Source organism: Streptomyces sp. TE5632 (assembly GCF_054061295.1).
On record NZ_JBSSEA010000003.1, the window covers coordinates 4,994,274 to 5,455,646 of the forward strand.

The following is a 461,373-nucleotide window of genomic DNA, read 5'->3' on the forward strand; positions in this document are numbered from 1 at the left end:
ACGCGGTCGCCGCCCGTGACGCGGACGGCAGGACGGGACGGCTCTCCAGCACGGTCACCGCGCGGACCACCGGCGCCACCGCCGCCTGCTGGACCGCCACCAACTACGCCCACGTACAGGCGGGACGCGCCACGACCAGCGGTGGCTACACCTATGCCAAGGGCTCCCAGCAGAACATGGGTCTGTACAACATGTTCGTCAGCCACACCCTGAAGGAGTCACCCGTCGGCCACTTCACCCTCGCGGACGGAACCTGCTCCTGACGCGACCGGTCACGGCCGTGGGTGCTGTCCCGGCACTTACGGCCGTGCCCAACACGGCGGCGGCCCATCTGTCAGGGGCCGCCGCCATGTTGGGCACACGCGTATTCCCGTGCATGCCGCTCCGCCTGCACGGCACCCTCGACGTCCTGCTGCCCATCGGCAAGGGCCCGGACGTCCACGCCCAAATGATCAAGGAAGCGGGCCGCGGCGGCCTGCACCGTTACTACCGCATCGAGGACGGCACGCACACCGGCTCCCTCGTCGACGCCTTCCCCGACCGGCTCCGGCCCCTCCTGCCCTGCCACCGGTCGTCCTTCACCGCCCTGGAGAAGTGGCTCTCCACCGGGCACCGCCCGCCCGCGAGCCACACCGTCGCCCGGCCCGAGGACGCCGATCCGGCGGCCCTGCTCACCAGCTGCCGCCTCGACAAGTGACGGACCGTGGCGGCCGTGACGAAACGTCACGGCCGCCACGGGGCCCACCCCGCGGAGTGCGCCACGTCACGCCTCGCCTTGTGGATGGGGGCGCTATAGAAGTAGCTCTTACTGTGTGGGTCACATACATAGGTGTGTCTGGGCGGCGTCCGTACTGTTTCCGGCCATGACAAGCGAATTCCCTCCTCCCACCGCCCACTCGGCGCCGCCCGGCGCCGGCGTGGACCTGACGTCCCGGGCCGCTCTGGTCACCGGTGGCGGCAGCGGCATCGGCAAGGCGTGCGCCACGGCGCTGGCCGCCGCGGGTGCCACCGTGCACGTGGTCGACCGGGACGCCGATTCGGCCAAGGAGGTCGCCGCCGGGATCGGGGGCGAGGCGCACGTCGTCGACCTGGCCGACCCGGCCGCGATCGAGACGCTGCCGACCGAGGTCGACATCCTGGTCAACAACGCCGGCCTGCAGCACGTGGCGCCCCTGACCGAGTTCCCGCCGGAGCGGTTCGCCCTCATCCAGCAGGTGATGGTCACCGCCCCGTTCCTGCTGATGCGCCGCAGCCTGCCGCACATGTACGCGCGCGGCTGGGGACGGCTGATCAACCTCTCCAGCGTCCACGGACTGCGGGCCAGCGCCTACAAGTCCGCCTACGTGGCCGCCAAACACGCGCTGGAGGGCCTGAGCAAGGTGGCCGCGCTCGAGGGTGCCGCCCACGGTGTGACCAGCAACTGCATCAACCCCGGCTACGTCCGCACCCCTCTGGTCGAGAACCAGATCCGCGACCAGGCCGCCGCGCACGGGATCAGCCCCGACGACGTCCTGACCGATGTGCTGCTGACCCGCTCGGCCATCAAGCGCCTGCTGGAGGCGGAGGAGGTCGCCGCGGCCGCGCTGTGGCTGTGCGCCGACCACAGCAGCTACATCACCGGCACCTCCCTGCCCCTCGACGGCGGCTGGGGAGCCAACTGACCCGCCGCCGCCCCGGGCGCCGCCCCGTCCCCATGACTGCCCCCCACGCCTGTCCCCGCACCCGCACCTCACCCGAGAATCGGTGAACCCATGTCCGAGCCCACAACCGCCAAGCCGGGCGAGCCCCGCTCCGGCGGCATCGCCCGCATCGTCGGGGCGAGCCTGATCGGCACCACCGTCGAGTGGTACGACTTCTTCCTCTACGGCTCCGCCGCCGCGCTGGTGTTCAACACCCTCTTCTTCCCCAGCAGCGACCCGCTGGTGGGCACGCTGCTCGCCTTCATGACCTACGCGATCGGGTTCCTGGCCCGGCCGATCGGCGGCATGGTCTTCGGGCACTACGGCGACAAGATCGGCCGTAAGAAACTGCTCGTGCTCAGCCTGCTGATGATGGGCGGCGCCACCTTCGCCATGGGTCTGCTGCCCACCTACGGCAGCATCGGCGTCGGCGCCCCGATCCTGCTCACCGTCCTGCGCCTGATCCAGGGCTTCGCCCTGGGCGGCGAATGGGGCGGCGCCGTGCTGATCGTCTCCGAGCACGGGGGCGACAAGCACCGCGGCTTCTGGGCCTCCTGGCCGCAGTGCGGCGTCCCCGCCGGCAACCTGCTGGCCACCGCCGTTCTCGCGGTGCTGGCCTCCGTCCAGTCCGAAGCGGCGTTCCAGTCCTGGGGCTGGCGCGTCCCCTTCCTGCTCTCCGGCGTCCTGGTCCTGATCGGACTGTGGATCCGCGTCTCGGTGTCCGAATCCCCGGTCTTCCTCGCCGCCCAGGCCAAGGCCGATGCGGCCGCCGCCCAGGGGGCCAAGGAGGAGCCGCCCGTCGTCGAGGTCTTCCGCCGCAGCTGGCGCGAGGTGCTCGGGGCCATCGGCGTCCGGTTCGGCGAGAACATCTCCTACTACATCGTGACCTCCTTCCTGCTGGTCTACGTCACCACCCACCTGGAACTGCCGAAGAGCACCGCGCTGAACGCCGTTCTGATCGCCTCGGCGGTCCACTTCGTCACCATCCCGCTGTGGGGAGCACTCTCCGACCGCATCGGCCGCAGGCCCGTGACGCTGATCGGCGCAGTCGGCATGGCCGGCTGGGCGTTCGCCTTCTTCTCCCTGGTCGACACGGAGTCCTTCACCGTGATCACCCTCTCGGTCACCGTGGGCATGCTGCTCCACGGCGCCATGTACGGTCCCCAGGCCGCCTTCATCTCCGAGATGTTCGACACCAAGGTCCGCTACTCCGGGGCCTCCGTGGGCTCGCAGCTCGCCTCGATCCTCGCCGGCGCGCTCGCCCCGATCATCGCCGTCGAGCTCCTCAGGCGCTTCGGTTCTTCGACGCCCATCGCCTTCTACCTCGCGGCCGCCTCGGTGGTCACCGCCATCACGGTCCTCGTCATCAAGGAGACCCGCGGCCGTGACCTGACCGTCTCGCTCGCGAACGAGCCGTCGAAGCAGCAGCGGCAGGAGGCATCGCTCACCAGCACCGACCGGGTCTAGAAGACCAGAGGTCCAGAGGTCCAGAGGTCCAGAAGTCCAGAGATCCAGAGGCCCAAGGGCCCAGAGGCCACCGTGTCGCGGTCCGCCCCGTGAAGGAGGAAACGGGCGGACCGCGGCATGCCCGTCCGCAGACACCGGGCCCGCCGCGCGGGCCACCACAGCCCATCCACACACCAGCCGCGCAGCTGGAGGGAGGACTGCCCCATGCCCCCCGTGAGCCCCGTGACCGTCGGCAGCGACCCCTCCCACACGGCGACGGCGGCACTGCGGCAGCTGCTCGACCTGCTCGCCGCCGACGCACCCGTCGAACGCCTTGCCCAGCCCGCGGCCCGGGCCCGCGCGGCCGGAGCCGACCCGAGCGAGCAGGCCGTCATCGACGAGGCCACCCGGACCGCACTGGACATCCACCGGACCCTGGCCCAGCGCCGACGCCGGGAGGCCGAGCTCGCCGCCCTCTTCGACACCGCGAGCGACCTGGCCGCACTGCGCGACCTGGACGCCGTACTGCGGGCCATCGTGCACCGGGCCAGAACCCTGCTGGGCACCGACACCGCGTACATGACGCTGAACGACCCCGCGGCCGACGACACGTTCATGCGGGTGACCGCCGGCTCGGTCTCCGCCAAGTTCCAGCAACTGCGCCTCGCCATGGGGGAAGGACTCGGTGGTCTGGTCGCGCAGACCGCCCGCCCCTACGCGAGCCCCGACTACCGCACCGACCGCCGTTTCAAGCACACCGGAACCATCGACGAGGGAGTCGACGAGGAGGGCCTGCGCGGCATCCTCGGCGTGCCCCTGCGCGTCGGCCGGCGCGTGATCGGCGTCCTGTTCGCCGGAGACCGCGCTCCGCGCGACTTCACCCCCGAGGCCATCGCCCTGCTCTCCTCCCTGGCCGACCACGCCGCCGTGGCCATCGACGGCGCGCGCCTGCTGGAGGAGACCCGTTCCGCGCTGGTCGAGCTGAACGCCGCCAACGAGACGGCCCGGGCCCACAGCGAAGACCTGCACCGCGCGGCCGACGCCCACGACCGGCTCACCGACCTGGTCCTCAGGGGCGGCGACGTCGATGACGTCACCCGCGAGATCGCCGCCCTCCTCGACGGCGGCCTGGCCGTTCACGACGCGGACGGCACCGAACTCGCCCGCCTGGGAACCGGCCCGGTCCGCCCGCCCGAGCAGGGAATCGAAGCCTCCCGCCGAGGCGGACGGGCCGTCCCCGTCGGTGGCAACTGGGTGTGCGCCGTCCTGGCGGGCCCGGAACTCCTCGGCAGCCTGGTGCTCACCGACCGGGCCGATCTCACCGACGCCGACCGGCGTCTGTTCGAACGGGCCGGCATGGTCACCGCCCTCCTGCTGCTCCTGCGCCGGTCCGTGGCCGAGGCCGAGGACCGGGTGCGCGGCGAACTCCTCGACGACCTGCTCACCGCCCAATCCCCCGGAAGCCACCGCAACATCGGCAGCCTGACGCTGCGTGCCAGAAAGCTGGACATCAACCTCGCCCAGCCGCACGCGGTACTCGTCCTCAACTGCGACCCGGACCTGCGCTCACGCCTGCTGATCGAGGCGGCACGCCGTGCCCGCACGCTCGGCGGCCTGGCCGGCACCCGCAACGGGCACACCGTCCTGCTCGCACCCACCTCGACTCCGGGCCCCCTCGCCCAGGAACTCGCCCAGGTCCTCTCCCGGGGCCTGGGCACCCCCATCACCGTCGGGGCAGCCGGCCCCGGCACGGGCCCCGAACACCTCCCCGACACCTATGACGAGGCACGCCGCTGCCTCGAAGCCCTCGAAGCACTCGGCCGCACCGGCACCGGCGCCGGCCTGGCCGACCTCGGCTTCCTCGGGGTGCTCCTCGGCGACCGGGCGGACATCCACGGATACGTGGACCGCGTCCTGGGCCCCGTACTCGCCTACGACGCCCAGCGCGGCACCGAGCTCGCCCGCACCCTCAGCGCCTACTACGACCACGGTGCCAGCCTCGCCAGAGCCAAGGACGCCCTGCACGTCCACGTCAACACGGTGGTCCAGCGCCTCGACCGGGTCGCCCAACTCCTCGGCCCCGACTGGAACACGCCCGGCAAGGCCCTGGAGATCCAAGTCGCCCTGAGCCTGCACCATCTCGCCCGGAACCCGACGTCCGCCTACCGTTCTGTGCTCAACGATGGTGGAAAGCAAGGAAGTTGAGCGACCTGAGAGCTCGCCGTGTGTCATGCTTCGATCATGACTGACCGAGACGCCCGGGGCAGAGGACTGCAGACCGATCGACCCCACTCAGCGCGCGTGTGGGACTACCTGCTCGGCGGGAAGAACCACTACCTGGTGGACAGCCAGGCCGGCGACCTGATCCTCCAGAACTTCCCCGAATTCGCGGCCGTCGCCCGCGTGCAACGGCGCTTCCTGGTGCGAGCGGTGCGGTTCCTGGCGCGCGACGCCGGGATCCGCCAGTTCCTCGACATCGGCACCGGACTGCCCACCGCCGACAACACCCACGAGGTCGCCCAGGGCATCGCGCCGGAAAGCAGGATCGTCTACGTGGACAACGACCCCATCGTCCTCGCCCACGCCGATGCCTTGCTGCGCAGTACGCCGGAAGGAAAGTGCGCCTACCTCGAAGCCGATGTGCGCGATCCGCAGAAGATCCTCACCCAGGCGGCCCACACACTGGACTTCGACCGGCCCGTCGGCCTGATGCTGCTCAACATCATGGGTCAGGTCTCGGACGAGGAGGAGCCCGAGCGGATCGTGGCCGAGCTGATCGACGCACTGCCGCGGGGCAGCTATGTGGCCCTGAGCGACGGCACGGCCACCAACGAACGACTCGAGGCGGCCGTCGAGGCGTACAACGCACAGTCCGTCAATACGTACCACCTGCGCTCGCCCGAGCACATCGGGAGCTTTCTGCAGGGGCTGCGTCTGGTCGAGCCGGGCTTGGTCAGGTCCGCCGACTGGCGCCCGGGCCCCGACTCCGCGGACATCACCCGCGAGCAGGGCCACGCCGTCGGGGCGGTGGGCCTGAAAGAGTAGGGCCGAGCCGGGGAGAGGAGTGCAGGGAGAGAGGATGCCCTGCGCCGGAGCTGGTCATGCCGTGCGCACGGCTGTCAGCTGCGAGCCGTAGCCGACGTGCCCGTGGAGCCGACGTGCCCGTGGACGGGCGGGCAGGCTTCCCGCCCCTCCGCACCGCGTCCTCCTCGGCCGGTGTCACCCTCTGTCACCACCGAAAGTGAGGCAGGGCCGCTGACTGGACTTCCACATCCGGCGCGCCTCACCACCTGCCCGAAGTGTGCGTCGAGGCCCGCACAGCGGTCGCGACTTCGCCGGCGGCCGGCGGGAACAGAATCGAGTAGTGGTTGGTGTCGCCGATACACCGGGCGGGCATCCGGTCGGGGTCAAGGGAAGCCGCGGCGATACGGCCCGGATCGTAGAGGGCCTGCGGTTCGTTGAGCAGGCCGCGTTCGGCCCACAGCAGGGTGCCGTGCACATGTGGCTGATGGATGGCGGCCAGGGCTTCGGGGTCACTGAGCACGTCGGCGCCGTCCGCGCGTACCGCGTCGAGTACGCAGCTGCTGCGCAGCTCGGGTGAGCGACCTGTGAGGTCGCGGTCGACGTAGGCGGCCAGCTGGGGGCTCCAGTGCGGGGCGAGCGCGGGGTGGGCCCGGAAGAACTCGAGGTAGGCCTCTCGGTCTTCGAAGGTCATCGACAGCCGGTCCATCGCCGGGCCGATGACGGCCTGCAGCAGCTCGTCGATGTCGGCGCCCGTGGGGACGGGAAAGCCCAGGCCGCCGTCGACCAGGACCACGTGCGGGAAGCGCTTCGGGTGTCGGGCGGCGGCCAGGGCGGCGACGAAAGCGCCCATGGAGTGGCCGAGGAGCACCGCCTGCTGCCGGCCGAGGTGGTCGAGTAGCGCGAGGATGTCGCGGACGTGGGCGGTCAGGCCGTACGGACCGGGCAGAGCCGCGCTGGCGGCTCGGCCTCGCAGGTCGGGAGCGTGGAAATCGGTGTCGGGCAACGCTTCGGCCACGGCGGCGAAGGCCAGGGAGTTGGCGGTGATGCCGTGCAGCGCGATGACCGGTGGGCCATCGCCCGGCCACCGGGTGACGGCGAGTTCGCCGCCGTCCACCGGGACAGTGAGACTCTGCATGATGCCTCGGGTGGGCGCGGTCATGAACTCCTCCTCCGGCCCAGGGCGGTGATGCCGCCGGGGGCCGCGTAGACGGCGATGATGAAGAGCGCACCCAGAATCAGCATGGGCTCCACGCCGAGGTTCCAGCCACCGAGCCGCTGGTCGAGGTAGGTGAAGAGCACCCCGCCGACGATCGGCCCCCAGCGGGTGCCGCTACCGCCCAGCACCACCATGACCAGCAGGGTGAGCGTGAACTCCGGGGTGGAGGTGTGCGGAGTGGCGCCTGCGGTGACCAGGAGGTGCAGCACGCCGCCGAGAAGGGCGAGGGCGGAAGCCAGGGTGAAGGCGCCGAGCTTGTAGGCGAACGGGCTGCGACCGAGGACCGCGACGCGTTGTTCGTTGTCGCGGATTCCCTGCCAGAGGCGGCCGACCGGGCGGGCGGTGGCGATCCACACGACGGTGGCGACCAGGGCCAGGTAGCCGAGGGCGAGCCAGTAGATGTTGGCGGTGTTCTGCACGCCGACCAGCGCTGCCGGCACCCCGTCGGTGTGCAGTGGCAGGCCCTCCTCGCCACCGGTGAGACCGCCGGGGTTGCGCTCCACGTAGATCGCACCCGCCTGGGCGAAGGCCAGGGTGACCATGGCGAAGCCGACGCCGCCAAGGGCGAGTGTGCGCAACGAGATGGCGCCGAGGACGAGGGCGGCCAGAGTGCCGAGAACCAGGGTGAGCAGGGCGGCGGGCAGCAGACCGAGGCCGAGTTCGGTCATGGCCAGCTGCGTCCCGTAGGCGCCGCCGGCGATGTACAGGGCGTGGCCGAAGGACAGCAGCCCGGTGCGGCCGAACATCAGGTCGTAGCCGAGCGCAAGCGCGCCGAAGACCAGGCAGAGCGCGAACAGCTGCAGCGATCCCGGGGAGTTGACCGGACCGTCGAGGAGTACGGGGATGTCCACTGCCGAGTACGGCAGCAGCGCGAGCACCAGCAGTACGGCGGCCGGGACGGTCACCGACCGGGCCCGCCGCAGTCGCCCGGCCCGCAGTGGTGCGGACCGCTTCACCGGTGCGGCGGCGGGGGTCACCCGCGGGGTGGGGGTGGCGGTCATGCCGTGCCTCCTGCGGATTGTGCCCGGGGTGCGGTGAGCGCGCGCCGCAGCCGCTGCAGCGGCGAGTCGGTGCCGGCCTTCGGCCGGGCCAGCACCACGGCGGCGAGCAGGAAGATGACGGCGAGGTCGCCGTAACCGCCCGCGTAGTAGTTGGCGTACTGCTGCACCAGGCCCACGCTGAGTGCGGACAGCGCGACGCCGGTGATCGAGCCGAGGCCGCCGATGATCACGACGACGAAGGCGAAGATGAGCAGTGAGGTTCCCTGATGAGGGGAGAGTGAGCCGAAGTAGATTCCGCCCAGCACACCGGCGAGCCCCGCCAGGGCGCCGCCGAGCGCGAAGACGAGGGTGAAGGCCCGGGTGACGTCGATGCCCAGCGCCGTGACCATCGCCCGGTCCTCGACTCCGGCGCGGACGATGAGCCCGTAGCGGGTACGGGACAGGAACATCTGGACGCCGAAGAGAACGAGCACCGCCACCGCGATCAGCAGGAAGCGGTTGACGGGCACCTGGGCGCCGAGCACCCCGACGGTGCCGCTCAGCGCGTCCGGTACCGGGAAGGTGCGGGCGTCGGCGCCCCAGGCGGTCTGTACCGCCGCCGGAATGGCCAGCGAGAGCCCGACGGTGACCAGGATCTGCTCCCTGGCCCGGCCGTACAGCCGCCGGATGAGAACCAGCTCCACCACCACCGCCAGGGCGAGGCCGGTGACCGTGCCCACCACGGCTGCCAGCAGCAGCCCCGGAGCCCCGCCGACCGTCTCGGCGGTGCGCCAGGCGGTGTAGCCGGCGACGGTGAGGAACGCGCCGTGCGCGAAGTTCAGCACGTCCATCAGCCCGAAGATCAGGGCGAGACCGGAAGCGATGAGGAAGTACAGGGCTCCCAGGCCGAGACCGGTCAGGGTGAGCAGGACGAGGGTGTCCATCAGGCGGCTCCGTTACTCGAGTGACTGCCGACACCCAACAGCGCGGTCGTCCGCTCCGTGTCGGCGAGCAGTTCGCGCGCGTCGCCGGTGTGCACCACCTGCCCGGCGTCCAGCACGACGGCGCTGCGAGCCAGTCGGCGGACGACGGCGAGGTTCTGTTCGACCAGCAGGAGCGGCACCCGCTCCGCGGCGCGTTCCAGGACCTCGGTGGCCTCGGTGACCACGCGGGGAGCCAGGCCCTTGGTGGGTTCGTCGACGACGACCAGAACGTTGTCGTTGAGCAGGGTCCGGGCGATGGCGACCATCTGCTGCTGACCGCCGGACAGGGTGCCGGCGCGCTGGCCGCTGCGGGTGGCGAGTTCGGGGAACAGATCGTGCACGAGGTCGTAGTGGTGGGCGCTGCCCGGGCGTTCGGCCAGGGCGAGGTTCTCGGCGACGGTCAGGCCGGCGAAGATCCCGCGGTCCTCGGGGGCGTAGCCGATGCCACGGCGTATCGTGCGGTGGGTGGGCTCGGCGGTGATGTCGTGGCCGTCGAAAGTGACGCGGCCCGCGGTCACCTGTCCGCCGTCGGGCAGCAGTCCGAGGACCGCGCGGATCGTGGTGGTCTTGCCGACGCCGTTGCGCCCCAGCAGGGCGGTCACCCCGGAGGCCGGGACGTCGAAACTGATGCCCTTGAGGATGTGCGACCCGGCGATGTTCACTTCGAGGCCGCTGATGGTGAGTATCGGTGGAGATGACATCAGAGCTCGTCTCCCAGGTAGGCCTGCTGGACGGTCGCGTTCGCCATGACCTCGGCCGGCGCCGCGGCGGCGAGCAGCTGCCCGTGGTGCATGACGGCGACCCGGTCGGCCAGGCCCAGTACCACTTCCATGTGATGCTCGACGAGCATCACGGTCCGGCCCTCGTCGCGGTGCAGCGAACGGATGAGGTCGGTGAGCTCTCCGGTCTCCTCCGCGGCCACACCCGCCATCGGCTCGTCGAGCAGCATCAGTCGCGCTCCGGCCGAGCCGCCGGCGAGGGTGGGCGCGAGAAGCATCGCCAACTCGAGTTTGCGCTTGTCGCCGTGGGACAGGCCGGCCGCGAGATCGGCGCCGCGGTCGACCAGGCGAACCCGGGCCAGTACCCCCGTCACGTCGGCCGCGCTCACGCGGCGCACCCCGGCGGACCGGGCGGCCAGCTCCACGTGTTCGGCCACCGTCATGGTCGAGAAGACCGAGGACGACTGGAAGGTCCGCCCGATGCCCCGGCGAGAGCGCCGGTGCGGCGGCAGGGCGGTGATGTCGTGACCGTCGAGACGGATGGTGCCGCCGGTCGGAGTGGTCAGGCCGGAGACGAGATTGAACAGGGAGGTCTTTCCCGCCCCGTTGGGGCCGATGACGGCCAGCAGTTCCCCCTCGCTCACGTCGAGGGACACCTCGTTGATGATGGTGGCGCCACCGACCGACCAGCTGAGCCGGTCCAGTTGCAGTACGGGCGTCATGCGTCAGCCGATCTTCTTCTCGGCGGGCGCGACCTGTTCGGCGGGGAAGGTCTTCGACACCTCCGGGTGGTCGGCCGAGGCGAACTTCGCCTGGAAGGTGGGCTGCAGCAGTGCGTGGTCGCCCGCCCGCACGGTGTTCTTCCCCTTGACCCCGGAGAAGGTGAGGCCCTCCAGGGCCTTGATCATGGCGTCGGTGTCCCCGTCCGCTCCACCGGCCTTGATGGCCTCGACGACCATCTGGGCGGCGTTGAAGCCGTCCGGCGAGAACAGGTCCTCGTCCCACTTCTTCTTCGCGAAGTACGCTCGCATGGCCTCGGCCTCCGGCGTGCTGGTGGCCTCGGGCACGTAGTGGGCCAGCAGGGTGACCTTCTCGCGGGCCTTGCCGAAGACCGGGTAACTGGCCCGGATGTCCAGGCCGGTGACGACGGTGGCGGCATCCAGCACGCCCTGCTGGTCCAGGGTGGACCACATCGCCTGGGCGGTGTCTCCCGCCCAGGCGACGAAGACCATGTCCGGCTTGGCCGCCTTGACCTTGCTTGCCACGGGGGTCAGATCAGTGGCGCTGGGCGGCGCCAGCACCGAGGTCACCGTGGTGCCGTCGGTGCCCAGCACGGACTTGACGGCCTCGGCGTTGGCCTGCCCGAAGGCGCTGTCCTGGGCCAGGACGACGACCTTTTTGCCCTGGGAGTCGCCCAGGATGTGCTTGGCGGTCGTCACGTCCTGGTAGGTCTGACGTCCGGAGCGGAAGGTGTAGCGGTTGACGCCGGTGACCGCGTCGGTGGCCGCGGGCCCGCTGATGTACAGCGTCTTGTTCTGCGCCGCCACCGGGGCGATCTGGGTGGCCACCCCGGAGGCCGCGGTGCCGGCGATGATCGGAACTCCCTGGCCGATGTGCTTCTTGGCCAGGGAGACGCCCTTGGCCGGATCACCGGCGTCGTCGTCCTTCAGCACGGTGACCTTGATGCCGTCGACGGCACCGGTACCTTCGGTGGCGTGGTCGAGGCCGGCTTCGAAGCCTTGCAGGTACTGCTCGCCGTAGGAGGCAAGCGGCCCGCTGGTGGAGGTGATGAGGGCGACCTCCACCTCCTTCGACTCGGAGGCGGTGCTGCTGCCCGGGCTGGAGCACGCAGCGGTGAACGCGGCGGCGATCGCGGCCACGGTGGCGGGAAGAAGAACGGATCTACGCATGGCCGTACGGCTCCTCAATGCGACGACGGATACGCCCCAGGGGTCCATCACGGATTCGATTCCTGAGCGACGTCCGGGCAGTGTGTTTCACGCCACCTGGGCGCCACAATGTGGCTCACCCCCATGTGGCACTGTCCGGTTATGTCTGTGGCAACTATCGGTGGCGCCTATTGGTGGCATCTGTCGGTGGCGGTGAGGTGATCAGGGGCAGCCGTCGTCGGCGATGACGAACTGGACGCCACAATGTGGCTCGCCCCCATGTGGCACTGTCCGGTTATGTCTGTGGCGACTATCGGTGGCGCCTATTGGTGGCATCTGTCGGTGGCGGTGAGGTGATCAGGGGCAGCCGTCGTCGGCGATGACGACGGACCGGGGGTGGCTCCTCCACCGTCCCGGTCCCGACAACGGTCTCGCTCATCTGGCGTCTCTCCTTGATCAGCAGATCTGCCGTTGAGCAGGCCCTGGCGCATTTTCGGTGGTGACTGAGCCCTGGGCCACCGGCTTGATTCCGACGTGATCATTCCGAGGGCGTCGGAGTCGCTCGATGGGTGATCCGTGGGTTCGGGCGTGTGACGGCCGCTGGTCCGCCCGGCTTTTCACCATGTTCATCGCTCTCGGGCCTTTGCGGGCGAGTCGGTCAAGGCGCGTCAGGCGGGGCGCGGTGGCGCATGCAGTGCGGTGAAAAGTCGTGTGAAGCCGTCCTGCCCGGACCGGCGTTCGGTCGGGAGGACCTTCTCCCGGACCAGACCGGGCAGGCCGCACAGCTCGGCCAGGCGGACCGCCGGACCCAGCCCGCCGTGGGTGAGCAGGTTCCCATCGTCGAACGCGGCGAAGGTCGTGGCGGGGCCGTGGGAGGATCTCACTTACGAGGTGCCTTGCTGGTCGGGCCGGAGGGAAGCGGCGGAGCCGGACCTGCGCGAGTTCCCCGGCATCCTGGGCCCCGACCGGGTCATCGGTTCGGTCCTGTCCCTCGGTTCCGGTCCCGGAGGACCGCGCCACCCGTCCCGCGTGGAGCCGGCGGACCCGGGACGCGGGTGCGGCTGCCGGACACGGTGGCACCGGCTCGCCGGCCGACCGGTCCGGGAGAGCCGACCACACCGGCTGCCGGGCGTCCACCGGGCAGTCGGTCCGGCAACCACTCGCCCCGTCAGATCTCCTGGCCGGTACACGGTGGAAACGGGGTACCGTCCAGCAGGACGATCACACCGGCACCACACAGGCCCGGTTCTCCCGGGCGAGGGGAGCTCCGCATGAGCGAGGTCACGCACCACTCACCCTCCGAGCCCGGGGACGGCGGCCGCACCGATCCGCTGGTCCGGCTGTCCCTGGAGGAGTTGCGGCAGCGCAGCAGCATGAAGTGGCGCACGCACCCCGAGGACGTCCTCCCGCTCTGGGTGGCGGAGATGGACGTCCCCCTGGCACCCGCCGTCGCCGACACGCTGCACCGGGCCGTCGAGCTGGGAGACACCGGATACCCGTACGGCACCGCCTACGCCGAGGCGCTCGCCGGCTTCGCCGCCGGGCGCTGGAAGTGGGACGGCCTGCGGGTGGAGAACACCGCGATCGTGCCCGACGTCATGCTGGGCATCGTCGAGATCCTCCGCCTCGTCACCGGCCCCGGCGACGCGGTCGTCGTCTGCTCACCCGTCTACCCGCCGTTCTACGCGTTCGTCGCGCACGACGGCCGGGACGTCATCGAGGCCCGCCTCGGCCCCGACCTGCGGGTCGACCTCGCCGGCCTCGAGGAGGCGTTCATACGCGCACGGCGCCACGGCCGCCGCGCGGCATTCCTGATGAGCAACCCGCACAACCCGACCGGCGTCGTCCACACCCGCGCGGAACTCGAAGCGATCGCCGCGCTCGCCCGCCGGCACGGTGTCCGGGTGGTATCCGACGAGATCCACGCCCCGCTGGTGCTGCCGGGAGCCGTCTTCACACCGTTTCTCAGCGTTCCCGGCTCCGAGAACGGGTTCGCCCTGACCTCCGCGTCCAAGGCGTGGAACCTGGCCGGTCTCAAGGCCGCCGTGGCCATCGCCGGCACCGAAGCCGCGGACGATCTTCGGCGTATGCCCGAAGAGGTCGGCCACGGCCCCAGCCACCTGGGCGTCCTCGCCCACACCGCGGCGTTCCGCGACGGCACCGACTGGCTCGACGAACTCCTGCTCGGACTCGACGACAACCGGAGCCTGCTGGGCAAGCTGATCGACGAACATCTCCCCGGCGTGGGGTACGTTCCGCCCCAGGCCACCTACCTCGCCTGGCTGGACTGCACCGGGCTGGCACTGCACGACGACCAACCGGCCGACGGTCCGGGCGTCGTCAGCGACCTCGCCGGACCGGCGAGGATGTTCCTGGACGAGGCTCGCGTCGCGCTCAGCTCCGGGCACGTCTTCGGCACCGGCGGCGCCGGCTGCGTACGCCTCAACTTCGCGACCTCACCGGCGATCCTGCGCCAGGCGCTCGCGCGCATGGGACGCGCGCTCGCCGGCCTCGACCGAGCACCCCGCACCTGATGCCGGCCGGTGCCGGACCCGGCGTCGCACAGCGGACCTCCGAGACCGGCCGCGCCACCCCGGCAATGAGTCCGGCAGGCCCGCAGCACACCCCGGCGGCCCCTCCGCCGGGCCCGGGCCCGGCGGATCGACCCCGTAAAGCGATGACGCCGGTGGGCCGGCCCGAGCCTCGAGCGGGTGACTCCCGCAGGACGGGCTCTGCGTGATCCGCGCCGGCAGGCTGTTCCCGGCCGACAAGGCCACGCCCTACCAGGCGCTCTCGCCCACCTCGCCAGATCGCACGTGCCGGCTGACCTTGCGAGCATGCGGAGTGCCGAACCCGGAACCTGGGCGCACTCACCGCGTGTGGTCGCCGGGGCCTATCGGCTCCGGGTTCTGCCGGCTTCCGTGACGAGGCGGGTGGCGATCTTGCCGTACCGGCCGAGGCCCGCGCGATGACGGGGGTCGGAGCTTGGAGGACAAGGCGGCGGATCACAGAAGCCCTGCCGCGCCGTCGGGGGACGCCGATCTCGCGCAGGACGACCCGTGCGCCGTCGCAGTCGACGGCAAGACCCTGTGCGGCTCGCGCACCGTCACCAGACGGGCCGTGCACCTGGTTGCCGCCGTCACCCACGGCGAACACGTCGCGCTGAACCAGCGTCAGGTCCCCGGAAAGAAAGGCGAAATCACCGCGTTCGTGCCGCGGTGCACGAGTACCCGGATGGCTGGGGACCGGCGAAGGAGCCGCAACCCCTCCTTCCGTACGTGGTGCAAGAAGCGTGCAACTTGCTTGACAGCAAGCCAAGTTCAGTTGAGCAGGCCTTACAACCATCCGACGCCGCCGTTGGTCTGGCCTTGCAGCCGACCGGAAGTGCGCCGCACGCGCCGTCCGGGAGGCGCTGACCGACTCTCTGATCCGAAGGACGCTCATCAATGCTCATACGGCACCTCACACGCGCTGTGGTCGCCTCACTGGCTCTCGCCTCCATGGTGCTGACGGCCGGCGGAGCCACCGCGGCACCGGCAACCGGCTGGGAGATCTCCCTCTCCGGCGAGAGCCCTGCCGAGTCCCTCATGTCCGTCTCCTCCGTCGATGAAGATCTGGCATGGGCGGTGGGGAGGAAGGGAAGCCGGGGCGTCATCATGCGCTGGGACGGCGCGAAGTGGAGCAAGGACACCGCGCCGGGGCTTCCCGATGTCTGGCAGTGGTCATCGGTCAGCGCGGTGTCTGCGGACGATGTCTGGGCTTACGGCACGGTGGGCAGGGATCAGAGGCTCGTGCACTACGACGGAGAACGCTGGAGCAGCGTTCCCACGGTCGGCCCCGCCGACGACTCCTGGCCCGAGGTACCGATCGATGCCGTCCCCGGACGCCTCTTCAAGGGCGGAAACGCGCTCTACACCTACTCCGACGGTGCCTGGCAGACCTTCGAGCTTCCTCCGCTGGTGGACATCAGGGACATCGACGCTCTCTCGGCGAACGACGCCTACGCCACCGGCATGCGGTACCCGGTGGAAGGGGGCAAACCGGTGACCTACCACTGGGACGGCACCACTTGGACGCTGATGGACGAACCACCCGTACGCGCCGGTACGGACACCGCCAAGATCGCCGCCGTGTCACCGGACAGCGTCTACGTCGCCGGATGGGCCGACGACGGTGCCAACCCGCCCGTACCGGGCGTCGCCCACTGGAACGGCACCGCGTGGGAGGACGTCACCGGAGAGCTGACCGACCTCTACCTCCACGCGATCGTTCCCGACGGCCGTGGCGGGCTGTGGGTCACTGGCAACGACAAGGTCGAACCCGCCCGTGCGGAGCCGGTCTTCTGGCACTACGACGGCACCACCTGGACCAAGGAAGCCGGAGCGTTGGCACCCGACGGCGACACCCGGTGGCCGTCCTACACCTTCTACGACCTGGCACCGGCCGACAGCTCCGGTGCCTTCTGGGCCGTCGGTGACTACTCCACGCCCATGGACGCGTACGGTGACCAAAAGATCCACGGCCTGATCGAGCGGTCCACCACGGTGTCCGCGGAGACGGTCGGCCGCTGAGCACCGTACAGGCCCAGCAGGGTCCGAGAAGGGCCGCGAGGTCTACGGCTACGACCTCGACACCGCGCGCGTCGCCGAGTGGGCGCAGGAGTCGGGCTCGCCCTTCTCCGGATCCGAGCTGGCCGCGGTCCCCTGGGGCGAGGTCACGTCCGTCCACATCGCCGTACGCCTGGCCCACCAGGTCGAGGCCGTGTTCCACGGCTTGAACGACGCAACCGGCGGCAGGACGCTCAGCATCTTCGTCAACACGACGCTGACCCCGACCGACGCCAGGAGGATCGCCGCCCTGGGCAACGACAACTGGCGGATCTTCGAGTCCCCCGTCTCGGGCGGACCGGCCGGCGCGCGCGGTGGCACCATGAGCATCTTCCTGGCCGGCCCGGCGCCGACCGACGACGAGGAGGGACTGCTCGCCGACCTGGCCGGACATGTCTTCCGTCTGCCCGAGTACGGCCAGCCCGCCATGGTGAAGCTGCTCAACAACGCACTGGCCACCTACAACCTGACCGCCACGGCCCAGATCCTGAACCTGGCGGACGCGCACGGTGTACCGGCGGACAAACTGGCCGAGGTCCTCGCGGTTTCCACAGGGCAGAGCTGGATGAGCGACAACATCAAGGATGTCGCGTACGACCTCCTGCTCAAGGACGTCGGGCTGCTCCGTACCGAGCTTCAGCGCCTCCCCGTGACGGACCTGGACGGCGATGTCGAGGGGCAGATCCTCGCCGCCCGTGAGGTCCTGGGCGTCGAGGCGGAGTAGGCCCTCACGGCAGATGGGCGGGACGTCGTCGCTGGTCGAGGCCGGCGGCATCCAGCGCGGCCGGCACGCGTTCTGCGTCCTTTCGAAGTCGCGTGACTTCTTCGCGGACCTTCTTCTCACGGGCTTCCAGCAGACCGATCACCGACGGCACAGGCACCTCCACGAGCGACAAGAGTGGAACGAATCGCCCGCTTCCCTCCCGCCGCCAGGCGCTGTTCATGCCTCTACCGGCCGAACCGACAGCTCACGTCAGGCAAGCGGAAAACGTCTCAGTTTCGTCGTGCTGGGTTGATCGCGACGAGTTCGATCTCGAAGCCGTCGTCGTTCTCCAGAGAGGCGGCATGGCGCTGCGCGCCGCCGGCGTGCGGATGCCGGTCGGGGAACGTCAGATGCCAGCCGTGTCGGGTCGCGTCGATGGCCGGCTGCTCGACCGCGGTTTGTCTTCGACGTGAAGGGCCCGGCCCTGGGGGAGGCCCCGTGGGAGGCGGCGCCGAAGGACGGCTTCCATGTACTGCGTCACACCTATGCCTCGATCATGCTGGAGGCGGGTGAGTCCGTGGTGACGTTGGCGCGACGGCTCGGGCATTCCTCGCCGGCCATCACGCTCGGTCACTACGCTCACTTCAAGCCGGAAGCAAGGGGCGCACCGTGATCGACGGACTGTTCGGGGAGCAGGGAGATCAGTGCGCCGACCGAGACTCCCCAGATCCTCCCCAGGACTGATCGTGGCCGACTCCCCGGAACACGGGATCTTGGGGAGGTCATGGATTGCGAGGGCAGGGGATCGCGTAGCCTGGCGAAATGCTGACCGAGGTCACCGCAACCCGTTACATCGCACCCCTGCGGTCCGGTGGCTCCGTGCCCGGGATCTTCGAGGCCGACGACCTCGGCACGTACGTCGTGAAGTTCACGGGATCCGCGCAGGGGCGCAAGGCGTTGGTCGCCGAGGTGATCGTCGGTGAGCTGGCCCGTGCCCTGGGACTGCGTTTTCCGGAGCTGGTCCTGGTCCACTTCGACCCGGCGATCGCCGACAGCGAGCCCCACCAGGAGGTTCGGGAGCTGCACTCCGTCAGCGCCGGGATCAACCTCGGCATGGACTACCTGCCGGGCGCGCGGGACTTCACGCCCGAGGTCGCCGAGGTCTTCCCCGTCGATCCGGTGGAGGCCGGGCGGATCGTCTGGCTCGACGCGCTCACGGTGAACGTGGACCGGACCACGCACAGCTCCAATCTGATGGTCTGGCCGACGCTCGGCGTCGCCCCGCCGCGCCTGTGGCTCATCGATCACGGGGCCGCGCTCGTCTTCCACCACCGCTGGGCCGCCTCCGACCCGGCGAAGGCGTACGACTTCCGCCACCACGCCCTCGGCGGCTACGCGCCCGACGTCCGCGCCGCCGACGTCGAACTGGCTCCCCGGGTGACCGAGGAACTGCTGCGGGCCATCACCGCCGAGGTGCCCGACGCCTGGCTGGCCGACGACCCGGACTTCGCCACGCCCGACGCGGCCCGCGAGGCGTACGTGGCGTATCTCCACGCGCGCGTGCGGGCCTCCCCGGCGTGGCTGCCGACCGACTTCCCCGTCGCGGAGGAACTGGCCGAGGAGAACGCCCGCCGGGCGGCCCGGACCCGGCAGGGCCGCCCGGACTGGCTCAAGCGCGTCCCCGACCTGCACGGCAAGCCGGAGGCGGCACAGGACTGGTCGGTGCATCTGGGAGCACGGCCGGGATGAGGGCCGGGTCCTCTCCCTCCTCGTACCCCGCGTCCCCTCTCAGGCCGTCGCCTGTTCGGGGACGACGAGGTCGAAGAATCCCCAGTGCGACCCGGCGGGCAGGGTGCCCGACAGCATCCGGCCGCACTTCTGCGTCACGATGTGCGAGGAGCCCCGGTGCTGGCTTCCGGCGTGGCTGTCGCGGAAGAAGCGCTGCAACGTGCCGTCCCGCATGACCTGCGCACCCGCGAAACGGTGCACGAACTGGCTGATCTCCACCGCGGTCCGGGAGGCGAGGCTGCACGCGAGCCGCGACATCGTCTCCTGCTCGTCGTCCAGTGGGGCCTCGGCCGCGAGCGTCGACTCGTTGTCGCGCCAGGTCTCGCGCAGCAGTGCCATGGTGCCCCGGACGTGCGAGAAGTGCCGTGCGTACTCCGCGAAGAACTCGTCACTGGTGACCGGGGACCCCGCCGCGGGGTCCTTGCGCTGTGTCAGCTCGCGCAGTTCGTCGAGCATGCGCCGCCCGACCCCCTGGGACCAGGCCGCCTGATGCAGACCGGCCAGCAGAGCGGGACTCAGGCCGTGCAGGGAACGGCTCCGCCGGGCGTGCTCTGGACCGGGACGGAAGACGTAGGCGTCCTTGATCAGCAGGTCTTCCGCCCGGTAGTCGAGGCTCGCCGTCGCCCGCAGCCCGAGCATGTCCCAGTTGTCGCTGATCCGCAGGGCGGCGCGGGGGACCAGGCAGACCAGCCTCTCTCCCGTCCCCTGGACCGTCACTGCGAGATTGAGGTGCGTGGCCATGGACACCCCGGCCGCGAACTGCCAGACCCCGCTCACCCGGTAGCCGCCGTCCTCCCGTACGGCCCGGCCGGTGAACGAGGTGGACTGCCCCGCCACCAGGGGGAACGTGTCCTTGGTGAAGAGTTCGGCCACCGCCTCGTCGCCCAGGTACGTGGCCGCGGCCGCCGTCTCGCTCGCCACGGCGCGCACCAGCCACCCCAGCGAGGCGTCGGCGTGCGACAGCTTCTCCATCACCTGCAGGATCTGCAGGGGAGACGCCTCCGTACCGCCGAGTTCGGCCGGCACCATCAACCTGAAGACTCCGCTGTCGCGAAGCGCGTCCTGCACCACCGGAGTCGGACGCCGCAGGCGCTCGCTGTCCGCGGCCTCGCCCTGCAACAGGGGGTAGATCTCGTCCAGTTGCTTCAGCAGCCCGGAGAAGTCCTCGTTCTCCCGTGTCCGGACCGTCATGACCGGCTCCTCTCCGACCGCGCACCGCCGCCGGTGGCGGTCTCGGTCTCCCGGGCCAGGGCGCTCCACTGACCGCGGTAGAAGAGCAGGGGGTTGGTGTCGTCCTGCTGGCCGTAGGACATCACGCGCCCGAGGACCAGGACATGGTCCCCACCGTCGTAGCCCGCCCACGGAGTGCACTGGAAGTACGCCAGCGAACCGTTGATCCGCGGAGCGGTGTCGTCGTCGACCCACTCGATGAGGTGGGCGTCCTGCGGCTTGCCCGCGAAGTGGAGGGCGGTGTCGAGCTGGTTGTCGCCGAGGACGTTGACCGCGAAGGGCCGCTCGAGCAGATAGGTCAGGGCCCGCGAGGTCCGCTGCATCGAGATCAGCACCAGTGGCGGATCCAGGGACACCGAGGTGAAGGAGTTCACGGTGACGCCGTAGTAGCTGTCGCCGGACCGGTACGTGAGCACGACGACGCCCGTGGCGAAGTTGCCCAGGGTGTTGCGAAGCAGGCGGGGATCGGCGAGCGATGGGGTCGCGACGCTCGACGCGAGGGTCTTCGCGTCGGCGGCTTTCTCATAGATCTCGGAGTCCCACATGATGTCGGTCATCCCGAACCTCCTGGAAATCGTGGGTTCGGCCCGTGCGGGCCGGGGTGGGCCGGCGGCCACGTGCCGTGGGGCCGTGGCCGCCGGCGGGGTCAGACGGCCTCTTCGACGGCTTCCTCACCCGCGACGAACGTGGTGCCGGTGCCTTCGGGCAGCCGGCTCCGCAGGACCGGGTAGGCGGCCAGGGCCAGTACGAACGACACCAGGAAGCCGAGGGCGAAGACGTCGGTGGCCATCAGAACCGTGCCGACCGCGGCGGACAGCACCAGCGTGATGACGCCGGCCCAGTTCCACTTCTCCACCCGGTGCGTGTCCCGGTCGTATCGCGCGCGCCGCACCAGGTAGTAGTCCGCGATCATCACGCCGCACATGCCGAGCGTCATGGAACCCAGGTACGCCAGGTAGGCGGCGAACTGCTCCAGGATGCCGGCGGCGATCATCACCAGGGCGATGACGTTTCCGATCACCACCATCGCCGCCCGGCCCGGCTTCCACCCGGTGAGGGAGTCGATCAGGTTGACCAGCGACAGCGAGCCCGAGTAGGCGTTGATGGCCTGCGCCTTCGCCTGGGCGGCGTAGATGGTGATGAAGCCCATCCAGCCGGCGAAGACGACGAAGAAGGCACCCGTGTTCTCCATGACGTACGTGCTGCCCGCGGCGGCGGCCGCTTCCTGGCTCAGGTCCGCGTCGTGGGCCATGAGGTAGTCGATGACCTCGGGCATGCCGCCGATGACGACGAGCGATCCCAGGACGGTCATGATGACGTTCTGGGTGATCGGACCGGAGGCGGCCAGCACCGTCACGTCGCGGCGCGTGCGGCAGTACCGGGCGAAGTCCGTGGTGACCAGGGCGATGGTTCCCGCCGTGGCGCCCATGACTCCGATCGCGGCTTCGGCCTTCGGCCAGAAACCGCCGGGGACGACACCGTCGTAGGTGAACACGTCCATCGGGTTGGCGCCCTGGATCACGTAGATGTGCACGATCATGTAGATCGTGACCAGGAGCGTGATCACCGTCAGGGCGGCCGACGCCTGCAGTGCGAGTTTGAGGCCGAAGATGGCCAGAGCGATCCACGCCAGCGTCATGAGGCCGTAGATGAGGATGCGCATCGGCCAGGAGTCGGGCAGGTCGAACATCAGCAGCGTGCCCTGGTAGAGCAGGGCGGACTCCATGGCCAGGAAGCCGAGGATCATGAACGCGAAGATGATCGAGCCGATCGACGAGCCCATGAAACCGAATCCGAAGAACCGGGAGGTGATGGTGCTCGACATGCCGGTTTCGAAGGCCATCCGGCCGAGGGCCTTGCCGAGGAACACGGCGAAGGCCGCGACGAGGACACCGACGAGCATGCCGATGGCGAAGCCGGCCAGGACGACGGTGAAGCCCGCGATGGCGAAGATGACGAGGGCGGTGGCGACGCTGACCGGGCTGAGGGAGAGCTGGTAGCCGCTCCTCCGCTCCGTCATCGGCACGCTGACCAGGGCATGGTCTTCCGCAGCGGTCGCCAGTGCAGAATCGGTGGATCTGGGATTTCTGGTTTGTGAGGACACAGTGCCTACCCCATGAGAGAGATGGCGCCCACGGCGGCTTTCCACAGTGGGACGCGCGCTTCAAGTCGCTGAGGGCGCTCAGTCGACGCTGCAGCCGGCCACCGCGACGGCCTCGATCTCGAGCAGGATCTCCGGCTTGGCGAGAGCGGAGACCTCGACCAGGGAGCACGCCGGGAAGTCGCCGGAGAAGAACTCCTGACGGGCCTTCCACACCCCGGCGTTGTCCCCCATGTCCGTGACGAAGATCGTCATCTTGACGATGTCGTCCATGACCGCGCCGGCCGCCTCGACCAGATCCCTGATCTTCTGGAAAACGACCTTGGCCTGGTCGTAGGCGGTGTCGCCGAGGACGCTCACCCCGTCCTGTCCGCGCGCGGTCATTCCGGAGATCATGATCAGGTCGTCGACCCGCAGGCAGTTCGACCACATCTTGTCCGCCGGCTCGCGCACGGCGTCGGAGACGAAACGCTGCTTCTTCATTGCTGTGGTCCTCACAGGTCGATCCGGTTGTCCCAGGCGGAGGTCCCGCCCCAGTTCACGCAGACGCTCTGACGGCGCATGAAGCCCTTCCACGCGTCCGAGCCGGCGGTGCGGCCGCCCCCGGTCTCCTTCTCGCCGCCGAACGCGGAACCGACGTCGGCGCCCGTGGTGCCCATGTTGATCCGGACGATGCCGCAGTCACTGCCGCGGGCGGAGAGGAACGTCTCGATGTTGGTCAGGTTCGTGCTGTGCATGCCCGAGGCGAGACCCTGGGCGACGCCGTTGTGGATCTCGATGGCCTCCTCGAGATCGTCGTAGGTCAGCACGGAGACGATCGGCACGAAGGTCTCCGACTGGGCGATCTCGAAGTGCGGCTCGACACCCGTGACGATGGCCGGCTCGACGTACAGACCGGGGCGGTCGAGCACGTTGCCGCCGTACACCACGGTGGCTCCCTCGCGTTCGGCGCCGGCGAGGACCTTTTGGTAGTCCTCCACCGCCTGCCGGTCGATCAGCGGGCCGACCACGGTGTCCGGGTCGCGCGGGTCACCGACGGTGATCTGGTCGAAGGCCTTCTTCAGCAGCTCGACCAACTCGTCCGCGATGCTCGCGTGGGCGATGATCCGGCGGGTGCTCGTGCAGCGCTGGCCCGTCGTGCCGACCACGCCGAACGTCAGTGCCCTGGCGGCGAGTTCCAGGTCGGCGGTCTCGTCGACGATGCAGCCGTTGTTGCCCGAGCACTCCAACTGGTACCGGCGGCCCAGCGTCGAGCCGACGACGTCGGCGACCTTGCGGCCCACCGTCGTCGAACCGGTGAACGAGATCATGGCCACACGGGTGTCGGCGACCATCGTCTCGGCGACGGCGTTGTCGTCCGGGATGAACAGGGAGAACACGCCCTCGCAACCCATCTCCGCCGCCGCCTTGTTGACCAGCTTCTGTACGGCGATCGCGGTCAGCGGCACCTTCGGGCTCGGCTTCCAGACCACCGTGTTGCCGGCGATCGCGGAGAGGAACCCGTTCTGCGCCCACACGGCGGCCGGGAAGTTGTACGCGCTGATCAGCCCGACGACGCCCAGCGGCAGCCACTGGTCGTACATGCGGTGCTCGACCCGCTGGGACTGCTGGGTGAAGCCGTACATCATCCGCGCCTGGCCGGCGGCCAGCGTCGACATGTCGACTGCTTCGCGGAGCTCGCCCTTGGCCTCCATCGTCGACTTGCCGGTGTCCAGCGAGACGACCGCGGCCAGGCCCTCCAGGTTCTCCTCGATCAACTGGCCGATCCGGCGCACGAATTCACCACGCCGCGGCGGCGGCACCATCCGCCAGCGCTTCTGGGTCTCGACGGCGGCGGCCACGAGCGTCTCGTAGTCCTGTCCGTCCGAGGCCGCGATCCGGCCCACGACCTCCCCGTCGGCGGGACACTGCGCCTCGATGACCGGCCGCCCCTCGGTGGTGCCCCAGCCGATCGAGTCCCCGTAGGTACCGGAGTGCACCTGGTCCAGGCCGAATTCGGCGAGCACCTTGTCGGTGTCGAACAGAGTCTTGGTGGTTTCGCTCATCATCGCTTCCCATCAACGTCGCGGGTTCGGCAGAAACACGTCGGGCGGGCCGATACCTCACTCCTTGGCAAGGAAGTCCCCGATCGTCTCGTCCGTGTGGTACTCGGGCTTCTCGTAGTAGTGCGGGCCGTCGTAGATCTCGATCAGCACGCTGCGCTCGTGCGCCAGCGTCGGGCCGTGCGGGTGGTCCTTCGGGTTCATGTAGAAGGAGCCCGGACGCAGCCGGAGGCCGGAGTCGGTGTACTCGTAGTCGCCCTCGAGGCAGTACATGAACTGGTTCGAGGCGTGCGTGTGCTTGGTCGGGATGGTGCCGCCCTTCTCGTACTCGAGCAGGGCGATGCTGGCTCCGGTGTCCGGGTTCTTGTGGAGGAAGTACTGACGGAACCCGTAGTCGGGGTAGTCGATCCAGTCCTCGTCCCTGAGGGCCTCGAGGTCCGCGGCGTGGATCAGGACCTCGAGCGACTTCACGGTCTCGGGGTTGATGTTCATGGTTCACTCCCGTCCGGGGCGGCCGGCGGCCACCCACGTGTCGTATTCCTGGCGGCTTTCGGGCGTGGCGGGGAAGAGCCCGAAGAGGGACCGGCCGCGTTGGATCTCCAGTGCCGCGAACTCCTCGTACGCGGCGGCGTCGGCGGCCTCCGCGGCGACCTCGGCGGCCAGTTCCCGGGGGATGACCGCGACGCCGTCGCTGTCGCCCAGCACCACGTCCCCCGGGTAGACCGCCACCCCGCCGCAGCCGACGGGTTCGTCGAGCGCCACCGGGTGCAGGGCGATGGGGGTGGCCCGGGGCGCGTTGGCCCGCTGGTAGCACGGCAGGCCGGTCTCCCTGACGGCCGCCGAGTCCCGGTAACCGCCGTCGGTGACCACGCCCGACACACCGCGCTGCTTCAGTCGCGCCGCCATCATGTCGCCCATGGACGCGGCCGTCGTGCAGCCGAACGCGTCGATCACGAGGACCGCGCCGGGCGGGCACTCCTCCATCGCCCGCCGGTGCAGGTTCTCGCTGCTCGCGTAGTTGGCGAGGGTGTCGAGATCCTCGCGTGCGGGGATGAACCGCAGCGTGTAGGCAGGCCCCACCAGCGGCGGCTGGCCGGCCGACAGCGGCCGCACGCCGTTCATGATCACGTTCCGCAGGCCGCGCCGGAGCAGCATGTTGGCCACGGTGGCCGAACCCGCTTGTGCCAGTTGTGCGCGGACCCGCTCCGGCAGCGGCTGGGCGAGGTCCGTGCTCGCTGCGCCGGTCACCGGAAGAACTCCAGGGGCGGGCGGTTCCCCCACTGGGTGGTGTCGCCGGCCGTGCCGTTGAACCTGGTCGGCCGGTGGCGGTGGTCGACGACGTCGCCGTCGGTGTAGTGCTCGATGCGGAAGCCGAACGGGTCCTTCCAGTAGTCGAAGATCTGGCTGCCGAGCAGGTGGCGGCCGACTCCGACGTCGAGGGTGTACCCCTGCTGGAGGAGGTAGTCGTGCGACGACATCACCGCGTCCATGTCGGTGACCTCGAACGCGCTGTGGTGGACGCCCGACCAGTCCGACTGCAGGACGAGCATGAAGTGGTGGTCCACCAGCTGCTCGCCCAGGTCCAGCCGGACGAAGGTGCCGACCACGGGGCCCTCCTCACCCGGCGGGACGAAGTAGTCCGAGGGAAGGAAGTTGAAGCGCTCGTTCAGCCAGGCCACCGACGCGTCGTGGTCCTTCACATGGAGCACGAAGTGACCCAGGCGTGCGACGGTGCACGGCGCCACGGGCTGGCGGACGGCGGCGTTCACCCGGTTCTTGTCGCGGATGTTGTTCATGGTGAAGGGGGCGCGGTCCGGGATCGGCTCGGCCTTCCGCCGGCCCCAGACCGCCCGGATCTCGATGCCGTCGGGCATGGTCATCGAGACCTCGTGACCGCCGCCGGGCTCCGTCGACTCCCGGACCGGGGAGGACCCCGGCTTCGCGGCGAGCTCGACGAGGTCGTCGTAGCCGGCCACCTCGATCGAGGCACCGATGAAGCGCTGCTTGTCGGCCTTGCGGGTCACATGGATGTGATGCTGGGTGCCCGTCCCCCGCATGTACAGGGTCCGGTCGTCGCTGCCCTCGGCCTTCACCATGCCGAACGCGGTCAGGAACTTCTCCATCACCTCGAGATCCGGTGCCTCGTAGGTGACTTGGGCAGCATCGATTGCCGTAGCCACGGGGTCCTCCTGTGGTGGATGAGAGCGCGGCGGCGCGCACGGAGCCGGCGCCGCCGGATGAGCCGGGGCTCCCGCTCCGGGCGGGAGCCGCGCAGGCGGTCAGCCCTTGAGGGCCTTGAGGACGCTGACGTCGTCAGGGCCCTTCAGGTCCGGCACGGTCCAGCCGTCCAGGTCGTACTCGTCCATGGCGCTCTGTGCGAAGTCCCTGCAGTAGTCGAGGAGACCGCTGCCCCGGGCGCCGAACAGGTTGGTCTGACGCGTCACGTCGTTGCTGCCGATGTAGTTGATCTCGTACAGCTCGTGGCGGGCTCCGAACTCCGTGCCGATGGAGTCCCAGAGCATCTTCATGACCTTGACGCGCTCCTCGGCGCCGATGCCTCCCGTGCCGCGCAGGTAGGTGTCCAGGTAGCCGCGGATCTCGGGGGTCCTGAAGTCGTTCGCGTGGGAGTTGAGGTAGATCAGGCCGCTGGCCACGACCTGCTCGATGATGTTCTTGATCTTCGGCATGGCCAGCTGGTTCATCACCCGGTAGGCGCCGGCGAACTGCGGGTCGGGCTGGATCATGCCGTCCTTCCACGGCACCGCGCTCTTGGCCATCGCGTCCGACAGCGCCCAGAACGTGTTGCGCCAGGCGATGACCTCGCCGAGCTGGGACATGACGCCGTGGAACTGGCCCGCTCCGGTGACGTCGAGGGCGCGGGACAGCATGCCGACCAGGAAGTCCATCTTGACGGCGAACCGGGTGCAGCCGTGCAGGGAGGCGCGCTCCAGGTAGCCCGAGTGGATGTTGTACTTGTTGGCCTGTTCCAGGTCGTTGTGGATGAACGCGTTCTCCCAGGGGACGAACACGTTGTCGAGGACCAGGATCGCGTCGTTCTCGTCCAGCCGGCTCGACAGCGGGTAGTCGAAGGGGCTGCCCAGCACCGCCGCGCGGTACTCGTTGGACGTACGGCAGATCAGCTTCACACCGGGGGCGCTGGTGGGCGTGATGAACACCGGTGAGAAGGCGGGGTCCTGGACGGCGACCTGGCCGACGTGACCGACGAAGGTGTAGTGCGTCAGGGCCGATCCGGTGGCCACCACCTTGGCGCCCGAGACGTAGAAGCCGGCGTCGATCTCCTTGGTGACCCGGATGAACACGTCCTTGCCCGCGTCCGCACCGAGGCCGCGGTCCACCGGCGGGTTCATGATGGCGTGGTTGATGTACCACGTCTTCTCCTGGGCCTTGCGGTACCAGGCGCGCGCGTTGTCCTCGAACCCGCGGTAGAACTCGGCGTTGGCGCCGAGGGTGCCGAGGAAACAGCCCTTGTAGTCGGGGGAGCGGCCCATCCAGCCCCAGGCGATCTTCTGCCACTCGGCGATGGCGTCGCGGGAGGCCACCTGCTCCTCGACGCTCTTGGGTGCCTGGTAGAAGCGGTGGGTGAAGCCTCCCCACTCCGTGGGCGCGGTGAGGACGTCCTTGCGCGCCGGGTCGTGCAGGGCGTCGTACATACGCGCGATCATGCGGGCGGAGTTGCGGAAGGCGGGGTGCTCCGCGATGTTCTCCACCCGCTCCCCGTAGATCCAGACCTCGCGGCCGTCATTGAGGCTCTCGAGGTACTCATCCCCGGTAAAGGGGAGATACTCACGGCCGGCAGGGCTGTGGACGGACTGATTCGCGTTTCCAGTCGTCATTGACCGGGCCCCTTCTTTTCGTGCGCGGAACCGGGTCAATCCCTCGGTTCGTGCAGCCAGGACGAGAGCAGCGATCGCGAGGTTCTCCCTCTCGATCCGAAGCTGTCTACGCCGTCGAATTGCCGGGAAGGCTGGCACGGCCGGTAACGCGGGGCAAGAGAGGCGGGAAGAAGGCAAGGGTGCTCGGAGGTATCGGCCGACGGCCTGTCCGTCGACTGGAGAGCGATCCGAGAACCACCTCTGACCAGGCATTTCAAGCGTCGGTGAGGGTTCCGGGGGGCAAGCCGAGGACACCTTGGTGTGATGCGCGTCACATGGAATTCATCGTGGTTCACAAGGCTTTTTGCTGGACTTCCCCTCCCTTTCCATACAGGGCTCCATGGAGGGGTGCGAAGTCGCGTGTATGGCTTGCTCACCGTCCGAGTGTGCGGCGGTGCTCGGCGACGATGCGCGTTGCCTGCAGCCACCGCTCCATCAGTGGCGTGATCTCGGCCCCGCGTTTCCACAGGAGTGTCGCCTGCATGGGTCTGAGCCATCGCGGAGGATCGAGGAGGGCCACTGCGTCGCTTTTGCCGGCCATGCGCTCGGTCACCGGTGCCACACCCAGTCCCGCGGCGACGAAAGCGAGCGCGGTCTGTGGTGTGGAGACCTCGATGACTTCGAAGGAGTCGTCGGCCGACAGGGCTTTCTCCGCGGCGTCGGGCATTCCCGCGAAAGCGGGAATCGGGGACGGGAGAATCCAGCGGCCCCACCCTTTGCCGTCGGGGTGCTGTTCTTTTGCGCGATATTTCGGCACGGCCAGCTTGATGTCGATATCGATAATGGTGGACCAGTCGCAGCTGTCCGCGACGAACCCGGAGAATTGCGCGGGGGGAAACGGGACGCAACCCATGTCCAGTTCACCCCGCCGGATTCCCCTCACGATGACATCGGGAGTGACGTCGGCCAGGCTCACGCGCGCGCGGGGAGCCTGTTCGAGGAACTCGGCGAGGACGTCGGCGATGATTTCGTTGATGACCATGGGTTCCACGCCGATGCGCAGATCCCCGGCCGCTCCCTCTCCCATCAGCTTCAGCGTCTCGACCACTCGATTCCGGTCGGCGAGCAGACGCTCACCCCTGGACAACAGGTGGAGCCCGGCCGGGGTGGGGTGGACGCCCTTCGCGGTCCGCTCGAGGAGGCGCACGCCGAGCTCCCGCTCCAGCTTCGCGATGGCGTGACTCACCGGTGGCTGTGTCATGTTCAGATTCTTGGCGGCCCGTGAAACCGAGCCGGCCTCGACGACGGCCCTGAAGTATTCGAGTTGGCGAAAATCCATGCCGTCTGCATTTCATGGCTTCAGGTGAATGTCAACACATCGCCCATGGAATCGGAGAAGTCGGAGAAGGCTGGACAGGTCGGTCAAATGGTGTGGCCCCGGGGGTCTCCCGGGGCCACGGGCGCGGCGGGCGTCAGCCCTGGAGTTGCTCGTACGCCGGCAGGGTGAGGAAGTCGGCGTAGTCCTCGTCGAGGGAGACCTTCAGGAGCAGGTCGTGGGCCTGCTGCCAGTGGCCCGCCGCGAAGGCCTCGTCGCCGGTCTCGGTGCGGATGTCCGCCAGTTCCTCGGCGGCGACCCTGCGGGCCAGCTCCGCGGTGACCCGCTCGCCGTTGTCGAGGACGACACCCGCGTTGATCCACTGCCAGATCTGGGAGCGGGAGATCTCGGCGGTGGCCGCGTCCTCCATCAGGTTGAAGATGGCGACCGCACCCGTGCCGCGCAGCCAGGCCTCGATGTAGCGGATACCGACCTGGACGGCGTTGACCAGGCCCGCGTACGTCGGCTCGGCCTCCAGGGAGTCGATCGCGAGCAGGTCGGCGGCGCTGACGTCGACGTCCTCGCGCAGCCGGTCCTTCTGGTTCGGCTTGTCGCCCAGCACCCGGTCGAAGGACTCCATGGCGATCGGGACCAGGTCCGGGTGGGCGACCCAGGAGCCGTCGAAACCGTCGTTCGCCTCGCGGTCCTTGTCGGCGCGGACCTTCTCGAACGCGACCTTGTTGACCTCCGGGTCCCGGCGGGACGGGATGAAGGCCGCCATGCCGCCGATCGCGTGCGCGCCCCGCTTGTGGCAGGTACGCACGAGGAGTTCGGTGTACGCCCGCATGAACGGGGCCGTCATCGTGACCGCGTTGCGGTCCGGGAGGACGAACCTGGCGCCGCCGTCACGGAAGTTCTTGACGATGGAGAACAGATAGTCCCAGCGTCCCGCGTTCAACCCCGAGGCGTGGTCGCGCAGTTCGTAGAGGATCTCCTCCATCTCGTACGCGGCCGTGATCGTCTCGATGAGGACGGTGGCGCGGACGGTGCCCCGGGGGATGCCCAGGTGGTCCTGCGCGAAGACGAACACGTCGTTCCACAGTCGGGCTTCCAGGTGGGACTCCGTCTTCGGGAGGTAGAAGTACGGGCCCTTGCCGAGGTCGAGGAGACGCTGGGCGTTGTGGAAGAAGTACAGCCCGAAGTCGACCAGGGCACCGGGTACCCGGGTGCCGTCCGGGGCGGAGAGGTGTCGCTCGTCCAGGTGCCAGCCGCGCGGGCGCATGACGACCGTCGCCAGCTCCTCGGCCGGGCGCAGGGCGTAGGACTTGCCGGACACCGCGTCGGTGAAGTCGATGGTCCGGGTGTAGGCGTTGATCAGGTTGAGCTGGCCGAGGATCACGTTCTCCCAGGTGGGAGCCGAGGCGTCCTCGAAGTCCGCGAGCCAGACCTTCGCGCCCGAATTGAGGGCGTTGATGGTCATCTTGCGGTCGGTGGGGCCGGTGATCTCGACGCGTCGGTCGTTCAGGGCCTCGGGGGCCGGGGCCACCCTCCAGGAGTCGTCCGCGCGGACGGCCGCCGTCTCCGGGAGGAAGTCGAGCGTGGAGGTGCGGGCGATCTCGGCACGGCGCTCCGCGCGGCGGGCGAGGAGTTCGTCTCGCCGGGGAGTGAACCGCCGGTGCAGCTCGGCCACGAAGGCGAGTGCCGCCTCGGTGAGGACCTCCTCCTGCCCGGGCAGGGGTTCGGCGTCGACGATGGCCAGCGGGGACGGCGCTGGTGCGGACATCAGCTGTCACTTCCTTCGGGCGGGCGCTCTGGGCAGTGGATAGTAGTTTCCTCATCGTGGAAGTTCAATGGTTTGTTGATGTCGAGGTGGTTCGGGTCCAGGTGCTGCGGGCCGGGCCACGGTGGAGCTCGGTGCCGGCTTTTTCACTCCAGGCGGGTCAGGTCCTCCTCCGTGTCGATGTCGTAGGGCTCGGCCACGTCCCCGCACTCGACGAGCGTGATCCGGTCCGCGTGCTCCTCCAGGTAGGCGCGCGCCCCCCGGTCGCCGGTCGCGGCCGCGGCGACACCGGCCCAGTGCGCGGACCCGAACAGGACCGGGTGACCGCGTACGCCGGCGTAGGTGGCCGAGGCGAGCGACTCCCGCGGCTCTCGCGCCGAGCGTGCGCCGAGTACCCGCGCCACCGCCCCCGGCCCGATCCCGGGCTGGTCGACCAGCAGGACCAGCGCGGCCCGTGCGTCCGTACCGGTCAGCGAGGTGAGCCCGGCCCGCAGGGACGAGCCCATGCCCTGCTCCCATGCGGGGTTGTCGACGAGTACGCAGTCCGGCAGTGAGGCACGCGCGCGCACCTCGTCCGCCTCCGCGCCGAGCACCACGTGGACGTGCTCGCAGCCGCCCTCGCGCAGGGACCGTACGGCGTGCTCCACGAGCGGTCGTCCCCGGTGCGTCAGCAGCGCCTTGGGGCGGCCGCCCAGTCGTCGCCCGCCGCCCGCCGCGAGCAGCAGTCCCACGACCCGTTCCGGGGCCGCCTGTTCGGCGTCCGGGCTCCTGCGGTGTGTCGTCGGTGTTATCGGTGTTGTGGGTGTCGTGGGTGTCGTGGGTGTCGTCACGGACTCTGCATACCGCACCCGCCGCCGGGTGTCCGTACGGCTCGATGTCACGCTGTGGAGCAAACCGATGACGCAGCGGACTGGCGCGGAGGGGGTGGGGTGGCGTTTACTGGCGCGCACCGGTGACGGGGGCGGCGGGGCCGGTGGGGAGAGGCGCATCGTGGTGCGTGAGGGGGAGGACTGTGTTGCGGAGCGTAGAGCAAAGGCGTACGGGCGGCAGTCGTCAGGACGATCCACGGGTGACGGAGCTGCGTTCCGCCGTGTCCCGGCTGCGGCGCCAACTCGCGGCCCATCCGGCGGAGTTCCCTGATCGGAGCATCGCGGAGGAGGAGCTGGCCGCCCTGGACGCCCTGGTGGCGGACGGCGGTGCCGAGGTCCCGCGGTTGCGCCGTTCCCTGCTGCTGATCGCCGGCGCGATCGGCTCGGTGAGCGCACTGGGGCCGGGACTGCGGGAGGTGCGGGACGCGGTGGAGCTGTTCGGACCGTCACCCCGAGATTGACGAACGGGCTTGCGGAACGCTCTCTGGAGGGGGGCGTGCGCGGGCGCTGAGGTCGCGGGGCGGCGGATCTGCGGGGTGGCCGACCGGGGCGGGCAACCGGATCGGGCGGCCGGGTCGGTCAGACCGTCGGGCCGCCGCCCGGAGTGGTGAGCACCTCGGAGAGTTCCCTGGCCACCTGCTGGAGTACCGGCACGATCCGCTCCGTGGCCGACTCCGTGACCCGTCCCGCGGGGCCGGAGATCGAGATGGCCGCGGCGGTGGGGGAGTCGGGCACCGGGACGGCGAGGCAGCGCACGCCGATCTCCTGCTCGTTGTCGTCGATGGCGTAGCCCTGGTGGCGCACCTCGTCGAGTGCCGCCAGGAAGCCCTCCGGCGTGGTGATGGTCCTGTCCGTCGCGGCGGGCATCCCGGTACGGGCGAGCAGGGCCCGTACGTCCTCCGGCGGGAAACCGGCCAGCAGGGCCTTGCCCACCCCGGTGGAGTGCGGCAGGACGCGCCGGCCGACCTCGGTGAACATCCGCATGGAGTGTTTGGACGGCACCTGCGCGACGTACACGACCTCGTCGCCGTCGAGCAGTGCCATGTTCGCCGTCTCGCCCGTCTCCTCCACCAGGCGGGCGAGGCAGGGGCGTGCCCAGGTGCCCAGCAGCCGGGAGGAGGACTCGCCGAGCCTGATCAGGCGCGGGCCGAGCGCGTAACGGCGGTTGGGCTGCTGGCGCACATAACCGCATGCGACGAGGGTGCGCATCAGGCGGTGGATGGTCGGCAGGGGCAGTCCGCTGCTCGCCGACAGCTCGCTGAGACCGACCTCGCCGCCCGCGTCCGCCATCCTTTCGAGCAGGTCGAAGGCGCGCTCGAGGGATTGGACCCCGCCGCCGGAGGCGGACCGGACGGAGCCGTTGGTGCTGGCGCTGGACGTCGGCACGGCGCGTTTCCTTTCAGGGCTGCGGGAAGGGGGAAGCCTCCCCGGCGGCCGGTGGGCTGCCTGATGGCGCGTTGCTGGATTCTGCCTGTCGGAATTCTAATTCCGCTTCATGGAAACGTCCAGGGAGCGGCCGTCGGTCGCCGTCCGGGCAGTGTGCCCCTTGACGGCGCGGGAGGGGGAGTGAAGACTCCTTCAACAGAAAGTTGAACTCCCGGGAAGTGCTCCGGCGGAGGGGAGGAGGGCGCGGGTGTCCGACACCGAGCGGGTACTGCGCTCGACGCGCGTCGTCACTCCCGAGGGGACGCGGGCCGCGTCGGTCGCGGTCGCCGACGGCACCGTCACGGCCGTCCTGCCGTACGAGGCACCCGTCCCCAAGGCGGCCCGCCTGACGGACCTCGGCGACGACGTTCTGCTGCCCGGCCTGGTCGACACCCATGTGCACGTCAACGACCCGGGCCGTACCGAGTGGGAGGGCTTCTGGACCGCCACCCGCGCGGCGGCGGCCGGCGGCATCACCACGCTCGTCGACATGCCGCTCAACTCCCTCCCGCCGACGACGACGGCCGGTCATCTGCGCGCCAAGCAGCGGGCCGCCGCGAGCCGGGCCCATGTCGACGTCGGCTTCTGGGGCGGCGCCCTGCCCGGCAACGTCCCGGACCTGCGCCCGCTGCACGAGGCCGGGGTCTTCGGCTTCAAGGCGTTCCTGTCGCCGTCCGGCGTCGACGAGTTCCCGCACCTCGGTCCGGAGCAACTGGCCCGCACCCTGGCGGAGATCGCCGCCTTCGACGGGCTGCTGATCGTGCACGCCGAGGACCCGGACCACCTCGCCGCCGCCCCGCGGCACGGCGGCCCGAGGTACGCCGACTTCCTCGCCTCCCGCCCGCGCGACGCCGAGGACACCGCCGTCGCCCTGCTCCTCGCACAGGCGAAGCGCCTCGACGCGCGCGTGCACATCCTGCATCTGTCCTCGAGCGACGCGCTGCCGCTGATCGCCGAGGCCAAGTCCGACGGGGTACGCGTCACCGTCGAGACCTGCCCCCACTACCTGACCCTCACCGCCGAGGAAGTCCCGGACGGCGCCAGCGAGTTCAAGTGCTGCCCGCCCATCCGCGAAGCCGCCAACCAGGACCCGCTCTGGCGGGCTCTGGCGGACGGCGTCATCGACTGCGTGGTCACCGACCACTCCCCGTCCACCGCCGACCTCAAGACCGCCGACTTCGCCACCGCCTGGGGCGGCATCTCCGGCCTCCAGCTCAGCCTGTCCGCCGTCTGGACCGAGGCCCGCAGACGGGGCCACGGCCTGGAGGACGTCGTGCGCTGGATGTCGACGCGCACGGCGGAACTGGTCGGCCTCGGCACGCGCAAGGGCGCCATCGCGCCCGGCCACGACGCCGACTTCGCCGTCCTCGCCCCCGACGAGACCTTCACCGTCGACCCGGAAGGGCTCCAGCACCGCAACCGGGTGACGGCGTACGCGGGCAAGACCCTGTACGGCGTCGTGAAGTCCACCTGGCTGCGCGGCCGGCGCGTCATGACCGAGGGCGAGTTCACCGAACCGAAGGGCCACCTGCTCACCCGCATCCCCTGACGCCGGCCACCACTCGGCGTCGAATTCCGGTCGACCTCGAATTCCGGCTTCCCACCCCCGAAAGGCAGGATCGGACCACCGTGACGGCGCAGCATTCCTCTCCGTTGCCCCGCTTCAGCGGCCACGCGGCCCCCTACGGCGGTGGTGACCCGTACGCGGACTACCGCACCGCCGACTTCCCCTTCGCCGACCTCACCGATCTCGCCGACCGCAGGCTCGGCGCCGGTGTCCTCGCCGCCAACGACGAGTTCTTCGCCCAGCGCGAGAACCTGCTGCTGCCCGAGCGCCCCCTGTTCGATCCGGAGCACTTCGGTCACAAGGGCAAGATCATGGACGGCTGGGAGACCCGGCGCCGCCGCGGCCCCTCCGCCGAGCAGCCCTGGCCGGCGGCCGAGGACCACGACTGGGCGCTGATCCGCCTCGGCGCGCCCGGAGTCGTCCGCGGCATCGTCGTCGACACCGCCCACTTCCGCGGCAACCATCCCCAGGCCGTATCGGTCGAGGGCGCCTCGGTGGCCGGTTCCCCGACACCGGAGGAACTGCTCTCGGGCGGGGTGAAGTGGACGACGCTGCTCCCGCGCACCCCGGTGGGCGGCCACGCCGCCAACGGCTTCGCCGTCTCGGCCGGGCGGCGCTTCACCCACCTGCGCCTGTCCCAGCACCCCGACGGCGGCATCGCGCGCCTGCGCGTGTACGGCGACGTCGTCCCGGACCCCGGGTGGCTGGACGCCCTGGGCACCTTCGACGTCGTCGCCCTGGAGAACGGCGGCCGGGTCGAGGACGCGTCCGACCGCTTCTACTCACCGGCCGCGAACACCATCCGGCCCGGCCGCTCCCGCAAGATGGACGACGGCTGGGAGACCCGGCGCCGCCGGGACCGGGGCCATGACTGGATCCGCTACCGGCTCACCGGCCAGGCCCGGATCCGCGCCCTCGAGATCGACACGGCGTACCTGAAGGGCAACAGCGCCGGCTGGGCCTCGGTGTCGGTGCGGGACGCCGAGGGGGCAGGCAGAGGTGGCACAGCCGACGGCTGGCGGGAGATCCTGCCCCGTACCCGTCTCCAGCCCGACGCCAACCACCGCTTCGTCCTCCCCGTCCCGGCGATCGGTACGCACGCGCGCGTGGACGTCTTTCCCGACGGCGGCATCTCCCGGCTGCGCCTGTTCGGCTCGCTGACCGAACAGGGCTCGACCGCCCTGGCCGCCCGCCACCGGGAACTGGACGGCTGACCCACCGAGCCCCACCGACCCCCGGCGGGTCAGCGCGTCACGGCTGTGGGGTGGTGGCCGGCCGTGTTCTGCGCTGGGCCGATCGAGTGGTGACCCCAGGGCCCCGGGCGTACCGTCGTACGGTGGACTCCCGAAAGGGCGACCCGGTATGACCGGTAGCCGGTATGGCCGAAAGTCGGCATGACCAGTAGTCCGCGGCCGGGTTCCGTACCGCAGACCACCGGCCAGGATTCCCCCGGCAGGGGCAGTGCGATGGCCCTGCTGGTCATCGCCTCGTGCCAGTTGATGGTGGTGCTGGACATCACCATCGTGAACATCGCCCTGCCGCACATCCAGCGCTCCCTGGACTTCTCCACCACCAGCCTGTCGTGGGTGGTCAGCGCCTACACCCTCACCTTCGGCGGGCTGCTGCTGCTCGGCGGCCGGGCCGGCGACATCCTCGGCAGACGGCGCGTCTTCGTCTTCGGCGTCCTGCTCTTCGCGCTCGCCTCCCTGCTCGGCGGGCTGGCCCAGAACCCCGGCCAGCTCCTCGCCGCCCGCGCCCTGCAGGGCATGGGAGGCGCCATCGCCTCCCCGACCTCCCTCGCCCTGATCAGCACGACCTTCCGCGAGGGGCCGGACCGCAACCGTGCCTTCGGGGTCTTCGCCGCGGTCTCGGCGGGCGGCGGTGCGATCGGGCTGCTCGCCGGCGGAATCCTCGTCGAATGGCTGAACTGGCGGTGGGTGCTGTTCGTCAACGTCCCGATCGGACTCCTCATCGCCCTCGCCGCCCCGCGCTGGATCAAGGAGTCCGAACGCCACCCGGGCCACTTCGACATCACCGGCGCGCTCACCTCGACCGTGGGCATGGTGCTCCTGGTCTACGGGTTCATCAGGGCCGCGCAGGACGGCTGGCGGGACGCCCTCACCCTGGCCTCGTTCGGCGCGGCCGTCCTCGCTCTCGGGGCGTTCGTCCTGGTCGAGAGGAGATCCCGGCAGCCGATCACCCCGCTGCACATGTTCGCCGACCGCAATCGCGCGGGCACGTACGGCATCATGCTGTGCCTGGCCGCGGCGATGTTCGGCATGTTCTTCTTCCTGACCCTCTTCGTGCAGGACGTGCTGGGCTTCAGCCCCCTCCGGGCCGGCCTGGCCTTCCTGCCGGTCAGCGCGGTCATCGCGATCGGCGCCGGGCTGGCCTCCCGGTTCCTGCCCGTGTACGGGCCCAAGCCCTTCATGGTGGGGGGCGGCATCCTGGCGGCGGCGGGCCTGGCCTGGCTGACCCTGACCGACGTCCACTCCACCTACGCGGGCAGCATCCTCGGCCCGATGCTGGTGTTCAGCCTCGGCATGGGCATGGAGTTCGTCTCGCTGACCCTGATGGCACTCTCCGGCGTCCGCACCGCGGAGAGCGGCGCGGCCTCCGGCCTCCTCAACGCCACCCAGCAGATCGGCGGCTCGCTCGGCCTGTCCATCCTGGTCACGGTGTTCGGTACGGCGAGCACCAACGAAGCGGAGAAACAGATCCCGCGCTTCCTGGCGCAGGCGACCGTGGCCGAACGCCTGCGTTTCCAGCGCACCGGGGAACTCCCACCGCCCTGGGCCGACGAGATCCTCGCCCACGGGATCTCGGCCGCGTTCATCACCGCGGCGATCTTCGCCGTGCTCGCCGCGCTGATCGCCGTCGTGGCGATCCAGGTCCGCCCCTCCGACCTGCAACGCCTCCAGGGCGGCATGGGGCCCGGCCCGGTGTGAGGCGGCGTTCCTCCTGCCCGCCAGGGACGCCCGGTCCTGATGCGCCGTGCCGTCACTCCCGGGGCAGCGCGAGCAGCCGTTCGATCGTGCGCAGGACGCCGTCCTCGTTGTTGGACGGGGCGACATGGCGGGCGCGGTTCAGGACGTCGGGATGCGCGTTGGCCATGGCGAAGGACCACTCGGCGGCGTCGAGCATCTCCAGGTCGTTGAGGTAGTCGCCGAACACCAGCGTCTGGGCGGGGGTGATGTCCAGCTCCCGCTGGACGCGGCGCAGGGCGGTGCCCTTGTCGGCGGTCCGGTTCATCACGTCGACCCAGTGCTCGCTGGAGACGACGACCTGGTGGGTGGAGGTGAACTCGGTCAGGGCCGGTGCGATGGTGCGGGCCGCGGGGGCGAAACCGAATATCGCGATCTTGTTGATCTCGTCGTCGACGACGGTGGCGTCCGCGACGTTCCGGTGGGCGACGTAGTACTGCTCGACCTTGGCGAGGAAGGCCGCGTCGGTGCGCTCGGTGTAGGCGTGGCGCTTGCCGCAGACGACGACGCCGACGTCCGTGCCGTCGTCCGCGAGCCGGCGCACCGTCCTGACGAGCCGGGCGGCGACGGCGGGGTCCAGCGGGTCGGAGGCCAGTTCGACGCCGTCGCGGACCACCTGGGTGCCGTTCTCCGCGATGAAGACCATGCCGTCGTCGAAGCCCTCGAACAGACGGGCGAGGGTGGCGTACTGGCGGCCGCTCGCCGGGCTGAACAGCACCCCGCGCTCGCGCAGGAGCGACACCGTCCGGCGCAGCCGCCGCGGCGGATTCCCGGCGTCGTCCAGGAGGGTGCCGTCCATGTCGGTGACGACGAGCCTGATGTCGACCGGCGCACCGGGCAGGCGGGGGTGGTCGGCGGACGCGGTGGGCGCGGTCATGGACGGGTCCTGTTCTGCATCTTCGGGGACGGTTTCGGCGGGGCCGTGCGTCCATCCTAGTAAGGACCCTTGCCTAACTCGTCGGGCGGCTGACGCCCCTGGTGCGCACGCGGCGGGCCGGTCCTCCGGGCCGCGGTGGTGCACCGAGGAGGGGCGTCAGCACACCCAGGGGCTCCCGGACCTCATCCGAAGGGCGATGCGGGCCCGCCCGCGATCTCCATCAGCCGTACCGCTCTGCGCTCCCGCCGGGACACCTCGCACGCCTCCGCGACGCGCAGCGCCTGCAGGGCCTCGCGCCCGTCACAGGGGTTGGCCCGCTCACCCCGCACCACCTCGACGAACGCGATCAGTTCCGCCTCGTACGCGGGCCCGAAACGCTCCACGAACCCGGTCCACGGCTTGTCCGCGGCCGGCGGCCCGGTCGGCTCGGTGGACGCGATCGGTGTGCGGTCGTCGAGGCCGACCACGATCTGGTCCCGCTCTCCGGCGAGCTCCATGCGCACGTCGTAGCCCGCCCCGTTCATCCGCGTCGCGGTGAGGGCCGCGAGTGTGCCGTCGTCGAGGGTGAGGAGCGCCGCGCCGGTGTCCACGTCGCCCGCCTCGCGGAACATGGCCGGACCGGCGTCGGAGCCGGCGGCGTAGACGTCCACGACCTCCCGGCCGGTCACCCAGCGCACGAGGTCGAAGTCGTGGATCAGGGTGTCCCGGTACAGCCCGCCGGACTGCGGCAGATACCCGGCAGGCGGCGGCTCCGGGTCGCTGCTCATCGCCCGTACGGTGTGCAGCCGGCCCAGCCGTCCCGAGCGCACCGCCTCACGCGCGCCCAGGTAGCCCGGGTCGAAACGGCGCTGGAAACCCATCTGGAGCACGGTCCCGGCCGCCTCGACCTCCGTGACCGCTTGTAACGTCCCGGCCAGATCCAGGGCGATGGGCTTCTCACAGAACACCGGCAGCCCCGAACGGGCTGCCCGGCCGATGAGTTCGGCGTGGGCGGACGTGGCCGTCGTGATCACCAAGGCGTCCACCCCCCAGGTGTAGATCTCGTCCACCCCGGGTGCCGCCGTCTCACCGAGCCGCTGGGCGAGTGCCTGGGCCCGAGCCGGTTCCGCGTCCGTGAGGATCAGGGAACCGACGTCGCGGTGCCTGCTGAGTGTGTGGGCGTGAATGGTGCCGATACGGCCCGTACCGATGACCCCGATGCGCATGGGAACAAACTGCGGCCCGCGCCCCTCCCTGTCAATCCGCATGTCCGGACAATCGGACTACACGACTTCCCGTCAACCACGCGTGGGACTACGCTCGGCCCGTGCCGAAACCAGGAGTGGACCCGACCGTGCGGCTGGAGCTGAGCGTGGACCGCGGCTCCCCGGTCCCGCTGTACTTCCAGCTCGCCCAGCAGTTGGAGGCCGCCATCGAGCACGGCAGGCTGACCCCCGGGAGCCTGCTGGGCAACGAGATCGAGCTCGCCGGCCGGCTCGGCCTGTCCCGGCCGACGGTCCGTCAGGCCATCCAGTCCCTCGTCGACAAGGGACTGCTCGTGCGGCGGCGGGGGGTGGGCACCCAGGTGGTGCACAGCCAGGTCAAGCGCCCCCTGGAGCTCAGCAGTCTCTACGACGACCTGGAGTCGGCGGGCCAGCGCCCGGCCACGAAGGTCCTGGTCAACACGGTCGTCCCCGCGTCCGCCGAGATCGCCGCGGCCCTCGGTGTGGCCGAGGCGGGCGAGGTGCACCGGATCGAGCGGCTGCGGCTCGCGCACGGCGAGCCGATCGCGTACCTGTGCAACTACCTGCCGCCCGGGCTGCTCGACCTGGACACCGGGCAGCTGGAGGCCACCGGCCTGTACCGGCTGATGCGGGCCGCCGGGATCACCCTGCACAGCGCCCGCCAGACCATCGGCGCCCGCGCCGCCGGTGCCGTCGAGGCCGAGCGGCTCGGTGAGGAGACGGGTGCCCCGCTGCTCACCATGCAACGCGTGACCTTCGACGACACCGGACGCGCCGTGGAATTCGGCACCCACACCTACCGGCCCGGCCGCTACTCGTTCGAGTTCCAACTGCTGGTACGGCCGTGAAGCCGGTGCGAGCCGGCATGGACGTCCCGGTGAACGCCGAGTGACGTGAGCTGATCTTCATCACATTGTCCGGACAACGTGACCGGCTCCGAGGCCGGGGTGCAGATGGGGGCGTTGTTCCGGGTATGGGGCCGCCGGCAGGCGACAGGAGGCCGCCGCGAGCGCCCCGGGAGCGGCAGGCGTCACGCGACGCCTTTGCTCCCGAGTACGCCACCCAGGGTCACGGTGAGGCAGAATCGGCGGCAATGAGCACCTACCGCGACCTCACACTGCCCAGGGCGCTGAGTTCCGCTCGGGCGGGCGCAGCCCCCGTCGGCTCCCGCCGTGCACCCGTGCTCCGCACGGTCGGCGCCAGGGAACGCCGCTCCCACCTGTCGGCACCGCGCGTGCCGACCGTCGGCATCGACATCGGCGGTACGAAAGTGATGGCGGGCGTCGTCGACGCCGACGGCAACATTCTGGAACGGCTCCGCACCGAAACCCCGGACAAGTCGAAGAGCCCGAAAGTCGTCGAGGACACCATCGTCGAACTGGTGCTGGACCTGTCCGACCGGCACGACGTGCACGCGGTCGGCATCGGCGCGGCCGGCTGGGTCGACGCCGACCGCAACCGCGTGCTGTTCGCCCCGCACCTGTCGTGGCGCAACGAGCCGCTGCGCGACCGGCTCGCCGGACGCCTCGCCGTCCCCGTCCTGGTCGACAACGACGCCAATTCCGCCGCCTGGGCCGAGTGGCGCTTCGGCGCCGGGCGCGGCGAGGACCACCTCGTGATGATCACGTTGGGTACCGGCATCGGCGGCGCGATCCTCGAGGACGGTCAGGTCAAGCGCGGCAAGTACGGCGTCGCCGGCGAGTTCGGCCATATGCAGGTCGTCCCCGGCGGCCACCGCTGTCCCTGCGGCAACCGCGGCTGCTGGGAGCAGTACAGCTCCGGCAACGCACTGGTCCGGGAGGCGCGCGAACTGGCCGCCGCCGACTCGCCGGTCGCCTACGGGATCATCGAGCACGTCAAAGGGAACATCGCCGAGATCAGCGGCCCGATGATCACCGAGCTGGCCCGCGAGGGCGACGCCATGTGCATCGAACTCCTCCAGGACATCGGCCAGTGGCTCGGCGTCGGCATCGCCAACCTCGCCGCCGCCCTCGACCCCTCCTGCTTCGTCATCGGCGGCGGGGTCTCGGCCGCCGACGACCTGCTGATCGGCCCCGCGCGGGACGCCTTCAAGCGCCACCTCACCGGCCGCGGCTACCGCCCCGAGGCCCGTATCGTCCGCGCCCAGCTCGGCCCCGAGGCCGGCATGGTGGGCGCCGCCGACCTCGCCCGCCTGGTCGCCCGCCGCTTCCGCCGCGCCAAGCGCCGCCGGGTCGAGCGGTACGAGCGCTACGAGCGGTACGCGGAGGCCCGCCGAACCCCCCAGGAGACGCTGTGACGGGCGATCTCTCCCCGCAGGGCCGCTTCCCCGGCAAACCCCGGCCGCCCGAGGACCGCCTGCAGATGATCCGCCGCAGGGCGCTCACCCTGCTGATCATCGTGCTGCTCATCGGCGTCCCGGCCGGGTACCTGGTGATCTCCGCGAACCAGAGCCGCGCGAGCGGCAAGGACAAGGAGGCGAGGTACTCGGCCAACGGCCTGACCCAGGGCTGGCCGTCGAAGCTGCAGCGCCGCCTCTACCAGGTGCCGGTCCCGCACCCCGCCTGGTGGGTGGCCAACTACGAGACCAACAACTGGAAGACCAGCCGCCTCTACGTCGAGTTCGAGACCACCGACGCCGGCCTGAGCGCGTTCCTCACCAGCATTGGGGTGCAGCAGGACGAACTGAAGCGGGACGAGATCACCATCAGCGACCGCGACCAGGAGATCACCGGCTGGAAGTTCGACCGCCCCGGCCTGTGGTCCGGGCTCGTCAACGAGCAGAAGGACCCCGCGCCGACCCACGATGTCGTCGTCAACCACGGCAAGCCGGGCTTTCCCAAGGTGTACGTCGTCTCCCGGACGGTTCCCTGACCCCGCGCCGCTCCCTCGCTCCCGCTCGCCCCGACCGCCCGGTCGGGACGCCGGGACCGATTGTCAGTGCCCGTCCGTAGAGTCGAGGACGGCTGAGGTGATCACGCGGGCGGAGCGGACAGGAGAGGGCGGGAGGTGACAGGACGGATGAGCGAGGGGACGACCGTGACGGCCGAGCGGCGCACGGCCGGGGCGGAAAACGCAGGGACCACTGTGAACACAGAGGCGACGGAGGCGACAGAGGCGACGGAGATCTCCGTCGGACTCGCCGCGGTGTTCCTCCCCGCACCCCTTCCGCGCGACGGACGGATCGCCTTCTACGACCCCGAGGGCGATCCCGTCGATCCCGCCGATCCCACGGATCCCATCGACCCCACGGATCTCACGGGTTTGACCGCCCCCGCACCGGAGCCCGCACCGGAGTCCGCTCCGCGTACCCGGCTCACCGTCACCCGCCCGCACGGCGCCGGGGCGCGGCGGCGAACGGTCCGCGCCCACTTCCTGCCCCTCGACGAGGCCCTGCCCCTGTTGGTCCGCGCCCGGCACGATCCCGCCGCCCACCCCGCCACCGCCTGCTGGGGCGCCGCCGCCCTGCACGCGCTGCGGCTCACCGCCCGCGGCCGGCTGCTGCCCGGCCTGACGACCACCGGCCACGACGCCTGGCGGGCCGGCCCGCTCGACCCCGACGACGTGGCGCACCTGCGCGCGGTGGCCGCGGCCCTGCCGTTCGAGGGGCACGCGGTCCCGCTTCCCGGCTCCGGCCCGCTGCGGCTGCCGGAGCCGGAGGCACTCGTCCGCGCCTTCCTCGACGCGGTCGCCGACACCCTGCCCCGCACTCCCGCCGCGCCGTACGCCTCGGGGCTGCCGTTCGCCGCGCAGAAGGCCCAGCGGCTGCCCGGCGCCCACGACTGGGCCGCCGAGGTCGCCGCCGGAATGGACGCCGGGGTGCGCGTCTCGCTCCGCCTCGACCTCTGCGCGTACGACCTGTTCGACGGCGCCGACGAGAGCGCGGCCGGCGACGGCGCGCGCGGGGCCGGTGCGGCGATCGTCCAGGTGCACAGCCTCGCCGACCCCACCCTCGTCGCCGACGCGGCGGCCCTGTGGGCGGGTACGGCGGACAGTGCGTTCGGCCCCCGCGCGCGGGTGGACGCAGCCCTCGCCGTCCGACGGGCGGCCCGTGTCTGGGCCCCGCTGGACCGGCTCTCCGACCAGGACGTACCCGACGTGCTGGCCCTGTCGGAGGACGAGGTGAACGACCTGCTCGGGGTGGCCGCGACCCGGCTCGCGGCGGCCGGTGTCGCCGTGCACTGGCCCAGGGACCTCGCCCAGGACCTGACCGCGACGGCGGTGGTCCGGCCGGCACCCGGTTCGGCGACCGACGGGAGCGGCTTCTTCGAGAGCGAGGACCTGCTGCGGTTCGGCTGGCAGCTCGCGCTCGGCGGCGATCCGCTCACCGAGGCCGAGATGGACGCCCTGGCCGAGGCACACCGCCCGGTCGTCCGGCTGCGCGACCAGTGGGTGCTGGTCGACCCGGCCCTCGTCCGCAAGGCCCGCAAACGGGAGCTGGGTCTGCTCGATCCCGTCGACGCGCTGTCCATCGCGCTCACCGGGACCGCGGAGGCCGATGGCGAGACCGTCGAGGCGGTCCCGGTCGGCGCCCTGGCGGTGCTCCGCGACCGCCTGACCACCGGTGTGCAGCCCGCCGCCCCACCGCCAGGACTCGACGCCACCCTGCGCGACTACCAGCTGCGCGGCCTGGCCTGGCTCGACCTCATGACCTCGCTCGGCCTCGGTGGCTGCCTCGCCGACGACATGGGCCTGGGCAAGACGATCACCCTCATCGCGCTGCATCTGAAGCGGGCCCGTAGCGAGCCGACGCTGGTCGTCTGCCCGGCCTCATTGCTCGGCAACTGGCAGCGGGAGATCACCCGGTTCGCGCCCGGCGTCCCCGTGCGCCGCTTCCACGGCCCGGACCGCACCCTGGAGGACCTGGCCGGGGGCTTCGTCCTCACCACCTACGGCACCATGCGCTCGGCCGCCCCGACGCTGGCCGCACAGCGATGGGGCATGGTCGTCGCCGACGAGGCGCAGCACGTCAAGAACCCGTACTCGGCCACGGCCAAGGCGCTGCGCACCATCCCGTCCCCGGCGCGCGTGGCGCTCACCGGCACCCCCGTCGAGAACAACCTCTCCGAGCTGTGGGCCCTCCTCGACTGGACGACCCCCGGACTCCTCGGCCCGCTCAAGTCCTTCCGCGCCCGGCACGCCCGCGCGGTGGAGAACGGCGAGGACGACCAGGCCGTCGAGCGCCTCTCCCGCCTGGTGCGGCCCTTCCTCCTGCGGCGCAGGAAGTCCGACCCGGGCATCGTCCCCGAACTGCCGCCCAAGACCGAGACGGACCACCCCGTTCCGCTCACCCGTGAACAGGCCGCGCTCTACGAAGCGGTGGTGCGCGAGTCGATGCTCGCCATCGAGACCGCCCAGGGCATGGGTCGCCGCGGCCTGGTGCTGAAGCTGCTGACCGCGCTCAAACAGATCTGCGACCACCCGGCGCTCTACCTCAAGGACGAGCACGCACGGGCCGGCGGCGACCGCCTGGCGGCCCGCTCGGGCAAACTGGCCCTGCTGGACGAACTGCTGGACACCCTGCTCGCCGAGGACGGATCGGCCCTGGTCTTCACGCAGTACGTCGGCATGGCCCGGCTGATCACCGCGCATCTGACCGGGCGCGCGGTCCCGGTCGAGCTCCTCCACGGAAGTACGCCGGTACCGGAGCGGGAGCGCATGGTGGACCGTTTCCAGAGCGGTACGACCCCGGTCCTGGTCCTCTCCCTGAAGGCGGCCGGCACCGGCCTGAACCTCACCCGCGCGGGCCATGTCGTCCACTTCGACCGCTGGTGGAACCCGGCGGTCGAGGAGCAGGCCACCGACCGCGCCTACCGCATCGGCCAGACCCAGCCGGTCCAGGTCCACCGCCTCATCACCGAGGGCACGATCGAGGACCGTATCGCCGAGATGCTGGAGGCCAAGCGGGCCCTCGCCGACGCGATCCTCGGCTCCGGCGAGTCGGCGCTCACGGAACTGTCCGACCGTGAACTGTCCGACCTGGTCTCCCTGCGGAGGACGCCATGAGCCCCCGCCCGTCCGACCAGGCGCGGGAGGCCCTGCGGGCGGCCCGCCGGCGCGCGAGCGCCGAACCGGCGGACACCGGCACCCCGGACCGGCACCCCGCGCCCGGCCCCGTCCCCGTCCCCGTCCCCGGCCCGGGCCCGGACACCGGCGGGCACGGACAGCCCGCGAGCCGGGAGCAGCGCCCGGGCGACGTGGCCCGCGACGCCCTGCGCAGGGCGGTACTCGCCCGACGCACGGCGGGAGCGGGACGCCCCGAAGCGACCGGGCCCGCGGACGCGGCGGGGGAGGAGGGCATGGAAGCGGAGGCAGGCGACGGGGGCGCGGACACCACCGCACCGTCGGCAGCCGAAGCTCCCCGAAACCGGCCGAGCACACCGGACCGGCCGAGTACGTCGGACCGGCCGAGTACGTCGGACCGGCCGACCGCACCGGGTCCGTCGGACCGCACCGGCCGACGCCCCGGTGACATCGCGCGGGAGGCCCTGCGTTCGGCCCGGGAGGAAGCGCTGCGCGCACGCACGGAGCCCGCCGACCGGGAGCCCGCCGACCGGGAAACCGGTGCGCGGGAAACCGGTGCGCGGGAAACCGCCGTGCGGCGCGTCGGACAGCGCGCCGGGCGCACACCGTCGGGCACTGCTTCCCGGGTCCCGCGCACCACCCGGGGCGACCGCACCGAGAACACCCGGGCGAGTGAGCGAGCGGCGGGCGAAGGAGCGCACCAGGTGCGGGAGTTGCTCACCGACGCCTTCCCCTCACCCCCCGACGTGGACGGACCGGCCCCGAAGCCCGACGGAACCCGCCACGAATCCCCGACACTCCCGGCACCCCAGGCGTCTTCCACCCCGCCCGCCTCCCCGCCGTCGCACGCCCCCCGCTCCATGGCCGCCCCCGCCCGCGACGGCGAACTCCGCCGCACCTTCCCCGCGTTCCCGCCCGGCGCCTCGAACGGCCCGGGGTTCGCCGAGACCTGGTGGGGCAACGCGTGGGTCACGGCGCTGGAGGAGGGCGCGCTGGACGCCGCGCGGCTGGCACGCGGACGCCGGTACGCGCAGCGGGGGCACGTCGACGCCGTCACCGTCACCCCCGGGCTCGTCCTCGCCTATGTCCAGGGGAGCCGCCCCCGCCCGTACCGGGTGCAGGTGCGGCTGCGCACGTTCGGGGACGCCGACTGGGAGCGCTTCCTGGACACCGCCGCCGACCGGCCCGGCCACATCGCGGCCCTCCTGGAAAAAGAGCTGCCCCAGTCCCTCGCCGACTGCGGGGCCCCGCTGCTCCCCAGCCCCGGGGACCTCGAACCGCAGTGCAGCTGCCCCGACTTCGGACACCCCTGCAAGCACGCCGCCGCCCTCTGCTACCAGACCGCCCGGCTGCTCGACGCCGACCCGTTCGTACTGCTCCTGCTGCGCGGCCGGGGTGAGCGCCAGGTGATCGACGCCCTGTCCCGGCGCAGCGCCGCCCGAGCGGCCCGCGCCACCCGGGGCAGGGAACAGGAGCCCCTCCCCGGAGTGCGGGCCGGTGAGGCCGTAACCCCCCGCTGCCTCCCGCCGCTTCCGGCACCGCTGCCCCCGCCCCCGCACCCCGAGCAGCCGCCCGGGTACCCCGCGTCCCCCGGCGGCCCGGACCCGTTCGCGCTCGACCAGCTGGCCACCGACGCCGCCGCCCGCGCCCACACCCTGCTCACCACCGGCCGCGACCCCGTCGGCCGGCTCACGCTGTGGCAGGACGCGGTACGGCTGGCCGCCGCCCGCCCCGGCTCCGGGCTCACCGCGGCCACCCGCGCGCTGTACTCCTCGCTCGCCCGAGCGGCCGGCCGCACCCCGGCCGAACTGGCGCGCGCGGTCGCCGCGTGGCGCCAGGGCGGACCGACGGGACTCGAGGTCCTGGAGGACCCCTGGGATCCGCCGGCAGGCCGCTTCGACCGCGCCCGCCCCCTGCTCCTCGCCGCCGACCTGCCCGCCTTCCGTCCCTGGCGCAACCACCTCACCCACCCCCGCGGACACGTCCAGCTCCGCCTCGGCCGGGACCACCTCTGGTACGCGTACGAGTCCGAACCGGGCCATGACGACTGGTGGCCCCGCGGCACCCCCGACCAGGACCCCGTCGGCGCCCTCACCGGCCTGGACGCCCTGGATGCCTCGGACGCCCTGGACAGCCCGGACATCCGATGACCGGTCCCGCTTCCGACCACCACGCCGGGTTCGGCGACAGCGGGAACGCCGGCGGCGGTCCGGTGTACACGTCCGAGACGCGGATCCCCTGCGCCTGACGGACCCGGCAGGTCCCCGGCGGTCGGCCGGTTTCCGGCGTCGTCGACCGCATCCGGTCCGGCGCCGCACCGGTTGGGAGGTCCGGACCTCCGGCGGGCCGCTTCGGCCCACCGGTGCTCCGTTCACGTCCTTGACCTGCTCAGGTCTTCCCCGCGCCCGCTCCGGCCTCCTGCTTCCCGAGGTGTCGCGCCCGTCGCTTCCGAACCGCAGGCACCCTGATGGACACCCACGCTTTTCCGTCAGTTTTCGCAACCAGCCCACAAGAAGCACACAAAGCCATCACTATGTGACGCGACGGATGCGTCGACGACTGGCTTCTGAGGGGGACGCCGGCGTCACGCGCGGGGGTGCGTCGGCTCCGGTGGAGCGGTGTCCACCCCTGTCCGCGGGAGGGGACTGCACCGCATGAAGCGGATCACACGCACCGCCGTGCTCACGGTGGGCGCACTCATCGCTGCCCTGGGCGTGCCGAGCGCGGCCGCGCACGCCGCCGACGGCTCACCCCGCGTCGACCTGCGCGTCCTGGTCGTCAGCGACGGAGGCCCGGCCGTGGACGCGATCGCGGCCGCACTGAAGACCGCCGGCACGCCGTACACCGAAGTGGACCTCACCCGGTCCGACCGCCCCGTCATCGACTCCGGCTTCCTCGCCGACACCGTGGACGGGCGACCACGCGCCAAGTACCAGGCGGTGGTCCTGCCCAACGACAACCCGTTCCCGGTGAACTCGCCCGAGATGACGGCGCTCGCCGTCTACGAGCGGACCTACGACATCCCGCAGGTCGACGCCTACACCTACGCGCGTCCGGAGGCGGGCCTGGAGTACCCGGTCGACGGCGGCTACGCCGGCAGCATCGACGGGGTGCGGGCCGAGGTGACCGCCGAGGGCCGGGCAGGCCCCTTCGGCTACCTGGACGGCCAAGTCCCCTTCGAGGACAACTCGTCGGCAGTGAGCGAGAGTTACGCCTATCTGTCGACACCCGTGGCCGGTGCGGACTTCACTCCTTATGTCGAGGCCGCGGTCCCGGGCGGGACCGGGCGGGGTTCGCTGGTGGGGGAGTACCGGCACGACGGGCGGCGGGAACTCGTCGTCACCTTCGTCTACAACCAGTACCAGCAGCAGTTCGGACTGCTGGCCCGAGGCATCGTGGACTGGATGACCGGCGGCGTGCACCTGGGCGCCTCCAGGAACTACTTCGCCGTGCACGTCGACGACGTCCTCGCCGCCGACGACCGCTGGGACACGGAGCTGAACTGCACTCCCGGCGACGTCGACTGCCCGGAGGGCGAGGGCACACCCGACCCGATCCGCATGCTCCCCGCCGACGTGGACCACACCACCTCCTGGCAGCGCGAGCAGGACTTCACCCTCGACCTCGCCTACAACGGCGCCGGCAGCGTCGACCAGCGCCAGGGCAACGGCGGAGCCGATCCCCTGGCGGACAGGCTGATCGCCGAGCGGGACCGGTTCCGCTGGATCAACCACACCTACACGCACGCCTTCCTCGGCTGCGAGCAGGACACGACAGTGGTGCCGTGGCGGTGCGCCACCCACGCCGACGGCAGCACCAAGTGGGTCAGCCGCACGACCGTCTCCGACGAGATCGCCACCAACCGAGTCTGGGGAGAGACCGCCGGACTGCCCCTGCACAACGACGAGTTGGTGACCGGCGAACACTCCGGACTCAAGGTGCTGCCGCAGCAGCCCGACGACAACCCCAACCTGGCCCCCGCCCTCGCCGACAACGGCATCACCTGGCTCGCCTCGGACAACTCCCGCGATCCCGCACAGCGCAGGGTCGGGCCGGCCACGACCGTCTCGCGCTACCCGATGAACGTCTTCTACAACGCCGGGCGGACAGCCGAGCAGGTCGACGAGTACAACTGGATCTACACCAGCCGCGCCCAGGGCGGAAGCGGCATCTGCGAGGACAACCCGGCCAGCACGACGTGCCTGCCGGCTCCACTGGACATTGCGACGGGATACACCGAGCACATCGTCCCCCTGGAGACCCGGATCGCGCTCGGCCACGTCCTCGCCAACGACCCCAAGCCGCACTTCATCCACCAGTCCAACCTGGCCGAGGACCGCATCGCCTACCCGGTCCTGGACGGCGTACTCGACGGCTACGAGGCCCTGTTCGCCGATGACACCCCCGTGGTGAACCTGCGGATGAAGGACATCGGTGTCGAACTCCAGCGCCGTGCCGCCTGGGCCGACGCCCTGCGGGAAGGCCGGGTCACCGCCTACCGCATCGGCGGCTCGGTGACCGTCGAGGCGCCGGACGGCACGGCTGTCACCGTCACCGCGCCCACCGGGACCACCCTCGCGGGAGACGCGTTCGGCGAGGCCTACGCGGGCCGGGTGTCCGGCTGGACGCGGACGGCGGGCCGGACTCCCCTCTCCTTCACCCTGCCGGCGTCCGCCACGGACGGCGCTGCCGCAAACGGCACCGACGGCGACGGACCGGCCCCGGACGGGAAGGCCCCGGCCGTCGAACCGGCCCCGGACACCCGGGTCCCCGCCGGCGTGAGGGACCACGTCCCGTACACCGCGCGGAGCTGAACGGCGCACCGACCCACCCGAGGCACCGCACCCGGTCACCGACGCGTGACCGGGTGCCGGGGCCCGGCACGACCCTCCCCGCACCCCACCTCCCCACCCCGCACCCGGCCGTGGAGCCCACCGATGTACGTTCACCACGGCGCGCGACGCCCCAGCTCGACGCGCGTCACCCTGCTCACCGAAGGCACCTATCCGCACAGTCACGGCGGTGTGAGCGTCTGGTGCGACCAACTCGTCCGCGGCATGCCCGACGTCGACTTCGACGTCCTCGCCGTCACCGGCACCGGCCGCGAACCCGTCGTGTGGGACCTGCCCGCACACGTCTCGAACGTCCTGACCGTCCCGATGTGGGGAACCCCGCCCGCGGGCCGCCCGCCCGGGCGGCGTCCGCGCGAAGTCCTGACCGGTGCCTACGAGCAGTTCCTGACGGCGCTGCTCGACCCGTGCGCGGAGAGCGGATTCGCCCCGGCCCTGTACACCATGGCGCGGGCCGCCGCCGACGGAACACTCGGCCCGTTCCTGCGCGGCGACCGGGCGATCGCCGTGCTGACCGCCGTGTGGAACCGCCGGGGCCTGGTCGTCCGTGAGGCCCGCCCCACGCTGCACGACGCGGTCACCGCCACCGGGCTGCTCGAGCACGCCCTGCGCCCGCTGGCCGCGCCCCTGCCGAAGGACGGGGTCGCCCACGCGGTCAGCGGAGGTGTCGCCGTCCTGCCCGGACTGGCCGCCCTGGAACGGCACGGTGTCCCCCTGCTCCTCACCGAGCACGGCGTCTACCTCCGTGAGCGTTACCTCGGCTACCGCACCGGCCCCTACCGCTGGCCGGTCAAGGCGCTCGTCCTGGGCTTCTTCCGGCTGCTGGCCGAGGAGAGCTACCGCAGGGCCGCCCTGATCACACCGGGCAACCGCTACAACCGGCTGTGGGAGGAGGAGGGCGGGGCCGACCCGGCGTCGATCCGCACGGTCTACAACGGGGTGGACCCGGAAGCCTTCCCGCCGGCCGGACCCGAACCGGACGCGCCGACCCTCAGCTGGGCCGGCCGCGTCGACCCGATCAAGGACCTGGAGACCCTCATCCGGGCCCTCGCCCTGGTCAGGGCGGAACGCCCCGGCGTCCGGCTGCGGTTGTTCGGCGGGACACCCCGGGGCGGGGAGGCCTACCGGGAACGGTGCGAGGCCCTCGCCGCCGAACTCGGTCACGGGGACGCCGTCGTCTTCGAGGGCCGCGTCGACGACATCAGGGACGCGTACGCCGCCGGCAACGTCGTGATGCTCTCCAGCATCAGCGAGGGCTTCCCCTTCACGCTGATCGAGGCCATGTCCTGCGGGCGGGCGACGGTGTCCACCGATGTCGGCGGAGTCCGCGAGGCCGTGGGGGACACGGGTCTCGTCGTACCGCCACGGGACCCGGCCGCGATGGCCGCCGCCGCGCTGGAACTGCTCGGCGATCCCGCACGGCGCGCGGCCATGGGGGAGGCCGCCCGGCTCCGGGTGATCGAACAGTTCACCCTGCGCCGGACCGTCGACACCTTCCGCGCCATCTACCTCGAACTGTCCGGCACCCGCCGGCAGCCGACCGGGGCGGGAACACGGGACGGCACGGGAACGTACGCGCAGTGGCCGGCCGGCCGTGCCGCACCGCCCCCGGACGAGCGCACACCGGTTCCGTCACCCGTGGCGACGAGGAGCGTCGCCGTATGAGCGGCCCCATGGCACTGGAGCCGGGCGGAGCCGAACAGGACACCCTCGCCCTCCGGCCGGCCGCCGCCCTCCGGGTGCCGCGGGTCCTCCCGGCCGACGACCCCACCCTCGTCGTGCGATTACCGCGGCCCGTACCGGACCAGGAGGAGGTGGACCGGCTGGCCGCCCACCTGGCCGACCGCATCGGCCCCGCCGTCCACCCCTACGAGGTGGCCGCGCTGCTGGAGGCGGAAGGACTGCCCACGGACGCCGTCCGGCAGCGGTACGGCCATCCGAACCTGTTCTCCCTGGCCTCCGCCCTGTACGAGCGCGTCCCCAGGACGTTCCCCGAGATCGCCCCCGCCCCCGACCCCTGGCGTCCCGACACCGTGCGCTGCCTGCTGCGCGGCGTGCTGTTCGCCCTGCCCGGCCTCGCCTACCTGCTCGCCGCACCGCTGGGGCAGGCGGCACGGTACGCACCCGCCCTCATCGCGGCCGGTGTCGTCTCCTGGGCCTGGAGCCAGGCCCTGGGGCACCGCGCCCACCTGCGCCTGGCGACGGGGCGCCACGAGGCGGGCCGCACCCTGCTGACCGGGGCCGCCCTCGGCGCGGCCCTGGCCACGGCGACCGCGGCCGTGGTGGCCGGCGGCGGACCGGCCACCCTGGCCGCCGCCGCACAGTCGCTGTACCTGGCCGCCGCCTCGGTGCTGCTGGTCCTCGCCCGGGAACGGCTGCTGCTGGCAGCCCTGACACCGCTGATCGCCGGCGCCGTGCCGCTGCCGTGGTGGGAGCCCGGCCCCGTGCTGAGGCTCGGTCTGCCCCTGCTGGCGCTGGTGGCCACGCTCGCCGCCGCCGGCCGGTCGCTGCGGAGTGTGCTCGGCACCCCGTCCGCCCCCGGTGCGCTCCGGCCACCCCTGCGGGCCTCCCTGCCCTACGGACTCTTCGGCCTCGCCGCGGCGTCCCTGGTCCTGCTGGAGGGCCGACAGCACCCGTACGCCGTGATCGTGCTGACCGTGAGCATGGGGCCGGCCGAGTGGCTGCTGTACCGCTACCGCAGCCGGTCGGTCGCGGCGCTGCGGGCGACCGCGACGCCCACCGGCTTCCTCCTGAGGTCGGCCGGCCTCCTCGCTCTCTGCCTGCTCGCCTACCTCCTGCCGTTGACGCCCGCGGCCCTCCTCACCGGAGCCGACCCCGCCGCCCTGCTGCTCCTCGCCGCGACACTGTGGACCGCCCTGCTGCTCCAGGCGTTCGGCGTCGCCTGGCCCTCCGCCCTGATCTGCCTGACCGCCGCGGGCTGCGCCGCCCTGGTCACCCTGCTGCGCCTGCCACCGGGGCCGGCCGTCCTGCCGCTGTGCTGCGCCGCCGCGGCCCTGTGCCTGTCGGCGTGCGTGCTGCGGCTGCTCGGCCGGCCGGCGGTGCACGCCTGACCGCCCGCGCGCACGACACCACCCGCGGCCCGCACAGCGCCGCCGCACCATCACCCGTTCAAGCAACCGGAAGGACACCTGCGTTGACCTCCGCACCGCTCGCCGCCGTCACCGGGGCCGAAGGCTTCATCGGCTCCCACCTCACCGAAGCGCTCGTCGCCGCCGGATACCGCGTCCGGGCCATGGCCCAGTACAACTCCTTCTCCTCCTACGGATGGCTGGAGACCCTGTCCCCGGACGTCCTGGACCAGGTGGAGATCGTCCTCGGCGATGTCCGGGACCCCGGATCGGTACGCGGCCTGCTCGAAGGGGCAGACAGCGCCTACCACCTGGCCGCGCTCATCGCGATCCCGTACTCGTACCGGGCGCCGCACAGTTACGTGGACACCAACGTCACCGGCACCCTCAACGTGCTCGAATCCGTACGCCAGTTGGGCACGCCGAGGCTGGTGCACACCTCCACGAGCGAGACCTACGGCACCGCGCGGACCGTCCCGATCACCGAGGACCACCCCATCAACACCCAGTCCCCGTACGCCGCTTCGAAGGCGGGCGGGGACCGGCTGGCCGACAGCTACCACGCGAGCTTCGACACGCCGGTGGTGACGCTGCGGCCGTTCAACACCTTCGGGCCGCGCCAGTCGATGCGCGCGGTGATCCCCACCGTCATCGGCCAGGTCGCGGCGGGGGAACGCACCATCACCCTCGGCGACCTGCGGCCCACGCGGGACTTCACCTACGTCGAGGACACGGCGCAGGCCTTCCTCGCCGTCGGCACCGCACCCGCCGAGCAGGTCGTGGGCCGGACCTTCAACGCCGGGACCGGCGGGGAGATCTCGGTCGGCGACCTCGTCGCGCTGATCGGCAAGGTCATGGACAGCGCCCTCGACGTACGGGAGGACGCGGCACGGCTGCGGCCCGCCAACTCCGAGGTGATGCGGCTGGTCGCCGACGCCACCCGGCTCGCCGCCGCCACCGGCTGGAAGCCCGCCCACACGCTGGAGCAAGGACTCGCCCGGACCGTGGAGTTCTTCCGCAACCCGGCCAACCTGGCCCGCTACAAGACCGGCATCTACAACATCTGACCCGTCCCGTCCGACCCGTCCCGTCCGGCCCGCACCATCCGATCGGCGTCCGGCACATCCCCGGGGAACACGAAGGATCCGAAGGAGAAGCCCCATGCACGCAGTGATACTGGCAGGAGGCAAGGGCGTCCGGCTGCGGCCCTACACCACAGCCCTCCCCAAGCCACTCGTCCCCATCGGCGACCAGCACGCCATCCTGGAGATCGTGCTGCGCCAGCTCGCCACGTCCGGCTTCACCCACTGCACCATCGCCATCGGCCACCTCGGCGAGATCATCCGCGCCTACGTCGGAGACGGCTCCCAGTGGGGCATGGACATCGACTACGCCACCGAGGAGAACCCGCTGGGCACCATGGGCCCCCTGCTCTCGCTGCGCGAGCGGCTGCCCGAGACCTTCCTGGTGATGAACGGCGACGTCCTGACCGACCTCGACTACGCCGACGTCCTGAACCGGCACCGGGCGTCCGGTGCCCCGCTGACCATCGCGACCTACGCCCGCAAGGTCCACATCGACTTCGGCGTGCTGACCACCCGGGCGAGCCGGGTCGTCGCCTTCACGGAGAAGCCCAGCATGGACTACCGCGTCTCCATGGGCGTCTACGGGCTGTCCCGCTCGACGCTCGAGGGCTACACGCCCGGCCTCCCGCTGGGCTTCGACGAACTCGTCCTGGACCTCCTCGCCGCCCAGCGCCCGCCGCACGCCTACGAGTTCGACGGATACTGGCTGGACATCGGACGCCCGGACGACTACGACCGGGCCAACGCGGAGTTCACCACCCGCAAGTCCATGCTGCTCAAGGGGGCCTGAGCACCCGTGCGCGTTCTCGTCCTGGGCCGCACCGGCTACCTGGGCCGTCATGTCGTCGCCCACCTGCGCGGCCTGCCGGACACCCAACTGCCCGAGGCCGGCCGCTCGACCGCGGGGGCCGGCGCGGGTCTGCGCATCGACCTGGCCACCGACTCCCCCGACCGGCTCGCCAAGACGCTGGCGGAGGCGGCGCCCGACGCCGTGATCAACTGCGCGGGCGCGACCGCCGGGGACGCGGTCACCCTGGCCGAGGTCAACACCCGCGGCCCCGCCGTCCTGTGCGCCGCGCTGCGGCAGGCCGCTCCCCGGGCACGCCTGGTGCACCTGGGGTCGGCCGCCGAGTACGGCCCGGGGGAACCAGGCGCCAAGGTGACGGAGACGGCGGCGACCCGCCCGCTCGGACCGTACGGCGCGACCAAACTCGCGGGCACGGCGGTGGTGACGGCCTCCGGCCTGGACGCGGTGGTGCTGCGGGTGGGCAATCCGGTGGGACCGGGTGCGCCGCCCACCGGCCTGCCCGGCAGGGTCGCCGCCCTGCTGCGCGAGGCCGGCGCGTCGACGGGAGCGGGGCCAGGGGCAGGGGCGGAGACAGGGACAGAGGCAGGGGCGGTGCTGCGGCTCGGTGACCTGTCCGCGTACCGCGACTTCGTCGACGCGCGCGACGTCGCGCGTGCGGCGGTGCTCGCCGTCATGGCGGCCGGACCGCTCCCGCCCGTCCTCAACATCGGCGGCGGTGAGGCGGTCCGGGTGCGCGACCTGGTACACCTGCTGGCCCGCCGGGCCGGTTTCGGGGGACGGATCGAGGAGGACACGGGGGTCACGGGAGGCTCGGCCCGCTCGGCGGCGGTGTCCTGGCAGTGCTCCGACATCACGGCGGCGGGCGAGGCACTCGACTGGCGTCCCTCGTACACCCTCGAGGAGTCACTGGCCGCGCTGTGGGCGGACGGCGGCACGGGCGCCGGCGACCAGGGCGCCACCGGTGAGGACACGACCGGCACGGAAGGCGACCGCGCGCCGTGAGCCTGCTGATCCCCCTGTACGTCCATCCGGCCGAGGACCCGGGCGCCTGGCACCGGCTGATCACGGCAGCCGACCGTACCCACGCCGTCGTGCTCAACCCCGCGAACGGACCCGGGACCGGCCCGGACCAGGCGTTCACGGCGGTCGCGGACGCGCTGCGGGCGGCCGGCGCCCGGCTGCTCGGCTACGTCGACACCGACTACGGCGCGCGGGACCCGTCCGCGGTCACCGCCGACGCGCGCCGGCACCGGGAGTGGTACGCGGTCGACGGCTGCTTCCTGGACCGGGTGACCGCGGGGCCGGACGGCCTGCCGGGCTGCCGCAGGCTGGTCCGGTCCCTGCGCCGGACCGGCGCGGGGACCGTCGTGCTCAACCCCGGAGTGGACCCGGCGCCCGGCTACGTCCGCCTCGCCGACCTGACCGTCACCTTCGAGGGGCACTGGTCCACCTATGTCGCCGCGTTCAGCCGCTCCGTCCGGGTGAAACCGCATCCACCGGAACGGATCTGCCACCTCGTCTACGGTGTGCCCGAGGCACTCGTGCCCCTGGCCGTACGCACCGCGCAGGACCGCGGCGCCGGGGTCTGCTGCCCCGTGACGGGTGAACTGCCCAACCCCTGGGCCGAGTTGACTCCTGCCCTGACCGTGACCGAAACCGAGGGACGAGCATGACCAGGAAGCCGCCACCCCACGCGCCCGTGCCGACTGTGCTGGCCGCGCTGGTCGTGCTGGCCATCACGGCCCTGGCCGGGTGCTCCGCCCCGGACGGCGCCAAGGACACGGACGCCGCCCGGTCGTCCGCGCCGCCCCGCACCTCGCAGGAGGCCCCGGCCGGGGCCTCCCCCACCCCCGGCGGGGAACTCTGGCGCCCGCGCCCCGGGCTCGCCTGGCAGTGGCAGCTCGACGGCAGGGCCGACCCGTCGGCCGAGGTGCCCGTCTACGACATCGACGGCTTCGAGAACACCGCAGCGGACGTGGCCCGCCTCCACCGCGACGGCCGCAAGGTGATCTGCTACATCAACGTCGGCGCCTGGGAGGACTTCCGGACCGACCGGGACGAGTTCCCGCGATCCGCCCTCGGCAGGACCAACGGCTGGCAGGGCGAGCGCTGGCTGGACATCCGCCGGATCCCCGTACTGAAGCCGATCATGGAGCGGCGGTTCGACATGTGCCGGGACAAGGGCTTCGACGCGGTGGAACCGGACCTGGTGGAGGGCTACGACCACGACACCGGGTTCCCGCTCACCGCCGCCGACCAGCTCCGCTACAACCGCATGATCGCGGACATCGCGCACGAACGCGGTCTGTCGGTGGGCCTCAAGAACGACCTGCCACAGATCCCTCAGCTCGTGGACGAATTCGACTTCGCCGTCAACGAGGAGTGCGCGCAGTACGGCGAGTGCGCCGAGCTCACTCCGTTCATCGAGGCGGGCAAGGCGGTCTTCCACGTGGAGTACGCGGAGCCGACCGGTGAGTTCTGTGCCGAGTCCCGCGAGCTGAAGCTGTCGTCCATGCGCAAGAAGCCGGAACTGGGGGTGTGGCGGGACCCGTGCTGACCCGGAGGAACCGGCTGTCCTCCCTCCGGTGGCGGCACCGCACGACCCGTCCACCGGACACGACCGCTGCGTACGCCGAACACAGCGGTGTCCGGTTCTCGCCAGTCCGCGGTAAATGCCTGGACTGAGAACCTCCCCTGACGGGAAACTTCCGACTTCCGAACTTCCGGGAGAGTGATGGGGACAACCGATATGCGAGGGCCGACGCCGGGCAGGAGCGCGGTCGTTCTGGCACTGCACCGCTACGGCCGGGAACTGCTGCGACTACGACTGCTGGCCCTGCCCGCGCTGCTGCTGCCGGCCGTGGGCAACATCGGCATCCGCTATGTCGCCCCCCTGCTGATCGCCAAACTGGCAGGGCAGGCCGCCGGCGACGGCGGTCTCACCCTCAGCTCGGCGCTGCCGTACGTGCTGGGCTTCGGCGTGACGCTGCTGCTCGCCGAGGCCGTGTGGCGGGTCGGGCAGCACTGCCTGAACCGCGTGGACGCCCTCGGCATGGAACACCTGTACGTGAGCGGCATGGACGAACTCCTCGCCAAGGACGCGGCGTTCTTCCACGACAACTTCGCCGGCTCCCTGACCAAACGGGTGCTCAGCTTCGGCAAGCGCTTCGAGGACTTCGTCGACACGCTGACGTACCGGATCGTGGGCAGTCTCGTCCCCCTGGTGTTCGGCGCCGTGGTGCTGTGGAGCTACGAACCGATGCTCGTCGTGGGCCTCCTGGTGATGATCGCGCTGACCGTGGTGGCCGCGACACCGCTGATCCGTCGTCGGCAGAGGCTCGTCAACGACCGTGAGGCCGCGATCGCCCGGGTCTCCGGACACGTCGCCGACAGCCTCATGAACATGGAGACCATCCGGGCGTTCGCGGCCGAGCGGCGGGAGGCCGACGAACACCGCAGCCGTGTCGCGGACTCCCGGCGCCTGACGCTGAAATCGTGGGACTACGGCAATCTGCGCGTCGACACCCTGATCGCCCCCATGTCCGTGCTGACCAACGTGCTGGGCCTGTTGGTCGCCGTCGCCTTCGGCGGCTCGGGCCAGGGAGTGGAGGAGATCGTCGTCGCTTTCACCTACTACTCCAACGCGACCCAGATCATGTTCGAGTTCAACCAGATCTACCGGCGCCTGGAAAGCTCGATGACCGAGGCCGCGCAGTTCACGGAGCTGCTGCTGGATCCGCCCACCGTGCTCGACCCGACGGAACCCGAACCGCTCGCCCCGCGGGACACCGGCGTCCGCTTCGAGGCGGTGACCTTCGCCCACACGGGTGCGAAGCCGATTTTCCAGGGACTCGACCTGGACGTGCCCGCAGGCGCGCGGATCGGTCTGGTCGGCAGGTCCGGCGGCGGCAAGACCACGCTCACCCGGCTGCTGCTGCGGATGTCGGACATCGACGACGGACGCATCCTGATCGGCGGTCAGGACATCAGCCGGCTGCGCCAGAACGACCTGCGCTCACTGATCGCCTACGTTCCGCAGGAACCCGCGATGTTCCACCGCAGCCTGCGGGACAACATCGCCTTCGCCCGGCCCGGCGCCACCGACGCGGAGGTCCACGCGGCGGCCGCGGCCGCGCACGTCACGGAGTTCGCCGACCAACTCCCGGACGGCTTCGCCACTCTGGTGGGGGAGCGGGGAGTCAAACTCTCGGGCGGCCAGCGCCAGCGCGTTGCCCTCGCCAGGGCCATCCTGCGCGACGCCCCGATCCTGCTGCTCGACGAGGCGACCAGCGCGCTGGACTCGGAGAGCGAGCTCCTCGTCCAGGACGCCCTGTGGCGGCTGATGGACGGACGTACCGCCCTCGTCGTCGCCCACCGCCTGAGCACCGTCGCCGGCATGGACCGTCTCGTCGTCCTCGACCGCGGAAGCGTCGTCGAGCAGGGCACCCACGAGGAACTGCTCGCGGCGGACGGTGCCTACGCCAAGCTGTGGCAGCACCAGTCGGGCGGCTTCCTCGGCGAGAGCACCGAGTCGGCCCTCGGATGCCCGGTCCCGGAATCCGGTCCCAGCGGGCTGCCCGGACCGGCCGACCCGGCGCCGGACGGGGCCCGCAGCAGGGACGTACCTGAGACGGCCCTGAAGTCCCGAGTGAACCACGGGTCCTTGTAGGTGGTGCCCTGGGTCGCCTTGAGGAATGCGACGGAATTGCCCCGTGCGACGCGCTTCCAGTCGATGGCCTTGCCGGTGGCGTCGTGGTTGTGGTGGCTGGTGTCGACACCCTTCACCTCGTAGGTGCTCGGGGAGGCGGCGAGGCTCGGCGTGGCCACGCCGGTCACCAGAGCTCCGCCCATGAGGGACGTGGTGACGAGCGCGGTGGCGGACAGGTGCAGAACGCGGCGGCTGCGTGCATGCCTGGACACAGTTGTCTCCTTCGAAGAGGTGGCCGAATGACCGGAGTGGGGGGAATGGCTCAACAACGCAGTGGTGAATCGACCGCGTCCTACACTTTCGGCCCGTCAACTGATTCATGCACAGGCGGTATTTCTTACAAGCCTGCTGATTAGGGCTTATGCAAGAGGCCCAGGGAGAACACATCAATGGGCGTTGAAGGTCACGAGTCTGCGAAGACGGCGAAACAGCAACTCGCGCAGCTCTTGAGGAGCTGGTGGGAGCAGGACCCCGGCAAGATCACGCAGGAGGCGCTGGCGCGGCGGATCACACAGCGGGGTGTGCGGACCAGCCAGGAGATGCTGTCGCGGTATCTGAACCGCACCCGTCCCACCCTCGTCCGGCCCGACCTGATCCGGGCGATGCACGAGGTGCTGGGCCGCGCACCGGAGGAACTGGCACAGGCGCTCGCACTGCACGGCAAGGCGACGGCTGAGACGTCACCGGGCCGGGGTCAGGCACTGCCTCCACCCCGGGGCTGGGAGGGCTCCCCGTGCGTGACGGCTCCGGACGGATCCCTGCACACGGCTTCGGAGGGGGCCTTGTCCGAGACGGCCCCGGACAGCTCCTTGCCCGTGACGGCTCCGGTATCCGGCCGGGACACGAGCCCTGCCGGTTCCAGGCCGAGGCGGCCGTGGCTCCTGTTCGCGTCGGCCGTCGCCGTCGGCGCCGCCGTGCTCACCGCGGCAGCAACACTCGAAGGAGGAGACGGACGGGAGGAGGGGGAGACGCCCGCCCGTTCGGCGACGCCCACGCGATCCCTCACCGCTGGGCCCCTCCCGACAGCGCACTGCCGCGACGAGTCCTGCTTCGGCATCGACCCGAAGTACGCCATCTGCAAGGAGGACGCCGCCACCTACTACACCGGCACCGCCCACAGCGTCCTCGTCGAGCTGCGGTTCAGCCCGACGTGCCAGGCCGCCTGGGCCAAGATGAGCGGCACCTCGCAGGGCGACGTCGTCCGGGTCACCAACAACGCGGGCCGTTCCCGCCACTACACCCAGCAGTGGGGCCGCGACGCCCACACCACCATGGTCGAAGCCCGGAACCCCGACGACGCCACAGCATGCGCCCGCACCCCCCGCGGCGAGGTCTGCGCCACGAAGCCCGCGACCCCCGGCACGGCTCCGACACCGGGGCGCGGCTAGCCCGTACCGGCAGAACGCGTGAGACGCCCCCGCAGCCGAGAGCGGTGCATCACCGCTGTTCAGCGACGTGCATAGCGGACGGTGCATAGGTGAATCAAGAGCAGAGCCCCGAAAGCCCGCTGAAGCCGTGCGACGTCGTGCAGAGTGATTCACAGCCGCCGAGCGGAAGCCCCCTCACATCACACCCCTCAGGGGCCCGTTCCCGCCTGCGCTCAAGCGCACCGAAACCATCCCTTTTCAGCCAAGGAGTCACGCATGCCCAGGACCATCACACGTCCGAAGACCGTACGTCTGACCACCGCGGTCATCGCCCTGGCCGCGCTCACCGGCACAGCTCTGGGCTCCGCGCCCGCCGGCGCCGCACCCGCTGCCGCCACCGTCACCCAGGTGCGGGCAGCGGCCGTGGCCTGGCCGACCCTGAAGGCCGGGGCCAAGGGCCCCGAGGTCACCGCGCTCCAGCACCTGCTGACCGCCCGCGGACACTCCCTCCCCGCAGACGGGGCGTTCGGCCCGGCCACCACCCGCGCCGTCAAGGCGTTCCAGCGAGCCCAGAAGCTGACCGCGGACGGCATCGTGGGCTCGGGCACCTGGGGCAAACTCGTCCCCACCCTGCGGGAAGGCGCGCGAGGCCCGGCGGTGAAGGCCCTCCAGACCCTCTTGAAGGCACGTGGACAGGCCGTGACCGTGGACGGTGCCTTCTCCGCGGCCGTCACGGCGAAGGTCAAGGCATTCCAGAAGGCCAGGAGCCTCACCGCCGACGGGATCGTCGGCCGGCGGACCTGGGCCGCGCTCCTCGCCACCGGAGCGGGCGCCCCGTCCGGCAACCGTGCCGCGCTCGCCAAGCAGATCCTCAACACCGGCGGCATCTCCCTGGCCACCGTCCACCCCGGCGGCAGCCACGCCGGATCGACTGCCAAGCAGAACATCATCGACACAGCCAACGGCAAGGGCGCCCTCACCAGCCCCTGGAGCGACAAGCCCAACCGGAGGGTCGCCCTCGACACCCGGATGCTCAACGGGCTGCTGAAGCTGCGCACCCAGTACGACTACCGGATCTCGGTGTCCGAGATCGTCGGCGGAGACCACAGCAAGAACTCCAAGCACTACGCCGGTCTCGGCTTCGACATCAACTACATCAACGGGCGTCACGTCGGTGACCGCGCCCCGCATCAGGCCCTGATGGCGGCCTGCCGCAAGCTCGGCGCGAAGGAAGTCCTCGGCCCCGGGGCCGCCGGCCACAGCCGCCACGTGCACTGCGCCTGGCCCCGCTGAACCGAACCGAAGGGGTGACTGCCCTGGGTGAGCACCCTGCTCACCCAGGGCAGGATGCCGCGGAACAGCGCCACTTTGCCGTTCGCCGTGGGAAACCAGGACGTGTCACGACAGCGTCCGTCGGGCATCCCGACCGGCCGGGTGAGGGACAAGCCCAGGAGCCGTTGAGTCGGCCGATCGGCCAGCCCCTGCGGCCGGACAGGACATATGTCGACGGAACTCCGCCAGGCAAACCGATCGATCCATGGCCATCGGCGATGGTCGGTTTGTGCCCGGACGACCTCGCCGACGTGGTCCCTGCGGCAGGAGGCCGCCCAGGGCGGCGCGGCCGATTGCTCCGACGAGGCTCACCGGTCCGGGTGGGGCAATGCCGTGGGCGGCCACGATCTGGTCGGCGGCGACGTCGAGCAGCACGATCATGCTGACGCGCTCTGCCGACAGGCCCGGCTGGGCGGTGACCACGTCGCCCGCGATGGGCACCAGTGCCTGGTGGACCGTCAGCAGTGCGTAGACCTCCTGCTCGATTCCGGGGACCGCCGCGAGCGCAGCACCCGCCCGTCGAGGACGGTCGATTTCAGCGAGAAGTAGCAGGTCTCGGCCTGCCACCTGCGGTGATACGGCGTGATCAGCTCGTGTGCGGGGTAACGCTCGGCATCCAGAGCGCTGGGCCTGAAGCCCGCCGAACGACTTGCCCTCGCCCTCCGCAGTCAAGGGAAGCGGGAAGGTGTCAGCGGCTTTCCAACGGGGTGTTCAGGCCCTCGTGCAGCACATCTGCCCGCGAAGACCACCACCGCGTCCCCAGGGCCCGTGCAGAGGAGACCACGGCCGGCGGCGAGACCGAACCGGTGGCCGTGAAGCCGGGCGTGTGGATCTCCAACACCAAGATCCGCCGCGGCGAACTCACGGATGTGCGGCGCGCCGCGCTGGGAGTCGAGTGGGCATGGTCGGATCAATAGAGGCACAGCCTCAACCCACCTGACCGAGCCATCGGGGATCCGAACCTGCCCCTCGCCCTTACAGAGCGAAAGGGGGTATGGGCCAGAGCGGTGTCCACGACTTCTCCTGCCGTCAACTCGTCTGTGAAGCCCTCCATGTCGGGGTGGTAAATGAGATTGAGCACGCGAGGATGGGGCACGCTCGCTTCGAGAATCTCAACGAGCCTATCGTCCTCCTCCTCCGTCCCGTTTGCTGCCATGATTTCGCGAACGAGCTCGACGAGCTGATCGCGATTAAGGTCACGCACGTCCACCGCACCTCACTGATGGTAGTTGGGGTCCAACACCTCGGCACGATACCGAGGAGCCGCAACTGCCAAGTTATCCAGATCACAGACACCGTCGCCATGTTGAATTGGTGTCACGTGATGCAGGACGTACTCATTATTTTTCCTACGGCCTGCTGGTTCGCCACAAACGGCGCTCCACCGGCAGCCGTACGTGTCCTTTTTGCTTTACTGAAACCTGCTGCCAGGCCCGGGTCATCGGCAACAGCCTTCCAGAAAGCTTCGCGAAAATCCCCGAATGTCTTGAAGGGTTTCCCCTGCAGCTGTCGGCCGATCTGTCCTGGGATCTTCCCTGTGCTTCCACGGGTTCCCTTGAGCCACCCGCCCGACATGTCGGACAGGCGCCCGCCACCTGTTACGGCGCCTGGAGGGTTCCTCAGCTCTGTGGCCGTCCTGGTCCCCGTTATGGCCGGGCGATTCTTCAGTCCTTCGGCGCCCAGGATCGAGGTTTCGGTCTCGTGCGCCTGCCGCCTCCACCCTGTGAGGCCGCCGACCCCGACGAGGGCCGCTTGCCGGGTCAGTTCTTCGGCAGCCTCGGCGTACAGGTCGGCGAGGGCGTCGCAGCCCTGAAGTTCCCCCGCTGAGCTGGACAGCCTGATGCTGGGACGGAAGGTCTCGGAGGAAGCAGTCCCAGGCAGTGGGCAAGAAGAGCGACACGAGCAAGCGGTACACGGCCGAGTGCGCCAACGCGACGCGGTCGCGTTGGCGCACTCGTCAGGGAAGACGGTCACCGAGGTCGCCGGGAGACCGGCGTCAGCGCCGCGGGACTGCGCAACCGGGTCAGGCAGGGCCAGGCCGACCGCGGGCACGGGCCGGCGGGCGCCCTCACCAGTGACGAGAAAGAAGAGCTCCGGCGTCTGCGGCGGGAGAACCGGGAACAGCAGCAGACCATCGAGGTCCTGAAAAAAGCCGCGGCCTTCTTCGCGAGGGAATCGACGACGTAGCCGTGCGCTACGCGTTCATCGATGCGGAGAAGGCCACCGAGCACACGGGGCTCCACCGGACCCTGACCCCATCCCGAGGCCAGGGCCGGCGACTTCGTCCGGTGCCCCGCGGCCCCCGGGGTCCTCCTGGCCGCCGTACCGGCCGTCGCCCCCGCTGAGCCGATGCAGCGCAAACGGCCCCGCGGCGCGGTGATCCGTCCTGTCGGCAGATCGGGAACGGGCCGTCAGATCCATTCCTCGCAGGCCGTCAGATCGCTGGACACCTCACCGGTGTTGACGATTCCGGTTGGTTCCATGATGGCGATCTCGCACTCTCGCTCGGCGCGCGGCCTGTGAGGGACGCCGCGCGGCACGACGAACATCTCCCCGGACCTCACCACTGCACTCGGGCGGTCCTTGAGGTCGATGGTCAGCTCACCCCGCACGACGATGAAGAGTTCGTCACCCTCGGGGTGGTCGTGCCAAACGAATTCACCTTGGACCTTGACCACCTTGAATTCGAGGCCGTTCGCCTCGAGAACCGTCTTCGGTGACCAGTGCTCGGTTATTTTCGCCAGCTTTTCGTCGATGTTGACGGTTGTTTCCGGTCGGGCCATGTTCTCTCCTCGCTCTGCGTGCTGCGGGGGTGGATGACTGCCATTCGCGGCAGCCCGTTCCATCCCGGAGGGTTTTTCGCCGAACCTGTGCGTGCCGTGGGGTATTTCCCCGGCCGGAGGTGAGCCAAGAAGCTTCCGGCCAGGTCACGGCCGCCGTCAGCATCGGACGGCGGGTGACGGGATGTCAACCCGCACCCGCAAGGACGCGACGAGGACCGTGCGAGGACAGGGCCACGAAGGATGATCCACGAAAGGCACCGCACGTTCCTGTATCCCGGTCGATTCCACAACGGCGCATTCGCTGTTCCGTGTTTTCCGGGACCGCACCGGGCCGTGTGGCGGGACGACTTCGACGAGTTCAGGAATCCTCGAAAGGACGTGACCTCACGATGACCGAGACTCAGATCGGGCCCGTAGGCTCGGGCGTGGCGATCGCCGACGACGCGATCGTCCCCGAGGACATCAAGGACGACATCACGCGGTTCATGGAGGACGGTTTCACCGGTCCGGTCAAGCTCTACGAGCCCGACGAGGCGGCCGAGATCCTGCGCGAGGTGCGCGTCAAGAACCAGGACACCACCCACTCGGTGTTCAAGAACAGCATGAACTACGACCGGCACCTGGACATTCCGGAGCTGTCGCGGCACGTCACGCATCCGACGATCATCAAGTACCTGAACGCGATCCTCGGGCCCGATGTGCTGTCCTGGCGCACCGAGTTCTTCGCCAAGTTCCCCGGCTCACGGGGCACCGAGTGGCACCAGGTCCGTGACTACAGCTACGCCACCGGCAAGCCGCAGCTGGTGCCGACGGCGACGGACTGGAACGCGTACATCGACATCACCGTGTGGACGACCTTCACGCCGGCCACCAAGCGCACCGGCTGCATGAAGTTCGTGCGGGGCTCCCACCGCGAGCGCATCTTCGACGAGGCCAAGTCCCCGGCGCGCGGCCGTGAGGCACGCTACGCGACGGACCACGTGACCACGTTCACCAAGGACACCGGCTTCTACGGCTACGACTTCTCCGACTTCGCCGTGGATCCCGGCTGGGAGCCGCGTCCCGAGGACGTCGCCGAGGTGGAGCTGCAGCCCGGCGAGGCCCTCATCTTCACCGCCTCCTGCGTGCACGGCTCGCTGCCCAACATCACCGAGCGCGAGACCCGGTTCGCGATCACCTCCCGCTACGTGCCGACGCACGTGCGTGTCTACCCCGACCAGACCTCCTACACGGCGCACGGGCACGACTTCGACCTGACGGACTACGGCGCCGTCCTGGTCTCGGGCCGGGACACCCACGGCCACAACCGGCTGCGCACCACCAATGCCCACGGCGAGCCGTTCGTCCTCAAGAACACCCACTGACGCGCCCACACCCGGCCCGGTCACCCGGTCGGCCACGGCAGGAAGGACACAGCGTGATGCAGCAGAAGATCGGCAAGATCTGGGAAGACGCCCTCAAGCTGGACGACATCTCCCCCGACGACGACTTCTTCGCCCTCGGCGGACACTCGCTCGTCATGGCAGAGATACAGGCGGCGATCGCCCAGGAGCTGGGCATAGAGGTGCCGATGGACGAGTTGTTCCGGCACTCCACGATCAAGGGCATTTCGGCCCATCTGGAGTCCCGCGCCGCGGTGTCGTGACGCCGCGCCGTCCCGCGGCGCCCCCGGGCGCCCGCTGAGAGGTCCGGGACGGACCACGGCAGCCGCTCGGACACGCGGGGGACACCGGACTGACCGGCGTCCCCCGCACGCGGGTCACGGCCCCGCTCCACACGCGAACCGCACGACGACGCACGGGAACGACGCGTGCTCTGAACGGAAGGACCGATCCGGTGCAACTCTCGCCCCGGGGCGCGAAGATGGGCGGCCTGTCGGGGATCCGCAGCATCATGGAGGACATCGCCCTCGCCGCCTCCACCTCCTCCGGCGGAACCTGGATGAATCTGAGCCCGGGCAACCCGGCGCACATCCCGGAGGTGACCGGCACCTGGCTCCGGCTGCAACAGGAGTCACTGTCGCGGCGCTTCGCGGAGGCGGGCGGCCGCTACGGCCCCTCACGCGGCTCCGACGGACTCGTCGACGCCATCGTGCGCTACTTCAACCGCCGCTACGGCTGGTCCATCACGGCCGAGAACGTCCTGGTCGGCGCCGGCTGCCAGATGCTGGCGTTCATGGCCACCACGATCTTCACCGGCCCCTGCCCGGGCGGTCCGCGGCGCCTGGTGCTGCCGTCCGTCCCGGACTACACCGGGTACCAGGGGCTCAGCCTGGACGAGGGCGGCATCGTCGGGGTCGCCCCCGGCGTGGAACTCCTGGAGGGCCGCTCCTTCCGCTACACCTTCGACCTCGACGCGGTGCGGCGGGAACCCTCCATGGGGATGATGCTGCTGTCCAGCCCGGGCAATCCCACCGGCCGCAGCATCCCAGCGGACGCCCTGGCCGGACTGATCCGGATCGCCGAGGAGCGCGACGTACCGCTGTTCCTGGACCACGCCTACGGCGATCCGTTCCCCTCGGTCGCCGAGGACCTCGCGGACCCGCCGCTGCACCCCCATGTCATCAACTGCTTCACCCTGTCCAAGGCGGGCCTGCCCGGCGAGCGGCTCGGCTTCGTGATCGGTCCCCGGCGGGCGATCGACGCCATGCTGTCCTTCACCGCCAACTCCTATCTGCATCCCCCGCAGTTGATCCAGGCGACGGTCGAACGGGCACTGGACACCGGTGTGCTCGACACCCTCACCCAGGAGGTGATCAAGCCGTACTACCGGCGCAAACGCCAGGTAGCCGAGAAGTTGCTGCACGAACTGCTGCCCGGCACTGTCGACTGGCGCCTGCACGCCACCGAGGGCGGGATGTTCTGCTGGCTGTGGATCGATCACGACTGGTTCGACGATCTCGCGATGTACGAGGAGCTCAAGCGCAGGAAGGTCTTCGTTGTGCCGGGCCGCCACTTCTTCGTGCCCCCGATCGACTCGCCGTTCCTGGCGCGGCACGCGACCCGCTGCGTGCGGCTGAGCCTGAGCCCGGACGAGTCGGTCGTCGCCGAGGGGATCCGCAGGTTCGCCGAGGCTCTGGAGGAGATGCGCGGTGCGCACTGAGACCGTCCGCAACGGTGGGGTCACCCTCGTCGTCGCCGTCTGCGGCGACGACGAGACGCCGACCGTGCTCTTCTCCAACGCCGTCGGGATGGAGAACGCGCTCCTGGCGGGCCTGGGCAGACAGTTCCGGGCGCACGGACTCAACCTGGTCACCTGGGAGTTGCGCGGCAGCCCCGGGACGGACGGCCCGAGCCGGGTGTCGCTGGACGACCACACCGCCGACGCGCTGGCGGTACTGGATGCGCTCGGCGTCACCCGCGCCCATGTCGCCGGCTGGTGCACCGGTGCCTCGATCGGCCTCTTCGTCGCCCACGCGTTGGGCGAGCAGGCGCTCTCCTTCACCTCGGTCGATGGTGCCCTGCTGTTCACCGGGCTCCCCGGCGCCCGGCTGGGCAACGCCGTTTTCGACATGTGCGCGAAGATCTCCGCGGACCACCACCGCGCCGGCTTCTACCACGATGCGGTACGGCCGAGGGGCAACGAGTCGGCCGTGCTCGGCCTCCCCGACGAGGAACTGGCGCGGATGGTCACGCGGCCCTACCGGCAGGACGCCGCGGCGCTGACCCGGTTCGCTCACGGCATCCACGCGGCGAACGACTACGATCCGGTCGCGGCCTGTGCCCGGCTGCGGATCCCGTCCCTGTTCGTCGCGCGCGAGGACGACGAGATGGTGAGCCACCTCCATACGCGGCGCGCCGCCGCCCTGACCGCGGGGGCGGAGCTGTCCGTGCTGCCGACCGGCGGCCACTACGCGCTGTTCACCGACCCGGCCGGGGTGGCCGGACGGACGGCCGCGTTCATGCACCGGGCGGGCCGGCGGGCCGGTGCCCCCGGGCGCTGACCCCGCCCGCGAGGCCCGCGCCCGCGTTCTTTGCCCGTCAGGTCCACGGCCGGGCGGGGCGGCGCCGCTTCGGCTTGGGCTCGAGAATCTCCACAGGGCGCCGCTGCAGGTGTTCGTAGACGAGCGAGGCGCTCAGGTCGGCCACCGACGGGAACTGCGCGATGCGGTCCAGTACGAAGTCCTCCAGGTGCTGTGGGTCCTGCACGGCCACCAGCACCTGGAAGTCGTCGCTTCCCGACACCACGAACACGTCCAGGACCTCGTCGAGGCCGAGCACGAACTCCCGGAAGGACTCGACGGCATGCCGGCTCTTCGGGTGGATCCGCACCGCGATCATCGCCTTCAGGCCACGGCCCAGCGCATCCAGGTTCACCTCGGCGCTGTACCCCAGGACCACCTCGCTCTGCTGCAGGTTCTTCACCCGTTCCAGGCACGTCGAGTCGGCGATGCCCAGGGTGCGCGCCAGCTCCCGGTTGGAGCGGCGCGCATTCTTCTGCAGTTCGAAGAGCAGGCCGCGATTGATCTCATCAAAATTCGGCATGACCGCGAATCTATCGCAGGAGTTTCGGGTGCAGTGGAGACTCATTGAAACAACTGCCAAGCTACGGGCTGTAACCGCCTGGAGTCACGGGCCTGCTCCGCCAGGTTCGGCACGGCTGCTCCCCACCAGCATCCACGACGGAGAAAGAGGACCATGAGCACGCAGCGCACCACGACTCCCTGGCTGCCCTTCGGCGCCGCCGAGCAGGCGGACGTCCGACTGCTGTGCCTGCCGCATTCGGGCGCGGGGGCTTCCGCGTACCGGGCCTGGGGCGCCGGGCTGCCGGACTGGATCGGGCTGTGCCCCGTCCAGCCGCCGGGCCGCGAGACCCGCAGGCGGGAGACCCCGCTGAGCGAGGTGGGCCCGTTGGTGACCGCGCTCGCCGAGGACGTCGCGGCCGTCGTCGAGGGGCCGTACGCCGTCCTGGGGCACAGCACCGGGGCGATCTGCGCGTTCGAACTGTGCCGACAACTGCGGCGCATGGGCGCGCCGGCGCCGGCGCACCTCTTCGTCGCCGGGCGCCGCGCCCCCCAGATCGGGGAGCACTCCTCCCGGCTGGAGGAACTGACCATCGAGCAACTGGCGGACATCCTGCGACACCACGGCGGCACCCCCGACTGGGTGCTGAACGACCCGAGCATGCTGCGCATGCTCCACCCGCTGCTCGCCGCGGACTTCACGGTCAGCGAGGCGTACCGGTACACGCCGGAACCACCTCTGGACATTCCCCTCACCGTCTTCGCCGCGACCGACGACCCGAGGGCCACCGTGGCTCATCTGGCCGCCTGGCAGGAGCAGACGACCGAGCGGTTCACCCTGCATCTGCTGGAGGGCGACCACTTCGCCATTCTCACGCATGCCTCCCGGGTGCACGGCGTCATCACCGAAACCCTGCGCGGCGACTGACGGCTCAATGTACGGCCGCCGGGCCGGCCACCGGATTCGAGAAGACGAACGAGCGTGATGCGACATGAAGACCAAACCCCTCGGAGCCTACGGCTGGCTCCTGTTCACCATGGTGCTGTGGGGCAGCGCCTTCCCCTCGTCGAAGTACGCGACGGAGCATGTCCCGCATGAGGTCGCGGCCCTGTTCCGGTTCGGCGGCGGCGCCCTCGTCCTGCTGCTGATCACCTTCTTCCGGCGACCGCAGCACAGTCCGCCGTTCAAGGCGGTGTTAGGCGCCTGCGTAGCGGGCATAGTGGGTGTCTTCGGCTACAACGCGCTGTTCTTCTGGGGAGTGACCATGGCCCCGGCGAGTGACGGCGGAGTGATCTTCCCCGCGCTCACCCCGGTCATCACCTCCCTCGTCCTGATCCTGGGCGGCCGCGAGTCGGCACGGCCCGTGCGCATCGCCGGACTGGTGGTCGGCGTCGGCGGCGCGGCACTGTTCTTCGTCGCCACCACCGCCGACGGCGTGGGCGGCTCCGACCGGCTGATGGGAGACACCGTTTTCCTCGTCGGTGCCGCCGTGTGGTCCGTCTACACCCTGCTCAACCGCAAACTGGTGGTCGGCATGGACCCGGTGCAGGCGGTGACGTACTCGACCGTCGCCGGCTCCCTCGCACTCGGGGTGATGGCCGTACCGGAGTTCGGCAATGTCCGGTGGGGCGAGCTGTCGGGCGGTTTCTGGCTCAACGCCGTCCATCTCGGGATCGGCCCGACCGCCGTCGCCTACCTGCTGTACGTCCGCGGCATACGGGACGTCGGCGCCTCCACCGCTTCGGTGATGATGTTCGCCGTCCCGCTGTTCAGCACCCTGTTCTCCTTCGCCTTCCTCGGGGAGTCCTTCACCTGGGCCCAGGGCGGCGCGGCCGTGGTCATGCTGGGCGGTGCCCTTCTCGCCGTGGTCAGCGGGCACCGGGCCGGGAAACCCTCCGTTCAGGAGGACGACCCGCCGCCCGCCGCCCGGGAGGAGGGCGCTGCGGAGCCGGTCGCCTCCGGGGCTCCGGGCGGTACCGTCGCCCCGCAGGTGCGGGACGCGGTGGTGCCGGAGGCCGGCACCCGCTGACGGACGGCGGCCGGCGCACCGGGCCGCCGGTGACGGACCGGGCAGGTGTACCCCGTTGGCCGTCCCCCGTCGCGACGGGGGACACCTGCCTCCGCCCGGCCCGCCGGGGCCGGCCGGGACGAGCCGGTGGCGCGTTCCGGTCCTCCCGGCAGCCCGCCTTCCACCCGCACACACCTGCGCGATTAATTCGTCCACACCCGGGGGTGTCCGAATTTGTCAGCCCCGGACCGTGGAATGCCGAAAATCGAACGTAACTGTTCCTGGACCGCGTCATCATCGCTTTGGAGGCATGAGGGCCCGTGTTGGAGTGTCGTGTCTTGGGTCTGCTTGAGGTGTGGTGCGGTCGGGACCGCCTGGGACTGACCGGGAGAAAGCGTCAGACGGTGCTCGGTGCGCTGCTCCTCGCCGACGGCGAACCCGTCTCCCTCAACCGCCTGATCGACATCGTGTGGGAGCACCGGGCGCCCGCCACCGCCGCCAAACAGATCCGCAACGTCGCGTCCGACCTGCGCGGGATCCATCCGGAGATCGCCGAACGGCTCACGCTCGTCGGGGACGGCTACCGCCTCGCGCCCGACGGCTGGCGCTTGGACGCCCGGACGTTCACCGAACAGGTCGCCCGCGCCCGCGAGCACCGGGACGAGGGACGCCTCAGCCAGGCCGTGGAGGAGTTCCGCGCCGCGCTCGGGCTGTGGCGCGGCCCCGCCCTGGCGGGTCTTGAGAGCCCGTCCCTGCGCGCCCAGACAGCCGTACTGGAGGAACTGCGGCTCGCCGCCATGGAGGAGCGGGCCGAACTGGAACTGGCCCAGGGCCGCCACGAGTCCGTCATCGGCGACCTGTCCTCCTGGGTCGCGGAGAACCCGCTGCGGGAGCGACTCGTCGCCCAGCTGATGCTGGCGCTCTACTGTTCCGGCACACAGGCGCGGGCGCTCACCGTCTACGAGGAGACGCGCCGGATCCTCCGGCGCGAACTGGGGGTCAGCCCCGGCGCGGAGCTCCAGGAACTGCACCACCGCATCCTGCGCAGCGAAGGCCGGCCGCCGGCCCGCCCCGCCCCCGCCTCCAACAACCTGCCGAGCGCCGCCGTGCACTTCACCGGACGGGCCCCCGAGATGCGCACGCTTTCCGAAGTGGCCCGCGGTTACGCCGACGGCGGGCGTCCGTCCTCCGCCGCCCCGGTGGTCGTGGCGATCGACGGCATGGCCGGTATCGGCAAGACGGCACTGGCGGTGCACGCCGCACACGAGTTCACCCCGCTGTACCCGGACGCGCAGCTCTTCGTCGACATGGGTGGCTGCGCCGCGGACGGTCGGCCGCTGGACCCCGCGACGGCCCTGGGCGCGCTGCTGACCGCCCTCGGATTCCCCCCGGGCGACATGCCGGAAGGGCCGGAGGAGCGCTCCGCCACCTGGCGCCGGGTCCTCGCCGGCCGACGCGCGCTGATCCTGCTGGACAATGTGGCCGACACCCAGCAGATCCTCCCGCTGCTGCCCGGGGCGCCCGGCTGCCTGACCGTCGTGACCAGCCGTACCCGGCTCACGGACCTCATTGCCACGTGTCACCTCACGCTCCGGGAGATGACCTCCGCGGAGGGCCGGGACCTGTTCGGCAGGATGGTCGGGACCCAGCGTGCGGCGGCGGAGCGCGAAGCCGTGGACACCGTCGTCGACGGATGTGGGCGGCTGCCGCTGGCGATCCGGTTGGCCGCGGTCAAACTGCGCCACCGCACCTCCTGGTCCATCGCCCACCTCGCCTCCCGTCTCGCCCGCCGACGGCAGCGGCTGGCGACCCTGGAGGCGGAGGACGGCGGGTTGGTCGAGGTGTTCCGCCAGTCCTACCTGGGGCTCAGCCGTGCCCAGCAGCACGTCTTCCGGCTGCTCGGGCAGATGCCGATCGACCGTATCGAGACCTGCACGGTCGCAGGGCTCGCGGGCATCTCCCCGGACCGGGCCGACGCCCTGCTCGAATCACTCGTCGACGCCCATCTGCTCGGCACCTCGGTCCCGGGGCGCTATGTGATCCACGAGCTGCTCCACGCGTACGCCGGTCAACTCGCGGCCGAGACGGCCGCGTCCGATCTCGGCAGAACACCACCGGTGCCCGCCCCGCAGTGGGGTGCACCCCGCCCGGCCGTCGTGCCCGCGCCGGCCGGGCGCGTCGCAAGCCTGTCGCGTCCCTGAGTCCGACGCGGCCCACCGCCGTCACCTGGCGAAGACATCCAACCGTCTCAACGCATTGGAGCCATCAGTGAGAAGCACCATCGTCCTGGTCATTCGTGACCCGGAATCCCCCGAGGCGAACCTCCGCAGCGAGGCCCTGGGGTCCTATTTGCGGCGACTGCGGATGATCGAGGGCGCGGACGCGGCGATCGCCACGACCGCCCCGGGGTCCGGCCGGGCCGTCACGCGACTCGCCGAAGCGGCCACGCTGGTCGGCGACGGCGACGAGGTGCGCTACGTTCCCTCCCGCGCCGCCCGCGACCGTGTCGCCGGAGACGGCGACGGAGGCTGGCCCCAGTCGACCGTGTCCCGGCACCGCAAGCTGATCCGCCGTTCCGTCGGCGCGATCTTCGAGTTCCCGCTCGAGGCCGACGCACACACCGACGGACCTGCCTCCCTGACCGCCTTCGTCACCGACTGGACGGGGCTGCCCAGCTCCTGCGCCGTCGCCGTCCACCCGGGACACCCTCTGAGCACCGGCCTCCCCCCGGGCGAACACGCCGCGTTCACCGGGCGGTTCTGCCGACACCCGCTCACCGGGGACCTCCTGCCCGTCTGGGTCGGCGACTGGGTCAAGCCCGAGTTCGGGACCGGAGCGGTCCTCCTCAACCCCGGGCACAACCTGCCCGACCTCGAGTTCAGCCGCAAGGTCGGCCTGCCTGTGCGGTTCTCGCTCGCGCCGAAGGACCACGACGGAGCCCCCGCCGACTGGGTCAAGCCGCCGTACATCAAGTCCGGTCACGCCTACCGGGTCGGCCCCGCCGCCGAGGGACTGCCCTTCGACCGGGCCAGGACCGTGTACTTCGCGGCCGTCGCGGAGCGGGGCCTGGTCGAGGAGTACACGGATTGCGGCATGGGCACCTTCCGCGTCGCCCTGGTCGGCTCCGACGACGGCGTCGAGGTGCCGTGGGACCGGCGCCGGCGCACGGTAGTGCGTGACGACGAGTCCGGTGAGCCGGTGTGCCTGGACCTGTCGCCGGTGCTGAACGCGGTCGAGGAGCACGTCCGGTCCGCCGAGCTGACGGTCGTCACCCCCTCCACCCGGGTCGAGGACGACCTGCTGGCACTGCGTCTGCTGCTGGCCGAGCCCGACCTCACGCCCGTGGTGAAGACCGCCCCCGAGGTCGTCGTGGTGGGCAACGCCCAGCTGGCCAAGGGCACCAGCGCCGACACCCCGGAGGAGGTGCTGCGTCTCGCGCTGCTCGTCAACGCCGCTCCGCTCGACACGCTGTCCGTCAAGCCGCAGCACATCGAGCCGTGCGAGCGGTTCCTGGCGGCCCATGCGGCCATCACCGAACGCGAGCCGGTCGCGGGGCGGGAGCGCTCCGGCGAGGTGTCCAAGACCGCCGGACAGATCAAGACCCTGCTGGGCCGGCAGGACCTCAAGCAGGCCTTCACCCAGCTGTACCGGCTGCAGAAGAGTCTGGCCAAGGCCGAGAGCGTCGGAGACGCGGACGCGGTGTGCTATGCGGCGCTCGCCCATGTGCTCGCCGGGGTGGAGACGCCGTTCGACCAGGCGGCGCTGAACAGCGCCTGGGCGAGCATCTGACCGGTCCGCCGACGTCGGGGCGGGCACCCTCCACACGGGAGGGGGTGCCCGCCCCGGTGCCGCGCGTGCCGTGTGCGCATCCGGTCAGGCGGCCGGGCCCACCAGCTGCCGCACGCCGTCCCAGTAGCGCTCCACCAGGTCCAGGAACTCGAAGGCGCCCGCCTCGAACTCCTGCCGGGCGCCGGCCGAGCCGACGTAGGGGGCGATCGCGTTGAAGACGGAGTTGCTGTGCCCCACCTCGACGTCGATGTGCAGCTGCCAGAAGTGGCGCGTCTCCTCGTCGTACCCCTGGTTGCGCAGACCGTCGTTGACCTTGGAGACCATGATGGAGGACATGGTCTCGTCGGCGTAGAGCGCGCCGAGCGCCGTGTAGATCGACGACTCCGTGTACAGGCGGCGGATACCGTCGTTCAGCTGCCGGGTGACCTCCAGCGGCTCGTACCGGTCGAGATGCTCGCGGTCGATGCCCAGCCGGGCGAGGAAGTCGGCGAAGAGCGTGGAGTGAGTCGGGTCCGAACCGACCTCGTCGGCCACGTTGAGGATGATCTCGCGCAGGATCATCTCGTCCCGGGTCTTCGTCGCCATCCCCGTGATGTAGAAGGGCAGATGGCGGAAGAAGTAGTGGCACTCGCTGTAGAACAGGCGCTCCTGCCGCGGGTCGAACGGGGTGGTGCGGTAGGCGTTCAGGAGCGGGTGCTCCACGGCACGGTGCTCGGTGATGCGGACGAGCAACCCGTCGAGGTAGGCCTTGACCGACGGGTTCGCCACGGCGATACGTCGGCGGACCCCGGTCTCGACGTTGTCGAAGTGGTCCCACACGGCGGTGCCGGGGCGCAGGGCGTTCGTTTCGGTCATGTCGTTTCTCCTGGTTCGTGGTGGTCGACGGGTCGTCACTCCTTGACGGAGCTCGCCGCGGAGACGCCGGGGTCGTCCCACCAGCGGTCGTCCGCGACGATGTCGCGGCCCAGGTCACGCGCCCCCGCCCATGTCATGTTGAGGATGATCCGGATGGCGTCCTCGCGCAGCGGGACGGTGCGGTGCAGCGTGGTGTCGGTGCGCAGGAAGTACACGTCGCCGGAGGCGAAGTGATAGGTGTGGACGGGGTTGTCCACGAGGTACCGGTTGATCCGCGGTGACGACTTGTCCCATGAGGTGTGCGGGACGCACTGCAGCAGGCCGCCGACGTCGAGCGGCGGCGCCTGGACCACCCAGATCAGGGCGAAGCTGAAGTCACCCCAGTGCCAGCCGTGGGTGTCGCCGCGCTGTTCCTGACGGGTGATCAGGAAGTTCTCGTCGCTCTTGGGGCACGGGTGCATCTGCTCGCCCGCGATCTCCTCCAGGGCCTGCACCAGATCCGGGTGGGAGTAGAGGTCCGTGATCGGACCGCTGCCGTCCCGGATCACCTCACTCGGCACGACGGACATCGAGCGGCGGGTGAAGCCGGTGGTGGCGAGCCGCAGGTCCCGGCGTTCGGCGTGGGAGCCGAGCAGGCGGTCCGTCTCCGTCCGGACCCGCCGGCGGGTCGCCTCGCCGATCAGGTCCGTGACGGTGACCACGCCGTACCGATGGAAGTGTTCGGCCATCCGGCGAAGCCGGAGGCTGTCCGGACGGATCAGGACGTCGTCGAGTTGCTGCGCGCTGTTGCCCATGCTGCTCTCCGTTCTCGCGGATACGGTCGCCCGCCGTGGTCGACGGGTGGAGAATCGACTGCTTTCCTCCCGGGCGGTGCGGGCTCACGTCGAGTCGGCCGCGGAGGCGGGCTCCACGTGTGGCCGCCCATGGCGGTGAGGGTGTACGTCGAGCCGGTCGCCGCGGAGAAGGGGGAGGGCTCGCGGGCAGCGGAAGCGCGCTCCCGGGTGTCGCGGTCGCGCAGGTCAGCGGATGCCGTGCCACGATCGACTCGACGTCGGCCCGGTTCGTGCCCAGCCGCCACCGCACCGGCTCCGTCACCTCGACCGCGCAGGTGTCGACGACGGCCTGGGCGCAGCCTCCTCGGAGGGGACGTCGCTTGACGTCCAACCGGTGGCAGATCTTCTGCTTCGCCTCGTGCGGCTCGCCCTCGCCCGGGTCGACGGTGAGTGCGCGGACGTCGGTCGCCCCGGTCTCCTTCAGCCGGTACAGGAGACAGATGCTGTCCGGGCCACCGCTGGACATCGTCACCAAGGGGGCGGTGATGTCCGTGCCGCCCGTGGCGATCTCGCGGGACGACTCGATCGGGGACGTGCGTATTGCCCGGGTCCTCTCGTGTTCCGGGGGTGCGCACCGTCAGACCGCCCTCATCATGTCGGCCGGTGCACGCCCGGTGGCCAGGGCGGCGATGGCGTCCCCGGTCTCCTCGGTCGAACGGACCGTCGCCCTGGCCGTCGTCCGCTCGGCGAGGTCCGCGGCGACCGCGTTCTCGACCCGTGCCGCCTCGTCGTCGAAGCCGAGGTGCCGCAGGAGCAGCGCCACGGACAGGCAGGTGGCGGTCGGGTCGGCCCGGCCGGTGCCGGCGATGTCCGGCGCGGAACCGTGCACCGGCTCGAACATCGAGGGGAAGTCCCGTGCCGGATTGATGTTGCCCGAGGCGGCGAGACCGATACCGCCGCTCACGGCGGCGGCCAGGTCCGTGAGGATGTCACCGAAGAGGTTGTCGGTGACGATCACGTCAAAACGCTCGGGTTGAGTCACGAGGAAGATCGTGGCCGCGTCGACGTGCAGGTATTCGGTGGTGACCTCGGGGTACTCCTCGCCCACCCGGGCGAAGACACCTGTCCACAGCCGTCCCGCGTGCACCAGCACGTTGTTCTTGTGCACCAGCGTCAGCTTCTGCCGCGGGCGATTCCGTGCCCGCTCGAACGCGTCCCGGACCACCCGCTCGACGCCGTACGCCGTGTTGACGCTGACCTCGGTGGCGATCTCGTGCGGCGTACCGGTGCGTAGGCTGCCGCCGTTGCCCGTGTAGGGACCCTCGGTGCCCTCCCTGACGACGACGAAGTCGATCTGTGGGTTCCCGGCCAGTGGGCCGTCGGCCCCCGTGCGGAGTCTGCTCGGGCGTAGGTTGACGTGGTGGTCGAAGGCGAACCGCAGCTTCAGCAGCAGGCCGCGCTCCAGCACGCCGCTGGGGACCGACGGGTGCCCGATGGCACCGAGCAGGAGGGCGTCGTGCCGCTTCAGGGAGACGAGCTCCGCGTCCGGGAGCGTCTCTTTGGTGCGGTGCCAGCGATCCGCTCCGAGGTCGTACTCCGTGGTCCTCAGCTCGACCTCGGGCGGCAGTACGGCCCTGAGTACCTTGAGCCCCTCGGCCACCACCTCGGGACCGATGCCGTCGCCGGGGATCACGGCGAGGTCGATGGCGCGGGAGGCGGCGAAGGACGGTGTGCGCGGCTTGTACGACGGGCGTTTCGCCTCGTACGCGGCGATGTCCGCCTCGTGCTGCAGCGTGAGGGAGATGTCGTCGAGCCCGTTCAGCAGCCGCCAGCGGGAGTTCTCGTCGAGCTCGAAGGCGGCGGTGATGTTCCCGGCGCGCACCTCGCGGGCCCGCAGGTCGACGGTGATCTCGGCGGTGGGGTCGGCCTCCGTCAGCTCCCACAGCGCGTCCACGGTCTGCTGGTCGAGGACCACGGTGAGCAGGCCGTTCTTCAGCGAGTTGCCGCGGAAGATGTCGGCGAAGCGGGCGGAGATCACGGTTTTGAAGCCGTAGTTCTGCAGGGCCCAGACGGCGTGTTCGCGGGAGGAGCCGGTGCCGAAGTCGGGGCCGGCGACCAGCACGGTGGCGCCCCGGCGCTCGGGGCGGTTGAGGACGAATGCGGGGTCCTTGCGCCAGGCCTCGAACAGCCCGTCCTCGAAGCCGTCCCGGGTCACCTTCTTGAGCCAGTGGGCGGGGATGATCTGGTCGGTGTCGACGTTGCCGCGGCGCAGCGGGACGGCCCGGCCGGTGTGGGTGGTGAAGGCTTCCATGACTGATCAGACTCCAGCGGGCGCGGGGGTGTCGGCGGCGAGGTCGGAGGGGGAGGCCAGGTGGCCGAGGACCGCGGTGGCGGCGGCCACCTGGGGGGAGACCAGGTGGGTGCGGCCGCCCTTGCCCTGCCGGCCCTCGAAGTTGCGGTTGGAGGTGGAGGCGGAGCGCTCACCGGGGGCGAGCCGGTCGGGGTTCATGCCCAGGCACATCGAGCAGCCCGCGTGCCGCCACTCGGCGCCTGCCTCCTTGAAGACCACGTCCAGGCCCTCGGAGACGGCCTGCAGGCCCACCCGGGCGGAGCCGGGGACGACCAGCATCCGTACGCCGTCGGCGACTTTGCGGCCCCTGACGATGTCGGCGACGGCGCGCAGGTCCTCGATCCGGCCGTTGGTGCAGGAGCCTACGAAGACGGTGTCCACGCCGATGGAGCGCAGCGGCTGGCCGGCTGTCAACCCCATGTATTCCAGGGCCTTTTCGGCGGCCAGGCGCTCCGAGGCGTCTTCGTAGGAGGCGGGGTCGGGCACGGCGGCGGACAGCGGCGCGCCCTGGCCGGGGTTGGTGCCCCAGGTGACGAACGGCGACAGTTCGGCGGCGTCGATGACGACCTCGGCGTCGAACTCGGCGTCCTGGTCGGTGCGCAGCGTCTTCCAGTGGGCCACGGCCGCGTCCCAGTCCTCGCCCCGGGGGGCGTGCGGGCGGCCCTTGAGGTAGGCGAACGTGGTCTCGTCGGGGGCGATCATGCCCGCGCGGGCGCCGGCCTCGATCGACATGTTGCAGATGGTCATCCGGGCCTCCATCGAGAGCTTCTCGATGGCCTCGCCGCGGTACTCCAGGATGTAGCCCTGGCCGCCGCCGGTGCCGATCCTGGCGATGACCGCCAGGATCAGGTCCTTGGCGGTGACCTCGTCGGGCAGTTCGCCCTGGACGGTGATCGCCATGGTCTTGGGGCGGGTCATCGGCAGGGTCTGGGTGGCCAGCACGTGCTCGACCTGGGAGGTGCCGATGCCGAAGGCCAGGCCGCCGAACGCGCCGTGCGTGGAGGTGTGCGAGTCGCCGCAGACCACGGTCATGCCGGGCTGGGTCAGCCCCAGCTGCGGCCCCACCACGTGCACCACGCCCTGCTCCACGTCGCCCAGCGAGTGCAGCCGGACACCGAAGTCCGCGCAGTTCGCCCGCAGCGTCTCCAGCTGGACGCGGGAGACCGGGTCGGCGATGGGCTTGTCGATGTCCAGGGTCGGGGTGTTGTGGTCCTCGGTCGCGATGGTCAGATCGAGCCGGCGCACCCCGCGGCCGCTCTTGCGCAGGCCGTCGAAGGCCTGCGGGCTGGTCACCTCGTGCAGCAGGTGCAGATCGATGAAGAGGAGGTCGGGCTCGCCCTCGGCGCGCCGGACGACATGGTCGTCCCAGACCTTCTCCGCGAGTGTCCTACCCATCGCATTCCCTCCGGCGGGACGGTCCCCGAAATTCGGATTCCGAGAGATTTCCTTTGCCCGTCAAAATTAGGCGGTGGCGTCCCTGGAACGTCCTTGCCGAGTCCCCACTTCGTCCTCGTCGGTGGCGGTGCGCACGGCCGCGCCCATTTCTCTCTCGTGTCGGTCCGAGAAACGGTGTGAGGATCCACGGCATACAGGCCGCACAACTCGTCGAAGCACTGGAGACCGAGGGTTCACCGCCGCTCCCGGCCGCACTCGGGACAGGGTGGGAAACGGCGGCGCCGAGCTGTCCGGGAGCGGGTTCGTGACCTTGTGCGACATCAGGGGCATGTCCATCGGTGGGGCCGATGGACATGCCCGGAAGGGAAACACGCAGCCGTGCCCGCTCCGCGATCACCGGGTCCGGGACGACGAGACGCTCACCGGTCGGCACGGTCGTCCGTGTTCGCCGCTGTGCGGCGACAAACCCGCCGTACTGTTCGTGGAAGCCGGGGGAGGGCGGTATGGGACGATGCGGCTGAGTTCCGGCGCTCCCGTACGGTCCGCGCCGTCACCGGAATCCGGGATTGTCGGATCAGTGGGCCGGTGGACCGGTTTTGCCGTGCACTGTGGACCAGGGAGCAGTGCACCGGGAAAGGGCGCGGGGGAAAGGGATGATTAATTGATGGAATTGTGGTGCGGCGGATCGCCGGTTTTCTGAGACGCGTCGGCGACGGGCAGGAAAAAACGGAGGTGTTCCCTTGCGGAACTCGTAAGGGAACACGCTCCGAGGTGCTGCCGGGCGGGCTTTCCTCAGTGTGCCTCGTCCGGTGAGGTGACCAGTGGGCGGTGGTCGTCCCGGTCCCGCTCCACCGGCTCGCTCCGGCGGGGCGCCGGTGCCGTTCGGCGGTGGAACCGGTCCAGCAGCGGACCCGTCATCACGGTGGTCGCGATGGCCATCATGACCATCGCGGTGAACAGCTGGCCGTCCAGGACGCCGAGCCCCAGGCCGACGTTCAGGATGACCAACTCCGTCAGGCCACGGGCGTTCATCAGTACGCCCAGCACGATGGCGTCCTGCCGGTTCGCGCCCGTCAGACCGGCCGCGCTCGCCGCGCCGAGGAACTTCCCCGCGCATGCCACGACGAGCACCGCCAGCAGGATGAGCACCCCGTGCCCGCCCAGCCCGCCGAGGTCCACGGACAGGCCCGTGACCACGAAGAACACCGGCAGCAACAGCAGGCTGGCCTGCTCGATGCGTTCAGGGACCTCGGGTGCGACGGCGTTCACCTCGGCCCGGGGCGCCACGGCTCCGAAGGCGAACGCCCCGAACACCGCGTGCAGTCCCATGGCCTCGGTCACCCAGGCGCTCAGCAGCAGGCCCACGACCAGGACGGCATGGGCGACCAAGGCGCCGGACCACGGGCGCGCCGGGGACAGGGCCCAGGCCAGGGCCGGCCGGACGAGCCAGACCAGCGCGACCAGCAGCGCCGCACAGGCGAGGGACATCCGCACCAGGGGCCAGGGGCCGGTGCTGCCGGCGAGCGCGACGACCACCGCGAGGACGATCCAGGCGAGGACGTCCTGGATCGCCGCGCAGGCCACCGAGATGACACCCACCCGGTCTTTTTGCAGGCCGCGTTCGCCGATGATCCGGGCGAGCACCGGGAACGCGGTGATGGACATCGCCGCCCCGAGGAACAGGGCCGGCACGAGTACGCCATCCGTCTTCATCTGCGCACGGTCGAACCACGGCGCCAGCAGTACGGCCAGCCCGGCGCCCAGGGCGAACGGCAGGACGACGGAGGTCAGTGACACGGCGGTGACCTGCGCTCCGTGGCGGCGCAGCCGGGCGGCGTCGAACTCGTAGCCGACCCCGAACATGAAGAGGACCAGCCCCAGTTGGGACAGGACCTGCAGATAGGGCCTGACGTCCGTGGGGAAGACCACGTCGACCAGCTCGCCCGGCAGCAGACCCAGCACACTGGGTCCGAGGACGACCCCGGCGACGATCTCACCGACGACAGCCGGCTGCCGCAGACGCTGGGCGAGTCTGGCGAAGACGGACGCGGCGGCGACGATCAGCGCCAGCGCGCACAGCAGACCCGCCGTGGCTCCGGGCGCGGGCCCGGCGGCAATGGTGTGTGATCCCAAGACTCCGACTCTCCCATTCGAGGGGGCAAGAAGAACGACGGCTGCGACGGGGCGGCGCGGCGGGCCGACCCGCACCGGAGCCGGCCAGGGGCGGGCCGGCCCCGCCCCCGCCTCGGCTAGCGCGCGCCTGAACCGGCCGACGGCGTGCCGGCCAGGAGTCGGCCCGCCAGTGCCTTGCGGTCGACCTTCCCGTTGGGGTTCAGCGGGAAGGCGTCGAGCGGGACGAGCTGCTGCGGCACCATGTTCCGCGGGAGGGCGTCGAGCAGATCACGCCGCAGGGCCCGCTCGTCGAACCGGTCGCTCGCCGGGATCACCAGACCGACCAGACGGGTGTCCTGCCCCGAGCCCACCGGAACGACGACCACGTCGCGGACGCCCTGGTGACGGCGCACGGCGTGCTCGACGTCGCCGAGGTCGATGCGCATGCCGCGGACCTTCACCTGGTGGTCCAGCCGCCCCACCACGACGAGTTCGCCCGACGGTGTGGTGTAGCCCTGGTCACCGGTGCGGTAGAGCTGTACGTCGTCACCGTCCCGGCGCACGGTGACGAACCGGGCCGCAGCCTCCGGACCGGCGTTGAGGTAACCGGCCCCGACACTGATCCCGGAGACGCAGATCTCCCCGACCTCGCCGTCCGGCACCTCCCGGAGGTCGTCGTCCAGGATGTGGATCTCCGTGTTGTAGACCGGGGGCCCTGCGGGCAGCGGCCCCTCGGCGTAGGAGCCGTAGTCCACCATGCGGTGCGAGGAGGCGACGTCCGTGCACTCGGCCACGCCGTACTGGTGCAGCAGAAGGCACTGGTTGCCCTCGCGGGTGGCCCACTCCGCGACACGTGCGGCGGACATGGGCTCGCCGCCGATGAAGACGTGGCGCAGCCCGGACAGTACCTCGGTGCCCTGGGCCATCTCCCGTTCCACCAGCAGGTACAGGGTGCTCGGGGCGCAGTGCAGGGTGCGCACCCCCAGCTCGCCGACGAGCCGGTGGGCGAGGCTCACATCGAAACTCCGGCTGGGCAGCAGGTGCAGGGGCGCACCGGTGAACAGTGGGGTCATCAGGCTGCGCTGGCTGATGTCGAACCCGAAGGAGCTGACCAGCAGATTGCCCGACTCGTGGTCCAGGCCGTATTCGAGGGTGAGCCAGTTGAGCAGGTTGTACCAGCCTTCGTGGCGCACCGCGGTGGCCTTGGGCGTTCCCGTGGAGCCCGAGGTGAAGACCACGTAGCACAGGTCCTCGGGGTCGATCCGCACGGCCGGATCCGTCTCGGAGAAGTCCGCGAGGCCGAGTGCCGGGTCACCGATGTCGACGATCGTGCCGGCGGCCCCGGCCACCAGCGTGAGCGTGTCGGCGCCGGCCACCACCACGTTCATCCGGGGAAGCTGGGAGACCATCAGCCGCAGGCGCTCGGGCGGATAGGACGGATCCAGAGGCACATAGGCCGCCCCGGCCTTCAGCACGCCCAGGACGGTGGCCACGAGATCGCTCGATCGGTCGACGCACACCCCGACCACCGAGCCGCGCGCGGCCCCGATCGAGGCCAGGTAGTGGGCCACCCGGTTGGCCCGTGCGTTGAGTTCGCCGTACGTCAGACGCTCCACACCGCAGGTGAGGGCCGGCCGCTCCGGATGGCGGGCGGCGTGCGACTCGAAGACGCGGTGTGCGAGGCGCTCTTTTGGCAACAGGACCTTGGTGCCTGCCAGAACCATGTGATGTTCCTTGTCGGATCGAAGACTGCGGGTCGTCCCGGTCCACCGGGGCACAGGTCAGCGGCGGTGCTCGCCCTTGCCTTGCCCGTCCTCGCCGCGCACGCGGTTGACGCCGTTGAGGAGGGCGGAGACGGCGGCCGTCGTGGGATCGGGGTGCAGGCCCGCCGCGTGCACGGTCTCGCCGGCGTACGTGAGGTGCGCGTACACGGCGGTGCGCTGGTCGGGCGTCTGCTGCGTGGTCCGTTCGTGCAGGGTCACCTCGTGGCCGTCGGCCCGGAGCGCCGCGACGGTCGCGGTGACGGTGTCGTCGCCGGTGCCGGTGAGGTGGATCTCCTCACCGTCCGGTCCGACGAGGAAGAGCTGGAGCGTGGTGCCGTCGGGGCTGTCGTACTTCGCCGCCTCCTTCAGCAGCAGCCAGGGTCGCGGTTCCAGGTAGAGGTCGCTGAAGGCCTCCCACAGCCGGCGGGAGGTCAGCTCGGTGCCGGTGCGCTCGGTGATGGCCTGGACGGCGCGGGCGAACTCGATCCGCATCGGGCGGGGCAGGTCCAAGCCGTAGTGCGTCTTGAGCACCTGGGCGACACCGCCCTTGCCGGACTGGCTGTTGACGCGGACCACGGACTCGTACGTCCGGCCGACGTCCTTTGGGTCGATGGGCAGGTAGGGCACCTGCCAGGGGAGCCGGCCGGGGCCGGTACCACCGGCCCCGGCCTGGTCGTCCAGGGCGGCCAGCCCCTTGCCGATGGCGTCCTGGTGGGTCCCGGAGAACGCGGTGTACACCAGGTCGCCGGCGTACGGGTGCCGATCGTGGACGGGCATCTGGTTGCACTCTTCGACGGTGCGGCGCACGCTGTCGATGTCGGAGAAGTCCAGCTGCGGTTCGACGCCGTGGCTGAACAGGTTCAGCGCGAGCGTGGCCAGGCAGACGTTGCCGGTCCGCTCGCCGTTGCCGAACAGGGTGCCCTCGACGCGGTCGGCCCCGGCCATCAGGGCGAGTTCCGCGGAGGCCACCGCCGTGCCGCGGTCGTTGTGCGGGTGAACGGAGAGGATCACCGATGCGCGGCGGTCGAGGTTGCGGGACATCCACTCGACCTGGTCGGCGAAGACGTTCGGGGTGTCCGTCTCGACGGTGGTCGGCAGGTTCAGGGTGACCGGGCGGTCCGGGGCGGCGTCCCAGGTGGCGATGACGGCGTTGGACACCTCCAGCGCGTACTCCGGCTCGGTGACGTTGAACGTCTCCGGGGAGAACTCGTAGCGCATCGCGGCGCCCGGCATCGCGTCGGCCAGTCGGGCCACCTGGCGTGCGGCGTCGAGCGTGTAGCCCTTCAGTTCCGCCGGCGACAGACGGAAGACCACGTCGCGCCACAGGCACGCGGTGGCAAGACAGAGGTGCACCACCGCTCGCCGGGCCCCACGCAGGGCCTCGAAGGTCCGCTCGATCAGTTCCGGGCGGGCCGGGGTGAACACCACGATCGTCACGTCGTCGGGTACCCGGTCCTGGCGGATCAGGTCCCGCACGAAGTCGAACTCCGCCTCGCTGGCCGCCGGGTAGCCGACCTCGATCTCCTTGAACCCCAACTCGACGAGCAGGTCGAACATCTTGTTCTTGCGCGTGGCGTCCATCGGGTTGGCCAGTGCCTGGTTGCCGTCCCGCAGGTCCACCGACGCCCACAGGGGAGCGTGCCGGAGCGCCTTCGCCGGCCACGTCCGGTCCGCCAGCCCTCCGGGGACCCGTTCCGCCGCCCGGCCGTACCGCTCGATCGGCATCCCCGAGCCGCGCTGTGTGTTCCACCACGGCTGCCCCGCCGTGGTTCCGTCACCCGTACCCCTCGTTGCCACCCTGGCCATACGCGATCAGCCTCCCTGAGCATTCCCTGGCTCGAAAACCAACCCGTTGACCGTCACCCCCCGCGTCCTCATTGCGTCCTCGAACCATCCTTATCCCGTTCCTCACAGCGCACTCGCAGAAAGAGCAGGGGTGCGGCAGAAGGCGCCGGCCGGGCCGACGGGACAACTGAGAGGTGCCGTCGGAGCGCATGGCGGGCAGGACACCGCCGAACCCCGCGAATCGGCCATCCTTGTAAATCCGGCACTGCTGGTCACACTTCGGATGTTTGCAGTGGCGGTGTTGCCTCGAGGCCCCGCAACCTGCACCATCTCACGTAGTGAAAAGACTCTTACGGGGTTTCCTCGGTGAAAGGTAGGCTCGCCGGGGCAATTTCCGAGCAGTGTTCATCGACTGTTTCTCACTGGCCTGACGGCTGCGGGGGTGTGTAAATGGAGTTGCGTATCTTAGGACCGTTGGAAGTACACGTCGGCAGTGAACGATTATCCGTCTCGGGCGCCAAGCGCCAGGCGATACTCGGTGCCCTCCTGCTGGCCGACGGGGCGCCGGTCCCGATCGACCGTCTGATCGACACCGTATGGGAGGCGGAGGCCCCTGCGACGGCCGTCAAGCAGATCCGCAACGCCACCTCCGACCTGCGCCGCCTCCATCCCCGGCTGGCTGAGAACCTGCGGCTCGCGGGGGGCGGGTACCAACTGGTGACGGACGGCTGCCAGGTGGATGCAGCAACGTTTCTGCGGCGGGCTGTCGAGGCCCGGAAGCTGCTGGCGGCAGGGCGTGCCGAAGAGGCGCTGGAGGGGATGAGGTCCGCCCTGGCCCTGTGGCGCGGACCCGTCCTGGAAGGACTCGACCGGCCCGTGCTGCGGGCCCAGATCGCGGCGCTCGACGAGCTGCGGCTGGTGACCATGGAGCAACGCGTCGAATGGGAGCTGGCGGCGGGGAACCACCAGTTGCTGCTCGGTGAACTCTCCACCTGGGTGGCCGAGCATCCGCTGCGGGAACGGCTGGTGGCGCAGTTCATGCTCGCGTTGCACCGCTCCGGCGCGCAGGCCAGTGCTCTCACGCTTTTCGAACGAACCCGCAAAACCCTCAAGGAGGAACTCGGGGTAAGCCCCGGGATGGACATGCAGGAGGCCCATCGTCAAATTCTGCAGGGAATTCAGCCGGCTTCCCTCAATCAAAGCATGCGACTGGGTCGTAATAATCTCCCGCCGCGCGCCGTGCATTTCATCGGACGTGCCCGGGAACAACGGGTCATCCATGAAGCGGGCCGGGTGTCCCAGACAAAGGGGCAGCCTCCCCGGTCGGCACCGGTGGTCATCGCGATCGACGGAATGGCAGGGATAGGGAAAACCACGCTCGCTCTGCAGGCCGCGCACCAGCTGACGCCCAGCTATCCCGACGCGCAGCTGTTCATCGACATGCAGGCTTACGCCGTGACCGACCGCCCCCGTGATCCGGGCACCGCTCTGGGCGTCCTGCTGTCCGGGCTGGGAGTGCCGCCGGAGCGTGTTCCCCGCCGTGTGGACGAACGGGGCGCCCTGTGGCGCCGACTGCTCGCCGACCGCCGGGTGCTGATCGTCCTGGACAACGTGACCGACACCCACCGGACCCTGCCCCTGCTGCCGACCTCTCCCGGCTGCCTCACCGTGGTGACCAGCCGCAACCGGTTGACGAACCTCATGGCGACCTGCCACCTGACGCTGCAGGAGATGTCCCAGTCCGAAGGGCGGACGCTCTTCGGCAAGATCGTCGGGGACGACCGGCCGCGCCGGGAACCGGCGGCCGTCGAGCACATCGTCGACCTCTGCGGCGGCCTGCCCCTGGCGATCCGGCTCGCCGCCGCCAAGCTCCGCCACCGCCCCGGCTGGTCGGCCTCGCACCTGGCCTTGCGGCTCGGCGCGGGCCAGCAGTGGGTGACCACCCTGGAGGCGGAAGGGGGCAGTGTCGCCGAGGTGTTCCGCCAGTCGTACGAGGGGCTCGGCACCGCACAGCAGGACGTCTTCCGTCTGCTCGGTCAGGTGCCGGCCGACCGGATCGATGCACGCACCGTCGCCGCCCGCTCAGGTCTTCCGGTCGCCCATGCCGAGCGGCTTCTCGAATCCCTCGTCGACGCACATCTGTTGAGCGCCTCCGGGCTCGCGCGTTACGGCATTCACGAATTGGTCCATTCCTTTGCCGCCCAACTCGCGGGTACGGCAGCCGAGACGTCCCCGGAACCCGCCGAGGAGTGCCTCGTCGCCGTTTCCCCGGGGAAGGGCGAATTCCGGTATCCCCGGGTTCCGGATCACGACGGCGGCGTCTGACGCACGCCGCGCCGTTGCGCCGTTCGTCGATCTCAGGCGAGACCTTTGGCGGGAGCTTCCGAACCGAGACCTTTGGCGGGAGCTTCCGAACAAACACCTGCAAATAAAAGCTGCGGATCAGAACCTTCGGAACAGAACCCTTGAAGGACGACGCGCGGGCACGCTCCAGGCACGGCCGGGCCTCACCCGAGGTGCCACGAGGATCGGTCGAGGACGGACCGAGGACGGCGGCGGTCAGGATGAAGTCGTGGTCCTGGACCAGTGCCGGTTTCCGTCCGATCGGTGCGGCGAGCCGCCGGGTGTGCCTCATGGGGCACGAACGAGAGGAAGCATGTGAGCACACAGCATCTTGCCGAGACGGACACCGGCCGATCGGCGGTCCTGCCCCTGGTACCCGGGGTCGTGGACGGCCTCATCACCGCGGTGACCGACACCGACGACAGCGTCTCCCTGCGGATCGGGGTCAAGACCCCCGGCATGGGCCAGGTGGGCTGCGACCGGATCGAGGTGCTGCTCGGCGCCGAGGAGAAGGAGGTCCTCGCCCGCATCCTGCTGTCCTCGAACGGACCGGCCGGCACCGTCCACCATGTCCCGTTCATCCGCTGCTCGGTCGGTGTCGGGGCGCGGATCCGCTCCGACGACTGAGACCGGCCGCCCGCCGCCGGTGTCGACCCGAGCCATGCCGCTCACTCCTGAAAGGGCTTGAGATGGAGACCCTGGAGACCGTGCTGACCAGGCGCAGCGTCAGCCGTCTCAGCGAACCTGCCCCCGACGACGGACAACTGCTCACCCTCGTGAAAGCCGCCATGACCGCACCGGACCACGGCAGGCTGCTGCCGTGGCGCCTGGTCACCCTGCGCGGCGAGGAGCGTGTCGAGCTGGGCATACGGCTCGCCGCGTGCTCGGCGGACGATCCCTGTGTCCGGGAGCGGGCCGCCGCCAAGCCGCTGCGCGCCCCCCTGCTCATCGCCATCGTCTTCGCCCCGGTCGCCCATCGCACGATCCCGCGCTGGGAGCAGATGGCGTCCACGGCGGCCGCGATCCAGACCCTGTCCCTGCTGCTGCACGACCGGGGCTACGCCTCCATCTGGCGCACCGGCCCCGCCACCCACGACCACAGAGTCCGCGCCCTGCACGGGCTCCGCCCCGACGAGCAACTGCTGGGCTGGCTGTACACCGGCACGGCCGTGGGCGCCCCGCCGCCACGGCGGCTGCCCGACCCCAGGGCGCGGATCCGCACGCTCACGCAGCTGGCGGCCCCTCACGCGAAGGCGGAAGCCTGCTGCTGACCACCTCGGTGTGCGACGCCCGCCCGGCGGCGCCCCGTTGAGACCCGGTGCCCGGCTCGGTCACGCGAGCGGCGAGCACCGCACCGAGTTCGTGCCCGGCCCGACGGCGCGGGGGACCGCCGGTCCCCGCTCAGGCGCCGTACGGCCCGATCACGAGCAAACACGCCCAAGGAAACCAGAGAGGAGGGATCAGCCATGAAGGTCACCCGCGTGTACGAGGAAGGCCTCGTCAAGGAGTGGCACGGCAACGTCATCTGACGTCGGCCCCGCTCATACAGGCCGTGGCGGGGGCGCGTGCTCCCGCCACGGCACCACCCTGCCCCCAGAACAGGAGTCCCACGATGCGGCAACCCAGGATCAAGGAGTTCCTCCGGGTCCACCAGGTGGAGGGAGACCCGCACCTGTACATCGGGATCGGTCCCGAGAAGGTGCAGATCGCCGATCCCACCGACGAGATGATCTCCTTCACGCTCGCCCTCGACGGCACGCTCACCCGCGACGAACTCCGCGCGCGCTTCCCGGAGACCGACGACTGGCTGGCGGCTCTCGACGCCCAGGGCGTGCTGGACGACGCGGTGGCCACACCCGTGCTCGCCCCCGAGGACCTGCGCCGCTGGAGCCGCCAGATCAACCACCTCAGGCTCTACGACCGGGAGGGCTGGGACGGTTACGAGGGCATGCGCCGGCTGCGCGAGGCCCGCGTGGTGGTCATCGGGACCGGGGCGGGCGGCACGACCCTGCTGCGCCTGCTGAACGCCGCCGGGATCGGCACCCTGGAGGCGGTGGACTTCGACACCTTCGCGGAGGAGAACCTGCCCACGCACCCGACCTTCGACGAGCAGGACGTCGGCGTCCTCAAGCTGGAGGCGCTCAAGCACCACCTCACCCTGCAGAACTCGCGCTCCCGGTTCATCCCCCACCACACGCGCATCGAGTCCGCCGACGACATCGTCAAACTCGTCGACGGTGCCGACTTCTTCTTCAACGCCTACGACCGTCCCCGCAACCAGGCGATCCGCTGGTCGAACGAGGCGAGCCTGCGCACGGGAGTGCCGTTCGGACAGATCGGCATCACCGACAAGGGCGCCCGGGTCGGCCCCACCATGCTTCCCGGCCGGACGCCGTGCATGGAGTGCGTCGGCATCCGCGATCTGGACATCCTGCGTGCGGAGAAGTCCGGCAGCCTCACCGGCACCCTGGTGGCCATGGTGGCGGGCATCGCGGTCAACGAGGTGATCGGCCTGGTGTCCGGGGCCAAGTCGACCTCGCGCACCGCAGGCAGGAGCCTGTACGTCAACACCGAGACGCTCACGTTCGATTTCACCGAGTTCTCCTTCCGCCCCGACTGCCCCTGCCAGAAGGGCCGGCCGCCACGGTGACGACCGCTGAACGCTCCCGGGAGCCGGACCCGGACGAGGCGGACCGCGCCGGGGTCGTCCCGCTCGCCCGCTCCTGGCTGCCCACCGCCCTCGGCTCCTCCATGCTCGCCTGGGAGATCCCGCTGGTTGTGGCGATCGTCGGACGCATGTCCGGCGGCGCGTCGGCGATGGCGGCGCTGGGCGCCGGGCTGGCGGTGCTGTTCGTGGTCAACTCCCCGGCGCTCGCACTGGCCCCGGTGGTCGTCACCGAGGTCGCCCATCACGGCTCGCGCGCCCTGCTGCGGCGCGCCCTGGCCACCGGAGGACTCGGCTGCGTCCTGCTGGCGGCGCCGGCGCTGCTGCCCGGGCTCTCGACCGGGTTCCCCGCGCTCCTGGGACTGCCGGAGGAGGTGCGGAACGACTTCCGGATCTGTCTGCTGTCGTTCGTGTCCGCGCCGCTCGCCGTGGCGGTGCGCCGCTTCCTGCACGGCCGGCTGATCGCCGACGACACCACCCGGCCCATCGCGGTGGCCACCGTGGTCCGCATCGGCGCCACCGTGGTTGCCGGCCTCGGTCTGTGGCGGGCGGGGGTGGCGGCCGGCGCCACCGGCGGACTCGCCCTGTCCGTGGGAGCCTGGGCGGAGAGCGCCTGTCTGGCGCTGTCCGCGCGGTGGCTGGAGCCGGTGCCGGCGCCGAGGACACCGGGACGCGGGATGCTGCTGCAGCATGCGCGCATCACCTCCAGCGTGCTGCTCAACATGAGCCCCGCACTGGTGACCACCGTCGTGATCGCCCGGTCGGAACAGGCCGCCGACTCCCTGGTCGTGTGGCCTGCCCTGTACGGGCTGGTGTCCCTGGGCACCGTGCCGCTGTCCGACCTGGACTCGGTCGGCGCCGCGTTCCTGAAGCGGGCGGGCGCTCCGGCCGTGCTCACGCGGTTCACCGTCCTGCTCGCCGGGGTGCTGCTCGCGCTGTCCCTGCTGATCGTGCTGACCCCACTGGCGCGCCTGTACATCGCCGGGTTCAGCAACGTCCCGGCCGGACCGGCGGACCTCGGACTGAGCTGGATGGCCGTACTCGTGGCCGCCCCGCCGCTGTGGGCGGTGCGCGGCCGACTGCGCGCCGTGGCGATCGCCGGGGGAGCCAGCCGCGCGCTGCCCCGGGCGGCGGCCGCCCACCTCACGACCTTCCTGGTGTTCGGCCTCCTGCTGCCGTTCACCACCCTGCCCGGTGTGGCCGGAGCGGGCCTGGCCCTGGTCGGCGCGTTGACCATCGAGACGCTGAGCCTGCGGGCGATGACCAGCGGCACGGCCCGTCTGCCCGCGCCGGCCGGACCCGGACGGGAGGCCCCGGGCTGAGCACCGGTCTCAGCGCTGCTCCGCCGGATCCGCCTCCGGGGCGCGGGCCGTGGCGTCCAGGGCGGCGACCAGGGACTGGAGGCGGTGCGGGGCATAGCGCACACCGGGCAGGAGCGCCGACAGCCGGTCGGCGCGGTGCCGTCCCGGTCGCGCACCGGGACACCGACGGCGACGAGCCCGCGCCCGGATCGCTCCTGATTGACGACGAACCCGTTGCGGCGCAGTCGCCTCACCCCGGTTTTGTACAGGCCGATCGTGGATTCCCTCAGGGCGTTGTCGCACGGGTCACCGACGGATCCGATGCTCGCCGCGATGTCGGCGGCATCGAGGTGCTCGGCAGGCTCGAACGATGTGTATTTGCGACCCGGCGTCGGAGTGATGGATCAACTTTCCTGGCTCGACGGGCTGTTGGTCGCGGTGGCGTTGCCGGACGGCCATCTCCGGGGCGTCCAGGACGAAGACGGTCTCCTTCACGGTGGCCGCGGACCAGCCGACGGTCCGGCGGGAGGAGGTGTCCACGACGAACGCGACACAGATGGTGGCGGACCAGGTCTTCACGTGGGTGAAGTCCGCCGCCCGGCACCGGTTCGGAGCGACGGCGACGAAGACGCGGTCGACCGGATCGGGGGCCCGCTGAACCTGTCCGCCGGGATCGTGGTGATGACGCTTTTGCCGCGCACCGTGCCCTGGATGCCGAGCTCGCGCATCAGGCGCTCGACGGTGCAGCGGGCCACCGCGTGCCCCTGCCGGCTCAGCTCGCGCCAGATCTTCCGGGCTCCGTATCTCGTTCGCCCGCTTCAGCGCGGCGTTCTCCTGCTTCATCGCCTTCAGCTGAACGGATTCCTCCGTCGTCGTCCCCGGCGGCTGCCCCGCGTCGATCTCCTGCTGCTTCACCCGGTTCCGCAGCGTCTCGCGGGAGCCGATGTACAGCTTCTCGGCGACGGACTGCAGTGCTGCCGTCCCGGTCGGGTGGTCGCCGCGGACCTCGGCGACCACACGCACCGCGCGACGGCGCAGCTCAAGCGGGTAACGGGGGCGCCGACACCGGTCCGTCGCCGGTCGACCGGCGCAAGAGGGGCAGCACACACCACCTGTTCTGCGACGGCCGCGGCACCCCGTTCAAGGTCCTCGCCACCGCGGCCCACGTCCATGACGTCACCCAGACCCTCGCCCCGGTCGACGGCATCCCGCCCGTGGCCGGCCGTCCCGGCCGTCCGCGCCGCCGTCCCGAGACCCTGCTCGGCGACAAGGGCCACGACTCCCACCCGAACCGCGACGAGTTCCGCAAGCGCCGCATCCTGCCGGTCATCTCCCGCAAGGGAACCCCGAACATCAAGGGCCCGGGCAGGCTCCGGTACGTGGTGGAGCAGACCTTCGCCCTGCTCCACCGGTTCACACGCCTGGCCGTCCGCTGGGAACGCCGCACCGAACTCCACGACGCGTTCGTCTCCCTGGCCTGCGGCCTGATCTGCTGGCGACGCCTCAAGAAAGCCCGACCATGATCGTGTTACGAGCTCATAGGGGCTTTGCTTCGGCATCGTCACAGGTCTGACCGCTCTTTCCCGCCCGGTTGCGCCGCTGTCCGTGACCAGGGGTGGGAGAACACGGCACATGATCGCCCTCTCGGAGACAGCCGACCGGACCGAGGTCGTCATCGCCGTCGACACGCACAAGGACTGCCACGTGGTGGTAGCTCTCAACACGCTCGGAACGGTGCTGGACAGCCGGGCGTTCCCGGTGACAGCCGCCGGCTACCAGGACTTACTGAACCGGTCTCGCCGCCTGGGCCGGGTAACGCGTGCCGGTGTGGAGGGCACCGGCTCCTACGGAGTCGGCCTGACCCGCGCCCTGCGGGCAGCCGGTGTGCAAGTCATCGAGGTCAACCGCCCGAACCGGGCGATGCGCCGCAGGCGGGGCAAGAGTGACGCCGTCGATGCGGAGGCCGCTGCTCGCGGCGTGCCCAGCGGTGAAGCGACGGCGGCGCCCAAGAGCGGCGACGGGCCCATCGAGGCGATACGAGTCTTGGAAATCGCCAAGGACTCCGCCGTCAAGGCCCGCGTCCAGGCCGTGAACCAGCTCAAAGCCGTCCTGGTGAACGCCCCCGCATGGGTGCGCGAACCCTTGGAGGGCCTGGCCGTGCCGCAGCTCCTCGCCCGGTGCACCACGCCGGCACAGGAAGGTCTCGGGCCTGCCGAGCCGGCCGTCGTGCACACGCTGGGCCGGCTGGCACGGCGTGTCCGGTACCTCGATGCGGAGATCGAGGATGTCCTGGGGCAGATGACTGGCCTGATCGAGCAGACGGTGCCTGCCTTGCTGAAGCTCCAGGGCATCGGGCCGGACTCGGCGGCCGCCTTGCTCATCGCGGCGGGGGACAACCCCGACCGGCTGAGGGGTGAGGCGTCCTTCGCTGCCTTGAGCGGGGCCAGCCCTGCCGAGGCATCTTCCGGAAGGACCAGCCGCCGTCGGCTCAACCGCGGCGGTAACCGGCAGGCCAACGCCGCCCTGTACCGGGCGGTGCTCTCCCGCCTGCGCCGGGATCCTGCCACCCAGGAGTACCTCAAGCGCCGGACCGCCGAGGGTCTGTCCAAACGGGAGATCATCCGCTGCCTGAAGCGCTGCCCGGCCCGAACCGTCTACAAGATCCTCCGCGCCAGCTTCCCCTTGTCGACGGCCACTTGCCATCCATAGGGGCATCGCACTCGACCTGCCTCACGCCCTGGTCGAATGGGTCACGATCCATGTCCGGCACAACTGCCGACTGGCCATGTAGGACACGGTCTTACCCGGACTCCGGGTACGTCGTGGTCCACGAGGCCGGGGAAGCCTTCACGGTCAGGCAGCTCCGTAGACGTGTGTACCGGCTCATGGAGGTCCTTGGCCTCCGCCGAGTGCGCCTGTACGACGCTCGCTCGTCCTGTCTCACCTGTCTCACCTGTCTCACCTGTCTCACCTGTCTCGCCGACAACGGCGTGCCGGATCACATCCTCGCCCGATGGGCCGGGCACACGAACGTCAGGACCACGAAGAAGTGGTACGCGAAGCCGGACGTGGAAGACCTCCGCGGAGCCGCGACCACGTGGGACGGCTTTCACGGTGTTGAGGGGGAGAAGCAAGCGCGGGTCGGGGGCTCGTCGACTGGGCGATCTGCCCAGCCGTATGGAAGCCGAGAACGAGGCGGACCCGGACACCGGCTGCTGGTCGGTCTGGAAGCCGTGCCGAAGGAGCAAGCTCTGCGGCGCAGGGACTGGGAGAGCGCGCGAGCCGGGAGGGCACGCTGTCCGGGCGGCCACGCGTGCACGCCGGAGAAAACGTACCCGGAACCCTCGAGGGTTCCGGCGGTATCGGTTCTGTCGTCGTCGGAGGGACGGGAGCCGCTAGGGTCGACCCGTCCATGTGAGAACCCGTGATGCATGAGAGGGTCTGACGGGTGAGCGAGACACCACCGAACACCCTGCAATACCGCTTCGACGGGCCGGAAGACGCCCCGGTCCTGATCCTGGGTCCCTCGCTGGGTACCACCTGGCACATGTGGGACCGGCAGATCCCCGAACTGACGAAGCAGTGGCGGGTGTTCCGGTTCGACCTGCCGGGGCACGGAGGCGCCCCCGCCTACCCGGCGGGATCGGTCGGCGACATCACCGCGCGGCTGCTCGCCACCCTCGCGGGCCTCGGTGTGCAGCGCTTCGGCTACGCCGGCTGCGCGTTCGGCGGCGCGATCGGCCTCGAACTGGCCCTGCGGCACCCCGAACGCGTCGCCTCCCTCGCGCTGATCGCCGCCTCGCCCCGGTTCGGTACCGCCGACGAGTTCCGCCAGCGGGGCGTGGTCGTCCGGACCAACGGGCTCGACCCGATCGCCCGCACCTCGCCCGACCGCTGGTTCACCAGCGGCTTCGCGGCCGCACAGCCCGCGATCACCGAGTGGGCCGTGCAGATGGTGCGCACCACCGACCCGGGCTGCTACATCGCCGCCTGCGAGGCCCTCGCCTCGTTCGACGTGCGGGCCGAACTGGGCAGCGTCGGCGTGCCGACCCTGGTACTGGTCGGCTCGGACGACCAGGTCACCGGCCCCGCCGAGGCCCGCACGCTGGTCGCCGGCGTGCCGGACGCCCGGCTGGCCGTCGTGCCCGGCGCCTCCCACCTGGTACCGGTGGAGCAGCCCGCCGCGGTCACCGACCTGCTGGTCCGGCACTTCTCCACCGCCTGGCAGCCCGCCTTCGAGTCCGTCACCGGGCAGACCGCCCTGCCCGCCGTCCCGGACCAGGCCGTGCGGGCGGCGGTGCCGCCGCAGGGCGGGCCCGTCGCCGAGATCGCCGCCGCCGTCCCGCCGCAGGCCCAGGGCAGGCCCGACCCGTACGAGACCGGGACCAAGGTCCGCCGGGAGGTGCTGGGCGACGCGCACGTCGACCAGGTGCTGGCGCAGACCGACGACTTCTCGGGAGACTTCCAGGAGTTCGTCACCCGCTCCGCCTGGGGCGAGGTCTGGGGCCGGCCCGGCCTCGACCGGCGCACCCGCAGCTGCGTCACCCTCACCGCCCTGGTCGCCGGCGGCCACCTGGAGGACCTCGCCGTCCACACCCGTGCGGCCCTGCGCAACGGCCTCACTCCGGGGGAGATCAAGGAGGTCCTGCTCCAGGCGGCCGTCTACTGCGGTCTCCCCGCGGCGAACAGCGCGTTCCGGGTGGCCCAGCAGGTCGTCCGGGAGGAGACCACACTCCAGGAGTGAGCACCGGGCGCCCCGCGCGGAGGCGGGCGCGGGGGCATCATGGGCTCATGAGGCTCACGAAGAAGTCGCACTCCTGCGTCCGCCTGGAGAAGGACGGCCGCACCCTCGTCGTCGACCCCGGTGGGTTCAGCGAGGAGGACGCCGCACTCGGCGCGGACGTCATCCTGGTCACGCACGAGCACCCCGACCACTTCGACGAGGGCCGGCTGAGGGCCGCCCTGGAGGCCGACCCGGCCGCGGCGGTCTGGACCCTGAAGTCCGTCGCGGAGCAGCTCTCGGCCGCGTTCCCGGGCCGGGTGCACACCGTCGGGCACGGCGACGCGTTCACCGCCGCGGGCTTCGACATCCAGGTGCACGGCGAGCTGCACGCCGTGATCCACCCGGACATCCCGCGCGTCACCAACGTCGGCTACCTCGTCGACGACGGAGCCCTCTTCCACCCCGGCGACGCCCTCACCGTCCCCGACCACCCGGTCCGGACGCTGATGCTCCCGGTCATGGCCCCCTGGAACAAGATCTCGGAGGTCATCGACTACGTCCGCGAGGTCCGGCCGGAGCGCGCCTACGACATCCACGACGCCCTGCTCACCGATCTGGCCCGCCCGATCTACGACCGTCAGATCGGCGCGCTCGGCGGCTCGGAGCACCTGCGGCTCGCCCCCGGGGCGACGGCCGAGCTGTGAGCCCGACGTCCGAGCTGTGAGCTGAGGCCGCCCGCCACCGGTCGGGCCTTGTCGGTGGTGCCGGGTAGGTTGTGAGACATGCGCATCGCCACCTGGAACGTGAACTCGATCACCGCCCGCCTGCCGAGGCTCCTGGCCTGGCTGGAGAGCAGCGGCACGGACGTGCTGTGCCTCCAGGAGGCCAAGGTCGCCGAGGAGCGCTTCCCGGCCGAGGAACTGCGCGAGCTGGGCTACGAGTCCGCGGTGAACGCGACCGGCCGGTGGAACGGCGTGGCGGTGCTCTCCCGCGTGGGCCTCGCGGACGTCGTCAGGGGCCTGCCCGGCGATCCGGGGTACGACGGTGCCGTGGAGCCCCGTGCCGTCTCCGCGACCTGCGGCCCGGTCCGCGTCTGGTCGGTGTACGTGCCCAACGGCCGTGAGGTGGACCACCCCCACTACGCGTACAAGCTCCAGTGGTTCGAGGCGCTGAAGGCGGCCGTGGCCGGGGACGCGGCGGGCAGCCGCCCCTTCGCGGTGCTCGGCGACTACAACGTGGCGCCGACCGACGACGACGTCCACGACATCGCCGCCTTCGAGGGCGCCACCCATGTCACCCCCGCCGAGCGCGCCGCCCTGGCCTCCCTGCGCGAGACGGGCCTGTCCGACGTCGTCCCGCGCCCGCTGAAGTACGACCACCCGTTCACGTACTGGGACTACCGCCAGCTCGGCTTCCCCAAGAACCGCGGCATGCGCATCGACCTGGTGTACGGCAACGAGCCGTTCGCCAAGGCCGTTTCGGACGCGTACGTCGACCGTGAGGAGCGCAAGGGCAAGGGCGCCTCGGACCACGCGCCGGTCGTGGTGGACCTCGACGTGTAGGCCTTGGGGCAGCTCCCGGGGCGGCGGTCTTCGGGGGAGGGGCCGACAGCGCGCCTGTGGTGCGGATGGCGGTACGAATGTCAGGCTGGGGGTATGAACATCCCTTTCCTGGGCAACCGGCGCGAGAAGCCGGGAGTCCGTGACTCCGAGGGCATCGCGGAACTCCTCGCCGAGTGCGAGCTGCTGCGCTCCCAGGCCTCCCGTGCCGGAGTCCGACTGGACGACTCCCAGGCCTCGTTGGAGGCGCTGGACCAGCTGGTGCCCGGGAACTGGCGGGACGACGAGGACACGTTGACCTGGCTGGGCAACGACGCCGGGCTCTATCTGGGCACCGTCATCGTGCGCACCGTGCCGGGAGCCGCCTGGAAGATCCGGTCCGACGGGCAGCCCGTCGTACGGCTCGCCTCGGGGCGGGAGTTCGACGTCGTGGACTCCGGACACCAGTGGGCCGCCAGCGGGGTGCCCGAGTTGTCGCAGCTGTACGCCGAGGTCGCGGAGGCCTGACGCGTCCAGGGCCCTCGAGCACCGAACGGGGTGACGCGGGGAAGTCCGTCCCGCCGGACCTCGACTACGATGTGCTCTCCAATCCGGTGGGGGAGGGGACTTCGCGGCCGGAGCGGGGACGCTGTCGCCGGGAGGGGCCCACCGCCCCACACCTGCGGGTGGCGGTTCACATAAGCCAGTCCCGTCCGGCGGCAGTCGGAGATCACTGCTCGCGCGGTGGAGACGACCCGCACCACGGGCCGCTCACCGGCGGGAAGAAGGTCAGCTGCGCGCCGGACGGGTTGCGCCTGCGCACCGGCGGATCAGGACTTCTGCTCCTTCCTGCGCGAGCCGCGTGCGCCGCGTGATCCGGACGAAGCAGGTGGAGCAGGCACGGACGGCGGTTCCGCCGAGGGCGTCGAGGCGGCGGCGGGCGCCGGCAGCGGGGTCTGCGCCGCGCGGGTCACATCCCCCACCAGTTCCACCACATCGGGGCCGTACGCCTGCGAGTTGATGACCTTCAGCAGCAGGACGAAGGAGTTCGAGCCGTGCTTGCGGGCCAGTTGCTCGTGGTTGCGGGCGAGGTACCGGGTGGCGGCCTGGTTGGTGATCGCGCGCTGACCGCAGAACAGGAACACCGGCCGGGTGTCGCGCCGTTCACCGGCGGTGAGCCGGGCGAGCAGGACGTACTCCGTGACACCCGGTTCCATCCGGTAGAGCTCGGTGCCGATCCGGAAGGCGCCCCGGTCCGGGCCGGGCTCCGGATCCGTGTTGACGCGCACCCCGGGCAGCATCGCCGCCATGTGCGCCACCATCCGCCGGTTCGACGCGGGTCCTCCCACGCAGAACTCCGTGCGCTCGCCGAAACCCTGGTGGGCCGTGTCCTGCGTGACCACCTGCACGTGCGCCCCGCAGTCCTTGATCAGCGCCGAGAGCTCGAGCAGCGAGAACACGTCGAAACGGTGCACGGCCGGCTCCGCCGTGGCAGGATCGCGGTTGACGACGAGGAGCGACTCGGAGTTCTCCGGCAGTCCGAAGAAGGCCTGCTTGCGCCGGAGTCTGCGCTTCCACAGGGAGGTACGGGCGATCCAGCCCAACGCGGCGAAGAGGCCGGAGGCGACCACACCCAGAACGATGTTGCGTACGTCGTCACTCATGGGCGCGCATGCTAGCGGGCTCGAGCAAACCCATGTTCGAGACGTTCGGAGAACGAGCGTCCGAAAGGCCGCGGCGGCACACCCCGTGACCTTCCTGATGTGGGCATGGCGATGAATGCGGCTGCGCGAACGGCCCTTCAACGGAGGTGCGAATGCGTCATCGTGTCGGACGGAAACTCACGGTCGCGGCGGTCGCCGCCGTCGTGGTCTCGTCGGGAGCGGCAGCGCCGTCACCGGCCGCCACGCAGGGCGGCGGGCCGGGCCTGCCCCCCGCCAAGACCCCGGTGGCCGTCGGCCACGGAGGCGCGGTCTCCAGCGTCGACGCCGACGCCACCGCCGCCGGGATCGAGGTCCTCAGGAAAGGCGGGAACGCCGTCGACGCGGCCGTCGCCACCGCCGCCGCGCTCGGCGTCACCGAGCCCTACTCGGCCGGCATCGGCGGAGGCGGCTACTTCGTCCACTACGACGCACGCTCCCGCACCGTGCACACGATCGACGGACGCGAGACCGCCCCGCTGACCGCCGACTCCGGCCTCTTCCTGGAGAACGGCGCGCCGATCCCCTTCGCCGAGGCCGTCAGCAGCGGCCTCGCCGTCGGCACCCCCGGCACACCGGCCACCTGGCAGCGGGCACTCGACCTGTGGGGCACCCAGTCCCTGCGGACGGTCCTGAGACCCGCCGAGAAACTCGCCCGCGACGGCTTCACCGTCGACGGCACCTTCCGCGACCAGACCGCCGCCAACGAGACCCGCTTCCGCCACTTCCCCGACACCGCCGAACTGTTCCTGCCGGGCGGCCGGCTCCCGGTGGTCGGCTCCGCCTTCAAGAACCCCGGTCTCGCCCGCACCTACGCGGAGCTGAGCAGCAAGGGCGTCGACGCGCTGTACCGGGGCGCCATCGGCCGGGACATCGTGAACACGGTCAACGAGCCGCCCGTGGACCCGGACTCCGGCTGGAACGCCCGCCCCGGCGAGCTGTCCACCCGGGACCTCGCCGCCTACCGCGCCAAGTCCCAGCCGCCCACGAAGACGTCGTACCGCGGTCTGGACGTCTACTCCATCGCGCCCTCCTCCTCCGGCGGCACCACGGTCGGCGAGGCCCTCAACATCCTGGAGCGGACCGACCTCTCCCGGGCCGACGACGCCCGCTACCTGCACCGCCTCATCGAGGCGAGCCGCATCGCGTTCGCGGACCGGGGACGCTGGCTCGGCGACCCCGCCTTCGAGGACGTCCCCACGAAGGAACTGCTCTCCCAGCGGTACGCCGACTCCCGCGAGTGCCTCATCGAGGACGACGCGGTCCTCACCAGCCCGCTCGCCCCCGGCGACCCGCGCGATCCCGCGCCCTGCGCGGCGGGAGGCACCGCGGCCCCGACGACGTACGAGGGCGAGAGCACCACGCACCTCACCACCGCCGACCGGTGGGGCAACGTCGTCGCCTACACCCTCACCATCGAGCAGACCGGCGGCAGCGGCATCACCGTGCCCGGCCGCGGATTCCTGCTCAACAACGAGCTGACGGACTTCTCCTTCGCCCCGGCGAACCCGGCCGTGCACGACCCGAACCTGCCGGGCCCCGGCAAGCGGCCCCGGTCGTCGATCGCCCCGACGATCGTGCTCGACCGGCACGACCGGCCGGTCGTGGCGCTCGGTTCGCCCGGTGGTTCGACCATCATCACCACCGTGCTGGGAACCCTCACCGGGTTCCTCGACCGAGGCCTGCCGCTGGTCGACGCGATCGCCGCACCGCGCGCCAGCCAGCGCAACACGGCCCGCACGGACCTCGAACCCGGCCTGTACGACAGCGCGCTGCGGCAGAAGCTGGAGGCGATCGGGCACTCGTTCCAGGAGAACCCGGAGATCGGCGCGACCACCGCTGTGCAGCGGATGCCGGACGGCCGATGGCTCGCCGCGGCGGAGAAGACCCGCCGGGGCGGCGGTTCCGCGATGGTCGTGCACCCGGAGCGCCGACGCCCCGGCGCCCCGGTGCCCCGGTGAGGCAGGTCCATGGGCCGAAGCGGCGCCCTCCGGCGCGGTGAGCGGGTGGCCGGAGGGGCGCCCGGCCACCCGCTCACCCCCTGCTCACCGTCCGGAAGCCGGTGCCTCCCCGGGGCCGCTGCCGGGCCCCGCATCCGAGCCGGACCCCGAGGCCGGGCCCGTCCCTGCCTCGGCTCCGGCTCCGGTGGGCCCGGGCCCTGACTCGGCCGGGGTGCCGGTCCCACCCCTCGCCCCGGTCCGGAACGTGAGGTTCCCGTCCGCCGTGTCCACCGTCACCCGGTCGCCGCCCTGGACACTGCCGTCCAGCAGCAGCCGGGACAGCTGGTTGTCGATCTCGCGCTGGATGGTGCGGCGCAACGGCCGCGCCCCGTACTCGGGCTGATGGCCGCGCTGCGCCAGCCAGTCCACGGCGGCGTCGGTGAACTCGACCGTGACGCCCTGGCCCCGCAGGCCGCGTCGCGTCCCCTCCAGCAGCAGATCGGTGATCTGCCGCAGTTCTTCGGCGGCGAGCTGGCGGAACACCACCACCTCGTCGATCCGGTTGAGGAACTCGGGCCGGAAGTGCTCCCGCAGCGGCCGCAGGATCTGCTCGCGCCGCGCCTCCTCGTCCGCCTTCGCGCCGCCCGTCGCGAAGCCCAGCGTCGCACCGCGCCGGGTGATCGCCTCGGAACCGAGGTTGCTGGTCATCACGATGACGGTGTTGCTGAAGTCCACCGTCCGGCCCTGGGAGTCGGTCAGCCGGCCGTCGTCGAGGACCTGGAGCAGGATGTTGAAGACGTCCGGGTGAGCCTTCTCCACCTCGTCGAGGAGCAGCAGCGAGTACGGATGCCTGCGCACCACCTCGGTCAGCTGCCCCGCCTCCTCGTGGCCGACGTATCCGGGCGGGGCACCGACCAGCCGGCTGACCGTGTGCCGCTCCTGGTACTCGCTCATGTCGAGGCGGACCATCCGGTCCTCGCTGCCGAACAGGGCCTCGGCCAGCGCTCGGGCCAGCTCCGTCTTGCCGACGCCGGTCGGCCCGAGGAACAGGAAGCTGCCGATCGGCCGGTCGGGGCTGGCGAGCCCGGCCCGGGAGCGCAGCACCGCGTCCGAGACGGCCCGCACCGCCTCGTCCTGGCCGATGACGCGCTGGTGCAGGTGCTCCTCGAGGCCCAGCAGCCGGTCCTTCTCCTCCTCGGTGAGCCGGCTGACCGGGACGCCGGTCTGCCGGGAGACCACCTCCGCGATCGCCTCGGCGTCCACCACCAGACCCTGGCCCTCGTCGACCCGGCCCTCACCGCCGGCGTCGGCGATCCGCTCCTTCAGCTCGACGATGCGGTCGCGCAACTGCGTCGCCTGCTCGTACTTCTCGTCCGCGACCGCCTGGTCCTTGTCGCGGGTCAGCTGCTCCAGCTCCCGCTCCATGGTGCGTACGTCCGTGCCCTTGGTCCGGGCCCGCAGCCGCACCCGGGCACCGGCCTGGTCGATCAGGTCGATCGCCTTGTCCGGCAGACGCCGGTCACTGATGTAGCGGTCGGACAGCTCCACGGCCGCCACCAGCGCCCCGTCGGTGTAGCGGACCTGGTGGTGGGCCTCGTACCGGTCGCGCAGCCCGCGCAGGATCGCGACCGTGTCCGCGGGCGTGGGTTCCGGCACCATGATCGGCTGGAAGCGGCGGGCCAGCGCCGCGTCCTTCTCGATCCGCCGGTACTCCTCCAACGTGGTCGCGCCCACGATGTGCAGCTCGCCACGGGCCAGCGCCGGCTTGAGGATGTTGCCGGCGTCCATCGAACCGCCCTCGCCGCCGCCTCCGGCGCCCACGACGGTGTGCAGCTCGTCGATGAAGACGATCAGCCGGTCGGAGTGGGCGCGGATCTCGTCGACGATGGTGTTCAGCCGCTCCTCGAAGTCGCCCCGGTAGCGGGTACCGGCGACCACGCCCGTCAGGTCCAGGGAGACCACCCGCCGGGTCATGAGCACGTCGGGCACGTCCCCGTCGACGATCCGCTGCGCCAGCCCCTCCACCACGGCGGTCTTGCCGACGCCCGCGTCGCCGATCAGCACCGGATTGTTCTTGCCGCGCCGGGAGAGCACCTCGACGGTCTGCTCGATCTCCTCCTCCCGTCCGATCACCGGGTCGATCCGGCCCTCGCGGGCCAGCTCGGTCAGGTCACGGCCGTACTTGTCCAGCGTCGGCGTGCCCGTCGCGGGGCGGGGCCGCTCGGTGCGCGGCGGCGCGGCGTCCGGCGCGTCGGACGGCAGCGGCATCCCGGCGGAGGTGAACCGGGCCGCGTTCAGGATGTGCCCGGCGGCCGAGTCGGGGTTGGCGGCCAGGGCGCTGAGGACATGCTCCGGGCCGATGTAGCCGGCCCCGGTCGACCGGGCCATCTCGTGGGCGTCCAGCAGGGCCCGTTTGACGGCGGGGGTCAGCGAGAGCGACGTCGGCGGCGGGGCGTCGTCCGGCCCGTGCTGGACGGGCCCGGACCGTTCGTCGATCTCCGCCGCCAGCGAGTCGGGATCCGTTCCCGTCCGGCTGATCAGGTCGCGGGTCGGCCCGGTGGCGAGCGCGGCGCGCAGCAGGTGCTGGGTGTCCAGGTCCCGGCTGCCGTGCTCGGCGGCGTACTGCGCGGCGCCGCGCACCAGTTCCCTGGTCGGCTGGCTCAGCAGCCGGCCGATGTCGATCTGCCGGGGGCGCGGCCCGCCGAAGAAGCGTGCGAGGAATTCTCCGAAGGGGTCCGAGCCGTAGCCCTGCGGACCCGTGAACCCGCTGCTCATGGACATCCGTTCCGGCGCCCCCGCGGGATCCCCCGGGCCGGGCGGAACCGGGAACCCGAAGGAGACCCGGGGCGCGCTCACTGCTCGACGTACGGTCCGGACGCGGGTGCCCGACCGTTTCCCGGTTACACCCGTGCGTGTCCCCGCGGTGCGTATGGTGCCCGCACGGTGTGCGTGTGGCGTGCGTGTGCTGCCTGCGGCGCGCTCGTAGAACACCTTCGCACGATCGCTTCGGCGCAGCACCTCGGAAGCGGGCCGGGCGGGGCACGTCCGCGGGGCCTGCGGGAGCCGTGCTCAGCGGGCCGTCAGGACGCGGGGGCCGGCGGCGGTGATCGCGACGGTGTGTTCGGCGTGGGCGGCGCGCGAGCCGTCGACGGTGCGCAGGGTCCAGCCGTCGGGCGCGGTGCGGAAGCCGTCGGTGCCACCACCGATGAGCATGGGCTCGATCGCCAGCACCATGCCGTGCCGCAGCGGCATGCCCCGGCCCGGCCGGCCCTCGTTGGGGACGGGCGGGTCCTCGTGCATACGGCGGCCGATGCCGTGCCCGCCGAAGCCGTCCAGGATGCCGTAGCCCGCCGCGCGGCACACCGTGCCGATCGCGTGCGCGATGTCCCCGACGCGGTTGCCGACGACGGCGGCCTCGATGCCCGCGGCCAGGGCCCGCTCGGCGGTCTCGATCAGTCTCACGTCGCCCGCGCGCGGGGTGCCCACGATGAAACTGATCGCCGAATCGCCGACCCAGCCGCCCAGCTCGGCACCGAAGTCCACGGACACCAGGTCGCCGTCGCGCAGCCGGTAGCCGTCCGGGACGCCGTGCACGATCGCGTCGTTGACCGACGCGCAGATGACGGCGGGGAACGGGGTCGGGGCGAAGGAGGGCCGGTAGCCCAGGAAGGGCGAGCCCGCCCCCGCCCCGCGCAGCACCTCCCGGGCCACCTCGTCCAGCTCCAGCAGGGACACACCCACCCCGGCTGCCTTCCGCACGGCCTTCAGGGCGTCCGCGACGACCTGGCCCGCCTCGTACATCGCGTCGATCGACGTGTCTGTCTTCAACTCCACCATGCCAATTACTATACCGGTATTAGAATGGTGACATGGTACGCACCCCTCTCACCCCCGAAGAGCGCGAACGCGGCGAGCGGCTCGGCCGGCTGCTGCGGGAGGCGCGCGGCGACCGGAGCATGACGCGGGTCGCCGCGAGCGCGGGCATCTCCCCGGAGACCCTCCGGAAGATCGAGACCGGGCGGGCGCCCACCCCGGCCTTCTTCACGGTGGCCGCCCTCGCCCGCGCGCTCGACCTGTCGATGGACGAGCTGGCGAGCCGCTGCGCCCCGGCCGTACCACCCGTCGTGCCGCCCGTCGTGCCCTCCGTCCCGCCGCCCGTCGTGCCGCCCGTCCCGCCGTCGGTCGCTGCCTGAGCGCGGGACGGAGTCCGGGGGCGGGCCTGGGCCTGGGCGGAGCCCGGGACGGGGACTCACCCACCGGAGTGCGAATCATGATCGACCCCGCGGGTTGACGACGATGGTCTTGGCAAGGCCGCCCGAGAGGCTTACGTTCGTCCCTCTACGACCGTCTCTACGGGCGTAGAGGCGCTGACGTCGCGTCGAAGGAGTAGCTCATGGCACACGTCGTACGAGCCGCCCTGGTTCAGGCCACCTGGACCGGCGACACGGAGTCCATGGTGGCGAAACACGAGGAGCACGCCCGCGAGGCGGCCCGGCGGGGTGCGAAGGTCATCGGGTTCCAGGAGGTCTTCAACGCCCCCTACTTCTGCCAGGTCCAGGACGCCGAGCACTACCGCTGGGCCGAACCCGTGCCCGACGGGCCGACCGTCCGCCGGATGCGGGAACTGGCCCGCGAGACCGGCATGGTGATCGTCGTGCCGGTGTTCGAGGTCGAGCAGTCGGGCTTCTACTACAACACCGCGGCCGTGATCGACGCCGACGGCACCGTCCTCGGCAAGTACCGCAAGCATCACATCCCCCAGGTCAAGGGGTTCTGGGAGAAGTTCTACTTCAAGCCCGGCAACCTCGGCTGGCCCGTCTTCGACACCGCCGTCGGCAAGGTCGGCGTCTACATCTGCTACGACCGCCACTTCCCGGAGGGCTGGCGGCAACTCGGTCTGAACGGAGCCCAGCTGGTCTACAACCCGTCGGCCACGCACCGCGGTCTCTCGTCCTACCTCTGGCAGTTGGAACAGCCGGCCGCGGCCGTCGCCAACGAGTACTTCGTCGCCGCGATCAACCGGGTGGGCCAGGAGGAGTACGGGGACAACGACTTCTACGGAACCTCGTACTTCGTCGATCCCCGTGGCCAGTTCGTCGGTGACGTCGCCAGCGACAGCAAGGAGGAACTCGTGGTCCGGGACCTCGACTTCGACCTCATCGAGGACGTGCGGCAGCAGTGGGCGTTCTACCGCGACCGCCGCCCGGACGCCTACGAGGGACTGGTGCGGCCGTGACCGACGACCTGCTGGGCCGCCACCGCTCCGTGCTCCCCGACTGGCTCGCCCTCTACTACGAGGAGCCCATCGAGATCACCCACGGCGAGGGCCGCCACGTCTGGGACTCCGCGGGCAACCGGTACCTCGACTTCTTCGGCGGCATCCTCACCACCATGACCGCCCACGCCCTGCCCGAGGTGACGAAGGCGGTCGCCGAGCAGGCCGGGCGGATCATCCACTCCTCCACCCTCTACCTCGACCGGCAGATGGTCGAACTCGCCGAACGCGTGGCCCAGTTGAGCGGCATCCCGGACGCCCGGGTCTTCTTCACCACCTCCGGCACCGAGGCCAACGACACCGCCCTGCTGCTCGCCACCACCTACCGGCGCGGCAACTCGGTCCTGGCGATGCGCAACAGCTACCACGGCCGCTCCTTCAGCGCGGTCGGCGTCACCGGCAACCGCGGCTGGTCCCCGACCTCGCTGTCCCCGCTGCAGACCCTGTACGTGCACGGCGGCGTGCGCACCCGAGGCCCGTACGCGTCGCTGGGCGACGACGACTTCATCGCGGCCTGCGTCGACGACCTCGAGGACCTGCTCGGCCACACCCGCCCGCCCGCGGCACTGATCGCCGAGCCGATCCAGGGCGTCGGCGGCTTCACCTCACCGCCCGACGGGCTGTACGCGGCGTTCCGCGAGGTGCTGAACGCACACGGCATCCTGTGGATCTCCGACGAGGTGCAGACCGGATGGGGCCGCACCGGCGACCACTTCTGGGGCTGGCAGGCCCACGCCCGAAGCGGCCCGCCCGACATCGTGACCTTCGCCAAGGGCATCGGCAACGGCATGTCCATCGGCGGTGTCATCGCCCGCGCCGAGATCATGAACTGCCTGGACGCCAACAGCATTTCGACGTTCGGCGGCACCCAGGTCACCATGGCGGCCGGCCTGGCCAACCTCACCTACCTGCTGGAGCACGACCTCCAGGGCAACGCCCGGCGGGTCGGCGGCATGCTCCTCGAACGCCTGCGGGCCGTCGCCGCCCAGGTGCCCGCGGTACGGGAGGTGCGCGGGCGCGGGCTGATGATCGGCGTCGAGCTGACGAAACCGGGCACCGACGAGGCCGACCCGCAGGCCGCCTCCGCCGTGCTGGAGGCCGCCCGCCGGGGCGGACTGCTCATCGGCAAGGGCGGCGGCCACAACACCAGCGCCCTGCGCGTCGCCCCACCGCTGTCCCTCAACGTGGCGGAGGCCGAGGAGGGAGCCACGATCCTCGAACACGCGCTGCGGAGCGCACTGTAGCGGCCCGTAGCGCCGGGCCCGGTCGAGAGGCGCGCGAGAACCGAGCGACCGGCCACCGGCGACCCGCACCTCTCCACCACAATCCAGCGGAGGGTCAACGCATGAGCCGTACCGTCATCCGTGGTGGCCTCGTCATCACCGCCTCCGACGAGATCCACGCCGACGTCCTGATCGAGGACGGCCGCATCGCCGCCCTCGCCGCCTCCGGCACCCCGGCTGCCGCCGCGTTCACCGACGGCCGGGTCATCGACGCCACCGGCAAGTACGTCATCCCGGGCGGCGTCGACGCCCACACCCACATGGAGCTGCCGTTTGGCGGCACCTTCGCCTCCGACACCTTCGAGACCGGCACCCGGGCCGCCGCCTGGGGCGGCACCACCACCGTCGTCGACTTCGCGGTGCAGAGCGTCGGCCGCTCCCTGCGCGAGGGCCTGGACGCCTGGCACGCCAAGGCCGAGGGCAACTGTGCCGTCGACTACGGCTTCCACATGATCGTCTCCGACGTGAATCCGAAGACACTGAAGGAAATGGACCTTCTGGTGGAAGAAGGAATTACGTCGTTCAAGGGTTTCATTCGGCCGCGTGACCAGGGGTTTTCTGGCGGAGTAGGCCGTGTGCCGTGCGAGATGGCGGCGTGAGGGGGCGGGTGGGCCGGGGTGTGGTCCCAGACTGTGGCAGTGGTGGCGTGGTCGGCGGGTATGAAGGGATGGCTGGGAAATGACTCGGACTCTGATTACCGGTGGTCTTGTGATCACGGCCGCGGACGAGGTGCACGCGGATGTGCTGATCGAGCACGGCCGGGTGGTGGCGTTGGCGGCGCCGGGGACGCAGGAGTGGACGGCTGACCGTGTCATCGACGCGTCGCAGAAGTACGTGATCCCGGGCGGGGTCGACGCGCACACGCATATGGAGCTGCCGTTCGGTGGGACGTTCGCTTCGGACACGTTCGAGACGGGGACGCGGGCGGCGGCGTGGGGCGGGACGACGACGATCGTTGATTTCGCGGTGCAGTCAAAGGGCCATTCGCTGCAGGCCGGCCTGAATGCCTGGCTGGAGAAGGCGGACGGGAAGTGCGCGATCGACTACGCGTTCCACATGATCATGTCGGACGTGAACGAGGCGACGCTCAAGGAGATGCCGAAGCTCATCGAGCACGGCATTTCCTCGTTCAAATTGTTTATGGCCTATCCGGGGGTCTTTTATTCGGATGACGGCCAGATCCTGCGGGCGATGCAGGTTGCTGGTGACACGGCCGGTCTGATCATGATGCACGCGGAGAACGGCATCGCGATCGACGTCCTGGTGGAGCAGGCCCTGGCCCGCGGCGAGACCGATCCGCGCCATCACGGGGAGGTCCGCAAGACGCTCCTTGAGGCGGAGGCGACCCACCGGGCGATCCAGCTCGCCCGGGTGGCCGGCGCGCCGCTCTACGTCGTCCACGTCTCGGCCCAGGAGGCGGTGGCGGAGCTGGCGGCGGCGAGGGACATGGGGCTGCCGGTGTTCGGCGAGACCTGCCCGCAGTACCTGTTCCTGTCGACGGACAATCTGGCGGAGCCGGACTTCGAGGGCGCCAAGTACGTGTGCTCGACGCCGCTGAGGCCGAAGGAGCATCAGGCGGCGCTGTGGCGGGGTCTGCGGACGAACGACCTCCAGGTGGTGTCGACGGATCACTGCCCGTTCTGCTTCGTGGGCCAGAAGGAGCTGGGCCGGGGCGACTTCTCGAAGATCCCCAATGGCCTGCCTGGCGTCGAGAACCGGATGGACCTGCTGCACCAGGCTGTCGTCGAAGGGCACATCTCACGCCGCCGCTGGATCGAGATCGCCTGCGCGACCCCGGCCCGGATGTTCGGCCTCTACCCGCAGAAGGGCACGATCGCGCCGGGCGCCGACGCCGACGTGGTGATCTACGACCCGCACGTCACCCAGACGCTCTCGGCCGAGACTCACCACATGAACGTCGACTATTCGGCGTACGAGGGGAAGACGGTGACCGGCCAGGTCGAGACCGTGCTCTCGCGGGGTGAGGTCGTCATCGACCAGCGCAAGTACGTCGGTCACGTCGGCCACGGCACGTTCGTCCCGCGCTCCACCTGCCAGTACCTGGGCTGACCCCCAGGACCTCCCCGCACCGATTTGAACTGGAGGTCCCGCGTTGGACTTCGGACTCGTCCTGCAGACCGACCCGCCGGCGTCGCAGGTCGTCGGGCTGATGCGCCGGGCGGAGCGCAACGGCTTCCGCTACGGCTGGACCTTCGACTCCGCCGTGCTGTGGCAGGAGCCCTACGTCATCTACAGCCGGATCCTGGAACACACCACGAAGCTGCACGTGGGTCCGATGGTGACGAACCCCGGCACCCGCACCTGGGAGGTCACGGCCTCCACCTTCGCCACCCTCAACGACATGTACGGCAACCGCACCGTCTGCGGCATCGGCCGCGGCGACTCCGCGATGCGTGTCGCCGGCCGCAAGCCCAACACCCTGGCCCGGCTCGGCGAGGCCATCGAGGCCATCCGCGACCTCGCCGAGGGCCGGGAGGCGCTGGTCGACGGCAACCCGGTCCGCATCCCGTGGATCAAGAACGGCAAGCTGCCGGTCTGGATGGCCGCGTACGGCCCGAAGGCGCTGGCGCTCGCCGGCCAGAAGGCCGACGGCTTCATCCTCCAGCTCGCCGACCCCTTCCTCACCGAATGGATGGTCAAGGCGGTACGGAAGGCGGCCCAGGACGCCGGCCGGGACCCCGACGCCCTCACGATCTGCGTCGCCGCGCCCGCATATGTCACGGCCGACGACTCGCCCGATGCCCTGGCGCACGCCCGGGACCAGTGCCGGTGGTTCGGCGGCATGGTCGGCAACCACGTCGCCGACCTCGTCGCCAAGTACGGCGAGCACTCCGCCATGGTCCCCGACGAGCTCACCACGTACATCAAGGACCGCCACGGCTACGACTACAGCCACCACGGCCGCGCCGGCAACCCGTCCACCGACTTCGTCCCCGACGAGATCGTCGACCGCTTCTGCCTCCTCGGCCCCACCGAGGCCCACATCGACAAGCTCCGGCACCTCAAGGACCTGGGCGTCGACCAGTTCGCCGTCTACGACATGCACGACAACCGCGAAGCCACCATCGACGCCTACGGCACCGACGTCATCCCCGCCCTTCGCTGACGAAGTTGTTCGGTCCAGGCACCGATGCAGCTGAACGGCGGCCATCCACCTGTTCCCGATGACGCATCACGTGGAGTGCGTGGCGATTCTTGAGCCTGCGGCAAAGAGCCGCTGACCTGCGGTTCAGCAGGAGTGCCGGTGGGTCTCGACCTGTTTCGCGGTATCCAGCAGGTCGAACCCTTCGGGCCCGCCTCACCTGCGGATCTGTGCTGGAGTGACTGACGGGAGCGGCTGTGTGAGGGCCGGTCGTCGGGACTCTTGGCGCTCATGTGACGCTCGACTCCCGTCGGCGAGGCCGACCGGAACAAGGTGTCACGACACCCATGACGGCCTTGTCGGGGAGTCGCTGACCCGACTCTGCGACGATCACCGTGAGTGACTTCCGTTACCCGCCATCAGGAAAGTCGGGCTGGACGGATTCTGTCTAAGTAGACTTAGACATGTCGTGGTCGATCCAGGCTGGTAGGGAGTTCCGGTGGACGAGAGCGTGCTTGCCAAGCCCGAGGACGTGATCGACCGTGATCGTGAGTGGGGCCTGCTCACCGAGTTCGTCACGGACCCGGATCCGGCGATGCGTTTGGGGATCGTGTCGGGGCGCAGGCGGCACGGGAAGTCGTATCTGCTGCAGGCGCTGTCGGAGCGGGTCGGGGGTCTGTACGTCACCGCGGTGCGGGAGGAAGGGCGACTGCCGGCGATTCAGCGGTTCAGCGATGCCATCGCGGCCCACGCCGGTCTGCAGCCCGGCACGCTGCGGTTGACCGACTGGCGTGAGGTCCTGTCCAACGCCCTTGACGTCACCGCGCGATCACAGACCCCGCTGCTGGTGATCGACGAGTTGCCGTATCTCCTCCAGCACTCTCCCGAGATCCCTGGTCTGCTCCAGCAGCTCTATGACGAGCGCCAGCGGGGTACCGGGGCCGGACCCGGAGCGCGGGTGATCCTGTGCGGGTCCGCGATGAGCGTCATGCACGAACTGCTGTCGGGAACCAAGCCGTTGCGCGGCCGTGCGGTGATCGATCTGCGGCTAGTGCCGCATCAGGCAACGTTCGCCCTGTTGTGAGGTCCCGCCTGTCAACCTCTTCGGCCCCTGGTGATAATCGACCGATGAGCGCCATCGAACGTCCCATGCCGCCCCTGAACGTCGACGAACGCGCCACGCTCGAAAGCTGGCTTGACTTTCACCGCACCACCCTCGCCATGAAGTGCGAAGGTCTGGACAATGGGCAGGCCACCGTCGCGTCCGTGCCGCCGTCCGGCTTTACTCTGACAGGCCTCGTCCAGCACATGGCGGAGGTGGAGCGGAACTGGTTCCGCCGAGTGTTCGCCGGAGAACAGGCCCCGCCCATCTACAACCCGCAGGCCGACCCGTCCGCCCCTGACGGCGGCTTCGACCTGGCCGAGGGCGCCACCCTGCGTGACGCCCTCACCACCTGGCAGGAGGAGATCGCCCACGCCCGCAAGCACTGCGCCGACCGTGCCCTGACCGACACGGGTCGCTTCATGGACCAGGACGTCAGCCTCCGCTGGATCTACGTCCACATGATCGAGGAATACGCCCGCCACAACGGCCACGCCGACCTGCTCCGGGAACGCATCGATGGCAGCACCGGTGTATGACGCCAGATCAGGGAGCATTCGCCTGTCGTGACGTGCCGTCCAGAAGCTGTGCTGGACGGCACGTCACCGGCATCCTGTCGGGGTGGCTGAACGAGTACATGTACGCGAGATCGACGATGACGAGGGCCGACGGCTGCTGCGGATCATCCGCCGTGGCACGGGGTCGGTGGTGACCTGGCGGCGGGCCCAGATGGTGCTGCTGTCCGCGCAGGGCATGCCGGTGGCGAAGATCGCCGAGGTGTCGTTCACCAGCGATGACCGGGTCCGGGACGTGATCCACAACTTCAACGCCGACGGCTTCGAGTCGCTGTATCCGAAGTACAAGGGCGGCCGCCCCAAGACGTTCACGCTGCCCGAGCGGCGCGAGATCAAGAAGATCGCGAAGTCGAAGCCGACCGAGCACGACCTACCGTTCTCCACCTGGAGCCTGACAAAGCTGGCGGACTTCCTGGTTGCCGAGGGGGTGGTCGACGACATCAGCCACGAGGGCCTGCGCATCCTGCTCCGCGAGGAAGGCGTCTCGTTTCAACGCCTGAAGACCTGGAAGACCTCCCGCGATCCGGACTACGCGGCCAAGAAGGCACGCGTCGAACACCTCTACGCGATCGCCGACGGCGAGGTCATACCCGAGGACGGCGAGCCTGAAGTCATTTTCTGCCTCGATGAGTTCGGACCGCTCAACCTGATGCCCCACCCGGGCCGGCAATGGGCCGAGCGCGGCGGCAGGCACAAAGACCCCGCCCGTGAACCACGCCGCAGGCGGCGGGCGACCTACAACCGCTACGGCGGAGTGCGGCACCTGTTCGCCGCCCTGGACCTGTCCAGGGACAAGCTCTACGGCCACATCAAACCGGTCAAGAAGCGGACGCAGTTCCTGGAGTTCTGCCGCTACCTGCGCAGCCTCCACCCTCCGACGGTGCGGATCGCGATCGTCTGCGACAACTTTTCCCCGCATCTGACCACGAAGAGGTGCCAGCGGGTCGGCACCTGGGCGGCTGCGAACAACGTCGAGATCGCCTACACCCCGACCAACTCCTCCTGGCTCAACCGCATCGAGGCCCAGTTCACGGCCCTGCGCTACTTCACCCTCGACGGCACCGACCACGCCGACCACAAGGAACAGGGCAGCATGATCCGCCGCTACATCATCTGGCGAAACCGCCACGCCGACGACCAGCGCCTACGCGTCGTCGTCGACAGGGCGAACGTTGCTTGATGCGGCACTAGGAGCTTTCGACTACCGGGCCAGCCGTGAGTTCTGGCAGATCGACGACCCGCTGACCGGGGCTTTCCCCCTGAGCGTGGACACCTTGGACACTGGACCTTGAGGGTCCAGAGGAAGAGATGTCACAGATGGTGATGAAGGTGTACTCGGCGGAGTTCAAGGCGGACGCTGTCGCGCTGTACCTGTCGGACCCGAAGAACACGTTCGAGGGCGTCGGCAAGGATCTGGGGATCAGCCGGGAGACGCTGCGGAACTGGGTACGGGCCGCGCGGGCCCGGCAGGGCCGCGCGGCGGGGGCCGGCGGCTCGCCGCGGACGGCACAGGCTGCCGAGGTAGCCTCCGACGATGTGCTGAAGGAAGAGAACAAGCAGCTCAGGGCCCGGATCAGGGAGCTGGAGACGGAGCGGGAGATCCTGCGGAGGGCCGCGAAGTATTTCGCCGGCGAGACCAACTGGTGAGCCGTTTCCAGTTCGTCGAGGATCATCGCGGCGCGTTCGGCGTCAAGCGGCTGTGCCGGGTTCTGGAGGTCTCCCGGTCCGGGTTCTACCGGTGGCTGAAGGGCGCCCCGGCCCGCATCGAGCGGGCGCGGTCCGATGCCCGGCTGGCGAGGCGGATCCGGGAGATCCACAAGGAGTCCGACGGCACGTACGGGATCCCGCGCGTCACGGCCGAGCTGAAGGCCGCCGGGATAGACGTCAACCACAAGCGCGTCGAGCGGGTGATGCGCCGGATCGGCGTCCAGGGCGTGCACCTGCGCAAGAAGGTCCGCACCACGGTGCCCGAGCCGGAAGCATCCCCGGTGCCGGACCTGCTGCAACGCAACTTCACCGCGAGCGAGCCGAACACCAAATACGTCGGTGACATCACGTATCTCCCCATCGGGGACGGTCAATTCCTCTATCTCGCAACGGTGTTGGACCTGCATTCCAGACGGCTCGTGGGCTGGTCGATCGCCGACCACATGCGCACCGGGCTGGTCACCGACGCCCTCGAAGCCGCCGCCCGCACCCGTGGCGGCAGCCTTCACGGGGCGATCTTCCACAGCGACAACGGGGCGCAGTACGCGTCGAAGGAGTTCGCGAAGGTGTGCCGTCGGCTCGGCGTGACCCGCTCGCGCGGCGCGGTCGGCACCAGCGCCGACAACGCCGCCGCAGAGAGCTTCAACGCAACCTTGAAAAGGGAGACCTTGCAGGGAAAGAAACGCTGGTCAGGGGCACGGGAGGCCCGTCTCGCGGTGTTCCGGTGGGTCACCCGCTACAACACCAGACGCAGGCACTCAGGGCTCGGCTACATCAGCCCGATCGCCTTTGAACAGCGATCAGTTACGCTGGCCGCTGCCGCATAGCAAACGGTGTCCACGCTTCAGGGGAAGCCCCCACCGCCCTGCAGGTGCACGCCGTCCTCGGTGGCGCTCCCGGTTACCAGCCGGTGGCGGCCCGCCCGCACCCGAGCGACGGCTTCGCCGCCTGGCTGGCGCGGACGCTTCTGGACCCGGGGCGGGCAGTGTACTCGCGCACCGAGACGGAGTATCTGCTGCGCGAGGATCCGCGGATCACCCAGCACACCCTCTACTACGACATCCTCACCGCGATCGCCCGGGGCGCCACCACCCCCACCAAGATCGGCGCAGCTCTGGAACGGCAGCGCAACGCCGTCACCCACCCGCTCGACGTCCTGGAGTCCACCGGCTACATCCAGCGCGAGCAGGACATCCTGCGCCCCCGCCACCCGGTCATCACCCTGACCGACCCCGTCATCCGCTTCAACCAGCTGATCACCCTGCCGCAGGCGGCCACCGTCGAGCAGGGCTTCGCCGAAGAGGCGTGGCAGGCCGCCGCGCCGACCTTCAACTCCAAGATCCTCGGCCCGCACTTCGAGGACCTCGCCCGCGCCTTCACCCGCCGCTACGCCCACACCCTGCTTCCCGGTGGCCTGCCCGGCCCGGTCGGCACCACCGAGGTGGCCGACCCGGCGGCCCGCACCAAACACGAGGTCGATGTCATCGCCCTGGCCCTGGGCGAGCGCCCGCAGGCCCCCCGTGCCCGGATCGCCCTCCTCGGCGAGGCCAAGGCCACCGCCGCCCGCCGTGGCACCGGAGACCTGCAGCGCCTGGAGCGCATCCGCGCCCTGCTCACCGACCAGGGCCACGACACCACGGGCACCACCCTGGCCCTGTTCTCCCTGCACGGCTTCCACCCGGACCTGATCGAGTCCGCGGCCGACCGTGACGATCTGCTCCTGGTTGACCTGGCGACTCTATACGGAGTCGGGTTCGGGTAGCTCCCAGTCCTGTTGCGATGTCACCGGCGGGCCCAGCGGCGCAGTGGGAGTGCCCGTGCACGGCAGTGGCGCGTCGCTGCGTGTCAGCCGCAGCCGGTTCACGACGGCCGCGGCGAGCCGATAATGATGAACAGTCAGCCGGGTCGTCAGCGCTCGTTGAGATCGCCGGTGACTGCGCGGTCGATGTCGTGCTGTGCCCTGTCCACCAGAGACTTGCAGAAGAGGCCAACGACAGAGCCCCGTGGGAGTCCGGCGTGGATGCGCTGAGGAGGGTGACGGCCTGGTCGTAGGCGCTGGTCTTCTTGGTGGCGATGTGCGCCTCGATCTTCTGCCAGGCTGATTCGGCCTCGCCCACGAGGGCGGTCAGGCGCTGCGCGGGCGGTGGTCCGTTCGTGTTCGGCGCGCTGCCGGCGGCGCGCCGTGTGTGGGCGGCGTCCAGGAGTTGGGCGGCGGAGCGGCGCCCGGGGACCGTGGTGGGTGCGTCGGCGCCGTGCAGGCGGTGCAGGAGTTCGGTGCGCAGCCCGGGTTCCGGGCCGAGGGCGAGCCGCAGCAGCAGAGCGTCCTTCTCCCTCTGGGGCATTGCGGCGATCAGCGGGGCGAGTTCCTTCTTCGTGGGCCTGGCCGGTTTCCTGGGCGCGACGGGACTGGCCTGGGCCGCGACGGTCAGCAGGTCGTCGTCCACGCGCAGGAAGTCCGCGAGCGCGCGCTGCGGGGCGGTCAGTTCGCCGAGCCCGGCCGGGACGGGCGGCTCCGGGCAGGTCTGGTACTCCTCTTCGTCGTCCTCGAGTTCCCAGGCGGCGAGCGCGGAGAGCCAGGCGAGGTAGAGGGGGCGCAGGTCGCCGGTGGCGAGTTCGTCGCGGACGCCGGTGAGGGCGGCCAGGGAGTCGTCGGCGCCCTCGATCCAGTCGCCGCCTTCGTCGTCGCTGGTCAGGTCGAGCAGGAGGTGGGTGCGGGTGGTCCAGGCGTCGACCGCTCCACCAGGCGTTTCGCCTTCGACCGCACTCCTTCGACCTTCGCCGGGACTGCCTGAAGGCCCAGGGCCACGGCCAGCTGCTGGCAGCGCATCCCCTCCCGGCCCGCCGACTCCAGCACCGACATGATCCGCTGGTAGTCCGCCGCGAGCACCGACGCCGACATGCCTTCACTCCGGTGCGGCACCGGCGAACCCGCCATCGCGCCCCGCTCCGGCTCCGCTACTGCCGAAGACGGCTCGGCCAGCACCTCGGCCACCGTCGCCCGGGCATCCACCAGCCGCTGAAGCGAGCGTTCCGCCTCCCCGAGCGCGGCCTGCACCCGCTCGGCCTCCTCCCGCAACCCCGCGATCTCTTCCCGGACCCTTTTCTCCCGGGCCTCCAGCAGACCGAGCACCGACGGCACCAGCCACCTCCACGAGCCGGACGAGCGGACGAACCACGCCCATTTCTGCCGACCCTGACCGGAGTTCATGCTTACCCACCCCGAACCAACCGGCCACGTTCGGAAGGCGGATGGCGTCTACACCAGACGGTCAAGAGCGGCGTCCGCTCCGCACTTGACGCAGGCCATGGCACCCTGGCGGCGCAGTGCACCTGCCCGAGTGCCTCTGACCGGGATGTACGGCGCGGTGATCTCCCACTCGGTATCCGAGGTGTCCGACGGATAGCGGCGCGGACGATTCACCGCGACACACCCACCCACAAGACATCGATGATCAACGTCACCCTCTACAACGGACGCCGGCTACTTCACAGGCTCTAACGGTCGTCTCAGGTTCGCTCATTAGGAAGTAGGCCAGCGGACAAGCGATGTAACCCGTATGCAGGAGGCTAGTGATGGTAGTCAACGAAGCGCCGGCCGGCCGGTTGGCAGGCCGGTGGGTGCCGTGGATGGTGATCGGCTTGTGGTTGGTGCTGGCGGCGTTCATGGTGCCGCTGAGCGGAAAGTTGAGTTCGGTCACCACCGACAGTGCCGCGGACACCCTGCCGGCCAGCGCCGAGTCCACCAAGGTCGCGGTACTGGAGGACAGTCTCCCCGACGGTGACGACAACACGTTCGTCTTCGTGTACCACCGCGCCGGCGGCATGACCGACGCCGACCGCGCGACGGTCGAGCGCCACTACAACACCCTTGCCAAGCGGTACCCGCCGAAGGTGGCGGCACCGGCCGGCGGCGACGACGAGGGCCCACCGACGAGCCCCTCCACCGACGGTAAGGCGATGATGTTCAACCTCGAGGTGAGCACGACCTACGGCGCACCGGAGGACATCGTCGGCCCGCTGCGTGACGCCGCGAAGGACCGCCCCGCCGGCCTGGAACTCGACGTGACCGGCCCGGGCGCGATCGACGGCGACATGGATGCCGTCTTCGACGGCATCGACGTGCAGGTCCTCCTCACCACCATTGCCGTCGTCACGCTCCTGCTCATCCTCACCTACCGCAGCCCGGTGTTGTGGATCATCCCGCTGGTGGCCGTGGGCGCGGCCGCACTGACCTCGATGGCGACCGTCTACCTGCTCGTCAAGGGCTTCGGCATCGTGGTCAACGACCAGAACTCGGCGCTGCTGACGATCCTGGTATTCGGCGTCGGCACGGACTACGCGCTGTTGCTCATCGCTCGATATCGGGAGGCACTGCACCACCACGAGAATGTCCGGGTCGCGATGGTCCACGCGCTGCGCTCCGCGGCGCCGGCCATCGTCGCGTCCGCGGCCACCGTGATCGCCGGCCTGCTCTGCCTGCTCGTCGCGGACCTGAACAGCACCAGCGGGTTGGGGCCGATCGGCGCGGCCGGCATCCTGTGCGCGCTGGTGGCCATGCTGACGCTGTTCCCGGCGGTGCTCGTGGTGCTCGGCAGGCGGATCTTCTGGCCGGCCATCCCGCGATTCAGCACGGCCGTGGAGGAGAAGCCGGGGCTGTGGGGACGGCTCGGCACCGTCATCAGCCGCCGCCGGTGGGTGGCGACACTCGGCTCGCTCGGAGTCCTCGGCGTGCTCGCCATCGGGCTGGCGGGCAACACCGGCAACCTGCGGGAGCAGGACCAGTTCCTGTCAGCGCCGGAGTCGGTCACCGGCTTCACCGTTCTCCGCCAGCACTTCCCGGAGCTCGGCGGCCAGCCGATGACGATCTTCACGCGGCCGGCGCACCAGGAGCGGGTGCTCGACATCGTCAAGGACACTCGCGGTGTGGCCCTGGCCGTCCCGGAGCAGACCAGCGGTGGCTGGGCCAACATCTCCGTGTTCCCGAAGGACGCGCCGGACACCGTCGCAGAGCACGACACGATCAAGCGGGTGCGCACCGCCGTACACGCGGTGAGCGGGGCGGAGGCGATCGTCGGCGGGCCGAGTGCGGAGAACCTCGACACCGAGGTGACCACCAAGCGCGACGAGAAGCTGGTGATCCCGCTGGTGCTCGCGGCCGTCCTGATCGTCCTCGGGCTGCTGCTGCGCGCGATCCTGGCCCCGCTGGTCCTGATGGCCACCGTGATCGTCTCATTCGCCGCGGCCTTCGGCGGCAGCGTGTTCGTCTTCGACACGATCCTCGGGTTCAAGGGCGTCGACTCTTCGGTGCCGCTGCTGGCATTCCTGTTCCTGGTGGCGCTCGGCGTGGACTACAACATATTCCTGGCCAGCCGGGCCCGGGAGGAGACCGTGCGCCTCGGGACCAGAGAGGGCATGCTCAAAGCCCTCTCCGCTACCGGTGGCGTCATCACCTCGGCAGGCCTGGTCCTGGCGGCAACGTTCGCGGTCCTCGCCACACTTCCGCTGGTGATGCTGATCGAGGTCGGGTTCCTGGTCGCCTTCGGAGTGCTGCTCGACGCTCTGCTGGTGCGGTCGGTCCTGGTGCCCGCCCTCACCCTGCTGATCGGCCGGCGGATGTGGTGGCCGAGCCGGCTGTCCCGTCCAGCGGCGGAGCTGCCGGACGGTCAACACCCGCTCGCCGACGACGAGGAGCCCGCGCTGCAACGGTGAGCGCGGTGGCACGGACGAGATCCGGGACGGGGACGCAGGCCCGTCCCGGGTCTTTTCATGGGCCCGACGGTCACCGCCCTTTGGCCCTGCGCCACGCGCCGGGGCTGGTGTCGGCGTACACCTGAGCGTGGCCCTGGCAAGATTTCCGTGAAGCTGGGGTGTGCCACCGTGCACCGGTGACGTCCCGTCACGGGTAGCGGCGTCGGAGCAGGGCCATGAGGATGACGCGGTGGCGGAGCAGCGGGACCCCCGCGCGTCCGGCCATGATCCGCTTCTGGAGCTTCAGATCGGTGATGCGGCCTTCGTTGACGCCGGAGTTGAACGGGGTGGCGATGCCCTGCACGACTGCGGGCTGGTCCTCGCGGATGGCTTTGGCAAGGCTGGCCAGGGCCGGGAGGCGGGCGGTCGTGAGTTGCTCGAGCCAGTCCGGCAGCGGGGCGGCGTCGCGGGCGTCGAGCATGGCGGCGAACTGACGCACCAGATCGTGGGTGCGGTCCAGTTCCGGGCAGTGCTCGAGCAGCCGCCTGAGTCCCTCGGCGGTGTGCAGGCCGCGCCGGGATGGCGCGGTGGTGATCCAGCGGGCGACTTCCCGGGGCGAGGGCGGCCGCTCGCGTGGCGAGTTGATCGGTAGGCCGCGACGCAGCGGCGCGACGGCCATCTTGATCCGCTGGTAGTGGCCGCGGTAGCCCTTGGCGATGAGCTCCTGGTGCAGCACCGTTGCGGTGTGCTCGCCTTCTTCCCAGCGCTGCCGCAGGTACTCCAGGTACGGGTCGAGACTGGTGGGTCGGCGGGGCCGGGTGGTTCGTACACATTCCTGCCAGGTGGCTGCTCGGGCGTATTTGCGCACGGTGCGCCGGTTCAAGCCCAGCTCGCGGGCTGCGGCGTTGAGCGAGCGACCGGTGTCGGTCACCGCGTGCACCGCCTCGAACAGCCGCTTCGCGTGGCGGCGCGCTGGGGTGTCGGCCTGGTCGGACGGTCCCGCCGGGTTCGCTGGTGGCGGTGCCGGTTCGGGCTCGGGAACTGCGGCAGGTAGGCAGCCGCGGTGGGCGGCGGCGACATCCCCGATCCGCTTCGACAGCCCCTGCCACAGGTGGAAGCGGTCGCTGACCTGCACCGCGTCCGGGGCGCCGTCGGTGATGCCTTGGCGGTAGACCAGCGAGCCGTCCCGGCAGACCACCTCCACACCGGGGTGCGTCCGCAGCCAGGCGGCCAGCTGCTCGGCGTCGCGCCCGGCCCACAGCTCGATCGGCAACCGGGTGTCGGCATCCACCAGCAGGGTTCCGTAGACGTCCGCGTACAGCGCGAAGTCGTCCACGCCCAGCACCCGCGGGGTCGCTGCCGGCGGAAGCGGCAAGCGCATCAAGTGGAACAACACGCTTGTCCGCGACAGCGGCGCCTTCAGGATCTGCAGGAGCCGGGCGCCGCCGCGGCCGGCGAGTAGCACCCCGGCCATCTCCACCAGGTGCTGCAGCAGCGGGCTGCGGCGCTGGTAGCGCGCCGTCAGCCCCTCGACCTGCTCGGCAAACGTCCGCCGACCGCAGCCCGAACTGTCACAGAACAACCGCCGCACCGACAGCGCGATCAGCACCGGGCGCCCACCGACAGCGACATCGGCCAGCGTGCGGCAATAGCGACTGTGCACCCGCGCAGAACCGCGACCGCAGTCCGGACACGCCACCGTCAACTCGCGGGTACAGGCCGCGATGCGGACCACACCGCCCGCCACCCACACTCGTTCCACCCGCACCGCACCGAGGTGCGGAGACATGATCCGTACGAAGTCATCACACTCGCTGACAGTGCCGCTACCCGTGACGGAGCGTCACCGGCGCACGGTGGCACACCCCAGCTTCACGGAAATCTTGCCAGGGCCACGTTCGCTTGTACGCCGACAGCTGGGGTCGGCGCATCGCGGTGTCCTGCCCCGAGGGTGAGCCGCGCGGGGCCATGCCCGAGGGCCACCGTCCCTTGTCCTGCGCCGCGCCGCAGGGGCGGGTCAGCGCACCGCGGTGTCCTCCCCGGCGGTGAGCCGCGCGATCGGGTCGGGCGAGGCCGCGGCCGGAAGGTCGACCCGAAGCAGCGCGCCACCGCGTGCGGAGCGGGCGACGGTGGCCCGGCCGCCGTGGGCGTCGACGACCCGCTGCACGATCGACAGCCCCAGGCCGGATCCCGGCAACGCCCGGGCACTGTCGGCACGGTAGAACCGGTCGAACACCCGCGGTACGTCGGCGGCGTCGATGCCCGGTCCGGCGTCGTCGACCTCGAGCACCGCCGACGCGCCCTCGGCACGGAGCCGGACCTGGACCGGCTGGTCCGCGGGGGACCACTTGCCAGCGTTGTCGATCAGGTTGAGCACCGCCCGCTGGAGCGCAGCGGGACGCCCGCTCACCCACACGGAGGTCACTTCGAGACCGACCTCGATGTCGGGCACGCGGGAACGCGCCCGGGTCGCGGCGGCCACCACCACGTCGGCGAGGTCGAGCAGCTCGGTGTTCTCGTCGCTGACGTCACCGCGCGCCAGGTCGGTCAGCTCGGCGGAAAGGGTGCTCAACTCGGCCACCTGGGCGCCGAGATCGTTGAGCAGCCGGGTCCGGCTCTCCGCCGGCAGTGCGCTGTCCAGGGTGCCGCGCCGATCGAGCCGGATCAGCAGCTCGACGTTGAGGCGCAGGCTGGTGAGCGGGGTCTTGAGCTCGTGGGCAGCGTCCTCGGCGAGCAGCTGCTGGGCCCGCCGGGAGTTCCGGAGCGCGGCGAGCATGTCGTTGATCGACTGGATCAGTCGCCGGATCTCTCCACCGCCCTCGTCCGGGATGTCGGCGTCGAGATCCCGGGTGTGCGCGACACGTACCGCGGCGGCGGTCAGCCGGTCGATCGGTGCCAGCCCGGTCCGCGCCACGGTCCGCCCGACAAGGGCACCGCCGGCCACGCAGAACAGCCCGATCAGCAGCATGCCGAACCCGAACCGGTTGATCGGGCTGTCGTCGGCGACGCGGGCCACCTGAACCGCGCCGTCGCCCGCCCGCAGCGTGTAGATGAGGTAGCCCTCGTCGTCGCTGTCGTTCGACTCCATCAGGTCGGCCGACGTGCCCTGCACCACGCGCCCGGCGTGCTCGCTGACAGGGGGCAGCGCGGGTTGGCCGGCCGGCGTCCGGGGCGAGCCGTCGGGCAGGATGACCCGCACCAGCCGACCGGATCCGGGATACGGCGGTAGCTGGACCTGCGCCAGACCGGCGCGCTGCGCGTTCGTCGCCAGGACGCGGGAGTCGGCGCGTAGCTGATTCTCGGCGGTGTCCCGCAGCTCCCAGTCCAGTAGCTCGCTGGCCACCTGGAAGGCCACGAAAACGCTGACCGCGATGGCCGTCGCCGCGATCACCGTCAGCCTGGTCCGCAGGGACCTCCGGCGCCACCATCGGGTCAGCCGGCGCGCTTCCCGGCCGGCGGGCCTGCTCACGGAGGAGTCTCCCGCAACGTGTATCCCAGGCCGCGCAGCGTGTAGATCAATCGCGGCTCACCCTCGGCCTCCATCTTGCGGCGCAGGTAGCTCACGTATACCTGGAGGTTGTTGGCGGTGGCGCTCATGTCGAAGCCCCAGATCGCCTCGAACAGCGCGTCGCGGGTCAAGACCCGGGTCGCGTTGCGCATGAGGACCTGCAGGAGGGAGAACTCGGTCCGGGTCAGGCGCAGCGGCCGCCCGCCCCGCCACGCCTCGAACCTGTCGGGATCAAGGCGGACGTCGGCGAACGACAGGACCTGCGACTCCCCGTCGGTCGGTGTGCGCCGACGCAGCAGGGCCCGCACCCGGGCCAGCAACTCCTCGGTGGCGAACGGCTTGGGCAGGTAGTCGTCGGCGCCCGCGTCCAGCCCCGTGACCCGGTCGGAGACCTGGTCACGGGCGGTCAGCATCAGCACCGGCAGATCCCGACCCGCGGCCCGCAACCGCCGGCAGGTCTCCAACCCGCCGAGGCGGGGCATCATCACGTCGAGGATCAGCAGATCCAGCGTGTCACCGTCGGCCCCACCAACCCCGTCGAGCACGGCGAAACCGTTGGCGACGGTGCTGGTGTCGTAACCCTCGACCTGGAGCACCCGCTCCAGCGACTCACGGATGGCCGCTTCATCATCCGCGATCATGATCCGCACGCCGGCCCGCCCCCTTCCAGTCGATGCCTTTGCCGCTCATCGTCCCCGATCAACCTGAGACCAGGATTAGAACCCCGCGCTCATCTGCTGGCGGTGCTTGCCTCCGGCGGTGCGGCTGCGGACGGTGCGGACATGAGGAGAACGCAGGAGTCAGTGGACGGGCTGAGCCTGATCCTGCTGGACGTGCGGCGGGCTGAGGCTGGTCGGTGAGGACGGTCTGCTGCCCGCGATCACTCAGCACCTGATGCAGGCCGCTCTGGAGGCCAGTTCCCGGAGTACGGGCTCGACCCCCAGGTGCGGGTGCTCGTCAACGAGCGCCGTCACCTGGGCCGGGTCGGGTCGAGCTGGGCCGCGAAAAAAGCGGAGGCCGTCCGCAGGACTCCATTCGCACGCTTGAGCTGGGCGTTCTCCTTGCGAAGGGCGGCAAGCTCCTCACGCTCGGCTGTGGTGAGCATGTCGCCTCACTCGCCTCGGCCTCGATCAGTTCCTGCAGCAGCCGCTCGGCGACCTCCCGGACGAGTTCAAGACCATCTGCCGAACGTAGTGACTCAAGCAGGCGAAGCAGGTCATGCTGGGACAAGGCCACCGTGCACCCCCTGGGGTCGAACTGCCCGTTCACTCCGGACAGTTGCACGGTGGCCTGCCAGTTGAGCAGGGAGCAGACACCGGCAGATGGTGCAGACGAGGGAGCAGACCCCGCGCACTCAGCCGCGGTGATCCCCTACACCACACAGCGGGACGCGATCGCCGGCAATGCCCGCTCCTGTGGCAGAGGACCCGATCGTTCTGCGGGACGGCAGTGACTCCTTCGGCGTCGATGAGGAGCGCGTGCTCGTCCTGTGGAGTGGGAGTGCCCGGAGTACCCGCGAGAGGCGCCCTGCGCAAGGTCAAGAACCTTGCTGGACGGGTTGGCACCGAAGTTCCAGCGGAGGATGACGCCCCCAACCTTCCTGCGGCACGGGCAGAACAGGAGAGCCTCAAGTGGTCTTCTGCTCACCGAGGATGGTCGAGTCGAGCAGTTCCTCGGCCTCTCCGTCGGACAGTGAGAGCGCCAGTGCGAGTTCTGCGAGGACCGGCTGGCGGGCGTGCTTGAGCATGTCCCTCTCCGCCGAGGAAAGCCCGCGCTCCTCCTGACGTCGCGTGAGGTCGCGAACGACGCCGGCGGTGAGCAGGGGGTCGCCGATCCGGAGCTTCTCACCGTTGGCCTTGAACCGCCGTGACCAGATTTCCTCCTGCTCGCCGGTGGGAGCCCTCAGGACGTCGAGCAGTTCCTGTACCTGTGTGGCGGCGTAGACCGAGCGCAGTCCCACCTCGTCGGCCTTCTCGACCGGAACGGCGATGTGCAGGTCGGTCCGGTGGATCTGGAACTGGACGTAACGCCTGCTCCTGCCGTTGACCGAGCGGTCGAGAACCTCGGTGACGGTGGCCGGACCGTGGTGGGGGTGGATGAGTGTCTGGCCCTCGGAGAACTGCATGCCGTTCAACCCTCGCTGTGCGTGCGGCGCCGCGTTCGGCCGGGCCCGAGCGTGATGCAGGGCGTACGGCCGTCCCACCGCTCGGTCCCGGCCGCGGACGGTCGGTGATGGGCAGTGTGGGAGCGCAGAGATCGGCGCGGTCATATGGATGAGCGCGCAAAGAACTCTGCGAACCAGCTCTTCCATTTTCCCACCGCACCGCGCGTGGCTCTGGATGTAATTCTGGTCACATTCTCGCGAGCGCGCCGGGTCGGGGGAACTCGGGTAAGGCGTAGGTGTCAACTGAACGTATGGCGCTCTGCTTTGCGGTGTCTGTGCGTTGAATGTCCCTGCGACCCATGGGCGCCGGCTGGGTGCCATGCAACAGCCGGCTATGACGCTCTGCTGCTAATATACAAGCGACACGCATATCGATGAGATGCGCCTCACTGCACGCACGTGCGTGCGTGATTTCTCTCTCCTCCGCGTCGGGACCCGCTGTCATGTCCTCCGGGCGACAGCCGTGCGGAGCGAAGAGTGGGAAGTGGGGTTGCGCATGGCTGACAAAGGTAAAGCGCTGGATCTTGTACTGGCGCAGATTGAACGGCAATTCGGCAAGGGCGCGGTCATGCGCATGGGTGACCGGACGAACGAGCCCATCGAGGTCATCCCCACCGGGTCGACCGCGCTCGACGTGGCCCTCGGCGTCGGCGGCCTGCCGCGCGGCCGGGTGGTGGAGGTCTACGGGCCGGAGTCCTCCGGCAAGACGACCCTGACCCTGCACGCGGTGGCCAACGCGCAGAAGGCCGGCGGTCAGGTCGCCTTCGTGGACGCGGAGCACGCCCTGGACCCCGAGTACGCGAAGAAGCTCGGCGTCGACATCGACAACCTGATCCTGTCCCAGCCGGACAACGGCGAGCAGGCGCTGGAGATCGTGGACATGCTGGTCCGCTCCGGCGCCCTGGACCTCATCGTGATCGACTCCGTCGCGGCGCTCGTCCCGCGCGCGGAGATCGAGGGCGAGATGGGTGACAGCCATGTGGGTCTGCAGGCCCGGCTGATGAGCCAGGCGCTGCGGAAGATCACCAGTGCGCTCAACCAGTCGAAGACCACGGCGATCTTCATCAACCAGCTCCGCGAGAAGATCGGCGTGATGTTCGGCTCGCCGGAGACCACGACCGGTGGCCGGGCGCTGAAGTTCTACGCCTCGGTGCGTCTGGACATCCGCCGGATCGAGACGCTGAAGGACGGCACCGACGCGGTCGGCAACCGCACCCGTGTCAAGGTCGTCAAGAACAAGGTGGCGCCGCCCTTCAAGCAGGCCGAGTTCGACATTCTTTATGGCCAGGGCATCAGCCGTGAGGGCGGCCTGATCGACATGGGTGTGGAGCACGGCTTCGTCCGCAAGGCCGGTGCCTGGTACACCTACGAGGGCGACCAGCTCGGCCAGGGCAAGGAGAACTCCCGTAACTTCCTCAAGGACAACCCCGATCTCGCCAACGAGATCGAGAAGAAGATCCTGAAGAAGCTCGGCATCGGCGTGCAGGCCGAGGAGTCCGCAGAGCTGGTTCACCAGCGGGCGGTCGACACCCCGTACGCCCAGAGCGAGTCCGCGCCCTCTGCCGTGCCGATCATGGCTGCCCTGCCGCATCGCACCGACGCCGCAACAGACAAGCAACCGGACAGCGCGCAGAACGGGGTCTTCGCACTTGATGGGGGTGCGGCGGTGACGGACGGGCTGACCGGTCACGCTGTGTGAGGTGGGCAGGGTGCGGGTGGCCTATATGCAGGGAGCCCGCGAGCCTTCATGGTCATGGTTGTTCTCAAAAACTCGAAGACCCGCAAGACGCCGAAGAGCTCATTCTGTGAGCGGCCAAGTGTCACTCTTTCGTTCTTCTCGCCGCTTTCTGTACCGGCTCGGATTTTCACTGCGCACGTGATGCGCTTCTCTGTCAAGGGCGATATTTGCCACATCGAAAGGGTGCTGAACAGCGGACCTGGCGTGTAAAGACACGGTGTTATGTTGGTTTCGGCTAGTTCTCGACACCACCTGAGGTTTACGAAGTGGGAAAACGGCTCGTCGTCAAGGGTGCACGTCAGCATAATCTCCGTGACGTGTCCGTCGAACTGCCCTGGGATGCGCTGATCGTTTTCACGGGTGTATCCGGATCCGGAAAGTCAAGCCTGGCATTCGACACCATATTTGCCGAGGGGCGGCGGCGTTATGTCGAATCCCTCTCTGCGTATGCACGGCAGTTTCTCGGACAGCTCGACAAGCCCGATGTCGATGCCCTCGAGGGACTGTCCCCGGCGATCTCCATCGACCAGAAGACGTCGAGTCGCAACCCGCGCTCCACAGTGGGCACCATCACCGAGGTCTACGACCACCTGCGCCTGCTGTACGCCAGGATCGGTCACCCCCACTGCCCCGAGTGCGGTGAGCCGGTCAGCCGGCAGACGCCGCAGCGCATCGTCGACCTGTTGCTGGACGAGGACGAGGGGACCCGTTTCCAGGTGCTGGCGCCGGTCGTCCGCGACCGCAAGGGCGAACACGTCGAGGTCTTCCGTCGGTTGTCCGCCGACGGGTTCAGCCGGGTACGGGTGGACGGGACGGTCCTCGCGCTGGCCACTCCGCCCACGCTGGACAAGCGCAGGAAGCACTCCATCGACGTGGTCGTGGACCGGCTGGCCGTCAAGCGGGCTGCCCGGCAGCGGCTTACGGAGTCCGTGGAGACCGCGCTGGGGCTCGGCGGTGGCGTCCTGCGGGTCGAGTTCGTGGACCGGGAACCCGGCACGGCAGGGCGTGAGCTGGTTTTCTCCGAGGCGATGGCCTGCCCGCGCTCACACGACATCGGCCTGGAGTCTTTGGAGCCCCGGCTGTTCTCCTTCAACGCGCCCTGGGGTGCCTGCCCCACCTGCACCGGCCTCGGTTCGCGCATGGAGGTCGACCCCGCTCTCGTCGTCCCGGACGACTCCAAGTCCCTGGCGGAGGGCGCCATCGCCCCCTGGACCAACACCAGCGGCGCCGACTACTTCACCCGCCTGCTCGAAGCCCTGGCCGCCGACGTCGGCTTCAGCATCACCACCCCTTGGCGTCAACTTCCGGATGGTGTGCGTCAAATGGTGCTGAACGGGGCGGATCGGCAGCTGCACCTCACGTACCGGAACCGCTTCGGACGTGATCGCTCGCACAGGGTCCGCTTCGAAGGGGTGATCCCGCACATCAAGCGCCGCTTCGCCGAGGGCGCCGAGTCCGCAGCCGGTCAGAACCGGTTCGCCGGGTACATGCGCGAGGTGCCGTGTGCGGCATGTGGGGGCGCGAGGCTCGCCCCGGGGGTCCTCGCGGTCACGGTCGGCGGGCACAGCATCGCTCAGGCGGCCGCCCTGCCGCTCAGTGAACTCGCCGCGTTCATCGAGAGGCTGGAGTTGGGCGCCAGTGAGCGGCGGATCGCCGAGGCCGTGCTCTCGGAGATCGGCGAGCGGCTGCGGTTCCTGCTCGACGTCGGCCTGGACTACCTCTCGCTCGACCGGCCCGCCGCCACTCTTTCCGGTGGGGAGACACAGCGGATCCGGCTGGCGACCCAGATCGGCACGGGACTGACCGGTGTGCTGTACGTGCTGGACGAGCCGTCCATCGGGCTGCACCAGCGCGACAACCAACGGCTCATCGAGACCCTGAAGCGGCTGCGTGACCGCGGCAACACGGTGATCGTCGTCGAGCATGACGAGGAGACGCTGCGGGTCGCCGACTGGGTGGTGGACATCGGCCCCGGCGCCGGCACGCACGGCGGCCGGATCGTCTGCTCAGGCACTGTGGAGGAACTGGCCGTACATCCCGAGTCCGTCACCGGCGCCTACCTTTCCGGACGCCGCACGATCCCCCTGCCCGCCCGGCGCAGAGAGCCGGCACAGGGCCGCGCCCTCACCGTGCACGCGGCATCCGAGCACAACCTGCGCAACGTGACGGTGTCGTTCCCGCTCGGCCTGTTCACCGCGGTCACCGGCGTCTCCGGCTCCGGCAAGTCGACCCTGGTCAACGACATTCTGCACACCGCGCTCGCCCAGCGCATCCACCGCGCGCACAAGGTGCCGGGGCGGCATCGCGCCCTCACCGGCATCGAACACATCGACAAGGTGGTCCAGGTCGACCAGTCGCCGATCGGCCGCAGCCCCGCTCCAACCCGGCGACGTACACGGGCGTCTTCGACCACCTGCGCAAGCTGTTCGCCCAGACTCCGGAGGCGAAGGTGCGCGGCTACCAGCCCGGCCGGTTCTCCTTCAACGTCAAGGGCGGCCGCTGCGAACACTGCTACGGCGACGGCACCATCAAGGTTGAGATGAACTTCCTCCCGGACGTCTACGTCCCCTGCGAGATGTGCGAGGGCGCCCAGTACAACCGGGAAACCCTCGAGGTGCGTTACAGGGGAAGGTCCATCGCGGACGTGCTCGCCATGACCGTGGCGGAGAGCCTGGACTTCTTCGACGGCCACCGGATCATCTCCCGGCACCTGCGGGCCCTGGACGACATCGGGCTCGGTTATGTGAAGCTCGGCCAGGCGGCCACCACCCTGTCCGGCGGCGAGGCGCAGCGCGTCAAGCTCGCCACCGAACTCCAACGCCGTACCCGTGGGCGCACCCTGTACGTGCTGGACGAACCCACCACCGGCCTCCACGTCGCCGATGTCGAGCGTCTGCTGACGGCGCTCCAACGACTGGTCGACGGCGGCAACACGGTCGTCGTCATCGAGCACAACCTCGACGTGCTCAAGGCAGCCGACTGGCTGATCGACATGGGGCCGGAAGGCGGACACCGGGGCGGCGAGGTCATTGCCGAAGGCACTCCGGAACAGGTCGCGGCCGACCCCCGGTCGTACACCGGACGGTATGTGAACCCCCTTCTGGAGCCCAGGTGAACGCCACAGACGTGCAGGGTGCGGAGGAGAGCCTGCGCCCGGAGTACGACGAGACCGACGCTCCCGCCCGCCAGCTTCCCTCGGGAGACGGCACGGTCGACCAGGTCAAGGACTACCTGCGGCTCATCGCCAAGGTCCGGCTGCTGACCGCCGAGCAGGAGGTGGAACTGAGCAAGCGCATCGAAGCCGGCCTGTACGCCGAGCACCTCCTCGAGGAGGCGCGCCCGAACCCGGAATCCGGCCGGGAGCTGACGCTCCTCGCCGAGGACGGCCGCCGCGCGAAGAACCATTTCACCGAGGCGAACCTCCGCCTGGTGGTCTCCGTCGCCAAGCGCTACACCGGACGCGGGCTGCAGTTCCTAGACCTGGTCCAGGAGGGCAACACCGGGCTGATCAGAGCCGTGGAGAAGTTCGACTACACCAAGGGCTTCAAGTTCTCCACGTACGCGACCTGGTGGATCAAGCAGGCGGTCACCCGCGCCCTGGCCGACCAGAGCCGTACCATCCGCATACCGGTGCACGCCGTGGAGGTCATCAACCGCGTGGCGCGGATCCGCCGCGAGTTGATCCACAGCACCGGGAACGAGCCCACCCCGGAAGAACTGGCCGAGAAGGCGGGCATCCCGGTGGAACGGCTGACCGAACTCAACGCCTACACCAAGGAACCCGTCTCGTTGGACACCACGCTGTCCGACGACGGAAGCACCGACTTCGGCGACCTCATCATGGACAGCGACTCGCCCTCCCCCTGGGGCGTGGTCACCTTCGGTCTTCTCCAGCAAACCATCCAGTCCGTCCTGACGGAGATGACCCCGCGTGAGGCCGGCATCATCTCTCTGCGCTACGGGCTCCTGGGCGGCAGTTCCCGGACCCTGGAGGAGATCGGCAGGATCTACGGCGTGACACGCGAACGCATACGCCAGATCGAGGCCAAGACAATGAGCAAGCTGCGCCACCCGTCACGCTCGCACGTGCTGCGGGACTACCTCACTGACGACTGACGGAAGCCGGGGGCCTGCCCCCCGGCCCGGGGTGAAGGTCGGCACAGCGCGGGTGTGCTGTGTCTCCTGGGCGCGTCGTGCGGCTTCTTCGAGGCCCTGTTCGTCGGCGATGGCCTCTTCGAACTATGCGTCGACCGGGCCGAGCGCAAAGCTGAGATCGCGGCGCATGTTGGTCGTGGCGCTTGCCATGCCCGCCAGGTGCGGGGCACGCTGTCGGATCGCATCGCGGATCTTACGGCTGGCGCCACGCTTGTGGGCGGCAAGATCGAATATGACCTGGGCTCGCAATGATTTCCTCCTGTCATGTCTGGTACACGGGGACCCGACTCGAGATACCCGTCGGGCGGGTCGGCTCTCCTCGCTCGTGACGCTCGTTTGACGCTCTACGATTCTCACGGCAGGCCCAGAGGACAGAAAATACCGCCTGACCTGGTACTTCTCGCCGACCGCCGTCTGGCACGTGTTTTCCATGACCTCGCACGTGGAGTGTGTGGCAATTTTGGAACCTGCGGCAAAGGCTGTCTGACCTGCGGTTTTCGGTTTCACGGTCATTTCTCGACCTGTTTCCCCGTGCCCAACGCTTCGAGCGCACAACCTGTCTATTGCTAGCAGTCTGACCTGCGGATTTACCGGAAAAGCGGTGACCCCGCCGGTGTCGACGACATGACACCGCTCAAGTTTCTTGACGCTCGGTCCGAAGATCTGGCCCGGTCTTTTTGGCCGTATCCAGGGCGGGCGGAGGCAGGCGAGGCAACTGCCTGAGGTCTTGTCGTATCGGGTGGCGATGCCACGCCAGGCGATCAGCTTGTTGATCATCGGGACGTACCTGCCGATCGGCGGGGTTCGGCGCGTGCAAAGACCCCTTCCCGGTCCAGGGGAGGCGGCGCCTTTCGTGAGAGCTGTGCGAGACGACGAGGCCCGCTGGGAACCACGCCACGGGGCTTCTGCGCGGAGCCGTGAGGCGACGAAGCCCCACATCGGAGCGCTCCGATGTGGGGCTTCGTCGTGAGGCCGGCTGCGTTGACGCGCACGACGCAGTCGGCGCCTCATGCAGGTCACCACCGTGCCGTGGGACAACGGCTCCTTCTACGACGGTCATCGCCCGACCCCCCTTCATGCGCGGGTCCGCCTCTGGCCGGCCTGACCGTTGCAGGTCCGCAGGACCAGCGGGGTCCCGTTGGCGGTGCCGGCCCCGTCGGCGTCGCCCTTCGTCTACCGCACGTCGAGCGACCCCACCAACCCCAACGGCTGGTCCTCGCCGCAGCCGCTGTTCACCGGTAGCGTCTCCGGCTCCAGCACCGGCCCGAGCGACCAGACCCTGATCGGCGACGGCCAGAACATGTACCTGTTCTTCGCCGGTGACAACGGCAAGATCTACCGGGCGAGCATGCCGATCGGGAACTTCCCGGGCAGCTTCGGCTCGTCGTACACGACGATCATGAGCGACTCGACGAACAACCTGTTCGAGGGGGTGCAGGTCTACAAGGTTCAGGGCCAGAACCAGTACCTCATGATCGTTGAGGCGATGGGTGCGAATGGGCGCTACTTCCGCTCGTTCACGGCTTCCAGCCTGAGCGGTTTGTGGACCCCGCAGGCCGGCAGCGAAAGCAACCCCTTCGCGGGCAAGGCCAACAGCGGTGCCACCTGGACCAATGACATCAGCCACGGTGACCTGGTCCGCCACAACCCCGACCGGACCATGACCATCGACCCCTGCAACCTGCAGTTCCTCTACCAGGGCAAGTCCCTCACCGCGGGCGGCGACTGCAACCGACTGCCGTGGCGGCCGGGTGTCCTCACCCTGCAGCGCTGACCTTCCTGATTCACGGTGATCGCGATGTGGTGCGGTCCGCCGACGTGCAGGCGAGCGGTTTACGGCGTGGGCAATTCCACCTGCTGACCGATACTCACCGACTTGAGGAGCCCCAGCCGTGCGGCGGCTGGGGCTCCTCTTCGGTGGGCTTTCACCGTGGGTACGGGCCGAAGCACCGAGCGCTTTCCCACCTCACGCTGACGCGTGGTGAAGAACGAGAACGGTCTTCACGACGTCGGTGATGCGGTTGGTGCCGCAGCGGAGTTTCCGCAGCAGGCGCCGGCCCATGGCCTGATCGAGTCGGGGCCCGCGCCGGGTTCGATCGGGCGGTCCATCCGAGGCGACGCCACCGGTCGGGCGAGTACGGGCAGCCGGGCGAACACGAGAGAGTGCCCGCGGGGTGAGGAAGCAGATCCCCGTTGTGGCGCTGACTCGGCAGCAGGAGCGCCAGTCCGCGAATCGCGGCACCAGCACCGGCGTGCACCGCTTCCACGAGCTGCTCGGTCATCGGGCCACGCCCGTCAAGACCGACGCAGGCCCTCGTGCCACGCCCGTCACCGGCCGGCCTGTCGGTAGATACGGCCGAAAGCATGAATGCCCAGCGGTGGCCGGCACCTGCCGACGGTAGCCGTGGCGCAGTCGGCGGCACTCCGGGAAGCCCGACGGGCTGCGCGGCTGTGGGTCACTCCGAGCGCCGGACCTGAGCTTCGGGGCTGCTCCGACCATCAAGAGACCGGACGAGGAAAGTTACCTCATGTTCGAGCGCGCAGAAATCTATGCCCGCCAGAGTAGACATTGAGTTGTGGTGTGGTTATGGTTTCTCTTGTAGCCGAGATCGAGCAAGGCCTGGCAGAGACGAACTGCCGGGCAGTAGTACACGCAGATGCAGTGCGCAGGACGGTGCGGTGGTGGAGTTCCGAAGCCAGGGTTGTCGTAGGACGGCGACGGGACTGACGACCGGACCGGGTGGCCCGCAGTGATCAGGGGCCGCCGTGAGCAGGGCCGCGGTCAACGCGGTGGCAGTACCTGTAGGTGGCAGTACCTGTAAGTGCAGTGCGCAGTACTCAGCAGTGAAGTCAGTGAGCAGTACCCCGGTGAAGGCGTCGGCTGCGGGCGCGCGCACCGGGAGGTTCGGCAGTGGGGTTCCAAGCCAGAGCAGACGCAGGACGGGCGACGGGGCTGGCTGCCGAAGAGTGGCGCTGTCACGGGCCACGGAGCAGTTCGCATCACCAGCAGTACGTAGGAGAGCAGTACCAGCAGTAGGTAAGTGATTGATCCCAGAGGGAGGAACGGAGGACTTCAGCGCCATCAGGATCGCCCGGGCGGAAGCCTTGAACCCGGGTACCGCAGGACATCGATAGTGAGGTGGTCTCCGGTCACGCAACCGCGATCCCCGCACCCCCGACGGCATCCCGGTCGGGTCAGCGGACACAGAAGGCCGGCGCAACACCAGGGCCGGCAGATGGTGTAGCAGTTCCTTCGGGGCCCTGGTGCCATTGGCACCAGGGCCCCTCCACGCGTTCCACAGAGAGGTGCAATGACCGCAGACGACTCGTTCGGCCGTCTCGACGACGACGACTACCCCGCCTACACCATGGGCCGGGCCGCCGAGATGCTCGGCACCACCCCGGGCTTCCTCCGCGCCCTCGGCGAAGCCCGCCTGATCACCCCGCTCCGCTCCAAGGGCGGCCACCGCCGCTACTCCCGCTACCAGCTGCGCATCGCGGCCCGTGCCCGGGAACTCGTCGACCACGGCACCCCCATCGAGGCCGCCTGCCGCATCGTCATCCTCGAAGACCAGCTCGAAGAAGCCCAGCGCATCAACGCCGAGCACCGCCGAGCCGCCGGATCACCCAACCCCCCGGCCGCGGCATGAGAGGAGCGTGCCGGCCGGTATCGGCGGACACCGCCCGCACGGTCCCGGTCTGCGGCGTGATCGTTCCAGTGGTGACGCGGTGTGCGGCCGTGTAGCGTCTGCGTCAGCTGTCGTGGTTCGGAGTTCCCCTTTGCCCACGCCTTGGTGTGGGCGTTTTGCTGTGCTGTGCCGCAGGAACCAGGGCGATCACCTCTGCCTTCCACAGGGAGTGGGAGGCGTTCATCGACTGGAAGGCATGACTATGGCTACGGGAACCGTGAAGTGGTTCAACGCGGAGAAGGGCTTCGGCTTCATCGCCCAGGACGGGGGCGGCCCGGACGTCTTCGCGCACTACTCCGCGATCAACTCCTCGGGCTTTCGCGAGCTCCAGGAGGGCCAGGCCGTGACGTTCGACGTCACCCAGGGCCAAAAGGGCCCGCAGGCCGAGAACATCAACCCGGCCTGACCTCGCAGCCTTCCCCGAGGGACAGGGCACTTCACGGCCGGTGACTGCCGTGGCCCGTGCGGGCCGTGTTTTCAGCCGGACAAGGGGACCCGTTCTCGTGCCGGGCGCCGGCAGGACCTGTCGTGCACAGGATCGGGGCCGCGCAGCAACGACTCCGCGGCCCCGATCCGTTGAGGTGCATCCGGGCGACGCGACCTCGGCCGGAAACTCCCTGAACTCGGTCGCTCCAAGTGTTGTCCCGGACTCGGCCGCCTCACCGTCGAGTTGCCGTTGAGCCGAGGGCCGCGACGCTACGTCCAGGCCGCCGGCGCGCAGTTCGTCGGCGACCAGGGTTGCTCGCAAGGTGCAGCAGCACCGAGCCGGATGAGTACGGATACGAGGCCGGGTCTGCGCGCCACCTGCCGGCTCGGGTGCCGCGTGCCCTGCGCGGCTGCCTGGAGGAGCAGACGTTCAGACGCTGGTCCAGGCGTCGAGGAAGGCTTTCCGTCCAGCCGGATCGTCCGGCCTGCGGTCTGCATGCAGGACGCGCCAGGCGGTGAGCTCGAGATCTCGGAGCCACAGTTCTCCGATGACCTGTGTCTTGAGGTCGGGAAGATCGTCGGACTCGGCGAGGGCTTGACCGATCACCTCCCCGGCCGCGAGGCGCTGGGGTGGGGTCATCTCATAGACGGCCGAGAGGATCTTTCGGGCCAGGGCGGTTCCTTCTCCTGCCAGGGAACGCGGCACCTGAGCCTTGATGTTGACGGGGAGCAGGTACGAGGTGCCCGACGACCTCCACATCGAGATGGCCGGCTTCGAGATGCGAAGCCAGACCCAATTGATGTTCCAACTGGGGTGCAGGGGGCGGATACGTGGGGGCGGACCTCAGAAAGCATCGGCGATCCTTGCGCGTAGGCGAGCGGAGATGCCCGTTCGTAAGCCCCGATCGTTCCCATGACCAGCCGATCTACTCGGCTTCGGCAGGCCCTGTCGGCGGCAGCGTCAACGGGGCTGGGGTTCACCCTCGCGAACCAGCCCATACCCGGCGACGTGGCCCTGGGGTTCTGGACCGACCTCCCACCATGCTGTCGGAGTGAGGTCTATTTAGCATGACCGCATGGCTGCCAGTCACGCCCAGGTGCCCGAGAGAGGGCGAGAAGCTGCGTCCCGCGACGCCGCTGAAGTCGAATATGGTCACGTCGCCTCAGCGCGTGGAGAGCGCCGTGAGAACGGGTTACCCGGCGGATCACAAGGCGACCATGCGGGGGAGAAGGCTCACTCGGTTGCTGCTCTGGTGGAGCGGGCGGCCGACCTGGCCGAACCGATCAAGCCGAGGTTGCGTGGCTGGCTCCATGCCGGAATGGTCCCCGCCGCGCTGATCGCAGGCGTCGTACTCATCTGCCTGGCCCGTACTCCGCAGGCAGTCCTGGCCTGCGCCGTGTATTCGGTCACCGCCTGGCTGCTGTTCGCAACGAGCGCCATCTACCACCGTGGTACCTGGGGACCGCTGGGCGAGGCTCTTCTACGACGTCTCGACCACGCCAACATCTTCCTGATCATCGCCGGCACCTGCACGCCCCTGGCCGTGCTCCTCCTCCCGCCGGAACAGCGGTCCATGCTGCTGTGGATCGTGTGGGCGGGCGCGTTGGCCGGCATCGCGTTCCGGGTCCTGTGGGTCGGAGCTCCGCGCTGGTTGTACACCCCGTGTTACCTGGCATTGGGGTGGGCGCCGGTGCGCTACCTGCCCGACTTCCTGCACACCGGCGGAGCGGCCGTACTCGCCCTGATCGTGGCGGGCGGTCTCCTCTACAGCGCGGGCGCGGTCGTCTACGCCCTCCAGCGACCCGACCCCTCGCCCCGCTGGTTCGGCTTCCATGAGGTGTTCCACGCCCTGACCGTGGCAGCCTTCACCGCGCACTATGTCGCCATCTCCCTCGCCACCTACTGACCCCGCGACAGTGTTCCGGCCCGTGCCGCTCATCGCCCACGTTGCCGTGCGCTGGACCGCGACGGGCCGGACGGTCGCTGAGGCATCGCCCCGCGCGTGAAAGCCGTCCGCCGTCTGGCCTGAAAGTGGGCTGCTCTCCAGGGCGTGACGCTCCGTGGACAGGTAAGGAGGGAGGAGCGAGAGAAAGACGAGACAGCGGTCTTCAGCTGACCTGCGACGGAGGAGGCCCCGTGTTCGAGGCGGAAGACATCAGGGAATGGCGAGGCCACGACGTGGTCGACCACGAGCGGCACAAGATCGGCGTCCTGGAAGCGCTCTACGTCGACACGGCCACGGACCGGCCCGCGTTCGCGACGGTCACGGTCGGCCTGCCGACCCGGCACCGGCTGGTGTTCGTCCCCCTGGCCGACGCGACGGTCGGTCCGGGTTATCTGAAGGTCGCCTACGACAAGAAGCAGGTCAAGGAAGCGCCCTCGATCGGCACGGACGGCGAACTGCTCGCGGAGGACGAGAAGACGGTCTTCGCGCACTACGAGCTCGCCTACCGGACGGGTGCGGGCGGCGAACGTCGCCTCGCCCGCCGCTGATGCCCCACCAACTTCCCCTCCTCTGAGGTGACACGCATGGCTCTCTTCCTCCTGCTGGTCATTGTGGCCATCGTGCTCGGCATCATCGGAGTGGTGGCGAAGGGTCTGTTCTACCTGCTGGTCATCGGTGTGGTGGTCCTGGTCGCCGACTTCGTCCTCCTCGGCCTGCGCCTGGGCCGCCGCCGCAGGCGCCTGCCCCGGTGACGCGGCCACCCGGGCAGAGCACCCCGCTTCGCCTGCCCAAGGGCCGGCCGAAGTGGGCTGCTGGAGCAGTCCTTGAGTCATCGCCGAGTGGTCCGCCCGGTCCGTGATGGTGCGGAGGCGTCGGTGAGGTCGGCGCCGGTGTCGGCGTCCCGCTGGGAGTGGTTGACGCCGTGCCAGTCCAGGCACATGACGGTCGCGTCGTCCTGCAGGTGACCGTGGTTGGCGTCGACGACCGCCGAGATGAGGGTGCGGGCGGCCTCACGGGGATGCAGCGCGCGGGTGCGGATGATCAGATCCGACAGATCGAGGCTGTTGGCGTTGCGCTCCAGCATGCCGTCGGTCAGCATCACCAGCCGGTCGCCCGGCCGCAGGTCCAGCGACTGGACCCGGTAGCTGTGAGGGGCATGGAAGCCGAACGGCATATCGATCTTCGGTTTGATCTCCCGCACCTGTCCGTTCCGCATCCGCAGCGGCCAGGGATGCCCGGCGTTGATGAACTCGGTCCTGCCGTCGATCAGGCTGATGCGCAGGAGCTGGCCGGTGACGTAGCCCTGGCGGCCGTGCTCGCGCATGGCCTGGTCGGCCTGACGGGCCTGTTCGGACAGGTCGGCACCGGCCCGCCGTGCCCGGCGCAGGGCGCCCACCAGAAGGGTGGCCAGCAGCGCGGCGTCGACGTCGTGCCCCATGGCATCGGTGACGGAGAGCTGGACCGTGTCCCGGTCGATCACGTAGTCGAAGGTGTCACCCCCGACGTGGTCGGCCGGCTCCAGCGCCCCGGCGACCGCGAACTGTGCCGCCTCGCACGCCAGTGACGTCGGGAGCAGCCGGTGCTGGATCTCCGCGGCCAGACTCAGCGGGACGGTGCGGCGGCCCCACTGGTACACGTCGGTGAAGGACCGGTTCGCGATGACGATGTACGCCAGGGCGTGCGCGGTCTCGCCGATCTCTCGCATCGCTTCCGCGTCCGGCGCCGCGGGCAGGAACAGTTCCAGGAGACCGATGGCGTCCCCGCGGTTGGTCACCGGGGCGACGACCCGTACCAGTGCGCCCTCACCCTTGTCCTCCACGCTCGGCCGCTGGGTACGGATCACATCGTCGTACAGGGTGCCCCGCAGCGTGATGCGCCGGGCGGGCTCAGCGGTATCGACGCTGCCTGCCGCCCCCAGCCGTACGACCGAGCCGCCGGTGAAGTCGGTGATCAGGAACGACACCGACGCGGCCCCGAGGTGCTCCCTGAGCATGCGCGCGACCACGTCGAGCGACTCCACGGGTGCCGCGGTCTCCGCCGCCGCCAGTGCCCCCGCCAAGGTCATCGCCCTGCCCCGGTCACCCCCGTTCTCGTGAGGACGAGTGGTCGGCCCACCGTCCCCCTCAGGCCCACATACGGTCACGGTGACTCCTCGCTGGTCGCTGGCGCTCAGGACTCCGTCCCGGGTGGGCGAGGGGCCGGCGCCAAGCCCGGTGCGGCAGATGTCATTGCACCACGAAGCCCCTGAACGGATGCGCCTGGCGGCCAACCGCTCGTCGAACGGTCCGGCGCCGCCTCCGCGTGGAACGCCGTGAAACGAGGACAAACCTGTGGCAGGGAGAAGGGGGTGTATCCGGTGGCGCGGCCGGTGGTGTCGGGGAGTCGGCCCATGCGTGTGCGGGAGTGGGGGAAGGCGGTGCCGTCGCTGACCTTCAGATGCGGGAAGCGTTCCGCGAGCTGTGCTTCGAAGGGGTCGACGGCGTGCAGGCCGCGGAGCCAGACCATCACGAGCAGGTTGTCGGAGCCGCTGACGGACACGGAGAGGTGGACCTCCTCCCTTCGGGCCGGCGCGTTGCCCGTGCCGCGAGAGGGGTGCGGGGGAGCACCGTGCGGTGGAACACACGTCGAGAGTCCTGCGAGGGGGTGGGCCAGGTCGCAGCGGAAGGTGATGACACTGTCCCGGGCCATCCGCTGAAGCCGGCAACGGGTGGTGTGCTCGCTCATCCCGGTCGCCGCCCCGCGGTCGAGGGAGCCGAGGCGTCCGTCAGGGCGAGGCTGACGGATTCGAAGGTCCGCGCGCGGCACCGCACCTCGACATGGGCGACGGTCGCGGGTTTCGCCGCGTCGTACGTGGTGGCCCAGACCAGGCCGTTCGCGCGTAGTCGTTCCCAGCGGGGCCGCCGCAGTCGCGTCCACGCTCGTTCGAAAGTTTCGAAGGTCACGCACATGCTTGCGTTGTGTCTCTTCCTTATCTCATTCCATCCCTCACAGCAGTTCGCGTGAGAGTTAGGTTGACCAGCGAAGACGTACTCACCGAGACCTCTTCTGTTAAAGAAATATTTCCGAAAGGCTGTCGAAAGTATTGACAGGGTCATGGCGCTTTACGAAAACTGTGGCCACCGAACGACAGGAGAACGTCGTTCCCCTCGCGTCATGTGACCGGGGATGGCGGTCGGTTGTTGCGGCACGACGACGGGCGACCCCCGCCGTGTTCCATGCAAGGCCGCGGGCAGCAGAAGCCGCCCGCCCCCCCACCAGCCTTCATCGGGAGGACGCATGCAGCAGGACCAGAGCCAGCAGAACCCCGCTCCCTTCAGCGGCTTGAGCCGACGAGGCTTCCTCGGCGGCGCCGGCACCGTCGCGCTCGCCACCGCGTCCGGACTGCTGCTGCCCGGCACCGCCCACGCCGCCACCACCATCACCACCAACCAGACCGGCTACGACGGCATGTACTACTCGTTCTGGACCGACGGCGGCGGCTCCGTCTCCATGACGCTCAACGGCGGCGGCAGTTACAGCACCCGGTGGACCAACTGCGGCAACTTCGTCGCCGGCAAGGGCTGGGGCACCGGCGGGCGCAGGACGGTCCGCTACACCGGCTACTTCAACCCGTCGGGCAACGGCTACGGCTGCCTCTACGGCTGGACGTCGAACCCGCTGGTGGAGTACTACATCGTCGACAACTGGGGCAGCTACCGGCCCACCGGCGAGTACAGGGGCACCGTCCACAGCGACGGCGGCACGTACGACATCTACAAGACGACCCGGTACAACGCCCCCTCCGTCGAGGGCACCCGCACCTTCGACCAGTACTGGAGCGTCCGGCAGTCGAAGGTGACCAGCGGCTCCGGCACCATCACCACCGGCAACCACTTCGACGCCTGGGCGCGCGCGGGCATGAACATGGGCCAGTTCAGGTACTACATGATCATGGCCACCGAGGGTTACCAGAGCAGCGGAAGCTCGAACATCACGGTCAGCGGCTGACCTCTGTCCGGCGAACAACCGGCTGCGGGCCCCGTCCTCGTGGCGGGTCCCGCAGCCGTGGCGAACTCGCCACCGCGGCGGGGGCGCCCCCGGCCGAAGGCTGTGGGAGGGGCGACCGGTTCGACAACCAGCACTTCCACACAGCGATCGGCGACATCCCACCCCACGAGCACGAGACCAACCACTACGCTCAACACCAACCCCCAACCGGCAGCTGGAGTCAACGCATAGAGCCTCCACCGATTCCCGGACTGGTTCAGGTCCCTGCCCAGATGGTTCGGCATGGTTCGGCAACACGCTCCAGTCCGGGTACCTCATCGGCACCGGCGGCCGGTCCCGGATGCAGATCGCCTCGTCCGGGAACATCGACGGTGACGGATTCACTGACCTCATCGCCCGGGACACCTCCACGGGAACTCTGGACGTACCACGGCCGCAGCAGTGGTGACGCTGACGGAGACGGCACTCCCGACACCGCTGGCACCGAACCAGCCTCCCGCGGGAACCATGTCCAACCGCACCGCGTACGCCACCGGTTGGACAACTGCCGCCCGCCCGCTGATCACCGCGACAGGAGACTCCCACAGCGACGGAGTCCCCGACCTGTGGACGTTGCTCCGTCCCGGGCGGTGAGCAACAGGCAGGACAAGCCTTCCAGGCCCGGAGCGGTCTCGTCAGTGGATTTCGATCACACTGCCCCTTCAACGGCGGGCCTCTCGTGCGCACCGACGCGTCTCCACCGACGTGAGGCTCCGTACCGGGGGAGGTGCTGCGCAGGGAGTCGTGACGCGCCAGATTGCCGGTGCCGAACCGATGTAGGGCCGTGACGCTCGTTTGACGCTCCGGGCGCCCGACGGCCCTCATCCGGGCCCCAAAAGCATCTCTGACCTGCTGTTTTCCCGCTTGCGTCCAGGGTGACATGTTTCCGATGACGCATCATGTCGAGTGCGTTGCCATCCTTGAGCCGGTGGCTAAGGGGCAAGGCCGTGAAGTTACGGACTGATCGTCGGCGTCAAGATGTTGATGCTGAGGGTGGCCGTATAGGTGCGTCGGTCGACCCTGAGGCTCTTGTACGCGTATCGGGACAGGGGTCGTTTCACTGCGCGGGGGCTGATGCGGAGGCGGCGGGCGGGCATGAGCTGGTCCAGGACGGCTCGGCCGATCGTTCCGACAAGGTCGATCACGGTGTCAGCGATGATGCCCGCGGCCTGGACGATCTGATCACGAGCGCATCGGAGCGCGACGCTGAAACTGCCCCGGTCCGGGTCCGCTCCGGGTGTGGTCTCGGTGGCGTCGGCGATCGCGATCCGCAGGATCTGGTAGGCACTCAGCAGGGAGTAGACCTCCTGGGCGATGCCGGCCCAGGTCTTCGAGCGCAGGACCCGTCGGCCCAGCATCGACTTCTTGATCGCGAAGTAGGCGGACTCCACTTCCCATCGCTCGTGATACAGGCTGACCAGGTCGGATGCCGGGTATCGGTGGTGAGCAAGGAGGTTGGTGGCCAGTCGGTAGAGCCCGGTCTGACGGCCCTGGCTGGTGGTGATGGTGATCTCGCATTCGATAATGCGGACCTCAACGCCGCCGAAGCGGGAGAGGTAGGAGCCGTCGTCGAAGCGGGCCAGGACCGGGGGCTTGCGGGCGGCCGAGACGCGAGCCAGGAAGGGCGGCCTCGGTGGCGGCGACGGCGGCCAGGAACGTATTGCTGGAGAAGCCCCGGTCCAGCAGGACGATCATGCCGTGGTGCAGGGAGCGCGTCAGGCGCTTGCCGTAGACGGTCTCGCCGCTGGAGCGGGGGCCGAAGGCGGCGTCCAGGACCGCGCGGGTGCCGCAGGCCACCAGCGCGGTCAGGCAGATCTGCGGGTAGCCGGAGGTCGCGTACTGGTTGGTGCTCTTGCCCAGGCGGGCTCGGTGCAGCGGGCTGTCGGGGACGTCGAGGCAGGTACCGTCGATCGCAACGGCCAGCAAGCCCTTGAAACGGGCGCCGACGGTACGGATCGCCGTGGCCGGCCCGCGCAACAGGTCGAACAGAGCCCGCATGGGGCGGACACCAAGACGCGTCCGGGCGTCCCAGAGCGCCGTGCCGGTGACCTTCGCGACCGGTATCGCCTCCAGCGCGGCGGTGAGCTTGCGCCAGACGGCCAGGTAGCCGCAGTCCTCGAACAGGGCTGCGGCCAGCAGCAGGTAGACCACCACCCGGGCGGGGATCTTCCGCAGTCGTTGCTGGACGGCACCGGTCTCGGTAAGGGCCGCATCGACCATCTCGAACGGGACGATCTGGGTGAGTTCCCCCAGGTGACCAGGGGCGAACAGGCCCTTGGCTACCGTGATTTCACGCGTGATGACACACTGATCGGACAGCGGAGCCTCCGGTGCTGTGAACGGCTGTCTTGGTCGACTGCCAGTTCTACCGGGGCTCCGCTTCTCACGTCCGAAGTCGCCACAGATCAGAGCGCACTTGCCAACGCCCCCGGAGCCTTAACTTCACGGCCTTGCTCGTTAGGGCCGGGCTCCTCGCCGGGTGGTGCGGGGCGGTGCCGGTGGACGCGGCCTGCGGGACAGGCCAGGCGGCGCATGAGGTCGCGGACGGTGGCTGCGGAGATCCGCTTGCCGCCCTTCGCGGGCCGGAAGCCCTCGGCTTCCAGGCGGCCGGCGATCCCGGTGGCTCCCACGCCCTGGCCTGCGAGTTCGCGGATCCGATCGGCCAGTTGCGGGTAGTAGCTGAGCTGTTCCAACCGCTGGACCGGGCGGATGACCTCTCCCGCCGTCGTGGTCCCGCCGGCCCAGACGATGGTGACCTTCACCCGCTCGCTGGTGCCGAGCACGGTGACGACGACCTTGTCGACGACCGCGCGGACGATCTCCTTGCGGTCCGCTCTTGTGGTGCTGTGCGCGCGCCACAAACCCTCGACGTCGTCGGCCAGGGCCGTGATGGTCTGCCGCTCGGCCGGAGTGAGGATGCGCGGACTGCTGCGGGTGAAGCGGTCGTACTCCTCGCGGAGCCGCTGCTGGGCGGCGAGTGCGTCCTCCCACTCCTTCTCCAGCTGGCGCACGACCAGGCGGTTCTCCGGTTCGGCGAGGTGGTGGCTGCGGCGGGCCCGGTCGGCGTCCTGCGCGGCGCGTTCCAACCGCCTCGACCACAGCCGTTCCAGCTCGGCCCGCTCGGCCAGGACCTGGTCGGCCGCGCGCAGGGACACCTCGACGGCGGCGGGCGTCAGTGCCGCGAGGACCTGCTGCTCGACGAAGGCGTCCACGCAGGCGGAGTTGAGCAGCTGGCAGCTCTTGTGCGCGCCGTAGTTGGTCATGTCCCGGGCGCACACGTACTCGGGCAGGGCCTTGCTGTGCTGGGTGTGGTAGCGCACGCTCATGCGCCGGTTGCAGCGTCCGCAGTGCACCAGCCCGGCCGTGAGCGCCCGGCCGCCTCGCACCGCGCCCATGGCTTCGGCGCGGGCGCGGTTGGCCGCCAGTTTCGCCTCGTTCGCCTCGAACCGGGCGACGGTGATGTAGGCGGGCAGGGCATTCGGGATCATCACATGCCATCCGTCCCGGGAGCGGACGACCCGTCCGGTGCTCGGCCGGGCCGGGTCCTGGCGGCGCGGGTCGACCCGCGCCGCCCGTAGGCGTAGATGCCGGCATAGGCGGGATTGTGCAGCAGGGTCTGCAGCGTCATCCGGTTCGGCCTGCGCCACTGAAGGGTGCCCTTGTCCGGCCCCTCCCGCAGCCGGATGCCCAACTGGATGTCGTGGTCCACGAGATAGCGCAGCACGCCGTGCAATGTGCCGAGCCGCTCGAACTGCGCGAAGATCAGGCGGATCACGGTCTGCACCTGTTCGTCCGGGTCCAGGGCGGCCTCCCCGGACGGGCGACGGACATAGCCGCTGGGCAGGGGGGAAGGCCAGCTCGCCGCGGCGGGCCTTGTTCAGGCGCCCGCTCCACATCCGTTGCTTGATCAGGTGCAGTTCGGCCTCGCTCATCGTGCCCTTGAGCCCCAGCAGCAGCCGGTCGTTGTACTCGGCCGGGTCGTAGACCCCGTCGAGGTCCGCCAGTACCGCACCCGACAGGGCGCACAGCTCGATCAGCTGGTACCAGTCCTTTCCGGAGCGGGCCAGGCGGGACATCTCGATCCCCAGCACGAGACCGACGTGGTCCAGCCCGATCTCGGTGACCAGACGCTGGAAGCCGGTGCGGGCCAACGCACTCGATGCCGACCTGCCCAGGTCCTCGTCGATCACCAGGATCCGGTCCGCCTGCCATCCGAGCGCGACCGCCCGGTCCACCAGGGCGTACTGCAACCGGGTCGACTCCTGGTGGTCGACGAGCTGCCGGCGGGTGGACTGGCGGACATAGACCACCGCGAGCCGCTGCAGGTGACGGTCGTCGATCTTGCTGCCGGGCCGCTCCCACGGCATCACCGAGGTCATCGTCGGTCCCGCTCACTCGCCATTGCGGCAACCGACAACGCGCGGCTCGCCAGCCGCACCAACTGCCCCACCACCGCCCGTCGGTTCACCTCCGGCAGTGCTGCCCACACCTGCCCGTCCGGCACCGCCAAAATCGTTCTCTGGGGCCGACGTCACTGTCGTCGCGCATGGCGACTCATCTCCCTCGTCACGGTCCCGCAGCCGCTCGGCCACCGCGGCCAGCCGCAGCAGGCCCTCACGACCGATTATCGGCGCCCGCTTGCTGTCCAGACCGTCCATGTGTGCAGTGTGACTGGGCGATGGAGCGCACGCTGTCGTGGATCTGCCGGCGACGCCGGTGCGTCCGCGACTACGAGCGCTTACCGGAGCACCACGAGGCCATGGTCCACTGGTCGATGATCCTCCTGATGCGACGCCGCCTCGCCCGCGCCACCGCCCCGCCAACCTCGAAATGATCAGTTCATGGACAGGCACTAAGATCGGCGGCCTCGACCACACAGCCCAACTGCGCGACCTGCGCCAGGCCGTGGGCGGCGCCGCGACCGTCCGGGTCACCGACTGCCTCGACGCCTGCGAACGCGCCAACGTCATCGTCGTCCAGCCCTCCACGGCCGGCCGCAAAGCCGGCGGGCGCCCCGTCTGGCTCGGCCTGGTCAACGACCCCGACGCCGCCGCCGACATCACCACCTGGGTCGAGGGCGGCGGCCCCGGCCTGGCCGATCCGCCCGGCGTCCTCGACCTGTACGCCTTCCAGCCCTCACGCCGTGTCCGCGCTGAACTCGAAGATTGATCCGTCCGCCGCCGGGCGCAGCGGTAATCGAGTGCCCGGCGGTGGCAGCATCGGCCGGACACGGGCAACACCGCCGGGCCGCTCCCGTCTCACCCATGGCGCTCCTGCTGGGCGTCTCCGCTCAGCAGGAGCGCCACTTCAGCTCACCCGGGCTGGGTGAGCCTGATGGCTTGGGACGGGCAGGACTCCGCCGCCGCGGTGACGCGGGGATCATCGTCCGTGGCCTCACGGCCGGTGCTGACCTCTCCAAAGCCATCCACGAAGGTGAACACGTCGCGGGCCCGGTGGGCGCACTCAGCAGAGCTGTAATACAGCTCCCGGTCGACGGAGACGGGCACAAGGCACTCCTTCGGTCGGTTGGCTCACTGCGCCAGGAGCTTGGCCAATGTGAGCCGGTCTTCTGCTGTCATGCTCTCCCTCGGGGTCCTGTTGAGCGCTGAGGGCAGTCCAGGGGTCGGCTACACCACGTACCTAAACCGGGCGCCGCACCGCGCGACGCAGGTGTCGTTACGCTCCCGGGCGGTGGCCGTGATATTTGGCTGCGGGCCGAGTTCCTGCTGATGAGCGGTCAGCGGAGTTGTAGATCTGTGTGCCGTTATTGATGTCACCGACAGTGAAATTGATCAGGCCGCCGCAGGCAAGCAGGCAACTCCCGCTTCCAGGCGGCGTAGGCGGTACCGGCGCTGTCGAGACTGCGACCGTGGTCTCGCTGTTGGAAGCGAAGCAGTCCTCGTTTCCGTTGTACGCGGCGGTGATCGTGTGAGTCCCGGGGGTGGCGAAGGCGGTTGTGTACTCAGCCTGTCCGTCCGTGCCGACAGGCACGGTGTCCAGGATGTCGCCCCCGTCGAAGAACGTCACGCCGAGCCCTCCGCTGGGATCAGCGGAACAGGTCACGGTCGCGGTGAGCTCCACGGGCGCCCCGACGCTCGCTGCCGAGGGTGACGCCGTCACCGTCGTCGACGACGGCACGGCCGCCGCTGCCGGGGTGGCAAGACCCACTACCGCGGCAATCGCCATGACGGTGCCCGTCTGCCACATTCCTCGGCCTGGCCTGCATTTCATCGTTGCGACTCCTTGGTCGGTCGGGGCGGGAATGCCGCCATGACTGTTCGGGAGCGTCAGACTACTCCGCATATCATCATATTTCGGGCATTCTTCGCCCTACTCAACCCGCTTGGACCACAGGCATCCGGGGCGGGTTGTTCACGGATTCGAGCAAGCGGTATACCAAATGACCGCTGCCATCCTTTGCAAGGCACCGCCGCGCTGATCGGCCCTGTCCAGAAGAGCGCACATGCACTCAGCGCATATCCGCGCCGCCTGGTCGAGTTGGCAGAATGTGGGCCGGGGCGGCGCCGGGGGCGGATACGTCCGAGTAGGACGTGTGTGCAGACAGTGTGGATGGCACAAGGACGTCAGTGGGCTGTCCTCCCCGTCGGCGAGGGGGAGGAGCTTCGTCCTCGGTCCGCCTCGAGAACGGGTGGGAGGCGCGACATTCCAGACAGGTCGGCCGGAAGGAGCGCAGGACCGATGGTGAGCCGATGTGAACCAGCCAGTCGACGTCACCGGCCGCATCCGCGCGGGCCTGGGAAGGCAGACCCTAGATCGCGGGCGGGGCGATTCGGGTATAGACGAGAGAGTTGCTGGTGCCACCGAACGTGGTCACGTTGACGGGGACTGGGCCAACCGCCCCCGCCGGGGCGAGCACGGCGACCGAGGTGTCGGACAGCACCGTGAAGGCCGCGGACGTGGTGCCGAAGTGGACGGCCGTCGTGGTGGCCAGGCCGCTCCCGGTGAGGGTGACGCCGGCGCCGGCGTCGACAGGTCCCTGGGCGGGGGTAAGCGAGCTGAGAACCGGTGACGCCACATAGGTGTAGATAACGGAGTTACTGATGCCGCCCGGGCCGGTGACGGTGACGGGGACAGAGCCTGTTCCTGCCGGAGCGACAGCAGTGATCTGGGTGAAAGAGTTGACGGTGTAGGCGCTGGCGGGTGTGCTGCCGAAGGTCACCGCCGTGGCTCCCGACAGGCCGGTCCCCGTGAGGATGACAGTGGTACCACCCGAGGACGGCCCCTGACTCGGCGAAACGGCACTGACCGTAGGCGCGCCGAGGTAGAAGAAGTAGACAGGGCCGGTCGTGCCGCCCGGGCCGGTGACGGTGACGGGGACAGAGCCTGTTCCTGCCGGAGCGACAGCAGTGATCTGGGTGGAAGAGTTGACGGTGTAGGCGCTGGCGGGTGTGCTGCCGAAGGTCACCGCCGTGGCTCCCGACAGGCCGGTCCCCGTGAGGATGACAGTGGTACCACCCGAGGACGGCCCCTGACTCGGCGAAACGGCGGTCAAAGTGGGCTGCGCGGCGTAGACGTAGGGGATCGAGTTGCTGGTCCCCCCGGGCGTCTTAACGGTCACGGCCACCGTGCCGGTCCCGGGCGGGGCCGCAGCGATGATCCTCGTTGAGGAGTCGACCGTGTAGCCGAGGGCCGGTTTCGTACCGAACATGACGGCAGTGATCCCTGCGAAACCACTGCCGTTCAGGGTGATGGTGTTGCCGCCTGCCGTGGGACCCGTGCTGGGTACGACCGAGGTGAGAACGGGAGCGGCGGCGATGACTGCGGTGGGCCGGGCTGCTCCCGTCGTAGGGGGGCTGTCTTTCACGGTGTCTCCCTTGCATGTCGAGCTGGGCAGCGGTGCCTGGGACCCCGGCCCGGGTGGGGTCTTCCGGGCCGGGGCTCGGAGACGGCCGGGCCCCGAGGGGTGCCCGTCCGTCTCCGGACGAGGCCGGCCGCTGAAGGTGGCCGGCCGCTGAGGAGGGGTCAGATTCCGGGCCCCGCGAGGTAGGTGAACGCGTCCGTGGCGGTCGCGCTGCCTGCGTCGTTGCTCACGACCACATCGACGGGACCGGCGGTCCCCGGGGGCGTGACCGCCGACACCGCGGTGTCGGAGATCACGGTGAAGGGTGCCGGGTTGCCGTCGAAGGTGACCTGGTTGGTGCTGGTGAGGCCCGTGCCGGACACGGTCACTGCAGTACCGCCGGACGTCGGTCCCTCTGCCGGAACGACCGTGGTCACCGTCGGGGCGGCAACATAGGTGTATGAGAGACCGTTGTTCGTTCCGCCGGCCGTGGTGACGCTGACGCCGACCGAGCCGGCTGCACCGGCAGGTGCGATCACCGTGAGCTGGCTGTCGGACACCACCGTCGGCACCGCGGTGTTGGCACCGAAGGAGACGCTGGTGGCACTGGAGAACCCAGTGCCGTTGATGGTGATGGTCTCGCCGCCGACAGTCGACCCGGAGGCCGGGCTGAGGGTCTGCTTGAACGGCGCCCCGACGTAGTAGAACGGGATCGGGTTGCTCGTTCCTCCCGGCGTGGTCACGGTGACGCCGACCACTCCGCTGCCGGAGGGGGAGACCGCGGTGACCTGGGTGGGCGAGACGTTGGTGACGGCGGTGGCGGGTCGCGTGCCGAAGCGCACGGCGGTGGTACCGGTGAGGTTGCTGCCGGTGATCGTGACGAGTGTGCCGCCGCCGCTGGATCCTTGGTTCGGACTGATAGGCATGAGTGTTCCTCCTCGCTCGCAATGCGGTACATTGCCGAGCAGTGATGGGGCGTTCGTTCCGCGTACGGCCCCGATGGGTGCGAGTTCGCTCTCGTATCCACTGGCCAGGTGGTATCTCGATGGCCTTGTGCCGATGCCTGGTCGACGGTCTGCAGCCGTCGGCGTTGGGCGCAAGGCTCATCGAGGAACAGGGTCTTGTCGGGCGTCAGCTGCCGCCCGATCAGGGGCTTACCCTTGTCTGTTTGCGGATCCGAATGCCGCTGATACGGACACTTGCAGTAACCCATCAGGGTTACAGGAGAGCAAGGCTTCAGGTCTCGAAGTCAACCGTTCGAGTGAGCGCCACGGCGTACATAACGGGGCGCATGCACAGCGCATTACCCAAAAAATATGCCGGCCCGCGGCGTACACGAGTAGATCACCAGCCTGTGCATCGCGACACCGTCAAGTGGGCCATCGAGATAGCCACAGTCAGCCCGGCTGCCGATCAACTTCTGCTCGACGACGCCTAGGGCGTTCTGTCAGGGCCAGGAGACGAATTGACGCCTCTATCGGGGCCAACTGGTCGGCGGCGGTTCCCGGGAGCGCCTTCGCGCTGAACACGTGCTGCATCAGTGCGTACTGCCCTGCGGGAAACCCTCACCCACACCTCCGGTTTCCCGGTCGTTGCAGCAAGCCGCTTGATCATACCGGCAGCGTGCCGCCCCCTTCGAAAGGGGACGGCACGCCGTGGTGGGGTTGGGGTGTGCCGGTGCCGGGCCCTGGCCGCCGGCACTGCCCGCCTGGTGTCTGGTGTCAGCGGCGGCCGCCGCAGTGGCGGCCCCAGGACTCGGTGTCGACCGTGCGGCCGCGGTCGTTGCGCAGGGTGGCCGTGTCGGAGCGGTTGTCCCACACATAGTGGCGGCGGTCCTGGTACAGGTCGGTGCGGGTGTCGCGGCCGATGCCGGTGTGGACGCGGACCGTGGCGCGTCCGACGAGACGGACGTGGTCGAAGCGGTAGCGGTGACCGTCCTCGTCCCTCAGGGTCCAGCCGTCCAGGTTCACCGCGCGGCGGGTGTTGTTGGTGATCTCCACCCACTCGCGGTTCAGGGAACAGTTGGAGCGGTCGTCGCGTCCCGGGGAGTCGTACTGCACGCCGGAGATCTGCACGGTCGGCCGGTGCGGCCGGTGCTCGGCCGCCGACGCCGGCACCGTCAGGACCGGTCAGGGCGCCGGCGCTCAAGACGGCGGCGGTCAGACGGTGGTGGACTTCGACACAGAGTCCCCCCTGCATGGTGCGGGCACACCACCAGACCCGACGGCACAAGAGGCCGTCATGTCCGGGTGGGGTGCGTGGTGCGGGTAGCGGCCGGTCGGCCGCGCATGGAGAAGACGTGAAGCCTATTACGGATCATCCATATTGTGGTGACTGTCACCTGCAATAACCATCCATGCACCGGATGCGTCAGGTTGACGGGCTGTCGGGTCGGGACCCCTTGCGGGCCCTGACCACCGGCTCGATGGCGCCATGACGCGCCACCCCAGGCCTCGCGGGACGGTCACCCGAAAGTGGGTAACGGGTCCCTGGCACCGCGGCTTGCCGCGGATATGAAGAAGCCTCGTCCCTGCCGTGGCAGGGACGAGGCTTTTCGTGGAGCGCCGGGCGGGCCTTGCACCTGCATTTCCCCGCAGGAAGCGGGGCGATGGCCACGAGGGTCTCGGAAGCGGGCAACCTAAAGGCATGCGATGCGTCAGAGGCGCTTCGCTGACGCGCCAACTTCCGCCCACCCCTCGGGTCGCCGCGCCGAGCACTCCAGCTCCACACCGTGTGCCCCACGAGAGCCACGGCCACAACGGCTGCAACGACGCGAATCGCGTCCCAGATTATATCGACAATCAGCCCTTGCGAGTCCGCCTCCGTACTCAACCGCTGAGAGGTCTCAATGGGTGCCAGTGCTCATCCATTCGAGGCTCGGCGGACGCAACTGGCGTTATCTACCCGAGCCCGGGGAAAATAGTACGTGGATGCACCAAACCTTCTCCGTTGGTGGACCTCTCCCCGGCGTTCCTCCCGTACCAGCGGGAGGAACGCCGTCTGAGTGACGCGGCCGTGGTTCCGTACTGCCGAATGGCTCCGCGCCTACCCCTCATCACCTTCTGATCCGTAGCTCTCCCCGGATTGGCTTTGAGAGGGCATAGAGTGTCCATTCACGGGGTGGTCAGGCAGTGGCGGGTGGGAGCCATGGGGTGCCGGTGAGGGCGTCGCGGATGGCGCGCATGGCTGTGAGCCCGTGGGCGCGGGCGGTGGTGAGGTAGGAGCGGATGCGTAGATAGCGGCGAGCTCCGGCCAGCTGGCGCCAGCAGCCGCTGACTTTCATCTTGACCTCGATGTCCCGCAGGGCCTGCTCGGATGCGTTGTTGGTCCAGGTGAGCCCGGGGGTGAAGTCCCAGGTGAAGCGGAGCACCTGAGGGGCCTTGTCGATCAGGCGCTCGGCGAGTTGGCGGGCCTTGGACTTCTTCCCGCCGCAGTGTGGGTTGACGCTGATCCCGCACCGGGCCGCCGTGAGGAACTCACCCTCGATCCTGGCACGTTCACGCTCGGGTACCATGCCCTCTCCTGCGGCGTGCGCCTGCTCGACGCTCTGCCCGGCCTCACGCAGGACCTGCTGAGCTGCCTGTGCCCAGGCGGCGTGCTCCTCGTCGGGCGCGTTGTCGATGACGCCCTGCAGGTCCCGCAGCAGGTGCGCGCAGCACAGCTGCACTCCCGCCAGGTGGGCGTCGTACTTGTGGTAGCCGACGTAGTCGTCCCGGATCAGCACGCCACTGTAGCCGGACAGGATCCCGAAGCCGTCCAGCGCGGCGTGGCCACGGTTGTCCGCCGCTCCGTACCAGGTCAGGCTGGTGGAGCGGACGGTGTAGGCATAGCCGCGCCCACCGGCCAGGCTGATCGGGGTTTCATCCGTGCCCAGCACCGGCGACCGGCGCAGTGCCTGCTTCAGCTCCGCTTCGAACCGGGCCAGCGGGGCATCCAGCCGCGACAGGCAGCGGTCGACGAACCCGCAGGACACCTCGATGCCCAACAGTCCGGCCACCAGTTTCGCGGTCCGCTCGGTGCTGATCTGCCCCTCCGCGGCCAGCAGCGTGGCGAAGGCCCGCAGGTTCGGCCCGTAACAGGCCGGACCGCTGACCCCTGGCGGGACGTCTGCACAGGTCACCACCCCGCACCGGCAACGGCGCCGGATCAGCCGTACCTCGGTGACTTCCCGCTCGATCAGCGGGATGTCGAAGACCTGGACCGCGCGGAAGCCCTCCTCCGCCGCATCGGACAGCGATCTGCTGCAGTCAGCGCATTCGGCCGGCTCGAGTCGTTCCACACGGTCAGGCACCGCGACCGGCTGCAACGAGCGGCCCGCCCGCCCCGGCTGTCCACCCGGCTTGCGGTCCTTCGACCGCACCCGCTGTGAACGCGAGTTCTTCCTCTCCGGCGGGTCGGACGACGGTGGCTTGCTGCTGTTGGTCGAATCCATCCCCAGCCGGCGCTTCAACTCGGCGTTCTCCGAACGCAGCTCAGCGACTTCGGCCTTCAACCCGGCGACCTCGGTTCGCAGCTCATCGATCACGCGGGCCTGCACAGCGACCAGCGCGGCGAGCTCCTCGTACGACGGCCCCTGCGACACGACTCGCAACCTACAAGATCGTCAGGTCGCCGAGATCACCGGGCCCCGCCGCAGGTCAGCACCGCCCGTGAATGGACACGGTGGCGGAACGAAAATCAAGCAATTTATGGCCTATCCAGGGGTTTTCTACTCCGACGACGGCCAGATCCTGCGCGCCATGCAGCGCTCCGCCGAGAACGGCGGCCTGATCATGATGCACGCCGAGAACGGCATCGCGATCGACGTGCTCGTCGAACAGGCACTGGCCCGCGGCGAGACGGACCCCCGCCACCACGGCGAGGTCCGCAAGGCCCTGCTGGAGGCCGAGGCCACCCACCGCGCCATCCGGCTCGCCCAGGTCGCCGGCGCCCCGCTGTACGTCGTGCACGTCTCCGCCACCGAGGCGGTCGCCGAACTGACCCGGGCCCGCGACGAGGGCCTGAACGTCTTCGGCGAGACATGTCCCCAGTACCTGTTCCTGTCGGCGGACAACCTCGCCGAGCCGGACTTCGAGGGCGCCAAGTACGTGTGCAGCACACCCCTGAGACCGAAGGAACACCAGGCATCCCTGTGGCGGGCACTGCGCACCAACGACCTCCAGGTGGTCTCCACCGACCACTGCCCCTTCTGCTTCACCGGCCAGAAGGACCTCGGCCGCGGCGACTTCTCCAAGATCCCCAACGGCATGCCGGGCGTGGAGAACCGGATGGACCTGCTCCACCAGGCCGTCGTCGACGGACACCTCACCCGCCGCCGCTGGATCGAGATCGCCTGCGCCACCCCGGCCCGCATGTTCGGCCTCTATCCGAAGAAGGGCACCCTCGCCCCGGGCGCCGACGCCGACGTCGTGATCTACGACCCGCACGCCGAGCAGGTCATCTCCGCCGAGACGCACCACATGAACGTCGACTACTCGGCGTACGAGGGCAAACGCGTCACCGGCCGCGTCGAGACCGTCCTCTCGCGCGGCGAACCGGTCATCACCGAGCGGGAGTACACCGGGCGCGCCGGACACGGTGCCTACACCCCGCGTTCCACCTGCCAGTACCTCGACTAGGAGTGGTGCGCATGGACTTCGGACTCGTTCTGCAGACCGATCCGCCGGCCTCGCGGGTGGTCGGCCTGATGCGGCGCGCGGAGCGCAACGGCTTCACGCACGGCTGGACCTTCGACTCCGCCGTGCTGTGGCAGGAGCCGTTCGTGATCTACAGTCAGATCCTGGCCAACACCACCGGGCTGAAGGTCGGCCCGATGGTGACCAACCCGGGCACCCGCACCTGGGAGGTCACCGCCTCCACCTTCGCCACCCTCAACGACATGTTCGGCAACCGCACCGTCTGCGGCATCGGCCGCGGCGGCTCCGCGATGCGGGTCGCCGGACGCAAGCCCAACACCCTGGCCCGCCTGGGCGAGGCGATCGACGTGATCCGCGACCTCGCCGAGGGGCGCGAGGCCGAGGTCGACGGGCAACCGCTGCGGATCCCGTGAGTGAGGGGCGGCAGGCTGCCCGTCTGGATGGCGGCGTACGGGCCGAAGGCGCTCGCCCTCGCCGGGCGGAAGGCCGACGGCTTCATCCTCCAGCTCGCCGACCCGTATCTGACCGAGTGGATGGTGAAGGCCGTACGGGCCGCGGCCGCGGAGGCGGGGCGCGACCCCGCCTCCGTGACCGTCTGCGTCGCGGCCCCGGCGTACGTCGGCGACGATCTGGCGCACGCCCGCGACCAGTGCCGCTGGTTCGGCGGCATGGTCGGCAACCATGTCGCGGACCTGGTCGCCCGCTACGGCGAGCACTCGGACATGGTCCCCGAGGCGCTGACGTCGTACGTCAAGGAACGGCACGGCTACGACTACAGCCACCACGGGCGGGCCGGCAACCCGTCCACGGACTTCGTCACCGACGAGATCGTCGACCGGTTCTGCCTGCTCGGCCCGGCCGAGGCGCACATCGAGAAGCTGAAGGCGCTGCGCGGGCTGGGTGTGGACCAGTTCGCCGTGTACGACATGCACGACGCGCAGGAAACGACGATCGACGCGTACGGCGCGGAGATCATCCCGGCACTCAACCGCTGACCGGTCCCTGCGGTCCCTGCGGCGACTACCGGGCCGTGCCGAAGTTCTGGGTCCAGTAGGAGCCGGGCTGTGCGAGACCGACACCGATCTCCTCGAACGCGCAGTTGAGGATGTTCTCCTTGTGGCCGGGGCTGGACATCCAGCCGGCCATCACCTGCTCGGGGGTGGAGTAGCCGTAGGCGACGTTCTCGCCGTAGGTGCTCCAGCTGTAGCCGGCGCGGGTGATGCGGTCGGCGGGCGAGGATCCGTCCGAGCCGGTGTGCGACATATTGCCGCTCGCCGCCATGTCCTCGCTGTGGTTCTGCGCGGCCTCGGTCAGGGTGGCGTTCACCTTCACCGGGGAGCAACCGGCCTTGCCGCGCTCGGCGTTGACGAGTTCCACGACCTCGGCGACGGCTCCGGAAGCTTCGGCGTCGCCCGTCGGGGCGGGGCTCGGGGCCGCGGTGGTGGGCTTCGGAGCGGCCGTGGTGGGCTTGGGGGCCGCGGTGGTCGGCTTCGGGGCCGTGGTGGTGGGCTTGGCGGCGGATGCCTCGCGGACCGCCTTCTTCGGCTCGTGCGTCTTCGGCTTGTGCGTCGGCTCGGCGCTGCTGTGCCGCGCCGCCCCGGCCTTCGAAGCGCCCGCGGTGGCGGTCGGTGTGTGCGACGGCGCCGCCGTGGGCTCACCGTGCTGCTTGCCGTCCCACCGGTGGTACCGGTCGGCGTCGCCCCACCTGTCCTCGGCCGCGGCGGGGGCGGCGGTGTCCTGCTGCCGTTGCCCGCTGCCGGGCCAGTCGGCGCAGGCCATGGCGACCGAGGGTATCCCCACGACGCCCATGGCGACTGCCGTGACGACCGTCCGCCGGTACCGCTGCTGACGACGATGCTTTCCCATGAGTGACCTCACCCCTGTTGTCCGGAGACTGGTCATTCTTGGGACGGCCCGGCGCGGGGCGCAAAGGGCCGTCGCACTACCGCGCTTCGTAGGTCTGCGGGGTCCTTGCGGCGGGCGGAAGAGCGTGCCGACCTGCTCGCGACGGGCCCCTCGGGACGCCTGCCGCCGCGTCAGGAGCCGTCGCTCGGCGCAAGAACCGCGGATCTCGGCTCCCCGCCGGATCACCACCCACCTCGGCCCGTCACCTTTTCGTGGCAAGCCGGATAAATCCCCCATGTCGCCGGGGCGGGTCCTACTAAGCGGCCTGCGTAGATCGAGGACGTGCGTGAGGGATGTCACGGAATCATGAATTCCGGTCTGCTGCCGAAGGTCGAGGAACGCCCGGCGAGCCTGTGGGGCCTGTCCGGCGGATCACGCCGCAGACGCGGGGGCCGGCACGCCCTCCTTCCCCCCAAACTCTTCGAGCAGGGGGAGCCCCAGCGGCGTTGTCGTCACTCTCCCCACGCTCGACTTCTCCCCCACGCTCGACTTCTCCCTCCCGCTCGACTTCGCTCGAGCGGGAGGGACCCCCCATGAGCGGGAGGGGCCCTCGTGGCCCCACGCACCCTCGCTGACAAGGCGCCGTCGATTTCCTGCGACCTGCTCCGCCGGACAGGCGCCAGGGCGGCCGGCTCAGCCCCGACCCTCCAGCAGTGCCGCCATCGCCTCCTTGGCGGCCTTGATGGCGCCCTTGTTGATCTCGTCCGTGGAGGGCGCCTTCTTCGACTCGAAGTCGCTGCCGTTGTACGTCACGATCACCAGCGCGTTGGAGGCGCGGGCCACCACCACGCCCTCCCGGCTCTGCTGCTTGTCCTCGGTGGCGAGGTTCACGACGGAGTACGCCGCGTCACCGAGCCCGGGGACCGCGCCGCCGCCGCTCTTGTCCTTCAGCCGTCTCTCGTAGGACTGTCCGGCCGCGTCGTCCGACTGCAGGACCTCGAAGGAGGCGTCGAGCCAGCGGTACTCGTAGCCCTCGAGCGCGTTCCAGGAACAGGTCCTGCGCAGTGTGGAGTCGGTGGACTTGATCTCCTTGCCGGACGTCTTGGCCCCCGGCACGAGGGACTTGACGGTCTTCTCGGCGACGCTGTCGCAGGGGGCGGGAGCGGTGGTGTACGTCATGGGCGCCGTCGTCGTCGACGGAGCGGAGGCGGACTGGGTCGGCGTCCCCTCGGCCGTTCTCTTCTCCGCCGCCTGCGGTTCGGAGGACGGTCCGGAGGACAGTGCCCAGCCCGCCGCGGCGAGGACGACCACCGGGGACAGGCGCGCGGCCAGCGCTATCGGCAGAGGAAAAGAACGCACGTCGCACTTCTCGTGGGGGTCGGTGCGGAAGGGGCCCGCACAGCGGACGGGACGCCAGTGTCACACGCTTCCGGGTGGGGCGGAAGTGCGAACTCGCTCCGTGGGCGGAGGGTGACGGGGACGTACCGGCGAGGACGGCGGTTTGCCGTACTTCCCCTGCGTTCAGGCGAATTGCGGCAGCGCGGGACCGCCGGGCGTGGGCCGAGGGCGGTCGCGGTGTTCCCACCGCGACCGCACGGGGCGTCAACGGGTCACGGTTTGCGGGCGAGACCGCCGTGCTCGGCGACGGGCGCGGCGTCGGGGGTCTCGGTTTCCGGACGCCACAGGGGGACCGAGACGACGCCGGGCTCCAGGAGCTCCAGGCCGTCGAAGAACGACGTGATCTCGTCGACGGTGCGCAGGTTGTACGGGATGGCGCCGCTCTTGTTGTAGCCGTCCTGGGCCTGCTCGAAGCCCGGGTCGATGCCCCGGGAACCGTCGTTGATGGAGAGGTAGCTGCCGGACGGCAGAGCGTCCATCAGCCGCGTGACGATGGAGCGGGCCTGGTCGTAGTCGGCGATGTGCCCCAGGATGTTGCTGAGGATGAGGGCGGTGGGGAGGCTGAAGTCCAGCGTCTTCGCGGCGGCGGCCAGGACGCGCTCCGGGTCCAGCACGCTGGAGTCGACGTAGGCGGTCGCACCCTCGGGGGTGGAGTAGAGCAGGGCGCGGGCGTGCGCCAGGACCATCGGATCGTTGTCGACGTAGACGATCCTGCTCTCCGGCGCGATGCGCTGGGCGACCTCATGGGTGTTGTCGGCGGTCGGCAGGCCGGTCCCGATGTCCAGGAACTGCCGGATGCCGGCCTCGGAGACCAGATACGTGATGTTGCGGCGCAGGAAGGCCCGGCTGCTGCGGGCGATGGTGACGATGCCGGGGAAGACGGCGGTGTACGCGTCGCCCGCCTCCTCGTCGACGGGATAGTTGTCCTTCCCGCCCAGCCAGTAGTTCCAGATCCGGGCCGAATGCGGCACCGAGGTGTCGATCTTCTGGTGCGCAGCGGGTCCGGGCGTCGTCGCAGGGTCGCTCATGGGTGCGGTCCGTCTCTCAGCCGAGGCAGGTGTGTTCAGCCAACAGGTGTGTTCCGCACAACTTACGTCCCAACAGTGTTGTCGCGCACTTCAGTTCGTATCTCCGGTGCGGCGCGTGCGGACGCGTTCCGCTCGGCGCCGGGACGCGCCCTCTCAGCCGTGCAGGGCGAGGTAGGGCGCCAGCGCGAACAGCGTGATGACGAGCGCGTACTTCAGGCTGCGGGCAGGCAGGGCGTGGGCGATCCGCCAGCCCAGGAGCACGCCGGCCAGTTCCGGGACGCCGACCAGGGCGGCCAGGGGCCAGTCGACGGCACCGTGGGCGAGATAGCCCACGGTGCCCACCCCGGCGATGACGATCGACTGGGCCTGCGCGGAGGCCAGGGCTTCCAGCACGGGCACGCCGAGCGCGACCAGCAGCGGGACGGTGAGCATCGGTCCCCCGATGCCGACGACGCCGGAGACGACGGCGACGACGAGCCCGAGTCCGGCCACCACGGGGGCGGGCGGGTGGGCGAGCAAGGCCGCGGGCCGGTGGCGCTCGCGGTGCCACACCAGAACGGCCACCACGGCCACGAGCGCACCGAGCACCACCCCGAACGCACGGGCGGACACAAGGGTGTTGAGCAGTACCCCGACGGGAGTCCCGAGCACGGCCGTGCCGGCCAGGATCCCGGCGGTGCGGCGTGTTCCCGGCTCGCGCAACTGGCCGGAACGGGTGTAGGCCGCGGTGCCCAGCACGCCGGTGGCGACATGGGTGACGATGGCGGTACCGGCCACCTCGGCGGGGGAGAGGCCGGTCAGGGTGAACAGCCCGATCGTGGGCAGCACCCCGCCGGGGCCGACAGCGGTGATACCGATGCCTCCCACCAGTCCCAGCAACCCCAGGGCCACCGCCACCGACACCGACATGCCGTCCCTCACCTCCGCCTGGAGCGTCCCGCCCGGAGCATGCCGGAGACCGGCGCGTCGGGGAACGGACGTCACACGGGGAGATCCCGTACGGGGACGGACCGCGACCTCGGCCGTCGCTACGCCGACCGCTGGTCCGCCGTGTGTGCGGCCTCCTTTGGACGGCTGTCGCCGCGGGCCAGGGAACTGGGCCACCATGCCCGGGGTCCGATGTCGATCACGAGCGCGGGCACCAGCAGCGAGCGGACCACGAGCGTGTCGAGCAGTACACCGAAGGCCACGATGAAGGCGATCTGCACGAGGAACGCCAACGGGATGACCATCAGGGCAGCGAACGTCGCGGCGAGCACCACACCCGCAGAGGTGATCACCCCGCCGGTCGTGGTCAGCCCGCGCAGCACACCCTGCCGCGAGCCGTGCGCGAGCGCCTCCTCGCGTACCCGGGACATCAGGAAGATGTTGTAGTCGACACCGAGGGCCACCAGGAACACGAATCCGTACAGCGGGACGGAGGCGTCCGTCCCGCCGAACCCGAGGAGATGCTCGAAGACGAGGGACGAGACCCCCAGCGTCGCCAGGAAGTTGAGTGCGACGGTCGCCACCAGCAGCACCGGTACGAGCAGCGAGCGCAACAGCAGGATCAGGATCAGCAGGATGATGCCGAGCACGACGGGAACGATCACCGTGCGGTCGTGCGCGGCGGTCTGCTGGGTGTCGTACTGCTGCGCCGTGTACCCGCCGACCAGCGCGTCGGCTCCCGGGACCGCGTGCACGTTCTCGCGCAGCCGCTCGATGGTCTCCTTGGCCGCGTCGCTGTCCGCCGCCGCGTCGAGCGTGGCGTCGATGCGGACACGTCCGTCGACGACCTGTGGCTCACCGGCCCCGGGCCGCCCCGAGGCGGAGACCGCGCCCGCCGATGCCACGCCCTCGGTGTCCTTGGCGGCGGCCGTCACCGCGTCGGCACGGCCGACGTCGGCGATGATGACGGCCGGATTTCCCGAGCCGCCGGGGAAGTGCCTGCCGACCGTCTCCTGGGCGGCGACGGAGGGGGCGTCGTTCACGAAGATCTCGTCGAGCGGCACCCCCTTGGCGGACAGCGTGGGCGAGAAGGCCGCCAGGGCGGTGAGGACGAGTCCGGTCACGAGCCAGACGAAGCGTGGACGCGCGTTCACCCGCGCGGCGACCCGGAGCCATACCGGGTGGCCCTCAGCGGACGCGTCCGACGCCTTCGGGCGAGAGGGCCAGTAGGCGGTACGGCCCAGCAGGGCCAGCACGGCCGGCAGGAAGGTGAGCGTGGTGAGCACGGCGCACACGATGCCGATGGCGCCCACCGGTCCGAGAGCGCGGTTGTTCGTGAGGTCACTCGCCAGGAGGGCCAGCAGCCCGAGCGCCACCGTGGCGGCGCTGGCGGTGATCGCACCGAACGAGCGCCGCACCGCCACCAGGGCGGCCGCGGCCCGGTCCCCGCGCACGGCGAGTTCCTCGCGGAAGCGCGCGGCCAGGAGCAGGGCGTAGTCGGTCGCGGCGCCGATCACCAGGATGGACAGGATGCCCTGCACCTGCCCGTCGACCTGGACCACGTCCCGCTGCGCCAGCGCGTACACCACGGCACAGGCCAGTCCCAGGGCGAAGACGGAGCCGAGGATGATCACGAACGGCAGCAGGAAGCTGCGGTAGACGAGCAGAAGGATCACCAGCACGGCGGCGAGCGCCACGCCCAGCAGCAGTCCGTCGATACCCGCGAACGCGTCCGACAGATCGGCCTGGCTCGCTGCCGGGCCGGCGATCTGCGCCTCGGCACCCGGTACCTTCTGCGCCGCCGCGCGCACCTCGTCGAGGACCGTGGGCAACTCCTCGCCCAGGTCGGGCTGAAGCTGAACGACGGCCTGCAGGGCCTGGCCGTCCTCGGAGAGCAGGGCGGGCGACGGCCTGCCGACGACACCGGTGCTTCCGGCGAGCGCGCCGACGGATTCGGTGGCGGCTGCCCGCTGCGCCTCGGTGACCCGGGCCCCGTCCGCCGTCCAGACCACGATGGCCGGGAGGGTCTCGGACTGGGCGAACGCCTCACGGGCCTCGAGGACCTCGGTGGACTCGGCGCTCTGCGGCAGGAACGACGCCTGGTCGTTGGTGGCCACCTCGCCCAGCTTGCCCGCGTACGGCCCGAGCGTTCCGCCCACACCCAGCCAGACCAGCAGGAGAACGAGAGGCACGAGCCACCGGGCCCGGTGCGGTGCGGTTCTCATGAGCATGCCCCACAGTGGAAGAAGTAAGTCGATGGATGAGTATCTTGATCGTCGAGTGATCTTATACTGGGGTCATGAATGACTCAGGCGCCCCTTCGGCACCTCTTCCCGGTGACGACCCCACGGGGTTGCAGTCGTTCGCCGTCCTGCTGCGCCGGATGAACGGCGAGTTCAACCGCATCGCCCACGAGTTCGCCCAGGCGCACGGCCTGCATCTCACCGACGTCCAGGCCCTGATCGCGATCCTGGACGCCGGCCAGGACGGCTCGGACGAGCCCATGACACCCGGTCGGCTGCGCAAACAGCTCAACCTCACCTCCGGCGCCGTCACCGCGTGCGTCGACCGACTGGAGAGGGCGGGGCACATCCGGCGGGTCAGGGCCGCCGACGACCGCCGCGTGGTCCACCTGCACTTCGCGGAGACGGCCAGAGGGCTGATCAGGGACTACTTCCGGCCGCTCGCACGGAGCACGGACACCGCGCGGGGTCGCTTCACGCCCGAGGAGCTCACCGTGGTCGTCCGGTTCCTCGCGGAGATGAACCGGGAGCTCGTCCTGCTGCGCCGCGACTGATCGCGACTGACCGCGACTGATGCGGAGGGCTCCCGGCCGGCTCGACGCCCGACCCGGCACAACGACAGTGCCCCCGGCTCCTTCGACCCGCGCGGCATGCAGGGCTGCGCGGTGGGCCGCTGAGCCCATACTCCCCTGGGCCGAGGACCCATATTCATGTGGATACCACCTGGAGTGCACCAGGCGGGTGGGGTTTGTCAGTGGGGCATGTTCTCATGGGACACATGATCGAGGACAACGAAACCATCGAAGAGTTTCTCACCCAGCACGCCGTCGACGTGGAGGAAGCCGTCCGCAAGGCGGCCGCACAGGAAATCATGCCGCGCTGGCGTCGGCTCGCCGACCACGAGATCGACCGCAAGTCCGGTCCGCACGACCTGGTGACCGACGCCGACCGGCAGTCCGAGCTGTACCTGACCGAGGCGCTGCTCGCCCTGCTGCCCGGTTCCGTCGTGGTGGGCGAGGAAGCGGTGCACGCCGACCCGGCGTCGTACGACGGGATACGCGGGGAGGCGCCGGTGTGGATCGTCGACCCCGTCGACGGCACCCGGCAGTTCGTGCAGGGCGACACCGGATTCTGCACCCTGGTCGCCCTCGCCCAGGGGGGAGTGATCCACGCGTCGTGGACCTACGCCCCCGCCCGCGAGGAACTCGCCACCGCCGTCCGCGGACGGGGCGCCTTCCTGGACGGGACGCGGCTGCACGCGGGCTCCCCGGAACCCGGCCGCGACCTGCGGGTGGCCACCTCCCACCCGGACTTCACCACGGAAGAGCAGAAGCGCTCCCTCCTCGGCCTGCGGACGGACGGTGTGGCGCCCCGCTCCTGCGGCTCGGCCGGACTGGAGTACCTGGCCATCGCCCGCGGCGAGTCGGACGCGACCGCGTTCTGCTGGGAAGCCGCGTGGGATCACGCGGCGGGCCTGCTCCTCGTCGAGGAGGCGGGCGGCACCCACCTGACCCGTTCCGGCGAACCCTTCCGCATCACGGGCGGCAACGACCTCCCGTTCACCGCGGCCCGCGACGAGGCCACGGCCCGCCGGGTGGCGGGACTGCTGTCGGGCGGAGCCTGACCTCCGGATCGGCGGCGCGGCCGGCAGAGGTGTCGTCGCCCAGCCCCCGGTGAGGGGTGCTCCGAACCCGGGGCGGTGTCGGCGCACCGGCATATCCTGATCCTCCGGTTGCCGTCGGCTGACGAAGGAGCCCGAAGGTGGTGTCGATGCTCGATGTGGTCGTGGTGGGGGCGGGGCCGAACGGACTGACCGCCGCCGCGGAGCTGGCCCGGCGCGGTTTCTCCGTCGCGCTGTTCGAAGCGAAGGGCACCGTCGGCGGCGGCGCCCGCACCGAGGAACTGACCCTGCCCGGCTTCCGGCACGACCCGTGCTCCGCGGCGCATCCGCTGGGCATCAACTCACCCGCCTTCCGCGCCCTCCCGCTGGAGCGCTACGGCCTCGAGTGGCTGCACGCGGACCTGCCCATGGCCCACCCCTTCCCGGACGGCACGGCGGCCGTGCTGTCCCGGTCGGTCGGCGAGACGGCCGCCTCCTTCGGCCCGCGCGACGCGGGCTCGTACCGCCGCCTGGTCCAACCCTTCCTGCCCCGGTGGGACACCCTGGCCCGCGACTTCATGTCCCTGCCGCTCACCGCGCTGCCCCGCGACCCGGTCACCCTCGCCCGCTTCGGCCTCGTCGGACTGCCGCCCTCCACCTGGCTGATGCGCCGCTTCCGCGACGAGCGGGCCAGGACCCTGTTCGCCGGCCTCGTCGCCCATGTGATCGCCCCCCTCGGCGGTCTCGCCACCGGCGCCGTCGGCCTGGTCTTCGCCCTCGCCGCGCACGCCCGCGGCTGGCCCGTCGCCCGCGGCGGCTCCCAGGCCATCTCGGACGCCCTCGCCGGGTACCTGAAGGACCTCGGCGGCGCGATCCACACCGACTACGAGGTCAAACGCCTGGACGACCTGCCCCCGGCCCGCGCGTACGTCTTCGACACCTCGCCCACCGCCCTGGCCCGCATCGCCGGCTTCGGCGACCACTACGCGAACTACCGCTACGGCCCCGGCGTCTTCAAGATCGACTACGCGCTGGACGGCCCGGTGCCGTGGACCGCGCCCGAGGCACGCAGGGCCTCCACCGTGCAGATCGGCGCGGACAGCGCCGAGATCGGCACCGCCCTGCGCGCCGCCTCCCGCGAGGGCCGCGCCCCCGAGAGGCCGTTCCTCATCACCGTCCAGCCCAGCGTCGCCGACCCCACCCGGGCCCCGGCCGGCAAGCACACCTTCTGGGCCTACGGCCACGTCCCCAACGGCTGGACCGGCGACCTCACCGACACCATCGAACGCCAACTGGAGCGCTTCGCCCCCGGGTTCCGCGACCGCGTCCTGGCCCGCGCCACCGCCGGCCCGCCCCAACTCGCCGCCCGCAACGCCAACTACGTCGGCGGCGACATCGCCTCCGGCGCGGCCAGCGGCCTCCAGCTCCTGCTGCGCCCCAAACTCTCCCTCTTCCCGTACTCCACCCCGCACCCGGCCGTGTTCATCTGCTCCTCGGCCACCCCGCCCGGCCCCGGAGTGCACGGCATGTCGGGGCACAACGCGGCGAAGGCCGTCTGGAGGAGGCTGCGCCAGCTATGACCACCACCATCACCCTCGTCCAGGGCGACATCACCCGCCAGCACGTCGACGCCATCGTCAACGCGGCCAACTCCTCCCTGCTCGGCGGAGGCGGCGTCGACGGCGCGATCCACCGCCGCGGCGGCCCCGCGATCCTCGAGGAGTGCCGCCGCCTGCGCGCCTCCCTCCACAGCGACGGCCTGCCCACCGGCCGGGCCGTCGCCACCACCGCGGGCGACCTGAACGCCCACTGGGTGATCCACACGGTGGGCCCGCGGTACACCCGGGAGGAGGACCGGTCGGAGCTGCTGGCTTCGTGCTACCGGGAGTCGTTGCGGGTGGCGGACGAACTCGGCGCCCGTACGGTCGCCTTCCCGGCGGTCTCCGCGGGCATCTACGGGTGGCCCGTGCAGGACGCCGCCCGGATCGCCGTGGAGACGGTGCGGGCGACGGAGACGTCGGTCGAGGAAGTGCGGTTCGTCCTCTTCGACGACCGGGCCCACGAGGCGTTCACCGCGCAGGCCGGCTGACCCTCACAAGCCGCCCGTCGCGGCGGCCGGTTCAGGCCGGGACCTGCTGCCCTGGGGGCGTGAAGTCCCCGGCCGGCCCGTGACCCCCCGTGAACCGTGGCAGGACGTGCGGACCGGTCGGCAACGGATCGTGGACGATGCGTTCGGCGGGATGCCCGGCGTGGACGAGCCCGGCCGCCACCGAACGGATCATGTCCGGCGGCCCGGCGATCAGGGTGCGCCCCTCCGTGAGGGGGGTGCTCCGGGCCACCGCGTGGAGCAGCCGGTCGTACCTGCCTCCGGTCGGCGCCCCGCCCGTCGCAGGGACCACGGTCAGCCATGAGTGGCGTTGTGCGAGGCCCGTCGGATACCCGAGGTCGTAGAGGTCGGACAGCGAGTCGGCGCCCAGGAAGAGCTGTACCCGGCGGCGCACACGGTGTGCGGAGGACCGCCGCACACCGCCGTCCAGCTCCTGCAGCAGTGCCTTCATCGCGGCCCAGCCGGTGTCCCGGACGACCAACCGCAAGGTGTCCAGGGGCTCCGCGTCGAGCGTCAGGCAGCCCTTCGGCGGCCCGAGCCGTACCTCGTCCCCGGGTGCGGTGTGGCGCACCAGCATCTCGCTGACCCCGCCGGGGCCGCTGCGCCGGACGTGCAACTCGAGTTCCCCGTCCGGGCCGGGCCCGTCGGCCAGGTAGTACGGACGCCAGGTGTGCGGCAGCCGGGCGGACTCCAGCGTGGTGTACTGACCGGCCCGGTACCGGAAGGTCTCGTGCGGCAGGAGGCGGAGCACCGCCAGGTCCGGCCCGTACAACTGGTGGGACGTCACCGTCGCCCGCCAGCACGGTGGTTCGTGCAGCGCGGCCTCCGCGCCCCGGACCATGGCGGTGACACCGAGCTGCAGCATCCGCATCCAGGCCTGCTCGAGCCCAGGGCTCCAGTACTCGCCGGCACGGCTCCGCAGCGCTTCGCGCAACGCGTCCTTGAACGCCGTGTACTGCGCCGGGCGCACGCCGAGTTTGCGGTGGTCGCGGCCGAGCTGGGTGAAGGTCCCGGTGATCTCCTCGGGGCGGTGCAGGTTCTCGATCAGATACCAGAACGCCCCTGCCAGCTGCGCCTGTTGGAACGCCATCGTGTCGGGGAAGAGCGACCGCAGTGAGGGATGTCGTGCGAACAGCGCCCGGTACAGGTCGTCGATCAGCTCGTCGAGCGGGGCCACGAGGTCCAGGTCGCGCAGGATGATCTGCTGGTCCGCGGCCGCGTCGTACGTCTCTTCGGCCGGGGGGCGGCCGCCACGGCCGGTGCCCGGGGCACTCCCGGGGGAGAGCAACCGCTGACGCAGCCGCATCGCGTCGTGCCGGGCGAGGAGTGTGTGGTACGTCCTGTCTTCCACGCTCATGGTCAGCGGGTCCTTCCCGTCTCGTGTCCGACGACGGGTACCCGCACGGAGCCGGGCCCGGTCCGGCCCCGGCCGGCGACCGGAACGGGAGCCCACCGGTCCGGTCGGTGCGAGGCCCTCACCGGGAGCGGGCAGAAGGGTCGGGACATGACTGGCTCCTTGAGCGACGTGTCGAGGGTGTGAGGCGGCTCGACAACGAACAGACGCCGAACTGCCGGTTTCCGACGGGAGAAAACGCAGGTCAGTATGGCATCAGGGACATATGCCCGAAGGGCCCGGGGGGACAGGGGCGTTGGGCCCTGGACAAAGGGGGGTATGTATGTGTACCTGGCCTGTACGCGTGCAAGTGGAGGGTCCCCGCCGTTGGTCATGCACGGGTGAACCGTCCTGGGGGTGACACACCGTCCCAAAGACGTGAGCACTTCGGCCGCTGCTGTCCGGATGCCGCTCGTTCGAGCGCTTGCGTGACACATGTCCGCTGACCGCTCACGCTTTTCGACAAGGCCCCCGTCTCCGGCCCGCGGCCTCGGGGCTCGAAGCGTCCCTGCGTCACTGGGGCAGTGAGGGGCGCCGCCCCACCGGAAGTTCAGAAGCGCGAGTCGGCTGCCAGCGTCGTGAACGCCGACCAGGCGTCGAAGGAGACCGCCAGGGGCTGCCTCCGGGCGTCCTTCGAGTCCCGGACAAGGACTGCCTCGGTCCGCTTGGCGACCTCGATGCAGTTGTCGCCAGAGCTGCCGCTGTAACTGCTCTTGAACCAGGTCAGTTCAGTGGTACTCATAGTGCTCCTCGCATCTGCTCCAGCAGGCTTACTGTGGCTCCGCGGCCGAGGGCCTGCGAACGCAGCTTGCCATAGCGCTGGAGCATTGCGCTGACATCTTTCGGCGACGTGATCAGGATGCTTGACTGCTGACCTTCGGAGTAGCCCACCCACTCATGCCGAGGTGTCTCCGCCAGGTACATCAGGCCGTCGATCCCGGCGTGATCGTACTGGCGCAAGGGCATCACCTGGATCTCCACGTTCCGTCGAACGCCTTCCTTCAGCAGGTGGTCCAGCAGCTGACGCGCAACCTCTGGCCCGCCCATGTGCCGCTCAAGGAGCGCCTGTTCGATAACAAAGCTGAAGGCTGTGTTCGGCCGCTCGGTCAGAAGCTGTTGCCGTTCCAGGCGTGCGGTGACCTGGCGTTCGATCTGATCCTCCGAGAGGGGTGGCAGTCGCCGTTCGAAGATGGCCCTGATATACGGCTCAGGCTGCAACAACCCCGGAATCGCCCGGCACTCGTACGCGTACAGCGAGACGGCCTCCTCCTCGATGCCGGCCCACTGCCGGAACCAGGACGCCAGTCCCGCCTTGCGGGTGAGGCTTCGTGCAGCCGCCGCCAGGACGCGTGCCGCGGGCGCGCCCAGGATCTCCTCCGAGCGGTCCAGCAGGTCCCGGGGCGGGAACCGCTTCCCCTGCTCGATCTTGGCGATGTACGCGGTCGAGTACCGCACCAGCGGTGCGAACTGCTCCTGTGTCAGGCGGGCCTCCTCGCGCAGGGCCTTGAGGACCGCGCCGAAGGTCTTGAGGCTGTCCGAGAGTTCCGGCTCGCAGTTCCCGCCCCCGCCCGCCCCGCCGCCGTTGTCCGTCGCCATCGCAGCCGCCTTCCCCTGTGCCGCCGGGCCCCGTTGTCCGTGCCGGACCCGAACGCGTGCCGTGCCATGTGCCGGGCGCGCTGCGCCACGCTCGGCACGCACATCGTCACGCACGGCGAGCGGTCCAGTCCAGCGTGTGCACCAGTACAGCGGGAGCTGTATCAGGGGCAGACCTGCCGACGGGGCGTCAGCAACCAGCAGGCTGGCCCCCATGCAAGCTCCTCACACCCCAACGCCGGCTCCGGCGCGCTCCTTCGCGCAGCGCTTCTCCGCCACCCGGCGCGGTGCGCGCCTCGCCCGGCTGCTCGCCGCGCACCAACTCACCGAGTGGGGCCTCCCGCACGGCACCGAAGCGCACGACGCCGTCGTCCTCGTCGTCGGGGAACTCTCCGCGAACGCGGTTCTGCACGGCCGCGTCCCGGGGCGGGACTTCGCCCTCCGTCTCGTCCACGACGACGGCAAGGACCTGATCCGGATCGAGGTGTCCGACACCCACCCCGCCCTGCCGGCGCGCAGGGCCCCCGGTGCGGACGAGGACGGGGGGCGTGGGCTGGTTCTCGTCGACGCGCTCGCCGTCGACTGGGGGGGGGTGCGCGACCGCCCGGGCCCCGGCAAGACCGTATGGGCCGAGTGTGCGACGGCACCCCGGGGTCTCACGCACCCCTCGGCGCCTCGCCCGGGGCTGCCGCGGGAAGGGGGGTCGGCTGGAGTGAGGGGAGGGTCAGGTGCCACCAGTCGGTGAGGCGGTCGGGGACGGTGGCCGCGCCCTCGAGCGCCTCGGTCAGGGAGCAGAGGCCGAAGAAGGCGCGGACCAGGGTGCGGGCGGTGCGGGCGGGGTGGACGTGGGGCGCCAGGTGGCCGGTGCTGCGTGCCTGGGCGAGGAGGCGGGTGGCGGCGGCGGTCCACAGGGCGAAGGGGTCGGGGAGTGCGGTGTTGACGGTCTCGCGTTCGGCCCACAGGCGTGCGCCCGCGCGCGTGACGGGGTCCCCGGCGAGGGCGTCGGCGATGTCGTAGCTCAGGGCGACGAGGCGGTCCAGTGGCGGGACCGTCTCGTCCGTGTACCGTGCGGTGAGGTCCGGCCAGGTGGCGAAACGGTCCTGGATCACGGCGAGGGCGATGCCCTCCTTGCTGGCGTAGTGGAAGTAGACGGAGCCGCTGGTCCGCCCCGACCTGGTGCTTATGTCGTTGACGCTGGTGCCCGCGTAGCCGCGTTCGGCGAAGAGGAAGGCTGCCGCTTCCAGGAGTGCTCTGCGGGTTGCTCTGGCCCGTTGCTGCAACGTCCTGTCCACCTTCGCTCAACTTCTCCGACAGTGACGAATGTAGTGCGCCCGCGTACGCCGGGAGCAAATGGAGGTCACGTTCGCGCGGTAATTACGCATTTCTTTCGAGGGTGAACGCGGGCGAGTGGTAATGGGGTCGGTCCGCTGTTCTTCCGTTCTCACACGAGGGCCGCGGGGTCCGGCGCAGCTGGTGCGTACTGCCCGGTGGATATGTCTCAACTGTCGTGTGGTGCAGCCGCGTTGGCGGCCAATTCCCCCGGCAGGCCCGGTCGGTGCGCGTGGAGCCATACACCCCGGCCACCCTTGCCGTCGATAACTCCTTGCGGTCATTGCCGCACTCTCCGGAGCGGAAATAACGTAACGGACGTGATGTTTCCGGTTGCTGCCGAAAGTCAGGAATGCGTGCAATTCCGCGCTTCGGTTGAGCTCTGACACGCGCCGGCCTGCGGCGCGCCCGGCACGAGACACCGCCGGACCCGGATCGCGGTCACGCCGCGTGTGACCGCCCGCCCCTTCAGGAGGCCGCTGTGACCACTCCGGTACACCCTCTGCTCGACTGGTCCCCCGAAGCAGTCGTCTTCGACTGCGACGGCACGCTGATGGACAGCGAACGCCACTGGCAGGAAGCCCGCCGCCTGGCCTTCCGGAACTTCGGGCTCCAGGCCCCGCCGGGGTTCGCGGAGCAGGCCAAGGGCGTGCACTACGCCGACTGCGGGCGGCTGATGGCGGAGTCGGTGCGCAAGCCCGAACTGACGGCCGACCTGACCGCGTCGCTCCTCGCGAACTTCCTGTCCCTCGTCGCCGACGACCCGGTGACGATGCCGGGCGCCGTCGAGCTGGTGCGGCTGCTCTCCGGCCGGCTGCCCCTGGCGGTGGCCAGCAACTGCCCGCTGGAGGTGGTCGAGGAGAGTCTCGCCCGGGCCGGACTGCGGGAACGCTTCCGGCACGTCGTCGTCCCGTCCGGGGCGCCGCGGGAGGCGGACGGCCCGGAGGGGGCGCCCGCGGCGGAGGCGGTGCGGCCCAAGCCGTGGCCCGACGTCTACGCCGAGGCGGTCCGGCTGTGCGGGGTCCGTCCCGGGCGGGCGCTGGCGGTCGAGGACTCCCTGACCGGTGTGGAGTCGGCCCGCCGGGCCGGACTGCGGGTGCTCGGCGTCGGCCCCCGGCCGGACGACGGGGGCGAGGGCGGGGCCGACCTGTGGGTGACCTCCCTGGACGACCCCGAGCTCCTGACGTGGGCCCGGACCCGGGTGACCGGGCCGGCCCCGGGCAGTGGAAGCAGCGGAAGCAGTGGAAGGGGCCAGGGCCCCTCGTGAGGGCCCCGTCCGGCCCGCGACACCCGGCGGGGACCCTCCCCGGCGGCGGGCGTCAGTCGGTGAGGCCCAGGGCGCCCGCCGCCTGGATGGCGAGCCACACCTCCGTCAGGGCGCCGGTGGAGGACAGGTCGCGGCCGGAGAGGGCGCCGAAGCGGCGCAGGCGGTAGGCGAGCGTGTTCGGGTGGATGTGCAGCGCCGCCGCGGCGGTCTCGGTGCGGCGGTCGCGCTCCATCCAGGTGCGGACGGAGACCAGCAGCTGGGAGTCGTGGGCCGCGTCGTAGCGCAGCACCTCGCCGAGCACGTGGTCGACCAGCGCGGTCAGCACCGCGGGGTCCTCGGGAAGCCAGCGGCCCGTCGCGTCGGCGCCGTAACGGACCAGCGGGCGGGCCGACTCGACCGCCTTCGAGACCGCCCACAGGGCCTCGCGCTGGGCGACCTTCAGGGCCGCGCCCGGGCGGAAGGGGCGGCTCATCCCGGCCGCCACGGCCGGTAGCCCGCCGATGGCCTCGGCCAGTTCCGGGGCGCCGAGCACGTAGCGGTCGCCGCCGCGGGTGAGCAGCAGGTGGGGATGGTCCTCGAGGCAGTGCAGCAGTGCCTCGTCGGAGGTGTGCCGGACCACGAACAGGACGGCGTCGCCCTCGATGGCGTGCCGGGCGAGCCTGCGGCGGGCGGCCGCCGGGTCGAGCACCTCCTGGAGCAGCTCAGCCAGGGTCTCGGCGCCCTCGCGGCGCAGTGTCTCGCGCTCGCTGCGCACCATCGCCACCCGCAGCGCCGCCACCGTGGCGATGTGCTGGACGACCGCCAGACCGGCGGGCTGGGCGCCCTGCCGTTCGTACGCCACCAGGAAGCCCGCCGGGCCGCCGGGCGCCGGCACGGGCAGGACGAAGCCGCCGGGGACGGTCGGCGGGGCGTCCACCGAGGCGGGCAGGACGTCCGGATCGGGGGTGGGCACCCCGGGCAGCAGGGGACGTCCCTGCGGGGTGCAGAGGTACACGTCGTACCCGGACAGGCGCTCGAGGCGGCGCAGGAGCGACGGCGTGTCGAGGTCCTCGGCGACCAGCCAGCGCAGTGAGCCGAAGACCTGGAGCTGTGCGCCCAGCCGGTGCCGCGCGTCGTCCTGCACCGCGGCGGCGACCTCCTGGGAAACCGCGATGAACGGAACGGCGAGCGGCACCTCCAGCACCGGGAAGTCCCGCTCCTCGGCCGCCCGGAAGAACGCGTCGTGCAGCGGGGGCGTGTGCAACTGCGCCGACAGGGCCAGCGCGGAGACCCCGGAGTCGTCCAGCAGCTCCAGATAGCGGCGTTGCCCGGCGGCGCCACGGGGGATCGCGAGCCCCGTCGTCATGATGACCTCGGCCCCCAGCAGCCAGGGCGCCGGGTCGTCCAACTCGCATACGTGCGCCCAGGATACGGAGCGGCCGAGGCCGTTGCTGCCCGCCTTCACCGACAGCTGGAGGGCGGGGAAGGAGAGCAGATCCTCGACGGTGAGTTTGTTGGTGGCCACATATATGAGGCTATCTCTCTGTGATTGCCACCATTGTCGCCGGTCGGCAAGGAGCCCAGACTGTGGAGCCGTCCCCGGTACGAACGGCAGGTGAAGAGCCCATGGCGACCTCGGTCACCGAAATCGAGACTCATGGTGTCGAGCAGATCCCGGACGAGGACCGTACGGCCCGTCCGCTCGACCTGTTCCGGCTCGCCTTCGGCGGCGCCAACACCTTCGCGACGTGTGTGCTGGGTTCCTTCCCCATCCTGTTCGGGCTCTCCTTCTGGCAGGGACTCGCGGCGACCGTGCTCGGCCTGGTCGCGGGCGCCCTGCTGCTCGCGCCGATGGCGCTCTTCGGCCCCACCAACGGCACCAGCAACTCCGTCTCCTCCTCCGCCCACCTGGGAGTGCACGGAAGAGTCGTCGGCTCCTTCCTCGCGCTGCTCACCGCGGTCGCCTTCTTCTCGATCTCGGTGTGGTCATCCGGGGACGCCCTGGTCGGCGGCGCGCACCGGATGCTGGGGCTGCCCGAGTCGACACTGACGTACGCCGCGGCATACGCGATCTTCGCCGGCCTGGTGCTCGTGGTCTGCATCTACGGCTTCCGCTTCATGCTGCTGGTCAACAAGATCGCCGTGGTGGCGGCCTCGGCCCTGTTCGTGCTGGGCGCCTTCGCCTTCGCCGGCGACTTCGACCCCGGCTACGCGGGCGCCTTCGCCTCGACCGCCGACCCGCTGTTCTGGCCCTCCTTCATCGGCTCCGCGCTGATCGTGCTCTCCAACCCGGTCTCCTTCGGCGCGTTCCTCGGCGACTGGTCCCGCTACATCCCGGCCGCGACGCCCCGCCGCCGGGTGATGGGCGCCGCGTTCCTGGCCCAGATCGCCACCCTGCTGCCGTTCGTCTTCGGTCTGGCCACCGCGTCGGTCATCGCCACCCAGGCCGGGAAGTACTTCGACCCGGCCGCGCCCAACTACGTCGGCGGCCTGCTCGCGATCGCGCCCGGCTGGTACTTCCTGCCGCTCTGCCTCATCGCGCTGATCGGCGGCCTGTCCACCGGCACGACCGCGCTGTACGGCACCGGACTGGACTTCTGCAGCGTCTTCACCCGCTTCAGCCGCGTCCAGGCGACGATCCTCATCGGCGCCCTGTCCATCGTGTTCATCTTCGTCGGCCGGTTCTGGCTGAACCTCACGCAGTCGATCTCCACCTTCGCCACCCTGATCATCACCTGCACCGCACCGTGGATGATCGTGATGGCCCTCGGCTACGTCACCCGCCGGGGCTGGTACGACCCGGAGGCGCTCCAGGTCTTCAACCAGCGCCGCACGGGCGGGCGCTACTGGTTCACCCACGGCTGGAACTGGCGCGGCCTGGCCACCTGGCTGGTCTCCGCCGCCGTGGCCCTGCTCTTCACCAACCTGCCCGGCCAGTTCGTCGGACCGCTCGGCAACCTGGCCGACGGCATGGACATCTCGCTGCCGGTCGGTCTCATCCTCGCGGCGGTTCTCTACCTGGCTCTCCTCGCCCTGTTCCCCGAGCCGCGCGGGGTGTACGGGCCGGCGGGGCCCCGCCTCGTGAGGGCCTCCGACGCCGAGGTCCTGCCGATCAGCGGCGGCCCGCAGGAGACGCCGGAGGCACCGGCGGAGCCGGCCCCGGTCGGCTGACACATCCGGCCCGGTCGCGTTCATGTGGTGGTGGCGCGCAGGGGGACTCCGGGTGCCCGGACTCCGGGCACCCGGGGGAGCGATGAGTTTCGGTGTGATGGCGTGTCTCCTTCTACGACAGTTCCGAACCCGGACGATTCCGGCAGGGCCGGTCACGACCCGGGACGAGACGAGGAGACATGGGATGAGCCCTGAAGGACTTCGCCAGGGCCAAGAACGCACGGTTCGCCTCCGGGTTCGGCGAGCCGACCTGGCGCAGGAAGCATGTGCATGAGGGCTTCCGGGTCATCGGCACCGACCGGGTCCCGGAGTCCGGGCCAGACGGCACCCCGAGGCTGAACGCCCAGGGCCGGCAGGTCATGGGCCGCTCGGTGGTGGTGCAGAAACTCAACCGGCGGTGGGCCCGGGTGAAGGTGCCCGGCTGCGGCTGGGTGCGCTTTCGCCTCACCCGCACCGCGCTGCCGGTGGCGAAGACCTTCCGGGTCACCTTCCGCAACCAGCAGTGGCACATCGCCTTCGCCGTGAGCCCCGAGCCGATCGGCGCACCGGGTACGGGTGAGGTCGTCGGCATCGACCGGGGCGTGACGATCACTGCCGCCCTGTCCGACGGGCAAAAGCTGAACTGCCCCCAGCTCACCACCCGGGAACGGGCCCGGATCCGCAAACACCAGCGCCGGGCGGCCCGCGCCCCCAAGGGCAGCGACCGCAAGCGGGACGAGTACGCGAAGGTGGCCCGGCTGAAGGCCCGGGAGGCGGCCCGGCGCAAGGACTGGTGCGAGAAGACCTCCACCATGCTCGCCCGCACCTACCGGCTGATCCGGTTCGAGAAGCTGCACATCACCACCATGACCCGCTCGGCAAAAGGGACCGTCGCACAGCCCGGCACCCGGGTGCGGCAGAAGGCCGGGCTGAACCGGGCGATCCTCGCCCGGGGCTGGGGCCTGCTGCGCCGCCGGACCGGGGAGAAGGCCCCGGGCCGGGTGGAGGACGTGCCCGCCCCCTACACCTCGCTGCGGTGCAGTGCCTGCGGATGGATCGAGAAGGACTCGCGCAAGAGCCACGCCGAGTTCGTCTGCGTCTCCTGCGGGTTCAGCTGCAACGCGGATGAGAACGCGGCGGTCAACGTCGGGGCAGGACAGGGCGGGATCCCCCGCCCCCGGCGGGCAGCCGGTGCCGGAGGGGTGACAGCGGCCGCCGGCCGCTCGAGCGCCCGTGAACCTCGACCCACCCCGGGTCGGAATCCACCTTCTTCAAGAGGCGGAGGATGTCAAGTACACCGCCTTCGGCAACGGCGAGATCAAGGTCGGCAACACCCTGCACCCGGGCGCGCCGAACCTGCCGTACCTTCCGGAGGTGGGCACCCTGCTGTTCCTGCCGCGCCGCCTGGACCGGCTGCACCACTACGGCCGGGGCCCCGAGGAGAACCAGTGGAACCGCAACCACGGCACCGACGTGGGCCGGTACACCGGAACCGTCTCCGGTCAGTGGAGCGGCTACCTGCGCCCGCAGGAGAACGGCAACAAGACGGACGTGCGCTGGATCGCCCTGACCGACGGCGGCGGGCGTGGCCTGCTCGCCTGCGGTGAACCGCTCCTGGAGGTGAACGCCTCGCACTTCACCCCCGAGGACCTGTCGGCCGGAGCGCGGCACGACCACCAGCTCACCCCGCGTGACGCGGTCGTGCTGCGACTGAGCCACCGGCAGATGGACGTGGGCGGTGACGACAGCTGGGGCGCGCACACCCACGACGAGTTCAAGCTCCTCACCGACCGTGACTACGGGTACACCTACCGGCTGCGCCCGCTGGCCGACGTGGACGAGGCGACGGCGCTGTGGCGACGGCCGACGGCGGAGGAGTTCACCGGGTAGTCCCGGGCCGCCGTCACGGGACAGAACGGTCCGCACGGGGCCGGCGCGGTCACTCGGCCGCGCCGGCGGTCCCGGACCGCGGACGCTCCCCGTGGTGACGGCCCGGTCGAGCAGCCCGGTGCCACGGTGCTCGTGCAGCGCGCACACGACGGCACGGCCCCGGCACTCGCCCACCACCAGGCCCAGGTCGTGCAGCAGCCGCAACCGGTGCGAGCAGGCCGACTGCTCCAGGCCCGCCCCCGTGGTCGGCGGTGGTGGGCCTGGAACATGGGGGCGGCCTGTGCGAGGTCGTCCGCGCCCTGGCGGACGTGTCCGGAACCGTCCTGGACGACGCAGGCGAGACCGACTGAGGTTCATGTCGGATTCCTGCGAGACCCCGCCCGCCCCGTCCCCGATGCTGGACCCATGCAGAAGGGGATGCACACCGACACCGAACGCTGCGTGCGGGCCGTCCGGTCCAAGGACGCGCGGTTCGACGGCTGGTTCTTCACCGCCGTGCTGACCACCGGCATCTACTGCCGGCCCAGCTGCCCGGCGGTACCGCCCAAGCCCGAGAACATGGTCTTCCAACCGAGTGCGGCGGCCTGCCAGCAGGCAGGGTTCCGGGCCTGCAAGCGGTGCCGTCCCGACACCAGCCCCGGATCCCCGGAGTGGAACCAGCGCGCCGACGCCGTGGCCCGTGCCATGCGGCTGATCGCGGACGGGACCGTGGACCGGGAGGGCGTGCCCGGCCTCGCCGCGCGGCTCGGCTACAGCACCCGGCAGGTGGAACGCCACCTGCTCGCCGAGCTGGGCGCGGGGCCCCTCGCCCTCGCCCGGGCGCAGCGCGCCCAGACCGCGCGGCTGCTCATCGAGACGACGGCCCTGCCGATGACGGAGATCGCCTTCGCCGCCGGGTTCTCCTCCGTCCGCTCCTTCAACGACACGGTGCGCGAGGTCTTCGCCCTCGCTCCGAGCGACCTGCGAGCCCGCGTGCCGCAGCGGACTTCCGGCAGCCCCACGAGCACCCCCGGCAGCATCCCCGGGGCTCTGTCCCTGCGCCTGCCGTTCCGCGCCCCGCTCAATCCCGACAACCTCTTCGGCCACCTCGCCGCGACCGCCGTACCCGGCGTGGAGGAGTGGAAGGACGGCGCCTACCGGCGCACGCTGCGGCTGCCGTACGGGCACGGCGTCGTGGCCCTGACCCCGCGGCCCGACCACATCGCCTGCCGCCTCACCCTCACCGACCCGCGCGACCTCACCGTCGCCATCAGCCGCTGCCGCCGTCTGCTCGACCTGGACGCCGACCCGGTGGCCGTCGACGACCGGCTGCGCACCGACCCGGTGCTCGCACCACTGGTCGACAAGGCGCCCGGCCGCCGGGTCCCGCGTACGGTCGACGAGGCGGAGTTCGCCGTCCGGGCCGTGCTCGGCCAGCAGGTCTCCACGGCCGCCGCCCGTACCCACGCGGCCCGCCTGGTCACCGCGTACGGCGAGCCGGTGGACGACCCGGACCCCGAGGGCGGCCTCACCCACCTCTTCCCGTCGCCCGAGGCGCTCGCCGACCTGGACCCCGAGACCCTGGCCATGCCCCGCACCCGCCGGACCACCTTCACCACCCTGGTCCGCCGACTCGCCGACGACGACCTCCGGCTGGGCGTCGGGAGCGACTGGCCCGAGACCCGCGAGGAACTCCTCGCCCTTCCCGGCTTCGGCCCCTGGACGGCCGACGTCATCGCCATGCGCGCCCTGGGCGACCCCGACGCCTTCCTCCCCACCGACCTCGGCATCCGCCGCGCCGCCCGCGAACTCGGCCTGCCGTCCACCCCGGCCGCGCTCACCGCACGTGCGGCGGCCTGGCGGCCCTGGCGGGCGTACGCGGTCCAGTATCTGTGGGCGACGGACGACCACCCGATCAACTTCCTGCCGACGTAACGAAACAGAGAGTCACAGCCGATGAAACAGCACACCGTGATCGACAGCCCCTACGGCCCGCTGACGCTCGTCGCCGACGACGGCGTCCTGTGCGGCCTCTACATGACCGACCAGCGTCACCGCCCCCAGGAGGAGACCTTCGGCATGAGGGTCCCCCCGCGCGAGCGAAGTCGAGCGTGGGGGAGCGACGACACCGTCTGCCCCGCGGCGAAGGAACAGCTCTCGGCCTACTTCGCGGGCGAGTTGAAGGAGTTCACCCTCGAACTGCGCCTGCACGGAACCCCGTTCCAGCGTCGCGTCTGGGACCAGCTGACACGCATCCCGTACGGCGAGACCCGCTCCTACGGCCAACTCGCCGATGTCCTCGGCAACCCCAAGGCCGCCCGCGCGGTCGGCCTCGCCAACGGCCGCAACCCGATCGGCATCATCGTCCCCTGCCACCGCGTCATCGGCGCGAGCGGCGGCCTCACCGGCTACGGCGGCGGCCTGGCCCGCAAGCAGCGCCTGCTGGACTTCGAGCGGGGGACGGCCCTGTTCTGAGCGGCGATCCGGGCTATGCCGCGATCCGGCCGAGCAGCGCGGGCAGGGCCGTGCCGATCGGCTCCCGGATGATCTCGTCGGCGCGGTCGTCGTAGGGCGTCGGCTCGGCGTTGACGATGACGAGCCGGGCGCCGTGGTCGGCGGCGACGCCCGCGAGGCCGGCGGCGGGCTGGACCTGGAGGCTGGTGCCGACGGCGATGAAGACGGTGCAGGCCTTGCTGATCGCGAGCGAGTCGCCGAGCACCACGGGGTCGAGCCGCTCGCCGAACATCACCGTCGCCGACTTGAGGATCCCGCCGCACACCAGGCACGGCGGATCCTCCTCACCGGCCTCGACCCGGGCGAGCGCGTCCTCCATCGGGCTTCGGGCATGGCAGTCCGTGCACACCACACTGCGTACCGTGCCGTGCAGCTCGAGCACCTTGCGGGCCGGCATCCCGGCGAGCTGGTGCAGCCCGTCCACGTTCTGCGTGATCACCCGCACCGGCACCCCGGACCGCTCCAGCTCGACCACGGCGCGGTGCGCGGCGTTCGGTTCCGCCGCGAGCGCGCGGTTCTTGCGCCGCATCTGCCAGGACCGTCGGCGGATCTCGGGATCGCCCATGTAGTACTCGTACGTCACGAGCTTCTCGGCCTCCGGGTCCCGCCGCCACAGCCCGTTCGGGCCTCGGTAGTCGGGGATGCCGGAGTCGGTGCTGACGCCGGCACCGCTGAGAAGGGCGACGAGGGGCTTGCTCATGCAGCCGAGGGTAGGCGGACGCCGGCCGTCGCGGCGAGCAGATATTGCCGGGCGGGTGCCGGGCGGGGCACAGGTCAGTGCACCCGGTGCCCGTTCTCCAGCTCCGCGGTGTCCGAGCCGTCGGCGAGGACGTCCAGGGCGGCCAGCACCCGGCGCCCCAGGGAACCCTGGAGGTACCCGGCCAGCTCCTCGCGCGGTACGAGCCGCCAGGACAGCAGCTCCTCCTCCTGCAACCGGATCGCCGCGAGGTCGTCCGCGCCGAGCACCCCGCCGTCGTACAGGTACGCCACCATCGGGGGCCGTCCGGGCCACTGCGCCCAGTCCACCGCGAGCAGCCGCCCGAGCGGCCGGTCGAGCCCGATCTCCTCGGCCGTCTCGCGCCGCGCGCCCTGCCGCGGGGTCTCCCCGTCGTCCGACTCGATCGTGCCGCCGGGCAGCGTCCACCCCTCCCGGTAGTTCGGCTCGACGAGCAGCACCCGGCCCTCGTCGTCCCGGAAGAGGGCGGCCGCGCCGGCGAAGATCCGGGGGAGCGAGGCGAGATAGGCGGCGAAGTCCTGAACGTCCTGCGTGGTGGTCATACAGGCAGGGTAGTGGCGCCGGGGAACGCCACCGTGGCGACGGAGCGGCCCGACCAGGGCGCACGGCAGCACACCCGGTCCCATGATCGACACCGAACGGCGCACACGCCGGGGCGTACGAGCCGCAGGAGCCGTCGGCCCCCTCGCCCGTGTCCCGTACCCCGGAGCCGGGATCAGGCCGCCGTCCGTGCCAGCCGCAGGGTGCGCTCCGCCAGTTCGCTGATCCGCACCCCGTCGAAGCCGAGGACCGCGCTGCGCACCGTGTCCTGGAGCGGGTCCTTCCACTGCTTTGGGACGGCCGACGCGCCGCACAGGACGCCGGCCACCGAGCCCGCCGTCGCCCCGTTGGAGTCGGTGTCCAGGCCACCGCGCACGGTCAGGGCGATGGTGCGGGTGAAGTCGCCGTCGCCGTACAGCAGACCGGCGGTGAGGACGGCGGCGTTCGGGACGGTGTGGATCCAGCCGAGGCCCGCCGTCTCCTCCTCGACGGTGGCGAGCGTGTCCTCCCAGGCCAGCCCGGTGTCGTGCAGGGCGCACACCCTGCGCACGGTGCGGGCCAGGCGGCAGCCCGCCGGGATCACCGTCAGCGCCTCGTCCACGGCGCGGCGCACCGTGGACGCCGTGAACGCCGCCGAGATCAGCGCCGCCGCCCACATCGCGCCGTAGACCCCGTTGCCGGTGTGCGACAGCACCGCGTCCCGGCGGGCCAGCGAGGCCGCGCGGCGCGGGGCGCCGGGGGACGTCCAGCCGTGGATGTCGGCGCGGATCAGGGCGCCGATCCACTCCTGGTACGGGTTGTCGTAGGTGGCCGTCAGCGGCGGCCTGCGGCCGTTCGCGAGGTTCCGGTACGCCGCACGTTCCGCGGTGAACGTCTGCAGATACGGCAGCCGCAGCAGCCACAGGTCGCCCACCTGCTCGGTGCTGAAGCCGAAGCCGTGGGTCTCCAGCAGGTGCAGGCCGAGGATCGCGTAGTCGACGTCGTCGTCCCGGCAGCTGCCGTGGACGCGGCCACGGACGCAGGAGCGCCACTCGGGGCGCAGGTCGCGGCGGTCGCTCTCGGTGAGCGGTTCGGGCAGGTAGTCGTCGAGGGGGAGGGCCGCCGCCCGGCGCAGGTAGCGGTCGATGCGCTCACGGGTCCACACCTCGCCCTGCTCGACCGGCTTGCCCAGCATGTTGCCCGCGATCCGGCCCAGCCAGCCCCCGAGGACGCGGTCGGCGAGCCCCGGCTCCGTCTCCACAGCGGTCATGGGTCCGGTCTACCCGATTCCGGCCGCGACCGCGCCCTCCCGGCCGGGTGTCCGCCGGTCCGGGGGGCGACGCCGCGGGCGCCCGCCGGTTAGGGTCGCAGGGGCGCGCGACCGGCCTCGACACGCGTACGGGACCCGGAGAACCCGGAGAACCCGGAGAGCCCGGAGAACCCGGAGAACAAGGGGATTGCGAAAGTGGCGGACGCTGCAGTGAGCAGTACTCGATCAGCACAGTCGGCGCAGCGGGTGCTCGTCGCCGCGGACAAGTTCAAGGGGTCGCTGACGGCCGTGCAGGTCGCCGAGCGGGTGACGGCCGGGCTGCGTCGGGTGGTGCAGGACCTCGAGGTCGAGGCGCTGCCCGTGGCCGACGGCGGTGACGGCACGGTGGCGGCGGCGATCGCGGCCGGCTTCGACCGGCGGGAGGTACGGGTCACCGGCCCCGTCGGCGACGAGGTGACGGCGGTCTTCGCGCTGCGCGGCGACACCGCCGTGGTGGAGATGGCGGAGGCCAGCGGGCTCCAGCGGCTTCCGGGCGGTGTACCGGCGCCGCTGACGGCATCCACGTACGGTTCCGGCGAGCTGTTGCGGGCCGCGCTGGACGCGGGTGCGCGCACCCTGGTGTTCGGGGTCGGCGGCAGTGCCACCACGGACGGCGGCGCCGGCATGCTGGCCGCGCTGGGCGCCCGCTTCCTGAAGGCCGACGGTGAGCCGGTGGCGCCGGGCGGCGGCGGTCTCGCCGAGCTGGCCTCGGCCGATCTGTCGGGTCTGGACCCGCGTCTGGGCCGGGTCGAGTTCGTGCTCGCCAGCGACGTCGACAACCCGCTGACCGGCCCGAAGGGCGCCCCGGCGGTCTACGGGCCGCAGAAGGGTGCCTCGCCGCAGGACGTGGAGCGGCTGGACGCGGCGCTCGGGCACTTCGTGCGGGTGCTGGAGGAGTCGGCCGGGGTGAAGGCCGCCGCGGAGCTCGCCGGTTCGGCGGGCGCGGGCGCGGCCGGCGGCATCGGGTTCGGCGCGCTGCTCCTCGGGGCCGGGTTCCGGCCCGGTATCGAGGTGATGCTGGACGTCCTCGGTTTCGCGCCCGCGCTGGAGCGGGCCGACCTCGTGATCACCGGTGAGGGCTCGCTGGACGAACAGACCCTGCACGGCAAGGCCCCGGCGGGGGTCGCCGCCGCGGCACGCGCCGCCGGCAAGGAGGTCGTCGCGGTGTGCGGGCGGCTCACCCTGCCGCCGGAGGTGCTGGGGCGGGCGGGGATCCGGCGGGCGTACGCGCTGACGGATCTCGAGCCGGACATGGCGACGTGCATCGCGGAGGCGGGGCCGATCCTGGAGCGGACCGCGGAGCGGATCGCCCGGGACTTCCTGAGCTGAGGCCGCCCGGTCGCGCCGTGCCAGGGGGCTCCGCTCACCTGCCACCCGACCGGCATCGGCAGGTGAGAAGGCCGCCGAAAAGCGAGGGGCCCCGAACCCAGGAACGGTTCGGGGCCCCTCGCAGTGCCGTTACGACTGTGCGGCCCGCGCCTCGCGGCGGTTGTCGCGGAAGTTGTTCACCCGGCGGGCCGTGGCGAACAGCGGGATCACCGCGCCCATCACCAGCTGCAGCGCGCACCCCGTCTGCAGCAGCAGCTGGCCGCTGGGGGCGTCGAAGGCCCACGCCGTCAGCATCCCCATGCTCAGCACGATCCAGGTCAGCATCGCCACCGCGAGGGGCCCCCGCGGCTTCGGGTACTCGACCCGGCTCACCATCAGCCAGGCGGTGCCCAGGATCGCCAGCACCGTCGCCACGAACGGCAGCTCCAGCAGCACGATCGAGACGACGGTCAGCGCGCCGAACGGTGACGGCATGCCCTGGAAGGTGCCGTCCTTGACCGTGACGCAGGAGAACCTCGCCAGCCGCAGCACCACCGCCAGCAGCACCACGATCGCGCCGACCGCGGCCACTCTCTGGTGCGCGTCGTCCGCGACCATGCCGTACACGAGGACGAAGTACGCCGGTGCCAGACCGAAGCTGATCAGGTCCGAGAGGTTGTCCAGTTCCGCGCCCATCGGGGAGGAGCGCAGCTTCCGGGCCACCAAACCGTCGAACAGGTCGAAGACGGCCGCGCACAGCATCAGGATCACGGCGGTGGCCGCGCTGTGACGGGCCATGCCGGACTCCTGGCTGCCCGTGAGGTGCGGGATCAGGATGCCGGTGGTGGTGAAGTACACGGCCATGAAGCCGCAGGTGGCGTTGCCGAGGGTGAGGGTGTCCGCTATCGACAGGCGGAGCGAGAGAGGCATCTCCTCCTCGTCGTCCTCCTCGTCGGCGTCGGGCACCCAGCCGGCCTGTGTCTCAGGATCAATCACGGTCAATTCGAGTCACCCCTGCCACGGTCTTCTGCCCCACCTCGACGTCGATCTCGACGCCCTCGGGCAGGTAGAGATCCACCCGGGAGCCGAACCGGATGAGACCGATCCGGTCGCCCTGCTCGACCTTGGTGCCCTGGGGCACGTAGGGGACGATGCGGCGGGCCACCGCGCCGGCGATCTGGATCATCTCGATGTCACCGAGCTCGGTGTCGAAGTGCCAGACCACGCGCTCGTTGTTCTCGCTCTCCTTGTTGAAGGCGGGAACGAAGCCACCGGGGACGTGCTCGACCGACGTCACCGTGCCGGCCAGCGGCGCCCGGTTGACGTGGACGTTGAGCGGGCTCATGAAGATCGCGACACGGGTCCGGCCGTCCTTCCACGGCATGATGCTCTGCACCACACCGTCGGCGGGCGAGATGACCCGGCCCCGGGCGATCTCGCGCTCGGGGTCGCGGAAGAACCACAGCATCCCCGCCGCGAGAGCGGTGGCGGGAACGGCTACGGCCTTGGCGGCACCCGAGCGGCGGGCACGGACCAGGCTGACGGCTGCGGTGGCGACGGTCGGCAGAAGCCACGGCGACGCTCCGCGCGCGAGGCGTACACCGGAGAGGCTGTCGCGAGATGCAGAGGTTTTGCTGTGGGGCATGGATGACCTTCGTAGCGGATAGTGCCGCGCACTGACGGGGGACGGCGGCTTTCCGGCGATCGTAGCGGCTCCAGGTGACAACTGGGTAAGCCAGGCAGTCGAGTCGACGGCCGGAGAGTGCTGACGGGGCGTGATCCACTATTCCGAGAAAACACCCCGTATCCGGACATTCAGCCCTGGAATCGGTACTCTTCGAGCAGTCGGCGACCGATGATCATCTTCTGGATCTCGGCGGTGCCCTCTCCGATCAGCAGCATCGGGGCCTCCCGGTAGAGGCGCTCGATCTCGTACTCCTTGGAGAAGCCGTACCCGCCGTGGATCCGGAAGGCGTCCTCGACGACCTCCTTGCAGTATTCGGACGCGAGGTACTTGGCCATCCCCGCTTCCAGGTCGTTTCGTTCGCCGGAGTCCTTTTTGCGTGCGGCGTTCACCATCATCGCATGCGCGGCCTCCACCTTGGTGGCCATCTCCGCGAGCTTGAACTGAATGGCCTGATGGTGGGCGATCTGCTTGCCGAAAGTGTGACGCTGTTGGGCGTACCGGACACCGAGTTCGAAGGCACGCTGGGCGACGCCGCAGCCACGCGCCGCCACATTGACGCGGCCGACCTCCACGCCGTCCATCATTTGGTAAAAACCGCGGCCGGTGACCCCGCCGAGCACCCGATCCGCCGGAATCCGCAGGCCATCCATGATGAGCTCGGTGGTGTCGACCCCCTTGTAGCCCATCTTGTCGATCTTGCCGGGGATGGTGAGACCGGGGCGGACCTCGCCGAAGCCGGGCTCCTTCTCCACCAGGAAGGTCGTCATCGACTTGTGGGGCGCCGTGCCCTCCGGGTGTCCTTCGTCACTGCGGACCAGAACGGCCACCAGGGACGACGTGCCGCCGTTGGTCAGCCACATCTTCTGGCCGTTCAGGACGTATGAGTCGCCGTCCTTCACCGCCTTCGAGGTGATCGCCGACACGTCCGAGCCCAGGGCCGGCTCCGACATGGAGAAGGCGCCGCGGATGTCGCCGGCCGCCATGCGCGGCAGGAAGTGGTCCTTCTGCTCCTGCGTGCCGTGCTGCTTGAGCATGTACGCCACGATGAAGTGCGTGTTGATGATGCCGGACACCGACATCCAGCCGCGGGCGATCTCCTCCACGCACAGCGCGTAGGTCAGCAGCGACTCGCCCAGACCCCCGTACTCCTCGGGGATCATCAGTCCGAACAGGCCGAGTTCCTTCAGGCCGTCGACGATCTGCTGCGGGTACTCGTCGCGGTGTTCCAGCTCGGTCGCGACCGGGATGATCTCCTTGTCCACGAAGTCGCGGACGGTGGAGAGGATCTCCCGCTGGATGTCCGTGAGGCCGTGGGTCTGGGCGAGACGGCTCATCTACTTCCCCTGTTCCTTCGGTTCGGGGCGGCCCGGCTGCTCGCCGCCGCGCTCCTTGATGTACGTCTCGGTCGGCACCATCACCTTGCGGCGGAAGACGCACACGAGCGTGCCGTCCTGCTTGTAGCCCTTGGTCTCGACGTGGACGATGCCGCGGTCGTTCTTGGACTTGGACGGCCACTTGTCGAGCACGGTCGTCTCGCCGTAGATCGTGTCGCCGTGGAAGGTCGGCGCCACGTGCTTGAGCGACTCGATCTCCAGGTTGGCGATCGCCTTGCCGGAGACGTCCGGGACGGACATGCCGAGCAGGAGCGAGTAGATGTAGTTGCCCACGACGACGTTCTTGCCGAAGTCGGTGGTCTTCTCCGCATAGTTGGCGTCCATGTGGAGCGGGTGGTGGTTCATGGTGAGCAGACAGAACAGGTGGTCGTCGTACTCGGTGACCGTCTTGCCCGGCCAGTGCTTGTACACCGCCCCGACCTCGAACTCCTCGTAGGTGCGTCCGAACTGCATGGCCGTCACGCCTCCGGGATCTCGAACTTGCTGGTGCGCTGCATGCCGGCGGCGCGTCCCTTGCCCGCGATGACCAGGGCCATCTTGCGGCTGGCCTCGTCGATCATCTCGTCGCCGAGCATCGCGGAGCCCTTCTTGCCGCCCGCCTCGGACGTGCAGTACTCGTACGCGTCCAGGATCAGCTCGGCGTGGTCGTAGTCCTCCTGGGAGGGCGAGAAGACCTCGTTGGCGGCGTCGACCTGGCCGGGATGCAGCACCCACTTGCCGTCGAAGCCGAGGGCGGCGGCGCGACCGGCGACCTCGCGGAAGCCGTCGACGTTGCGGATCTGCAGGTAGGGGCCGTCGATCGCCTGGAGGTTGTTGGCGCGGGCGGCCATCAGGATCTTCATCAGGATGTAGTGGTAGGCGTCCGCCGGGTAGCCGGGCGGCTGCTCGCCCACGACCAGCGACTTCATGTTGATCGACGCCATGAAGTCGGCCGGGCCGAAGATGATCGTCTCCACGCGCGGGGACGCCTGCGCGATCTCGTTGACGTTGTTCAGGCCCTGCGCGTTCTCGATCTGCGCCTCGATGCCGATGCGGCCGACCTCGAAGCCCATCGTCTTCTCGATCTGGGTGAGCAGCAGGTCCAGGGCCACGACCTGCTGCGCGTCCTGCACCTTCGGCAGCATGATGCAGTCCAGGTTCGGGCCCGCGCCCTCGACGACCGTCACGACGTCGCGGTACGTCCACTCCGTCGTCCAGTCGTTGACGCGCACGACGCGGGTCTTGCCGGTCCAGTCGCCCTCGTTGAGGAACTTGACGATGGTGTGCCGTGCCTCGGGCTTGGCCAGCGGCGCGCACGCGTCCTCCAGGTCGAGGAAGACCTGGTCGGCGGGGAGGCCCTGGGCCTTCTCCAGGAAGCGCGGGTTCGAGCCGGGCACCGCCAGGCAGGAACGGCGAGGGCGAAGCCGGTTGACAGTCGTCATGCGGGGACCTCCAGGGGGTCGAGCTTGTTCGCGTTCCGGATCTCGTCGACGATCCGGCCGATGATGCCGGTGATGTCGAAGTCCTTCGGGGTGAAGACCGCGGCGACTCCCGCGGCCCGCAGTTCTTCGGCGTCACCGTTCGGGATGATGCCACCGGCGATCACCGGTATATCTGTGGCACCGGCCACACGGAGGCGTTCCAGCACGTCCGGGACGAGCTGGGCGTGCGAGCCGGACAGGATGGACAGGCCCACCGCGTGCACGTCCTCGGCGAGGGCGGCGTCCACGATCTGCTCCGGGGTGAGCCGGATGCCCTGGTAGACCACCTCGAACCCGGCGTCGCGGGCCCGCACGGCGATCTGCTCGGCGCCGTTGGAGTGGCCGTCCAGGCCGGGCTTGCCGACCAGGAACCGCAGCTTGCCGACGCCCAGGTCCTTGGCCGTCAGGTCCACCCTGCGGCGCACCTCGGACAGGGCCGAGCCCTCCTCGGCGGCGACCGCGACCGGCGCCGACGAGACGCCGGTCGGCGCGCGGAACTCGCCGAACACCTCGCGCAGGGCCCCGGCCCACTCGCCGGTCGTGGCGCCGGCGCGGGCGCACTCCAGGGTGGCCTCCATGAGGTTCTCGGTGCCGCGTGCGGCCTCCTTCAGCCTCTCCAGCGCCTTGCAGGGGTGTGGGTGGTTGAAGGGCGGCTGGTAGCGGGTGTCGCGCCAGTTCTGCAGCGCGGCGATGACGCGCGCCTCCACCGCCGGGTCGACCGTCTGGATCGCGGTGTCCAGGTCGGCGGTCAGCGGGTTCGGCTCGGTGCCCTCGAAGGCGTTGACGCCGATGATCTTCTCCTGGCCCGACTCGATCCGGGCCCGGCGCTCGGCGTGCGAGGCGACCAGCTGCGACTTCAGGTAGCCGGACTCGACGGCGGCCATCGCGCCGCCCATCTCCTGGATGCGCTCGATCTCCGCGAACGCCGACTCGACCAGCTCGTCGACCTTCGCCTCGATCACCTTCGAGCCCTCGAAGATGTCCTCGTACTCCAGCAGGTCGCTCTCGTGCGCCAGCACCTGCTGGATGCGCAGCGACCACTGCTGGTCCCAGGGCCGGGGCAGGCCCAGCGCCTCGTTCCAGGCCGGCAGCTGCACGGCACGCGCGCGGGCGTCCTTGGAGAGGGTGACGGCCAGCATCTCCAGCACGATCCGCTGGACGTTGTTCTCCGGCTGCGCCTCGGTCAGGCCCAGGGAGTTGACCTGGACGCCGTAGCGGAAGCGGCGGTGCTTGGGGTTCTCGATGCCGTACCGCTCACGGGTGATGCGGTCCCAGATCCGGCCGAAGGCGCGCATCTTGCACATCTCCTCGATGAAGCGGACGCCCGCGTTCACGAAGAAGGAGATGCGGCCGACGACGTCGCCCATGCGTTCCTGCGGCACCTGGCCGCTGTCGCGCACCGCGTCCAGCACGGCGATCGCGGTGGACATCGCGTACGCGATCTCCTGCACCGGCGTGGCGCCCGCCTCCTGCAGGTGGTAGCTGCAGATGTTGATCGGGTTCCACTTGGGGAGGTGGGAGACCGTGTACGCGATCATGTCCGTCGTCAGACGGAGTGACGGCCCCGGCGGGAAGACGTGCGTCCCCCGGGACAGGTACTCCTTGACGATGTCGTTCTGGGTAGTGCCCTGGAGCTTGGTGACGTCCGCACCCTGCTCCTCCGCGACGACCTGGTAGAGCGCCAGCAGCCACATGGCCGTGGCGTTGATCGTCATCGAGGTGTTCATCTGCTCCAGGGGGATGTCCTGGAACAGCCGGCGCATGTCACCGAGGTGCGCGACCGGCACGCCGACCCGGCCGACCTCGCCGCGGGCGAGGACGTGGTCGGAGTCGTACCCGGTCTGGGTCGGCAGGTCGAAGGCGACCGACAGACCCGTCTGCCCCTTGGCGAGGTTGCGCCGGTACAGCTCGTTGGACGCCTCGGCCGTGGAGTGACCGGCGTACGTGCGCATGAGCCACGGCCGGTCCCGTTCCCTTCGCGCCTGCGGCGCGGTCTGACGCTCTGTCATCCGACGGCCCTCAGATGTTCCGGAAGCGGTTGATGGCGTCGACGTGCTGCGCGCGCATCTCCTCGTCGCGCACGCCCAGGCCCTCCTCGGGGGCCAGGCACAGCACGCCGACCTTGCCCTGGTGCAGGTTGCGGTGGACGTCGTACGCGGCCTGGCCGGTGTCCTGGAGGGAGTACACCTTGGAGAGCGTCGGGTGGATCTTGCCCTTGGCGATGAGGCGGTTGGCCTCCCAGGCCTCGCGGTAGTTGGCGAAGTGGGAGCCGATGATCCGCTTCAGCGACATCCACAGGTAGCGGTTGTCGTACTGGTGGTCGTAGCCGGAGGTCGACGCACAGGTGACGATGGTGCCGCCCTTGCGCGTGACGTACACGGAGGCGCCGAAGGTCTCGCGGCCCGGGTGCTCGAAGACGATGTCGACGTCCTCGCCGCCGGTGAGTTCGCGGATGCGCTTGCCCAGGCGCTTCCACTCGCGCGGGTTCTGGGTGTGCTCGTCCGACCAGAACTTGTAGTCCTCGGCGCTGCGGTCGATGATCAGCTCGGCGCCCATCCTCCGGCAGATCTCGGCCTTCTGCTCGCTGGAGACGACGCAGATCGGGGTGGCGCCGCCGGCCAGCGCGAACTGGGTGGCGTACGAGCCCAGGCCGCCGCTGGCGCCCCAGATCAGCACGTTGTCGCCCTGCTTCATCTGGGCGCCGTTGCGGGAGACCAGCTGGCGGTAGGCGGTGGAGTTGACCAGGCCCGGGGCGGCGGCCTCCTCCCAGCTGAGGTGGCCCGGCTTGGGCATCAGCTGGTTGGACTTGACCAGGGCGATCTCCGCGAGGCCGCCGAAGTTGGTCTCGAAGCCCCAGATGCGCTGCTCGGGGTCGAGCATCGTGTCGTTGTGTCCGTCGGAGGATTCCAGCTCGACGGAGAGGCAGTGCGCGACGACCTCGTCGCCGGGCTGCCAGGCGTTGACGCCGGGGCCGGTGCGCAGGACGACGCCCGCGAGGTCGGAGCCGATGATGTGGTACGGCAGGTCGTGCCGCTTGGTGAGCTCACTGACCTTGCCGTAGCGCTCCAGGAAGCCGAAGGTCGACAGCGGCTCGAAGATCGAGGTCCACACCGAGTTGTAGTTGACCGATGAGGCCATGACGGCCACCAGGGCCTCACCCGGGCCGAGTTCGGGCACGGGCACGTCGTCGAGGTGGATCGACTTGCGGGGGTCCTTGTCGCGGGTGGCGAGTCCGGAGAACATCTCCGTCTCGTCCTTGTGCACGGTGATCGCACGGTACGACTCGGGCAGCGGAAGGGCGGCGAAGTCCTCCGACGTGGAGTCGGGCGACTGGATCGCGGCCAGGATGTCCTTGACGGTCACGGTGTTGCCTCCGGCGATGAGCGGCCCTGATGAGGGAGGGGCGCTGAGGGTTACGTCGGTGCTGCTGAGGGTTCGAGGGGATGCCGTCGGTTCGGCGGGGGTGGTGCTTCGGCAGCGCTTTGTGGCGCGGGAGGTGCCTGTGACGCAGGCATCCGGGCGGGCAGGCCTGGAGAGGCTTGCTGGGACAGCCGACGCACGAATGGTCTCTGCGCGCCGGCCGCCCGGACTCCTTCAACGTATGGCACGGCGTGACAGCGCGCAAGGCACTGGGTGCCATAAATCGGTCTCAGATGAAATCTTTACGTGACAAATGAGCGATGATCGATCGAACGGTTCCTGAAGGGGGCGCCAAAAGGGGCTCTGACATGGCAAAACGGCCACCCCGCGGGGTGGCCGTCGTCACAGTGGTGAGAGGGGCGCTCAGCGTGCGCCAGGGTTCTCTCAGCGCTCCTTCAGCGCTCCTTCAGCGCTCTTTGAGGGCTTGTTCGATGGTCCGCATCACCTCGTCGAGCGGGGCGTCGGTGCGGGCGACCGTCACCAGCACCTCACCCCGGTCGGACACCGACGCGGCGGGCGGCTTCGGCGGCGCGGCGCGGCGGCCCGCCATGATCCCGCTCCCGAAGGTCCTGCGGACGATCGAGAAGGCGTGGTCGAGCTCCGCCTCCACATCGCCCTGGCCGTCCGCCCTGAGCCAGCGCCGGAGCACATGGTTGTGCGCGGTGACCACGGCGGACGCCGCGACCTCCGCCAGCAGCGGCTCGTCGCCCGTGTCCTCGTCGTTCGCGTGCTCGTCGAAGTGGCCGAGCAGATAACGGGTGAAGAGACGCTCGTAACGGGCCACCGAGGCGATCTCCGCCTCGCGCAGCGTGGGCACCTCGCGCGTCAGCCGGTAGCGGGCGATGGAGATCTCCGGCTGCGCCGCGTACATCTTCATGACCTCCTTGATGCCGCGGCACACCGTGTCGAGCGGATGTTCGTGCGCCGGCGCGGCGTTGAGCACCGCCTCGGCGCGCACCAGGGTGTCGTCGTGATCCGGGAAGATCGCCTCTTCCTTGGAGCGGAAGTGCCGGAAGAAGGTGCGGCGGGCGACCCCGGCCGCGGCCGCGATCTCGTCGACGGTGGTGGCCTCGTACCCCTTGGTCGCGAACAGCTCCATCGCGGAGGCCGCCAGTTCCCGGCGCATCTTGAGCCGCTGGGCGGCGGCGCGACTGCCTGCGGAACGCTCCGGCGGCTCGGTCGTGGCTGGTGTACGGGCGGACTTGGCGGGCTGGGACATGCCCCGAACGTACTGCATACGCGCGGCCCGGCGCGCGGGACCTGCGGCTTCCCCGCCCTCCGGGGGCGGGGAAGCCGTGCGGCCCGTGGGCTGCGCGAACCGGCCGGGATCCAGCAGCCCGCCCCACTGGGCGGCGCCGCGGAACCAGTCGTCCAGGCGGTGCTGCTCAGCGCTTGACATATTCGCGGAAGCCACGGCCGGTCTTGCGGCCGAGGCAGCCCGCGGCCACCAGATGCTCCAGCAGCGGCGCCGGGGCGAGCCCCGGGTCGCGGAACTCGCGGTGCAGGACCTTCTCGATCGCGAGCGAGACATCCAGCCCGACGACGTCCAGCAGCTCGAAGGGGCCCATCGGGTAGCCGCCGCCCAGCTTCATCGCGGCGTCGATTTCGTCGAGGGAGGCGTAGTGATCCTGCACCATCTTGACCGCGTTGTTGAGATACGGGAACAGCAGCGCGTTGACGATGAACCCGGCCCGGTCGCCGCAGTCCACGGCGTGCTTGCGGATCGCCCGGCAGACCTCGCGCACCGTCGCGTGGACGTCGTCGGCGGTCAGCACCGTGCGGACCACCTCGACCAGCTTCATGGCCGGCGCCGGGTTGAAGAAGTGCATGCCGATCACGTCCTGTGGACGCGAGGTGGCCCGGGCACACGCGATCACGGGCAGGGACGAGGTGGTGGTGGCGAGCACCGCACCCGGCTTGCAGACCTTGTCCAGTGCGGCGAACAGCTGCTGCTTGACCTCCAGTTCCTCGGCGACCGCCTCGACCGCCAGGTCCACGTCGGCGAAGTCGTCATAGGTACCCGTCGGCCGGATGCGCCCGAGGGTCTGGGCGGCGGCCTCGGCGGTCATCCGCCCCTTGTCGACGGAGCGGGCCAGGGACTTGCCGATACGCGCCTTGGCACCCTGTGCCTTCTCGTCGCTGCGGGCGGCCAGGACCACCTCGTAGCCGGCCTTCGCGAACACCTCGGCGATACCGGAGGCCATGGTGCCCGAGCCCGCCACCCCCACCGAGCGGACCGGCCGGCCCGCGGCGGGGGAACCGCCCGCCAAGGGGGTCAGCGCGTCCCGCACGACGACGGCACTGCCCGGTTCCTCGTACGTGTAGAAACCACGCCCGGCCTTGCGGCCCGTCAGTCCCGCCTCGCTCAGCTGCTTGAGGATCGGGGCCGGCGCGTGCAACCGGTCGTGGGACTCCGCGTACATGGCCTCCAGGACCGTACGCGCGGTGTCCACGCCGATCAGGTCGAGCAGCGCCAACGGACCCATGGGCAGACCGCAGCCCAGCCGCATCGCCGCGTCGATGTCCTCGCGGGAGGCGTAGTGCGCCTCGTACATCGTGGCGGCCTGGTTGAGGTAGCCGAACAGCAGCCCGTCGGCGACGAATCCGGGCCGGTCGCCCACCGCGACGGGCTCCTTGCCCAGGTCCAGGGCGAGGTCGGTGACCGCGGTGACGGCCTCCGGCGCGGTCAGCACCGAGGAGACGACCTCCACCAGCTTCATCGCCGGGGCGGGGTTGAAGAAGTGCAGGCCCAGCACGCGCTCGGGGCGGGCCGATTCGGCGGCGAGGCGGGTGACCGACAGGGCGTTGGTGCCGGTCGCCAGAATCGTCTCCGGCCGCACGACGGCGTCGAGTTCACGGAAGATCTGCTGCTTGATCCCGTACGACTCCGGCGCCACCTCGATCACCAGGTCGGCGTCGGCCGCCGCCGTGAGGTCGGTCGAGGTGGTCACGCGGGCGAGGAGGTCCGTGCGCTCCTGCGCGGTGAGCCGTCCGCGTTCCACGGCGCGGGCGGTCGAGGACTCCAGGGTGGCGACGCACCGCGCGGCCTGGGCCGCACTGATGTCGACGCCGACGACCTCGCGGCCGGCCTTGGCCAGGACCTCGGCGATGCCGGTGCCCATGGTGCCGAGGCCGACGACGGCGATGGTCCTGAACGGGGACGCGGAAGCGCCGGACTGGGGGGACAGGGGAGTGGCCATCGAGGGACTCCAGGAATGAGGGTGACGACGGAAACCGCGCCCGGATGCGCCGAGGGCGCACGGGGTGCGTGCGGAGTGCGGGTGATGCCGGGCTGCGAGCGCACACGCCCGGTGCCGTCGCGGCGGGCGCGTACACGCCCGGAAACGGCGGTCCGACCGGCCCTGTCCCGGGGCCGAGCCGTACTGCGGTACACGAGTACCGAACCGACTGCACTCACCGTGGCCGCGTCACCAGACCACCGTGAGGAGAGACGAAAAGCGAGAAACGAAAGCACGAGTGGGTTACTCGCTCCTCTGAGCTTAACTTGCGGGTAACGAGCGCGCCAGCCCCCGGTGTTTGTGATGTACGTCCCGACAGGCCCCCGGGGCCCTGGGGGCCTGTCCGGCGGATCCTGCCGCAGACGCGGGGGGGCCGGCACGCCCTCCCCCAAGCCCTGCGAGCAGGGGGACCCCCAGCGGCGTTGTCGTCACGCTCCCCCACTCTCGGCTTCGCTCGCGCGGGAGGGACCCCCACCGCCCCCGCTCACCGGCGCCGATGAGGCGCCGTCGATTCCCTGCGACCTGATCCGCCGGACAGGCCCTAACCTCTGGTGCATGGACGAAGAGTTGCGTTCGCTCACGGAGCGCTTGCGGGCCGAGGCGTCCGGCTCGGCGGCCCTCGACCGGCTCCTGGCGATCGAGGACCCCGATGCCCTGGCCGCCGTGCTCACCGAACCCGGGCAGCCGCTGTGGGCCAGGGAACTGGCCGCCTTCCGACTGGGGTCGGCGGGGGACCGGCGGGCCTTCGAGTCCCTGGTGCTCCTCCTCAACCACCGCGACCCCCCGCGCTGCGCCGGCGCCGCGTACGCGCTGGCCCGGCTCGGCGATCCGCGCACCGCCCGCGCCGCCGCCGCGCTCGCCACCAACGAACTCCGTGTCGCCTACGCCCTGCACCCGGTACGCCTGCTGGTCGAACTGCGCGCCCCGGAGGCGGTGCCCGCCCTGATCACCACCCTGCGGCGCCGGCTGCGCCCCCACGACCCGTACCGCCGTGTCGCCCTCGCGTGTGTGGACGGGCTGGGTGAACTCGGCGACGCCCGAGCGGAACCCGTGCTGAACGAGGCCCTCGCCCACCCGGCGCTGGCCGAGGCGGCGGTCCACGCCCTGGCCCGGATCCCCCGGCAACGCCGGGCACCCGGCCCGCACATTCCCGGCCAGAGGTAGCGGGGCCGGCCGAGGGGCGCCGACGTCGGCGCGGCCCGGTCGGTCGGCCCGTCAGATGCTCAGCTGCGGAAGCCGAGCAGGCCGTGCAGGGTCGATCCGCGTGCCGTGCTCGGCGTCGCCTTCGACGTCCGCGGCGTCGGGTCGGGCAGGGCGTCGCACACCGCGTCGGCCTGACCACGACCGCGTGGCACGGTCCCGTCGGCCAGATACGCCGCCAGATGCTCGTCGAGGCAGGCGTTGCCGCTCAGCGTGATGCCGTGGTTGCCGCCGCCCTCCTCGACCACCAGGCTGGAGCGGGCGAGCAGCCGGTGGACCGTCACACCGCCCCGGTACGGAGTGGCCGCGTCGTCGGTGGCCTGGAACAGCAGCGCCGGCGGCAGCTTCCCGTTGGCGATGTCCACCGGCCGCAGCGACCGGGTCGGCCAGAACGCGCACGGTGCGTTGTACCAGGCGTTGTTCCATGTCATGAACGGCGCCTCCTCGTGCACCTCCCAGTTGTCCTTGCGCCACTGCCGCCAGTCCCGCGGCCAGGAAGCGTCCCGGCACTCGACCGCCGTGTAGACGCTGTAGCCGTTGTCGCCGGCGGCGTCGACCGCGCCGAAGTCCTCGTACGTCTGGATCAGCGGCTCGGCGTCGTCGTCGTTCACATACGCCGCGAACGCCTCCGCCAGGTAGGGCCAGTAGCCGTTGTAGTAGCCGCCCGGGAGGAAGGTGTCCTCCAGCTCGGCGGCGCCCACCTTGCCGTCGGCGGGTTTCTCGGCCAGGGCCGCGCGCATCGCGTACCACTTGGCCTCGATCTTCTCCGCGTCGGTGCCGAGCCCGTACGTGGCGTCGTGCTCGGCGATCCAGCCCATGAGGGCGCGGTGGCGGTCGTCGAAGGCGCGGTCCTGGTTCAGGTTGGAGTCGTACCACACCTCGGTGGGGTCGACGATCGAGTCCAGGACCAGGCGCCGCACCCGCTCCGGGAACAGCTTGGCGTACACGGCGCCCAGATAGGTGCCGTAGGAGTAGCCGAGGTAATTGATCTTCTTCGCGCCCAGCGCCTGACGGATCACGTCCATGTCGCGGACCGTGCTGGTCGTGTTCACGTGCGGCAGCAGATCCGCGTACTTCTTGCCGCAGGCGTCGGCGAACGACTTCACGCGCTCGAGGTTGGCCCGCTCCACCGCGGGTGTGCTCGGCACCGGGTTCGGCCGCACCGGGTCGAAGCGGCCCGGCGCGCAGTCCAACGCGGGCTTGCTCGCGCCCACACCGCGTGGGTCGAAGCCGATCACGTCGTACTGGGCGGCCACCTCCTGCGGCAGCGAGGCCGCGACGAACCCGGCGAGCGTCAGCCCGCTGCCGCCGGGACCGCCCGGGTTCACCAGGAGAGGACCCTGGTACGTCTTCGCGGTGTGCGGTACGCGGGACAGCGCGAGCGTGATCCTCCGTCCGTCGGGACGGGTGTGGTCGAGCGGCACTTCGACGGACGCGCACTGCAGCGTCGGATAGCTCTTGGTACCGCACTCCTTCCACACCGGCTTCGCCGCGCGGAACGCGTCGGCGCCGCTCGGTGCTGCCGCTTCGGCGGGCAGGGCCGTCAGACTCCCGGCCATGACGGCGGCGGCACTGCACAGCGCTGCTGCGCGTTTCCTCATGGGGCCTCCCAGGGTGGAGGGTCGGTGAACCGAGGGACTCACGGTTCACGCGGCATCGTCCCGGAATGCGCCCCCGGATGAACGTGTTCTACCGACTCTTGACCCGATCGGGTTGCCCGATGCCCTCGAACGCTCCTAGAGGAGAGAGAGTTGGGTCGGGCCGGACCTGGGGGATCCGGCGAGCGGCGGCTCGGCCGCCCCGGTGGGCCGGACGCGGTGGGGCAGCTCCGCGCGGGTGGGGCCGATGCCGTACTCCCGGGCCAGGTCGTGCACCTGACGGGTGACCCGGCGCTGGTACCACTTCGGGGCGTAGGCGCCCGCCGCGTACAGCCGCTCGTACCGGCTCACCAGGTACGGGTGGTGCCGCCCGAGCCAGGACATGAACCACTCGCGGGCGCCCGGCCGCAGATGCAGCACCAGCGGCGTGACGGAGGTGGCGCCCGCCGCGGCGATCGCCCGCACGGTGGCCCGCAGTTGCTCCGGGCGGTCGCCCAGGAACGGGATCACCGGCGCCATCAGGACCCCGCAGCCGATGTCGTGCGCGGCGAGCGTCCGCACGACCTCCAGCCTGCGTTCCGGTGCGGGCGTGCCCGGCTCCACCGTGCGCCACAGCCCGGTGTCGGTGAAGCCCACGGAGACCGAGACGCCGATGTCGGTGACCTGGGCCGCCTGCCGCAGCAGCTCCAGGTCGCGCAGGATCAGCGTGCCCTTGGTGAGGATCGAGAAGGGGTTCGCGTGGTCGCGCAGCGCGGCGAGGATGCCCGGCATCAGCCGGTAACGGCCCTCCGCGCGCTGGTAACAGTCGACGTTCGTGCCCATCGCTATGTGCTCGCCCTGCCAGCGCCGGGCGGCGAGCTGACGGCGCAGCACGTCGGGCGCGTTCACCTTCACCACGATCTGGCTGTCGAAGCCGATGCCCGTGTCGAGGTCCGGATGGCTGTGCGACTTGCGCGCGAAGCAGTACACGCACGCGTGGGTACAGCCCCGGTAGGGGTTGACGGTCCACTCGAAGGGCATGCGGGAGGCTCCGGGTACCCGGTTGAGGACCGAGCGGGCGCGGATCTCGTGGAACGTGATTCCGGCGAACTCCGGTGTGTCGAAGGTGCGGGTGGTCACCGCCTCCGCGCCGAACAGCGCGGCGTCGGTCCGGCTGTGTTCGGAGTCCGGTGTGAGGTTCTCCCAGCGCATGGCGCCTCCTCGGTAGCACTGGCCCACAGAATAGAACAAGTGTTCCCTTGATCGCGTGAGTGACATCTTCGGTCACCCTCCCGATCAGTTCCGGACTCCCGATTTGGGGGGCCGGGTGAGGGGGTGATTGGCTTGCACCGACCCCTTGAGCACCCTGAGAACTCATGTCCTGGAGGAAATCGATGGCGCAGGTCGAGGCCACTACGGAGCGGATCGTCGCGGCGGACGCGGAGACGGTGTTCGACGCCATCGCCGACTACAGCGGCACGCGCGCGAGGCTGCTGCCCGAGCAGTTCAGCGAGTACGAGGTCCGGGAGGGCGGCGACGGGGAGGGCAGCCTCGTCCACTGGAAGCTCCAGGCCACCAGCAAGCGCGTCCGCGACTGCCTCCTGGAGGTCACCGAGCCGAGCGACGGCGAACTGGTCGAGAAGGACCGCAACTCCTCCATGGTCACCGTCTGGCGCGTCACCCCGGCCGGAGAGGGCAGGTCCCGGGTCGTCGTGACCACCACGTGGACGGGTGCGGGCGGCATCGGCGGCTTCTTCGAGAGGACCTTCGCGCCCAAGGGGCTCGGGCGCATCTACGACGCGCTGCTCGCCAAGCTGGCCGCCGAGGTCGAGAAGTAGCCGTCACTTCAAGAGGCCGGTGACGAGGGGAGGTTGACTCCCGGGCGGCTCTCCTCACCGGTTCGAGTGATCTCCGCACCGACCTTCCGTATGCCGTAACTCGTCGCGCTTGCTCCTAGTTGTCGCTTTCACGCGGGAATTGTGTGGCAGCGCGACGAGGGGAGCGGCACGTGGGCGGCACCGGCGGGATCACCCTGACGCAGGACGAACCGGTCGCGGCGGCGACCCCGTCGGCCGAGCGTCCGCCTCCGGAGCGGGTTCACTGCCCGGGCCCGGAGGCAGTTTCGGAGTACGACGCGGATTACGGCCCGGAGTACGGGGCGGATTACGACGCGGAACCCGGTGCGGAGCCCGATCAGGGGCCGGTGGGACCGGCGTTGAGCCGGCGCAGGGTGCGGCTGGTGTTCTTCGCGCTGATGCTGGCGCTGCTGCTCGCCGCCCTCGAGCAGACGATCGTCGCCACCGCCCTGCCGAAGATCGTCGGCGAACTGCACGGCCTGGACCGGATGTCCTGGGCGATCACCGCCTATCTGCTCACCGCCACCATCGGACTTCCGATCTACGGCAAACTCGGCGACCTGTTCGGCCGCAAGGGCGTCTTCCAGTTCGCGATCGTCGTCTTCGTCGTCGGCTCCGCGCTCGCGGGCCGGGCACAGACCATGGACCAGCTGATCGCCTACCGCGCGGTGCAGGGCGTCGGCGCGGGCGGACTGATGATCGGCGTCCAGACGATCATCGCGGACATCGTGCCCGCACGGGAACGCGGCCGGTTCATGGGCCTGATCGGTGCCTCCTTCGGCCTCGCCTCGGTCGCCGGGCCGCTGCTCGGCGGCTACTTCACCGACCATCTGTCATGGCGCTGGTGTTTCTACTTCAACGTCCCCTTCGGCGTCCTGACCCTGGTCGTCGTCGCCCTGGTGCTGAAACTCCCCAAGCCCTCCACCAGACCCCGTCTGGACGTCCTCGGCGCCCTGCTGCTGGCCGCGGCCTCCACCTGCCTGGTGCTGCTGACCAGTTGGGGCGGGACCGAGTACGCCTGGGACTCGCGCGTCGTCCTCGGCCTCGGCGCGGGCGGCGCGGCGGCCACCGTGCTCCTCCTCGTCGTCGAGCGCTTCGCCGCCGAACCCCTCATCCCGCTCCGGCTGTTCAGGGACTCCGTCTTCAACGTCACCGCCCTGGTGGGGCTGGTGATCGGCGTCGCCCTGTTCGGCGCGGCCAGCTACCTGCCGACGTACCTGCAGATGGTCGACGGGGCCACGGCCACCGAGTCGGGCCTGCTGATGCTGCCCATGATGGCCGGCATCGTCGGTGCCTCCATCGTCTCGGGGCAGCTCATCAGCCGGACCGGCCGTTACCGGAGCCACCCCCTGCTCGGCGCCGTCCTCTCGATCGCCGGCATGTGGCTGCTGTCCCGCCTCGAACCCGACACGCCCCGGCTGCACTACGGCATCTGGACGGCCGTCCTCGGCGCCGGCATCGGCATGGTGATGCCCGTACTGGTCCTCGCCGTGCAGAACTCCGTGCGCCCCGGCGACCTCGGCACCGCCACCAGCGCCAACAACTACTTCCGGCAGATCGGCGGCAGCGTCGGCGCCGCGGTCTTCGGCACCCTCTTCGCCGGCCGGCTCACCGACGCGCTCGCCGAGCGGCTCCCGGCGGGGGAGGGCGCGGGGCTGCCCGACGCCGAGTCGATCACCCCGCAGCTCGTGCACGCGCTGCCGCCCGCACTGCGCGACCTCTACATCCAGGCATACGCCGACGCCATGCCGCGCATCTTCCTCTACCTGGTGCCGGTGCTCGTCCTCGGCCTGCTCATCACCTTCTTCCTCAAGGAGAAACCCCTGGTGTCCCACTACGTCCCCACCGCCGACCCGACGGCGGAAGCGCCGCACATGACGGCGCCCGTGCCGCAGGCCAGGTCGCCGCACGCCGCGGGCATCGCCGTCTGCGGCACCGTCCAGCACTCGGACGGGACCGTGGTGCCACGCGCCGCGCTCACCCTCATCGACGTCGCCGGGCAGCAGATCGGGCGGGGCGCGAGCGGCGCCGACGGGCGGTACGCGCTGGCCACGCCCGGCCCGGGGGCGTACGTCCTGATCGCCGCCGCGGGCGGGCACCAGCCGCAGGCGGTCTCGGTGACCGTCGGCGAACGGCCCGTCGAACTGGACGTCGTCCTCGGCGGCGCGGGCCGCCTCGCCGGCTGTGTGCTCACCGCCGACGGCTCGCCCGTACGGGACGCCATCGTGACCCTGACCAACGTCCACGGCGAGGTCGTCGCCACCACCCGCAGCGGCCGGGAGGGCGGTTACGAGATCACCGAGCTGGTGGCAGGTGAGTACACCCTCGCCGCGAGCGCGCCCGCGTTCCGCCCGGCCGCGCTCCCCGTCACCGTCCAGGCCGCCCGGGAGACCCGCCAGGACGTCGAGCTGGCCGGTGGCGCCGTGCTGCGCGGCACCGTGCGGGCCGGCGGCGGACGGGCCGTGGAGGACGCGCGCGTGACCCTGCTGGACGCGGCGGGCAACGTGGTCGACACCCTCACCACCGGACCGGACGGAACCTTCCGGTTCGTCGACCTGTCGTCCGGCGAGTACACCGTCATCGCCGCCGGCTATCCGCCGGTCGCGACCGTGTTGCAGGTCGCCGGGGGCGGCCGCACCGAGCGGGACCTGCAACTGGGCCACGAGGACTGACCACGGGCCGAACCCGGGTGCGGACCCGGTGGGCAATTCCCGTATTGCCGCACATCGCCACCGGCCGTGGCCGTACGGTGGTGACGGCGGTACAGATCTTGGGAGCCGTGGGGAGAGAGGGCCTGGGCCATGGACCGTGGCACCAAGCGGGACGCACCGGCCGACCAGGGAGCCGAGGACGGCGAGTCGACCGAGGTCCTCGGCGCCGGCCGCATCCCGCTGGCCGTCGTCGTGGTGGACCGCGACGGGCTCGTCTCGCACTGGAGTACGGGAGCGCGGCGCCTGTTCGGGCTCGCCAAGGGTGATGCCATCGGCCGCTCCGCCGCCGATCTGCTGCCCGTCTCCGGGGCCCTCCCCGACGGCGGCGAGGAGGAGTGCGGGCCGGCCGGCCGGCACGATTCACACGGCTCATACGGTTCGTACGCAGCCTACGACGGTCCCGGCCCCGGCCTCGAGTTCTCCCTCGACCAGGGCCTTTCCTATCCGGCCGCGGGCCGCGCCCGCCTCGCTGCCACCGCCGACGTGTCCCGGTCCGGCCGGGTCGACGTGCTGTGGTGGGCCTACCCGCTGGTCGGCCCCGGGCACGAACGGCTGCTGGTGCTCGCCGCCGACGCGGAGGCGCTGCACGGCGAGGAGACGGAGGTGTTCGAGCGGATCGCCCCCGGATTCGCCCTGCACACCGACTTCCCCGGCTCCGCGGACCTGGCCCGCCGGCTCCCCGAGATCCTGCCCAGCATGAGCGTCGAAGAGAGCGCCCGCATCGTCGCCCAGATCCTCGAACTGGGCTATCCAGTACTTGAGTTCAGCCAGAACGACCGAGTGCCCGTCACCCCCGACTGGGGGGTGCCCCGGCGTGCCGAGCGCAAAGCGCGCCGGGAGCGGGCGGCACGGGCCCGCGCGGCGGGCGAACCGGTGCCCGAGGAACTGCGGGACGAGGGCGAGGACCTCGAGTACGCCGCCGTCCGCGAGCACCTGGAGTTCCTCAACGAGGTCAGCTCCCGGATCGGCACCTCCCTCGACCTGTCGCGGACCATCGTCGAGGTCAGCAAGGCCGTCGTGCCCCGCTTCACCGACGTCGCGGGCACCTATCTGCGTGAGCAGGTCGTCGCCGGCGAGGGGTTCGACGAGGGCGTGCCCGACACCACCACCATGTGGCACCGGGTCGCCCTCGAACACACCGACGAACCCGGCCGCTGGGACGACGTCGTGCCCGTCGGCGAGGCCATGCCCTTTCCGGCCCACACGCCGTTCTTCCAGTGCATGACCACGGGCGAGCCCGTCCTCGTGCCGCGCATCACCGAGGAGATGGGCCACGCCATCGCCTCGCAGTTCGAGAAGCGCGACATCCGCCCGCTGATCACCGGCCGCTCGATGCTGGTCGTGCCGCTGAAGGCGCGCAATGCCGTGCTCGGCTTCATGATCCTGCTGCGCCACCCGGAGCGGCAGGACTTCAACGACATGGACCGGGTCACCGGCGCCGAACTCGCCGCCCGCGCGGGCCTGGTGCTCGACAACGCGCGCATGTACACGTACCAGGAGAACGTCGCCGAGACGCTCCAGGAGAGCATGCTCCCGCACATCCCGCCGCGCATGGCGGGCTGCGAGATCGCCACCCGCTATCTGCCGGGCACCCTGCTCGGCCGGGTCGGCGGCGACTGGTTCGACTCGGTGAAACTGCCCGGCGCCCGCACCGCGTTCGTCGTCGGCGACGTCATGGGCCACGGCCTGAACTCGGCCGCCATGATGGGCCAGTTGCGTACGGCCGTGCAGACCATGGCGGCGCTGGACCTGCCGCCCGCGCAGCTGCTGCGCAATCTCGACGACCTCGCGCAGCGGCTCGGCGACACCTACCTGGCGACCTGCCTGTACGCCGTCTACGACCCCATCGCGAGCGAGCTCCACCTCGCCAACGCCGGACACGTCCCGCCGGTCCTGGTCCGCGCGGCGGACGGCCGCAGCGAACTGCTCGACCTGCCCACCGGCGCCCCGATCGGAGTCGGCGGAGTGCCCTTCGAGACGGTACGCGTGCGGGTGGAGCCCGGCGACCGGCTCGTGATGTGCACGGACGGGCTGGTCGAGGTCCGCGGCGAGGACATCGGTGTCGGCCTCGCCACGCTGTGCGAATCCGCCGCCCACCCGGCGTCGTCCATGGACGACGCCTGCGACACCATCATCCGCGCCCTCGCTGTGACGTTTTCGGAAGCGGGGCGCGGCGGCCGCAAGGACGACGTGGCCCTGCTGATGGCACGCCTGAGCGGCATCGAGCCCGACCACGTCGCCGAGTGGCGGCTCGTCCCCGACCCCTCGGAGGTCGCCCGAGCCCGCGCCATGGTCCGAGAGCAGCTGCACGAGTGGGGTGTGGGCAAGCCGGCCGACCATGCCGAGCTGATGGTCAGCGAACTCGTCACCAACGCCGTACGGCACGCCCACGCCCGGCCCGTCGCCCTCCGCCTCGTCCACGGCGACACCCTGTTGTGCGAGGTCGAGGACGACGACCACGAACTGCCGACGCTGCTCGACGCCGAGCCGACGGACGAAGCCGGGCGCGGACTGCGTGTGGTCAGCACGCTCGCGCGGGAGTGGGGCACCAGCCGGACCACCTTCGGCAAGACCGTGTGGTTCGAACTGACGCTGCCGCGCCGCTGAGTCTGCCCTGCCGCTGAGCAGGCGCGAACGAGGCGTGAAGGAATGCGCCGTGTGCTTGTCCGCGCGCCCCGGCGCGCGATACACCGTACTGGTCCGTCGCACGGGCGGGTTCGCTTCACACCCCGGGGAGTTGGGCATGGGCGTGACCAGTCGGTACCGGGAGGCCTGGGAGGGTTTCTGGCGTGAGGCGCCGGACGAGCAGGGGGCCGTGTTCTGGGACTCGGAACCCACCCTGACCGTCGCCCGCCACCTGGCCCTGTTCGAACCGCATCTGTCCGACCCCGGTCTGCCCCTGGTGGACCTGGGCTGCGGAAACGGCACCCAGACCCGCTTCCTCGCCGAGCGTTTCCCGTGCGTCCTCGGCGTCGACCTGTCCGCCGCCGCCCTGGAGCACGCCCGTGCGGCCGATCCGGCCGGCCGGGCCGGGTACCGGCGGCTGGACGCCGCCGAGAAGGACGGGCCGCAGGGGCTGCACGCGGAATTCGGCGACGTCAACGTCTACCTTCGGGGGGTGCTGCACCAGTGCGAGGCCGACGACCGGCAGGCCGTGGTGGACGGCATCGCCACCCTGGTCGGCGAGCGCGGTCGTGCCTTCCTCGTCGAACCCTCCGAGGCCGCCGGGCTCGTGCTGCGCGACCTGGCGGCCTCGCCGTCCGGGCCGCCGCCCAAGCTGGCGCCGGTCCTCCGGCACGGCATAGCGCCCGGCAGGGTGGCGGACGAGGTGGTACCGGAGTTCCTGACGGCGGCCGGGCTGACCCTTCTGGCGACCGGAGCCCTGCCCCTCGCCACGACCGAGTACACGTCCGAGGGCACCCGTGTGGAACTGCCTTCCACCTGGTACGTGGCGGGGCGCACCGCGTGACACAGAGGTCGGCGGGGGCGCGGGCCGAGTTCCCGTTCCGTCATTGGTCTGGGCCGGTGAGAGTTTTCCACAGGCCTGGCCGCGCTTCGGCACCACGACGTAGCGTGAGCGCATGAAGATCCTCATCAGCGCGGACATGGAGGGCGCCACCGGCGTCACCTGGCCCGCCGACGTGCTTCCGGGCACACCGCAGTGGGAGCGCTGCCGGTCCATGTTCACCTCCGACGTCGACGCCGCCGTGCGGGGCTTCTTCGACGGCGGCGCCGACGAGGTGCTGATCAACGAGGCGCACTGGAGCATGCGCAATCTGCTCCTGGAGCGACTCGACGAGCGGGCCGAGATGCTCACCGGACGGCACAAGTCGCTGTCCATGGTGGAGGGCGTGCAGCACGGCGACGTGGACGGCATCGCGTTCATCGGCTACCACGCGGGAGCCGGCATGGAGGGCGTCCTCGCGCACACCTACCTCGCCAACTCCATCACCGGAGTCTGGCTGAACGGCGAACGGGCCAGCGAGGGCCTGCTCAACGCGGCCGTCGTCGCCGAGTACGGGGTGCCGGTCGTCCTGGTCACCGGCGACGACGTGGCCTGCGAGGACGCCCTCGGCTACGCGCCGGAAGCGTTGAAGGTCGCGGTCAAGGACCACGTGTCGCGGTACGCGGCCGTGTGCCGCACGCCCGCCAGGACGGCCGCCGACATCCGGGCCGCGGCGAAGGAGGCCGCCGCGCTGGCGGGCCGTCAGGAGCCGCTGGCCGCAGGCCCCTTCACCGTCGAGGTGGAGTTCGACGCGGAGCACCTGGCGATGGCCGTCACCGTGGTGCCGGGCGTGGTCCGCGCCGGTGAGCGGAAGGTGGCGTACACGAGCGGGACCATGCACGACGGGATCCGCGCCTTCAAGGCGGTCACCACGATCGCCTCGGCCGCGGTGGAGGAGCAGTATGGCTGACGAGCGTGCCCTGGACGAGGTCGTGACGTTCACCTCCGAACTCATCCGGATCGACACCACCAACAGGGGCGGGGGCGACTGCCGGGAGCGGCCCGCCGCCGAGTACGCGGCGGAGCGGCTCGCCGGTGCGGGCCTGGAGCCGGTGCTGCTGGAGCGCACCCCGGGCCGGACCAACGTCGTCGCGCGCCTGGCGGGCACCGACCCGACGGCCGACGCGCTCCTCGTCCACGGTCACCTCGACGTCGTACCGGCCGAGGCCGCCGACTGGAGCGTGCACCCGTTCTCCGGCGAGGTGCGCGACGGGGTGGTCTGGGGCCGCGGCGCCGTCGACATGAAGAACATGGACGCGATGATCCTCGCCGTGGTGCGGGCCTGGGCGCGGCAGGGCGTGCGGCCCCGGCGCGACATCGTGATCGCGTTCACCGCGGACGAGGAGGACAGTGCCGAGGACGGCTCCGGGTTCCTCGCCGACCGGCACGCGGCGCTCTTCGAGGGCTGCACCGAGGGGATCAGCGAATCGGGGGCCTTCACCTTCCACGACGGCGCCGGCCGGCAGCTCTACCCGATCGCGGCGGGGGAGCGCGGTACGGCTTGGCTGAAGCTGACCGCGCGCGGGCGGGCCGGACACGGCTCCAAGGTCAACCGGGAGAACGCGGTGACCCGCCTCGCCGCCGCCGTCACCCGCATCGGCGAGCACGAGTGGCCGCTGCGGCTCACCCCGACCGTCCGTGCGGCGCTCACCGAACTCGCCGCCCTGTACGGGGTCGACCCCGATCTGTCCGACGCGGACACGCTGCTCGCCAAGCTGGGCCCGGCCGCGAAACTCGTCGAGCACACCCTCCGCAACAGCAGCAACCCGACGATGCTGGACGCCGGGTACAAGCTCAACGTGATCCCCGGGCAGGCCGTGGCCTACATCGACGGACGGTATCTGCCCGGCTGGGAGGACGAGTTCCGCACCACTATGGACCGGCTCACCGGGCCGGACGTGGACTGGGAGTTCGAGCACCGCGAGCCGGCCCTCGAGGCACCGCTGGACTCGACGACGTTCGCGCGGATGCGGGCCGCCGTGCAGGAGTTCGCACCCGAGGGACACCCCGTGCCGTACTGCATGTCCGGCGGTACGGACGCCAAGCAGTTCTCCCGCCTCGGCATCACCGGCTACGGGTTCGCCCCGCTGAAACTGCCGGAGGGCTTCGACTACCAGGCCCTCTTCCACGGAGTCGACGAGCGCGTCCCGGTCGAGGCGCTCCACTTCGGTGTCCGCGTCCTCGACCGGTTCCTGCGGACGGTCTGAGCGAAATGGGGGAAACGGTGCAGACCCTGCCCTACGGCGAGTGGCCCTCGCCCATCGACGCGGCCACGGCCGCGGCACACGACGGGAAGCCCGAGTTCGTGGGGTTCGTCGGGGACGAGGTGTGGTGGACCGAGCCCCGGCCCGCCGAGGGCGGCCGGCGCACCCTGGTGCGCCGGCACTCCGATGGAGCCGAGGAGTCCGTGCTGCCGGCGCCGTGGAACGTGCGCAGCCGGGTCGTCGAGTACGGCGGGCGGCCCTGGGCCGGGTTCGTCCGCGACGACGACCCGCTCGTGGTGTTCGTGAACTTCGCCGACCAGCGCCTTTACCGGTACGAGCCCGGCGGTGAGCCGCGTCCGCTGACCCCGCTCTCCCCGGTGGGGCAGGGCCTGCGCTGGGCCGAGCCGACGCTGCTGCCGGACCGCGGCGAGGTGTGGTGCGTCCTGGAGGAGTTCACCGGCGACGGACCGAGCGAGGTGCGCCGCGTCCTGGCCGCCGTACCGCTGGACGGCTCGGCCGCCGAGGACCGCGGCGCCGTCCGTGAACTCACCGACGACCGGCACCGGTTCCTCACCGGGCCGCGCCTGTCACCCGACGGGCGGCGCGTCGCCTGGCTGGCCTGGGACCATCCGCGCATGCCGTGGGACGGCACCGAACTGCGTCTCGCCGAGGTCGCACCCGACGGCACCCTGCACCACGCCCGCACCGTGGCCGGCGGCCCCGGCGAGTCCATCGCCCAGGCCGACTGGACGCACGACGGCCGGCTGCTTCACACGAGCGACCGCACCGGCTGGTGGAACCTCTACCTCGACGGCGAACCGGTCTGCCCGCGCGAGGAGGAGTTCGGCGGACCGCTGTGGCAGCCGGGGTCGCGCTGGTTCACCCCGCTGGACAACGGCCTGATCGCCGTCGTGCACGGCCGGGGCGCCACCGCGCTCGGCATACTCGACCCGGAGACGGGCGAGGTCGTCGACGCCGCCGGGCCCTGGACCGAGTTCGCGCCCACGCTCGCGGCGCACGGCGAGAAGGTCGTCGCCGTCGGCGCCGGGCCCCGCAGCGCCCCCGAGGTGGTGGAACTGGACACCCGCACCGGCAGGGCCCGGGTGATCGGCGCCCCGCACAAGGACGTCGTGGACCCCGCCCACTACCCCGACCCGCAGGTCCGCACCTTCACCGGTCCGGGCGGCCGGGAGATCCACGCCCATGTGTACCCGCCGCACCACCCCGACTGCGTCGCGCCCGACGGCCAACTGCCGCCGTACGTGATCCGGGCACACGGCGGGCCCACCGGCCGGGCACCCCTCGTGCTCGACCTGGGGATCGCCTACTTCACCTCACGCGGCATCGGCGTCGTGGAGGTCAACTACGGCGGCTCCACCGGATACGGACGCGCCTACCGCGACCGGCTGCGCGAGCAGTGGGGCGTGGTCGACGTCGAGGACTGCGCGGCCGTCGCGCTCGCCCTCGCCGACGAGGGCACCGCCGACCGCGACCGGCTCGCCATCCGCGGCGGCAGCGCCGGCGGCTGGACCACGGCCGTCTCCCTCACCACGACCGACGTCTACGCCTGCGGCACCATCCTCTACCCGGTGCTCGACCTGACCGGCTGGGGCCCGGGGGAGACCCACGACCTCGAGTCCGAGTACCTCGAGAGCCTCATCGGCCCGCGCGCCGAGGTCCCCGAACGGTACGCCGAACGCTCGCCCGCCGCGCACGCCGACCGGCTCACCGCCCCCTTCCTGCTGCTCCAGGGCCTGGACGACGTCATCTGCCCTCCCGTGCAGTGCGAGCGGTTCCTGGCCCGGCTGAAGGGCAGGAAGGTGCCGCACGCGTATCTCACCTTCGAGGGCGAGGGACACGGCTTCCGGCGCACGGACACCATGGTGCGGGTCCTGGAGGCGGAACTGTCGCTGTACGCCCAGGTGTTCGGCCTGACGGTGCAGGGAGTGCCGGTACTGGAGCTCACCGAATGAGCAGGGTCGAGCCGTTGCTGCGGCCGCCCCGGCCCGGCCCCGGGGCCCGGGTGGCCGTCGTCGCGCCCAGCGGGCCCGTGCCGGAGGAGCGGCTCCAGGCCGGCCTGGACGTGCTGCGCGGCTGGGACCTCGACCCGGTGGTCGCCTCCCATGTCCTGGACCGGCACCGCGACTTCGACTACCTCGCCGGCACGGACGCCGACCGGGCCGCCGACCTGCAGTCCGCCTGGTGCGACCCCGCCGTGGACGTGGTGATGTGCGCCCGGGGCGGCTACGGCGCGCAGCGCATGGTCGACCTGCTCGACTGGACGGCGATGCGGGCCGCCGGGCCGAAGGTGTTCGTCGGATTCAGCGACATCACCGCCCTGCACGAGGCGTTCGCCACCCGGCTCGGCCTGGTCACCCTGCACGGGCCGATGGCGGCGGGCATCGACTTCGTCAAGAACACACGCGCGCAGGACCACTTGAAGGCGACCCTCCTCGCCCCGGAGACCGTCCGCACCATCACCTCCCCCGACGGCACCGCGCTGGTGCCCGGGCGGGCGCGGGGCGTCACCCTCGGCGGCTGCCTCGCCCTGCTCGCCGCCGACCTCGGTACCCCGCACGCCAGAGGCTCCGCGCGCGGCGGGCTGCTATGCCTGGAGGACGTGGGGGAGGAGCCGTACCGGCTCGACCGGTACCTCACCCAACTCCTGCGGGCCGGATGGTTCGACGGGGTGTCGGGGCTGCTGCTCGGCTCCTGGGCGCAGTGTGAGCCGTACGAGACGGTGCGGGCCCTGCTCGCCGACCGGCTCGGCGGCCTGGGCGTTCCGGTGGCCGAGCGGTTCGGTTTCGGTCACTGCGACGGGGCGCTCACCATCCCCTTCGGCGTCCCGGCCGAACTCGACGCGGAGGCGGGCACCCTGACACTCGACGAACCGGCACTGAGCTGAGCCCGTCCGGCACGGGCACGCCGGGCCGGCGGGCACGGTCGGCGCGCGGGCACGTCCGGCGGCCCCGGCGTGCCCGGTATGCCCGGGGTAGGGTCGCACCGTGCCGCACACCGCCTCCCGTCACCTCGCCGAGGGCCCCCGCGTGGGAATACGGCACTTCACCCACGCGGACAGCGCGGAGTTCACCGCCCGCGCCCGGGAGAGCAAGGACCTGCACCGTCCCTGGCTGTTCCCGCCGGACCACGCCGCGGCGTACTCCGCGTACGCGGAGCAACTGATCCGGGACCCCGCCAAGGCCGGCTTCCTGGTCTGCGAGAAGGCCGACGGCTCCATCGCCGGGTTCATCAACATCAACAACATCGTCCACGGCGCGTTCCAGAGCGGTGCCCTCGGCTACGGCGCGTTCGCGCACGCGGCGGGTCGCGGCCTGATGCGCGAAGGGCTGGATCTCGTCGTACGGCACGCGTTCGGCCCGATGCGGCTGCACCGGCTGGAGATCAACGTGCAGCCCGCCAACGCCGCCTCCATCGCCCTGGCCCGCAGCTGCGGATTCCGCCTGGAGGGCTTCTCACCGGACATGCTCTTCATCGACGGGGCCTGGCGCGACCACGAACGCTGGGCGCTCACCCAGGAGATGCGCAGACCCCGCTGACCCAACGGTCAGGGCCTGTCACGGCGTCCGGCCTCAGCCAAGGCGACACGTCGACGGCCAGGACCGGCCTGCCGTCCGCCGCTCTCGGCAACGGCAGGCCTGCCAGGGCCCGGCGGAGCCGGCCGAAGTCGATCCGCCCCTGGTCGAGCCCGTCGTACAGGGCTCCGTGACCCCGCCGGTGTTCTGGCGCGAGCGCGAGGTCCACCAGCGTTTTGACCGGGCCCTCCGTGCAGAGGAGGGCGTCTGTCAGCTCGGACAACGCGTCCGAGCGGCCCGTGAGACACGCAGAGAAGTCCGCCCGGAACTGCGACAACATGGCCGGCGACCCACCCGGGCCACCGGTCAGAGGACTCACCCCGCGCGGCCCTGCCCGACCTCGACCTGGAGCAGGCGCGGAGAGACCTCGAACCCATGACGGGAGTACGCCGGTACCGCCCGATCGCTGGAGTGAACGGTCACCCGCTCAAGACCGAGATCCCTCGCCCACGCCAAGACCGCCTCGATCAGCTCGCCGCCCAGGCCGCGGTCGCGCTCATCGGGCACGACGTACGTGCACTGCACGTCACCCGACATCCGCTCCAACGCGAGCGGATGCGGCACACGCTGCGTGATCGCCAGCCAGGCCATGCCGATCACAACGTCGTCACGGACCATCACCGTGCACCGATGCGAGGACTCGGTCTCCCGGGCCCACGTCACGAACCGGGGAACGAACTCGTCCAGCGTGGTGTCGGGGGTTCCGTAGAGCTCTTGCACCCAGCGCCACCGCAACTCGGCGACGGCGGCCGACTCATGGGGCTGGGCGGGGCGGCACGCGATGTCATCCACAGCTTCATCCTGGCGCAGATTCATCAGCACGACGGCCGCTTCCACCACTCCCGCACCGCCAGAGCTCTGGATGCGCCAAGGCCCGGAGCGACCCCGAGCCCCATTTCGTCAAACGACAGGCTCAGACGGTGGCGCGGCGGTCCGCGTACTTGTAGACCGCCCCGTCCGGATGCCGTGCGATGAGGTTGCGGCCCACCGGGGTGGGGAGCGGGCCCGCGACGATGTCCGCGCCCGTCTTCGCGAGTACCCGACCGGCCTCCTCGACGTCCTGCACCGCGATGGTCGCCGCCACCTTGCGCAGCACGTCCAGTTCGGCCGCGGGACCGCTCATCAGCAGGAAACAGCCGACCGCGGCCACCTGGACACCGGCCCGCTCGAAGCGGAGCGCCTTGCCTCCCGCCAGCCGCTCGTAGAAGGGGATCGCGGTCTCGATGTCGTCGACGCAGACGCGCAGCGTGGCACCCAGTATCTCCGTGACTCCACCCACGCGTAAACGCGCGGGCTTCCTGTGGTCGTGGCTAGGCCACGCCGCAGAGGACCGGCCCGGCCCTGTTGAGGACGTTCGTCGCGCCGACGTGGTCCGCGTTCGCTGCGAACCCGCACGCCGTGCATGCGAACTTCGCCTGGTTGGCGCGGTTCTCCTTCGCAACGTGCCCGCAGGACGGGCAGGTGCGGGAGGTGTTGCGGGGGTCCACGGCGATGACGGTCCGACCGGCGCTTTCAGCCTTGTGGGCGAGGATCACGAGGAACACCCCCCGACCCGCGTCGAGGATGCTCCGGTTCAGACCCGCTTTGGCGGCGGCGCCGTTCGGAAGGAAAGAGCCTGGCTGCTCGGGGTCGGGCTTGGGTTTGGGGGCGCGGGTCATGCCCGCTGTGTTGAGCCGCTCGTGGGCGATCACGTCGTGGTCGCGGACCAGGGTGAGCGCGGTCTTGTGCGCGTGGTCCAGGCGCTGCCTGCGGATCTTCGCGTGCAGCTTGGCGACCTTCCGGGCGGCGGCACGGTGCTTCTTCGTCCGTCGGCGGGTGCGCCGGGGGAACGTCGCAAGGTGCCGCTGCGCGGCAGACAGTTCGTCTGCTGCTTGGCCGAGGAAGCGCGGGTTGGCGATGTGCTCGCCGTTGGACGTGGTCAGGAAGTGCGTCACGCCCATGTCGATGCCGATGATGCCGCCCGTGGCGGGCAGTGGCTCGGCGGGCCCCCGGTCGCAGGAAAGGACGACGTACCAGCGCCTTCCTTCCCGCTTGATGCTGATCGTCTTGACCCGGCCGCGTACCGGGCGGTGCTGGTGCACGCGGACGTGGCCGACGCCCTGGAGGCGGACGCGGGTCTGCGCATCGTGCGGGGTGGAGTCCCAGCGGCAGCCGTCGCCGTCTTTCGGGAAGGTGACGGTGTCGAAGTGCCCGACGCCCTTGAACCTGGGGTGTCCGGGTGTCCGGGTGTCCGGCCTGCCTTGACACGCTGGAAGAACGCCTGGAATGCCTTGTCGAGGCGGCGCAGGGTGGCCTGCTGGGAGGAGAACGACCAGCGGCCCCGGCGCTCGGGGTCGAAGGCCCGGATGTCCTTGAGCTGTGCGGACTGGTCGCCGTGGCGCACGGTCGTCTTCGAGGTGTGCCGCCAGGCGCCGCGGCGTTCTTGGAGGGCCCCGTTGTAGAGGGAGCAGTGATCTTGCAGCATCTCGCCCAGCGCGACCGTCTGACGGGCCGTGGGCCGCAGGAGGAACTTGTAGGCGCGGATCACGAGCCGTCCCTCTCCCGCTCCTTTTGGGGGCGTTCCCACTGGGTGTCGATGTACCTCTCCACTGTCGCTGCCGATACCGCGCCGACCGAGGCCGCGAAGTACGACGACGACCACAGCGTGGGCATCCGCGACCTCAGGTGCGGGAACTCCTCGCGCAGCACGCGGGAAGTGAAGCCCTTGAACTGGTTTGCGACGTACGAGGCGGACGACTTCGCATCGTGTTTGACGAACAGGTGCACGTGGTCGGGCATCACCTCAAGGGTGATGATCTCCCAGCCGCGCTCGTCCGCCCTGGCCCGGATCAACTCATCCAGGCGCTCCGCGACCCGGCCGTCCAGGACCGGACGGCGGTACTTCGGGCACCACACCACGTGGAGCCCGAGGTCGTACACGCCGCCGGAGAATCGGCGGACCTTCCTGGTCACGGCCACGTAACAACTATACACACGCGACAGGTCTAGTTCGGCAGGAAGACGGTACAGGCGAACAGTGCAGATCCGTGCACCCAGTTGAGGGGCAGAGCAGCCCAGAGAAGTCATTGCCCACCCCGCTGAAGCGGGGCGTCCCCTGGCCAGGTCCTGATGGGACGAGCCTAGGGCCTCCCGTTCGGATCACGCCGGACTTCCGGGGGCCGGAAAGCGCCGGAGGCGCGGGGCGCGGGCCGGTGGACGTTTGGCGGCCGCGGCGAGGGAAACGCGGAAGTCTCCCGAGCCATGCGACGACAGAGCTGGAGGCGAACCGTGAGTCGACCCCGCATCGTGATCATCGGTGCCGGCTTCGCCGGATACCGCACGGCCCGCACCCTGTCCCGGCTCGCCCGGGGAAGGGCCGAGATCACCCTGCTGAATCCGACCGACTACTTTCTGTACCTGCCCCTGCTGCCCCAGGTCGCCGCCGGCATCCTGGAACCGCGCCGCGTCACCGTCTCCCTCTCCGGCACGCTGCCGCACGTACGGCTGGTGCTGGGCGAGGCCGGCGGCATCGACCTCGACCGGCGGACCGTGCGCTACACCGGCCCCGAGGGGGACCACGGCACCCTCTCCTACGACCGGCTGGTGCTGGCCGCCGGCAGCGTCAACAAGCTGCTGCCGATCCCCGGCGTCGCCGAGCACGCCCACGGCTTCCGCGGTCTGCCCGAGGCGCTGTATCTGCGCGACCACGTGACCCGGCAGGTGGAACTCGCGGCCGCCACCGACGACCCCGCGAGCTGCGCCGCCCGGTGCACCTTCGTCGTGGTCGGCGCCGGTTACACCGGAACCGAAGTCGCCGCGCACGGGAAGCTGTTCAGCGACGCGCAGGTGCACAAGCACCCCCTGCGGACGGGCATGCGACCGCGCTGGCTGCTGCTGGACATCGCCGACCGCGTCCTGCCCGAACTCGACGGACGGCTCTCCTCCACCGCCGACCGGGTGCTGCGCGAACGGGGTGTGGAAGTACGGATGGGGACCTCCGTGAAGGAGGCCACGCACGACGGAGTGCTGCTGACCGACGGCGAGTTCGTCGACACGCGGACGCTGGTGTGGTGCGTGGGCGTGCGGCCCGATCCGCTCGCCGAGTCGCTGGGACTGTCCATGGAACGCGGGCGGCTGCTGGTGGACCCGCACCTGCGGGTGCCGGGGCGGCCCGAGGTGTTCGCCTGCGGTGACGCGGCGGCGGTGCCCGATCTGGAGAAGCCCGGCCGGTACACCCCGATGACCGCGCAGCACGCCTGGCGGCAGGGCAAGGTCTGCGCGCACAACATCGCCGCCTCCCTCGGCGACGGCCGGTCGCGCGCCTACCGCCACCGCGACCTGGGGTTCGTGGTGGACCTGGGTGGCGTCAAGGGGGCGGCCAACCCGCTCGGCGTCAATCTGTCCGGACCGGCGGCCGGAGCGGTCGCCCGCGGCTACCACCTCGCGGCGATGCCCGGCAACCGGGTGCGCGTCGCCGCCGACTGGCTGCTGGACGCCGTACTGCCTCGGCAGGCGGTGCAGTTGGGACTCGTACGGTCCTGGTCGGTGCCGCTGGACACGGCGTCCCCGGAACTCGCCCGGGTGCCGTCCGGCCCGGAGCGGAAGCGGTCCGGCGACGAGACCGCCGAGCCGGCCGGGAACCGGCCGGGCGGGGAGGCGGCGAAGAGCCGGCCGGGCGGGGAGGCGGCGAAGAACCGGCCCGGAGGTGAGCCCGCGAAGAACCGGCCCGGCCCCCGGCCGCCCACCGGCTCCCACGCCTCCCCCGGCCCCGTCAAGCGCACCGACTACCCAGCCGACCCCGCCGACCCCCGTGATCCGGCCGAAGGAGACTCATGAAAACCGGTGAACTCGTCGAGCTCGGACAGCAGTTGCGAGTGGACAGTGTCCGCGCGGCAGCCGCCGCGGGCTCCGGGCACCCCACGTCCTCGATGTCCGCGGCCGACCTGATGGCCGTCCTGCTGGCGCGCCACTTCCGCTACGACTTCGACCACCCCGACCACCCGGGCAACGACCGTTTCGTCCTCTCCAAGGGCCACGCCTCGCCCCTGATGTACGCCGCCTTCAAGGCGGCCGGGGCCATCGACGACGAGGAACTGCTCACCTTCCGCAAGCTCGGCAGCCGCCTCGAAGGGCATCCCACGCCCAGGCGGCTTCCCTGGGTCGAGACGGCCACCGGGTCGCTCGGCCAGGGGCTGCCGGTCGGCGTCGGTATCGCACTGGCCGGGAAGCGGCTCGACCGGTCCGGCTACCGGGTGTGGGTGCTGTGCGGGGACAGCGAACTGGCGGAGGGCTCCGTGTGGGAGGCCGCCGAGCACGCCGGGTACGAGAACCTCGACAACCTCACCGCCGTCGTGGACGTCAACCGGCTCGGCCAGCGCGGCCCCACCCGGCACGGTCACGACCTCGACGCCTACGCCCGCCGCTTCGCGGCCTTCGGCTGGCACACGGTGGAGGTGGACGGCCACGACATCGACGCCGTCGACCGCGCCTACGGCGAGGCGGCCTCCACCAAGGGGCAGCCGACCGTGATCCTCGCCCGCACCCTCAAGGGCAAGGGCGTCGCGGCCGTCCAGGACCGCGAGGGCCTGCACGGCAAACCGCTGCCCGAGGCCGACGAGGCGATCGCCGAACTCGGCGGCCCGCGCGACCTGCGCCTGAGGGTGCGGGAGCCGGCCGACGCCCGCGCGCTGCACGCCGTGCACACCGGGCAGGCCGAACCGCCCCGATGGGACAAGGGCGAGGAGGTGGCGACGCGCAACGCCTTCGGTGAGGCGCTGGCCGCCCTCGGCACCGTGCGCGGCGACATCGTGGCCCTGGACGGCGAGGTCGGCGACTCCACACGTGCGGAGTTCTTCGCCAAGGAGCACCCCGAACGCTACGTCGAGTGCTACATCGCCGAGCAGCAGATGGTCGCCGCGGCGGTCGGCGTGGCGACACGCGGCTGGGTGCCGTACGCGACCACGTTCGCCGCCTTCCTCACCCGCGCCCACGACTTCGTCCGCATGGCGTCGATCAGCGGTTCCGGCATCAACCTGGTCGGCTCGCACGCCGGTGTCGCCATCGGCCAGGACGGGCCCAGCCAGATGGGTCTCGAGGACCTGGCGATGATGCGGGCGGTGCACGGCTCGACCGTGCTGTACCCCTGCGACGCCAACCAGACCGCACGCCTGGTCACCGCCATGGCGGACCTCGACGGCATCCGCTACCTGCGCACCTCGCGCGGCGAGGGCCCCGTCCTCTACGGCCCCGACGAGGAGTTCCCCGTCGGCGGCAGCAAGGTGCTGCGCTCCTCGGCCGAGGACCGGCTGACCCTGCTCGCGGCGGGCGTCACGGTGCCCGAGGCCCTGGCCGCCGCGGACGCCCTGGCGGGCGAGGGCATCGCGGTACGGGTGATCGACCTGTACTCGGTCAAGCCCGTCGACCGGGACACGCTGCGCCGGGCGGCGGAGGAGACCGGCTGCCTGGTGACGGTGGAGGACCACCACCCGGAGGGCGGGCTCGGGGACGCGGTCCTCGACGCCTTCACCGACGGACGTCCCGTCCCGCGCCTGGTGCGGCTCGCCGTCCGCGACATGCCGGGGTCGGCCTCCCCCGAGGAGCAGCTGCACGCCGCCGGCATCGACGCCGAGTCGATCGCGGCGGCCGGACGGCTGCTGGTGGAGGAGGCGATCGTGCCGTGAACGACGGGGTGAAGGAGACGACCACGCCGTGAGCGACGACGGGGTGCGACCGGTACGGGCCGGCCGTCGCACCGTGCGGATCCGCCGGCCGGGGAAGGTGCTCTTCCCCGGCGGTGAGGACGCCGAGGAGTACACCAAGGGCGACCTCGTCGACTACCACCGGGCCGTCGCCCCGTTCATGCTGCCGCACCTGCGGGGCCGCCCGCTGATGCTGGACCGGCGCCCGGACGGCCTTGACGGGCCCACGTTCATGCAGAAGAACACCCCCGAGAGCTACCCGGAATGGATCACCCGCGTCGAGGTCGCCAAGGAGGGCGGCACGGTGTGCCACACCGTGTGCGACGACACGGCGACCCTGCTGTACCTCGTGGACCAGGCGAGTATCACACTCCACCGCTGGCTGTCCCGCGCCGCCCCGATCGACCGGATCAACCGTCCGGACCGGCTGGTCTTCGACCTCGACCCCGCCGAGGACGACTTCGAGACGGTGCGGGAGGCGGCGCGGCTGCTGGGGGAACTGCTGGACGAGCTGAAGCTGCCCGCGGCGCTGATGACCACCGGCTCCCGGGGTCTCCATGTGATCGTGCCGCTGAACGGTGACGACGACTTCGACGACGTGCGCGCCTTCGCCCGCGAGGTCGCCGACACCCTCGCCGACGCCCACCCCGACCGGCTCACCACCGCCGCGCGCAAGAAGGAGCGCGGCGACCGGCTCTACCTGGACGTGCAGCGCAACGCCTACGCGCAGACCGCGGTCGCGCCCGGCACCGTCCGGGCCCTGCCCGGCGCCCCCGTCGCGGCCCCCGTCTCCTGGGACCAGCTGGACGACCCGGAGCTGCACGCCCGCCGCTGGACCGTCGCCGACGCCGCCGAACAGCTGCGGACCGACCCCTGGGCCGGACTGCCGCGCCGGGGCCGCGCCCTGGGGTCGGCCCGCCGGCGGCTGGACGCGCTGCGGGGCTGACCGGCCCGGCCGGACGACCGGGCACGGAGCACGGCTGGGGCAATCGGGTGAGCCCCGGGAGGTTTGACGAACGGACTTACGGCCACACGGAGGAGGAGGTGCCCATGGCGAACGCAAGAAACACCGAAGACTCCAAGGGTTCACAGGAACCACAGGATGCTCACGCATCCCACAAGTCCACGGAAAACGCCAGAGCGAACAAGCGGCCGGGCCCGATGGAGGTACTGCGCCAGGCGCGCGGGCAGCTCGCGGAGCTCACCGGTATGGAAGCCGAGTCGGTGTCGTCCTTCGAGCAGACGGAGGAGGGCTGGGCGCTGGAGGTCGAGGTCCTCGAACTCGAGCGTGTGCCCGACACGATGAGCCTGATGGCGAGTTACCAGGTGGAGCTCGATCCCGACGGGCAGCTCATCGGTTACCGGCGTGTTCGCCGCTACGAGCGAGGACGGTCCGACGCGCGCAGGTCCGGCGGCCGGTAGGCCGCCCGCCCGGACCCGCTCCCACACCCACGGAAAGGGAGGAACAGACGGCATGACAGTCGTACCGGCACAACAGTCCGGCGGCGGAGGCGGCAGCAGCGGCCTCTACGACGTGCTTGAGCTCGTTCTGGACAGGGGGCTCGTCATCGACGCATTCGTGCGCGTGTCCCTGGTCGGCATCGAGATACTCAAGATCGACGTCCGCATCGTCGTCGCCAGCGTCGACACCTACCTGCGCTTCGCCGAGGCGTGCAACCGGCTCGACCTGGAGGCCGGGCCCCGCAAGAGCCCGGGCCTGCCCGACGTGGTCGGCCAGGTCACCGAGTCCGGTGCCCGCGGCAAGTCCAAGGGGGCGCTGTCCGGCGCCGCCGAGACCATCTCCGAAGCCTTCCAGCAGGCGCGCGACGAGGGCTCCGAGCGTGAGACCCAGTCCCGTCCGAGGGCCCGCAAGAGCACCTCGTCGCGTCGGAGGGAGGAGCAGGAGTGAGCACCTACGTCTACGGCATCACGGCGAGTTCGTACCCCGGTCCCCCCGAGCACACGAGCGGCGTGGGCGACCCGGCACGTCCGGTGCGCATCCTGAAGGAGGGCGAGCTGGCGGCCGTCGTCAGTGACGCCCCCGAGGACCTGCGCCCCAAACGCAGGGAACTGCTCGCCCACCAGAACGTGCTCGCCGAGGTCGGCGCGGCAGGCTGTGTGCTACCCATGCGGTTCGGCAGCGTCGCCCCCGACGACGGCTCCGTCACCGCCGTGCTCGCCGAGCGTGCCGAGCACTACAAGGAGCGCCTGCGGGCGCTGGACAACCGGGTCGAGTACAACGTCAAGGCCAATCATGACGAGGAAGCCGTACTCCACCACGTGATGGCCGGCAACCCGGAGATCCGTGCTCTCGCGGAAGCCAACCGGCAGGCCGGCGGCGGAAGTTACGACGACAAGATCCGCCTCGGCGAAATGGTCGCCGATGCGGTCAGGGCCCAGGAGGCCGAGGACGGCGTCGCCGTGCAGCGCGCCCTGGAACCGGCGGCCGACGCCGTGAGCGTGGGACCCGAGTCCACGGGCTGGCTGGCCAACGTCTCCTTCCTGGTGCCGCGCGACGCGGCCGGGGAATTCATGGCCGCCGTGGACCGCGTCCGCGAGGACATGCCGCACCTGGAGGTGCGGCTCAACGGCCCGCTGCCCCCGTACAGCTTCGTGGAGCCCGGCCCGGCCGAACCGGCGAGTGCCACGGCGGGTGGGGCGGACGCCGGAATGGGGTGACGACATGGGCCTGATCTCGGAAGTGCTGCTGCTGCCGCTGGCCCCGGCGCGCGGCAGCGGATGGGTCATCCAACAGGTGCTTCGCGAGGCGGAACGCATCTACTACGACCCCGCCGCGATCCGTGCCGAACTGGCGCGGCTCGAGGAGCAGCTGGAGGCCGGAGAGATCACCGAGGAGGAGTTCGACCGGCAGGAGGACGAACTCCTCGACCGATTGGAGACCGCGATGCACACCAGCGTCACAGGGGACGGGACGGCACCACGATGAATCGGACAGCGCTCGGCCTCGCGATAGGGGCCGGATACCTCCTCGGGCGGACGAAGAAGCTGAAGATGGCGGTCGCCGTCGGCGGGCTGGTGGCCGGCAAGAAGCTGAACCTCGGGCCGCGGATGATCACGGACATGGTGTCCACGCAGCTGCAGAAAAACCCGCAGTTCAAGGAGCTCGGAGATCAGCTGCGCGGCGATCTGCGCGGTGCCGGCAAGGCGGCCTCCGGGGCACTCGTCGAGCGGCAACTCGACTCCCTCGCCGACAAGCTGCACGGTCGTACCACCGAGATGCGCGACCAGCTGACCGGCTCGGGCCGCCCGGACCGCGACGCCGAGGACACCGAGGACACCGAGGACACCGAGGACGTCGAGGACACCGAGGAAACCGAGGAAACCGAGGACGACCTGGACGGCGAGGACGCCACGGACGAGGAACCGGACGACGAGGAGCCGGAACCGGCACCCGAGCGGTCGGCGAAGAAGGCCTCGTCGAAGAGGGCTCCGTCGAAGGAGACCGCCAAGAAGGCATCCACGAAGAAGGCGCCGGCCAGGAAGGCCGCTCCGGCGAAGAGGACGGCCGGCAAGAAGACCGCGGCCGCGCGGACGACCTCGTCCCGGGGTACCCGCACCTCGAAGGGAGGCGGTGAGCGATGACCGAGACACTCGGATCGGCCACTTCCGCCGCGCGCGACAAAGTGGGCGAGGGGGCGAAGAACCCGCTTGCCGACCTGGCCCACAGCGAGGCCGCCGACCGCCTCAAGGCGGAGCTGCAGGACTACCTCGCGGCTCAGGCCACCCGCCTGCTGACCGGTGTCGGCCGCAAACTGGGCGAGACGACCGGCAAACTCACCGACATAGCCGAGGGCAACAGTCCGGGTTTCGCCAAGCTCGCACTCGACGGCGGCCGCAAACTCGCCGAGGGCAAGGGCCCCCTGCGCAGCGCCGTCGAACTGGGAGCCTCGCGGGCCAAGGACAACGTGATGGGCGCCCTGAAGGGGCTGGGCGGCGGCGGTGGCAAGGGCAAGCGCAAGCGCTCCGCGGGCAAGAAGCCCACCGTCATCATGGAGCACATCGATGTCGGCGTCCCGCTGCGCACGGCCTACGACCAGTGGACGCAATACCAGGACTTCAGCACCTTCGCCAAGGGCGTCAAGAGCGCCAACAAGTCCGACGACACCACCTCGGACTGGCAGGTCAAGGTTCTGTGGTCCAACCGCAGCTGGAAGGCGAAGACCATCCAGCAGGTGGCCGACGACCGCATCTCCTGGTCCTCCGAGGGGGCCAAGGGCACGACGAAGGGCGTCGTCTCCTTCCACCCCCTCGGCGACAACCTCACCCGGATCCTGCTGGTCATCGAGTACTACCCCACGGGCTTCTTCGAGAAGACCGGCAACATCTGGCGCGCCCAGGGCCGCCGGGCCCGGCTCGACCTGAAGAACTTCGCCCGCTTCATCACGTTCAAGGGTGAGGCCGAGGACAGTTGGCGCGGCGAGATCCAGGAAGGCGAGGTCGTCCGCAGCCACGAGGACGCCGTCGCCGAGGAGGAGGAGGAGGAGGAGGAGCAGTCGCCGCCCGGGGACGAGGAGCCGGAGGACGAGTACGACGCCGAAGGCGCCGAGGACGACGAGGGCGACGAGGACGCCGAAGCGGAGGAAGCAGGCGAAGCCGCGGACGAGGAACCGGCCGAGGACGGCTACGAGGACGAGGAGGAGGGCGAGGACGCCTACGAGGAAGAGGACGAGGGCGAGGACGAGTACGAGCCCGAGGATGAGCCTGAGGACGAGTCCGAGTACGCCGAGGGAGGGAGCCGTCGATGACGACGCCCCGTCGGCTCCCCGAGCCCTATGGGCAGGGTGGCGGCGCCAATCTCGCCGACATCCTTGAGCGGGTGCTCGACAAGGGCATCGTCATCGCGGGCGACATCCGCATCAACCTGCTCGACATCGAACTGCTCACCATCAAGCTGCGGCTCATCGTCGCCTCCGTCGACAAGGCGAAGGAGATGGGGATCGACTGGTGGGAGACCGACCCGGCGCTGTCCTCCCGTGCCCGTCGCTCCGAACTGGCCAGGGAGAACGCCGAGCTGCGTGAGCGGCTGGCCGCACTGGAGGGCGACCGTCCGCTGGAGACCGGTCGTTCGCTGGACACGGACCGTCCGCTGGAGGCCGGCCGCCAGCGGGAGACCGGCCGGCCGCAGGAGACCGACCGGCATCGGGAGACCGACCGGCCACAGGAGGAGGCCCCGTGACCGGACTGCGGTACGTCTACGCCGTATGCCGTCCCTTCGGCACACCGCTCCAGGCACAGCTGACCGGTGTGGCGGGTGATCCGCCCCGGTTGCTGACCCACCACGGCCTGGTGGCCGTCGTCAGCCATGTGCCGGAGGCGGACTTCGCCGAGGAGCCCCTCCGCGCGCATCTGGAGGACCTCGACTGGCTGGCCACGGTCGCCCGCGCCCACCAGGGCGTCATCGACGCGCTCACCACCGTCACCACGCCGCTGCCGCTGCGGCTCGGCACCGTGTTCCGTGACGACAGCGGCGTACGGACGATGATGGAGGCGCGCGAGGAGGGCTTCCTGCGGACGCTGGACCGGTTGGACGGCCGGGTGGAGTGGGGCGTGAAGGTCTTCATCGAGGCGGAACGGCCGGCGGACACCGCCGCACAGCCGGCGCGGAAGCCCGCGTCGGGCCGGGACTACCTGCGCCAACGGCGCATGGCGACGAAATCGCACGACGATCTGTGGCAGCAGGCCGAGACCTTTTCGACCCGGCTGCACGAGACGCTTTCCGGCTGCGCCGAGGATTCCCGGCTGCACGCCCCGCAGAATCCCACGCTCTCCGGTGCGTCGGGTCGCAATGTGCTGAACGCGGCTTATCTCGTGCCGCGAGCGGAATCCGAGAAATTCGTGGAAAGGGTGGAACGGACGAAGGACGGGGCGCCCGGGATACGCGTCGAACTCACCGGCCCCTGGGCGGCCTATTCGTTCGCCGGGGAAGAATCCGCCGGAGAGGAACCCACCGGGGAGGAATCGGCCGCGGGGGAGGGGGCATGACCGTAGTCGAGCGCCGGGAGATAGCCCTGGTGGATCTGCTCGACCGGCTCCTGGCCGGCGGAGTCGTCATCACCGGCGACATCACGCTGCGCATCGCGGACGTCGACCTGGTCCGTATCGACCTCAACGCGCTCATCAGCTCGGTGAACGCGAACGTTCCGTCGCCCTTCGAGGAGTTGCGTTGACGGCCACCCCCGACGACCATCCCGGTGAGCCGCACGAAGGCCGGCGCGAGGGGCGCGGTCGGCGCAACCGGCTCGACCTGGAGCCGGACACGGTCGAACGCGACCTGGTCAAACTGGTGCTCACCGTCGTGGAACTGCTGCGCCAGCTCATGGAGCGCCAGGCGGTACGCCGGTTCGACGAGGGAGACCTGACGGAGGAGCAGGAGGAGCGCATCGGACTCACCCTGATGCTGCTCGAGGAGCGGATGACGGAACTGCGCGACCGCTACGGACTGCGGCCCGAGGACCTGAATCTGGACCTCGGGCCGCTCGGACCGCTGCTGCCGCGGGACTGAGTCCCGGATGGTCCGGTGACGGGAAGTTCCCGTCACCGGACCATCCGTCATCTCACCACTTGTACCAGCGGCCCCTGCCGCCGCTCGCCGATGTGCTGCGCATGAAGAATCCCAGCAGCCACACGACGAGAACCGCCAACGCGATCCACCAGAGCACCTTCACCGCGAAACCGGCGCCGAAAAGAACCAAGGCCAGAAGCAGCACGAGCAGAATGGGAACCATAATGTCAACCTCCTGCCATTCTGGTTGCCCGTAAATCTCGTTTCAGGCTTCCTTGCGGCAGAGAATTTCTCCGTGCAGCACGCTGAACCATCCGTCCTCCCGCGTGCCCCACTCCCGCCATGCCGCCGCCACGGCCCGCAGTTGTCCGCCGGTGGCGTGCCCCTGCCCGGTGGCCCGCTCGGCGTAGCCCGACGCCACCGTGCGGTCCGCCCACAGGGCGCTCCACCAGGCGCGTTCCTCGGCGGTCGAGTAGGTCCAGGTGGCCGAGGTCGCGGTGATGTCCGTGAGCCCGGCCGCCAGCGCCCAGGACTTCAGCCGCCGGCCGGCGTCCGGTTCGCCGCCGTTGGCCCGAGCCACCCGCCGGTACAGGTCCAGCCAGTCGTCCATGCCCGGGGAGAGGGGGTACCAGGTCATCGCCGCGTAGTCCGCGTCCCGGACCGCGACGAACCCGCCGGGCCTGGTCACCCGCCTCATCTCGCGCAACGCTTGCACCGGATCCCCCACGTGCTGGAGCACCTGGTGGGCGTGCACCACACTGAACGTGTCGTCCGGAAAGTCCAGCGCGTGCACGTCGCCCACCGTGAAGGCCGTGTTAGTCAGACCGCGCTCGGCCGCCGTGGCACCGGCCTGCTCCAGGATGCCCGGCGCCCGGTCGAGACCGGTGACGTGTCCGTCGGGGACGAGCCCGGCCAGGTCCGCGGTGATGGTGCCGGGCCCGCATCCGATGTCCAGGATCCGCATACCGGGCGTCAGCACCCCGAGGAGGTAGGCCGCCGAGTTGGCCGCGGTCCGCCAGGTGTGCGACCGCAGCACCGACTCGTGGTGCCCGTGGGTGTAGACGGCGGTCTCCCGCGATGGCGGCATGGTGAGCCCGTCCCTTCTCGTCGTGACGTACCCGTCTTCGGGATGCCCGTCACAGTACGCACTCCGGCCGCATTGTGAGATCCGCTTCCCACATGTCGGACGAGTCGGTGTGTGGCGGGCCCCCGCCCGACCGGCAAAACCGTTTGCCCCCTGCGCCGACGCCCCGGACAATCGCGTCCCATGGGTCACCTCGAAGCCGCGCATCTGGAGTACCACCTCCCCGACGGGAGGCCGCTCCTGGGCGACGTGTCCTTCCGTGTGGGCGAAGGGGCCGTCACCGCCCTCGTGGGACCCAACGGCGCGGGCAAGACGACACTCCTGCGCCTCCTCGCCGGCGAACTCGAGCCGCACGGCGGCTCCGTCACGGTCAGCGGCGGCCTCGGCGTCATGCGCCAGTTCGTGGGTTCCGTACGGGACGGAACGACCGTGCGCGACCTCCTCGTCTCCGTCGCCACGCCCCGCATCCGCGAGGCCGCCCGCACCGTCGACAAGGCCGAGCACGCGCTGCACGTCGCCGGGGACGAGAGCGCCCAGCTGAGGTACGCGCAGGCCCTCGCCGACTGGGCCGAGGCGCGCGGCTACGAGGCCGAGACGCTGTGGGACATGTGCACGACGGCCGCACTCGGCATCCCCTACGACAAGGCGCAGCAACGCCAGGTGCGCACCCTCTCCGGCGGCGAGCAGAAACGCCTGGTCCTCGAAGCGCTGCTGCGCGGCACCGACGAGGTCCTGCTCCTCGACGAGCCCGACAACTACCTCGACGTCCCCGGCAAGCGCTGGCTCGAGGAGCAACTCGAACAGACCCGCAAGACCGTGCTCCTCGTCTCCCACGACCGCGAACTGCTCGCCCGCACCGCCCGGCGCATCGTCTCCCTCGAACCGAGTCCCACCGGCGCCGACGCCTGGGTGCACGGCGGGGGCTTCGCCACGTACCACGACGCCCGGCGCGAACGCTTCGCCCGCTTCGAGGAACTGCGCAGGCGGTGGGGCGAGAAGCACGCCCAGCTGAAGAAGCTGGTGCTGAACCTCCGGCAGGCCGCCTCCGTCAGTCCCGACATGGCGTCCCGGTACCGGGCGGCCCAGACCCGGCTGCGCAAGTTCGAGGAGGCCGGCCCGCCGCCGGAGCCGCCGCGCGAGCAGGACATCAGGATGCGCCTGAAGGGCGGCCGCACCGGAGTGCGCGCGGTCACCTGCGAGCAGCTCGAACTCACCGGTCTGATGAAACCGTTCGACCTGGAGGTCTTCTACGGCGAACGGGTCGCCGTGCTCGGCTCCAACGGCTCCGGCAAGTCGCACTTCCTGCGCCTGCTCGCCGGGGACGACGTGGCGCACACGGGCGGCTGGCGGCTCGGCGCCCGTGTCGTCCCCGGACACTTCGCGCAGACCCACGCGCACCCCGAGCTGGAGGGCCGCACGCTCCTGGACGTCCTGTGGAAGGAGCACGCCCAGGACCGGGGCGCCGCCATGTCCCGGCTGCGCCGCTACGAACTGACCGGCCAGGCCGAGCAGACCTTCGACCGTCTCTCCGGCGGTCAGCAGGCCCGGTTCCAGATCCTGCTGCTGGAGCTCCAGGGGGTGACGGCGCTGCTGCTCGACGAGCCGACCGACAACCTGGACCTGGAGTCGGCGGAGGCGTTGCAGGAGGGCCTGGAGGCGTTCGAGGGCACGGTGCTCGCCGTCACGCACGACCGCTGGTTCGCCCGCTCCTTCGACCGCTACCTGGTCTTCGGCAGCGACGGCAGAGTCCGGGAGACCCCGGAACCCGTGTGGGACGAGCGCCGCGTGGAACGGGCCCGGTAGCGGACCGCCGGCCGTCTCCGGGCCCGGGGCCCGGAGACGGCCGGGATGTTCGGGGGCCGGGATGTTCGTAGAGTGAGTGCAGGGACGCGGGACCCGTGGCCTCCCCGGGCGGGTATCCGGACCGCAGGCACGCCTACGACGAGCGGGGCACCACGATGACCGGAGTCGAGCCGAACCGCCTGGACGATCAGCAGCTCATGAAGGAGCTGGAGAACATCCATCGCACGCGTCATGACACGCTGCTGTACGGCTCCAACGACGCACTGCGGGTCCACAACGACCGTATGGCGCAGCTGGAGGGCGAGTACCTCCGCCGCCATCCGCGCCGCCCGGTGGCGGCGGGCCGCACCCGCGAAGGGGCCCGGGAGCGGAGCGGCGCGGACAGGGCGACACCCGCGAACCCGGGCACCTGACGGACCCGGTGAGGAGCCGGGACCCGCGGGGCGCGGGTCCCGGCTCGTTCAGGTCGTTCAAGCCGCTTCCGCGGCGAACACCTCCAGAAACGTCTCGCAGAACGCCTTGAGGTCGTCCGGCTTGCGGCTGGTGACCAGCTTGGCGGACCCGTGGTCGCAGATCTTCACCCGCTCGTCGACCCAGGTGGCACCGGCGTTACGGAGATCGGTCCGCAGGCTCGGCCAGCTGGTCAGCTCCCTGCCGCGGACCACGTCCGCCTCGATGAGGGTCCAGGGCGCGTGACAGATCGCGGCGACGGGCCGCCCCTGTTCGAAGAAGTCCCGCACGAACGCGACGGCCTTCTCGTCCGTGCGCAGCAGGTCCGGGTTGGCCACTCCGCCCGGCAGCACCAGCCCGCCGAAGGAGTCGGCGGACGTGTCGCCGACGACCTCCTGCACCGGGAAGGTGTCCGCCTTGTCGAGATGGTTGAACGCCTGGATCCCGCCCGGGCGGGTCGACACGAGCACGGGTTCGTGACCGGCGCCGACGGCCGCCTCCCACGGCTCGGTCAGCTCGACCTGCTCGACGCCTTCGGGCGCGACGAGGAATGCGATACGCATGGGGGCTGCATCCTTTCGTGCAACTCGTATAACTCGTATAACTCGTATAAAACGTTCGGCTTCATGGTCGGGTTCATCCGGATCGACCGGCTACGGGCTGCTCGCTTCCTGGGGCCGCGTCAGTGCCTCGGCCAGCTCCTGGACGCTGTTGTAGCGTGCCTGTCGCGGCAGTCGGCCCAGCGCCTCGACGAGGGCGTCGGGCGCGTACCGCCGGTCCAGGGTGCGCATCAGCTCGCGCGGGCCCGCGGGGAACGACCCCCGGCTCAGGAGCCTGGCCAGCTCCAGCCGCACCGACTCCAGTGACGTCGGTCCACGGTTCGGCGTCACCGGGCCGTGCGCGACCGCGGGGTCGTCCTCGGCGAACGGCTCCGGGTCGTTCCACTCCTCGGTCCGGGTGGGGTGCCCTGACCTGAGCAGACCCTGCAGTTCGTGCTTCATCTCGTCGTCGCGGTGAACGCTCAGCCGGTTACTGCCTCGCTGCATGTCTCTCTCCAGATGGTTCGGGGGTCTGCACCGCGTACCCGGCCGGCGGACACCGACACGGGGTTCGCCGGGCGGATCGTCACCGTCGGGTGCCGTGCGCCGCCGGGTTTGTCCCGCGAACGACGGGAGACCCGGTTCTCCCACCCCCCGCGCCTCCTGTGAAAGGACCGGCCATGGCGGTGCTTGCCGTGCTCATTCCGATACTCATGCTCGGCGTGCTGCTGATGCTGGGCCGCTACGAGGACCTCGTGCTGCCCGGTGTGCAGGAACAGGATCCCGACGGTCTCCCCGCGCCTCACGACAGGGGCGTCGCCGACAGCCGTTGACCGACTGATCGACCGGCCGGGCCCGGGGCGCGCCGGGTGCCCGGCCCTTCACCCGCTCGGGTGTGCCCGTCCCCCCGATGGCGGTCGGCCGCGCGCGGTACCGCGGCCGGCGGGCTGGGATGGGTGCGGGGCGCGACGTCTGCGAACAGGGGCGCCGTGCTCCGGCCGTCGCCCGAAGGAGCCCGCACCATGCGCCGCACCGCCCGCGCCCTGTCTCTCGTCGCCGTAGCCGGCACCGCCCTCGGCGCGCTCGCACCGGCCGCGTTCGCGGATCCGTCCGCCGAGGTCAGTCCGGGCAGGCCGGCCCCGGGTGGCACCGTCACCGTCTCGGTCCTCTGCGATCCGGCCGGCGGCCGCCCGCCGGAGACCCTCGAGGCGACCTCGGAAGCCTTCGACAAGGGCGTCGTCGAACTGAAGAAGGTGACCGGCTCCGACGAGAAGGAGTCAGGCCCGGCCTACCGGGGCACCGTGAACATCCGGGGCGCCGGGGGTGCCGGGGGCCCGGGCGGCGCCCCGCTGGACGAGGCCGACCCGTTCGACGAAATCGACCCCCTGGAGGAGACCGACCCCCTGGAGGAAACCGGCCCCCTGGAGGAAACCGGCCCCCTGGAGGAGACCGGCCCCCTGGAGGAGACCGACCCCCTGGAGGAGACCGACCCCCTGGAGGAGGCCGATCCGCTGGAGGAGGCCGACCCGCTCTACGACATCGATCCGCTCTCCGCAGTCGACGGGGCCGACCCCGCCGGCGAGGACTCCGCGCGGACCGTCGAGGGCACATGTCCGGCCGCGCCCGGGAAGAAGGGCAAACCGTGGAGTGCTTCCTTCACCGTCGCCCGCCACCCCGGCGGTTCCGGCGCCACCTCCCCCTCGCCCTCGCACTGCCCCGAACGCGAGCGCGCCCACTGCGGCGGCACGACGGTCCCGGGCGGTGTCCACGCCGGCACGGGCGGCGGGTTCACCCACTCCGTTCCCGCCCTGGCCGCGGGCGGCCTGCTGATCGCGGGCGCGTTCGGCGCCGCCGCCCACCGGCTGTACCGCGACAGGACCGCGCGTACGGGCCGCTGATGTTCCCGAGCGGCCCGCGGCCGTCCGCGCGGAGTGGCACCGTGGGTACTGACCAGGGTGACCGACTCGGGTGACCCCCGTGGGCACGCCGGGGCACCAGACACTGCGCGGAGGTACGTATGTGGCGGACGGACCCCGCAGGGCACGGCCCGGTTCGCTTCGGGCCGGCGCTGCCCGAGGACGGGCTGCCCGTCCTGCCCGAACTCTCCGCCGTCCTCGCCGCCGCCGCGTCTTGCGCGCAGGCCGAGCCGGTCGGTGGCGGCCCCGCCCTGCTGGACGCCGCGTGCGGCCACGGCGACCGGCGCGGTCTGCCCGCCGCCCCCGACCGGGTGGCCGTCGCCCCCGGCGCGCCCGTCCTCCTCATGGCGCTCACCGCGGCCATCGGCGGGGACGTACTGGTGCCCCGGCCCTGCGCCGCCTGGTGGGCCCCCGAGGCCCGGCTGCTCGGCCGCCCCGCCTTCCACGTGCCGACGCCCCCCGAGAGCGGCGGTGTCCCCGATCCGTACGCCCTGCTGGAGACCGTGCGGCGGGTGCGCGCCGAGGGCGGCGACCCGCGTCTGCTGGTGCTCTCCGTCGCCGACGACCCCACCGCCACCGTCGCCCCGCCCGAACTGCTGCACGAGACCATCGAGGCCGCCGTCGCCGAGGGACTGCACCTGGTCAGCGACGAGACCTGGCGCGACACCCTGCACGCACCGCGCGAGACCGTGCTGCTCAGCCCCGCCGAGATGCTGCCCGAACACGTCACCGTGGTCACCGACCTGGGGGGCGCCCTGCTCCCGTCCGGCTGGCCCGCCGCGATCGGACGCTTCCCGGCGGGCGCGGACGGTGGCGCGCTCCACGCGCGCGTGCTCGACGTACTGACCGCGCTCGACGCGCGGGTGGCCGCCCCGGTCGCCGTCGCGGTGGCCTACGCGCTGGCCGAGCCGGAACCGGTCACCGCGCGGGCGGCCGCCGCCGTACGCCTGCACGCCCGCGTGGCCGCCGCCGTGCGGGACGCGGTCGTCGCCGCGGGAGCCCTGGCCCGCCCCCCGCAGGCCGGACGGCACCTCTACGTCGACCTCACGCCGCTGGCCCCCGCCCTCACCGCGCACGGCGTCGGCGACGCCCAGGAACTGGAGGACTTCCTCACCGGGCGGCTCGGTATGCCCGCGCCGGGCGGCCACCGCTTCGGCGACGACCTCGAGGCACCGCGCGTACGGCTGTCCACCGCGCCCCTGCTCGGCGACACCGCCGAGCGGCGAGCGGAATGCCTCGCCTCGTCCGCGCCGCTGGAACTTCCGCACGTGCGACGTGCGTTGAACCACCTGCGGACGGTCTTCGACGACCTCCGCGACGAAGCTCAGCGATAAGAGCCTCCCGCAGGGCCCGGGAGGCTCCGACCGGTGGTGGTCAGCCCCGCAGGTGCCGCCACAGGCTCGGGGTCGCGCTGATCAGGACGGTCAGGGCGATCGCCGCGAGCACGCCCTGCCAGGGCTCCTCGAACAGCGAGCCGCCGAGCACACCGATCAACTGGTACGTCAACGCCCAGGCCAGACAGGCCGGCAGGTTGCCGCGGACGAAGCGGCGCAAGGGCCACTCGGCGATCAGGCAGGCCAGCATCACCGGAAGGCGCCCCGCCGGAATCAGCCGGGACAGCACCAGCACCGTCACGTCGTGCTCGGCGAGCTTGGTCTGTGCCTGCGTCAACCGGTCCTCCGGCGCCCGCGCCCGGATCGCCTCCAGCCAGCGCGAACCGTTCCGCGACCGCATCCCGCGCCGTCCCAGCCAGTACAGGGCGACGTCCCCGAGGAACGCGGCGAGGGCCGCCGTCGCGAACACCAGCACCATCGAGAGCGGCGCCATCCGGTGGAAGGCGACCACCGTCGCCGAACTCACGAGCGCCCCCGTCGGCACCACCGGTACCAGCGCCCCGATCAGCACCAGCAGGAACAGCGAGGGATACCCGATCGCCTGCTGGGTGGACTCCGGAAGCACGGTCGTCGGCACGGCGGCCGTCAAGGCCGGGGCGGCCAGGGCGGCCAGGGCCGACACGGGCGCACCGGCCGCCTGTATGAGGGCGGCGGACAGCGTCACCGCGGGCCCTCCAGACGGACCCTCTCCCCGTGCCCCAGCCGGTGCACCGGCACCCCGGGCGCCTGCTCGGCCGCCCGCCGTACGAATTCGTCGCCCGGCGAGTGGAACTCGTGCGGGCGCACGGCGTCCATGCCGATCGGCCAGTACGTGCCGTAGTGCACCGGCACCGCGCTGCGCGCCTCGAGCCGGGCCAGCGCCTCGGCCGCACGCGCCGCGTCCAGATGCCCCTCACCGAGGTACGGGCCCCAGCCGCCCACCGGCAGCAGTGCCACGTCGACCGGCCCGACCTCCTTGGCCATCGTGTCGAACAGGCCGGTGTCGCCCGCGAAGTACGTGCGTGCCTCGCCCTCCACGACGTAGCCGAGCGCGGGGGAGCGGTGCGGCCCGAGCGGCAGCCGCCGCCCGTCGTGCCGGGCGCTCACGACCCGTACGGCCAGACCGCCGACCGTCAGCACGTCGCCGGGCGCCACCTCGCTCACCTCGAGGTGCGTGAGCCGGCGCAGCCCCGGCACCGCACGGCGTGCGCCCCGGGGCACGAGCAGGCGCGTGCCCGGGGCGAGCAGTGCCAGCGAGGGCAGATGCAGATGATCGGCGTGCAGATGGGAGACCAGCGCCACGTCCGCGTGCCGGGCGCCCGGCGGTGGCACGGCACCGCGCCGCCGCCGCAGATGCGCGAGGCGGCGGGCGAACAGGGGATCGGTGAGCACACGGGTGTGCGAGTCCTCGACCGTGCAAGTGGCGTGACCCCACCAGGTGATCTCCACCGGCACCTCTTCGCCTCCTTCCGCGACTCCCCGAAGCCTACGCGCAGGAGTAAGGTCGGCGACGCAGTCCGGAGGTGAGGGGGGCGCCATGGGGCCGGTGCGGGTGACGGCGATCGCGAGTCTGACACCGCTGGCGGAACTGGACGCCGATCCCTTCCTCGTGGACTCCCGCAGTCAGCACGCCATGTGCGCCCGCTGGGCCCGCGAACGCGGCTACGTGGTGACCCGGGAACTGCTGGTGCGGGGGCTGCGCTTCGACCACAGCCTGCTGTGGGACGGCGTACGGCCGGGCACCGATCTGTTCGTGGCGCCCAGCCGCCGGGTGCTGGAGAGCGCCCTGGCCTCCGTCGAGGAGTTCACCGCCGAGTGCGCGCGGCGCGGGGTGCGGGTGGAGACCGTCGGCCACGCCGAACCGTCGTACGACGCCGCGATGAAGGCCCGGGTGCACCGCCGCCTGTCCATGCCGACGGCCGGCTACGACGGACGCTGAGCCGCCCCGGCCCTTTCCCCGGGTCCCGTCGGGGACGAATCGGCACTTCCGGGCGTTGTGGCAGGGTGGGTAGGGGCAGGGACCGGTTCGCGGGCCACCCTGGCTGGTGGCGGCGACGAGCCGGGACGTGAGGTGGACTTGGGCGTGGGCGTGGGCGGCGTGCGGTGGCGACGGATCGCCAGTCAGGTCGGGCGGAGCGTCACCGTGTGGGCGGTCGCCACCCTCACCATGCTGGTGCTCGCCGGCATCCTCCCCGACTTCCGGCTGCGCTCCGCCGACGGCGACAGCGCCACCGACATCGCGGTCACCGCCGGGCTCGGCGCCGGTGCCTTCGGCCTGCTGTCGGCGCTGGTGTGGCCACTGCTGGTGCGGCTGCTGCTGCTCGTACCGGCACTCGTCCTCGGCCTGCTGGTGTTCTTCCTCAACGGCGCACTGCTGCTGCTGGCGCTGCGGCTCAACCCGATCGAACGCGGGACCGCCGCGTGGGAGACCGCGGTCGTGGTCGCCGCCGTGATGTCCGCCGTCGCCTCCGCCACCGGAGCCGCCCTCGCCGTGCGCGACGACGACGCCTACCGCCGCCGCCTCTACCGGCTCGCCTACCGCCGCCGCGGCTCCGCACCGCCCGTCCCGGCCACCCACGGCACCGTCTTCCTGCAACTGGACGGCGTCGGCCACGACGTCCTGCTGCACGCGGTCGACCGGGGCCTGATGCCGACCGTCGCCCGCTGGCTCGGCGCCGACGACGCCCGTCCCCCCTCCCACCGCCTCGCCTCCTGGCACACCGACTGGTCCAGCCAGACCGGCGCCAGTCAGCTGGGCATCCTGCACGGCAGCAACCACGACGTCCCCGCCTTCCGCTGGTACGAGAAGGACCGCCGGGAGGTGATGGTCTGCAACCGGCCCACCAGTGCCGTGGAGTTGCAGCGGCGGGCCGCCCGCCACGCCGGCCATGCCGGGCTGCTGGCCGCCGACGGTGCCAGCCGCGGCAACCTGTTCAGCGGCGGCGCCGGCGAACAGGCCCTGGTGCTGTCCATCACCGCACGCCGCCGCACCCGGGAGAACCGCTCCCGCTCGGGCTACTTCGCCTACTTCTCCGACCCGGCCAACGCCGTGCGCACCGCCCTGTCCTTCGGCGCCGAGGTGGTCCGCGAGACAGCCCAGTCCACCCGGGCCCGGTGGACCAAGCAGCTCCCACGCGTGTCCCGCGGCGGCCTCTACCCGTTCGTGCGGGCCTTCGCGACCGTCGTCCAGCGGGACGTGGTCGTCGCCGCCGTCATGGGCGACCTGCTGGCCGGCCGCACCTCCGTCTACGCCGACCTGGTCGCCTACGACGAGGTGGCCCACCACTCCGGCCCCGCGAGCCGGGACGCCGAGAAGGTCCTGAAACGCCTCGACCGCTCCCTCGCCCTGATCGAGCACGTCGCCGAGCACGCCCCCCGCCCGTACCGGATCGTCGTCCTCTCCGACCACGGCCAGAGCCCCGGCGAGACCTTCCGCGCCCGCTACGGCCTCACCCTCGGCGACCTGGTCCGAGCCGGGTGCGGACTGCCCGTACCGCGCCGCGCGCAGCGCACCCACAGCGGTGCCGAGGCCCGCGCGGCGGTCCGGGCGGCACTGCACCGGCCGGTCGAGGAGGGCGTCGAGCAGTACCGTCCCTCGCGCGGCTCCGAGCCCGTCGTACTGGCCTCCGGCAACCTCGGCCTGGTCTCCTTCCCGGACGTGCCGCACCGGATGAGCAAGGAGGAGATCGACGCCCGCCATCCGGCACTGCTGCCGACCCTCGCCAACCACCCCGGCATCGGCTTCCTGCTGGTGCGCAGCGAACGGCACGGCGGTGTAGTCCTCGGCGCGCACGGCGCGGAGACCCCCCTGGACGCACTCGACGACGCTCCCGGGCCCCTGGCCGCGTTCGGGCCGAGCGCCGCCGACGTCGTACGCCGCACCCACTCCTTCCCGCACACCGCCGACATCATGGTCAACTCCTTCCACGATCCCGCCACCGGGGAGGTCCACGCCTTCGAGGAGCAGATCGGCTCCCACGGAGGCCTCGGCGGCGCCCAGTCCCACCCCTTCCTGCTGTCCCCGGTCGCGCTGTCCCCACCGGTCGCCGACGGAACCGAACTCGTCGGTGCCGAACACGTCCACCGGGTACTGCGCCGCTGGCTGGCCGAGTCCGGCGACTTCGCCCATCCGACCCACCCCGGCGAGGAACGCGCGGCCTGACCCCGAGCGGGCCGGTCTTCCGGGTGAGTCGAGCCGTAGTGTGATCGGATGGGGCCGGGAATCCCGGTGACCCGGGAGGCCCCGGACAGAGCACGGACCGGACACACGGCCGGACATTTTCGAAAGGATGCGTCATGGCAGCCACGCGCTCCGCACACACCGTTTGGGAAGGCAACCTCTTCAAGGGCAGCGGGGTCGTCACCTTCGACTCCTCCGGCAGCATCGGTGAGCAGCCGGTCACCTGGGCGTCGCGCGCGGAGGAGGCGAACGGCAGGACCAGCCCCGAGGAGCTGATCGCCGCCGCGCACTCCAGCTGCTACTCGATGGCCTTCTCCAACATCCTCGACAAGGCCGGCAACCCGCCGACCCGCCTGGTGACCTCAGCCGACGTCACCTTCGTGCCCGGCGAGGGCATCACCGGGATCCACCTCACCGTCGAGGCCACCGTCCCCGGCCTGGACGAGGCGGCCTTCCAGGCCGCGGCCGAGGACGCCAAGGTCAACTGCCCGGTCAGCCAGGCGCTGAAGGGCACCGAGATCACGCTGACGGCGAAGCTCTCCTGACCCGTCGCCCCGCAGCACACCGCAGTACGCCCGCAGGCCGCCCCGACGGGGCGGCCTGCGCCGTGTGGCCGCCCGAACGAGCGGTTGACAAACAGTCCGCATAAACTATTGACAACAGCCCGCTCAAGTTTTGTGCTGGAAGCCTTGAGGTCCGAAGAGGTGTGCCCTGGCGGAAGGGGACAGCGATGGGACGTGCGGTCGGAATCGACCTGGGAACCACGAACTCGGTGGTGGCCGTGCTGGAGGGCGGTGAGCCGACCGTCGTCGCCAACGCGGAGGGTGCGCGGACCACCCCCTCGGTGGTGGCCTTCGCCAAGAACGGCGAGGTGCTCGTCGGCGAGGTCGCCAAACGGCAGGCCGTGACGAACGTCGACCGCACCGCCCGCTCGGTCAAGCGGCACATGGGCGACGGCCAGTGGCACTTCCCCGAGCAGGGCTCCGTGGACGGCACCCGCTACCGGGCGCAGGAGCTGTCCGCCCGGGTGCTGCAGAAGCTGAAGCGGGACGCGGAGTCCTACCTGGGCGAGGACATCACGGACGCCGTGATCACCGTCCCGGCGTACTTCGACGACGCCCAGCGGCAGGCCACCAAGGAGGCCGGGGAGGTCGCCGGGCTGAAGGTCCTGCGGATCATCAACGAGCCCACGGCGGCGGCCCTCGCGTACGGCCTGGACAAGGAGAACGAGCAGACCGTCCTCGTCTTCGACCTGGGCGGCGGCACCTTCGACGTGTCGCTCCTGGAGATGGGCGACGGAGTCATCGAGGTGAAGGCCACCAACGGCGACACCCATCTCGGCGGCGACGACTGGGACCAGCGACTCCTCGACCATTTCGCCCAGCGCTTCAAGAACCAGTACGGCATCGACCTGGCGCAGGACAAGATGGCCGTGCAACGGCTGCGGGAGGCCGCCGAGAAGGCCAAGATCGAGCTGTCCTCCTCCTCCGAGACCACCGTCAACCTGCCCTACATCACGGCCTCCGCCGACGGTCCGCTGCACCTGGACGAGAAACTCACCCGGGCCCAGTTCCAGGAACTCACCGCCGACCTGCTGGAGCGCTGCAAGACGCCCTTCCACCAGGCCGTCAAGGACGCCGACGTCAAGCTCTCCGCGGTCGACCACGTCATCCTCGTCGGCGGCTCCACCCGGATGCCCGCCGTGACCGACCTGGTCCGCGAACTCACCGGCAAGGACCCGCACAAGGGCGTCAACCCGGACGAGGTCGTCGCCGTCGGAGCGGCCCTCCAGGCGGGCGTCATCCGCGGCGACGTGAAGGACGTGCTGCTCCTCGACGTCACCCCGCTGTCCCTCGGCATCGAGACCAAGGGCGGCATCATGACCAAGCTGATCGAGCGCAACACCACGATCCCGACCCGGCGTTCGGAGACCTTCACCACGGCCACCGACAACCAGCCCTCGGTCGGCATCCAGGTCTACCAGGGCGAACGCGAGATCGCGGCGTACAACAAGAAGCTCGGCGTCTTCGACCTGACCGGTCTGCCCCCGGCGCCGCGCGGCGTCCCGCAGATCGAGGTGGCCTTCGACATCGACGCCAACGGCATCATGCACGTCTCCGCCAAGGACCTCGCCACCGGCCGGGAACAGAAGATGACCGTCACCGGCGGCTCGGCGCTGCCCAAGGACGACATCGACCGCATGATGCGCGAGGCCGAGCAGTACGCCGACGAGGACCGCAAGCGCCGCGAAGCCGCCGAAACCCGTAACCAGGCCGAGCAACTCGTCTACCAGACCGAGAAATTCATCCGGGACAACGGTGACCGGATCCCCGCGGAAACCAAGTCCGAGGTCGAGGCCGCCGTCGCGGAGCTCAAGCCCCTGCTGGAGCAGTCCGCCGACACGGCCGCCCTGCGCGCCGGCGTCGAGAAACTCGCCGCGGTCAGCCAGAAGATGGGCCAGGCGATGTACGCCCAGGCCGACCAGGCGTCCACCGGCGACGCCGGGCAGCACACCTCACCGCAGGAGGAGGAGGGCGTCGTCGACGCGGAGATCGTCGACGACGAGAACGACGGAGGTGACGGGGACCGCGGGAAGGAGGGGCGCGGCGGTACTCAGTAGCCGTCCCGGAACTCCCGCAGCAGCTTCTGGGTGTGCTGGGTGGTGGCGGCCCGCGCCACCATGTGGTCCAGGACCTCCAGATGCGCCGAGACCTCCTTGCGGGAGTCCAGATACAGGGCGCCGGTCAGATACTCGGTGAACACCATGTCCGGCAGCTCCGGCTCGGCGAAACGGAACAGCGAGAACGGCGCGTACGTCCCCGGATGCGGGCCGTCGGCGAACTCGGCGACCTGGACCGTGATCCGGTCCCGCTCGGACCACTCCAGCAGTTTGTCGAACTGGTCGCGCATCACCCGGCCGTCCACGCTCACCGGCCGCCGCAGCACCGTCTCCTCGATGATCACCCACAGGTGGGGCGGATCCGGCCGTTCGAGGAGCCGCTGCCGCTCCAGACGCAGCGAGACATGCCGCTCGACCGCCTCCGGCCCCTGGTTCCCGATCGTCCCGGCCCCCAGGACGGCACGCGCGTAGTCCTCCGTCTGCAGCAGCCCCGGCACGAAGTGCGGCTCGTAGGACCGGATGATGCGAGCGGCGCCCTCGAGGCTCACATACAGGCTGAACCAGTCGGGCAGTACGTCGTGGAACCGCTGCCACCAGCCCGGACGGTTCGCGTCCTCCGCGAGCCCGATGAACGCGGCCGCCTCGCTCTGCCGCACCCCGTAGGCCGTCAGCAGGATCTGGACGTACGGGATCTTCAGCGCGACCTCGGCCGTCTCCATCCGCCGTACGGTCGCGGGTGCCACCCGCAGGACCCGGGCGGCCTCCTCACGGCTGAGGCCCGCCGTCTCCCGCAGTTCCTGCAGCCGCCTGCCGAGCACCACCTGGCCCACGGTGGGTGCGGCCCGCCGTTCACTCACGCCACGTCTCCCCAACGCCCCCGGCCGGACACCGGTTCAGTCTGCCATGACGGACCGACCCTCTCATGGGTCGCGGCCGGGCGCCCCTGTTCCGGACGATCCCGGTCCTCGGCCGGGAAGGCGCCGTACGGGGGAGCCGCACCGCCTTGACCAGGCCCTCGCGGCTCCTCCTGTGGCACGCTGGGACAGAGCCCCGCCACCGCAGGAACCGGCCCGCAGGAGACCGAAGAGGAGCGCGCCCATGTCCGACGAACCGCTGTCGCCGCAAGAGATCGAGGAGCGGCTGGCCGACCTGCCGGGCTGGGCGCTCGACGGCGGCCGCCTCACCCGTTCCTACCGGCTCGGCTCCCACTTCGCGGCGACGGCGATGGTCGTCCACGTCGCCCAGGTGCAGGAGGAGCTGAACCACCACTCCGACCTCACCCTCGGCTACAACACCGTGTCCCTCGCCGTCCAGACGCACGGCGCGGGCGGTGCCGTCACCGAAAAGGACCTCCAACTGGCGCGCAGAGTACAGGACTTGGCGCCCGGTCACGGTGCACACTGAGGTGTGTGCTCGACTACGACGAGGAAGCGGAGCGGTACGACGTCTCACGCGGCGGTGAGCCCCGGGCCGCCGCGGCCGCGACGGCGGTACTGGACCTGATACCGGCCGGCGCGCGGGATCTGCTGGACACGGCCTGCGGCACCGGCATCGTGACCCGGCGCTTCCCCGTCGCCCGGGACGGCCTGCGCGTGGCCGGTGCCGACCTCGCGCCGGCGATGGCCCGGATGGCGGCGGCCCGGCTGCCCGGCGCCGTGGTCCGCGCCGACGGCCGCCGACTGCCGTTCGGCGAAGCCCGGTTCGACGCCGTCGTCAGCGTGTGGCTGCTGCACCTGATGTCCGGCCCGGAGGACGTACGGGCCCTCATCGGCGAGTGCGCCAGGGTCCTGCGGCCCGGCGGGGTCTACGTCACCACCGTCGACAAGGGCGCCTCGCACAATGTGGGCAGCGACATCGACGCCGTCCTCGCCGCCCGCCCGCGCAGCCCGGTGCACGACGCCGCCGCAGACGTGACGGCCCGCGCCGCCGAACACGGCCTGGTCCCGGCCGGAGGGGCCGTGTTCCGGGGCCACGGCCAGGGCCGCAGTCCCCGCCGCACCATCGCCGACCTGCGCCGCGGCTGGTTCGTCACCCTGCCCCCGGGCGATCCCCGCGCCGACGGCTTCGCCGCCGCCCTCGCCGCCCTCCCCGACCAGGACCGTCCCCGCCCGGACCCGGTCTTCCGGCTACGGGCGTTCCGAAAGCCGCCGGTGTCCGGCGACGGGTGAACTCCCCTGCGGGGTACGGCAACCCGGGCGGGGCCGGTGGCGACTGAGAGACGGAATCCATTCGTCCTCTCTGGAGGTCCGTCTCGTGCAGCATCCCCACAGGCAACGCGGACGCCGGTTCGCCCTTCCCGCGGTCCTCACCGCCGCGGCCCTCGCCGGGGCCGGGCTCACCGGCCTCGGCACCGGCACCGCCGAGGCCGCCACCGCACGGCAGGTCGAGAGGCTCGACCGGGGCGTCGTCAGCGTGTACAACGGCAGCGGAAATCTGGTCAGTTGGCGCTGGCTCGGCACCGACCCGGGCAACGTCTCCTTCAACGTCTACCGGGCCGGTACGAAGGTCAACCCCAGCCCGGTCACCGGCTCCACCACGTTCTTCCACGCAGGCGCCCCGTCCCACGCCGACTACACCGTCCGCGCCGTCGTGAACGGCGTCGAGCAGGGCGACTCCGTGCACGCCGTCCAGTTCCGCGGCGGCTACAAGGACGTTCCCCTCTCCCCGCCGGCCGGCGGCACCACCCCGGACGGCGTCTCCTACACCTACGAGGCCAACGACGCCTCCGTCGGCGACCTCGACGGCGACGGCGCCCTCGACTTCGTGCTCAAGTGGCAGCCCACCAACGCCAAGGACAACTCCCAGTCCGGCTACACCGGCAACACGATCGTCGACGGCATCCGGCTCGACGGGACCCGGCTGTGGCGCATCGACCTGGGCCGCAACATCCGCTCCGGCGCCCACTACACCCAGTTCCAGGTGTACGACTACGACGGCGACGGCAAGGCCGAGGTCGCCATGAAGACCGCCGACGGCACCAGGGACGGCACGGGCGCGGTCATCGGCAGTTCCTCCGCCGACCACCGCAACTCCAGCGGCTACATCCTGTCCGGCCCCGAGTACCTGACCATGTTCAACGGGCAGACCGGCAGGGCCATGGGCACCGTCGACCACGTCCCGGCCCGCGGCACCGTCTCCTCCTGGGGCGACTCATACGGCAACCGCGTCGACCGCTTCCTCGCCGGCACCGCCTACCTGGACGGCTCCCGGCCCTCCCTGATCATGGCCCGCGGCTACTACACCCGTACGGTGGTGGCGGCCTGGGACTGGCGGGGCGGCGCCTTCACCCGCCGCTGGACCTTCGACACCAACTCCTCCACCAACAGCGGCAAGGGCTACGACGGCCAGGGCTCCCACAGTCTCTCCGTCGGCGACGTCGACAACGACGGCCGGGACGAGATCGTCTACGGCGCGATGGCCGTCGACGACAACGGGAACGGCCTGTGGACCACGAGGACCGGCCACGGCGACGCCCAGCACCTCGGCGACCTCGACGCGTCCACCGCCGGCCTGGAGTACTACAAGGTCTCCGAGTCCACCTCCCAGCCCGCCGCTCTCTACATCGACCCGGCCAGCGGCTCGGTCCGCTGGAAGCTCTCCGCCTGCTGCGACAACGGGCGCGGCGTCGCCGGTGACATCTGGTCGGGCAACTCCGGTCCCGAGATGTGGTCCTCCTCCGACGGCGGCATCCGCGACGAGGGCGGCGGCACCAAGGGCCGCAAGCCGTCCTCCACCAACTTCCTGTCCTGGTGGGACGGCGACCCGGTGCGCGAACTCCTCGACGGCACCCACATCGACAAGTACGGCACCTCCTCCGACACCCGCCTGCTGACCGGCTCCGGCGTCGCCTCCAACAACGGCACCAAGGCCACGCCCGTGCTGTCCGGCGACATCCTCGGCGACTGGCGCGAGGAGGTCGTCTGGCGCACCGGCGACAACACCGCGCTGCGCATCTACTCCACCCCGCACGACACCGACATCAGGATCACCACCCTGCTGCACGACACCCTGTACCGCACCGCGCTGGCCTGGCAGAACACCGCCTACAACCAGCCGCCGCACACCGGCTTCTTCATCGGCGCCGACATGCCGACCCCACCCCGGCCGGCGGTCTACACACCCTGAGAACCGAGAGCCCGGACCACGGGGCACGTGCCGCGAGCGCGGCACGTGCCCCGTGTGGGTTCTCCCGCCGGATCACGTCACCGTGCAGGCCTGTCCGTCCAGTTCGAAGGCGGACGGTTCCGTGTTCGTCGCCGAGCGGCTCGCCGTGAAGCCGAAACCGACCGACGAGCCCGCCGCGACGGTGCCGTTCCAGTCGGTGTTGCGGACCGTCACCGCCGAACCGGCCTGTGTGTGGGCCCCGTTCCAGAGCTGGGACACCCGCTGACCGCCCGTGAACGACCAGGTCAGCGACCAGCCGTTCCAGGCGTTCGACCCGGTGTTGGTCACCTGGACCTGGGCCTGGAAACCGTCGGGCCACTGGTTGGTGATCTCGTAGGACACGGCGCAGGCACCCGTCGGTTCCGGATCCGGGCCGGGATCGGTGCCTCCGCCGCCGCCGCCGTCCCCGCCCCCGGTGCCCGAGGTGTCGCCGTAGACGATGCCGCGGCCGTTGGTCGCCACGTACACCCTGCCGTACACCCGCGGGTCGCCGGTGATCGCCGCACCCGTCCAACCCCACTGGTGGGCGTCGTCGTTGATGCGGGTCCAGCTCTCGCCCCGGTCCGTGGAGCGGAAGACGCCGCGCACCCCGTCGATCTTCGCGCTGGTGAACAGCGTCTGGTACGAGGCGCCCGGCGCCGCCTTGCCGAAGCCGATGGTGTCGGCCTCGTCGACGTTCCGCAGTTCGGTGAAGCTCCGCCCGCCGTCGGTGGAGTGCCACAGCCCGTACGCACCGTCGCTCGCCCCGCCGGCCAGCCAGATGTCGCCCTCGGTGCCCGGCAGTGCCTTGAACCGCACGCTGTCACCGCTCGGCAGCCCGGTCGCGGGGGACGCGGTGAAGGTGGCGCCGCCGTCCGCACTGACGTAGAACTTCCCGGACTTGAAGCCGTAGAACGTCTTCGGGTCCACCCGGTCGGACTCGACGACGGCCCCCTCGGGGATGCCGCTCGACGCCGACCACGACGTGCCGAAGCCAGTGGTGTGGTGCACCCCGGCGCCCTGCGGGCTCCACACGAAGCGGCTGCCGTCGGCGCCCGCCGCGACCGTGCCGCCGCCGCTGACGCCCGAAGGGTCCGTGCCCGCGAACCAGTTGGCACCGTTGTCGGTCGAGAACGCGATGTGCGGGCCCGAGTCCAGGTTCCCCGCCCGGACCACCGTGTCGGGGCGGGACTCGGCGAAGTCCAGACTGGTGGTGGCGGTGAAGTCGGGCTGGGCGAACATCATCGACGGAACCTTCGTCAGGTCCGTGTGCCGGAAGCCGCCGATGTCGAGGAGCCCGCTGAGCAGCGGGGCGCCCGACGGGGGAGAGACGAGGTCGTTGACCGCCGTCTCCTCCAGCCCGCGCACCATGGGCGTGATGGTGAACGTGGCGTCGTCGTCCCAGTTCGTGAGGTTCTCCGTGCCGTAGATCGTCGCGCCCGTCCCGTACATCATGCGGTCCGAGTCGAACGGGTCGATCTCCAGCGCCTCGGTCATCCACCCCAGTTTCGGGGTCTGTTCGGGCGGTGACGGGTGGGCGCCCCAGGTCAGCCACGGCACGGACGAGACGTCCATGGTGTAGCGGTTCTCCCGGTTCGGGTACGAGGTGTGGTCCCATGCCCGGGTCCAGGTCGCACCGCTGTCCGTGGAGCGGAAGATCTGGGTGTCCGGCCACCAGGAGCTGTACGCCGTCGCCATGACCGTGCCCGGTCGCTGCCGGTCCACCGTGAGCCCGCTGAAGCCGTAGTAGGTGTCGGCCTCCGCCACCGGGCTGATGTCCGTCCAGGTGCCGGTCGCCGTGGCGTACCGGTACAGGCGGCCCTTGCCGCCGTCGTACGGGCCGCCGGTGTCGCTGTAGGCCAGGTACAGGTGGCCGCTCTCGGCGTCGAGGACGCCCTTGTGGGCCAGGTGGCCCGTCGGCTGGCCGGCGAGGCGCTGCCAGGTCGCGCCCGCGTCCGTCGAACGGTAGACGGCGTTCTCCTTGTCGGCGACCCCGACGTAGATCGTCCTGGTCGCGTTTCCCGGCGTGCCCGTGGACTCGTCGAAGGTGACCCAGACGATGCCCTGGTTGTCACTGGCGTATCCGGAGGTGTCGCCCGGATCCTGCACGTAGTCGCCCGGGTTGGGGAAGGCCGTCACCTGTGACCAGCTCGCCCCCGAGTCGGTCGACCGCCACAGCCCCTTCCCGCTGGGCGCGCCCAGGTACAGCACGCTGTTGCGATGGGGGTCGACCGCCAGGCGTTCCCCCATGCCCCGCCCCGGCATGTTCCCGCCCAGCTTGAACGGCAGGCCGGCCTTCCGCCAGCTCGCGCCCCGGTCGGTGGAACGCAGTACCGCGCCGTTTTTCGGGTCCCAGTCGTTGGTGTACGTGCCGACCGCCGCGTACACCCGGTCGGGGTCGGCGGAGTCGGAGGCGATGCTGACCACGCCCGTGTGGCCCCAGTCGTCCCAGCCGACCGAGTCCAGCAGCGGGGTCCAGGTCTTCGTCGACTCCCGCCACCGGTAGGCGCCGCCGATGTCGGTGCGGGCGTAGGCCAGGTTCTTCTCGCTGCGGTTGAAGACGATGCCCGGCACGAAGCCGCCGCCGTCGATGCGGGCGTTCTTCCAGGTGTAGGTGTCGGCGGCGAGGGTGGTGGCCGGCTTTGGGGCGTCGGCGGCCAGGGCGGGCGGGCCGCCCGTGAGCAGGCCGGCCGCCAGCGCGAGCACGGCCGTCAGGACGCGGGTTCTTCGCACGGTGAGGTCCTTCCTCAAGGTGGGGGGAGAGAGGGGGGGGAAGAGGGAGCGTGCGAGGGCCGGGCGGGTCCCCCGTGCGCGAGGGGACCCGCCCGGCCGCCGTGGCCCCGGCGTCAGGTGCCGGGGCCGGCACGCGGAGCGCCGGCGGGGGCTATTCGAGCAGCTCCGCGTACGAGCCCATGGCCAGGGCGATGTCGGCCTGGGCCCAGAACCGGTGGTACGTGAAGGTGGGCGCGGCCCCGCCCGCCAGATAGGACTCGATCTTCGACCAGGCCGGGTCGTCCTGGTAGAAGGACCGGATCGACTCGAAGGTCGACGACGAGTTGATCCGGTCACCGTTCGGCATGGTGCCGGTCCAGCCGTTCGGGATGTGGACCGGGTCGTCGAAGCGGTGGTAGTCGGCACGGGTCTCCGGGACGGCGATGCCGAGGTCGTCCCGGTGGTTGTCCCACATGCCGTCGAGGAGCGCCTTCGCCGTGTCCGCGGCCTCGGTGTCGCCCGAGCGGTCGGCGTAGTACGTCAGCGTCTTGGCGTAGGCCGCGGCCACACCGACGTCGTTGGTGTAGTCGGCGACGGTGACGTGCAGCGAGCTGTTGGCGCCGGGGGAGGACGGGTTCCAGGTGTCGGGCCTGCCCGACCACTGGAGCGTCGAGGGGACCCGGAAGGTGCCGTCCGGGTTGATCGTGGTCTCCGACAGGGCCCAGTCGACCCACTTGTCCAGGACGACCTCGGCGTCGGCGTCACCCGTCTGCTGGTAGTACTCGGCGACCCGCTCCATGGACCACGCCTGGAAGCCGAACCACTGGTTGGACGGCGGGTCGTGGTACACCGGCTTCTCGTCGTAGTACATGCCGTGGAACGTCGGCGTCCCGGCCGGCGGGGTCGCGTAGCGGCCCGCCCAGCTGTTGGTGGCGCCGCCCGCGATGGCGCCCTCGTCGGACTGCAGCCAGCGGTAGAACTCCAGCTGCCGGTCCAGGGACTTGGCCCAGTCCGCCGCGCCCGTCGCCGACTCGGGCTTCAGGTCGTCGTAGGAGCTGAGGGCGTAGGCCGCCAGGGGGTTCTGGTAGCCGCCGTGCGCATGGCTGGAGCCGATGCGCCAGGCCCAGCCCGCGGAGGTGTCGGTGGCGCCGCCCCAGGCGTAGTACCAGGACATCAGATAGTGCGAGGCGTCCTTGCCGTTGCCGGCCGGGCAGGAGGACGGGCTGGTGCAGTTCCCGACCTTCTTGAAGTACTTGTCGTACATGGAGTAGCGCAGGTAGTCGCCCATCTTGGCGGCCTTGGCGACGGTCGCGGAGACGTCACCGCCGTTGCCCTGCTCCTTCGCCCACAGGTCCGCCCAGTACGCGGCCTGCACCGCGCGGGCGTCGGCGTCCGGGGCGTTGGTGAACTTCCACTGCTTCGCGTAGGAGGCGTCCTTGGTGAACAGGTCCAAGTACCCGTTCGTGCCACCGTACTTGAAGGCGTCGCAGGTGGGCTGCGGCACCGTCTCCCACACCGACTCCTGGGAGCCGCGCTGGAAGGTGTTGATGTACGACGGACCGGTCGCCGTCGGACCCGCCTCGCACTTGCCGGGCTCGTTGCCGTAGCCGTAGGTGTTGTCCACGTCCTGCAGCCAGTGCATCCCGTAGACGTCGTCCGTGCGGTACGTGGACTTCAGTTCGGCGGCGATGGGGTCCGGGCCGACCGGGACGCCGGTGTCCAGCGGCGCCGGGTACTCGGCGGGGGTGTCGAGTTCGGGTGCGTAGGTCGCCGGCTTCGAGGCGTTGTAGAAGGAGTTGGTCGGCTGGTCCGCGTGGGTCGGGATCATGTACCGCTCCATGATGTCCCAGGCCCCGTTGAACTTCGACCAGTCACCGGTCACCTTGCCGTACATGGCCTGCAGCCACAGCAGATAGCTGTAGGCCTCCGAGGTGGTCTCGTGGCCGTGGTCCGGCGCCTCGACGATCAGCGTCTCCACCGAGTGGTACGGGATGCCCTCGGGGGAGAAGTAGCCGTTCGCCGGGTCGGTGATCTTCCCGTAGAGCTCCAGGAAGCGCGCGTCGTACGCCTTGGCCGCGCCCAGCTGCGTCACCGTGACCGACGCCTTGCCGTGCCCGGGGGCCGACGACTCGAAGACCGCCGAGCCGGTGCCCGAGGAGTCGGCGCCGATCGTCACCCGTTGCGCGGTGTTCCAGTTCGACGGTGTGAAGGTGAGCGAGCCGCCACCGGTGACCGACAGCCCGGAATTGCCGCTCGCGCGGGTCGTCGTGACGGTCGTGTTCGCGCTCGGCCGCGTCGACAGCTTCACCTCGTACGTGCCCGACTTGCCCTGCTGGACGCCCAGTTGGGAGGGCGTCGCCACGACGGCCGGGCCGGAGGCGACCGTGATGCCGACCGGGGTCGAGGTCGCGGAGGCGCCCAGGCTGTCGTACGCCTTCGCCGTCAGCGAATGACCGCCCACGGGCAGTCCGGCGACGGAGAGAGTGAAGGGCGCGCTCGTGTCCGTGCCCAGCAGTTCGGTGTCGTCGTAGAACTCCACCTTGCCGATGGTGGCGTTGTCGGCCGCCGCCGCGGTCGCCGCGAGCGGGACCGGCTCTCCCCGGGTGTAGACGGCGCCGGCCTCCGGGCTGGTCAGCACGGTGATCGGCGGCTGGTGGGCCCCGGTGCAGGGGGTGCCGTTGATCGAGAAGGACGCGGGCGCGGCGTTGCCGCCGCTGTAGGCGAACTGCGCGCCGGTGGTGACGGCGCCACCGGCCGCGATCCGCGCGTTGTGCCCGGCGTCCCGCACGGTCACGGTCTTCCCGGACTGGCTCCAGCTGCCGTTCCAGCCGTTCACGAGCTGCTGGTTGCCCGTGTAGGCGTAGGTGAGGGTCCAGCCGTCGATGGCTTCCGCGGCGCGGTTGGTGAGGGTCAGATCCGCGGTGAAGCCGGAACCCCAGTCATTGGTCCGGTAGTCCACGCTGCACTGAACAGCGGCAGCCTGAGCGGGAGTTGATCCTGAGGACAGCATCGTCAGCGGAAGTGCGAGAGCGGCCGCCGCGGCGGTCCACAGTCGCCGCACGCCGCGGCGTCTTCTGGGTGGGGGGCGCATGGTGCTGGTTCCTCCTGCGACTCGGAGATGTCAAGGCTTGAACCAGTGGGAGCGCTCCCATAGTGGGGACGGGGTCCAGGGCGGTCAAGGCTTGTGAAGAGTCGAAAAGATTCGACGGCCCGAGTTGAGCGAAAGTCAGTGACTCCCCTGTTCTTCGCCGTCACTTGGCGCTAGCTTCTTGGACACCAGTGGGAGCGGTTCCATCAGTCGACGCGTCCGTCACGACGCGTCCGAACTGCAAGGAGTCGCTCATGCGGCACCCCCCGCGTTCAGTACTTATAGCCCTGCCCCAGCCATGCCCGGTGGAGCACTCCGCCACCGCCTCCCCGAGGGACGCCGGCACCGGATCCGCGGTGTCCCGGCTCGACGGCGCCACCCGTACCCCCGACGCGGGGACAGCGCACTCCTGTGGGACCCCTCATGGCCGGTCCGGCCTCCGAACATCCCGGACCGCGGACCGGACCCCGTCCTGATCCCGAGCCCCGAGGCACCCCCACGCCGTACGGCACCGGGCCGCGCGAGCCACGCGCGCCCCGACGGACAGCCCTCTTCGGACAGCCCCCTACGGATAGGAAACCCGCACTCATGAGTCGTACCAGAACCGCGCTCCTCGCTGCCATGGCACTGGTCGCCGGTGCCGCCGGGACGGCCTACGCCGCCGTCCCCGGCGACGCGGGCGCCGCCGCCGTCCCCTGCACCGTCGCCTACCAGGTGCAGAACCAGTGGGACACCGGCTTCACCGCCGCCGTGACCGTCACCAACCTCGGCGCCGCCAAGTCGTCCTGGGCACTGAAGTGGTCCTACGCCGGCAACCAGCGGGTCACCAGCGGCTGGAACGCCAAGATCACCCAGTCCGGCGCCAACGTCACCGCCGCCAACGAGTCCTACAACGGCACGCTGGCCACGGGTGGTTCGGCCAGCTTCGGCTTCCAGGGCACCTACAGCGGCAGCAACGCGGTCCCCGCCACCTTCACCCTCGACGGTGTCACGTGCAACGTCGACGACGGCGGCCCGACCGACCCCACGGACCCGACCGGTCCCGGCGACCGGGTCAACAACCCCTACAGCGGCGCCAAGGTGTACGTGAACCCCGAGTGGTCGGCGAACGCGGCAGCCGAACCGGGCGGCAGCCGCATCGCGAACCAGCCCACCGGTGTCTGGCTGGACCGCATCGCCGCCATCAACGGGGCCAACGGCAAGATGGGGCTGCGTGCCCACCTCGACGAGGCCCTGCGGCAGAAGGGCTCGGGCGAACTCGTCATCCAGTTGGTCATCTACAACCTGCCCGGCCGTGACTGCTCCGCCCTCGCCTCCAACGGCGAACTCGGCCCCACGGAGATCGGCCGCTACAAGACCGAGTACATCGACCCGATCGCCGCGATCCTCTCCGACGCGAAGTACGCCCCGCTGCGGATCGTCACCACCGTCGAGATCGACTCCCTGCCCAACCTCGTCACCAACACCGGCAGCCGGGCCACCGCGACGCCGGAGTGCGACGTGATGAAGGCCAACGGCAACTACGTCAAGGGCGTCGGCTACGCCCTGAACAAGCTCGGCGACGTGGGGAACGTGTACAACTACGTCGACGCCGGCCACCACGGCTGGATCGGCTGGGACGACAACTTCGGCGCCTCCGCCGACGTGTTCCACGACGCGGCCACCGCCGAGGGCGCGACCCCGGCCGACGTCCACGGATTCATCACCAACACCGCCAACTACAGCACGCTGAAGGAGAACAACTTCACCATCAACGACTCCGTGGCCGGCAAGTCGGTCCGCGAGTCCAAGTGGGTCGACTGGAACCGGTACGTCGACGAACTGGGCTTCGCCCAGGCCTTCCGCAACGAACTCGTCTCGACCGGCTTCGACACGAACATCGGCATGCTCATCGACACCTCCCGCAACGGCTGGGGCGGCACCGCCCGGCCCGCCGGACCGGGCGCGTCTACGAGCGTCGACACCTACATCGACGGCGGACGGTACGACCGCCGCATCCACATCGGCAACTGGTGCAACCAGTCGGGCGCCGGACTCGGCGAACGCCCGAAGGCGGCACCGGAGAGCGGCATCGACGCCTACGTGTGGATGAAGCCCCCGGGTGAGTCCGACGGGGCCAGCAAGGCCATCCCGAACGACGAGGGCAAGGGCTTCGACCGGATGTGCGACCCGACCTACACGGGTACCCCGCGCAACGGGAACAACCTCACCGGCGCCCTGCCGGACGCCCCGGTCTCCGGCCACTGGTTCTCGGCACAGTTCCGGCAGTTGATGCAGAACGCGTACCCGCCGCTGTCCTGACCGGCCGACCCCTGGTCCGCCGGGACCGGGGGTCGGGCCGCGCGCCCGGCCCCGGTCCCGGCGGACCGACCCGTTCCGGGAAACCGTTTTGCGGAATCGGCAACGTCATTGGCCTCTGCCCGGTGCGTCGGCGCACCCTGTCCGCATCCGAGCGGAGAGGCTGACCACCATGGCGCACCCCCATCACCACCAGCACGACCACACAGGCACAGGCACAGGCACAGACACACACACGCACACGCACACCGACATCGACTGGGCCGAGATGGCGTCCCTGCTCGAATCGGAGGCCGAACTGTTCACGCCCCTGTACGAGCGGGCTCTCGGCTGGCTCGCGAAGGAGGTGACGGAACCGGGACTGATCGTGGACGCGGGCAGCGGGCCCGGTGTCATCTCGTGCCTGTTCGCCGAGGTCTTCGAGGGCGCCCGCATCGTGGCCGCCGACGGCTCCGCCCCGCTGCTGGAGCGGGCGGCGGAGCGCGCCGCCCGGTACGGCGTCGGTGACCGCTTCGGCACCCTCGCCGGTGAACTTCCCGGCGTGCTCGACGAACTGGAGTACCCCGCCGACCTGTTGTGGGCCAGCCGCAGCGTCCACCACCTGGGTGACCAGCGCGCCGCACTCGCCGCCTACGCCGCCCGGCTCGCGCCCGGCGGCACGCTGGCCGTGATGGAGGGCGGCCTGCCCGCCCGGTACCTGCCGCGCGACATCGGCATCGGCCGGCCCGGCCTCCAGGCCCGCATGGATGCCGTGGAGGCCGACTGGTTCACCCGCATGCGCACCGAACTGCCCGGCGCCGTCGCGCACACCGAGGACTGGACGGCGCTGCTGACCGCGGTCGGTCTGCACCACGCCCGCTCCCGCACCTTCCTCCTCGACCTCCCCGCCCCGGCCGGCGACCGTGTCCGTGCCCACGTCGTCGAGAGGCTCACCCGCACCCGCGACAGACTCTCCGGGGAACTGGACGCCGACGACCGCGCCACCCTCGACCGTCTCCTCGACCCGGCCGACGAGGCGAGCGTCCACCGGCGCCCCGACGTCTTCTACCTGGCGGCCCACACGGTCCACACGGCCGTCCGCCCGGTGTAGGGCCCGGCCGGGCCGGTGACGCCACACGGACGGCGGCCCCCCGTGCGCGAGGGAGGCCGCCGCATCCGTGTCCCGGAAGACCGGGGGCGCCCGGAGGTCAGTTCAGCGTCGCCGGGTCCGGGCCCAGCCGGCGGCCCTCGTCGAGGGCGCTGATCGCCGCGAGGTCCTCGGTGTCCAGACTGAATCCGAAGACGTCGATGTTCTCCTTGATGCGGGACGGCGTCACCGACTTGGGGATGACGACGTTGCCGAGCTGGATGTGCCAGCGCAGCACGACCTGGGCGGGAGTACGGCCGTGCTTCTGCGCGATGGCCACGATCGCCGGGACCTCCAGCAGGCCCTTGCCCTGGCCCAGCGGCGACCAGGCCTCGGTGGCGATGCCCTGCTGCGCGTGGTACTCGCGTGCGGCGCGCTGCTGGAGATGCGGGTGCAGCTCGATCTGGTCGACCGCCGGCACGACCGACGTCTCGGCGATCAGGTGCTCCAGGTGCTCGCGCTGGAAGTTCGACACGCCGATGGCACGGACCCGGCCCTCGGCGTAGAGCTTCTCGAACGCCCGGTACGTGTCGACGTAACGGCCCCGGGCCGGCGTCGGCCAGTGGATGAGGTACAGATCCACATGGTCCAGCCCGAGCTTCGACAGGGACGCGTCGAAGGCGCGCAGGGTGGAGTCGTAACCGTGGTCGTCGTTCCAGAGCTTGGTGGTGACGAAGAGGTCCTCGCGGGGGATCCCCGAGGCCGCGATCGCCCTGCCCGTGCCCTCCTCGTTGCCGTACGCCGCCGCGGTGTCGATGCTGCGGTAGCCCGCCTCCAGTGCCGCCGCGACGGCCGTCTCGGCCTCCGCGTCCGGCACCTGCCAGACGCCGAAGCCCAGTTGGGGCATCTCGACGCCGTTGTTCAGGGTGATCGGGGGGACCTTGCTCACGAGCTCTCGATCCTTCGGGTTGTGATCGGATGACACGCCCATCGTCAACGATCACGGCTCCCGATGCATTCCGGACGGCACGATTCACGTGCGGTACGACGCCTCCACCTCCTCCTCGTACGCCTTCTCGATCGCCCTGCGCTTCAACCGGTCTCCGCCCGCCAGGATCGCCGCCGCCAGCGCGTGCGCCGCACCCTGCGCCGAGGGGCGCCGCCGGCCGTGCGCCACCACGAAGTCCACCCGGCCCGGCTCCGGCAGCCCCGCCCGGTCCGGCATCCGCACCAGCCCCGGCGGGATCAGCCCGCGCGAGTGCACCATCACGCCGAGCCCGGCGTGGGCCGCCGCGAGCAGGCCGTTGAGGCTGCCGCTGGTGCACACGATCCGCCACTCACGGCCCTGCCGCTCCAGCGCCCGCAGCGCGAGTTCCCGGGTGATGCCCGGCGGCGGATAGACGATCAGCGGCACCGGACGGTTCGGTTCCAGGCGCAGCCCCTGCGCGCCGATCCACACCAGCTCGTCGCGCCACACCAGCTCGCCCCGGGGGTCCTTCGGCCGCCGCTTGGCCAGCACCAGGTCCAGCTCGCCCGCGGCCAGCTTCTCGTGCAGCGTGCCCGACAGTTCGACCGTGAGCTCCAGGTCGACCTCCGGGTGCTCGTGCCGGAACCGCTCCAGGATCTCCGGCAGCCTGGTCAGGACGAAGTCCTCCGACGCGCCGAACCGCAGCCGGCCGCGCAGCCGGGTGCCGGCGAAGAACTGCGCCGCCTGCTCGTGCACGTCCAGGATCCGCCGTGCGAAGCCGAGCATCGCCTCGCCGTCCTCGGTGAGCTCCACGGAGTGGGTGTCCCGGGTGAACAGCTGCCGCCCGGTGGCGTTCTCCAGGCGCCGCACGTGCTGGCTGACCGTCGACTGCCGCAGCCCGAGGCGCCGAGCGGCCCGGGTGAAGGACAGCGTGTGCGCCACGGACAGGAACGTCCGCAGCTGCGTCGGGTCGTACATCCCGGTCTCGGCCACCCCTTCAGGTTATCGCGGAACGCGATGACAGTGAGAGCGGTATAAGGGATTCCCGATCACGGCGGGAGGGAGCAGGATGGAGAGGGGCTTCCCGTGCTCGCGCGGCGGAGCCCCGAAGAACGACCGAGCGACGCGAAGAGTCCCCGAGCGAGTGGAGCAAGTGAAGCACCGTGAAACGCCCGCACTGGCCGAGTCGGATGCCGATCGACCCGTACATCCTGCTCCTGCTCGGGACGGTGGGCCTGGCCGCACTGCTCCCGGCGCGCGGAACCGGCGCCGATCTCGCCTCCGGTGCCTCCACCGCCGCCATCGCCCTCCTCTTCTTCCTCTACGGCGCCCGGCTCTCCACCCGTGAGGCACTGGACGGACTGAGGCACTGGCGGCTCCACGGCACCGTCCTGGCCTGCACCTTCGTCGTCTTCCCGCTGCTCGGCCTGGCCGCCCGCGGGTTCGTGCCGGTCCTGCTGACCGACCCCCTGTACCAGGGGCTGCTCTTCCTCACGCTCGTCCCGTCCACCATCCAGTCGTCCATCGCCTTCACCTCCATCGCCCGCGGCAACGTGCCCGCCGCGATCTGCGCCGGCTCCTTCTCCTCACTCGTCGGCATCGTGGCGACCCCCCTGCTCGCGGCGGCGCTGCTGGGCGGGGGCGCCGGCGGGTTCTCCGCAGACTCGGTGACGAGGATCGTGCTGCAACTGCTGGTGCCGTTCGTCGCCGGGCAGGTGCTGCGCCGCTGGATCGGGGGGTTCGTCACCCGCCACCGCAAGGTGCTCGGACTGGTCGACCGGGGCTCGATCCTGCTCGTCGTCTACACCGCGTTCAGCCAGGGAATGGTGCGGGGCGTCTGGAACCAGGTGAGCCCGGCCCGGCTGGGCGGCCTGCTCGCCGTCGAGGCCGTGCTGCTCGCCGTGATGCTGCTGCTGACCTGGTACGGCGCCAAGGCACTGAAGTTCGGCCGGGCGGACCGGATCGCGATCCAGTTCGCGGGTTCGAAGAAGTCCCTGGCCGCCGGACTGCCCATGGCGAGCGTGCTGTTCGGCGCGCAGGCCTCGCTGGCGGTGCTGCCGCTGATGCTGTTCCACCAGATGCAGCTGATGGTCTGCGCGGTGATCGCCAAACGCCGCTCGCACGACCCGGGCCCCCTCGACGCGGGGACCGCCGAGGACGTGGACGTCACCGTCCGGGCCCCAGTCGGATCGTCACGAACCGGGGCCGGTACAGGGACACGTTCCGGCTGAGCGGCACCGCGGCGCCGGAGGGCTCGAGCAGGTTGACGTCGTAGCTGAGCACCAGCCGTCCGTCGTCGCCCAGTTCCGGGTGGGTCTGCGGGTTGTAGGCGGCGGCCCTGTCCTGCGGCAGCGCGGGAGCGAACTCCTTCGCCGGTCCGTGCCACGGTCCGGCGGGGGAGCAGGACCAGTACGACGCCACCGTGGTCAGCCCCTCGGCACCCGCGGCCATCGTGAACAGGACGTACGTCCCGCCGTCCCGCACCACGGAGAAGGCGCTGCCCACGCCGGTGCGGTGTCCGTCGCCGAGCACCGGGCGCGGGCGGGCGCGGGTCTGCCACGCCGAGCCGTTCCAGTACTCCCAGGCCGCCGGATCGGCGAGCCCGCCCTCCACGACCCGCGCCGCGTACGCGTGGGAGGTCTCGCGGGAGACGGCCCGGCCGTCGTCGCCGCCGAAGACGTACGTCCAGCCGTCCTCCTCGACCAGGGTGGTGCCGAACAGGACCCGGCGGGACGGATCGGGGACGCTTCGCTGGTCGAGCACCTCCACCACCGACTCCAGGCGCAGATCGGGCAGGGAGAGCGTGGCGACCTCGGTGGCGGTGGGCACGCCGTAGATCCACGGGGACTGCCCGGCCGTACGCACCCACAGCACGACCCGGACGACCCGCTCCGCGGAGCCGGGGGAGCGGGGCTCGACCCGGGCGGCGACCGGCCAGCGCCACCGGTCCGGCGCGGGGTCGGGGAAGAGCGGGGCGGGGAGGGTGGTCTCGAGCCGGCCGTCGCGCATCAGAACGGCCGAGTTGCGCACCAGCGGCGTGGTGGGGTCCCGCCAGGCGTAGGACTCGCCGGCCGGGTTGGGCGGACCGTACACGTGGCCCAGGTAGGTGTCGGAGAACAGCCACAGCAGTCGGCCGTCGGGCAGCCGCACCGAGTGGGTGCCGTCGCCGCCCGTCCAGTCGTCGGTGCGTGCGGCGTCGTCACCGTAGCGGGCGAACTCGGCGGTGAGGGTGTCCTCCGCCGCCCAGGAGGCGACGGTGTGCGGCGCGCAGAAGCCGTCGCCGCGCCGGTCGTCGTTCTCCGGCAGGACGGAGACCGGCACGGCGCCGAGGACCAGCGCCAGGGCCGCCGCGAGCAGCAGGCGTGTCCTGGCGCTCGTCCTCCCCCGTGCGCGTACTCCTGCTCGTCCTTCTTTTCGTCCTTCTTCTCGTATCCGTGCTCGTGCTGTGTCGTCGGGCACGCTCCGGGACGTTAGTGGCCGGCGTGGCCCGGGTCCATGGCGCGGTGGTCATGCGTCGAGGCGGGGCCCCCACGGCGCAGGGGGCGCTCCCCGCCGGCAGGGACCCCGCCGCCGTGCCGCGGGGGACCGGTCAGCCCTGGGCGACCGCGGTCCGCAGGACGATACGGTCCTCACCCGCGTACACGTTCATGGAACTGCCCCGCAGGAACCCCACGAGGGTCAGCCCCGTCTCCGCCGCCAGGTCCACGGCCAGCGAGGACGGCGCCGAGACGGCCGCCAGCACCGGGATGCCCGCCATGACCGCCTTCTGCGCCAGCTCGAAGGAGGCCCGGCCGGAGACCATCAGGACGGTCCGGGACAGCGGCAGGTTCCCGTTCTGCAGCGCGCGGCCGACCAGCTTGTCGACCGCGTTGTGCCGGCCCACGTCCTCCCGCACGTCCAGCAGCTCGCCGTCCTCGTCGAACAGGGCCGCCGCGTGCAGGCCGCCCGTCCGGTCGAAGACCCGCTGGGAGGCGCGCAGCCGGTCGGGCAGACCGGACAGCAGCTCCGGGGTGAGGCGCAGGGGCGGGCTGTCGGCGATCGGGTGGCGGGTCGTGGTGCGCACCGCGTCCAGACTCGCCTTGCCGCACAGACCGCAGGACGAGGTCGTGTACACGTTGCGCTCGAGCGTGATGTCCGGGATCGCCACGCCCGGCGCGGTCTGCACATCCACCACGTTGTACGTGTTCGACCCGTCCGCGGTCGCCCCCGCGCAGTACACGACGTTCCGCAGATCGGAGGTGGCTGCCAGGACGCCCTCGCTGACCAGGAAGCCGACGGCCAGCGCGAAGTCGTCACCCGGGGTGCGCATCGTGATCGCCAGCGGCTTCCCGTTCAGCCGGATCTCTATGGGCTCCTCGGTGACGAGCGTGTCCGGACGGGTGGACACCACCCCGTCGCGGATGCGGACCACCTTGCGTCGTTCTGTGACTCGTCCCATGTCCCCAGTCCCTGGTCGGTGCCTGGTGTCAGTCCCGGTTCTGTACGTGCTGATAGCCGAAGCGGCCCTTGATGCACAGGTTGCCGTGGGTCACCGGATTGTCGTGCGGTGAGCTGACCTTCACGATCTCATTGTCCTGTACGTGCAGCGTGAGGTTGCAGCCCACTCCGCAGTACGCGCACACCGTCGTCGTCCGCGTCTGCGCCGACTCGTTCCAGGTGCCCGCCGCCCGCATGTCGAACTCCGACTTGAACGACAGGGCGCCCGTCGGGCACACCTCGATGCAGTTCCCGCAGTACACGCACGCCGACTCGGTCAGCGGACCGTCGTGTTCGACCGCGATCCGCGCGTCGAAACCACGGCCCGCGACCGAGATCGCGAAGGAGTTCTGCCACTGGTCGCCGCAGGCGTCCACGCACTTGTAGCAGAGGATGCACTTGCCGTAGTCGCGCACGTACAGGTCGTTGTCGACCCTCGGCTCCTCGTCGAGGCGGGCCGCGTCCGGGCCGAAGCGGTCGGGTTTCGCCTCGTACTCCTTGATCCACTCGGCGGCCCGCGGGGTCGTCGACAGGTCGACGGAGGACGCGAGCAGTTCGAGGACCACCTTCCGGCTGTGCCGGGCCCGCTCGGTGCCGGTCCGTACCTCCATGCCCGGCTCGGCCTTGCGCGAGCAGGCCGGGACCAGCGTGCGCGAGTCCTCGACCTCCACCACGCACACGCGGCACGCGTTCTTCGGCGTCAGCGTGTCGCCCTCGCACAGCGTCGGGACGTCCTTCCCGGCCGCCCGGCAGGCGTCCAGGATCGTCGACCCCTCGGGCGCCCGGACCGGCTCGCCGTCCAGGGTGAACTCCAGCAGGCGGCGGGGAATCCCCAGCGGTGTCACGGTCATTCGTAGGCCCCCAGACGGTCGATGGCGGATTCCACGGCGTTCCACGCGGTCTGGCCCAGACCGCAGATCGAGGCGTCCCGCATCGCGCTGCCCACCTCGCGCAGCAGGGCGATGTCACCGGCGGCGCCGGCGCCGGTGCGTTCCACGATCCGGGTGAGCGCCTCCTCCTGGCGTACGGTCCCGACCCGGCACGGCACGCACTGCCCGCAGGACTCGTCGCGGAAGAACTGTGCGATGCGCAGCAGCAGCCGGGGCAGCGGCACGGTGTCGTCGAAGGCCATCACGACCCCCGAGCCGAGCGTCGCACCCGCCTGGCGGGTGCCCTCGAAGGTGAGCGGGACGTCCAACTCGTCGGCGCGCACGAAGCCGCCGGCCGCCCCGCCGAGCAGCACCGCCCGCAGCCCGTCGCGCACCTCGGCCAGCTCCAGCAGCTCGCCCAGCGTCGCGCCGAACGGCAGTTCGTAGATTCCGGGACGGCCGACGCTGCCGGACACGCAGAACAGCTTGGGGCCGGTGGACCGCTCGGTGCCGATCGCCGCGTACGCCGGGGCGCCCATCGTCAGAATGGGCAGGACGTTGACGAGCGTCTCGACGTTGTTCTCCACCGTCGGCTTGCCGAACAGGCCCTTCTCCACCGGGAAGGGGGGCTTGGAGCGGGGCTCGCCCCGGTAGCCCTCGATGGAGTTGAACAGCGCGGTCTCCTCACCGCAGATGTACGCGCCCGCGCCGCGCCGGATCTCGATGTCGAAGGCGTACCCCTGGCCGAGGACGTCGTCGCCCAGCAGGCCGCGCGCCCGCGCCTGGTCGACGGCGTGCCGCATGCGGTGGAGCGCCCGCGGGTACTCACCGCGCAGATAGAGGTATCCCTGGTGCGCGCCGGTCGCATAGGCGGCGATGGTCATCGCCTCCACCAGCGCGTACGGATCGCCCTCCATGATCACCCGGTCCTTGAAGGTCCCGGGCTCGGACTCGTCGGCGTTGCACACGAGATAGTGCGGCCGGTCCGGCTGGGACGCCGTGGCCTGCCACTTGCGGCCGGTGGGGAAGGCGGCGCCGCCCCGTCCGAGCAGGCCCGAGTCGGTGACCTCCCGGATCACCCCGGCCGGCCCCAGCGCGAAGGCCCGGCGCAGGGCCGCGTAGCCGCCGTGGGCGCGGTAGTCGTCCAGCGACGCCGGGTCGACCGCGCCGACCCGGCGCAGCAGCGTCAGTGAGGGGTCACCCGCCTGGGGCACCGCCATCGCCGCCGGCGGCTCCTCGGGGGCGGCGTCGGGCGCGCTCGCCGCGAGCACCGCCGAGTCCACCGTCGCCGGCGCCGACACCGCCGTACGCACCGGTTCCCCGGCCCTGATCGCCAGGGCCGCCGGGGCGCGTTCGCACAGGCCCAGACAGGGGCTGCGCTCGACGCTCACCCCACTGCCGGGCCCGAGCCGCGACTCGATCCCGGCGCACAGCGCCCCGGCCCCGGCCGCCGTGCACGCGAGGTCCGTGCACACGTGCAGCACGGTCGCCGGGCGGGGCTTGACGGAGAACATCGCGTAGAACGTGGCCACCCCGTACGCCTCCGACGGCGGCACCGTCAGCCGCCGGCACAGATAGTCCAGGGCACCCTCGCTGATCCAGCCCACCCGGTCGTTGACCGCGTGCAGCCCCGGCAGCAGCTGGTCGCGGCGGTCCCGGGCCTCCCGCCCGCCGCGGGCCCACCTCAGATCGCCGGCCCGCGTCTCGTCGCGGTCGGCACCCTCCCACGAGGACTCGGGAGGACCGAGCAGCGCGTCGACCGCCGCCCGCTCCTCGTCCGTCGGTTTGCTGTCACCGAAGCGCAGGTCCACTTACGTCACCTCACTGGATCACTGGGTCACTGGATCACTGGGTCACTGGGGCACGGAGCCGGGAGCTTCTCGATCCGGATCGCCGAGGCCTTGAACTCCGCGGTCCCGGCGATGGGACAGTTGGCCTCGATGGTCAGCACGTTGGTGTCCACCTCGTCGGGGAAGTGGAAGCTCATGAAGGCGAGCCCCGGCCGCAGCGCGGTGTCCACCCACACCGGTGCCAGCACCGACCCGCGCCGGGACGTCACCCGCACCTGCTCGCCGACCACCACTCCGTAGCGCTCGGCATCCTCCGGGCACAGCTCGACGGCCTCGCCGCGCCGCAGGGGCGAGGAGTAACCGCCGCTCTGCACACCGGTGTTGTACGAGTCGAGCCGGCGTCCTGTGGTGAGCCGGATCGGGTACTCCTCGTCGGTCAGGTCGACCGGCGGGTCGTGCTGCACGATCCCGAACGGCGCGGGCCTGCCCCGCCGGTCCGGGTCCGGGTCCCACAACCTGCCGTGCAGATACGGCGGTTCGAGCGCGTCGGTGCTCGGGCACGGCCACTGGATGCCCTGGTGCTCGTCCAGCCGCCCGTAGGTCATGCCGTGGTGGTCGGGGGAGACGGACCGGAGTTCGTCCCAGACGGCCTCGGCGTCGGCGTACTTCCAGTCGTGGCCGAGGCGGGTGGCGAGATCGCAGATGATGTCGATGTCCTCGCGTGCCTCACCGGGCGGCACCACCGCCCGGCGGACGCGCTGCACCCTGCGCTCGCTGTTGGTGGTGGTGCCGTCGGTCTCCGCCCACCCCGCGGTGGCCGGCAGGACGACGTCCGCGAGTTCGGCGGTCTTCGTCAGGAAGATGTCCTGCACCACCAGGAAGTCCAACCCGCTCAGCCGCCGTACCGCCTGCTCGGCGTCCGCCTCGGACTGCGCCGGGTTCTCCCCGATGCAGTAGACGGCGCGCAGCGAACCGTCGTCCATGGCCTCGAACATCTCCGTGAGCGTCATCCCGTAACGCGGTGGGAGGGCGGTGCCCCAGGCGGACTCGAACTTCAGCCGGATCGCGGGGTCGAGGATGTCCTGGAAGCCGGGCAGCCGGTTGGGGATCGCCCCCATGTCGCCGCCGCCCTGCACGTTGTTCTGGCCGCGCAGCGGCTGCAGACCGGCGCCGTAGCGGCCGACGTGGCCGGTGAGCAACGAGAGGTTGACCAGGGCGCGGACGTTGTCGGTGCCGTTGTGGTGCTCGGTGATGCCGAGGGTCCAGCACAGCTGGGCGCGCTCGGCACGGGCGTAGGCGTGCGCCAACTCCCTTATCGCGGCGGCCGGCACGCCGGTCACCTTCTCGGCGAGGGACGGCGTCCACGGTTCGACGAGTGCCCGGTACTCCTCGAAGCCGGTGGTCGCCCCCCGGACGAACGCCTCGTTGACCAGGCCGGCGTGGATGATCTCGCGGCCGATCGCGTGCGCCATCGGGATGTCCGTGCCGACGTTCAGCCCGAGCCAGCTCTCCGCCCACTCTGCGGTCGACGTCCGCCGCGGGTCGACCGCGTACATGCGGGCGCCGTTGTGAATGCCCTTCAGCACGTGCTGGAAGAAGATCGGATGTGCGAAGCGGGCGTTGGAACCCCACATCACGATGACGTCGGTGTGCTCGATCTCCTCGTACGACGAGGTCCCGCCGCCGGAGCCGAACGCGGCCGACAGCCCGGCCACGGACGGGGCGTGACAGGTGCGGTTGCAGGAGTCCACGTTGTGGGTGCCCATGACGACCCGGGCGAACTTCTGTGCCACGTAGTTCATCTCATTGGTCGCGCGGGCACAGGAGAACATCCCGAACGCGCCGCGCGCGGCGCCGATTCCCCGGGCGGCCCGCTCCAGGGCCTCGTCCCAGGTGGCCCGCCGGAACGGCTCGTCACGCGAGTCGCGGACCAGGGGATGGGTGAGCCTGGTGTAGGTCTTCGGGCTCCGGTCACGTTTCCTGGTGCTCTTCATGCGGCGCTCCTCAGCGCGAGCAGGTCCGAGATGGCGTGCACGGTGCGCAGGGTGGGCACCTCCACGCCGGTGATGTCCGCCAACTCGACGACGGCGGCGAGCAGTACGTCGAGTTCGAGCGGTTTGCCGCGCTCCAGGTCCTGGAGCGTGGACGTGCGGTGGTCGCCGACGCGCTCGGCGCCGGCCAGCCGGCGCTCCACGGACACGCCGACCTCGCAGCCGAGGGCGCGGGCGACCGAGAGCGTCTCGTTCATCATGATCTCGATGACCCTGCGGGTACCGCCGTGCAGACACATCTGCCGCATGGTCGCGCGGGCGAGGGCGCTGATCGGGTTGAAGGAGATGTTGCCGAGCAGCTTGACCCAGATGTCGCCGCGCAGTTCGGGCTCCACCGGGCACTTCAGCCCGCCGTCCACCATCGCCCCGCTGAACGCGAGGCAGCGCGCGGAGACACTGCGGTCGGGCTCCCCGATCGAGAACCGGGTGCCCTCCAAGTGCCGCACGACGCCGGGCCCTTCGAGCTCGGTGGCCGCGTAGACGACACAGCCGATCGCCCGCCGGGGCGCGAGCACCGCACTGACCGCGCCGCCGGGGTCCACGCTTTGGACGCGGTGGCCGTCGTGGGGGCCGCCGTGCCGGTGGAAGTACCACCAGGGAATGCCGTTCTGGGCGGCCACGACCGCCGTGGTGTCGTGCAACAGGGGGGCGATCAGCGGCCCGCACGCCGCGTACGCGTTGGCCTTGAGGCCGAGGAAGACGTAGTCGACCGGGCCGATCTCGGCCGGGTCGTCGGTCGCGTGGGGGCGCGCCGTGAAGTCGCCGCGCGGGCTGAGCACCCGCACGCCGTGCTGCCTCATGGCCGCCAGATGCGGTCCACGGGCGACGAGGTGCACATCGGCACCCGCGCGATGGAGCGCGGCGCCGACGTAGGCGCCGATGGCCCCGGCGCCGAGAACTGCCACTTTCACTGGGGAACGCTCCGTTCGGTCGAGGGAGTACCGCGGAGGTGGGGCCGACGGCCGAATTCGCCTTATGTCGACGAAATATTGTCTACAGTATGGAGGTGGCCTCGACAAGGGTTCGCGCACGCCCCGCGTTCCGGCCGCCGGGCAGCCCGGCCGTCCGGGTTTCAGGAGACCTCCCGTCGCACCCCCGGCCGAAAGGGATTTTTCGGTACTTTCGCCTGGCTGTGGGTGGGGGTGCCGCTCGCCTGCGGGCTGTACGAACTCGCACGGAAGGCGGCGCGGCTGTTCACCGGATGACGGGCGGTGCCCGGGCGCGTCGGGATGCGTGTCCGGGTGTCCGCGGGCCTGACCGAAGCCGACAAGCCCGGCGCCCGATTCCTGTCGCATCACCTGTCGGTGTACCCGCCAGTCACTGACCAGACTGGTGGATCCCGCAACCGCAACACGAGGGGGATCCACTCATGATCGGCTCGCGCATCGCCGCCGTCGGCCACTACCAGCCCGCCCGGGTGCTCACCAACGAGGAGCTGGCGGGCATGGTCGACACCAGCGACGAGTGGATCACGAGCCGGGTCGGCATCCGCACCCGTCACATCGCGGGCCCCGAGGAGCCCGTCGACGAGCTGGCCGCACACGCCGCGGCCAAGGCGCTGGCGGCAGCCGGCCGCACCCCCGCCGAGATCGATCTGGTGCTGGTCGCCACGTCCACCGCGATCGACCGCTCGCCCAACATGGCGGCCCGGGTCGCCGCCCGCCTCGGCATCCCCGGGCCGGCCGCGATGGACGTCAACGTGGTGTGCGCCGGCTTCACCCATGCGCTGGCCACCGCCGACCACGCCGTGCGGGCCGGCGCCGCGCGCCGTGCGCTGGTCATCGGCGCCGACAAGATGTCCGAGGTGGCGGACTGGACCGACCGCTCCACCTGCGTGCTCGTCGGCGACGGGGCGGGTGCCGCGGTCGTCGAGGCGGCCGAGACCCCCGAGGAGCCCGGGATCGGGCCCGTGCTGTGGGGCTCGGTGCCGGAGATGGGCAACGCGGTGCGGATCGAGGGGACGCCGCCGCGGTTCGCGCAGGAGGGGCAGAGCGTGTACCGCTGGGCGACCACGAAGCTGCCGGCCATCGCCCGCCAGGCCTGCGAGAAGGCGGGACTGGCGCCGGAGGAACTCGCCGGGGTGGTGCTGCACCAGGCCAACCTGCGGATCATCGAACCCCTCGCGCTCAAGATCGGCGCCGTCAACGCCGTCGTCGCCCGCGACGTCACCGAGTCGGGCAACACATCGGCCGCGAGCATCCCGCTCGCCTTCGCCAAGCTCGTCGAGCGGGGAGCGGTGTCGTCCGGCGACCCGGTCCTGCTGTTCGGCTTCGGCGGGAACCTGTCGTACGCGGGGCAGGTCGTCCGCTGCCCCTGAAGATCCCCCTCGTACGAGTGTGACGCGATCGACTCCCCCTCTCCCTGGTACACGGGCGCCGTAGACTGTAGACGAAAGACAATCACTACTGGCGGCGCCGAACGACCGGCCGTGCGGCCGGGCGCGGGCTGCCGAGGAGGGGGACCGCGATGCTGTCGACCGGACTGCCCCAGGGGGCGGTGCCCAAGCTCGAACGACCGGGACCGCTACGGGACCGGGTCTACGAGGCACTGCTCGAGCTCATCACCACGCGCGCCCTCCAGCCCGGCCAGCATCTGGTCGAGAGCGAACTCGCCGGTCACCTCGGGGTCTCCCGGCAGCCGGTGCGCGAGGCGCTGCAGCGGCTGAACACCGAGGGCTGGGTCGATCTGCGCCCCGCGCAGGGCGCGTTCGTGCACGAACCGACGGAGCAGGAGGCCGACCAACTCCTCACCGTGCGCACGCTGCTGGAGGCCGAGGCGGCCAGGCTCGCCGCGCTCAACGCCGACAGCGCGGGCGTCGAGGCCCTGGAGGAGATCCTGGCGCTGGGCCTGGAGGCCGTCGCCTCCGACGACGTGGACGCCGCCGTCGTCCTCAACGCCCGCTTCCACGCCAAGATCATGGACCTGGCCGGCAACGCGGTCCTCGCCGAACTCGCCGCCCAGGTCGGCCGCCGGGTGCGCTGGTACCACACCCCCGTCGCCCGGCAGCGCGGCGGGCAGTCCTGGGCCGAGCACCGCGACCTGATCGCCGCCGTCGCCGCCCGCGACGAGCGGCTGGCCGAGCGGCTCATGCGCGAACACACCGAGCACACCCGGCGCTCGTACCTCGCGCAGGCGAAGTCCTGACGACACCGGCCTCCTGACGACACCGGCCTCCTGTCGGCAGTGAAGTCCTGACCGAACCTCCGGGGCGCGGGGACCCGACCGCGGGAAGGGGCCCGCGTGGCTCCGTGCGGGCCCCTTTGTCCTGTGAGTGGAAAAAGTGGGGGCCAATTCCTGCGCGACTTCTTCCCACCTCCGGCAGCCGCTGCTACGTTCCCTCCGAAAGCACGCCACGCATGTGGCCAAAACCCGGCGCGCACAGGCCGATCGAGGCGGGGAGGGGTTCGTGAGACGTATGACCGCACGACCCGCGAACGCGCATCAGGCCCGACTGCTCCGGCTGTTGCGCGACGGTGGCCCCAACTCCCGTGCCCAGCTGGGCGACCAGGTCGACCTCTCCCGGTCGAAGCTGGCCGTGGAGGTGGACCGGCTGCTGGAGACGGAACTCGTCGTGGCCGACGGACTCGCCGCCTCGCGCGGCGGCCGGCGCTCCCACAACATCCGCCTCAACCCGCACCTGCGCCTCCTCGGCGTGGACATCGGCGCGACCTCGGTCGACGTCGCCGTCACCAACGCCGAACTGGAGATCCTCGGGCACCTCAACCAGCCCATCGACGTCCGTGACGGACCGGTCGCGGTGTTCGAACAAGTCCTGGCCATGGCCGCGAAGTTGAAGGCCACCGGGCTCGCCGAGGGGTTCGACGGCGCCGGTATCGGCGTCCCGGGCCCGGTCCGCTTCCCCGAGGGCATCCCGGTGGCACCGCCGATCATGCCCGGCTGGGACGGCTTCCCCGTGCGGGAGGCGCTCAGCCAGGACCTCGGCTGCCCGGTCATGGTCGACAACGACGTGAACCTGATGGCGATGGGGGAGCAGCACGCGGGCGTCGCCCGCACCGTCGGCGACTTCCTCTGCGTCAAGATCGGTACCGGCATCGGCTGCGGCATCGTCGTCGGCGGTGAGGTCTACCGCGGTACGACGGGCAGCGCCGGCGACATCGGGCACATCCAGGCCGTACCCGACGGCCGCCCGTGCGCCTGCGGCAACCGGGGCTGTCTGGAGGCCCACTTCAGCGGCTCGGCCCTCGCCCGGGACGCCATGGAGGCCGCCGAACAGCGGCTCTCCGCCGAACTCGCGAGCCGCCTGGAGACGAACGGCACGCTCAGCGCCGTCGACGTCGCCGCCGCGGCCGCCGCGGGGGACGCCACCGCCCTCGACCTGATCCGCGAGGGCGGCAACCGCACCGGCCAGGTCATCGCCGGCCTGGTCAGCTTCTTCAACCCCGGCCTGGTGGTGATCGGCGGCGGGGTGACCGGTCTCGGCCACACCCTGCTCGCCGCCATCCGCACCCAGGTCTACCGCCAGTCGCTGCCCCTGGCGACCGGCAACCTGCCCATCGTCCTCGGGGAGTTGGGCCCCACCGCCGGAGTCATCGGCGCGGCCCGGCTCATCAGCGACCACCTGTTCTCACCCGCGTAAGCAGCCCACGGCTCCACCGCACCGCTCACGTAGTTCGCACCGCCAGCACCGCCAGCACCGCCAGCACCGCCAGCACCGTTTCACCGCACGGAACAGCGCACCGGCACCACGTACGGCTCCGCCGCTCCACCCCTGCTCTGACAACGTTGGCCCGACCGCGCCCTGACACCGGCCCGCACGCCCGCCGAGGGGAATCCGCATGGCACCCGAACCACCGCTGCTCAGCATGTCCGGCATCACCAAGTCGTTCCCCGGCGTCCGGGCCCTGGACGGCGTCGACCTCGACGTCCAGGCCGGCGAGGTGCACTGCCTGCTCGGCCAGAACGGCGCCGGCAAGTCCACCCTGATCAAGGTGCTGGCCGGCGCCCACCAGCCCGACACGGGCATGATCCGCTGGCGCGGAGAAGCGGTCACCCTGCGCTCGCCGATCGCCGCCATGCGCCTCGGTATCGCCACCATCTACCAGGAACTCGACCTGGTGGAGCACATGACGGTCGCCGAGAACGTCCACCTCGGCCAGGAGCCGACGACCGCCGGGTTCGTGGTCCGCCCGAGAACGTCCAGGGAGGCGACGAGCCGGCTGCTGGCCCGGCTCGGGCACCCGGAGATCGAACCGGCCCGGCTGGTGGGGGAGTTGTCGGCGGCACAGCAGCAGATCGTCTCGATGGCGCGGGCACTCTCGCACGACGTACGCCTCATCGTGATGGACGAACCCTCGGCGGCACTCGACCCGGACGAGGTCGAGAACCTCTTCCGCATCGTCGCCGATCTCACCGCCGACGGAGTCGCCGTCGTCTACATCTCGCACCGCCTCGAGGAGATCCGGCGCATCGGGGACCGGGTGACCGTGCTGAAGGACGGCCGGGCCGTCGCGGGCGGACTGCCCGCGAAGTCCACCCCGACCCGCGAGGTGGTCTCCCTGATGACCGGCCGCGACGTCGAGTACGTCTTCCCCCGGCGGCCCGCCTCCCCGCCGACCGGCGAACCGGTGCTGACCGTCGAAGGGCTGTCCCGCGAGGGCGAGTTCGCCCCCCTCGACCTCCAGCTGCGTCCCGGGGAGATCGTCGGGCTCGCAGGTCTGGTCGGCTCCGGGCGCTCCGAGATCCTGGAGACCGTCTACGGGGCCCGCAAACCGGACACCGGCCGGGTCCTGGTCGACGGACGCCCGCTGCGGCCGGGCAGCGTCCGCGCCGCCGTGCGCGCCGGGATCGGGCTCGCCCCCGAGGAACGCAAGGCGCAGGCCCTGCTCATGCTGGAGTCCGTCACCCGCAATGTGTCGGTCTCCGCCATGTCCCGCTTCTCCCGGGCCGGTTGGATCGACCGGAGCGCCGAGCTGAGGGCCGCCCGCGCCGCCACCCGTGAGCTGTCGCTCCGGCCGGACAACCCGGACGTGCCCGTGCGCACCCTGTCCGGCGGCAACCAGCAGAAGGCCGTGCTCGCCCGCTGGCTGCTGCGCGGCTGCCGGGTGCTGCTGCTGGACGAACCCACCCGCGGCGTCGACGTCGGCGCCCGCGCCGAACTGTACGCGGTCGTCCGCCGCCTGGCGGACGAAGGCCTCGCGGTGCTGCTCGTCTCCAGCGAGGTCCCCGAAGTGCTCGGCCTCGCCGATCGCGTCCTGGTGCTCCGGGAAGGCGACGTCGTCCACACGGCGCCCGCCCGGGAGCTCGACGAACACCGTGTACTCGACCTCGTCATGGAAGGAAGCCCGGCGTCATGACGCAGCCCGTCTCCCCGCCGCGGGACAGCACCGACAAGGTGCCGGCCATCGGTGAAAAGCCCGCACGGCGCGCCGTGTTGTTCCGCGCCGACGTCCGTACGCTGTCCCTGCTCGGCGTGCTCGCCGCCCTCGTCCTCATCGGCGGCATCACCAGACCCGACGAGTTCCTGGACACCCGCAACCTCCAACTCGTCCTCACCCAGGCCTCCGTCATCGGTGTCGTCACCGTCGGCATGACCTTCGTCATCACCTCCGGCGGGATCGACCTGTCGGTCGGCGCGATCGTCGCCCTGTCCTCGGTGTGGGCGACCACCGTGGCCACCCAGGAGTTCGGCTTCGCCGGCATCCTGTTCACCGCCGTCCTCGTCGGACTGGGCTGCGGCCTGGTCAACGGGGTGCTCATCGCCTACGGCGGGATGGTCCCGTTCATCGCGACGCTCGCCATGCTCGCCTCGGCCCGTGGTTTGGCCCTGCTGATCACCGACGGGCGGACCCAGGTCGTCACCATCGGCAGCGTTCTCGACCTCGGCGAACGCGACTCCTACGTCCTCGGCGTCCCGCCCCTGGTCCTGGTGTTCGCCGCGGTCACCGTCATCGGCTGGCTGGTGCTCAACCGGACCACCTTCGGGCGCCGCACCGTCGCCGTCGGAGGCAACCCGGAGGCGGCCCGGCTCGCCGGCATCGATGTCCGCCGCCAGCGGCTGTACCTCTACCTGCTGTCCGGGCTGTGCTGCGGCATCGCCGCCTTCCTGCTGATCGTCCTGGCCGGCTCCGGCCAGAACACCAACGGCAACCTCTACGAACTCGACGCCATCGCCGCCGCGATCATCGGCGGCACCCTGCTCACCGGAGGCCGCGGCACCATCGTCGGCTCCGTGCTGGGCGTCCTGATCTTCACCACGATCACCAACATCTTCGCCCTGAACAACCTGCAGAGCGACGTCCAGCAGATCGCCAAGGGCGCGATCATCGTCGCCGCCGTGCTGGTCCAGCGCCGTACCGCGAGCACGACCTGACGAAAGGGTTCACCGCCATGCCAGAGCCGACGCCTTTCACGAGCCGCAGAGGGCTGCTCTTCTCAGCCGCCGCCGTGTCCGCCGGTGTCCTCGTCACCGGCTGCACCAGCAACGAACCGAGCGACGCGAAGCCGACCGCGAACGACCAGCCGGCGGCCGACGACAAGCCCGGCAAGCCGGTCACCATCGGCTTCGCCGGACCGCAGGCCGACCACGGCTGGCTCAACGCCATCAACGACCAGGCCAAGAAGCGCGCCGAGAAGTACTCCGACGTCACCATGGAGATCACCGAGGGCTCCAACGACACCGCCCAGCAGATCGGCCAGATCGAGACCCTCATCAACAAGAAGGTCGACGTCCTGGTGGTGCTGCCCGCCGACGGCAAGGCGCTCACCCAGGTCGGGCTGAAGGCGATGCGCGCGGGCATCCCCGTCGTCAACCTCGACCGCGTCTTCAACACCCCGCAGGCCTACCGCTGCTGGATCGGCGGCGACAACTACGGGATGGGCCTGAACGCCGGGCACTACATCGGCGAGAAGCTCAAGGACACCCCCGACGCCCGGGTCGTCGAACTGGCCGGCCTGGACAACCTGGAGCTCACCAAGCAGCGCACCCAGGGCTTCGACGACGCACTGAAGAACTACCCCAACATCAAGAAGGTGGCCCGCCAGGCCGCCGAGTTCACCGTCGAGTCGGGCCAGGCCAAGATGGCCCAACTCCTCCAGGCACAGTCGAAGTTCGACGCGCTGTGGAACCACGACGACGACCAGGGCGTGGGTGCGCTGCGGGCCATCGAGCAGGCCGGGCGCGACGACTTCCTGATGGTCGGCGGCGCGGGCGCGCTCTCCGCCTTCGAGGCCATCAAGGCGGACAACGGCGTCCTGAAGGCGACGGTGCTGTACCCGCCGTCGATGGCCGCCTCCGCGATCGACCTGGCCCGCGCCCTCGGCCAGGGCAAGGGCGTCGGCGGCCTCGCCGAGTTCGAGATCCCCACCTCGCTGACCTGCTACTCGGCCGTGGTCGACAAGGAGAACGTCGACCAGTACATGCCCACCGGCTTCAAGTGACGAGCCCCGCCCCACGGGCCTGACCAGCCCACCGGGCGGGGCCCACCCCGCCCGCCACGACGACGAGGAGGACAACCGTATGGCACAGCCGCAGCAGTCAGATGGGGCAGACGGCGCAGAAACGGGGAAGCCACCCCTGCGCGTCGGCATGGTCGGCTACGCCTTCATGGGTGCCGCCCACTCCCAGGGCTGGCGCACCGCGGGCCGCGTCTTCGACCTGCCGCTGAGCCCCGAACTGGCCGTGATCTGCGGCCGGGACGCCACCGCGGTGCGCGCGGCGGCCGACCGCCACGGCTGGGCGGACACCGAGACCGACTGGCGTGCCCTGGTCGAACGGGACGACGTCGACCTCGTCGACATCTGCACCCCGGGCGACAGCCACGCCGAGATCGCGGTGGCCGCCCTCGCCGCGGGCAAGCACGTGCTGTGCGAGAAGCCCCTCGCCAACACCGTCACCGAGGCCGAGTCGATGGTCCGCGCCGCCGAAGAAGCCCAGGAGCAAGGCCGGTTGGCGATGGTCGGCTTCAACTACCGCCGGGTGCCCGCGACCGCGCTGGCCCGGCGGATGGTGGCCGAGGGCCGCATCGGCACCCTGCGGCACGTACGGGTGGCGTACCTCCAGGACTGGCTGGTGGACCCCGCGTTCCCGCTGACCTGGCGGCTGCGCCGGGAACAGGCCGGCTCCGGCTCGCTCGGCGACCTCGGCGCGCACATCGTCGACCTGGCGCAGTACCTGGCGGGGGAGCCGCTGGCGGGCGTCTCCGCGCTCACCGAGACGTTCGTCCGCCGACGGCCGCTGCCCACCGAGCCCACCAGCGGGCTGGCCGCCGTCAACGGCACCGGCACCGGTCAGGTCACCGTCGACGACGCCGCCCTGTTCACCGGCCGCTTCGCCTCCGGCGCCCTCGCCTCCTTCGAGGCCACCCGGTACGCCACCGGCCGCAAGAACGCCCTGCGCATCGAACTCAACGGCGAGCGAGGATCGTTGGCCTTCGACCTGGAACGGCTCAACGAGCTCTCCTACCACGACGGCACCGAGCCCGGCGCGCACGCGGGGTTCCGCCGCATCCTCGTCACCGAACCCGACCACCCCTACCTGGACGCCTGGTGGCCGCCGGGCCACGGCCTCGGCTACGAGCACACCTTCGTGCACCAGGCCCGCGACCTGGTCCACGCGGTCGCCGACGGCCGCACACCCGAACCCTCCTTCGCCGACGGGCTGCAGGTGCAACGCGTGCTCGCGGCCGTGGAGGAGAGCGCCGAGAAGAACTCCCTCTACACGCCGATCGCCGCCTGAGGAGGACGGACACCGATGCCGCGCAACTTCACGCTGTTCACCGGACAGTGGGCGGACCTGCCCCTGGAGGAAGTCTGCCGACTCGCCCGCGACTTCGGCTATGACGGCCTCGAACTCGCCTGCTGGGGAGACCACTTCGAGGTGGACAAGGCGCTCGCCGATCCGTCCTACGTCGCCTCCCGTCACCAGCTCCTCGACAAGTACGGCCTCACGTGCTGGGCGATCTCCAACCATCTGGTCGGCCAGGCGGTGTGCGACGCCATCATCGACGAGCGCCACCAGGCCATCCTGCCCGCCAGGATCTGGGGCGACGGCGAACCCGAGGGCGTACGGCAGCGGGCCGCCGCCGAGATCAAGGACACCGCGCGCGCCGCGGCCCGCCTCGGCGTCGACACCGTCATCGGATTCACCGGGTCGGCGATCTGGCATCTGGTCGCCATGTTCCCGCCCGCTCCCGAGTCGATGATCGACCGCGGCTACGAGGACTTCGCGACGCGCTGGAACCCGATCCTGGACGTCTTCGACGCCGAGGGCGTGCGGTTCGCGCACGAGGTGCACCCCAGCGAGATCGCGTACGACTACTGGACCACCGTACGCACCCTGGAGGCGGTCGACCACCGGCCGGCCTTCGGACTCAACTTCGACCCCTCCCACTTCGTGTGGCAGGACCTCGACCCGGTCGGCTTCCTGTGGGACTTCCGCGACCGGATCTACCACGTGGACTGCAAGGAGGCCCGCAAGCGCCTCGACGGCCGCAACGGCCGCCTCGGCTCCCACCTGCCCTGGGGCGACCCCCGGCGCGGCTGGGACTTCGTCTCCGCCGGCCACGGCGACGTCCCCTGGGAGGACGTCTTCCGCATGCTGCGCTCCATCGGCTACCAGGGCCCCGTCTCCGTCGAATGGGAGGACGCCGGCATGGACCGGCTCCAGGGCGCCCCGGAGGCTCTCACCCGGCTCAAGGCGTACGACTTCGAGCCGCCCAGCGCGTCCTTCGACGCCGCGTTCAACAGCTGAACCGCACGCCCGACGGCAGGTCGGGGGCGGGGGCCGGAGCATCCGCCGGTCCCCGGTCCGACCTGCCCGGATCCTGCTTTGTCCTGCGCTGGGGAAAAGTTCAGCCGGCCCCGGCCCAAGGGGTGTTCGTTCCGGAAGAACGCGGTTACCGTCCCTGAAGTGTTCAGGACACCCACGCCTCCGGGGTGACGGCGCACCCCGGCATCCGCACGCACCGCACGTCTTCGCACCTGTTCCGTACGGCCCCACCCCGTTCCCGGAGGGACTTCGTGCACAGAAGCAGACTCAAACCCACCCACACCACGAGGCGCCCCAGACTTCGCACCACCCTCGCCCTGTTCACCGGCCTGATGCTGGCCGTGGGCACCCCGGCGACCGTCGCCGGCGCCCACCCCGGCCACCCGGAGCACGACGAACCGGCGGCCGCCGAGGGACAGTTCCAGCAGGTGCCGCTCGCCAAGGGCGAGCCCGAGACGGGCGAGCCGATGTCGCTCGCCGTGCTCCCGGACCGCAGCGTCCTGCACACCTCGCGCGACGGCACACTGCGCCTCACAGACCAGGGCGGCGTCACCAAGGTCGCCGGCAGGATCCCCGTCTACAGCCATGACGAGGAGGGCCTGCAGGGCGTCGGCATCGACCCGGACTTCGAGAACAACCGGGCGGTCTACCTCTACTACGCCCCGCCGCTCGACACCCCCGCGGGCGACGCCCCGGAGACCGGCACCGCCGAGGACTTCGCGAAGTTCGACGGCGTCAACCGCCTCTCCCGGTTCGTCCTCAATTCCAACGGCACGCTGGACATGGCCAGCGAGAAGAAGGTCCTGGACGTCGAGGCCTCCCGCGGCACCTGCTGCCACGTCGGCGGGGACATCGACTTCGACGCCGAGGGCAACCTCTACCTGTCCACCGGCGACGACACCAACCCCTTCGCCTCCGACGGCTTCACGCCGATCGACGAACGGCCCGGCCGCAACCCCGCCTTCGACGCCCGCCGCAGCTCCGGCAACACCAACGACCTGCGCGGCAAGATCCTCCGCATCAAGGTCGCCGAGGACGGCTCGTACACCGTCCCGGAGGGCAACCTCTTCGCCCCCGGCACCGAGAAGACCCGCCCCGAGATCTACGCGATGGGCTTCCGCAACCCGTTCCGGATCAGTGTCGACGAGAAGACCGGCACCGTCTACGTCGGCGACTACGGCCCCGACGCCGGCGTCGCCGACCCGAAGCGGGGCCCGGCGGGCCAGGTCGAGTTCGCCAAGGTCACCGAGGCCGCCAACTTCGGCTGGCCGTTCTGCACCGGCGACAACGACGCCTACGTCGACTACGACTTCGCCACCAAGACCTCCGGCGAGAAGTTCGACTGCGACGCCCCGAAGAACACCTCGCCGCACAACACCGGTCTCACCGACCTGCCGCCCGCCCAGCCCGCCTGGATCCCGTACGACGGCGGCTCCGTGCCCGAGTTCGGCAGCGGCTCCGAGTCACCGATGGCCGGCCCGGTCTACCGCTACGACCCGGACCTCGACTCCAAGGTGAAGTTCCCCGAGGCGTACGACGGCGACTTCTTCGCGGGTGAGTTCGGCCGCCGCTGGATCAAGCGGATCGAGCAGACCGAAGACGGACCCGACGGCTCCGTCGCGAAGATCAACGACTTCCCGTGGACCGGCACCCAGATCATGGACATGGAGTTCGGCCCCGACGGCGCGCTCTACGTCCTGGACTACGGCCTCTCCTGGTTCAAGGGCGACGAAAACTCCGCGCTGTACCGGATCGAGAACGCCCAGGACGGCTTCTCCCCGATCGCCGAGGTGAGTGCCGACAGGACGTCCGGCGCGGCCGGCCTCAAGGTCGCCTTCACCGCCTCCGCCAAGGACGCCGACTCCCCGGACCTCACCTACGGCTGGGACTTCGGCGACGGCACCAAGGGTGAGGGGCTCAAGCCCACCCACAAGTACAAGAAGGTCGGCACCTACACCGCGACCTTCACCGCGAAGGACCCCGAGGGCAACACCGGCAACGCCAGCGTCCGGATCGTGGTCGGCAACACCGAGCCCACGGTGACGATCGACGTCCCGGGCAACGGCAGTCTGGCAGCCTTCGGCGAGCCCGTTCCGTTCAAGGTGACCGTCACCGACCCCGAGGAGAAGGTCGACTGCTCCAAGGTCAAGGTCGTCTACAGCCTCGGCCACGACTCCCACGCCCACGAACTGACCAGCGAGACGGGCTGCGAGGGCACCCTCAACCCGCCCCCCGGTGACGGCGGTCACGACCCCAACGCCAACATCTACGGTGTCGTCGGCGCCGATTACACCGACGGCGGGGCCAACGGCCAGGAGGCCCTGACCGGCACCGCCCGCACCGTGCTCCAGCCGCTGCACCGCCAGGCCGAGCACTTCACCGCCCAGTCGGGCGTGAAGACCTTCGACAAGACCGCCGCCAACGGCGGCAAGACCGTCGGAGACGTCCACGACGGCGACTGGATCTCCTTCAGCCCCTACCGGTTCGACGGGCAGAAGAAGATGACCGTGCGGGCCTCCTCCGGCGGCGCCGGCGGCTTCATCGAGCTGCGCACCGGCTCGCCCGACGGCAAGCTGCACGGCTCGGCGTACATCCCGCCGACCGGCGGCTGGGAGACGTTCCAGAACGTCGACGTGCCGCTGCGTTCGCTGCCGAAGCGCACCACGGAGATCTACCTGGTCTTCCGGGGCGGCGACGGCGCGCTGTACGACGTGGACGACTTCGAGTTCTCCACCGAGCCGTTCAAGGCCGGCAAGAAGGTCCTGGTCTTCTCCAGGACGGCCGGCTTCCGGCACGACTCGATCCCGGCCGGCATCGCCGCGCTCAAGGAACTCGGCGCCCCGGCCGGCGTCACGGTCGACGCGACCGAGGAGGCCGGACAGTTCACCACGGCCAACCTCGCCAAGTACGACGCGGTGGCCTTCCTGTCCACCACCGGTGACGTGCTGAACGCCGCCCAGCAGAAGGCGTTCGAGGACTACGTCAAGAACGGCGGCGGTTACCTGGGCATCCACGCCGCCGCCGACACCGAGTACGACTGGGAGTTCTACGGCGGTCTCGTCGGCGCGTACTTCGACTCGCACCCGGCCATCCAGAAGGCCACCGTGCGCGTCGAGGACCACGACCACCCGTCCACCGCGCACCTGGACGACGCCTGGGAGCGCACCGACGAGTGGTACAACTACCGCACCAATCCGCGTGAGCAGGCCAAGGTCCTCGCCACCCTCGACGAGACGACGTACCAGGGCGGCACCATGAAGGGCGACCACCCGATCGCCTGGTGCCAGAGCTACGGCGGTGGCCGCTCCTTCTACACCGGCGGCGGCCACACCAAGGAGTCCTATGCCGAGGAGGCCTTCCGCGCCCATCTGCTCGGCGGTCTGCAGTACGCCACCGGCCAGGTCAAGGCGGACTGCAAGCCGAGCAAGGACTACCGGAAGATCTTCAACGGCCAGACCCTGGACGGCTGGAAGCAGGCCGGCCCCGGCAAGTTCAACGTCAAGGACGGCACCATGGAGTCCGAGGGCGGCATGGGGCTGCTCTGGTACCAGGCCAAGGAGCTGAGGTCGTACTCCCTCAAGCTCGACTGGAAGATGCGGGGCGACGACAACTCCGGTGTCTTCGTGGGCTTCCCGGCCTCCGACGACCCCTGGTCCGCGGTGAACAAGGGCTACGAGATCCAGATCGACGCCACGGACGCGCCCGACCGCACCACGGGTTCCGTCTACTCGTTCCAGTCGGCGAACATCAAGGCCCGTGACCAGGTCCTGCGTCCGCCCGGCCAGTGGAACTCCTACGAGATCAAGGTCCAGGGCGAACGGCTCCAGGTGTTCCTCAACGGAGTCAAGATCAACGACTTCACCAACAAGGACCCCGAGCGGAGCCTGACCGACGGCCACATCGGCCTCCAGAACCACGGGGCCGACGACCAGGTCTCCTTCCGCAACATCCAGCTGAAGGAGCTGCCCTCCTAAGGGCTACCGGAACGGCGGCGGGTGGAGGACGCCGGACCTCCGCCCGCCGTCCGGCCGGGCCCCGCGCCCGGCACCCCGCTGGGCCCCCACGGGTCCGCTTCCGGCGTTCACACCCGGTTCGCGTACGACAAGGAGGCTGCCCATGTCCGCCGAACCGTCCCTCCCCACCCCCGTCCCCACCCCTTCCCCGGCCCCGCGCTTCGGCGTCTGGCTCATCGGGGCGCGCGGATCCGTGGCCACGACCGCGATCGCGGGCTGCGCCGCCGTCGCCGCCGGACTCCATCCGCCGACCGGCATGGTCACCGAGACACCCGACTTCACCTCGTGCGGCCTGCCGCCGCTGTCGTCCCTCGTCTTCGGCGGCCACGACACCGTCGACTGCCCACTGCCCAAACGTGCCGAACACCTCGCCGCCGGCGGCGTCCTGCCACACGGCCTGCCCTCCGCCGTGCACGCCGAACTCGTCGCCGCCGACCGGGAGATCAGACCCGGCGGCCCCCTGCCCGGTGACACGGACGGCGGTTCGGGCCGCCAGGACGACGAACTGATCGACGTGTTCGCGGCCGACATCCGCGACTTCGTGCACCGCCAGGGCCTCACGGGCGCCGTCGTGGTGAACGTCGCCTCCACCGAGCCCGCTCCCGCCGACGGCTCCCTGCCGCCGAGCTCCCGCTACGCGGCGGCCGCCCTGCGCGCCGGCTGCCCCTACGTCAACTTCACCCCCTCCACGGGCCTGCACCACCCGGCGCTGGCTCCGCTCGCCGAGTCCTCGGGTCTGCCGTACGCGGGCCGCGACGGCAAGACCGGGCAGACCCTGCTGCGCTCCGTGCTCGGCCCGATGTTCCTGCAGCGCGCCCTCGCCGTGCGCGCCTGGTCCGGCACCAACCTCCTGGGCGGCGGCGACGGTGCCGCCCTCGCCGACCCCGCGGCCGCCGCCGCCAAGAACGCCGGCAAGGACCGCGTCCTCGCCGACACCCTCGGCACCACCCCCGAGGGCGAGGTCCACATCGACGACGTACCCGCGCTCGGCGACTGGAAGACGGCCTGGGACCACATCGCCTTCGACGGCTTCCTCGGCGCCCGCATGGTCCTGCAGACCACCTGGCAGGGCTGCGACTCGGCGCTCGCCGCACCGCTCGTCCTCGACCTGGCCCGGCTGCTCGTCCGCGCCCGGGAGAAGGGTTTGTCCGGTCCGCTGAGCGAACTGGGCTTCTACTTCAAGGACCCGGTGGGGGACGGCCCCTCCGCGCTGGCCGAGCAGTACGCGGAGCTGAGACGCTTCGCCGGACGGCTGCGGGACGGCGCCGACGAGCACGGGGTGCGGCGATGAGCCGCGCGGCCGCCCCGGCGCGGGACACGCCCGCGCCGGCCGGGTCGACGGCGGCGGACGGCCCCACCCCCGGGGACGCCGCCACGCCACTCCCCGGCCCCGCGCCCCGCACCTCCCGCCCCCGCTCCGGCCGCGCGGGTGCCTGGGCCGAACTGCTGCGCCTGCCCGCGCTGTTCACCGTCCCCGGCGACGCCCTGGCCGGCGCGGCGGCGACCGGCGCACGCCCCGGACCCCGCACTCTGCTCGCCATCGGCTCCTCCCTGTGCCTGTACGAGGCCGGCATGGCCCTGAACGACTGGGCGGACCGCGCCGAGGACGCCGTGGAACGCCCGCACCGCCCGCTTCCCTCCGGCCGCATCCACCCGGCCGCCGCCCTCACCGCCGCCGGTGCCCTCACCGGCGCCGGACTGGCGCTCGCCGCCGGTGCGGGACGCCCCGCCCTCGCGGTGGCCGCGCCCCTGGCGGCGACCGTCTGGGCCTACGACCTCGCGCTGAAGCACACGCCCGCCGGTCCTGCGGCCATGGCCGCCGCCCGCGGACTGGACCTGCTCCTGGGCGCGGCCGCCACCGGCGGCGGCACCCGGGCCGCGCTGCCCTCCGCCGCGTTGCTCGGCACGCACACCCTCGCGGTCACGGTGGTCTCCCGCCGGGAGACCACCGGCGGTTCGGTCCTGGCCCCGCTGGCGGCCCTCGCGACGACGGGGGCGCTGACGCGACTGGTCACTCGCCGCACCCGACTCCCGGCAGGCCGGCGGGCAGCAGCCGCCCCCGGCCTGCTGGGCTCCAGCCCGGCCGGGCGCCCGCCTTGGACCACCGGCGCCCTCGCCACCGCCCTGGGCGCCGTCTACGCCGCCACGGCCGCCCGGCCCTACCTCCACGCCACGCTCAACCCCTCACCCCCGCTGACCCAACGCGCCGTCGGCGGCGGCATCCGGGCCACGATCCCGCTCCAGGCCGCGCTCGCCGCCCGCTCCGGCTCGGCCGCCACCTCCCTGCTCGTCGCGGCCCTGGCCCCGGCCGGCCGGATGTTCGCGAGGAGGTCCGCCATGAGGAAGGTGAGCATCACGTGAGCCGGAACCCGAACGGCGTCCCTCCGTCCCCTCTCCGCTTCGGCTACGGCACCAACGGCCTCGCCGACCTCCGCCTCGACGACGCCCTCGCCCTCCTCGCCGACCTCGGCTACGACGGGGTCGGACTGACCCTCGACCACATGCACCTCGACCCGCTCGCCCCGGACCTCGCCGCCCGCACCCGCCGGGTCGCGCACCGGCTGGACGCGCTCGGGCTCGGCGTCACCGTGGAGACCGGCGCCCGCTATGTGCTCGACCCCCGCCGCAAGCACGGCCCGTCGCTGCTGGACCCCGACCCGGACGACCGCGCCCGCCGCGTCGACCTCCTCCTGAGGGCGGTCCGGGTCGCCGCCGACCTCGGCGCGCACGCCGTGCACTGCTTCAGCGGCACCGTCCCCGACGGCACGGCCGAGGACACCGCCTGGAAACGCCTCGCCGACACCCTCACCCCCGTCCTGGACGCCGCCGCCACCGCCGGCGTCCCGCTCGCCGTCGAACCCGAACCCGGCCACCTCCTAGCCACCCTCGCCGACTTCCACCACCTGCGCCGCACGCTCGGCGACCCCGAACCCCTCGGCCTCACCCTGGACCTCGGCCACTGCCAGTGCCTCGAACCCCTCCCGCCCGCCGACTGCGTACGCGACGCCGCCCCCTGGCTGCGCCACGTCCAGATCGAGGACATGCGCCGCGGCGTCCACGAACACCTGCCCCTCGGGGACGGCGAGATCGACTTCCCGCCCGTCCTCGCGGCCCTCGCCGCCACCGGCTACCAGGGCCTGACCGTCGTCGAACTGCCCCGCCACTCCCACGCGGGGCCCCACTTCGCCGAACGCTCCCTCCCGTTCCTCCGCCGGGCCGCGGCGGCGTCCCCCCTCACGAACCGCTCGGGCGAGCCCTCCGCCACCCACTGAAGGGAGCCACCCCCCATGACGCAGCCACACGCCACCCACGTCCCCTCCGACCCCCAGGACGCGGACGGCACCCCCGCCGGGCAGGAACCCCCGGGTACCACCCCCGCCCACGTCCCGCCCGCAGACCTGCGCGCCGCCCTCACCGCCGAGCTCGGCGGAGCCGCCCGCGCCTGGCTCGACCGGGCCCTCGAAGAGGCGGCCGGCCGCCCCGGCGGCCGCGGGCCCATCTCCGTCTGGGAACTGCGCCTGGCCGAGGCCGGCCGCCGCTGCGGCCTTGCCCACGCCGACGCCGCCCGCGTCCTGATCCTGCACGCGGCCCGCGCCGACCTCGAGGCGCTGACCCGGGTCTACCACCAGGGCACCGCCGACGAGCGCCGGGCCGTCCTGCACGCCCTGCCCCACCTCGTGCCCGGCCCCGAGGCCCGCCCGCTCGTCGAGGACGCGCTGCGCACCAACGACACCCGGCTCGTCTCCGCCGCCGTCGGCCCGTACTGCGCCCGGCACCTCGACGCCCACGCCTGGCGGCACGCCGTACTGAAGTGCCTGTTCACCGGCGTCGGCGTGGACCGGGTGGCGGACCTGCCCCGGCGCGCCCGGGGCGACGGCGAACTCGCCCGCATGCTCGGCGACTACGCCGACGAGCGCACCGCCGCGGGCCGCCCCGTCCCGGAGGACCTGCACCGCGTACAGGCCCTGATCCGACCCGAGTCCGCCACCCCGACGCCCGCCACGGACGGCCCCCACGGCCCCCACGGCCCCCACGGCCCCCACGGCAAGGAGTCCTGATGCGCCTCTTCGACCCCCACATCCACATGACCTCGCGGACCACCGACGACTACGAGGCCATGTACGCGGCGGGTGTCCGCGCCGTCGTCGAGCCCGCCTTCTGGCTCGGCCAGCCCCGCACCTCGCCGGCCTCCTTCCTCGACTACTTCGACGCCCTCCTCGGCTGGGAACCCTTCCGGGCCGCCCAGTACGGCATCGCCCACCACTGCACCCTCGCCCTCAACCCCAAGGAGGCCAACGACCCGCGCTGCACGCCCGTCCTCGACCTGCTGCCCCGGTATCTCGTCAAGGACAACGTCGTCGCCGTCGGCGAGATCGGCTACGACTCCATGACCCCCGCCGAGGACACCGCGCTCGCCGCCCAGCTCCAGCTCGCGGCCGACCACGGTCTGCCCGCGATGGTGCACACCCCGCACCGCGACAAGCTCGCCGGTCTGCGCCGCACGCTCGACGTCGTCCGGGAGTCCGCGCTGCCCACGGACCGGGTCCTGATGGACCACCTCAACGAGACCACCGTCAAGGAGGCCAAGGACAGCGGCTGCTGGCTGGGCTTCTCCGTCTATCCCGACACCAAGATGGACGAGGAGCGGATGGTCGCGATCCTGCGCGCCCACGGCCCCGAGCGGGTCCTGGTCAACTCCGCGGCCGACTGGGGAAAGAGCGACCCGCTCAAGACCCGCAAGGTCGCCGACCTGATGCTCGCCGAGGGCTTCACCGAGGACGACGTCGACCGGGTGCTGTGGCGCAACCCCGTCGCCTTCTACGGACTCAGCGGCCGACTCAACCTCGACGTCACCGCCACCGGGGCCACCCACGAGGGCAACTCCATCCTGCGCGGCGCGCCCAGGGACGAGCCCGCGCGGGCCGCCGGCGCCTTTGCCGCGGAGGCGTGAGCCATGCGCTTCCGCCACCCCGACGGCTCCACCGTCCACCTGGCCTACTGCACCAACGTCCACCCCGCCGAGACCCTCGACGGCGTCCTCGCCCAGCTGCGGGACCACTGCGAGCCCGTCCGGCGCCGTCTCGGCCGGGACAGGCTCGGCATCGGCCTGTGGCTCGCCAAGGACGCCGCCCACGCCCTGGTCACCGACCCGTCCGCCCTGCGCGGCCTGCGCTGCGAACTCGACCGGCGCGGCCTCGAGGTCGTCACCCTCAACGGCTTCCCCTACGAGGGCTTCGGCGCCGAGGAGGTCAAGTACCGCGTCTACAAGCCGGACTGGGCCGATTCCGAGCGCCTGGAGTACACCACCTCGCTGGCCCGTCTGCTCGCCGGACTGCTCCCCGACGACGTCCCCGACGGCAGCATCTCCACTCTTCCCCTCGCATGGCGCACCGCCCACGACGAGCAGCGAGCCCGGACGGCCCGCACCGCCCTGCGCACCCTCGCCGAACGCCTCGACGCGCTCCAGGAGCTGACCGGGCGCTCCATCCGCATCGCCCTGGAGCCGGAACCCGGCTGCGTCGTCGAAACCACCCACGACGCCATCGAACCGCTCACCGCGATCGACCACGACCGCATCGGCATCTGTGTCGACACCTGCCACCTCGCCACCTCCTTCGAAGACCCGCACACCGCCCTGGACGATCTCACCCGGGCCGGCGTCCCCGTGGTCAAGTCCCAGCTCTCCGCCGCACTGCACGCCGAACAGCCCCATCTGCCCGAGGTCCGCGAGGCCCTGCGCGCCTTCGCCGAGCCCCGCTTTCTGCACCAGACCCGCACGGTCACCACCGCCGGGCTGCGCGGCACCGACGACCTCGACGAGGCCCTGACTGGCGACACCCTGCCCGACGCGGCACCCTGGCGCGCCCACTTCCACGTCCCGCTGCACGCGGCCCCCACCGCGCCCCTCACCTCCACGCTGCCCGTGCTGAAATCCGCCCTGACCCGGCTCGTCGGCGGCCCGCACCCGCTCACCCGCCACCTCGAGGTCGAGACCTACACCTGGCAGGCCCTCCCACCCGAGCTGCGGCCCCGGGGCCGCGCCCAGCTCGCCGACGGCATCGCCGCCGAACTCACCCTCGCCCGCGACCTGCTGACAGACCTAGGCCTGAAGGAACTCCCTTGAGCGACCCCACCCCCCTCCTCGTCCTCGACGTCGTGGGTCTCACCCCCCGCCTCCTCGACCACATGCCCCACCTCAAGGCCCTCGGCCGGTCCGGCTCCCGGGCCCCGCTCGGCACCGTCCTGCCCGCCGTCACCTGCGCCGCCCAGTCCACCTTCCTCACCGGCACCCTCCCCTCCGAGCACGGCATCGTCGGCAACGGCTGGTACTTCCGCGAACTCGGCGACGTACTGCTGTGGCGCCAGCACAACGGTCTCGTCGCCGGGGACAAACTCTGGGACGCCGCCCGCCGCGCCCACCCCGGCTACACCGTCGCCAACATCTGCTGGTGGTACGCCATGGGCGCCGACACCGACATCACCGTCACCCCCCGCCCGGTCTACTACGCCGACGGCCGCAAGGAACCCGACTGCTACACCCGGCCCCCGGCCCTGCACGACGAACTCACCGAGGAACTCGGCACCTTCCCGCTCTTCCACTTCTGGGGCCCCGGCGCGGACCTCGTCTCCAGCCGGTGGATCATCGACGCGACCCGCCACATCAACCGCACCCGCCACCCCGACCTGACCCTGTGCTACCTCCCTCACCTCGACTACGACCTGCAGCGCTTCGGCCCCGACGACCCGCGCTCCCTGAAAGCCGCCGCCGACCTGGACGCCGCCCTGGCCCCGCTCCTGGACGACGCCCGCGCCGAGGGGCGCACCGTCGTCGCGCTGTCCGAGTACGGCATCACCCGCGTGAACCGGACCGTGGACATCAACCGCGCCCTGCGCCGCGCGGGTCTGCTGGAGGTGCACACGCAGGACGGCATGGAGTACCTCGACCCGATGGCGTCGCGCGCCTTCGCGGTCGCCGACCACCAGATCGCCCATGTCTACGTGCGCCGCCCCGAGGACCTCGACGCCACCCGGGCCGCCCTCGAAGGGCTCCCCGGGATCGAGCAACTCCTCGACGACGAGGGCAAGAAGGCGCACCACCTCGACCACCCGCGCGCCGGTGAACTGGTCGCCGTCGCCGAACCCGACGCCTGGTTCACGTACTACTACTGGCTCGACGACGACCGCGCGCCCGACTTCGCGCAGCTCGTCGAGATCCACCGCAAGCCCGGCTACGACCCGGTCGAACTCTTCATGGATCCCCTCGACCCGTACGTCAAGGTCAAGGCGGCCACCGCGCTGGCGCGCAAGAAACTCGGCATGCGCTACCGGATGGCGGTCGTGCCCCTGGACCCGTCACCTGTTCGGGGCAGCCACGGCCGCCTCCCGGCGAGCGACGACGACGGTCCGCTCCTCATCTGCTCCACCCCCCGTGCTGTCGGCGACCGCGTGGCGGCCACCGATGTGAAGTCACTGCTGCTCCGACTGGCCGGTCTCGACGGACCGGCCCCCCAGCGGCCGGCCGCCACCCCTTCCGCGACCGGTCACAAGTGAAGCACTCACGACTGACAACGCCTTCCGACACCGAGGAGTTCCAGGCATGAGCCGCATGTCCCAGCCCGATCCCGAACTCACCCACCGCCTCAGCAGACGGGGCATGCTCGGCGTGGCCGCCGGCGCCACCGCCGCCGCCCTGCTCGGCGCCGCCGCGACCCCCGCGGCGGCGGACACCGCGGCGGCGGGTGCCGACACCGCGTCCCGCGACCGCGACCGGGGCCGCGGTCGTCCCGTCCTGCCGCCCGGCCGGCTCGGGATCCAGCTCTACAGCCTGCGCGACAAGGTCTCCACGCTCGGCTTCGGACCCGTCTTCGCCGAACTGGAGAAGTACGGCTACGACGAGGTCGAGTTCGCCGGATACACCCAGGGTTCGGCCGGCCCCATCACCCTGAAGCAGCTCAAGCGGCTGGCGCACAGCCACGGCCTGAACCCGATCGGCAGCCACGTCGGCTACTACTCGAGCGACCCGAACGCCTACACCTTCGCCCAGAACCTCGAGAAGGTCCTCGACGACGCCCAGGCCCTCGGTCTGAAGCACATCGGCACTGCCTCCGGGCCGTTCCGCTACGGCTCCACCGTCGACGCGTGGAAGCGGGCCGCCGAGGAGTTCAACACCTACGGCGCGGCGGCGAAGAAGCGCGGCATGAAGTTCTACCAGCACAACCACTCCGAGGAGTTCTCCTTCGCCTCCGACAATCCCAAGGTGCGGCTCTACGACGTCCTGCTCGCCGAGACCGACCCCGACCTCGTCTACCTGGAGATGGACATCTACTGGGCGTACGTGGGCCAGTTCCGCTTCTCCGAGCGGCCCGACGGCAGGCCCGCGCCCTTCGAGCCCCTGGACTACGTCCTCAGGCAGCCCGACCGCTTCCCGCTGTTCCACGTCAAGGACGGCGTCAGCGACCCGGGCGTCGAGCACGGATACCGGATGGTCGACGTCGGCGACGGCGACATCGACTATCGGCGTTTCCTCTCCGCCGTGACCCGGCTGCGCGGTGAGCGCCTCGCCCACCACTGGCAGGCGGAGCACGACAACCCGCAGGAGTCGTTCGCCTTCGCCCGCCGCTCCAGCGCACACCTGCACTCCCTGAGGGAGAAGCGGTGCTGACCGTCGCATGACAAGAGAGGGGCCCTCCCCACCCCGGGGAGGGCCCCTCTCTTGTCATGCGACGCAGGACCGGTACGTCCTCACGTCCTCACGCAGTCTCGTCACCGAGCGGCTGCGGGTTCGGGATGATGCGGGCCTTCGGCCGCCCCGGGGGGTGCAGGAACAGGGCCACGACACCGGCGAACAGGGAGATCGAACCGGCGAGGATGAACGCGCCCGCGTAGTCCCAAGCGCCCACCACGACGGCACCCATACCGGACCCGAGCAGACCGGAGACCAGCTTCGAGGAGTACACCAGGCCGTAGTTGGAGGCGTTGTTGTTCTCACCGAAGTAGTCGGCGGTCATCGCCGCGAACATCGGGAAGATGGCACCGCCGCCGAAGCCGGAGATGGACGAGAACAGCAGGAACAGCGGCAGGTTCCCGATGTTCCCGGAGAACAGGATGCCGTACTGGGACAGTCCGAGGACGATGCAGACGAAGATCAGGCACTGCTTGCGGCCGTACCGGTCGGAGAGCCAGCCGATGACCCCGCGGCCGGTGCCGTTGACGATCGCCTTCAGGGACATGGCGGTCGCCACGATGCCTCCGGCGAAGCCCGCTTCGTTACCGAAGGGCACCTGGAAGGCGATGCCGAAGATGTTCACGCCCGACGTGCACAGCAGGCAGAACCACATCAGCGCCACCCGGCCGGTCCGCCACGCCTCCATGGGGGTGTACTGGTGCACGGCCGGCGGGTTCTTCTCCAGCGCGCGCCGGGTGCGCGCGTCGGTCGGCTTCTTCAGCGGATCGATGTCGGCCGGCCACCAGTTCTTCGGCGGGTCCTTGAAGAAGTAGCCGGACACCGCCACCACACCGGCCAGGAACACACCCACGGAGACCAGCACCCACCGGAAGTTGGTGAGGTCCATGAAACCGGTGAAGATGAAGACGAACGGCACCGAACCGTAGGCGAAACCGCCGTTCACGAAGCCGGTCTTGCCGCCCTTGCGCTCCGGATACCACTTGGCGACCATGTTCACGCAGGTCGCGTACACCATGCCTGCGCCCATACCGCTGAACATGCCGAAGCCGAGATACGCGACGATCACATGCGGTGCGTAGGCGAGCGAGAGATAGCCCAGCAGGGTGCCCACCGCGCCGCACATCATCGCCCAGCGGGCCGGCAGCCGGCCGCTCTCCCGCAGCTTGCCCGCCGGGAAGGCCACCGCCGCCTGGAAGAAGACCCAGACCCCCAGCATCCAGAAGATGTGCGCGCTGCTCCACGAGTGAGCCGTGTGCAGGGTGTCCTCGGCGGACGCGAACGCGTACTCCGCCGAGCTGATGCCCATCATGCCGACCCACGGCAGGATGACCATCCACTTGCGTGTGCGGCCCATGATGTCGACGTCGGTCTCACCGAGGCGGTAGACGCGTCCGTTCGCGTCCGCCACCTCCCGGTAGGGAACCGAAGCAGGTAGATCGGTCGTTGTCATGTCGTGTTGCACCCCTTGCGTCGAAAGTTCTGGCCAGCGCCCCCTGTCCAATGCCTTTCGTGCGCGTTCGGGTCCCGGGGGCCGGCCGACGCGCACCGTCGGCCGGCCCCCTTCTCACTCATCTCATGAACCGCCCCCCAACAACCCCGCCGCACGCGCCCAGCGGTACTTCGCGCCGAGCACGGCCACCGGCTGCTCGGTCGTGTACGGGTACGCCACGACCCCCCGCTCGAAGAGGTACTGGCACGCCTCCTCGACCTCCACATCACCCGCGAGCGACGCCACCACCGGCTTCTCGACGCCCCGTTCGCGGAACTCGGCCACCACCCGCGCGGTGAGCTCGGCGAACACCATGGGAGGTGTGACGATCGTGTGCCAGTAACCGAGGACCAGCGCGTGGATGCGCGGGTCCTCGAGACCCAGCCGGATCGTCGCCTCGTACGTCGACGGCGGCTCGCCCCCGGTGATGTCCACCGGGTTGCCGGCCGCCCCGAACGGCGGGATGAACGTCCGGAACGCCGCGTCCAGGTCCGGCGGGATCTCCATCAGCGACAGCCCGTTGTCCGTCACCGCGTCCGACAGCAGCACCCCGCTGCCGCCCGCCCCCGTGATGATCACGACGTTGTCGCCCTTCGGGGTGGGCAGCACCGGCAACGCGCGCGCGTACTCGAGCATGTCGTTCAGACCCGGCGCGCGGATCACACCGGCCTGCCGCAGGATGTCGTCGTACACGGCGTCGTCACCCGCCAGGGCGCCGGTGTGCGAGCCCGCGGCCTTCGCGCCCGCCGCCGTACGCCCCGCCTTCAGCACCACGACCGGCTTCTTCGGCACGGTCTCCCGCGCGGCCCGCACGAACGCCCGCCCGTCCTTGAGGTCCTCCAGGTGCATGGCGATGCAGTCGGTGCGCGGGTCCTCCCCGAACCAGGTCAGCAGGTCGTCCTCGTCCAGGTCCGACTTGTTGCCCAGCCCGACGATCGCCGACACACCCGTCCTGGTGGTGCGGGCGAAGCCCAGGATGGCCATCCCGATGCCGCCCGACTGCGAGGTCAGCGCGACCCCGCCCTTGACGTCGTACGGCGTGCAGAACGTGGCGCACAGGTCCTGCCAGGTCGAGTAGTAGCCGTAGATGTTGGGCCCGAGCAGTCGGACGCCGTGCCGCTCGGCGATCGCCACGATCTCGTCCTGGAGTTCGTGCTCACCGGTCTCGGCGAACCCGGAGGGGATGAGGACGGCGTTCGGGATCTTCTTGCGTCCCACCTCCTCCAGCGCCGCGGCCACGAACTTGGCGGGGATCGCGAAGACCGCCACATCCACCTCACCGGGGACGTCCGTGACACTCTTGTACGCCTTGCGGCCCAGAATGTCATCGGCCTTGGGGTTCACCGGATGGATCTCCCCGGCGAAACCGCCGTCGACCAGATTGCGCATCACCGAGTTGCCGATCTTGCCCGCCTCGTTGGAGGCGCCGATCACGGCCACCGAACGCGGCTGCATCAGCCGCCGCATCGAGGTCAGGATCTCCTCGCGCGAGTACTGGCGGCGCTCCCTGGGCGTCTCGGTGGACAGGATCACGCGGATGTCCGCGGCGACGGCCCCGTCCGGGGTGGCGATCACCGGGTTGAGGTCCACCTCGGCGATCTCCGGGAAGTCCGCGACGAGTTGAGACACCCGGCGGATCTGCTCGGCGACCGCCCACCGGTCCACGCCCTCCTGGCCGCGCACCCCGCGCAGGATCTCCGCCGACCGGATCGAGTCCAGCATGGACAGCGCCTCGTCGGCCTCCACCGGCGCGAGCCGGAAGGTGACGTCCTTGAGCACCTCGACGAGCACCCCGCCGAGCCCGAACGCCACCACCTTCCCGAACGTCGGATCCGTGACCGCGCCGACGATGACCTCCTGCCCCTGCGGCAGCAGCTCCTGCACCTGCACACCGTCGATCCGGGCGGCGGGGTCGTAGGCGCGCGCGTTCTCCACGATCCGGCAGAACGCCGCCCGTACATCGGCCGCGCCCTCCACACCGACGATCACACCGCCGGCGTCGGTCTTGTGCAGGATGTCCGGTGAGACGATCTTCATCACGACGGGCCCGCCGAACCGCGCCGCGTACGCCACGGCCTCCTCGACGTCCGTCGCCAGCTCCTCACCCGGTACGGCGATCCCGTACGCGTCCGCCAGCACCTTGCCCTCGGGCGCGGTGAGGGCGGTGCGCCCGTCGGCGCGCACCGCGTCGAGCAGCGCGCGCACCCGGAGCGTGCGGTCCTCGGCCATCACTCAGATCACTCCGTTCGACTTGAGCAGACGCAGTTCCTCGTCGCCGATCCCGAGTTCGCCGACGAAGACCTCTTCGTTGTGCTCGCCGAGCAGCGGGGAGGCGACCACGTCGACGGGGGAGTCGGAGAGCTTCAGCGGGCTGCCGACGGTGACGAACTCGCCGCGCTCGGGGTGCGGGACGGTGACGACCATCTCGTTCGCGGCCAGCGAGGGGTCCTCGATGATCTCCTTGGTGGACAGGATCGGCCCGCACGGGATGTTGTGCGCGTTCAGCCGCTCCAGCACCTCCCACTTGGGCAGCGTCGAGGACCATTCCTCGATCAGCTGGAACATCTTGCCCAGCCTGGGCAGCCGCGCCTGGGGCGTCGCCCAGTCGGGGTCCTCCGCCAGCTCCGGCCGGCCGATCAGTTCGCTGATCGGCTTCCAGCCGACGGGCTGCACGATGACGTACACGTAGTCGTTCGGTCCGCCCGGCGCGCACTTGACCGCCCAGCCGGGCTGCCCGCCGCCGGAGGCGTTTCCGGACCGGGGAACCTCGTCGCCGAAGTCCTCGTTGGGATATTCGGCGAGCGGGCCGTGGGTCAGGCGCTGCTGGTCGCGCAGCTTCACCCGGCAGAGGTTGAGCACCGCGTGCTGCATGGCCACGTTCACCCGCTGCCCGCGCCCGGTGTGCTCCCGCTGGAACAGCGCGGCGAGGATGCCCGCCACCACGTGGATGCCCGTGCCCGAGTCCCCGATCTGGGCCCCCGTCGCCAGCGGCGGTCCGTCCTCGAAACCGGTGGTCGACATCGACCCGCCCATGGCCTGCGCGACGACCTCGTACGCCTTGAAGTCGGTGTACGGGCCCTCGCCGAACCCCTTGATGGAGGCGTAGACGATCCGTGGATTGATCTCCTTGACGCGGTCCCAGGTGAAGCCCATCCGGTCGACGGCGCCCGGTCCGAAGTTCTCGACCATGACGTCCGAGCGCCGGATCAGCTCGGTGAGGATCTCCTTGCCGCGCTCGGTCTTGGTGTTGAGGGTGATGCTCCGCTTGTTGCAGTTGAGCATCGTGAAGTAGAGGGAGTCGACGTCCGGGAGGTCGCGCAGCTGTTTGCGCGTGATGTCCCCGGTCGGAGCCTCCAGTTTGACGACGTCCGCGCCGAGCCAGGCCAGCAACTGGGTCGCGGAGGGCCCGGACTGGACGTGCGTCATGTCCAGGACGCGGATGCCGTCAAGTGCCTTGGCGGTCATGGGCGTGCACCTCACTTGTACATCGTCTGGTTCATGGTTCCGGGGGCGTACGCGTCCGGGTCCACCCAGACGTTGATCAGGGACGGCTTGCCCGACTCGCGGGCCCGGCGCAGCGCGGGGCCGATGTCGGCGGGGTCGCGGACCTCCTCGCCGTGACCGCCCAGCATCTGCGCGAACTTGTCGTACTGGACGTCGCCGAGGGTGTTGCCGACCCGGTCCCGCTCCTTGCCGTACTTGGCGGCCTGGCCGTAACGGATCTGGTTCATCGAGGAGTTGTTGCCGACGATGCCGACGAAGGGCAGGTCGTAGCGGACGAGGGTCTCGAAGTCCCAGCCGGTCAGGGAGAAGGCGCCGTCGCCGAAGAGGGCGACGACCTCCTTGTCGGGCCGCGCCTGCTTGGCCGCGAGCACGAAGGGGACACCGACGCCGAGGGTGCCCAGCGGGCCAGGGTCCATCCAGTGGCCGGGCGACTTGGGCTGGACGACCTGCCCGGAGAAGGTGACGATGTCGCCGCCGTCCCCGATGTAGATCGAGTCCTCGGTGAGGAAGTCGTTGATCTCGCTGACCAGCCGGTAGGGGTGGATGGGCGAGGCGTCCGACCTGAGCTGCGGCAGCCGCTTCTCCAGCGCGGTCTGCTCGGCCGCGCGTAGCTCGTCCAGCCACTCCTTGCGCCTGGAGGCACCGCCGTTGATCCTTCCGGACACCGCCTCGGTCACCGACTTCAGCACCAGCCCCGCGTCGCCGACGATGCCGAGGTCGATGTCGCGGTTCTTGCCGACGGTGCGGTAGTCGAGGTCGATCTGCACGACGGTCGCGGTCGGCGACAGCCGCTTGCCGTAGCCCATGCGGAAGTCGAAGGGCGTGCCGACGATCACGATGACGTCGGCGTTGGAGAAGGCGTACCGGCGCGACAGCTGGAAGTGGTGCGGGTCACCGGGCGGCAGGGTGCCGCGTCCCGCGCCGTTCATGTAGGCGGGGATGTTCAGGGTGCGGACGAGTTCGGTGGCCGCCTCGGTGCCCCGGGTGGTCCACACCTGGCTGCCGAGCAGGATCGCCGGCTTCTCGGCGTGCGTCAGCAGGTCGGCGAGCTTCTCGACGGCCTCGGGGTCGCCGGCCGAGCGCGTCGAGGCGCGGTAGGCGCCCTGCCGCGGTACGCGTGCCGTGGACGCCGGGACCTTGGCGTCCAGTACGTCGCGCGGGATCTCCAGGAAGGAGGGGCCGGGCGCGCCGTGGTAGCACTCGCGGTAGGCCATCGACACCATGTCCGCCGCGCGTGCCGTGTCCGGCACGGTCGCCGCGAACTTGGTGATGGGATTCATCATGTCGACGTGCGGCAGGTCCTGCAGGGACCCCATCTTGTGCTGGGTCAGGGCTCCCTGACCGCCGATCAGCAGCATCGGCGACTCGGCGCGGAAGGCGTTGGCGACGCCGGTGACGGCGTCGGTGGTGCCGGGGCCCGCGGTGACGACCGCGCAGCCGGGCTTGCCGGTGATCCGTGCGTAGCCGTCGGCCGCGTGCGCGGCCACTTGTTCGTGACGTACGTCGACGACCTCGATGCCCTCGTCCACGCAACCGTCGTAGATGTCGATGATGTGGCCGCCGCACAGCGTGTAGATGCGGTCGACGCCCTCGGCCTTGAGGGCCTTGGCGACGAGGTGACCGCCGGAGATCAGGTCCTGTGTGTCGTCGGGCATGGCGAAGTCCTGTCCCTTCATAGGGGGTGGGAACGCTCTCGCGTACTGCTCGCGCACCGCTCTCGCAGTACATTGCATACAGTCGACGAATACTGTATGAAGCTTGTTATCCCGCATCCCATGAGTGGTGTCCAGGGGGTGTGCGGCACTTTTCCCACGCCGGATTCCGGCTTCTCCCAGCGACCTTCCGGCGACTTCGCAGACAGGAGCCGAGATGGACCTGTACGAACACCAGGCAAGGCAACTCTTCGAGGAACACGGCATCGTGGTGCCGAAGGCCGAGGTCACCGACGCGCCCAAGGAAGCCCGCGCGATCGCCCGCCGGCTCGGCGGCCGCGTCGTCGTCAAGGCACAGGTCAAGACCGGCGGACGCGGCAAGGCGGGCGGAGTGAAGATCGCCGCCGACCCGGCCGCCGCCGAACTGACGGCACGCCAGATCCTCGGCATGGACATCAAGGGACACACGGTCGGCAAGGTCATGCTGGCCCAGCCCGTGGAGATCGAGGACGAGTTCTACGTCTCCTACGTCCTCGACCGCGCCGCCGGCCGCTTCCTCGCCATCGCCTCCGCCGAGGGCGGCATGGACATCGAGGAGGTCGCCGCCACCCGCCCCGAGGCCGTCGCACGCATCCCCGTCGACCCCGCCGAGGGCGTCACCTCGGCGACCGCGGCCCGCATCGCCGAAGCGGCGGGCCTCCCGCCGCAGACCGTCGACGTCCTCGTCCGGCTCTGGGAGGTCCTCGTCCGCGAGGACGCCCTGCTCGTCGAGGTCAACCCGCTCGTCCGCACGCGCGACGGACGGATCATGGCCCTCGACGGAAAGGTCACCCTCGACGACAACGCCCGCTTCCGGCAGGCCCGGTGGGGAGCGGAGGACTCGGCCCACGACGACCCGCTGGAGGCAGCCGCGGCGGCCAAGGGCCTCAACTACGTCAAACTGGACGGCGAGGTCGGCATCATCGGCAACGGCGCCGGCCTGGTCATGTCGACCCTCGACGTCGTCGCCGGCTGCGGAGCCCGCCCCGCCAACTTCCTCGACATCGGCGGCGGGGCGTCGGCGCAGATCATGTCGGACGGACTGTCCGTCATCCTCTCCGACCCGGCCGTGAAATCCGTCTTCGTCAACGTCTTCGGCGGCATCACCGCCTGCGACGCGGTGGCCGACGGCATCGTCCGCGCCCTGGACACCGTCCGGCTGACCAAACCGCTCGTCGTACGCCTCGACGGCAACAACGCGGCCCGGGGCCGCGCCATCCTCGACGAGCGCGCCCACCCGCTGGTCGAACAGGCCACCACGATGGACGGCGCCGCGGGCCGCGCGGCCCGACTCGCCACCACAACCTGAGGAGACGGAACATGGCGATCCACCTCACCAAGGAGAGCAAGGTCCTCGTCCAGGGCATGACCGGCGGCGAGGGAATGAAGCACACCCGGCGGATGCTCGCGGCCGGCACGAACGTCGTCGGCGGAGTCAACCCCCGAAAGGCCGGCCGAACCGTCGACTTCGACGAGCGTGTCGTCCCGGTCTTCGGATCGGTCGCCGACGGCATGCGGGCGACCGGAGCCGACGTCACGGTCGTCTTCGTACCGCCCGCCCACGCCAAGGCCGCCGTCATGGAGGCGGCCGACGCCGGCATCGGCCTGGCCGTCGTCATCACCGAGGGCATCCCCGTCCACGACTCCGTCGCCTTCACCGCGTACGCACGGCAGAAGGGCACCCGGGTCATCGGCCCCAACTGCCCCGGCCTGATCACCCCCGGACAGTCCAACGCCGGCATCATCCCGGCCGACATCACCAAGCCGGGCCGCATCGGACTGGTCTCCAAGTCCGGCACGCTCACCTACCAGCTCATGTACGAGCTGCGGGACATCGGCTTCTCGACCTGCGTCGGCATCGGCGGCGACCCCGTCGTCGGCACCACCCACATCGACTGCCTCGCCGCCTTCCAGGACGACCCCGACACCGACATCGTCGTCCTCATCGGCGAGATCGGCGGCGACGCCGAGGAACGCGCGGCCGCCTACATCGGCGAGCACGTCACCAAGCCGGTCGTCGCCTACATCGCGGGCTTCACCGCACCGGAGGGCCGTACCATGGGCCATGCGGGCGCGATCGTCTCCGGCTCCTCGGGCACGGCTCAGGCGAAGCAGGACGCCCTGGAAGCCGTCGGCGTCCGGGTGGGTGGCACACCCACGGAAACGGCACGACACGTACTCGCCGTCCTCGAAGCGGGACGGTGACCCAGAGCGAACCCCAGCCGAGGGCGGCCCCACGGGCCCCCTCCTCTCGCCTGTGCACCGAGAGCGGAGCGAACCGCATGGCATCCACCACACCCACCCTCACCCTCAAAGCCGGCACCTCCTGGACCGACGCCTGGCAACGCTGCCTCGCCGTCGCCCCCGAGGCCTTCCGGGACGACCGCGTCCTCAACCTCTGGAACGCCGTCTGGCAGACCGACGGCAGCACGCTGCCCGCCGTCAGCCCCGTCGACGGCAGCCCCGTCGTCGGCCCGCCGCGCCTGGACCGGGCCACCGCCCAGGACTCCGTGCGCGCCGCGCTCGACCAGCACCGCGCCTGGCGGCACGTCCCGCTGCCGGAACGCCGCGCCCGCGTCGCCGCCACCCTGGACGCCCTCACCGAACACCGGGAACTGCTCGCCCTCCTCCTCGTCTGGGAGATCGGCAAACCCTGGCGGCTCGCCCAGGCGGACGTCGACCGGGCCATCGACGGTGTGCGCTGGTACGTCGACGGCATCGACGCCATGGTCGCCGGCCGGGCCCCGCTGGACGGGCCGGTGTCCAACATCGCGAGCTGGAACTACCCGATGAGCGTGCTCGTCCACGCCATGCTGGTCCAGGCACTGGCGGGCAACGCGGTCATCGCCAAGACCCCGACCGACGGCGGGGTCGCCTGTCTGACCCTGGCCTCGGCGCTCGCCGCCCGCGAGGGGATCCCCGTCACTCTCGTCAGCGGCAGCGGGGGCGAGCTGTCGGAGGCCCTGCTGCGGGCGCCCGAGATCGGCTGCGTCTCCTTCGTCGGCGGTCGCGACACCGGCGCGGCGGTGGCCACGGCCGTCGCCGACCTCGGCAAGCGGCACATCCTTGAACAGGAAGGGCTCAACACCTGGGGCATCTGGAACCACTCGGACTGGGACGCGCTCGCGGCGGTCGTCCCCAAGCTCTTCGACTACGGCAAGCAGCGCTGCACGGCGTATCCGCGCTTCGTCGTCCAGCGACAGCTGTTCGACGAGTTCCTGGCCGCGTACCTCCCCGCGGTGCGCACGCTCAGGATCGGCCACCCGCTCGCCGTGGAGCACCCCGACGACCCCTGCCCGCGGCTGGACTTCGGACCGGTGATCAACGCGGCCAAGGCGAAGGAACTGCGCGACCAGGTCACCGAGGCCGTCGACCGCGGAGCCGTACCGCTGCACCACGGCGACGAGGCGGACGCCCGCTTCCTGCCCGGCCAGGACACCTCGGCGTACGTCCAGCCCGTCACGCTGCTGGGCCCGCCCCCGTCGTCGCCGCTGTACCACGCGGAGCCGTTCGGGCCGGTCGACACGATCGTCCTGGTCGACACCGAGGCGGAACTGCTGGCCGCCATGAACGCGTCCAACGGCGCGCTGGTGGCCACGCTGTCCACGGACGACCGGGCCACCTACGACCGACTCGCCCCGCAGATCCGCGCCTTCAAGGTCGGACACGGCACCCCGCGCTCCCGCGGTGACCGGGACGAACTGTTCGGCGGGTTCGGCGCCTCCTGGCGCGGCGCCTTCGTCGGCGGCGAGCTGCTGGTCCGCGCCGTGACGCAGGGTCCGGCGGGGGAGCGGCTGCCCGGCAACTTCCCGGAGTACCACCTCATGCCCTGACGATCCCCGTGCCCCGGGCAGGGCTAAGACCCCTGCCCAGGGCACGGAAACGCAGGTGAAAGGCACTGCGAAACCTTGGTATGGTTGTCCACGTCGCCGAGGGGAACGCCCCTGACAAGGCGGCACACACCTGGTCCGGGTGGCGGAATGGCAGACGCGCTAGCTTGAGGTGCTAGTGCCCTTTATCGGGCGTGGGGGTTCAAGTCCCCCCTCGGACACTCGCAGTGAAGATGCGGATGCAAGGGCCTCGACCTTATGGTCGTGGCCCTTTTTCGTGCGCCCACGGCCCCGTCCGACGGCGCCCGCACAGAAGACACCGCGGCCCCCTTCTCCTCTGTGCTGAGGAGAAGGGGGCCGCGGTGGGACGCCGGGCGGTCCGGACGGTTCAGGGCGCCGCGGTGGGGGCGAGGGCCTCGTCCCGGCCGACGGCGTCGGCGGTGGCGGGGGTCTCGCCCTCGTCGAGGGCGGTGTCCTTCGTCTCCTTGCCGATCAGCAGTGAGACCAGGGTCAGCAGTGCCATCGCGGAGAGGTAGACGCCGACCAGCCACGGCGAGCCGTCGGCGGCCTCCCACAGCGCCACCGCGATGAACGGGGCGACGGCCGCGCCGAGGATCGAGCTGACGTTGTACGAGATGCCGGAGCCGGTGTAGCGCACGCTCGTCGGGAACAGCTCCGGCAGGAGCGCGCCCATCGGGCCGAAGGTCATGCCCATCAGCGTGAAGCCGAGCACCAGCCACAGCACCACGCCGAGCGTGCCGAGGCCGATCAGCGGCACCCAGACCAGACCGAAGACCAGGATCGCGGCGGTGACCCAGATCAGGGTGGCGCGGCGGCCGTACTTGTCGGCGAGCGGGCCGGAGATCAGGGTGAACGCGGCGAAGAACAGCACCCCGAAGATCATCATCAGGACGAAGGTGGTGTAGCTGTACCCCAGACCGGGCACGGCGGCGTCCGTCGCGGTGCGGCCGTAGCTCAGCGAGAACGTGGTCATCAGGTAGAAGAGCACGTACGTGGCCAGCATGAAGAAGGTGCCGAGGACCAGCTGCCTCCAGTGGCTGCGGAAGACGGTGGCCAGCGGCAGCTTCCGCACCAGCCCGGCCTCGCGGGTCTTGGCGAAGACCGGCGCCTCGACCAGGCGCATCCGCACCCACAGGCCGATCACGACCATCACGGCCGAGAACAGGAACGGAATGCGCCAGCCCCAGCTCAGGAAGGCCTCGGAGGGCTGCGACGGGTCGGCGCCCGCGGCGGACGGCAGCAGCGCGCCGATGATCAGGAAGAGGCCGTTGCCGATGATGAAGCCGAGCGGGGCACCCAGCTGCGGGAACGTGCCGTAGAGAGCGCGCTTGTTCTTCGGGGCGTTCTCCGTGGCGACCAGTGCGGCGCCGCTCCACTCACCGCCCAGCGCGAAGCCCTGGGCGAGCCGCATCAGCACCAGCAGCGCGGTGGCGACCCAGCCGGCCTGCTCATAGGTGGGCAGCACGCCGATGAGGAACGTGGCGATGCCCATGGTGAGGAGCGAGGCCACCAGTGTGCCCTTGCGGCCGAGCCGGTCGCCGAGGTGTCCGAAGACGACGGCGCCGATCGGACGGGCGACCATGGCGGCGCCGAACACCGCGAAGGACGACAGCAGCGCGGTGGTCGGGTCGCTGTTCGGGAAGAAGAGCGCGGGGAAGACCAGGACGGCGGCGGTCGCGTAGATGTAGAAGTCGTAGAACTCGATCGTCGTGCCGATGAGGCTCGCGACGAGGACACGGGACCGCGAGTTGGCGGGCGCCGGGGCTGGGCTGGTGGCTGGTGCGGGCATTTCTCGGTCTTTCGCACGAGGGCGGAGAACAGGCGCCGACGGTGTGTCGCCGACGGCCCGCCCGACAGCAGGCGCCTTCCCGGGGGAAGGCCGTGTGTACGGTACAGGCAACTCAAGGTTCCCAAACATCTCACTCGTCAGTCGGTGTGTATCAAGATGTGGGACGAACTCGAGGTGTCCGGCACTGCGAGCGCACACGGGTCGGCCACGGGAGCCAGCCCCAAAGGGCGAACGGCGAACGGCCTGCGGCACGGGCCCGGGAGGAATCCCCGGGCCCGTGCCGCAGGCCGTCGTCAGATCGCCGGACCGGACCGCCGCCGGGTCGCGGCGGTACCGGAAGGGCTGACTCAGTCGTCGCGCGCCTCGGCCTCCACCGGCTTCGGGATCATGAAGGACGTCGCGAAGGCGGCGGCCAGGATGACCACTCCGGCGATCATGGCGGCGGTGTAGTCGGCGGGCGACGTGGGGTCGTCCGGCAGGGCCGCGGTCTTGACCGCGTACAGCAGCGCGAAGCTGAGACCGGCGCCGAGGTTGAACGCCCCCGCGTTGAGACCGGGCAGGAAGCCCGGGTTCTCCTTGGGGGACAGGACGATGCCGAGCCCGTTGAGCACGATGTTCGCCACACCCGCGTAGGCGATACCGACCAGGATCGAGGTCAGCAGCAGCATGGGGCGGGACTGGGAGTCGACCGTGAGGATCATCAGGAGCACGCCCGCCACGGCCCCGATCAGCCCCAGCCGCAGGATGCGGCCGTACCCGAAGGTGGCGGCGAGCCGGCCGGCGAGGGGCCCCATGGCCAGGCCGGCCAGGGCGTACGGGGTGAGGGTCCACCACGCGGACTGCTCGGCGCCCATGCCGAGCCCGGCGTTCCCGTCCTGGGCGAGTGCCGGGATCAGTCCGTTCATGACGGCGAACACGCCCGTCATGGTGAGCAGGGTGGTCAGCAGGGTCGCCCAGGTCGAGCGCTGCTTCAGGTGCCGGGTGGCGACCAGCGGGTGCGTGCTGCGGTCCTCGGTCCGCCAGAACAGGACGAAGGCGACCGCGCCGACGACGATGAGGACGGCGACGAGGAGCCAGTTGGCGTCGGCGAGCTTGCCGGCCTCGTTCAGCGCGGTGAGCAGTGCGCCGACGGACACGACGAGGAGTGCCACACCGGGCCAGTCCATCCGGGTCGCGTTGGGCGCCTTGGTCTCCGGGGTCAGGGTGGCGACCAGCACGGTGGCGAGGACCGCCACGACGGCCATCGTCCAGAAGACCGACCGGAAGCCGTAGTTGTCGGCGAGGTAGCCCCCGGCGAGGGCGTCGACACCGGCGATGCCGCCGTTGACGGCGGTGATCACGCCCAGCAGGGTGCCGTACTTCTTCGGTTCGCTCACCTCCTGCCGCAGCATGATCAGGCAGAGGGGGACGACCGGGCCGGACACACCCTGGATGATGCGGCCGACGAACAGCACGGGCACGCTCGGCGCCAGTGCGGCGACGACGCAGCCGACGGCCATGACGGCCAGCATGCCGGCCAGCACCTTGCGGCGGCCGAGGACGTCACCCAGCCGGGGCAGGAAGAGCGAGAACAGGGCCGCCGAGGTGAAGAACGCGGTCTGGGTGAGCCCGATCTCGGCCGAGCTGGCCCCGAAGCTCTCCTCGATGTTCTTCAGCGCGGGGCTGAGCATGCTCGCGTTGAGCTGGAAGGCGAAACAGGCGGCGAGGAGCGCGGCCATCAGCACGCTCACGCGGGTCGCGCGGCGGCCCGATGTCTCGTCGGGCCGGTTCAGAGTGGTGGGTGTGCTCATGCCTCGACGTCACCGATCCGCTCGAGGGCGTCCACCACGAGGGCCCAGAACCGCTCGCGGTCGAGCTCGACCGCGACCTGGGTGTGGCAGTCGGCCGGGGCCGGGGCGCGGAAGTCCGTCACGGTCATGCCCAGGGTCAGGCCACCGGTGAGCTCGACGTCCACGGGAGCCTTGCGCACCGTCATGACGGAGGGGTCGATCACGTACGCGACCGCGCACGGGTCGTGCACGGGCGGGTGCTCGAAGCCCTGCGCCTCCTTGTAGGTGGCGCCGAAGAAGTCCAGCAGCTCGCCGACGAACTTGGCGGGCTTGGTGCCGACCGCGGCGATCTTCTCGGCGACCTCGGGCGTGGCCAGGGCCTGGTGCGTCAGGTCGAGACCGACCATGGTGACCGGCCAGCTCTCGTTGAAGACGATGTGGGCGGCCTCGGGGTCGATGATGATGTTGAACTCGGCGACCGCGCTCCAGTTGCCCTCGTGGTAGCCGCCGCCCATCAGGACGACCTCGCGGACCCGCTCGACGATGCGGGGCTCCTTGCGCGCGGCGAGGGCGATGTTGGTCAGTCCGGCCGTCGGGACGATGGTGATCTCGCCGGGCTCGTGCGACATCACCGTGTCGATGATGAGGTCGACGGCGTGCCGGCGGTCCAGCTCGAGGGTCGGCTCGGGCAGCACCGGACCGTCCAGACCGGTCTCGCCGTGGATGTCCGGGGCCGTCTCGATGGCCCGCACCAGCGGCCGCGGGCAGCCGGCGGCGAAGGGCACGCCGGTGATCCCGGCGATGCGCGCCACGGAGAGGGCGTTGCGGGTCACCTTCTCCAGCGTCTGGTTGCCGACCACGGTCGTGACGGCGACCAGGTCGATGTCCGGGTTGCCGTGCGCCAACAGCATGGCGATGGCGTCGTCGTGTCCGGGGTCGCAGTCGAGGATGATCTTTTTGGCCATCGGGAGAGCCCCCTTGCTCAAGGCGGAACGGGTGGAACGGGTGGAACGGGTGGTGAAGCGGATCTCTGGAGCGCCGGAAGAGGGCTGCTACCGGAGGGCGGGCCGGCTCGTACGCCCGGCACCGGCGGTGGTGGCCGTCTCCGTCACCGTCACCGGAGGGAGGGCAGCGGCACGAGGCGGTCGACCGGCGCCGACGGCGATCGGAGCGATCGGGGTGAACACTGCGCACCTCCTTGGAAACGATGTGGGAAAACGTTCTCCAGAAAAGTTCCTTATGGGACCCGCAGTTGTCAATGACCGATATCTCATGACTCCCCGCGGATGGCCCGATGATCGGCAATTCCAGGTGATAACGTTTGCCGGAAACAGTCCCGGAAAGCCGCTTCCCGCCCGGTGAAAGCCCGGCGAGCGAAGTGGAGTCGCACCGAGTGAAGGGGGGCTCGGCAGTGGCCGAGGTCACACTGAAGGACGTGGCTCGCGCATCGGGTTGCTCCGTTGCCACGGTGTCCCGGGTGCTGGGCGGAACCCGCCCGGTCGGGCCCGAGATCGCCCGCCGGGTCAAGGAGGCGGCCGACCGTCTCGGTTACCGGCCCAACCAGGTCGCCCGCGCCCTGCGCAGCCGCTCCACCGGCACCATCGGCCTCGTCCTGCCGCAGATCACCAACCCCTTCTTCCCCTCCCTCGTGCAGGAGGTGGAGCACGCGCTGCACGCCGAGGGCCGCGCCGTGCTGTTCGCCGACTGCAACGACGACCCGGAGACCGAGGCGGCCCGCATCACCGCCCTGCTGGACCGGCAGGTCGACGCCCTGCTGGTCATCCCCGTCGACGAGACGCACAGCCGGGAGGCGGTGGCGATGGCGGCGGCCCGCGTGCCCCTGGTGCTGCTGGACCGCTGCTGCGGGCCCGGCGTCGCCGACTCGGTCGCGACCGACAACACCGCCGGCATGGCGCTCGTCCTGGACCATCTGGCCGCCACCGGCCGCCGGCGCCCGTACTTCGTGGGTGCGGCCGGAACCGCCTCGGCGGCGGTCGAGCGGCTCGCGGCGTACGAGGCGGGAGCCGGCGCCCTGGACCCGGAGGCCCCCGACCGCGCCGAACTCGGCGACTTCTCGTTGGAGTGGGGGCGGGCCGCGGTGGACCGGATCCTGCCCTCCCGGCCGGACGCCGTCGTCTGCGCCAACGACCTCATCGCGGTCGGCGCGCTGCGGCGGCTGCGGCAACTCGGCGTGGACGTCCCGGGTGAGATCGCCGTCACCGGTTTCGACGACATCCCCGTGGCGGACCTCGCCGAACCGCCCCTGACCACCGTCCGCCAGCCCGTACGCGCACTGGCCACCGAGGCCGCGCACCTGCTCGGCCACCGGCTGGCCGGGCAGCAGAACGGGCAGCCGGACGGGCCGCGACGGTCGGTCCGGCTCGCCCCCGAACTCGTCGTACGCGCCTCCAGCGCGCCCCGCGCCGCCTCGGCGCAGGACACCGGCAGTACCCGCACCTCAGAGGAAAACCAGTGATCGCAGTCGTCGGAAGTCTCAACCTGGATCTCGTCGTACCGGTTCCCCGGCATCCGGTGCCGGGCGAGACGGTCCTCGGCGAGGGCATCGCCCAGCACCCCGGCGGCAAGGGCGCCAACCAGGCGGTCGCCGCCGCCCGGCTCGGCGGGAACGTCGCCTTCGTCGGCCGGGTCGGCGAGGACGACGCGGCCGACGTCATGCTCGGCGCCGTCCGGCAGGAGGGCGTGGACACCACACACATCACCCGCACCCCGGACACGGCGACCGGCCGCGCCCTGATCGCGGTCGATCCGGCCGGCGAGAACACCATCATCGTCAGCCCCGGTGCCAACGCCCGCCTGGGCGCCGCCGACTGCGAGGCCGCAGCGGACGTGCTGCGGAAGGCGGCCGTGACCGTCCTCCAGCAGGAGGTCCCGGACGAGGCCAACCACGCCGCCGCACGGCTGGCCGGCGGCATCGTGCTGCACAACCCGGCCCCCGCCGTCGCCGGCGCCGTCCCGCCGCCCCACGTCGACGTGCTGGTCCCCAACCGCACGGAACTGGCGGCCCTCACCGGCACGCCCGTACCGGAGACGATCGACGAGGTCGTCGCCGCGGCCCGGAAGCTGAGCGGTGCGGGCGCGGTGATCGTCACGCTCGGCGGCGACGGGGTGCTCCTCCTCGAGGGCACCTCGCACCTGCACGTCCCCGCCTTCTCCGTGCGGCCCGTGGACACCACCGCCGCCGGCGACTCCTTCTGCGGCGCGCTCGCCGTCGCCCTCGCGGAGGGCCGCACCCTCGAGCAGTCCGCCCGCTGGGCCTGCGCCGCCGCGGCGATCAGCACCACCCGGGCGGGCGCCCAGCCCTCCCTCGCCCGCCGCGACGAGGTGGAGGCCTTCCTCGCCGGGAACAGCTGAAGCGCCGTTCCGGCGGGAGGTGCCGGGTCCTGCCACGGCTGAGGGAACGGGGGCGCGTGGCGGCGGGCCGGCACCCGGGCTTCCGGCGCCACACGATGTCGCTGCCGCCCTCAGCCGTGCCCGGAACGGTGACCGCGCCAACCTCACCGGCACGCCCTGGTCATGTTGTCCGCCGACGGGGTGGAACGCTCCCTGCGCGTTCTCAGCGGCGCATCGGGCGGATCGTGCGGGTCCGGGCCGACCGGGGCGCCCACCCGGGACCGGGCCGTCGCCGGGGAGACCGTTGCCCTGGCGCGGGCTGAGGTCCGCCCGCGCGGGATCCACACCGGGTCCGCGCCCCGGGGCCTCGGCGCGGCTCGCGGCGGACCGCCGAAGTCGCGGCCCCCGGCCTTGCCGCCGGTCCCGGCCCACGCCGAAGATCTCAACTTGAGAAAGAATCCGAACAAGATCGTCTTGATGCGCCCTACACCTGTTGAATGGCGGTCTCCTGAAGCCGCACGTGCGGCTGTCATGCACCCTCACCGGGAGATCTGATGGTCCTCCGCTCTCTCTTCCGCAGCGCACGGTCTGACGACACCAAGCCGACACCGTCACCGGACCCGTCGGCGGGCACAGGCGCCCGGACGTTCGATGCCGACCCCTCCAGGGCTCGGCTCTCCGGGGAATGGCTGTTCGACCAGTCGCACAGCACCATCGGGTTCGCCGCCCGGCACGCCATGGTCACCCGGGTCCGGGGGAGCTTCAACGACTTCGACGGCTGGCTTCGCCTGGACGGTGAACGACCGGAACGCTCCGGAGCCGGGGTGGTCGTCCGGACGGCCACCGTCGACACCCGCGTCGCGCAGCGTGACCGTCACCTCTGCAGCGCCGACTTCCTCGACGTCGAGCGCTACCCGACCATCACCTTCAGCAGCACCTACACCGAGCAGGTCGGTGAGGACCGCTTCCGGATGACGGGCGCCCTCATCGTCAAGGACCGCACGCATCCGATCACCATCGACCTCCTCTACACGGGCCTGGTGGTCGACGCCTTCGGCGTCGAGCGGATCGGCTTCGACGGCACAGCCGTCGTCAACCGCAGCCAGTGGGACCTCACCTGGAACGCGATGCTGGAGACCGGTGGCCTGATGATCAGCGAGCAGATCGAGCTCGAGTTCGACATCTCGGCGGTCCGTGCGCCCTGACCACCCGCACATGCGACGCCCGCGCAGGCTCCCACACGGGTGTGCAGTGCCGTGCTCCCGTTCTCGAGGATCTTGACGTGAGGCAGAACCAGTCGATACTGGTCCGGGCGCGCAGTCGGCTGTCCATAGCCGTGTCGGCACGAGGCGGGGGGACGGTGCGCGTTCGTACCCGGTCTGCGGTTCACCAGCAGCGTGACTTCCGAGACGGGTACCGACGGACCGCGGTCACATCCTCATGCCATCCTTCCAGGCGGTGCCGATGAAGAAGAGACTGTCCGGCGCGGGGGCCGCTCTCGGCGTCCTCGTCACGATGGGCGCGCTGGCGGCGCCGGCGTCGCCCCTGGACCCCCAGCAGCGTCACCACACCGCCCTGCCCCTGGGCCCGCCCGGTCTGACCGAGACCCGTACCACGACCACCCTGCAGCCGGGCGTCACCCTCACCCGCATCGTGCGCGGCGACGACGCCCCGGCGCTGCACTGGACGGTCGAGGTCTCCATCCCCGGCGGCGACACCTCACCCGACCCCGACGCGCCACCGACCGCCCTGAAGGACAGGGCGAGTGCCGACGAACTGGCCGCCGAACTCGAACGGGACGGTTTCGCCGCCCGGGTCGAGAAGGTGACGACGGCGAAGGTGGCCGACTACGCCGGCGGCACGCTCGGGTGGCGGGTCCGCACCGGCTCCTTCGACTCGCAGTCCGCCGCGACCTCCGAACGAGCCCGGCTGCGGGCGGCCGGTCACACGGGAGCCGCCGTCTACACCGGCTGGGACGGCGACGCCACGGACCGCGGCCCCTGGCGGGTCGACGTGCTCACCGTCGACCCGCGCACCTTCCGCGGCGACTTGACGGCCTCGTACGGCCCGGACCTGGAGAACCGCGAGACCACCAGCGAACTGGCGGAGGCGGCCGGCGCGACCGCGGCGGTCAACGCCGGGTTCTTCGTCCTCGACCCGAAAGCGGGCGCGCCGGGCGACCCGGCCGGCGTGGGCGTGTACGACGGACGCCTGTTGAGCGAACCGGTGAACGGGCGCCCCGGCCTGGTGGTCCACGACGACGGCCGACGGACGGAGGTCACCCGGCTCACCTGGCGAGGACAGGTCACCGGCCGTGCGTCCTCCCTGCGCCTGAACGGTGTCAACCGCGTCCCCGGCCTGATCAGGAACTGCGGCGGGTCCGAAGGCGACCTCCCGACCGCGCTGCCCCTGCACGACGTCACCTGCACCAACCCCGACGAACTCGTCGCCTTCACACCGGACTACGGTCCACGCACGCCGCAGGGTGAGGGACTCGAGGCCGTACTGGACGCCCGGGACCGGGTCGTCGAGCTGCGCTCGCCCCGGGGCGGGCCGCTCCCGGACGGAGGAAGCTCCGTGCAGGCAACCGGCCGGCACGTCGCCGGGCTGACCGGACTCGCACGCGTCGGCGACCGCCTGCGCGTCGAGGCGACCCTGCTGGACGAACGCGGACACCGGGTCTCGCCCTCACCCCGTACCGACATCCTGAACGCCGGCCCCGAACTGGTCCGCGACGGACGGCTCCACGTCACGCCCGCCACCGACGGCATGGTGCACCCGGGCGACCCGAGCTGGTACTACGGCTGGGTGCACAAGCGCAACCCGCGCACCCTGGCCGGGGTGGACGCCGCCGGCCGCACCGTGCTCGTCACCGCCGACGGACGCGGCACCGACGCTCTCGGGCTCAGCATCGGCGAGAGCGCCGAGGTCGCCAAGGCGCTCGGACTGCGCGACGCGGTCAATTTCGACGGCGGCGGCTCGACCACGATGGTGGCCGACGGCCAGGTCGTCAACGACCCGTCCGACGCAGCCGGCGAACGCCCCGTCGGGGACGCCTTGTTGGTCCTGCCCCGCAGGAACTGACGCTCCGGCCGTGGTGCCTCCGGCGGCCACCGCCGCCGAGGAGGAAGCCGACGCCTCCCGTTCCCTGAAGTCGCGCGGCGCCGAGACCGTTGCGGTCACCGAGTCGCCGACCGGCGAGCATGACCGGCGCGAGCGAGCGGGTCAAAGGCCGGGACCCTCATTCCGGCCTTCTGGGCTCAGCCTCCTCGGTGAGTGTCGCCGGTCGCCCGTGGTCCTCCACGAACGTGGCAATGGCTCTGGACCTGTCTTTTGGCCTCCCGCCGGAGTGCTTGATCACTGATGGACCGGTGCGGTGAGGCGTTGCAGTGCGCCGTGGGCGGGTGGGCCCCAGATGGGCTTGCCTCCGGGGCGGCCGTGGATGCCGGCGTCTTCGATGCGGATGCCGCTGAGGGTGCGCAGCGCCGCCCGGCCGCGGGCGCGACGCAGGGGCGCGGCGTCCGGGCTTGGCCGGTGGCTCGCGTGGAAGAGGTCGGTGGTGCCGTCCGGCAGCGACAGGAACGGGCGCATGGTGTGTCAGGACCCACGTGCTCAACCGGACAGAACCGCAACAGGCGAAGTCCCGGGCCGATGGTCTGTGCGTAGTCCGTCACGCGACAGGAGTATTTCATTCCGACACGGGCGCGATCGAAAAGATTTGCGAGTTGATTTTGGTGCCGTAAGAGTGGTGCACGGTGCGCAGGGGACGCACCCGTAATCGCACAGGGGGAATGACTCATGACGACGCGTCAGCAGATGCGACGGTACAGAGCCGCCGGCCTGGCTTTGGTGTCGTGCGCGGCTGTTGTTGCCGGGTCCCTGGTGCCCGCGCCCATGGCGGTGGCCGCCGACTCGCGGGGCAGGTCGTCCGTCGACGACGGAGAGATCCGCTGGGAGGACGAGACCAAGTTCGACGACGCGCGGAAATGGGCCGCCACGGCCTGGTGCAACGACCAGTACAACCTCAAGAAGATCAAGATCGCCCCGGACGCCTGGAACACGGTCACCGACCTGGAGTGGAAGGACGAGACTCGGAAGGACGTCACCTGGGTCGCGCAGTGGCGGGGGCGCGCCGGCGCTGACGCGATCGTCATGAACAGGGCGTTCCTCGACGACGGGAAGAAGTACGGCAGCAAGTCATGGCGGCGTAAGGCAGCCGCGCATGAGATGGGCCACGTGCTGGGCCTGGACCACAAGGCCAACGGCACGCTCATGTCGAAGACGATCGGCTACGTTCCGTCCAATGCCCGGCCGGCCGCGACCGACCGCAACGTCTACCACAAACTCTGGGGCTGATGACTTTGAAGCGGAAAACCGTCCTCATCGCCGCCGGCGCCGCTCTCGTGGTGGCGGTCGGTATCGGCGCCTCAGTTCTCTACCAGGAGGTAGACCAGCGCAACGAGGCGGCCACCACGTCGCACGCGGCGCTGACCTATGAAGCGGACTTCTCCGACGACGCCAACCTCGCCGGCGCCGCCGAAGACCTCTTCTACGGAAAGGTCACCGCTCTCAAGGGGCAGAAGGAACTGGGCATCGGTCCCGAGACCCAGTACGCCGTCGAGGTCCAGCGCGTCTTCAAGGGCGATGTGACCGGCGTCGTCGTGGTCAACCAGCAGGGGGGCAAGGACGAGAACGGAGACACCGTCAACCTTCCCGAGGGCGACGCCTTGCTGGAGGTGGGCAAGAGGTATCTGTTCGCCACGAAGTACAACTCCGACCACAGGTTCAACACCGTGATCCCCGTCTACGGGGACATGCCGATCCCCAGCACCGAGGCCGCCGCTCCCGGTGTTCCGGACATGAACGGTGACGGACAGTCCACCATGTCCGACCGGTGGGCAGCCGCGGTACAGAACCAGAACGACCTGTCGACCGCGCCGCCCGACGAGGAGCCCACCGAGGAACCGGCCGAGGACCCGATCCCGGAGCCCTCACCCACCAGCAGCTCCTGACCCTGCCGACCCCGGCTCGGGAGCCCGCCAGGCGGCACCGTGTCGCCGGGCGGGCACGGCGGGAGCAGGCCGGGTTGGCGGTGAGGGCCGTTGTCTTGCGCGCGGTGTACGGCTGCGAAGGGCGCGGTCCGCGCAGAGCGGCGAGCCGATCGTCGGAGGGAGCAAAGGGGTGCTGCGGAGACATCCTCTCTTCTTGCGTGGCGTTCTGGCACGGTGTCACGCGTGGGAGCGCGGTCGCCCCGGCCCAGCGATGCTGACGGGCTCGGAAGCGCGCGTCAGCGGCCGGCGCCACCCGCGCCGCGCTGAGAGTTGCGCAGGGGCGCGGTACCGAAGAGCTGCTGTACATCGGTGAGTCGGGATCGTGCACGATCAGTGGCGGTCTGCCGCTCGGCGGTGTCCGACTCCAGGTGGACCGCGGCCTCGGTGTGCGCCGCGGAGATCACACGGGCGGGGGGCGAGTTCGTCGTTGTCGTACGCGCCTGGGATGTCGAGTGCGTAGCGGCGCAGCAGTTGCCAGGCGGAGTTCGCCGGTGGGTGACCGGCCACACCGACACCGCCGGCAGACCACGGGCGGGCGTCAGCCGGTCATGCGTGAGAGCCGCGCAGATGGATTACGGGCGGGCACACCCTCGGGAGCTGAAGGACCGCTCTCCGTCGCGGCGGAGCGAGGCCAACTTGGTGGCGACGGGGAGGGTGTCGCCGGGCGTGCCGCCGGAAGAGGAGCCGCCCGGTGCGGGGTCCGCTGCTCGCCCGACGCGGTCCCGGCCGCTTCCTCCGCTTCCAGGGCCTGTTCCCAGGCGGCCTCTGCTGCGCGCAGCTCACCACGGACACGGGAAGCGGCGACGCCGTCGCGGGCGCGGCGCGCCTCACGCAGTCGGGCGCGCAACTCCGCCAGGTGCTCCTCCAGCGACGCGGTCGTGCGAGCAGGGTGCCGTCTCAGCCTTGCAATCCAGTCTGGTTCCACCTTTTCCCATCTCCCGTGGCTGCCGACGAGCACCGGGCAGCCGTACCGTCGGTCGGCTCGGCTCGGCTCGGCGTCCCGGCCACGGGCGGCCCGGCCCGGCTGCCGACGTGGAGTCCGGGGACCGCCGGGCCGAGCAGTTCGGCCAGGACCACGTGCACTTTGCGGGTGCCGCCGTCAGTCCAGGTCGGCCTGCCACAGGTCGGGGCCGAAGACCTCGTACTGGATGTCGCGCGGGGCGACCCCGTGCTCGATCAGCCGGCTCCGTACGGCCTGCATGAAGGGCAGAGGCCCGCACAGGTAGTAGAGGGCGTCGCCGGGGACGTCGACGGCGGCCAGGTCCATCTGTCCCTCGAAGACGCCGTTCACCGGTTCGAGGCTGTGCGCGTCCTTCTCGTACCAGAGGTACATCCGTGCGTCCCGCAGTGCCAGCACGTCGTTGACCACTTGCCGCCGCAGCGGGAAGGACGCCTCGTCGAGGTCGGCGTGGAGCACGGTGATCGACAGCCCGGAGTCGGCCGCGACCAGGTGCGACAGCATGCCCGCCATGGGGGAGATGCCGATGCCCGCGCTGGCGAACACCACCGGCCGTCCCGAGTCGTCGAGCACCACGTCGCCGTACGGCAGCGACAGCGTCAGGACGTCGCCCACCCCGACGGAGTCGTGCAGCAGCGCCGACATCTCGCCGTCGGGGTCGCCGCCCTCGCCGCGCACCCGCTTCACCGAGAACTGGCGGTGCTCGCCGTCGTCGGCACGGGTCAGACTGTACTGGCGCGGCTGGAGCTTCCCGTCGGGCATCCGCATCCGGACGGTGACGTACTGGCCCGGCAGTGAGGTCTTGACCAGGCGGTCGTCGTTCCGCTTGACCACGAAGGTGACCACATCGCCGGTCTCCTTGATCTTCCGCTCCACCCGCCAGTCCCGCCAGACCGTCTCCGGCCGGACCCCGCGGGCGCTGTAGAGGCCGCGCTCCTGGTTGATCAGGGCGTTGGCCATCAGCCAGTACACCTCGTCCCAGGCCGCGGCGACCTCCGCGGTGACCGCGTCGCCCAGGACGTCGCCGATCGCCCACATCAGGTGGTCGTGGACGACCTGGTACTGGTCCGGGCGGATACCGAGCGAGGCGTGCTTGTGGGCGATCCGGCGCAGCAGCTGCTCCGGCACCCGCTCCGGTGTCTCCACCAGGGTCGTCGCGAACGCGGCCACCGAGCCGGCCAGGGCCTGCTGCTGATGGCCGTGCGCCTGGTTGCCGCGGTTGAAGACGCCGTCGAGGAGTTCGGGATGCGCGGAGAACAGATGCCGGTAGAAGCGCTGGGCGATCTCACCGATGCGGTCGGCGACCACGGGGAGTGTGGCGGTGATGACGGGGCGGGAGGTGTCGGAGAGCATGCGAATTCCCTCCGGGGTCGGCGGGGACTCATGGCCCGCTCCAGGTACCCATCACCTCCTGAGCGACACGGCCTGTCGGCAGTCAGACGGCCCCCACGGGCTGCACGAGCAGTGCCGGGCCCTTGAACGAGTGCATGGAGCCGACCCTCACGATGGTTGTTTCCCTTCACACGATCGCCGCCGACGTCGGGCTGTCGCCGCCACGGCCGCGCACCCTGGTCCGCGAGTCGGTGGGAGTCCCACTCGCTCGCCTGCGTCAATGGGGGCGGCTGCGGCACGCCGTCGCCCACCTGCCCCACGCATCAGTGGCCGGGGCCGCGGCCGAGGCGGGCTTCGCCGATCGGGCCCACTTGACCCGGACATCCAGCAACCTGCTTGGGCGCACTCCGGCGTCCATTCGCCGCGCGACACCCGCCGCACGCCACTGCTGATCTCGGGACGTGTCATTTCCTCTGCCATGCCGCGGGCGACCGGCGATCACCATCGTCCGGCCCACCGCCGGCTACCCGATCCGACCGGCTTGCACAGGCCGTCTGATCAGCCCACCTCGCGGCGAGAAAAGAAGCGGCGCCGCATTCGGTCACCGATCTCACCCACGACGATCACCAGCGCAGCACTCGCCGCGCACCCCGCAAGGCTCGCTGACTCACCGAGGATCTCGACCAAGAGCCAGAGAACAGCGGTGACAGCTGCCCACCACACAGCCCACAAGCTGATCACAGACCACCAGCGCGGCTTCTTCACGGCAGCACGATACCTTTTTCGACGTCCTCATCAGGATGGCCGAAGTTCGAGAAAAACTACTACCGGTAACCGGCCCTCGTGGAGCGGGCGGCCATCAGCACGGCGGTAAGCCAGGCGCCACCACTCGCGCGGGCTCGGCAACCAGCGCATATGGTTCAGCTTTTTTGGGAGGCCGCCTCCAGCCCGGGTGTGGCGACGGTGCGGCGCACACGGGCGTTACGGCGGATCGCGCCTACAGATCTCCCTCGTACTCAGCGCCGGAAGGCGGTGCGACCTCGATGACCGTGGCCGTGCCGACGACCGGCCCGCCCTCGTGCATGGTGATCACGTCGCCGGGCTGGACATGGCGCCACTGTTCGGGGCTGAGCGGCGCCAAACGGACCGTCGCGCTTTCTCCCGGTGCCAGCCCGGGCGCACCCTCCACCCACAGTTGCGCAACGTTCACTGCCTGCCCGCCATCGGGCGCCCGGTTGCCGATGTCCCAGAGCGGCCGTAGCTGCCCCTGCCCTGAGAACGCGGTCCGACGTCCGCCCTCCTCCGTGCTCAGCAGGCTCAGCCTGGCCCGGAACGTGCCATGCTCCATCTCCCGGGCCCGCCACTCGCACCAGGCGGCGCTGCGCTCCAGCATCATCTGGCGGGCGGCGTCCGCGAGTAGCGACCAGACTCGCAAGGAAGCAGGGTGCTCGTTCGCGATCTCCATCAGGAGGTCGAGGACGAACTCCCACTCCTGGTGCCGTTGGTAGGCGCGCACATCGTCGACCGTCACGCCGTTTTCGGTCCGGGCACCCTCGGGGAGCAGATCAGTCGCTTGCCGAAGGAGAGTGAAGGCATCGTCCATGAGGAGCATGATCCAAGGCCCCGGCAACGTTCTCGTCGGCAGCCTGGCGAGGACGGCCCCGGCGACGCGCCCGGGAGGCCGCCGGTCCTCAGGAAATCCGGCGGAGTTCCGCCGTTGGCTACACAGACCCGGAAGCCGCGGGGGCGGGCTTGGCGAATGCCTGCCGGCTGTGCACGAGCAGTTCACGCATCCCTGGGCTGTGCGTGCTCTTCCAGATCAGGGCGAGCAACGCGGGTGTATCGACGTCATCGATGGTGCGGGCGGTGAGCCGGTCACGGTGGCGCGCGGCCATGGAGTCGCTGAGGACGGCGACGGCGAGCCCACGGACGGCAAGGCCGGCAATGGCGTCCGCGGCGCCGGCTTGCAGAGTGATCGTGGGTTGGAGGTTCTGTGCGGCGCAGGCCTGGTCGAATACCGCGCGCAGGCCGGTGCCGGGCGGCATGCACACGATCGGGTGGGCGATCAGGTCGCGCAAGGTGACCCGCCGCTGTTTCGCCAAGGGGTGTCCGGCCGGGACTGCCGCGACGAGCCGCTCGCTGATGATGGTCAGCGCGTCCAGCCCGTCGGGGGTGGCGGTTGAGGTCCCGATGAGTGCCAGGTCGACGGCGCCGGTGCGCACTCCCTCGACGAGCCGGTCGGAGCTGTCCTCCAGCAGTGAGATCTCCACACCGGGATGTGCCTGGTGGAACGCGGCGAGGGCGTCGAACAGCGGGGTGAGGGTGCAGCCCATGACCATCCCGACGGTGAGCCGCCCCCGGATCAGGTCGGTCACCTCACCCACCGCTTGGCCGACTGCCTCCGCAGCGGCGAGTGCGGCGCGGGCGTGTCCGAGTGCGGCCTTTCCCGCGACGGTGAGGGTGACGGTGCGGGCCGACCGGTCGAACAGCTCGGCACCGAGTTCCCGTTCCAGCTGACGGATCTGGGCGCTGACGCCGGACTGGCTGATGTGCACCCGCTCGGCCGCCCGGGTGAAGTTCTGCTCCTCGGCGACCGCGACGAAGTATTCCAGTTGCCTCAGCTCCATGACTGTGGATTCTAGCTTCCATGAGATCCATCTGTTGGACTTCTGGCCGGTGGGCGGCCACGCTGGAAAGCGCCGAAGTCCGACGTCAGGAGGAACCCATGCCGGAGTACGAGAAGGCCATGCGGCCCGAGGACATCACCCGCTTGTTCGTCGAACGATCCAACGCCGGTGACGCGGCCGGGGTCGCCGCACTTTACGAAGAGGGTGCGGTGATGGCCTACCCGCCCGGCGACCGGACGGTGGGCCGGGAGGCGATTCGTGCGCTGTGGGAGAAGGTGCTGGCCAACCGTCCTCGTTTCGAGCCGGAACAACCGCTGCCGACGCTGATCAGCGATGACATCGCCCTCACCTCGACCCCGCCGAAGGACGGGGCCGGTGCCCGGGCGCAGGTCGTCCGGCGCCAGCCAGACGGAAGCTGGCTGCGTCTGCTCGACCAGCCCGAGTTCGTCCCACCCGCCCGCTGACCCCCTCGCCTCCGTGAGTTCGTGAAGCTGGAGGCTGTTGGGAGTGGACCCGGGGGCCGGTGCCCCCAGTGTCAAGGATTTGATCCGTGGGCTCGTGGTGAAGTCGCGGGGTCGGTTTCCGGGGACCGTTCCATGAGAGCGCGAGCGGAGTTCGCGTAGCGGATCACGGTCTTGTCGTCGAGGCCGAAGACTTCCGCAAGGTGGGGCGGGTCGGGGTCTTCGGCCGTGGCCTCTTCGAGCTGCCCGCTCATGCCCGCGCTGATCAGCAGCAGGAAGAACGCGCCGACCGCGGTGCCGAGCCGGGCGTACCAGCGCCACGCGGGCAGGACCTACACCGCCACCATGGAGGCGGTCGTCACGAGAAGGCCGAGCCCGGAGCTCAGTGCCCCGATCAGGGCTACCAGGGCCAGGAGGCCGAGCAGGGCGGGGTGGTCTTCCACCGGGGCCGGGACGGGGGTGCGAGCGGGGTGGTGTGGTACGGGTTCACGGGGGCGCTCTTGTTCTCTGGTGCGGATGGGGGGCGGACCCGGATCTCGTTCCGTGCGCGCGGCCCGTACGGTGCGTCAGCGTACGGGCACGGTCGGCGGGTTGTACGAGTGTCCTTTGAGGTGCTCCGAGTGTCTTCACGGAGGGAGCCGGCGTGTGAGTGCCTGGAGGTGGGCCTCGAACGACGACCGACCATGTCGAGCCGGCGGTGACGGGTGGGGAGTGTGAGCGGGAGCCGGATCCGTCGGACAGCCTGCGGATGTTCGGGGCGGTCGTCCAGGCGTTGCGCGAGCACGCGGGTCTGAGCCGGGCGCAGTTCGGGGAACTGGTCCGGTTCTCCGAGCACTCGGTGGAGTCGGTGGAGTCGGGGCGGTGGATGTCGGACCTGTCGTTCGTGGAGCGGGTGGAGGAGGCGCTGGGAACACGGGGGCGCTGCGGAACCCGGCGCGGTTCCTGACGTGAGGGGAGGTGGGGCCGGCGGCGTGGTTCCGGCGGTGGGTGAGGCCGGAGCCGGTGGCGGAGAGTCTGTGCGCGTACGAATGCCGGTCGGTGCCGAGGCTGCCAGGGAGCGGCCGGTCACCGGGTCGTGCAGGCGCACGCCCATGAAGGTGTGGCCTGTGACGGTCTCTCCGGAACGGTTGAAAGAACGCTCGTTGTCGAACTTCTTCCAACAAAGTCCAACAGCCCGTAGCCTCTTCACTCGGCAGTCGCACCAGGGGAACGATTCAGGACGCCTGACGAGGGAGACATACAGATGGCTCACTTTCCCGGGTGGAGAACCCGGTCCGGCACTCCCGTACGCACTGCGCTCGCCACGCTCGCCGCAGGGCTGCTGTGCGCCACCGCGCTCGGCGCACCGGCGTCGGCCGCGGAAGCTCCAAAGGAAGCCCGTGCCTCCTCCGCGGCCCCGGCGGGCATCGACGAGCACCTGGCACTGACACCACCGATGGGGTTCAACAACTGGAACTCGACCCACTGCAGAGCGGAGTTCGACGAGGAGTTGGTCAAGGGCATGGCCGACCTCTTCGTGGAGAAGGGGCTCAAGGACGCCGGGTACGTGTACATCAACCTCGATGACTGCTGGGCTCTGCCCCAGCGCGACGCCGAGGGCAAGCTCGTGCCCGATCCGGAGCGGTTCCCCCACGGCATCAAGGCCGTCGCCGACTACGTGCACGGCAAGGGCCTGAAGTTCGGCATCTACACCAGCGCGGGAACGAAGACGTGCAGCAGCATCGGCTTCCCCGGCGCACTGGGCCACGAGTACAGCGACGCCCAGCAGTTCGCCGACTGGGGTGTCGACTACCTCAAGTACGACAACTGCAACAACGAGGGCGTGGACGCGAAGCAGCGCTACACGACCATGCGCGACGCGCTGGAGGCCACCGGGCGTCCGATCCTCTACAGCCTCTGCGAGTGGGGTGAGAACAAGCCCTGGGAATGGGCCAGGGGCGTCGGGCAGTCATGGCGCACCACAGGGGACATCAGTGACGACTGGGACTCCATGCTGTCGATCATGAAGGAGAACCTGCCTCTCGACGAGTACGCGGGCCCGGGTGGCTGGAACGACCCGGACATGCTGGAGGTGGGCAACGGCGGTATGACCGACACCGAGTACCGCACCCACTTCTCGATGTGGTCGGTCATGGCCGCGCCCCTGCTCATCGGCGCGGACCTCCGGTCGGCGCCGCAGTCGGCCTTCGACATCCTCTCCAACGAGGAGGTCATCGCCGTCGACCAGGACGAGCTGGGCAAGCAGGGCAAGGTGATCAGTTCCGAGGACGGCCGCTGGGTCGTGGTCAAGGAACTGGCCGACGGCAGTCGCGCGGTGGCCCTGTTCAACGAGAGCGACAGGCCGCAGCGGATTTCCACCACGGCGCGTACGGTCGGCCTGCCGCACGCGGCCGGCTACCGGGTGCGGGACCTGTGGGAGCACCGCTCCACCCATACGGCGGGCGAGATCTCCGCGACCGTGCCCGGACACGGAACCGTGCTGGTGCGGGTGGGCCCGGACCGCGGCTGGGCCCAGCTGCCGCCCGCCGTGGACTCCGGAGCGGGCGGCGTCGCGATCACCGAGGCGGGTGACGGCGCACGGCTCACCGCGGTGACCGCGAACCTCGGACGCCGCCCGGTGCACTCCGTTTCCGTCGCGCTGACCGGCCCCGAGGGGTGGCGGATAAAGGCTGACTCCCGTCCCGGGAGCCCGCTGCTCCGTGGTGGCGCGGAGTTTCGGACCACGTGGCGAGCGAGGGTTCCGGAGGGCGCCGACCCCGGTACCTACGAGCTGAAGCTCACCACGACGTACCGCACGCCGTCCGGGCGGGAGGTCCGTTCCGTCTCCCCGGTCCAGGTGAAGGTGTCCGTCGCGCCGGAGGACGGCACCACCTACCTCAGCGACCTCACACCGCTGACAGCGGTCAACGGCTGGGGGCCGGTGGAGAAGGACCGGAGCAACGGCGAGAAGGCGGCCGGTGACGGCGGGACGCTCACCATCGGCGGCCGCGCCTGGGGCAAGGGCCTGGGCGTGCACGCCCACAGCAGCGTCGAGTACTTCACCGCGGGGCGCTGCGAGCAGGTCACGGCCCTGGTCGGTCTCGACGACGAGACGGGTGCGCGCGGCACCGTCGCCTTCGAGATCCGCGCCGACGGCGAGCGCGTGGCCGCCACCGGTCTCCTCACCAACTCCCAGGACGCGCAGCAACTCACCGCTGAGGTGAGCGGCGCCCGGACCGTCACGCTGGTCGTCACCGACGGCGGCGACGGCAACGAGTACGACCACGCCGACTGGGCGGACTTGAAGATCACCTGCTGAGAACTCCGGTGGCCGGACCCGCCGTCGGGCCCGGCCACCGTCTGCATGCCGGGACCGCGTGTCCGGGGCTGGTGAGGGGAGTTCGGCGTGGGGTGTCCGCGCCGCCGCCGTCGTTCCCTCTTCCCGGTCCTCCCGGTCCTCCCGGTCCTCCTGGGGACGTGCCGGAGCCCTGTGGCCGTGCTCCTGGCCCCACGACGGGCCATCCCGCAGCGCCCGATTTCCCGCCGACCCGAGGCGCTCGACTCCGGCAGCTCATGTGCGCACTCACGGACAGGCGCTGCACCCACGTCGGAGTACGAAACCGGGCTGGAGCGCTACTGGAGCGCTGAGAGGAGATATGTCTCGTTAACGTCGTCAACGGTCGCCTTGCGTTGAGGCGGGCAGGCGGGCTGTGTACGGTAGGTGGCATGCCACCTACCCCGGCCACTCCGACGAACCCGCTGGTAACCGGTTCCGAGATCGCCCGAATCGCGGGTGTCACCCGGGCCGCCGTGTCCAACTGGAGGCGGCGGTACGACGACTTCCCCGCTCCGGCCGGAGGCGGGGCCAACAGCCCTCTCTACGACCTGGCCGAGGTGCAGGCGTGGCTGGACAAGCAGCACAAGGGACAGGACGTCACCGACGAGGTCCAGCTGTGGCAGGTGCTGCGCGGAGCCTACGGTGACGACATCCTCGGCGGGCTCGCGGACGTCGCGCAGGCCCTCGCCGTCCCCGGGGGTGAGGAGCCGTCCGTGCCGCCGGAGCAGGCTGTCCGTCTGGCCCGCCGCATGGCGGAGGAGAGCTCCCCGGCCGACGTGGTGAACGGGCTGGCCGAGCGGTTCACGGAGTCCGTGCGGCGGGCCGGATCCGAGCAGGTGACCTCGCCCCGCGTCATCCGCGCCGTCCGGCACGGCGTCGGTGACCTCGCGCCCGACGCGGTGCTGTTCGACCCGGCCTGCGGAATCGGCACCCTCCTCCTGACCACCGGGACGAACCGCGGCAGCAGGCGGTACGGCCAGGAAGTGGACACCCACAGCGCACGGTTCGCGCGCTGGAGGGCCGAGCTCGCGAAGCCGGCTCCCGTCGAGGTCAGGCAGGGCGACTCCCTGCGTGCCGACCGGTGGCCGGACCTCAAGGCGGACCTCGTCGTCTGCGACCCGCCGGTGAGCGACACCGACTGGGGGCGGGAGGACCTGCTCCTCGACCCGCGCTGGGAGTTCGGCACGCCCTCCCGGGCCGAGGGCGAGCTCGCCTGGCTGCAGCACGCCTACGCGCACACCGCGCCGGGTGGCCGGGTGATCATGGTGATGCCGGCGTCGGTGGCCTACCGCAAGGCCGGCCGTCGTATCCGCGCCGAGCTCGTCCGCCGCGGCATCCTGACCCAGGTCACCGCTCTGCCCCCGGGCACGGCCGCCGCGCACGCTCTGCCCGTACACCTGTGGCAGCTGCGGCGGCCACGGACACCGGGCGACACCGCCGCCACCGTCCGCATGGTCGACCTCACGGCCAACGACCCGGACGGGCCCTTGGAGCCGCGCCCCGAGCAGATCGCCGAGGTCGCTCAGATCGACCTGCTGGACGATCTGGTGGACCTCACCCCGGGCCGCCACGTCGACGAGTCCCACCGCGACTTCGTCACCGAATACGACGCCCTGCACCGCGAGTTGGCCGAGCAGCTGCAACGCCTGAGCGAACTGCTCCCGACCCTGGTCGCCGGTGAGGGACCCGGCCCCCTCGACGGGGCCAGTGTGAGCGTCGCCGACCTCGTCAGGGCCGGACTGGTCGAGTGCGCGGACCCGGAACCGGTCTCGGTCAGCGACCAGCTCGACACGGACTTCCTCCAGGGCTTCCTGCACAGCGCCGCCAACAGCCGCCGCTCCACCACCACCAGCGGCACCTTCCGGTTCGACGGCAAGGGCGCCCGCATCCCCCAGATGGACATCACGGCGCAGCGCCGCTACGGAGCGGCCTTCGGCGCACTCAGGGAGTTCGAGGAGCGGTCGCGGAGGGTGGCCGAACTCAGCAGGCAGATCGCCGCACTGGCCCGGGACGGACTCGGCAACGGCGCCCTGGAGCCCGGCGACTGACGGGACGCGGCGGCCGACACCCCGGGCTCACCGGGGCAGGAACGGGCTGCCCGCTCCGCTCCACGACACCGCGAGTGCCTCCCGGGCCCTGGTGCACGTCACGAACAGCAGGCACCGTTCCCGCAGCAGATCGGACTCGTGCTGCAAAGCGTCCACGGAGGCCGGCGTCACCTCCCGTCCGAACGGCACCGCACCGGCCGTCACGCCCAGCACGGCGACACACCGGAACTCCAGCCCCTTCACGGCGTGCATCGTGGCGAGCCGCACCCCGTCCGCGTCACGCCCCGGACTGTCCCTGACCCGCACCAATTGCCTTGCGCACACCGGCCTTGACGGGCTTCTCGGGAACGTCGTGGCTCTCCCGGAAGCTGTTGGCGAACGCAAGCTGCGGCACGTGTCCCCCGACCCTGAGTGGACCATCCGGGGCCGATCGCACGCATCGGATGCGCACCGCCCGACCGTCACCTCGCCGTGTGGACACCCCTTGAATTTACGTTGACATCGTCAACGCGCTGCGCCTGCGGTTCACTCGTGCAGCCTCGCCGTGACTGAGGTGGCGGGGTGTGTACGTGAACATCCGGCACTGCCCTTGGGGGGACCATGCACGCCCGTATCCGAATCGCCGCAGTCGTAGCCGCCGCCGTCGGCGCACTTACTCTCACCGCCTGCGACACCGGCAGCACCGTCGTCGACAAGCCGAAGGACAACGCCGCCGCCCGGGCGGACAGCGGCAAGGACAGCGCGAAGGAGAAGTCCGAGGCTCCCGAGGTCGCCAAGGTCGGCGACACCCTCACCCTGGAGGGCTTCGAGGAGGGCAGCAAGCTCGACGTCACCGTCGTCAAGGTCGCCGACCCCGCCAAGCCGGCCGACCTCGTCAACACCGGCAAGGCGGCCTACAGCGACAGCCCGTCCAACGGCGCCCAGGTCGCCGACACCGAGGGGCAGCAGTTCGACGCCACCTTCGGGGACATCACGGCCGGGCCGTCCATGGCCTCCGGTCTGAAGCTCAAGCCCGGCGCCGAGGGCCTCGGCTGGATCGTCTTCGAGGTTCCCGAGGCGGCGAAGGTCGACACCGTGCAGTTCACCATGGACTCCGGGTTCGCCGACAAGACCGGCGAGTGGAAACTGCGGTAACCGCAGGAGCAGGAGTCGAACCAGGAGGTCGCGTCAGCCGTTCCGCATGCGTCGCGCGACCTCCCCGACGTCGGCGAGCAGCCCCGCCGGTTCCTGGTCCAGGTCGAGGGTGTGCTGGTGGATCAGGATGCCCGCGTGGCGCACCCGGTGGGCCGCGTGCGAGGCGTTGCCCTTCGCGTAGACCAGGTGTCCCTCGTCCAGGCCGAGGGCGGTGCAGTACGCCAGCATCTGGTACAGATCGGCGTCCGGGTAACCGCCCCGCTTCTCCGCCTTGTACTTCGCGTCCGCGACGGTGCACGGGACGCCGTCCGGCCCGTACAGCACGAAGTCCGGCCGCATGCGGATGGCGGCGGCCTCGTCGAGGTGGTGGCTGTCCTGGAAGCGGGCGGTGCGGCCCGACCCGCGCAGGGCCTCGCGCAGGGCGACGGTCACGAAGTCCTCGAAGAGCTTGTTCATGTCGAACAGGAACCCGTCGATGCGCAGTCCGCCGGGCCCGTGCTCCGGGGAGGCGTCCTGCAGCACGGCCCACGCCAGGCGCAGGGCGTGGTGGTACCGGGAGTTGAGGCGGCTCGGACGCCACTCGGGCAGGGGCCGGCCGCGCACCGGCACCGTGACGTCCGCCAGCCGCGCCCGCTGGTGCAGCAGCCTCCGGCGCACCTCGCGCGGCACCCCGGGCAGCCGCAGCAGCCGCTCCACGGCCGCCCGCAGGATCCGGTTCTCCGCGATGTCCGTCGTGAACTCGTCGTACGTCACCTCCACCGGCAGCGTCGCCCCGAACCGGCGCCGTATCTGCTCGGCCTCCCGGATCCGCCCCCGCACGACCACCGAGGTCTCCTCCGTCACCCGGTAACCCTGCAACAGCCCCTGCCGCAGGGCCCGGTCCACCTGCCGCTCCACCGCGTGCGCGAGCGCCGGCAACAGGTCCCGGTGCTCGGCCACCTCGACCTCACCGTCCCGCCAGGCACCGGTGGGACCGAGGCCGTAGCCGAGCAGGAAGAAGAGACGTGCGACGGGCACCTTGGGGACGACGCGGACCGTGAGTGGATCGTCGTGCCCCGGCACCGTGAGCGTGACGGCCCCGACCTTGCTGCCCGCCCGCAGCGACCAGCGGCCCGGTGAGTACGGGTCCGGCGCGGCGTCCACGACGCGCAGCGCCGCGAGCGCCCGCCCCACGCCGTCCGGCAGGGTCACGCTGACCGCCGGCGCGTGCTCGACGAGCTCGACGACCGGCGTCACCCCGACGACTCCCGCAGCACCGCCAGCCCGTACCGCTTCTCGACGTCCACGCCCTCGCCGTAGTGGTGTTCCTCGAGCAACGGAAGGATCTTCGTCCGCCAGGTGCGCTCGAGGCCGCCCTTCCGGTACACGCCCTTCTTCATCAGGTACGAGGGCCCGATGCGGAAGTCCGGTTCGTCGATCCGCGTGTTGAGCGCGTCGAGCAGGTCCGCCGGCTCGGAGTCCTTCCCCTCCCGCTCCAGCCACCTCCGCAGCAGGCCGCTCGTCGGCTCGACGCGCGGCGACAGCTCGACGAAGGCGAAGCGCCGGCGCATCGCGGCATCCACGAGCGCGATGGACCGGTCGGCGGTGTTCATCGTCCCGATCACGAACAGGTTCGGCGGCAGCGCGAAGTCGTCCCCGGAGTACGTCAGCCGCACCGACTTGTTGCGGTACTCCAGCAGGAAGTACAGCTCGCCGAAGACCTTCGCGAGGTGGGCGCGGTTGATCTCGTCGATGATCAGGAAGTGCGGGATGTGCCGGTTGCCCTCGCGGGAGGCGAGATCGGCGAGCTCGCGCAGCGGCCCGGCGGTGAGCCGGAAGGCCACCTCGCGGGTCTCCGGATCCTCCTGCGGCCGGAACCCCTCGAAGAAGTCCTCGTAGGAATAGGAGGGGTGGAACTGCACCAGCTTGACCTGCTCGGGACCGCCGCCGAGGAACTCGGCGAGTTTGAGGGCGAGGTAGGTCTTGCCGGTGCCGGGCGGTCCGTAGAGCACGAGCTGCCGCTCGTCCCAGAGCAGACCGCGCACTTCACGCAGCCACTCGGTGTCGTGCACGAGCAACTCGGCGGCCAGCCCGTCCGTGGGCTCGGGCAGCTCGAGTTCGCGCCGGGCGGCGAGCGCGGGGATCTCCGTGCTCGGGTCCCGCTCTGTCGTCCCGGCCTCCTCGGCCAGTTCCTGGTCGGTGAGACCAAGGCCCTCGATGTGGGCCTGGACGGCGGAGAGGTCGACGACGTCGTGCTGGATGGACAGCTTCTGCTGGAGTTCCTCGGGCAGGTCGTCGTAGGAGAAGCCGGTGGGCTGCCACTCCACGGGCCGGCGCAGGTTGGACCGGCGGTCCTCGGACTCCGTCTGCTCGGCCTCGCCGGTGATCTCGCCGACGTACAGCCGGCCGCCCGAGATCGTGCACACGGTGTCGCCGGGCTTCATGCGCGACAGGAAGGCGTGAAGGTCCTCGACGAGCTGCTGCCGCTGGCTGTACGTGGCGGTCGACTCGTAGTCCTCCTGGACCAGCGTGCGCAGTCCGTCCTTGCTGACGCCCTGCCGAACGCCCTGCCGCAGTCGGGAGGCGGCCAGGGTGACACGGCCCTCGGGCAGCCACAGGCGCTGGACCAGGTCCAGGCCGGTGACGTTGGAGCCGCGCACGAGCCAGGACCGGTTGGGGCCCGCCCACACTCCGGACATGAAGTCGGACAGAGGCCTGTCGTCCTCGGTCCGCCACTCCTCCCACCCGTTGCGCGGCGCCCCGACCAGCACGACGGCGGCGAAGGAGGGGGAGCCGAACACCACGTCCTCGGTCAGCTCCAGCCAGCCCGGCCAGCGCGCCGACGGCACCAGCACGCCCTGCGCCCGGAGTTCCTCACGGCGTTTGGTCGGTGCCTTGAAGTGCTTGCCCAGCGAGGGCATCACATGGTCCCGCACCGGTGAGCCGGCCCGCACGAGGAACTTCCGGCTGCCGTTGGTGCCCGTCTCGTCCAGGAGCACTCCGCGTGCCCGGCCGATGCCGTCACCGCTCGGCAGCCGGAGCCGGAACTCCGGACACTCGTCGACCATGGAACCCCCTCGCACCTGCTGGTCAGTTTCCGTCCGCAGCGTACTGGCAGGCACCGACACCGCTGTTTCGGTCGCTCACTCCCGCCTCGCTGCCCAGGCCGGTGGAAACCGGTGCCCGCCTGAACTGCCGGGACACGGGCGCCGCCCTAACGGCATGGTGGGGTGTGGCGTGTCACTCTTCGTCGTCCGCCAGATCGTTGATGAGCGGCACAAGGAGGGGATCGACCGCGAAGCCGGAGGCACGGCCCGAGCCGTTGTCGTACTCGGCGGTGAGGACCGGTACCGCGGAGTCCGGGACGAGTCCCTGCTCCTGCAACTTGCCACTGATTCGGTTGATGGGTTTGGTGAAGCCCTTCAGGCTGCGGTCGGCGTCGTAGTCGCAGATCTCGTAGACCGTCGCTGCCTCCACACGGCCGTTCCTCTCGGCCGCCTGACGGATGACGTCGACGCGGTTGCCGTATCCCTCGTAGGAGAGCCCGTTGAAGAGTGCCTCGATCGCAGCGGCAGTCCAGCCACCGTGGGCGTCCTCGGCCTCGATGCGCTCCACCCGCTCGATGTCCTCCACCGAGCCCGCCCGGAGATTGAGACGCAGGATGGGCGCGGAGACCTCCAAGAACTGCTTCGGTGACAGGAGGAACAGCCGTCCACCGCCCCGCGCCCGCAGTTCAGCGGCCAGTTCTGGTCTGGGTCCGCGGTTGAAGCCGCGTTCCTTGCGCCACCAGTCTTCTTTCGCGTCCGCGGTGACGAAGAGCACGTCGCAACGGTGAGCGGAAGCCTCGCGCAGCAATTGCTCCCACACGAAGAAGTCACCGACCGAGCCGTCACCGTCCTTCTTGGCGTCCATGTATCCCGGCGGAATTCGGTCCTTGACGCGCTTCCTGCCCATGTCGAGGAGCGCGGCGCCTTCCTGTGCGCTGAAATGTGCGCCGACCCGGCCGGCCAGCGCGCGTTCCAGCTCGGCGATCACCGGATCGGCGTTCGTGTCATGGGTGATGCTCTGCCACTCGCCCTCTCCGACCTCGGTGATCTTCTTCTGCGCCTCCTCGAAGACCTCGGTGATCCGAGCGCGGATGTCCTCGAGATCCTTCTCGCTCAGCGACACACGGTTTGCCCAGGTGCGCAGGGTCTGCATCGCCGATCTTGCGTGCTCGCCCATGTCCTGGGCGGCCTTCGTACTGGTCGAGCGTGCGTCGTGGATGGCTGTCTCACGGTTGGCCCAGAATTCCGTGAGCACCTGGTGCGGGACCCAGAGCCGGTCCCCGAGAGCGCCTAACGCACCGAGCAGGTCGGTGCGGGCCTGCTCCGTGTACCGGTAGAGGTTGAGGAGCACATTGGTGTCCGGGGACACGAGACCGTTCGTCAGAACGGCGGTGTAGTCCCCCGTTGTCGGCGTTTGGAAGGCCCCGAAATCGTGGAAAAGTCCCCGATTCTGCTCGCCGTTCGTGGTGTCACTCGTCATCGTCACCCCGCGCGTGCCGAGCGTCACGCCCATGCGCCGACGCATCCGGGGGTGACCCTAGCGTCCCGGCTGATGCCGCGAGGGGGAATGGAGGATCTTTCTGTCAATGGAGCTGTTTCCGTGTAACTCTGTTGACGGCATCAACGTGTCAATTTACTCTCTCGTGTGAGCTTCGTGGATGTGGCTCCTGTGGCGCCTTGGGCGTGCGGCTGCCCGACCGTAGCGAAGTGACGAGAACGTGCCCGAAGAGCCAGAAGCAGGCATAGCCTGCGTGAAGTACTGCATCCGGATCGGGGAGGTCCGAGGTGCGGCGGAGGTGTCATGGGTGGGGATCCGCATGTACCAACAGCCCTCGAGGAACGTGGGGATCCGGCCGGAGCGCGGCCGGAGGGCGTGACCGAGTGCCCGAAGAGCGGCGAGCGCGCCGTGGAGCGGGAGGTGCCCCGCTGGATGCCTTCGACCGAGCCTGAAGCGCCGAGCCCCTATGGCGAGCATGCCCTGCTGACGCACGCCATGACCGGCGGATACGACGCCGTACCGGCCGGGGAACGGGAACGACTGCTGCGCTACCTGGAGGCGGTAGTCGCCGCCCGCCCGGCGCCGCTGCACGCCGCCGTCGCCTTCAACGCCGTGTACTTCGGCTACGAGCTCAACGGCGACGGCTACGGCGGCAGCCCGCTGCGTCTCGACGACTTCCCCGTGATCGCCTTTGGCAAGTGCGCGCCCGTGCTGCCGGTCGGCGCCATGGTGTGCGTCGCCACCGGGTCGGATCCGCTCTATGCCGAGATCGTCTACAAGGAGGGCGCTCATCCGGAAGTGGACGCCCTCGGTGACGTCCCGGCTTGGGTGTCCGGGGCGCCGGCGGGCGCCGAGGGGCCGGGCAGGCCGGGAGCGAACGCCTCTCCGCGGCGCCGGGAGCGCCTGGTTCCGGATCCGCATGCCTTCGGCCCGGCGTTGAGCCTCTCACCCGCCCAGCTCCACCGCTTACGCACCCGCCGCCGCTGGATCGACGAGGACGGCCATGTCCTCGTCGACGTCTGCTACCCGTCGCGGGAGGCGGCGCAGCACGACGACCTGACCGCTTACGCGGACTACCTGCTGACGACCGCACGGGCGCAGCTCCTCAGTCCCTACGTCCCCGTATCCCTCGCGGATCTGGTAGGCAGCACGCATGACGACGCGCTGCGGGTAGGTCTGCTGCGCCTCCTCGACACGGTGAGACGCGTCCTCGCTTCCAGCGACGTGCTGCGCATGTGGGGCCCGTACGCCATGACCCGCGACTTCCTCGCGGCCTGCTGGCGAGACACCGGACCGCTGGGAGGCGACGACCTGAGGACGCTCGCGGCAGCGGTGGAACGCGCGGCCACACCGGCGAGACGCCGTCACGGTCTGACCGTTCCGGTCACCGCCTATACGGCGGTCGGGCCTCGGTTGCGTGCGTTTCCCGGAGCCGCGGAACTGCTCAAAGGAGTGGGGTACGCCGCGGCGGTGTGCCGGGCGAACGTGACGCTCGCCGACGTCGTCCAACGAGACAGTGAGCAAGGCCTGTTCGCCAACGGAACCCGAGTCACGTTCGACGACGCCTTCGAGGGAGGGGGTGTCTGGCGCTCCCGTCATCCCGGTGACGCGGAGGACCTCGGCGATCCTCTGGTTCCGGCCGGACGAGGATGGACGTCCACGACGACGCAGGCATCTGCTCCGGAGCCGGAACGCACAGCGGAGCCGGTCGACTCACTGCTCGCGGACGATGCCGCCCTCGGGCCCGAAGCACTGCTGCGAAGCGACGAGGAGGAGATCGTCTGGCAACTGCCGCTGCGTCTCGCCCACCTCACCCACGGCTGCCTTCCACTGCGCCCGTACGTCGCCGCAGAACTACGGCGGACCTGCGGTCCGCACCCCGCCATTCGGTTCGAACTGGACCACGTCGGCGGAACCCTGGAGGCGGCCGAGACGGTCCAGGACACAGTCGCCGAACTCGCCGGTGACGCCGGCCGTCTGACCGGAGTGAGGTGGCCTCTCGACTTCTTCCCCGGGCTGGTTCTCCGGCTCCACTGGTCCCGCGGTGGCCGGGTGATCCGCCTGACCACGACGCGGCTCGAACAGCCGGTCCAGGCCGGCGACCGGGTGATCGAGCACTGCTACGACCCTTGCGTTCTCACTCGGGACGACGCGCCGGGCAGCGACCGCAACGGTGACACGGCAGCGGGTCTCGGTCCCCGGCAACTGGTCATGCGAACGGTGCGCCGCTGCGGACTGCTCACCCCGGACGGTCATGCTCTGCTGGACCGTTCACACCTGCCCCTTGCCGTCTACGGCCGTAGGCCGGCGCAGTCGCAGACCACCGCCCTGGAAACAGCCGTCGAGGCACTACTTGCCGAACAACTCCTCGAACCGGCCTCCGGCAGTCGTGACGTCTTCGGCCAACCGCACTTCCCTCCGCGCAGCGGGGAACCGGCCGTACCGCTCATCGGTTACCGTCCCGTCCCTCGGCGCCTGATACGCCCCTGGGGCGGTACCGGGCCGGCCCCCGAGGGACTGCGGGCGATCCAGTTCGTCTGCGGCCACCTGCGCCGTCTGCGACCGGGCCGCTTGCCGAGCGAAACCCAACGGGCCGCCTTCCGGGAGCACTGCCGCAGACTCGGCAAGGCGGATGGTTGGGAGCTGCCCGAGGGATACACCTTCGTCACTCAACACACGCGTGGCCACTGATCCCGCGACCACTCCGCTCCATGAACCACCGCTCTTCCCTTCACCGGGGCTCCTCGACGCAGAGTGAGCCGAACCCGCAGCCAGTAGTGACCAGCCACAGAACGGAGCACCATCCATGCAGGACCGGTACCACGTCGTCGCGGGGCCGCCGTTTTCCCCGCAGGGCGTGTCGGCCGAGTGGCTCGGAGCCCTGGCCGCAGCGCTCAACGCCCTCGAACACCCGGCCGCCACCGCCTTGGAGGACCTCACGGCCGGCATGGTGGAACTGGCCTTCAACTCTCTCCCGCCGAAGCACCGGCAGACTCTGCTGGGCCGCCTGGGAATCCGGATGGCGGCCCCGCGACGGGCGGGCAGCGCGCTGTGCCGGGACATCCTGGCCAGGCTGCGACGCGAGTCCCGACAGAACTCGTGTGTCTGCGGTGCCAAGGAGCTCACGCGCACCGTGATGAACGACGTGGGCAGGTCGGTCTTCGCACGGGACGGCGAGACCGCCCCCGACCCCGTCTCCCGGTGGGGCGGGACACTGGTCCGCAGCGCTGTGTTCGCGTGGTGCGGCGCTTCCGTCGCCGATGCCCGCATTCTCGTCTGGATGTCGGACCACGACTGGTTCGGGATGGCGGTGGACGGCGCGGAAGCCACACGACTCGCCGCCGTCCGCGCCAGGGCGCAGACCGTCGCGGAGGCGTACCCGGACTTCTTCCCCGGGGAACCGGACGACCTGGGACCGCGACCCACGGTGGCGGTGGAGGAGCGGTCTCCCGAGACCGGCCGAACGGACGCGGGCGCCACCGCTGCGGACGCCGTCACACCGAGCCCCGGAACCGCGGACGACGTGACCGCGCCGACGACCGGTGAGGCCCGGGTCGAGGACCCGACGGAACCGGAGGAGGCCTGTCGACGGCTGGAGGCTGCCCTCACGCGAGCGCAACAAGCCGCCCGCAGGGTGATCGACGCGGTCGACGACGGACGCCCACCGCACGACGGTGACCTGCTGCCGTTGACCGGACTGAGGGCGATCTTCGACGGCGTCGACGCAGCGTTCCGCACGGCGGACATCGCACCCGTCACCCTTCGCCTTCAGGACCTGGCACGAGCAGTACAGGAACACCGGGCGGCTTGCGCGCGTGACCTGCGGACACGGGAGACGCTGAGGGAACTGCTGACCGTCGGGTGCCCGGTGGAGAGCCCCGCAGCCTCCGCCGCCGAGGCCGCGCGCGTCGCAGCCCGCCGCCTGCTGCACTCCCCGACATGGGGGGAGACGGAACGGCAGGAGGCCGACGCCCTCACCGCTCTCGTCGAGCTCGTCCACCTGGGACGGCAGGCGGATGCCGCGGCGGAGATCCTTGCCCTCCAGGAACGGGTCGTACGAGTACCCGCGTGTGCCATGGCCGCGGTCATGGCACACGAACTGACGTTGACACAACCGGCGGAAGCCGGTTCCGCGTCCGAGCCGGGCACCTCCGACGCGGCCGGGGCGGAGGGCGCGGCCGACGGTGCCCAGGCTGACGCCGCCGCGCCCGCCGACAGCGTGCCGAACGACGAGCGCCCGGCCGAGAAACCGGACGGCCACACCGAGCGGACCGACGAGCGGACCGACGGGGGAACTGAGGAGACCGACGGGAGCGCCGCCGGTCTGCGCCCCGGCCAGGCGCAGAAAACCGACCGTCCGTCCGACGCCCCACCCCGCGAACCGGCTGCTGCCGACGCAAGGGACGTGAAGCCCACCGAGGGCGGGGCCACGCCCCCACACACCGACTCCTCGCTGGCGGAGGCCGCCGGGGACAGCTCGCAGGACACCGTTCCCTCGCCTTCACCGGCGTCTCCTTCCGACGCGCCGCACGACGAGGAGGCACCGAAGACGCACGCGCACGCGGATGAGGCCACCGATGATGCCTCGGCCGAGCAGACGCTGGCGCGCCTGGTCGTGGAGCGGCGTTTCGGGCTGGCCCACCACGTGGCACGCGCAGCGGGCCGCCCGGAGCCCCAGGTGGCGGCGCTCCGGCTGGCCGGCGCGACGGCACTGCTCACCTCCGGCAACAGCCATGGCGCACGACTGGTCGCGGACCTGCTCCAGCAGCACGGCGGTTTCGCCGGACGTGACGTGGAGGGCAGCGAACTGATCCTGCTTCCCTCCCTGCTGCGTACGGCCCTGGTCACCGGCGACCACCTGGCGGGCGCTCAGCTCAAGGCCCTGGTGCCCCGGCTTCCGGGATCGCTGGGGGAGGTGGCGACCGCCGTCGCGGACCGTGCCCTCAGCGGTGCCCTGATGATCGCCTCCCCGCTGGTCGTCATCGCCGACGCCTCCGAGGCCGAGGCCCGGCTGCGGGAACTGCGCGAGCAGGGCCGCGCCCTCCTCGCACCTCAGCGGCGGCGGTTCGCACGGGCGACGGAGATCGCCAAGCGCTGGCTGGCTCCGGACGGCGGGCTGCTGGGCTCGCTGCTCACGGCGGTGATCGACGACGACCGTGACGCCCTGCCGGACGTCCGGGACCAGGCCGAACGCCTGTCGAAGCTGTCCGAGGTCAACAGCGAGATCGACCGCATGGACCGCAAGTACCGCTCCTCCAGCGGCAAGCCGCTCCAGGGCTCGGGACGGCATGATCTGGTGCACCTCGTCGGGCGGGTCGCCGATCTGGCCAAGGAATGGTGCCTGGCGGTGGAGGGAACCCGTCGGGGCGACCGAACCGACGGGGAGCGGGCGGTCAAGGAGATCTCCGCCCTGCGCCGGTCGATGCTCGACCGGCGAGAGACCGTGCTGACGGACCTGGAACAGCTGGCACGGTGTTCGGGCCCCGTGGCTGCCGCTGCCGCGTGGGCGGCCCGCTCCTCCATGGAGGAGCTCTTCGCCCTGCTGGCCGGAGGAACCGGAACCCCCCGCCCCGGTGGCGGAGCGGACCCCGGACTCGTCCTGGACGTGGAGCTGCTGAAGGTGTGCGACACGGTCGGCGAGCGTCCCGCGCTGGACCTGCTGCTGACGGCGGTTCACCGTGGCTGGGCGGAAGCCCTGGCGGAGCGGCTGGCACATGACGCGTTCACGGCGGCCCGGACGATCGTGGACCTGGCCGCCCGCGGGCAGCTGCCCGGCTCGCAGGAGGCGGTGTTCGCCCCGCCGTCGGCCGTCGAGATCGAGGAGCGGGAGGCCACGAGGCGTACGGAGCTGAAGGCAGCACACGACGAACTCGTCGGGGAGTTGCACCGCGCCCAGGCCGATGGAGCAGTGACCGACGACCAGGACCTGCGACTGCAGGAGCTGCTGGCCGATGCCCGCACGTCTCTCGACGACACGGGCACCCATGACCTGCTCGACGTGCGGCGGGCGCTGGACAAGGTACGGGCGGACCTGCCCGCCTTCCGGCAGCAGGCCACCGACCGGATCCGGGCCCGGCTGGACGCCCTGGACCTCACGGCGGACGAGCGGGACCAGGTGCTCCGCCACCTGGACACCGGCGGCCTGGCCACGGCGGCCGACCTCGTCTACTTCCTGGAGATCGGTGAACCCGTCCCGGAGATCGAGGCGGGCGAGACGCATCTGACGGAGTTCTTCCCCGGAGTGCCCGACGGGCTGCCCAAGGGCATCGGCCACGACCTCGTCGAGCTCGTCCGCTCCGGCGGCAAGCACCCGGCCATTCCCGTACTGGACTACGGGAACCTCTCCAGCGACGAGGCCGCACTGGCGGCGGACGCCCTCAATGAGTGGCGTGAGCTGGGTGCGACCGAACCGAAGGACCGGCTGGACATCTCCGCCCGGCGGCAACTGCTGCCGGCCCTCAAACTCCTCGGATACGACGCCAAGAGCGCCAAGCCGCTGGACGAGCGGTCACCGCACCGGCGCGAGTACCGCTTCTTCGAGGTGACCGAGGTCGAGATCAACGGCCGGGCGAAGGCGCCCGCCTTCGGTTCACAGATCAAGGAGCAGGGCGGCAGCCTCAGCGTGCTGATGGTCTGGGGCCGTCCGCCCGCCAAGGTCGTCATGAGCCTGGCCGCCCGCGACAGCAGCGCGACCAGCCTCCTGGTCGTCTACTTCGGCACCCTGGGCCGTGAGGCCCGTATCGAGCTCGCCGTCCGTTCCGACGGGCTGCGGCCGATGCTGGTCGTGGACGACGCGGCCCTGGCCTATCTCGCCGCCAGTGGATACCGCCAGGTCAGCACGGCCACGCAGACACTGCTGCCGTTCTCCGGGGTCAACCCGTACATCCGGGAGAAGCGCGGCCGGATCGGCGGCGAGATGTTCTACGGCCGTGACGCCGAACGCAAGAGCATCCTCGACCCCAGGGGCACCCAGGTCATTTTCGGCGGCCGGGGCCTCGGCAAGTCGGCGCTGCTCAGTGACGCCGGGGAACACTTCGTGAAACAGGGCCGCGGACATCACCAGTCGGTGTACATCAACCTCGACCAGGAGAACATCGGCAAGGGCAGCTCCCTGGGGCCCGAAGCCCTGTGGAGCGTCCTGGACCGTGAGCTGACCGACGCGGGGGTGCTGGGCCGGCCACAGGGCCGCAAATCACAGAAGGACATCTCCGAGCGCGTGCGTGCGGCGATCCGCGCCTGGCTCGACGGGGACTCCCGGCACCGCCTGCTGATCCTGCTCGACGAGTGCGACCAGTTCTTCGAGGCGGACGCCCCCCGGTTCGACCAGACCAAGAAGCTGAAGGGACTCGGGTCCGACACCAAGGACCGGGCCAAGGTCGTCTTCGCCGGTCTGCACTCCGTCCAGCGGTTCTCCAAGCTCGCGAGCAACGGCCCGTTCGGACACCTGGCGCAGACCCCGAAGGTGATCGGCCCGCTCGCCCCGCAGTTCGCCGCCGACCTGCTGGTGGAGCCGATGCGGGCGCTCGGCTTCGAGTTCGCCGACGTCGACCTGGTCAACCGGGTGCTGGGCTACTGCTCGTACCAGCCGTTCCTGCTCCAGATGTTCGGGCACAGGTTGGTCGAGGTGATGCACCGCAAGCGCGCACGGCGCGGCGCCGAGGCCCCTCCGTACACGGTGGGAGCCGCCGACATCGAGGCCGTGGAGTCGGACACCGGTCTCAGGGACGGCATCTCGGCGGCCTTCAAGGACACGCTGAGCCTGGACCACCGCTACGACGTGATCGCCAACGTGCTGGCCCACCACGCCCGGCACCAGGGACTGGAAATGCGGCTGAGCGACGCCGAACTGCGTGAGGAGTGCGAGACCTTCTGGCGCAAGGGCTTCGAGCAGCTCGACACCGAGGGCTTCCGGGCCTACCTCTCCGAGATGGTGGGTCTGGGCGTCCTGGCGCCCAACCACGACGGCCAGGGCTGGCACCTGCGCGGACCGAACGCGCTGCGCATGATCGGTACCTCGCACGAGGTGGACGCGCGGCTGCTGAGGGCCGAACGGGACTGCAAACTGCAGGAGAGCATCGTGCAGGAGGGCCGGCCGGACCTGCCGGACGGCAGGCCCGCGCCGCTCACCATCACCCAGCTCGACGACCTCCTCGGCGAGCGCGCCAACCAGACGCGGATCGTCCTGGGCACACCGGCCACCGGGGTCACCGACGTGGGAGACACCCTGCGCACGGTCGCCGGACGGATCGCCGACTGGAAGCTGCCGCCCATCGGCAGGCCCAGCGTCTACAAGCAGGAACTCACCGGCGGACGCCCGCGCGAACGGCGAGTGGTCATCAGCGACTTCGCCAGCTACCCGGCGAAGCCCGAGACCTGCCGCGAGGCCGTCGACCTGGCCGAAACCCTGCTGCCGCACACCCCGGGCGTCACCCGCGCGGTAGTCATCGTGACCGACTCCGGGCAGCCGGACCTGTGGCGCACGCTGCTGACGGGTGCGGAGCCGACATCGGCCGCCCCCGTGGTACTGCGCCGCCACGACCGCCGAGGCCTGCGCGGCTGGGCCCAGCGGGTCGAGATGTTCCACACGGACGACCGCCTGGACCGGCTCCACACGCTGACCGGCGGCTGGCCGCTGCTCGTCGACCGGGCACACCGGCTGCACCGCGAACTCGGCGACCCCGACGAGGCGCTGCGCCGCCTGGCCGGCCTGCTCACGGACCGCTCGGACGCCCGCGCTTTCGCCAAGGCGACCGGCGTCTACACGGACCCGTTGCTCGCGACGGGCTACCGGATCCTGGTCAAGGAGTTCGGCGAGGGCACGTTCGACGTGGAGAGCGCCGTGACCGCCGTCGCCTGCGAGATCGAGGACGAGGAGGAGGCCCGCTGGGTCTTCACGTGCCTGGACGCCTTCCAGGTGTTCGACCGTGAGGACACGCAGCTGCGCTTGGAACCGCTGCTCCGGCAGTGCGTGGCGCTCGACGTGTGACGGTCGTACCGGATACGGAGCCCAGCGGCCCGGCTCGTGACCTGTCCGCCGCTCCCGCCCTCTGCGGCGGGAGCGGCGGACGTCGTGGCTCACAGGCCCATGACCACCACACGGTCCCCGCACAGCTTGCGCAGGTCGTCCTCGTCGGAGGTGAAGACGGTGACCGGCCCCGGCTGCCGCAGGGCGACGGCGGCCAGGGCCGCGTCGATGGCGTACTTGTGGCCGTGGAGGCCGGCTTCCTTGAGGAGCTCGACGGCGTCCTTGGCGATCTCCTCGGTCACCGGCTCGACGTGGATCCGGGACAGCGCCCAGTGCCAGGCCGGAAGGGAGGTCCGCACGTCGTACGCCTCGATCAAGGTCATGGACGTGGTCATCACGCGGGTGCCGGAGAGGTGGGCCGTTTTGAGGCGCCCCTTCATCGCGGTGGCCCCCCGCACGGTCTGGGACAGACCCTCGGAGTCGAGCAGATAGACGATGTTGTTCTTCACGCGACGTGCCGCTCCTGCCCGGCCTGCTGCTGTTCGGTGACACGCTCCGCACGAGCCCTCTCCGCATGGGCGTGCTCGATCTCCTTGCGTTCGGCCTCGGCTGCGGCCAGTTCCTCCTCGGTGACAGGGCCGTATTCCGTCTCCAGCCAGTCGACGAGTTCGCCGAGCCGGTCCTGCTCCCGCCGACGCTCTATGGCCTGCGTGACATAGCGGCTGAACCCGCCGGGGCCCACCTCTGCCCGGATGGCCTCGGCAAGCTCCTCGGGGAGTGTGACGGTGTACTTCTTGGTTGCCATACCATCGACCATACCGCTCGCGTTCCTGAGAGGAGACCCGAACGACGGCGGCCTCACCCCATCGAGTACATCGGTGAACATGGCGGCGCTCAGCAGGCGCACTCGGCCCACACGGTCTTGCCGCCGGGCGGATACGACTCAGTGCCCCAGCGGTCGGCCAGGGCGGCGACGATGAGCAGGCCGCGGCCCGACTCGTCGTCCGGCTGCATGACGACGTCCGTCACGGGGGAGGGGAGCCGGTCCCCGCGAGCGTCCGTGACCGCGACACGGAGGACGTCGGCAGTCGGGTCGTGGGTGAGGGTGAGACGGAAGTCGCGGCCCTGGACCCGGCCGTGCAGCGCCGCGTTGGCGGCCAGCTCCGCGACGATCTGCTCCGCGCGGTCGGTGACGCCGGGTGACGTCTGCCAGGTGCGCAACTGCTCGTAGGCGAGCAGTCGGGCGAGGCGAGCCCCGCGGCGGGTGGACGACAATTGCTGCGTGAACGACCGCACGGCGGCGGGAAGCTGGGGCGTGGTTGCGCTCATGGGACCACGGTGACGGGCGCGCGGGGGCGCGTTCCAGTGGCGTGGCCCGTACGCTGCGTCACCGTACGGACGCTTGCTGTGGAAGGTGCGCGGGACGGACGGTCACGTTGGGTGCGGATCGGAGGTGACTGGAGGCGGTGCGCGCGGCCGGCCGGGTGCGGTCGTGACGAGCGTCGTCCTGCCGGGCAACACGCGGTCCGTGGCGGTCGGTTGCCGGGCGCAACCGGGCTGCCGAGTACAAGTCGGCCCAGCTCACGGCCGCGGCGCGGTGCGGGCTGCGCGTGCCGCCGACGCTCCTCACCGACGACGCCGAGCGGGCCCGGCGGTTCATCTGCGACCAGGGCCCGGCCGTCTGCAAGCCCGCTGTACAGCGGCGACTGCACCGGCCGGGACGGCGCCAATGCCTGACGGTATGGGTGGAAGAAGTCGCCGTGGCCGAACTCGACGCCGGTGTCGGCCACGCGATGCACCTGTTCCAGAGCCGCGTGGACAAGGCCGTGGACGTACGGCTCACCGCAGTGGGAACCGGCTGGTCGCCGTGCGAAGTCGGGATCCTGGCTTTCCTTGATCACTCTCCTTGGCGCCACCAGCGGGGCCTGGGCGGTTCGCTCACCAGACACCTTCGATGACCTCGTCGAGGACGAGATTCCATTGGGACTGGTCGTCCTCGAAGGGAGTCGCGTCAAAGGCGTGAATGCGTGCGCGCAGGTCCTCCACCTGCTCGTCGATGTCGGCCTGGTCGTCGCGTTGGTTTTCCTCGAATTCCTTGAAGAGGTTCAGGGCGTGGACGAGGGATTCGACATCTCGATGAAGCTGGGTGTAGGCGTTCAGGGGTTCCCCCTCGCCGAAGGCGTACACCTTTCCGGTGCGGGGGTCGAGGGCAATGACGGAGGCTGCGAAGTAGCCGAGGACGAGCCATGGGTGACATTCCTCAGGCAGGGTTCCGTCGTCAGGGGTGAACCACTCGGTCAGGAGGATCGACTCTTCCTGACCGACGCTCGCCCTGGACTTGAACGTCTCGTCGTGTGGGAGGCCGACCTGGCTGAGGAAGTCTGCGGTTCGGGTATCGAACTGGTTGTCGGGGGATTCGTAGCGGGGGAAGTACACGACGCCGGTCAGGCCGAAGGTGTTGAGGAGTTCGGCCGGCGTGATAGCGAAGCTCATGCGGGGACCTTTTGGGTGTTGCGCGGCTGGGGTGGGGAGTCAATGTTAGCGGCCGTGTGCTTTGCGGAGCTCGTCCATGTATTGCTGGTGTTCTTTGTCCCGTTGGTGGCGTGGGACGGTCTGGTCGTAAGTGTTGGTGTGGTGGACGGTTTTGGCCTGTGGGAAGTGGCGGTCGAGCCAGCGGTCGCAGCTGGGTTTGAGCTGGCAGGGCTCGCGTTCGGTGAAGACTTCTTTGAGGCCTGACTGTTTTCCGTTGTGCAGGAGCGGATAGCCGATCGATCTTTCGGAGTGCATGCTCTTCTCGCTGTAGCCGACGAGTATGCTTTCTCCTTTGCCGTCGGGGTCGATGTAGCGTCCGGCGGCGTAATTGTTTCCGCTGTATTCGTTACGGGCGTAGCGGGCGAGTTGGGTGGCTTGGCCGAGTTCGTCGGCGTAGGGGTCGACCTTGGTGGAGCTGACTTTTCCGGTGTGGGTGTTGGGTACGGCTGTGTCCGCTTGGTCTCGCCGTGTTTGGGGGCGCCAGGCTTTGCCGTTGTCGAGGATGCCGTCCAGGCGGTCTTTGTCTGTGCTGTCGAGGCTGCGGAGTTGACCGTCGGGGTCCAGGCGTTGGACGGTGCCGTCAGTGCTGAGCAGGTACGTGCGTATGCCATCGCAACTGTCGATGTCGTCTTTGGTCTTCTGGTCGGTCTTCTTGTGTTCCTTCTTGCTGTCGTCGATCTTGCCGCTGTGTTTTTCCAGGACGTCGATGGTCTCGTCGATTTTCTTGTCGACGACGTCTTCGGCCTTGTCCATGGCGGTGGCCAGCTTGTGGAAGCGGCTGTCTTTCTTGACGGAGCTGCGCCGTTTGGCGCCTCCGGTTCTGTGGGTCTTCTTCTTTTCGTCGAAGTTGCGCTTGGTCTCGCCGTAGCCGCCGGAGGCCTTCTCGAACTCGTCGAACTCGATGACCAGGTCGTAGGCCATGTCTGCGCTGCCGGGGGCGTAGTGGGAGAGGTCGTTGTCGTCGTGTGCGTCGAGTCGGTCGGTGAAGAGGTCTTCGATCTTGCCGAGGATCTTTGCCTCGATCTTGTCGGTGACGACGGAGGTGATCTGGTCGATGGCGTAGTCGATGGCCTCGTGCAGGGCGAAGCGGCAGGCGGCGATGGCTGCGGCGCTGAGCAGGCCGCTGAGACCGGCGGTGAAGAACATGCCGATGACGCCGGCGGTGGCGGTGGCTGCGGTGGCGGAGAGCTCGGCGATGCAGGCGATCTTGCAGCCTTCGATGAAGCCGGCGCAGTCGTCGAGGGCCTCGGCGAGGTCGTCGAGGCCCTTGATGAAGGTGGTGAGGTCCTTGGTGGTGAGTTTGCCCCATCGGCGGTCGATGGCATCGACGGTCTTGCCCTTGCTGCGTCCGGCGACGATGTGGGAACAGGCCTTGTTGCCCTCGGCGATGACGTCGCGGAGGCCTTCGGCCAGGTGACGGTAGTCCTTGGCGCTGTCGCGGACCTCGTCTTCGTCGATGTCGGGCCATTGGACGCCGACGAGGTCGAGGACCTCGACGAGTTCGTCGGGCAGCTTCTTCCCCACGTGTCGTTCCCCCCGGATCGGTCACCAACCGGGCAAGTTTTGACAGGAAGTGAGAAGCCGTCAAGCCGAAGTCGAAAAAATCCGGTCCTGTGCTGGTGTCAGCGAGGGTGTAGGCAGACGAGCATGTCGTCGCAGCCGACGACGAGGTCTCCGTTCGCAGTTGCTGTGAGTGAACGAACGGGCGGGCCGGGGTGGTAGACGCGTGTGGTGCCCCGGTTCCAGGTGTGGTGTTCGACGAGGCCGTCCCCCCACCCGACAGCGAGCGCCGGCCCGTCTTCGGTGTGCATGGCTGCCAAGGCCGTGACCGGAATTGGCCGTTGCATCACGGGGGGTGCAAGGGCTGCGCGGCTTGGTGACCAGGCATGGACGTGTCCGTCCGCGCCGCCGCTGTACAGCAGGGAGACAGGTGTGCCGTCTTCTGAAACATCGAGGTCCAAGGCGGCGAGTGCGGTGACGGGGCCTTCATGGAGCGTGGCTGTCTGTGGCCGGTCTGTTGGCTGGTGCAGGGTGGCGGCGTGGACGGCGCCGGCGTCGTCGGCGACCGCCAGCAGGTGGGAAGTGGCGGTGAGCGCGCGCCCTGGAGCCTGCGCCAGGTGGTTGCTCATGGTGTCGATGAGCTGCTGGACAGGGGTGGGGCCGTCGTCGAGGAGGGCGCTGATGCCGGAGGGTTTGCGTACTGCGGGACTGTGCTGCCAGGTGAGGCGTCCTTGTATGTCCAGCGCAAGCACGGTTCCGTCCGGCAGCGCCGCCAGTGCTCGTATCGGGGCGAAGGGGCGGGGAAGACGGCCTGAAGCGCGGGCGCTGTCTGCGCTGATGATCCGTACGACGCCTTGGTGGTCTGCGGCGAGCACGGTGCCCGCCAGCACCTCGTGTCCGGTGGCGAGGGCGGGGCCAGGCCAGGGCGGGCGGATATCACCGGTCACCCGGTTCCAGACCAGGCTCCAGTCGGCGTCGGCGGCAAGTACTGTCAGGTGCTGTTTCAGGCGTGGGTCGGCGCTGTCGCCGAGTGCCGAGAGAACGGCCAGTGCCCGTGCTGGTGGCCGCGGTTCGCGAAGGACGGACTGACCTGCGCGCAGCCAGGCGGTACGCAGTCCTCCGTGCTCGTCGTTGCTGCTCTCGTAGCGGGCGGTGACCGTGATGGGGTCGGCGGCGCAGACGTCCTCGGGGTCGTCCAGGCTGACTGCGTGCTCGGCGGGCGGTGTGCGCAGGGGGACGGACTTGTTGCGTGCCGTCTGCCAGGCGGCGAGCCGCTCAGGATCGGTCCACTGGTCGTGGTCGAGATTCATGACCGCCGGTACCTGATCTTCCAGGCGCGCGGCTGCGAGGCTTGAGGCGGTGGCTTCGACGATGACACGGACGTGCTCGAAGCGTGAGAGGGCGGCGGCCATATCGGCGAGCACCAGTGTGTCCGCGGCGTCCTGCAGGTCGGGCAGCACGATGGTGATCGGCCGGCGGTCGGCGGCCAGAGCAGCCGTCAGTTCGGCGGGGGTTCGGGCGACCACACCGAGTTGGTTGGCCAGAGTCCACACCGCACCCCGTACGCCGAGGCCCTGCAGGGGTGCGACCGCGTGTATGCGGCGTTCCTGAGGCGTTCCGGAGCGCGCGCCGTGAGCCACCAGCCAGGCAAGCAGAGCTGATTTTCCGCAGCCTGCGCTGCCTGTGACCAGGCACATGCGGGGGGCAGCCGGATCGGCCAGCCATGCCAGCAGGGCAGCGGCTGCCGGTTCTCTCCCGGCGGACGGCCTCCCCCACCGCAGGCTCGTCACGAGCGGGCCTGCCTGGCCGCGTGAGTGATCAGCTCTTTCAGACCCTCTTCTCGGGAGGCAGCGTCGGATCCGTAGTCGAAGCTGTGGGTGAACTCGGCCTGGGGGAAGGTGCTGCGCAGCCAGACCGCGCAGTAGTGGCCGGGCATCATGCATGGCTCGAGTTCGCAGTACACACGGCGCACCTGGGTGGACGAGACGCCCTGGGACTGCAGCCGCTGCCAGAGCAGTTCCTCCGGGTGACCGCGCCCCGGGCCGGTCGCCTCGGTGACGATCTGCTTGTTGCCGAGGTCGTCGAGGTACTCGAAGGCGGAGGAGAACGGGAAGTTCAGGGTGTGCCGCACGTCGTCGAGGACCCGGGGCCACCAGCTCTCGCGCTCCTGGAACGCAGTCTCGTCAATCCGTCGCAGTTCGGCGTTGAGTTCACGGAAGGCGGCCGCCGCGATGGACAGTCCCGTCGATGCCGCGATCACCGGCAGCTTCTGGTCCAACACAGTGAGCGCCGATGTGAATCTGGCAACGCTCGATGACACCAGCATGTCATCCTCGCCGTGGTCGCTGAGGAAGACCGCCTGGACGGCGCCGTCAGGGCGCACACACAGGTGGGCCAGCCCGTCGGTACCGATCCGCAGCCAATCGGCCATCTGCGCCGGCGGGTGTGGAAGGCCCTGATGGCCGGCAAGGAGCCCGAGTGTCACACCGTCGGCCGGCGTGGCCGCTTGGAAGTAAGGCGCCACGTTCAGTGGTACGCCTGTGCCTTCCAGGTGTTCACGGGCGGTGGGGGGCAGCCGGATACCGAACGCCCCGGGGATGTGGAATTGCCGCATACCGTCCGCACCGAAGTGATCGAAGGAAGCATCCCGTACGGGCTCGGACATCAAAAGAGACCTTTCCGGCAGCAGTGATCTATGTGCGTCTCACTCTGTCAGAAACAGCAACTACACGGGCCGGGGCCCTTCCGCTCGCCGACACCAAGGCTGTCGACGACGCCGGTGCCCGCTCTGTCAGCTACGGCAGTTGTGGATGGCCGTTGGTGAGGATGCTCAGCCAGGGCCTGATCCGGCTCGTTTTCGACGAGGAGGGCATCGCACGAGGCCGCTTCACGGCCGACCCGGCGTCGTACACGCATGACCGTCACCGAGGAGGACCAGCTCGTCTGGTTGGGAGGCCCTGAGGGGCTTCACTCGACTGCGGCGCGGCGATGTCGGAGGACCTGCGGATCGCCCCCAAGCCCGCCGGTCACAAGGAGTTCGACTGCCTCCAGAAGGAACGAGCGCCGTGCTTCTTGAACCGGCTCGCCCCGTACGCCGCGTCAGCGTACGGGTACGTTCGGTGGACGGCTCGGATCCGCGTCGCTCACGCTGGGTGCCGACGATCGCGGGGACATGGCCCGCAGGCACGCGGCTGTGTCCGGTGCGGTCGCCGCAGTGTCGACGAGAAAGAGGTGCCCGATGACGACGCCGACCACGAGGCCGTGGGGCCTGACCCGGATGAAGCCGTTTCCCGCAGCGGCCGTACTGACCGCGGCGACGGTCGTGCTCGACGCGGACCGCCAGGTCGGGCGGTGGGTCGGGCCCGACGGCCTGGACGTCCCGGAGCTGGACCGGCACAAGCGCAGTGAGACCTGCAAGGAGACGAAGACGAAGACCTCCCTGGACGGCACCACGGACGAGGGAAGCGACCAGCAGGGAGACAGCGATTGAGCGGGGCATCACCGGTTCTCGTCGTCACGCGGCTGGACGACGCGACGGCGGACGTCGTCATCGGGGAACTGGGTCGGCGTTCGGTGCCGGTCGTCCGGCTCGACCCGGGCGACTTCCCAGAGACGGTCCGGGTGGCAGCGCGCGCGGAAGGTGCGCGGCTCACAGGTGAGGTGCGGACGGAGACCCGAGAGCTGGCGCTGGACACGGTCCGCTCCGTGTACTGGCGCCGCCCGCGCCCCTGCTCCGCTCCCGAAGGACTGGACGGACCGGATGCCGACTGGTGCGCACAGCAGGCACGTCACGGCCTCGGCGGGATCCTGGCGACCCTGCCGGGAGCGCAGTACGTCAACCACCCGTGGCGCAACCGGGCCGCCGAGTACAAGCCGGCCCAGCTCACGACCGCGGCGCGGTGCGGGCTGCGCGTACCGCCGACGCTCCTCACCAACGACGCCGAGCGGGCACGGCGCTTCCTCCGCGACCACGGCCCGGCCGTCTACAAGCCGCTGTACAACAGCGAGTACACCGATCGGGACGGCCGAGGCCTGACGGTGTGGGTCGAAGAAGTCGCCGCGGCCGAGCTCGACGCCGGGGTCGGCCACACGATGCACCTGTTCCAGAGCCGTGTGGACAAGGTCGCGGACATCCGACTCACCGCGGTGGGGGACCGGCTGTTCGCCGTGCGGATCGACGGGGCGCCGGGACTGGACTGGCGCCGCTCCTACGACGACCTCGACTACCGCCTCGTCGACCCGCCGCCCGACGTGGCGAGGGGCGTGCACGACTACCTCGCCGCGTTCGGCCTGACCTACGGCGCCTTCGACTTCGGACTCGACGCCGCCGGACGGTGGCACTGGTACGAGTGCAATCCGAACGGGCAGTTCGCATGGTTCCCCGATCCCGTCACCGACCGGATCACCGCCGCCCTCGCCGACCGACTCCAGTACCCCGACCGGGACAGCCGATGACCAACACTGCACTCCTCCGCCAGGACCTCGCCCGCGAACTCGCCGCACGGGGCCGGCTCACTGATCCGGCATGGCGCGCCGCCGTCGAGGCCGTGCCCCGCGAACTCTTCCTGGGCAACGCCGTGTTCCGTCCCCACGGCACCCGGTGGGAACCCGTACGCCGCGAGCAACTCGATGACGACGAGTGGCTCCGGATGGTCCACTCGGACACCACCTGGGTGACACAGGTCGACGGCATCGGCGCCCGGGAAGCCACGGCCCCCGTGGCAGGACGGCCGACCTCCTCCGGCACGCTTCCGTCGCTCGTCGCGCGGATGCTCGAACTCGCCGATGTCCAAGACGGTGACAGGGTCCTCGAGATCGGCACGGGCACGGGCTACTCCACCGCCGTGCTCTGTCACCGGCTCGGGGACGAGACGGTGTACTCCGTCGAGTACGACGAGGAGGTGGCAGCCGCTGCCGCACAACACCTCCGAGCCGCCGGCTGCTCCCCGCACCTCGTCGTCGGTGACGGCCTGCGCGGGCACCAGGACGGCGCGGAGTACGACGCGGTGATCGCGACGTGCGCCGTGCGCACCATCCCGCCCTCGTGGCTGTGGCAGCTCCGTGACGGAGGCAGCATCACCACGACGATCAGCGGCTGGATGCTGGGCTCGGGCCTGATCCGGCTCGTCCTCGACGAGGAGGGCGTCGTACACGGCCGTTTCGCCGCCGACCCGGTGTCGTACATGCTCGCCCGGCCGCACGAACGACCGCCCCGCCCCACCTTCTACGCGCACCCGGGCAGCACGCGGGAAGCGCGGCTGAGCCCGGATCTGCTGAACAACCGGACCGGGCTCTTCGTCGCGCAGCTCGGTGCTCCGTCCGCCGAGTTGGTACGCCTTGCGGAGGGCGTCGCCCTGATCGACGTGGCGACCGGCTCGCAGGCATGGACCGAGCCGGACGGCGCCGGCGGCGGCTGGAGGGTTCACCAGGACGGGCCCCTGCGCCTGTGGGGCCAGGTCGAGGACGCGCTCGACACATGGCAGAAGGCGGGCTCGCCCGACCAGACCGCGTTCGGCATGACCGTCACCGAGTGGGACCAGGTCGTCTGGCTGGGCGATCCGGAGGGCCCTCGCTGGCGACTGCCGACCTGAGAAGGCCCGTAGCGAGCCTCGCCCTGGAAGAACGTGTGGCACGCCCTCTGGGTCCGCTCACCCCGTACGCTGCGTCAGCGTACGGGCACGTTCGGCGGGCTGTGCGAATTCGTTCCGGCCACTCTGGCGTTCTCAGGGAGAGGGACCTGGCGTGTGAGTACCTGGAGGTGGGCCGCGAATGACGACCGATCACGTGGAACCGGCGACGCCGGGCGGGGAGTGCGAGCGGGAGCCGGATCCGTCGGACAGCCTGCGAACGTTCGGGGCCGTCGTCCAGGCGCTGCGTGAACACGCGGGCCTGAGCCGGGTGCAGTTCGGGGAGCTGGTTCGGTTCTCCAAGCACACGGTGGAGTCGGTGGAGCTGGGGCGGCGGATGCCGGACGCGTCCTTCGTGGAACGGGCGGAGGAGGCGCTGGGCAACACGGGGGCGCTGCGGCACTCGGCACGGTTTCTGACGCGGGGGGAGGCGGGGCTGGCGGCGTGGTTCCGGCGGTGGGCGCGGCTGGAGCGCACGGCGGTGAGTCTGTGCACCTATGAGTGCCGGCTGGCGCCTGGGCTGTTGCAGTCGGAGGGGTACGTACGGGCTCTCTGTGAGAACGAGATTCCACCCCTCTCGGACGACGCTCTGGAAACCACCGTGCAGGTGCGCATGGAGCGTCAGCAACTACTTCGCGAACGGCCCAACACGACGTTCGACTTCGTCATCGAAGAAGCTGTGTTCATGCGCCGCTTGGGAGGGACGCAAATCACGGCGGAGCAACTCGACCTCATCCTTGAGCTCGGCCTTCTGCGCAACGTCACCGTTCAGGTCATGCCTGCGAACAGCGAGCAGCATGCGTGCCTTTCCGGGGCCTGTACGACTGCTGGAGATGCCGGACGGTCGCTGGCGGGCGTACTCCGAGGGCCAGGAGAACGGCCGCCTGATCGCTGGCCCGAAAGAGGTGAGCCGCATCCACATGCGCTATGCAAGACTGCGCTCGCAGGCACTTTCCCCGAAGGACTCCATGAGCCTGCTGGTGCGGATCAGAGGAGCGCTATGAACACGTCCGAACTAGGTTGGTTCAAGTCCAGCTACAGCAGCGCACAGGGCGACGACTGCGTGGAGGTCGCCGTCACCGAACAGGCCATCTACGTAAGGGACTCCAAAGATGTCACGCGTAAGCCCTTTGCCGTGGGTCAGGGCGGCTGGGCGCAGTTCGTGACATTCGTCGGGGACCATTGAGCCTTTGTCAGTAACGGATCGTGACGTTGCGTGATTGATCAGATGGTGCGGTCGTACCCGAGCCGGAGCAGGACGAGGGCCGCGGCGGCGATCTGCGTGATCCGGCTGGGGTCGAGGCTGACCCTGCGCAGGGCCTCGAAGGCGGTCTTGGGCAGGGAGTTCGCGCGCTCACAGACGCCGTGGACACCGCGGATGACCTTGTTGTAGGTCTGCTGGGCCTCGGTCGGCCCGCCGCCGACGGGCTTCTTGTGCGGGTGGCGGAAGCCGTTGCCGGCGTTCTCGTAGACGAGGTCGACCAGGGTCGGCATGTGCCGCTCGGCGGCGATCCGGTCCAGGGGGTCGAGCAGGCCGTGGTGCCGGGCGCAGGTGGTGTCGTGCTCGCCGCCCGGGCCGGACCGGTGAGACCCAGAGCGGCCGGCCGTCCGGGGCGGCGATGGCCTGCACGTTCCCGCCATGGTGCCGATGCTTTCCGGACCACCACAGGTCCGCGCCGTGGGGGCTGGGGGCGGCGACGCGGTCGGTGCGGATGAGGGGGCTGTCGAGGTAACGCGCCGAGTCGCTCGACCAGCACTACGGCCGCACAGGTTAAAGATCAAGCTAAAACACTGATAGTCCCGTGAGGGTCGTGAAGCGGTCCAGGGCCGCCACTCCCGTCACCGAGTTGCCTCGCTCGTCCAGGCCGGGTCCCCATACGCAGAGCGTGCAGTGGCCGGGGACGACGGCGATGATGCCACCGCCGACGCCGCTCTTGCCGGGCAGACCCACGCGGTAGGCGAAGTCGCCCGCGGCATCGTACGTTCCGCAGGTGAGCATGATCGCATTGACCTGTTTGGCCTGACTCTGGGTCAGCAGGCGGGTGCCGTCGGCGCGGATGCCGTGCCGGGCGAGGAAGCCGGTGGCCAGGGCGAGGTCGGCGCAGGATGCCTCGATGGAGCACTGGCGGAAGTACTGGTCGAGGAGGACCGGGACCGGGTTCCCGATGTTCCCGTACGACGCCATGAAGTGGCCGAGCGCGGCGTTGCGGTCGCCGTGGGCGGACTCGGAGGCGGCGACGCCTTTGTCGACGGCGAGCTCCGCGTTGCCGCTCTCCGCGCGCAGGAACTCCAGGAGGGTGCCCGTCGCGTCGCCGGTCTGGGTGTGGAGGCGGTCGGTGACGACGAGTGCGCCGGCGTTGATGAACGGATTGCGCGGGATGCCGTTTTCGTACTCCAGCTGCACCAGCGAGTTGAAGGGGTTGCCGGAGGGCTCGCGGCTGACGTGCTCCCACAGTGTGTCGCCCTCGCGGGCCAGGTCGAGGGCGAGGGTGAAGACCTTGGAGATGGACTGTGTGGAGAACGGCTGTCGCCAGTCCCCGACTCCATACACCGTGCCGTCCAGCTCCGCGACGGCCATGCCGAACCGGTGCGGGTCGCATGCCGCGAGCGCCGGGATGTAGTCGGCGGGCCGACCACGTCCCGGCATGCTCTCGATCTCGGCGGCGATGCGGTGCAGAATCGGCTGGAAGGTGTGGGACGAGGTCATGGTCGCCATTGTGCCGTCGGGTCCTCCGGGGTGTGCCATGGGGTGGAGGGGTGCGGGTGGTTCGTAGCTGGTCGCAGTGAGCCTTTCTCGGTAAGCGCCCGTCGCTCGCTGTGATCGCGATGCTGGAGCTGCGGCCCGTGGTCCCCAAGTCCGGGCAGGCGTAAGGCCCCTGGTAGGAACGATCTTGCGACGGATTGTCAGGAGGTCCACCCGGCACGTGGTCAGAACCCGGACGGAGGGCTCCTGCCGCAGACACGTGCTGTAGGCGCCTGGGGGCCTCAGCTCGCACGGTGTGTCAGCGTATGGGCGCAGTTGGTCGACGGCGACGCAGCGTGTCGGTCGCGCTGGGTGCCGACGGCCCTGGCCGAGTGGTTACTCGGCCGCCGGCTCGACGTAGGTGTTGTCGAACCAGTCGATGAACTCACGGACGGTTCCGATCTTGGCGACCCGGGCGTGGAGGGCCTTCTGGTCGTGTCCGATCAGGAACCAGCCGGTGGTGACGGACTCCCCGCAGCCGCAGTGGCACATACGGGCGTCGTGCGGGGACTCGAAGTAGGCGATCGGGTTGCGGTGTGCCGCCACGGGGGGCTCCCCTCCGACGTAGGCGTCGTGGACCTCGTCGCCCGGCTTGAGGAACCTGCCCTCGATCGCCTTGCGCCCTCCGGCCACCGGCACCAGCCTGTCGATCTCGATGGCCATGCGGACCTTGCCGTCGGTGGAGAGGAGAGCGTACTGCTCCTTCTCGGCACGCTGGCCGAGGACCCAGCAGCCCCGGTTGGCCCGGAACAGTGCGGCGTCGTCCATGGCCGGGTCCCAGCCGACGTGGTCGCGTCCCAGCTGGTCCTCCTTCGGGTTGACGTAGCGTATGGGTCCGAGCGTGATGTGGATCATGAGCCGCCCCCAACAGGCGTTTACTCAGGTCCCATTGCCCTGAGAATCGTCAAACATCCTGGCAGGACGACGGGATACCTTCAACCCCTAGGGTCCTAGCTTTACATCTCTGTCGTGAGGTGCGAGATGCGCAGCGGGTGGGGTGGAACAGGTCAGGAGGAGCGCCAGCGGTTGCGGCCGTCGGAGCCGGGGCCGCAGACCATGGGGGTTCCTGCCTTGGTCACGCCGGTGGCACCGGGCTGGGAGCAGAAGGAGCCGGGGTGCACGGTGCCGACGCTGCTGCCGCCGCCGTCGGACGACGAGGAGCCACCGCCGGTCGAACCGCCGCCGGTGGTGCCGTTGTTGTCGCTGTCGCTGCCGTCGTCGTATTCGGGGTCATTGGCGGGAATCTTGTAGGTCGTGTCCTTCTTCGAGGGGCACTCCTGGACGAGATCGGCGTCGGTCCACTGGCCCAGGTCGAGGTGAACCGTGGTGGTGGAGGTGACTTCGCCGTTCTCGTTGGGGCGTTGGAAGCACACCCGCCACTCGTCGCCTTCCTCAGCGGCCTCTTCGGCCGTGGGTGTGTCGATGTCGAGGTAGACGTCGTCGAGCGTGACGCTGTCGAGGTCGATACCGGCCTGGTCCAGTGCCTTGACTGCCGTGTTGTAGGTGTCGCCCACGACATCCGGCATCGTCGGCCACGGGAGCGGGCCGCCGTCGTTCGTGGGACAGGGCTCGTCGTTCCGCACGGCGGCGAAGGCGACGGATTTCGCGGCGGTGTCGGCCTTCTGGAAGCACACCGTCCAGGCCGACCGTACGACGATCGGGCGGCCTTCCGCGGACGCGTCGTGACGACCCGGCGTGAACCCGGCCGTACGCGCGCCCTTCTCCGCCTCGTCGAGGGCCTTGCCCGTGTAGTCGGTGAGCTCGGGGGCCTTCGAGGTGGTGGGGGACGCAGTGGCTCCGGAGCCCGCGTGGGCTGCGTCCTGTGCGCTGGCCTCGGACTTGTCCGGCTTGCTGTCGTCGAGCTGTCCGCTCATGCCCGCGCTGATCAGCATCAGGAAGAAGGCGCCGAACGTGGCGCCGAGTTTGGCGTACCAGCGCCATGAGGGCAGGACCCATACCGCCACCATGGCGGCAATCATCACGAAGAAGCCGAGCGGGAAGCTCACCGCGCTGAGCAGGGCCACGAGGGCCAGGAGGCCGAGCAGGGCGGGGGTGGTCTTCCACCAGGGCCGGGACGGGGGTGGAGTGGTGTTGTACGGGTTCACGGGTGCTCTCTTGTTCTCCGGTGTTCGGCGTGGGTCGGGTCGGGCCCGGACTCATGTCAGGGGGTAAGGCGTTCAACAGCCGTGGCTGCGCTGCTGTTACGCGAGCGATCGGGCCCGTACGCTGCGTAAGCGTGCGGGCACATTCCGTGGACGGTACGTCGTTGGATCCGTCAAGCTGGGGGCTGTCGACCGTGGAGGCCGACGGGCGACGTACAGAGGCAAGCGGAGGTGGGCGCGTATGGCGGGTGGCGCGGGTGTGGGCGGCGAGACGGCGGCCTGCGAGGTGGAACGGGAGCCGGACCCGTCGGACAGCCTGCGAACGTTCGGGGCCGTCGTCCAGGCGCTGCGTGAACACGCGGGCCTGAGCCGGGCGCAGTTCGGGGAGCTGGTTCGGTTCTCCAAGCACACGGTGGAGTCGGTGGAGCTGGGGCGGCGGATGCCGGACGCGTCCTTCGTGGAACGGGCGGAGGAGGCGCTGGGCAACACGGGGGCGCTGCGGCACTCGGCACGGTTTCTGACGCGGGGGGAGGCGGGGCTGGCGGCGTGGTTCCGGCGGTGGGCGCGGCTGGAGCGGGTGGCGGTGAGATTGTGTACGTACGAGTGCCGGCTGGTTCCCGGGCTGTTGCAGTCGGAGGGGTACGCACGGGCACTCTTCGAGAACCGGATTCCGCTGCTGACAGATGAGCAGTTGGAGGCCCAGGTTGCCGCGAGGATGGAGCGGCAGCAGATGCTGTATGAGCGCCCGACAGTTCCGTTCCACTTCATCGTTGAGGAAGCGGTCCTGCGACGGAGACTGGGCGGTGCCGAGGTGCGGCGCGAACAGCTGAACCACGTTCTGGAGCACACGTTGCCTCGCAATGTGACGTTGCAAATCATGCCGTTGGAAGCCGAGTACCACTCGTGCATGGATGGGCCTCTGCGCCTGCTGGAGACCCCGGAAGGGCGTCGACTCGCGTACTCGGAGGGCCAGGAGAGCGGGCGGCTGATTGGTGACCCGAAAGAGGTGAGAGTTCTCCAGCAGCGCTATGACACACTGCGGTCGCAGGCCCTGCATCCCAAAGAATCCCAGGCCTTGCTGGAGCGACTGCGAGGAGAGACATGAGCATGACGGAACTCGCCTGGTTCAAGTCAAGCTACAGCGGTAGCTCGGGCGACGACTGCGTGGAGGTGGCCGTCACTGAGCAGGCCGTCCACGTACGGGACTCCAAGGACGTGACACGACGGCCGTTCGCCGTGGGGCGTCAGGGCTGGGCTCACTTCGTGGGCTTCGCGGCGGGGCGAGACTGACAGAGGCCGGCCGTGGGGCGGGCGGTTGATGGCTCGCCCCACGGGTGTGGGCGGTCGACGCTCACTCAGCCTTCCTCACCGCGTTCTTTTCCGTCCCCGCGCAGGCGGCGCGCTCGCTCGGCGATCTCGCTGGAGAGCTTGCCCGTGACCGAGCCGGCCCGGTCACGGGTCTCGTTGCCGAGGCTTCTGGCGGCACTGACGCCTTTCGCTCCTGTCTCAAGCGCCTTGTCCTTGACCTCCGCCGCAGCTTCCACCCATCGTCTCGCCTCCGATGACTGGCGACCGGACTCGATCCCGAGCCGCGTGTGGAAGTCATGGACGCCGGTCACCACATGGTTGCTCGACTGGACCACAACCGGGGACTTGGTCGGGTGCAGCAACACCTTCGCGTTGGCCGCTTCGGCAGCCGAGTTCATCCGGGCCACCAGACGCTCGGTGCTCCGCGATATGAGATCCAGCCGGTTCTTTCGGGCAGCCCGAAGCCCGAGACGATGCTGGTCCAGCTGATCCGGATGTGCGTCCAGCACCCGGTCGAGTTCGAGTACGGCGATCGCGTCCTGCAGTTGGAAGCAGCGAGCCAGGACAGCGAGCCACTCCCGAACCTTGGGCTCAACTTCCTTGACCGTTGTGGCGAGATCGCCGATCTTGGGCTTGCTTTCCAACTTCTCTGCTAGGGCGTCAAGTTGACGCAATGCATACACCTGGACTTCCGCGATCGTGGTCGGCGCGGTCTGCACCTTCGACCACGTGACCTCGGAGACTCGGCCCACCTGGTCTCGGATGGTCATGGTCTCCTCGATCACGAGGTCCATTCCGATCATGCGGGACAGCACAGCGTCCTTCTGGGCGCGCAGCACGTCGTCGACCTTCTCGTCGATCGTGGCGAGGTAGTCGGTGATCTCGTCCATGGTCTGCTGCATCGAGAGCTGTGCCATGATCCCTGCGACACCAGCCAGACGTGCAGGGCTGGCCAGGGACGAGACAGCCCCCTTCTCGATCTGGAGCCATGACTTGATCGAGCCGGGTTTCCCCACCATCGCATGGCTGACACCTGGCGTTTTGCTTTCCATCAGCCCGAACTTCTTGACACGCCCCGCGGACTCCTTGGTCAGCTTCACCCAGCGACCAGAGTTGGCGGCAATATCCGAACCCGCCTGCGCGACCGCAGCCCCGGTGCCGAAGACGGACTTGAGCTGTTGCACTCCGAAGTCCTTCGACGACAATCCCTCCGAGGCGAGGAAGCGTTCGACGTCCGTCGCATTCCCGATGACCGCCAGTCCATCACCGTCACTGATCAGCTGAATCTCGTTGTCCATGCCCGCTCCTGAGGTGGCTTCTCGCAGTTGAGGGTGGGTCTCGGGACGCCCGGCGATCGCCGGGCGGTCAGGCGGGGTGACGGGGGCCGTGACCTGGGGGCGGGGGCTTGCTTATACACGCAGGGGTCGACTCGCATCACGGTGAAAAGGTTGCAAGGGGAAACGGAAGAAGTGTGAATTTGCGTGTCTTGCTTACGCGAGGGCTGCTGTCGCGGTATGCGGACGCTGTGGGCTGTGTCATCCCGAGCTGTGGAGGGCGTTGCCCGACTGGCGGGGCTGAGTGCGCGGAAGGCGGCCGAGCTGCTGGCCGGGGCCTGTGTCCGGCCGGACGAGGGCGGTGCCGTGAAGAAGGGACTGGGGTTCGACACCGTCGTCATCCCCGGCACCCACGAGGACGCCGCGATCGACCCGACCCCCGCGATCCGCAACAGGGCGGGCCGGCCGCTGTGCGTCGGAAGTGCCGGGAACGGTCACGGCGCAGGATCACGGCCGTGTCCCGATCCGGTGGCCCGGTCCGGTCACCGTCTCGGGCCCGCGACGGCGTAGGCCGCGGTGCCGGAGACCGTGAGGGCCAGGGCCGTCCAGGTGCCCGCCGCCATGCCGGGTGGCAGCAGCATCCAGGCCGCCACCTGCGTCGGCACACTTGTCGGGGGCGGGGCGAAGAACGAGAACGAGAGCCAGGCGAACGGCAGCATCCACGCGTACCGGCCGCCCGCGAGCGCCGCGCCCAGGGCGACCAGCCCCATCAGGCCCGCGCTGTCCCGGACGACGAACGCGGTGGGGGCCATGTTCTCGCCCATGGCCTGCACGGTGAGCAGCACCGTGCCGACGACCGCGCCGGCGAGCAGCACGTGCGCCGCCCTGCGGGGCACCCAGCGGATCGCGGCCGTCCGGTCCAGCGCGAGGTCCTGCCCGCTGAGCCCGATCGAGGCCGCCATCGCCCCCGTGGCGAGGACGAGCACGGGGAGCCGCGGATCACCGGGCCCCTCGCCCCCGTTCCGGGAGAGTGCCCACGCCGCCACCGCGCTGACCACCACCGCGGCGAGCGACGCGGGGACCTGCCGTGAGCGCGCGTACAGCGTCAGCCATCTCACCGGGACGCACCGCCGGACAGGGCCTCGAAGGCGTCGCCCTCGCAGGAGAGCGCGGCGGCGCGCATCGCGTTGATCCGCGAGAGCTGCTCGGCCCGCGGCAGCACCGTGAGTTCCTTCCACACCGGGCGGGTCTCGGCCTCGACCTCGCTGCGCAGACCTGCCGACTCCGTGCCGGGAAGCGGCCTGAGGTCCCCGAGGACCCAGCCCACCGCGATGGCCTGCGCGAAATCCTCGTTCCCCCAACTGCTCCAGCCCACGGGGGTACACCCCGGCACCATGGCTTCGGCGATCAGGGCCCGGGTCAGCTCCTCGCCCTTCGCGGCGGCGATGACGCCGTCGTCGAAGTCGAAGAGCACGGTCTCACCGGACCACTGCGGCATGGCGCCGTCCGGCAGTACGGCGGTGTTCTCCCGGACCGAGACCGGGGCCCGATCGCCCAGGGCGCCGTGCAGCAGGCGCAGTGCCTCCTTACCGGGACCCGCGAGGTCGGCGAGTCGTGTCTGGTGCGTCTTGGTCACGCACACCGGGCCGTCGCACACCGACTCCGCGGCGGCCTCGTCGACGACATACATTCGGCGCGGGTCGGAGGGGAGGACGAGCAGGGCGAGTACCGCGCCCGCCAGGACGGGCGTCAGGGCGATCAGCCGGGCGCGCCGGGTCGTGGCGACCAGCAGCGCGAAGCCGGTTGCGGCCATGCCGAGCAGCCAGACCGTCTGCCCGACGTGCACGGGGGCGGAGAGCGTGACGAGCACCTCGCGCACCTCCTCCACCGCCGGTGACAGCAGCGAGATGCGGTTCGGCTCCGTGCTCGGGTACCCCTCCCGCGTGACCGTCTCCGTCCGACCCAACGACATGTGCATGAGGACCGTGAACACGAAGGCGCCCATGGCCAGCGCGGGCGGGGTGAGCGCGGACGGCAGGGCCCGCCCGGCCCCCATGCCCAGCACGGCACCCGCGACGAGGGACAGTGCCCCCACCAGCGAGATCGGCAGCCACCCGAAGTGCGTGTACTCGGTGTGGGCGACCACCTGGACCGCGCCCACGAGGACGAGGAGCGCGAAGGCCGAGGCCAATGTGATCGCCGTCGTGCCCGCCAGCGCGGCCGCGCGGTGCCGGGCGGGCCGCGGCGTGCTCGCCAGCAGCTCGGACATCTTCGAACGGTGGTCGCGCAGGCCCTGCAGCGCCCCGAGCCCCACGGCGAGCGGCCACAGGTAGAACAGCAGGGAGCGGGTCCACAGGGCCGTGGACGTCCACTGGGCCGTCCACGCCGTGGTGCCCCTCCACCACCCGCCGTTCACCAGGTACAGGAACGCCAGCGCCGTCGTCAGGACCACGATGCCGGCCCATGGGGCGACGGAGCGCCTCAGCTCGATGCGCAGGACGCGGAGGTTCACCAGGTGCCCCTTCCCTGGCCGGGGCCCTGCAGCAGCGCCGAGTAACCGCGCTCCAGGGGGCTGTCGCCCACGTGCTCGGGGTCGCCCGCCGCGGCCAGCTCGTCCGGGGTGCCCTGGAAGACCAGCCGGCCCTCGGCGAAGAGCACCACGTCGGTGCAGGCGGCGGCGACGTCCTCCACCAGATGGGTCGAGACGAGCACACAGGTGTCCGTACCCACCTCCTGGAGCAGCTCGCGGAAGCGCAGTCGCTGCGCCGGGTCCAGACCGACCGTCGGCTCGTCCAGCAGCAGGATCGCCGGGTCGTTGACGATGGCCTGGGCGATGCCGGCCCTGCGCACCATGCCGCCCGAGAGGGCCTTCATCCTCTCGTCGGCGCGGTCCGCCAGGCCCACCCGCTCCACGGCGCGCTGCACCGCCGCGGGGATCTCCGCCTTCGGCACCTCCTTCAGCCACGCCATGTACTCGACGAACTCGCGCACCGTGAAGCGCTTGTAGTAGCCGAACTCCTGCGGCAGGTAACCGATCCGGCGGCGCAGCGCACGGTGCTCGCCCCTGCCGTCCGCGGACTCGCCGAGCATCTCCAGGGTGCCCTCGGTGGGGCGCAGCACGGTGGCCAGTGTCCGGATGAGGGTGGTCTTGCCCGCTCCGTTGGGGCCGAGGAGCCCGTGTACGCCGGTGCCCAGCGACAGGTCGAGGCCGTCGACGGCCATTCGGTTCCTGCCGACCCTGACCTTCAGCCCGGTGGCCTGGATCTCCCAGGCGTAGGCCGTCGGTGCGATGTCGGCCGCGCTCATGGCGGACGTCATGTGGTGTTCCTTTCCGATGGTCATCGATGGGCTCCCAGCACGGAGTACGCGCCTCTGCGGGCGATCACGACACCGATACCGAGTGCGAGGAGCAGCCCCCACACGGGCAGGCCGCCCGTCTGCAGGGCGAAGGTCGTACGGCTGGTGGCCAGGGTCGGCGCCACGACCACGGCGGCCCACACGGCGGCCAGCACGACGGCGGCGCGGGTCACACCGACGACACCGCCGAGCGCCAGCGTCGCCGCCGTGAAGGCGAGACAGGGCAGCAGCCACTGGGCCACCATCACCCCCGTCACCCATCCGCCCGCCAGCAGCGCGGGGACGACCACGCCGAGCACGGACGCGGTGCGCCGCAGCACCAGCTGGAGCCCGGCCCGGGGCACCGAGGCCGTCAGTTCGTACGCCGGGTCCAGACCGCGCGACCAGGACGCCGCGACGCCGAGCACGGGCAGGACCGGCGCGAACAGCAGCACCAGCGACACCTCGCCGAAACCCGTGTCGAACAGGTCGAGCAGCAGGGCCAGCAGCGTCACGCCCACGACCATGGTCAGCCACGGCACCATCGCGGGCGTCAGCCACCTCGACAGCCGCGCCGGCCGGCGCCGTCCGCGCGGCATCGTGGCGGTGACCGCCAGCCGTGGCTCGAGGCCGGACCACACGGTGTCGACCAGCGACGCCACGGCGGGCACCTCGGCACCGACAGCGACGGACAGCCGGTCACGGCACACCCGGCACGCCTCCAGATGGGCCTCCACGGCCCACACCTCGTCGGCGGCGAGGTCCGTGCCGCCGCGCGCGTAACCCTCGATGATCCGCGTCGACGCATGTTCCCCACTCACGCCAGCGCCCTCCGCATCGCGATCCGGGCCCGGCGGGCACGGGTCTTGACCGTGCCCTCGGGCAGCCCGAGCAGGACCGCGGTCTCCCGGACGGACAGCCCGTCGAGCACCATGGCCTGCAGTACCTGTCTCAGGTCCGGCGCGAGGCGCCGCAGCGCGTCCCCGACATCACCGCCGACGGTCGCCGCGAGCGCCTCCTCCTCGGCGGCGGGTGCCGCGTCGGGCGCGGCGGCGGTCGGCGGCGGCTTCGCATGGTGAGCCCTGCGCCGGAACGCGTCGACCAGGCGGCGCGCCGCAATCGTCCACAGCCAGCCAGTGGCCGTCCCTCCGACCGCGGCCCCGGCGAACGCGCCCGCCGCGCGCCACACCGCCAAGTAGGTCTCCTGCATGACCTCCGCGACGATCTGCTCGTCCGCACACCGGCGGCGCAGCCGCACCGCCAGCCACGGCGACGTACGTCGGTACAGCTCCTCGAACGCGGCACGGTCACCTTGTGCCACCAGCCGGACGAGACGCTCCTCGTCCACCTCGTGCAGCGCTGCTCTGACTGATCTCACACCCGCTAGACGCCCGAGCCGTGCCGCAGGTTTTTCCCCCGGCGTGATCCCCGTCACATGGGGGGGCTGTGGGTTCCGCTCCACTGGAGTTTCCCCGTTGCGCAGCGGTGGCTTCGCCGTCCCGGACGGTCTGTCATGTTCTCGGCCGCGTGATCCGGGGGCCCCGATTCTGGTCATGCGGGCCGTGGACCCTGGGGTCCCGCTCTCTCGAAAGCGGACCGGACGTCGGTCTCGTTCCTCGTGAAAAAGCCGTGGCTCCGTCCGCCCGCCCCTCCCTACACTCGGCACCGAGCAGGCGTTGCCTCGATGCGGGGCCGCGCGTTCGAGACCGTGAGGGGAGTCCGGCCATGCGTGACCACACCGCTGCAGCCGTTCTCCGGACCCGGTCCGTCCGCTCCGAGGTGCTCCTCGTGTCCTCGGCCGTCCGGTGCCCGCTGCGCGGCCGGTACCGGATGCCGTGACGAGACCGACTTATTGGCGTTCCGTCACGTCACATGGTGGTGACGGTTCTTGGGCACGCAGGTGTCCCCGTCGCCCGACCGTGGGTCTCGTCCGGGAATCGCGCTGCCCTGTCACAGAGCACCGAAAGGCCACGGGCCATGCGCAACCCCCTGCACACCGACCCCCTCGCCGCCGTCCGCAACCTCGGCATCCTCGCTCATGTCGACGCCGGCAAGACCACCGTCACCGAGCGGATCCTGTACGCCACCGGCACCACGCACAAGCGGGGCGAGGTGCACGACGGCACCACCGTCACCGACTTCGACCCGCAGGAGCGTGACCGGGGTATCACGATCTTCGCCGCCGCCGTCAGCTGCACCTGGGACGGTCACCGCATCAACCTGATCGACACCCCGGGGCACGTCGACTTCGCCGACGAGGTCGAGCGCTCGCTGCGCGTACTCGACGGCGCGATCGCGGTGTTCGACGCGGCCGCCGGCGTGGAACCGCAGAGCGAGTCGGTGTGGCGGCAGGCCGACCGGCACGGTGTGCCGCGCATCGCGTTCGTCAACAAGATGGACCGTGCCGGTGCCGAACTGGACGCCGCCGTCGCCTCGATCCGCGCGCGGCTGCACCCCTCACCTCTGGTGGTCCAGCTGCCGATCGGTGCCGAGGACGCCTTCACCGGTGTCGTCGACCTGATCCGCGGGCGGGCGCTGACCTGGACCGATGACGGTACGACGGCCCACGAGGGCCCCGTGCCGGACGACCTGCGGGAGGAGGCCCGCCATCGGCGCCGGACGCTGGAGGAGGCCGTCGCCGAACTGCATCCGGGCGCGCTGGAGGAGTTCTGCGACACGGGCGTGCTCAGCGCCCGTACGCTCACCTCCGCCCTGCGCGACCTCACCCGCAGTGGCGAGGGCGTCGTCGTGCTGTGCGGCTCGGCGTACCGCAACCGGGGCGTCGAGCCGCTGCTGGACGCCGTCCTCGCCTACCTGCCGTCCCCGCTCGACGTGCCGCCCGTGCGCGGGACGCGCGAGGACGGCACCGGTGAGCAGGACCGTCCAGCCGACCCCGAAGCACCCTTCGCCGCCCTCGCGTTCAAGGTGAACGCCACGTCCACCGGACGACTGACCCACCTGCGCCTGTACTCGGGAACGATCGAGAGGGGAGACACCGTGTGGGACGCGACCGCCCGCCGCACCGAGCGCATCGGCCGCATCCTGCGGGTCCGGGCCGACCGGCACGCCCCGCTGGACCGGGCGGTCGCCGGGGACATCGTCGCCGTGGTCGGACTGAAGTCCGCCCGTGCCGGATCGACCCTGTGCGCACCCTCCGCCCCGCTGGTCCTGGAACCTCCGGGTGTCGCCGAGCCCGTCGTGTCCGTGGCGCTCGAGGCACTCCGGGGTACCGACACCGGACGTCTGGCGTCGGCACTCGCGCGGCTCGTCGAGGAGGACCCCTCGCTGGTGGCGCGGACCGACCCGGAGACCGGTCAGACGGTGCTGTCCGGCATGGGGGAACTGCATCTGGAGGTCGCGGTGGAGAAGATCCGGCGCGATCACGGGCTGGCGGTCAACGTGGGCCGTCCACGGGTCAGTTACCGGGAGACTGTCGATCGCGGGGTGTCCGGGTTTGTCTTCCGGCACGTCAAACAGGACGGCGGGGCGGGTCAGTTCGCCCACGTCGTGCTCGACGTCGAGCCGTTGGACGCCTCGGAATCCGGGTCCGGAGCCGGGGCCGGGTTCGAGTTCCGCTCGGCCGTCGTCGGCGGGCGCGTGCCGCAGGAGTACGTCCGTGCGGTCGAGACCGGCTGCCGGGACGCCCTGGCCGAGGGGCCGTTGGGCGGTCATCCGGTGACCGGTCTGCGCGTCACGCTCACCGACGGGGCGACCCATGTGAAGGACTCCTCGGACACCGCCTTCCGCACCGCCGGCCGGCTCGGGCTGCGGGAAGCCCTGCGGGCCTGCGCGATGGTGCCGCTGGAACCGGTGGTGGAGGCCACCGTCACCGTGCCCGAGGAGACGGTGGGCGGGGTGCTCGGCGATCTGGCCGCGCGCCGCGGCCGGGTGACCGGCTCGGCCACCCGGCCGGGCGGCACCGTCGTCACCGCGACGGTGCCGCTGGCCGAACTGTTCGGCTACGCGACCCGCCTGCGCAGCCGCACCCAGGGCCGCGGCACCTTCACCACCCGGCCCACCGGTTACGCACCGGCACCCGTCCCGGCACGGTAGCCGCAACGCCGGCCCGCACCCGCGGCCAGGACGGTGGCCCCTCCCGCGCCCGCACGCGGAAGGGGCCACCGTCGACGGCGCACGGCGGCCCGCTCCGGCCGCCGGCAGCGGGTGCCTGCTCCGAACACCGCGGCGGCTCGTCCCGGTGAAGTCGGTGAACGTCATCGTCGAGACCCAGGACGCGCTCGCGCTCGTGCCGTCCCGAGGTGGGCTCGGGCTCAGCGGCAGACCGCGAGGTGGGGCAGGCCGCCCCATGACGGCAACCCTGGCTCGCATGAGCCCGGGCGCAGCCTGGCGCCACTCGGTGCCATCTGGTGCCATTCTGTGGACCCAGGAGTGCATGAGTGCGCATGGCGCCGCAATCGCTCGGGTGGGAGTCAGTGCATTTTCGCAGGTCAAGCGAGTGATCTAAGCATCGAGCCGGAGATGTCGCCTGACGGCTTGCGTGTGGCGCCTAAGTGGTGTCACCATGGCGCCATGGACCTCACCCCGTATGTCGACACTCTCCGCCGCGAACTCGCGGTGGCCGCCGAGGCCGGCGGGGAAGATGCGCGCGAACTGGCCGAACGGCTCACCGCTCCGCTGGAGTCGGCGACCCGCCTGACCCTGCTCAATGTGCTCTCCGCCGCGATGGCCGAGATCACCCGTGAGCTCGCCCCCGGCTCGGTCGACGTACGGCTGCGCGGTCTGGACCCCGACTTCGTGGTGACACCGCCGCCCGTCGGCGGCCCCGTGGAGCCGGCCGCGCCCGTCGAACCGCTCAGGGCGCAGGCGCCCGCCGAAGGCGACGAGGGTGGCACCGCCCGAGTCAATCTGCGTCTGCCGGCCCACCTCAAGGCACGCGCCGAGGAGGCCGCGAGCCGCGAGGGCCTGTCGGTCAACGCGTGGCTGGTGCGGGCCGTGTCGGCCGCGGTCGACGGCGGCACGCGACCACGGCCGACGGAGAAGACCCAGACCATCGGACAGAGCTTCACGGGCTGGGTGCGCTAGCCGCACCCAGCCCGCACCACTTCACCCACACCGCGTCCCACCAGCGGGGACGTCCGGAAGACGCAAGAGGACGGGACAGCCATGCCTTCTTTCGACACTCCCGAACCGATCTCGGTCACCGCGCACGTGGATGCCGGTTCCATCCGGTTCACCGCGGGCGACCGTCCCGACACCGACGTCGAGGTGCGGCCCCGCGACCCGAAGAAGGAGTTGGACGTGCGGACGGCCGCCCAGACCGAGGTCACGTACGCGAACGGCGTCCTGACCGTCAGGACGCCCAAGTCCAACCTGTTCGGCCGCACCGGCACCGTCGACGTGACGGTCGAACCGCCCACGGGCTCGCACGTCGACGTGACCGGTTCCTGGGTCCAGGTGCTCGGCGAGGACCGGCTCGGCGAGGTCCGCGTGAAGACCTCCTCCGGCGACGTCCGCCTCGACACGACCGGTCCGCTGAAGCTGACCGCGTCGCACGGCTCGATCACCGTGGACCGGGTCGAGGGCATGGCCGAGATCACCACCAGCTCCGGCAGCCTGCGCGTCGGCCTCGTCGACGGCCCCGCCGTCCTGAAGAACTCGCACGGCGCCACGACCGTCGGCGTCGCGACCGGTGAGCTGCGGGTGAGCGGCGCCAACGGCGACATCGAGATCCGGCGCGCCGAGGACTCGGTCACCGCCACCACCGCCCACGGCACCCTGCGCGTGGGCGAAGTGGCCTGTGGCACTGTCCAGTTGGAGACCTCCTACGGCGCCATCGAGGTCGGCGTCCGCGAGGGCACGGCCGCCTGGCTCGACGTCAGCTCGGACTCCGGCCAGGTGCGCAACACGCTCACCGCGTCCGAGGCCCCGGAGGAGACCGAGGGCACCGTCAAGGTCCGCGCCCGCACCCGGTACGGCAACATCGACATCCGTCGAGCCAAGGCCTGACCCCAGGAAGAACCGGCCTCAACTCACACCCCCGCCGCTTCAGCCTTCGAATGGGAGGGCCCATGCCTTCTTTTGTCATGCCCACATCCAAGAGGAGTGACGGTCGCCTGTCGCCGGCCGCCGTCTCCGCCGTCGGTCTGCGCAAGTCGTACGGCGACAGGACCGTCCTCGACGGCATCGATCTGCGCATCCCGGCCGGGTCCGTGTTCGCGCTGCTCGGGCCGAACGGCGCCGGCAAGACCACCGCCGTGAAGATCCTGTCCACACTCGTCGCCGCCGACGGCGGGCAGGCCCAGGTCGCGGGCCACGACCTCGCCGCCGACCCGCAGGCCGTGCGTGCCGCGATCGGCGTCACCGGGCAGTTCTCCGCCGTCGACGGGCTGATCACCGGCGAGGAGAACATGCTTCTCATGACGGACCTGCACCACCTCTCCCGCAGCGAGGGGCGGCGGGTCACCGCCGAGTTGCTGGAGCGGTTCGACCTCGTCGAGGCCGCGAAGAAGCCCGCCCAGAGCTACTCCGGCGGCATGAAGCGCCGCCTCGACATCGCCATGACCCTCGTCGGCAACCCGCGGATCATCTTCCTCGACGAGCCGACCACCGGCCTCGACCCGCGCAGCCGCCACACCATGTGGCAGATCATCCGCGCACTCGTCTCCGACGGCGTCACCGTCTTCCTCACCACCCAGTACCTGGAGGAGGCCGACGAACTCGCCGACCGCATCGCGGTGCTGAACGACGGCAGGATCGCCGCCGAGGGCACCGCCGAGGAACTGAAGCGGATGATCCCCGGCGGGCACGTCCGGCTCCGCTTCCTTGACCCGTCCGCGTACCGGAGCGCCGCCCTCGCGCTCCGCGAGGTCACCCTCCCGGTCGAGGAGGCGCTGGTGCTGCGGATCCCCAGCGACGGCAGCCAGCGCGAGCTGCGCTCCCTCCTCGACCGGCTGGACTCGGCCGGCATCGAGGCGGACGAGCTGACCGTGCACACCCCCGACCTCGACGACGTGTTCTTCGCCCTGACCGGCGGCTCCACCGTGCCGAGTCGGCCCAACCAGCCCAACCAGCCCAACCAGCCCAAGGAGGATGTCCGATGAGCTCCCTCTCCCTCGCCGTACGCGACTCGTCCACGATGCTGCGCCGCAACCTCCTGCACGCCCGGCGCTATCCGTCCCTCACCCTGAACCTGCTGCTCACCCCGGTCATGCTGCTGTTGCTCTTCGTCTACGTCTTCGGTGACGTGATGAGCGCGGGCATCGGCGGCGGAGGTCCGGACCGCTCCGAGTACATCGCGTACATCGTCCCGGGCCTGCTGCTGATGACCATCGGCAGCACGGTGATCGGGACCGCGGTCTCCGTCGCCAACGACATGACCGAGGGCATCATCGCCCGCTTCCGCACGATGGCGATCCACCGCGGTTCGGTGCTCGTCGGACATGTCGTCGGCAGCGTGCTGCAGTCGATCACAAGTGTGGTCCTCGTGGGAGCCGTCGCCGTGGCCATCGGCTTCCGGCCCACGGATGCCGGCGTCCTGGAGTGGCTGGCGGCGTTCGGGCTGCTGGTGCTCTTCGCCATGGCGCTCACCTGGGTCGCGGTCGGCATGGGACTGGTCAGCCCGAACGCCGAGGCCGCCGGCAACAACGCGATGCCGATGATCCTGCTGCCGCTCCTCTCCAGCGCCTTCGTCCCGGTCGACGCCATGCCCGGCTGGTTCCAGCCGATCGCCGAGTACCAGCCGTTCACGCCCGCCATCGAGACCCTCCGGGGCCTGCTGCTCGGCAGCGAGATCGGCCACCAAGGGTGGCTCGCGGTCGTCTGGTGCCTGGGTCTCGCGGTGCTCGGCTACTTCTGGTCGACCTCGAAGTTCAACCGCGACCCGAAGTAACCGCCAGGACAGCGCGATCCGCCTTCCGCGACTCGCCCCGCCCGAGGGCGGCGTACTCCGACACCGCGTCGGAGTACGCCGCCCCGTCGGCGTTCCCGGTCGTCTGCCGAGCCTGCTCCGCGGATGTCGCCGGCCGGAACTTCCTTGGCGCACTGAGCCGTTCGGTCGGCACGCCGTTCGCCCGGTTGCTCAGAACACCCACCGAGTATGGCTGTACACCCCGTCGTCCCGGCCGAAGCCGTACGCCGTGGCCGGGGCCACCGCGAACACCACCGCGTCCCCCTTCCGGAACGCGTCCCCGAGCCCGTGGAAGGTGCCCTCGGGTGAGGTGATGTGCGGTCCGTACTTGGCCTCCTACGCCGCGATCACCTCCTCCAGCAGCGCAGGATCGGCAACCGGCTTCGCCTCGCCCTCGACCACCAGGTCGAGTCCTTCGGTGAGCGAGTTCGCGCCAGTGGTCAGCGCGCAGTGCGCATTGCGTGCGAGGTTCCTCGCCTTCTGCTCACCCCGGCCGGTGGAGAAGTACAGCACACCGTCGTGCCAGGTCGCGATCACGGGCGTGACGTGCGGCTTGCCGTCGGGCCGCACCGTGGACACCCAGAAGATCTCGGCTGCCTCCAGTCGCCGCCGGGCCTCGGCCCACTCGGTGGCGGTGACGTCCGCGGCACCCGGGCGGGGATTGAGCGCGGAGCTGTAGCGGGTGTCGAGCTCGGTCGTGGGGTGCTGTGCGGGGTCCGTCATGGGCATGGCGGATCTCCTTTCTTTCCACCCATAACGACGTACGGTCCGCGCCGGAATCATCGGTACGCCCGTTCGTGTCCGTGGCGAGTCGGTCGCTGTGTGCACAACCGGCGCTGTCGCGGTGCGCGCTCCGACCGCCGGCTCCGTTCGGAGCGCGCACCGCGTACCGGGATCAGGGGTAGGACACCACCTTCGACGGCACGGTGTCGGTCCCCGACGTCGGCGAACCCGTGTCGTTGATGACGCACTCGTACTGCCCGTGGCCGCTGAGCGACACGACCAGCAGGTGGTGGAAGCGCACCCCCGGACGGTTCGGGGCGGCGAAGCCGTGGTGCTGCACGATCGACGGGTTCACGTTGTAGTAGCAGTAACTCCCCATGCCCCAGCCCTCGTGGGTGGTGACGTGGTCGCCGACCCTGTACGCGGCGTAGCCCTTGATCGAGCCGTTCTGGACGGCGGCCTGGTTCGGCGCGTCGTAGGCCTTCTCGTTCTGGAAGAAGATCGTGCGCCCGCGTTCGCCGTTCCACTGCACGTCGTACTTGTTGAAGTGTTCGACGAACAGGCCGGTCGCCAGGACGTCGTGGCCGTTGACGACGACGCCGTAGTCGCAGCGGTTGGTCTCCCAGCCGACGCCCTCGCCGTGGTCGGCGCGCCAGATCCAGGTGTGGTCGACGATGGTGTGCCGGGCGTTGACCACCATGCTGGTGGTCGCCTTTCCGGGGCCCGCGCCGCCGATCCGGATGAACACGTCCTGGACGGTGATCGGGTCGGCCGAGTGGTCACGGGAGGCGCCGTCCGGGCCGATCTCCACCAGGGTGCGCGAGTTGACCGGTCCGGCGTCGACCAGGAAGCCGGCCAGCCGTACGCCGTCGACGTCGGCGACCTTCAGGGCGGTGACGCCGTTGTCGGGGATCAGGGTGGCGTAGCCGAGGCCGAGGACGACCGTGCCCGCCCGGTTGACCCGGACCGGCTGGTCGACGTGGTAAATGCCTGGCGTCAGCAGCAGGTTGAGGCCCTGGTCGAGCGCCTGGTTGAGGGTGGTAGCGGAGTCGCCGGGCTTGGCGACGTAGAAACGGTCCAGGGCCAGGGAGGTGCCGCGCGGGGTGCCGTTGCCCCAGGTGACGCCGCGCGCGTTGGTGCGCAGCGCGGGCAGGAACACGCGGTAGTCGGCGCCGGCCAGGTACAGGAAGGGCTTCTCGCGGGAGATCGGCGTCCGGTCGAGCGTGGTGTAGGGCGGCTCCGGGAAACTCTGCGCGGGGGCGCCCACGACCCCCGAGAACACCATGTTCCACACGGCGTTGGTCCAGCCGCCGACCGAACTGTCCCGGGTGTACCACTGCTGCTGCGAGTACGGGCCGACCGTGCCGTCGATCCGGCTGTCGGCGATGTAGCCGCCGCTGGCCCATCCGTAGCCGGCGGGTGCGAGGTTGAGGCCGCCGCGTATGTGCATCCGGCGGAAGGGGGCGGCCTGGGCGACCGCCCAGCGGTTGGTGCCGTTGACCGGGACGAGGGCCAGGTTCTCCGCCGAACGCCAGAAGTTCTGGGTGGCGTTGCCGTCGAACCAGCCGGCGTCGACCGTCACGTCGCCGTTGATGGTGGTGTCGTCGGGGGAGAGGCCGAGGCCCGAGATCGAGGTGTAGAAACCGAGTTGGGCGTTGAGTCCGTGGTAGGTGCCCGGCTTGAAGAGGAACTGGTAGCGACCCGGGCCGAACTGGTCCGATTCCTGCCGGGCGAACACCTCGTCCAGCTTCGCCTGGATACCGGGTGTGGACGGGTCGAAGACGATCACGTTCGGACCGAGGTCGCCGCCGGCCCGCAGTCGGCGCGGCTTCCCGGGCTTCGCCGCGACGGAAGGGGCGGCCGGCGCGGCGGGGGCGGTCGGTGCGGCGGAGGCCGTGGTGGTCAGCGCAGCCAGTACGGGGGCGGCGGCCGCGGCTCCGAGGACGGCCCGGCGTCGGACGGCGGCACGGGAGTCGTCGGAGGACGGCTGGGCGGAGGGGGAGTCGGAGATCATGGGGGGCTCTCCTGGTTCAGGAAGTGAACGGTGTGGGGGAGTTGGGAGCGCTCTTTCGCCGCTGATGGTTCATCCGTGGAACAGATGAGTCAAGAGGTGCGGCGAGAGTTGGGTGACTCCGTCAAAACCCTTGACGTGCCGCCTTCAGAGGGTTTAACTCACGTCCTAAATTAAGCCATGAGTCGCCGACCCCGCCATCCTTCTCCACTCCCTGCCCGCACCCCCGGAAAGGCACATCAGGAGCCATGCGCAGTATCCGAGCCGCGGCCACCGGCGCCGTCATCCTGTCCCTCGCACTCGCCGCCTCGGCCTGCGGAGGCGGTTCGAGCACGGGCGGCGGGTCCGGCGACTCGCCCGAGGAGCTCACTTACTGGGCCTCCAACCAGGGCGCCAGCGTCGAGATCGACAAGAAGGTGCTCCAGCCCGAGCTGGACAAGTTCGAGAAGCAGACCGGCATCAAGGTCAAGCTCGAGGTCGTGCCCTGGTCCGACCTGCTCAACCGGATCCTCACCGCGACCACCTCCGGCCAGGGCCCGGACGTGCTCAACATCGGCAACACCTGGTCCGCCTCGCTCCAGGCGACGGGCGCGCTGCTGCCGTGGGACGCGAAGAACTTCGACAGGATCGGCGGCAAGGACCGCTTCGTCGACTCCGCGCTCGGCTCCACCGGCACCGAGGGCCAGGACCCGGCCGCCGTCCCGCTGTACTCGATGGCGTACGCCCTCTACTACAACAAGCAGATGCTCGCCGAAGCGGGCGTCGACGCCCCGCCCGCCACCTGGGACGAACTGGTCGCCGCCGGCAAGAAGGTGTCCAAGGACGGCAAGTGGGGGATCGGCATGGAGGGTTCGAACCCCTCCGAGAACATCCACCACGCCTTCGTCTTCGCCCAGCAGCACGGCGCCGACTTCTTCACCGCCGACGGCAAGCCCGACTTCACCAACGACGGTGCGGTCACCGCGGTCAAGCAGTACGTCGACCTGATGGCCAAGGACAAGATCATCGCCCCGGGCAACGCCGAGTACGCCCAGAACCAGTCCGTGAGCGACTTCGCCAAGGGCAAGACGGCGATGCTGCTGTGGCAGTCCGCGTCCGCCAACCTCACGTCCCAGGGCATGAGCGAGGACGACTACGGCATCGCGCCGGTGCCCGTGCAGTCCGGCACCCCGGGCGCGGGCAAGCAGGTCAACTCGATGGTCGCCGGCATCAACCTGGCCGTCTTCAAGAACAGCGACAACCTCGACGGCGCCACCGAGTTCGTGAAGTTCATGACGAGCGACGCCGAGCAGAAGATCCTCAACACGGCGTACAGCACCATCCCGCCGGTCAAGGCCGCCCAGGAGGACGCCGCCTTCGACTCCCCGGCCAACGCCGTCCTGAAGGAGACCCTCGCCGCCAGTGCCGTGGCGCTGCCGCAGGTCCCCGACGAGTCCCAGTTCGAGACCGCCGTCGGAACGGCGATCAAGGACCTGTTCGCCGACGCGGCCGGCGGCCGCGAGGTGACCACCGGCTCGGTCAAGGCCGCGCTCACCAAGGCCCAGCAGCAGATGCCCAAGAAGTGAGCCCCGACACCGCCATGACCGCCACTGCCCCAGGGGAGGCCGCCGTGCGGAAGACGTCCCCCGGTGCGGCGCGCGGCCCCCGCCGCCGCCCCGGGCGGATCCGCCGCATCGGACTGCCGTACCTGCTCCTGCTGCCCGCGCTGCTCCTCGAACTCCTGGTCCACCTGGTGCCGATGGTGATCGGCATCGTCATGAGCTTCAAGGAGCTCACCCAGTTCTACATCCGCGACTGGGGCACCGCCCCGTGGGCCGCCCTCGACAACTACGAGGTGTCGGTGGACTTCGACGCCCCCGTCGGCGCGGCCCTGCTCCACTCCTTCTTCGTCACCGTCGCCTTCACTGTGCTGTCGGTCGGCCTGTGCTGGCTCATCGGCACCGCCGCCGCGATCTACCTGCAGGACACCTTCCGCGGCCGCGGTCTGCTGCGCGCCCTGTTCCTGGTGCCGTACGCGCTGCCGGTCTACGCGGCCGTCATCACCTGGGTGTTCATGTTCCAGCACGACAACGGCCTGGTGAACCACGTCCTGCACGACCAGCTCGGCCTCACCGACAAGCCGTCCTTCTGGCTGATCGGCGACAACAGCTTCTTCGCGCTGCTGACGGTGTCCGTGTGGAAGGGCTGGCCGTTCGCCTTCCTGATCGTCATGGCAGGCCTGCAGAACATCCCCCGCGAGCTGTACGAGGCCGCAGCCCTGGACGGCGCCGGGATGATCCAACAGGTCCGCCGCATCACCCTGCCGTCACTCCGGCCCGTCAACCAGGTCCTGGTCCTCGTCCTGTTCCTGTGGACGTTCAACGACTTCAACACCCCGTTCGTCCTGTTCGGCAGGACCGCCCCCGAGGCCGCGGACCTCATCTCGGTCCACATCTACCAGGCGTCCTTCGTCACCTGGAACTTCGGCACCGGCTCCGCCATGTCCGTCCTGCTCCTGCTGTTCCTGCTCGTCGTGACGGGCGTGTACCTCGTACTCACCTCGCGCGGACGGAGGCCGTCGCATGCCTAGTCCACCGAGGGCGACGGTCGCCTCCCCGGCATCGCCCATGGCCCCGCCCCGCTCCTTCCTCTGGTCCCGGCGGATCTTCCTCACCCTGCTCACCGGTTTCGTGATGATCCCGGTGTACGTCATGATCTCCAGCTCGCTGAAGCCGCTCGCGGACGTCACCGGCACGTTCCGCTGGTTGCCGAGCGAGTTGACGATCCGCCCGTACATCGACATCTGGTCCACCGTCCCGCTCGCCCGGTACTTCGTGAACTCGCTGATCGTGGCGGGCGCGGCGACCGTCTGCTCGGTGGTGATCGCGGTCTTCTCCGCCTACGCGGTGAGCCGCCACAGCTTCCGCGGCAAACGCGTCTTCACGGTGACCGTGCTGTCGACGCAGATGTTCCCCGGCATCCTCTTCCTCCTCCCGCTGTTCCTCATCTACGTCAACATCGGCAACGCCACGGGCATCGCCCTGTTCGGCTCGCGCGGCGGCCTGATCCTGACGTACCTGACCTTCTCCCTCCCGTTCTCCATCTGGATGCTGATCGGCTACTTCGACTCGGTCCCGCGGGACTTGGACGAGGCCGCGCTGGTCGACGGCTGCGGTCCGCTCGGCGCGCTCTTCCGGGTCGTCGTGCCGGCCGCGATCCCCGGCATCGTCGCGGTCGCCGTCTACGCCTTCATGACGGCCTGGGGCGAAGTGCTGTTCGCGTCGGTGATGACCAACGACACCACCCGCACCCTCGCCGTGGGACTCCAGGGCTACTCCACCCTCAACGACGTGTACTGGAACCAGATCATGGCCGCCTCACTCGTGGTGAGCGTCCCCGTGGTCGCCGGTTTCCTGCTCCTGCAGCGCTACCTCGTCGCCGGCCTGACGGCGGGAGCCGTCAAGTAACACACCGGGCCGACACACCTGACGGATCAACGCACCCGACGGATCAACGCACCCGACATCGAAGGGACTTCTGTGACCATCGACTACGCCGCCCTCCCGCACGACTTCCTGTGGGGTACGGCCACCTCGGCGTACCAGATCGAAGGAGCCGTGGCCGAGGACGGCCGCTCGCCGTCGATCTGGGACACCTTCGCGCACACCCCCGGCACCATCGACAACGACGACCACGGCGACACCGCCTGCGACCACTACCACCGCTGGCGCGAGGACATCGACCTGATGCGCCGCCTCGGCACCAACGCCTACCGCCTGTCCCTCGCCTGGCCCCGGGTCGTCCCCGGTGGCGACGGCCCGGTCAACTCCAAGGGCCTGGACTTCTACGACCAGTTGACCGACGGCCTGCTCGAGGCGGGCATCACCCCGTCCGTCACCCTCTACCACTGGGACCTGCCGCAGGCCCTCCAGGACCGCGGCGGCTGGCCGGAGCGTGACACCGCCGAGCACTTCGCCGCGTACGCGTCGGCGGTCGCCGAACGCCTCGGCGACCGCGTGCACCACTGGGCCACCCTCAACGAGCCCCTGTGCTCGGCCTGGATCGGCCACCTGGAAGGCAAGATGGCGCCGGGCCTGACCGACCTGACGGCGGCGGTCCGCGCCTCCTACCACCTGCTGCTGGGCCACGGCCTCGCGACGCGGGCGATCCGCGCCGCCGCCCCGAACGCCCAGGTGGGCATCGTCAACAACCTCTCCACGATCCACGCCGCCACCGACAGCCCCGAGGACCGGGCGGCCGCCGCCCGCATGGACGGCCACACCAACCGCTGGTGGCTGGACCCCGTGCACGGCTACGGCTTCCCGGCCGACATGCGCGAGGTCTACGGAGTCGATCTCCCGGAGCGACCCGGGGACCCGGCGACCATCGCGGCCCCGCTCGACTGGCTCGGCCTCAACTACTACTTCCCCCAAGTGGTGGCGGCCGACCCCGACGGCCCGGCACCGCAGGCGGCCTTCGTGCGCCGCGCCGACGTCCCGCGCACCGGCATGGACTGGGAGATCGACGCGAGCGGTATCGAGACGCTGCTGCTGCGCCTGACGAACGACTACGGCGCACGCAAGCTCTACGTCACCGAGAACGGCTCCGCCTTCCCGGACGTGGTCCGCCCCGACGGCACGATCGACGACCCGGAACGCCAGGACTACCTGGAACAGCACCTGGCCGCCTGCGCGTCCGCCGCCCGCAAGGGCGCCCCGCTCGCCGGCTACTTCGCCTGGTCCCTGCTGGACAACTTCGAGTGGGCGTACGGCTACGACAAGCGCTTCGGCCTCGTCCACGTCGACTACGCCACCCAGACCCGCACCATCAAGGGCTCCGGCCACCGGTACGCGGACATCATCCGCGGCCACGGGGGCCGGGCACGGCGGGCGGCCTGAGGTTCGTCGACGATCCGGTGGGCGCGGGTACGGAACCCGCGCCCATCGGGTCGCCCACGACCCGATGCCCTCGCTGAAATGTCATGAGCGCGCCATTTCGATCACTGTCGCAGTGAGTCAGGGGAACCGGCACCCCACTCCGCCCCCCACCCAGGAGAGCTGTATGCCATCCCGTACTCCTCGCACTTCCCGCATCCTGCGCACCCCGCGCATCCTCTTGACCGCTCTCACCACCGCCGGCGTACTGACGGCGGGCCCCGTCTTCGCAGCACCCGCTCCCGCTCCCGCTCCCGGAACCGCGGCGGCCGCCGCCTGGGACACCGACCGCGCGGCAACCGCGTACACCGCCAACCCGGCAGGCGTCACCGCCTCCGGCAGCGAGAACGCGGGCACGGCCCCCGGCCTCGCCTTCGACGGCAACGGCTCGACCCGCTGGTCCAGCGACTTCGCGGACGACGCCTGGATCCGCGTCGACCTGGGAGCAACCCTCCGCATCGCCCGCGTCACCCTCGACTGGGAGGCGGCCTACGGCAAGCGCTACGTCCTGGAGGTCTCGAGGAACGGCACGGACTGGACCCCGTTCTACACGGAGACCGCCGGCACGGGAGGCTCGGTCACGGCGCACACGTACCCCCAGGAGGTGACCGGTCGCTACGTCCGGATGCGCGGCCTGGAACGCGCCACCGCGTGGGGCTACTCCCTCTACTCCTTCAAAGTCCACGGCGGCGAACCGGCCCCGGCCTCCACGACCCGCACCAACCTGGCCCTCCACCACCCGGCCTACACGAACCTCTACCAACACGCGGGCAACTCACCCGCGTTCGTGACCGACGGCGGCCGGCCCGCCGACCTGAAGGCCGATCAGACCCGCTGGTCCAGCGACTGGAACGCCGACCGCTGGATCTCGGTGGACCTCGGCGCCCGTTCGACCGTCGACACGATCGACCTCTACTGGGAGGCCGCGTACGCGGTCGACTACGAACTCCAGGTCTCCGACGACAACCGCACCTGGCGCACGGTCCACCGTCCGTCCGCGTCGGAGGTGGCGGCCCGTCGCGCCGACGTGAAGTCACCGGCGGAGGCGAAGGGCGTGCACGACACGGTGAGACTCGCCCAGCCCGCCACCGGTCGCTACGTCCGCATGCTCGGCAAGGAACGTCGCTCCTTCCACAACCCGGCTCCGGCGACAGCCCAGTTCGGCTACTCCCTCTACGAGTTCCAGGTATGGGGCACCGGCGGCAGCGCGGCGGCGGCCTACCCGGCTCTCCCCGCCGATCAGCCCGGCACGTACCGGACCACGTTCTTCGACGACTTCACCACGCCCTCCCTGGACCGCTCCAAGTGGCGCGTGGTCCGCACCGGTACGGAGATGGGCTCCGTCAACGGCGAGGCGCAGGCGTACGTCGACTCCACGGACAACATCCGCACGGAGAACGGCACCCTGGTCCTGGAGGCCGAACACTGCAAGGGCTGCACCCGAGCAGGCGGCGGGACCTACGACTTCACGTCCGGCCGCATCGACACCAACACCAAGTTCGACTTCACCTACGGCAGGGTGAGCGCCCGCATGAGGCTCCCGGTCGGGGACGGCTTCTGGCCCGCGTTCTGGCTCCTGGGCAGCAACGTCGACGACCCGTCGGTCTCCTGGCCCGCCTCCGGCGAGACCGACATCATGGAGAACATCGGTTACGGCGACTGGACCAGCACGGGACTGCACGGTCCCGGCTACTCGGCCGACGGCAACATCGGTGAACGCCAGACCTACCCGGGTGGCGGCCGCGCCGACCAGTGGCACACCTACGCGGTCGAGTGGACCCCGACCGGCATGCGCTTCCACGTCGACGACCGCCCGGTCCAGGAGACCACCCGCAACAAGCTGGAGTCGACGCGGGGCCAGTGGGTCTTCGACCACAACCAGTACGTGATCCTCAACCTGGCCCTGGGCGGCGCCTACCCGGCCGGCTGGAACAAGGTCACCACCCCCTACTGGGGCCTCCCCCAGTCGAGCGTGGACCGCATCGCGGCCGGCGGAATCCAGGCCGAGGTGGACTGGGTACGGGTGGAGCAGAAGGGCTAGCCGGTGCTACGACCGCCCGGACGGGACCGGCCCTCTCCGGGCCGGCCCCAAGGGGCTTGACGTCGCCCTCAGATAGGGCTTGCCCTCACTCGATCCCGATGCTGCTCGCCGCCCTGCGGGTCCCGTGACGTCACCCACGTTCTCGAGGGCACCGCCGGGACGGCTGGTGCGCCGGGTCAGTTGGCCAGCGGAGTGCGCTCGGCGTGGGCGACCTTCACGGAGGCGATGTCGGACAGTTCGCGGTTGTCCTCGAGAGTGCTGTACTCGTTGAACTCGCCCTTGTCGGACTCGGTCCTGCCGGGCTTCAGGTGGGTCGCACCGACGTAGGTCTGGCCGACGAAGTCTCCGTCGTCGTCGAAGGCGTTGACGATGACGGAGTAGTTGGCGGGCCCGTCCCCCTTGTTGGTGATCTCGTAGGCGAACTCGTAGGTCTCGTCGGGGTCCGTGTCGCAGTCGTTGTACGAGTAGATGTCGGTGTCGTCGCAGTACTCGCTGTCGCTCTCGTCGACGACGAGTTTGCCGCCCGAGACTTCGACGTGCTTCAACGGGTCACCCCCTCCCCCCTCGTCGTCCTTGCCCAGCGCCCACCAGGCGACGCCGCCACCGGCCAGCAGGAGGGCGAGGACGGCGACGACCGCCAGAGCACGCCGTCCCGCCCGGGCCCGGCGATCGGTGGTCGTCACCGTCGTCGGGGGAGCGGTGGGCGGCGCGGCGGGATACGGGGGCGCGGGGACCGGCTCCGGTCTGCCGGGCGTGCTGTTGTCGGTCATGCGGTGACAACTCCTTTTCGGGAGGCGCGCACTGTGGGACAGGTTCGAGTGAGCTGTCGGTCGGGCCGTACGTGGGGCCGAGCGCAGGCGCAGGCGTCCCTTCGCCGGACCTGTGCCGCGTGCATGCGAAGCTCGACCCGGTCGGCGACGGAAGTGCGGGGGAGCGGAGGTGCGGAGCAGCGCCGGCAGTCGTGGAGGTGGAGGGCTTCTTGGAACTGAACATACCGGCGGTGGCCAACCCGAGGAATACGCTGATGACTTGAGGGAGAACAGAGGCGACCGGGAACCGGGGGAGCGGGAAGGCGCCGACCCACGCCGACCCACTCGGAAGGGGCACGGGCAGGGGTGCGGGAGCGAGTCGCGGCACCGGGCGCGCTGTCGGTGGCCGTACCCGTGGTGATGGGCTCGTCCTCGGCCACCGAGCCCCGGTCGAAGGCGGCGGCCGCCGCCCACACATCCACCCCACCGTGCGCAGAGCCGTCATGCTGGACAGGGAAGCGCGAGTCGTCGGGAACAGGAGGCTGCGGATGTCGGAGTGACTTGGCACCATGTGGCCTGACGATCGCTGTATGAGCGGTGCGTGGGTGCATGCAGGGTCCGGTGGAGGGCCCCGTGTGCTGACCGAGGGGGAAGCCGTGACGGACTGGATCTACATCCTCGATCCGAACAGGGACACGCTGGACGGGGAGCCGTCCGACAGGGAGACGATACGTCGGCTTGCGGAGGAGGAGCCCGGACTCGAACTCTGGCTCAGCCGCCGCAACCGCATGAAGCGGGGCGACCGCCTGTGGTTCTTCTTCACCCACCCGGAGTCGGCGGTCGCCGCGGTGGCCGAGGTCGACGAGGAGCCCTGGAACGACCCGGACGCCCCCGACATCCCGTACTTGGTCGCGGTGACCCTGCTCCCCGAGGCGACGAAGGCGCTGTACCGCGACCCCGTGGGCCGGGACGAGCTGGGACTCGGGCAGGTGCGGTCGGTGCAGAAGGTGAAGCCGGAGGCGCTGCCGGTGCTGCTGGCACGGGCGGGTCTTTGACCGGTACGGCGGCGGCCGGGCGTCCGGTGCCTCGGTAAGGTGACTGCCATGTCCTCCGCGCACCTGCTGATCATCGGAGACCGGGCTGCTCTGAGCTGGGTGGTGACCGAGCAGCGGATGGCGTTCCCGTCCGGTCGGGCCAAGGCGGCGCGGACGCTGGTAGAGGGCGACGAGATCTTCCTCTACACCACACGCGGCTGCTTCCGGAACCCGACCCGCGACCTGGGCCGCGTGATCGCCCGGGCCTCGGTCACCACCCCCGTACGGGCACTGGACGAGCCGGTCGTCTTCGGCGACCGCTCCTTCCCGGAGGGCTGCCGCTTCGAGGTGTCCGGCCTGGCCCCCTTCCGCGACGGGCTGGTCCTGCGCGACCTGGTGCCCCGGCTGTCGGTCTTCCCGGACCCGGCGACCTGGAGCGTGCGCATGCGGCGGGCGTCACTGGCGCTGCCGCCGGGGGACGCGGACCTGGTGCGTGCAGGACTGGATCCGCTGCTGCGTCCGTACGAAGAGGTCGCCGACGCCTACCGCTGGGAGCCGGCGCCGTCCTGACGGAACCGTAGGCGGGTGCGCCTCCGACGTTCCCGCGGGGAAGAACCGGACGCCTCTCACGGTGCCCGGCGTCACCGGAGCAGGGCCGGCGGCTGCGTCACGGTACCTCGGGACGTACGAGTGCCCTGGCGAAGGGCTCGCCGGTGCGGCGGGCGTGGGCCATCCGCTCGCGTACCTCGCGCAGGGTGCGCGGTCGGTAACCGGGGCCGCCGCAGCAGCTCTTGTGGAAGCGGACCCCTGCGTGCAGCAGGACCGACAGGGTGCGCCAGGCCGCGACGTCCCGACGCGGTGGCGCGGCGAAGGCCGAGCCCACATGGATGAGCGGCTCCGCGCAGCGAGGGCAGATCCGCTGCGGCCTGTCCCTGTCGTAGGGCTGCTTGTACGAGGCCCGGCAGGGCAGGCAGACGTAGGAGGCCTTCGCGGGAGGCACGCCGGCAGAGTAGGCGGCCACCGGGCCGATCTCCACGGGATCACCCGAGGGCGGCCTCCCGCAGCACATCCCAGGTGATCCTGTCGCCGCCGGTGGTCAGAACCGGCTCGTGCCCTTGATCGTCTGGTCCCGCCAGAGGCAGTGGGCGGCAGCGGGATCGTCCCAGTACCTTCACAGCAGGGCGTTCGCACAGTCGTCGACCAGCTGGAACTGCTCCAGCGCAACATCGACCGGGCGACCGGGCGACCGGGCACGGCTCGGCTTCCTCGGTCGACCGTCACCGGTCCCCGTAGTCCTCCACCAGGTTGCCGATGAGCGAGAGCAGGGCGTCGACGCGGTGCCGGTCCTCGCGCTGGGCACGCAGGGCCTGGTGGACCTCCTGGAGCCGGGCCAGGGCGGCCGGCTCGCGGTCCTGCACCTCTTCGAGCAGTGGATCGGTGATCAGGTCCAAGCAGGCACTGAGGAGTCGGCGGGTGGCCGGGGAAGCGCAGCGGGATGCGGGCGCTGCTGTCCCTGGCCCAGGCGGTGGTGCCCCGGAGCGTGCTCCGGCTGCGCCAGGCGATGTCCCCGGACCCGTCGATGAGTTCGGTCGGCGTGCCGACGAGATCGGTGGCGATGGCGAAGAACCGCCGGTCGCTCTCCTCCTGACCGCTGTCGGCCGTGAGGATGCGCTCGGTCTGGGCCAGGGGGACGACGTCCCGGTGGTCCCAGGTGAGGACGACCGTGTTCGGGACGTCCGGCCGTCGGCGGTGGTCAGCCTCACCCGGGGGCCGGCCGAGTGGACCAGGGCCGTCGGTAGTCCGTCGCCGCCGGGCGGGGCGGTGAAGTGGCGGACCAGGCCGGTGTCGGGGTCGGTGACCGTGTGGTCGCCGTCCGCGTCGCGGGCCGGCAGGGTGCGGGCGGGGCCGGACTCGGGGCGGGTGGGGGCGCCGGGGACGGGGTGCGGATAGGTGATCAGCAGGCCGTCGGCGGTGACGTGGACGACGCCGACCGGGTCGACCTCCAGGCGGCCCGGGCGGCCGCGATACCGGTCGACGTCGTTCGGCCGGAGGGGGCGAGCCGGGCGAGCGGATGCCCCGGCGCGGGCCCGGAGGACGTGCCGCCGAAGGGTTCACCGCCGCGTACGCGGCCGGGGAGGACGGACTCCCGGACGGCGGGGCGAGCAGGCGCATCCCGGCGGTCCGGGCGACGGCCGAGCGGCCCGGTGGGCAGTGGTGAGACGCGCTCCCCGACGATCAAAGCGGCCTCGGCCCGGAAGACCCGCCCCTCCACCGGAGTCGTACCGGACCCGTCCGGTTGCGATTTTCGCATCCGGTTCCTATGGTGAAGGGCATGACGGAGACCGTGACCGATCGCGTACGAAGCGTCATGCTCAGGGCATCGGTCAGGCAGGCGGAGTTCGCCGAGAAGGTCGGGCTGACGCCGGACAAGCTGTCCAAGTCGCTCAGCGGAGTCCGCCGGTTCACCTCCCTGGACCTGGCGCGCATCGCGGAGTTCGGCGACACGACGGTCGACTGGCTGCTGACCGGCCGTGACCCGCTGCGTCCGGCCTTCGCCGCCCGTGCCGTGCCGTCGGCGATGAGCGAGGACGGCCGTGCCACACTCAAGGACCTCGTCGAACGCTTCACCAGCGCGCACGAGGTGCTCGTCCTCCTCGGCAGGGCACCGGAACAGCCGGAACTGCCCTCGGCCGGCACGCCGCACCCCACCGCTCCCACGGATTACAAGGGTTATGTGGACGAAGGCGTGGCGCTCGCGGAAGCCGCGCTCGCCCGGCTGGGCTCCGAGGGATCACCACCGGTGGGCAGCATGGACGGCGCGGAACTCCTCCAGGCGCTGGAGCGCACCTTCGGGGTGGACGTGGCCAAGATCGGACTGCCCGAGGGGATCGACGGTGCCGCCTGGCAGGCGGACGGCTTCCGGCTCATCATGATCGCCCGGACCCGTGTGCCCACCCGTCAACGCTTCACTCTCGCGCACGAGCTCGGACACATCCTGGCCCGGGACGCACAGGACCTCCTGACGGAGACCCACCTGACCCCCGGCCACCAGAAGGACCTCACCGAGGTCCGCGCGAACGTGTTCGCCGCCCACCTCCTCATGCCCCGGTCGGAGATCGAGGCGGCGGTGGAGGAAGGCGGTCTGTCGGACGAACAGCTCACGTCCCTGGTGGTTCACTTCCAGGTGTCACCCAGCGCTCTGGCGGCACGCCTCTCCCAGTTGGGCCTCATCGAGGAGCGGACCGCCGGCAGGCTGCGCGGACTCACCACCGAGGACTGCCACTGGCTGGCCGGGCAGAGCGACCTCTTCCAGGCCCGTACGGCCTGGTCGCAGACCAAGCGGCTGCCCTTCCGCCCCGCCCAGATGCTGTACGAGGCGTACCTGGACGGAGAGACCACCCTGCGGCCGTTGGCGGCCTACACGGGATGGGAGGCCGACAGGCTCCGCGAGGTGCTCGAACCCGACCCCGTTCCTCCGGAAGATCCCTCGGCCACTGCCGCGGCCGACGAGGGGGACCTGGTCTTCCAGCCATGACGCGCCACTGCTGGTTTCCCGACAACACCGTGCTGTGCAACTTCGCGGCGGTCGACCGTCTGGCCCTGCTGGAGAAGGTCCTGGACGGACGGGGACGCTGGACCCAGGCCGTCGCGGCCGAGGCCGAGCGGTCGTCGCGCTACTGGCCGAGACTGAGCGAGGTGGCCGGCGGTGGATGGCTCGGCGCACCCATCGAGATCGACGACCCGGCTGAGATCGCGTTAGTGGACCGCACACGACGCGTCGTCTTCGCGGGTTCTCCGTCCCGGCCACTGCAACACCTGGGCGAGGCGGAAACCCTGGTCCTGATCGAACGCCGCAGCGAGTTCGCCCGTTCCGTGTGGATCACCGACGACGGTGAGGCGGGCCACTACGCGCGCCGCAAGGGGATCCTCGTGAAGGACACCGTGGGCGTCATGCGCGAAGCCGTCGTCGACGGGCTGGTCATGGCCGACACCGGCCATGGGCTCCTCACCGCCATACAGCAGGCCGGCCGGCATGTCCGGGGTGTTCCCCGCAGCCCCGAGGAGCTGCTGCGCTGAACAGAACAGGCGGACAGCGGGCGCGGACCTACGGGGCGCCCACGCCGACGGCTGACCGGGCCCGCCCGGAGCCCTCCTGCCCGTATCGAGCGAAAGAACAGGGTCGATGACGAAGGAAGACACCGACCGCCAGGGCCGGTGCGTGATGCTCGAGGAGATCACGGACGAGAACTGGCGCGCCGTCGCCGACGTGGCTCCCGCCGACGACCAGCGCCGGTTCGTGGCCGCCCTCGGCGCACGCTATCTGCTGCTCTCCCTGCGGGACGGAACCTGGAACTCCCTCGCGGTCCGGGCCGGTGACGAGGTCGTGGGCCATGTCATGTGGGCGTACGACGAGGAGGACGGCACCCACTGGATCGGCGGCATGGTCGTCAACGCCGCCGAGCAGGGCAAGGGAGTGGGCCGCGCCACGATGCACGTCCTGATACGACGCCTCACCGCACTGCCGGCCTGCCGCGAGATCCGGCTCTCCTACCACCCGGAGAACACCCCCGCCGCTCGCCTGTACGCGTCGCTGGGCTTCACGCCCACCGGAGAGTTCGAGGACGAGGAGATCGTGGCCGCGCTGAGCAGCGGGTCGGCCGCCGCCTGACCACCCAGGACGACCGGAAGCCCTCGGCGGGCGCACCGACCCATCGGATGTCAGCGGACTCCCGCGAGCCGGTCCGGTCGGCGACGCCGTCAGGCATGACGTCCCTGCCGGCCTGGCTTGTACGGCCTCCTCCAACACGGTCGGCCACCGCCGGGCGACGGCGAGCCGCTCGCCGGTGAGGAGGTGGTCCGCGCCGCGCCCGGACCGTTCTCGGTCAGCGGCCCACCGTTTCGCACCCGGCGGCTGGGCCGGCGGCTGGGCCGCCGGCCCAGACGGGGTGGTGCCGGCTACCACAGCGCGCCGGGCCGGAGCGCGGTGGTAGGGCCATTCGGCGGCATCGCCGCGCGCGCACCGACGGACCGCTGTGTGGTGGACCCGGACGCGCACCGCGGCCAGGGCATCGGTGGCCCGGGGCGCTCAGCCACGGAGAACCCACGAACGGAGTATGCCCATGCCCCTCATACGCCGACTCACAACGGCCCGCAGACGCCATGCCGCGTTCGTCGCCGCGCTGGTGACCTGCTCGACCGTACTGACCGGCCAGGAACTCGCCGTGGCCGGCGGTACGCCCACACCTTCGGTGCCCGTCCCGCAGCTGGACTGGAGCCCCTGCGTCCGAGGCAGCGAGTTCGACTGCGCGACCGCGAAGGTGCCGCTGGACCACGGCAGACCGGGTGGCCGCACCCTCGAGCTGGCAGTCATCAAACGGAAGGCGACCGGCCCCGGCCGGCGCATCGGCACCCTCTTCTTCAACCCCGGCGGCCCCGGCGGTCCCGGAACGGTGCAGATGCCGCAGAACTACGAGAAGTTCCCGCGCGAGGTGCGGGAGCGGTTCGACATCGTCAGCTGGGACCCCCGGGGAATCGGCAGCAGCACCGCGGTGAACTGCTTCGCCAGTCCCGAGGAGGCCGCCGAATGGAACGCGGGCAAACCGGCGGGCTTCCCGGTGGGCGAGAAGGAGCGGGCGGCCTTCATCACCGCGTACAAGGACCTGGCCCGGCGCTGTGAGCAGCGTGACCCCGAGCTGCTGCGCCATGTGTCGACCACCGACACCGCCCGCGACCTCGACCTGCTCCGCCGGGCGGTGGGCGAGTCACGCCTCACCTACCAGGGGATCTCCTACGGCACGATCCTGGGCGCCACCTACGCCAACCTCTTCCCCGGCAAGGTCCGCGCCATGGTCCTCGACAGCAACATCGACCCGCAGGCCTGGACGAACCACGCGTCCGACGACGACCCCCGGCTCACGACGTTCCTGCGCATGGGCTCGGACCGCAGCGCGGCAGCGACCCTGGACCAGTTCCTCGCCCTGTGCGGGTCCACCACCCCCGCCCACTGTGCCTTCTCCGCCGGCAGCCCGAAAGCGACGCGGACCAAGTTCGACCAGCTGATGCAGCGGCTCCGGAAGCAGCCCGTGGGCGCGTGGACCTACGCCGGCACGGTCGCCAACGCGGTGAACAGCCTCTACGTCGTCCACCCGGGGTGGACGGACCTCGCCGGCCGGCTGCAGGACCTGTGGCGGGGCCGCGCCCCGGAGCCGGCCTCGCCCCCGCCCCCACCGGCGGTCCCGAACCCGAACCCGTACCTGGGTGAGGAACAGGGCGCCGCGGTGCTCTGCGGCGACAGCCCCAACCCGCGTGACCCCGGTGTCTACCACGCCGTGGAGGAGGCCGCCGCCGCTCGTGCGGGCGACGCCGGACGCTTCTGGACCTGGGCCGCCGAGGGGTGCGCCACCTGGCCCGCGGTCGCCGCCGACCGCTACCGCGGTCCGTGGGGCAAGCCGACGGCACACCCCGTCCTGGTGGTCGGTACCGCCTACGACCCCGCCACTCCCTACTCGAACGCCCAGGCCATGGTCAAAGAACTGGCCGACGCCCGCCTGCTCACCAACGACGGCTACGGGCACACCGCGTTGATCAACCCCAGCAGCTGCGTCAAGGCACACGAGAGCCGCTATCTCATCGACGGCACCCTCCCGCCGGTCGGAACGACGTGCCGGCAGGACGTGCCTCCCTTCTCCGCGCCCAAGCCGATCGGTGGCGTCGCCACCGGCGGCGGCGGAACGGCCGGCACCGTCTCCTGAACCGGCCGTGACCCCCGGCCGTGACCCCCGGCCACGGTCCCCGGCCGTGTCCCCCGGCCTGGACACGGACCGGCAACGCGCCCGCGCCCGGACCCGAGAGCGGGGTCCGGGCGCGGACGTGGGCGTCCGGGATCGCCGGGTGCTGTTCCTGCCGCCGGCGACGTCGGCCGGGCGGAGGGAACCAGCCGGTCCGTCGGCGGGGAGGAGGCGCACGGACAGAGAGACCCAGGAACGCAGGGTGTTGTCGGGGTGGCGGCGGGCGGGCCGGCTCGATCCGGCGGACGTGACGGGCCAGGGCGGTCAGGAGCGCTTCCGCTTCCAGACGCGCCACATGCCGCCCGACGCACTGGTGGATGCCCATGCCGAAACCGACGCCCACGCTCTGGCTCTTCCCGTTCCGGCCCTGCCAGTCGCCCCCACCCGGCCTCGACGCACCACCGGGCAGTCGGCGGACTCCGGCTGATCGCGCTCGTAGCCTTGGGCCATGGCCGACATCTACGAACTCCAGCTCACGCTCGACCTGCCGGACTCCCTCCCGCCCCGGGATCTCGCCCTGCTCCGCTGGCACTTGGGAGAGGAAAGCAGCCGCCAGGACGACGGACACGACGGCTACGAGTACCCCCTCTGGGACGCCCGTGGGCCGGCGCGGCGGATCGGGGGAGCTCTGGTCGGGGAGTTGTGCTCCGACGGCGACGGTTGGGCGCTGACCGTGCGGCAGGAGGCGCATCCCGACGAGTTCGACGACCTGCGCAGGCTCGTGCTGTGGCTCGGCGCGCGTACGACGAGCGTGGGCGCCATCGGACACCTGCGTTTCTACGAATCGGACGTACCCGATGTGCTGATCGCTCAGGCCGGGAAGGTGCACAGCGCCGTCCTGCGGGTGGACAAGACAGTCCGGTCCCCGACCGAGGTGATCCCCGACCCCTGTGCCTGAGCCACGCAACGAGACGCCGCTTCGCCGGATCCGGTACCGACTTTGTGAGCCGACCGCCCGCGCGGAAGACCACCCGGCCGGTTGTGTCAGTGGAGGCCCATAGGGTCTGCGCATGGTTGATCAGAAGTGGGCCGGGGTGCGGGAGCGCATCGCGGCGCTGGGCGCGCTGCCGGCGAGCAGCGAGGCGTTCGGGTCGTTCGGGCACCGCTGGGCCCTGGAGAATCCGCTCACCGAGGTCGAACTCACGGAGCTGGAAACCCAGCTGGGCGTGAGCCTGCCCGCGGAGTACCGGGCGTTCCTCACCCAGGTCGGCGCGGGCGGCGCGGGTCCCGCCCACGGTCTCTTCCCGGTACGGCGCGTGCAGGGCCGCTGGCGTTGGGAGGGCGACGGCGCCTACCTGGCGGACCTCTCCACGCTGGCCGAGCCGTTCCCGGAGAAGGGACCGGACCCCGAACTCCTCGAGGCGCTCGCGGCCGAGCGTCCCGAAGAGGAGGACTTCGACGAGATCGAAGACTTCGACGAAGCCATCGAGGCATGGGACGAGCGGTGGGGAGCCGTCATGTTCGCCCCCGCGCGCACCGCCGGAGCCATCGTGATCTGCCACTTGGGCTGTGCTCTGCGGGAATGGCTGGTCATCAGCGGCCCCCACCGCGGCACGGTCTGGTCCGATTCCCGAGTGGACGACGTCGACCTCGAGCCGGTCCTCGACACCGAGGGCGAGCCGGTCACCTTCGCCCGTTGGTACACCGACTGGCTGGACAAGGCCGAACGCTCCGTACGACAGCCGGCGGTGGGCGCCTGAAGAAGGGGAACAAGAAGGGGAACAAGAAGGGGGGGAACAACTCGCTGGTCTTCCTCCAGATCCGTAGGGAACGCTGTGCGAGTGATTCAGCGTGAGGCTGCTGTTCGGATGGTCGAGGAAGAGCTGGAACGCGCCTTCCGGGAGGAACTGTCGGCGGGTCTGCGTCCGATACGCATGGCGGTGACGTCCGTGAAGGAACACGAACTGGTGTGGATCGTCTGCTGGACGTCCGAGGAGTTCGTGCGTACCGGAAGGCCGGAGTTCATGCTGGTCGGGAACGGGCCGTACCTGGTCGATCGCGTCGACGGAAGTCTCCATCGGATCGGTGTCGTCTCCTCGGCGACCGGGGCGTGGGAGGCCGACTACCGTGTCCGTGTCCGGGGGTTGGCCGAGCGGACCGCGGTGGACGATCTGCACGACGAGGTGCGCACGGTGGCGTCCACCCGCGGGCGCATCCATGCCATGCACGCCCTGCGCCGACGGCTGCCGGTGCTGCCCCACGCCGAGACGATCACCTACGTGACCGCCTTGCTGGAGGGCGATGCTCCGGAGCACCTCGTGGAGGTCGCCACCCGAGAACTGGTGCCGCCGCCGGTCGACCGGGTGCTGGCCGTCCACACCGTCCGCGGAGCCGCGCACACCGCCGGCCCGTGACGCGTCCGGCCGGCGTCCGACGCCGTGGTCTTCGCGGAGATCGGGATCGGCGCCGTGGACGAGGAGTGCACGCACCGTTGTTCCTGTGGCTGCACCGACTGGGAGAGTCATGACAAGTAGGTTCACCGAGCTGGCCGTTGACTGCCACGATCCGGAGAGGCTCGCGGCCTTCTGGTGCGAGGTCCTGGACTTCGAGGTGATCGACCGGAGCGAGGGCAAGGTCGAGATCGGCTCCTGGGTGCCGACCGTCGAGGAGGTTCGGGCCCGCCAGATGCCGCCCACCCTGCTGTTCATCCAGGTGCCCGAGGGCAAGACCGTGAAGAACCGGCTGCACCTCGACGTCAGCCCGATCGACGGCAGCACCGAGGACGAGGTGACCAGGCTGCTCGGCCTCGGCGCCACCAGGACGGATGTGGGCCAGGGGCCGGACCGGAAATGGGTGGTCATGGCAGATATCGAGGGCAACGAGTTCTGCGTGCTTCGCACCCTGGCACCGCGGAACCAGCCCGACTCTGTCGGGGGTTTTGCAGCTGCACCCCCACCGCCAGGCCGTTGAGCAGGGCAGATGCAGAAGCCCGACGGGAGTACCGGGTCACACCGGCGGGGGTGATCTCCGCCACCACCGGCGGGGGTGCCTTGGTGGGCGCGCTAAGCTGCACATGCCCCGCGGGGGAAGTCCGGTCGAATTCCGGCGCTGACCCGCAACGGTAGGCGGAGCCCGTCCGAGGCCCCGTAAGCCCGATTACCCGCGGTGTGAAGGCTCCTGTCATTCGCCGTGGACTGCGAGAGGTGCTGCGCAGGGCGCCCGCGCCCGGGGCCGCTCCTTCTGTTGCGTAGGGGCACGGCCTGAGGCGAAAGCGATCCGTCCGTGGCCACCACCCTCGAAACCGAACCTGCCACGCCCGCGCACACGCCCCGTACCGGAGCCGGGGCCGCGTCCCCCAGACGCGTGCCGCTGCCCCTTCTCCTGATCGGCCTGGGCGCCGCTCTGCCCGTGTCCCTCGTCTGCGGGGTGGGGATCGGGGCGTCGGGGATCTCCTGGGGCGAGGTGCTGCACCACCTGTGGGCCGGGTCGACGGGCGGGTCCATAACCCCCGGCCAGGTGCCGGCGTACACCATCGTCTGGGAGCTGCGCTTTCCCCGGGCCGTGCTGGCCGCGATCGTCGGGGCCGGGCTGTCGGCCATCGGCGTCGCGGTGCAGGCCATGGTCCGCAACGCTCTCGCCGACCCGTACGTGCTGGGTATCTCCTCGGGCGCGGCCGTGGGCGCCAACGCCGTGCTCATCTTCGGAGCCTTCGGCGCGCTCGGCGTCTGGGCTCTGTCCACGGCGGCGTTCCTCTCCGCGCTTCTGGCCATGGTGCTGGTGTACGCGATCGCCCGTACCCCTCGCGGCCTGAGCCCGCTGCGGCTTGTCCTGACGGGCACCGCGATGTTCTACGGCTTCTCGGCCGTCACCACGTTCATGGTGTTCGCGGCCGAGCGCGGTGAGGCGGCCCGCTCCGCGATGATGTGGCTGCTCGGCAGCCTCGGCGGCGCAAACTGGGCCTCCGTTCCGATCGCCGCGGGGGCGGTGCTCGGCGGCCTCGTCCACCTCGCGTGGTCGGCGCGACGCCTGAACGCCCTGGCCATGGGCGACGAGACGGCCGCCGCGCTGGGAGTGGACCCGGGAAGGCTGCGCAAGGAGCTGTTCCTGGTCTCCGCCGCCGTCACGGGGGCGGTGGTGGCGGTGAGCGGGGCGATCGGCTTCGTCGGACTGATGGTTCCGCACGCCGTACGGATGCTCGTCGGCGCCGACCACCGGCGGCTGCTGGCCGTCGCACCACTGGCCGGAGCCGTCCTGCTGGTCTGGGTGGACATCCTGTCCCGCGTGGTGCTCGCGCCGGTCGAACTGCCGGTGGGCGTCCTGACCGCGGCCATCGGCGTGCCGTGTTTCGTCCTGCTGATGCGCCGTCGTTCCTACACCTTCGGAGGCATGTGATGCGGGTCGACGTCGACGCACTGACCGTCGAGGTCGAGGGTGCCCGGCTGGTGGAAGAGGTCACGCTGGGTGCGGCCGAGGGGCAGCTCGTCGGTCTGGTCGGGCCCAACGGCAGTGGGAAATCGACCCTGTTGCGTTGCGTCTACCGGGCGCTGCGTCCCTCGGCCGGTACGGTCCGGCTCGGCGGTGAGGACCTGTACGCCATGAGTGCGCGTGAAAGTGCCCGCCGGGTGGCCGCACTGCCCCAGGAGGCAGTCACCGAATTCGACTTCACGGTCGCCGAGGTCGTGGCGATGGGGCGGTTGCCGCACCAACGGTCGGCGGCCCGGACCACCGATGAGGACCGCGGGGCGTGCGAGGCCGCGCTGGTGGGGGTCGGCGCCGGTCACCTCGCCGACCGTGGCTTCCTCACCCTCTCCGGCGGCGAGAGGCAGCGGGTCCTGATCGCCCGGGCGCTCGCCCAGCGCCCCCGGGTGCTGGTGCTCGACGAACCCACCAACCACCTGGACATCGCCCAGCAGTTGGAGGTGCTCGCCCTGGTGCGTGGCAGCGGGCTGACGGTGCTCACCGCGCTGCACGATCTCAACCTCGCCGCACTCCACTGCGATCTGCTCCATGTCATCGACGGCGGCCGGATCGTCGCCTCCGGCGCTCCGCACGACGTGCTCACACCCGAGCTGCTGGCCGAGGTCTTCGGAGTGCGGGCGCATCGCGTCCCGCATCCGGAGACCGGCGCCGTGCAGCTGCTCTTCGATCGTCTCCTGCCCGCTCAGCCCGCTACCTGAGGAGTCACCGCCACCATGCCGCACCCGGTACGCCCCGCCGTACTCGCACTCGCCACAGCCCTGCTCCTCACCGGCTGCGGTGCACAGGTCACCTCTCAGGAAGGGGAGAAGGACGGTTCCGTGGCCCGTGACGGCCACTATCCGGTGACCGTGGAGAACTGCGGCCGGAAGAAGACCTACGACAAAGCCCCCCAGCGCGTGGTCACCAACGACGTCGGCATCACCGAGATCATGTTCGCGCTCGGACTCGAGGGGCACATGGCGGGCTATGTGATGCCCGACGACAAGGGCGACCTCACGTCCGTTCCCTGGAAGGACGCCTACCGGAAGACCACGTGGCTCTCGAAGGAGAGGATCACCATGGAGCTGGTCCTCGACGCCCGTGCCGATCTGGTCTTCGCGGGCTGGAACTACGGCTTCAACGAGGGGACCGGCCTCACCCCGGCCAAGCTGGACGAGGTGGGCGTCGACTCGTATCTGCTGAGTGAGTCGTGCCGCAACGGGAGAGGGAAGGCACGGGGCGTGATGTCACCGCTCGACGCCCTCTACACCGATCTGCGGAACCTGGGAAGGATCTTCGACGTCGAGGACCGTGCCACCACCCTCATCGCGACGTTCCGGAAGCAGGTGGCCGAAGCGCAGGCGAAGGCGCCGAAGGGTGCGGACCGTCCGAGGGTCTTCCTCTACGACGACGGGCGGGACAAGCCGCTGACCTCGGGCGCGTACGCAGGTCCGCACGACATCATCACCAAGGCGGGCGGTGATCACATCATGAAGGACCTCAAGGACAGTTGGACGACGGTCGGTTGGGAAACCGTCGTCGCACGTGACCCGGAGGTGATCGTGATCAACGACTACGGGGACACCAGCGCCGACCAGAAGCGGAAGTTCCTGAAGTCCTATCCGCCGCTCGCACACGTCTCGGCCGTCAAGAACGACCGGATCGTCGTCCTCGACTACGTGGACCTGGTGGAAAGCCCGCGTAATCCCGCGGCCGTCAGCTCACTCGCCGCAGACCTGAGGAACTTCGATCGGGGCGGATCTCCCCGGGGAGAGGGGTGATGCCGCATGTCCGTCGACGCGAACTCGGCCGAAGTGACGTCCGGTCAGGCCACGGCCCCGCCGCCCGTCCCGCTGCCCGCCCCGCCGAACGCTCCCGCGCCCTGTCGGGTCGTCGTGTGCCGGGACTGCTGCTGCGGCAGCTCCAAGGTGCCCGGCGTCGACCACGCGGCGCAGGCAGCGCGCCTGCGCGCGGCGGTTCCGACACGGATCTCCGCCTGCCTGGACCTGTGCGAACAGGCCAACGTCATCGTCGTCCAGCCTTCCGCGGCGGGCCGGTCGGCCGGCGGCCGGCCCGTCTGGCTGGGGCTGGTCAACGACCCCGACGCCATCGAGGACATCGTCGCCTGGGCGCACGCCGGCGGCCCCGGCGTCGCACCCCTCCCGGACATCCTCGACCTCTACACCGTCAGGCCGCCGCGGCGGGGCACGGCCCCCTGAGACCGCGCTCACCCGACCGCCCTCCACGCGGCAGCGGCCCCCGGCCACTGCCGCACGAGTGGGTCACCCCGGTCCCCTCGAACCCACGGCGCGGCGCCCGCCGGAAAGGAAACGCCCCGGCATGACCGAACACGCTCAGGCATCCGCCGAGGCCGTCACCGCGGCCCTGCACGACGTGGCAGGCCTCGGCGGCTTCTTCGTCCTGCCCGTCGGCGGCCCGGACGAGGGCCGGCACCCGCTCGACCGGTCCTCCGCGCGCGGCTTCACCGACCTGTCCGCAGCCGTCGCGCGGCGGTACCGCACCGGCGAACCGCGGATCGGCGTGTCCATCGCCCACCTCGGACACGCGGCCCGCCTCTGGTCCCCCGCCCTGGCATGCGTGCTGCTGCACGGGATCGTCTTGGACCTGACGGAGCTGCAGCGTGCCGACGACGGACCGGCCCTCCGCCTGCCCCGCCCCGCCGGCTGGTACGCCGAGCGGCTCCCCGACCCCGCTCTCGCCCTGAACGAGCAGGTGATGCGGCATCTGCGCGCGCTCGAGGCCGGACTGCGCGTCAAGATCGCTCCGCGCCTGCTGGACGGGAACGCCGCCTCCGCACTCGTCGGATCGGCCCATGTCCTGCTGTCGGCCCGCCCCGAGCTGCGGGAACCGCTCACGGGCCTCACCACCCGGCTGCTGAGCACCGGACGACTCGCGGGTACCGGAGTGATCACCGGCCCGGATCTCACGTTCCGCCGCCGCAGTTGCTGCCTCTACTACCGTGTGCCGAACGGCTCGAAGTGCGGCGACTGCTGCCTGGCCGGCCGAGACGGACCGGCAGCCTGACGCAGGGTGCCCGCTGCCGGAACAACGCCCGGTGCGTCACCTCCGCGCACACCTCCCGGCCGACTCGTCCGGTCCCGTCCCGGCCCGTCGTGCTGCCGACCCCCGCGTTCGTCACCCGGTCGGTCAGCACGCACGACACCTACGTACGTTTCGAGGTCCGGCTCGCCAAGGACAATCAGGACTACGACGTGATGGGGTACACCAAGGGACAGCCCATCGCCGACGGCCTCGACCAGTACGAGCGGCACCCGGAGTTCCTGCGGGTGCCGCCACGAGGCGGCACCCGCTCGGCCTTCCCCGACCACCGCCTGGAAGACGCACCGGACGCGCACCTGCCGGAGGAGCGGGCCCCACGCAGGCTCCACGCAGGCCCCACGCAGGCCCCACGCAGGGCCGGCGGCAGGGCGGCGGGCCGGTGCGTCGAGGTGCGAACGAGCGGCGGCCCGGAACACCTACCCCGAGTGGGCCGACCGGACCAGCTCTGCCAGCGCCTCCGCCAGCGCGTCGAGCCCCGGCCCCGCCGGGCCGCCCGGCTCGTCCATGTACAGGTCCCTGCGGATCTCGATCATCAGCGCGCTCACCCGCGGGTCCTTCCCGTAGTACGCGAGCGGCACGTAGGTCCCCGCGAAGGGGCTGTCGATCCCCGTGCCGCCGAAGCCCGCGAACGCCTTCTCCGCGCGGGCGAGCAGCCCGGCCGGGGTGTGGAAGGGGTTCGTGCCCAGGCAGACGGGCGGGCGGGGGCCGGTGCCGTGGAGTTCGTACGGCAGGGGCTCGGTCGGGTACGAGTGCACGTCGATGACGACCGCCCGCCCCACCGCGTCCAGCCGCTCGGCGACCGCGTCGGTCATGGCCTCGGCGTACGGGTGGAAGTACCGCTCGACGAGTGGACGTCCGTCGTGGTCGCCAGGCCGCAGCTCACCCCGGTGCGACGTCCCCGTGTACACCGCTCCCATGCCGACGGCCAGCATCTCCTCCCGCTCGTCCGGGAACCGCTCGGGGTCGACGACCAGACGGGAGAGCCGGTTCACGAACCGCCAGGGCGTGCCGGAGGGCACCCGGGCGGCGGCCAGCGCCGCGATCTCCGCCGTGTGCGAGTCGGTCATGTGGTCCAACTCCCGCTCCAGGGCGGCGTCGTCGAGCGTGATCCCGCTCCGCACATCCGCCGGCACGACCCGCGAGGAGTGCGGGACGTGCAGGATCACGGGGGAGTCGGGGGAGCCGGGCAGCAGGTGGAAGGACGGTGAGGTGTCGTGCATCGCGGATGGCGCTCCTTGCGTCGGATCCGTATGGGTCGTGCGTCGGGAAGCAAGCGCGCTTCCCGCCCTTGTACGGGGACAGGGGGACTGGTGCTTCCGGCGGCGTCCCCCCAGCCACCGCCGGAAGCATGAACATCTAACCCCAGAGGAGAAAGCATTGTCAATCACCTACGTGTGGGAGTGTGGTGATTCCCTCGGGGCGGCCCCGGGGCCCGGTCGGCAGACCGTCATGGCGACCCTGGAATGGCTGGGGGCACGGTCGCCACTCCCGTCCTCGCCCGAGGCCCTGAAGACATGGGTGACTTCGCCGACACGACCGAACGGCGGGGGCGTCGGGTGTGAGGGTGCCCGACGGGTCCGCTGACTCTCCTGCCGGTGCACGTCGCCGGTTACCACGACCCCGACGGCGACCGCCCGCACGGCGCCGTCCTGGAGCGCGCGGTGTCCTTGTGCATGTCGCACATGTCCATGCTGCGCGCCCTGATCCGGCCCGCCGCCGGGCCTCGCCCCCTACCGGGCACAGCGGCTGCCGATCCTCACCCTGCGGGACCCGCCGCCGTACGCGCCGGCGCTGAACCCGCTGCCCGGCGCTCACCGGGAGGCAGCCGAACGGCTGAAGGGGATGCCCGGGGTTTGCCGGGAGTCCCACACGTTCCGCGGCGACCCGTACGACGGCCTGGCCAGGGCCGTCGACGAGCTGAAGGCGGAAGCGGTGGTGGTGGGCGCCTTTGAGCAGGCCGGCCCTCGGGTCGTCGGTTCGGTCGCGGTCCACCTGGTCGAAGCGGACGATGGCAGGTGACGGTGGTGCCGTAGGCCGGTGGGCCGGACCGACTGCCGCCTCGCCGCGGTCCGGCCGCGTGCACGGCGGTCTTCCCCGACCCGGCGGCGCTGAGCCGGCATGAACCGTCGTCAGCCGTTGCCGTAGGCGAAGAGGTGAGGCACATGGCCGGGCTCCGGGCGGGCGAGGGCATTCTGCGCCGTAAGCCCATTGAACACATCGAGGAGACGGAAGCCGTTGAGGGGCCTCAGCTGGAGCGGACACTGGGGCTGTGGCAGCTGACCGCGATCGGCGTGGGCGGCATCATCGGCGCGGGCATCTTCACCCTCGCCGGCACGGTGGCCAACGGCACGGCGGGCCCCGCGGTGCTGGTGTCCTTCCTCATCGCGGGCGTGGCCAGCGCGGCGGCCGCCCTGTCGTACGCCGAGTTCGCCGGCCTGATCCCGAAGGCGGGCTCGGCCTACACCTACGGCTACGCGGTGCTCGGCGAGTTCGCCGGCTGGTTCATCGGCTGGGACCTGCTGCTCGAGTACACGGCGATCGTGGCGGTGGTCGCGATCGGCATCTCCGGCTACTTCAGCTTCCTGATCGAGGACATGGGCGCGCAGTTGCCCGCCTGGATGCTGGGTGCGCCCGGCACCGGTTCCGGGCACAAGGTGGACCTGTTCGCGGCAGTCCTGTGCCTGCTCATCGCCTGGCTGCTGACCCTCGGCATCCGCAACGCGGCCCGCTTCGAGACGATCGTGGTGGCGTTGAAGGTGCTGGTCGTGCTGGTGGTGATCCTGGTCGGTTTCTTCCACATCAACACCGCCAACTACCACCCGTTCTTCCCCTACGGGATCAGCGGGGCGTTCACCGGTGCGGCGACCGTGTTCTTCGCGGTCTTCGGCTACGACGCGATGTCGACGGCGGCCGAGGAGTCCAAGGACGCGCGGCGGCACATGCCGAAGGCGATCATCTACTCGCTGGCGATCGCGATGGTGCTGTACGTGGCGGCCTGTCTGGTGCTGACCGGCATGCAGAACTACAAGGACATCGACAAGGAGAGCGGCTTCTCGACCGCCTTCCAGTCGGTGGGGCTGGACCGGCTGGCGGACGTGATCGCGGTGGGCGCGATCATCGGCATCCTCACGGTGATGTTCACGTTCATGCTGGGGGTGACCCGGGTGTGGTTCTCCATGTCCCGGGACGGGCTGCTGCCCAAGTGGTTCGCGAAGACGCACCCCACACGGCACGTGCCGACGCGCGTGACGTGGATCGTCGGGGTGGCGTCGGCCGCCATCGCCGGCTTCCTGCCGATCCAGGAGGCGGCCGAACTGACCAACATCGGCATCCTGCTGGCGTTCGTGGTGGTGTGCACGGCGGTGATCGTCCTCCGCTACCGGCAGCCGGACCTGCCGCGCGGCTTCCGTACCCCGTGGATGCCGTTCGTGCCGGCCCTGGGTGTGGTCTTCTCGATCTGGCTGATCACGTTCCTGCAGTGGCAGACCTGGGTGCGGTTCGTCGTCTGGTTCCTGATCGGGTGCGGGATCTACTTCTCGTACTCGTACAAGCGCTCGGAGCTGGCCAAGCGCTAGGGCGGGTATCGAGTCCTGAGCGACGGAGGGTCCGGATGAGGTCCTTGATCCAGATCGTCGAGGCGCGCAGGTGGAGGCCGGCGTCGTGGCTGACGGGCCGGCCGCCCCGGAGCCTTTCCTCCTTCCGGCTGTCGGCGGTGCCGGTGGCCCGTGGTCATGCCGCGGCCGCCGTCCCGACTCCTCCCGAGCCCCGGAGAGAGATCGATGAGCGAGAAGCGTTGGGTCACCTTCGACTGTTTCGGCACCCTCGTGGACTGGCGCCACGGCATCGCCACCGGCATCGAACTGGTCGCGCCCGGTAAGGGCTGGGAGCTGCTGGACGTCTACAACCGCCACGAGCCGCAGGTGCAGCGCGAGCACCCCTCCATGCGCTACGGCGACGTCCTGGCGGAGGCCCTGAAGCGCACGGCCGCCGAGGCGAAGATCGATCTGCTGGAGGACGACGCCCGCGTCCTGACGGCCGGCATCCCGTTCTGGCCGGTCTTCCCCGAGGCGCGGCAGGCCCTGCGCGAACTGCGGGAGTCCGGCTGGAACCTCGCCCTGCTCACCAACTGCGACCGCGTCATCATCGGCGAGACCCAGCGCCGCCTGCAGGTCCAGTTCGACGCGATCGTCACCGCCGAGGACTCCGGCGCCTACAAGCCGGCCCACCACCACTTCGAGCATTTCGAGAAGTCCCTCGGCGTCACCCGTGACCGCTGGGTGCATGTGGCGCAGAGCTACTTCCACGACATGGTTCCGGCCGGCGAACTCGGCATCACCCGCGTGTGGATCAACCGTCTCCACGCGAGCGACGACCCCTCGGTCGCGCACGCCGTCCGCCCCGACCTGAGCGACCTGGCCGCCACCGTCGACGAGGTCCACCAGAAGCTCAACGGCTGACCTGCGGCTGCCTCCGCCCGTCTGATCCGCCGGTAGCCGCCCCCGGCGACCGGCGGATCAGACGGCGGTGCGGTCTGCTCGAGGCGGTCCTCCAGGTTCTCCCTGTGGCCGGCATCCTCGGAAGCCCGGGGCAGGGGGAAAGGTGCGGGAGAGGACGGAGAGGGGACGGAGAGGGGGCTCATGTAGGCGGGCCGGAGGCGTCGCCGTCGAGGTCCAGGCGGATCACCACCGGTGTCTCGGCGACATCCGGCGGTGCACGGCGCGGTACGGGGAGAGTCGCGAGTGGGGCGACCCCGCCTCGGTGTCCGTGAGCACCCCGGCCATGCCGGTGCGGCGGGCATCGGCCGGATGCCGATGCCCGCCGCCGGTTTTCTCCGGTTCAGCTGTAGGGGATCACCAGCACGGACTTGTCCGTGCCCGTCTGGAGCTTCGAGGTGCCGTTGCCGATGGCGCTCCACACCTCGAGGCGTACGGTGCCGCCGGCCAGGTTGCCCGGTGCACCCGTGGACGCCTTGAGACCGCGTGCCTGCGTGTACTCCTCCCATCCGGTGACCGGGTCGGTCGCGAAGTAGTGGTACGTCTCGGTCCGGTCGAAGGTGCCGTCACCGGTGAAGTCGTAGCTGATCCGCGCCTGTTGGCCGAGCCCGACCGTGGTGCCCGCGTCCACCTGGAGCCGGAAGGCGGTCTGGGTGCCCGGGGTGCGCGTGCCGTTGACGCCGCGGACCTCGTAGACGAGGGGCTGGTACGGGGTGCCGTCGCGGTTGGCGCCGCCGGCGGAGGCGATGGTGTCGCTGCCCGCCGTGCCGCCGGTCGCCGTGGTCAGGGCGCCACCGCTGCGCAGCTGGAAGGTGTTGCCGGTCGGCGGTTCCGGTTCCGGGTCGGGGTCGGGGTCCGTGGACCCGGTTCCGGTGCCGGTCGCGGTGGAACGGGCCGGTACGGAGAGGGTCTTGCCGTCGGAGAAGGTCACGGTGCGCGCCGTGGCTCCGTGGTTGTGGGCCGCGTAGGTCCGGGTCGTTCCCTTGGTGAAGACGGCGGAGGTGGGGATGTCACCGGTCACGGTGGCGTCCGGGGCGCCGAGGGCGTCGAGGGTGTTGATCCAGTGGTAGGTGTGCGCCTTCGACTCGCCCTCCTCCGGGGTGTAGCCGGCGTGGCCCGCGTCCCACTTCGCCTTGGCCGCGGCCGGGTCGGCGAAGGACTGGAACTCCCAGAGGAGGTCGCGCCATTCGACGGCCGGGCCGCCGTTCTCCCGCTCCATCTCGGCGATGTTGCGCCGGATCGCGGCCTTCTCACCGCCGAGGTGCAGCGAACCTCCGGTCACGGGCAGGACGTTGATGCCGTGGATCTCCTCGGGGTTGGCGGTCCACCAGGTGGCGTAGGCGGCGCCGCTGCCCCACACCATGCCGGCCGTGTCGTGGCCGAACGAGGACGGGAAGACCTGCTCGTCGGCGTCGAACCAGTACTGGGCGATCGACTCCGACTCGGTGGTCAGCAGGAAGGTGCCGAGGTCACGCAGCGAGGTGTCGCCGGTGGCGGAGCCCCACAGGACGAGGGCCGCGCTGAGGTTGGTGGACTCGGAGGAGGACTCCTGGTTGTTGCCGGCGGCGAAGCCCTGGTGTCCGGAGGCCCAGCTGTGGCCCGCGTAGACGTCGAAGCCGCGCAGGAAGGGGAAGGCGGTGTCGGTGCGGCTGGGGTTGGCGGTGTCCCGTACGAGGGTCTTGACCATGCCGCCCCAGGCGGATTCGGCGGCCCAGCCCTGGTCGTACTGGGCGACGATCGCCGCCGCGTAGACGTAGTAGCTGTAGTGGAAGTGGTGGTCGTTGAGCTCGGTGTCGCTGCCGTAGGAGGCGGGGTAGCCGGTGAGCGTCTTCCAGTCCTTGTCGTAGCTGAACTCGTTCGCGCCTCCCGTCGTGAACCAGTCCTGGAGCTTGCCCTTCATCAGGCCGAGCAGCCTGTCGCGGATGCCGGTCTCGCCGATCTGGTCGGCCACCGGGACGAGCTGGGCGAGGCGGCCGAGGGCCTTGCCGGTCCAGTAGGTGTCGGTGGCGCCGGAGAAGGGGTCGGAGGCGTTCACGACCTCGTTCAGGTATCCGCGCAGTCGGGCGGCGTCCACACCGTTCGACTTGGGCAGCGCGGGCAGCACCGCCGCTGCCTTCTGGCTCGTGGTGAAGGAGGCCGACTCGCGGACCTTCATGGTGCCGCGCGGTGAGACGTAGGTGTAGGAGGTGAGGGGGTCCGTGGTGTTCAGCCACTGGTGGCGGTAGAGGGCCTGGAGCGTGCCGCGCTCGGTGCCTTCCTTCGCCTCGGTGGTGAGCGTGTAGGTGGCCCTGACGGTGCCCCCGGCGTAGTTCCAGGTGACCTTGGAGTCGGTGACGAAGCTGTAGGCGTACTTCTTGAAGGTCGCCAGCGCGCCGGTGGACGGCAGCACGGCGACGGAGAAGTAGTCCTTGGAACCGAGACCCGCGGTGACGGTGGAACCGGCGACGTTCCAGTCGCTGCCGGTCGGCGCGAAGAGGGCGTAGTGATGCCCGGCGACGGTGATGCCGAGGACGTTGCCCTGGTCGGCGAAGACGGTGGGCGTGCCGGCGGTGGTGATCTGGGCGTTGCCGCCGGAGCCCTTGGCGTACACGAACGGGGAGCCGTGGCCGATGGTGGTGCGCAGGGTGCGGGCGCCGTCGGACCACTGGGGGGTGACCGTCCAGTCGGACCAGTCGTCGGCCTTGGTGTCGGGGGAGTTGAGGCCGGTCAGTCCGATGGTGAGGTCGCGCTTGTGGGCGTACTCGTACTGGCGGCCGTCACCGACGATCGCGGGGGCCGTCGGGTAGCCGACGTCGAGCCCGCCGGCCGTGGCCTGGTAGGTGAGGGGGTGTCCGTACATGGGGGTCGAGTACGGGTTGTCGCCGTAGCGCTGGAAGGCGAGGGAGGACCACCAGTCGTTGGTGGGCACGGGCCGGTTTTGGGCGGCGGCGGTCAGCTTGGGCGTGACCGGGGTTCCCGTGTTGGTGGTGGGGCCCGACGTACCGGGGGGCCGGGTGTCGGAGTAACTGCCGGAGCCCACGGGGACGGTGGCGGCGGCCGCCGGTGCGGCGGCCGGGCCCAGGCCGACGACGGCGAGAGCTGAGGCCAGAAGCAGCACTACTGCCGGTCTGGTGCGGGCGCGGGGGGATGGCATGGGGCACCTCACGTCGTGACAGGGGGGAGTCTGAGAGCGCTCTCAGGTGGCCGGAACGTAAAGCCCCTGTAATGCACGTGTCAATACGTTGAACACAACGGGTAGGCGGAGCCGGGCCTAAACCCCGTTATGTCTTCGCATCTTGACGGTGTGAGCCCTCCTGGGGCTCCCTTCCGACGGATGGGGGGAGAGTGCCCTCACGAGCACGGCCCACCCTGAGGCCAGGGCGGTGTCCCTGGGGGTGGCGCGAGGGATCCGGAGGTGTCATCGCGGGCCGGGGCCGGTCGTGCTGCCCGGCGGGTGGTCGACTGCTTCGTGCGGGCGGGTTTTCGCGACCGCCCGGTGGGGCGGCGGCCTCGACGCGTGCGATGCCGGGACACTCACCCGCGCCCCGGGGAGGACACACCGTCCCAAGGCGTGAGCACTTCGGCCACCACTGTCCTGATGTCACTCGTTTGAGCGCTCACGTGACACATGTCCGCCGACTGCTCACGCTTTTCCGCAAGGGGCCCGCCTCCGGCCCCGCAGTGTCGGCGAGACCTCCGGTCGGGAGGCGCAGGGCGTGTGCCTTGCCCGTCCCGCGTCGAAGGCCGTCACCTTCGTCGCCGACGGGTCTGACTCCTGAGGGGAGCGACTCCCGGTCGGACGAGCCGAACTGATCGAGTTCCTCACGTCGGCGGGCAGGGCGGAACTCGACTTCCGGCCGCCGGAGATCCGATTCACCAGGTGCTCGATGGACCACACGCCTATGTTCTGGAGTGTCGTCCGCCCAACTCAGGCAGCTTGCATGTCACTTGAGCGCCCGGTCATCAACAGCAGCGTGCCGCACTCCGCCCGGATCTGGAACTACTGGCTCGGCGGCAAGGACCACTACGGGGTCGACGAGGAGGTCGGGGACCAGATCGCGAGCGCCAACCCCGAGATCCTCGACATCGCCGTGGCGCAGCGGGCGTTTCTCGTCCGGGCGGTGGAGTACCTCGTCGGCGAGGCCGGCATCCGCCAGTTCCTGGACGTGGGTACCGGCCTGCCCACCGCGGACAACACCCACGAAGTCGCCCAGCGGCTCGCCCCCGAGACCCGGATCGTCTATGTCGATCACGACCCGGTCGTCCTGGCCCACGCCGCGGCGCTGCTCACCAGCACGCGCGAAGGCGCGACGGCCTCCATCGACGCCGATCTGCGCGACCCGGAGAACATCCTGGAACAGGCAGCCAGGACACTGGACTTCACACAGCCGGTCGCACTGATGCTGCTGGGCGTCACCGCCCACGTCACCGACGACACCGTCTACGACCTCGTCGGCCGCCTGATGGACGCCCTGCCCTCCGGCAGTCACCTCGTGCTCTGCGACGACACCGAGGTTCTCGACCCGCAGCAGATGCGCGAGATGATCGAGCAGTGGAACGCGGCGAGCGACAACCCCCGCATCAACCGCAGCCCGGAGGAACTCGCCCGGTTCTTCGACGGCTTGGAGTTGCTGGATCCCGGTGTCGTCTCCGTCTCCCAGTGGCGTCCCGGCCGGTCCGGCGAGCCGGCCGTCGAGGTCGACGACTTCGGCGGCGTGGCGCGCAAGCCGTAGCGCCGGCTCACTGCGGCGTCCACGCTCGGACGGTGACGCCCGCGCGACGAGGGCTGACGCACCTCGCGGCGGGCCCGGACGCTCGCGAGGGGAGCGGCCGGGCCCGACGTGTTCGGTGATGACGCGTCAGCAGTTCGGGATCACGGTGCCGTTGTTGTCGCGCGCTTCGTCGTTGCCCCAGCGCGACAGGTAGTACGCGGAGACGTACGCTCCACGCCCGTTCTTGCCGGCGTAGGTGGTGTCGAGGTCCGTCTTCAGCCACCAGTGGTTGTAGGTGCCGTTCGCGCCGCGGATCTCCTGGCCCCACACCTTGCAGTACACGTAGTTGGTGCCCGCGTTCAGCACGCCCTGCGCGTCGTTGGTGTTCGGCTGCGCGTAGCCCGTGGCGTTGGTGAAGGTGTCGACCCAGTACTTGCTGGTGCCGCACCCGTTGTCGCTGGTCAGGTGGTGGCTGCCGTACGAGCCGGGGTAGGCGAGCGAGGTTCCGTTGATCTTGATCTTCTGGCCGACGCCGTTGTAGAGCTGCTCGTAGTGGATGTGCGCGCCGAAGCTGTTTCCGGTGTTGCCGGTGGTGCCGATCTGCTGTCCCTGGCCGACATACGCGCCGCTGGCGACGGAGAAGGCGCTCAGGTGGAAGTAGTACGTCTGCCAGCCGCCGCCGTGGTCGATCTTGATGTAGTTGCCGGCGCCGTTCGCCTGGTAGTGCCGGGTGGCGGTCCCGGGGGCCGAGGCGAGCACGGGCGAGCCGTTGGTGGTGCCGCCGTCACTGCGGACGAAGTCCAGCGCTTCCCGGACCTCGGCCGAGTGGTGACTGTACGTCCATTTCTGGCCACAGGCGAAGGGCGCCTTGAAGAGGGGCGCCGCCTGCGCGGGCGTCGCCGCGAGCAGGCCGCCCACGAGGGCCACGAGGCCCAGCAGGGCAATGCGTATCGATCGCAATGCTGTCTCCGAACTACGAAGTGCGTGGAGGATTGATCTCCTCATGCGCGGACGGGCCCAGAATGCCGAAGCTTGACGTGTGCGCAACAGTCCCCTTAGGGGAGTCCCTAGAGCACGCCGACGAGGCCGTCCACATCGTCAGCGCTTTCCAGATGGCGGGCTTCCCTCCACGCGGTCGGCTCGCTGTGGCACATCGACGACGTGATCGGGGCCGACGTCGCGCGCACGGCCGAGGCCCCGCACCGGGCCGTACGCACCCTGCGCGACGCGTATCCGCAGCCCCCGAGCCTGCGGGCCTGCCAGGTGCACGCGGGTCCCTAGGTGCTGTCGTCGAACCCCGGCCGATGACCACCCGGGATCAGGGCCGGCCGAGCTGTCGTGGCAGCAGTTGCGTCGCGGGTCCCGGGAGGTCTGCTGTCAGAGGGCTGTGCCAGAGTCTGCGCATGCTCGAGATCGTGGTGAAGACGGAGAATCGGAAGCGGTACGTCCGTGTGTCCGCCGAGGAGCTGGAGGGGTTGGTCCGGCGAATCGGTGGTGACGGTGACCGCTTCCTGGTGGTCCAGCGCATACCCGATCTGCCTGACGTCTTCGCCCAGGTCTGGCACGAGGCCGGTGGTGACTACACCCTGGAGTACCGCGACGGTGCCGCCGACCGGCACTTCCAGGCGATGGCCGACGGGCCCGAAGCCGTGATTGCGGCGATGACCGGCTGGGCCCGTCAGGAGAGCGGATGGGAGGGCGGTCTGACTTGGTCGCTGCTGGACATGGGCCCCGTTCCCGAGGTGCCGCCGCTCGACCTCGACGAAGACGAGCGCGCGGAGTTGGAGAAGCGCGTCCGCGAGGTGCTGGTCGGCGGCTACGCCTCCCGCGCCGAACTGGCCGAGCTTGCCGAGGAGTACCTGGTCACCAAGGAGCGCCGGCCCGTCTCGCGCGAGCAGGCACGGGCGCTGGCCGACCGGTTGTGGCTGGAGCGGGTCGCGGAGCAGTCCGCATGGCAGGGCGAGACCGAACCTGAGCGGCTCACCCGCGCGTTCACCGCCCTGCAGGAGGCCGGTATCACCGCTCGCGAGAACTTCACCTGTTGCCGTAGCTGCGGCCGGTCCGAGATCGGCGGCGAAAGCGGGCCCGACGCCCGCGGCTTCGTCTACTTCCACACCCAGTGCACGGAGTCTGCCGCGGCCGGCCGCGGACTGATGCTCCTGTACGGCGGCTTCGACGGCTCGTCCGAGACCACTGCGGCCGTCGGCCACGAGGTCGTGGCTGCCCTCGAGACAGTCGGCCTCCACGCCGAGTGGGACCATGACCCCGGCCGGGCCGTCACCGTCACTCCCCTGGACTGGCGCCGCCGCCTGATCGGCTAGGACCTGTCCGGCCGATCTCGCGGCTGCTGCTCCGGTCGCTCGTCGGGCCGAGCACGGACCGGGAAACCGACGAACGGCGAGTGGCCACTTCTGGGCTGCATCCCCCGCCGCCCCCGCTTGTGACACCCCTGTGACCGGAACTGTGACCCCCGTCGCACGCGCAGGGGCCACACCCTGATGGGATGACCGGATGCGCAGACCCGCTGACCTCCGTCCGGCTCTCGCCGCGACCACCCCCTTACTGTCGGCCCTCGTCGCGAGCGCTCTGCTGCTCACGGCCTGTGGGACGGAGCGCGCGGGTGCCGGGAGCACCGGCGCCGAAGCGACCGCGTCGCAGGAGGGCACACGGATCGACGATCCGGGCAGGGACGGCGTACGGATCACCTCGCTGACCCTCCCGTCGGCCTCCCCCTCACCCACCCGCAGCCACTCCGTCTCCGCCGACAGGCTCACCACGGGCTCGGACTCGGGGGTCTCCGCCGCCTACGAGGTCACCAACGAGGGCGCCGAGACCCTGACCTACTCGGTCGTCTTCACCTTCATGAGCGGTGACGGCGGGGCCGTGACCAACCAGACCGAGACCGTGCGCGACGTCGGCCCCGGGCAGACCGTGCGGGGCACGGTCCGGGCCGGGGAGCTGCCCCCCACCGCGCCGCGGGTGACGCAGGCCGAGGTGCTCGAAGTGACCAAGGTTCCCGCGGGCGAGGCGCCGGCCGAACCGGGCACGTGCCCCGCCTCCGGGATCCGGATCAGCGCCGACGAGGGCAACGCGGCCATGGGGCTGCGCGCCGTGGGCCTGCACCTCGACAACTGCGGCACGCGCGCCTACACCGTCGAGGGCTACCCGCTGCTGGAACTCCTGGACGAGGGCCTCGAGCCCGTCGACGGCGTCGAGATCCTCGACGGCAGCGGCGACATCACCACCGGTGCCGGGCCCGACGAACCGCCCCGGCCCGTCACGCTCCAGCCCGGCGAGTCGGCGACCGCCGGCCTGGTCTGGCGCAACACCACCGAGTTCGGTACGCCGGTGAACGTGCCCCACGTGCGGGTCCGGGCGAAGGCGGGCGCCGACCCGGTGACGGTGACCCCGCACCTCGACCTCGGAACCACCGGAAAGCTCGGGGTCAGACCCTGGGAAAAGGCGGCACGCTAGACGATGCCCCTCACCTCGTCGACCGTGAGGGCCGGAACGATCCACGCGCCGTCCTCGTCGCGGTCGCACACGATGAACTCCTCGGGACGCAGCCGGTTCACAAGCGGGGGTGAGCGGGTGGCGCGGGCGCCGGCCGTCCGGTGGAGCGGCGCCTACGCCTTCGGCCCGATGCCCGCCGTGTCCCTACCGGCGCCGTCCTGCGGTTCCGCGGGCTCCACCACCGGGATGGCGCCCGTGGTGGTCACGATCGACGGCGTGAGCACCGAGGCGTAGTCGTGCTGGGTGGAGTAGGTGAGGAAGCCCAGGTGCGCCTCGTAGCGGTCCAGGACGTCGTCGATCACCTGCTGGTGGGACAGGCCCATGAGGTCGTAGCCCTCGGAGCCGGTCTGGGTGAACACCTCCACCCGGTAGTAGACGTCCGTCTGGCGGGACATGCGTCCGCCGAACATCGGCACCGGGGCCTCGACGGCCTGCACCTGGTAGTGGAAGTCACGGTGCTCGGGGATCGTGACCACCAGCGCGTGGCCGGAGATGTCGGTGTGCTCGTTCGGGACCAGGTCCAGCGTGGCCTGGTAGCCCTGGTTCCCGAATTCGCGGACCACGTCGGCCAGCGCCGGCTGCACGGTGCGCTCCATGAACTGGGCCACCTGCTTCTTCGAGGGGTAGGAGCGCATCCGCTCCAGCCGCTGGCGCCAGGTGCGCTCGGGCACGTGACCGCCGTGCGCCGCCGTCGACTGCCGGCGCAGGACCCGGCCCTCGCGCTCGGCCCGCTCCATGCGCAGGGCCTTGGAGAAGGAGGCCATCACCAGCCAGGCGATGACCGTCACCGGCAGGGCGAAGATGAGCGTCGCGTACTCCATGGTGGTGACCCCGCCGGCCACCAGCATCGCGATGGTCAGCACCGCGGTGAGCACCGCCCAGAAGATGCGCAGCCACTTCGCCCCGTCCTGCGACGGCTTGGGGATCGAGGAGGAGAAGTTGGACATCACCATGGCGCCGGAGTTGGCGCTGGTGAGGTAGAACAGCAATCCGGACAGCGTGCCGAGGCCGATCAGGAAGGCGGCGCCGGGGAACATCTCCAGCAGCGCGAACCAGCCCTTCTCCGGGCTTTCCATGGCCTGTTCGGCGAACTCCGTGTCTCCGTTCAGGACCTGGTGCATGGCGCTGTTGCCGAAGATGCTCACGATCAGGAAGTCGCAGATCACCGGGGCGGTGACGGCGGCGATGACGAACTCGCGCAGGGTGCGGCCGCGGGAGATGCGGGCGAGGAACAGGCCCACGAACGGGCCCCAGGCCAGCCAGAACGCCCAGAAGAACAGGGTCCAGCCGGCCATCCACTCGGATCCCCCCTCCTGGTAGGCGAAGGTCTGCAGGGTCCGGTCCGGCAGCGAGAAGACGAACCGGCCGATGTTCTCCACCAGCGCGTTGAGCAGGAACGCCGACTCTCCGGTCACCAGGATGTACAGCAGCATGGCCGCCGCGCTCCAGATGTTCAGCTCGGAGATCAGCCGGATCCCCTTGTCCATGCCCGAGGTGCAGGCGGCGATGGTCATGATCACGGCCACGACCACCAGCGCGATCTGCAGGGCCAGGCCCTCCGGGAGGCCGAACAGCCAGGCGAAGCCGACGTTCAGCAGCACGACGCCGATGCCCATGGAGGTGGCGACGCCGAAGACGGTGCCGACCAGGGTGACGATGTCGATGGTGTCGCCGATCCCGCCGCGGACGCGCTTGCCGAGCAGGGGGTACAGGGCGGCCCGGATGGACAGCGGCATGCCCCAGCGGTAGGCGAAGTAGCCCATGGCCATGCCGAGCAGCGAGTACATGGCCCAGCCGGCCACACCGTAGTGGAACATGGTCCAGACCACGGCGTCCTGGGCGGCCGCGCCCGTCTGGCCCTCGCCCGTCGGCGGAGCCATGTACTGGGTGATCGGCCCCGTGACGGAGTAGAAGAGCATGTCGATGCCCACGCCGGCGGCGAACAGCATGGCCACCCAGGTGAAGAGCTTGTACTGCGGCCGGGAGTGGTCGGGGCCGAGCCGGACGGAGCCCTCCTTGGACAGCGCGACCCAGAGGACGAACACGATCACCACGGTGACGGTCAGGACGTAGAACCAGCCGAGGTTCTCCGCGATCCAGGCCACCATGTCCCGCATGGTGCCGGCGGCGTGCCCGGGCGCGAACATGGCCCAGAGGGAGAAGGCGACGATGACGGCCGAGGCGATGACGAAGACGCGCCAGTTGACCTTGGGGCCGGGCTCCTCGATGAGTTCCGCGGGGGCTTTGCTGAGCTCCTGGCGGGAGACGGGAGGACGGTTCTCGGTCTCCAGGCCGTGGCGCCGCCGTTCGGTGCCGCCGAGGTGGCGGCGTTCGATCGGGGCCTTCGGCGGCTCGCCTCCGGGGCGGGGCGTGTTTACGGCTTCGGGCATGCAGTCCTCCTCCTGTCGGCGACGGGTTCAGGCGGGCGCCGGCGTGGGCAGACGTCCGCGGCCTCGATCCGAAGGGATGGGGGAGGCCGTGCACAGTGGGCACCCTGTCGTGGGGCCCGTCTAGCGATGTTAGTACTCCTAACAAAATGATCTCCGTGGCCCGCTCCGGGTCGGCAGGGATCGCAGATGTTGGTTGTGACCTGGGCTTTCGCGATGCTCAGGTAGTGGTTGGCGGCTTCGTGTCCGGCGGGCGGGATGTGCCTCATCTCACCGTGGAGCCGGGCCTGGCCGTACCGGTCGGTCGCTGCCGCGCGGGGAAGCACGGAGTCGGAGCTGCTGTCCCGCGGGCCGGCAAACGCCGTCGCAGTGCTGGGCGCGGCCAGGATCTCGCCGCCGTCGCGCAGAGGTGGCTGGTGGCGCTGGAGGAGGGCCGGGCAGGCGTCGGCACCCGCCCGTGCGCTGTCTCGGACGGCATCGGCCATCAGGTGCTCACCGGCGCCGGGGACATCGGCCGGCGGACGGCGTGGTCGCCGGACGGGTCACGGGACGCCGCCGCGTTCAAGGACCGGGCCGTACGGGTGTGGGAGGCCGACACCGGCCGTCAGCGGCCTTGGGGAGCATCGGTGCAGCCGTCGGCACTGAGATTGATCATGATCGTCCAGTGCGGTGACGGGGTGTCCCGTTGGGGGTCGCTGGAAGATCGCCGGGCGGCGGTGAGGGGCGGCTGCCGTCCACCGCGTGCCGGTGGAATTCTTGACTGATGGACAGGCCGAGACGTACGGGGAGTTCGCTGGGGAGCCCACATGTCCGGAGCTGGGGCGGTTCTTCTTCCTGGACGACGTCGACCGCGACCGGATCGCGCTGTGACGCACGAAGCCTCCACCCCGACGGGCGGCGGTCTGCGCCCGCCGCACGACCCGGACGCCGCCGGGCCCGATGGAGACGAGGACGGCGCGGAAGGCTGACCGGGCGCCGGGTCAGCTGCCGCAGGAGCAGCCGGCGGCGGCCTTGGCCTCGGCCGGGGTCTGCGCCGGGTCGGCAGCCTGTTCGCCGGGGGTGGTGCAGCAGGCGGTGGTGCCGCAGCAGGCCTCGGGGGTGGACACGGCGCTCTTGCCGAGGGTGTCGGCGTCGGCCTTGACGACGTAGACCTCCCACGGCTCCCGGCCGGGGCCGGTGACCCACACCTTGTCCTGCAGGGCGTAGCAGCAGGAGGTGTCGTTCTCCTCGAAGGTCGCCAGGCCCGCCTCCTTCAGCCGGGTGGTGGCCGCGGTGACCTCCTCGGTGGAGGCGACCTCGACGCCGAGGTGGTCCAGGCGGGTGTCCTCGCCGGCCTCGCCCTCGATGAGGACCAGCTTGAGCGGGGGCTCGGCGAGGGCGAAGTTGGCGTAGCCCTCGCGGCGCTTGGCGGGCTCGGCACCGAACAACTTGGAGTAGAAGGCGATCGAGGCTTCGAGGTCGGCGACGCGCAGGGCGAGCTGAACGCGGGACATGGCGGTCTCCCATCCGGAAACTACTTGTTTCGACGTTTGTCGATGCAGTCGAGGTTGCCACTCGATTAGATGGCTGTCAACATAGAGGCATGTCGAAACAAGCTGGTCTGCCGGTGCTCGGACAGGACGACGCGGCGTGCTGTGCGCCGATGGTCCGCGAGCCGCTGGGCGAACAGGACGCGGCCGAGCTGTCGCGGATGTTCAAGGCGCTGTCGGATCCCATCCGGCTGCGGCTGCTGTCGTTGATCGCCTCGCACGCGGGCGGCGAGGCGTGCGTGTGTGACCTCATCGGCCCGTTCGACGTCTCCCAGCCGACCATCTCCCACCACCTGAAGGTGCTGCGGGAGGCCGGGCTGGTCGGCTCCGAGCGGCGCGGGACCTGGGTGTACTACTGGGTGCTGCCCGAGGCCCTGGCGAAGCTGTCCGCCCTGCTCGAGATCCCTGCCGTGCCCGTGCAGGCCCCCGCGTGAGCGGCCCGGCGCCGCTGGCGAGGCGGGCGGTCGTCGAGGGGCTGGGCACGGCCGGGCTGGTCGCGGTGGTGGTCGGCTCCGGCATCCAGGCCACCGAACTGACCCGCGACGGCGGGGTGCAACTGCTGGCCAACTCCCTGGCCACCGTCTTCGGCCTCGGCGTGCTGATCGCCCTGCTCGGCCCCGTCTCCGGGGCGCACTTCAACCCGGCGGTCACCCTCGCCGCCTGGTTCACCGGCCGCCGCACCGGCGACGCCACCGGTCTGCGCGACCTCGCGGTGTACGTGCCCGCCCAGATCGCCGGGGCGATCGGCGGCGCGGTGCTGGCCGACGCCGTGTTCGGAAAGCCGCTGGCGCACTTCTCCACCCACGACCGGTTCGCCGGCCACCTGTGGCTGGGCGAGGTCGTGGCCACCGCCGGGCTGATCTGGCTCGTCTTCGGCCTGGCCCGCGCGGGCCGCGCGCACCTGACGCCGCCGCTGGTCGCCTCCTACATCGGGGCGGCGTACTGGTTCACCTCCTCCACCAGCTTCGCCAACCCGGCGGTGACCATCGGCCGCGCGTTCACCGACACCTTCGCCGGCATCGCCCCCACCTCCGTGGCACCCTTCCTCGCCGCCCAGCTGGTCGGCGCCGTCGTCGGCCTGGGCCTGGTCGCCGCCTGCTTCGGCCGCCCGGCCTCCGGGAGCGAGGACACGGTCGTCGTCCCCCATGACGGGCAGCAGCCCGCAGCCCCCACCCGTTCCGCCGAAGAAAGCGCCCTGACCCGATGAGCACCCCCGCCGTTCCCTCCGTGCTGTTCGTCTGCGTGCACAACGCCGGTCGCTCCCAGATGGCCGCCGCCTTCCTCACCCACCTCGGCGGTGACCGGGTCCAGGTCCGCTCGGCCGGATCCGCCCCCGCCGACGCCGTCAACCCGGCCGTGGTGGAGGCCATGAACGAGGTCGGCATCGACATCTCGGCCGAAACCCCCAAGGTCCTCACCGTGGCGGCGGTGCGGTCCTCGGACGTGGTGATCACCATGGGCTGCGGCGACGCCTGCCCGTACTTCCCCGGCAAGCGGTACCTGGACTGGCAGCTCGACGACCCGGCCGGCCAGGGCGTCGAGGCGGTCCGGCCGATCCGCGACGAGATCGAGCGGCGCGTCCGCGGCCTGCTCGCCGAACTCGGCATCGGTGCGGAGGCGTGAGGGCCACCGCGACCGGTGTGCACATCGCGCCGATGCGGCCGGAGCACGCCGAACAGGTCCTGACGATCTACCAGCTGGGCATCGACGAGGGAAACGCCACCTTCGAGACCACCGCCCCGACCTGGGAGGCGTTCGACACCGCCAAGCTGCCCCGACACCGCCTGGTCGCCCTGGACGAGGGCGGCCGGGCGCTGGGCTGGGCCGCCGTGGTGCCGGTCTCCGACCGGTGCGCGTACGCCGGTGTCGTCGAGCACTCCGTCTACGTCCACCCCGAGGCCCGTGGCCGCGGGGCGGGCCGGGCGCTCCTCGACGCGCTGCTGTCCTCCACCGACGCCGCGGGCATCTGGACGGTGCAGTCCGGCATCTTCCCGGAGAACACCGCCAGCCTGGCCCTGCACCGGCGAGCCGGGTTCCGCGTCATCGGCACCCGCGAGCGCATCGGCCGCCACCACGGCACGTGGCGCGACGTCGTCCTCGTCGAGCGCCGCAGCCCCACCGTGAACTGAGAGTGACGGCCGCCGCGGACGGTGACTCTCATGAATGAACAGATGCGAGAGTCCTGCGAGAGGCCCGAAGCCGATCAAGTTTCCCCGGGTCGCCGTTGGCGGAAGTCCTCTCGAAACCAGGGCGTTGTGCGAGACGGTTCCGAAGACTGCCGGGGGTGAATCTGACGCCCGGTCAAGCCGCAAACGCGGTAGAACGAAACGATCGAAGCGAAGAGCCTGCGCGTCCTCGCACCCGGTGCCTACGCGGCGACCGAACGCGCGATCGCCGCCGCCTGCGCAGAGGTCGCGGCCGGTACCTGGTACACGTGGGGCGGCGGGCACGGCGCCCAGCCGGGCGCCACGTACGGCCAGGTCGACCCGACCGACCCGGACAGCGAGCACGACCCCGAACGGCTCGGCTTCGACTGCTCGGGCCTGGTCCGCCACGCGTACGCCCAGGCGGCGGGCTTCGACATTCTCAACGGTGTCGCCGGCCGGCAGTACTGCACGCACCGCGCCGCCGACCGCTTCACCGCCGCCCAGGGCCTGGCCCCGCTGCTCCCGGGCGACCTGCTCACCTGGGGCACCTCGCAGGACCTGCACCACATCGCCATCTACCTGGGCGCGGGCAAGATGGTCGAGGCCAAGGAATCCGGCACCAGGCTCATGGTCAGTGACGTCAGCCTGAGCGACGGCTACTTCGGCGCCGTCCGCGTCAACACCGGGCCCGTCACCGGTCACATCCACCAGACCTGGGGCACCGGCGTGTGGACCAAGACCGAACCCTCCGTCAGGGCCGCCCGCGTCTACGCCTTCCCGTACTCCACCACCATCCGCGTCCAGTGCCAGAAGCACGCCGAACCGATCACCTCCGAGGGCTACACCAACGACGTGTGGTCGTACCTGCCGGACTACAAGGCGTGGGTGACCAACATCTACATCAAGGGAGCGGCGTGGCTCGACGGCGTGCCCGACTGCAGGACGACGCCCCCGACACCGTGACGCGCCGGCGCCGAGAGCGGCAGCCTCGGCGCCAGGGTCCGCCTTGAGCCGACTGGTCGTCGCCGTCCCGGTCGGGCACGCGCCCTCCGGCGTACGGTTGGACCGGCTGCTCGGGCCGGCCGTCCGGCATGCCCGGGCGGGGCGTCGGGGCGGCCTGCCGGTTGCCTCGACCCGACAGGAGAACTGCTCGATGCCGAAGACCACGCAGCTGCGTACGTACACCGTCCGGGACGGTCTGCTCGACGAGTGGGTGGAGCGGTGGCGTGCCGACATCGTGCCGCTGCGGCTGAAGTTGGGATTCGAGATCGGTGGGGCCTGGGCGGACCGGGAGCGCAACCAGTTCGTCTGGCTGATCTCCTACGAGGGCCCGGAGACCTTCGCGGAGCGCAACGCGTTGTACTGGGCGTCGCCCGAGCGCAAGGCGATGGGCCTCGACCCGGGCGACTACCTCCTGCACACCGACGACCGCACGGTCGAGCAGCGTTACTGACCGCTTGCGGGAGCGGGGTCCGGCGGCAGCAGGTGTTGTCGCCGCTCCTCCGCGTCCAGGGTGCGGAACACCCGCCCACGTGCCCGCGCTTCCAGCCGGTCGTAGTCGAGGTCGGCTGGCCATACGCGCGCGGTGCCGTCGGCGGACGCGGTGAGCAGGCGGGTGCCGTCCGCGGACCATGCCACCGACGTCACCTTGTCCCGGTGTACGCCGAGGACCGCGAGTTCCTCGAACGTGGTGGCGGACCAGAGCCGGACCGTCCGGTCGTCCGATCCGGTCGCGACACGGCGGCCGTCCGGCGACCAGGAGATGGCCCGGACCCTGCCCTCGTGTCCCTTCAGCACGTCGAGACGGCGGCCGGTCGCCGCGTCCCACACGGCGGCCGTCCAGTCACCGGAAGCCGTGGCCACACGTGTCTCGTCGGGGGACCAGGCCGCGTCCTCCACGTAGTTGCCGTGCCCGCGCAGCACGGTCAGCTGGGCGCCGTCGGCGGTGTCCCACAGGCGGCAGGTGCGATCGTCGGAGCAACTGGCCAGCTTCCGTCCGCTGGGTGACCACGCCACGCGGCTCACCCAGTCCTGGTGCCCGGTGAGTTTGCGCAGCTCCGTGCCGTCGACGGCGGACAGGACGCGTACGGTGCCGTCGTGTCCGCCGGTCGCGATCCGCCGGGCGTCCAGGGACCACGAGCACCCCTCGACGGGCTCGCCGTGCAGCTCGAACACCGTGTGGCCGATGCCGTCCACGACCCGGAACAGGCCGTCCGCGGTGCTGAGGGCGAGGCGGTCGCCGTGCGGCGCCCAGGCCACGCTCCACACCCGCTCACCGAGCATCGTCACCGGCCCGGCGGGTGTACCGGAGTCCGCGCTCCAGATCCGCGCGGTGCCGTCGTCCGAGGCGGTGGCGAGGCTGCTGCCGTCACCGGACCACGCGGCCTGGTTCACCGGCCCGTCGTGCCCCTGGAACAGGACGGCTTCGGCGCCTTGGGGCCGAAGGTCCCACACCCGCACGGTGGCGTCCGTCGACGCGGTGGCGAGCCGAGTGCCCGACGGCGACCATACGACGGTCCACACCGTGTCGGTGTGCCCGCGCAGCACCGCCACCTCCTTCGCGTCCTCGGCGCGGACGACACGCACCGTCCGGTCGGACGACGGGGTCGCGAGCAGTCGGCCGTCCGGAGAGAACGCCGGGTTCCACACGTAGTCGGTGTGGCCGCGCAGCAGCAGCCGCAGCGCGCCCGTGCGGGCGTCCCAGATCCGGGCGGTGTGGTCACCGGACCCGGTGGCCAGCGACTCCCCGTCCGGGGACCACGCGACGCCCTCGACGAACTCGGTGTGGCCGGTCAGGGTCGTCGTGACCGCTGCCGTGGCCGCGTCCCAGACGATCACCGTTCGGTCGTGGGAGGCCGTGGCCAGACGCGAGCCGTCCGGCGCCCAGGCCACGCCCCACACGTCACCCGCGTGACCGCGCAGTTCGTGTACGAGACGGCCGGTGTCGGCTTCCCACACCCGGGCCACCTGGTCCTTGAAGGTGGCGGCGATCCGCGTTCCGTCCGGCGACCACGCAACCTGACGGCCGATGTCCCCGGCGCCGGTGAGCTGCCGGACCGGTTCGCCGGATGCGACGTCCCAGACGCGTACGACCTGGTCGCGGCCGGCGGTGGCCAGCCGGGTCGCGTCGGGGGAGAAGGACACCGACTCGACCATGGCCCCGTCGCACGGCAGCACGCACAGCGAACGCCCCGACTCCGCCTCGTACACTCGGGCCGTGCCGTCTCGGGACGCGGTGGCCAGCAGTTGCCCGTCAGCGGACCAGGCGACGTCCCGGACCGTGTCCGAGTGCCCGTCCAGCCGGATACGGAGATGACTGGCGGCGAGCGCCGTCAGCAGCCCGCGCCGCGCGGCCGGTGTCGGCGCGTACTCGCCGAGCGCGGCCAGGGAGAGCAGCAGCGCCTGCTCCGGCTCGGTCTCCGCGCTCGCGAGCACCTGACGGCCGATGCTGTCGGAGACACGGCTGAGGAAGGCCAGGTCCCGACGTTGCGAGGCGTCGACGAGCGCGCGAGTGGGAACCGAGGCCTGTCCGGCTTCCTCCAATGCGGCCAGCCACCGCTGGGCGACGGCGAGGCGTTCCCCGGTGAGGAGGTAGTCCACACTGCGTCCGGAGCGTTCCCAGTCCCCGGCCCACCGCTCCAACTCGGCTCGCTCCCGCAGCCGTTCCGCCCGAGCCTCCGCCTCCTGCCGCAGAGGAGCCCACTGACGGAACAACGCCTCGTGCGTCACCTCGGCGTAAGCGTCCCCATGGCCGCCCGGATCCGCTGCCGTCCCCTCCGCCGTGTCGGTCCGGATGAGGCGTGCGTCGATGAACGCGTCCACCACATACCGCTCCTGGTCGGTGAGTTCGGACAACCGCACCGGACGGCGGGCAAGGTCCCGCTCCTCCAGGGTGACGAACTTCAGCAGCACCCGCAGGGCGAAATCGATGCCGTCCGGGACGGCGAGAGCAGCCACGGTGTTGTCCGCCTGCCGTGCCAGAGCCCCTGCCACGCCTCCGATTTGCCGGTATGTCTCCTCGCTCACCGTGCCGCCGGGGCCGCAGGCGAAGTACAGCTCTTGGAGAAGGTAGGCGAGCAGAGGCAGCGCGTCGTCCGTACCGGTGTCGTCCACGATGGTCTCGACGAGACCGGGGGCGAACGAGATCCCCACCAGGGCACCCGGCCGCTCGACCACTTGGGCGAGCTGGGCCTTGGCCAACGTGCCGATCGCCACCGGGTGTTGCAGAAGCTGGGCATGCCCCGTCCCGAGGAGACGTCCCAGCAGGTCCACCCGGCACGTGGCCAGGACCCGGACGGAGGGCTCCTGCCGCAGACACGCGTGCAGCGCTTCCAAAAACTGGGCCTGTTCCCGCTCACCCGCGAGGGTGACGAGCTCCTCGAACTGGTCGACGACGAGCAGTACCCGCCGGAACTGACCGGCCCGCAGCCGGGACAGCTCGGCCGCCAGGTTCCCCGGTGCCTGCCGCAGCCGCCGCAGCACCACATCGGCCGACTCCCTGCCGCCACCGACCACGGCCAGGGACGCGGCCAGGGAGTGGAGCGGGTTCGACCCCGGAGAGAACGCCGGCACGATCGTCCACCGGCGTCGGCGCAGCCGGGGCATCACCCCGGCTCGCACCAGTGAGGACTTGCCGCTGCCGGACGCCCCCGTCAGCAACAGGAACCGGTCGGCGGGGCGGGACGCGGTGGCGTGCAGCCTGCGCGTCAACTCGGCGGCCTGAGCCTCCCGGCCGAAGTAGACCGCCGCCTCGTCCTCGTCGTAGGCGTCCAGACCCGGATACGGGATGCGGTCACGCGGCCAGTCCGCCTGTGCGGGAGCGGGGTTCTCCAGTCGGTACACGACGACCTGCCCGACCACCATGGCCACGATCAGCAGCCCGATGGCGGGTACGGACCCCTGCCGGATCAACTCCAACGCCCAGGGTACGTCGTCCGTGCTGGTGGCGTAGTTGGTGGCGATGCCGAGCAAGCAGGCGACGAGCGCCAGCATGACTTGGAGCGCCACCTGCATCCGGTGCCTCATCCGGCACCACTCACGATCGCGCCCGTACCCGCTCGCACGCAGAGCCCCCGTTCCGCCGACCGCCTTGCATTCTGCCTTCACCACCTGCGGCGGAAGACCGAAGAACCATCCTCGGCGGCTCCGTGGACGCGATCAACACCGCGTGCCGTATTCGGCCACATAGACTACCTGGCCCGCCTCACCGGAAGCCGGGCCAACGGCTGTATCAGGGCACCTCGGGCAGGACAGATTTGACGTGCCACCCTTGGCCCTGGCATTCCTTCTTCAGCACTTTTTCCCCCGGTCCGACACCTCGGCCCCGCTTCCGCCAAGAACGGGCTGGGCCGGTCCAACCAGAGGACACGGGCCCGCGGCAACGAGCCGGGGGAAAAGGAGAGGTGCTACGGCCGGGGCATCGGCTGTCTGATCAGGGCCATGACGTTTTCCAGCAGCGAGTGCAGCGTCTTCGGCTCACCGTTGGCGGTGCGCGCGGCTTCGGCATACGTCGGCACGTGCTTGCCCTGGACGTAGCCGGCACCCTGCTTGATCAACTCTTGGCAGCGGGCGTTCCACGCGGGCCAGTCGCTCCTGAGGTACGTTTCGAGGTCGTCCTCGAAGACCGTGTGACTCGCTTCGGATACGGTCGAGGGACGCGCCGGAGCGGGAACGCCCAGGTAGTTGAAGATGTTTGTGTTCTTCTTGACCGTGTTCCGAAGGTTCGTCGACTTCTTCTCGGTGTCCGGACCGGCCTGGTTCTTCGGTCCGGTGTCCGCGTCGAACACGAGGTAGCAGTGCACGCCGAAGCCGGTGAGGATGGCGTGGCAGAGGAGCATGTTGTCCTTGCCCTCGGCGTTCAACACGCAGATGCCTTCGGCTCCGAGGTTGAGCCCCTGACGCTCGGCGAAGGCGAGGAGGATGCCTTCGTCCGTCACGCCCTCGACCACGACGGTGACGTTGGCGAACAGCGCCTCGGCGAGGTCCTTCACATAGCGGGTGGCCCCTCGCCGCGCGATCGACTTCTCTTCCACGTATCCGTCGAGCGACTGCCGCAACTGCGCTTCGGTGAGTTCCCACAGATGCACTTCGGGGTGGTCGCCGCCGGGGGCGCGGTACAGCCTGCGGACCTGCCGGTAGTCGCTCGGGTCGATGAACACCGGGCTGTGGGTCGCGTACATCACCTGGGTCTGGTCCTCGGCCGATTCGACCAGGCTGCGCAGCACCTGCGCGAAGACCCTGGTCTGCGCCGGGTGCTGGAACAGCTCGGGCTCCTCGATCGCCAGGAACAGGGAACGCGTGCCGCTTTCGGGACGGCGGCATTCCGAGAGGTACCGGAGCGCGGCGATGATCAGCGCGCGCTGGAACCCGTGCCCCTGGCGCCGGACCGGTGTGAGGGCCGCTCCGTCGCGGATGTTGACGGCGAACGCGGTCCTGGTCCGCTTCGGGACCTGGGCCGTAGGGGTGACGACGACGTGCCGTCCGGTGGTGAAGCGGGCGACCTCCTGGGAGAGGGCACCGGACAGATGCGTGAGCACTGGCGCGTAGATCTCCTCGTGCACCTTCTCGCGCGCCGCCCGGGCGTCCTCGTCGATGGCCGTGAACTGGGCTTCCGCCTCGGACCGGTCGACCGCGTGCTCGAGGATCCGGCCCACCACGGACGCCTTGTTGTCGTCGGTCTCCTCGTACGCCCGCAGATCGGCGGAGATGAAGACGAAGTCGATCAGCTTGCCGAGCACTCCCTGGCCGGCGAAGCCGAAGAAGTGCGTGCCCTCGACCTCGGCCTCGGTGAGCCGGTCGCGGTGCGCCGCCTCCCAGGCATACATCTCCGCTTCGGCGTTGTCCCAGCTGCGGACGGCGGGCAGGTCGAGAGCCGGGTCGCTGTCGCGTAAGGCCTTGTACGCGGCGGTCTTCTCCCGGCTGCCGGCGCCCCGCCGGATCTGTTCGAAGGGGGGATAGGCCAGGGCCTTGCCCGTGATGCGGTCCTCCCCGTTCTCCCAGGTGCGCCAGATGCTCAGGCTTTCCACGCCCTGCGGCGCATAGTGGCCGAGTGCGGCACGGTCGGAAGGGGTGAGGCCGTCGAACTCGACCTCCACACGGATCCGCTTGGTCTCCGCAGCCGAGTGGACGTCCTCCTCGCTGAGGGTGCCGCCCTTCTCGCCGTTGAAGAACCAGTCGAGGGCGCGCAGGACGGTGGACTTGCCGACGCCCGTCGGGCCGATGAGCGAGGTGATGGAGTCGAATGAGACATCGAGGCTGCGAAGGCAGCAGAAGTTCTCGATGCGGACGCGCTTGATCTTCACGGATTTTCCTGACGTGTGGGAACGGAATGCCCGGCTCTGGGGTGTGCGGACCGCATCCGAGGCCGTGGCTCCGGCGGCGGGGCGCTGGGCGGGGCGGCGCGTTGGCGCTCGGGTGCCCATCGGGCATTGGGGGTACTCGTGCTTCCGGTGGCACCCCAGGGACCACTGGAAGCGTGAACATCTAACCGTGATGGCGAAAGCGTTGTCAATCTCAAATGCTTGAGGGGGGGCGCGTTCGAATGCCGGCGAGGGTGTGATGGCTGCGAGCTCGCAGCCGCCCTCCCGGGCCGCCTGGTCGCGGCAGGATGCCGTGTGGCGGCTGACGGGGCGCGGGCATCGCGAGGGGTCAGATGGCCTCCAGTGGCCTGTGTTGCGGGATGGCACGCCCAGGGAGCCGCTGATGGAACGGCGCGTCAACCGCATGTGTTTGATGGGGTGCGTCAAGAGCCGGCCATGACTTGCGGATTGACAATGCTTTCAATGTTTGCTTGTCTGGGGTGGCTTTCGGCAGGCCGGTGAGGTCCGCCCCGTGGGCGGGGCCCACTCCTGTCGGGTGCGCGAGCTGGAGTGTGAGTGGGGGCGTGTCGTCGTGGCACGCGCCCCTTGTTGAGTGCGTACACCACCGGGAAGGTCGTCCAGAGGGCTGACGCACCGCCATGTCCTTGTCAGCATGGACGTGGTGGGGCCCGGGGACCGTGTGCCGATGTCAGTGATCGTGTCCTTGGGGGGGCCATGCATGGGGACCAGTACGGGTGGCTTCGTGCTGCCGTGTCGCAGTTCGGTGGGATGTGCAAGGACAAGCTGTCCGGGGGCGGCGGCCAGGAGGCCGCGATTCGCGGACCGTTGGAAGTCCTGCTCCGAGCGGTGAGCGAGCACCACGAACAGCACCGGGTGAGCTGGCACGACGAGTACCCGCTGCCGGATCTCGGTGTCCGGCCCGACTACGCGGTGAGCGTGGACGGGGAGATCAGCGGCTACGTCGAACTCAAGCGCCCAGGGCTGCCCGTCGATCCGGACACCTTCGGCCGCAGCAACCGGGAGCAGTGGCACAAACTCCGGGACCTGCCCAACCTGCTGTACTCGAACGGCACGGAGTGGCGGCTCTTCCGTGGTGGTCGGCAGGTCGGCGAGACGGTGTTCTTCGCCGGCTCGCTGCGGAGCGCGGGCGAGAAACTCGCCGTCCCCGACCCACTCGCCTTCGACGCGCTGCTCCAGCAGTTCCTGGGGTGGAAACCCGAGCCGATCAGACACGTCGCCCGCCTCGTGCAGGAGATCGCCCGCCTGTGCAGGCTGCTGCGGGCTGCCGTTCAGGAGCAGCTGGTGGCCGAGGCCAGGTCGTCCGCGCCCGACGATGACGTGCGCGCACGACCCTTCACCGGCCTCAAGAACGACTGGCGCCGCTACCTCTTCCCGTCTGCCGACGACGCCACCTTCGCCGACGGTTTCGCCCAGACCGTCACCTTCTCGCTCCTGTTGGCCCACACGGAGGGCATCCCGCTCGCGCCCGACTCCTTCCACGAGATCGGCCGCCGCCTGGACGACGGCCACGCCCTCATGGGCAAGGCGCTCCAGCTCCTGACGGACAACGTCAACGCGCGCTTCACCGTCACGCTCGACCTGCTGACGCGTACCGTCGCGCAGGTGGACTGGCCGGCTGTCCGCAGCGGGAACCGGGACGCCTACCTCCACCTCTACGAGCACTTCCTCACGGTCTACGATCCGGCCCTGCGCCAGAGGAGCGGCTCGTACTACACGCCCCGCGAAGTGGTCGAGGAGATGATCCGTCTCACCGAGGACGTCCTGCGCACCCGACTCGGCCGGGAACACGGCTTCGCCGACGACGACGTACGGATCGTCGACCCCGCCATGGGCACCGGCACCTTCCTGCACACCGTCATCGAGCGCGTCGCCGAACAGGCCGCCGAGCGTCACGGGCCGGCGATGCCCCGCGATGCCGTACAGCGGCTCGCCTCCCGGCTCTACGGCTTCGAACTGCAGATGGGGTCCTTCGCCGTCGCCGAACTGCGCGCCTCGGACCTGCTCAAGAAGTACGGCGTCCCGGTGCCCGAGGGTGGTCTCAACCTCTTCGTCACGGACACCCTGGACAACCCGTACGCCGAGGAGGAGTACCTGGCATCCACGTACGAGGCGCTCGCCCAGTCGCGCAGACGCGCCAACAAGGTCAAAGCGGACACCCCGATCACCGTCGTCGCCGGAAACCCGCCGTACGACGACAAGGCCGAGGGGCGCGGTGGCTGGGTGGAGAAGCGCGCGGACGGCAGGGAAACGCCGCTGCTCGACGACTTCCGCCGCGCGGGCAACGGCCGCTACGAGCACATCCTCAAGAACATGTACGTGTACTTCTGGCGGTGGGCGACCTGGAAGGTGTTCGACGCCCATGCCGAGGACCGGCACGGAGTGGTCTGCTTCATCACCCCGTCCGGGTGGGCCACCGGTCCCGGCGGGCGCGGTATGCGGGACTATCTTCGGCGGACCTGCGACGAGGGTTGGATCGTCAACCTCTCCCCGGAGGGGCAGCGTTCCGATGCCGCCACCCGCGTCTTTCCAGGGGTCGCCCAGCCGCTCGCCATCTTCGTCTTCGTTCGCCGGGCGGGGACGGAACGAGGACCGGAGCACCGGGCGCGCGTGCACTACCGGGCCGTGTCGGGGAAGCGCGCGGACAAGTTCCGCCAGTTACGGGCGATCCGGGTGGACGATGACGGATGGCGGGACACGCACACGCACCCGACACGACCGCTGACGCCGGTGACGGAGTCGGGCTGGGAGGAGTTTCCCGAACTCAACGACCTGTTCCCCTGGGGCAGTTTGGGTATCACATCGAACCGTTCATGGGTGAGCGCCCCCTCGGCGGAGATCCTGCGCCGCCGATGGATGACGCTGATACGCGAGTCCGACCCGGCCCACCAGGCGGAACTCTTCAAGGAGACGCGTGACCGGACTCTGACCGGCAAGCGAGACCCGCTACCCGGCCAGTCCACTCCCAGACATCCGCTCGCCGAGGAACGCGACACCACCCCGAACCTCGTACGCATGGCCCTGCGCAGCTTCGACCGCCAACACCTCATCGCCGACAACCGCGCGCTCGACTATCCGCGCCCCGACCTGTGGGCGGCGGCCCAGCGCGGCGGACAGCTCTTCCTCAACCAGCAGTCGTCGCATCCGATCGACTCGGGCCCCGCACTGGTCGCCACGCACCTGATCCCCGACACGCACCACTTCAACGGCCGCGGCGGCCGCACCATGCCGCTGCTGCACCCCGACGGCTCCGCCAACACCGCGGCCGGCCTTCTGCCCCACCTCGCACGGACGCTCGGCCGCACCCGGATCGAGGCCGAGGACCTGGCGGCGTACGCCGTCGCCCTCGCGGGACATTCCGCCTTCACCCGGCGGTTCACCGAGGAACTGTTGACTCCGGGCGTACGGCTCCCGCTCACCCGTGACGGAGCACTCTGGGACGAGGCCGTCGCCCTCGGCCGTCAGGTCCTGTGGGCGTCCACCTTCGGAGCCCGGTGCGCCGACCCCGCACAGGACCGCCCGGCCGGCAGCGCGGAGTTCCCGCCCGGAGACCCGCGCAGGGTGCGGTACGTCACCCACATCGGCGACATGCTTCCCGAGCGGATACGACACGACGCCGAGTCGGGGACGCTGCACGTCGGTGAGGGGGAGTTCGCCCCCGTGCCGGAAGCGGTGTGGACGTACGACGTCGGTGGAATGCCGGTCGTCAAGAAGTGGTTCGGCTACCGGAAAGCCTCGCCCAACAGCAAGAAGACCAGTCCCCTCGACGACATCCACGTCGACACCTGGCCTCCCGAGTGGATGACTGAACTCATCGAACTGCTCTCGGTCCTGCGCCGCCTGACCGATCTCGCCCCCGCTCAGGACGTCCTGCTCGCCGCGGTCCTGGCCGGCCCGGTGGTGACGGAGGACGAACTGAGAGCGGCGGGGGTGCTGCCCGTGCCCCCCTCGGCACGCAAGTCCCGGCACCCGGCGGTCGACGGGCTCTTCCCCGATGACTGAACGGTGATCGAGTCGTGCGGGCCGCGCGTCAGCCGCACTGCTCCGGAGAGGCCGCGGCGGTGACCGCTGCTCGTAGAGTGATCTCGCCCTGCGCCAGCAGACGGAGCGTCGGGGCGAGGCGGGGACATGTCCTCTCCACCGCATCGGCGAAGCGCACCACGTCACCGAGACGGGCGTGTGCGGCACCGAGTTGAGCCTCGTAGTGAACAGCCGTGCCGAGATCGGTGACCCGCGCGCAACCTGCCTCCGGCACGACCAGCCCGAGGAGGACGAGCCGGCGCAGGTCCGCCGGCGTCACCTCGTGATCCAGACCCCGCGCTGCCACCTCTTCCTCGCTGGCCCACGCGGCGACGTCACCGCCCTCCCGGACCGGGAGGGGCGCGAGTACCAGCTCCGCCAGCAGACGGGCCTGTGAGTCCGTGAGCACCACGTGGGGCAGCGACATGGAGACATCCCTAGCACACCCGGGCGGGCACCGCGGGGCCGCCACGGCACTCCGGAGAAGCCGGAGGCTGCCACGCGGGCCCGCTGCCGGAGGCCGACCAGCAGGGCGGTGGACCAGCGCAGGATCTCCTGGGTACTGCGGTAGTTCTTGCGCAGCTTCACCGACCGCCCGGTCACCTTGATGCCGAGCGCCTTCAACGACACCTTCGAGTCGTAGATCCGTTGATGCGGGTCCCCGGCGACGAACAGGTCGTCCGGGCGGGCCGGGACGGCCGCGCGCAGCAGCCGCCACTGCGCCGGATGCAGGTCCTGCGCCTCGTCCACCACCACGTGCCGGTACCGCAGTCCCTTCGCCTCCAGCAGCCGCGCCGCCTCCGCACACGTCTGCAGCCAAGTGCGGGCCCCGTCCGCCGCGAGGTCGGCCGTGAACCGCTCCACCGTCTCCCACACCAGCGGCCGTTCGGCCGCCATCAGCCGGCTGCCGCGTCCCCGCCGGTCCGCCGCCTCGTACTCGGCCAGGGTGCCGACGCCCTGGGCCAGGATGACGTGCCGGTACTCCTGCGCGAGGAACTGCGCGCTGCCGGTGAAGCCCGTCGCCTTGGCGGCCTTGCCCCAGCGGCTCACCTCCTCGTTGCTCATCAGCGGTCGCAGGGGCACCGCGCCCGGCGCCTCCGCGACGACACGGCTGGCGAAGCCGTCTACCGTCGAGATGTCCACGCGCTTGCGCAGCTCCGGGTCGTCCACCAGGGACTCCAGGCCCGAACGGAACGCGTTGACAAGCGCGTTGGTGTACGTCCTGAGCAGGATGCGGTCGCCGTCGCGCAGGTGCCCTAGCAGGTGTTTGACCCGGTGCAGCGCGACGACGGTCTTGCCGGTGCCCGGCCCGCCCGTCACCTGGGCGGGCCCCGAGTAGGACGCGCGGTAGGCCACTTTGCGCTGGGAGAGGTGCAGGAAGACCCGCCAGGCCGCGAAGGGCTTCTCCAGGATGTCCCGCAACTCCTCCGACGCCGTGACCAGAGCGATCCGCGCCCGGCTGTGCCGGATCGCCGTCTCGAAGTCCTGCGTGTCCACCGGCTGCGTCGCCGCCTGGAGGGCCGACGCGACGATGTCCTGCCAGACCTCCTCCACCGTGCAGCCCTCCGCAAGGTACTGCAGCACCTCCCGTTGGTCCTGCGGAAGCAGCGGTGCGAAGACCTCCAACTGCTCCTTGTCGACGAGCGACCGGGCCTGCCGCAGTGTCTCGGCGTCGATGCCGAGCGCGCTCAGATCTCCGTCGGAGAACTTCTCGAACAGCCGCGCCTTCGGCGAGGCCTCGGCCACCCGCTCGTACGCCGGCGTGATCTCGTCCAGGGTGGCCGCGTCCCGGATCTCCACGGCCCGCGTCACCTCGTTGATGCTGGACTTCTGTTTCCTCGCCCAGGCGATCGCCTTGTCGTGCTGCATGACCCGCAGCAGGACGAAGATGTCCCCGGAGGACGGCGCGAGGACCACACCGCGCCAGAACTGGTCGACGCGGATGGTCCGGATCTGCTTGTCCTTCGCGTTCTTCAGGCTCTCCAACTTCAGCCCCGGGTCCTTGAAGAGCTGGTCGAGGGTGAGCCGGCTGGACTTCTTCCAGGCGTCGAGCACGCCCTTCCTCACCGGCGGCTGGAGCTGGGGGAGTTCGGCGAAGAAGCCGATGCCGAAGGCGAGCTGCGGCATGGAGCGATCCCAAGGTGCGACAGCGGGGCCGGGAGCGGGTCCGGCCGGACCGCACCGGGGCGTCAGCTTCTGGGATGAGTGCCGGGTGTGTGGCCGAAGGTGCGGCGGAACACGTCGATGAAGGTGCTGGCGGACGACCAGCCGCACCGGTGCGCGACCGTGGTGACCGGTGTGTTCCCGGCCAGCAGCACCAGTGCGTGGTGAAGACGCAGTTGGGTGCGCCACTGGGGGAACGTCATGCCGAGGTCGTCGCGGAACAGCCGGGACAGGGTCCGGTCGCTCGCCCCGACGGCACGGCCCAGTTCGGCCAGGGTGCGGCCGTCGGCCGGATCGGCGCGCAGGATGTCGCACAGCGTCCGCAACAGGGGATCGGTCGGGGCGGGCAAGTGGAGCGGTTCCTGTGGCGAGGCCCGAAGTTGGTCGAGCAGCACGGCGCGCAGCCGGTCCCGTTCGGGACCGCTGTCGCCCGGGGAACGGGTGTAGGCGATGATCAGTTCGCGCAGCAGCGGGCCCACGGCGAGGACGGTCGGGGCGGCGAGGTCCAGCGGGTTCTCGTCGGCGGGCAGCCCCACCAGGTGCAACTGGATCTCGCCGTGTGCCTGGTGGGCGTGGACGGTGCCGGCGGGCACCCAGATGGCGCGGGTGGCGGGGGCGACCCAGGAGCCCGCGCCCGTGGTGACGGCCAGTACCCCGCGGCCGGCGTAGACGATCTGGTGGTCGTCGTGTCGGTGGGCTTCGATCGCGGCGCCGGGGGCCAGTCGCTGGGTGCGGGTCGGGGCGATCGACGTGTGGCGGATTTCCGTCATCGCCTGGCAGTTTATCGGAAGTGCGACACCCTGCCGGGAACCCACCATGACGGGGTGCGAAGAAAACCGTCGATCCTCCTGCTGTCCGCCGGGCACGCCTGCGTGGACGTCTACCAGGGAGCCGTGGCGTCCCTGGTGCCGTTCTTCGCGGCCGAGCGCGCCTACGACTACGCCGCGGTCTCGGGCCTCGTGCTCGCCGCCTCCCTGCTCTCCTCGGTGGCGCAGCCCGTGTTCGGTGCGCTGACCGACCGCCGGCCCATGCCCTGGCTGCTGCCGGCCGGCACGCTGCTGGGCGGTCTGGGCATCGCGCTGAGCGGGCTCAGCGGCTCCTATGCGCTGACCCTCGCGTTCGTGGCCGTCTCCGGGGTGGGCGTGGCCGCCTACCATCCCGAGTCCGCCCGGGTGGCCCGGGTGGTGAGTGGGGGCAGCCACAGCGCGATGGGCTGGTTCTCCCTGGGCGGCAACCTCGGCTTCGCGCTCGCCCCGCTCATGATCACCGCGGTCGTCGCCACCGGGGGGCTGCGCCTGACGCCGTTCCTGGTCCTGCCGGCGCTCGTCGGCGCGGTGCTGTGCCTGCCCGTGCTGCGGGCGCTGGAGCGGCGCACCGGCGCCGGACGCGGAACCGCGGTGGCGGCCCGGGCCGACGACGTGGCGTCGTTCGTGAAGTTGTCGCTGGCCGTGGTGTGCCGGTCGGTCGTCTTCATCGGGCTGGGCACTTTCCTCTCCCTGTACACCACCGAGCGCATGGGGGGCAGCACGGCGGCGGGCGCCGCGGCGCTGTTCGTGCTCTACCTCGGCGGCGCGGTGGGTTCCGTACTGGGCGGAGCACTGGCCCATCGCTGGGACCGGGTCACCGTCTGCCGCTGGTCCTGTCTGCTCACCGCCGGATCCGTGGCGGGCCTGCTCCTCGCGCCCGGTCCGGCGTTGTACCCGTTCGTGGCACTCACGTCGGTGGGCCTGTACGTGCCGTTCTCCCTGCAGGTCACTCTCGGGCAGGACTACCTGCCCTCCCGTGTGGGCACCGCCAGTGGCGTCACACTCGGCCTGACCGTCAGCGTGGGCGGCTTGGCCAGTCCTCTGATCGGCGGCCTGGCCGACGCCACCTCGCTGCGTACCGCCCTGGCCCCGCTCGTGCTGATGCCCGTCCTCGGCTGGCTGTTCTTCCGCATGCTGCCCGAGCCCGCCCCGCAGGCAGGGGACGCGGCCCCACCGAAGGGGGGTGACGCCGATGCCGCACTCTCCCGCTCCGGACCCGATCACCGCTGACCGGTCCGCCGAGGTGAACAACCCGCCGGAGCCTGCGGACCAGGGTTCCTGTCCGCTGAAGGACTGGGGGTGTGCCGCCGGGCTGAGCCGACCCTCCTGGCACCTGCTGTCCGGTCACCGGACGTCCGACGGTGAAGTGGAGTACTGCAAGTGCAGTTGCGATGCCATCGTGGTGCTCCACGGGGAACAACTGGCCGCCTTCGCAGGCCCTCCGGCCGGCTGACCGCCCTGTCCGAGCAGGCCGGTGACGCGCCGAGCCCGCAGAGGACGCCACGGCAGCGGGCCGCCTGCGCCCGGCAGTCCAGCGTCGCCTCGCTGTGCGGGCCGGCGACCCGGGCGTACGCGTCGGCCAGCGCCTCGAACTCCGGCAGCGCGGCCCGGTGATCGTCGGTCGGCTGACGGCTGACGGCTGACGGCTGAACGCCCGGCGCCTGCGCAGCGCGAGGACCGCCCTGCTCTCCGAGCCCAGCACCCGGGCGGCCGTCCCGATCATCTCGCCGACCACCTCGGCGGCCTGGGAGAACCGCTCCTCCTCCATCAATGCGGCGTAGTGGTCGTGCACCTCGCGGATCTGCTCCCGCAGCTCCTCGCGCCGTGCGGGTGGCAGCACCGGCGCCCCAGCCGCGTCGGGCCCGGTGTCGGCCGCGGTGGGCCGCGCGCCCACTGCTCCGGCACGCGAGCGGGGCGCGTACGGGCGCCGGAACACCCCGGTCGGGTCGGGCGCCCCGGCCGGACCCGCCTCGCCCGGCGGCGACTCCTCCGCCTCGTCCGTCGGCGAGGCAGGAGCGGCCGCAGCCGCTCGTACACCGCCTGCACGTCCACCGGGCGCGCTTCGGGCGCCTCGCGGAGCAGGTCCAGGACGAGTTCCTCCAGCTCCACCGGAACGTCCGCGCGCAGCTTCCGCAGCGGCGTCGGCGCGGTACGGGGAGAGCCGCGAGACGGGGAACGACGGCCTCTCGCTTTGCTGAAACGCCTGGTCAAACTCGGCGTCCTCGTCGAAGCCAACACAGTCGACTTCGCCAGGAAGCAGTAGTCGGCGACGCGCTGGTCGGCTGTCCTGCCCCCAGTCTCACCCGGAAAGGGAATCAGCCCACGAACCGCCCTCTGGCGATCCCTGCTGCCGGGCACGTTCATCCGCACGCGGTTGAGCAGCTTTGAATGCGTACGCGGACACGACCGCGTGAGTTGACCGCGAACCCACGCACGGGTCCATCCTCCAGAGGCCCGCGAGTTCGAGGGAATTGAAGGTCCTTCAGCATGAACCCGCGGGCGTGTCGCCCCGATTTCGGGGAATGGATCAGTGGGTTCGCGCTCAACCCGCAGGGTCGACCTCGGCGGGCTGCGCCGACAGGGAGCGTGCGGAGTCCGCGTAGCGCATCACGGTCTTCTCATCGAGCCCGAAGACCTCGGCAAGGTTGAGGGGGCCGGGGCCTCGGACCATGGCCTCTTCACGTTGCCGGTCGACGCGTAGTCGCTCCAGGGTCGCCACCTGCCGGCCGGTCAGGCCTGATCTGCGGCGCGCAGGGCCCGCGCCAGCCATTCCAGCTCCTCGGTCGCGTCGGGCGCCGAATCCTGCCCGCGCACGCGGGCGACAAGCCTGCGGTAGTGCTCCGCCCCTGCCTCGATCCCGGCCTCCAGGCTGCGCAGCACGGCGGTCCGTTCGGCGTCGCCGAACAGCTCGGACAGCACCTCGGCCGCCTCCGGTGCCTCGGGGGCGACCCCGCGTTCTCTGACCTCCGCGACGGTCTGTACGACCTGCCTGGCCCACCAGATGGACGCCCCGGGGAGACGACCCTGCCCCGGTACGGGCGTGTTGAGCTCCATCCATGTGCGCAACCGGGCGCGAAAGCCGGGGTCCCGCACCAGTTCGGCCAGTTCGATCCAGGCGTCGACCTGCTCAGGTGCGGGATCGTCGGGCAGTTCGATGCTGAAGGTGAGTATGCGGTCGCGCAGGCGCGGCTCGACGTCGAGACCGCCGAACACCTCCTCCTTGAACTCGTCGATGATCTGCTTGCGTTCGGCGGCGGAAAGCCGCGCCAACCTGTTCATCAGTGCTGTCTCCTCAGCGGTGGAACCACGTTTCGCCACGGTGGACAGGACGGCCCGGCTCACCTTGAGCGAGCGGATCTGCGCGTCGAGCGCGGCCACGTGCGCGTGGGCGACCTCGGCGACCGTGGTCCGACCGCTCAGCACCCGGCACACGTCGTCGAGCCCGAGGCCCAGCTCCCGCAGGGTGCGGACCAGTTCGACGCGGGCCACGGACCCGGCGTCGTACATCCGGTAACCGCTCGCGGAGCGGGCCACGGGCGGCACCGCTCCCTCGTCCGCCCAGAAGCGCAGGGTACGCACCGGAAGTCCGGTGCGGTGCGCGAGCCGGCCGATGGTGAGCAGGTCGGGGCGTTCGTCGTCCATGGGCGAGATCCTGGACCCTCCAGCCGCTGGAGACTCAAGCGCCTCCTCGCCTTCGAGTGGGCCGCAGACTGATCGGATCGGATGAGGAAGCTTCAGGAATTCCGAAGTTGCGTCACCGCCGGCCGAGCACGGAAATGGTGTGCGGGATCTGCCGGCGACGCAGGTACTGGCGGATCCGAAGGGAGGAGTACGCGCGGTCGGCCAGGACATGAGCAGGTCGGGTGCGCGGATGTCCGCCACCGATCCGCGGAACACTGATGCGGTCCATGACCTCGGTGAACACCGGGGCACCGGCCCGCTGCCCCGCGGTGACCACGGCGACCAGGACGTGAAATGAGGCGTCGACAGCCAGGTGAATCTTGGTGGTCAGGCCGCCGCGCGAGCGGCAACCGCTCCAGCCACACCCACTGTTCGTCCGGCAGGTCGCCACGAGCCATTCCAAGATCGTTTCAGATCTTGATCAATATCTCGGCACGCGTCCTAGCTCTGCGTCGGGTTGCTGTGCAGCTTGCGTCGTTCCCGGCGGTTGGGGTGGCGGATGACTACTCCGGCCATGCCGCCGGATCCAGTGAGCCGGATCAGCGGAGTTCCCGGGAGCCGGTCGGGAGTGGTCTTGTCCGTCAGGCCGCCGACGCCGGGATCCATGCCGCTGGTGTCTGCGGCCCAGCCGTCGGGGATGACAATCGTGACACCGGATGTCTCCCCGTACGCCTCCACTGCGACCTCCGTGAGGCGGCACTCAGCCCGGGTGAAGTCGACCTTCACACCCCCCACGCTTCCGTGAGCGATCACGTGCCCGGGAACCTCCCAGCGCCCGGGGCCTCGAGACGCGCCGTACAGGCCGCCCTTGAGCACCAGGGGCGGCCGGTTCTCAGCGGAATTCAGCCTCGGCAAGTCGGCGGTCAGGACGGCCAACTCGGCGTAAGTCTTGGACTTCAGCGCCTGCTCCAGGCGCGAATCCAGCTCATCGAGGTCGATTCGCCCCTCGGCTGCCGCATCGCGCAACTGCTCCACCACTGCTTCCCGGTCGTCGTGAGAGGCGCGGAGCTCTCCTGATGGAGCAGGGCGCGGAGAGGGCTCCGGAGGCTGGACAGTCATGGCCACAAGGATAAGCAGCCGGTGGACTGAGCGGACTGGAACTGCACATCGCAGACACTGCCTGGAGGGCTGCGTGATGGGGTGATCAGTCTCCGGGTTCCCGTCGGAGCGAAGCGCTCCGCCTTGTGGTGTTGGTGGGGCGGAGCGTAGGGGTGAGATACCGGTCAGCGGTCCGGCCAGGTGATTGCCGGCTGTTCGGAGGTGAGGGTGATCTCGAACTGCTCCAACGGCGGGGCCCCGGCGCCGCGCCACCGGGTGATGTGCGCCTCGACGGCGTCCCAGATGCGGGACGGCCCGTTCTGCCGGACCGTGACGAGCCGGAAGCGGTCGAGATAGGCGCGCAGGGTCCCGGAGTGCCGGGCGGTGGCTGGACCACGCTGTACCGGAGCCGTGAGCAGTCGGTGAACCGCCCGGGGTTCGACGAGGTGTCGGGGCCTAACGGGCTGACCCGCGATTGATCTTGGGGCGTGTTGGCCTGCGGGTTCGGCTGGATCGTGGTTCAGCAGGCCGTTGTGCGGACGTGCACCAGCTCGGTGCTGGGTTTGTGCCGGGTGGGTCGCTTGGCGGCGCGGTCGGAGACCAGAGCGGCGATGGCGAGGTGGGTTTCGCCGTAGGTCTCGCGGCGGTCGGTGTACCGCTGGAGCGGGCGCCCCTGGCGGACTTCGGTGTTGGCGTGCTCGACACAGATCCGGCGGGAGGACTGGCGGCGTTTCATCTCGCGCCAGCCGTAGCGTTCGGTGACCGGCCCGTCGTTCGGGGCCTTCGTATCCTTCGGTTTCCTGGGTGGGGTGCTGACCTGGTCGGGGAACTCGTTGACCAGGCCGCGGTAGCCGTCGTCGGCCTCGGCTCTCACGCCGGGGTGCCGGTGGAACTGCTCGGCGGTGTCCTCGGTGCGCATGGCGGTCCGGTCGTGCATTCGGCCGGGGCGCTGGGCCCCGGACCACAGGGTGCGGCTCTGGCCGTCGCTGATCGTGGTGGTCTTGGCGGTGTTCTGCCTGCGCTTGCCGGAGACGAAGGCCCGCCGGCCGGGACGGCCCGCGCGTGGGCGGCGGATCTGCGTCTCCATCCCGTCGATCCGCAAGGTGACGTCCTCGGCCCCGGCATGGGCGAACACGTCCTCCAGGGTCCGTAGCCGGATGCCGGGCCGGTCGGGGACGGCGAACCCACGGCCTGCCGGCAGCGGGCGGACCTCCCGGATGGCCCGGCCGATCGTGGAGGACCCCACCTCGTAGAGCACGCCCAACGCCTCATGGGTGAGCCCGGTCCGCAGATGGACCAGTGTCACCAGGGGCCGGTCGGTGAAGACCAGTTCGTCCTTCGGCCCGGCCCCCGCCTCCCGCCGACGGGCGCCCTCACGTCGCTCATGGCGCCCGGACTCACAGCGCGCCCCCCAACGCGGGGCGAGTTCTGCGACCGACTCGTCCGGATGTCGGCGCGACAGCCCGCAGAAGGCAGGACGGGACATGGTCGCGCGAGCCTGTTTGATCGTCACCCACCGGACAACTCGCGCGGGTGTCTCTCCGTCCCCGCACTCACCGGCCAAGGCCGATCGCAGGTCGGCCCGTTAGGGTCGGGGCATGACGACCCCCCTTGCCGGCAGTGCCTTCGACTCGCTCCGCCTCGACGCCGTGCCCGACCGGGAGGCGTTGCGCCGGGTGTACGAACTCCCCGGCGACGCGGCCGTGCGCAAGCAGATGACCGAACTCACCGAGCAGACCCGGCGGTTGATCGGATGCTCATCGCTGGTCCTGGTCGCCAGCGCGGACGCCGAGGGCAACTGTGACGTCTCCCCGCGCGGCGGCCCCGCCGGGTTCGTCGCCGTCCTGGACGCACGGACGGTGGCGATACCGGACGCGACCGGCAACAAGCGGCTGGACACCCTGCAGAACGTCATCGCCACCGGGCGGGCCGGGCTGCTGTTCGTCATCCCGGGGCGCACCACGACGCTCAGGGTGAACGGCCGGGCTGTCGTCTCCACCCGCCCGGAGCTGCTGTCGCAGCTGACCGCCGTGGGCAAGCCGCCGGCCAGTGCGCTGGTGCTGGGGATCGAGGAGGTCTACCCGCACTGCCCCAAGTCGCTCCTGCGCAGCGGGGCCTGGAAGCCGGAGCAGTGGCTGCCGGCGGACGCCCAGCCGACCTCGGCCGAGGTGACGCTGGCCCAGCTGCGGATGCCGGAGCTGACGGTCGCCGACATCGAGCAGGCGGAGGCGGACTCGCTGAAGTACCGGTACGAGTAACGGGCCGGCCGGCGAGTGCTGAACCACCAGCCCGCCGGATCCCCGGACCGGCACGCCCCAAGATCAATCGCGGGGCAGCCCGTAAGGTGGCGAGATGCCTCTGACTGCCGACCGGACCGCCCTGGATCTGCTCGATGCACACCTGGAGGCGCTATGGGACGGAACGGAACTCCCGCTCCCGCAGGGGCCGGTCCGCCTTGCAGCGGAAGGAAGGAGCGGGCTCGTCCACTGGGCCCTCGACCAACTCCGGTGCATCCCCCGCGAGCCGAAGGACGCCTTTGTCCGCCAAGTCGGCGGTCTGCTGATGGAGTTCCGCTCTCGTCGCTGTCCCTGGAACGCGGCGGCGCTGCGACTGCTCGACGACACGTACACCTTCGCGGCCACCGGCCCTCGGCGGCACGAGGACTGGGCGCACGACGTCCACGCCGTGCTGTACCGGTCGGTCCCCGACCCCCGGGGCTGGGTCCGACTGGACTGGGACCGCGCCAACACCGCCCGCCACACGGTGCCTGCGTACCCCTTCGACCCGCCGGACCCGGCGCTGCTGCCCACTCACCTGTACCCCCTGGAGGCGGAGGCAGCGGTCGCCGCGCTGGCCGTCATGGCCGAGGAATGGCAGGGGGAGCCGGCCCCCGTCCGCTCCCGCTCCAACCGGGACGCCCTGTTGGCGGATGCCCGGTTGCTGCTCGACCGGTACGGGCCCGGTGCGCGCTACTGGACCAACGCGACGGCCGCCGCCTCCGATTCGACACCGGACTTCCTCGCATCCGGCCTCCAGGGCACCGCGTCCCACTGCTTCCACACCCGCGAGTACATCGCAGGCCTCGACATATTCGAGGACCTGGGCGTGGTCGCGGTGAACGGCGAAGAGACAGGCGTCTTCTGGTCGTTCGGGGCGTACTGACGACGTTCAAAGAAGGCACAGGGCGACCGTCCACCACCGCCTCGGTGTCCTCCCGGCCGGGCACCGTGGGCCGGTTCACCCTCGCCAGACTGACCGACGAGGGGTGGCACAAGGTCGCCGCCGCGGCGCCCGAGCATGTCGACGCCGTGCGTCGTTACGTGTTCGACACTCTCACGCCCGAGCAGCGGCGAGCCCTCGGCGAGGCGGCGGCACGCATCGTCGAGGTCCTCGACCCACCGGGGTTCGCGCGGGCCTGACCGGCCGCCTGTCTGCGCGACCTCCGAGGCGTTGCCCGTGGCGGCGGATGCGCTACGGCGTCCCGGTCAGGCGCAGGCGGGTGCGGGACGGGGCCGACGGGGGCAGTGCGGCGATGATCTCGGCGAGCGAGGTCGCGGCGAGGCTGTGCCGCCAGGCTTCGTGGGCTTCGGCCATCTTCTCGGCGAGGATGCAGGGGTTCTGGCACTCCTCGGCGGGCAGTGCCCCCCGTCCCTGTTGGCGGATCTCGCGGCACTCGTACGGCGAGGACGCACCGTCGACTGCCTCGACGATCTGCAGGAGCGTGATCTCGGAAGCGGGCCGGGCCAGCCGGAACCCACCGCGCGGGCCCGTCGTCGCGGCCAGCACACCGGCCTTGACCAGCGTCTGCAGCTGCTTGGCGAGATAGGCCGCCGGCAGGTCGAAGTACCGGGCGAGCTGTGCCGCCGACGTGGTGGCCCCCGCCTCGAGCTGCGCCAGCGACGTGGCGCAGTGCAACAGCCATTCCGTGCTCACAGGCAGCTTCATGGCCGGATCCTATCCCGGATATTGCAGACCTCTTTAGTCCGAGATAACGTCAGGCGGCAGCGCGAGGGACAGAGGAGAGACCGCCATGCGGACCATGCGAATCGCCGTTGCCGGAGCGACCGGGAACATCGGGGCGCTCACCGTCGCCGCCCTGGAACAGGCCGGACACCACGTCGTGCGCATCAGCCGCTCACTCGGCGTGGACCTGACCACCGGCGACGGCCTCGACGCCGCCCTGACCGGCGTCGAGGCCGTCGTGGACGCCACCAACTGCACGGCGACCGACCGGGACGAAGCGGTGACGTACTTCGGCACCGCCACCCGGACGCTGCTCGCCGCCGAGGAACGGGCCGGTGTCCGCCACCACGTGCTGCTCTCGATCGCCGCCCTCGACCGCGTCGAGGGCAGTGCGCACTACGCCGGCAAGCGCGAGCAGGAGCGTCTCGTGACCGAGGGCCCGGTGCCGTGGACGATCGTTCCGGCCACCCAGTTCCACGACTTCGCCGCGATGGTGACGAGCTGGACCGAGCGGGAAGGCACCGCCACCATCGCGCCACTGCTCGTCCAGCCGATCGCACCCGCGGATGTGGCTGACGTCCTCGCCGAGATCGCCACGGGCGCACCGCAGGGGCGTTACCGCGAGGTCGCGGGTCCCGAGCCGCAGGACCTGGTGGACATGGCCCGGCGCACCAACGACGCGCGCGGCCGTGCGGTCAAGCTCGTGCCGACGTGGTCAGCGCTGTTCGGCCCGGCGATGGCCGGTGACGTGCTGCTGCCCCGACCGGGCGCCCGCATCGCGCCGACCACCTTCGACGAGTGGCTCGCACAGCAGCGATAGCGTCCCCTTCCACAGCGCCCCCCGCTGCCGCGATCGCGGCAGCGGGCCACGACCACCCCGCCTGCGCCGACGGTCACGTGGCCGTGGCATCACGCCCCGGATCGCCCGTAGGGGTGCGGACTCCGGCAGGCGGCTGGGTGGGCCGGCGCCGCTGGACCACCGAACGCACCGTGGCCCGGCTCACCGATGAGACCGTTCCTTGCGTCTTCCGGCGGAATCGGCGCAACTCGTCGAGGTCGGCGAAACCGGTCAATGTGCTCACGCACCCACTCGTCATAGGTCCGCAGTGGGCGGCCGATGGCGTCCTGCACGGATGGCCGCTGGTCACGCGTCCACTGAACGAGTTCGCGGATCGCGGGCCGGTTCACCGTCAGGAGTGGTTGCGTTGCGGTCATGTACTCACGGTTGCGTGTCGTGGCCTAGCGCGACCAGTGGTGACGCGCCGACGCCGACCCCTTCGTACGCGGCGGCGGGCGGCGGTGTACGGAACGGGGAGGCGCGAGGCATGACGACGGTGCGGGACGAAGAGGCTGGTGAGGAGCGGGGGTGGTGCCGGTCCAGGACGGTCAGGGGCAGGGGAGCCGGAGGCCCGGGGACGAACCGGGGGCGGGGGTGGTGACCGCGTTCGGACGGCAGTTGAAGCTGCTGCGCATCCGGGCGGGCCTGGAGCGCCCGGAGTTCGGCAAGCGGGTGGGCCACTCGGCAGACCCGGTCGTCCTGGCCCACGCCGCGGCGCTGCTCACCAGCACGCGCGAAGGCGCGACGGCCTCCATCGACGCCGATCTGCGCGACCCGGAGAACATCCTGGAACAGGCAGCCAGGACACTGGACTTCACACAGCCGGTCGCACTGATGCTGCTGGGCGTCACCGCCCACGTCACCGACGACACCGTCTACGACCTCGTCGGCCGCCTGATGGACGCCCTGCCCTCCGGCAGTCACCTCGTGCTCTGCGACGACACCGAGGTTCTCGACCCGCAGCAGATGCGCGAGATGATCGAGCAGTGGAACGCGGCGAGCGACAACCCCCGCATCAACCGCAGCCCGGAGGAACTCGCCCGGTTCTTCGACGGCTTGGAGTTGCTGGATCCCGGTGTCGTCTCCGTCTCCCACTGGCGTCCCGGCCGGTCCGGACGGTCGGGCAGGACCGTCCTGATCTCGGACCTCCGGCCTTCGCCCTCACCCACCCGTCTCCGTCAGGAACGGGCCGGGCTCGTCCGACCAGGAGACCTACAGGCTGTCGCGGGCCAGGTGTGTGCGAGGCTGGTTGACTTCTTCTGCACGGGCGGTCGACGGCGGGCCTTCGGCCAGGCAAGTTCGTGCACCGACATGCCGCTGGGGCTCACCGAAGGAAGTGGACGTGGAGCAGTTCGCTGCGGGCAAGGTTCTGCGCGGCAGGTACCGGCTGGACCGGATCCTGGGCCGAGGGGCGATGGGGCACGTCTGGCAGGGGACGGACGTGTATCTGGACCGTCCTGTCGCGGTCAAGACCGTCGCCGCGGACCTGCTCGCCCTGCCCGACTGGCGCCACACCGCCCTGGCGCGCTTCGAGAGGGAAGCCAAGGCCGCCGCACGGCTGGACCACGCCAACATCACCACCGTGTACGACGCGGCCGTCACCGAGGACGTCTGCTGCCTGGTGATGCAACTCGTCGACGGGACGACCCTCGACAACGTCGTCGACGGAGCCGACGACGGCCGCCTGCCCATGTCCGCCGCGGTCTCCGTGGCCGCGCAACTGTGCTCCGGGCTGTCCGCCGCGCACGCGGCCGGCCTGGTGCACCGCGACCTCAAGCCGCAGAACGTCATGGTCCGCACCAGCGGTCTGGTGAAGATCCTCGACTTCGGCCTCGTGAAGGTGCTCTCGGACACCGACCCGCGGCTCACCATGACGGGGGAAACCCTCGGCAACATCGCCTACGCCTCGCCCGAACTCCTGTCCGGCGAACAGCCGCTGGACGGCCGCAGCGACCTGTACGCGGCGGGGTGCCTGCTGCACCACATGCTCACCGGCCGGCCCCCCTTCCACAGTGAGGGCCCCGCCGAGCTGGCGACTCAGCACCTCACAGCGCCCCCGCCCCGGCTGGCCGGGTGCGGCGTCGACGCCCCGGCCGCGCTCCAGGACCTGCTGCACGCACTGCTCGCCAAGCGTCCCGAGGACCGCCCCGGCGGGGCGGCGGAAGTGTACGCCGCCCTCGCCCCGTACCTGCCGGCCCCGGATCCGGCGTTCGCGACCCGCAGGATGCCGCCGGAGGACCCCCGGCGGCCGTTCCTCGTGCCCCAAGGGCCGGTCATGCCCCGACCGGCGGCCGGACCTTGATCAGTTCCTTGAGGAACGGGCTCGGCTCCCCGTGCCAGAAGACGTCCAGGCTGTCCCGGGCGCGCGTGGTCGCCACGAAGAGCAGGGACCGGGCGCGCTGCATCTCCGTCCGGTAGCGCGCCGGGTCCGTGGTCCGCCGCTGCTGGACGCTCGCATGCGGCACCAGCCCGTCGGTCACCCCGGCGATGATCATGCGCTGGTACTCGAGCCCCTTGAACCGGAACATCGTGCCGATGTGGACGCCGCTGTCGCCGTGGGGTCCGTCCGGGCCTATCTCCAGCGCCCGGATGCCGTGCTGGGCCAGCGTGTTCCCGGCTTCGCGCGCCATGTGGTTGGTCGGTACGGCGATGGCGATCTGCTCGTGCGGCACCTCACCCCAGGACTCGATCAGGGCGGCGATCGCCTCGCGCTCGTCCTCCCAGTCGTCCAGCCGGTGCAGGTCCGGGACGGCACCGCTGAGCACGGACCGGTACCCGGCCAGCGTCTCGGTGCTGCCGTCGAGGTCGTCGTACGTCTCGTCGCCGAGCACGTTCAGCGCGGAGCGCAGGATCTGCCGGGTGGTGCGGTAGCTCAGCGACAGCTTCGACGACCGGCCGCGGATGTTGATGCCGAGGCTGCCGAGGGTCACCTGGTTCTTGTAGATGCGCTGGTGGGTGTCACCGACCAGGAAGAGGTCGTTGCGGTCCGGAGCGGTCATCGCACGCAGCATCTTCCAGTGCGCGGGCCGCAGGTCCTGAGCCTCGTCGACCACGATGTGCCGGTACCGGTAGCGCAGCCAGCCTCCCGAACCGTCGGCCACGTGGATGTTGTCCAGGCCGCCCGCTTCCTCCCGCTGACGGTCGATGGCCTGGATGCGCCGGGCGCGCGCCGCCTCCAACTGCGCGGCCCGCTCAGCGACCTGGTCCCACGTCTGGGCTCCGAGCCGGTCCAGGCGCTGGGTGAACCGCTCGGCGAGCTGCCAGATCTCGGCGCGCTGGGCACGGGTGACGGTGCCGCCACGGCCGGCGCGGCGCACCCGGAAGTACTCCGCGCGGGAGGTGACGGCCTGGCCGAGGATCACCTGCGTCCACTCGTCGTTCAGGAACTCCGCGTCCCAGCCGTCCTCGCCGAGCTCGTCCAGGAGCGAGCGCCATTCACGGACCGCCTGCGCCTCGTCGATGATCCGCTTGCGGTTGCCGGGCTCCGCCTCCCGGACGGCCCGCAGCGCGAGCTGGTCGACGTGGCTGATCTCGACGCGCGACAGCAGCGCTTCGCCGCCCAGGGCGAGCAGCCGTGAACGCAGGTCCGCCGCGAGGTTCTTGTTGTACGTGGTCAGCAGGACCGGCTTGTTCCGACCGGCCGGGAGCCGCTCGACCAGGTGCCTGACCCGGTGCAGCGCCACGATCGTCTTGCCGGTGCCGGGCCCGCCGCCCACGCGGGCGGGACCGCTGTAGTCCCGCGAGACGAGCTTGGCCTGCGTGGGGTGCAGGAACACCTTCCAACGCCCGAAGTCCTCGCCCTCCAGCGCCTCGCGCAGCGCGTCGTCGGTGGTGGTGACGATGGTGGCGGGACGTTCGGCGGCGGCCCGGAAGTCCTCGGGGTCCACGGGTTCCGGCGCCGCGACGGGTGCGGTGACCTGCTCCAGGACGTCGTCGTACCCCTTGCCGTCGTACAGCGCCAGCAGCACCTCGCCGGTGAGCTGGGGCGCGTACTCGGCGAGTCCGAGGAGCTGGTCCTCGGTGGTCAGCGCGGCGACGACCGGGAGCAGGGACGGGGCCACACCCAGATCGGTGAGCTGCTGCTGCGACCACTTCGCGAACAGCGGCTCGGGAGCGGCCGACTCGGGAGCGGTCGGCTCGGCGGGGCGGGCGGGCTCAACGGGCTCGGTGGGTGCGGCGGTCGGTGCGGCGGTCCGCGAGGCCGGGGGAGTGAGCACTTCCGCCTGCACGACCTGCAGGTCCACGTACTCGATGCCGCCGGTGACGCGGTTGACCGAGTACGTGAGCCGGTCCAGGTGCGCGTACACGTCCTTGCGGTGCTTGACCGAGACGATCAGCCAGTCGTCGTCCGCCAGGCGCAGCAGCAGCGCGCGGTACTCGTCGTTGACGCGTGCCGAGTACAGCTTGTCGTGGCCCTGCAACTGCTTGAGACGCAGGCCCGCGGAGTCGGGGTTGGTCTTGAACTTGTGCTGGAAGTCGTAGATCGCGCCCTTGACCGGGCGGGGGAGCTTGAGGATCTCCCGGTCCGCCTTGTCGAGCAGGCGCAGCGTCACGTTCTTGCCGGTCACGTCTGTTCGTTCTCCCCGTTCTCCGTGGTGGTGCCGTCGGGCTGGTCAGGATGTCGCCGGTCGCCGGACGGTGGCGCCGGTGGTGCGCCGTCGAGGCGGCCCGCGATGTCGTCCGCGGTCCAGTCGGCGGCGGGCCGCACCTCCCAGCCGGCCGCGGCGAACGCGCGGTCGCGGTCGACGGCCTCCGGATCCTCGTCCTCGCCCTCCGGCGGGCGCGGGGCGAGGACGACACCGACGCGCGCGGCGGGCCAGGCCAACTCGGCCAGCCAGCCGTTCTCGTCGAGCTCGTGGCCGTCCTCGGGGACCGGGACACCACGCGCGGCGAGGGCCTCGGCGAGCGCGAGCAGGCCGGGCTCGTCCGGGTCGAGGTATTCGAGGACCTGCTCCCACGCGGCGTCCCGGACGGGTGCGGCGGCGCCCGTCGCGGACACCTCCGCGGCGGCCGGGGCCCGTGGCGACGGCGCGGCAACCTCGGCGGACGCGGGTGTGCCCTCGACGGTGGCGGTGGTGGTCGCGGTGGCGGCGAGCGTGACGCGGACACTCTCCAGGACACCGCTGCCGCCCGTGACCGCCAGGGTCTCGACCGGGAACCCGTCGAGACGGCCCGTCGTGAGCTGGACGGCGTCACCGCCCCCGGTGTCCAGGAACTGCAGCAGGTTGGACCAGTACAGCCAGGCCCGCCAGCGGCGCTTGTGCGCCTCCTCCTGGGCATGGACGCCCGGCGCGTCGTCGAGGAGGGCGATGCCGGTCCACGCGGGGGGCTTCGCCCGGCCGTCCGCGGCGAACACCAGCGGGAGCCCCGACCGGTCGGTGACCGTGAACAGATGCACCGGGCCGCGCGGCCCGGTGGGCGTCCCTCCGCGCAGCACCGCCGTGATCTGCTCGCCGAGCGCGTCCGGCGGCAGGGCGACGGGGTGGGCCCCGGCGCCCCTGAAGCCCGCCAGGGCGGCCTCCGCACGCCCCTGCCAGCGCTTCGCGTCCGGCCCGGCGCAGATACTCCATGAGCTGGACGGCCGGATTGACCCACACCGTCTCCGCGAGCTCACCGGGCAGGGCGCCCCACACCGTGGCGTAGTAGCCGCGGGCCTGGCCGCGGGCCCGGTCGTCGTACGGCTCCCACACCGGGTCGGCCGGTCCCGCGCCCGCGTAACCGGTGTCCCGGACGTGGCGCTGCCACCCCGTCACGTCGCCGTAGGTGAGCTGGAAGACCCTGAGCCCTTCGGCCCGCAGCCGTGTGCGCTTGTCGGCGTCGTCGCCGACGCGGTTGTGTGCACGGCCGGCGTGGAACTCGTAGCCGTCCAGGTAGACCGCCACACGCGGGCCCGGCGCGTCGACCCGTTCGAAGAGGACGTCGGGGCGGGTGCCGTCGAGGACGCGCTGCTGCGACACCCGCCAGCTCAGCGTGGTGCCGTCGGCCGCGGTCAGCCGCAGGTCCAGCGCGTGGGTGCCGGCCGGAGTGATGTAGGCGTCACCGCTCGCACGGCTCTCCGGAAGTTTGGCCCACTCGCGCAGCGTGTCGATGAACAGGACTTCGAGGTCGCTCTCGGCCTGCTGGTGCATCGGGATGTGCTGGGTGGTGGCGACGGACGAGGTGTACCAGCGTTCGCCGTCCGCACCGAGCAGTTCGTCGAGCATCTGCCGGGCCTCGTTGCGGCTGACCTTGTCGTAGTCGGCCGGCGGTACGCGGCGCAGCAGACAGCGGTGGCAGCCGTCGAGTCCCTTCTCCCGGCAGCCGCAGTTCTCGATCACCTCACGGGCCTTCAGCAGGACCTCGCGGAAGCCGTCGGAGGTCGCCAGGCGGTGCAGGTAACCGGTGCCGCCGGGCAGCCGGTCGTACACCACGAGGAACCGGCGCGGCCAGTCGCGGTCCTCGCCGTCCGGCATGGACGCGGCGGTGATGTCGATGTGGTCGGGGTCGCCGCCGTAGCGGGCCGCTATGCCCGCGAACAGCACAGCGGTGAACGAGGCGAGCCGCTCCCCGGCCCGCGCCACGGACGCCGGCAGCAGGATGCGGACGGCCTCCGTCGTCAGCTCGTGCGCCAGCAGCAGCGGCACGTCCAGCCCGGCGCCCTGCTCCTCCCCGCTGCCGCGCAGCCGTCGGCGCGGGCACCACAGCTGGTGGTGGGCGCTCGCACGGGTGGAACGGGCGAGGGACGCCGTGAGCGCGTGCTGCGACTGGTCGACGACCGGTCGGCCGTCGGCCGTCGCACCGCCGCAACTCGTGCACACGTAGAACGGGTTCAGCCGTACGTCGTCCCCGGCCAGCGGGACCGTGCTGCTGCCGTCCTGCCGGTCGACCCCCAGGTTCAGGGTGCGGACGACGGCCCTGCGCGTGAAGTCGGCGCCGAAGACCGCGGTGTCGTGCCGCCACGATCCGGCCGCCAGGTGCGCCGGGTCGATGTCGACGGTGGTGAGGACCGCGTACCGCCTCCGGTCCCGTTCGTCGCGGTCGTCCCGGACCCGGGCGTCGTCCCGCTTGTCCCGGGACAGCACCCGCCGGGGCTCCAGGACGTGGTGCACGCAGCCCGCGTCGGCGATCTCCCGCGAACCGCACCGCGGGCACGGCGAGGTGTCGTTCCTCGGATCGCCGTGCGTGCGCGCGTACCCGCAGGCCGGGCAGAGGCGCCACACCGCCCAGGCGCGCCGCTCGGGGCCGCCGATGTCAAGGGCGCGCACGACGTGCCGGTAGCCGTTGACGTAGAAGCTGTTGCCGGGCGCGAGTTCGGTCAGGGCCAGCTTGCGGGACCGCTCGTAGTCGCGCATCTCGCTGCGGTACACCTGGTTCCGGCGGCCGTCGTCGCCCTCCTGGGCCTCGGTGTTCCCGTCCTCCCCGTCCTCCCCGGACGCCTCCTTCCAGTAGAGCGTGGCCTCCAGCGACGTCGTCGTGTCGGTGAGGCTGTAGTTGGGCAGCAGCCCCAGTTCGACGAGGGCGCTGTGGGCACTGGTCTGGCTCAGCTGGCGCAGCAACTCGCCCGTGGCCCGCCGTTCCGCGAGCAACTCGCGCCGCTCCGCGCCCTGTTCACGGTCCTCGGCGAGCAGCCCGTCCACGGCGGTGTCGATGGCGGCGATACGGCGGCGCAGCTCCTCACGACGCGCCGTCCACTCCTCCTCGGCCTCCTGCAGGGTGCGCGCGATGCCGCCGGTGGCGTAGGCGCGCAGCTCGCCAGCGGCGTGCGCGGACACCCCCCGGTCGTCGTCCGGGCCGCCGGGCGCCTGCGGGAACAGTGCCAGGAACTCCTCCACCAGCCGCGCCCCGTGGGTGAGCGCCGCCTCCGACAGGTCCTGGCACCAGCTCTCCGTGCCGAACAGCGCCGACGACAGACGCGGCACCGGCATGAGCGGCTCGCCGTCCGCCGTGGTCAGCGCGCCGCGCGCCGCCCGGTCCAGCAGGTGCGCCGTGTACTGGCGGCGCAGGATCTCGACGGCCGACAGGTAGCAGCCCGGCGGCACGATGTCACCGGCGATCATCTCCGTCGGGTCGTCCAGGTAGTACCGGTCGCGGGCCCGGCGCCCGCCGAAGGCGACCACCAGGGCGTTGCCGGTCCTGCGCCCGGCCCGCCCGGCCCGCTGCACGTAGTTCGCCGGGCCGCCCGGCAGCGAACCGAGCAGCACCGCCGACAGGTCGCCGATGTCGATGCCCAGTTCCAGGGTGGGCGTGCAGGACAGCACGTTGGGGTCGGTGTAGTGACTGCCCTGCCGGAACGTGCGCTCCACACGCTCCCGTTCGGGCCGGGTCAGCATGCCCGTGTGCTCGGCCGTGACGACCCGGTAGGTGCCGCCGGTCAGGTACAGGCGGCGGTAGTAGTCGGCCCGGTAGTCACGCTCCAGCTTCCCGCCGAAGCCGCCGCTGCCCGCCCCGGTCGACGACACGCCGTGCTGCGGCGGGGTGAGCAGGCCGGTGCAGCGCCAGCGCGGGCAGGGGTGCCCGTACCAGCGGGTGCGCCGCTCGGGCACCACCACCTGCTGCCAGCCGCACTCCTCGCAGGACACGAACGCCTTGTTGACCAGGTCGTCCGTCAGGAGCCGCACGTGGATGTGGCCCGGCTGCAGCCCGTAGACGCGGGTCGTGCGGTCCTTGGCGGTGCGCACCGACAGCACGCCCTCGTCCGCGAGGACGGGCAGCAGCCTGCGCAGGTACTCGGTCGCCTGTACCGCGTCCAGGCCGAGGCAGCGCCGCGTCCAGTCCTGGTACCAGGTGCCCCGGCCGGTGATCGTGTCGAACTTCGACTTCTCCTTCGGGCCGTCGAGCAGGAACCTCGGCGGCGCCACGTACCCCTCGGGGAAGGCGGGCATCCCCTCCGGCCGCCGGCCGGAGATCAGGTACTGGTTGACACCCGCTTCCTTGATCCAGGTCTCCAGCCACCGGTGCCGCACGCCACCGCGCAGCCGCACCCGCTCCAGCAGCCCCCGCACGTACGCCAGGTACCGCTCGGGCGTGGGCAGGCCGCCGTCCAGCCCCAACTGCCCCGGCAGCGTGAGGTGCAGGTCGCGGGCGAGCGCGACGATCCGGTCCGGATCGGCGACCACCACCTCCGCGGCCGTGGTCCGGGTCAGCTCCAGGGTGCGCCCGAGGCGGGAGCGCAGCCCGAACTCCATGACGGTCGCGAACGCGAGCCGTTCCCCGATGAGCTTCCAGGTCCGCGCGTCCCCGGTGCCGCGCCCCGACAGGAGCCGGTCCACGCCCGGTTCGTCGTGCAGGTCCGGCGGGACGACGGCGGCCAGTGCCTGCGGGTCGTCCACGGAGTCCAGGACGTCGCCGATCAGGTCGTTGAGCGGGAGCGGCGCACCGGTGTCGTCCAGCCGGTGCGCCAGCAGCGAGCGCAGCGAGAACTTGTACGAGGCGTTGGCGACGTACCCGGCCCGGTGCGCCGCGTCCTGCGTGGAGTCGTTGAACAGCAGCGTCTTGCGCTCCTCCGGCGCCAGCGCGATCTCCTGGCCGCCGGTGAACAGCTGGGTGACCGTCGCGGAGGCCAGCGCGGCGAGCGCGGTGCCGAGGAACCTGATGCCGTTGTCCGTGTTGCAGGCCGGGCAGGTGTCGTCCCGGGCGGCCTGGTCGGCGGTCTTCTTGTCCAGGAGGGCCCGCGCGAACCAGGCGTCCTGCAGCCCCTCCCCGTCCCCGGCGACCGGCATGCGGTAGGTGCTCTGCGCCCCGTCCAGCACCACGACGGACTGCGGATCGACGCCGCCCGCCTGCTTGGGCGCGGTGCCGGTGAGCGCCGCGAGGGCGTCCCGCGCCTCGGCCGGGGTCGCCGCGATGAAGTACCGCAGCCGCCGCTTGTCCCGTCCGACGGCGGCCTGCCAGATCTTCAGCGGACCGGTCTCCAGCTTCTGCGGGTCGGCCTCCGGGGACAGGGCCGCCCAGCCCGAACGGCCGCACACACGGCAGTAGATCGCGGGCAGATGGGCCTGGGCCGGTCGCTGCACGGTGTCCGAACCCGGCAGTGCCTGGGGCCGCCGCGAGTCCGCCGTCGGCCAGTCGTCGCTCTCGGACGGGTCCTCGGACGCGGACGCCGCGGTGAGCGCGGAGCGCCGCGCGACGGTCCGCTCGTCCTCGTACCAGCGGAACTCCGGCCGGCCGCTCACCCCGCTCAGCACCCGCCCCACCGGACGGACCCACAGGTGCGCCTCGATGTGCAGCAGCGGACGCGGCCGGCGCGCGTCGGACTCCGGGTCCCGCGCGGACGACAGCAGCGCCACGAACCGCGACAGCGCCTCCAGCGCGAGCCGCGGGTTCTCCCGCGCGGTGCGCGCCCACGCGTACCCGAAGCGGGCCATGCGGTCCCGCAGCCCCCACTCGTCGAGCGGCTCGCCGTTCAGCAGCGCGAGGACCCCGTGGGTGAAGTCGTGCTTCTTCAGCAGCCGCCCGATCTGGAAGGCGTCCAGGCCGCGCCGCCCCAGCAGCCGCTCGGCGAGCCCGTCCAGGTCGAGCCGGTCCGGGTCGGACTCCACGCCCGGCCCGCCCGAGACCTCGATGACGTCCTTGGGGCCGGGAGGCTCGGGCAGTTCGTAGTCGATGTCGCCGACGAAGTCGTCGGCGCTCAGCCGTTCCTCGCCGATCACCGCGTCCGCATCGAACGGCACGCCGAACACCTGCTCGGCGACGGTGAGGATGCCGCCGGTGTCGCCCCCGCCCTCACCGAGGGTCGCCGACGTCGCCACCGGGCAGATCGCACCGAGCGGCCGCTCCGGCTTGGAGGCGCCCACGGCGGACGCGAGGCGCCGCAGCAGCATCGCCACGTCGGTGCCCTGCGCGCCGTCGTAGGTGTGGAACTCGTCCAGCACCACGTACGCCGGGTCGGCCCCCTCCCACAGCGGCCGGTCCTCGGCCCGCTGCAGCAGCAGGTCCAGCATCTTGTAGTTGGTGATCAGCACGTCCGGCGGCGACTGGCGCATCTCCTCGCGCCGCGTCATCACCCGCCTGAAGTCCGTGTCCGGCTTGTCGCCGATGTAGAGACCGGCCGTCACCTGCGCCAGCTCCGGCTGCGCCAGGTAGTCGCCGATCCGGCCGGCCTGGTCGGTGGCGAGCGCGTTCATCGGGTACAGCAGCACGGCCTTCACCCCGCGCCGGCCCAGCGCCTTCTGCCGCCGGCAGTGGTCGAGCACGGGGATCAGGAACGACTCGGTCTTGCCGGACCCGGTGCCGGTCGTCACGAGCGTCGGCTCGGCCGCACCCTGGTACGTGCTCAGGCGCTCCCACGCCTTCGCCTGGTGCCGCCACGGAGTGAACGACGGCTGCCACTCCAGCGCCGACCGCCACCCGTCGTCGGCGGGATGGAACGGCGTCCTGATCCGCAGGTACGGCCCCCGGAAGATGCCCGTCTCCGGATCCCCGAGGAACCGCTCCAGCGCGAGCCGCGTGTCCTCGTCGGCCAGCGCGTACGTCGTCGTGAGGTACTGCGTCAGACTGCCGCGGAGCTGCGCGGCGGCCAGGGTGGGCTTCACGAGGACCTTTCGGGCAGGACGGTTACCACGACCGCCGGGTGCGCGACGCCGTGACAGCCAGGCGTCGGCACCGTGACGATCAGCCCCCAACATAACGGCCACCTCGGACAACGACACCCACCTGGTCGAATCCCGGACCTACGTGAAAGGGGTCAACGGGGCAAATGTGGCACAGGTGTACGGTCCGACGGTCAGGTCCAGCCCGTGAGGTCCCCGACGAAGTCCGCGTACGAGCCGTTGCTGCCGCGCGGGGAAGGGATCAGCCCATGCTGCAGTGCCTCACGGGCAACCGTGGGGCCGTCGCTCTCCCGGAAGACCGGTGAGCCGAGCCCACGCTTCAGCTCCTCCTTGGCGTCCTTGAGGCGGCCGGTGTCCCTGTCGAGGAGTTGGGCGGGGACCTTCCAGCGCGGGCGGACATGGGGGAAGGCGTCCGGGAAGAGCAGCAGCCAGCCCTCGCTCTCCCACGCGGCGAGCGCGAGCGCCGTCCGGGACCCGGGGGACTGGCGCGCGAACTCGTCGGTCAGCGTCTTGCGGATCCGGTCGTAGTGGGTGTCGGTGTAGCCGTCCAGGTCCTCGTGGACGACGAAGCCGAGCAACTCGGCCCGCTCCAGGCGGGCTTTGGCCCGCGCCTTGCCGACCAGCGCTTCCACGGCATCGGCGAGCTTCGGGCCGGACTTCCTGCGTAGCCGCACCGGGTCGTTGATGCGGACCAGCTTGGCCGCCGCGCCGAGGTCGGGCCGGTGGGCGCGTATGAGTGCGGCCAGGATCTCGCAGTCGTTCCGGTCCTCACCGGCCAGCACGATGACGCCCCGTTCCTGTGCCCGGGGCGCACGTCCGCCGCCTTGCCGTCCCTTCGGGGTCACAGCTCACCTCCGGTGAGATCGCCACCCAGCACTCCGGAGAACCACAGCTCCCCGAGCGGCTGTTCACCGGACGCCTCGACGATGTCCTTCACCTCGTCGACCGTGAGGGCCGGGATGATCGACGCGCCGTCCTCGTCGCGGTCACACACGACGAACTCCTCCGGACGCAGCCGGTTGACGAGCGCGGGCGAGTGGGTGGCCACGATGAACTGCGTCCGCTCGGCGGCCTCGCGCAGCCGCTGCACGACGAGTTCCAACGCCTGCGGATGCAGACCGTGGTCGATCTCCTCGATGCAGGTGAACGCCGGGGGGTTGGGGTCGTACAGCAGGGCGAGCAGCCCCAGGAGGCGGACCGTTCCGTAGGAGGCGTAGGCGAGCGGGGTCGGGCGGCGCAGGCCGCGCTCGCGCAGCACGACGGTCAGTTGGTCGGTCGCCCCGCCGACCTCCTCGAACTCGATGTTCTCCAACTGCGGCAGGACCGTACGGGCGTCGGCCACTAAATCGTCCCAGATCTCCTCACGGCCGCTGAGGTGGATCAGGAATCCGGCCAGGTTCTCGGCATGCGGCGAGAGGGCGGCGAAATCCGTACCGCGCAGGCGGGTCGGCTGCCGGGCGGCTTCCACGTCGACGTCGAAAACCCGGAACGACGACAGTCGGTCCGCGACCCGCGTCACCTCGTCCCCGCCGTCGGCGGGCCTGAGCCGGGGAAGCGTGGACAGGCCGCTGCTCAACCGCTGGATGCCGAAGCTCCTGCTGTCCTTGCTCTGGCCCGCCCGCATGTCGAGGATGTGTGCCTCCTCACCCGAGATCTTGATGCGTCGACCGCTCCCTTGCTTGCGCTTGAACGCGAAGCTCTCCTCGCGGGAAAGGGCGTAATAGGGCGATCGTTCGCCGGTGCCCTTCGACCGCAGGGAGCGGCGCCGGATGGTGAGGCTGTATTCGTCCGGCGCGTTGAGGGTGGAGTTGGTCGTCCAGGTCGCCTTGAGGTGGATGCGCATGGTGGTCGGAGGTTTGCTCCCGCCCCAGAAGGCCGCCTCGTCGAAACCGCCGAGCGTGTCGAGCGCCGGCTGGAGATCGGTGCGGATGATGTCGGCAAGGAAGTCGAACACATCCAGCACATTGGATTTGCCCGCCCCGTTCGGGCCCACCAACACCGTGAGCGGACCGAGCGGCACGGTCACGTCGCGCAGACTGCGAAAGTTCTCGACGTGCAGTTCGAGGAGGCGGCCAGGCATGGGACGGAACCTATCGGGTCGGTGATCGCGGTGTGGGGGAGTGGGCCGGATGCGTCGTCCACGCTGCTGTGTTCCCATCCTGTTCGTACGCGGCCCGGATGGCGGCGGGAGCGCGGTTCGGAGAGAGGTGGCCGGGCACGTCGAGCAGATTAGGCCGGGCCACTGACATCATGGCCGTGGCTCGCGGCATTCGGTACATCGCTGGTTCGGTGAGTTGCCTCCGGCCGTGTGGAGCCGGTGGTCACGGGCTCGGCGGCAGGTCGGCAAGGCGATCCGAGGGGGGCTGCCGATGGGCGCCGGGTCGGCTGCTCGACGCGGTGCTCACCAACGCCCACACCGTCTTGCCGGGACCGCAACGGCGGTCGGTGACGCCCCAGTCGTCGGCCAGGGCGGCGACGAGGAGGAGGCCGCGGCCGGACTCGGCGTCGGGGTCGGCGGGCGCGGTGACGGCGGGCGCGGTGACGGCGGGCCGGCGTTCCGCGCGGGTGTCGGAGACCTCCACGCGGAACGCCGGCCCGCAGTCCGCCTCGGTGGTCAACCGGACGTGGAAGTCCCGGCCGGGTACCCGCCCGTGCTGCATGGCGTTGGCACACAACTCGGCGGTGACCAGGGTCAGCGTCTCGTTGACGTCGCTGTCGTAGGGGTGGCCCCAGGAGTCCAGGCAGTGCGCGACGAACAGCCGGGCCAGGCGGGCGCCTCGCGGTGTGGAGGTGAAGGACATGGCGAACTCGGTGGGCATCGTGGGACCGGAGGGCCGGTGCCGCTGTGAGGAAGGGCTGTGCATGCGGTCAGCGTGGCGCCTGGGATGGGCGCGCCACCAGGAGCGACGCTTGTACGGGAGTGCGCTGTACACGGGACGGCGGGCTGCTGTGCCTGCACGAGCGCGCCCTCCGACTCAGGGCCTGGACATGGCGTCGACTGCCCGCACCCGGCAGTCCGAGCACCTTCCGGACCTCTTCGCGACGAACAGACAGCGGTAGACCGTCACCCGACGCCGAGGGATGCCGCAGAGCGTCGCCCTGTCCGCCAAGGCGTGCTGCAGAGCCGGGTCATCTGTCTCCCGGCATGCCGTGAAGCACGTCGAGGCGAACCCGAACGTGAACCTGAGGGATCGGAGGTGGTGACCAGGACGCGGCATGGCCGCCACTCTCGCACGTGGCGCGATCACCGTGAAGCCAAAGGGCCAGGCCGGACGGCGTCCAGTGCCTGCTGCACCCTCCCCGCCTCGAACAGGACCTCGGCCCTCTCCCAGCGCGCCCGGTTCCACACCCGGTGCGGGGCGAGTTCTGCGACCGACTCGTCCGGATGTCGGCGCGACAGCCCGCAGAAGGCAGGACGGGGCATGGTCGCGCGAGCCTGTTTGATCGTCACCCACCGGACAACTCGCGCGGGTGTCTCTCCGTCCCCGCACTCACCGGCCAAGGCCGATCGCAGGTCGGCCCGTTAGGGTCGGGGCATGACGACCCCCCTTGCCGGCAGTGCCTTCGACTCGCTCCGCCTCGACGCCGTGCCCGACCGGGAGGCGTTGCGCCGGGTGTACGAACTCCCCGGCGACGCGGCCGTGCGCAAGCAGATGACCGAACTCACCGAGCAGACCCGGCGGTTGATCGGATGCTCATCGCTGGTCCTGGTCGCCAGCGTGGACGCCGAGGGCAACTGCGACGTCTCCCCGCGCGGCGGCCCCGCCGGGTTCGTCGCCGTCCTGGACGCACGGACGGTGGCGATACCGGACGCGACCGGCAACAAGCGGCTGGACACCCTGCAGAACGTCATCGCCACCGGGCGGGCCGGGCTGCTGTTCGTCATCCCGGGGCGCACCACGACGCTCAGGGTGAACGGCCGGGCCTGCGTCTCCACCCGCCCGGAGCTGCTGTCGCAGTTGACCGCCGTGGGCAAGCCGCCGGCCAGTGCGCTGGTGCTGGGGATCGAGGAGGTCTACCCGCACTGCCCCAAGTCGTTCCTGCGCAGCGGGGCCTGGAAGCCGGAGCAGTGGCTGCCGGCGGACGCCCAGCCGACCTCGGCCGAGGTGACGCTGGCCCAGTTGCGGATGCCGGAGCTGACGGTCGCCGACATCGAGCAGGCGGAGGCGGACTCGCTGAAGTACCGGTACGAGTAACGGGCCGGCCGGCGAGTGCTGAACCACCAGCCCGCCGAACCCCCCCAGTGTCTGCGACGGACTCCGGCGGCCCCACCGGGACAGGTTCCGTTGGCCCCACCAGGTTGTTCGACCGGCGGCCCGACGAGGGCGGGCGCACAAGCGCAGCCGGCGAGAAGAGGCCGTCCGGGGCCCGGGTGGTCGATCGGCCGCCCGTTCGAGGGCGGGGCCACTTCTCACCGTTCGCCTGCGGCCGACGAACCTCGTCCAAGACACCCCCGGACCGGCACGCCCCAAGATCAATCGCGGGGCAGCCCCTCAGGCCTACTCGTCCCGCGCGATCCGCTCCCTTCGGGCCTGCGGGCGAGGGCCAGGGACCGCCACAGCGGTGCGTCACCGATCCAGTCCACGGCCAGCCGAGCGGGGGCGGCCGGGATTCGTCCGCCGGCCGCGGTGACTTCCTCTTCTCCCGCGTAGAACTTGCCGAACATGCCCCCGACCGGCCCGTACAGGTTCTTCAGGACCCGGTGCGGCCATGTGTGGCTGTGCCCAGCACAGCCACACAACGCCTACTCGTCGAGCTCGGTGAAGAGGGTCAACTGAAGAGCGCCCGGTGCCTCGAGCCGGGAGTTCAGTGAGTTCCACGGGGTGCGCGTCGGCTCGGCGACCACCTGGGCTCCGGCGGCGGCCAGCTTCGACGTGGTGGCGACGGAGTCGTCGACCTGGAAGGCGACCCGAATGTGGCCGGCTGCTCGCCGCCCGACCTCGACTTCGTCGATGAAGGCAGCGTGGTTCGGGTCAGTCAGCTCCAAGGTGGCTCGGCCGGCGTCGAGAATGGTGACCCGCCCGTCGGGGGAGGCGAACGCGCCGCGCTCGGTCAGGCCGAGGACATCGCGGTAGAAGTGCAGCGCCGCATCGTAGTCGGCTGCCGTGACCACCAAGCGGAGTTCGCGGACGGCAGGTTCGTCGGACATGTCGGCTCCTTGGAGATCGTGGGTACCGACTCATGAACCCGGCGATCGACCGGACAATTCCCTGCCGGACGGGTCCGACGACCACGACACGGCTACCGCACGACCGCCCACTCAGAGGGCGCCGAAGTCGGGCAGAGTGAGAGAGCCGTCCTCGGCGAGCGGAAAGCCCGGGTTGTGAGCGACCTCCCACGGATGACCGTCCGGGTCGGTGAAGGCCCCCGAGTAGAAGCCGTGGAGGGACTCGACCGCTGTCTTGGTGACCCTGCCGCCGGCCCGCTCGGCCTCGGACAGGAGCGCATCGACTTCGCTCCGGGACCGCACATTGTGTGCGAGAGCGATCCCTCCGAAACCGGTCGAGGGCCCCTCCTCGAATCCGCTGTCGCGGGCGAGCTTGTCACGCCCCCACAGCACCAGACCGAGACCGCCCGCCTGAAAGAAGACGGTCTCCTCGACTTCCTGGCCCCGCCAGCCCAATGCTTCGTAGAAACGTCGGGCACGGGCCAGATCCGTAACTCCCAGGGTGACCAGACTGATGCGCTGTTCCATGGCCTCAAGCTACCTTCCGGCCTCCTACGGCACATGGTCTGCAGCACTCCGGCTGCCCACTTCCCCCGCCTTGTGCACGCATCGATCCCCTGGAAGCGATCATCCAGTGGCCTGAGTCGGGATATCCGAAGCGAATTCCCGACTCAGGCCACCAGGAACTGCGTGATGAGGCGATCTGTTTCCGGGTCTGGCCGGAGCGCGTGCGGGGGAGACGGATCAGCGGTCCGGCCAGGTGATCGTCGGCTGTTCGGAGGTGAGGGTGATCTCGAACCGCTCCAACGGCGGGGCTCCGGCGCCGCGCCAGCGGGTGAGGTGGGCCTCGACGGCGTCCCAGATGCGGGACGGCCCGTTCTGCCGGACCGTCCACCGGCCGTCGTGCTCCCGGAGCATCGCCCAGGCGCCGGTGTCGACGTCGAGGAACAGGTGCTCCGTGCGGCCTTCGCGGGTGAGGGTGACGTACTGAGCGCGTGGCGCGGCGAGTTGGGCGACGAACCGGGTGTTCCAGTCGTCGATCGCGTCGGTGCCGAGGACGGCCTGCCGCTCGTCGCCCTCGTCGAGGTCGGGGAGCATGCCCAGCGGCGGCGGCAGGTGCGGCCGGGCGAGCATGAAGGAGACCTGCCCGCCGAGGAGGCGGCCGGACGCCGTGCCGTCCTCGTGGACGGTGAGCCTGGCCAGTTCGGAGGAGTACAGCCAGCCGCAGAGGGTGACGAGGACGATCCCTCCGGGGCGGGTCTGCTCGATCAGCGCGCGGGGGACGGTGAGGAGCCCGCAGGTGGCGATCACCCGGTCGTAGGGGGCCCCGGCTCCGTGTCCGGCGAGGCCGTCGCCGACGATCAGGTCCGGGGCGAACCCGCAGTGTCCCAGGGCGGCACGGGCGCGGGTGGACACGTCCTCGTCGACCTCGACGGAGGTCACCGAGTCGTCGCCGAGCCGGTGGCACATCAGGGCGGTGGAGTATCCGGTGCCCGTGCCGATCTCCAGGACACGGTGGCCGGCGTCGACCCGGAGGTCCTCCAACATGCGCACGACCAGGCCGGGCATGGTGCTGGACGAGGTGGGAGCGCGCATGATCTCCCCGCGGACGTCCCCGGGCACGACGGTCCCGGCGACCTGCGTCACCAGGGAGACGTCGTCGTAGCAGGCCGCCGGCCACCGCGGGTCGTCCGGCATGACCGGGGTCCAGGCGGTGGGCGTCGAGCCGTCGACCTCTTGGAAGAAGCCTCCGCGCAGGAACGCGTGGCGAGGGACCGCGGACACGGCCTCACGCCAGGGCCCGGTCCGCAGGTGGCCGCCGGCGGTCAGCCGCTCGACGAGCCGTGCCCTCAACTCCTCGTCGTTCATACCGTCCTCCTCTCCAGGAGATCCGCCATCGCCGCCACCATCGGCAGCCCGGTCTCCGGTTCCAGCCACGCCCACTGCCCGGACGGGTTGCACTCCAGGAACCACCATCGCCCCTGCCGGTCCACGGCGAAGTCGAAAGCGCCGAACACCAGCCGGAAGTGGTCGAGGTAGGCGCGCAGGGCCTCGGGGACGCCCGGCGGCGGCTGGACCACGCGGTAGCGGAGCCGTGTGTAGTCGGTGCGCCAGTCCAGCAGGTCCGAGTCGATCCGGACGCAGAAGACCCGGTCGCCGATGACGGTCACGCGCACGTCACCGGTCTTGTCGATCCGCTGCTGGAAGAGGTGGGCGGTGCCGGCCACCGTGTCGTCGATCTCGTCGGCGGTGACCTCGCGCACCTCCACCGTGCAGGAGACGCCGTCGATCCGGTACAGCGGCGTGGACAGCGGCTTGTAGATCACCGGGCCGTGGGTCTCGGCGAAGGCGCGTGCGGCGACCGGGCAGGAGGTGATCGTCGTGGGTGGCAGACGGAATCCGCACGCGGCCGCGGCGGCGAGCCCGGAGGGCTTGAACTCGGCGTCGCCGATGCGGTGCGGGTGGTTGACGTAGAGGCAGCCGGGCAGCGACGCCATGACCCCGCCGAGCCCGTAGCGGGCCTGGGTGAGGGCGAAGCGCTCGGTCTGGGGGTCGAGGTGGGGGAAGGTGAACCCGGAGGGCCTGCGGTAGTACAGGGAACGGACGCGGGACAGGTCCGCCGTGCGCGTGGGCGTGGTCAGCGTGCCTTCGATCCCGTGCGCCGTGAGGGTGGCCGCGAACGACAGGGTGCCGGGGAAGTCCCCGGAGTCGAACCGCACCACCGGGACGCCCCGGCGGTGCAGTTCGTCGATCACCAGGTCGGTCGTGGGGTCGTCCAGGTTGGTGACGACCAGAACCGGACTCGTGTCGGTCACTGGTCCGTGTCGTTCCCGGAGTCCTGGTCGCCGCCACCGCTGCCGCCGGGCCTCGACCCGTCGGAGGGGTTGCCGGTGTTGGTGGCGGGCCGGGTGCCGGTGCTGGTCCCGTGGCCGGGCATCTCCACGACCTGTCCGGCGGCGTCGAGGTAGCGGCCGGTCTGGGTGGCCGGGTCCAGCTCGACGCGCGCGTACGAGGGGGTGAGGGCCGGGTAGGGCGCCATGCGGCGCAGCCCCCACGGCGCGGGGGTGGCGGTGCCGTCGGGCAGCGGCGTCCCGGTGGGGAGCCGGTCGGAGTGGGCGAACATCGGTGCCTCCTGGTGGGGGTGGGAAGGGGTGGCTTCTTTCGGGGCGCCGTTCAGCCGGGCGGCACTTTGGCCGGACCACGCGGTCGCGGTGCCGGTGATGCCCCTCACGGTCTTGCCGGGGCCGTGCGTGGGGGCGGTCGGTGCCGCTGGAGGGAGGGATGGTGCCCGTGCATGTCTCCAGCGTGGAGGCCCGGACCGGCGTGCCACCAGCAGCGACGCCTGTACGGGAGGCGGCTGTACACGAGGCGGGGCCAAGTCGGGTACGAAGCTCGGTCACGTACGAGCACAGTCACCCGTATGGCGAGCGGCCGGTGGTTCGGAGGTCCAAGTGCGGTGCGGCATTCTGCGAGCGCAGGGCCTCGTGCCCTTTGAGCCACGGGCTCAGCAGGGCTCGTCGTCACCGTAGGCGGACCCGCTGCTCCCATGAGCTGACGTGCGTGTGTTCGTCGACCCCGGGGCGCGGGTGAGCGCATGCCCCTCGCCTGATCAGACATCGAATCGCAGGACGGAATCGGAATCCTGGTATGCCAGGATCTGCTGCTGTGACGGATGACGACCCTCTCGCCGGCCTGGACGATGTGCCCTGGGCCCAGCTGCGGCACTCCTATGGCATGGCCGACGACGTCCCCGGACACCTCCGGGCGATGCAGGCGGGGATTCGGGAGGGCCGGTACCCGCTGGGTGCGCAGCTCGCGAACCACATCGTGCACCAGGGCACGCGATCGCAAGCAGCGGTGTACACCGTTCCGTTCCTCGTGCGGATGGCACTCGACCCGGGATCGGCCGACAGGCACGGGTGCGTCAGACTGTTGACCGCCATAGCGATCGGACTGGACAACAACCATCTGCCGAACGGCTACGACCCTGAGGAAGACCGCGACTGCCTGGCGCGGCTGCGCGGCGAAGCCGACGACTGGGCTCGGTGGATCGCTGAAGCGGCGGACGACGAGCAGCGCAGACAGCGTGAGGGGAGCTGCGCGCAAGCGCTCATCGACGCCGAAGCGGTGGTGCGTTCCTACAACGCCGTCCGGGAAGCACTTCCCGCACTCGCCACACTGCTGACCTCCGGCAGCCCCGAACTGCGGGCCGCGACGGCGAACCTGCTGGCGTGGTTCCCCGAGTCCGCGGCGACGTCGGTTCCGCTGTTGAAGGCGTTCGTCGCCGATGAGGTCTCGCCCGGCGCTGCGGCGACGGGAGTGGTCGCCCTCGGCCTGCTCGGCGATTCGGCGACCGTCCCCTTCATCGAGCCCTACCTGGAGAGCCCGATCGTCGAGCTGCGCTGGGCCTCCGCCTTCGCGTTGACGCGGTTCGGCATCGCCGGCACGGCCGTCGTCGACGTACTGACGCAGGTCGTTGCCCGGCCGCCCGAGAAGACCGGGACGATGTCGTTCCTGAGCGGCTCCTACAGCGGCCTCGCGGCGATGGCCCTGGCCGAAACGTCCGAGGCCACGACGTTGCGGACGGTCGATGCCATGCTGGCCGGTCTGGCCGACCGTGCGGGTGCAGAAGGTTTCTACGACCGGTACTACACAGCGGACACGCTGTTCGCGCTGGTTTTTCCGGGCGATCCCGCCGAACCACCGCAGTCCTTCAGTGACCTGAGCACCGTGCAGCAGCGTGTCGTGCGCTTCGTCGCCGACCGGGAAGAGGTTGCCCGGCAGTCCGGCGCCATGGATGCCTTGCGTCGGTGGAAGGTGCCGACCAGGCACCCTGAGCTGAGGGTCTACGCCGGAATGATCCAGGCCGGCCCGTAGGCCGGCGTCCGAAGCCTCGCCCTGCTCGCGCCGGGCGCCCTGGCCGTGAACGCGGTGCCGGCCTCGGACGGTGTTACGTTCCGTGACATGACCGATCACGCGCTACGGCTGCTGCGGCAGGACCGCCGTCTGGCCGAACTGGCCGCCTTGCCCTTCGACTTCGACCTCGACCGCGCCGCCCACGGCCCCGTCGAGGAGGTCCGCCTCGCCTCGGGCGGGCCGCTGGAAACCGTGGCCGGGGACGATACCGGCGGCACGTACTTCGTGTGCGCGGACGGCTCGGTGCTCTACGCCGACTCGGAGGGCGCTGCGGGGATCATCGGCTCCAGTGTCGACGAGGCCCTGGAGCTCGTGATCGGCCTGCCCGGCTGGCGCGACTGCACACGTCTGTCGCCGGACGACGGCGAGGAGAAGGTCCTGGCGTGCGTCGCGAAGACCGAGGACGAGATCCGTGAGGACTACGGCATCGACGTGGAACGGGCCGAGCTCCGTGCGGCGCTGGGCTTCCCGGAGCGCTCCCCGGTCGAGCTGGTGGGCAGACTGCGTGCCGCGCTGCTGCGCACCGAGCCGGACTTCCTCTTGCTCAACGCGGATGAGGGGTGCGCGTACGACCGGTTGGGCCCGGCCGGTCCACCGCTGTGGGAGCCCGTGCTCGCGGCGGGCCGCGCCGATCTCGCCCGCCTGCGGGAGGGCGACCACACGGCATGGCGCGAAGTCGCCGAGGACCCGGTCCGGCGCCGGATCACCCTGCGGGCCGCGCAGTTCGACCGTGCCGAGGGCGATCCGGAGCTGCTGCGGCATCTGCTGCGGCACGAGACACGGTCGTCGATGACGCACGAACTGCGGCTCGCGGCCGTGCTGGTGGGGCTGCGCGGGGACACCGGAGATCTGCCGCTGCTGCTCGAAGTCCGGGAGACGGACTTCGACACGGCGTGCGGCCTGGGCGGTATGCCGGAACCGGGCGCGAGCGCGGACGAGCTGCGACAGTGGGCGCGGGAGCTCGACGAGTCGACGTTCGGGACGGACCCGTCGGACGAGCCGGTCTCCACATGGACCGACCTGGCGCGGGACCAGGGGATGACGGAGCTTGCGCGGGTGACGCTGATCCGCGAACTCGACAGCATCTTCATGGACCAGAGCAGAATCCGCCGCCCCGATGTGCCCCGCACCCTGGCCACGGCTCCACTGAGCGGGCTCGCCCGGGACTTCGAGGAACTCGGCGACCTTCCCCAGGCGCTGCGCGCCCAGCGTCTGTACGCCGCCCTTCAGGAGAGGGCATGGGACCGGGCCTCGGCCCGGCACACCCTGGCCCGCCTGGAGCGGGAGGCGGGCCGGCTGCCGCAGGCGGCGGACAGCCTGGCCGCCGTGCGCGACGCCCTGGCCACCCCGGGCGACGACTCACTGCGCCACTGGCGGCAGGTCAACCTCGGCCGCTACATCGCCGAGGAGCACTACCGGCTCACCCTCGCCCTGGCCGACGCCGGCCGCCCCGAGGAGACCCGTGCCCTCCTCGCCGCCGCCGACGCCGTACTCGGCGAACTCTCGGACAACGCCGCCAAGGGCGTCCGCGAGCTCGCCGAGCGGACCGCTGCACGAGTGCGGGAGGTCGACTGAGGACGGGCACGGCGGGCGGCCGGTCCGCCGGGAAGCAGTGGCTGCCGAAGCAGTCTCCTCGCCCACTGCCACGAGCGACGCACCACCGTCAACGACGGTGGCCGCGGCGTGTACTTCATGGACTCGGCAGGCCACGCCATGGAACTCCTCACCGTGCCGTACGGCGGCTGGACCTCGTGACCACATGCACCGAGGGCCGCACCCCAGCGCGGGATGCGGCCCCCGACCGTTGCTCTTACCCATGTGATCGCAGCCGGCGCCCTGCGATGCCGGCCCCGCCGCCCAGGGGCTTCCCGTAGATGATCTCCGAGCGGCTTCGGTCGGGGCAGCCCGGGAAAGCTCGCGGCCGTTGTCGCTCGGTTCTCAGGGCTCCACGCCACAGCGTCGCGCGATTCCCTTGAGGCGTCCGAGTTCCCGTCGCGCTGCTGTCGGGTGGGCGAGGTCGAGGGCCATGCCGGCGCGGGCCGTGATGTAGAGGATGTCCTGGTGGGTGGCGGTGTCCAGGCCGGGGGCGGCCCGGAGGCGGCGGCCCGTGACGCTCAGGAAGATCGCGATGCTGTCGAGTTCGTCACGCAGGTGCAGAGGCAGCACCTCCCGCAGGTCGTCCTTGGCGTAGTCGCGCGCCTCCCGGTCCGCCGCACAGGGGCCAGGCAGCACGGGAGCCCAGGGAAGGCCGCTTCTCGCGCGTCGTCGTACATGTCCGCCACCAGGGCGCGTGCGGACTCGGGATCGCCCGCGGCAGCCGTCTCGCGGGCCGATTGCAAGGTGGAACGCAGTCGTGCACGGGTCTGGGGGTCTTCGCCGGTCCGGGCGTTCAGATAGCCGGACCACACGTCGAACGCTTTGCTCAGTTCGGCGTCCAGCATGATCTTGTACACGTCCGGCACTCGGCCGCCCCTCCGTCGAGCCCGTCCCGGCACGGACGGCAGCGGTCAGAATAGGACAGGCACGGGGCGGGACGCCTGCGCATTACCCGGCGGCGGCGTGCAGGCCTTCGCGTCAGCGGAGATGCGTACTACCGAAGGGCCAAGTGCCCGGGTCATGTCCCCTGTAGTGGTGTAACCGTGTCGGTTTGATCTTCAGCTGGATAGATCTTGTCCATGCTGCCTTCGGGGCGGTAGCGGCGGGGAAAGGCGATGCATTCGTCGTGCATCTCGATGAGCGCGGCGGTGGTGAGGCGCTCGAGGGCACCGGGGTTGGGGAAGATCTGGACGACGTCGATGCGGCGCTTGATCTCCCGGTTGACCCGCTCCAGGGGGTTGGTCGACTGGATCTTCTTCCAATGTCGCTCGGGGAAGTCCGCGAAGGCGGTCAGGTCGGCCTTGGCCTCCGGGAGCATCGTCCTCACCTTGGGGAACTGTCGTCCGAGCATGTCAGCGACGGTGTCGAGCTGGGTGCGGACGGCCTCGGCGGTGGGCTGGGCGAAGATCGTGCGGATGGTTGCGGCCACCATCTCCGCGGCGTCCTTGGGGATCACCGCGAAGACGTTACGCAGGAAATGAACGCGACAGCGCTGGTAGGCGGCGCCGAGCATGACCTTGCGGACGGCCTTGACCAGGCCGCTGTGGTGGTCGGCGATGACCAGGCGGACTCCGGTCAGGCCCTGCTCGCGCAGCGAGCGCGGGAAGTGGCTCCAGAAGACCTCGGTCTCGCTGTCACCGACCATCAGCCCGAGGACCTCGCGGCCGCCGTCCTCGGTGATGCTCCCCCAGCCTTCGGCCGGGGGTACCCCCAGTGGCGATGACGACGGCCTGCGAGACGATTCGGTGGTTGACCCGGGCCTTGCAGTAGGCGGCGTCGAGATGGATGCAGGGGAAGCGGGCGTGGTCCAGGGGCCGGGTGCGGAACACGGTCAGCTCCGCGTCGAGGTCGCCGCAGATCCTGGAGACTTCGCTCTTTTCAGATCCCGGTGTCGCCGCCCAGGGCCTTGACCAGGTCGTCCACGCTGCGGGGGTGGACACGCCCTGCACGTATGCCTCCATGATGACCGCGTAGAGGGCCTGGTCGATGCGCCGTCGGCGTTCCAGCAGGCTGGGGAAGAAGCTGCCGGTGCGGACCTTGGGGATCGCCAGGTCCAGCTCCCCGGCCTGCGTGGTCAGCACCTTCTCCCGGTGCCCGTTGCGCATCGTCGTGCGTGTCCCGGTGTGTTCGCCGGGTTCCGCCAGTTGTGCCCACCCCATGGATACGGGTCAGGGGCCCGCAGCGAGAGCTGCTGGGCCCCTGACCCGTAGTGGGGTCCGCCCCCGACCTCGGGGAGTTACGCCGCCAGGCTGCGCTCAGTGTTCTGCGGGGTCTTGGCGAGGTCTTCGGCGAGGTAGCGCTCGATCGAGTCGTCGAGCTCTTCGAGCCACGGTGTGTGGTGCTCGGCGGCCAGGGTTCCCGTCATGACCGAGCGGTAGGCGCGGTCGCGGTAGCCCATGATGTCGGCCTTCTTGTCGCGCTTCCACGCGAGGAAGATCTCGACGACCCGGTCGAGGTCGAACTCGGGGTAGTCCGTCTGCCGCAGCAGATCACGCACGTAGTCGGCCTGGAAGCGGACCTCTTCGGCGTCCGAGGAAAGCTTCTCGAAACGTTCCCGCCACTCGGCGATGGAGGCGGAGCGTTCGGTCTCCGACGGCAGCTCGGCGCGGCCCAGGATGAGGTCGCGTACGTACCAGGCCTGCGCGTCGAACATGTTGAAGGTGAACCACTGGTCCTGCGCGCCGAGGTAGGCCAGACGCGGGTTGTCCTGCCACACGACACCGCGGTAAAGGCCGTCCGGGTACACGTTGTTCGGGGAGGCCAGCGCGAGCTCGTCGGGCAGGAACGGGTACTTGTGCAGGTAGCCGGTGCACAGGATGACGGCGTCGATGTGCTTCGAGGACCAGGTTCAACCAGTGGATGCAACACCGGCTTATTTCATCGATAGTAGACGGTCGTTGAGGGCTTCGGCGGGTGTCTTCCAACCGAGGCTCTTGCGGGGGCGACTGTTGAGCGTGGCTGCGACCGCCTCGATATCCTCCGCCGCCCATCGAGAAAAGTCGGTTCCCTTCGGGAAGTACTGGCGCAGCAGGCCGTTCGTGTTCTCATTCGTGCCGCGCTGCCAGGGGCTGTGCGGATCGGCGAAGTAGACCGGGACGCCGGTCTCGATCGTGAACTGGGCGTGCGCCGAGAGCTCCTTGCCCCGGTCCCAGGTAAGCGACCGCCATAGTTGCTCGGGCAGGGTGCCGATCGTCGCCGCAAGCGCATCTTTCATCGTCACCGCGCCGTAACCGGCCAACGGCGGCCCGTTCTTGGTACGGGGAACGATGCCGTAGCCGTCCTGGCGGGGCAGGTGGACAAGCACCGTGTACCGGGTCGTGCGCTCGACCAGCGTGCCGATTGCCGATCGTTCAAGTCCGATCAGGAGGTCGCCCTCCCAGTGTCCCGGTACGGCGCGGTCGTCGGCTTCGGCCGGCCGTTCGCTGATCAACACCTCGGGCGTGACGTGGGCCCACGCCTTCCGCTTGGACCGGGCACGAGGCACCCGCAGGGCTCTGCCGGTGCGCAGGCAGGCAACGAGCTCACGCTTGAGCGCTCCACGGCCTTCGATGAACAGGGCCTGGTAGATCGCCTCATGGCTGATCCGCATGGACTCATCATCGGGGAAGTCGACCTTCAGCCGGTTCGCGATCTGCTCCGGACTCCACGCCATGACCCATTTGCGGTCGCCGCGGTGCGGCTTGTTCTTCCCCTTCCACCGCGGGCCCTTCGGCCCCAGTTCCGTCCCGTCCGGCCGGCTGACCTGGCCGGACAGCCTTTCCTGCACGTAGTCCCGCAGCCGGTCGTTCGCGGCCAGCTTCGCTGTCTTCGGGCGCCGGGCCACGAGGTCGGCCTTCCACTGCGCGACCGAAGCCCGGTAGTCCAGTCGGCCGCCACGGGTCGCGGCGTTGCGCCGCAGCTCCCGGGATACCGTCGATGGATCGCGGCCGAGACGTCGCGCGGCCTCCCGGACTCCGATGCCCTGCGCTTTGAGGATCGCGATCTCTTCACGCTCGTGAAAGGACAGGTACCGGCCGGACTGCGGAGCAAGATCCATTGGTGGCATGCCGCCACCGTGACGGAACCACCTGCAACCCGCCGCCTGGGATACGCCAACCGCAGCTGCCGCCTCCTCGGCGAGCAACCCCTTCGCGATCTCCCGCCAGAACTGACGTGCCACTTCCCGCCGAAGCACCGGCGCACCCGGGGACTTCATCGGCGACCGTCCAGTCAACGCCGCCATCCACCCTGCTGGCCTGCCCATCAACACCTCCGAGGACGAGGTGTTGCAACGACCGATTGAATCCGCCAACGCGTCGCCGTCGAACTCAAGCAACACTGACGCACCCTGCAGCACGTGACCCTCAGCCCGAGCCGGATCTGCGACATCGCCCGTGCAGCCCTCGCAGGGGCATTGCGTGCTTGTGGATTGGGTGGGCTCAACCGTGAGGTCTGGGGTTGCCCGGTCCCGGGGAGCGAATGCAGGGGCAGGCACGGGTGTTCGGGATCATGAAGGTGTCGAATCCGCATGACCACAACCGAAGACCGTGCCTGCGCTCTCACCTTCTCCCATGTCGCAGGGGCTGGAGCAACTGGCCCGTACCACCTCACCGCAGCCGCTGCCCGACGTGGTCTGCCTGGCCCGCTTCCTCTCCGGCCTGCCGGATCCGCGCGGCCGCCGTGGACGGCGTTTCCCTCTGATCGCCATCGTGTCGGCCGCCGGGGCAAGCGTGTTGGCCGGGGCGAGGTCCCTGACCGCGATCGCCGAGTGGATCGCAGACGCCCCCACTGGGTCCTCACCGCCCTCGGCTTCGCCGTCGACCCGTTCAGCAAGACGGTCACCGTGCCGCATCTCACTACGGTGATGCGGTTGCTCGCCCGCCTCGACCGCGACGCCTTCGACGCCGCGGTCTCCGCGGTTGCTCGTTTGCCACTGTCGGTCGCCGTCGGCCGGGCAGATCGCGATCATGCAAGGGCCTCGAACGCAACAGCGTTGACCTATAGGGTGAAATCGTGCAGAGAGTCGAATACAGACCCGCTCAGCGGAACACCTGGTGGTCGTGGTTTGCGATTGCGGTTGCGTTGTCCGCCTACTCCATCGTCGCCCTGACAACAGGGTGGTCACGAGAGATCAACTTCGGCAGGTTCCTCTCGACATTCGGCCTGACAGGTATTCCGGCAGCCCCGTGGCTGGCCGGCATGGCGCTCGGGCGCACGATCGTAGACGCGCACGGCATCCAGACGCGAAGGCTGCTCAGTCGCTCCGCCGCTGCCTGGCATGAGATTTCGGAGATCGAGGTGGACAAAGAAGGCGGATACCACGGAAACCATGACTATTGGATCCGCATCAGTCGCCACGATGGTAGTTCGTTTCGCCTTCCAGCTCCCATGACCTCCGATGTCGGGCGCGATCCGTCCTTCGATGCCGTACTGGAGAAGATCACGCACCAGTGGAGGGAGGCGACCAGACCGTGACGGTGAATGTGCAGGTCTTCTCGCCGAGCGTGACGGGCATGACGAAGGAGACCATCCAAGGGCAGGGAGCTGCCGAAAATTGACTTCAGGCATTCCCGCAGCCCCCGCGGATCGGGCACCCGGACAAGGAAGCGTCGCAGATCAGCGGCGCTCTGCGGAGTGGCGCAGAGGTTCGAAAAGGCCAGATTCCCCAGCCCGGCGGGCACGGGCGATGCTGTACGGGCAGGCACGGTCTCGCTTGGTTCTCATGGGTCTTCGACAACCACATGATCACCAGCACCGTGCCTGCCCTGCTTTCCCGGGGGACATCCCAGATCCGACCGGGGCATGACGCCACGTCACGTATGAGACAGATGAACCGGACCGATCGCGACTATGCAATGCCCTTGGCAGCCCTCGTCCTCAACGGAATCTGGGAATGATCACCGTTGAGGAAATAGCGGGGCACGCCGGTCCGTGATGACGTGGCTGCCCGTCTTGACTACCGGGTTTCCGTCGAGACCGGGTCGAGGTAGAAGAGGCACTGGACCGCGTTGAACTCGCCCACCTCGGCGACGAAGCGGAACTTGTCACCTGCT

At 70.7% G+C, this 461,373-nt stretch carries 374 protein-coding genes, 1 tRNA gene, 33 pseudogenes and 1 riboswitch (2 of these 409 running past the window's edge); of the genes and pseudogenes, 229 read left to right on the plus strand and 179 right to left on the minus strand.

The features are described from left to right. The 6 genes and pseudogenes from ACVW19_RS28015 to ACVW19_RS28040 form a co-directional block, all read left to right on the plus strand. Positions 1-263: the end of an extracellular catalytic domain type 1 short-chain-length polyhydroxyalkanoate depolymerase gene (locus ACVW19_RS28015; RefSeq protein WP_457462795.1), read on the plus strand. It extends 1,294 nt beyond the left edge of the window; 263 of the gene's 1,557 nt are visible here — the last part of the coding sequence; its start codon lies beyond the left edge, outside the window; its stop codon occupies positions 261-263. A 119-nt stretch (positions 264-382) separates the two neighbouring features. Then, positions 383-697: pseudogene (locus tag ACVW19_RS28020) on the plus strand (tannase/feruloyl esterase family alpha/beta hydrolase); the annotation flags it as partial. A 166-nt stretch (positions 698-863) separates the two neighbouring features. Further along, a complete protein-coding gene (locus ACVW19_RS28025; RefSeq protein WP_457462796.1) occupies positions 864-1,661 on the plus strand; it encodes a 3-hydroxybutyrate dehydrogenase in 798 nt (265 codons plus the stop codon). 90 nt (positions 1,662-1,751) lie between these two features. Then, entirely contained in the window at positions 1,752-3,146 is a 1,395-nt protein-coding gene (locus ACVW19_RS28030; protein WP_457462798.1) for an MFS transporter, read from the plus strand. 204 nt (positions 3,147-3,350) lie between these two features. After that, entirely contained in the window at positions 3,351-5,330 is a 1,980-nt protein-coding gene (locus ACVW19_RS28035; RefSeq protein ID WP_457462799.1) for a helix-turn-helix domain-containing protein, read from the plus strand. A 36-nt stretch (positions 5,331-5,366) separates the two neighbouring features. Then, positions 5,367-6,170 carry an SAM-dependent methyltransferase gene (locus tag ACVW19_RS28040; protein WP_457462801.1) on the plus strand — a complete coding sequence of 268 codons (804 nt, stop codon included), beginning with the start codon at positions 5,367-5,369 and terminating at the stop codon, positions 6,168-6,170. Between the two features lie 238 nt (positions 6,171-6,408). Here the strand turns inward: ACVW19_RS28040 and ACVW19_RS28045 are convergent, their stop codons facing one another. From ACVW19_RS28045 to ACVW19_RS28075, 7 genes are all read right to left on the minus strand, one after another. Continuing rightward, positions 6,409-7,308, minus strand: a complete 900-nt coding sequence (locus tag ACVW19_RS28045) for an alpha/beta fold hydrolase (RefSeq protein WP_457462803.1) — start codon at positions 7,306-7,308, stop codon at positions 6,409-6,411. Further along, positions 7,305-8,366 carry a branched-chain amino acid ABC transporter permease gene (locus tag ACVW19_RS28050; RefSeq protein ID WP_457462805.1) on the minus strand — a complete coding sequence of 354 codons (1,062 nt, stop codon included), beginning with the start codon at positions 8,364-8,366 and terminating at the stop codon, positions 7,305-7,307. The genes ACVW19_RS28045 and ACVW19_RS28050 overlap by 4 nt, the downstream gene beginning before the upstream one ends. After that, positions 8,363-9,289 (minus strand): branched-chain amino acid ABC transporter permease, encoded by a 927-nt coding sequence (locus ACVW19_RS28055; protein ID WP_457462807.1) that lies wholly within the window; start codon positions 9,287-9,289, stop codon positions 8,363-8,365. The genes ACVW19_RS28050 and ACVW19_RS28055 overlap by 4 nt, the downstream gene beginning before the upstream one ends. Then, positions 9,289-10,029 (minus strand): ABC transporter ATP-binding protein, encoded by a 741-nt coding sequence (locus tag ACVW19_RS28060; RefSeq protein ID WP_457462809.1) that lies wholly within the window; start codon positions 10,027-10,029, stop codon positions 9,289-9,291. The genes ACVW19_RS28055 and ACVW19_RS28060 overlap by 1 nt, the downstream gene beginning before the upstream one ends. Further along, positions 10,029-10,769 (minus strand): ABC transporter ATP-binding protein, encoded by a 741-nt coding sequence (locus tag ACVW19_RS28065; protein ID WP_457462810.1) that lies wholly within the window; start codon positions 10,767-10,769, stop codon positions 10,029-10,031. The genes ACVW19_RS28060 and ACVW19_RS28065 overlap by 1 nt, the downstream gene beginning before the upstream one ends. Before the next feature lie 3 nt (positions 10,770-10,772). Beyond that, positions 10,773-11,957 carry a substrate-binding domain-containing protein gene (locus tag ACVW19_RS28070; protein ID WP_457462812.1) on the minus strand — a complete coding sequence of 395 codons (1,185 nt, stop codon included), beginning with the start codon at positions 11,955-11,957 and terminating at the stop codon, positions 10,773-10,775. Between the two features lie 647 nt (positions 11,958-12,604). Beyond that, positions 12,605-12,820 carry a hypothetical protein gene (locus ACVW19_RS28075; RefSeq protein WP_457462814.1) on the minus strand — a complete coding sequence of 72 codons (216 nt, stop codon included), beginning with the start codon at positions 12,818-12,820 and terminating at the stop codon, positions 12,605-12,607. A 387-nt stretch (positions 12,821-13,207) separates the two neighbouring features. Between ACVW19_RS28075 and ACVW19_RS28080 the strand changes: the two genes are divergently transcribed. The 4 genes and pseudogenes from ACVW19_RS28080 (at position 13,208) to ACVW19_RS28095 (ending at position 17,267) form a co-directional block, all read left to right on the plus strand. Next, positions 13,208-14,470, plus strand: a complete 1,263-nt coding sequence (locus tag ACVW19_RS28080; RefSeq protein WP_457462815.1) for a MalY/PatB family protein — start codon at positions 13,208-13,210, stop codon at positions 14,468-14,470. Positions 14,471-15,382: 912 nt separating this feature from the next. Further along, on the plus strand, positions 15,383-16,507 hold the full coding sequence (locus ACVW19_RS28085) for a hypothetical protein (protein WP_457462816.1): 1,125 nt from the start codon (positions 15,383-15,385) through the stop codon (positions 16,505-16,507). Between the two features lie 37 nt (positions 16,508-16,544). After that, a pseudogene (locus ACVW19_RS28090) lies at positions 16,545-16,880 on the plus strand (NAD(P)-binding domain-containing protein); the annotation flags it as partial. Positions 16,881-16,970: 90 nt separating this feature from the next. After that, entirely contained in the window at positions 16,971-17,267 is a 297-nt protein-coding gene (locus ACVW19_RS28095; protein WP_457464809.1) for an NAD-binding protein, read from the plus strand. A gap of 4 nt (positions 17,268-17,271) precedes the next feature. On the opposite strand, the gene ACVW19_RS28100 is transcribed toward ACVW19_RS28095, so the two are convergent. Next, positions 17,272-17,487 (minus strand): hypothetical protein, encoded by a 216-nt coding sequence (locus ACVW19_RS28100; protein ID WP_457462818.1) that lies wholly within the window; start codon positions 17,485-17,487, stop codon positions 17,272-17,274. 49 nt (positions 17,488-17,536) lie between these two features. Then, positions 17,537-17,677: pseudogene (locus ACVW19_RS28105) on the minus strand (VOC family protein); the annotation flags it as partial. A gap of 125 nt (positions 17,678-17,802) precedes the next feature. Between ACVW19_RS28105 and ACVW19_RS28110 the strand changes: the two are divergent. Both ACVW19_RS28110 and ACVW19_RS28115 read left to right on the plus strand, forming a co-directional pair. Continuing rightward, entirely contained in the window at positions 17,803-17,919 is a 117-nt protein-coding gene (locus ACVW19_RS28110) for a hypothetical protein (protein ID WP_457464811.1), read from the plus strand. A gap of 149 nt (positions 17,920-18,068) precedes the next feature. Further along, entirely contained in the window at positions 18,069-18,995 is a 927-nt protein-coding gene (locus ACVW19_RS28115) for a HipA family kinase (RefSeq protein WP_457462820.1), read from the plus strand. Between the two features lie 39 nt (positions 18,996-19,034). Here the strand turns inward: ACVW19_RS28115 and ACVW19_RS28120 are convergent, their stop codons facing one another. The 12 genes from ACVW19_RS28120 to ACVW19_RS28175 form a co-directional block, all read right to left on the minus strand. Further along, positions 19,035-20,225: an acyl-CoA dehydrogenase family protein gene (locus ACVW19_RS28120; protein WP_457462821.1), complete on the minus strand. Its 1,191-nt coding sequence runs from the start codon at positions 20,223-20,225 to the stop codon at positions 19,035-19,037. Further along, positions 20,222-20,821 carry a flavin reductase family protein gene (locus ACVW19_RS28125; protein ID WP_457462823.1) on the minus strand — a complete coding sequence of 200 codons (600 nt, stop codon included), beginning with the start codon at positions 20,819-20,821 and terminating at the stop codon, positions 20,222-20,224. The genes ACVW19_RS28120 and ACVW19_RS28125 overlap by 4 nt, the downstream gene beginning before the upstream one ends. An 89-nt stretch (positions 20,822-20,910) precedes the next feature. Then, positions 20,911-22,284 carry a cytosine permease gene (locus tag ACVW19_RS28130; protein WP_457462825.1) on the minus strand — a complete coding sequence of 458 codons (1,374 nt, stop codon included), beginning with the start codon at positions 22,282-22,284 and terminating at the stop codon, positions 20,911-20,913. Positions 22,285-22,446: 162 nt separating this feature from the next. Continuing rightward, on the minus strand, positions 22,447-22,848 hold the full coding sequence (locus ACVW19_RS28135) for a RidA family protein (protein ID WP_457462827.1): 402 nt from the start codon (positions 22,846-22,848) through the stop codon (positions 22,447-22,449). Between the two features lie 11 nt (positions 22,849-22,859). Beyond that, positions 22,860-24,410, minus strand: coding sequence for an aldehyde dehydrogenase family protein (locus tag ACVW19_RS28140; RefSeq protein WP_457462828.1), 1,551 nt, complete (start codon positions 24,408-24,410; stop codon positions 22,860-22,862). Positions 24,411-24,467: 57 nt separating this feature from the next. After that, a complete protein-coding gene (locus ACVW19_RS28145) occupies positions 24,468-24,899 on the minus strand; it encodes a cupin domain-containing protein (RefSeq protein WP_457462830.1) in 432 nt (143 codons plus the stop codon). Between the two features lie 3 nt (positions 24,900-24,902). Further along, on the minus strand, positions 24,903-25,655 hold the full coding sequence (locus ACVW19_RS28150; RefSeq protein WP_457462831.1) for an RraA family protein: 753 nt from the start codon (positions 25,653-25,655) through the stop codon (positions 24,903-24,905). Beyond that, on the minus strand, positions 25,652-26,587 hold the full coding sequence (locus ACVW19_RS28155) for a VOC family protein (protein WP_457462832.1): 936 nt from the start codon (positions 26,585-26,587) through the stop codon (positions 25,652-25,654). Before ACVW19_RS28155 ends, ACVW19_RS28150 begins: the two co-directional genes overlap by 4 nt. A gap of 99 nt (positions 26,588-26,686) precedes the next feature. Continuing rightward, positions 26,687-28,261: a 4-hydroxyphenylacetate 3-hydroxylase N-terminal domain-containing protein gene (locus ACVW19_RS28160; protein ID WP_457462834.1), complete on the minus strand. Its 1,575-nt coding sequence runs from the start codon at positions 28,259-28,261 to the stop codon at positions 26,687-26,689. 412 nt (positions 28,262-28,673) lie between these two features. Then, positions 28,674-29,579, minus strand: coding sequence for a LysR family transcriptional regulator (locus ACVW19_RS28165; RefSeq protein ID WP_457462835.1), 906 nt, complete (start codon positions 29,577-29,579; stop codon positions 28,674-28,676). Between the two features lie 133 nt (positions 29,580-29,712). Then, a complete protein-coding gene (gene aceB, locus ACVW19_RS28170) occupies positions 29,713-31,338 on the minus strand; it encodes a malate synthase A (protein WP_457462837.1) in 1,626 nt (541 codons plus the stop codon). Between the two features lie 143 nt (positions 31,339-31,481). Then, on the minus strand, positions 31,482-32,060 hold the full coding sequence (locus ACVW19_RS28175) for a nucleotidyltransferase family protein (RefSeq protein WP_457464813.1): 579 nt from the start codon (positions 32,058-32,060) through the stop codon (positions 31,482-31,484). 344 nt (positions 32,061-32,404) lie between these two features. Here ACVW19_RS28175 and ACVW19_RS28180 point away from each other — a divergent pair, with 344 nt between their 5' ends. Further along, the gene (locus tag ACVW19_RS28180; protein ID WP_457462838.1) at positions 32,405-32,665 is read left to right on the plus strand and encodes a DUF5955 family protein; all 261 of its coding nucleotides are present in this window, start codon (positions 32,405-32,407) and stop codon (positions 32,663-32,665) included. Positions 32,666-32,783: 118 nt separating this feature from the next. Here ACVW19_RS28180 and ACVW19_RS28185 read toward each other — a convergent pair whose 3' ends face one another. Then, the gene (locus ACVW19_RS28185; protein WP_457462840.1) at positions 32,784-33,590 is read right to left on the minus strand and encodes an IclR family transcriptional regulator; all 807 of its coding nucleotides are present in this window, start codon (positions 33,588-33,590) and stop codon (positions 32,784-32,786) included. A gap of 247 nt (positions 33,591-33,837) precedes the next feature. Between ACVW19_RS28185 and allB the strand changes: the two genes are divergently transcribed. The 3 genes from allB to ACVW19_RS28200 all read left to right on the plus strand — a co-directional run bounded on the left by allB (position 33,838) and on the right by ACVW19_RS28200 (position 38,144). Then, the gene (gene allB, locus ACVW19_RS28190; RefSeq protein ID WP_457462841.1) at positions 33,838-35,178 is read left to right on the plus strand and encodes an allantoinase AllB; all 1,341 of its coding nucleotides are present in this window, start codon (positions 33,838-33,840) and stop codon (positions 35,176-35,178) included. A gap of 80 nt (positions 35,179-35,258) precedes the next feature. Beyond that, positions 35,259-36,410 carry an allantoicase gene (gene alc / locus ACVW19_RS28195; RefSeq protein WP_457462843.1) on the plus strand — a complete coding sequence of 384 codons (1,152 nt, stop codon included), beginning with the start codon at positions 35,259-35,261 and terminating at the stop codon, positions 36,408-36,410. A 180-nt stretch (positions 36,411-36,590) separates the two neighbouring features. After that, entirely contained in the window at positions 36,591-38,144 is a 1,554-nt protein-coding gene (locus ACVW19_RS28200; RefSeq protein ID WP_457462845.1) for an MFS transporter, read from the plus strand. A 52-nt stretch (positions 38,145-38,196) separates the two neighbouring features. Here ACVW19_RS28200 and ACVW19_RS28205 read toward each other — a convergent pair whose 3' ends face one another. Together ACVW19_RS28205 and ACVW19_RS28210 are read right to left on the minus strand one after the other, a co-directional pair. Further along, the gene (locus ACVW19_RS28205; protein ID WP_457462846.1) at positions 38,197-39,057 is read right to left on the minus strand and encodes a Cof-type HAD-IIB family hydrolase; all 861 of its coding nucleotides are present in this window, start codon (positions 39,055-39,057) and stop codon (positions 38,197-38,199) included. 182 nt (positions 39,058-39,239) lie between these two features. After that, entirely contained in the window at positions 39,240-40,262 is a 1,023-nt protein-coding gene (locus tag ACVW19_RS28210) for a Gfo/Idh/MocA family protein (RefSeq protein ID WP_457462848.1), read from the minus strand. Between the two features lie 128 nt (positions 40,263-40,390). On the opposite strand from ACVW19_RS28210, the gene ACVW19_RS28215 reads away from it, so the two are divergent. The 17 genes from ACVW19_RS28215 (at position 40,391) to ACVW19_RS28295 (ending at position 64,071) form a co-directional block, all read left to right on the plus strand. Then, entirely contained in the window at positions 40,391-41,128 is a 738-nt protein-coding gene (locus tag ACVW19_RS28215) for a GntR family transcriptional regulator (protein ID WP_457464815.1), read from the plus strand. A 245-nt stretch (positions 41,129-41,373) separates the two neighbouring features. Continuing rightward, the gene (locus ACVW19_RS28220; protein WP_457462849.1) at positions 41,374-42,558 is read left to right on the plus strand and encodes an ROK family glucokinase; all 1,185 of its coding nucleotides are present in this window, start codon (positions 41,374-41,376) and stop codon (positions 42,556-42,558) included. Beyond that, positions 42,555-43,133: a sugar kinase gene (locus ACVW19_RS28225; RefSeq protein ID WP_457462850.1), complete on the plus strand. Its 579-nt coding sequence runs from the start codon at positions 42,555-42,557 to the stop codon at positions 43,131-43,133. Before ACVW19_RS28220 ends, ACVW19_RS28225 begins: the two co-directional genes overlap by 4 nt. A gap of 147 nt (positions 43,134-43,280) precedes the next feature. Next, a complete protein-coding gene (locus ACVW19_RS28230; RefSeq protein ID WP_457462852.1) occupies positions 43,281-46,265 on the plus strand; it encodes an SNF2-related protein in 2,985 nt (994 codons plus the stop codon). Further along, positions 46,262-48,433 carry an SWIM zinc finger family protein gene (locus ACVW19_RS28235; protein ID WP_457462854.1) on the plus strand — a complete coding sequence of 724 codons (2,172 nt, stop codon included), beginning with the start codon at positions 46,262-46,264 and terminating at the stop codon, positions 48,431-48,433. The genes ACVW19_RS28230 and ACVW19_RS28235 overlap by 4 nt, the downstream gene beginning before the upstream one ends. 504 nt (positions 48,434-48,937) lie before the next feature. Beyond that, positions 48,938-51,097 (plus strand): hypothetical protein, encoded by a 2,160-nt coding sequence (locus ACVW19_RS28240; RefSeq protein WP_457462856.1) that lies wholly within the window; start codon positions 48,938-48,940, stop codon positions 51,095-51,097. 123 nt (positions 51,098-51,220) lie between these two features. Beyond that, positions 51,221-52,798 (plus strand): GT4 family glycosyltransferase PelF, encoded by a 1,578-nt coding sequence (gene pelF, locus ACVW19_RS28245; protein ID WP_457462858.1) that lies wholly within the window; start codon positions 51,221-51,223, stop codon positions 52,796-52,798. Beyond that, entirely contained in the window at positions 52,795-54,204 is a 1,410-nt protein-coding gene (locus tag ACVW19_RS28250) for a hypothetical protein (RefSeq protein WP_457462860.1), read from the plus strand. The genes pelF and ACVW19_RS28250 overlap by 4 nt, the downstream gene beginning before the upstream one ends. Before the next feature lie 83 nt (positions 54,205-54,287). Then, a complete protein-coding gene (locus tag ACVW19_RS28255) occupies positions 54,288-55,289 on the plus strand; it encodes a GDP-mannose 4,6-dehydratase (RefSeq protein ID WP_457462862.1) in 1,002 nt (333 codons plus the stop codon). A 94-nt stretch (positions 55,290-55,383) separates the two neighbouring features. Further along, positions 55,384-56,097 carry a sugar phosphate nucleotidyltransferase gene (locus ACVW19_RS28260; RefSeq protein ID WP_109378847.1) on the plus strand — a complete coding sequence of 238 codons (714 nt, stop codon included), beginning with the start codon at positions 55,384-55,386 and terminating at the stop codon, positions 56,095-56,097. Between the two features lie 6 nt (positions 56,098-56,103). Continuing rightward, on the plus strand, positions 56,104-57,117 hold the full coding sequence (locus tag ACVW19_RS28265) for an NAD-dependent epimerase/dehydratase family protein (RefSeq protein WP_457462865.1): 1,014 nt from the start codon (positions 56,104-56,106) through the stop codon (positions 57,115-57,117). Continuing rightward, positions 57,114-57,788: a spherulation-specific family 4 protein gene (locus tag ACVW19_RS28270; RefSeq protein WP_457462867.1), complete on the plus strand. Its 675-nt coding sequence runs from the start codon at positions 57,114-57,116 to the stop codon at positions 57,786-57,788. The genes ACVW19_RS28265 and ACVW19_RS28270 overlap by 4 nt, the downstream gene beginning before the upstream one ends. After that, a complete protein-coding gene (locus ACVW19_RS28275; protein WP_457462869.1) occupies positions 57,785-58,672 on the plus strand; it encodes an endo alpha-1,4 polygalactosaminidase in 888 nt (295 codons plus the stop codon). The genes ACVW19_RS28270 and ACVW19_RS28275 overlap by 4 nt, the downstream gene beginning before the upstream one ends. A 177-nt stretch (positions 58,673-58,849) precedes the next feature. Next, positions 58,850-60,784, plus strand: a complete 1,935-nt coding sequence (locus tag ACVW19_RS28280; protein ID WP_457462871.1) for an ABC transporter ATP-binding protein — start codon at positions 58,850-58,852, stop codon at positions 60,782-60,784. A gap of 428 nt (positions 60,785-61,212) precedes the next feature. Beyond that, positions 61,213-62,211, plus strand: a complete 999-nt coding sequence (locus ACVW19_RS28285) for a DUF2690 domain-containing protein (RefSeq protein ID WP_457462872.1) — start codon at positions 61,213-61,215, stop codon at positions 62,209-62,211. A 255-nt stretch (positions 62,212-62,466) separates the two neighbouring features. Next, positions 62,467-63,483 carry a peptidoglycan-binding domain-containing protein gene (locus ACVW19_RS28290; protein WP_457462874.1) on the plus strand — a complete coding sequence of 339 codons (1,017 nt, stop codon included), beginning with the start codon at positions 62,467-62,469 and terminating at the stop codon, positions 63,481-63,483. A 207-nt stretch (positions 63,484-63,690) separates the two neighbouring features. After that, on the plus strand, positions 63,691-64,071 hold the full coding sequence (locus ACVW19_RS28295) for a hypothetical protein (protein ID WP_457462875.1): 381 nt from the start codon (positions 63,691-63,693) through the stop codon (positions 64,069-64,071). Positions 64,072-64,432: 361 nt separating this feature from the next. Here ACVW19_RS28295 and ACVW19_RS28300 read toward each other — a convergent pair whose 3' ends face one another. Together ACVW19_RS28300 and ACVW19_RS28305 are read right to left on the minus strand one after the other, a co-directional pair. Beyond that, positions 64,433-64,732 carry a bacteriocin immunity protein gene (locus tag ACVW19_RS28300; RefSeq protein WP_457462876.1) on the minus strand — a complete coding sequence of 100 codons (300 nt, stop codon included), beginning with the start codon at positions 64,730-64,732 and terminating at the stop codon, positions 64,433-64,435. A 6-nt stretch (positions 64,733-64,738) separates the two neighbouring features. Continuing rightward, a pseudogene (locus ACVW19_RS28305) lies at positions 64,739-65,097 on the minus strand (hypothetical protein). 126 nt (positions 65,098-65,223) lie between these two features. Between ACVW19_RS28305 and ACVW19_RS28310 the strand changes: the two are divergent. After that, positions 65,224-65,349, plus strand: a complete 126-nt coding sequence (locus ACVW19_RS28310; protein ID WP_457462877.1) for a hypothetical protein — start codon at positions 65,224-65,226, stop codon at positions 65,347-65,349. 584 nt (positions 65,350-65,933) lie between these two features. On the opposite strand, the gene ACVW19_RS28315 is transcribed toward ACVW19_RS28310, so the two are convergent. Then, positions 65,934-66,305 (minus strand): cupin domain-containing protein, encoded by a 372-nt coding sequence (locus ACVW19_RS28315; RefSeq protein ID WP_457462879.1) that lies wholly within the window; start codon positions 66,303-66,305, stop codon positions 65,934-65,936. A gap of 389 nt (positions 66,306-66,694) precedes the next feature. Between ACVW19_RS28315 and ACVW19_RS28320 the strand changes: the two genes are divergently transcribed. The 4 genes from ACVW19_RS28320 (at position 66,695) to ACVW19_RS28335 (ending at position 70,248) form a co-directional block, all read left to right on the plus strand. After that, positions 66,695-67,669, plus strand: a complete 975-nt coding sequence (locus ACVW19_RS28320; protein ID WP_457462881.1) for a chlorinating enzyme — start codon at positions 66,695-66,697, stop codon at positions 67,667-67,669. Between the two features lie 56 nt (positions 67,670-67,725). Beyond that, positions 67,726-67,950, plus strand: coding sequence for a phosphopantetheine-binding protein (locus ACVW19_RS28325; protein WP_457464816.1), 225 nt, complete (start codon positions 67,726-67,728; stop codon positions 67,948-67,950). A 191-nt stretch (positions 67,951-68,141) separates the two neighbouring features. Further along, positions 68,142-69,407, plus strand: a complete 1,266-nt coding sequence (locus tag ACVW19_RS28330) for an aminotransferase class I/II-fold pyridoxal phosphate-dependent enzyme (RefSeq protein WP_457462882.1) — start codon at positions 68,142-68,144, stop codon at positions 69,405-69,407. Then, positions 69,397-70,248 carry an alpha/beta fold hydrolase gene (locus ACVW19_RS28335; RefSeq protein WP_457462884.1) on the plus strand — a complete coding sequence of 284 codons (852 nt, stop codon included), beginning with the start codon at positions 69,397-69,399 and terminating at the stop codon, positions 70,246-70,248. Before ACVW19_RS28330 ends, ACVW19_RS28335 begins: the two co-directional genes overlap by 11 nt. Positions 70,249-70,285: 37 nt before the next feature. Here the strand turns inward: ACVW19_RS28335 and ACVW19_RS28340 are convergent, their stop codons facing one another. Beyond that, positions 70,286-70,789 (minus strand): Lrp/AsnC family transcriptional regulator, encoded by a 504-nt coding sequence (locus tag ACVW19_RS28340; protein ID WP_457462885.1) that lies wholly within the window; start codon positions 70,787-70,789, stop codon positions 70,286-70,288. Between the two features lie 153 nt (positions 70,790-70,942). Here ACVW19_RS28340 and ACVW19_RS28345 point away from each other — a divergent pair, with 153 nt between their 5' ends. The 4 genes from ACVW19_RS28345 (at position 70,943) to ACVW19_RS28360 (ending at position 76,565) form a co-directional block, all read left to right on the plus strand. Continuing rightward, positions 70,943-71,695, plus strand: a complete 753-nt coding sequence (locus tag ACVW19_RS28345; protein WP_457462887.1) for a thioesterase II family protein — start codon at positions 70,943-70,945, stop codon at positions 71,693-71,695. 64 nt (positions 71,696-71,759) lie between these two features. Next, on the plus strand, positions 71,760-72,797 hold the full coding sequence (locus ACVW19_RS28350) for a DMT family transporter (protein WP_457462889.1): 1,038 nt from the start codon (positions 71,760-71,762) through the stop codon (positions 72,795-72,797). 383 nt (positions 72,798-73,180) lie between these two features. After that, positions 73,181-74,977: a BTAD domain-containing putative transcriptional regulator gene (locus ACVW19_RS28355; RefSeq protein WP_457462890.1), complete on the plus strand. Its 1,797-nt coding sequence runs from the start codon at positions 73,181-73,183 to the stop codon at positions 74,975-74,977. A 67-nt stretch (positions 74,978-75,044) separates the two neighbouring features. Beyond that, on the plus strand, positions 75,045-76,565 hold the full coding sequence (locus tag ACVW19_RS28360) for a hypothetical protein (protein WP_457462892.1): 1,521 nt from the start codon (positions 75,045-75,047) through the stop codon (positions 76,563-76,565). A gap of 84 nt (positions 76,566-76,649) precedes the next feature. Here the strand turns inward: ACVW19_RS28360 and besC are convergent, their stop codons facing one another. The 8 genes and pseudogenes from besC to ACVW19_RS28400 all read right to left on the minus strand — a co-directional run bounded on the left by besC (position 76,650) and on the right by ACVW19_RS28400 (position 87,619). Further along, positions 76,650-77,420 carry a 4-chloro-allylglycine synthase BesC gene (gene besC, locus ACVW19_RS28365; protein ID WP_457462893.1) on the minus strand — a complete coding sequence of 257 codons (771 nt, stop codon included), beginning with the start codon at positions 77,418-77,420 and terminating at the stop codon, positions 76,650-76,652. Between the two features lie 35 nt (positions 77,421-77,455). Next, positions 77,456-78,214: a HalD/BesD family halogenase gene (locus tag ACVW19_RS28370; protein WP_457462895.1), complete on the minus strand. Its 759-nt coding sequence runs from the start codon at positions 78,212-78,214 to the stop codon at positions 77,456-77,458. A 616-nt stretch (positions 78,215-78,830) separates the two neighbouring features. Then, positions 78,831-79,898, minus strand: a complete 1,068-nt coding sequence (locus tag ACVW19_RS28375) for a 3-isopropylmalate dehydrogenase (protein WP_457464817.1) — start codon at positions 79,896-79,898, stop codon at positions 78,831-78,833. Positions 79,899-79,922: 24 nt separating this feature from the next. Beyond that, a pseudogene (gene leuD / locus ACVW19_RS28380) lies at positions 79,923-80,504 on the minus strand (3-isopropylmalate dehydratase small subunit); the annotation flags it as partial. Between the two features lie 6 nt (positions 80,505-80,510). Further along, positions 80,511-81,938 carry a 3-isopropylmalate dehydratase large subunit gene (gene leuC / locus ACVW19_RS28385; RefSeq protein WP_457461654.1) on the minus strand — a complete coding sequence of 476 codons (1,428 nt, stop codon included), beginning with the start codon at positions 81,936-81,938 and terminating at the stop codon, positions 80,511-80,513. A gap of 792 nt (positions 81,939-82,730) precedes the next feature. Then, the gene (locus ACVW19_RS28390) at positions 82,731-84,071 is read right to left on the minus strand and encodes a cation:proton antiporter (RefSeq protein WP_457462897.1); all 1,341 of its coding nucleotides are present in this window, start codon (positions 84,069-84,071) and stop codon (positions 82,731-82,733) included. 116 nt (positions 84,072-84,187) lie between these two features. Further along, on the minus strand, positions 84,188-85,774 hold the full coding sequence (locus tag ACVW19_RS28395; protein ID WP_457462898.1) for an amino acid adenylation domain-containing protein: 1,587 nt from the start codon (positions 85,772-85,774) through the stop codon (positions 84,188-84,190). Between the two features lie 57 nt (positions 85,775-85,831). Then, positions 85,832-87,619, minus strand: a complete 1,788-nt coding sequence (locus tag ACVW19_RS28400) for a 2-isopropylmalate synthase (protein WP_457462899.1) — start codon at positions 87,617-87,619, stop codon at positions 85,832-85,834. Positions 87,620-88,072: 453 nt separating this feature from the next. Between ACVW19_RS28400 and ACVW19_RS28405 the strand changes: the two genes are divergently transcribed. The 5 genes from ACVW19_RS28405 to ACVW19_RS28425 all read left to right on the plus strand — a co-directional run bounded on the left by ACVW19_RS28405 (position 88,073) and on the right by ACVW19_RS28425 (position 93,928). Then, positions 88,073-89,923, plus strand: coding sequence for a BTAD domain-containing putative transcriptional regulator (locus ACVW19_RS28405; RefSeq protein ID WP_457462901.1), 1,851 nt, complete (start codon positions 88,073-88,075; stop codon positions 89,921-89,923). A 333-nt stretch (positions 89,924-90,256) separates the two neighbouring features. Beyond that, on the plus strand, positions 90,257-90,568 hold the full coding sequence (locus ACVW19_RS28410; protein ID WP_457462903.1) for a hypothetical protein: 312 nt from the start codon (positions 90,257-90,259) through the stop codon (positions 90,566-90,568). A gap of 62 nt (positions 90,569-90,630) precedes the next feature. After that, complete coding sequence (locus ACVW19_RS28415; RefSeq protein ID WP_457462905.1) at positions 90,631-91,212, plus strand: nitroreductase family protein; 582 nt, start codon at positions 90,631-90,633, stop codon at positions 91,210-91,212. 341 nt (positions 91,213-91,553) lie between these two features. Further along, a complete protein-coding gene (locus ACVW19_RS28420; protein ID WP_457462907.1) occupies positions 91,554-92,591 on the plus strand; it encodes a HesA/MoeB/ThiF family protein in 1,038 nt (345 codons plus the stop codon). Further along, positions 92,588-93,928 (plus strand): hypothetical protein, encoded by a 1,341-nt coding sequence (locus ACVW19_RS28425; protein ID WP_457462909.1) that lies wholly within the window; start codon positions 92,588-92,590, stop codon positions 93,926-93,928. The genes ACVW19_RS28420 and ACVW19_RS28425 overlap by 4 nt, the downstream gene beginning before the upstream one ends. Before the next feature lie 285 nt (positions 93,929-94,213). Here the strand turns inward: ACVW19_RS28425 and ACVW19_RS28430 are convergent, their stop codons facing one another. Next, positions 94,214-94,930, minus strand: coding sequence for a DDE-type integrase/transposase/recombinase (locus ACVW19_RS28430; RefSeq protein WP_457462910.1), 717 nt, complete (start codon positions 94,928-94,930; stop codon positions 94,214-94,216). Here ACVW19_RS28430 and ACVW19_RS28435 point away from each other — a divergent pair. The 6 genes from ACVW19_RS28435 to ACVW19_RS28460 all read left to right on the plus strand — a co-directional run bounded on the left by ACVW19_RS28435 (position 94,879) and on the right by ACVW19_RS28460 (position 100,696). Then, positions 94,879-95,430: a transposase gene (locus ACVW19_RS28435; RefSeq protein WP_457462912.1), complete on the plus strand. Its 552-nt coding sequence runs from the start codon at positions 94,879-94,881 to the stop codon at positions 95,428-95,430. The genes ACVW19_RS28430 and ACVW19_RS28435 overlap by 52 nt on opposite strands. Positions 95,431-95,539: 109 nt before the next feature. Then, a complete protein-coding gene (locus tag ACVW19_RS28440) occupies positions 95,540-96,616 on the plus strand; it encodes an IS110 family RNA-guided transposase (RefSeq protein ID WP_457462914.1) in 1,077 nt (358 codons plus the stop codon). 739 nt (positions 96,617-97,355) lie between these two features. Then, the gene (gene pcaDC / locus ACVW19_RS28445) at positions 97,356-98,651 is read left to right on the plus strand and encodes a bifunctional 3-oxoadipate enol-lactonase/4-carboxymuconolactone decarboxylase PcaDC (RefSeq protein ID WP_457462916.1); all 1,296 of its coding nucleotides are present in this window, start codon (positions 97,356-97,358) and stop codon (positions 98,649-98,651) included. Positions 98,652-98,698: 47 nt separating this feature from the next. Continuing rightward, positions 98,699-99,334 (plus strand): MBL fold metallo-hydrolase, encoded by a 636-nt coding sequence (locus ACVW19_RS28450; RefSeq protein WP_457462918.1) that lies wholly within the window; start codon positions 98,699-98,701, stop codon positions 99,332-99,334. A 78-nt stretch (positions 99,335-99,412) separates the two neighbouring features. Next, entirely contained in the window at positions 99,413-100,192 is a 780-nt protein-coding gene (locus tag ACVW19_RS28455) for an exodeoxyribonuclease III (RefSeq protein WP_457462919.1), read from the plus strand. Between the two features lie 93 nt (positions 100,193-100,285). After that, positions 100,286-100,696: a DUF6278 family protein gene (locus ACVW19_RS28460; RefSeq protein ID WP_457462921.1), complete on the plus strand. Its 411-nt coding sequence runs from the start codon at positions 100,286-100,288 to the stop codon at positions 100,694-100,696. 302 nt (positions 100,697-100,998) lie between these two features. Here ACVW19_RS28460 and ACVW19_RS28465 read toward each other — a convergent pair whose 3' ends face one another. Continuing rightward, positions 100,999-101,832: a hypothetical protein gene (locus ACVW19_RS28465; RefSeq protein WP_457462922.1), complete on the minus strand. Its 834-nt coding sequence runs from the start codon at positions 101,830-101,832 to the stop codon at positions 100,999-101,001. Between the two features lie 152 nt (positions 101,833-101,984). On the opposite strand from ACVW19_RS28465, the gene ggt reads away from it, so the two are divergent. After that, entirely contained in the window at positions 101,985-103,829 is a 1,845-nt protein-coding gene (ggt, locus tag ACVW19_RS28470) for a gamma-glutamyltransferase (protein ID WP_457462924.1), read from the plus strand. Between the two features lie 84 nt (positions 103,830-103,913). On the opposite strand, the gene ACVW19_RS28475 is transcribed toward ggt, so the two are convergent. Together ACVW19_RS28475 and map are read right to left on the minus strand one after the other, a co-directional pair. Next, a complete protein-coding gene (locus ACVW19_RS28475; RefSeq protein ID WP_457462925.1) occupies positions 103,914-106,583 on the minus strand; it encodes an ATP-dependent Clp protease ATP-binding subunit in 2,670 nt (889 codons plus the stop codon). 294 nt (positions 106,584-106,877) lie between these two features. Continuing rightward, positions 106,878-107,645, minus strand: coding sequence for a type I methionyl aminopeptidase (gene map / locus ACVW19_RS28480; protein ID WP_457462927.1), 768 nt, complete (start codon positions 107,643-107,645; stop codon positions 106,878-106,880). 32 nt (positions 107,646-107,677) lie between these two features. Between map and ACVW19_RS28485 the strand changes: the two genes are divergently transcribed. From ACVW19_RS28485 to ACVW19_RS28540, 12 genes and pseudogenes are all read left to right on the plus strand, one after another. Next, on the plus strand, positions 107,678-108,001 hold the full coding sequence (locus ACVW19_RS28485) for a helix-turn-helix domain-containing protein (RefSeq protein ID WP_457462928.1): 324 nt from the start codon (positions 107,678-107,680) through the stop codon (positions 107,999-108,001). Between the two features lie 200 nt (positions 108,002-108,201). Then, entirely contained in the window at positions 108,202-109,044 is an 843-nt protein-coding gene (locus tag ACVW19_RS28490; protein ID WP_457462929.1) for a nitrilase-related carbon-nitrogen hydrolase, read from the plus strand. Then, the gene (locus ACVW19_RS28495) at positions 109,041-110,327 is read left to right on the plus strand and encodes an aspartate aminotransferase family protein (protein ID WP_457462931.1); all 1,287 of its coding nucleotides are present in this window, start codon (positions 109,041-109,043) and stop codon (positions 110,325-110,327) included. The genes ACVW19_RS28490 and ACVW19_RS28495 overlap by 4 nt, the downstream gene beginning before the upstream one ends. Before the next feature lie 101 nt (positions 110,328-110,428). Continuing rightward, positions 110,429-110,902 (plus strand): annotated as a pseudogene (locus tag ACVW19_RS28500) (amidohydrolase family protein); the annotation flags it as partial. A 142-nt stretch (positions 110,903-111,044) separates the two neighbouring features. Then, the gene (gene hydA / locus ACVW19_RS28505) at positions 111,045-112,436 is read left to right on the plus strand and encodes a dihydropyrimidinase (protein WP_457462932.1); all 1,392 of its coding nucleotides are present in this window, start codon (positions 111,045-111,047) and stop codon (positions 112,434-112,436) included. A gap of 43 nt (positions 112,437-112,479) precedes the next feature. Then, complete coding sequence (locus ACVW19_RS28510) at positions 112,480-113,493, plus strand: TIGR03842 family LLM class F420-dependent oxidoreductase (RefSeq protein WP_457462934.1); 1,014 nt, start codon at positions 112,480-112,482, stop codon at positions 113,491-113,493. Between the two features lie 571 nt (positions 113,494-114,064). Continuing rightward, positions 114,065-114,520: pseudogene (locus ACVW19_RS28515) on the plus strand (AAA family ATPase); the annotation flags it as partial. 77 nt (positions 114,521-114,597) lie between these two features. After that, the gene (locus tag ACVW19_RS28520; RefSeq protein WP_457457981.1) at positions 114,598-115,110 is read left to right on the plus strand and encodes a DinB family protein; all 513 of its coding nucleotides are present in this window, start codon (positions 114,598-114,600) and stop codon (positions 115,108-115,110) included. 82 nt (positions 115,111-115,192) lie between these two features. Next, positions 115,193-116,326: an IS630 family transposase gene (locus ACVW19_RS28525; protein WP_457457982.1), complete on the plus strand. Its 1,134-nt coding sequence runs from the start codon at positions 115,193-115,195 to the stop codon at positions 116,324-116,326. Positions 116,327-116,463: 137 nt separating this feature from the next. Continuing rightward, positions 116,464-117,680 (plus strand): IS3 family transposase gene (locus tag ACVW19_RS28530; protein WP_457464819.1). Its coding sequence is split into 2 segments (ribosomal slippage): positions 116,464-116,779 and positions 116,779-117,680, totalling 1,218 coding nucleotides; the frame shifts between segments, so codons are not numbered across the junction. 32 nt (positions 117,681-117,712) lie between these two features. Continuing rightward, positions 117,713-118,615, plus strand: a pseudogene (locus ACVW19_RS28535) (ATP-binding protein); the annotation flags it as partial. A 512-nt stretch (positions 118,616-119,127) separates the two neighbouring features. Beyond that, the gene (locus ACVW19_RS28540) at positions 119,128-119,439 is read left to right on the plus strand and encodes a hypothetical protein (RefSeq protein ID WP_457462936.1); all 312 of its coding nucleotides are present in this window, start codon (positions 119,128-119,130) and stop codon (positions 119,437-119,439) included. Between the two features lie 103 nt (positions 119,440-119,542). On the opposite strand, the gene ACVW19_RS28545 is transcribed toward ACVW19_RS28540, so the two are convergent. Then, entirely contained in the window at positions 119,543-120,061 is a 519-nt protein-coding gene (locus ACVW19_RS28545; protein WP_457462938.1) for a hypothetical protein, read from the minus strand. A 365-nt stretch (positions 120,062-120,426) separates the two neighbouring features. On the opposite strand from ACVW19_RS28545, the gene ACVW19_RS28550 reads away from it, so the two are divergent. Then, positions 120,427-122,562 carry an MMPL family transporter gene (locus tag ACVW19_RS28550; RefSeq protein ID WP_457462940.1) on the plus strand — a complete coding sequence of 712 codons (2,136 nt, stop codon included), beginning with the start codon at positions 120,427-120,429 and terminating at the stop codon, positions 122,560-122,562. 187 nt (positions 122,563-122,749) lie between these two features. Here the strand turns inward: ACVW19_RS28550 and ACVW19_RS28555 are convergent, their stop codons facing one another. The 6 genes and pseudogenes from ACVW19_RS28555 to ACVW19_RS28580 form a co-directional block, all read right to left on the minus strand. Beyond that, positions 122,750-124,330, minus strand: coding sequence for an ISL3 family transposase (locus ACVW19_RS28555; RefSeq protein WP_457462942.1), 1,581 nt, complete (start codon positions 124,328-124,330; stop codon positions 122,750-122,752). Between the two features lie 228 nt (positions 124,331-124,558). Further along, positions 124,559-126,010, minus strand: a complete 1,452-nt coding sequence (locus ACVW19_RS28560; protein WP_457462944.1) for a HAMP domain-containing sensor histidine kinase — start codon at positions 126,008-126,010, stop codon at positions 124,559-124,561. Continuing rightward, complete coding sequence (locus ACVW19_RS28565) at positions 126,007-126,699, minus strand: response regulator transcription factor (RefSeq protein ID WP_055570514.1); 693 nt, start codon at positions 126,697-126,699, stop codon at positions 126,007-126,009. Before ACVW19_RS28565 ends, ACVW19_RS28560 begins: the two co-directional genes overlap by 4 nt. A gap of 320 nt (positions 126,700-127,019) precedes the next feature. Further along, positions 127,020-127,154 carry a hypothetical protein gene (locus tag ACVW19_RS28570; protein WP_388919312.1) on the minus strand — a complete coding sequence of 45 codons (135 nt, stop codon included), beginning with the start codon at positions 127,152-127,154 and terminating at the stop codon, positions 127,020-127,022. Between the two features lie 5 nt (positions 127,155-127,159). Then, positions 127,160-127,285, minus strand: a pseudogene (locus ACVW19_RS28575) (IS256 family transposase); the annotation flags it as partial. A gap of 391 nt (positions 127,286-127,676) precedes the next feature. Beyond that, complete coding sequence (locus tag ACVW19_RS28580) at positions 127,677-128,174, minus strand: CarD family transcriptional regulator (RefSeq protein ID WP_457462945.1); 498 nt, start codon at positions 128,172-128,174, stop codon at positions 127,677-127,679. A 535-nt stretch (positions 128,175-128,709) separates the two neighbouring features. On the opposite strand from ACVW19_RS28580, the gene recA reads away from it, so the two are divergent. The 7 genes and pseudogenes from recA (at position 128,710) to ACVW19_RS28615 (ending at position 138,201) form a co-directional block, all read left to right on the plus strand. Continuing rightward, on the plus strand, positions 128,710-129,912 hold the full coding sequence (gene recA, locus ACVW19_RS28585; RefSeq protein WP_457462947.1) for a recombinase RecA: 1,203 nt from the start codon (positions 128,710-128,712) through the stop codon (positions 129,910-129,912). A gap of 305 nt (positions 129,913-130,217) precedes the next feature. Next, positions 130,218-133,066 (plus strand): annotated as a pseudogene (uvrA, locus tag ACVW19_RS28590) (excinuclease ABC subunit UvrA). Next, positions 133,063-134,067: an RNA polymerase sigma factor gene (locus ACVW19_RS28595; protein WP_457462949.1), complete on the plus strand. Its 1,005-nt coding sequence runs from the start codon at positions 133,063-133,065 to the stop codon at positions 134,065-134,067. The pseudogene uvrA and the gene ACVW19_RS28595 overlap by 4 nt, the downstream one beginning before the upstream one ends. A 54-nt stretch (positions 134,068-134,121) precedes the next feature. Continuing rightward, complete coding sequence (locus ACVW19_RS28600; protein WP_457462950.1) at positions 134,122-134,358, plus strand: hypothetical protein; 237 nt, start codon at positions 134,122-134,124, stop codon at positions 134,356-134,358. 913 nt (positions 134,359-135,271) lie between these two features. Next, positions 135,272-135,880: pseudogene (locus ACVW19_RS28605) on the plus strand (non-reducing end alpha-L-arabinofuranosidase family hydrolase); the annotation flags it as partial. A gap of 1,537 nt (positions 135,881-137,417) precedes the next feature. Then, on the plus strand, positions 137,418-137,756 hold the full coding sequence (locus ACVW19_RS28610; RefSeq protein ID WP_457462952.1) for a helix-turn-helix domain-containing protein: 339 nt from the start codon (positions 137,418-137,420) through the stop codon (positions 137,754-137,756). 241 nt (positions 137,757-137,997) lie between these two features. Further along, positions 137,998-138,201 carry a cold-shock protein gene (locus ACVW19_RS28615; RefSeq protein WP_019072426.1) on the plus strand — a complete coding sequence of 68 codons (204 nt, stop codon included), beginning with the start codon at positions 137,998-138,000 and terminating at the stop codon, positions 138,199-138,201. A gap of 450 nt (positions 138,202-138,651) precedes the next feature. On the opposite strand, the gene ACVW19_RS28620 is transcribed toward ACVW19_RS28615, so the two are convergent. Next, on the minus strand, positions 138,652-138,861 hold the full coding sequence (locus ACVW19_RS28620) for a hypothetical protein (protein ID WP_457462954.1): 210 nt from the start codon (positions 138,859-138,861) through the stop codon (positions 138,652-138,654). A 436-nt stretch (positions 138,862-139,297) separates the two neighbouring features. On the opposite strand from ACVW19_RS28620, the gene trhA reads away from it, so the two are divergent. The 3 genes from trhA to ACVW19_RS28635 all read left to right on the plus strand — a co-directional run bounded on the left by trhA (position 139,298) and on the right by ACVW19_RS28635 (position 140,919). Next, positions 139,298-140,128, plus strand: a complete 831-nt coding sequence (gene trhA, locus ACVW19_RS28625) for a PAQR family membrane homeostasis protein TrhA (RefSeq protein WP_457462955.1) — start codon at positions 139,298-139,300, stop codon at positions 140,126-140,128. A 230-nt stretch (positions 140,129-140,358) separates the two neighbouring features. Beyond that, positions 140,359-140,715, plus strand: coding sequence for a PRC-barrel domain-containing protein (locus ACVW19_RS28630; RefSeq protein ID WP_055626730.1), 357 nt, complete (start codon positions 140,359-140,361; stop codon positions 140,713-140,715). 36 nt (positions 140,716-140,751) lie between these two features. Then, entirely contained in the window at positions 140,752-140,919 is a 168-nt protein-coding gene (locus ACVW19_RS28635) for a hypothetical protein (RefSeq protein ID WP_169796075.1), read from the plus strand. Between the two features lie 77 nt (positions 140,920-140,996). On the opposite strand, the gene ACVW19_RS28640 is transcribed toward ACVW19_RS28635, so the two are convergent. Together ACVW19_RS28640 and ACVW19_RS28645 are read right to left on the minus strand one after the other, a co-directional pair. Beyond that, a complete protein-coding gene (locus ACVW19_RS28640; RefSeq protein WP_457462957.1) occupies positions 140,997-142,232 on the minus strand; it encodes a PP2C family protein-serine/threonine phosphatase in 1,236 nt (411 codons plus the stop codon). A 655-nt stretch (positions 142,233-142,887) separates the two neighbouring features. After that, positions 142,888-143,109 carry a hypothetical protein gene (locus ACVW19_RS28645; RefSeq protein WP_457462959.1) on the minus strand — a complete coding sequence of 74 codons (222 nt, stop codon included), beginning with the start codon at positions 143,107-143,109 and terminating at the stop codon, positions 142,888-142,890. Between the two features lie 334 nt (positions 143,110-143,443). Here ACVW19_RS28645 and ACVW19_RS28650 point away from each other — a divergent pair, with 334 nt between their 5' ends. Continuing rightward, on the plus strand, positions 143,444-144,154 hold the full coding sequence (locus ACVW19_RS28650) for a glycoside hydrolase family 11 protein (protein ID WP_457462961.1): 711 nt from the start codon (positions 143,444-143,446) through the stop codon (positions 144,152-144,154). A gap of 992 nt (positions 144,155-145,146) precedes the next feature. Here the strand turns inward: ACVW19_RS28650 and ACVW19_RS28655 are convergent. The 3 genes from ACVW19_RS28655 to ACVW19_RS28665 form a co-directional block, all read right to left on the minus strand. Next, positions 145,147-145,812, minus strand: a complete 666-nt coding sequence (locus ACVW19_RS28655) for a transposase (protein WP_457464821.1) — start codon at positions 145,810-145,812, stop codon at positions 145,147-145,149. Beyond that, positions 145,727-146,413: a transposase domain-containing protein gene (locus tag ACVW19_RS28660; protein WP_457462963.1), complete on the minus strand. Its 687-nt coding sequence runs from the start codon at positions 146,411-146,413 to the stop codon at positions 145,727-145,729. The genes ACVW19_RS28655 and ACVW19_RS28660 overlap by 86 nt, the downstream gene beginning before the upstream one ends. A gap of 185 nt (positions 146,414-146,598) precedes the next feature. Beyond that, the gene (locus ACVW19_RS28665; RefSeq protein ID WP_457462965.1) at positions 146,599-148,572 is read right to left on the minus strand and encodes a recombinase family protein; all 1,974 of its coding nucleotides are present in this window, start codon (positions 148,570-148,572) and stop codon (positions 146,599-146,601) included. 281 nt (positions 148,573-148,853) lie between these two features. On the opposite strand from ACVW19_RS28665, the gene ACVW19_RS28670 reads away from it, so the two are divergent. Further along, positions 148,854-149,027 (plus strand): hypothetical protein, encoded by a 174-nt coding sequence (locus tag ACVW19_RS28670; protein WP_457462967.1) that lies wholly within the window; start codon positions 148,854-148,856, stop codon positions 149,025-149,027. Continuing rightward, positions 149,024-149,362 (plus strand): (2Fe-2S) ferredoxin domain-containing protein, encoded by a 339-nt coding sequence (locus ACVW19_RS28675; protein WP_457462969.1) that lies wholly within the window; start codon positions 149,024-149,026, stop codon positions 149,360-149,362. The genes ACVW19_RS28670 and ACVW19_RS28675 overlap by 4 nt, the downstream gene beginning before the upstream one ends. Positions 149,363-149,505: 143 nt before the next feature. Here the strand turns inward: ACVW19_RS28675 and ACVW19_RS28680 are convergent, their stop codons facing one another. The 6 genes from ACVW19_RS28680 to tnpC all read right to left on the minus strand — a co-directional run bounded on the left by ACVW19_RS28680 (position 149,506) and on the right by tnpC (position 156,576). Then, positions 149,506-149,700, minus strand: coding sequence for a ferredoxin (locus ACVW19_RS28680; protein ID WP_457462970.1), 195 nt, complete (start codon positions 149,698-149,700; stop codon positions 149,506-149,508). Between the two features lie 169 nt (positions 149,701-149,869). Then, positions 149,870-150,379 (minus strand): Ig-like domain-containing protein, encoded by a 510-nt coding sequence (locus tag ACVW19_RS28685; protein WP_457462971.1) that lies wholly within the window; start codon positions 150,377-150,379, stop codon positions 149,870-149,872. A 583-nt stretch (positions 150,380-150,962) separates the two neighbouring features. Next, entirely contained in the window at positions 150,963-152,018 is a 1,056-nt protein-coding gene (locus ACVW19_RS28690; RefSeq protein ID WP_457462973.1) for an IPT/TIG domain-containing protein, read from the minus strand. 158 nt (positions 152,019-152,176) lie between these two features. Continuing rightward, complete coding sequence (locus tag ACVW19_RS28695; RefSeq protein WP_457462974.1) at positions 152,177-152,920, minus strand: IPT/TIG domain-containing protein; 744 nt, start codon at positions 152,918-152,920, stop codon at positions 152,177-152,179. Positions 152,921-153,715: 795 nt separating this feature from the next. Beyond that, on the minus strand, positions 153,716-154,069 hold the full coding sequence (locus ACVW19_RS28700) for a lamin tail domain-containing protein (RefSeq protein WP_457462976.1): 354 nt from the start codon (positions 154,067-154,069) through the stop codon (positions 153,716-153,718). Positions 154,070-155,118: 1,049 nt separating this feature from the next. After that, positions 155,119-156,576 (minus strand): IS66 family transposase, encoded by a 1,458-nt coding sequence (tnpC, locus tag ACVW19_RS28705; protein WP_457462977.1) that lies wholly within the window; start codon positions 156,574-156,576, stop codon positions 155,119-155,121. Between the two features lie 82 nt (positions 156,577-156,658). Between tnpC and ACVW19_RS28710 the strand changes: the two are divergent. Both ACVW19_RS28710 and ACVW19_RS28715 read left to right on the plus strand, forming a co-directional pair. Then, positions 156,659-157,612: pseudogene (locus ACVW19_RS28710) on the plus strand (amidohydrolase family protein); the annotation flags it as partial. An 11-nt stretch (positions 157,613-157,623) separates the two neighbouring features. Beyond that, positions 157,624-158,625, plus strand: a pseudogene (locus tag ACVW19_RS28715) (TIGR03842 family LLM class F420-dependent oxidoreductase). A gap of 25 nt (positions 158,626-158,650) precedes the next feature. Here ACVW19_RS28715 and ACVW19_RS28720 read toward each other — a convergent pair. The 5 genes from ACVW19_RS28720 to ACVW19_RS28740 all read right to left on the minus strand — a co-directional run bounded on the left by ACVW19_RS28720 (position 158,651) and on the right by ACVW19_RS28740 (position 165,053). Beyond that, positions 158,651-159,496 carry a CAP domain-containing protein gene (locus ACVW19_RS28720; protein WP_457462978.1) on the minus strand — a complete coding sequence of 282 codons (846 nt, stop codon included), beginning with the start codon at positions 159,494-159,496 and terminating at the stop codon, positions 158,651-158,653. 672 nt (positions 159,497-160,168) lie between these two features. After that, complete coding sequence (locus ACVW19_RS28725) at positions 160,169-160,834, minus strand: hypothetical protein (protein WP_457462980.1); 666 nt, start codon at positions 160,832-160,834, stop codon at positions 160,169-160,171. Between the two features lie 251 nt (positions 160,835-161,085). Then, complete coding sequence (locus ACVW19_RS28730) at positions 161,086-161,901, minus strand: SAM-dependent methyltransferase (protein WP_457462982.1); 816 nt, start codon at positions 161,899-161,901, stop codon at positions 161,086-161,088. Positions 161,902-162,054: 153 nt separating this feature from the next. Continuing rightward, complete coding sequence (locus ACVW19_RS28735; protein ID WP_457462983.1) at positions 162,055-162,810, minus strand: sulfite exporter TauE/SafE family protein; 756 nt, start codon at positions 162,808-162,810, stop codon at positions 162,055-162,057. 119 nt (positions 162,811-162,929) lie between these two features. After that, entirely contained in the window at positions 162,930-165,053 is a 2,124-nt protein-coding gene (locus tag ACVW19_RS28740; protein WP_457464823.1) for an MMPL family transporter, read from the minus strand. A gap of 74 nt (positions 165,054-165,127) precedes the next feature. Between ACVW19_RS28740 and ACVW19_RS28745 the strand changes: the two genes are divergently transcribed. The 4 genes from ACVW19_RS28745 (at position 165,128) to ACVW19_RS28760 (ending at position 168,760) form a co-directional block, all read left to right on the plus strand. Next, complete coding sequence (locus ACVW19_RS28745) at positions 165,128-165,625, plus strand: MarR family winged helix-turn-helix transcriptional regulator (protein WP_457462985.1); 498 nt, start codon at positions 165,128-165,130, stop codon at positions 165,623-165,625. A 224-nt stretch (positions 165,626-165,849) separates the two neighbouring features. Further along, positions 165,850-166,695, plus strand: a complete 846-nt coding sequence (locus ACVW19_RS28750; RefSeq protein WP_457462987.1) for an inositol monophosphatase family protein — start codon at positions 165,850-165,852, stop codon at positions 166,693-166,695. A 146-nt stretch (positions 166,696-166,841) separates the two neighbouring features. After that, the gene (locus ACVW19_RS28755) at positions 166,842-168,251 is read left to right on the plus strand and encodes a phytoene desaturase family protein (protein ID WP_457462988.1); all 1,410 of its coding nucleotides are present in this window, start codon (positions 166,842-166,844) and stop codon (positions 168,249-168,251) included. Further along, the gene (locus tag ACVW19_RS28760) at positions 168,248-168,760 is read left to right on the plus strand and encodes an O-acetyl-ADP-ribose deacetylase (protein WP_457462990.1); all 513 of its coding nucleotides are present in this window, start codon (positions 168,248-168,250) and stop codon (positions 168,758-168,760) included. Before ACVW19_RS28755 ends, ACVW19_RS28760 begins: the two co-directional genes overlap by 4 nt. Positions 168,761-168,791: 31 nt before the next feature. Here the strand turns inward: ACVW19_RS28760 and ACVW19_RS28765 are convergent, their stop codons facing one another. The 3 genes from ACVW19_RS28765 to ACVW19_RS28775 all read right to left on the minus strand — a co-directional run bounded on the left by ACVW19_RS28765 (position 168,792) and on the right by ACVW19_RS28775 (position 171,767). After that, the gene (locus ACVW19_RS28765) at positions 168,792-170,135 is read right to left on the minus strand and encodes a globin domain-containing protein (RefSeq protein ID WP_457462991.1); all 1,344 of its coding nucleotides are present in this window, start codon (positions 170,133-170,135) and stop codon (positions 168,792-168,794) included. A gap of 586 nt (positions 170,136-170,721) precedes the next feature. After that, complete coding sequence (locus tag ACVW19_RS28770) at positions 170,722-170,913, minus strand: DUF397 domain-containing protein (RefSeq protein ID WP_457462993.1); 192 nt, start codon at positions 170,911-170,913, stop codon at positions 170,722-170,724. Further along, positions 170,910-171,767: a helix-turn-helix domain-containing protein gene (locus ACVW19_RS28775; protein ID WP_457462994.1), complete on the minus strand. Its 858-nt coding sequence runs from the start codon at positions 171,765-171,767 to the stop codon at positions 170,910-170,912. The genes ACVW19_RS28770 and ACVW19_RS28775 overlap by 4 nt, the downstream gene beginning before the upstream one ends. 211 nt (positions 171,768-171,978) lie before the next feature. Between ACVW19_RS28775 and ACVW19_RS28780 the strand changes: the two genes are divergently transcribed. Then, the gene (locus ACVW19_RS28780) at positions 171,979-172,509 is read left to right on the plus strand and encodes an ATP-binding protein (protein ID WP_457462996.1); all 531 of its coding nucleotides are present in this window, start codon (positions 171,979-171,981) and stop codon (positions 172,507-172,509) included. Here ACVW19_RS28780 and ACVW19_RS28785 read toward each other — a convergent pair. Continuing rightward, the gene (locus ACVW19_RS28785) at positions 172,421-173,056 is read right to left on the minus strand and encodes a ScbR family autoregulator-binding transcription factor (RefSeq protein WP_457462998.1); all 636 of its coding nucleotides are present in this window, start codon (positions 173,054-173,056) and stop codon (positions 172,421-172,423) included. The genes ACVW19_RS28780 and ACVW19_RS28785 overlap by 89 nt on opposite strands. Positions 173,057-173,574: 518 nt before the next feature. Between ACVW19_RS28785 and ACVW19_RS28790 the strand changes: the two genes are divergently transcribed. Further along, positions 173,575-174,360 (plus strand): HAD family hydrolase, encoded by a 786-nt coding sequence (locus ACVW19_RS28790; protein ID WP_457463000.1) that lies wholly within the window; start codon positions 173,575-173,577, stop codon positions 174,358-174,360. 52 nt (positions 174,361-174,412) lie between these two features. Here ACVW19_RS28790 and ACVW19_RS28795 read toward each other — a convergent pair whose 3' ends face one another. Continuing rightward, the gene (locus ACVW19_RS28795; RefSeq protein WP_457463001.1) at positions 174,413-175,864 is read right to left on the minus strand and encodes a PucR family transcriptional regulator; all 1,452 of its coding nucleotides are present in this window, start codon (positions 175,862-175,864) and stop codon (positions 174,413-174,415) included. Positions 175,865-175,965: 101 nt separating this feature from the next. Between ACVW19_RS28795 and ACVW19_RS28800 the strand changes: the two genes are divergently transcribed. From ACVW19_RS28800 to ACVW19_RS28810, 3 genes and pseudogenes are all read left to right on the plus strand, one after another. Next, positions 175,966-177,510 (plus strand): purine-cytosine permease family protein, encoded by a 1,545-nt coding sequence (locus ACVW19_RS28800; RefSeq protein ID WP_457463003.1) that lies wholly within the window; start codon positions 175,966-175,968, stop codon positions 177,508-177,510. A 359-nt stretch (positions 177,511-177,869) separates the two neighbouring features. Next, positions 177,870-178,625, plus strand: a pseudogene (locus ACVW19_RS28805) (RNA-guided endonuclease InsQ/TnpB family protein); the annotation flags it as partial. 157 nt (positions 178,626-178,782) lie between these two features. Then, positions 178,783-179,379 (plus strand): annotated as a pseudogene (locus ACVW19_RS28810) (beta-galactosidase small subunit-related protein); the annotation flags it as partial. Between the two features lie 49 nt (positions 179,380-179,428). Here ACVW19_RS28810 and ACVW19_RS28815 read toward each other — a convergent pair. Then, a pseudogene (locus ACVW19_RS28815) lies at positions 179,429-179,640 on the minus strand (transcriptional regulator); the annotation flags it as partial. A 144-nt stretch (positions 179,641-179,784) separates the two neighbouring features. Here ACVW19_RS28815 and ACVW19_RS28820 point away from each other — a divergent pair. After that, positions 179,785-181,293: an AlkA N-terminal domain-containing protein gene (locus tag ACVW19_RS28820; protein ID WP_457463004.1), complete on the plus strand. Its 1,509-nt coding sequence runs from the start codon at positions 179,785-179,787 to the stop codon at positions 181,291-181,293. Between the two features lie 21 nt (positions 181,294-181,314). Continuing rightward, positions 181,315-181,833, plus strand: a complete 519-nt coding sequence (locus tag ACVW19_RS28825) for a methylated-DNA--[protein]-cysteine S-methyltransferase (RefSeq protein WP_457463006.1) — start codon at positions 181,315-181,317, stop codon at positions 181,831-181,833. A 13-nt stretch (positions 181,834-181,846) separates the two neighbouring features. Here the strand turns inward: ACVW19_RS28825 and ACVW19_RS28830 are convergent, their stop codons facing one another. The 3 genes from ACVW19_RS28830 to ACVW19_RS28840 form a co-directional block, all read right to left on the minus strand. Continuing rightward, the gene (locus ACVW19_RS28830; RefSeq protein ID WP_457463007.1) at positions 181,847-182,572 is read right to left on the minus strand and encodes an SIR2 family NAD-dependent protein deacylase; all 726 of its coding nucleotides are present in this window, start codon (positions 182,570-182,572) and stop codon (positions 181,847-181,849) included. A gap of 74 nt (positions 182,573-182,646) precedes the next feature. Continuing rightward, positions 182,647-183,150 (minus strand): NUDIX domain-containing protein, encoded by a 504-nt coding sequence (locus tag ACVW19_RS28835; RefSeq protein WP_457463011.1) that lies wholly within the window; start codon positions 183,148-183,150, stop codon positions 182,647-182,649. Between the two features lie 173 nt (positions 183,151-183,323). Then, on the minus strand, positions 183,324-184,397 hold the full coding sequence (locus ACVW19_RS28840; RefSeq protein ID WP_457463012.1) for an ADP-ribosylglycohydrolase family protein: 1,074 nt from the start codon (positions 184,395-184,397) through the stop codon (positions 183,324-183,326). 210 nt (positions 184,398-184,607) lie between these two features. Between ACVW19_RS28840 and ACVW19_RS28845 the strand changes: the two genes are divergently transcribed. Next, on the plus strand, positions 184,608-185,765 hold the full coding sequence (locus ACVW19_RS28845; RefSeq protein ID WP_457463014.1) for a glycerate kinase: 1,158 nt from the start codon (positions 184,608-184,610) through the stop codon (positions 185,763-185,765). 129 nt (positions 185,766-185,894) lie between these two features. Here the strand turns inward: ACVW19_RS28845 and pssA are convergent, their stop codons facing one another. The 9 genes from pssA to ACVW19_RS28890 all read right to left on the minus strand — a co-directional run bounded on the left by pssA (position 185,895) and on the right by ACVW19_RS28890 (position 196,905). Beyond that, positions 185,895-186,710, minus strand: coding sequence for a CDP-diacylglycerol--serine O-phosphatidyltransferase (pssA, locus tag ACVW19_RS28850; RefSeq protein ID WP_109376282.1), 816 nt, complete (start codon positions 186,708-186,710; stop codon positions 185,895-185,897). A gap of 22 nt (positions 186,711-186,732) precedes the next feature. Further along, on the minus strand, positions 186,733-187,389 hold the full coding sequence (locus ACVW19_RS28855; protein ID WP_457463015.1) for a phosphatidylserine decarboxylase: 657 nt from the start codon (positions 187,387-187,389) through the stop codon (positions 186,733-186,735). Between the two features lie 170 nt (positions 187,390-187,559). Then, positions 187,560-188,765 (minus strand): acyl-CoA dehydrogenase family protein, encoded by a 1,206-nt coding sequence (locus ACVW19_RS28860; RefSeq protein WP_457463017.1) that lies wholly within the window; start codon positions 188,763-188,765, stop codon positions 187,560-187,562. Beyond that, the gene (locus ACVW19_RS28865; protein WP_457463018.1) at positions 188,766-189,278 is read right to left on the minus strand and encodes a MaoC family dehydratase; all 513 of its coding nucleotides are present in this window, start codon (positions 189,276-189,278) and stop codon (positions 188,766-188,768) included. It abuts the gene before it with no gap. Between the two features lie 5 nt (positions 189,279-189,283). Further along, on the minus strand, positions 189,284-190,246 hold the full coding sequence (locus ACVW19_RS28870; RefSeq protein ID WP_457463019.1) for an HpcH/HpaI aldolase/citrate lyase family protein: 963 nt from the start codon (positions 190,244-190,246) through the stop codon (positions 189,284-189,286). Then, positions 190,243-192,294: a protein meaA gene (locus ACVW19_RS28875; protein ID WP_457463020.1), complete on the minus strand. Its 2,052-nt coding sequence runs from the start codon at positions 192,292-192,294 to the stop codon at positions 190,243-190,245. The genes ACVW19_RS28870 and ACVW19_RS28875 overlap by 4 nt, the downstream gene beginning before the upstream one ends. A 10-nt stretch (positions 192,295-192,304) precedes the next feature. Continuing rightward, the gene (ccrA, locus tag ACVW19_RS28880; protein ID WP_457463021.1) at positions 192,305-193,648 is read right to left on the minus strand and encodes a crotonyl-CoA carboxylase/reductase; all 1,344 of its coding nucleotides are present in this window, start codon (positions 193,646-193,648) and stop codon (positions 192,305-192,307) included. Between the two features lie 463 nt (positions 193,649-194,111). After that, complete coding sequence (locus tag ACVW19_RS28885; RefSeq protein WP_457464825.1) at positions 194,112-194,924, minus strand: TetR family transcriptional regulator; 813 nt, start codon at positions 194,922-194,924, stop codon at positions 194,112-194,114. Positions 194,925-195,090: 166 nt separating this feature from the next. Continuing rightward, positions 195,091-196,905 carry a 3-hydroxyacyl-CoA dehydrogenase family protein gene (locus ACVW19_RS28890; RefSeq protein ID WP_457463023.1) on the minus strand — a complete coding sequence of 605 codons (1,815 nt, stop codon included), beginning with the start codon at positions 196,903-196,905 and terminating at the stop codon, positions 195,091-195,093. A 594-nt stretch (positions 196,906-197,499) separates the two neighbouring features. Here ACVW19_RS28890 and ACVW19_RS28895 point away from each other — a divergent pair. Next, positions 197,500-198,108 carry an adenylosuccinate lyase gene (locus ACVW19_RS28895; protein WP_457463024.1) on the plus strand — a complete coding sequence of 203 codons (609 nt, stop codon included), beginning with the start codon at positions 197,500-197,502 and terminating at the stop codon, positions 198,106-198,108. A 59-nt stretch (positions 198,109-198,167) separates the two neighbouring features. Here the strand turns inward: ACVW19_RS28895 and ACVW19_RS28900 are convergent, their stop codons facing one another. After that, positions 198,168-199,745 (minus strand): alpha/beta hydrolase, encoded by a 1,578-nt coding sequence (locus tag ACVW19_RS28900; protein ID WP_457463026.1) that lies wholly within the window; start codon positions 199,743-199,745, stop codon positions 198,168-198,170. A gap of 135 nt (positions 199,746-199,880) precedes the next feature. Next, positions 199,881-200,933, minus strand: a complete 1,053-nt coding sequence (locus ACVW19_RS28905; RefSeq protein WP_457463028.1) for an Rv2578c family radical SAM protein — start codon at positions 200,931-200,933, stop codon at positions 199,881-199,883. Positions 200,934-201,115: 182 nt separating this feature from the next. On the opposite strand from ACVW19_RS28905, the gene ACVW19_RS28910 reads away from it, so the two are divergent. The 9 genes from ACVW19_RS28910 (at position 201,116) to ACVW19_RS28950 (ending at position 213,554) form a co-directional block, all read left to right on the plus strand. Beyond that, complete coding sequence (locus ACVW19_RS28910) at positions 201,116-201,559, plus strand: SRPBCC family protein (RefSeq protein ID WP_109376293.1); 444 nt, start codon at positions 201,116-201,118, stop codon at positions 201,557-201,559. A 170-nt stretch (positions 201,560-201,729) separates the two neighbouring features. Further along, positions 201,730-204,249 (plus strand): MFS transporter, encoded by a 2,520-nt coding sequence (locus ACVW19_RS28915; protein WP_457463029.1) that lies wholly within the window; start codon positions 201,730-201,732, stop codon positions 204,247-204,249. A gap of 129 nt (positions 204,250-204,378) precedes the next feature. Next, positions 204,379-206,895: a SpoIIE family protein phosphatase gene (locus tag ACVW19_RS28920; protein ID WP_457463031.1), complete on the plus strand. Its 2,517-nt coding sequence runs from the start codon at positions 204,379-204,381 to the stop codon at positions 206,893-206,895. Positions 206,896-207,031: 136 nt separating this feature from the next. After that, positions 207,032-207,757: a class I SAM-dependent methyltransferase gene (locus ACVW19_RS28925; RefSeq protein WP_457463033.1), complete on the plus strand. Its 726-nt coding sequence runs from the start codon at positions 207,032-207,034 to the stop codon at positions 207,755-207,757. 112 nt (positions 207,758-207,869) lie between these two features. After that, positions 207,870-208,703: a M55 family metallopeptidase gene (locus ACVW19_RS28930; RefSeq protein WP_457463034.1), complete on the plus strand. Its 834-nt coding sequence runs from the start codon at positions 207,870-207,872 to the stop codon at positions 208,701-208,703. Then, positions 208,696-210,000 carry a M20/M25/M40 family metallo-hydrolase gene (locus ACVW19_RS28935; protein ID WP_457463035.1) on the plus strand — a complete coding sequence of 435 codons (1,305 nt, stop codon included), beginning with the start codon at positions 208,696-208,698 and terminating at the stop codon, positions 209,998-210,000. Before ACVW19_RS28930 ends, ACVW19_RS28935 begins: the two co-directional genes overlap by 8 nt. 5 nt (positions 210,001-210,005) lie before the next feature. Beyond that, the gene (locus ACVW19_RS28940; RefSeq protein WP_457463037.1) at positions 210,006-211,970 is read left to right on the plus strand and encodes a dipeptidyl-peptidase 5; all 1,965 of its coding nucleotides are present in this window, start codon (positions 210,006-210,008) and stop codon (positions 211,968-211,970) included. Beyond that, positions 211,967-212,902: a S66 peptidase family protein gene (locus tag ACVW19_RS28945; RefSeq protein ID WP_457463038.1), complete on the plus strand. Its 936-nt coding sequence runs from the start codon at positions 211,967-211,969 to the stop codon at positions 212,900-212,902. Before ACVW19_RS28940 ends, ACVW19_RS28945 begins: the two co-directional genes overlap by 4 nt. Before the next feature lie 100 nt (positions 212,903-213,002). Further along, positions 213,003-213,554, plus strand: coding sequence for a GNAT family N-acetyltransferase (locus ACVW19_RS28950; protein ID WP_457463039.1), 552 nt, complete (start codon positions 213,003-213,005; stop codon positions 213,552-213,554). A gap of 4 nt (positions 213,555-213,558) precedes the next feature. Here the strand turns inward: ACVW19_RS28950 and ACVW19_RS28955 are convergent. The 5 genes and pseudogenes from ACVW19_RS28955 to tnpA form a co-directional block, all read right to left on the minus strand. After that, positions 213,559-213,870 (minus strand): annotated as a pseudogene (locus tag ACVW19_RS28955) (transposase); the annotation flags it as partial. 35 nt (positions 213,871-213,905) lie between these two features. Continuing rightward, a complete protein-coding gene (locus ACVW19_RS28960) occupies positions 213,906-214,427 on the minus strand; it encodes a GNAT family N-acetyltransferase (RefSeq protein WP_457463040.1) in 522 nt (173 codons plus the stop codon). 76 nt (positions 214,428-214,503) lie between these two features. Beyond that, positions 214,504-214,869, minus strand: a complete 366-nt coding sequence (locus ACVW19_RS28965) for a VOC family protein (protein WP_457463041.1) — start codon at positions 214,867-214,869, stop codon at positions 214,504-214,506. Between the two features lie 31 nt (positions 214,870-214,900). After that, positions 214,901-216,117 (minus strand): annotated as a pseudogene (locus ACVW19_RS28970) (RNA-guided endonuclease InsQ/TnpB family protein). Continuing rightward, entirely contained in the window at positions 216,114-216,548 is a 435-nt protein-coding gene (gene tnpA / locus ACVW19_RS28975) for an IS200/IS605 family transposase (protein ID WP_457463043.1), read from the minus strand. Before tnpA ends, ACVW19_RS28970 begins: the two are co-directional and overlap by 4 nt. Before the next feature lie 282 nt (positions 216,549-216,830). Here tnpA and ACVW19_RS28980 point away from each other — a divergent pair, with 282 nt between their 5' ends. From ACVW19_RS28980 to ACVW19_RS29040, 13 genes are all read left to right on the plus strand, one after another. Then, entirely contained in the window at positions 216,831-218,405 is a 1,575-nt protein-coding gene (locus tag ACVW19_RS28980) for an FAD-dependent oxidoreductase (protein WP_457463044.1), read from the plus strand. Then, positions 218,402-220,249, plus strand: a complete 1,848-nt coding sequence (locus tag ACVW19_RS28985; RefSeq protein WP_457463046.1) for a transketolase — start codon at positions 218,402-218,404, stop codon at positions 220,247-220,249. Before ACVW19_RS28980 ends, ACVW19_RS28985 begins: the two co-directional genes overlap by 4 nt. Before the next feature lie 28 nt (positions 220,250-220,277). Continuing rightward, positions 220,278-221,213, plus strand: coding sequence for a non-homologous end-joining DNA ligase (gene ligD / locus ACVW19_RS28990; RefSeq protein ID WP_457463047.1), 936 nt, complete (start codon positions 220,278-220,280; stop codon positions 221,211-221,213). 104 nt (positions 221,214-221,317) lie between these two features. Beyond that, positions 221,318-221,689, plus strand: a complete 372-nt coding sequence (locus tag ACVW19_RS28995) for a gas vesicle protein GvpO (protein ID WP_457463049.1) — start codon at positions 221,318-221,320, stop codon at positions 221,687-221,689. A gap of 52 nt (positions 221,690-221,741) precedes the next feature. Further along, positions 221,742-222,176 (plus strand): gas vesicle structural protein GvpA, encoded by a 435-nt coding sequence (locus tag ACVW19_RS29000; protein WP_457463050.1) that lies wholly within the window; start codon positions 221,742-221,744, stop codon positions 222,174-222,176. After that, entirely contained in the window at positions 222,173-222,946 is a 774-nt protein-coding gene (locus ACVW19_RS29005; RefSeq protein WP_457463052.1) for a GvpL/GvpF family gas vesicle protein, read from the plus strand. The genes ACVW19_RS29000 and ACVW19_RS29005 overlap by 4 nt, the downstream gene beginning before the upstream one ends. Before the next feature lie 4 nt (positions 222,947-222,950). After that, a complete protein-coding gene (locus ACVW19_RS29010; protein WP_457463053.1) occupies positions 222,951-223,214 on the plus strand; it encodes a gas vesicle protein GvpG in 264 nt (87 codons plus the stop codon). Further along, complete coding sequence (locus ACVW19_RS29015; RefSeq protein ID WP_457463055.1) at positions 223,211-223,870, plus strand: DNA primase; 660 nt, start codon at positions 223,211-223,213, stop codon at positions 223,868-223,870. Before ACVW19_RS29010 ends, ACVW19_RS29015 begins: the two co-directional genes overlap by 4 nt. Continuing rightward, positions 223,867-225,033: an SRPBCC family protein gene (locus ACVW19_RS29020; protein WP_457463057.1), complete on the plus strand. Its 1,167-nt coding sequence runs from the start codon at positions 223,867-223,869 to the stop codon at positions 225,031-225,033. Before ACVW19_RS29015 ends, ACVW19_RS29020 begins: the two co-directional genes overlap by 4 nt. Further along, positions 225,030-225,464: a gas vesicle protein gene (locus ACVW19_RS29025; RefSeq protein ID WP_457463058.1), complete on the plus strand. Its 435-nt coding sequence runs from the start codon at positions 225,030-225,032 to the stop codon at positions 225,462-225,464. The genes ACVW19_RS29020 and ACVW19_RS29025 overlap by 4 nt, the downstream gene beginning before the upstream one ends. Next, on the plus strand, positions 225,461-226,270 hold the full coding sequence (locus ACVW19_RS29030) for a GvpL/GvpF family gas vesicle protein (RefSeq protein WP_457463060.1): 810 nt from the start codon (positions 225,461-225,463) through the stop codon (positions 226,268-226,270). The genes ACVW19_RS29025 and ACVW19_RS29030 overlap by 4 nt, the downstream gene beginning before the upstream one ends. Next, entirely contained in the window at positions 226,267-226,455 is a 189-nt protein-coding gene (locus ACVW19_RS29035) for a gas vesicle protein (protein ID WP_260827285.1), read from the plus strand. Before ACVW19_RS29030 ends, ACVW19_RS29035 begins: the two co-directional genes overlap by 4 nt. Further along, positions 226,452-226,790, plus strand: coding sequence for a gas vesicle protein K (locus ACVW19_RS29040; protein WP_457463061.1), 339 nt, complete (start codon positions 226,452-226,454; stop codon positions 226,788-226,790). Before ACVW19_RS29035 ends, ACVW19_RS29040 begins: the two co-directional genes overlap by 4 nt. 52 nt (positions 226,791-226,842) lie before the next feature. Here the strand turns inward: ACVW19_RS29040 and ACVW19_RS29045 are convergent, their stop codons facing one another. Together ACVW19_RS29045 and ACVW19_RS29050 are read right to left on the minus strand one after the other, a co-directional pair. Next, positions 226,843-227,013: a hydrophobic protein gene (locus ACVW19_RS29045; protein WP_279332595.1), complete on the minus strand. Its 171-nt coding sequence runs from the start codon at positions 227,011-227,013 to the stop codon at positions 226,843-226,845. A gap of 42 nt (positions 227,014-227,055) precedes the next feature. Continuing rightward, positions 227,056-227,877, minus strand: coding sequence for a methyltransferase domain-containing protein (locus ACVW19_RS29050; protein WP_457463063.1), 822 nt, complete (start codon positions 227,875-227,877; stop codon positions 227,056-227,058). Between the two features lie 180 nt (positions 227,878-228,057). Between ACVW19_RS29050 and ACVW19_RS29055 the strand changes: the two genes are divergently transcribed. After that, positions 228,058-229,677: an ABC-F family ATP-binding cassette domain-containing protein gene (locus tag ACVW19_RS29055; RefSeq protein WP_457463064.1), complete on the plus strand. Its 1,620-nt coding sequence runs from the start codon at positions 228,058-228,060 to the stop codon at positions 229,675-229,677. Positions 229,678-229,832: 155 nt separating this feature from the next. Next, positions 229,833-230,090, plus strand: a complete 258-nt coding sequence (locus tag ACVW19_RS29060; RefSeq protein WP_457464827.1) for a DUF6158 family protein — start codon at positions 229,833-229,835, stop codon at positions 230,088-230,090. Between the two features lie 57 nt (positions 230,091-230,147). On the opposite strand, the gene ACVW19_RS29065 is transcribed toward ACVW19_RS29060, so the two are convergent. Together ACVW19_RS29065 and ACVW19_RS29070 are read right to left on the minus strand one after the other, a co-directional pair. Further along, positions 230,148-230,690 (minus strand): type 1 glutamine amidotransferase domain-containing protein, encoded by a 543-nt coding sequence (locus ACVW19_RS29065; RefSeq protein ID WP_457463065.1) that lies wholly within the window; start codon positions 230,688-230,690, stop codon positions 230,148-230,150. Positions 230,691-230,780: 90 nt separating this feature from the next. Next, positions 230,781-231,173: a DUF2795 domain-containing protein gene (locus ACVW19_RS29070; protein ID WP_457463066.1), complete on the minus strand. Its 393-nt coding sequence runs from the start codon at positions 231,171-231,173 to the stop codon at positions 230,781-230,783. Between the two features lie 173 nt (positions 231,174-231,346). Between ACVW19_RS29070 and ACVW19_RS29075 the strand changes: the two genes are divergently transcribed. The 3 genes from ACVW19_RS29075 (at position 231,347) to ACVW19_RS29085 (ending at position 233,916) form a co-directional block, all read left to right on the plus strand. Further along, entirely contained in the window at positions 231,347-231,499 is a 153-nt protein-coding gene (locus tag ACVW19_RS29075) for a hypothetical protein (RefSeq protein ID WP_457463067.1), read from the plus strand. 189 nt (positions 231,500-231,688) lie between these two features. Next, the gene (locus ACVW19_RS29080) at positions 231,689-232,564 is read left to right on the plus strand and encodes a hypothetical protein (protein WP_457463069.1); all 876 of its coding nucleotides are present in this window, start codon (positions 231,689-231,691) and stop codon (positions 232,562-232,564) included. A gap of 119 nt (positions 232,565-232,683) precedes the next feature. Continuing rightward, positions 232,684-233,916: an aminotransferase class I/II-fold pyridoxal phosphate-dependent enzyme gene (locus ACVW19_RS29085; protein ID WP_457463070.1), complete on the plus strand. Its 1,233-nt coding sequence runs from the start codon at positions 232,684-232,686 to the stop codon at positions 233,914-233,916. Between the two features lie 40 nt (positions 233,917-233,956). On the opposite strand, the gene ACVW19_RS29090 is transcribed toward ACVW19_RS29085, so the two are convergent. Further along, positions 233,957-234,565, minus strand: a complete 609-nt coding sequence (locus tag ACVW19_RS29090) for a DedA family protein (RefSeq protein ID WP_457464829.1) — start codon at positions 234,563-234,565, stop codon at positions 233,957-233,959. Between the two features lie 71 nt (positions 234,566-234,636). Then, positions 234,637-235,410, minus strand: a complete 774-nt coding sequence (locus ACVW19_RS29095; RefSeq protein WP_457463071.1) for an MBL fold metallo-hydrolase — start codon at positions 235,408-235,410, stop codon at positions 234,637-234,639. A gap of 82 nt (positions 235,411-235,492) precedes the next feature. On the opposite strand from ACVW19_RS29095, the gene ACVW19_RS29100 reads away from it, so the two are divergent. The 4 genes from ACVW19_RS29100 to dnaK all read left to right on the plus strand — a co-directional run bounded on the left by ACVW19_RS29100 (position 235,493) and on the right by dnaK (position 240,755). Next, entirely contained in the window at positions 235,493-235,894 is a 402-nt protein-coding gene (locus ACVW19_RS29100; protein WP_457463073.1) for a hypothetical protein, read from the plus strand. A gap of 204 nt (positions 235,895-236,098) precedes the next feature. Beyond that, positions 236,099-238,117, plus strand: a complete 2,019-nt coding sequence (locus ACVW19_RS29105) for a phage holin family protein (RefSeq protein ID WP_457464831.1) — start codon at positions 236,099-236,101, stop codon at positions 238,115-238,117. 134 nt (positions 238,118-238,251) lie between these two features. Further along, complete coding sequence (locus tag ACVW19_RS29110) at positions 238,252-238,680, plus strand: OsmC family peroxiredoxin (protein ID WP_457463074.1); 429 nt, start codon at positions 238,252-238,254, stop codon at positions 238,678-238,680. A 185-nt stretch (positions 238,681-238,865) separates the two neighbouring features. Continuing rightward, positions 238,866-240,755 (plus strand): molecular chaperone DnaK, encoded by a 1,890-nt coding sequence (gene dnaK, locus ACVW19_RS29115; protein ID WP_457463076.1) that lies wholly within the window; start codon positions 238,866-238,868, stop codon positions 240,753-240,755. Here dnaK and ACVW19_RS29120 read toward each other — a convergent pair. Then, on the minus strand, positions 240,749-241,612 hold the full coding sequence (locus ACVW19_RS29120; protein WP_457463078.1) for a helix-turn-helix domain-containing protein: 864 nt from the start codon (positions 241,610-241,612) through the stop codon (positions 240,749-240,751). The two genes, dnaK and ACVW19_RS29120, sit on opposite strands and share 7 nt — an antisense overlap. A 241-nt stretch (positions 241,613-241,853) precedes the next feature. Here ACVW19_RS29120 and ACVW19_RS29125 point away from each other — a divergent pair, with 241 nt between their 5' ends. The 3 genes from ACVW19_RS29125 to ACVW19_RS29135 all read left to right on the plus strand — a co-directional run bounded on the left by ACVW19_RS29125 (position 241,854) and on the right by ACVW19_RS29135 (position 244,880). Continuing rightward, positions 241,854-242,159, plus strand: coding sequence for a 4a-hydroxytetrahydrobiopterin dehydratase (locus ACVW19_RS29125; protein WP_457463080.1), 306 nt, complete (start codon positions 241,854-241,856; stop codon positions 242,157-242,159). A 5-nt stretch (positions 242,160-242,164) separates the two neighbouring features. Beyond that, the gene (locus tag ACVW19_RS29130; RefSeq protein WP_457463082.1) at positions 242,165-242,923 is read left to right on the plus strand and encodes a class I SAM-dependent methyltransferase; all 759 of its coding nucleotides are present in this window, start codon (positions 242,165-242,167) and stop codon (positions 242,921-242,923) included. 85 nt (positions 242,924-243,008) lie between these two features. After that, positions 243,009-244,880, plus strand: coding sequence for a rhamnogalacturonan lyase (locus ACVW19_RS29135; RefSeq protein WP_457463083.1), 1,872 nt, complete (start codon positions 243,009-243,011; stop codon positions 244,878-244,880). Between the two features lie 72 nt (positions 244,881-244,952). Here the strand turns inward: ACVW19_RS29135 and ACVW19_RS29140 are convergent, their stop codons facing one another. Continuing rightward, entirely contained in the window at positions 244,953-247,631 is a 2,679-nt protein-coding gene (locus ACVW19_RS29140; protein WP_457463085.1) for a cellulose binding domain-containing protein, read from the minus strand. Between the two features lie 151 nt (positions 247,632-247,782). After that, on the minus strand, positions 247,783-250,701 hold the full coding sequence (locus ACVW19_RS29145) for a glycoside hydrolase family 48 protein (protein ID WP_457463086.1): 2,919 nt from the start codon (positions 250,699-250,701) through the stop codon (positions 247,783-247,785). A gap of 585 nt (positions 250,702-251,286) precedes the next feature. On the opposite strand from ACVW19_RS29145, the gene ACVW19_RS29150 reads away from it, so the two are divergent. Both ACVW19_RS29150 and ACVW19_RS29155 read left to right on the plus strand, forming a co-directional pair. Further along, on the plus strand, positions 251,287-252,999 hold the full coding sequence (locus ACVW19_RS29150; protein ID WP_457463088.1) for a glycoside hydrolase family 6 protein: 1,713 nt from the start codon (positions 251,287-251,289) through the stop codon (positions 252,997-252,999). A gap of 169 nt (positions 253,000-253,168) precedes the next feature. Beyond that, positions 253,169-254,086 carry a class I SAM-dependent methyltransferase gene (locus tag ACVW19_RS29155; protein WP_457463090.1) on the plus strand — a complete coding sequence of 306 codons (918 nt, stop codon included), beginning with the start codon at positions 253,169-253,171 and terminating at the stop codon, positions 254,084-254,086. Between the two features lie 97 nt (positions 254,087-254,183). Here ACVW19_RS29155 and ACVW19_RS29160 read toward each other — a convergent pair whose 3' ends face one another. Then, the gene (locus ACVW19_RS29160; protein WP_457463091.1) at positions 254,184-255,011 is read right to left on the minus strand and encodes an aldo/keto reductase; all 828 of its coding nucleotides are present in this window, start codon (positions 255,009-255,011) and stop codon (positions 254,184-254,186) included. An 84-nt stretch (positions 255,012-255,095) separates the two neighbouring features. Next, complete coding sequence (locus ACVW19_RS29165) at positions 255,096-256,007, minus strand: LysR family transcriptional regulator (protein WP_457464832.1); 912 nt, start codon at positions 256,005-256,007, stop codon at positions 255,096-255,098. A gap of 212 nt (positions 256,008-256,219) precedes the next feature. On the opposite strand from ACVW19_RS29165, the gene ACVW19_RS29170 reads away from it, so the two are divergent. After that, positions 256,220-257,260: a bile acid:sodium symporter family protein gene (locus tag ACVW19_RS29170; RefSeq protein WP_457463092.1), complete on the plus strand. Its 1,041-nt coding sequence runs from the start codon at positions 256,220-256,222 to the stop codon at positions 257,258-257,260. Here the strand turns inward: ACVW19_RS29170 and ACVW19_RS29175 are convergent. From ACVW19_RS29175 to ACVW19_RS29200, 6 genes are all read right to left on the minus strand, one after another. Beyond that, on the minus strand, positions 257,196-258,389 hold the full coding sequence (locus ACVW19_RS29175; RefSeq protein ID WP_457464834.1) for a DUF4185 domain-containing protein: 1,194 nt from the start codon (positions 258,387-258,389) through the stop codon (positions 257,196-257,198). The genes ACVW19_RS29170 and ACVW19_RS29175 overlap by 65 nt on opposite strands. 229 nt (positions 258,390-258,618) lie before the next feature. Continuing rightward, positions 258,619-259,467 (minus strand): formate dehydrogenase accessory sulfurtransferase FdhD, encoded by an 849-nt coding sequence (gene fdhD, locus ACVW19_RS29180; protein WP_457463094.1) that lies wholly within the window; start codon positions 259,465-259,467, stop codon positions 258,619-258,621. Between the two features lie 28 nt (positions 259,468-259,495). After that, complete coding sequence (locus tag ACVW19_RS29185) at positions 259,496-260,356, minus strand: 2Fe-2S iron-sulfur cluster-binding protein (protein WP_457463095.1); 861 nt, start codon at positions 260,354-260,356, stop codon at positions 259,496-259,498. Beyond that, on the minus strand, positions 260,353-262,185 hold the full coding sequence (locus ACVW19_RS29190; RefSeq protein ID WP_457463097.1) for an NAD(P)H-dependent oxidoreductase subunit E: 1,833 nt from the start codon (positions 262,183-262,185) through the stop codon (positions 260,353-260,355). The genes ACVW19_RS29185 and ACVW19_RS29190 overlap by 4 nt, the downstream gene beginning before the upstream one ends. A gap of 26 nt (positions 262,186-262,211) precedes the next feature. After that, positions 262,212-264,158, minus strand: a complete 1,947-nt coding sequence (locus ACVW19_RS29195; RefSeq protein ID WP_457463098.1) for a molybdopterin oxidoreductase family protein — start codon at positions 264,156-264,158, stop codon at positions 262,212-262,214. Continuing rightward, a complete protein-coding gene (locus ACVW19_RS29200; protein ID WP_457463100.1) occupies positions 264,155-265,126 on the minus strand; it encodes a 2-dehydropantoate 2-reductase in 972 nt (323 codons plus the stop codon). Before ACVW19_RS29200 ends, ACVW19_RS29195 begins: the two co-directional genes overlap by 4 nt. On the opposite strand from ACVW19_RS29200, the gene ACVW19_RS29205 reads away from it, so the two are divergent. The 18 genes from ACVW19_RS29205 (at position 265,067) to ACVW19_RS29290 (ending at position 287,616) form a co-directional block, all read left to right on the plus strand. Then, complete coding sequence (locus tag ACVW19_RS29205) at positions 265,067-265,420, plus strand: MFS transporter small subunit (protein WP_457463101.1); 354 nt, start codon at positions 265,067-265,069, stop codon at positions 265,418-265,420. The two genes, ACVW19_RS29200 and ACVW19_RS29205, sit on opposite strands and share 60 nt — an antisense overlap. Before the next feature lie 164 nt (positions 265,421-265,584). Further along, positions 265,585-266,532, plus strand: a complete 948-nt coding sequence (locus ACVW19_RS29210; RefSeq protein WP_457463103.1) for a beta-ketoacyl-ACP synthase III — start codon at positions 265,585-265,587, stop codon at positions 266,530-266,532. A 149-nt stretch (positions 266,533-266,681) separates the two neighbouring features. Next, positions 266,682-267,359, plus strand: a complete 678-nt coding sequence (locus tag ACVW19_RS29215; protein WP_457463104.1) for a GntR family transcriptional regulator — start codon at positions 266,682-266,684, stop codon at positions 267,357-267,359. 271 nt (positions 267,360-267,630) lie between these two features. Further along, positions 267,631-268,812: an ROK family protein gene (locus tag ACVW19_RS29220; protein WP_457463106.1), complete on the plus strand. Its 1,182-nt coding sequence runs from the start codon at positions 267,631-267,633 to the stop codon at positions 268,810-268,812. Positions 268,813-269,011: 199 nt separating this feature from the next. Next, positions 269,012-270,529, plus strand: coding sequence for a sugar ABC transporter ATP-binding protein (locus ACVW19_RS29225; protein ID WP_457463108.1), 1,518 nt, complete (start codon positions 269,012-269,014; stop codon positions 270,527-270,529). Next, positions 270,526-271,545 (plus strand): ABC transporter permease, encoded by a 1,020-nt coding sequence (locus tag ACVW19_RS29230; protein WP_457463110.1) that lies wholly within the window; start codon positions 270,526-270,528, stop codon positions 271,543-271,545. The genes ACVW19_RS29225 and ACVW19_RS29230 overlap by 4 nt, the downstream gene beginning before the upstream one ends. A 17-nt stretch (positions 271,546-271,562) precedes the next feature. Then, positions 271,563-272,612: a substrate-binding domain-containing protein gene (locus ACVW19_RS29235; RefSeq protein WP_457463112.1), complete on the plus strand. Its 1,050-nt coding sequence runs from the start codon at positions 271,563-271,565 to the stop codon at positions 272,610-272,612. A 79-nt stretch (positions 272,613-272,691) separates the two neighbouring features. Next, a complete protein-coding gene (locus tag ACVW19_RS29240; RefSeq protein ID WP_457463114.1) occupies positions 272,692-273,909 on the plus strand; it encodes a Gfo/Idh/MocA family protein in 1,218 nt (405 codons plus the stop codon). A 15-nt stretch (positions 273,910-273,924) separates the two neighbouring features. Next, complete coding sequence (locus ACVW19_RS29245) at positions 273,925-274,923, plus strand: sugar phosphate isomerase/epimerase family protein (protein ID WP_457463116.1); 999 nt, start codon at positions 273,925-273,927, stop codon at positions 274,921-274,923. 269 nt (positions 274,924-275,192) lie between these two features. Further along, a complete protein-coding gene (locus ACVW19_RS29250; protein WP_457463118.1) occupies positions 275,193-278,915 on the plus strand; it encodes a ThuA domain-containing protein in 3,723 nt (1,240 codons plus the stop codon). Positions 278,916-279,057: 142 nt separating this feature from the next. Then, on the plus strand, positions 279,058-280,245 hold the full coding sequence (locus ACVW19_RS29255; RefSeq protein ID WP_457463120.1) for an inositol-3-phosphate synthase: 1,188 nt from the start codon (positions 279,058-279,060) through the stop codon (positions 280,243-280,245). Beyond that, on the plus strand, positions 280,242-281,315 hold the full coding sequence (locus ACVW19_RS29260) for an SCO3242 family prenyltransferase (protein WP_457463122.1): 1,074 nt from the start codon (positions 280,242-280,244) through the stop codon (positions 281,313-281,315). Before ACVW19_RS29255 ends, ACVW19_RS29260 begins: the two co-directional genes overlap by 4 nt. After that, positions 281,312-282,226, plus strand: coding sequence for a sugar phosphate isomerase/epimerase family protein (locus ACVW19_RS29265; RefSeq protein WP_457463124.1), 915 nt, complete (start codon positions 281,312-281,314; stop codon positions 282,224-282,226). The genes ACVW19_RS29260 and ACVW19_RS29265 overlap by 4 nt, the downstream gene beginning before the upstream one ends. A 15-nt stretch (positions 282,227-282,241) precedes the next feature. Next, on the plus strand, positions 282,242-283,012 hold the full coding sequence (locus ACVW19_RS29270; RefSeq protein WP_457463125.1) for an EboA domain-containing protein: 771 nt from the start codon (positions 282,242-282,244) through the stop codon (positions 283,010-283,012). Continuing rightward, positions 283,012-283,905: a TatD family hydrolase gene (locus tag ACVW19_RS29275; RefSeq protein WP_457463127.1), complete on the plus strand. Its 894-nt coding sequence runs from the start codon at positions 283,012-283,014 to the stop codon at positions 283,903-283,905. The genes ACVW19_RS29270 and ACVW19_RS29275 overlap by 1 nt, the downstream gene beginning before the upstream one ends. A gap of 3 nt (positions 283,906-283,908) precedes the next feature. After that, complete coding sequence (eboE, locus tag ACVW19_RS29280; RefSeq protein WP_457463129.1) at positions 283,909-285,078, plus strand: metabolite traffic protein EboE; 1,170 nt, start codon at positions 283,909-283,911, stop codon at positions 285,076-285,078. Next, entirely contained in the window at positions 285,075-286,505 is a 1,431-nt protein-coding gene (locus tag ACVW19_RS29285) for an alkaline phosphatase family protein (protein ID WP_457463130.1), read from the plus strand. Before eboE ends, ACVW19_RS29285 begins: the two co-directional genes overlap by 4 nt. A 46-nt stretch (positions 286,506-286,551) precedes the next feature. Further along, a complete protein-coding gene (locus tag ACVW19_RS29290; RefSeq protein ID WP_457463132.1) occupies positions 286,552-287,616 on the plus strand; it encodes a sugar phosphate isomerase/epimerase family protein in 1,065 nt (354 codons plus the stop codon). An 88-nt stretch (positions 287,617-287,704) separates the two neighbouring features. On the opposite strand, the gene ACVW19_RS29295 is transcribed toward ACVW19_RS29290, so the two are convergent. The 4 genes from ACVW19_RS29295 to ACVW19_RS29310 all read right to left on the minus strand — a co-directional run bounded on the left by ACVW19_RS29295 (position 287,705) and on the right by ACVW19_RS29310 (position 294,288). Further along, positions 287,705-289,090: an OFA family MFS transporter gene (locus ACVW19_RS29295; protein WP_457463133.1), complete on the minus strand. Its 1,386-nt coding sequence runs from the start codon at positions 289,088-289,090 to the stop codon at positions 287,705-287,707. Positions 289,091-289,213: 123 nt separating this feature from the next. Further along, the gene (locus ACVW19_RS29300; protein WP_457463134.1) at positions 289,214-291,358 is read right to left on the minus strand and encodes an acetate--CoA ligase family protein; all 2,145 of its coding nucleotides are present in this window, start codon (positions 291,356-291,358) and stop codon (positions 289,214-289,216) included. A 3-nt stretch (positions 291,359-291,361) separates the two neighbouring features. Beyond that, the gene (gene frc, locus ACVW19_RS29305; RefSeq protein ID WP_457463136.1) at positions 291,362-292,594 is read right to left on the minus strand and encodes a formyl-CoA transferase; all 1,233 of its coding nucleotides are present in this window, start codon (positions 292,592-292,594) and stop codon (positions 291,362-291,364) included. Between the two features lie 11 nt (positions 292,595-292,605). Then, entirely contained in the window at positions 292,606-294,288 is a 1,683-nt protein-coding gene (locus ACVW19_RS29310; RefSeq protein ID WP_457463137.1) for a thiamine pyrophosphate-binding protein, read from the minus strand. A gap of 214 nt (positions 294,289-294,502) precedes the next feature. On the opposite strand from ACVW19_RS29310, the gene sucC reads away from it, so the two are divergent. The 4 genes from sucC (at position 294,503) to ACVW19_RS29330 (ending at position 298,375) form a co-directional block, all read left to right on the plus strand. Then, entirely contained in the window at positions 294,503-295,633 is a 1,131-nt protein-coding gene (gene sucC / locus ACVW19_RS29315; RefSeq protein ID WP_457463138.1) for an ADP-forming succinate--CoA ligase subunit beta, read from the plus strand. Positions 295,634-295,644: 11 nt separating this feature from the next. Continuing rightward, positions 295,645-296,529 (plus strand): succinate--CoA ligase subunit alpha, encoded by an 885-nt coding sequence (sucD, locus tag ACVW19_RS29320; protein WP_457463140.1) that lies wholly within the window; start codon positions 295,645-295,647, stop codon positions 296,527-296,529. A gap of 77 nt (positions 296,530-296,606) precedes the next feature. Then, positions 296,607-298,157: an aldehyde dehydrogenase family protein gene (locus tag ACVW19_RS29325; protein WP_457463142.1), complete on the plus strand. Its 1,551-nt coding sequence runs from the start codon at positions 296,607-296,609 to the stop codon at positions 298,155-298,157. Between the two features lie 133 nt (positions 298,158-298,290). Further along, positions 298,291-298,375, plus strand: a tRNA-Leu gene (locus ACVW19_RS29330). 167 nt (positions 298,376-298,542) lie between these two features. On the opposite strand, the gene ACVW19_RS29335 is transcribed toward ACVW19_RS29330, so the two are convergent. From ACVW19_RS29335 to uriH, 3 genes are all read right to left on the minus strand, one after another. After that, positions 298,543-299,964 carry an MFS transporter gene (locus tag ACVW19_RS29335; RefSeq protein ID WP_457463144.1) on the minus strand — a complete coding sequence of 474 codons (1,422 nt, stop codon included), beginning with the start codon at positions 299,962-299,964 and terminating at the stop codon, positions 298,543-298,545. Between the two features lie 347 nt (positions 299,965-300,311). Beyond that, a complete protein-coding gene (uriT, locus tag ACVW19_RS29340; protein ID WP_457463145.1) occupies positions 300,312-301,754 on the minus strand; it encodes a uridine transporter UriT in 1,443 nt (480 codons plus the stop codon). Beyond that, the gene (uriH, locus tag ACVW19_RS29345) at positions 301,751-302,698 is read right to left on the minus strand and encodes a uridine-preferring nucleoside hydrolase UriH (RefSeq protein ID WP_457463146.1); all 948 of its coding nucleotides are present in this window, start codon (positions 302,696-302,698) and stop codon (positions 301,751-301,753) included. The genes uriT and uriH overlap by 4 nt, the downstream gene beginning before the upstream one ends. A 470-nt stretch (positions 302,699-303,168) precedes the next feature. Between uriH and ACVW19_RS29350 the strand changes: the two genes are divergently transcribed. The 4 genes from ACVW19_RS29350 to ACVW19_RS29365 all read left to right on the plus strand — a co-directional run bounded on the left by ACVW19_RS29350 (position 303,169) and on the right by ACVW19_RS29365 (position 308,168). Next, positions 303,169-304,209: a LacI family DNA-binding transcriptional regulator gene (locus tag ACVW19_RS29350; RefSeq protein ID WP_457463147.1), complete on the plus strand. Its 1,041-nt coding sequence runs from the start codon at positions 303,169-303,171 to the stop codon at positions 304,207-304,209. Continuing rightward, positions 304,206-305,105: a ribokinase gene (gene rbsK, locus ACVW19_RS29355; RefSeq protein WP_457463149.1), complete on the plus strand. Its 900-nt coding sequence runs from the start codon at positions 304,206-304,208 to the stop codon at positions 305,103-305,105. Before ACVW19_RS29350 ends, rbsK begins: the two co-directional genes overlap by 4 nt. Before the next feature lie 533 nt (positions 305,106-305,638). Further along, positions 305,639-306,289 (plus strand): YceI family protein, encoded by a 651-nt coding sequence (locus ACVW19_RS29360; protein ID WP_457463151.1) that lies wholly within the window; start codon positions 305,639-305,641, stop codon positions 306,287-306,289. A 259-nt stretch (positions 306,290-306,548) separates the two neighbouring features. Continuing rightward, on the plus strand, positions 306,549-308,168 hold the full coding sequence (locus ACVW19_RS29365; RefSeq protein ID WP_457463153.1) for a phosphodiester glycosidase family protein: 1,620 nt from the start codon (positions 306,549-306,551) through the stop codon (positions 308,166-308,168). 273 nt (positions 308,169-308,441) lie between these two features. Here the strand turns inward: ACVW19_RS29365 and ACVW19_RS29370 are convergent, their stop codons facing one another. Beyond that, positions 308,442-308,675, minus strand: a complete 234-nt coding sequence (locus ACVW19_RS29370) for a hypothetical protein (RefSeq protein ID WP_457463155.1) — start codon at positions 308,673-308,675, stop codon at positions 308,442-308,444. 207 nt (positions 308,676-308,882) lie between these two features. Here ACVW19_RS29370 and ACVW19_RS29375 point away from each other — a divergent pair, with 207 nt between their 5' ends. Both ACVW19_RS29375 and ACVW19_RS29380 read left to right on the plus strand, forming a co-directional pair. After that, entirely contained in the window at positions 308,883-309,440 is a 558-nt protein-coding gene (locus ACVW19_RS29375) for a matrixin family metalloprotease (protein ID WP_457463156.1), read from the plus strand. Next, positions 309,440-310,096, plus strand: coding sequence for a hypothetical protein (locus tag ACVW19_RS29380; RefSeq protein WP_457463157.1), 657 nt, complete (start codon positions 309,440-309,442; stop codon positions 310,094-310,096). The genes ACVW19_RS29375 and ACVW19_RS29380 overlap by 1 nt, the downstream gene beginning before the upstream one ends. Positions 310,097-311,234: 1,138 nt before the next feature. On the opposite strand, the gene ACVW19_RS29385 is transcribed toward ACVW19_RS29380, so the two are convergent. Further along, positions 311,235-312,446: a globin domain-containing protein gene (locus tag ACVW19_RS29385; RefSeq protein ID WP_457463159.1), complete on the minus strand. Its 1,212-nt coding sequence runs from the start codon at positions 312,444-312,446 to the stop codon at positions 311,235-311,237. Positions 312,447-312,598: 152 nt separating this feature from the next. Between ACVW19_RS29385 and ACVW19_RS29390 the strand changes: the two genes are divergently transcribed. Further along, positions 312,599-312,877 carry a helix-turn-helix domain-containing protein gene (locus ACVW19_RS29390; protein ID WP_457463161.1) on the plus strand — a complete coding sequence of 93 codons (279 nt, stop codon included), beginning with the start codon at positions 312,599-312,601 and terminating at the stop codon, positions 312,875-312,877. 106 nt (positions 312,878-312,983) lie between these two features. Here ACVW19_RS29390 and ACVW19_RS29395 read toward each other — a convergent pair whose 3' ends face one another. The 3 genes from ACVW19_RS29395 to ACVW19_RS29405 form a co-directional block, all read right to left on the minus strand. Next, complete coding sequence (locus ACVW19_RS29395; protein WP_457463162.1) at positions 312,984-313,190, minus strand: hypothetical protein; 207 nt, start codon at positions 313,188-313,190, stop codon at positions 312,984-312,986. 232 nt (positions 313,191-313,422) lie between these two features. After that, positions 313,423-314,028: a hypothetical protein gene (locus ACVW19_RS29400; protein ID WP_457463163.1), complete on the minus strand. Its 606-nt coding sequence runs from the start codon at positions 314,026-314,028 to the stop codon at positions 313,423-313,425. Positions 314,029-314,146: 118 nt separating this feature from the next. Then, a complete protein-coding gene (locus tag ACVW19_RS29405) occupies positions 314,147-315,052 on the minus strand; it encodes a LysR family transcriptional regulator (RefSeq protein ID WP_457463165.1) in 906 nt (301 codons plus the stop codon). Positions 315,053-315,150: 98 nt separating this feature from the next. On the opposite strand from ACVW19_RS29405, the gene ACVW19_RS29410 reads away from it, so the two are divergent. From ACVW19_RS29410 to ACVW19_RS29425, 4 genes and pseudogenes are all read left to right on the plus strand, one after another. Continuing rightward, entirely contained in the window at positions 315,151-315,516 is a 366-nt protein-coding gene (locus tag ACVW19_RS29410; RefSeq protein ID WP_457463167.1) for a YybH family protein, read from the plus strand. 694 nt (positions 315,517-316,210) lie between these two features. Then, positions 316,211-316,563 (plus strand): annotated as a pseudogene (locus ACVW19_RS29415) (helix-turn-helix domain-containing protein); the annotation flags it as partial. Positions 316,564-316,756: 193 nt separating this feature from the next. After that, positions 316,757-318,811 (plus strand): NPCBM/NEW2 domain-containing protein, encoded by a 2,055-nt coding sequence (locus ACVW19_RS29420; RefSeq protein WP_457463169.1) that lies wholly within the window; start codon positions 316,757-316,759, stop codon positions 318,809-318,811. A 407-nt stretch (positions 318,812-319,218) separates the two neighbouring features. Further along, complete coding sequence (locus ACVW19_RS29425) at positions 319,219-320,877, plus strand: N-6 DNA methylase (RefSeq protein ID WP_457463171.1); 1,659 nt, start codon at positions 319,219-319,221, stop codon at positions 320,875-320,877. 27 nt (positions 320,878-320,904) lie between these two features. Here the strand turns inward: ACVW19_RS29425 and ACVW19_RS29430 are convergent. Then, positions 320,905-321,186: pseudogene (locus ACVW19_RS29430) on the minus strand (3'-5' exonuclease); the annotation flags it as partial. A gap of 291 nt (positions 321,187-321,477) precedes the next feature. Between ACVW19_RS29430 and ACVW19_RS29435 the strand changes: the two are divergent. Then, positions 321,478-322,011, plus strand: a complete 534-nt coding sequence (locus ACVW19_RS29435) for a DUF4352 domain-containing protein (RefSeq protein WP_457463173.1) — start codon at positions 321,478-321,480, stop codon at positions 322,009-322,011. 33 nt (positions 322,012-322,044) lie between these two features. Here ACVW19_RS29435 and ACVW19_RS29440 read toward each other — a convergent pair whose 3' ends face one another. From ACVW19_RS29440 to ACVW19_RS29450, 3 genes are all read right to left on the minus strand, one after another. Next, the gene (locus ACVW19_RS29440) at positions 322,045-323,247 is read right to left on the minus strand and encodes an McrC family protein (RefSeq protein WP_457463175.1); all 1,203 of its coding nucleotides are present in this window, start codon (positions 323,245-323,247) and stop codon (positions 322,045-322,047) included. Continuing rightward, the gene (locus tag ACVW19_RS29445) at positions 323,244-325,058 is read right to left on the minus strand and encodes a DUF4357 domain-containing protein (protein WP_457463176.1); all 1,815 of its coding nucleotides are present in this window, start codon (positions 325,056-325,058) and stop codon (positions 323,244-323,246) included. Before ACVW19_RS29445 ends, ACVW19_RS29440 begins: the two co-directional genes overlap by 4 nt. A gap of 172 nt (positions 325,059-325,230) precedes the next feature. Continuing rightward, positions 325,231-326,550: a PIN-like domain-containing protein gene (locus ACVW19_RS29450; protein WP_457463177.1), complete on the minus strand. Its 1,320-nt coding sequence runs from the start codon at positions 326,548-326,550 to the stop codon at positions 325,231-325,233. Between the two features lie 360 nt (positions 326,551-326,910). Here ACVW19_RS29450 and ACVW19_RS29455 point away from each other — a divergent pair, with 360 nt between their 5' ends. Beyond that, positions 326,911-329,226, plus strand: coding sequence for a hypothetical protein (locus ACVW19_RS29455; protein ID WP_457463178.1), 2,316 nt, complete (start codon positions 326,911-326,913; stop codon positions 329,224-329,226). 115 nt (positions 329,227-329,341) lie between these two features. Continuing rightward, the gene (locus ACVW19_RS29460) at positions 329,342-335,521 is read left to right on the plus strand and encodes a hypothetical protein (protein WP_457463180.1); all 6,180 of its coding nucleotides are present in this window, start codon (positions 329,342-329,344) and stop codon (positions 335,519-335,521) included. Between the two features lie 89 nt (positions 335,522-335,610). Here ACVW19_RS29460 and ACVW19_RS29465 read toward each other — a convergent pair whose 3' ends face one another. The 3 genes from ACVW19_RS29465 to ACVW19_RS29475 all read right to left on the minus strand — a co-directional run bounded on the left by ACVW19_RS29465 (position 335,611) and on the right by ACVW19_RS29475 (position 336,829). Continuing rightward, on the minus strand, positions 335,611-336,009 hold the full coding sequence (locus tag ACVW19_RS29465) for a PIN domain-containing protein (protein ID WP_457463181.1): 399 nt from the start codon (positions 336,007-336,009) through the stop codon (positions 335,611-335,613). Beyond that, a complete protein-coding gene (locus tag ACVW19_RS29470) occupies positions 336,006-336,305 on the minus strand; it encodes a hypothetical protein (RefSeq protein ID WP_452980167.1) in 300 nt (99 codons plus the stop codon). The genes ACVW19_RS29465 and ACVW19_RS29470 overlap by 4 nt, the downstream gene beginning before the upstream one ends. An 89-nt stretch (positions 336,306-336,394) precedes the next feature. After that, positions 336,395-336,829 carry an ATP-binding protein gene (locus ACVW19_RS29475; RefSeq protein ID WP_457463182.1) on the minus strand — a complete coding sequence of 145 codons (435 nt, stop codon included), beginning with the start codon at positions 336,827-336,829 and terminating at the stop codon, positions 336,395-336,397. A gap of 281 nt (positions 336,830-337,110) precedes the next feature. Here ACVW19_RS29475 and ACVW19_RS29480 point away from each other — a divergent pair, with 281 nt between their 5' ends. Beyond that, positions 337,111-337,458 carry a hypothetical protein gene (locus ACVW19_RS29480; RefSeq protein ID WP_457463184.1) on the plus strand — a complete coding sequence of 116 codons (348 nt, stop codon included), beginning with the start codon at positions 337,111-337,113 and terminating at the stop codon, positions 337,456-337,458. On the opposite strand, the gene ACVW19_RS29485 is transcribed toward ACVW19_RS29480, so the two are convergent. From ACVW19_RS29485 to ACVW19_RS29500, 4 genes are all read right to left on the minus strand, one after another. Next, positions 337,439-337,993, minus strand: coding sequence for an SUKH-4 family immunity protein (locus ACVW19_RS29485; RefSeq protein WP_457463185.1), 555 nt, complete (start codon positions 337,991-337,993; stop codon positions 337,439-337,441). The genes ACVW19_RS29480 and ACVW19_RS29485 overlap by 20 nt on opposite strands. A gap of 45 nt (positions 337,994-338,038) precedes the next feature. Then, the gene (locus ACVW19_RS29490; protein ID WP_457463186.1) at positions 338,039-339,556 is read right to left on the minus strand and encodes a nucleic acid/nucleotide deaminase domain-containing protein; all 1,518 of its coding nucleotides are present in this window, start codon (positions 339,554-339,556) and stop codon (positions 338,039-338,041) included. A gap of 98 nt (positions 339,557-339,654) precedes the next feature. Beyond that, positions 339,655-341,172 carry a WD40 repeat domain-containing protein gene (locus tag ACVW19_RS29495; RefSeq protein ID WP_457463188.1) on the minus strand — a complete coding sequence of 506 codons (1,518 nt, stop codon included), beginning with the start codon at positions 341,170-341,172 and terminating at the stop codon, positions 339,655-339,657. Between the two features lie 146 nt (positions 341,173-341,318). After that, positions 341,319-342,197, minus strand: a complete 879-nt coding sequence (locus ACVW19_RS29500; protein ID WP_457463190.1) for a nucleic acid/nucleotide deaminase domain-containing protein — start codon at positions 342,195-342,197, stop codon at positions 341,319-341,321. 573 nt (positions 342,198-342,770) lie between these two features. On the opposite strand from ACVW19_RS29500, the gene tgmA (ACVW19_RS29505) reads away from it, so the two are divergent. The 5 genes and pseudogenes from tgmA (ACVW19_RS29505) to ACVW19_RS29525 form a co-directional block, all read left to right on the plus strand. Beyond that, positions 342,771-343,022, plus strand: coding sequence for a putative ATP-grasp-modified RiPP (tgmA, locus tag ACVW19_RS29505; RefSeq protein ID WP_387034570.1), 252 nt, complete (start codon positions 342,771-342,773; stop codon positions 343,020-343,022). Beyond that, positions 343,019-343,987 (plus strand): ATP-grasp ribosomal peptide maturase, encoded by a 969-nt coding sequence (tgmB, locus tag ACVW19_RS29510; protein WP_457463191.1) that lies wholly within the window; start codon positions 343,019-343,021, stop codon positions 343,985-343,987. Before tgmA (ACVW19_RS29505) ends, tgmB (ACVW19_RS29510) begins: the two co-directional genes overlap by 4 nt. Further along, positions 343,984-345,123 (plus strand): ATP-grasp peptide maturase system methyltransferase, encoded by a 1,140-nt coding sequence (gene tgmC / locus ACVW19_RS29515; protein WP_457463192.1) that lies wholly within the window; start codon positions 343,984-343,986, stop codon positions 345,121-345,123. Before tgmB (ACVW19_RS29510) ends, tgmC (ACVW19_RS29515) begins: the two co-directional genes overlap by 4 nt. 178 nt (positions 345,124-345,301) lie before the next feature. After that, positions 345,302-346,163 (plus strand): annotated as a pseudogene (locus ACVW19_RS29520) (helix-turn-helix domain-containing protein). A 26-nt stretch (positions 346,164-346,189) separates the two neighbouring features. Continuing rightward, positions 346,190-346,345 (plus strand): annotated as a pseudogene (locus ACVW19_RS29525) (DUF397 domain-containing protein); the annotation flags it as partial. A gap of 38 nt (positions 346,346-346,383) precedes the next feature. On the opposite strand, the pseudogene ACVW19_RS29530 reads toward ACVW19_RS29525, so the two are convergent. From ACVW19_RS29530 to ACVW19_RS29545, 4 genes and pseudogenes are all read right to left on the minus strand, one after another. After that, positions 346,384-346,888 (minus strand): annotated as a pseudogene (locus ACVW19_RS29530) (transposase family protein); the annotation flags it as partial. Positions 346,889-346,942: 54 nt separating this feature from the next. Next, on the minus strand, positions 346,943-347,875 hold the full coding sequence (locus tag ACVW19_RS29535) for a glutaminase (protein ID WP_457463193.1): 933 nt from the start codon (positions 347,873-347,875) through the stop codon (positions 346,943-346,945). Positions 347,876-348,238: 363 nt separating this feature from the next. Beyond that, positions 348,239-348,757 carry a hypothetical protein gene (locus ACVW19_RS29540; protein ID WP_457463194.1) on the minus strand — a complete coding sequence of 173 codons (519 nt, stop codon included), beginning with the start codon at positions 348,755-348,757 and terminating at the stop codon, positions 348,239-348,241. A gap of 152 nt (positions 348,758-348,909) precedes the next feature. After that, the gene (locus ACVW19_RS29545; RefSeq protein WP_457463196.1) at positions 348,910-350,007 is read right to left on the minus strand and encodes a PASTA domain-containing protein; all 1,098 of its coding nucleotides are present in this window, start codon (positions 350,005-350,007) and stop codon (positions 348,910-348,912) included. 238 nt (positions 350,008-350,245) lie between these two features. Here ACVW19_RS29545 and ACVW19_RS29550 point away from each other — a divergent pair, with 238 nt between their 5' ends. Beyond that, positions 350,246-351,109 carry a helix-turn-helix domain-containing protein gene (locus tag ACVW19_RS29550; RefSeq protein ID WP_457463197.1) on the plus strand — a complete coding sequence of 288 codons (864 nt, stop codon included), beginning with the start codon at positions 350,246-350,248 and terminating at the stop codon, positions 351,107-351,109. Beyond that, positions 351,106-351,294: a DUF397 domain-containing protein gene (locus ACVW19_RS29555; protein WP_457463199.1), complete on the plus strand. Its 189-nt coding sequence runs from the start codon at positions 351,106-351,108 to the stop codon at positions 351,292-351,294. The genes ACVW19_RS29550 and ACVW19_RS29555 overlap by 4 nt, the downstream gene beginning before the upstream one ends. 65 nt (positions 351,295-351,359) lie before the next feature. Here the strand turns inward: ACVW19_RS29555 and ACVW19_RS29560 are convergent, their stop codons facing one another. Beyond that, the gene (locus tag ACVW19_RS29560; protein WP_457463200.1) at positions 351,360-352,610 is read right to left on the minus strand and encodes a hypothetical protein; all 1,251 of its coding nucleotides are present in this window, start codon (positions 352,608-352,610) and stop codon (positions 351,360-351,362) included. Between the two features lie 234 nt (positions 352,611-352,844). Here ACVW19_RS29560 and ACVW19_RS29565 point away from each other — a divergent pair, with 234 nt between their 5' ends. Further along, a complete protein-coding gene (locus tag ACVW19_RS29565) occupies positions 352,845-353,156 on the plus strand; it encodes a hypothetical protein (RefSeq protein ID WP_457463202.1) in 312 nt (103 codons plus the stop codon). Here the strand turns inward: ACVW19_RS29565 and ACVW19_RS29570 are convergent. From ACVW19_RS29570 to ACVW19_RS29590, 5 genes are read right to left on the minus strand one after another with little or no spacing between them, the layout of a single operon-like run. After that, a complete protein-coding gene (locus ACVW19_RS29570; protein WP_457463204.1) occupies positions 353,129-353,704 on the minus strand; it encodes a hypothetical protein in 576 nt (191 codons plus the stop codon). The two genes, ACVW19_RS29565 and ACVW19_RS29570, sit on opposite strands and share 28 nt — an antisense overlap. Next, the gene (locus ACVW19_RS29575; RefSeq protein ID WP_457463206.1) at positions 353,701-355,098 is read right to left on the minus strand and encodes a hypothetical protein; all 1,398 of its coding nucleotides are present in this window, start codon (positions 355,096-355,098) and stop codon (positions 353,701-353,703) included. Before ACVW19_RS29575 ends, ACVW19_RS29570 begins: the two co-directional genes overlap by 4 nt. Next, positions 355,095-355,928 (minus strand): ABC transporter ATP-binding protein, encoded by an 834-nt coding sequence (locus ACVW19_RS29580; RefSeq protein WP_457463208.1) that lies wholly within the window; start codon positions 355,926-355,928, stop codon positions 355,095-355,097. The genes ACVW19_RS29575 and ACVW19_RS29580 overlap by 4 nt, the downstream gene beginning before the upstream one ends. Further along, entirely contained in the window at positions 355,925-356,743 is an 819-nt protein-coding gene (locus ACVW19_RS29585; RefSeq protein ID WP_457463210.1) for a zf-HC2 domain-containing protein, read from the minus strand. Before ACVW19_RS29585 ends, ACVW19_RS29580 begins: the two co-directional genes overlap by 4 nt. Then, a complete protein-coding gene (locus ACVW19_RS29590) occupies positions 356,740-357,300 on the minus strand; it encodes an RNA polymerase sigma factor (protein WP_457463212.1) in 561 nt (186 codons plus the stop codon). The genes ACVW19_RS29585 and ACVW19_RS29590 overlap by 4 nt, the downstream gene beginning before the upstream one ends. Positions 357,301-357,899: 599 nt before the next feature. Here ACVW19_RS29590 and fusA point away from each other — a divergent pair. The 5 genes from fusA to ACVW19_RS29615 all read left to right on the plus strand — a co-directional run bounded on the left by fusA (position 357,900) and on the right by ACVW19_RS29615 (position 363,771). Beyond that, positions 357,900-359,975: an elongation factor G gene (gene fusA / locus ACVW19_RS29595; protein ID WP_457463213.1), complete on the plus strand. Its 2,076-nt coding sequence runs from the start codon at positions 357,900-357,902 to the stop codon at positions 359,973-359,975. Positions 359,976-360,452: 477 nt separating this feature from the next. Further along, complete coding sequence (locus tag ACVW19_RS29600; RefSeq protein WP_457463214.1) at positions 360,453-360,965, plus strand: toxin-antitoxin system HicB family antitoxin; 513 nt, start codon at positions 360,453-360,455, stop codon at positions 360,963-360,965. Between the two features lie 81 nt (positions 360,966-361,046). Continuing rightward, entirely contained in the window at positions 361,047-361,889 is an 843-nt protein-coding gene (locus tag ACVW19_RS29605; protein ID WP_457463216.1) for a DUF4097 family beta strand repeat-containing protein, read from the plus strand. Between the two features lie 62 nt (positions 361,890-361,951). Beyond that, positions 361,952-362,983 (plus strand): ATP-binding cassette domain-containing protein, encoded by a 1,032-nt coding sequence (locus ACVW19_RS29610; protein WP_457463217.1) that lies wholly within the window; start codon positions 361,952-361,954, stop codon positions 362,981-362,983. Then, the gene (locus ACVW19_RS29615; RefSeq protein ID WP_457463219.1) at positions 362,980-363,771 is read left to right on the plus strand and encodes an ABC transporter permease; all 792 of its coding nucleotides are present in this window, start codon (positions 362,980-362,982) and stop codon (positions 363,769-363,771) included. The genes ACVW19_RS29610 and ACVW19_RS29615 overlap by 4 nt, the downstream gene beginning before the upstream one ends. Before the next feature lie 189 nt (positions 363,772-363,960). Here the strand turns inward: ACVW19_RS29615 and ACVW19_RS29620 are convergent. Both ACVW19_RS29620 and ACVW19_RS29625 read right to left on the minus strand, forming a co-directional pair. Beyond that, positions 363,961-364,518 (minus strand): annotated as a pseudogene (locus ACVW19_RS29620) (pyridoxamine 5'-phosphate oxidase family protein). 166 nt (positions 364,519-364,684) lie between these two features. Next, positions 364,685-366,526 carry a coagulation factor 5/8 type domain-containing protein gene (locus ACVW19_RS29625; RefSeq protein WP_457463220.1) on the minus strand — a complete coding sequence of 614 codons (1,842 nt, stop codon included), beginning with the start codon at positions 366,524-366,526 and terminating at the stop codon, positions 364,685-364,687. A 245-nt stretch (positions 366,527-366,771) separates the two neighbouring features. Here ACVW19_RS29625 and ACVW19_RS29630 point away from each other — a divergent pair, with 245 nt between their 5' ends. The 5 genes from ACVW19_RS29630 (at position 366,772) to ACVW19_RS29650 (ending at position 373,477) form a co-directional block, all read left to right on the plus strand. Beyond that, positions 366,772-368,088, plus strand: coding sequence for an ABC transporter substrate-binding protein (locus ACVW19_RS29630; RefSeq protein ID WP_457463222.1), 1,317 nt, complete (start codon positions 366,772-366,774; stop codon positions 368,086-368,088). Between the two features lie 14 nt (positions 368,089-368,102). Beyond that, positions 368,103-369,092: a carbohydrate ABC transporter permease gene (locus ACVW19_RS29635; protein ID WP_457463223.1), complete on the plus strand. Its 990-nt coding sequence runs from the start codon at positions 368,103-368,105 to the stop codon at positions 369,090-369,092. Positions 369,093-369,129: 37 nt separating this feature from the next. Beyond that, a complete protein-coding gene (locus ACVW19_RS29640) occupies positions 369,130-369,969 on the plus strand; it encodes a carbohydrate ABC transporter permease (RefSeq protein ID WP_457464836.1) in 840 nt (279 codons plus the stop codon). A gap of 72 nt (positions 369,970-370,041) precedes the next feature. Beyond that, a complete protein-coding gene (locus tag ACVW19_RS29645) occupies positions 370,042-371,400 on the plus strand; it encodes a GH1 family beta-glucosidase (RefSeq protein ID WP_457463225.1) in 1,359 nt (452 codons plus the stop codon). 163 nt (positions 371,401-371,563) lie between these two features. Continuing rightward, complete coding sequence (locus ACVW19_RS29650) at positions 371,564-373,477, plus strand: discoidin domain-containing protein (RefSeq protein WP_457463226.1); 1,914 nt, start codon at positions 371,564-371,566, stop codon at positions 373,475-373,477. Positions 373,478-373,653: 176 nt separating this feature from the next. Here ACVW19_RS29650 and ACVW19_RS29655 read toward each other — a convergent pair whose 3' ends face one another. Further along, positions 373,654-374,247, minus strand: a complete 594-nt coding sequence (locus tag ACVW19_RS29655; protein WP_457463227.1) for a hypothetical protein — start codon at positions 374,245-374,247, stop codon at positions 373,654-373,656. Between the two features lie 635 nt (positions 374,248-374,882). Here ACVW19_RS29655 and ACVW19_RS29660 point away from each other — a divergent pair. Beyond that, positions 374,883-375,281 (plus strand): hypothetical protein, encoded by a 399-nt coding sequence (locus ACVW19_RS29660; protein ID WP_457463229.1) that lies wholly within the window; start codon positions 374,883-374,885, stop codon positions 375,279-375,281. A gap of 48 nt (positions 375,282-375,329) precedes the next feature. Continuing rightward, positions 375,330-375,830: a hypothetical protein gene (locus ACVW19_RS29665; RefSeq protein ID WP_457463230.1), complete on the plus strand. Its 501-nt coding sequence runs from the start codon at positions 375,330-375,332 to the stop codon at positions 375,828-375,830. 97 nt (positions 375,831-375,927) lie between these two features. Here ACVW19_RS29665 and ACVW19_RS29670 read toward each other — a convergent pair whose 3' ends face one another. The 4 genes and pseudogenes from ACVW19_RS29670 to ACVW19_RS29685 form a co-directional block, all read right to left on the minus strand. Continuing rightward, positions 375,928-376,260: a deoxyxylulose-5-phosphate synthase gene (locus ACVW19_RS29670; protein WP_457463231.1), complete on the minus strand. Its 333-nt coding sequence runs from the start codon at positions 376,258-376,260 to the stop codon at positions 375,928-375,930. 277 nt (positions 376,261-376,537) lie between these two features. Further along, complete coding sequence (locus ACVW19_RS29675; protein WP_457463232.1) at positions 376,538-376,711, minus strand: hypothetical protein; 174 nt, start codon at positions 376,709-376,711, stop codon at positions 376,538-376,540. A gap of 7 nt (positions 376,712-376,718) precedes the next feature. Further along, positions 376,719-377,000, minus strand: a pseudogene (locus ACVW19_RS29680) (RHS domain-containing protein); the annotation flags it as partial. A gap of 214 nt (positions 377,001-377,214) precedes the next feature. Continuing rightward, positions 377,215-377,571: a hypothetical protein gene (locus ACVW19_RS29685; protein WP_457463233.1), complete on the minus strand. Its 357-nt coding sequence runs from the start codon at positions 377,569-377,571 to the stop codon at positions 377,215-377,217. A gap of 21 nt (positions 377,572-377,592) precedes the next feature. On the opposite strand from ACVW19_RS29685, the gene ACVW19_RS29690 reads away from it, so the two are divergent. The 13 genes from ACVW19_RS29690 (at position 377,593) to ACVW19_RS29750 (ending at position 389,491) form a co-directional block, all read left to right on the plus strand. Further along, entirely contained in the window at positions 377,593-378,795 is a 1,203-nt protein-coding gene (locus tag ACVW19_RS29690) for a helix-turn-helix domain-containing protein (RefSeq protein ID WP_457463235.1), read from the plus strand. After that, positions 378,792-379,337, plus strand: a complete 546-nt coding sequence (locus ACVW19_RS29695) for a hypothetical protein (protein WP_457463237.1) — start codon at positions 378,792-378,794, stop codon at positions 379,335-379,337. Before ACVW19_RS29690 ends, ACVW19_RS29695 begins: the two co-directional genes overlap by 4 nt. A 106-nt stretch (positions 379,338-379,443) precedes the next feature. Beyond that, on the plus strand, positions 379,444-379,929 hold the full coding sequence (locus tag ACVW19_RS29700; RefSeq protein WP_457463239.1) for a GNAT family N-acetyltransferase: 486 nt from the start codon (positions 379,444-379,446) through the stop codon (positions 379,927-379,929). A 451-nt stretch (positions 379,930-380,380) separates the two neighbouring features. Then, positions 380,381-382,012, plus strand: coding sequence for an alpha/beta hydrolase (locus ACVW19_RS29705; protein ID WP_457463240.1), 1,632 nt, complete (start codon positions 380,381-380,383; stop codon positions 382,010-382,012). A 484-nt stretch (positions 382,013-382,496) separates the two neighbouring features. Further along, on the plus strand, positions 382,497-382,946 hold the full coding sequence (locus ACVW19_RS29710) for a hypothetical protein (RefSeq protein WP_457463241.1): 450 nt from the start codon (positions 382,497-382,499) through the stop codon (positions 382,944-382,946). Positions 382,947-383,058: 112 nt separating this feature from the next. Beyond that, positions 383,059-383,748, plus strand: a complete 690-nt coding sequence (locus ACVW19_RS29715) for an SMI1/KNR4 family protein (protein WP_457463243.1) — start codon at positions 383,059-383,061, stop codon at positions 383,746-383,748. 108 nt (positions 383,749-383,856) lie between these two features. After that, positions 383,857-384,402 (plus strand): YrhB domain-containing protein, encoded by a 546-nt coding sequence (locus ACVW19_RS29720; protein WP_457463244.1) that lies wholly within the window; start codon positions 383,857-383,859, stop codon positions 384,400-384,402. Between the two features lie 109 nt (positions 384,403-384,511). After that, positions 384,512-384,958 (plus strand): VOC family protein, encoded by a 447-nt coding sequence (locus tag ACVW19_RS29725; protein WP_457463245.1) that lies wholly within the window; start codon positions 384,512-384,514, stop codon positions 384,956-384,958. A gap of 91 nt (positions 384,959-385,049) precedes the next feature. After that, a riboswitch (cobalamin riboswitch) is annotated at positions 385,050-385,170 on the plus strand. A gap of 100 nt (positions 385,171-385,270) precedes the next feature. Next, positions 385,271-386,380, plus strand: a complete 1,110-nt coding sequence (locus ACVW19_RS29730; RefSeq protein ID WP_457463247.1) for a FecCD family ABC transporter permease — start codon at positions 385,271-385,273, stop codon at positions 386,378-386,380. After that, complete coding sequence (locus ACVW19_RS29735; RefSeq protein ID WP_457463249.1) at positions 386,380-387,165, plus strand: ABC transporter ATP-binding protein; 786 nt, start codon at positions 386,380-386,382, stop codon at positions 387,163-387,165. The genes ACVW19_RS29730 and ACVW19_RS29735 overlap by 1 nt, the downstream gene beginning before the upstream one ends. Positions 387,166-387,180: 15 nt before the next feature. Further along, a complete protein-coding gene (locus ACVW19_RS29740; protein WP_457463251.1) occupies positions 387,181-388,227 on the plus strand; it encodes an ABC transporter substrate-binding protein in 1,047 nt (348 codons plus the stop codon). Positions 388,228-388,233: 6 nt separating this feature from the next. Then, a complete protein-coding gene (locus ACVW19_RS29745; protein WP_457463252.1) occupies positions 388,234-388,665 on the plus strand; it encodes a (2Fe-2S) ferredoxin domain-containing protein in 432 nt (143 codons plus the stop codon). 121 nt (positions 388,666-388,786) lie between these two features. Then, positions 388,787-389,491 carry a (2Fe-2S)-binding protein gene (locus tag ACVW19_RS29750; protein WP_457463254.1) on the plus strand — a complete coding sequence of 235 codons (705 nt, stop codon included), beginning with the start codon at positions 388,787-388,789 and terminating at the stop codon, positions 389,489-389,491. A 452-nt stretch (positions 389,492-389,943) separates the two neighbouring features. Here the strand turns inward: ACVW19_RS29750 and ACVW19_RS29755 are convergent, their stop codons facing one another. Continuing rightward, the gene (locus ACVW19_RS29755; protein ID WP_457463255.1) at positions 389,944-390,747 is read right to left on the minus strand and encodes an N-formylglutamate amidohydrolase; all 804 of its coding nucleotides are present in this window, start codon (positions 390,745-390,747) and stop codon (positions 389,944-389,946) included. A 595-nt stretch (positions 390,748-391,342) separates the two neighbouring features. On the opposite strand from ACVW19_RS29755, the pseudogene ACVW19_RS29760 reads away from it, so the two are divergent. The 3 genes and pseudogenes from ACVW19_RS29760 to ACVW19_RS29770 all read left to right on the plus strand — a co-directional run. Beyond that, positions 391,343-391,560: pseudogene (locus ACVW19_RS29760) on the plus strand (universal stress protein); the annotation flags it as partial. Between the two features lie 129 nt (positions 391,561-391,689). Continuing rightward, on the plus strand, positions 391,690-393,102 hold the full coding sequence (locus tag ACVW19_RS29765) for an amino acid permease (protein WP_457463257.1): 1,413 nt from the start codon (positions 391,690-391,692) through the stop codon (positions 393,100-393,102). A gap of 204 nt (positions 393,103-393,306) precedes the next feature. After that, positions 393,307-393,984, plus strand: a complete 678-nt coding sequence (locus tag ACVW19_RS29770; protein ID WP_457463258.1) for an HAD family hydrolase — start codon at positions 393,307-393,309, stop codon at positions 393,982-393,984. A 379-nt stretch (positions 393,985-394,363) separates the two neighbouring features. Here the strand turns inward: ACVW19_RS29770 and ACVW19_RS29775 are convergent, their stop codons facing one another. Beyond that, positions 394,364-397,153, minus strand: a complete 2,790-nt coding sequence (locus tag ACVW19_RS29775; RefSeq protein ID WP_457463260.1) for a glycosyl hydrolase — start codon at positions 397,151-397,153, stop codon at positions 394,364-394,366. A 787-nt stretch (positions 397,154-397,940) separates the two neighbouring features. On the opposite strand from ACVW19_RS29775, the gene ACVW19_RS29780 reads away from it, so the two are divergent. Continuing rightward, the gene (locus ACVW19_RS29780) at positions 397,941-398,732 is read left to right on the plus strand and encodes an SAM-dependent methyltransferase (protein ID WP_457463262.1); all 792 of its coding nucleotides are present in this window, start codon (positions 397,941-397,943) and stop codon (positions 398,730-398,732) included. A gap of 126 nt (positions 398,733-398,858) precedes the next feature. Here ACVW19_RS29780 and ACVW19_RS29785 read toward each other — a convergent pair whose 3' ends face one another. Continuing rightward, positions 398,859-399,671, minus strand: a complete 813-nt coding sequence (locus ACVW19_RS29785) for a M23 family metallopeptidase (RefSeq protein WP_457463263.1) — start codon at positions 399,669-399,671, stop codon at positions 398,859-398,861. 443 nt (positions 399,672-400,114) lie between these two features. Between ACVW19_RS29785 and ACVW19_RS29790 the strand changes: the two genes are divergently transcribed. Further along, positions 400,115-401,032 (plus strand): DUF6891 domain-containing protein, encoded by a 918-nt coding sequence (locus tag ACVW19_RS29790; RefSeq protein ID WP_457463265.1) that lies wholly within the window; start codon positions 400,115-400,117, stop codon positions 401,030-401,032. Between the two features lie 190 nt (positions 401,033-401,222). Continuing rightward, positions 401,223-402,185, plus strand: coding sequence for a DUF4232 domain-containing protein (locus ACVW19_RS29795; protein WP_457463267.1), 963 nt, complete (start codon positions 401,223-401,225; stop codon positions 402,183-402,185). On the opposite strand, the pseudogene ACVW19_RS29800 reads toward ACVW19_RS29795, so the two are convergent. The 3 genes and pseudogenes from ACVW19_RS29800 to ACVW19_RS29810 form a co-directional block, all read right to left on the minus strand. After that, positions 402,185-402,307, minus strand: a pseudogene (locus tag ACVW19_RS29800) (AAA family ATPase); the annotation flags it as partial. The gene ACVW19_RS29795 and the pseudogene ACVW19_RS29800 overlap by 1 nt on opposite strands. Positions 402,308-402,337: 30 nt before the next feature. Then, a complete protein-coding gene (gene betT / locus ACVW19_RS29805; protein WP_457463268.1) occupies positions 402,338-404,614 on the minus strand; it encodes a choline BCCT transporter BetT in 2,277 nt (758 codons plus the stop codon). Positions 404,615-405,591: 977 nt separating this feature from the next. Further along, positions 405,592-406,104: an ArsI/CadI family heavy metal resistance metalloenzyme gene (locus ACVW19_RS29810; RefSeq protein ID WP_457463269.1), complete on the minus strand. Its 513-nt coding sequence runs from the start codon at positions 406,102-406,104 to the stop codon at positions 405,592-405,594. Positions 406,105-406,193: 89 nt separating this feature from the next. On the opposite strand from ACVW19_RS29810, the gene ACVW19_RS29815 reads away from it, so the two are divergent. The 7 genes and pseudogenes from ACVW19_RS29815 (at position 406,194) to ACVW19_RS29845 (ending at position 409,740) form a co-directional block, all read left to right on the plus strand. Further along, on the plus strand, positions 406,194-406,574 hold the full coding sequence (locus ACVW19_RS29815; RefSeq protein ID WP_457463271.1) for an ArsR/SmtB family transcription factor: 381 nt from the start codon (positions 406,194-406,196) through the stop codon (positions 406,572-406,574). Next, on the plus strand, positions 406,571-407,347 hold the full coding sequence (locus ACVW19_RS29820) for an aquaporin (RefSeq protein ID WP_457463274.1): 777 nt from the start codon (positions 406,571-406,573) through the stop codon (positions 407,345-407,347). The genes ACVW19_RS29815 and ACVW19_RS29820 overlap by 4 nt, the downstream gene beginning before the upstream one ends. Next, positions 407,344-407,763, plus strand: a complete 420-nt coding sequence (locus tag ACVW19_RS29825; RefSeq protein WP_457463276.1) for an arsenate reductase ArsC — start codon at positions 407,344-407,346, stop codon at positions 407,761-407,763. The genes ACVW19_RS29820 and ACVW19_RS29825 overlap by 4 nt, the downstream gene beginning before the upstream one ends. Positions 407,764-407,795: 32 nt before the next feature. Continuing rightward, positions 407,796-408,269 carry an N-acetyltransferase family protein gene (locus tag ACVW19_RS29830; RefSeq protein WP_457464837.1) on the plus strand — a complete coding sequence of 158 codons (474 nt, stop codon included), beginning with the start codon at positions 407,796-407,798 and terminating at the stop codon, positions 408,267-408,269. Positions 408,270-408,530: 261 nt separating this feature from the next. Then, a pseudogene (locus ACVW19_RS29835) lies at positions 408,531-408,872 on the plus strand (NlpC/P60 family protein); the annotation flags it as partial. A gap of 9 nt (positions 408,873-408,881) precedes the next feature. Next, on the plus strand, positions 408,882-409,250 hold the full coding sequence (locus tag ACVW19_RS29840; RefSeq protein WP_457463278.1) for a hypothetical protein: 369 nt from the start codon (positions 408,882-408,884) through the stop codon (positions 409,248-409,250). A gap of 190 nt (positions 409,251-409,440) precedes the next feature. Continuing rightward, positions 409,441-409,740 carry an NIPSNAP family protein gene (locus ACVW19_RS29845; protein WP_457463279.1) on the plus strand — a complete coding sequence of 100 codons (300 nt, stop codon included), beginning with the start codon at positions 409,441-409,443 and terminating at the stop codon, positions 409,738-409,740. On the opposite strand, the gene ACVW19_RS29850 is transcribed toward ACVW19_RS29845, so the two are convergent. Next, positions 409,734-413,300: an nSTAND1 domain-containing NTPase gene (locus tag ACVW19_RS29850; RefSeq protein ID WP_457463280.1), complete on the minus strand. Its 3,567-nt coding sequence runs from the start codon at positions 413,298-413,300 to the stop codon at positions 409,734-409,736. The two genes, ACVW19_RS29845 and ACVW19_RS29850, sit on opposite strands and share 7 nt — an antisense overlap. Before the next feature lie 392 nt (positions 413,301-413,692). Beyond that, the gene (locus tag ACVW19_RS29855) at positions 413,693-415,588 is read right to left on the minus strand and encodes an ATP-dependent nuclease (RefSeq protein WP_457463282.1); all 1,896 of its coding nucleotides are present in this window, start codon (positions 415,586-415,588) and stop codon (positions 413,693-413,695) included. 768 nt (positions 415,589-416,356) lie between these two features. On the opposite strand from ACVW19_RS29855, the gene ACVW19_RS29860 reads away from it, so the two are divergent. Further along, positions 416,357-419,626 carry a type ISP restriction/modification enzyme gene (locus tag ACVW19_RS29860; RefSeq protein ID WP_457463283.1) on the plus strand — a complete coding sequence of 1,090 codons (3,270 nt, stop codon included), beginning with the start codon at positions 416,357-416,359 and terminating at the stop codon, positions 419,624-419,626. A 28-nt stretch (positions 419,627-419,654) separates the two neighbouring features. Here the strand turns inward: ACVW19_RS29860 and ACVW19_RS29865 are convergent, their stop codons facing one another. The 3 genes and pseudogenes from ACVW19_RS29865 to ACVW19_RS29875 all read right to left on the minus strand — a co-directional run bounded on the left by ACVW19_RS29865 (position 419,655) and on the right by ACVW19_RS29875 (position 422,577). Next, complete coding sequence (locus tag ACVW19_RS29865) at positions 419,655-419,924, minus strand: hypothetical protein (RefSeq protein ID WP_457463285.1); 270 nt, start codon at positions 419,922-419,924, stop codon at positions 419,655-419,657. A gap of 239 nt (positions 419,925-420,163) precedes the next feature. Then, positions 420,164-421,771 (minus strand): annotated as a pseudogene (locus ACVW19_RS29870) (UvrD-helicase domain-containing protein); the annotation flags it as partial. A 62-nt stretch (positions 421,772-421,833) separates the two neighbouring features. Beyond that, a complete protein-coding gene (locus ACVW19_RS29875) occupies positions 421,834-422,577 on the minus strand; it encodes an AraC family transcriptional regulator (RefSeq protein WP_457463287.1) in 744 nt (247 codons plus the stop codon). A gap of 54 nt (positions 422,578-422,631) precedes the next feature. Between ACVW19_RS29875 and ACVW19_RS29880 the strand changes: the two genes are divergently transcribed. After that, positions 422,632-423,843, plus strand: a complete 1,212-nt coding sequence (locus tag ACVW19_RS29880) for an MFS transporter (RefSeq protein WP_457463289.1) — start codon at positions 422,632-422,634, stop codon at positions 423,841-423,843. A gap of 1,312 nt (positions 423,844-425,155) precedes the next feature. Here the strand turns inward: ACVW19_RS29880 and ACVW19_RS29885 are convergent. The 5 genes and pseudogenes from ACVW19_RS29885 to ACVW19_RS29905 all read right to left on the minus strand — a co-directional run bounded on the left by ACVW19_RS29885 (position 425,156) and on the right by ACVW19_RS29905 (position 428,818). After that, positions 425,156-425,383, minus strand: a complete 228-nt coding sequence (locus ACVW19_RS29885) for a hypothetical protein (protein WP_457464906.1) — start codon at positions 425,381-425,383, stop codon at positions 425,156-425,158. Further along, positions 425,344-426,255, minus strand: coding sequence for a helix-turn-helix domain-containing protein (locus ACVW19_RS29890; protein WP_457463290.1), 912 nt, complete (start codon positions 426,253-426,255; stop codon positions 425,344-425,346). Before ACVW19_RS29890 ends, ACVW19_RS29885 begins: the two co-directional genes overlap by 40 nt. 133 nt (positions 426,256-426,388) lie before the next feature. Next, a pseudogene (locus tag ACVW19_RS29895) lies at positions 426,389-426,700 on the minus strand (transposase); the annotation flags it as partial. 35 nt (positions 426,701-426,735) lie between these two features. Then, positions 426,736-427,353 (minus strand): DUF1707 SHOCT-like domain-containing protein, encoded by a 618-nt coding sequence (locus ACVW19_RS29900; RefSeq protein ID WP_457463291.1) that lies wholly within the window; start codon positions 427,351-427,353, stop codon positions 426,736-426,738. A 499-nt stretch (positions 427,354-427,852) separates the two neighbouring features. Continuing rightward, entirely contained in the window at positions 427,853-428,818 is a 966-nt protein-coding gene (locus tag ACVW19_RS29905) for a transposase family protein (RefSeq protein WP_457463293.1), read from the minus strand. 112 nt (positions 428,819-428,930) lie between these two features. On the opposite strand from ACVW19_RS29905, the gene ACVW19_RS29910 reads away from it, so the two are divergent. The 3 genes from ACVW19_RS29910 to ACVW19_RS29920 all read left to right on the plus strand — a co-directional run bounded on the left by ACVW19_RS29910 (position 428,931) and on the right by ACVW19_RS29920 (position 430,751). Then, the gene (locus tag ACVW19_RS29910) at positions 428,931-429,590 is read left to right on the plus strand and encodes an MSMEG_1061 family FMN-dependent PPOX-type flavoprotein (RefSeq protein WP_457463295.1); all 660 of its coding nucleotides are present in this window, start codon (positions 428,931-428,933) and stop codon (positions 429,588-429,590) included. Between the two features lie 94 nt (positions 429,591-429,684). Beyond that, complete coding sequence (locus ACVW19_RS29915) at positions 429,685-430,494, plus strand: hypothetical protein (RefSeq protein ID WP_457463297.1); 810 nt, start codon at positions 429,685-429,687, stop codon at positions 430,492-430,494. A 44-nt stretch (positions 430,495-430,538) separates the two neighbouring features. Continuing rightward, the gene (locus ACVW19_RS29920; RefSeq protein WP_457463298.1) at positions 430,539-430,751 is read left to right on the plus strand and encodes a hypothetical protein; all 213 of its coding nucleotides are present in this window, start codon (positions 430,539-430,541) and stop codon (positions 430,749-430,751) included. A gap of 52 nt (positions 430,752-430,803) precedes the next feature. On the opposite strand, the gene ACVW19_RS29925 is transcribed toward ACVW19_RS29920, so the two are convergent. After that, positions 430,804-431,277: an RrF2 family transcriptional regulator gene (locus ACVW19_RS29925; RefSeq protein ID WP_457463299.1), complete on the minus strand. Its 474-nt coding sequence runs from the start codon at positions 431,275-431,277 to the stop codon at positions 430,804-430,806. Between the two features lie 85 nt (positions 431,278-431,362). Between ACVW19_RS29925 and ACVW19_RS29930 the strand changes: the two genes are divergently transcribed. From ACVW19_RS29930 to ACVW19_RS29940, 3 genes and pseudogenes are all read left to right on the plus strand, one after another. Continuing rightward, a complete protein-coding gene (locus tag ACVW19_RS29930; RefSeq protein WP_457463301.1) occupies positions 431,363-432,115 on the plus strand; it encodes an SDR family oxidoreductase in 753 nt (250 codons plus the stop codon). Positions 432,116-432,820: 705 nt separating this feature from the next. Next, a pseudogene (locus ACVW19_RS29935) lies at positions 432,821-433,237 on the plus strand (SAM-dependent methyltransferase); the annotation flags it as partial. Between the two features lie 238 nt (positions 433,238-433,475). Continuing rightward, positions 433,476-434,435: a serine/threonine-protein kinase gene (locus tag ACVW19_RS29940; RefSeq protein ID WP_457463303.1), complete on the plus strand. Its 960-nt coding sequence runs from the start codon at positions 433,476-433,478 to the stop codon at positions 434,433-434,435. Here the strand turns inward: ACVW19_RS29940 and ACVW19_RS29945 are convergent. The 5 genes and pseudogenes from ACVW19_RS29945 to ACVW19_RS29965 form a co-directional block, all read right to left on the minus strand. Further along, positions 434,407-436,701 (minus strand): UvrD-helicase domain-containing protein, encoded by a 2,295-nt coding sequence (locus tag ACVW19_RS29945; RefSeq protein ID WP_457463305.1) that lies wholly within the window; start codon positions 436,699-436,701, stop codon positions 434,407-434,409. The two genes, ACVW19_RS29940 and ACVW19_RS29945, sit on opposite strands and share 29 nt — an antisense overlap. Continuing rightward, positions 436,698-443,643, minus strand: a pseudogene (locus ACVW19_RS29950) (DEAD/DEAH box helicase). Before ACVW19_RS29950 ends, ACVW19_RS29945 begins: the two are co-directional and overlap by 4 nt. Positions 443,644-443,834: 191 nt before the next feature. Beyond that, the gene (locus ACVW19_RS29955) at positions 443,835-444,506 is read right to left on the minus strand and encodes a hypothetical protein (protein ID WP_457463306.1); all 672 of its coding nucleotides are present in this window, start codon (positions 444,504-444,506) and stop codon (positions 443,835-443,837) included. Further along, entirely contained in the window at positions 444,503-445,741 is a 1,239-nt protein-coding gene (locus ACVW19_RS29960) for an AAA family ATPase (RefSeq protein ID WP_457463308.1), read from the minus strand. Before ACVW19_RS29960 ends, ACVW19_RS29955 begins: the two co-directional genes overlap by 4 nt. Positions 445,742-445,982: 241 nt before the next feature. Beyond that, complete coding sequence (locus ACVW19_RS29965; protein ID WP_457463310.1) at positions 445,983-446,480, minus strand: ATP-binding protein; 498 nt, start codon at positions 446,478-446,480, stop codon at positions 445,983-445,985. A 717-nt stretch (positions 446,481-447,197) separates the two neighbouring features. Between ACVW19_RS29965 and ACVW19_RS29970 the strand changes: the two genes are divergently transcribed. Then, positions 447,198-447,857, plus strand: coding sequence for an MSMEG_1061 family FMN-dependent PPOX-type flavoprotein (locus ACVW19_RS29970; RefSeq protein WP_457463312.1), 660 nt, complete (start codon positions 447,198-447,200; stop codon positions 447,855-447,857). Between the two features lie 548 nt (positions 447,858-448,405). Here ACVW19_RS29970 and ACVW19_RS29975 read toward each other — a convergent pair. From ACVW19_RS29975 to tgmA (ACVW19_RS29995), 5 genes are all read right to left on the minus strand, one after another. After that, positions 448,406-448,810: a VOC family protein gene (locus tag ACVW19_RS29975; RefSeq protein WP_453758582.1), complete on the minus strand. Its 405-nt coding sequence runs from the start codon at positions 448,808-448,810 to the stop codon at positions 448,406-448,408. Between the two features lie 111 nt (positions 448,811-448,921). Beyond that, positions 448,922-449,356 (minus strand): VOC family protein, encoded by a 435-nt coding sequence (locus tag ACVW19_RS29980; RefSeq protein ID WP_457463313.1) that lies wholly within the window; start codon positions 449,354-449,356, stop codon positions 448,922-448,924. Positions 449,357-449,572: 216 nt separating this feature from the next. Then, complete coding sequence (tgmC, locus tag ACVW19_RS29985; protein WP_457463314.1) at positions 449,573-450,697, minus strand: ATP-grasp peptide maturase system methyltransferase; 1,125 nt, start codon at positions 450,695-450,697, stop codon at positions 449,573-449,575. Continuing rightward, positions 450,694-451,644 carry an ATP-grasp ribosomal peptide maturase gene (gene tgmB, locus ACVW19_RS29990; protein WP_457463315.1) on the minus strand — a complete coding sequence of 317 codons (951 nt, stop codon included), beginning with the start codon at positions 451,642-451,644 and terminating at the stop codon, positions 450,694-450,696. Before tgmB (ACVW19_RS29990) ends, tgmC (ACVW19_RS29985) begins: the two co-directional genes overlap by 4 nt. Then, complete coding sequence (gene tgmA / locus ACVW19_RS29995; RefSeq protein ID WP_381023313.1) at positions 451,641-451,952, minus strand: putative ATP-grasp-modified RiPP; 312 nt, start codon at positions 451,950-451,952, stop codon at positions 451,641-451,643. The genes tgmB (ACVW19_RS29990) and tgmA (ACVW19_RS29995) overlap by 4 nt, the downstream gene beginning before the upstream one ends. Before the next feature lie 611 nt (positions 451,953-452,563). Between tgmA (ACVW19_RS29995) and ACVW19_RS30000 the strand changes: the two genes are divergently transcribed. The 3 genes and pseudogenes from ACVW19_RS30000 to ACVW19_RS30010 form a co-directional block, all read left to right on the plus strand. Further along, complete coding sequence (locus ACVW19_RS30000; protein WP_457463317.1) at positions 452,564-453,706, plus strand: HEAT repeat domain-containing protein; 1,143 nt, start codon at positions 452,564-452,566, stop codon at positions 453,704-453,706. 87 nt (positions 453,707-453,793) lie between these two features. Next, positions 453,794-455,320 carry a hypothetical protein gene (locus ACVW19_RS30005; protein ID WP_457463319.1) on the plus strand — a complete coding sequence of 509 codons (1,527 nt, stop codon included), beginning with the start codon at positions 453,794-453,796 and terminating at the stop codon, positions 455,318-455,320. Between the two features lie 87 nt (positions 455,321-455,407). Next, positions 455,408-455,500: pseudogene (locus ACVW19_RS30010) on the plus strand (VOC family protein); the annotation flags it as partial. Positions 455,501-455,683: 183 nt separating this feature from the next. Here the strand turns inward: ACVW19_RS30010 and ACVW19_RS30015 are convergent. From ACVW19_RS30015 to ACVW19_RS30035, 5 genes are all read right to left on the minus strand, one after another. Beyond that, positions 455,684-455,977, minus strand: a complete 294-nt coding sequence (locus ACVW19_RS30015) for a hypothetical protein (protein WP_457463320.1) — start codon at positions 455,975-455,977, stop codon at positions 455,684-455,686. A gap of 382 nt (positions 455,978-456,359) precedes the next feature. Continuing rightward, on the minus strand, positions 456,360-456,986 hold the full coding sequence (locus ACVW19_RS30020; RefSeq protein ID WP_457463321.1) for an IS256 family transposase: 627 nt from the start codon (positions 456,984-456,986) through the stop codon (positions 456,360-456,362). Further along, positions 456,976-457,446, minus strand: coding sequence for a transposase (locus tag ACVW19_RS30025; protein ID WP_457463322.1), 471 nt, complete (start codon positions 457,444-457,446; stop codon positions 456,976-456,978). Before ACVW19_RS30025 ends, ACVW19_RS30020 begins: the two co-directional genes overlap by 11 nt. 131 nt (positions 457,447-457,577) lie before the next feature. Further along, positions 457,578-458,171: a hypothetical protein gene (locus ACVW19_RS30030; protein WP_457464839.1), complete on the minus strand. Its 594-nt coding sequence runs from the start codon at positions 458,169-458,171 to the stop codon at positions 457,578-457,580. A gap of 42 nt (positions 458,172-458,213) precedes the next feature. Further along, positions 458,214-459,563, minus strand: coding sequence for an IS30 family transposase (locus tag ACVW19_RS30035; RefSeq protein WP_457464841.1), 1,350 nt, complete (start codon positions 459,561-459,563; stop codon positions 458,214-458,216). 328 nt (positions 459,564-459,891) lie between these two features. Here ACVW19_RS30035 and ACVW19_RS30040 point away from each other — a divergent pair, with 328 nt between their 5' ends. Continuing rightward, positions 459,892-460,185, plus strand: a complete 294-nt coding sequence (locus ACVW19_RS30040) for a transposase family protein (RefSeq protein ID WP_457463324.1) — start codon at positions 459,892-459,894, stop codon at positions 460,183-460,185. Between the two features lie 148 nt (positions 460,186-460,333). Then, positions 460,334-460,795: a PH domain-containing protein gene (locus tag ACVW19_RS30045; protein ID WP_457463326.1), complete on the plus strand. Its 462-nt coding sequence runs from the start codon at positions 460,334-460,336 to the stop codon at positions 460,793-460,795. A 481-nt stretch (positions 460,796-461,276) separates the two neighbouring features. Here the strand turns inward: ACVW19_RS30045 and ACVW19_RS30050 are convergent, their stop codons facing one another. Then, positions 461,277-461,373: the end of a DUF4839 domain-containing protein gene (locus tag ACVW19_RS30050; RefSeq protein ID WP_457463328.1), read on the minus strand. Its footprint extends 623 nt past the window's final position; only the last 97 of its 720 coding nucleotides appear in the window; the start codon falls outside the window, past its right edge; it ends in the stop codon at positions 461,277-461,279.

Bases quoted from the DNA above. Each gene is read 5' to 3' on its own strand.
- ACVW19_RS28025 (WP_457462796.1), top strand. From the start codon at position 864: ATGACAAGCGAATTCCCTCCTCCCACCGCCCACTCGGCGCCGCCCGGC.
- ACVW19_RS28030 (WP_457462798.1), top strand. From the start codon at position 1,752: ATGTCCGAGCCCACAACCGCCAAGCCGGGCGAGCCCCGCTCCGGCGGC.
- ACVW19_RS28035 (WP_457462799.1), top strand. From the start codon at position 3,351: ATGCCCCCCGTGAGCCCCGTGACCGTCGGCAGCGACCCCTCCCACACG.
- ACVW19_RS28040 (WP_457462801.1), top strand. From the start codon at position 5,367: ATGACTGACCGAGACGCCCGGGGCAGAGGACTGCAGACCGATCGACCC.
- ACVW19_RS28045 (WP_457462803.1), bottom strand. From the start codon at position 7,308: ATGACCGCGCCCACCCGAGGCATCATGCAGAGTCTCACTGTCCCGGTG.
- ACVW19_RS28050 (WP_457462805.1), bottom strand. From the start codon at position 8,366: ATGACCGCCACCCCCACCCCGCGGGTGACCCCCGCCGCCGCACCGGTG.
- ACVW19_RS28055 (WP_457462807.1), bottom strand. From the start codon at position 9,289: ATGGACACCCTCGTCCTGCTCACCCTGACCGGTCTCGGCCTGGGAGCC.
- ACVW19_RS28060 (WP_457462809.1), bottom strand. From the start codon at position 10,029: ATGTCATCTCCACCGATACTCACCATCAGCGGCCTCGAAGTGAACATC.
- ACVW19_RS28065 (WP_457462810.1), bottom strand. From the start codon at position 10,769: ATGACGCCCGTACTGCAACTGGACCGGCTCAGCTGGTCGGTCGGTGGC.
- ACVW19_RS28070 (WP_457462812.1), bottom strand. From the start codon at position 11,957: ATGCGTAGATCCGTTCTTCTTCCCGCCACCGTGGCCGCGATCGCCGCC.
- ACVW19_RS28080 (WP_457462815.1), top strand. From the start codon at position 13,208: ATGAGCGAGGTCACGCACCACTCACCCTCCGAGCCCGGGGACGGCGGC.
- ACVW19_RS28085 (WP_457462816.1), top strand. From the start codon at position 15,383: ATGCTCATACGGCACCTCACACGCGCTGTGGTCGCCTCACTGGCTCTC.
- ACVW19_RS28095 (WP_457464809.1), top strand. From the start codon at position 16,971: ATGGTGAAGCTGCTCAACAACGCACTGGCCACCTACAACCTGACCGCC.
- ACVW19_RS28100 (WP_457462818.1), bottom strand. From the start codon at position 17,487: ATGAACAGCGCCTGGCGGCGGGAGGGAAGCGGGCGATTCGTTCCACTC.
- ACVW19_RS28110 (WP_457464811.1), top strand. From the start codon at position 17,803: ATGCTGGAGGCGGGTGAGTCCGTGGTGACGTTGGCGCGACGGCTCGGG.
- ACVW19_RS28115 (WP_457462820.1), top strand. From the start codon at position 18,069: ATGCTGACCGAGGTCACCGCAACCCGTTACATCGCACCCCTGCGGTCC.
- ACVW19_RS28120 (WP_457462821.1), bottom strand. From the start codon at position 20,225: ATGACGGTCCGGACACGGGAGAACGAGGACTTCTCCGGGCTGCTGAAG.
- ACVW19_RS28125 (WP_457462823.1), bottom strand. From the start codon at position 20,821: ATGACCGACATCATGTGGGACTCCGAGATCTATGAGAAAGCCGCCGAC.
- ACVW19_RS28130 (WP_457462825.1), bottom strand. From the start codon at position 22,284: ATGACGGAGCGGAGGAGCGGCTACCAGCTCTCCCTCAGCCCGGTCAGC.
- ACVW19_RS28135 (WP_457462827.1), bottom strand. From the start codon at position 22,848: ATGAAGAAGCAGCGTTTCGTCTCCGACGCCGTGCGCGAGCCGGCGGAC.
- ACVW19_RS28140 (WP_457462828.1), bottom strand. From the start codon at position 24,410: ATGAGCGAAACCACCAAGACTCTGTTCGACACCGACAAGGTGCTCGCC.
- ACVW19_RS28145 (WP_457462830.1), bottom strand. From the start codon at position 24,899: ATGAACATCAACCCCGAGACCGTGAAGTCGCTCGAGGTCCTGATCCAC.
- ACVW19_RS28160 (WP_457462834.1), bottom strand. From the start codon at position 28,261: ATGACGACTGGAAACGCGAATCAGTCCGTCCACAGCCCTGCCGGCCGT.
- ACVW19_RS28165 (WP_457462835.1), bottom strand. From the start codon at position 29,579: ATGGATTTTCGCCAACTCGAATACTTCAGGGCCGTCGTCGAGGCCGGC.
- aceB (WP_457462837.1), bottom strand. From the start codon at position 31,338: ATGTCCGCACCAGCGCCGTCCCCGCTGGCCATCGTCGACGCCGAACCC.
- ACVW19_RS28200 (WP_457462845.1), top strand. From the start codon at position 36,591: ATGACCAGTAGTCCGCGGCCGGGTTCCGTACCGCAGACCACCGGCCAG.
- ACVW19_RS28205 (WP_457462846.1), bottom strand. From the start codon at position 39,057: ATGACCGCGCCCACCGCGTCCGCCGACCACCCCCGCCTGCCCGGTGCG.
- ACVW19_RS28210 (WP_457462848.1), bottom strand. From the start codon at position 40,262: ATGCGCATCGGGGTCATCGGTACGGGCCGTATCGGCACCATTCACGCC.
- ACVW19_RS28220 (WP_457462849.1), top strand. From the start codon at position 41,374: ATGAGCACCTACCGCGACCTCACACTGCCCAGGGCGCTGAGTTCCGCT.
- ACVW19_RS28230 (WP_457462852.1), top strand. From the start codon at position 43,281: ATGAGCGAGGGGACGACCGTGACGGCCGAGCGGCGCACGGCCGGGGCG.
- ACVW19_RS28235 (WP_457462854.1), top strand. From the start codon at position 46,262: ATGAGCCCCCGCCCGTCCGACCAGGCGCGGGAGGCCCTGCGGGCGGCC.
- ACVW19_RS28240 (WP_457462856.1), top strand. From the start codon at position 48,938: ATGAAGCGGATCACACGCACCGCCGTGCTCACGGTGGGCGCACTCATC.
- pelF (WP_457462858.1), top strand. From the start codon at position 51,221: ATGTACGTTCACCACGGCGCGCGACGCCCCAGCTCGACGCGCGTCACC.
- ACVW19_RS28250 (WP_457462860.1), top strand. From the start codon at position 52,795: ATGAGCGGCCCCATGGCACTGGAGCCGGGCGGAGCCGAACAGGACACC.
- ACVW19_RS28260 (WP_109378847.1), top strand. From the start codon at position 55,384: ATGCACGCAGTGATACTGGCAGGAGGCAAGGGCGTCCGGCTGCGGCCC.
- ACVW19_RS28275 (WP_457462869.1), top strand. From the start codon at position 57,785: ATGACCAGGAAGCCGCCACCCCACGCGCCCGTGCCGACTGTGCTGGCC.
- ACVW19_RS28280 (WP_457462871.1), top strand. From the start codon at position 58,850: ATGGGGACAACCGATATGCGAGGGCCGACGCCGGGCAGGAGCGCGGTC.
- ACVW19_RS28285 (WP_457462872.1), top strand. From the start codon at position 61,213: ATGGGCGTTGAAGGTCACGAGTCTGCGAAGACGGCGAAACAGCAACTC.
- ACVW19_RS28290 (WP_457462874.1), top strand. From the start codon at position 62,467: ATGCCCAGGACCATCACACGTCCGAAGACCGTACGTCTGACCACCGCG.
- ACVW19_RS28295 (WP_457462875.1), top strand. From the start codon at position 63,691: ATGTCGACGGAACTCCGCCAGGCAAACCGATCGATCCATGGCCATCGG.
- ACVW19_RS28315 (WP_457462879.1), bottom strand. From the start codon at position 66,305: ATGGCCCGACCGGAAACAACCGTCAACATCGACGAAAAGCTGGCGAAA.
- ACVW19_RS28320 (WP_457462881.1), top strand. From the start codon at position 66,695: ATGACCGAGACTCAGATCGGGCCCGTAGGCTCGGGCGTGGCGATCGCC.
- ACVW19_RS28325 (WP_457464816.1), top strand. From the start codon at position 67,726: ATGCAGCAGAAGATCGGCAAGATCTGGGAAGACGCCCTCAAGCTGGAC.
- ACVW19_RS28340 (WP_457462885.1), bottom strand. From the start codon at position 70,789: ATGCCGAATTTTGATGAGATCAATCGCGGCCTGCTCTTCGAACTGCAG.
- ACVW19_RS28345 (WP_457462887.1), top strand. From the start codon at position 70,943: ATGAGCACGCAGCGCACCACGACTCCCTGGCTGCCCTTCGGCGCCGCC.
- ACVW19_RS28350 (WP_457462889.1), top strand. From the start codon at position 71,760: ATGAAGACCAAACCCCTCGGAGCCTACGGCTGGCTCCTGTTCACCATG.
- besC (WP_457462893.1), bottom strand. From the start codon at position 77,420: ATGACCGAAACGAACGCCCTGCGCCCCGGCACCGCCGTGTGGGACCAC.
- ACVW19_RS28370 (WP_457462895.1), bottom strand. From the start codon at position 78,214: ATGGGCAACAGCGCGCAGCAACTCGACGACGTCCTGATCCGTCCGGAC.
- leuC (WP_457461654.1), bottom strand. From the start codon at position 81,938: ATGGGTAGGACACTCGCGGAGAAGGTCTGGGACGACCATGTCGTCCGG.
- ACVW19_RS28395 (WP_457462898.1), bottom strand. From the start codon at position 85,774: ATGGTTCTGGCAGGCACCAAGGTCCTGTTGCCAAAAGAGCGCCTCGCA.
- ACVW19_RS28400 (WP_457462899.1), bottom strand. From the start codon at position 87,619: ATGGCCAGGGTGGCAACGAGGGGTACGGGTGACGGAACCACGGCGGGG.
- ACVW19_RS28415 (WP_457462905.1), top strand. From the start codon at position 90,631: ATGGAGACCCTGGAGACCGTGCTGACCAGGCGCAGCGTCAGCCGTCTC.
- ACVW19_RS28420 (WP_457462907.1), top strand. From the start codon at position 91,554: ATGCGGCAACCCAGGATCAAGGAGTTCCTCCGGGTCCACCAGGTGGAG.
- ACVW19_RS28440 (WP_457462914.1), top strand. From the start codon at position 95,540: ATGATCGCCCTCTCGGAGACAGCCGACCGGACCGAGGTCGTCATCGCC.
- ACVW19_RS28450 (WP_457462918.1), top strand. From the start codon at position 98,699: ATGAGGCTCACGAAGAAGTCGCACTCCTGCGTCCGCCTGGAGAAGGAC.
- ACVW19_RS28455 (WP_457462919.1), top strand. From the start codon at position 99,413: ATGCGCATCGCCACCTGGAACGTGAACTCGATCACCGCCCGCCTGCCG.
- ACVW19_RS28460 (WP_457462921.1), top strand. From the start codon at position 100,286: ATGAACATCCCTTTCCTGGGCAACCGGCGCGAGAAGCCGGGAGTCCGT.
- ACVW19_RS28465 (WP_457462922.1), bottom strand. From the start codon at position 101,832: ATGAGTGACGACGTACGCAACATCGTTCTGGGTGTGGTCGCCTCCGGC.
- ggt (WP_457462924.1), top strand. From the start codon at position 101,985: ATGCGTCATCGTGTCGGACGGAAACTCACGGTCGCGGCGGTCGCCGCC.
- ACVW19_RS28475 (WP_457462925.1), bottom strand. From the start codon at position 106,583: ATGAGCAGCGGGTTCACGGGTCCGCAGGGCTACGGCTCGGACCCCTTC.
- map (WP_457462927.1), bottom strand. From the start codon at position 107,645: ATGGTGGAGTTGAAGACAGACACGTCGATCGACGCGATGTACGAGGCG.
- ACVW19_RS28485 (WP_457462928.1), top strand. From the start codon at position 107,678: ATGGTACGCACCCCTCTCACCCCCGAAGAGCGCGAACGCGGCGAGCGG.
- ACVW19_RS28490 (WP_457462929.1), top strand. From the start codon at position 108,202: ATGGCACACGTCGTACGAGCCGCCCTGGTTCAGGCCACCTGGACCGGC.
- hydA (WP_457462932.1), top strand. From the start codon at position 111,045: ATGACTCGGACTCTGATTACCGGTGGTCTTGTGATCACGGCCGCGGAC.
- ACVW19_RS28520 (WP_457457981.1), top strand. From the start codon at position 114,598: ATGAGCGCCATCGAACGTCCCATGCCGCCCCTGAACGTCGACGAACGC.
- ACVW19_RS28545 (WP_457462938.1), bottom strand. From the start codon at position 120,061: ATGAACTCCGGTCAGGGTCGGCAGAAATGGGCGTGGTTCGTCCGCTCG.
- ACVW19_RS28550 (WP_457462940.1), top strand. From the start codon at position 120,427: ATGGTAGTCAACGAAGCGCCGGCCGGCCGGTTGGCAGGCCGGTGGGTG.
- ACVW19_RS28555 (WP_457462942.1), bottom strand. From the start codon at position 124,330: ATGTCTCCGCACCTCGGTGCGGTGCGGGTGGAACGAGTGTGGGTGGCG.
- ACVW19_RS28570 (WP_388919312.1), bottom strand. From the start codon at position 127,154: ATGCTCACCACAGCCGAGCGTGAGGAGCTTGCCGCCCTTCGCAAGGAG.
- ACVW19_RS28580 (WP_457462945.1), bottom strand. From the start codon at position 128,174: ATGCAGTTCTCCGAGGGCCAGACACTCATCCACCCCCACCACGGTCCG.
- recA (WP_457462947.1), top strand. From the start codon at position 128,710: ATGGCTGACAAAGGTAAAGCGCTGGATCTTGTACTGGCGCAGATTGAA.
- ACVW19_RS28610 (WP_457462952.1), top strand. From the start codon at position 137,418: ATGACCGCAGACGACTCGTTCGGCCGTCTCGACGACGACGACTACCCC.
- ACVW19_RS28615 (WP_019072426.1), top strand. From the start codon at position 137,998: ATGGCTACGGGAACCGTGAAGTGGTTCAACGCGGAGAAGGGCTTCGGC.
- ACVW19_RS28620 (WP_457462954.1), bottom strand. From the start codon at position 138,861: ATGACCCCACCCCAGCGCCTCGCGGCCGGGGAGGTGATCGGTCAAGCC.
- trhA (WP_457462955.1), top strand. From the start codon at position 139,298: ATGGCTGCCAGTCACGCCCAGGTGCCCGAGAGAGGGCGAGAAGCTGCG.
- ACVW19_RS28635 (WP_169796075.1), top strand. From the start codon at position 140,752: ATGGCTCTCTTCCTCCTGCTGGTCATTGTGGCCATCGTGCTCGGCATC.
- ACVW19_RS28640 (WP_457462957.1), bottom strand. From the start codon at position 142,232: ATGACCTTGGCGGGGGCACTGGCGGCGGCGGAGACCGCGGCACCCGTG.
- ACVW19_RS28650 (WP_457462961.1), top strand. From the start codon at position 143,444: ATGCAGCAGGACCAGAGCCAGCAGAACCCCGCTCCCTTCAGCGGCTTG.
- ACVW19_RS28660 (WP_457462963.1), bottom strand. From the start codon at position 146,413: ATGGTCGATGCGGCCCTTACCGAGACCGGTGCCGTCCAGCAACGACTG.
- ACVW19_RS28665 (WP_457462965.1), bottom strand. From the start codon at position 148,572: ATGACCTCGGTGATGCCGTGGGAGCGGCCCGGCAGCAAGATCGACGAC.
- ACVW19_RS28675 (WP_457462969.1), top strand. From the start codon at position 149,024: ATGATCAGTTCATGGACAGGCACTAAGATCGGCGGCCTCGACCACACA.
- ACVW19_RS28685 (WP_457462971.1), bottom strand. From the start codon at position 150,379: ATGGCGATTGCCGCGGTAGTGGGTCTTGCCACCCCGGCAGCGGCGGCC.
- ACVW19_RS28695 (WP_457462974.1), bottom strand. From the start codon at position 152,920: ATGCCTATCAGTCCGAACCAAGGATCCAGCGGCGGCGGCACACTCGTC.
- ACVW19_RS28720 (WP_457462978.1), bottom strand. From the start codon at position 159,496: ATGGGAAAGCATCGTCGTCAGCAGCGGTACCGGCGGACGGTCGTCACG.
- ACVW19_RS28730 (WP_457462982.1), bottom strand. From the start codon at position 161,901: ATGAGCGACCCTGCGACGACGCCCGGACCCGCTGCGCACCAGAAGATC.
- ACVW19_RS28735 (WP_457462983.1), bottom strand. From the start codon at position 162,810: ATGTCGGTGTCGGTGGCGGTGGCCCTGGGGTTGCTGGGACTGGTGGGA.
- ACVW19_RS28740 (WP_457464823.1), bottom strand. From the start codon at position 165,053: ATGAGAACCGCACCGCACCGGGCCCGGTGGCTCGTGCCTCTCGTTCTC.
- ACVW19_RS28745 (WP_457462985.1), top strand. From the start codon at position 165,128: ATGAATGACTCAGGCGCCCCTTCGGCACCTCTTCCCGGTGACGACCCC.
- ACVW19_RS28750 (WP_457462987.1), top strand. From the start codon at position 165,850: ATGATCGAGGACAACGAAACCATCGAAGAGTTTCTCACCCAGCACGCC.
- ACVW19_RS28755 (WP_457462988.1), top strand. From the start codon at position 166,842: ATGCTCGATGTGGTCGTGGTGGGGGCGGGGCCGAACGGACTGACCGCC.
- ACVW19_RS28760 (WP_457462990.1), top strand. From the start codon at position 168,248: ATGACCACCACCATCACCCTCGTCCAGGGCGACATCACCCGCCAGCAC.
- ACVW19_RS28765 (WP_457462991.1), bottom strand. From the start codon at position 170,135: ATGAGCGTGGAAGACAGGACGTACCACACACTCCTCGCCCGGCACGAC.
- ACVW19_RS28770 (WP_457462993.1), bottom strand. From the start codon at position 170,913: ATGAGTACCACTGAACTGACCTGGTTCAAGAGCAGTTACAGCGGCAGC.
- ACVW19_RS28775 (WP_457462994.1), bottom strand. From the start codon at position 171,767: ATGGCGACGGACAACGGCGGCGGGGCGGGCGGGGGCGGGAACTGCGAG.
- ACVW19_RS28780 (WP_457462996.1), top strand. From the start codon at position 171,979: ATGCAAGCTCCTCACACCCCAACGCCGGCTCCGGCGCGCTCCTTCGCG.
- ACVW19_RS28800 (WP_457463003.1), top strand. From the start codon at position 175,966: ATGGCGACCTCGGTCACCGAAATCGAGACTCATGGTGTCGAGCAGATC.
- ACVW19_RS28820 (WP_457463004.1), top strand. From the start codon at position 179,785: ATGCAGAAGGGGATGCACACCGACACCGAACGCTGCGTGCGGGCCGTC.
- ACVW19_RS28825 (WP_457463006.1), top strand. From the start codon at position 181,315: ATGAAACAGCACACCGTGATCGACAGCCCCTACGGCCCGCTGACGCTC.
- ACVW19_RS28830 (WP_457463007.1), bottom strand. From the start codon at position 182,572: ATGAGCAAGCCCCTCGTCGCCCTTCTCAGCGGTGCCGGCGTCAGCACC.
- ACVW19_RS28835 (WP_457463011.1), bottom strand. From the start codon at position 183,150: ATGACCACCACGCAGGACGTTCAGGACTTCGCCGCCTATCTCGCCTCG.
- ACVW19_RS28840 (WP_457463012.1), bottom strand. From the start codon at position 184,397: ATGACCGCTGTGGAGACGGAGCCGGGGCTCGCCGACCGCGTCCTCGGG.
- ACVW19_RS28855 (WP_457463015.1), bottom strand. From the start codon at position 187,389: ATGCCCCACAGCAAAACCTCTGCATCTCGCGACAGCCTCTCCGGTGTA.
- ACVW19_RS28860 (WP_457463017.1), bottom strand. From the start codon at position 188,765: ATGAGCCGTCTCGCCCAGACCCACGGCCTCACGGACATCCAGCGGGAG.
- ACVW19_RS28865 (WP_457463018.1), bottom strand. From the start codon at position 189,278: ATGCAGTTCGGACGCACCTACGAGGAGTTCGAGGTCGGGGCGGTGTAC.
- ACVW19_RS28870 (WP_457463019.1), bottom strand. From the start codon at position 190,246: ATGACGACTGTCAACCGGCTTCGCCCTCGCCGTTCCTGCCTGGCGGTG.
- ACVW19_RS28875 (WP_457463020.1), bottom strand. From the start codon at position 192,294: ATGACAGAGCGTCAGACCGCGCCGCAGGCGCGAAGGGAACGGGACCGG.
- ACVW19_RS28885 (WP_457464825.1), bottom strand. From the start codon at position 194,924: ATGTCCCAGCCCGCCAAGTCCGCCCGTACACCAGCCACGACCGAGCCG.
- ACVW19_RS28890 (WP_457463023.1), bottom strand. From the start codon at position 196,905: ATGGCCACTCCCCTGTCCCCCCAGTCCGGCGCTTCCGCGTCCCCGTTC.
- ACVW19_RS28895 (WP_457463024.1), top strand. From the start codon at position 197,500: ATGGACGAAGAGTTGCGTTCGCTCACGGAGCGCTTGCGGGCCGAGGCG.
- ACVW19_RS28900 (WP_457463026.1), bottom strand. From the start codon at position 199,745: ATGAGGAAACGCGCAGCAGCGCTGTGCAGTGCCGCCGCCGTCATGGCC.
- ACVW19_RS28905 (WP_457463028.1), bottom strand. From the start codon at position 200,933: ATGCGCTGGGAGAACCTCACACCGGACTCCGAACACAGCCGGACCGAC.
- ACVW19_RS28910 (WP_109376293.1), top strand. From the start codon at position 201,116: ATGGCGCAGGTCGAGGCCACTACGGAGCGGATCGTCGCGGCGGACGCG.
- ACVW19_RS28920 (WP_457463031.1), top strand. From the start codon at position 204,379: ATGGACCGTGGCACCAAGCGGGACGCACCGGCCGACCAGGGAGCCGAG.
- ACVW19_RS28925 (WP_457463033.1), top strand. From the start codon at position 207,032: ATGGGCGTGACCAGTCGGTACCGGGAGGCCTGGGAGGGTTTCTGGCGT.
- ACVW19_RS28930 (WP_457463034.1), top strand. From the start codon at position 207,870: ATGAAGATCCTCATCAGCGCGGACATGGAGGGCGCCACCGGCGTCACC.
- ACVW19_RS28935 (WP_457463035.1), top strand. From the start codon at position 208,696: ATGGCTGACGAGCGTGCCCTGGACGAGGTCGTGACGTTCACCTCCGAA.
- ACVW19_RS28940 (WP_457463037.1), top strand. From the start codon at position 210,006: ATGGGGGAAACGGTGCAGACCCTGCCCTACGGCGAGTGGCCCTCGCCC.
- ACVW19_RS28945 (WP_457463038.1), top strand. From the start codon at position 211,967: ATGAGCAGGGTCGAGCCGTTGCTGCGGCCGCCCCGGCCCGGCCCCGGG.
- ACVW19_RS28980 (WP_457463044.1), top strand. From the start codon at position 216,831: ATGCGACGACAGAGCTGGAGGCGAACCGTGAGTCGACCCCGCATCGTG.
- ACVW19_RS28985 (WP_457463046.1), top strand. From the start codon at position 218,402: ATGAAAACCGGTGAACTCGTCGAGCTCGGACAGCAGTTGCGAGTGGAC.
- ACVW19_RS28995 (WP_457463049.1), top strand. From the start codon at position 221,318: ATGGCGAACGCAAGAAACACCGAAGACTCCAAGGGTTCACAGGAACCA.
- ACVW19_RS29000 (WP_457463050.1), top strand. From the start codon at position 221,742: ATGACAGTCGTACCGGCACAACAGTCCGGCGGCGGAGGCGGCAGCAGC.
- ACVW19_RS29010 (WP_457463053.1), top strand. From the start codon at position 222,951: ATGGGCCTGATCTCGGAAGTGCTGCTGCTGCCGCTGGCCCCGGCGCGC.
- ACVW19_RS29015 (WP_457463055.1), top strand. From the start codon at position 223,211: ATGAATCGGACAGCGCTCGGCCTCGCGATAGGGGCCGGATACCTCCTC.
- ACVW19_RS29020 (WP_457463057.1), top strand. From the start codon at position 223,867: ATGACCGAGACACTCGGATCGGCCACTTCCGCCGCGCGCGACAAAGTG.
- ACVW19_RS29025 (WP_457463058.1), top strand. From the start codon at position 225,030: ATGACGACGCCCCGTCGGCTCCCCGAGCCCTATGGGCAGGGTGGCGGC.
- ACVW19_RS29035 (WP_260827285.1), top strand. From the start codon at position 226,267: ATGACCGTAGTCGAGCGCCGGGAGATAGCCCTGGTGGATCTGCTCGAC.
- ACVW19_RS29045 (WP_279332595.1), bottom strand. From the start codon at position 227,013: ATGGTTCCCATTCTGCTCGTGCTGCTTCTGGCCTTGGTTCTTTTCGGC.
- ACVW19_RS29050 (WP_457463063.1), bottom strand. From the start codon at position 227,877: ATGCCGCCATCGCGGGAGACCGCCGTCTACACCCACGGGCACCACGAG.
- ACVW19_RS29055 (WP_457463064.1), top strand. From the start codon at position 228,058: ATGGGTCACCTCGAAGCCGCGCATCTGGAGTACCACCTCCCCGACGGG.
- ACVW19_RS29060 (WP_457464827.1), top strand. From the start codon at position 229,833: ATGACCGGAGTCGAGCCGAACCGCCTGGACGATCAGCAGCTCATGAAG.
- ACVW19_RS29065 (WP_457463065.1), bottom strand. From the start codon at position 230,690: ATGCGTATCGCATTCCTCGTCGCGCCCGAAGGCGTCGAGCAGGTCGAG.
- ACVW19_RS29070 (WP_457463066.1), bottom strand. From the start codon at position 231,173: ATGCAGCGAGGCAGTAACCGGCTGAGCGTTCACCGCGACGACGAGATG.
- ACVW19_RS29075 (WP_457463067.1), top strand. From the start codon at position 231,347: ATGGCGGTGCTTGCCGTGCTCATTCCGATACTCATGCTCGGCGTGCTG.
- ACVW19_RS29080 (WP_457463069.1), top strand. From the start codon at position 231,689: ATGCGCCGCACCGCCCGCGCCCTGTCTCTCGTCGCCGTAGCCGGCACC.
- ACVW19_RS29085 (WP_457463070.1), top strand. From the start codon at position 232,684: ATGTGGCGGACGGACCCCGCAGGGCACGGCCCGGTTCGCTTCGGGCCG.
- ACVW19_RS29100 (WP_457463073.1), top strand. From the start codon at position 235,493: ATGGGGCCGGTGCGGGTGACGGCGATCGCGAGTCTGACACCGCTGGCG.
- ACVW19_RS29110 (WP_457463074.1), top strand. From the start codon at position 238,252: ATGGCAGCCACGCGCTCCGCACACACCGTTTGGGAAGGCAACCTCTTC.
- dnaK (WP_457463076.1), top strand. From the start codon at position 238,866: ATGGGACGTGCGGTCGGAATCGACCTGGGAACCACGAACTCGGTGGTG.
- ACVW19_RS29125 (WP_457463080.1), top strand. From the start codon at position 241,854: ATGTCCGACGAACCGCTGTCGCCGCAAGAGATCGAGGAGCGGCTGGCC.
- ACVW19_RS29145 (WP_457463086.1), bottom strand. From the start codon at position 250,701: ATGCGCCCCCCACCCAGAAGACGCCGCGGCGTGCGGCGACTGTGGACC.
- ACVW19_RS29150 (WP_457463088.1), top strand. From the start codon at position 251,287: ATGAGTCGTACCAGAACCGCGCTCCTCGCTGCCATGGCACTGGTCGCC.
- ACVW19_RS29155 (WP_457463090.1), top strand. From the start codon at position 253,169: ATGGCGCACCCCCATCACCACCAGCACGACCACACAGGCACAGGCACA.
- ACVW19_RS29165 (WP_457464832.1), bottom strand. From the start codon at position 256,007: ATGTACGACCCGACGCAGCTGCGGACGTTCCTGTCCGTGGCGCACACG.
- ACVW19_RS29170 (WP_457463092.1), top strand. From the start codon at position 256,220: ATGCCGATCGACCCGTACATCCTGCTCCTGCTCGGGACGGTGGGCCTG.
- fdhD (WP_457463094.1), bottom strand. From the start codon at position 259,467: ATGGGACGAGTCACAGAACGACGCAAGGTGGTCCGCATCCGCGACGGG.
- ACVW19_RS29185 (WP_457463095.1), bottom strand. From the start codon at position 260,356: ATGACCGTGACACCGCTGGGGATTCCCCGCCGCCTGCTGGAGTTCACC.
- ACVW19_RS29195 (WP_457463098.1), bottom strand. From the start codon at position 264,158: ATGAAGAGCACCAGGAAACGTGACCGGAGCCCGAAGACCTACACCAGG.
- ACVW19_RS29205 (WP_457463101.1), top strand. From the start codon at position 265,067: ATGGAGCGCGGCGCCGACGTAGGCGCCGATGGCCCCGGCGCCGAGAAC.
- ACVW19_RS29210 (WP_457463103.1), top strand. From the start codon at position 265,585: ATGATCGGCTCGCGCATCGCCGCCGTCGGCCACTACCAGCCCGCCCGG.
- ACVW19_RS29215 (WP_457463104.1), top strand. From the start codon at position 266,682: ATGCTGTCGACCGGACTGCCCCAGGGGGCGGTGCCCAAGCTCGAACGA.
- ACVW19_RS29220 (WP_457463106.1), top strand. From the start codon at position 267,631: ATGACCGCACGACCCGCGAACGCGCATCAGGCCCGACTGCTCCGGCTG.
- ACVW19_RS29225 (WP_457463108.1), top strand. From the start codon at position 269,012: ATGGCACCCGAACCACCGCTGCTCAGCATGTCCGGCATCACCAAGTCG.
- ACVW19_RS29230 (WP_457463110.1), top strand. From the start codon at position 270,526: ATGACGCAGCCCGTCTCCCCGCCGCGGGACAGCACCGACAAGGTGCCG.
- ACVW19_RS29235 (WP_457463112.1), top strand. From the start codon at position 271,563: ATGCCAGAGCCGACGCCTTTCACGAGCCGCAGAGGGCTGCTCTTCTCA.
- ACVW19_RS29240 (WP_457463114.1), top strand. From the start codon at position 272,692: ATGGCACAGCCGCAGCAGTCAGATGGGGCAGACGGCGCAGAAACGGGG.
- ACVW19_RS29245 (WP_457463116.1), top strand. From the start codon at position 273,925: ATGCCGCGCAACTTCACGCTGTTCACCGGACAGTGGGCGGACCTGCCC.
- ACVW19_RS29255 (WP_457463120.1), top strand. From the start codon at position 279,058: ATGTCCGCCGAACCGTCCCTCCCCACCCCCGTCCCCACCCCTTCCCCG.
- ACVW19_RS29260 (WP_457463122.1), top strand. From the start codon at position 280,242: ATGAGCCGCGCGGCCGCCCCGGCGCGGGACACGCCCGCGCCGGCCGGG.
- ACVW19_RS29270 (WP_457463125.1), top strand. From the start codon at position 282,242: ATGACGCAGCCACACGCCACCCACGTCCCCTCCGACCCCCAGGACGCG.
- ACVW19_RS29275 (WP_457463127.1), top strand. From the start codon at position 283,012: ATGCGCCTCTTCGACCCCCACATCCACATGACCTCGCGGACCACCGAC.
- eboE (WP_457463129.1), top strand. From the start codon at position 283,909: ATGCGCTTCCGCCACCCCGACGGCTCCACCGTCCACCTGGCCTACTGC.
- ACVW19_RS29290 (WP_457463132.1), top strand. From the start codon at position 286,552: ATGAGCCGCATGTCCCAGCCCGATCCCGAACTCACCCACCGCCTCAGC.
- ACVW19_RS29295 (WP_457463133.1), bottom strand. From the start codon at position 289,090: ATGACAACGACCGATCTACCTGCTTCGGTTCCCTACCGGGAGGTGGCG.
- ACVW19_RS29300 (WP_457463134.1), bottom strand. From the start codon at position 291,358: ATGGCCGAGGACCGCACGCTCCGGGTGCGCGCGCTGCTCGACGCGGTG.
- frc (WP_457463136.1), bottom strand. From the start codon at position 292,594: ATGACCGCCAAGGCACTTGACGGCATCCGCGTCCTGGACATGACGCAC.
- ACVW19_RS29310 (WP_457463137.1), bottom strand. From the start codon at position 294,288: ATGCCCGACGACACACAGGACCTGATCTCCGGCGGTCACCTCGTCGCC.
- sucC (WP_457463138.1), top strand. From the start codon at position 294,503: ATGGACCTGTACGAACACCAGGCAAGGCAACTCTTCGAGGAACACGGC.
- sucD (WP_457463140.1), top strand. From the start codon at position 295,645: ATGGCGATCCACCTCACCAAGGAGAGCAAGGTCCTCGTCCAGGGCATG.
- ACVW19_RS29325 (WP_457463142.1), top strand. From the start codon at position 296,607: ATGGCATCCACCACACCCACCCTCACCCTCAAAGCCGGCACCTCCTGG.
- ACVW19_RS29335 (WP_457463144.1), bottom strand. From the start codon at position 299,964: ATGCCCGCACCAGCCACCAGCCCAGCCCCGGCGCCCGCCAACTCGCGG.
- uriT (WP_457463145.1), bottom strand. From the start codon at position 301,754: ATGAGCACACCCACCACTCTGAACCGGCCCGACGAGACATCGGGCCGC.
- uriH (WP_457463146.1), bottom strand. From the start codon at position 302,698: ATGGCCAAAAAGATCATCCTCGACTGCGACCCCGGACACGACGACGCC.
- ACVW19_RS29360 (WP_457463151.1), top strand. From the start codon at position 305,639: ATGGTCCTCCGCTCTCTCTTCCGCAGCGCACGGTCTGACGACACCAAG.
- ACVW19_RS29365 (WP_457463153.1), top strand. From the start codon at position 306,549: ATGAAGAAGAGACTGTCCGGCGCGGGGGCCGCTCTCGGCGTCCTCGTC.
- ACVW19_RS29370 (WP_457463155.1), bottom strand. From the start codon at position 308,675: ATGCGCCCGTTCCTGTCGCTGCCGGACGGCACCACCGACCTCTTCCAC.
- ACVW19_RS29375 (WP_457463156.1), top strand. From the start codon at position 308,883: ATGACGACGCGTCAGCAGATGCGACGGTACAGAGCCGCCGGCCTGGCT.
- ACVW19_RS29380 (WP_457463157.1), top strand. From the start codon at position 309,440: ATGACTTTGAAGCGGAAAACCGTCCTCATCGCCGCCGGCGCCGCTCTC.
- ACVW19_RS29385 (WP_457463159.1), bottom strand. From the start codon at position 312,446: ATGCTCTCCGACACCTCCCGCCCCGTCATCACCGCCACACTCCCCGTG.
- ACVW19_RS29390 (WP_457463161.1), top strand. From the start codon at position 312,599: ATGGTTGTTTCCCTTCACACGATCGCCGCCGACGTCGGGCTGTCGCCG.
- ACVW19_RS29400 (WP_457463163.1), bottom strand. From the start codon at position 314,028: ATGGACGATGCCTTCACTCTCCTTCGGCAAGCGACTGATCTGCTCCCC.
- ACVW19_RS29405 (WP_457463165.1), bottom strand. From the start codon at position 315,052: ATGGAGCTGAGGCAACTGGAATACTTCGTCGCGGTCGCCGAGGAGCAG.
- ACVW19_RS29410 (WP_457463167.1), top strand. From the start codon at position 315,151: ATGCCGGAGTACGAGAAGGCCATGCGGCCCGAGGACATCACCCGCTTG.
- ACVW19_RS29420 (WP_457463169.1), top strand. From the start codon at position 316,757: ATGGCTCACTTTCCCGGGTGGAGAACCCGGTCCGGCACTCCCGTACGC.
- ACVW19_RS29425 (WP_457463171.1), top strand. From the start codon at position 319,219: ATGCCACCTACCCCGGCCACTCCGACGAACCCGCTGGTAACCGGTTCC.
- ACVW19_RS29435 (WP_457463173.1), top strand. From the start codon at position 321,478: ATGCACGCCCGTATCCGAATCGCCGCAGTCGTAGCCGCCGCCGTCGGC.
- ACVW19_RS29445 (WP_457463176.1), bottom strand. From the start codon at position 325,058: ATGGTCGACGAGTGTCCGGAGTTCCGGCTCCGGCTGCCGAGCGGTGAC.
- ACVW19_RS29450 (WP_457463177.1), bottom strand. From the start codon at position 326,550: ATGGGCGTGACGCTCGGCACGCGCGGGGTGACGATGACGAGTGACACC.
- ACVW19_RS29460 (WP_457463180.1), top strand. From the start codon at position 329,342: ATGCAGGACCGGTACCACGTCGTCGCGGGGCCGCCGTTTTCCCCGCAG.
- ACVW19_RS29470 (WP_452980167.1), bottom strand. From the start codon at position 336,305: ATGGCAACCAAGAAGTACACCGTCACACTCCCCGAGGAGCTTGCCGAG.
- ACVW19_RS29475 (WP_457463182.1), bottom strand. From the start codon at position 336,829: ATGAGCGCAACCACGCCCCAGCTTCCCGCCGCCGTGCGGTCGTTCACG.
- ACVW19_RS29485 (WP_457463185.1), bottom strand. From the start codon at position 337,993: ATGAGCTTCGCTATCACGCCGGCCGAACTCCTCAACACCTTCGGCCTG.
- ACVW19_RS29500 (WP_457463190.1), bottom strand. From the start codon at position 342,197: ATGTCCGAGCCCGTACGGGATGCTTCCTTCGATCACTTCGGTGCGGAC.
- tgmA (WP_387034570.1), top strand. From the start codon at position 342,771: ATGACGACGCCGACCACGAGGCCGTGGGGCCTGACCCGGATGAAGCCG.
- tgmC (WP_457463192.1), top strand. From the start codon at position 343,984: ATGACCAACACTGCACTCCTCCGCCAGGACCTCGCCCGCGAACTCGCC.
- ACVW19_RS29535 (WP_457463193.1), bottom strand. From the start codon at position 347,875: ATGGCGACCATGACCTCGTCCCACACCTTCCAGCCGATTCTGCACCGC.
- ACVW19_RS29540 (WP_457463194.1), bottom strand. From the start codon at position 348,757: ATGATCCACATCACGCTCGGACCCATACGCTACGTCAACCCGAAGGAG.
- ACVW19_RS29550 (WP_457463197.1), top strand. From the start codon at position 350,246: ATGGCGGGTGGCGCGGGTGTGGGCGGCGAGACGGCGGCCTGCGAGGTG.
- ACVW19_RS29555 (WP_457463199.1), top strand. From the start codon at position 351,106: ATGAGCATGACGGAACTCGCCTGGTTCAAGTCAAGCTACAGCGGTAGC.
- ACVW19_RS29560 (WP_457463200.1), bottom strand. From the start codon at position 352,610: ATGGACAACGAGATTCAGCTGATCAGTGACGGTGATGGACTGGCGGTC.
- ACVW19_RS29580 (WP_457463208.1), bottom strand. From the start codon at position 355,928: ATGACCATCGGAAAGGAACACCACATGACGTCCGCCATGAGCGCGGCC.
- fusA (WP_457463213.1), top strand. From the start codon at position 357,900: ATGCGCAACCCCCTGCACACCGACCCCCTCGCCGCCGTCCGCAACCTC.
- ACVW19_RS29600 (WP_457463214.1), top strand. From the start codon at position 360,453: ATGGACCTCACCCCGTATGTCGACACTCTCCGCCGCGAACTCGCGGTG.
- ACVW19_RS29605 (WP_457463216.1), top strand. From the start codon at position 361,047: ATGCCTTCTTTCGACACTCCCGAACCGATCTCGGTCACCGCGCACGTG.
- ACVW19_RS29610 (WP_457463217.1), top strand. From the start codon at position 361,952: ATGCCTTCTTTTGTCATGCCCACATCCAAGAGGAGTGACGGTCGCCTG.
- ACVW19_RS29615 (WP_457463219.1), top strand. From the start codon at position 362,980: ATGAGCTCCCTCTCCCTCGCCGTACGCGACTCGTCCACGATGCTGCGC.
- ACVW19_RS29625 (WP_457463220.1), bottom strand. From the start codon at position 366,526: ATGATCTCCGACTCCCCCTCCGCCCAGCCGTCCTCCGACGACTCCCGT.
- ACVW19_RS29630 (WP_457463222.1), top strand. From the start codon at position 366,772: ATGCGCAGTATCCGAGCCGCGGCCACCGGCGCCGTCATCCTGTCCCTC.
- ACVW19_RS29635 (WP_457463223.1), top strand. From the start codon at position 368,103: ATGACCGCCACTGCCCCAGGGGAGGCCGCCGTGCGGAAGACGTCCCCC.
- ACVW19_RS29640 (WP_457464836.1), top strand. From the start codon at position 369,130: ATGGCCCCGCCCCGCTCCTTCCTCTGGTCCCGGCGGATCTTCCTCACC.
- ACVW19_RS29650 (WP_457463226.1), top strand. From the start codon at position 371,564: ATGCCATCCCGTACTCCTCGCACTTCCCGCATCCTGCGCACCCCGCGC.
- ACVW19_RS29655 (WP_457463227.1), bottom strand. From the start codon at position 374,247: ATGACCGACAACAGCACGCCCGGCAGACCGGAGCCGGTCCCCGCGCCC.
- ACVW19_RS29665 (WP_457463230.1), top strand. From the start codon at position 375,330: ATGTCCTCCGCGCACCTGCTGATCATCGGAGACCGGGCTGCTCTGAGC.
- ACVW19_RS29685 (WP_457463233.1), bottom strand. From the start codon at position 377,571: ATGCGAAAATCGCAACCGGACGGGTCCGGTACGACTCCGGTGGAGGGG.
- ACVW19_RS29690 (WP_457463235.1), top strand. From the start codon at position 377,593: ATGACGGAGACCGTGACCGATCGCGTACGAAGCGTCATGCTCAGGGCA.
- ACVW19_RS29695 (WP_457463237.1), top strand. From the start codon at position 378,792: ATGACGCGCCACTGCTGGTTTCCCGACAACACCGTGCTGTGCAACTTC.
- ACVW19_RS29700 (WP_457463239.1), top strand. From the start codon at position 379,444: ATGACGAAGGAAGACACCGACCGCCAGGGCCGGTGCGTGATGCTCGAG.
- ACVW19_RS29705 (WP_457463240.1), top strand. From the start codon at position 380,381: ATGCCCCTCATACGCCGACTCACAACGGCCCGCAGACGCCATGCCGCG.
- ACVW19_RS29710 (WP_457463241.1), top strand. From the start codon at position 382,497: ATGGCCGACATCTACGAACTCCAGCTCACGCTCGACCTGCCGGACTCC.
- ACVW19_RS29715 (WP_457463243.1), top strand. From the start codon at position 383,059: ATGGTTGATCAGAAGTGGGCCGGGGTGCGGGAGCGCATCGCGGCGCTG.
- ACVW19_RS29720 (WP_457463244.1), top strand. From the start codon at position 383,857: ATGGTCGAGGAAGAGCTGGAACGCGCCTTCCGGGAGGAACTGTCGGCG.
- ACVW19_RS29725 (WP_457463245.1), top strand. From the start codon at position 384,512: ATGACAAGTAGGTTCACCGAGCTGGCCGTTGACTGCCACGATCCGGAG.
- ACVW19_RS29735 (WP_457463249.1), top strand. From the start codon at position 386,380: ATGCGGGTCGACGTCGACGCACTGACCGTCGAGGTCGAGGGTGCCCGG.
- ACVW19_RS29740 (WP_457463251.1), top strand. From the start codon at position 387,181: ATGCCGCACCCGGTACGCCCCGCCGTACTCGCACTCGCCACAGCCCTG.
- ACVW19_RS29745 (WP_457463252.1), top strand. From the start codon at position 388,234: ATGTCCGTCGACGCGAACTCGGCCGAAGTGACGTCCGGTCAGGCCACG.
- ACVW19_RS29750 (WP_457463254.1), top strand. From the start codon at position 388,787: ATGACCGAACACGCTCAGGCATCCGCCGAGGCCGTCACCGCGGCCCTG.
- ACVW19_RS29755 (WP_457463255.1), bottom strand. From the start codon at position 390,747: ATGCACGACACCTCACCGTCCTTCCACCTGCTGCCCGGCTCCCCCGAC.
- ACVW19_RS29765 (WP_457463257.1), top strand. From the start codon at position 391,690: ATGGCCGGGCTCCGGGCGGGCGAGGGCATTCTGCGCCGTAAGCCCATT.
- ACVW19_RS29770 (WP_457463258.1), top strand. From the start codon at position 393,307: ATGAGCGAGAAGCGTTGGGTCACCTTCGACTGTTTCGGCACCCTCGTG.
- ACVW19_RS29775 (WP_457463260.1), bottom strand. From the start codon at position 397,153: ATGCCATCCCCCCGCGCCCGCACCAGACCGGCAGTAGTGCTGCTTCTG.
- ACVW19_RS29780 (WP_457463262.1), top strand. From the start codon at position 397,941: ATGTCACTTGAGCGCCCGGTCATCAACAGCAGCGTGCCGCACTCCGCC.
- ACVW19_RS29790 (WP_457463265.1), top strand. From the start codon at position 400,115: ATGCTCGAGATCGTGGTGAAGACGGAGAATCGGAAGCGGTACGTCCGT.
- ACVW19_RS29795 (WP_457463267.1), top strand. From the start codon at position 401,223: ATGCGCAGACCCGCTGACCTCCGTCCGGCTCTCGCCGCGACCACCCCC.
- betT (WP_457463268.1), bottom strand. From the start codon at position 404,614: ATGCCCGAAGCCGTAAACACGCCCCGCCCCGGAGGCGAGCCGCCGAAG.
- ACVW19_RS29810 (WP_457463269.1), bottom strand. From the start codon at position 406,104: ATGTCCCGCGTTCAGCTCGCCCTGCGCGTCGCCGACCTCGAAGCCTCG.
- ACVW19_RS29815 (WP_457463271.1), top strand. From the start codon at position 406,194: ATGTCGAAACAAGCTGGTCTGCCGGTGCTCGGACAGGACGACGCGGCG.
- ACVW19_RS29825 (WP_457463276.1), top strand. From the start codon at position 407,344: ATGAGCACCCCCGCCGTTCCCTCCGTGCTGTTCGTCTGCGTGCACAAC.
- ACVW19_RS29830 (WP_457464837.1), top strand. From the start codon at position 407,796: ATGCGGCCGGAGCACGCCGAACAGGTCCTGACGATCTACCAGCTGGGC.
- ACVW19_RS29840 (WP_457463278.1), top strand. From the start codon at position 408,882: ATGGTCGAGGCCAAGGAATCCGGCACCAGGCTCATGGTCAGTGACGTC.
- ACVW19_RS29845 (WP_457463279.1), top strand. From the start codon at position 409,441: ATGCCGAAGACCACGCAGCTGCGTACGTACACCGTCCGGGACGGTCTG.
- ACVW19_RS29850 (WP_457463280.1), bottom strand. From the start codon at position 413,300: ATGCAGGTGGCGCTCCAAGTCATGCTGGCGCTCGTCGCCTGCTTGCTC.
- ACVW19_RS29875 (WP_457463287.1), bottom strand. From the start codon at position 422,577: ATGACGGAAATCCGCCACACGTCGATCGCCCCGACCCGCACCCAGCGA.
- ACVW19_RS29885 (WP_457464906.1), bottom strand. From the start codon at position 425,383: ATGGCTGGCGCGGGCCCTGCGCGCCGCAGATCAGGCCTGACCGGCCGG.
- ACVW19_RS29890 (WP_457463290.1), bottom strand. From the start codon at position 426,255: ATGGACGACGAACGCCCCGACCTGCTCACCATCGGCCGGCTCGCGCAC.
- ACVW19_RS29900 (WP_457463291.1), bottom strand. From the start codon at position 427,353: ATGACTGTCCAGCCTCCGGAGCCCTCTCCGCGCCCTGCTCCATCAGGA.
- ACVW19_RS29905 (WP_457463293.1), bottom strand. From the start codon at position 428,818: ATGTCCCGTCCTGCCTTCTGCGGGCTGTCGCGCCGACATCCGGACGAG.
- ACVW19_RS29910 (WP_457463295.1), top strand. From the start codon at position 428,931: ATGACGACCCCCCTTGCCGGCAGTGCCTTCGACTCGCTCCGCCTCGAC.
- ACVW19_RS29915 (WP_457463297.1), top strand. From the start codon at position 429,685: ATGCCTCTGACTGCCGACCGGACCGCCCTGGATCTGCTCGATGCACAC.
- ACVW19_RS29925 (WP_457463299.1), bottom strand. From the start codon at position 431,277: ATGAAGCTGCCTGTGAGCACGGAATGGCTGTTGCACTGCGCCACGTCG.
- ACVW19_RS29930 (WP_457463301.1), top strand. From the start codon at position 431,363: ATGCGGACCATGCGAATCGCCGTTGCCGGAGCGACCGGGAACATCGGG.
- ACVW19_RS29960 (WP_457463308.1), bottom strand. From the start codon at position 445,741: ATGCCTGGCCGCCTCCTCGAACTGCACGTCGAGAACTTTCGCAGTCTG.
- ACVW19_RS29965 (WP_457463310.1), bottom strand. From the start codon at position 446,480: ATGCCCACCGAGTTCGCCATGTCCTTCACCTCCACACCGCGAGGCGCC.
- ACVW19_RS29970 (WP_457463312.1), top strand. From the start codon at position 447,198: ATGACGACCCCCCTTGCCGGCAGTGCCTTCGACTCGCTCCGCCTCGAC.
- ACVW19_RS29975 (WP_453758582.1), bottom strand. From the start codon at position 448,810: ATGTCCGACGAACCTGCCGTCCGCGAACTCCGCTTGGTGGTCACGGCA.
- ACVW19_RS29980 (WP_457463313.1), bottom strand. From the start codon at position 449,356: ATGGAACAGCGCATCAGTCTGGTCACCCTGGGAGTTACGGATCTGGCC.
- tgmC (WP_457463314.1), bottom strand. From the start codon at position 450,697: ATGAACGACGAGGAGTTGAGGGCACGGCTCGTCGAGCGGCTGACCGCC.
- tgmA (WP_381023313.1), bottom strand. From the start codon at position 451,952: ATGTTCGCCCACTCCGACCGGCTCCCCACCGGGACGCCGCTGCCCGAC.
- ACVW19_RS30000 (WP_457463317.1), top strand. From the start codon at position 452,564: ATGGCCGACGACGTCCCCGGACACCTCCGGGCGATGCAGGCGGGGATT.
- ACVW19_RS30005 (WP_457463319.1), top strand. From the start codon at position 453,794: ATGACCGATCACGCGCTACGGCTGCTGCGGCAGGACCGCCGTCTGGCC.
- ACVW19_RS30020 (WP_457463321.1), bottom strand. From the start codon at position 456,986: ATGGTCGGTGACAGCGAGACCGAGGTCTTCTGGAGCCACTTCCCGCGC.
- ACVW19_RS30025 (WP_457463322.1), bottom strand. From the start codon at position 457,446: ATGCGCAACGGGCACCGGGAGAAGGTGCTGACCACGCAGGCCGGGGAG.
- ACVW19_RS30035 (WP_457464841.1), bottom strand. From the start codon at position 459,563: ATGGCGGCGTTGACTGGACGGTCGCCGATGAAGTCCCCGGGTGCGCCG.
- ACVW19_RS30040 (WP_457463324.1), top strand. From the start codon at position 459,892: ATGTCGCAGGGGCTGGAGCAACTGGCCCGTACCACCTCACCGCAGCCG.